433 protein-coding genes, 5 tRNA genes and 8 pseudogenes (2 of these 446 running past the window's edge) are annotated in these 451,067 nt (G+C 65.9%); 247 read left to right on the top strand and 199 right to left on the bottom strand.

The window, feature by feature from the left end; genetic code table 11:
- From I0K15_RS03430 to I0K15_RS03370, 13 genes are all read left to right on the top strand, one after another.
- Positions 1–176 carry the final stretch of a DUF2239 family protein gene (locus I0K15_RS03430; RefSeq protein ID WP_196104035.1) on the top strand. The gene continues 376 nt to the left of window position 1, outside the view, so 176 of the gene's 552 nt are visible here — the last part of the coding sequence; the start codon falls outside the window, past its left edge; it ends in the stop codon at positions 174–176.
- Positions 169–1,296: an NAD(P)/FAD-dependent oxidoreductase gene (locus tag I0K15_RS03425; protein WP_230374273.1), complete on the top strand. Its 1,128-nt coding sequence runs from the start codon at positions 169–171 to the stop codon at positions 1,294–1,296. Before I0K15_RS03430 ends, I0K15_RS03425 begins: the two co-directional genes overlap by 8 nt.
- Positions 1,297–1,326: 30 nt before the next feature.
- Positions 1,327–2,358 (top strand): signal recognition particle-docking protein FtsY, encoded by a 1,032-nt coding sequence (ftsY, locus tag I0K15_RS03420; protein ID WP_196104033.1) that lies wholly within the window; start codon positions 1,327–1,329, stop codon positions 2,356–2,358.
- A 421-nt stretch (positions 2,359–2,779) separates the two neighbouring features.
- A complete protein-coding gene (locus I0K15_RS03415; RefSeq protein ID WP_196104032.1) occupies positions 2,780–3,172 on the top strand; it encodes a GNAT family N-acetyltransferase in 393 nt (130 codons plus the stop codon).
- A gap of 70 nt (positions 3,173–3,242) precedes the next feature.
- Positions 3,243–4,148 carry a DMT family transporter gene (locus tag I0K15_RS03410; protein WP_196104031.1) on the top strand — a complete coding sequence of 302 codons (906 nt, stop codon included), beginning with the start codon at positions 3,243–3,245 and terminating at the stop codon, positions 4,146–4,148.
- A 14-nt stretch (positions 4,149–4,162) separates the two neighbouring features.
- Complete coding sequence (locus tag I0K15_RS03405) at positions 4,163–4,756, top strand: inner membrane-spanning protein YciB (protein ID WP_196104030.1); 594 nt, start codon at positions 4,163–4,165, stop codon at positions 4,754–4,756.
- A 244-nt stretch (positions 4,757–5,000) separates the two neighbouring features.
- Positions 5,001–5,927 (top strand): DMT family transporter, encoded by a 927-nt coding sequence (locus I0K15_RS03400; protein WP_196104029.1) that lies wholly within the window; start codon positions 5,001–5,003, stop codon positions 5,925–5,927.
- A gap of 478 nt (positions 5,928–6,405) precedes the next feature.
- Positions 6,406–7,335, top strand: a complete 930-nt coding sequence (locus I0K15_RS03395; RefSeq protein WP_196104028.1) for a glycine--tRNA ligase subunit alpha — start codon at positions 6,406–6,408, stop codon at positions 7,333–7,335.
- Positions 7,336–7,427: 92 nt separating this feature from the next.
- The gene (locus I0K15_RS03390) at positions 7,428–8,228 is read left to right on the top strand and encodes an FkbM family methyltransferase (RefSeq protein ID WP_196104027.1); all 801 of its coding nucleotides are present in this window, start codon (positions 7,428–7,430) and stop codon (positions 8,226–8,228) included.
- Positions 8,225–8,668 carry a DUF6446 family protein gene (locus I0K15_RS03385; protein ID WP_196104026.1) on the top strand — a complete coding sequence of 148 codons (444 nt, stop codon included), beginning with the start codon at positions 8,225–8,227 and terminating at the stop codon, positions 8,666–8,668. Before I0K15_RS03390 ends, I0K15_RS03385 begins: the two co-directional genes overlap by 4 nt.
- On the top strand, positions 8,668–10,866 hold the full coding sequence (gene glyS / locus I0K15_RS03380; protein WP_196104025.1) for a glycine--tRNA ligase subunit beta: 2,199 nt from the start codon (positions 8,668–8,670) through the stop codon (positions 10,864–10,866). The genes I0K15_RS03385 and glyS overlap by 1 nt, the downstream gene beginning before the upstream one ends.
- Positions 10,867–11,065: 199 nt before the next feature.
- On the top strand, positions 11,066–13,729 hold the full coding sequence (ppdK, locus tag I0K15_RS03375) for a pyruvate, phosphate dikinase (RefSeq protein ID WP_230374272.1): 2,664 nt from the start codon (positions 11,066–11,068) through the stop codon (positions 13,727–13,729).
- Between the two features lie 183 nt (positions 13,730–13,912).
- Positions 13,913–14,665, top strand: coding sequence for a cell wall hydrolase (locus I0K15_RS03370; protein ID WP_230374271.1), 753 nt, complete (start codon positions 13,913–13,915; stop codon positions 14,663–14,665).
- 311 nt (positions 14,666–14,976) lie between these two features.
- Here the strand turns inward: I0K15_RS03370 and I0K15_RS03365 are convergent, their stop codons facing one another.
- The gene (locus I0K15_RS03365; RefSeq protein WP_196104023.1) at positions 14,977–16,752 is read right to left on the bottom strand and encodes an ABC transporter ATP-binding protein; all 1,776 of its coding nucleotides are present in this window, start codon (positions 16,750–16,752) and stop codon (positions 14,977–14,979) included.
- 114 nt (positions 16,753–16,866) lie between these two features.
- On the opposite strand from I0K15_RS03365, the gene I0K15_RS03360 reads away from it, so the two are divergent.
- From I0K15_RS03360 to I0K15_RS03345, 4 genes are all read left to right on the top strand, one after another.
- Positions 16,867–17,592 (top strand): ImuA family protein, encoded by a 726-nt coding sequence (locus I0K15_RS03360; protein ID WP_196104022.1) that lies wholly within the window; start codon positions 16,867–16,869, stop codon positions 17,590–17,592.
- Positions 17,498–19,186: a Y-family DNA polymerase gene (locus I0K15_RS03355; RefSeq protein WP_230374270.1), complete on the top strand. Its 1,689-nt coding sequence runs from the start codon at positions 17,498–17,500 to the stop codon at positions 19,184–19,186. The genes I0K15_RS03360 and I0K15_RS03355 overlap by 95 nt, the downstream gene beginning before the upstream one ends.
- Positions 19,183–22,413, top strand: a complete 3,231-nt coding sequence (locus I0K15_RS03350) for an error-prone DNA polymerase (RefSeq protein ID WP_196104021.1) — start codon at positions 19,183–19,185, stop codon at positions 22,411–22,413. The genes I0K15_RS03355 and I0K15_RS03350 overlap by 4 nt, the downstream gene beginning before the upstream one ends.
- 121 nt (positions 22,414–22,534) lie before the next feature.
- The gene (locus tag I0K15_RS03345) at positions 22,535–23,314 is read left to right on the top strand and encodes a DUF2189 domain-containing protein (protein WP_196104020.1); all 780 of its coding nucleotides are present in this window, start codon (positions 22,535–22,537) and stop codon (positions 23,312–23,314) included.
- Positions 23,315–23,332: 18 nt separating this feature from the next.
- Here I0K15_RS03345 and I0K15_RS03340 read toward each other — a convergent pair whose 3' ends face one another.
- The 4 genes from I0K15_RS03340 to I0K15_RS03325 all read right to left on the bottom strand — a co-directional run bounded on the left by I0K15_RS03340 (position 23,333) and on the right by I0K15_RS03325 (position 26,966).
- Positions 23,333–24,931: an MFS transporter gene (locus I0K15_RS03340; protein WP_230374269.1), complete on the bottom strand. Its 1,599-nt coding sequence runs from the start codon at positions 24,929–24,931 to the stop codon at positions 23,333–23,335.
- Between the two features lie 15 nt (positions 24,932–24,946).
- Positions 24,947–25,807, bottom strand: coding sequence for a glycine betaine ABC transporter substrate-binding protein (locus tag I0K15_RS03335; protein ID WP_196104018.1), 861 nt, complete (start codon positions 25,805–25,807; stop codon positions 24,947–24,949).
- A 64-nt stretch (positions 25,808–25,871) separates the two neighbouring features.
- Positions 25,872–26,120 (bottom strand): DUF1427 family protein, encoded by a 249-nt coding sequence (locus I0K15_RS03330; RefSeq protein ID WP_196104017.1) that lies wholly within the window; start codon positions 26,118–26,120, stop codon positions 25,872–25,874.
- A 147-nt stretch (positions 26,121–26,267) separates the two neighbouring features.
- Positions 26,268–26,966, bottom strand: a complete 699-nt coding sequence (locus I0K15_RS03325) for a hydrolase (RefSeq protein ID WP_230374268.1) — start codon at positions 26,964–26,966, stop codon at positions 26,268–26,270.
- 257 nt (positions 26,967–27,223) lie between these two features.
- Between I0K15_RS03325 and I0K15_RS03320 the strand changes: the two genes are divergently transcribed.
- A complete protein-coding gene (locus I0K15_RS03320; protein WP_196104015.1) occupies positions 27,224–28,150 on the top strand; it encodes a helix-turn-helix domain-containing protein in 927 nt (308 codons plus the stop codon).
- A 156-nt stretch (positions 28,151–28,306) separates the two neighbouring features.
- The gene (locus I0K15_RS03315; protein ID WP_196104014.1) at positions 28,307–29,692 is read left to right on the top strand and encodes a GntP family permease; all 1,386 of its coding nucleotides are present in this window, start codon (positions 28,307–28,309) and stop codon (positions 29,690–29,692) included.
- Between the two features lie 4 nt (positions 29,693–29,696).
- Here I0K15_RS03315 and I0K15_RS03310 read toward each other — a convergent pair whose 3' ends face one another.
- A complete protein-coding gene (locus I0K15_RS03310; protein WP_196104013.1) occupies positions 29,697–30,188 on the bottom strand; it encodes an EF-hand domain-containing protein in 492 nt (163 codons plus the stop codon).
- A 203-nt stretch (positions 30,189–30,391) separates the two neighbouring features.
- Positions 30,392–30,808 (bottom strand): VOC family protein, encoded by a 417-nt coding sequence (locus I0K15_RS03305; protein WP_196104012.1) that lies wholly within the window; start codon positions 30,806–30,808, stop codon positions 30,392–30,394.
- Positions 30,809–31,097: 289 nt separating this feature from the next.
- Here I0K15_RS03305 and I0K15_RS03300 point away from each other — a divergent pair, with 289 nt between their 5' ends.
- The 11 genes from I0K15_RS03300 (at position 31,098) to I0K15_RS03250 (ending at position 37,891) form a co-directional block, all read left to right on the top strand.
- On the top strand, positions 31,098–31,745 hold the full coding sequence (locus tag I0K15_RS03300) for a helix-turn-helix transcriptional regulator (RefSeq protein WP_230374267.1): 648 nt from the start codon (positions 31,098–31,100) through the stop codon (positions 31,743–31,745).
- 18 nt (positions 31,746–31,763) lie between these two features.
- Entirely contained in the window at positions 31,764–32,813 is a 1,050-nt protein-coding gene (locus I0K15_RS03295; RefSeq protein WP_230374266.1) for a carbon-nitrogen hydrolase family protein, read from the top strand.
- Positions 32,810–33,478, top strand: a complete 669-nt coding sequence (locus I0K15_RS03290) for a pyridoxamine 5'-phosphate oxidase family protein (protein WP_196104011.1) — start codon at positions 32,810–32,812, stop codon at positions 33,476–33,478. The genes I0K15_RS03295 and I0K15_RS03290 overlap by 4 nt, the downstream gene beginning before the upstream one ends.
- Before the next feature lie 99 nt (positions 33,479–33,577).
- Complete coding sequence (locus I0K15_RS03285) at positions 33,578–33,883, top strand: antibiotic biosynthesis monooxygenase family protein (protein WP_196104010.1); 306 nt, start codon at positions 33,578–33,580, stop codon at positions 33,881–33,883.
- Position 33,884: 1 nt separating this feature from the next.
- Entirely contained in the window at positions 33,885–34,607 is a 723-nt protein-coding gene (locus I0K15_RS03280; protein WP_196104009.1) for a helix-turn-helix transcriptional regulator, read from the top strand.
- Positions 34,604–35,230: an FMN-dependent NADH-azoreductase gene (locus tag I0K15_RS03275; RefSeq protein WP_196104008.1), complete on the top strand. Its 627-nt coding sequence runs from the start codon at positions 34,604–34,606 to the stop codon at positions 35,228–35,230. The genes I0K15_RS03280 and I0K15_RS03275 overlap by 4 nt, the downstream gene beginning before the upstream one ends.
- Positions 35,227–35,694 (top strand): DUF6194 family protein, encoded by a 468-nt coding sequence (locus tag I0K15_RS03270; RefSeq protein ID WP_196104007.1) that lies wholly within the window; start codon positions 35,227–35,229, stop codon positions 35,692–35,694. The genes I0K15_RS03275 and I0K15_RS03270 overlap by 4 nt, the downstream gene beginning before the upstream one ends.
- A 53-nt stretch (positions 35,695–35,747) precedes the next feature.
- Positions 35,748–36,200, top strand: a complete 453-nt coding sequence (locus I0K15_RS03265; protein WP_196104006.1) for a MarR family winged helix-turn-helix transcriptional regulator — start codon at positions 35,748–35,750, stop codon at positions 36,198–36,200.
- A 12-nt stretch (positions 36,201–36,212) separates the two neighbouring features.
- On the top strand, positions 36,213–36,554 hold the full coding sequence (locus tag I0K15_RS03260) for a hypothetical protein (protein WP_196104005.1): 342 nt from the start codon (positions 36,213–36,215) through the stop codon (positions 36,552–36,554).
- Positions 36,555–36,557: 3 nt separating this feature from the next.
- Positions 36,558–36,746, top strand: a complete 189-nt coding sequence (locus I0K15_RS03255; RefSeq protein WP_196104004.1) for a hypothetical protein — start codon at positions 36,558–36,560, stop codon at positions 36,744–36,746.
- 680 nt (positions 36,747–37,426) lie between these two features.
- A complete protein-coding gene (locus I0K15_RS03250; RefSeq protein WP_196104003.1) occupies positions 37,427–37,891 on the top strand; it encodes a hypothetical protein in 465 nt (154 codons plus the stop codon).
- On the opposite strand, the gene I0K15_RS03245 is transcribed toward I0K15_RS03250, so the two are convergent.
- The 3 genes from I0K15_RS03245 to I0K15_RS03230 all read right to left on the bottom strand — a co-directional run bounded on the left by I0K15_RS03245 (position 37,866) and on the right by I0K15_RS03230 (position 42,280).
- Positions 37,866–39,007 (bottom strand): IS3 family transposase gene (locus I0K15_RS03245; protein WP_422394002.1). Its coding sequence is split into 2 segments (ribosomal slippage): positions 37,866–38,744 and positions 38,747–39,007, totalling 1,140 coding nucleotides; the frame shifts between segments, so codons are not numbered across the junction. The two genes, I0K15_RS03250 and I0K15_RS03245, sit on opposite strands and share 26 nt — an antisense overlap.
- Before the next feature lie 527 nt (positions 39,008–39,534).
- Positions 39,535–40,968, bottom strand: coding sequence for a calcium-binding protein (locus I0K15_RS03235; RefSeq protein WP_196104002.1), 1,434 nt, complete (start codon positions 40,966–40,968; stop codon positions 39,535–39,537).
- Between the two features lie 415 nt (positions 40,969–41,383).
- Positions 41,384–42,280 (bottom strand): EamA family transporter, encoded by an 897-nt coding sequence (locus I0K15_RS03230; RefSeq protein WP_230374265.1) that lies wholly within the window; start codon positions 42,278–42,280, stop codon positions 41,384–41,386.
- Positions 42,281–42,387: 107 nt separating this feature from the next.
- Here I0K15_RS03230 and I0K15_RS03225 point away from each other — a divergent pair, with 107 nt between their 5' ends.
- Positions 42,388–42,891: an Lrp/AsnC family transcriptional regulator gene (locus I0K15_RS03225; RefSeq protein WP_196104000.1), complete on the top strand. Its 504-nt coding sequence runs from the start codon at positions 42,388–42,390 to the stop codon at positions 42,889–42,891.
- Positions 42,892–43,224: 333 nt separating this feature from the next.
- Positions 43,225–44,172, top strand: a complete 948-nt coding sequence (locus I0K15_RS03220) for a DNA/RNA non-specific endonuclease (protein WP_196103999.1) — start codon at positions 43,225–43,227, stop codon at positions 44,170–44,172.
- Between the two features lie 364 nt (positions 44,173–44,536).
- On the opposite strand, the pseudogene I0K15_RS03215 reads toward I0K15_RS03220, so the two are convergent.
- A pseudogene (locus tag I0K15_RS03215) lies at positions 44,537–45,169 on the bottom strand (tyrosine-type recombinase/integrase).
- A gap of 541 nt (positions 45,170–45,710) precedes the next feature.
- Here I0K15_RS03215 and I0K15_RS20990 point away from each other — a divergent pair.
- The 4 genes from I0K15_RS20990 to I0K15_RS03200 all read left to right on the top strand — a co-directional run bounded on the left by I0K15_RS20990 (position 45,711) and on the right by I0K15_RS03200 (position 49,394).
- The gene (locus I0K15_RS20990; protein WP_230374264.1) at positions 45,711–46,274 is read left to right on the top strand and encodes a LysR family transcriptional regulator; all 564 of its coding nucleotides are present in this window, start codon (positions 45,711–45,713) and stop codon (positions 46,272–46,274) included.
- Complete coding sequence (locus I0K15_RS20985; RefSeq protein ID WP_230374263.1) at positions 46,166–46,633, top strand: LysR substrate-binding domain-containing protein; 468 nt, start codon at positions 46,166–46,168, stop codon at positions 46,631–46,633. The genes I0K15_RS20990 and I0K15_RS20985 overlap by 109 nt, the downstream gene beginning before the upstream one ends.
- A gap of 551 nt (positions 46,634–47,184) precedes the next feature.
- Entirely contained in the window at positions 47,185–48,186 is a 1,002-nt protein-coding gene (locus I0K15_RS03205; protein ID WP_196103998.1) for an SDR family NAD(P)-dependent oxidoreductase, read from the top strand.
- An 86-nt stretch (positions 48,187–48,272) separates the two neighbouring features.
- Positions 48,273–49,394 (top strand): PQQ-dependent sugar dehydrogenase, encoded by a 1,122-nt coding sequence (locus I0K15_RS03200; protein WP_196103997.1) that lies wholly within the window; start codon positions 48,273–48,275, stop codon positions 49,392–49,394.
- A 111-nt stretch (positions 49,395–49,505) separates the two neighbouring features.
- On the opposite strand, the gene I0K15_RS03195 is transcribed toward I0K15_RS03200, so the two are convergent.
- Positions 49,506–49,670: a hypothetical protein gene (locus I0K15_RS03195; protein WP_196103996.1), complete on the bottom strand. Its 165-nt coding sequence runs from the start codon at positions 49,668–49,670 to the stop codon at positions 49,506–49,508.
- Between the two features lie 172 nt (positions 49,671–49,842).
- Positions 49,843–50,490: an acyl-homoserine-lactone synthase gene (locus I0K15_RS03190; protein ID WP_196103995.1), complete on the bottom strand. Its 648-nt coding sequence runs from the start codon at positions 50,488–50,490 to the stop codon at positions 49,843–49,845.
- A gap of 261 nt (positions 50,491–50,751) precedes the next feature.
- Between I0K15_RS03190 and I0K15_RS03185 the strand changes: the two genes are divergently transcribed.
- Positions 50,752–51,426: a LuxR family transcriptional regulator gene (locus I0K15_RS03185; protein WP_196103994.1), complete on the top strand. Its 675-nt coding sequence runs from the start codon at positions 50,752–50,754 to the stop codon at positions 51,424–51,426.
- 24 nt (positions 51,427–51,450) lie between these two features.
- On the opposite strand, the gene I0K15_RS03180 is transcribed toward I0K15_RS03185, so the two are convergent.
- From I0K15_RS03180 to I0K15_RS03110, 15 genes and pseudogenes are all read right to left on the bottom strand, one after another.
- Positions 51,451–52,653, bottom strand: coding sequence for an MFS transporter (locus I0K15_RS03180; protein ID WP_196103993.1), 1,203 nt, complete (start codon positions 52,651–52,653; stop codon positions 51,451–51,453).
- Entirely contained in the window at positions 52,646–53,089 is a 444-nt protein-coding gene (locus tag I0K15_RS03175; RefSeq protein ID WP_196103992.1) for a hypothetical protein, read from the bottom strand. Before I0K15_RS03175 ends, I0K15_RS03180 begins: the two co-directional genes overlap by 8 nt.
- A gap of 74 nt (positions 53,090–53,163) precedes the next feature.
- Positions 53,164–53,970: a nucleoside-diphosphate kinase gene (locus tag I0K15_RS03170; RefSeq protein ID WP_196103991.1), complete on the bottom strand. Its 807-nt coding sequence runs from the start codon at positions 53,968–53,970 to the stop codon at positions 53,164–53,166.
- Positions 53,967–54,728 carry an amino acid kinase family protein gene (locus I0K15_RS03165; protein ID WP_196103990.1) on the bottom strand — a complete coding sequence of 254 codons (762 nt, stop codon included), beginning with the start codon at positions 54,726–54,728 and terminating at the stop codon, positions 53,967–53,969. Before I0K15_RS03165 ends, I0K15_RS03170 begins: the two co-directional genes overlap by 4 nt.
- 4 nt (positions 54,729–54,732) lie before the next feature.
- Positions 54,733–56,031, bottom strand: a complete 1,299-nt coding sequence (locus tag I0K15_RS03160; protein ID WP_196103989.1) for a DegT/DnrJ/EryC1/StrS family aminotransferase — start codon at positions 56,029–56,031, stop codon at positions 54,733–54,735.
- Between the two features lie 310 nt (positions 56,032–56,341).
- The gene (locus I0K15_RS03155; RefSeq protein WP_196103988.1) at positions 56,342–57,097 is read right to left on the bottom strand and encodes a glucosamine-6-phosphate deaminase; all 756 of its coding nucleotides are present in this window, start codon (positions 57,095–57,097) and stop codon (positions 56,342–56,344) included.
- Positions 57,090–58,121 carry an iron-containing alcohol dehydrogenase gene (locus tag I0K15_RS03150; RefSeq protein ID WP_196103987.1) on the bottom strand — a complete coding sequence of 344 codons (1,032 nt, stop codon included), beginning with the start codon at positions 58,119–58,121 and terminating at the stop codon, positions 57,090–57,092. The genes I0K15_RS03155 and I0K15_RS03150 overlap by 8 nt, the downstream gene beginning before the upstream one ends.
- Positions 58,122–58,136: 15 nt before the next feature.
- The gene (locus tag I0K15_RS03145) at positions 58,137–58,802 is read right to left on the bottom strand and encodes an HAD family hydrolase (protein ID WP_196103986.1); all 666 of its coding nucleotides are present in this window, start codon (positions 58,800–58,802) and stop codon (positions 58,137–58,139) included.
- Positions 58,799–59,719, bottom strand: coding sequence for a metallophosphoesterase (locus tag I0K15_RS03140; RefSeq protein WP_196103985.1), 921 nt, complete (start codon positions 59,717–59,719; stop codon positions 58,799–58,801). The genes I0K15_RS03145 and I0K15_RS03140 overlap by 4 nt, the downstream gene beginning before the upstream one ends.
- Positions 59,720–59,728: 9 nt before the next feature.
- A complete protein-coding gene (locus tag I0K15_RS03135) occupies positions 59,729–61,006 on the bottom strand; it encodes an ABC transporter substrate-binding protein (protein ID WP_196103984.1) in 1,278 nt (425 codons plus the stop codon).
- A 110-nt stretch (positions 61,007–61,116) separates the two neighbouring features.
- On the bottom strand, positions 61,117–61,947 hold the full coding sequence (locus I0K15_RS03130) for a carbohydrate ABC transporter permease (RefSeq protein WP_230374262.1): 831 nt from the start codon (positions 61,945–61,947) through the stop codon (positions 61,117–61,119).
- Positions 61,948–61,950: 3 nt separating this feature from the next.
- Complete coding sequence (locus tag I0K15_RS03125; RefSeq protein WP_230374261.1) at positions 61,951–62,868, bottom strand: carbohydrate ABC transporter permease; 918 nt, start codon at positions 62,866–62,868, stop codon at positions 61,951–61,953.
- Entirely contained in the window at positions 62,868–64,013 is a 1,146-nt protein-coding gene (locus I0K15_RS03120) for an ABC transporter ATP-binding protein (protein ID WP_230374260.1), read from the bottom strand. The genes I0K15_RS03125 and I0K15_RS03120 overlap by 1 nt, the downstream gene beginning before the upstream one ends.
- Before the next feature lie 106 nt (positions 64,014–64,119).
- Positions 64,120–64,959 (bottom strand): MurR/RpiR family transcriptional regulator, encoded by an 840-nt coding sequence (locus tag I0K15_RS03115; RefSeq protein WP_196103982.1) that lies wholly within the window; start codon positions 64,957–64,959, stop codon positions 64,120–64,122.
- A gap of 364 nt (positions 64,960–65,323) precedes the next feature.
- Positions 65,324–65,551 (bottom strand): annotated as a pseudogene (locus I0K15_RS03110) (site-specific integrase); the annotation flags it as partial.
- A gap of 1,022 nt (positions 65,552–66,573) precedes the next feature.
- Here I0K15_RS03110 and I0K15_RS03100 point away from each other — a divergent pair.
- Positions 66,574–67,676: pseudogene (locus I0K15_RS03100) on the top strand (IS3 family transposase); the annotation flags it as partial.
- 334 nt (positions 67,677–68,010) lie between these two features.
- Here I0K15_RS03100 and guaA read toward each other — a convergent pair.
- Entirely contained in the window at positions 68,011–69,576 is a 1,566-nt protein-coding gene (gene guaA / locus I0K15_RS03095) for a glutamine-hydrolyzing GMP synthase (protein ID WP_196103981.1), read from the bottom strand.
- 42 nt (positions 69,577–69,618) lie between these two features.
- Positions 69,619–69,783: a hypothetical protein gene (locus tag I0K15_RS03090; RefSeq protein ID WP_196103980.1), complete on the bottom strand. Its 165-nt coding sequence runs from the start codon at positions 69,781–69,783 to the stop codon at positions 69,619–69,621.
- A gap of 190 nt (positions 69,784–69,973) precedes the next feature.
- On the opposite strand from I0K15_RS03090, the gene I0K15_RS03085 reads away from it, so the two are divergent.
- From I0K15_RS03085 to I0K15_RS03075, 3 genes are read left to right on the top strand one after another with little or no spacing between them, the layout of a single operon-like run.
- Positions 69,974–71,206 carry a glycerophosphodiester phosphodiesterase family protein gene (locus tag I0K15_RS03085; RefSeq protein ID WP_196103979.1) on the top strand — a complete coding sequence of 411 codons (1,233 nt, stop codon included), beginning with the start codon at positions 69,974–69,976 and terminating at the stop codon, positions 71,204–71,206.
- A gap of 52 nt (positions 71,207–71,258) precedes the next feature.
- Positions 71,259–71,693: a hypothetical protein gene (locus I0K15_RS03080; RefSeq protein ID WP_196103978.1), complete on the top strand. Its 435-nt coding sequence runs from the start codon at positions 71,259–71,261 to the stop codon at positions 71,691–71,693.
- 51 nt (positions 71,694–71,744) lie between these two features.
- Positions 71,745–72,935, top strand: coding sequence for a Bcr/CflA family efflux MFS transporter (locus I0K15_RS03075; RefSeq protein WP_196103977.1), 1,191 nt, complete (start codon positions 71,745–71,747; stop codon positions 72,933–72,935).
- Positions 72,936–73,136: 201 nt separating this feature from the next.
- Here I0K15_RS03075 and I0K15_RS03070 read toward each other — a convergent pair whose 3' ends face one another.
- On the bottom strand, positions 73,137–73,862 hold the full coding sequence (locus I0K15_RS03070) for a helix-turn-helix transcriptional regulator (protein ID WP_196103976.1): 726 nt from the start codon (positions 73,860–73,862) through the stop codon (positions 73,137–73,139).
- Between the two features lie 290 nt (positions 73,863–74,152).
- On the opposite strand from I0K15_RS03070, the gene I0K15_RS03065 reads away from it, so the two are divergent.
- The 6 genes from I0K15_RS03065 to tpiA all read left to right on the top strand — a co-directional run bounded on the left by I0K15_RS03065 (position 74,153) and on the right by tpiA (position 78,348).
- Complete coding sequence (locus I0K15_RS03065; protein ID WP_196103975.1) at positions 74,153–75,007, top strand: LysR family transcriptional regulator; 855 nt, start codon at positions 74,153–74,155, stop codon at positions 75,005–75,007.
- Between the two features lie 28 nt (positions 75,008–75,035).
- Complete coding sequence (locus tag I0K15_RS03060) at positions 75,036–75,692, top strand: hypothetical protein (protein WP_196103974.1); 657 nt, start codon at positions 75,036–75,038, stop codon at positions 75,690–75,692.
- Between the two features lie 94 nt (positions 75,693–75,786).
- Positions 75,787–76,479 (top strand): DUF3307 domain-containing protein, encoded by a 693-nt coding sequence (locus I0K15_RS03055; RefSeq protein WP_196103973.1) that lies wholly within the window; start codon positions 75,787–75,789, stop codon positions 76,477–76,479.
- Between the two features lie 53 nt (positions 76,480–76,532).
- The gene (locus tag I0K15_RS03050; protein ID WP_196103972.1) at positions 76,533–76,883 is read left to right on the top strand and encodes a HesB/IscA family protein; all 351 of its coding nucleotides are present in this window, start codon (positions 76,533–76,535) and stop codon (positions 76,881–76,883) included.
- Positions 76,884–76,996: 113 nt separating this feature from the next.
- Positions 76,997–77,551 (top strand): OmpA family protein, encoded by a 555-nt coding sequence (locus I0K15_RS03045; RefSeq protein WP_196103971.1) that lies wholly within the window; start codon positions 76,997–76,999, stop codon positions 77,549–77,551.
- A 56-nt stretch (positions 77,552–77,607) separates the two neighbouring features.
- Positions 77,608–78,348, top strand: coding sequence for a triose-phosphate isomerase (gene tpiA, locus I0K15_RS03040; RefSeq protein WP_196105345.1), 741 nt, complete (start codon positions 77,608–77,610; stop codon positions 78,346–78,348).
- A 195-nt stretch (positions 78,349–78,543) separates the two neighbouring features.
- On the opposite strand, the gene I0K15_RS03035 is transcribed toward tpiA, so the two are convergent.
- Together I0K15_RS03035 and I0K15_RS03030 are read right to left on the bottom strand one after the other, a co-directional pair.
- Entirely contained in the window at positions 78,544–79,071 is a 528-nt protein-coding gene (locus tag I0K15_RS03035) for a hypothetical protein (protein WP_196103970.1), read from the bottom strand.
- A gap of 37 nt (positions 79,072–79,108) precedes the next feature.
- The gene (locus I0K15_RS03030) at positions 79,109–80,212 is read right to left on the bottom strand and encodes a DUF6456 domain-containing protein (RefSeq protein WP_196103969.1); all 1,104 of its coding nucleotides are present in this window, start codon (positions 80,210–80,212) and stop codon (positions 79,109–79,111) included.
- A gap of 186 nt (positions 80,213–80,398) precedes the next feature.
- On the opposite strand from I0K15_RS03030, the gene I0K15_RS03025 reads away from it, so the two are divergent.
- A complete protein-coding gene (locus tag I0K15_RS03025; RefSeq protein WP_196103968.1) occupies positions 80,399–80,662 on the top strand; it encodes a DUF6477 family protein in 264 nt (87 codons plus the stop codon).
- Here the strand turns inward: I0K15_RS03025 and I0K15_RS03020 are convergent.
- Positions 80,617–82,164, bottom strand: a complete 1,548-nt coding sequence (locus I0K15_RS03020; RefSeq protein ID WP_230374259.1) for a trimethylamine methyltransferase family protein — start codon at positions 82,162–82,164, stop codon at positions 80,617–80,619. The two genes, I0K15_RS03025 and I0K15_RS03020, sit on opposite strands and share 46 nt — an antisense overlap.
- A 158-nt stretch (positions 82,165–82,322) precedes the next feature.
- On the opposite strand from I0K15_RS03020, the gene I0K15_RS03015 reads away from it, so the two are divergent.
- Positions 82,323–82,997 (top strand): hypothetical protein, encoded by a 675-nt coding sequence (locus I0K15_RS03015; protein WP_196103967.1) that lies wholly within the window; start codon positions 82,323–82,325, stop codon positions 82,995–82,997.
- A gap of 6 nt (positions 82,998–83,003) precedes the next feature.
- On the opposite strand, the gene I0K15_RS03010 is transcribed toward I0K15_RS03015, so the two are convergent.
- Positions 83,004–83,363: an SUF system Fe-S cluster assembly protein gene (locus tag I0K15_RS03010; protein WP_196103966.1), complete on the bottom strand. Its 360-nt coding sequence runs from the start codon at positions 83,361–83,363 to the stop codon at positions 83,004–83,006.
- A 253-nt stretch (positions 83,364–83,616) separates the two neighbouring features.
- Here I0K15_RS03010 and tgt point away from each other — a divergent pair, with 253 nt between their 5' ends.
- Complete coding sequence (gene tgt / locus I0K15_RS03005) at positions 83,617–84,744, top strand: tRNA guanosine(34) transglycosylase Tgt (protein WP_196103965.1); 1,128 nt, start codon at positions 83,617–83,619, stop codon at positions 84,742–84,744.
- Here tgt and I0K15_RS03000 read toward each other — a convergent pair.
- Genes I0K15_RS03000 through I0K15_RS02995 form a run of 3 tightly spaced genes read right to left on the bottom strand, consistent with a single transcriptional unit; the run spans position 84,741 to position 85,731 of the window.
- Positions 84,741–85,022 carry a hypothetical protein gene (locus tag I0K15_RS03000; protein ID WP_230374258.1) on the bottom strand — a complete coding sequence of 94 codons (282 nt, stop codon included), beginning with the start codon at positions 85,020–85,022 and terminating at the stop codon, positions 84,741–84,743. The two genes, tgt and I0K15_RS03000, sit on opposite strands and share 4 nt — an antisense overlap.
- On the bottom strand, positions 85,009–85,377 hold the full coding sequence (locus I0K15_RS20980; RefSeq protein ID WP_230374257.1) for a hypothetical protein: 369 nt from the start codon (positions 85,375–85,377) through the stop codon (positions 85,009–85,011). Before I0K15_RS20980 ends, I0K15_RS03000 begins: the two co-directional genes overlap by 14 nt.
- A 36-nt stretch (positions 85,378–85,413) precedes the next feature.
- Positions 85,414–85,731, bottom strand: a complete 318-nt coding sequence (locus I0K15_RS02995; protein WP_196103963.1) for a hypothetical protein — start codon at positions 85,729–85,731, stop codon at positions 85,414–85,416.
- A 238-nt stretch (positions 85,732–85,969) separates the two neighbouring features.
- Here I0K15_RS02995 and lon point away from each other — a divergent pair, with 238 nt between their 5' ends.
- The gene (lon, locus tag I0K15_RS02990) at positions 85,970–88,372 is read left to right on the top strand and encodes an endopeptidase La (protein WP_196103962.1); all 2,403 of its coding nucleotides are present in this window, start codon (positions 85,970–85,972) and stop codon (positions 88,370–88,372) included.
- A 349-nt stretch (positions 88,373–88,721) separates the two neighbouring features.
- On the opposite strand, the gene I0K15_RS02985 is transcribed toward lon, so the two are convergent.
- Positions 88,722–89,081 (bottom strand): antibiotic biosynthesis monooxygenase family protein, encoded by a 360-nt coding sequence (locus I0K15_RS02985; RefSeq protein WP_196103961.1) that lies wholly within the window; start codon positions 89,079–89,081, stop codon positions 88,722–88,724.
- A 72-nt stretch (positions 89,082–89,153) separates the two neighbouring features.
- On the opposite strand from I0K15_RS02985, the gene I0K15_RS02980 reads away from it, so the two are divergent.
- From I0K15_RS02980 to I0K15_RS20975, 4 genes are all read left to right on the top strand, one after another.
- The gene (locus I0K15_RS02980) at positions 89,154–89,609 is read left to right on the top strand and encodes a MarR family winged helix-turn-helix transcriptional regulator (protein WP_196103960.1); all 456 of its coding nucleotides are present in this window, start codon (positions 89,154–89,156) and stop codon (positions 89,607–89,609) included.
- 42 nt (positions 89,610–89,651) lie between these two features.
- Complete coding sequence (locus tag I0K15_RS02975) at positions 89,652–89,978, top strand: HU family DNA-binding protein (RefSeq protein ID WP_196103959.1); 327 nt, start codon at positions 89,652–89,654, stop codon at positions 89,976–89,978.
- A 12-nt stretch (positions 89,979–89,990) separates the two neighbouring features.
- Positions 89,991–90,066, top strand: a tRNA-Val gene (locus I0K15_RS02970).
- Between the two features lie 241 nt (positions 90,067–90,307).
- Complete coding sequence (locus I0K15_RS20975; protein ID WP_230374256.1) at positions 90,308–90,544, top strand: hypothetical protein; 237 nt, start codon at positions 90,308–90,310, stop codon at positions 90,542–90,544.
- A 93-nt stretch (positions 90,545–90,637) separates the two neighbouring features.
- Here the strand turns inward: I0K15_RS20975 and I0K15_RS21205 are convergent.
- The 7 genes and pseudogenes from I0K15_RS21205 to I0K15_RS02935 form a co-directional block, all read right to left on the bottom strand.
- Positions 90,638–91,615, bottom strand: a pseudogene (locus I0K15_RS21205) (recombinase family protein); the annotation flags it as partial.
- A 540-nt stretch (positions 91,616–92,155) separates the two neighbouring features.
- Positions 92,156–92,533, bottom strand: coding sequence for a hypothetical protein (locus tag I0K15_RS02960; protein WP_196103884.1), 378 nt, complete (start codon positions 92,531–92,533; stop codon positions 92,156–92,158).
- 2 nt (positions 92,534–92,535) lie between these two features.
- A complete protein-coding gene (locus I0K15_RS02955; protein WP_196103883.1) occupies positions 92,536–92,853 on the bottom strand; it encodes a hypothetical protein in 318 nt (105 codons plus the stop codon).
- Between the two features lie 42 nt (positions 92,854–92,895).
- Positions 92,896–94,533: a type IV secretory system conjugative DNA transfer family protein gene (locus I0K15_RS02950; protein ID WP_196103958.1), complete on the bottom strand. Its 1,638-nt coding sequence runs from the start codon at positions 94,531–94,533 to the stop codon at positions 92,896–92,898.
- A 65-nt stretch (positions 94,534–94,598) separates the two neighbouring features.
- Positions 94,599–94,823, bottom strand: coding sequence for a hypothetical protein (locus I0K15_RS02945; RefSeq protein ID WP_196103957.1), 225 nt, complete (start codon positions 94,821–94,823; stop codon positions 94,599–94,601).
- 24 nt (positions 94,824–94,847) lie between these two features.
- Complete coding sequence (locus I0K15_RS02940) at positions 94,848–95,141, bottom strand: hypothetical protein (protein WP_196103956.1); 294 nt, start codon at positions 95,139–95,141, stop codon at positions 94,848–94,850.
- Positions 95,142–95,791: 650 nt separating this feature from the next.
- Complete coding sequence (locus I0K15_RS02935) at positions 95,792–96,391, bottom strand: recombinase family protein (protein WP_196103955.1); 600 nt, start codon at positions 96,389–96,391, stop codon at positions 95,792–95,794.
- 189 nt (positions 96,392–96,580) lie between these two features.
- Here I0K15_RS02935 and I0K15_RS02930 point away from each other — a divergent pair, with 189 nt between their 5' ends.
- On the top strand, positions 96,581–96,907 hold the full coding sequence (locus I0K15_RS02930) for a hypothetical protein (RefSeq protein WP_196103954.1): 327 nt from the start codon (positions 96,581–96,583) through the stop codon (positions 96,905–96,907).
- 3 nt (positions 96,908–96,910) lie between these two features.
- On the opposite strand, the gene I0K15_RS02925 is transcribed toward I0K15_RS02930, so the two are convergent.
- The 3 genes from I0K15_RS02925 to I0K15_RS02915 form a co-directional block, all read right to left on the bottom strand.
- Complete coding sequence (locus I0K15_RS02925; RefSeq protein ID WP_196103953.1) at positions 96,911–97,648, bottom strand: hypothetical protein; 738 nt, start codon at positions 97,646–97,648, stop codon at positions 96,911–96,913.
- A gap of 84 nt (positions 97,649–97,732) precedes the next feature.
- Entirely contained in the window at positions 97,733–98,584 is an 852-nt protein-coding gene (locus I0K15_RS02920) for a DUF4760 domain-containing protein (RefSeq protein WP_196103952.1), read from the bottom strand.
- 724 nt (positions 98,585–99,308) lie between these two features.
- Positions 99,309–99,635 carry an H-NS histone family protein gene (locus I0K15_RS02915; protein WP_196103951.1) on the bottom strand — a complete coding sequence of 109 codons (327 nt, stop codon included), beginning with the start codon at positions 99,633–99,635 and terminating at the stop codon, positions 99,309–99,311.
- 1,578 nt (positions 99,636–101,213) lie between these two features.
- Between I0K15_RS02915 and I0K15_RS02910 the strand changes: the two genes are divergently transcribed.
- Complete coding sequence (locus I0K15_RS02910; RefSeq protein ID WP_196103950.1) at positions 101,214–103,883, top strand: hypothetical protein; 2,670 nt, start codon at positions 101,214–101,216, stop codon at positions 103,881–103,883.
- An 835-nt stretch (positions 103,884–104,718) separates the two neighbouring features.
- On the opposite strand, the gene I0K15_RS02905 is transcribed toward I0K15_RS02910, so the two are convergent.
- The gene (locus tag I0K15_RS02905) at positions 104,719–106,125 is read right to left on the bottom strand and encodes a PIN domain-containing protein (RefSeq protein ID WP_196103949.1); all 1,407 of its coding nucleotides are present in this window, start codon (positions 106,123–106,125) and stop codon (positions 104,719–104,721) included.
- Between the two features lie 357 nt (positions 106,126–106,482).
- On the opposite strand from I0K15_RS02905, the gene I0K15_RS02900 reads away from it, so the two are divergent.
- A protein-coding gene (locus I0K15_RS02900; RefSeq protein WP_422393987.1) for an IS3 family transposase occupies positions 106,483–107,624 on the top strand; the annotation gives its coding sequence in 2 pieces (ribosomal slippage) (positions 106,483–106,743 and positions 106,746–107,624; 1,140 coding nt in all).
- A 264-nt stretch (positions 107,625–107,888) separates the two neighbouring features.
- On the opposite strand, the gene I0K15_RS02895 is transcribed toward I0K15_RS02900, so the two are convergent.
- Both I0K15_RS02895 and I0K15_RS02890 read right to left on the bottom strand, forming a co-directional pair.
- The gene (locus I0K15_RS02895; RefSeq protein ID WP_196103948.1) at positions 107,889–109,106 is read right to left on the bottom strand and encodes a hypothetical protein; all 1,218 of its coding nucleotides are present in this window, start codon (positions 109,104–109,106) and stop codon (positions 107,889–107,891) included.
- Positions 109,107–109,350: 244 nt separating this feature from the next.
- Positions 109,351–110,163 (bottom strand): S1 family peptidase, encoded by an 813-nt coding sequence (locus I0K15_RS02890; protein ID WP_196103947.1) that lies wholly within the window; start codon positions 110,161–110,163, stop codon positions 109,351–109,353.
- Positions 110,164–110,791: 628 nt separating this feature from the next.
- On the opposite strand from I0K15_RS02890, the gene I0K15_RS02885 reads away from it, so the two are divergent.
- On the top strand, positions 110,792–111,181 hold the full coding sequence (locus tag I0K15_RS02885) for a TIGR03067 domain-containing protein (protein WP_196103946.1): 390 nt from the start codon (positions 110,792–110,794) through the stop codon (positions 111,179–111,181).
- Between the two features lie 172 nt (positions 111,182–111,353).
- Here I0K15_RS02885 and I0K15_RS02880 read toward each other — a convergent pair whose 3' ends face one another.
- The 3 genes from I0K15_RS02880 to I0K15_RS02870 all read right to left on the bottom strand — a co-directional run bounded on the left by I0K15_RS02880 (position 111,354) and on the right by I0K15_RS02870 (position 113,213).
- Positions 111,354–112,661, bottom strand: coding sequence for a type II toxin-antitoxin system HipA family toxin (locus tag I0K15_RS02880; RefSeq protein ID WP_196103945.1), 1,308 nt, complete (start codon positions 112,659–112,661; stop codon positions 111,354–111,356).
- Complete coding sequence (locus I0K15_RS02875) at positions 112,661–112,912, bottom strand: helix-turn-helix domain-containing protein (RefSeq protein WP_196103872.1); 252 nt, start codon at positions 112,910–112,912, stop codon at positions 112,661–112,663. The genes I0K15_RS02880 and I0K15_RS02875 overlap by 1 nt, the downstream gene beginning before the upstream one ends.
- Positions 112,913–113,039: 127 nt before the next feature.
- Positions 113,040–113,213, bottom strand: coding sequence for a hypothetical protein (locus I0K15_RS02870; protein WP_196103871.1), 174 nt, complete (start codon positions 113,211–113,213; stop codon positions 113,040–113,042).
- Positions 113,214–113,667: 454 nt separating this feature from the next.
- Between I0K15_RS02870 and I0K15_RS02865 the strand changes: the two genes are divergently transcribed.
- Positions 113,668–114,306, top strand: coding sequence for a DNA methyltransferase (locus tag I0K15_RS02865; RefSeq protein ID WP_230374254.1), 639 nt, complete (start codon positions 113,668–113,670; stop codon positions 114,304–114,306).
- 14 nt (positions 114,307–114,320) lie between these two features.
- On the opposite strand, the gene I0K15_RS02860 is transcribed toward I0K15_RS02865, so the two are convergent.
- From I0K15_RS02860 to I0K15_RS02830, 7 genes are all read right to left on the bottom strand, one after another.
- Complete coding sequence (locus I0K15_RS02860) at positions 114,321–114,917, bottom strand: hypothetical protein (protein ID WP_196103943.1); 597 nt, start codon at positions 114,915–114,917, stop codon at positions 114,321–114,323.
- Entirely contained in the window at positions 114,917–115,372 is a 456-nt protein-coding gene (locus I0K15_RS02855) for a hypothetical protein (RefSeq protein WP_196103942.1), read from the bottom strand. Before I0K15_RS02855 ends, I0K15_RS02860 begins: the two co-directional genes overlap by 1 nt.
- 306 nt (positions 115,373–115,678) lie before the next feature.
- A complete protein-coding gene (locus I0K15_RS02850) occupies positions 115,679–115,897 on the bottom strand; it encodes a hypothetical protein (RefSeq protein ID WP_196103941.1) in 219 nt (72 codons plus the stop codon).
- 15 nt (positions 115,898–115,912) lie between these two features.
- A complete protein-coding gene (locus I0K15_RS02845) occupies positions 115,913–117,256 on the bottom strand; it encodes a relaxase/mobilization nuclease domain-containing protein (protein ID WP_196103940.1) in 1,344 nt (447 codons plus the stop codon).
- Positions 117,253–117,657, bottom strand: coding sequence for a hypothetical protein (locus I0K15_RS02840; protein WP_196103864.1), 405 nt, complete (start codon positions 117,655–117,657; stop codon positions 117,253–117,255). The genes I0K15_RS02845 and I0K15_RS02840 overlap by 4 nt, the downstream gene beginning before the upstream one ends.
- A gap of 303 nt (positions 117,658–117,960) precedes the next feature.
- A complete protein-coding gene (locus I0K15_RS02835; protein WP_196103939.1) occupies positions 117,961–118,671 on the bottom strand; it encodes a hypothetical protein in 711 nt (236 codons plus the stop codon).
- A gap of 90 nt (positions 118,672–118,761) precedes the next feature.
- Positions 118,762–119,871, bottom strand: a complete 1,110-nt coding sequence (locus I0K15_RS02830; protein WP_196103938.1) for a sensor histidine kinase — start codon at positions 119,869–119,871, stop codon at positions 118,762–118,764.
- A gap of 296 nt (positions 119,872–120,167) precedes the next feature.
- On the opposite strand from I0K15_RS02830, the gene I0K15_RS02825 reads away from it, so the two are divergent.
- The 26 genes and pseudogenes from I0K15_RS02825 (at position 120,168) to I0K15_RS02700 (ending at position 142,080) form a co-directional block, all read left to right on the top strand.
- A tRNA-Asp gene (locus I0K15_RS02825) sits at positions 120,168–120,244 on the top strand.
- A 39-nt stretch (positions 120,245–120,283) separates the two neighbouring features.
- Positions 120,284–120,360: transfer RNA gene (locus I0K15_RS02820), tRNA-Asp, on the top strand.
- A gap of 143 nt (positions 120,361–120,503) precedes the next feature.
- The gene (locus tag I0K15_RS02815) at positions 120,504–120,872 is read left to right on the top strand and encodes an NADH-quinone oxidoreductase subunit A (RefSeq protein ID WP_196103937.1); all 369 of its coding nucleotides are present in this window, start codon (positions 120,504–120,506) and stop codon (positions 120,870–120,872) included.
- On the top strand, positions 120,863–121,396 hold the full coding sequence (locus I0K15_RS02810; RefSeq protein WP_196103936.1) for a NuoB/complex I 20 kDa subunit family protein: 534 nt from the start codon (positions 120,863–120,865) through the stop codon (positions 121,394–121,396). Before I0K15_RS02815 ends, I0K15_RS02810 begins: the two co-directional genes overlap by 10 nt.
- Before the next feature lie 3 nt (positions 121,397–121,399).
- Positions 121,400–122,026 (top strand): NADH-quinone oxidoreductase subunit C, encoded by a 627-nt coding sequence (locus tag I0K15_RS02805; protein ID WP_196103935.1) that lies wholly within the window; start codon positions 121,400–121,402, stop codon positions 122,024–122,026.
- Positions 122,027–122,107: 81 nt separating this feature from the next.
- Entirely contained in the window at positions 122,108–123,322 is a 1,215-nt protein-coding gene (locus I0K15_RS02800) for an NADH-quinone oxidoreductase subunit D (RefSeq protein WP_196103934.1), read from the top strand.
- A 335-nt stretch (positions 123,323–123,657) separates the two neighbouring features.
- A pseudogene (gene nuoE / locus I0K15_RS02795) lies at positions 123,658–124,329 on the top strand (NADH-quinone oxidoreductase subunit NuoE); the annotation flags it as partial.
- A 23-nt stretch (positions 124,330–124,352) separates the two neighbouring features.
- The gene (locus I0K15_RS20955) at positions 124,353–125,108 is read left to right on the top strand and encodes a hypothetical protein (protein ID WP_230374253.1); all 756 of its coding nucleotides are present in this window, start codon (positions 124,353–124,355) and stop codon (positions 125,106–125,108) included.
- 30 nt (positions 125,109–125,138) lie between these two features.
- On the top strand, positions 125,139–125,363 hold the full coding sequence (locus tag I0K15_RS02785) for a DUF5337 family protein (protein ID WP_196103932.1): 225 nt from the start codon (positions 125,139–125,141) through the stop codon (positions 125,361–125,363).
- 1 nt (position 125,364) lies between these two features.
- Entirely contained in the window at positions 125,365–126,660 is a 1,296-nt protein-coding gene (gene nuoF / locus I0K15_RS02780) for an NADH-quinone oxidoreductase subunit NuoF (protein WP_196103931.1), read from the top strand.
- Positions 126,661–126,664: 4 nt separating this feature from the next.
- Complete coding sequence (locus tag I0K15_RS02775) at positions 126,665–127,153, top strand: DUF3291 domain-containing protein (protein WP_230374252.1); 489 nt, start codon at positions 126,665–126,667, stop codon at positions 127,151–127,153.
- A gap of 221 nt (positions 127,154–127,374) precedes the next feature.
- Positions 127,375–129,390 carry an NADH-quinone oxidoreductase subunit NuoG gene (gene nuoG / locus I0K15_RS02770; protein WP_196103930.1) on the top strand — a complete coding sequence of 672 codons (2,016 nt, stop codon included), beginning with the start codon at positions 127,375–127,377 and terminating at the stop codon, positions 129,388–129,390.
- A 4-nt stretch (positions 129,391–129,394) separates the two neighbouring features.
- Complete coding sequence (locus tag I0K15_RS02765; RefSeq protein ID WP_196103929.1) at positions 129,395–129,757, top strand: hypothetical protein; 363 nt, start codon at positions 129,395–129,397, stop codon at positions 129,755–129,757.
- A complete protein-coding gene (locus tag I0K15_RS02760) occupies positions 129,754–130,167 on the top strand; it encodes a hypothetical protein (RefSeq protein ID WP_196103928.1) in 414 nt (137 codons plus the stop codon). The genes I0K15_RS02765 and I0K15_RS02760 overlap by 4 nt, the downstream gene beginning before the upstream one ends.
- Before the next feature lie 4 nt (positions 130,168–130,171).
- Positions 130,172–131,206: an NADH-quinone oxidoreductase subunit NuoH gene (nuoH, locus tag I0K15_RS02755; RefSeq protein WP_196103927.1), complete on the top strand. Its 1,035-nt coding sequence runs from the start codon at positions 130,172–130,174 to the stop codon at positions 131,204–131,206.
- A 2-nt stretch (positions 131,207–131,208) separates the two neighbouring features.
- Complete coding sequence (locus tag I0K15_RS02750; protein ID WP_196103926.1) at positions 131,209–131,736, top strand: hypothetical protein; 528 nt, start codon at positions 131,209–131,211, stop codon at positions 131,734–131,736.
- A gap of 7 nt (positions 131,737–131,743) precedes the next feature.
- Positions 131,744–132,235, top strand: a complete 492-nt coding sequence (nuoI, locus tag I0K15_RS02745) for an NADH-quinone oxidoreductase subunit NuoI (RefSeq protein WP_196103925.1) — start codon at positions 131,744–131,746, stop codon at positions 132,233–132,235.
- A 10-nt stretch (positions 132,236–132,245) separates the two neighbouring features.
- Positions 132,246–132,665 (top strand): DUF4259 domain-containing protein, encoded by a 420-nt coding sequence (locus I0K15_RS02740; RefSeq protein WP_196103924.1) that lies wholly within the window; start codon positions 132,246–132,248, stop codon positions 132,663–132,665.
- Positions 132,666–132,746: 81 nt separating this feature from the next.
- Complete coding sequence (locus I0K15_RS02735) at positions 132,747–133,361, top strand: NADH-quinone oxidoreductase subunit J (protein WP_196103923.1); 615 nt, start codon at positions 132,747–132,749, stop codon at positions 133,359–133,361.
- Positions 133,362–133,472: 111 nt separating this feature from the next.
- Entirely contained in the window at positions 133,473–133,778 is a 306-nt protein-coding gene (gene nuoK, locus I0K15_RS02730) for an NADH-quinone oxidoreductase subunit NuoK (RefSeq protein WP_196103922.1), read from the top strand.
- A 1-nt stretch (position 133,779) separates the two neighbouring features.
- The gene (nuoL, locus tag I0K15_RS02725) at positions 133,780–135,861 is read left to right on the top strand and encodes an NADH-quinone oxidoreductase subunit L (protein WP_196103921.1); all 2,082 of its coding nucleotides are present in this window, start codon (positions 133,780–133,782) and stop codon (positions 135,859–135,861) included.
- Positions 135,862–135,865: 4 nt separating this feature from the next.
- Positions 135,866–137,425 carry an NADH-quinone oxidoreductase subunit M gene (locus I0K15_RS02720; protein WP_196103920.1) on the top strand — a complete coding sequence of 520 codons (1,560 nt, stop codon included), beginning with the start codon at positions 135,866–135,868 and terminating at the stop codon, positions 137,423–137,425.
- A 1-nt stretch (position 137,426) separates the two neighbouring features.
- Positions 137,427–138,875 (top strand): NADH-quinone oxidoreductase subunit NuoN, encoded by a 1,449-nt coding sequence (gene nuoN, locus I0K15_RS02715; RefSeq protein WP_196103919.1) that lies wholly within the window; start codon positions 137,427–137,429, stop codon positions 138,873–138,875.
- Positions 138,876–139,616, top strand: a complete 741-nt coding sequence (locus I0K15_RS02710; RefSeq protein ID WP_196103918.1) for a biotin--[acetyl-CoA-carboxylase] ligase — start codon at positions 138,876–138,878, stop codon at positions 139,614–139,616. It abuts the gene before it with no gap.
- A gap of 12 nt (positions 139,617–139,628) precedes the next feature.
- Positions 139,629–140,420: a type III pantothenate kinase gene (locus I0K15_RS02705; protein WP_196103917.1), complete on the top strand. Its 792-nt coding sequence runs from the start codon at positions 139,629–139,631 to the stop codon at positions 140,418–140,420.
- Entirely contained in the window at positions 140,404–142,080 is a 1,677-nt protein-coding gene (locus I0K15_RS02700; protein ID WP_196103916.1) for a ribonuclease J, read from the top strand. The genes I0K15_RS02705 and I0K15_RS02700 overlap by 17 nt, the downstream gene beginning before the upstream one ends.
- A 33-nt stretch (positions 142,081–142,113) precedes the next feature.
- Here I0K15_RS02700 and I0K15_RS02695 read toward each other — a convergent pair whose 3' ends face one another.
- The 3 genes from I0K15_RS02695 to I0K15_RS02685 form a co-directional block, all read right to left on the bottom strand.
- A complete protein-coding gene (locus I0K15_RS02695; RefSeq protein WP_196103915.1) occupies positions 142,114–142,710 on the bottom strand; it encodes an EF-hand domain-containing protein in 597 nt (198 codons plus the stop codon).
- 306 nt (positions 142,711–143,016) lie between these two features.
- A complete protein-coding gene (locus I0K15_RS02690) occupies positions 143,017–144,510 on the bottom strand; it encodes a DEAD/DEAH box helicase (protein WP_196103914.1) in 1,494 nt (497 codons plus the stop codon).
- A gap of 139 nt (positions 144,511–144,649) precedes the next feature.
- Positions 144,650–145,555, bottom strand: a complete 906-nt coding sequence (locus I0K15_RS02685; RefSeq protein ID WP_196103913.1) for a LysR family transcriptional regulator — start codon at positions 145,553–145,555, stop codon at positions 144,650–144,652.
- 96 nt (positions 145,556–145,651) lie between these two features.
- On the opposite strand from I0K15_RS02685, the gene I0K15_RS02680 reads away from it, so the two are divergent.
- From I0K15_RS02680 to I0K15_RS02670, 3 genes are all read left to right on the top strand, one after another.
- Positions 145,652–146,353 carry a type 1 glutamine amidotransferase domain-containing protein gene (locus tag I0K15_RS02680; RefSeq protein ID WP_196103912.1) on the top strand — a complete coding sequence of 234 codons (702 nt, stop codon included), beginning with the start codon at positions 145,652–145,654 and terminating at the stop codon, positions 146,351–146,353.
- A gap of 61 nt (positions 146,354–146,414) precedes the next feature.
- Positions 146,415–147,227: a ferredoxin--NADP reductase gene (locus I0K15_RS02675; RefSeq protein ID WP_196103911.1), complete on the top strand. Its 813-nt coding sequence runs from the start codon at positions 146,415–146,417 to the stop codon at positions 147,225–147,227.
- Between the two features lie 240 nt (positions 147,228–147,467).
- A complete protein-coding gene (locus I0K15_RS02670) occupies positions 147,468–147,728 on the top strand; it encodes a hypothetical protein (protein ID WP_196103910.1) in 261 nt (86 codons plus the stop codon).
- Positions 147,729–147,731: 3 nt separating this feature from the next.
- Here the strand turns inward: I0K15_RS02670 and I0K15_RS02665 are convergent, their stop codons facing one another.
- On the bottom strand, positions 147,732–148,343 hold the full coding sequence (locus I0K15_RS02665) for a copper chaperone PCu(A)C domain-containing protein (protein WP_196103909.1): 612 nt from the start codon (positions 148,341–148,343) through the stop codon (positions 147,732–147,734).
- 145 nt (positions 148,344–148,488) lie between these two features.
- Here I0K15_RS02665 and I0K15_RS02660 point away from each other — a divergent pair, with 145 nt between their 5' ends.
- A complete protein-coding gene (locus I0K15_RS02660) occupies positions 148,489–149,298 on the top strand; it encodes a hypothetical protein (protein ID WP_196103908.1) in 810 nt (269 codons plus the stop codon).
- Positions 149,299–149,615: 317 nt separating this feature from the next.
- Here the strand turns inward: I0K15_RS02660 and I0K15_RS02655 are convergent, their stop codons facing one another.
- The gene (locus I0K15_RS02655; RefSeq protein ID WP_196103907.1) at positions 149,616–150,104 is read right to left on the bottom strand and encodes a DUF6869 domain-containing protein; all 489 of its coding nucleotides are present in this window, start codon (positions 150,102–150,104) and stop codon (positions 149,616–149,618) included.
- Positions 150,104–151,711, bottom strand: a complete 1,608-nt coding sequence (locus I0K15_RS02650) for a peptide chain release factor 3 (RefSeq protein ID WP_196103906.1) — start codon at positions 151,709–151,711, stop codon at positions 150,104–150,106. The genes I0K15_RS02655 and I0K15_RS02650 overlap by 1 nt, the downstream gene beginning before the upstream one ends.
- A 103-nt stretch (positions 151,712–151,814) precedes the next feature.
- Between I0K15_RS02650 and I0K15_RS02645 the strand changes: the two genes are divergently transcribed.
- Positions 151,815–152,183 (top strand): nuclear transport factor 2 family protein, encoded by a 369-nt coding sequence (locus I0K15_RS02645; protein ID WP_196103905.1) that lies wholly within the window; start codon positions 151,815–151,817, stop codon positions 152,181–152,183.
- Between the two features lie 268 nt (positions 152,184–152,451).
- Here the strand turns inward: I0K15_RS02645 and ccmB are convergent, their stop codons facing one another.
- Both ccmB and ccmA read right to left on the bottom strand, forming a co-directional pair.
- Positions 152,452–153,117: a heme exporter protein CcmB gene (gene ccmB, locus I0K15_RS02640; RefSeq protein ID WP_230374251.1), complete on the bottom strand. Its 666-nt coding sequence runs from the start codon at positions 153,115–153,117 to the stop codon at positions 152,452–152,454.
- Positions 153,114–153,749, bottom strand: a complete 636-nt coding sequence (gene ccmA, locus I0K15_RS02635; protein WP_196103904.1) for a heme ABC exporter ATP-binding protein CcmA — start codon at positions 153,747–153,749, stop codon at positions 153,114–153,116. The genes ccmB and ccmA overlap by 4 nt, the downstream gene beginning before the upstream one ends.
- A 209-nt stretch (positions 153,750–153,958) precedes the next feature.
- On the opposite strand from ccmA, the gene acnA reads away from it, so the two are divergent.
- The gene (acnA, locus tag I0K15_RS02630; protein WP_196103903.1) at positions 153,959–156,733 is read left to right on the top strand and encodes an aconitate hydratase AcnA; all 2,775 of its coding nucleotides are present in this window, start codon (positions 153,959–153,961) and stop codon (positions 156,731–156,733) included.
- 380 nt (positions 156,734–157,113) lie between these two features.
- On the opposite strand, the gene I0K15_RS02625 is transcribed toward acnA, so the two are convergent.
- Positions 157,114–158,148 (bottom strand): alpha/beta hydrolase family protein, encoded by a 1,035-nt coding sequence (locus I0K15_RS02625; protein ID WP_196103902.1) that lies wholly within the window; start codon positions 158,146–158,148, stop codon positions 157,114–157,116.
- Between the two features lie 114 nt (positions 158,149–158,262).
- On the opposite strand from I0K15_RS02625, the gene I0K15_RS02620 reads away from it, so the two are divergent.
- Both I0K15_RS02620 and I0K15_RS02615 read left to right on the top strand, forming a co-directional pair.
- Entirely contained in the window at positions 158,263–158,712 is a 450-nt protein-coding gene (locus I0K15_RS02620; protein ID WP_196103901.1) for a methyltransferase family protein, read from the top strand.
- A gap of 93 nt (positions 158,713–158,805) precedes the next feature.
- On the top strand, positions 158,806–159,507 hold the full coding sequence (locus tag I0K15_RS02615) for a DUF1223 domain-containing protein (RefSeq protein WP_196103900.1): 702 nt from the start codon (positions 158,806–158,808) through the stop codon (positions 159,505–159,507).
- A 73-nt stretch (positions 159,508–159,580) separates the two neighbouring features.
- On the opposite strand, the gene I0K15_RS02610 is transcribed toward I0K15_RS02615, so the two are convergent.
- The 3 genes from I0K15_RS02610 to infC form a co-directional block, all read right to left on the bottom strand.
- Positions 159,581–160,447, bottom strand: coding sequence for a lysophospholipid acyltransferase family protein (locus I0K15_RS02610; RefSeq protein WP_196103899.1), 867 nt, complete (start codon positions 160,445–160,447; stop codon positions 159,581–159,583).
- Between the two features lie 156 nt (positions 160,448–160,603).
- A complete protein-coding gene (locus I0K15_RS02605) occupies positions 160,604–161,476 on the bottom strand; it encodes a DMT family transporter (RefSeq protein ID WP_196103898.1) in 873 nt (290 codons plus the stop codon).
- 99 nt (positions 161,477–161,575) lie between these two features.
- The gene (infC, locus tag I0K15_RS02600) at positions 161,576–162,169 is read right to left on the bottom strand and encodes a translation initiation factor IF-3 (protein ID WP_230374250.1); all 594 of its coding nucleotides are present in this window, start codon (positions 162,167–162,169) and stop codon (positions 161,576–161,578) included.
- A gap of 103 nt (positions 162,170–162,272) precedes the next feature.
- Between infC and I0K15_RS02595 the strand changes: the two genes are divergently transcribed.
- Genes I0K15_RS02595 through I0K15_RS02585 form a run of 3 tightly spaced genes read left to right on the top strand, consistent with a single transcriptional unit; the run spans position 162,273 to position 164,285 of the window.
- Positions 162,273–162,911 (top strand): lysoplasmalogenase family protein, encoded by a 639-nt coding sequence (locus tag I0K15_RS02595; protein ID WP_196103897.1) that lies wholly within the window; start codon positions 162,273–162,275, stop codon positions 162,909–162,911.
- A 42-nt stretch (positions 162,912–162,953) separates the two neighbouring features.
- Positions 162,954–163,595, top strand: coding sequence for a lysoplasmalogenase family protein (locus I0K15_RS02590; RefSeq protein WP_230374249.1), 642 nt, complete (start codon positions 162,954–162,956; stop codon positions 163,593–163,595).
- 51 nt (positions 163,596–163,646) lie between these two features.
- On the top strand, positions 163,647–164,285 hold the full coding sequence (locus I0K15_RS02585) for a lysoplasmalogenase family protein (RefSeq protein WP_196103895.1): 639 nt from the start codon (positions 163,647–163,649) through the stop codon (positions 164,283–164,285).
- Between the two features lie 90 nt (positions 164,286–164,375).
- Here I0K15_RS02585 and thrS read toward each other — a convergent pair whose 3' ends face one another.
- Positions 164,376–166,322: a threonine--tRNA ligase gene (gene thrS, locus I0K15_RS02580; protein WP_196103894.1), complete on the bottom strand. Its 1,947-nt coding sequence runs from the start codon at positions 166,320–166,322 to the stop codon at positions 164,376–164,378.
- Between the two features lie 144 nt (positions 166,323–166,466).
- Between thrS and I0K15_RS02575 the strand changes: the two genes are divergently transcribed.
- Positions 166,467–167,195, top strand: coding sequence for a MipA/OmpV family protein (locus tag I0K15_RS02575; protein ID WP_196103893.1), 729 nt, complete (start codon positions 166,467–166,469; stop codon positions 167,193–167,195).
- A gap of 186 nt (positions 167,196–167,381) precedes the next feature.
- Here the strand turns inward: I0K15_RS02575 and I0K15_RS02570 are convergent, their stop codons facing one another.
- Entirely contained in the window at positions 167,382–168,575 is a 1,194-nt protein-coding gene (locus I0K15_RS02570) for a glycosyltransferase family 4 protein (protein WP_196103892.1), read from the bottom strand.
- On the opposite strand from I0K15_RS02570, the gene I0K15_RS02565 reads away from it, so the two are divergent.
- Positions 168,574–169,329, top strand: a complete 756-nt coding sequence (locus I0K15_RS02565; protein WP_196103891.1) for an alpha/beta hydrolase — start codon at positions 168,574–168,576, stop codon at positions 169,327–169,329. The two genes, I0K15_RS02570 and I0K15_RS02565, sit on opposite strands and share 2 nt — an antisense overlap.
- A 70-nt stretch (positions 169,330–169,399) precedes the next feature.
- On the opposite strand, the gene I0K15_RS02560 is transcribed toward I0K15_RS02565, so the two are convergent.
- Positions 169,400–170,065 carry an SDR family oxidoreductase gene (locus tag I0K15_RS02560; RefSeq protein ID WP_196103890.1) on the bottom strand — a complete coding sequence of 222 codons (666 nt, stop codon included), beginning with the start codon at positions 170,063–170,065 and terminating at the stop codon, positions 169,400–169,402.
- 108 nt (positions 170,066–170,173) lie between these two features.
- On the opposite strand from I0K15_RS02560, the gene I0K15_RS02555 reads away from it, so the two are divergent.
- Positions 170,174–171,145 (top strand): alpha/beta hydrolase, encoded by a 972-nt coding sequence (locus I0K15_RS02555; RefSeq protein ID WP_196103889.1) that lies wholly within the window; start codon positions 170,174–170,176, stop codon positions 171,143–171,145.
- 261 nt (positions 171,146–171,406) lie between these two features.
- Here I0K15_RS02555 and I0K15_RS02550 read toward each other — a convergent pair whose 3' ends face one another.
- Positions 171,407–171,619: a hypothetical protein gene (locus I0K15_RS02550; protein ID WP_196103888.1), complete on the bottom strand. Its 213-nt coding sequence runs from the start codon at positions 171,617–171,619 to the stop codon at positions 171,407–171,409.
- A gap of 133 nt (positions 171,620–171,752) precedes the next feature.
- Here I0K15_RS02550 and I0K15_RS02545 point away from each other — a divergent pair, with 133 nt between their 5' ends.
- From I0K15_RS02545 to I0K15_RS02535, 3 genes are all read left to right on the top strand, one after another.
- Entirely contained in the window at positions 171,753–172,025 is a 273-nt protein-coding gene (locus tag I0K15_RS02545) for a DUF2312 domain-containing protein (protein WP_196103887.1), read from the top strand.
- Between the two features lie 95 nt (positions 172,026–172,120).
- The gene (locus tag I0K15_RS02540) at positions 172,121–174,457 is read left to right on the top strand and encodes an AsmA family protein (protein WP_196103886.1); all 2,337 of its coding nucleotides are present in this window, start codon (positions 172,121–172,123) and stop codon (positions 174,455–174,457) included.
- 41 nt (positions 174,458–174,498) lie between these two features.
- A tRNA-Thr gene (locus I0K15_RS02535) sits at positions 174,499–174,574 on the top strand.
- Here I0K15_RS02535 and I0K15_RS21245 read toward each other — a convergent pair.
- The 7 genes from I0K15_RS21245 to I0K15_RS20940 all read right to left on the bottom strand — a co-directional run bounded on the left by I0K15_RS21245 (position 174,537) and on the right by I0K15_RS20940 (position 179,656).
- On the bottom strand, positions 174,537–176,108 hold the full coding sequence (locus I0K15_RS21245; protein ID WP_196105339.1) for a recombinase family protein: 1,572 nt from the start codon (positions 176,106–176,108) through the stop codon (positions 174,537–174,539). The genes I0K15_RS02535 and I0K15_RS21245 overlap by 38 nt on opposite strands.
- The gene (locus I0K15_RS02525) at positions 176,105–176,425 is read right to left on the bottom strand and encodes a hypothetical protein (RefSeq protein WP_196103885.1); all 321 of its coding nucleotides are present in this window, start codon (positions 176,423–176,425) and stop codon (positions 176,105–176,107) included. The genes I0K15_RS21245 and I0K15_RS02525 overlap by 4 nt, the downstream gene beginning before the upstream one ends.
- A gap of 228 nt (positions 176,426–176,653) precedes the next feature.
- A complete protein-coding gene (locus I0K15_RS02520) occupies positions 176,654–177,031 on the bottom strand; it encodes a hypothetical protein (protein ID WP_196103884.1) in 378 nt (125 codons plus the stop codon).
- Positions 177,032–177,033: 2 nt separating this feature from the next.
- On the bottom strand, positions 177,034–177,351 hold the full coding sequence (locus I0K15_RS02515; RefSeq protein ID WP_196103883.1) for a hypothetical protein: 318 nt from the start codon (positions 177,349–177,351) through the stop codon (positions 177,034–177,036).
- Positions 177,352–177,393: 42 nt separating this feature from the next.
- Positions 177,394–179,031: a type IV secretory system conjugative DNA transfer family protein gene (locus I0K15_RS02510; protein WP_196103882.1), complete on the bottom strand. Its 1,638-nt coding sequence runs from the start codon at positions 179,029–179,031 to the stop codon at positions 177,394–177,396.
- A gap of 62 nt (positions 179,032–179,093) precedes the next feature.
- A complete protein-coding gene (locus I0K15_RS02505; RefSeq protein WP_196103881.1) occupies positions 179,094–179,246 on the bottom strand; it encodes a hypothetical protein in 153 nt (50 codons plus the stop codon).
- Positions 179,247–179,272: 26 nt separating this feature from the next.
- Positions 179,273–179,656 (bottom strand): hypothetical protein, encoded by a 384-nt coding sequence (locus tag I0K15_RS20940; protein WP_230374247.1) that lies wholly within the window; start codon positions 179,654–179,656, stop codon positions 179,273–179,275.
- A gap of 75 nt (positions 179,657–179,731) precedes the next feature.
- Between I0K15_RS20940 and I0K15_RS02495 the strand changes: the two genes are divergently transcribed.
- The 5 genes from I0K15_RS02495 (at position 179,732) to I0K15_RS02470 (ending at position 189,528) form a co-directional block, all read left to right on the top strand.
- Entirely contained in the window at positions 179,732–180,202 is a 471-nt protein-coding gene (locus I0K15_RS02495) for a hypothetical protein (protein ID WP_196103879.1), read from the top strand.
- A gap of 185 nt (positions 180,203–180,387) precedes the next feature.
- A protein-coding gene (locus I0K15_RS02485; RefSeq protein WP_422394002.1) for an IS3 family transposase occupies positions 180,388–181,529 on the top strand; the annotation gives its coding sequence in 2 pieces (ribosomal slippage) (positions 180,388–180,648 and positions 180,651–181,529; 1,140 coding nt in all).
- 73 nt (positions 181,530–181,602) lie between these two features.
- Positions 181,603–181,884 (top strand): hypothetical protein, encoded by a 282-nt coding sequence (locus I0K15_RS02480; RefSeq protein WP_196103878.1) that lies wholly within the window; start codon positions 181,603–181,605, stop codon positions 181,882–181,884.
- A 738-nt stretch (positions 181,885–182,622) separates the two neighbouring features.
- A complete protein-coding gene (locus I0K15_RS02475) occupies positions 182,623–183,111 on the top strand; it encodes a DUF922 domain-containing protein (protein WP_196103877.1) in 489 nt (162 codons plus the stop codon).
- A gap of 36 nt (positions 183,112–183,147) precedes the next feature.
- On the top strand, positions 183,148–189,528 hold the full coding sequence (locus I0K15_RS02470; RefSeq protein ID WP_196103876.1) for a calcium-binding protein: 6,381 nt from the start codon (positions 183,148–183,150) through the stop codon (positions 189,526–189,528).
- Positions 189,529–189,640: 112 nt separating this feature from the next.
- Here I0K15_RS02470 and I0K15_RS02465 read toward each other — a convergent pair whose 3' ends face one another.
- From I0K15_RS02465 to I0K15_RS02440, 7 genes and pseudogenes are all read right to left on the bottom strand, one after another.
- A complete protein-coding gene (locus I0K15_RS02465; protein WP_196103875.1) occupies positions 189,641–189,772 on the bottom strand; it encodes a helix-turn-helix domain-containing protein in 132 nt (43 codons plus the stop codon).
- A 111-nt stretch (positions 189,773–189,883) separates the two neighbouring features.
- Positions 189,884–191,025 (bottom strand): IS3 family transposase gene (locus tag I0K15_RS02460; protein ID WP_422393987.1). Its coding sequence is split into 2 segments (ribosomal slippage): positions 189,884–190,762 and positions 190,765–191,025, totalling 1,140 coding nucleotides; the frame shifts between segments, so codons are not numbered across the junction.
- Positions 191,026–191,130: 105 nt separating this feature from the next.
- Positions 191,131–191,184: pseudogene (locus I0K15_RS21240) on the bottom strand (hypothetical protein); the annotation flags it as partial.
- Between the two features lie 53 nt (positions 191,185–191,237).
- Complete coding sequence (locus I0K15_RS02455; protein ID WP_230374246.1) at positions 191,238–191,762, bottom strand: ABC-three component system protein; 525 nt, start codon at positions 191,760–191,762, stop codon at positions 191,238–191,240.
- 217 nt (positions 191,763–191,979) lie between these two features.
- Complete coding sequence (locus I0K15_RS02450; RefSeq protein ID WP_196103873.1) at positions 191,980–193,287, bottom strand: type II toxin-antitoxin system HipA family toxin; 1,308 nt, start codon at positions 193,285–193,287, stop codon at positions 191,980–191,982.
- Positions 193,287–193,538 (bottom strand): helix-turn-helix domain-containing protein, encoded by a 252-nt coding sequence (locus tag I0K15_RS02445; protein WP_196103872.1) that lies wholly within the window; start codon positions 193,536–193,538, stop codon positions 193,287–193,289. Before I0K15_RS02445 ends, I0K15_RS02450 begins: the two co-directional genes overlap by 1 nt.
- Positions 193,539–193,665: 127 nt before the next feature.
- Complete coding sequence (locus I0K15_RS02440) at positions 193,666–193,839, bottom strand: hypothetical protein (protein WP_196103871.1); 174 nt, start codon at positions 193,837–193,839, stop codon at positions 193,666–193,668.
- A gap of 454 nt (positions 193,840–194,293) precedes the next feature.
- On the opposite strand from I0K15_RS02440, the gene I0K15_RS02435 reads away from it, so the two are divergent.
- From I0K15_RS02435 to I0K15_RS02420, 4 genes are all read left to right on the top strand, one after another.
- Complete coding sequence (locus I0K15_RS02435; protein WP_230374245.1) at positions 194,294–194,911, top strand: DNA methyltransferase; 618 nt, start codon at positions 194,294–194,296, stop codon at positions 194,909–194,911.
- Between the two features lie 452 nt (positions 194,912–195,363).
- Positions 195,364–195,570 carry a hypothetical protein gene (locus I0K15_RS02430; protein ID WP_196103870.1) on the top strand — a complete coding sequence of 69 codons (207 nt, stop codon included), beginning with the start codon at positions 195,364–195,366 and terminating at the stop codon, positions 195,568–195,570.
- A gap of 93 nt (positions 195,571–195,663) precedes the next feature.
- A complete protein-coding gene (locus I0K15_RS02425) occupies positions 195,664–196,776 on the top strand; it encodes a radical SAM protein (RefSeq protein ID WP_196103869.1) in 1,113 nt (370 codons plus the stop codon).
- Between the two features lie 67 nt (positions 196,777–196,843).
- Positions 196,844–198,679 (top strand): RiPP maturation radical SAM C-methyltransferase, encoded by a 1,836-nt coding sequence (locus tag I0K15_RS02420; RefSeq protein WP_230374244.1) that lies wholly within the window; start codon positions 196,844–196,846, stop codon positions 198,677–198,679.
- Here the strand turns inward: I0K15_RS02420 and I0K15_RS02415 are convergent.
- The 6 genes from I0K15_RS02415 to I0K15_RS02390 all read right to left on the bottom strand — a co-directional run bounded on the left by I0K15_RS02415 (position 198,618) and on the right by I0K15_RS02390 (position 206,564).
- The gene (locus I0K15_RS02415) at positions 198,618–199,931 is read right to left on the bottom strand and encodes a serine hydrolase domain-containing protein (RefSeq protein WP_230374243.1); all 1,314 of its coding nucleotides are present in this window, start codon (positions 199,929–199,931) and stop codon (positions 198,618–198,620) included. The two genes, I0K15_RS02420 and I0K15_RS02415, sit on opposite strands and share 62 nt — an antisense overlap.
- Before the next feature lie 611 nt (positions 199,932–200,542).
- Positions 200,543–200,761: a hypothetical protein gene (locus I0K15_RS02410; RefSeq protein ID WP_196103866.1), complete on the bottom strand. Its 219-nt coding sequence runs from the start codon at positions 200,759–200,761 to the stop codon at positions 200,543–200,545.
- A 15-nt stretch (positions 200,762–200,776) separates the two neighbouring features.
- The gene (locus tag I0K15_RS02405) at positions 200,777–202,120 is read right to left on the bottom strand and encodes a relaxase/mobilization nuclease domain-containing protein (protein ID WP_196103865.1); all 1,344 of its coding nucleotides are present in this window, start codon (positions 202,118–202,120) and stop codon (positions 200,777–200,779) included.
- The gene (locus tag I0K15_RS02400) at positions 202,117–202,521 is read right to left on the bottom strand and encodes a hypothetical protein (RefSeq protein ID WP_196103864.1); all 405 of its coding nucleotides are present in this window, start codon (positions 202,519–202,521) and stop codon (positions 202,117–202,119) included. Before I0K15_RS02400 ends, I0K15_RS02405 begins: the two co-directional genes overlap by 4 nt.
- Before the next feature lie 1,429 nt (positions 202,522–203,950).
- The gene (locus I0K15_RS02395) at positions 203,951–206,110 is read right to left on the bottom strand and encodes a xanthine dehydrogenase family protein molybdopterin-binding subunit (RefSeq protein WP_196103863.1); all 2,160 of its coding nucleotides are present in this window, start codon (positions 206,108–206,110) and stop codon (positions 203,951–203,953) included.
- 1 nt (position 206,111) lies between these two features.
- On the bottom strand, positions 206,112–206,564 hold the full coding sequence (locus tag I0K15_RS02390; protein ID WP_196103862.1) for a (2Fe-2S)-binding protein: 453 nt from the start codon (positions 206,562–206,564) through the stop codon (positions 206,112–206,114).
- A 598-nt stretch (positions 206,565–207,162) separates the two neighbouring features.
- Here I0K15_RS02390 and I0K15_RS02385 point away from each other — a divergent pair.
- Positions 207,163–208,644, top strand: coding sequence for a protein adenylyltransferase SelO (locus I0K15_RS02385; RefSeq protein ID WP_196103861.1), 1,482 nt, complete (start codon positions 207,163–207,165; stop codon positions 208,642–208,644).
- A 1,371-nt stretch (positions 208,645–210,015) separates the two neighbouring features.
- Complete coding sequence (locus I0K15_RS02380) at positions 210,016–213,147, top strand: Hint domain-containing protein (RefSeq protein WP_196103860.1); 3,132 nt, start codon at positions 210,016–210,018, stop codon at positions 213,145–213,147.
- On the opposite strand, the gene I0K15_RS02375 is transcribed toward I0K15_RS02380, so the two are convergent.
- The gene (locus I0K15_RS02375; protein ID WP_196103859.1) at positions 213,141–213,839 is read right to left on the bottom strand and encodes a Hint domain-containing protein; all 699 of its coding nucleotides are present in this window, start codon (positions 213,837–213,839) and stop codon (positions 213,141–213,143) included. The two genes, I0K15_RS02380 and I0K15_RS02375, sit on opposite strands and share 7 nt — an antisense overlap.
- An 878-nt stretch (positions 213,840–214,717) precedes the next feature.
- Between I0K15_RS02375 and urtA the strand changes: the two genes are divergently transcribed.
- The 5 genes from urtA to urtE all read left to right on the top strand — a co-directional run bounded on the left by urtA (position 214,718) and on the right by urtE (position 220,602).
- Positions 214,718–216,004: an urea ABC transporter substrate-binding protein gene (urtA, locus tag I0K15_RS02370; protein ID WP_196103858.1), complete on the top strand. Its 1,287-nt coding sequence runs from the start codon at positions 214,718–214,720 to the stop codon at positions 216,002–216,004.
- A gap of 62 nt (positions 216,005–216,066) precedes the next feature.
- Positions 216,067–218,010, top strand: a complete 1,944-nt coding sequence (gene urtB / locus I0K15_RS02365; protein ID WP_196103857.1) for an urea ABC transporter permease subunit UrtB — start codon at positions 216,067–216,069, stop codon at positions 218,008–218,010.
- Between the two features lie 3 nt (positions 218,011–218,013).
- A complete protein-coding gene (urtC, locus tag I0K15_RS02360) occupies positions 218,014–219,168 on the top strand; it encodes an urea ABC transporter permease subunit UrtC (RefSeq protein ID WP_196103856.1) in 1,155 nt (384 codons plus the stop codon).
- Complete coding sequence (gene urtD, locus I0K15_RS02355; protein ID WP_196103855.1) at positions 219,165–219,920, top strand: urea ABC transporter ATP-binding protein UrtD; 756 nt, start codon at positions 219,165–219,167, stop codon at positions 219,918–219,920. The genes urtC and urtD overlap by 4 nt, the downstream gene beginning before the upstream one ends.
- Positions 219,907–220,602, top strand: a complete 696-nt coding sequence (gene urtE / locus I0K15_RS02350) for an urea ABC transporter ATP-binding subunit UrtE (RefSeq protein ID WP_196103854.1) — start codon at positions 219,907–219,909, stop codon at positions 220,600–220,602. Before urtD ends, urtE begins: the two co-directional genes overlap by 14 nt.
- Here the strand turns inward: urtE and I0K15_RS02345 are convergent.
- Positions 220,599–223,835 carry a Hint domain-containing protein gene (locus I0K15_RS02345; protein WP_196103853.1) on the bottom strand — a complete coding sequence of 1,079 codons (3,237 nt, stop codon included), beginning with the start codon at positions 223,833–223,835 and terminating at the stop codon, positions 220,599–220,601. The two genes, urtE and I0K15_RS02345, sit on opposite strands and share 4 nt — an antisense overlap.
- 336 nt (positions 223,836–224,171) lie before the next feature.
- Here I0K15_RS02345 and I0K15_RS02340 point away from each other — a divergent pair, with 336 nt between their 5' ends.
- From I0K15_RS02340 to I0K15_RS02305, 8 genes and pseudogenes are all read left to right on the top strand, one after another.
- A complete protein-coding gene (locus tag I0K15_RS02340; protein ID WP_196103852.1) occupies positions 224,172–224,990 on the top strand; it encodes an alpha/beta hydrolase in 819 nt (272 codons plus the stop codon).
- Between the two features lie 61 nt (positions 224,991–225,051).
- On the top strand, positions 225,052–225,483 hold the full coding sequence (gene aroQ / locus I0K15_RS02335; RefSeq protein WP_196103851.1) for a type II 3-dehydroquinate dehydratase: 432 nt from the start codon (positions 225,052–225,054) through the stop codon (positions 225,481–225,483).
- Between the two features lie 155 nt (positions 225,484–225,638).
- Positions 225,639–226,739, top strand: a complete 1,101-nt coding sequence (locus I0K15_RS02330) for an ABC transporter ATP-binding protein (protein ID WP_196103850.1) — start codon at positions 225,639–225,641, stop codon at positions 226,737–226,739.
- Positions 226,740–226,849: 110 nt separating this feature from the next.
- Positions 226,850–227,965: an extracellular solute-binding protein gene (locus I0K15_RS02325; protein ID WP_196103849.1), complete on the top strand. Its 1,116-nt coding sequence runs from the start codon at positions 226,850–226,852 to the stop codon at positions 227,963–227,965.
- A gap of 130 nt (positions 227,966–228,095) precedes the next feature.
- Positions 228,096–228,545, top strand: a complete 450-nt coding sequence (locus I0K15_RS02320) for a VOC family protein (protein ID WP_196103848.1) — start codon at positions 228,096–228,098, stop codon at positions 228,543–228,545.
- Positions 228,542–229,861, top strand: a complete 1,320-nt coding sequence (locus tag I0K15_RS02315; RefSeq protein ID WP_196103847.1) for an ABC transporter permease — start codon at positions 228,542–228,544, stop codon at positions 229,859–229,861. Before I0K15_RS02320 ends, I0K15_RS02315 begins: the two co-directional genes overlap by 4 nt.
- A 9-nt stretch (positions 229,862–229,870) precedes the next feature.
- Positions 229,871–230,749: pseudogene (locus I0K15_RS02310) on the top strand (ABC transporter permease); the annotation flags it as partial.
- Positions 230,749–231,450, top strand: coding sequence for a hypothetical protein (locus I0K15_RS02305; RefSeq protein ID WP_196103845.1), 702 nt, complete (start codon positions 230,749–230,751; stop codon positions 231,448–231,450). The pseudogene I0K15_RS02310 and the gene I0K15_RS02305, both read left to right, overlap by 1 nt.
- Here I0K15_RS02305 and I0K15_RS02300 read toward each other — a convergent pair.
- From I0K15_RS02300 to I0K15_RS02270, 7 genes are all read right to left on the bottom strand, one after another.
- Positions 231,400–232,338: an AEC family transporter gene (locus tag I0K15_RS02300; protein WP_196103844.1), complete on the bottom strand. Its 939-nt coding sequence runs from the start codon at positions 232,336–232,338 to the stop codon at positions 231,400–231,402. The two genes, I0K15_RS02305 and I0K15_RS02300, sit on opposite strands and share 51 nt — an antisense overlap.
- A 66-nt stretch (positions 232,339–232,404) precedes the next feature.
- Positions 232,405–233,202: an MBL fold metallo-hydrolase gene (locus I0K15_RS02295; RefSeq protein WP_196103843.1), complete on the bottom strand. Its 798-nt coding sequence runs from the start codon at positions 233,200–233,202 to the stop codon at positions 232,405–232,407.
- Positions 233,202–233,993: a TatD family hydrolase gene (locus tag I0K15_RS02290; RefSeq protein WP_196103842.1), complete on the bottom strand. Its 792-nt coding sequence runs from the start codon at positions 233,991–233,993 to the stop codon at positions 233,202–233,204. The genes I0K15_RS02295 and I0K15_RS02290 overlap by 1 nt, the downstream gene beginning before the upstream one ends.
- A gap of 8 nt (positions 233,994–234,001) precedes the next feature.
- Entirely contained in the window at positions 234,002–235,093 is a 1,092-nt protein-coding gene (locus I0K15_RS02285; protein ID WP_196103841.1) for a DNA polymerase III subunit delta', read from the bottom strand.
- Positions 235,090–235,710, bottom strand: a complete 621-nt coding sequence (gene tmk, locus I0K15_RS02280) for a dTMP kinase (RefSeq protein ID WP_196103840.1) — start codon at positions 235,708–235,710, stop codon at positions 235,090–235,092. The genes I0K15_RS02285 and tmk overlap by 4 nt, the downstream gene beginning before the upstream one ends.
- A 3-nt stretch (positions 235,711–235,713) precedes the next feature.
- Positions 235,714–236,889, bottom strand: a complete 1,176-nt coding sequence (locus I0K15_RS02275; protein WP_230374242.1) for a D-alanyl-D-alanine carboxypeptidase family protein — start codon at positions 236,887–236,889, stop codon at positions 235,714–235,716.
- 34 nt (positions 236,890–236,923) lie between these two features.
- Positions 236,924–237,904: an SPOR domain-containing protein gene (locus I0K15_RS02270; protein WP_196103838.1), complete on the bottom strand. Its 981-nt coding sequence runs from the start codon at positions 237,902–237,904 to the stop codon at positions 236,924–236,926.
- Positions 237,905–238,046: 142 nt separating this feature from the next.
- On the opposite strand from I0K15_RS02270, the gene I0K15_RS02265 reads away from it, so the two are divergent.
- Positions 238,047–238,136: transfer RNA gene (locus I0K15_RS02265), tRNA-Ser, on the top strand.
- A gap of 53 nt (positions 238,137–238,189) precedes the next feature.
- On the opposite strand, the gene I0K15_RS02260 is transcribed toward I0K15_RS02265, so the two are convergent.
- Positions 238,190–238,564 carry an NUDIX domain-containing protein gene (locus tag I0K15_RS02260; protein WP_230374241.1) on the bottom strand — a complete coding sequence of 125 codons (375 nt, stop codon included), beginning with the start codon at positions 238,562–238,564 and terminating at the stop codon, positions 238,190–238,192.
- A gap of 141 nt (positions 238,565–238,705) precedes the next feature.
- Entirely contained in the window at positions 238,706–239,107 is a 402-nt protein-coding gene (locus I0K15_RS02255) for a nuclear transport factor 2 family protein (protein ID WP_196103836.1), read from the bottom strand.
- Between the two features lie 110 nt (positions 239,108–239,217).
- On the opposite strand from I0K15_RS02255, the gene I0K15_RS02250 reads away from it, so the two are divergent.
- Positions 239,218–240,117, top strand: coding sequence for a LysR family transcriptional regulator (locus I0K15_RS02250; protein WP_196103835.1), 900 nt, complete (start codon positions 239,218–239,220; stop codon positions 240,115–240,117).
- A gap of 8 nt (positions 240,118–240,125) precedes the next feature.
- Here the strand turns inward: I0K15_RS02250 and dctP are convergent, their stop codons facing one another.
- From dctP to I0K15_RS02230, 4 genes are all read right to left on the bottom strand, one after another.
- Positions 240,126–241,124, bottom strand: a complete 999-nt coding sequence (gene dctP, locus I0K15_RS02245; RefSeq protein ID WP_196103834.1) for a TRAP transporter substrate-binding protein DctP — start codon at positions 241,122–241,124, stop codon at positions 240,126–240,128.
- Positions 241,121–242,611: a tripartite tricarboxylate transporter permease gene (locus tag I0K15_RS02240; RefSeq protein WP_196103833.1), complete on the bottom strand. Its 1,491-nt coding sequence runs from the start codon at positions 242,609–242,611 to the stop codon at positions 241,121–241,123. Before I0K15_RS02240 ends, dctP begins: the two co-directional genes overlap by 4 nt.
- Positions 242,612–242,615: 4 nt before the next feature.
- On the bottom strand, positions 242,616–243,074 hold the full coding sequence (locus I0K15_RS02235) for a tripartite tricarboxylate transporter TctB family protein (protein WP_196103832.1): 459 nt from the start codon (positions 243,072–243,074) through the stop codon (positions 242,616–242,618).
- An 81-nt stretch (positions 243,075–243,155) separates the two neighbouring features.
- Positions 243,156–244,115: a Bug family tripartite tricarboxylate transporter substrate binding protein gene (locus I0K15_RS02230; RefSeq protein WP_196103831.1), complete on the bottom strand. Its 960-nt coding sequence runs from the start codon at positions 244,113–244,115 to the stop codon at positions 243,156–243,158.
- A 113-nt stretch (positions 244,116–244,228) separates the two neighbouring features.
- Between I0K15_RS02230 and I0K15_RS02225 the strand changes: the two genes are divergently transcribed.
- The 3 genes from I0K15_RS02225 (at position 244,229) to I0K15_RS02215 (ending at position 246,916) form a co-directional block, all read left to right on the top strand.
- Entirely contained in the window at positions 244,229–245,119 is an 891-nt protein-coding gene (locus I0K15_RS02225) for a LysR family transcriptional regulator (RefSeq protein WP_196103830.1), read from the top strand.
- A gap of 78 nt (positions 245,120–245,197) precedes the next feature.
- Positions 245,198–246,349 carry a mandelate racemase/muconate lactonizing enzyme family protein gene (locus I0K15_RS02220; RefSeq protein ID WP_196103829.1) on the top strand — a complete coding sequence of 384 codons (1,152 nt, stop codon included), beginning with the start codon at positions 245,198–245,200 and terminating at the stop codon, positions 246,347–246,349.
- A gap of 69 nt (positions 246,350–246,418) precedes the next feature.
- Positions 246,419–246,916: a lactoylglutathione lyase family protein gene (locus I0K15_RS02215; RefSeq protein WP_196103828.1), complete on the top strand. Its 498-nt coding sequence runs from the start codon at positions 246,419–246,421 to the stop codon at positions 246,914–246,916.
- On the opposite strand, the gene I0K15_RS02210 is transcribed toward I0K15_RS02215, so the two are convergent.
- Positions 246,907–247,800: a LysR family transcriptional regulator gene (locus tag I0K15_RS02210; protein WP_196103827.1), complete on the bottom strand. Its 894-nt coding sequence runs from the start codon at positions 247,798–247,800 to the stop codon at positions 246,907–246,909. The genes I0K15_RS02215 and I0K15_RS02210 overlap by 10 nt on opposite strands.
- A gap of 107 nt (positions 247,801–247,907) precedes the next feature.
- On the opposite strand from I0K15_RS02210, the gene I0K15_RS02205 reads away from it, so the two are divergent.
- Complete coding sequence (locus I0K15_RS02205; protein WP_196103826.1) at positions 247,908–249,467, top strand: proton-conducting transporter transmembrane domain-containing protein; 1,560 nt, start codon at positions 247,908–247,910, stop codon at positions 249,465–249,467.
- Between the two features lie 23 nt (positions 249,468–249,490).
- On the top strand, positions 249,491–251,887 hold the full coding sequence (locus tag I0K15_RS02200; RefSeq protein WP_196103825.1) for a YbcC family protein: 2,397 nt from the start codon (positions 249,491–249,493) through the stop codon (positions 251,885–251,887).
- 7 nt (positions 251,888–251,894) lie between these two features.
- Here I0K15_RS02200 and I0K15_RS02195 read toward each other — a convergent pair whose 3' ends face one another.
- Entirely contained in the window at positions 251,895–252,485 is a 591-nt protein-coding gene (locus tag I0K15_RS02195; RefSeq protein WP_196103824.1) for a TetR/AcrR family transcriptional regulator, read from the bottom strand.
- 133 nt (positions 252,486–252,618) lie between these two features.
- On the opposite strand from I0K15_RS02195, the gene I0K15_RS02190 reads away from it, so the two are divergent.
- Positions 252,619–253,557 (top strand): MBL fold metallo-hydrolase, encoded by a 939-nt coding sequence (locus I0K15_RS02190; RefSeq protein WP_196103823.1) that lies wholly within the window; start codon positions 252,619–252,621, stop codon positions 253,555–253,557.
- A gap of 30 nt (positions 253,558–253,587) precedes the next feature.
- Here I0K15_RS02190 and I0K15_RS02185 read toward each other — a convergent pair whose 3' ends face one another.
- Entirely contained in the window at positions 253,588–253,971 is a 384-nt protein-coding gene (locus tag I0K15_RS02185) for a hypothetical protein (RefSeq protein WP_196103822.1), read from the bottom strand.
- Between the two features lie 144 nt (positions 253,972–254,115).
- On the opposite strand from I0K15_RS02185, the gene I0K15_RS02180 reads away from it, so the two are divergent.
- Genes I0K15_RS02180 through I0K15_RS02160 form a run of 5 tightly spaced genes read left to right on the top strand, consistent with a single transcriptional unit; the run spans position 254,116 to position 257,926 of the window.
- Positions 254,116–254,724, top strand: coding sequence for a DUF4178 domain-containing protein (locus tag I0K15_RS02180; RefSeq protein ID WP_196103821.1), 609 nt, complete (start codon positions 254,116–254,118; stop codon positions 254,722–254,724).
- Complete coding sequence (locus tag I0K15_RS02175; RefSeq protein WP_196103820.1) at positions 254,721–255,998, top strand: DUF4178 domain-containing protein; 1,278 nt, start codon at positions 254,721–254,723, stop codon at positions 255,996–255,998. The genes I0K15_RS02180 and I0K15_RS02175 overlap by 4 nt, the downstream gene beginning before the upstream one ends.
- Complete coding sequence (locus tag I0K15_RS02170; RefSeq protein ID WP_196103819.1) at positions 255,998–256,156, top strand: hypothetical protein; 159 nt, start codon at positions 255,998–256,000, stop codon at positions 256,154–256,156. Before I0K15_RS02175 ends, I0K15_RS02170 begins: the two co-directional genes overlap by 1 nt.
- Before the next feature lie 10 nt (positions 256,157–256,166).
- Positions 256,167–256,394 (top strand): DUF350 domain-containing protein, encoded by a 228-nt coding sequence (locus I0K15_RS02165; RefSeq protein ID WP_196103818.1) that lies wholly within the window; start codon positions 256,167–256,169, stop codon positions 256,392–256,394.
- Positions 256,391–257,926, top strand: a complete 1,536-nt coding sequence (locus tag I0K15_RS02160) for a polyamine aminopropyltransferase (protein ID WP_196103817.1) — start codon at positions 256,391–256,393, stop codon at positions 257,924–257,926. The genes I0K15_RS02165 and I0K15_RS02160 overlap by 4 nt, the downstream gene beginning before the upstream one ends.
- Position 257,927: 1 nt before the next feature.
- Here the strand turns inward: I0K15_RS02160 and I0K15_RS02155 are convergent, their stop codons facing one another.
- On the bottom strand, positions 257,928–259,130 hold the full coding sequence (locus I0K15_RS02155; protein ID WP_196103816.1) for an alpha-D-ribose 1-methylphosphonate 5-triphosphate diphosphatase: 1,203 nt from the start codon (positions 259,128–259,130) through the stop codon (positions 257,928–257,930).
- Between the two features lie 41 nt (positions 259,131–259,171).
- On the bottom strand, positions 259,172–260,044 hold the full coding sequence (locus tag I0K15_RS02150; protein WP_196103815.1) for an AraC family transcriptional regulator: 873 nt from the start codon (positions 260,042–260,044) through the stop codon (positions 259,172–259,174).
- A 135-nt stretch (positions 260,045–260,179) separates the two neighbouring features.
- On the opposite strand from I0K15_RS02150, the gene I0K15_RS02145 reads away from it, so the two are divergent.
- The 7 genes from I0K15_RS02145 to I0K15_RS02115 all read left to right on the top strand — a co-directional run bounded on the left by I0K15_RS02145 (position 260,180) and on the right by I0K15_RS02115 (position 270,826).
- Entirely contained in the window at positions 260,180–261,010 is an 831-nt protein-coding gene (locus I0K15_RS02145) for a phytanoyl-CoA dioxygenase family protein (protein WP_196103814.1), read from the top strand.
- An 11-nt stretch (positions 261,011–261,021) separates the two neighbouring features.
- A complete protein-coding gene (locus tag I0K15_RS02140; protein WP_196103813.1) occupies positions 261,022–261,702 on the top strand; it encodes an MBL fold metallo-hydrolase in 681 nt (226 codons plus the stop codon).
- 91 nt (positions 261,703–261,793) lie between these two features.
- A complete protein-coding gene (locus I0K15_RS02135; protein WP_196103812.1) occupies positions 261,794–263,524 on the top strand; it encodes an ABC transporter substrate-binding protein in 1,731 nt (576 codons plus the stop codon).
- A 116-nt stretch (positions 263,525–263,640) separates the two neighbouring features.
- The gene (locus I0K15_RS02130) at positions 263,641–264,651 is read left to right on the top strand and encodes an ABC transporter permease (RefSeq protein ID WP_196103811.1); all 1,011 of its coding nucleotides are present in this window, start codon (positions 263,641–263,643) and stop codon (positions 264,649–264,651) included.
- A 3-nt stretch (positions 264,652–264,654) separates the two neighbouring features.
- A complete protein-coding gene (locus I0K15_RS02125; RefSeq protein ID WP_196103810.1) occupies positions 264,655–265,578 on the top strand; it encodes an ABC transporter permease in 924 nt (307 codons plus the stop codon).
- Positions 265,579–266,005: 427 nt separating this feature from the next.
- Positions 266,006–267,721 carry an ABC transporter ATP-binding protein gene (locus I0K15_RS02120; RefSeq protein WP_196103809.1) on the top strand — a complete coding sequence of 572 codons (1,716 nt, stop codon included), beginning with the start codon at positions 266,006–266,008 and terminating at the stop codon, positions 267,719–267,721.
- Positions 267,722–270,826 (top strand): alpha-mannosidase, encoded by a 3,105-nt coding sequence (locus I0K15_RS02115; RefSeq protein ID WP_196103808.1) that lies wholly within the window; start codon positions 267,722–267,724, stop codon positions 270,824–270,826.
- Between the two features lie 387 nt (positions 270,827–271,213).
- On the opposite strand, the gene I0K15_RS02110 is transcribed toward I0K15_RS02115, so the two are convergent.
- Together I0K15_RS02110 and I0K15_RS02105 are read right to left on the bottom strand one after the other, a co-directional pair.
- Complete coding sequence (locus I0K15_RS02110) at positions 271,214–272,437, bottom strand: mandelate racemase/muconate lactonizing enzyme family protein (protein ID WP_196103807.1); 1,224 nt, start codon at positions 272,435–272,437, stop codon at positions 271,214–271,216.
- Positions 272,434–272,874, bottom strand: a complete 441-nt coding sequence (locus I0K15_RS02105; RefSeq protein ID WP_196103806.1) for a hypothetical protein — start codon at positions 272,872–272,874, stop codon at positions 272,434–272,436. The genes I0K15_RS02110 and I0K15_RS02105 overlap by 4 nt, the downstream gene beginning before the upstream one ends.
- Before the next feature lie 179 nt (positions 272,875–273,053).
- Between I0K15_RS02105 and I0K15_RS02100 the strand changes: the two genes are divergently transcribed.
- The gene (locus I0K15_RS02100; protein WP_196103805.1) at positions 273,054–274,757 is read left to right on the top strand and encodes a SulP family inorganic anion transporter; all 1,704 of its coding nucleotides are present in this window, start codon (positions 273,054–273,056) and stop codon (positions 274,755–274,757) included.
- A 16-nt stretch (positions 274,758–274,773) separates the two neighbouring features.
- On the opposite strand, the gene I0K15_RS02095 is transcribed toward I0K15_RS02100, so the two are convergent.
- The gene (locus I0K15_RS02095) at positions 274,774–275,712 is read right to left on the bottom strand and encodes a pirin family protein (protein ID WP_196103804.1); all 939 of its coding nucleotides are present in this window, start codon (positions 275,710–275,712) and stop codon (positions 274,774–274,776) included.
- Positions 275,713–275,879: 167 nt separating this feature from the next.
- The gene (locus tag I0K15_RS02090) at positions 275,880–276,545 is read right to left on the bottom strand and encodes an ArsR/SmtB family transcription factor (protein ID WP_196103803.1); all 666 of its coding nucleotides are present in this window, start codon (positions 276,543–276,545) and stop codon (positions 275,880–275,882) included.
- Positions 276,546–276,645: 100 nt separating this feature from the next.
- On the opposite strand from I0K15_RS02090, the gene I0K15_RS02085 reads away from it, so the two are divergent.
- Both I0K15_RS02085 and I0K15_RS02080 read left to right on the top strand, forming a co-directional pair.
- The gene (locus I0K15_RS02085) at positions 276,646–276,957 is read left to right on the top strand and encodes an NIPSNAP family protein (RefSeq protein ID WP_196103802.1); all 312 of its coding nucleotides are present in this window, start codon (positions 276,646–276,648) and stop codon (positions 276,955–276,957) included.
- Positions 276,954–277,298 (top strand): antibiotic biosynthesis monooxygenase family protein, encoded by a 345-nt coding sequence (locus I0K15_RS02080; protein ID WP_196103801.1) that lies wholly within the window; start codon positions 276,954–276,956, stop codon positions 277,296–277,298. The genes I0K15_RS02085 and I0K15_RS02080 overlap by 4 nt, the downstream gene beginning before the upstream one ends.
- A gap of 86 nt (positions 277,299–277,384) precedes the next feature.
- Here the strand turns inward: I0K15_RS02080 and I0K15_RS02075 are convergent, their stop codons facing one another.
- Positions 277,385–277,858, bottom strand: coding sequence for an Lrp/AsnC family transcriptional regulator (locus I0K15_RS02075; protein ID WP_196105337.1), 474 nt, complete (start codon positions 277,856–277,858; stop codon positions 277,385–277,387).
- A 115-nt stretch (positions 277,859–277,973) separates the two neighbouring features.
- Between I0K15_RS02075 and phhA the strand changes: the two genes are divergently transcribed.
- Positions 277,974–278,837 (top strand): phenylalanine 4-monooxygenase, encoded by an 864-nt coding sequence (phhA, locus tag I0K15_RS02070; protein WP_196103800.1) that lies wholly within the window; start codon positions 277,974–277,976, stop codon positions 278,835–278,837.
- A 44-nt stretch (positions 278,838–278,881) separates the two neighbouring features.
- Here phhA and I0K15_RS02065 read toward each other — a convergent pair whose 3' ends face one another.
- Positions 278,882–281,299 carry a GcvT family protein gene (locus tag I0K15_RS02065; protein WP_196103799.1) on the bottom strand — a complete coding sequence of 806 codons (2,418 nt, stop codon included), beginning with the start codon at positions 281,297–281,299 and terminating at the stop codon, positions 278,882–278,884.
- Positions 281,300–281,495: 196 nt separating this feature from the next.
- Between I0K15_RS02065 and I0K15_RS02060 the strand changes: the two genes are divergently transcribed.
- From I0K15_RS02060 to I0K15_RS02050, 3 genes are read left to right on the top strand one after another with little or no spacing between them, the layout of a single operon-like run.
- Complete coding sequence (locus I0K15_RS02060; protein ID WP_196103798.1) at positions 281,496–281,951, top strand: hypothetical protein; 456 nt, start codon at positions 281,496–281,498, stop codon at positions 281,949–281,951.
- Positions 281,948–282,517: a hypothetical protein gene (locus I0K15_RS02055; protein WP_196103797.1), complete on the top strand. Its 570-nt coding sequence runs from the start codon at positions 281,948–281,950 to the stop codon at positions 282,515–282,517. Before I0K15_RS02060 ends, I0K15_RS02055 begins: the two co-directional genes overlap by 4 nt.
- Positions 282,517–283,146 (top strand): SCO family protein, encoded by a 630-nt coding sequence (locus tag I0K15_RS02050; protein ID WP_196103796.1) that lies wholly within the window; start codon positions 282,517–282,519, stop codon positions 283,144–283,146. Before I0K15_RS02055 ends, I0K15_RS02050 begins: the two co-directional genes overlap by 1 nt.
- Before the next feature lie 91 nt (positions 283,147–283,237).
- On the opposite strand, the gene I0K15_RS02045 is transcribed toward I0K15_RS02050, so the two are convergent.
- Positions 283,238–284,788 (bottom strand): trimethylamine methyltransferase family protein, encoded by a 1,551-nt coding sequence (locus I0K15_RS02045; protein WP_196103795.1) that lies wholly within the window; start codon positions 284,786–284,788, stop codon positions 283,238–283,240.
- Between the two features lie 87 nt (positions 284,789–284,875).
- A complete protein-coding gene (locus tag I0K15_RS02040; RefSeq protein WP_230374240.1) occupies positions 284,876–285,550 on the bottom strand; it encodes an HAD family hydrolase in 675 nt (224 codons plus the stop codon).
- A gap of 31 nt (positions 285,551–285,581) precedes the next feature.
- On the opposite strand from I0K15_RS02040, the gene I0K15_RS02035 reads away from it, so the two are divergent.
- The 4 genes from I0K15_RS02035 (at position 285,582) to I0K15_RS02020 (ending at position 290,815) form a co-directional block, all read left to right on the top strand.
- Positions 285,582–286,019 carry an acyl-CoA thioesterase gene (locus I0K15_RS02035; RefSeq protein WP_196103794.1) on the top strand — a complete coding sequence of 146 codons (438 nt, stop codon included), beginning with the start codon at positions 285,582–285,584 and terminating at the stop codon, positions 286,017–286,019.
- A gap of 33 nt (positions 286,020–286,052) precedes the next feature.
- Positions 286,053–286,496, top strand: coding sequence for a MarR family winged helix-turn-helix transcriptional regulator (locus I0K15_RS02030; RefSeq protein WP_196103793.1), 444 nt, complete (start codon positions 286,053–286,055; stop codon positions 286,494–286,496).
- Between the two features lies 1 nt (position 286,497).
- Positions 286,498–289,662, top strand: a complete 3,165-nt coding sequence (locus I0K15_RS02025; protein ID WP_196103792.1) for a 2Fe-2S iron-sulfur cluster-binding protein — start codon at positions 286,498–286,500, stop codon at positions 289,660–289,662.
- A 103-nt stretch (positions 289,663–289,765) separates the two neighbouring features.
- The gene (locus tag I0K15_RS02020; RefSeq protein ID WP_196103791.1) at positions 289,766–290,815 is read left to right on the top strand and encodes a DUF2235 domain-containing protein; all 1,050 of its coding nucleotides are present in this window, start codon (positions 289,766–289,768) and stop codon (positions 290,813–290,815) included.
- A 6-nt stretch (positions 290,816–290,821) separates the two neighbouring features.
- Here I0K15_RS02020 and I0K15_RS02015 read toward each other — a convergent pair whose 3' ends face one another.
- Together I0K15_RS02015 and cobO are read right to left on the bottom strand one after the other, a co-directional pair.
- The gene (locus tag I0K15_RS02015) at positions 290,822–291,394 is read right to left on the bottom strand and encodes a cobalamin biosynthesis protein CobQ (protein WP_196103790.1); all 573 of its coding nucleotides are present in this window, start codon (positions 291,392–291,394) and stop codon (positions 290,822–290,824) included.
- Positions 291,391–291,993, bottom strand: coding sequence for a cob(I)yrinic acid a,c-diamide adenosyltransferase (cobO, locus tag I0K15_RS02010; RefSeq protein WP_196103789.1), 603 nt, complete (start codon positions 291,991–291,993; stop codon positions 291,391–291,393). The genes I0K15_RS02015 and cobO overlap by 4 nt, the downstream gene beginning before the upstream one ends.
- Before the next feature lie 27 nt (positions 291,994–292,020).
- Between cobO and I0K15_RS02005 the strand changes: the two genes are divergently transcribed.
- The 4 genes from I0K15_RS02005 (at position 292,021) to I0K15_RS01990 (ending at position 297,481) form a co-directional block, all read left to right on the top strand.
- Complete coding sequence (locus tag I0K15_RS02005) at positions 292,021–293,481, top strand: cobyric acid synthase (RefSeq protein WP_422394001.1); 1,461 nt, start codon at positions 292,021–292,023, stop codon at positions 293,479–293,481.
- A gap of 210 nt (positions 293,482–293,691) precedes the next feature.
- Positions 293,692–294,930 (top strand): bifunctional alpha/beta hydrolase/OsmC family protein, encoded by a 1,239-nt coding sequence (locus tag I0K15_RS02000; protein WP_196103788.1) that lies wholly within the window; start codon positions 293,692–293,694, stop codon positions 294,928–294,930.
- A gap of 4 nt (positions 294,931–294,934) precedes the next feature.
- Entirely contained in the window at positions 294,935–295,834 is a 900-nt protein-coding gene (locus tag I0K15_RS01995; protein ID WP_196103787.1) for an alpha/beta fold hydrolase, read from the top strand.
- 348 nt (positions 295,835–296,182) lie between these two features.
- On the top strand, positions 296,183–297,481 hold the full coding sequence (locus I0K15_RS01990; protein ID WP_196103786.1) for an HlyC/CorC family transporter: 1,299 nt from the start codon (positions 296,183–296,185) through the stop codon (positions 297,479–297,481).
- A gap of 58 nt (positions 297,482–297,539) precedes the next feature.
- Here the strand turns inward: I0K15_RS01990 and I0K15_RS01985 are convergent, their stop codons facing one another.
- Both I0K15_RS01985 and mepK read right to left on the bottom strand, forming a co-directional pair.
- Complete coding sequence (locus tag I0K15_RS01985) at positions 297,540–297,773, bottom strand: WGR domain-containing protein (protein ID WP_196103785.1); 234 nt, start codon at positions 297,771–297,773, stop codon at positions 297,540–297,542.
- Positions 297,774–297,973: 200 nt separating this feature from the next.
- Positions 297,974–298,540: a peptidoglycan L,D-endopeptidase MepK gene (gene mepK / locus I0K15_RS01980; RefSeq protein WP_196103784.1), complete on the bottom strand. Its 567-nt coding sequence runs from the start codon at positions 298,538–298,540 to the stop codon at positions 297,974–297,976.
- A 359-nt stretch (positions 298,541–298,899) separates the two neighbouring features.
- Between mepK and I0K15_RS01975 the strand changes: the two genes are divergently transcribed.
- The 4 genes from I0K15_RS01975 (at position 298,900) to I0K15_RS01960 (ending at position 303,366) form a co-directional block, all read left to right on the top strand.
- Complete coding sequence (locus I0K15_RS01975) at positions 298,900–300,684, top strand: L,D-transpeptidase family protein (protein ID WP_196103783.1); 1,785 nt, start codon at positions 298,900–298,902, stop codon at positions 300,682–300,684.
- Between the two features lie 81 nt (positions 300,685–300,765).
- Complete coding sequence (lpxD, locus tag I0K15_RS01970; protein WP_196103782.1) at positions 300,766–301,857, top strand: UDP-3-O-(3-hydroxymyristoyl)glucosamine N-acyltransferase; 1,092 nt, start codon at positions 300,766–300,768, stop codon at positions 301,855–301,857.
- 30 nt (positions 301,858–301,887) lie between these two features.
- Positions 301,888–302,154, top strand: a complete 267-nt coding sequence (locus tag I0K15_RS01965; protein WP_196103781.1) for an acyl carrier protein — start codon at positions 301,888–301,890, stop codon at positions 302,152–302,154.
- Positions 302,155–303,366: a beta-ketoacyl-[acyl-carrier-protein] synthase family protein gene (locus tag I0K15_RS01960; protein ID WP_196103780.1), complete on the top strand. Its 1,212-nt coding sequence runs from the start codon at positions 302,155–302,157 to the stop codon at positions 303,364–303,366.
- A gap of 121 nt (positions 303,367–303,487) precedes the next feature.
- Here the strand turns inward: I0K15_RS01960 and I0K15_RS01955 are convergent, their stop codons facing one another.
- A complete protein-coding gene (locus tag I0K15_RS01955) occupies positions 303,488–304,108 on the bottom strand; it encodes an invasion associated locus B family protein (protein WP_196103779.1) in 621 nt (206 codons plus the stop codon).
- 448 nt (positions 304,109–304,556) lie between these two features.
- Here I0K15_RS01955 and I0K15_RS01950 point away from each other — a divergent pair, with 448 nt between their 5' ends.
- Complete coding sequence (locus I0K15_RS01950; protein WP_196103778.1) at positions 304,557–306,107, top strand: helicase HerA-like domain-containing protein; 1,551 nt, start codon at positions 304,557–304,559, stop codon at positions 306,105–306,107.
- Between the two features lie 192 nt (positions 306,108–306,299).
- On the opposite strand, the gene ribD is transcribed toward I0K15_RS01950, so the two are convergent.
- The 3 genes from ribD to I0K15_RS01935 form a co-directional block, all read right to left on the bottom strand.
- Positions 306,300–307,406: a bifunctional diaminohydroxyphosphoribosylaminopyrimidine deaminase/5-amino-6-(5-phosphoribosylamino)uracil reductase RibD gene (ribD, locus tag I0K15_RS01945; protein WP_196103777.1), complete on the bottom strand. Its 1,107-nt coding sequence runs from the start codon at positions 307,404–307,406 to the stop codon at positions 306,300–306,302.
- Positions 307,399–307,872 carry a transcriptional regulator NrdR gene (gene nrdR, locus I0K15_RS01940; RefSeq protein ID WP_196103776.1) on the bottom strand — a complete coding sequence of 158 codons (474 nt, stop codon included), beginning with the start codon at positions 307,870–307,872 and terminating at the stop codon, positions 307,399–307,401. Before nrdR ends, ribD begins: the two co-directional genes overlap by 8 nt.
- Before the next feature lie 135 nt (positions 307,873–308,007).
- A complete protein-coding gene (locus I0K15_RS01935) occupies positions 308,008–308,430 on the bottom strand; it encodes a secondary thiamine-phosphate synthase enzyme YjbQ (protein ID WP_196103775.1) in 423 nt (140 codons plus the stop codon).
- 67 nt (positions 308,431–308,497) lie between these two features.
- Between I0K15_RS01935 and I0K15_RS01930 the strand changes: the two genes are divergently transcribed.
- Positions 308,498–309,172: an SDR family oxidoreductase gene (locus tag I0K15_RS01930; protein WP_196103774.1), complete on the top strand. Its 675-nt coding sequence runs from the start codon at positions 308,498–308,500 to the stop codon at positions 309,170–309,172.
- Between the two features lie 199 nt (positions 309,173–309,371).
- Here the strand turns inward: I0K15_RS01930 and I0K15_RS01925 are convergent, their stop codons facing one another.
- The 5 genes from I0K15_RS01925 to I0K15_RS01905 all read right to left on the bottom strand — a co-directional run bounded on the left by I0K15_RS01925 (position 309,372) and on the right by I0K15_RS01905 (position 315,498).
- The gene (locus I0K15_RS01925) at positions 309,372–309,839 is read right to left on the bottom strand and encodes a thiol-disulfide oxidoreductase DCC family protein (protein ID WP_196103773.1); all 468 of its coding nucleotides are present in this window, start codon (positions 309,837–309,839) and stop codon (positions 309,372–309,374) included.
- Positions 309,840–309,915: 76 nt separating this feature from the next.
- Positions 309,916–311,874: an RNA polymerase sigma factor RpoD gene (rpoD, locus tag I0K15_RS01920; RefSeq protein ID WP_196103772.1), complete on the bottom strand. Its 1,959-nt coding sequence runs from the start codon at positions 311,872–311,874 to the stop codon at positions 309,916–309,918.
- A gap of 109 nt (positions 311,875–311,983) precedes the next feature.
- Positions 311,984–313,900: a DNA primase gene (gene dnaG, locus I0K15_RS01915; protein ID WP_196103771.1), complete on the bottom strand. Its 1,917-nt coding sequence runs from the start codon at positions 313,898–313,900 to the stop codon at positions 311,984–311,986.
- A 442-nt stretch (positions 313,901–314,342) separates the two neighbouring features.
- A complete protein-coding gene (locus I0K15_RS01910) occupies positions 314,343–315,053 on the bottom strand; it encodes a ceramidase domain-containing protein (protein ID WP_196103770.1) in 711 nt (236 codons plus the stop codon).
- Positions 315,054–315,111: 58 nt separating this feature from the next.
- The gene (locus I0K15_RS01905) at positions 315,112–315,498 is read right to left on the bottom strand and encodes a DUF4087 domain-containing protein (RefSeq protein WP_196103769.1); all 387 of its coding nucleotides are present in this window, start codon (positions 315,496–315,498) and stop codon (positions 315,112–315,114) included.
- Positions 315,499–315,581: 83 nt separating this feature from the next.
- Here I0K15_RS01905 and I0K15_RS01900 point away from each other — a divergent pair, with 83 nt between their 5' ends.
- The 3 genes from I0K15_RS01900 (at position 315,582) to I0K15_RS01890 (ending at position 318,073) form a co-directional block, all read left to right on the top strand.
- Positions 315,582–316,274: a metal-dependent hydrolase gene (locus I0K15_RS01900; protein WP_196103768.1), complete on the top strand. Its 693-nt coding sequence runs from the start codon at positions 315,582–315,584 to the stop codon at positions 316,272–316,274.
- 63 nt (positions 316,275–316,337) lie between these two features.
- A complete protein-coding gene (locus I0K15_RS01895) occupies positions 316,338–317,396 on the top strand; it encodes an AI-2E family transporter (protein ID WP_196103767.1) in 1,059 nt (352 codons plus the stop codon).
- The gene (locus I0K15_RS01890) at positions 317,393–318,073 is read left to right on the top strand and encodes an HdaA/DnaA family protein (protein ID WP_230374239.1); all 681 of its coding nucleotides are present in this window, start codon (positions 317,393–317,395) and stop codon (positions 318,071–318,073) included. The genes I0K15_RS01895 and I0K15_RS01890 overlap by 4 nt, the downstream gene beginning before the upstream one ends.
- 136 nt (positions 318,074–318,209) lie before the next feature.
- Here I0K15_RS01890 and I0K15_RS01885 read toward each other — a convergent pair whose 3' ends face one another.
- The 3 genes from I0K15_RS01885 to I0K15_RS01875 form a co-directional block, all read right to left on the bottom strand.
- Complete coding sequence (locus I0K15_RS01885) at positions 318,210–318,959, bottom strand: SDR family oxidoreductase (protein WP_196103766.1); 750 nt, start codon at positions 318,957–318,959, stop codon at positions 318,210–318,212.
- 389 nt (positions 318,960–319,348) lie between these two features.
- A complete protein-coding gene (locus I0K15_RS01880) occupies positions 319,349–321,247 on the bottom strand; it encodes an acyl-CoA synthetase (RefSeq protein ID WP_196103765.1) in 1,899 nt (632 codons plus the stop codon).
- 116 nt (positions 321,248–321,363) lie between these two features.
- A complete protein-coding gene (locus I0K15_RS01875; RefSeq protein ID WP_196103764.1) occupies positions 321,364–322,002 on the bottom strand; it encodes a TetR/AcrR family transcriptional regulator in 639 nt (212 codons plus the stop codon).
- Between the two features lie 110 nt (positions 322,003–322,112).
- Between I0K15_RS01875 and I0K15_RS01870 the strand changes: the two genes are divergently transcribed.
- From I0K15_RS01870 to I0K15_RS01860, 3 genes are all read left to right on the top strand, one after another.
- Positions 322,113–322,622 carry a YdhR family protein gene (locus tag I0K15_RS01870; protein ID WP_196103763.1) on the top strand — a complete coding sequence of 170 codons (510 nt, stop codon included), beginning with the start codon at positions 322,113–322,115 and terminating at the stop codon, positions 322,620–322,622.
- Positions 322,623–323,095: 473 nt separating this feature from the next.
- Positions 323,096–324,013: a ring-cleaving dioxygenase gene (locus tag I0K15_RS01865; RefSeq protein WP_196103762.1), complete on the top strand. Its 918-nt coding sequence runs from the start codon at positions 323,096–323,098 to the stop codon at positions 324,011–324,013.
- The gene (locus tag I0K15_RS01860) at positions 324,013–324,609 is read left to right on the top strand and encodes an alpha/beta hydrolase (protein WP_230374238.1); all 597 of its coding nucleotides are present in this window, start codon (positions 324,013–324,015) and stop codon (positions 324,607–324,609) included. The genes I0K15_RS01865 and I0K15_RS01860 overlap by 1 nt, the downstream gene beginning before the upstream one ends.
- Before the next feature lie 66 nt (positions 324,610–324,675).
- Here the strand turns inward: I0K15_RS01860 and pepN are convergent, their stop codons facing one another.
- On the bottom strand, positions 324,676–327,204 hold the full coding sequence (pepN, locus tag I0K15_RS01855) for an aminopeptidase N (protein WP_196103760.1): 2,529 nt from the start codon (positions 327,202–327,204) through the stop codon (positions 324,676–324,678).
- Positions 327,205–327,368: 164 nt separating this feature from the next.
- Between pepN and I0K15_RS01850 the strand changes: the two genes are divergently transcribed.
- Positions 327,369–329,597, top strand: a complete 2,229-nt coding sequence (locus I0K15_RS01850; protein WP_196103759.1) for a malate synthase G — start codon at positions 327,369–327,371, stop codon at positions 329,595–329,597.
- A 160-nt stretch (positions 329,598–329,757) separates the two neighbouring features.
- Complete coding sequence (locus I0K15_RS01845) at positions 329,758–330,183, top strand: GlcG/HbpS family heme-binding protein (protein WP_196103758.1); 426 nt, start codon at positions 329,758–329,760, stop codon at positions 330,181–330,183.
- On the opposite strand, the gene I0K15_RS01840 is transcribed toward I0K15_RS01845, so the two are convergent.
- Positions 330,167–330,409, bottom strand: coding sequence for an HP1242/YdcH family protein (locus I0K15_RS01840; RefSeq protein WP_196103757.1), 243 nt, complete (start codon positions 330,407–330,409; stop codon positions 330,167–330,169). The two genes, I0K15_RS01845 and I0K15_RS01840, sit on opposite strands and share 17 nt — an antisense overlap.
- A 90-nt stretch (positions 330,410–330,499) precedes the next feature.
- On the opposite strand from I0K15_RS01840, the gene I0K15_RS01835 reads away from it, so the two are divergent.
- From I0K15_RS01835 to I0K15_RS01795, 9 genes are all read left to right on the top strand, one after another.
- Positions 330,500–330,886 carry a RidA family protein gene (locus I0K15_RS01835; protein WP_196103756.1) on the top strand — a complete coding sequence of 129 codons (387 nt, stop codon included), beginning with the start codon at positions 330,500–330,502 and terminating at the stop codon, positions 330,884–330,886.
- A gap of 171 nt (positions 330,887–331,057) precedes the next feature.
- Positions 331,058–331,810, top strand: coding sequence for a gamma-glutamyl-gamma-aminobutyrate hydrolase family protein (locus tag I0K15_RS01830; RefSeq protein WP_196103755.1), 753 nt, complete (start codon positions 331,058–331,060; stop codon positions 331,808–331,810).
- 15 nt (positions 331,811–331,825) lie between these two features.
- Positions 331,826–333,139: a hypothetical protein gene (locus I0K15_RS01825; protein ID WP_196103754.1), complete on the top strand. Its 1,314-nt coding sequence runs from the start codon at positions 331,826–331,828 to the stop codon at positions 333,137–333,139.
- Positions 333,140–333,182: 43 nt separating this feature from the next.
- Positions 333,183–335,000: a sensor histidine kinase gene (locus tag I0K15_RS01820; protein WP_196103753.1), complete on the top strand. Its 1,818-nt coding sequence runs from the start codon at positions 333,183–333,185 to the stop codon at positions 334,998–335,000.
- 34 nt (positions 335,001–335,034) lie between these two features.
- Complete coding sequence (locus tag I0K15_RS01815) at positions 335,035–336,390, top strand: sigma-54-dependent transcriptional regulator (protein ID WP_196103752.1); 1,356 nt, start codon at positions 335,035–335,037, stop codon at positions 336,388–336,390.
- A 208-nt stretch (positions 336,391–336,598) separates the two neighbouring features.
- Positions 336,599–337,600: a DctP family TRAP transporter solute-binding subunit gene (locus I0K15_RS01810; RefSeq protein ID WP_196103751.1), complete on the top strand. Its 1,002-nt coding sequence runs from the start codon at positions 336,599–336,601 to the stop codon at positions 337,598–337,600.
- 78 nt (positions 337,601–337,678) lie between these two features.
- A complete protein-coding gene (locus tag I0K15_RS01805; protein WP_196103750.1) occupies positions 337,679–338,386 on the top strand; it encodes a TRAP transporter small permease in 708 nt (235 codons plus the stop codon).
- The gene (locus I0K15_RS01800) at positions 338,386–339,828 is read left to right on the top strand and encodes a TRAP transporter large permease (RefSeq protein WP_196103749.1); all 1,443 of its coding nucleotides are present in this window, start codon (positions 338,386–338,388) and stop codon (positions 339,826–339,828) included. Before I0K15_RS01805 ends, I0K15_RS01800 begins: the two co-directional genes overlap by 1 nt.
- 56 nt (positions 339,829–339,884) lie before the next feature.
- Positions 339,885–340,454 carry a YqaA family protein gene (locus tag I0K15_RS01795; protein ID WP_230374237.1) on the top strand — a complete coding sequence of 190 codons (570 nt, stop codon included), beginning with the start codon at positions 339,885–339,887 and terminating at the stop codon, positions 340,452–340,454.
- A 57-nt stretch (positions 340,455–340,511) separates the two neighbouring features.
- On the opposite strand, the gene I0K15_RS01790 is transcribed toward I0K15_RS01795, so the two are convergent.
- The 5 genes from I0K15_RS01790 to fabI all read right to left on the bottom strand — a co-directional run bounded on the left by I0K15_RS01790 (position 340,512) and on the right by fabI (position 344,303).
- Positions 340,512–341,795, bottom strand: coding sequence for an ABC transporter substrate-binding protein (locus I0K15_RS01790; protein WP_196103747.1), 1,284 nt, complete (start codon positions 341,793–341,795; stop codon positions 340,512–340,514).
- 118 nt (positions 341,796–341,913) lie between these two features.
- Complete coding sequence (locus I0K15_RS01785) at positions 341,914–342,363, bottom strand: tellurite resistance TerB family protein (protein ID WP_196103746.1); 450 nt, start codon at positions 342,361–342,363, stop codon at positions 341,914–341,916.
- Complete coding sequence (gpt, locus tag I0K15_RS01780; RefSeq protein WP_196103745.1) at positions 342,363–342,866, bottom strand: xanthine phosphoribosyltransferase; 504 nt, start codon at positions 342,864–342,866, stop codon at positions 342,363–342,365. The genes I0K15_RS01785 and gpt overlap by 1 nt, the downstream gene beginning before the upstream one ends.
- 2 nt (positions 342,867–342,868) lie before the next feature.
- Positions 342,869–343,471, bottom strand: coding sequence for a LysE family translocator (locus I0K15_RS01775; RefSeq protein WP_196103744.1), 603 nt, complete (start codon positions 343,469–343,471; stop codon positions 342,869–342,871).
- 4 nt (positions 343,472–343,475) lie between these two features.
- The gene (gene fabI / locus I0K15_RS01770; RefSeq protein WP_422394021.1) at positions 343,476–344,303 is read right to left on the bottom strand and encodes an enoyl-ACP reductase FabI; all 828 of its coding nucleotides are present in this window, start codon (positions 344,301–344,303) and stop codon (positions 343,476–343,478) included.
- Between the two features lie 116 nt (positions 344,304–344,419).
- Between fabI and pdxH the strand changes: the two genes are divergently transcribed.
- The gene (pdxH, locus tag I0K15_RS01765) at positions 344,420–345,037 is read left to right on the top strand and encodes a pyridoxamine 5'-phosphate oxidase (protein ID WP_196105333.1); all 618 of its coding nucleotides are present in this window, start codon (positions 344,420–344,422) and stop codon (positions 345,035–345,037) included.
- Between the two features lie 114 nt (positions 345,038–345,151).
- Here pdxH and I0K15_RS01760 read toward each other — a convergent pair whose 3' ends face one another.
- Entirely contained in the window at positions 345,152–345,331 is a 180-nt protein-coding gene (locus I0K15_RS01760; protein ID WP_196103742.1) for a hypothetical protein, read from the bottom strand.
- 116 nt (positions 345,332–345,447) lie between these two features.
- On the opposite strand from I0K15_RS01760, the gene I0K15_RS01755 reads away from it, so the two are divergent.
- The 8 genes from I0K15_RS01755 to I0K15_RS01720 are packed head-to-tail and all read left to right on the top strand — an operon-like array spanning position 345,448 to position 354,215.
- Positions 345,448–346,164, top strand: a complete 717-nt coding sequence (locus I0K15_RS01755; protein WP_230374236.1) for a FadR/GntR family transcriptional regulator — start codon at positions 345,448–345,450, stop codon at positions 346,162–346,164.
- Positions 346,161–347,168, top strand: coding sequence for an ABC transporter ATP-binding protein (locus I0K15_RS01750; RefSeq protein ID WP_196103740.1), 1,008 nt, complete (start codon positions 346,161–346,163; stop codon positions 347,166–347,168). Before I0K15_RS01755 ends, I0K15_RS01750 begins: the two co-directional genes overlap by 4 nt.
- Entirely contained in the window at positions 347,165–348,253 is a 1,089-nt protein-coding gene (locus tag I0K15_RS01745) for an ABC transporter ATP-binding protein (RefSeq protein WP_196103739.1), read from the top strand. The genes I0K15_RS01750 and I0K15_RS01745 overlap by 4 nt, the downstream gene beginning before the upstream one ends.
- A gap of 12 nt (positions 348,254–348,265) precedes the next feature.
- Positions 348,266–349,774, top strand: a complete 1,509-nt coding sequence (locus tag I0K15_RS01740; protein ID WP_196103738.1) for an ABC transporter substrate-binding protein — start codon at positions 348,266–348,268, stop codon at positions 349,772–349,774.
- 50 nt (positions 349,775–349,824) lie between these two features.
- Positions 349,825–350,769, top strand: coding sequence for an ABC transporter permease (locus I0K15_RS01735; RefSeq protein ID WP_196103737.1), 945 nt, complete (start codon positions 349,825–349,827; stop codon positions 350,767–350,769).
- Positions 350,766–351,650 (top strand): ABC transporter permease, encoded by an 885-nt coding sequence (locus tag I0K15_RS01730; RefSeq protein WP_196103736.1) that lies wholly within the window; start codon positions 350,766–350,768, stop codon positions 351,648–351,650. The genes I0K15_RS01735 and I0K15_RS01730 overlap by 4 nt, the downstream gene beginning before the upstream one ends.
- A 13-nt stretch (positions 351,651–351,663) precedes the next feature.
- Entirely contained in the window at positions 351,664–353,454 is a 1,791-nt protein-coding gene (locus tag I0K15_RS01725; protein ID WP_196103735.1) for a gamma-glutamyltransferase family protein, read from the top strand.
- Positions 353,455–353,465: 11 nt separating this feature from the next.
- Positions 353,466–354,215, top strand: a complete 750-nt coding sequence (locus I0K15_RS01720; protein WP_196103734.1) for a DUF1028 domain-containing protein — start codon at positions 353,466–353,468, stop codon at positions 354,213–354,215.
- Positions 354,216–354,419: 204 nt separating this feature from the next.
- On the opposite strand, the gene I0K15_RS01715 is transcribed toward I0K15_RS01720, so the two are convergent.
- Together I0K15_RS01715 and I0K15_RS01710 are read right to left on the bottom strand one after the other, a co-directional pair.
- Positions 354,420–355,343, bottom strand: a complete 924-nt coding sequence (locus tag I0K15_RS01715; RefSeq protein WP_196103733.1) for an SDR family NAD(P)-dependent oxidoreductase — start codon at positions 355,341–355,343, stop codon at positions 354,420–354,422.
- A gap of 38 nt (positions 355,344–355,381) precedes the next feature.
- Entirely contained in the window at positions 355,382–356,350 is a 969-nt protein-coding gene (locus tag I0K15_RS01710) for an SDR family NAD(P)-dependent oxidoreductase (protein WP_230374235.1), read from the bottom strand.
- A gap of 232 nt (positions 356,351–356,582) precedes the next feature.
- On the opposite strand from I0K15_RS01710, the gene I0K15_RS01705 reads away from it, so the two are divergent.
- Together I0K15_RS01705 and I0K15_RS01700 are read left to right on the top strand one after the other, a co-directional pair.
- Entirely contained in the window at positions 356,583–357,371 is a 789-nt protein-coding gene (locus I0K15_RS01705) for a helix-turn-helix domain-containing protein (protein WP_196103731.1), read from the top strand.
- 158 nt (positions 357,372–357,529) lie between these two features.
- On the top strand, positions 357,530–358,195 hold the full coding sequence (locus I0K15_RS01700; RefSeq protein WP_196103730.1) for a protein phosphatase 2C domain-containing protein: 666 nt from the start codon (positions 357,530–357,532) through the stop codon (positions 358,193–358,195).
- 177 nt (positions 358,196–358,372) lie between these two features.
- Here I0K15_RS01700 and I0K15_RS20935 read toward each other — a convergent pair whose 3' ends face one another.
- Both I0K15_RS20935 and I0K15_RS01690 read right to left on the bottom strand, forming a co-directional pair.
- Entirely contained in the window at positions 358,373–358,582 is a 210-nt protein-coding gene (locus tag I0K15_RS20935) for an iron-sulfur cluster assembly protein (protein ID WP_230374234.1), read from the bottom strand.
- 80 nt (positions 358,583–358,662) lie between these two features.
- Entirely contained in the window at positions 358,663–358,914 is a 252-nt protein-coding gene (locus I0K15_RS01690) for a hypothetical protein (protein WP_196103728.1), read from the bottom strand.
- Positions 358,915–359,061: 147 nt separating this feature from the next.
- Between I0K15_RS01690 and I0K15_RS01685 the strand changes: the two genes are divergently transcribed.
- A protein-coding gene (locus I0K15_RS01685) for an IS5 family transposase (protein WP_196103727.1) occupies positions 359,062–359,819 on the top strand; the annotation gives its coding sequence in 2 pieces (ribosomal slippage) (positions 359,062–359,383 and positions 359,383–359,819; 759 coding nt in all).
- A 663-nt stretch (positions 359,820–360,482) separates the two neighbouring features.
- Here I0K15_RS01685 and I0K15_RS01680 read toward each other — a convergent pair.
- The 10 genes and pseudogenes from I0K15_RS01680 to I0K15_RS01635 form a co-directional block, all read right to left on the bottom strand.
- Positions 360,483–360,695 carry an MATE family efflux transporter gene (locus I0K15_RS01680; RefSeq protein ID WP_230374233.1) on the bottom strand — a complete coding sequence of 71 codons (213 nt, stop codon included), beginning with the start codon at positions 360,693–360,695 and terminating at the stop codon, positions 360,483–360,485.
- 86 nt (positions 360,696–360,781) lie between these two features.
- Entirely contained in the window at positions 360,782–361,057 is a 276-nt protein-coding gene (locus I0K15_RS01675; protein ID WP_196103725.1) for a polysaccharide biosynthesis C-terminal domain-containing protein, read from the bottom strand.
- Between the two features lie 783 nt (positions 361,058–361,840).
- Positions 361,841–362,610: pseudogene (locus I0K15_RS01670) on the bottom strand (IS5 family transposase).
- Positions 362,611–362,989: 379 nt separating this feature from the next.
- Positions 362,990–363,886 (bottom strand): metal ABC transporter substrate-binding protein, encoded by an 897-nt coding sequence (locus I0K15_RS01665; RefSeq protein ID WP_196103724.1) that lies wholly within the window; start codon positions 363,884–363,886, stop codon positions 362,990–362,992.
- 2 nt (positions 363,887–363,888) lie between these two features.
- Positions 363,889–364,227 carry a hypothetical protein gene (locus I0K15_RS01660; RefSeq protein WP_196103723.1) on the bottom strand — a complete coding sequence of 113 codons (339 nt, stop codon included), beginning with the start codon at positions 364,225–364,227 and terminating at the stop codon, positions 363,889–363,891.
- Entirely contained in the window at positions 364,224–364,994 is a 771-nt protein-coding gene (locus tag I0K15_RS01655; RefSeq protein WP_196103722.1) for a DUF4198 domain-containing protein, read from the bottom strand. The genes I0K15_RS01660 and I0K15_RS01655 overlap by 4 nt, the downstream gene beginning before the upstream one ends.
- Positions 364,995–365,014: 20 nt before the next feature.
- Complete coding sequence (locus I0K15_RS01650; RefSeq protein ID WP_196103721.1) at positions 365,015–366,184, bottom strand: ABC transporter permease; 1,170 nt, start codon at positions 366,182–366,184, stop codon at positions 365,015–365,017.
- Positions 366,181–366,849 (bottom strand): ABC transporter ATP-binding protein, encoded by a 669-nt coding sequence (locus tag I0K15_RS01645; protein WP_196103720.1) that lies wholly within the window; start codon positions 366,847–366,849, stop codon positions 366,181–366,183. Before I0K15_RS01645 ends, I0K15_RS01650 begins: the two co-directional genes overlap by 4 nt.
- On the bottom strand, positions 366,849–367,433 hold the full coding sequence (locus I0K15_RS01640; protein WP_196103719.1) for a hypothetical protein: 585 nt from the start codon (positions 367,431–367,433) through the stop codon (positions 366,849–366,851). The genes I0K15_RS01645 and I0K15_RS01640 overlap by 1 nt, the downstream gene beginning before the upstream one ends.
- Positions 367,434–367,572: 139 nt before the next feature.
- Positions 367,573–369,057 carry a tetratricopeptide repeat protein gene (locus tag I0K15_RS01635; RefSeq protein ID WP_196103718.1) on the bottom strand — a complete coding sequence of 495 codons (1,485 nt, stop codon included), beginning with the start codon at positions 369,055–369,057 and terminating at the stop codon, positions 367,573–367,575.
- 264 nt (positions 369,058–369,321) lie between these two features.
- On the opposite strand from I0K15_RS01635, the gene I0K15_RS01630 reads away from it, so the two are divergent.
- Positions 369,322–370,500: a phosphatase PAP2 family protein gene (locus tag I0K15_RS01630; RefSeq protein WP_196103717.1), complete on the top strand. Its 1,179-nt coding sequence runs from the start codon at positions 369,322–369,324 to the stop codon at positions 370,498–370,500.
- Positions 370,501–370,504: 4 nt separating this feature from the next.
- A complete protein-coding gene (locus tag I0K15_RS01625) occupies positions 370,505–372,403 on the top strand; it encodes a hypothetical protein (protein ID WP_196103716.1) in 1,899 nt (632 codons plus the stop codon).
- Positions 372,404–372,675: 272 nt separating this feature from the next.
- Here the strand turns inward: I0K15_RS01625 and I0K15_RS01620 are convergent, their stop codons facing one another.
- Entirely contained in the window at positions 372,676–372,870 is a 195-nt protein-coding gene (locus tag I0K15_RS01620) for a hypothetical protein (protein WP_196103715.1), read from the bottom strand.
- A 28-nt stretch (positions 372,871–372,898) separates the two neighbouring features.
- On the opposite strand from I0K15_RS01620, the gene I0K15_RS01615 reads away from it, so the two are divergent.
- The 4 genes from I0K15_RS01615 to I0K15_RS01600 all read left to right on the top strand — a co-directional run bounded on the left by I0K15_RS01615 (position 372,899) and on the right by I0K15_RS01600 (position 376,409).
- Entirely contained in the window at positions 372,899–373,075 is a 177-nt protein-coding gene (locus tag I0K15_RS01615; RefSeq protein WP_196103714.1) for a hypothetical protein, read from the top strand.
- Positions 373,072–373,854: a DUF6065 family protein gene (locus I0K15_RS01610; protein ID WP_196103713.1), complete on the top strand. Its 783-nt coding sequence runs from the start codon at positions 373,072–373,074 to the stop codon at positions 373,852–373,854. Before I0K15_RS01615 ends, I0K15_RS01610 begins: the two co-directional genes overlap by 4 nt.
- 53 nt (positions 373,855–373,907) lie before the next feature.
- Positions 373,908–374,834 (top strand): MFS transporter, encoded by a 927-nt coding sequence (locus I0K15_RS01605; RefSeq protein WP_196103712.1) that lies wholly within the window; start codon positions 373,908–373,910, stop codon positions 374,832–374,834.
- Between the two features lie 402 nt (positions 374,835–375,236).
- On the top strand, positions 375,237–376,409 hold the full coding sequence (locus I0K15_RS01600; RefSeq protein ID WP_196103711.1) for an ester cyclase: 1,173 nt from the start codon (positions 375,237–375,239) through the stop codon (positions 376,407–376,409).
- Between the two features lie 7 nt (positions 376,410–376,416).
- On the opposite strand, the gene I0K15_RS21235 is transcribed toward I0K15_RS01600, so the two are convergent.
- Both I0K15_RS21235 and I0K15_RS01590 read right to left on the bottom strand, forming a co-directional pair.
- The gene (locus I0K15_RS21235; protein ID WP_422394000.1) at positions 376,417–376,584 is read right to left on the bottom strand and encodes an SEC-C metal-binding domain-containing protein; all 168 of its coding nucleotides are present in this window, start codon (positions 376,582–376,584) and stop codon (positions 376,417–376,419) included.
- A 169-nt stretch (positions 376,585–376,753) separates the two neighbouring features.
- The gene (locus I0K15_RS01590; protein ID WP_196103710.1) at positions 376,754–378,736 is read right to left on the bottom strand and encodes a thiamine pyrophosphate-dependent enzyme; all 1,983 of its coding nucleotides are present in this window, start codon (positions 378,734–378,736) and stop codon (positions 376,754–376,756) included.
- Between the two features lie 196 nt (positions 378,737–378,932).
- Here I0K15_RS01590 and I0K15_RS01585 point away from each other — a divergent pair, with 196 nt between their 5' ends.
- The 9 genes from I0K15_RS01585 (at position 378,933) to I0K15_RS01545 (ending at position 387,241) form a co-directional block, all read left to right on the top strand.
- A complete protein-coding gene (locus tag I0K15_RS01585; protein ID WP_196103709.1) occupies positions 378,933–380,540 on the top strand; it encodes a glutamate synthase-related protein in 1,608 nt (535 codons plus the stop codon).
- Positions 380,537–380,890 (top strand): hypothetical protein, encoded by a 354-nt coding sequence (locus tag I0K15_RS01580; protein WP_196103708.1) that lies wholly within the window; start codon positions 380,537–380,539, stop codon positions 380,888–380,890. Before I0K15_RS01585 ends, I0K15_RS01580 begins: the two co-directional genes overlap by 4 nt.
- Positions 380,891–380,894: 4 nt before the next feature.
- Positions 380,895–381,935, top strand: coding sequence for a Rieske 2Fe-2S domain-containing protein (locus tag I0K15_RS01575; protein WP_196103707.1), 1,041 nt, complete (start codon positions 380,895–380,897; stop codon positions 381,933–381,935).
- Positions 381,932–382,678 (top strand): hypothetical protein, encoded by a 747-nt coding sequence (locus I0K15_RS01570; RefSeq protein WP_230374232.1) that lies wholly within the window; start codon positions 381,932–381,934, stop codon positions 382,676–382,678. The genes I0K15_RS01575 and I0K15_RS01570 overlap by 4 nt, the downstream gene beginning before the upstream one ends.
- On the top strand, positions 382,678–382,929 hold the full coding sequence (locus I0K15_RS01565) for a hypothetical protein (RefSeq protein ID WP_196103706.1): 252 nt from the start codon (positions 382,678–382,680) through the stop codon (positions 382,927–382,929). The genes I0K15_RS01570 and I0K15_RS01565 overlap by 1 nt, the downstream gene beginning before the upstream one ends.
- A gap of 73 nt (positions 382,930–383,002) precedes the next feature.
- Positions 383,003–384,163 (top strand): FAD-binding domain-containing protein, encoded by a 1,161-nt coding sequence (locus I0K15_RS01560; protein WP_196103705.1) that lies wholly within the window; start codon positions 383,003–383,005, stop codon positions 384,161–384,163.
- A gap of 146 nt (positions 384,164–384,309) precedes the next feature.
- The gene (locus I0K15_RS01555) at positions 384,310–385,317 is read left to right on the top strand and encodes a sugar ABC transporter substrate-binding protein (RefSeq protein ID WP_196103704.1); all 1,008 of its coding nucleotides are present in this window, start codon (positions 384,310–384,312) and stop codon (positions 385,315–385,317) included.
- Positions 385,318–385,397: 80 nt separating this feature from the next.
- Entirely contained in the window at positions 385,398–386,471 is a 1,074-nt protein-coding gene (locus I0K15_RS01550; protein WP_196103703.1) for an ABC transporter permease, read from the top strand.
- Positions 386,468–387,241 carry an ATP-binding cassette domain-containing protein gene (locus tag I0K15_RS01545; RefSeq protein ID WP_230374231.1) on the top strand — a complete coding sequence of 258 codons (774 nt, stop codon included), beginning with the start codon at positions 386,468–386,470 and terminating at the stop codon, positions 387,239–387,241. Before I0K15_RS01550 ends, I0K15_RS01545 begins: the two co-directional genes overlap by 4 nt.
- 38 nt (positions 387,242–387,279) lie before the next feature.
- Here I0K15_RS01545 and I0K15_RS01540 read toward each other — a convergent pair whose 3' ends face one another.
- The 3 genes from I0K15_RS01540 to I0K15_RS01530 form a co-directional block, all read right to left on the bottom strand.
- Complete coding sequence (locus I0K15_RS01540; protein WP_196103701.1) at positions 387,280–388,158, bottom strand: ribokinase; 879 nt, start codon at positions 388,156–388,158, stop codon at positions 387,280–387,282.
- A gap of 97 nt (positions 388,159–388,255) precedes the next feature.
- Positions 388,256–389,164: a mechanosensitive ion channel family protein gene (locus I0K15_RS01535; RefSeq protein ID WP_196103700.1), complete on the bottom strand. Its 909-nt coding sequence runs from the start codon at positions 389,162–389,164 to the stop codon at positions 388,256–388,258.
- 51 nt (positions 389,165–389,215) lie between these two features.
- The gene (locus tag I0K15_RS01530) at positions 389,216–390,613 is read right to left on the bottom strand and encodes a glutamine synthetase family protein (protein ID WP_196103699.1); all 1,398 of its coding nucleotides are present in this window, start codon (positions 390,611–390,613) and stop codon (positions 389,216–389,218) included.
- Positions 390,614–390,839: 226 nt separating this feature from the next.
- Here I0K15_RS01530 and I0K15_RS01525 point away from each other — a divergent pair, with 226 nt between their 5' ends.
- Both I0K15_RS01525 and I0K15_RS01520 read left to right on the top strand, forming a co-directional pair.
- Positions 390,840–391,091 carry a hypothetical protein gene (locus I0K15_RS01525; protein ID WP_196103698.1) on the top strand — a complete coding sequence of 84 codons (252 nt, stop codon included), beginning with the start codon at positions 390,840–390,842 and terminating at the stop codon, positions 391,089–391,091.
- Positions 391,088–391,480, top strand: coding sequence for a hypothetical protein (locus I0K15_RS01520; RefSeq protein ID WP_196103697.1), 393 nt, complete (start codon positions 391,088–391,090; stop codon positions 391,478–391,480). The genes I0K15_RS01525 and I0K15_RS01520 overlap by 4 nt, the downstream gene beginning before the upstream one ends.
- Before the next feature lie 93 nt (positions 391,481–391,573).
- Here I0K15_RS01520 and I0K15_RS01515 read toward each other — a convergent pair whose 3' ends face one another.
- Complete coding sequence (locus I0K15_RS01515) at positions 391,574–392,362, bottom strand: SDR family oxidoreductase (RefSeq protein ID WP_196103696.1); 789 nt, start codon at positions 392,360–392,362, stop codon at positions 391,574–391,576.
- Between the two features lie 117 nt (positions 392,363–392,479).
- On the opposite strand from I0K15_RS01515, the gene I0K15_RS01510 reads away from it, so the two are divergent.
- From I0K15_RS01510 to I0K15_RS01465, 10 genes are all read left to right on the top strand, one after another.
- Positions 392,480–393,565, top strand: a complete 1,086-nt coding sequence (locus tag I0K15_RS01510; protein ID WP_196103695.1) for a polyamine ABC transporter substrate-binding protein — start codon at positions 392,480–392,482, stop codon at positions 393,563–393,565.
- Positions 393,562–394,662, top strand: a complete 1,101-nt coding sequence (locus I0K15_RS01505; protein WP_230374230.1) for an ABC transporter ATP-binding protein — start codon at positions 393,562–393,564, stop codon at positions 394,660–394,662. The genes I0K15_RS01510 and I0K15_RS01505 overlap by 4 nt, the downstream gene beginning before the upstream one ends.
- Positions 394,663–394,834: 172 nt before the next feature.
- The gene (locus I0K15_RS01500) at positions 394,835–395,716 is read left to right on the top strand and encodes an ABC transporter permease subunit (RefSeq protein ID WP_230374421.1); all 882 of its coding nucleotides are present in this window, start codon (positions 394,835–394,837) and stop codon (positions 395,714–395,716) included.
- Positions 395,716–396,513: an ABC transporter permease subunit gene (locus I0K15_RS01495; protein ID WP_196103693.1), complete on the top strand. Its 798-nt coding sequence runs from the start codon at positions 395,716–395,718 to the stop codon at positions 396,511–396,513. Before I0K15_RS01500 ends, I0K15_RS01495 begins: the two co-directional genes overlap by 1 nt.
- A complete protein-coding gene (locus I0K15_RS01490; RefSeq protein WP_230374229.1) occupies positions 396,513–397,091 on the top strand; it encodes an LOG family protein in 579 nt (192 codons plus the stop codon). Before I0K15_RS01495 ends, I0K15_RS01490 begins: the two co-directional genes overlap by 1 nt.
- Positions 397,088–397,531, top strand: coding sequence for a GNAT family N-acetyltransferase (locus I0K15_RS01485; protein WP_196103691.1), 444 nt, complete (start codon positions 397,088–397,090; stop codon positions 397,529–397,531). The genes I0K15_RS01490 and I0K15_RS01485 overlap by 4 nt, the downstream gene beginning before the upstream one ends.
- 146 nt (positions 397,532–397,677) lie before the next feature.
- Positions 397,678–398,529, top strand: coding sequence for a 3-mercaptopyruvate sulfurtransferase (gene sseA, locus I0K15_RS01480; RefSeq protein WP_196103690.1), 852 nt, complete (start codon positions 397,678–397,680; stop codon positions 398,527–398,529).
- Positions 398,526–399,077 (top strand): GNAT family N-acetyltransferase, encoded by a 552-nt coding sequence (locus I0K15_RS01475; protein ID WP_196103689.1) that lies wholly within the window; start codon positions 398,526–398,528, stop codon positions 399,075–399,077. Before sseA ends, I0K15_RS01475 begins: the two co-directional genes overlap by 4 nt.
- A gap of 8 nt (positions 399,078–399,085) precedes the next feature.
- Positions 399,086–400,264 carry an amino acid aminotransferase gene (locus I0K15_RS01470; protein ID WP_196103688.1) on the top strand — a complete coding sequence of 393 codons (1,179 nt, stop codon included), beginning with the start codon at positions 399,086–399,088 and terminating at the stop codon, positions 400,262–400,264.
- A 64-nt stretch (positions 400,265–400,328) separates the two neighbouring features.
- Positions 400,329–401,246, top strand: a complete 918-nt coding sequence (locus I0K15_RS01465; protein WP_230374228.1) for an ornithine cyclodeaminase family protein — start codon at positions 400,329–400,331, stop codon at positions 401,244–401,246.
- A 151-nt stretch (positions 401,247–401,397) separates the two neighbouring features.
- On the opposite strand, the gene I0K15_RS01460 is transcribed toward I0K15_RS01465, so the two are convergent.
- The 4 genes from I0K15_RS01460 to I0K15_RS01445 all read right to left on the bottom strand — a co-directional run bounded on the left by I0K15_RS01460 (position 401,398) and on the right by I0K15_RS01445 (position 406,086).
- On the bottom strand, positions 401,398–404,085 hold the full coding sequence (locus I0K15_RS01460) for a sensor histidine kinase (RefSeq protein ID WP_196103687.1): 2,688 nt from the start codon (positions 404,083–404,085) through the stop codon (positions 401,398–401,400).
- 4 nt (positions 404,086–404,089) lie between these two features.
- Positions 404,090–404,326: a hypothetical protein gene (locus I0K15_RS01455; protein WP_196103686.1), complete on the bottom strand. Its 237-nt coding sequence runs from the start codon at positions 404,324–404,326 to the stop codon at positions 404,090–404,092.
- On the bottom strand, positions 404,323–404,700 hold the full coding sequence (locus I0K15_RS01450) for a response regulator (protein WP_196103685.1): 378 nt from the start codon (positions 404,698–404,700) through the stop codon (positions 404,323–404,325). The genes I0K15_RS01455 and I0K15_RS01450 overlap by 4 nt, the downstream gene beginning before the upstream one ends.
- Before the next feature lie 99 nt (positions 404,701–404,799).
- Positions 404,800–406,086, bottom strand: a complete 1,287-nt coding sequence (locus I0K15_RS01445) for a short-chain fatty acyl-CoA regulator family protein (protein WP_196103684.1) — start codon at positions 406,084–406,086, stop codon at positions 404,800–404,802.
- Positions 406,087–406,324: 238 nt separating this feature from the next.
- Between I0K15_RS01445 and I0K15_RS01440 the strand changes: the two genes are divergently transcribed.
- The 8 genes from I0K15_RS01440 (at position 406,325) to I0K15_RS01405 (ending at position 415,823) form a co-directional block, all read left to right on the top strand.
- The gene (locus tag I0K15_RS01440) at positions 406,325–407,668 is read left to right on the top strand and encodes a substrate-binding protein (protein WP_196103683.1); all 1,344 of its coding nucleotides are present in this window, start codon (positions 406,325–406,327) and stop codon (positions 407,666–407,668) included.
- A gap of 62 nt (positions 407,669–407,730) precedes the next feature.
- Positions 407,731–408,759, top strand: coding sequence for a branched-chain amino acid ABC transporter permease (locus I0K15_RS01435; protein WP_196103682.1), 1,029 nt, complete (start codon positions 407,731–407,733; stop codon positions 408,757–408,759).
- Between the two features lie 4 nt (positions 408,760–408,763).
- Positions 408,764–409,954, top strand: coding sequence for a branched-chain amino acid ABC transporter permease (locus tag I0K15_RS01430; RefSeq protein ID WP_196103681.1), 1,191 nt, complete (start codon positions 408,764–408,766; stop codon positions 409,952–409,954).
- 10 nt (positions 409,955–409,964) lie between these two features.
- Positions 409,965–410,726: an ABC transporter ATP-binding protein gene (locus I0K15_RS01425; protein WP_196103680.1), complete on the top strand. Its 762-nt coding sequence runs from the start codon at positions 409,965–409,967 to the stop codon at positions 410,724–410,726.
- Between the two features lie 3 nt (positions 410,727–410,729).
- On the top strand, positions 410,730–411,479 hold the full coding sequence (locus tag I0K15_RS01420) for an ABC transporter ATP-binding protein (protein ID WP_196103679.1): 750 nt from the start codon (positions 410,730–410,732) through the stop codon (positions 411,477–411,479).
- A gap of 83 nt (positions 411,480–411,562) precedes the next feature.
- Positions 411,563–413,506: an acetate--CoA ligase gene (gene acs, locus I0K15_RS01415; protein WP_196103678.1), complete on the top strand. Its 1,944-nt coding sequence runs from the start codon at positions 411,563–411,565 to the stop codon at positions 413,504–413,506.
- A 367-nt stretch (positions 413,507–413,873) separates the two neighbouring features.
- Positions 413,874–414,146, top strand: coding sequence for an I78 family peptidase inhibitor (locus tag I0K15_RS01410; protein ID WP_196103677.1), 273 nt, complete (start codon positions 413,874–413,876; stop codon positions 414,144–414,146).
- A 78-nt stretch (positions 414,147–414,224) separates the two neighbouring features.
- Positions 414,225–415,823, top strand: a complete 1,599-nt coding sequence (locus I0K15_RS01405) for a thiamine pyrophosphate-binding protein (protein ID WP_196103676.1) — start codon at positions 414,225–414,227, stop codon at positions 415,821–415,823.
- A gap of 179 nt (positions 415,824–416,002) precedes the next feature.
- Here the strand turns inward: I0K15_RS01405 and I0K15_RS01400 are convergent, their stop codons facing one another.
- The 10 genes from I0K15_RS01400 to I0K15_RS01355 all read right to left on the bottom strand — a co-directional run bounded on the left by I0K15_RS01400 (position 416,003) and on the right by I0K15_RS01355 (position 423,565).
- On the bottom strand, positions 416,003–416,773 hold the full coding sequence (locus tag I0K15_RS01400) for an SDR family NAD(P)-dependent oxidoreductase (RefSeq protein ID WP_196103675.1): 771 nt from the start codon (positions 416,771–416,773) through the stop codon (positions 416,003–416,005).
- Positions 416,774–416,829: 56 nt separating this feature from the next.
- Positions 416,830–417,681, bottom strand: a complete 852-nt coding sequence (locus I0K15_RS01395) for a DUF1206 domain-containing protein (protein ID WP_196103674.1) — start codon at positions 417,679–417,681, stop codon at positions 416,830–416,832.
- A 56-nt stretch (positions 417,682–417,737) separates the two neighbouring features.
- Positions 417,738–418,199, bottom strand: a complete 462-nt coding sequence (locus tag I0K15_RS01390; protein ID WP_196103673.1) for an SRPBCC domain-containing protein — start codon at positions 418,197–418,199, stop codon at positions 417,738–417,740.
- An 11-nt stretch (positions 418,200–418,210) separates the two neighbouring features.
- Positions 418,211–418,669 (bottom strand): SRPBCC domain-containing protein, encoded by a 459-nt coding sequence (locus tag I0K15_RS01385; RefSeq protein WP_196103672.1) that lies wholly within the window; start codon positions 418,667–418,669, stop codon positions 418,211–418,213.
- Entirely contained in the window at positions 418,666–419,010 is a 345-nt protein-coding gene (locus I0K15_RS01380) for an ArsR/SmtB family transcription factor (protein WP_196103671.1), read from the bottom strand. The genes I0K15_RS01385 and I0K15_RS01380 overlap by 4 nt, the downstream gene beginning before the upstream one ends.
- Positions 419,011–419,447: 437 nt before the next feature.
- On the bottom strand, positions 419,448–420,578 hold the full coding sequence (locus I0K15_RS01375) for an acyl-CoA dehydrogenase family protein (RefSeq protein ID WP_196103670.1): 1,131 nt from the start codon (positions 420,576–420,578) through the stop codon (positions 419,448–419,450).
- Position 420,579: 1 nt separating this feature from the next.
- A complete protein-coding gene (locus I0K15_RS21200; RefSeq protein ID WP_338420752.1) occupies positions 420,580–421,290 on the bottom strand; it encodes a rhodanese-like domain-containing protein in 711 nt (236 codons plus the stop codon).
- A complete protein-coding gene (locus I0K15_RS01365; RefSeq protein ID WP_196103669.1) occupies positions 421,287–421,661 on the bottom strand; it encodes a rhodanese-like domain-containing protein in 375 nt (124 codons plus the stop codon). Before I0K15_RS01365 ends, I0K15_RS21200 begins: the two co-directional genes overlap by 4 nt.
- Positions 421,658–422,362 carry a dimethylsulfonioproprionate lyase family protein gene (locus I0K15_RS01360; RefSeq protein ID WP_196105327.1) on the bottom strand — a complete coding sequence of 235 codons (705 nt, stop codon included), beginning with the start codon at positions 422,360–422,362 and terminating at the stop codon, positions 421,658–421,660. The genes I0K15_RS01365 and I0K15_RS01360 overlap by 4 nt, the downstream gene beginning before the upstream one ends.
- Positions 422,363–422,392: 30 nt before the next feature.
- Positions 422,393–423,565 (bottom strand): acetyl-CoA C-acyltransferase, encoded by a 1,173-nt coding sequence (locus I0K15_RS01355; RefSeq protein WP_196103668.1) that lies wholly within the window; start codon positions 423,563–423,565, stop codon positions 422,393–422,395.
- A gap of 215 nt (positions 423,566–423,780) precedes the next feature.
- Here I0K15_RS01355 and I0K15_RS01350 point away from each other — a divergent pair, with 215 nt between their 5' ends.
- From I0K15_RS01350 to I0K15_RS01320, 7 genes are all read left to right on the top strand, one after another.
- Complete coding sequence (locus tag I0K15_RS01350) at positions 423,781–425,340, top strand: ABC transporter substrate-binding protein (protein ID WP_196103667.1); 1,560 nt, start codon at positions 423,781–423,783, stop codon at positions 425,338–425,340.
- A gap of 179 nt (positions 425,341–425,519) precedes the next feature.
- On the top strand, positions 425,520–426,491 hold the full coding sequence (locus tag I0K15_RS01345; RefSeq protein WP_196103666.1) for an ABC transporter permease: 972 nt from the start codon (positions 425,520–425,522) through the stop codon (positions 426,489–426,491).
- On the top strand, positions 426,491–427,414 hold the full coding sequence (locus tag I0K15_RS01340) for an ABC transporter permease (RefSeq protein WP_196103665.1): 924 nt from the start codon (positions 426,491–426,493) through the stop codon (positions 427,412–427,414). Before I0K15_RS01345 ends, I0K15_RS01340 begins: the two co-directional genes overlap by 1 nt.
- The gene (locus I0K15_RS01335; RefSeq protein ID WP_196103664.1) at positions 427,414–429,120 is read left to right on the top strand and encodes a dipeptide ABC transporter ATP-binding protein; all 1,707 of its coding nucleotides are present in this window, start codon (positions 427,414–427,416) and stop codon (positions 429,118–429,120) included. The genes I0K15_RS01340 and I0K15_RS01335 overlap by 1 nt, the downstream gene beginning before the upstream one ends.
- 114 nt (positions 429,121–429,234) lie before the next feature.
- Positions 429,235–430,473 (top strand): multidrug effflux MFS transporter, encoded by a 1,239-nt coding sequence (locus tag I0K15_RS01330; RefSeq protein WP_196103663.1) that lies wholly within the window; start codon positions 429,235–429,237, stop codon positions 430,471–430,473.
- Between the two features lie 51 nt (positions 430,474–430,524).
- Complete coding sequence (locus I0K15_RS01325) at positions 430,525–431,325, top strand: alpha/beta fold hydrolase (protein ID WP_196103662.1); 801 nt, start codon at positions 430,525–430,527, stop codon at positions 431,323–431,325.
- Entirely contained in the window at positions 431,322–432,251 is a 930-nt protein-coding gene (locus tag I0K15_RS01320) for a DMT family transporter (RefSeq protein WP_196103661.1), read from the top strand. The genes I0K15_RS01325 and I0K15_RS01320 overlap by 4 nt, the downstream gene beginning before the upstream one ends.
- 3 nt (positions 432,252–432,254) lie before the next feature.
- Here I0K15_RS01320 and I0K15_RS01315 read toward each other — a convergent pair whose 3' ends face one another.
- Both I0K15_RS01315 and I0K15_RS01310 read right to left on the bottom strand, forming a co-directional pair.
- Entirely contained in the window at positions 432,255–432,467 is a 213-nt protein-coding gene (locus I0K15_RS01315) for a hypervirulence associated TUDOR domain-containing protein (RefSeq protein ID WP_196103660.1), read from the bottom strand.
- 121 nt (positions 432,468–432,588) lie between these two features.
- Positions 432,589–433,527 (bottom strand): NAD(P)/FAD-dependent oxidoreductase, encoded by a 939-nt coding sequence (locus tag I0K15_RS01310; RefSeq protein WP_196103659.1) that lies wholly within the window; start codon positions 433,525–433,527, stop codon positions 432,589–432,591.
- A gap of 48 nt (positions 433,528–433,575) precedes the next feature.
- Between I0K15_RS01310 and I0K15_RS01305 the strand changes: the two genes are divergently transcribed.
- Positions 433,576–434,019 carry an RrF2 family transcriptional regulator gene (locus I0K15_RS01305; protein ID WP_196103658.1) on the top strand — a complete coding sequence of 148 codons (444 nt, stop codon included), beginning with the start codon at positions 433,576–433,578 and terminating at the stop codon, positions 434,017–434,019.
- Here the strand turns inward: I0K15_RS01305 and I0K15_RS01300 are convergent.
- The 3 genes from I0K15_RS01300 to ggt all read right to left on the bottom strand — a co-directional run bounded on the left by I0K15_RS01300 (position 434,016) and on the right by ggt (position 437,421).
- Complete coding sequence (locus I0K15_RS01300) at positions 434,016–435,026, bottom strand: zinc-binding alcohol dehydrogenase family protein (RefSeq protein WP_196103657.1); 1,011 nt, start codon at positions 435,024–435,026, stop codon at positions 434,016–434,018. The genes I0K15_RS01305 and I0K15_RS01300 overlap by 4 nt on opposite strands.
- 94 nt (positions 435,027–435,120) lie before the next feature.
- Positions 435,121–435,684 (bottom strand): hypothetical protein, encoded by a 564-nt coding sequence (locus I0K15_RS01295; RefSeq protein ID WP_196103656.1) that lies wholly within the window; start codon positions 435,682–435,684, stop codon positions 435,121–435,123.
- A 9-nt stretch (positions 435,685–435,693) separates the two neighbouring features.
- Positions 435,694–437,421, bottom strand: coding sequence for a gamma-glutamyltransferase (gene ggt, locus I0K15_RS01290; RefSeq protein WP_196103655.1), 1,728 nt, complete (start codon positions 437,419–437,421; stop codon positions 435,694–435,696).
- Positions 437,422–437,579: 158 nt separating this feature from the next.
- Here ggt and I0K15_RS01285 point away from each other — a divergent pair, with 158 nt between their 5' ends.
- Positions 437,580–438,620 (top strand): TRAP transporter substrate-binding protein, encoded by a 1,041-nt coding sequence (locus tag I0K15_RS01285; protein ID WP_196103654.1) that lies wholly within the window; start codon positions 437,580–437,582, stop codon positions 438,618–438,620.
- A gap of 132 nt (positions 438,621–438,752) precedes the next feature.
- Here I0K15_RS01285 and I0K15_RS01280 read toward each other — a convergent pair whose 3' ends face one another.
- Complete coding sequence (locus I0K15_RS01280) at positions 438,753–439,097, bottom strand: DUF2000 family protein (protein WP_230374227.1); 345 nt, start codon at positions 439,095–439,097, stop codon at positions 438,753–438,755.
- Positions 439,098–439,289: 192 nt separating this feature from the next.
- On the opposite strand from I0K15_RS01280, the gene I0K15_RS01275 reads away from it, so the two are divergent.
- Positions 439,290–439,763 (top strand): Lrp/AsnC family transcriptional regulator, encoded by a 474-nt coding sequence (locus tag I0K15_RS01275; RefSeq protein WP_230374226.1) that lies wholly within the window; start codon positions 439,290–439,292, stop codon positions 439,761–439,763.
- Positions 439,764–439,817: 54 nt separating this feature from the next.
- On the opposite strand, the gene ispH is transcribed toward I0K15_RS01275, so the two are convergent.
- The 7 genes from ispH to I0K15_RS01240 all read right to left on the bottom strand — a co-directional run bounded on the left by ispH (position 439,818) and on the right by I0K15_RS01240 (position 445,995).
- Complete coding sequence (gene ispH, locus I0K15_RS01270; RefSeq protein WP_196103651.1) at positions 439,818–440,765, bottom strand: 4-hydroxy-3-methylbut-2-enyl diphosphate reductase; 948 nt, start codon at positions 440,763–440,765, stop codon at positions 439,818–439,820.
- Positions 440,766–440,833: 68 nt separating this feature from the next.
- A complete protein-coding gene (locus I0K15_RS01265) occupies positions 440,834–441,487 on the bottom strand; it encodes a methyl-accepting chemotaxis protein (RefSeq protein WP_196103650.1) in 654 nt (217 codons plus the stop codon).
- Between the two features lie 61 nt (positions 441,488–441,548).
- On the bottom strand, positions 441,549–441,983 hold the full coding sequence (locus tag I0K15_RS01260) for a YqaA family protein (RefSeq protein WP_230374225.1): 435 nt from the start codon (positions 441,981–441,983) through the stop codon (positions 441,549–441,551).
- 33 nt (positions 441,984–442,016) lie between these two features.
- On the bottom strand, positions 442,017–443,333 hold the full coding sequence (locus I0K15_RS01255) for a PepSY-associated TM helix domain-containing protein (protein ID WP_196103649.1): 1,317 nt from the start codon (positions 443,331–443,333) through the stop codon (positions 442,017–442,019).
- A 320-nt stretch (positions 443,334–443,653) separates the two neighbouring features.
- The gene (locus tag I0K15_RS01250) at positions 443,654–444,961 is read right to left on the bottom strand and encodes a PepSY-associated TM helix domain-containing protein (protein ID WP_230374224.1); all 1,308 of its coding nucleotides are present in this window, start codon (positions 444,959–444,961) and stop codon (positions 443,654–443,656) included.
- Positions 444,962–444,990: 29 nt separating this feature from the next.
- The gene (locus I0K15_RS01245) at positions 444,991–445,341 is read right to left on the bottom strand and encodes a DUF2946 family protein (RefSeq protein ID WP_196103647.1); all 351 of its coding nucleotides are present in this window, start codon (positions 445,339–445,341) and stop codon (positions 444,991–444,993) included.
- A gap of 78 nt (positions 445,342–445,419) precedes the next feature.
- Positions 445,420–445,995: a LabA-like NYN domain-containing protein gene (locus tag I0K15_RS01240; protein WP_196103646.1), complete on the bottom strand. Its 576-nt coding sequence runs from the start codon at positions 445,993–445,995 to the stop codon at positions 445,420–445,422.
- A gap of 128 nt (positions 445,996–446,123) precedes the next feature.
- Here I0K15_RS01240 and folK point away from each other — a divergent pair, with 128 nt between their 5' ends.
- Positions 446,124–446,678: a 2-amino-4-hydroxy-6-hydroxymethyldihydropteridine diphosphokinase gene (folK, locus tag I0K15_RS01235; protein ID WP_196103645.1), complete on the top strand. Its 555-nt coding sequence runs from the start codon at positions 446,124–446,126 to the stop codon at positions 446,676–446,678.
- On the opposite strand, the gene I0K15_RS01230 is transcribed toward folK, so the two are convergent.
- The gene (locus I0K15_RS01230) at positions 446,675–447,112 is read right to left on the bottom strand and encodes a cupin domain-containing protein (RefSeq protein WP_196103644.1); all 438 of its coding nucleotides are present in this window, start codon (positions 447,110–447,112) and stop codon (positions 446,675–446,677) included. The genes folK and I0K15_RS01230 overlap by 4 nt on opposite strands.
- A 79-nt stretch (positions 447,113–447,191) precedes the next feature.
- On the opposite strand from I0K15_RS01230, the gene I0K15_RS01225 reads away from it, so the two are divergent.
- The 4 genes in view from I0K15_RS01225 to I0K15_RS01210 are tightly spaced (at most 44 nt apart) and all read left to right on the top strand, a layout consistent with a single transcriptional unit that may run on beyond the window.
- Positions 447,192–447,803 carry a TetR/AcrR family transcriptional regulator gene (locus tag I0K15_RS01225; RefSeq protein WP_196103643.1) on the top strand — a complete coding sequence of 204 codons (612 nt, stop codon included), beginning with the start codon at positions 447,192–447,194 and terminating at the stop codon, positions 447,801–447,803.
- A gap of 44 nt (positions 447,804–447,847) precedes the next feature.
- Positions 447,848–448,204 carry a DNA-directed RNA polymerase subunit omega gene (rpoZ, locus tag I0K15_RS01220; protein ID WP_196103642.1) on the top strand — a complete coding sequence of 119 codons (357 nt, stop codon included), beginning with the start codon at positions 447,848–447,850 and terminating at the stop codon, positions 448,202–448,204.
- A gap of 16 nt (positions 448,205–448,220) precedes the next feature.
- Complete coding sequence (locus I0K15_RS01215; RefSeq protein ID WP_196103641.1) at positions 448,221–450,407, top strand: RelA/SpoT family protein; 2,187 nt, start codon at positions 448,221–448,223, stop codon at positions 450,405–450,407.
- 32 nt (positions 450,408–450,439) lie between these two features.
- Positions 450,440–451,067 carry the 5' portion of a DUF2062 domain-containing protein gene (locus I0K15_RS01210; RefSeq protein WP_196103640.1) on the top strand. It continues 41 nt past the right edge of the window, so only the first 628 of its 669 coding nucleotides appear in the window; its start codon is at positions 450,440–450,442; its stop codon lies off the right edge, out of view.

The raw sequence follows: 451,067 nt of genomic DNA, 5'->3' as shown, positions 1-451,067 counted from the left end.
GCAAGCAGGCGACCTGCGAGTTCCTGACCGCGGCCGCCGGGGACCTGCCGGATTTCGAGGAGGCGATGCGCGCCCTCTTCGCCGACGACCTGCCCGCGATGGAGGCGCGCATGGCCGACTGGCCCACGGACATCATCGACCAGGCGCGGCACATGCTGGCCTATGACGATGCCTGAGCGTCGCTCCGCCCTCATCGTCGGCGCCGGGATCAACGGGCTTTGCACCGCGCGGGAGCTCGTCCTGCGCGGTTGGCAGGTGACGGTGGTCGAGCGCGGCCCGCTGCCGAACCCGGAGGCCGCGAGCTGGGACCACCACCGCCTGATCCGCAGCCACTATGCCGGATCACCGGGGCTCGCCGCGCGGATGCCGGAGGCGTCCGCAGCTTGGGACCGCCTCTTCACCGATCTCGACGCGCGGCCCTACGTGCCCTGCGGCGTGTTCTCGCTGAGCCGGGAGCCGGGGGACTGGACCGATCGCGCACGAGCGGCCTTTGCCGAGACCGGCCTGCCGCACCGCGTGGTGGCATCCGAGGACCTGTCCACCGAACTCCCGATGGTCGAGCCCGCGGGCGTCCGCTACGCGCTGATGACCGAGGATGGCGGCGCGCTCCTCTCCGACCGGATCATCGAGGGCCTGGTGCACTGGCTGGAGGCACGGGGCGTGACGCTGCTCGCGAACCGCCCGGTGACCACGGTGGATGCCGAAACGGCGCGGGTCGAGACGCCCGATGGCCCGCTGCAAGCCGACCACCTGATCGTGGCCGCAGGGGTCGGCCTCCCCGCGCTCGCGCCGTGGTTCCGGCGCGAGACCCACGCCCGCCGTGTCGCTGTCGTCTACGCCGATCCGCCGGAGGACGTGCGCGCGGCGTGGGACGGCGCCCCCGCCTGGGTCGATCTCGGCGGTGAGGACGACCTCTGGGGCATTCCGCCCGTCGCGGGCCACCCGCTGAAGCTCGGCTACGGCCTCCACACTCGCCCCGGCGATCCCGAGAGCGAGCGCACCGCCACGCCCGACGACACCGCCGCGGTGCTCGCGGCCTATCAAGAGCGCTTCCGAGGGGCGGAGCGGTTCACCCCGGTGCGCACCGTCGCCAACTTCTACCTCATGGCGCCACACGAAGAGTTCGTGCTGCGCGCCGAGGGCCGCACCCTCTGGCTCAGCGCCGATTCCGGGCACGGCTTCAAGTTCGGCGCGCTCACCGGCCAAGACGTGGCCGACGCGCTCGAAGGTGATCCGGAGGCCGTCGCCGCCCGGATGCGCGGCGCGCCCCTTTCCACGGCGCGGGCCAGCGGCTAGGTAACGGGGCAATCAGCGAAAGGCGCCCCCATGTCCTTCTTCGGCAAGCTCAAGGCCCGGCTCACCAAATCCTCCTCCAAGATCGAGGAGGGGCTGGACGCCATCGTCGAGGAACAGGCCGAGGCGCCGGCACCCGCCCCGGAGCCCGTGAAGGTCGAGCAGATCGAGGAGACGCCGCGCCAGCGCCCCGGCCTCCTCTCCCGCGCGCTCGGCCGGCCCGAGGCGCCGCGCCGGGTCATGGACGACGCGATGCTCGAAAGCCTGGAGGAGCTTCTGATCCAGGCGGATATGGGCGTGGAGACCTCGCTGAAGGTTGCTGCCCGCCTCGCCGAGGGCCGCTTCGGCAAGCGCCTCTCCACGGCCGAGATCCAGCAGGCACTGTCGGCCGAGGTCTCCGCCATTATCGAGCCGGTCTCGAAGCCCCTGCCGCTCTACGCGAAGAAGCCGCAGGTCGTGCTGGTGGTGGGCGTCAACGGCTCCGGCAAGACGACGACGATCGGCAAGCTCGCCTCCCAGTTCCGCGCCGCGGGCAAGAAGGTGGTGATCGCCGCCGGCGACACCTTCCGCGCGGCGGCCGTCGAGCAGCTCCAGATCTGGGGGGAGCGGGCGGGCGTGCCGGTGATGACCGCGGCCCAGGGCTCCGACCCCGCCTCCCTCGCCTTCGACGCGATGACGAAGGCGGAGGAGGACGGCGCGGACCTCCTGATGATCGACACGGCCGGACGGCTGCAGAACCGCGCCGACCTGATGGAGGAGCTCGCCAAGATCGTCCGCGTGATCCGCAAGAAGGACCCAGATGCGCCGCACAACACGCTGCTGGTTCTGGACGCGACAACCGGGCAGAACGCGCTCAGCCAGGTCGAGACCTTCCAGAAGATCGCCGACGTGACGGGCCTCGTGATGACCAAGCTCGACGGGACGGCGAAGGGCGGCGTGCTGGTGGCGCTCGCGGACCGCTTCGGCCTGCCGATCCACGCGATCGGCGTCGGCGAACAGATCGACGACCTCGCCCCCTTCGACCCCGACGAATTCGCGAAGGCCCTGACGGGGGCGGAGGCCTGACGGCGCTTAAGATGTGCAGAGGGCCGCGCCTGACCTGAAGGGCGTTTGCATGACGGGGCTCAGGGGCTCGTGCCCTCAAGCATCAACGCCAAGGGTTCCGCGACCGAAATCGCCAATGCGCCCTGCGGGAGAAGGGTGATCCGGCTTCTTGGAATGCTTTCAGCGGACAGTTTTGCCGGATCGCGGGCGGAGCTCCGAACGAGCGCGTCCCAGCCTCTCAGCCGGCCAATAGGGTGGTTCGATAAGATACCACCCCGGACTTGATCCGGGGTCTTTGGCCTACTTGCCAAACAACAGAGCGGTCCCGGCGCTTTGGCCGGGACGGTGGCACCGGACTGTCATCGTCGGGCTTGACCCGGCGATCCGCGCTGCGAGAGATGCTTTAGTCAGGCCAGAGCATAACGGCAACGGAGAGAGACCCATGACCGACGGCTGGTCCGATACGCCCCCAGATCCCGCGGAATATGTCGCCCTGCGCGCCGCCTGCGGCCTTGGCCGGCGGACGGAGGAGGCCGCGCGGATCGGGCTCGCCAACGGTCTTTTCTGTGCCGCACTCCGGGAGGACGGTCGCGTCATCGCCATGGCGCGCATCATCGGTGACGGCGGCTGCTTCACCCAGCTCGTCGACGTCATGGTCCGGCCCGACCGGCAAGGGCGCGGCCATGGGACCGAGGCGCTGACCCGCGCGCTCGCCTGGGCGGAGGCGCACCTGCCGCCCACCTGCCTCGTCGGTCTGCACGCCGCACCGGGCGTCGAGCCCTTCTATGCCGCCCGCGGTTTCCGCCCGCTCACCGGCATGGTGCGCAACATCTGAGGTCTTGCCCGCACGCAGCGCCCGTGATTCATGGGGCGGACCAAGACGACCGCCCCGGAGACCCCCGCACATGATGGACTGGATCACCTCCATCGAGGGGACGGAGACGGGGCAGCATGTCGCGATGCTGCTGGCGCTGACCTCGGCGCTCGCCCATGCGCTCTTCGGCGCGCTGCAGAAGGGGCGGCATGATCCGTGGCTGACGCGGGGTGCGATCGACATCTCGTACGGGGTGATGGCACTGCCCATCGCGCTCTTCGTCTTCCCGCTGCCCGACGCGCAGCTCTGGGCCGTCATGGTCGGCGTCTTCGTGATCCACGCGCTCTACAAGTACCTGATGGCGATGGCCTATACCCGCGGCGCCTACACCGTGGTCTACCCGGTTGTGCGCGGTTGCGGCCCGATCTTCACCGTGCTGGGCGCGGGGATCGTATTCGGCGAGACGTTCTCCGGCGTGCAGTGGGCTGGCACCGCCTTGCTGTCGGCGGCGATCCTGGGCCTCGCGCTCTACAACCTGCGCGGCGAGACAGTGGACCGGGCGACGCTGCTCTCGGCCCTCGGTTTCGCGGTGATGACGGGGGCGGTGGTCTCGCTTTATACCGTCTATGACGCCTGGGGGATCCGGCTCGCGGAGAACGCGTTCACCTTCCTCGCCTGGTTCTTCGTCGTGGACGGTCTGACGCTGTTCCCGTGGATCGCGCTGCGCCGCTGGCGGCGGATGGCCGACCCGCCTGCGCCGGGGCCCTTGATGGCGCGCGGGGTGCTGGGCGGGCTCATCGCCTTCGTCTCCTTCAGCCCGGTGATGCTCGCCACCCGGCTCGACAGCGTGGGCGAGGCGGCGGTGCTGCGGGAGACGTCACCCGTCTTTGCCGCCGCAATCGGCTGGATTTTCCTGCGGGAGACGGTAGGACCGGTCAGAGCCGGGCTGATGGCGTTGATCGCCGCCGGCGCCGTGATCGTCGAGCTGGGGGGCTGAAACACGTGACGCAAATGAGGGAGCTCAATCCCGTCCTGAAGATGGCGCTCGAGATCGGGCCCGTGATTGCCTACTTCATCGCCTATCAGAGGTTCGCCGACACGCCCGTGGTCTTGGGCGGGCAGGAGTATTCGGGCGTCGTGGCCGCCACCGCGGTCTTCGTCCCGCTGATCCTGCTGTCGCTGGTGGTGAGCTGGCTGCTGACACGCCAGCTTCCGCGCATGGCGGTGTTCACGGCGGTGATCGTGGTGGTGTTCGGCGGGCTCACGATCTGGCTCAACGACGACACCTTCACCAAGATGCGCCCGACGGTGATCTATTCCCTCTTCGCCTTCGTGCTGGGCGTGGGGCTCTGGCTGCAGGGGCGGAGCTACCTGCGCTACCTGATGGGGGAGATCATGCCCATCGACGAGGAGGGCTGGATGAAGTTCACCCGCAACTGGGTGATCTTCTTCGCGGGCATGGCGCTTTTCAACGAGTTCACGTGGCGCGTGCTGGGCGAGGAGGCGTGGATCTGGCTCGACACGTTCGGCCAGATGATCCTGACCTTCGCCTTCATCGCGACGCAGTTCCCGCTCCTCCAGAAGCATTCGACGGAGGAGAAGTAGGGGGGAGTGGGGCGGGCACGGCCCGGCGGTGCCGCCGGGCGGGACAGCGCTTTTGTGAGCTACCGCCCCGGACGTGATCCGGGGCCTTTCGCACAAGGGCGCTGAGTTCAGAGCGGTCCCGGAGCAAGTCCGGAACGGTTGCTCTGCTTGAACGGCCCACGGCGTGATCGCCCTGCCGCCAGCCGCCCATCAGCCATGCATGAAACGCAGACCTCTGCGGAGCACATCGGGTTAGGGTCCGCACATGACCTTCCTCACCGGCATCGCCCTCAAGATCGCGTCCGTCGCCGTGTTCGTCGTCATGGCCTCGCTCGTGAAGGCGGTGTCCGACGAAGTTCCGGCGGGGCAGACCGTTTTCTTCCGCTCCGTCTTCGCCATCCCGGTGATCCTCGGCTGGCTCGCCGTGCGGCATGAGGGGCTGCGCGGCGGGCTCGCGACGTCGAACCCGATGGGGCATCTGTGGCGTGGCATCGTGGGGACGACCGCGATGGGGCTGGGCTTTGCTGGGCTCGGCCTGCTGCCGCTGCCGGAGGTGACGGCGATCGGTTACGCCGCGCCGCTCTTCGCCGTGATCCTGGCGGCGATGTTCCTCGGCGAGCAGGTGCGGCTCTTCCGCCTCGCGGCGGTCGCCATGGGACTGATCGGCGTTCTCATCATCCTGTCGCCGCGGCTCGCGACATTGCGGAGTGGGGAGCTGACGGGGGCCGAGACGGCCGGTGCGCTGATCGTGCTTCTCGGAGCGGTGTTCGTGGCGCTCGCTCATGTCTTCATCCGCAAGCTGGTGGCGACGGAGAAGACCTCGGCGATCACCTTCTGGTTCTCCATCACCTCTACGGTGCTGTCCCTTTTCACCCTGCCGTTGGGCTGGGTGGTGCCGCAGGCGAGCACGCTGGCGCTGCTCGTGCTGATGGGGCTGCTCGGCGGCGTGGGGCAGATCCTGCTGACATCGGCTTATCGCTATGCGCCGACGGCGGTGATCGCGCCATTTGACTACGCCTCCATGCTCTTCGCGATCGCCATCGGCTATGCGGTCTTCGGTGAGGTGCCGACCTGGCAGATGCTGGGCGGGGCGGCGCTGGTGATCGCGGCGGGGATCCTGATCATCTGGCGCGAGCAGCAACTGGGCCTCGAACGCGCCCGCCCCCGCAAGGTCACGACCCTGCAGGGGTGAGCGCCGTCCTGCAAACGCTCCAGTGGAGCGTTTGAGGCGCGAACGGGCGGAGCCCCGGAGGAACGGGCTTCTCGGAAATCGTCCAGTGGACGATTTCGCCCGATCACGGGCGGAGCCCAGGAGGCGGCGCGAACGGGCGGCGCCCCAAAACCGGAGATGGTCCGGTCGAGCCGGACCATGACCGCCCGCCGAATTGATAAGGGCCGCGGCCGACCTGGAGGGCGCACAAGGCGAGTTTGAAAGCTCGGCGCCCTCAAGCATCCATGTAGCGCGTTCCGCTTCCGACATCGCCAACGCGCCCTCCGGGGGGAGGTCGGGCGCTGCCCGGCGGTGCCGCCGGGCAGGACAGCGTTTCGGAGCGCCCGTTCGGTGCGGGCTCGGGGTGGTGTGGCACGGTAACCACCGCCATCCGCCCCCACGTTGACCCCTTCCAGCCCCGCAGGCATAAGGACCGCGATTTCGCGAGAGGACTGCACCCATGGCCGAGCGCCCCCGTTCGTTTCAGGAGATCATCCTGCGGCTCCAGACCTACTGGGCCGGCAAGGGCTGCGCGATCATGCAGCCCTACGACATGGAGGTCGGCGCGGGCACCTTCCACCCGGCCACGACCCTGCGCTCGCTCGGTTCGAACCCCTGGGCCGCGGCCTATGTCCAGCCCTCGCGCCGTCCCACCGACGGGCGCTACGGCGAGAACCCGAACCGGCTGCAGCACTACTACCAGTACCAGGTGCTCATCAAACCGAGCCCGCCGGACCTGCAGGAGCTCTATCTGGGCTCTCTCGAGGCCATCGGCATCGACATGGAGCTCCACGACATCCGCTTCGTCGAGGACGATTGGGAGAGCCCGACCCTCGGCGCCTGGGGCCTCGGCTGGGAGGTCTGGTGCGACGGGATGGAGGTCTCTCAGTTCACCTATTTCCAGCAGGTCGGTGGCCATGACTGCAAGCCGGTCTCGGGCGAACTGACCTACGGGCTGGAGCGTCTGGCGATGTACGTGCTGGGCATTGATCACGTGATGGACATGCCGTTCAACGATCCGCAGTCGCCGATCCCGCTCACCTATGGGGACGTGTTCCGCCAGACCGAGCAAGAATACTCCCGCTGGAACTTCGACGTGGCCGACACGGAGGTCCTGCTGCGCCATTTCGAGGAGGCGGAGGCCGAGTGCGCCGCCATCCTCGCCGCGGAGGACGAGGACCCCAAGACCGGCAAGCGCATCGTCATGGCCCACCCGGCCTACGACCAGTGCATCAAGGCATCCCACATCTTCAATCTGCTGGACGCGCGCGGCGTGATCTCCGTCACCGAGCGGCAGGCCTACATTGGCCGCGTCCGCGCGCTCGCCAAGCAGTGCGCGGACGCCTTCGTGCGCACGGACGCAGGCGGCTGGACGCCAGAGGCGTCCTGATGAGGCATGATGCCCGCGCGAGGGCAGAGTTGGAAAGCGCAGTCGCTGCTTTGCGAGCGAGACCGGGGCACCCGCGCCTCGGACGCCAGGCTGTGCGTGCGTTCCGGCATTGCAGCCTAGCCGGAGGGGACGCCGCAGCGACAGCGTCAGAGCTTGCTGCGCTGCTTGGCGGGGCTCCAATCGAGTACGACAGTGAGACGGGTGACTACGTTTGCCGAGACACGGTTCCGCAGCGCATCCTTCGGCCGGAGCGGCTGGAGCACATCATTGCAGGTACAGCCTCCCGCGCCCGGACGATCGGCTCCGAATACCATCTTGATCATGTTCCGCTGGCCGATGGCGATCGGGTGGTAGATGTCGGCGCCAATATCGGCGATTTCGGTCTCACCCTCGTGCACCGGCAGGTCGCGGTGGATCTGACTTGTTTCGAGCCTTCGCCTGCGGAGTTCGCGACACTGGAACGAAACCTCGCAAGCTTCTCCACTCTGGCCGGTGCCCGCGCACAGCGAGTGGCCCTGTGGAGCGAGCGGACCGATGGTCTCAAGTTCTATGTGAAGTCGGGGTCCGCCGACTCCTCTCTCGTTCCGATCTCGGGCGCCGACGAGGAGATCACTGTCCCAACAGATACACTCGATAATCTGCTCGATGACGCTCCGTACAAGCTTCTTAAGCTAGAGGCAGAGGGGGCGGAGCCTGAGATCCTCGAAGGGGCGCGCCGCGTCATCGGTCAGTTCGCCTTCGTTGCCGCAGATGTCGGTTTCGAGCGCGGCGTGAGGCAGGAGAGCACGTTGCCTCAGGTCGCCAACTTTCTCTACAGCCATGGCTTCGAGATCGTGGCGAACGGGCGGCGGCGGCACGTGATCCTCTTCCGAAACACCGAGGTGAGCCCATGAACGGCAAAATGCTCGCAGGCGGCCTGCTCGGCTTCGCCGTCCTCTTCGGCGCGGTTCTCTGGTGGTTCCAGATCTACGCCTACTACGAGGAAACCGAGGCCGAGAGCATCGCCGTGCAGGGGCGCGAGATCGCCGTCTCCGACTGGCGCGGCATCGACGCGACCACCTCGCCCAACAAGCTGCGCGCCTGCTTCACGGTGGAGCCCGCTGCCTTCGAGGGCGTGCCGCTCGCCTCCAACCCTGACCCGCTGCTCGCGCCGGGCTGGTTCGACTGCTTTGATGCGCGCGCCATCGCCGCGGATCTCGAAGCAGGGCGGGCCACCGCGTACCTCGCCGAGGACGAGACGCAGGCAGGCGCCGTCGACTACGAAATCCTTCGCATGATCGCCGTCTATCCGGACGGCCGCGCCTTCATGTGGCGCCACTACAGGGAAAGCTGATGCCCGACCTTCTGATCGAGCTGTTCTCCGAGGAAATTCCGGCGCGGATGCAGGGCAAGGCGTCCGACGACCTGCGCCGCCTGATGACCGATGGCCTCGTCGAGGCGGGTCTGACCTATGCGGGGGCTGCCGCCTTCGCCACGCCCCGCCGCCTGACGCTCGCCGTCGAGGGGCTGACGGCGGAGAGCCCGACGTTGCGTGAGGAGCGGAAGGGCCCCCGCGTCGACGCGCCGGAAAAGGCGCTGGAGGGCTTTCTGCGCTCCACCGGCCTTGCGAAGGACCAGCTCGAGATCCGCGACGACAAGAAGGGCCAGGTCTACTTCGCGACGATGGAGAAGCCGGGCCGCCCGGCCGCTGCGATCGTGGCCGAGGTGCTGGAGCAGACCGTCCGCAACTTTCCCTGGCCCAAGTCGATGCGCTGGGGCAGCGGCGCCCTGCGCTGGGTCCGCCCGCTCCAGTCGATCCTCGCGATCCTGACGACGGAGGAGGGCGCCGAGGTCGTGCCGCTCACCATCGACGGCTTCACCGCCGGCGACACCACCGAGGGCCATCGCTTCATGGCGCCGGGCCGCTTCGCGGTGACGTCGTTCGAGGATTACGCGGCGAAGCTGAAGCGTGCCCACGTGATCCTGGATCCGGAGGAGCGGGCCGAGGCGATCTGGTCGGAGGCGACCAACATGGCCTTCGCCCAAGGCCTCGAAGTGGTCGAGGACAAGGGCCTGCTGGCCGAGGTCGCGGGCCTCGTCGAGTGGCCGGTGGTGCTGATGGGCGGCATCGGGGCGGACTTCCTCGACCTGCCGCCCGAGGTGCTCCAGACCTCGATGAAGGAGCACCAGAAGTTCTTCTCGGTCCGCGAGCCCTCGGGCCGGATCGTGAAATACGTGACCGTCGCGAACCGGGAGACGGCGGATAACGGCGCCACGATCCTCGCGGGCAATGGCAAGGTGCTGGCGGCACGGCTGGCCGACGCCAAGTTCTTCTGGGAGAACGACCTGCGCACGGTGCGCGAAAAGGGGCTGGAGGGCATGGCCGCGCCGCTGGCCAACGTGACCTTCCACAACAAGCTGGGCTCCCAGGCCGAGCGGATCGAGCGCATCGCAGCGCTGGCGCGGGAGATCGCCCCGCTGGTGGGCGCGGATGCGGATCAGGCGGAGCAGGCGGCCCGTATCGCGAAGGCCGACCTCGCCTCCGAAATGGTCTACGAGTTTCCCGAGCTGCAGGGCCTGATGGGCCGCTACTACGCCGAGGCCGCAGAGCTGCCCCAGCCGGTCGCGAACGCGGCGGAGCAGCACTACTCCCCGCTGGGCCCAAGCGACGACGTTCCGACCGAGCCTGTCTCGGTCGTCGTGGCCCTCGCCGATAAGATCGACACGCTGACGGGCTTCTGGATTATCAGCGAGCAGCCCACTGGTTCAAAGGACCCGTATGCATTGAGGCGCGCTGCGCTTGGAGTGATCCGCCTATCCCTGGAAAGCAATTCTCGTCTGTCATTATCAGCACTGTTTAATAATGCTGATTGGGCCCATTTAATGCAGATTGGAGATCGAAATAATGAAATGATGGCGCAGCTTGAGGAGGATTTTTATAGAAAAACCGGATTTCCCATTGAGATAGACTCAGATCATGGTGTGGATGAATTCATCGCTCGACTTAATGCATCAGATGTCCGCCCACACGATCTCCTCTCCTTCTTCGCCGATCGCCTCAAGGTCCACCTGCGCTCCGAGGGTATCCGCCACGATGTGATCGACGCCTGTCTGCCGGAGAACTGGGATGGCGATATCGTGCTTCTCGTGAAACGGGTGCGGGCGCTGCAGGCCTTCCTCGACAGCGAGGACGGGGCCAACTTGCTGGCCGCGTACACCCGTGCCTCCAACATCGTGCGGGCCGAGGAGGCGAAGGATGGGGTGGAGTACACGCTCGATCCCAAGCCGGAGCTGGCCGAGACGGACAGCGAGAAGGCGCTCTTCACCGCCCTCGATGCCGCCGAGCCGAAGATCGCGGCGGCGCTGGAGGCGGAGGATTTCGAGGGGGCGATGTCGGCTCTGGCGGGTCTGCGCGGCCCGCTCGACACCTTCTTCGAGGAGACGCTGATCAATGCCGAGAACGCGCTGGTGCGCCGCAACCGGCTATGCCTCCTGAACCGGATCCGGGGGCTGTTTGCGCGGATCGCGGAGTTCGGGCGGCTCGAGGGGTAGGCCTCTCTGATCCCTTTACCCTCCCTAGCCTTTTCCCCCTCCCTAACCCTCCCCCGGTTCGGGGGAGGGGATGGTGTTGCGACACTTGCTGCCCGGTCCGGCGGCCGGGGGGGATCGTCAAACCCATCCGGCGCGACACAGCGTCCCGACTTTCCGGATGACCCGCCCCGCGCCGGGATTTAGTCTTGAGGACATGGACATGCCCGTCGACCACATCCGCCTGCACGAGGCGGGCGAGCTCGATCCGGCGCGCTGGGGCGCGCGCGGGGCGCGGCTGGCCACGCTCGCGCGGCTCGGCGTGCCGGTGCCGCGGGGCATGTTGCTGTCCACCGCCCTCGTCACCCGGATCACCGATATCGGGGCCGACAGGGTCTTTGCCGGGCAGATCGCGGGGCGCATTGCGGCGCTGGGGGACGACGTGCTCCTGTCCCTCCGCTCCTCCCCGCCGAAGCCGGAATGGGGTGGGCCCGAGGCGCTGCTCAATATCGGCGTGACCGATGCGCGCCTGCCCGCGATCACCCAGCGGGTCGGGCGGAAGGGCGCGCTGGAGCTCTATTTCCGCCTCATCGAGGGCTACGGCACGATGGTCGAGGGCCTCGATCCCGAGGATTTCGAGAACCTCGTCGCCGATCAGATGAAGGTCTGGTCCGTGGGCTCCGAAGGCGAGCTGCCGGCGGAGGCGCGGGCCGCCCTCGCCGACGAGGCGAAGGCGCTCTATGCCGACGAGACCGGGCACCCGTTCCCGCAGGAGCCTGCCGATCAGCTCTGCGCCGCGGTGGATGCCATGGCGCGCAACTGGAACAGCGTCTCCGCCCGCCTGCTGCGCCAGAGCCACGGGGCGGAGGAGGATGCGGGCCTCGCGCTCATCATGCAGCGCATGGCGCTGGGCGTGGGGCAGGGGGCCTGCGGGGCGGGCGTCGTCCACATGGTCGACGAACGCTCGGGCCTGCCGAGCGTGACCGGGCGTTGGCTGCCGCAGGCACAGGGTTATGACGCGCTGATGGGGCTGCGCACGCCGCATCTGATCACAACCGATGCCCGAAAGGCCGCGCGCCAGACCGCGCCCTCGCTTGAGGAGCAGGCGCCCGAGGCGCTGGCCGAGCTTCGCGAGCATTACACCACCGTCGCCAATGGCCTCGGCGACGCGCATGGCTTCGAGTTCACGGTGGAGGAGGGGCAGCTCTGGGTGCTCGACGCGATCCTGTCGCCCCGCTCGGCGCGGGCCACGGTGCGTATTGCGACCGACCTCGCCCGCTCCGGCGCGATCAGTCGGGAGGAGGCACTGCTGCGTGTCGAGCCGCGCACCCTGATCGAGCACCTGCATCCCCAGATCGACCCCGCCGCCCCGCGCGACGTGTTCGGTGCGGGCCTCCCGGCCTCGCCCGGGGCTGCCACGGGCCGCATCGTTTTCACGCCGGAGAACGCCGTGCAGGTACAGGCGCAGGGGGATGCGGCGATCCTCGTGCGGGTCGAGACCTCGCCGGAGGATATTCGCGGGATGCACTCGGCATCGGCCGTGCTGACCGTGCGCGGCGGCATGACGAGCCACGCGGCGGTGATCGCCCGCGGCCTCGGCCTGCCTTGCGTCGTCGGCGCCTCCGACCTGAGGCTCGATCTGCGGGCCAAGGCGATCGTGACGCAGGACGGGCGGACCTTCACCGAGGGCGCGCTCATCACCGTGGATGGCACGCGGGGCGAGGTTGTAGCCGGCGCCCCCGCCATGATCCCGCCGGAGTTGGACGGTGCGTTCGAGACGCTGATGAGCTGGGCCGACCAGGTGCGTACCATGGGCGTACGCGCGAACGCCGACACGCCGCAGGACGCGCGCACGGCGCGCTCTTTCGCGGTGGACGGGATCGGGCTCTGCCGGACGGAGCACATGTTCTTCCACGAGGACCGCATCACCGTGATGCGCAAGATGATCCTCGCCGACACGACCGAGGCCCGGCAGGCGGCCCTCGCGCAGCTCCTGCCGATGCAGCGCGATGATTTCGTGGAGCTTTTCGGTATCATGCGCGGCCTGCCGGTCACGATCCGCCTGCTCGACCCGCCGCTCCACGAGTTCCTGCCGCACAGCCGGGAGGAGATGATGGAGCTTGCGGAGGAGATGGACCTCTCCGTCCGCGAGGTGACCGAGCGCTCGAACGGGCTGTCGGAGTTCAACCCGATGCTCGGCAAGCGGGGCGTGCGCCTCGGCGTGACCATGCCCGAGATCTACGAGATGCAGGCCCGCGCGATCTTCGAGGCGGCGGCGATCGTGAACACCCAGAACCTCGAACAGGTGGTGCCCGAGATCATGATCCCGCTCGTCTCCGCCAACCGGGAGGTCGAGGTCGTGAAGGCCCGCGTCGACGACATCGCGGGGCAGGTCATGGCGGAGCGGGAGGTGAGCCTGACCTACCGCCTCGGCATCATGGTCGAGACCCCGCGGGCGGCGCTGCGTGCCGGGGATCTGGCGAAGAGCTGCGCCTTCTTCTCGTTCGGCACCAACGACCTCACGCAGATGACCTACGGGCTCAGCCGCGACGATGCGGGGCGGTTCATGCGCGACTACGTCAACCAGGGCGTCTTTGCCGAGGATCCGTTCCACTCGCTCGATATCGAGGGGGTGGGCGAGTTGCTGCTGCTTGCCGCGCGTCGCGGACGACGGACGCAGAAGGAGCTGATGCTCGGTCTTTGCGGTGAGCATGGTGGCGATCCGGGATCGATCCACTTCTGCAAGCTGGCGGGATTCGATTACGTTTCCTGCTCGCCGTTCCGGGCGCCGATCGCGCGACTCGCTGCCGCCCAGGCCTCCCTGATGACGCGCCATCCCGCGCTGCGGAGCCAGGACACCACCTCGGAAGACCCGGATTCCACGTGACGGAAGTCCCATGTAGCAAGGGCCGAACCGCAATATCGGCGGATCCCCGCCGATAATCTCCAGCCATGTGACTAGACATGCTTCAAATTCTGCATAAAACAGCCCGAATGTATTTCCGGGTGTTTGGGGGCTGACCGGCCCTGTTCGTGTACCCAACGATCCGTCACAACGGCTACGGTGATCATGAAGACCTCGAAACTGCTGCGAAGAATTCCGGCGATCTGCGGCCTGTTGGTTGCGTTTGCCGTTCCCGTTTCCGGGCAGACAAGCCTCGACGACCAGATCTCGCGTCAGATCACGCAGATGCTGGACCAGGAACGTGCCGTGCTGAGCGCGACCACGGCCGATCGCCTGCGCGAGCTCGGTGGCGCGGGCGGGACCCGTGTGTCCTCCGAAGGGGTGGAGCTGTTGCAGCTCACCAGTGCGGAGCGTGAAGGGCTCGTGCTCGACATGCAGAACGGCGTGAACGCCTTTGCCGAGCGCCGCCTCGTCGTGTTGGAGCCGATCGACCGCCGCCGCCTCGATGCGATGCCGACGGCGAGCGGCGATGCGCAGTGGGAGTGCCTGACCAAGGCGCTCTATTTCGAGGCTCGTGGCGAGACCATAGCCGGCCAGATCGCCGTGGCGGAGGTCATCCTCAACCGCGTGGATCACGCCCGCTATCCCGACTCGGTGTGTTCCGTGGTCAACCAGGGCGCTCATCGCCTGAACGCCTGCCAGTTCTCCTTCATGTGCGACGGGGAGCCGGAGGTGATGAGCGAGCGCCGCTCCTGGCTGCGCCTCGGCAAGCTCGCCCGCATCATGCTGGACGGCCGTCCGCGGATGCTGACGGGCGGAGCGACGCACTACCACGCAACCTGGGTGGACCCGGACTGGGCCAACCGGCTGGAGCGCACGGTCTGGATCGACGACCACAAGTTCTACCGCTTCCCCTGACGTCGAAGTGCGGAGAGTGGGCGGTCAGGCCATGTGCTGCATGACCGGATTTTCCTCTTAAGCTCCCCCAAGGCGCGGTTATCGCGCCGCCTGTTTTCACGCGCGAAAGCCACGGGGGCGCTCGGCAGAGGCTTGGGCAGGTATCGGCTTCGCCCTGTGCCCACCGCTGATCCGACCAGATCTGCCCTCGTTTGCGGAAAGACGGATGGTATAGGCATCGGCCATACCATCCGGGCGGGTGGGTGCCCGTAAGACTTCGCGACCCGCTTTGCCTCACCCGATCCTGACAGAGGGTGCTGCAGGAGCGTAGCCTATGCCTCCGCCTGCTCCTCTTCGGTCTTCGTGAGCTGCGTGTCGTGCAGGTGGCGGTAGAGCCCGTCGCGCGACAGGAGCTCCCGATGCGTGCCGCTCTCCGCCAACTGCCCGTCCGAGATCACGTGGACCAGATCCGCGTGCTGGATCGTGGACAGCCGGTGCGCGATGATGACGACGGTGCGCCCGGCCATCAGGCGGCCGATCGCCTCCATCACCTTGCGTTCGGAGACGTTGTCGAGCGCCGAGGTCGCCTCGTCCATCAGCAGGATCGGCGTGTCGGCGATCATCGCGCGGGCGATGGCGATGCGCTGGCGCTGGCCGCCGGACAGCCGCCCGCCGCCCTGGCCCACGGGCGTGTCGTAACCCTGTTCCTGCTCCAGAATGAACTCGTGCGCGTTCGCCCCGCGCGCGGCCGCCTCGATCTCCTCATCGGTCGCGTCCTGGCGGCCCATGCGGATGTTCTCGCGGATCGTGGTGTCGAAGAGGAACGGCTCCTGCCCGATCACCGCGATGTGGCGGCGCAGGTCCGAGACCGCGACCGGTGCGATGTCCTGCCCGTCGATCAGAACCTTGCCGGAGCTGGGGTTTCGCAAGCGGTTGAGCAGGCTCAGAATCGTCGTCTTGCCGGCACCTGATGGGCCCACAAGGGCCACCACCTTGCGCGGCGGCACCTCCAGGCTGAGACCGCGCAGCACCTCCGTCTCGCCAAGCGTCAGGCGCACGTCCTCCAGCCGGATCGCGCCTTCACCGATGTCGAGCGAGGTGCCTTCCTGCCGCTCCGTCTCGTCCGGTTCGGCATCGAGGACCTCATAGAGCCGCTCCACGCCGACCATCAGCTTCTGGTAGGTCACGTTGAACTGACCCAGACGCTTGGCGGGTTCATAGGCGAGCAGGAAGGCGGTGAGGAAGGAAAAGAGCGAGCCTGCGTCAAGCTCTCCCGCGCCGATCCGCCAGCCGCCATAGAGGATGATCCCGGCCAGCACGAAGCCGCCTAGCATGTCCATCGCGGGGGAGGTTATGTTCGAGAGCCGCGCCATCTTGTCATTGAGCTTGCGCACGCTGTCCACCGTGCTCTGCATCTCGTCGATGCTGCGCCCCTCCAGGCTGAAGGACTTCACCACGCGCGCACCCAGATAGGCCTCCTTCAACAGGTTCATCACGCGGCCTGCGATGTCGAACTCCCGCCGCGCGATCTTTGTGATGCGACGCATGATGAGCAGGATCAGCCCAATGGCGGGCGGTGCCACCACGAGGGCGAGGAAGGACATCAGCGGGTCCTGCACGATCATCACGACGGTGAGCGAGATCAGCGTCAGGATGTCCCGCCCCACGCTCGTCACCAGCATGTTGATCGACCGGCGTGCGGAGGAGACGCCGGTCTGAAAGCGCACGGTCAGGTTGCCGAGTTCCTGCCTGTCCATCCATCCGACCGATTGCGCTTGCATTTGCCGGAACATCGCCGACTGCAGTTTGGCGACGATCCGGTTGCCGATGCGCGCGAGGATCACGCCGGAGCCGTAAGTGGCGACCGCGCGGATGAAGAAGATCAATACGACGAAGAGCGCCACCGCGCCCACACGCCCGCTGGTGGGATCCACGAAGACGTCGTTGATGACGTCTTCGATGACATAGGCAAACAGCGCGGTCATCGCCGAGGAAATCAGGAGAAGTCCGAAGCCCGCAGCATAACCACGCCAGAACTGACGCGCATTCTCCGCCAGCAGACGCTTGGTCAGCACCCATTGGGACAGTTTTGGCGCAGGGTTCGTCATGCACGGTCCTTTCAGATCGCGGCTATGTAACCCCGTTCGCCGCCGAGCCCAAGCGTGAGGTCGCGTCAGACGGCCGCGCTTGACTCGACTCGATGAGAACAGAATATGAACATCATGAGTTTTCGCCTTCCAGACGGCGCCGGGCTCTTCCGCCTGAGCGCGCTGAAGCCCTCGCCTGCGGGGGCGTTTCCGTTCGGGCTGGGGCGTGAGGGCGTGCATGAGGTCGCAGCCGCGGGGCCCGGAGACATGACGGCGGCGCTGGGGTTTGCGCTCGCGGGGCTGGCGCAGGCCCGGCCCGCCAGCCTGATCTGGGTGACCGAGCGGACGCGCGCCCATGACCATGGTCCGGTGCGAGAGGATGTGGCCGCGGCCTTCCTCCGCCCGCGCCCGATCATCCTGCATGTGGGGGTGCGCCGCACGATCGACGTGCTCTGGACGGTGGAGGAGGCGTTGCGCGCCGATGGCGTCTCCCTAGTCCTTGCCGAACTGGCGGAGGCCGATTTCACCGCCACCCGCCGCCTGACCCTCGCCGCCCGCAAGCATGGCCGGCCCGCCGTGCTGCTGATGGACCAGCGGCGGGAGGGTGCGACGGCGGCGGAGGCGCGCTGGCGGGTGAAGGCGCTGCCCTCGGCGCCCAACCAATACGACCCGCAGGCGCCCGGCCGTCCGCGATGGGAGGCGGTGCTGGAGCGCGCCCGCAGCGCCCCCGGCGATGTCGGCCGGGTTTTCGCGTTGGAGTATGACGATGAAACGCTTTCTCTCGATCTGGTTCCCGGACTGGCCGCTGGACCGGCTGCGCCGCGCCCGGCGGCAAGCGTCCCCGAGCGCGAAGCCGGCTGAGACCCGCCGTCCCTTCGTGCTGGTCGAGCCGGGACCGAAGGGGCTGCTGGTCGCTGCCTCCAACGCTTCGGCCCGTGCGCAGGGGATCGGCGCGGGCCTGCGCTTCACCGATGCCCGCGCGCGCCTGCCGGAGCTCGCGCATGAGGAGATCGATCGGGAGGCCGACCGCGCCGCCCTCGACCGCCTCGCCGACTGGACGATCCGCTGGACGCCGCTCACCGCCCTCGACGGCGAGGACGGCCTGATGCTGGAGACGACGGGGTGCGACCACCTGCACGGTGGCGAGCGGGGGATGCTGGACCGGCTCGGGGCGGTGTTCGGGCGGATGGGGCTCACGCATCGCATGGGCCTCGCCGCCACGCCCGGGGCCGCTTCGGCGCTCGCCCGCGCGGCCCCCGGCACGATCCTCGACACCGGCGCGGAGCGGGCGGGCCTCGCCGAGCTGCTCACGACGGCCCTGCGCCTGAGCGGGGAGGCGGAGACGCTGCTGCGCCGCTTCGGCCTCACCCGCATCGGGCAGCTCTACGGGATCGAGCGCACGGCACTGGCCCGTCGCTTCCGGTCGGAGGAGGCCGCGGATGCGGTGCTGCTGCGGCTCGATCAGGCGCTGGGGCACCGCTCAGAGCCGCCCGACTGGATCCGCCCGGTCCCCGACCACGTCGCCCGCCTGCCGTGTCCGGAGCCACTTGGCTCGACGGAAGGGGTGGAGGAGGGGCTCGCCCGTCTCCTCGCCGATCTCTGTACGCAGCTTGCGGGGCAGGGGCTGGGTGCGCGCAGCTTCGTTTACCATGCGTTCCGCACAGACGGCACGGTGTCGAGCGTGGGCATCTCCGCCGCGCGGCCTGTGCGGGACCCGGCGCATCTTGCCCGGCTCTTCCGCGACCGGCTGGAGCGGATCGATCCGGGCTTCGGCATCGACCTGTTGATGCTGGAGGCGCACCGCACCGGCCCGATGTCCGACAGCACCGCCGCGCTGTCCACGGAGCTGGTCGGGGGTGAGGTGGACGAGGGTGCGCTCGCCCGCCTCGCCGACCGTATCACGGCGAAGTTCCGCGAGGGCGTCGTCACCGTTCGCCATCCGGTCGCGAGCCACCTGCCGGAACGCTCGGAGCGCAGCGCCCCCTTCGACGGCGCGATGCCCGTGCCGGGTGCCGGCCCCACTGGCCCGCGCCCCCTGCGCATGTTCGCCCATCCCGAGCCCGTGCAGGTCCTCGCCGAAGTGCCCGAGGGCCCGCCCATCCGCTTCGTCTGGCGCAAGCGCCCGCGCCGCGTGGTGCGCGCTGATGGACCGGAGCGGATTGCGCCGGAATGGTGGCGCGCGCTGACCCCGCCGCCGGGAGAGGCGACGCCAGACGGGGCAGGGCGTAAATGGCTCGCGCCGAAGCTCGACCCCCGCGCCGATGCGGAGTTCATCGCGAAGGTCCACGAAAAGCTCACCGCCCTCGATCCCGGCCGGGCGCCGCAGCCGCGCGCCCGCGACTACTACCGGGTGGAGGACGAGGACGGCCGCCGCTACTGGGTCTACCGCGACGGGCTTTACGATGACGGGCGGGGCGGCCCGCCGGAATGGTTCGTCCACGGGCTCTTCGCATGAGCGGGTATGCCGAGCTTGCGGTGACCACCAACTTCTCCTTCCTGCGCGGCGCCAGCCATGCGGAGGAGCTGGTGCTGCAGGCCAAGGAGATCGGGCTCGACACCATCGGCGTAGCCGACCGCAACACGCTCGCCGGGGTCGTTCGCGCCCATATCGCGGCCAAGGAGCACGGGGTGAAGCTGCTGGTCGGCGCGCGGCTCGACCTCACCGACGGGCCGAGCCTGATCTGCTATCCGACCGACCGCGCGGCCTATGGGCGGCTCTCGACGCTGCTCTCACATGGCAAGATGAACGCGCCGAAGGGGGAGTGCTACCTGACCCTCGCGGACGTGGCCGAGCATGCCGAGGGCCAGATCTTCATCGCGATCCCGCCCGATGATCTGGACGAGAGCTTCGCGCAGGTCCTCACCCGCCTCGCCACCCGCTGGCCCGGGCGGCTCTATCTGGCTGCCCGCTACGCCTATCGCGGCCGCGATCGGGAGCGGCTGGGTCGCCTTTCGGCCCTCGCCGCGCGCACTGGTGCGCCCATGGTGGCGGTCAATGACGTGCTCTACCACGCGCCCAACCGGCGGCCCTTGCAGGACGTGCTCACCGCGATCCGGGAGAAATGTACCGTCGCCGACGCGGGCTTCCGGCTGGAGGCCAATGCCGAGCGTCACCTGAAGTCGCCGCAGGAGATGGCTCGCCTCTTCCGCGGGTTCGAGGAGGCCGTCGCCCGCACGCGGGAGATCGCGGCGCGCTGCTCCTTCTCCCTCGACGAGCTCTCATACATCTATCCCGACGAGCCGGTGCCGCCGGGCCGCACGCCGCAGGAGCACCTCGTCGATCTCACCTGGCGCGGGGCGCGCTGGCGCTATCCCGGCGGCATACCGGACAAGGTCGCGGCCACCCTCGAAAAGGAACTGACCCTGATCGAGGAGCTCGGCTACGCGCCCTATTTTCTGACCGTGCATGACATCGTGCTCTGGGCCCGTGGGCGTGGCATCCTCTGCCAAGGGCGCGGCTCGGCGGCGAACTCGGCGATCTGCTACTGCCTCGCCATCACCTCCGTCGATCCGGACCGGGTGAACCTCCTCTTCGAACGGTTCCTCAGCAAGGAGCGGCGGGAGCCGCCCGATATCGACGTCGATTTCGAGCATGAGCGGCGGGAGGAGGTGATCCAGTACGTCTATCGCCGCTACGGCCGCCACCGTGCGGCGCTGACCGCCACCGTCATCTCCTACCGCGCCCGCTCCGCGGTGCGGGAGGTGTGCAAGGCGCTGGGTCTGACGGAGGACATTTCCTCGGCCCTGTCCGGTACGGTCTGGGGCCCCTTCGGCTCGGACGTGGAAGACGTGCGGGTGCGCCAGGCGGGCCTCGATCCGGAGAACCCGCTCCTGCGCCGTGCCCTGGTGCTCACCCGTCAGCTCATCGGCTTTCCGCGCCATCTGTCGCAGCATGTGGGCGGCTTCGTCCTCACAAAAGGCCCGCTGATCGAGACCGTGCCCATCGGCAACGCGGCCATGGACGACCGCACCTTCATCGAGTGGGACAAGGACGATATCGACGCGCTCGGCATCATGAAGGTCGATGTGCTTGCACTCGGCATGCTCACCTGCATCCGCAAGTGCTTCGAGATGATCGAGCGCGAGAAGGGGGAGAGCTATACGCTCGCTACCCTGCCGAAGCGGGACACGGCGACCTACGACATGCTGTGCAGGGGCGACTCCCTCGGCGTCTTCCAGGTGGAGAGCCGGGCGCAGATGAACATGCTGCCGCGCCTTCGGCCCCGGAAGTTCTACGACCTCGTCATCGAGGTCGCCATCGTGCGCCCCGGTCCGATCCAGGGCGACATGGTCCACCCCTATCTGCGCCGCCGCAACGGAGAGGAGGAGATCACCTATCCCGCGCCCGATCCGGAGCACGGACCGCCCGACGAGCTCGAAAACATCCTTGGCCGCACCCTGGGCGTCCCGCTCTTCCAGGAGCAGGCCATGCAGATCGCCATGGACGCCGCGAAGTTCACGCCGGAGGAGGCGAACGGCCTGCGCCGCGCCATGGCGACCTTCCGCAAGGTGGGCACGATCCAGAACTACGAGGCGATGATGGTCGAGCGCATGGTCGCCCGCGGCTACGAGCGCGAGTTCGCCCAACGCTGCTTCGACCAGGTGAAGGGCTTCGGCGAGTACGGCTTTCCGGAGAGCCACGCTGCCTCCTTCGCTTTGCTGGTCTACGTGTCGTCCTGGCTGAAATGCCATCATCCGGACGTGTTCTGCGCGGCACTGCTCAACAGTCAGCCCATGGGTTTCTACGCGCCGGCCCAGATCGTACGGGACGCGCGGGAGCACGGGGTGGAGGTCAGGCCCGCCGATGTGAACCATTCCGATTGGGACAACACGCTGGAGCCTTGTGAGGGCGGCTTTGCCGTCCGCCTCGGCCTGCGCCAGATCGGGGGCCTTGCCGAAGCGGAGGGGGAGGCGCTGATGGCCGCGCGCGGGCCGGGCTACGAGACGCCGGACGCGTTGAAGCGCCGCGCGCGGCTCACCCGCCGCTCGCTGGAGCTGCTGGCCGCGGCCGACGCCTTCCGCTCCATAGGTCTCGACCGCCGCGCCGCGCTCTGGGCCGTGCGGGGGGAGGCGGAGGGGCCGTCGCTGCCGCTCTTCGAGGCGGCGGACACGGCCGACCAGGGGGCGGAGGACGCGGTGCCGCTGCCCGAGATGCCGCCCTCGGAGCATGTCTTGCAGGACTACCAGACCACGCGCCTGTCGCTGAAGGCGCACCCGATGAGCTTTTTGCGCGCGCGCTACAGCGCGATGCGCGTCCTCTCCACCGCCGAGGCGACCGCCGCCCCGATCCGCCGCCGCGTCGCCACGGCGGGTGTGGTGCTTGTCCGGCAGCGTCCGGGCTCGGCCAGCGGCGTGGTCTTCGTGACCATCGAGGACGAGACCGGCATCGCCAATCTCGTCATCTGGCCCCGCGTCATGGAACGCTTCCGCCCCGTCGTCATGGGCGCGCGCATCGTGATGCTGCGGGGCTATGTCCAGCGGGCGGAGAACGTAACCCACATCGTCGTGGACCACATCACCGACCGCACCGCCGACCTGAAGCTGCTGACCGAGGACGCGCAGCGCCATCCGCTGGAGCAGACCCTCGCCAATGCCGACGAGGTGCGCCGCCCGGTCCCCGAAAACCGCCATCGCCATCCGCGCAATGTCCGCATCATCCCCTCGAGTAGGGACTTTCACTAACGCGACCCGGCCCCCTCACCGCGCTAACGTGGCCCTGATGCGCGACCTCCGCGACCATGGTACGCTTGCCACCCGAGGCGGCTTGCCGCACCATCGACTGCGGACAACAGGAGACATGGCCATGACCAGCATCCCTGCCACGACGCCGCTTCCGCAGATCCGTTCGCTCACCCGCGAGGACGTGACCGCCTCGCTGAAGGCCGGGTTGAACGATTTCCAGCGCGCGCCGGTCTACGGGCTCTTCTTCGGGGCGGTGTTCTCGGTCGTGGGCATCGCGATCACCTGGGCGCTGTTCCTGGGTGACGCGAGCTACTGGATCCTGCCCTTCGCCGCCGGCTTCCCGCTGATCGGCCCCTTCGCCGCCGTCGGCCTCTACGAGGTCTCCCGTCGGCTGGAGGCGGGGGAGGAGCTGTCCTGGGGGCCGATCCTCAAGGCGGGCTTTCGCCAGAACAACTCGCAACTGCCGTTCTTCGCGGTGCTGACCGTCTTCGGCTTCCTGTTCTGGATCGTGCTCGCGCGGGTGATCTTCGCCATTTCCTTCGGGACGGCGACGATGACCAACGTGATGACCTCGCTCGACGTCTATTTCACGGCGCAGGGCCTGACCATGCTGGTGGTCGGCACGGTGATCGGGGCGGCGCTGGCGGCCCTTCTCTTCTCGATCTCCGTGGTCGGGGTCCCGATGCTGATGGACCGGGACATCGACGTGGTCACCGCCATGATCAGCAGCGTGAAGGCCGTGGTCGAGAACCGCGAGGCGATGATCTTCTGGGGCCTCATGGTGGCCATCGCGGTCTTCATCGCGATGCTGCCGCTGTTCCTCGGGATGGTGCTCGTGTTCCCGATCCTTGGCCATGCCTCCTGGCACATCTACCGCAAGGCGGTCGAGCCCGCGTCGTGAGGCCTGGCGGCGGCGCTGTTATGCGCCGCCGAGATAGTGCTGCACCTCGGGCTCGCCGCGCGTGAGCGCCTTTACCCGGTCCTGCACCGCGCGATCCGCCTCGCTCACCCGCTCGTGGTGGCGCAGGTGTTCGAGCCATGAGCTCTCGTACCAGGTCTCCACGAAGCGTTCGGGGCTGGCCGCGTCCTGCAGCAGCGTCCAGCCATAGCCACCGCCGCGCCGCCGGGCGTGGGCCATCTCCGTCATCAGGTCGCGGAAGGCGGCGTGATCGCCCTCGGCCACATCGTAGGTGATCTGGATCATGACCGGCCCGCGCTCCTCCGCATTCTCCGCCGCCACGATGGGCTCCGGCCAGTGCATCGAGGGCGCAAGGTCGAGCTCCGCCCCCTGTCCCAGCTTCGCCCGCCAGGTGAGCGGGATCAGCGCCACCGCGCCCGCCGCGGCGATCAGCAGTGCCGTGGGGATCCCCGCCATGCTCGCCACCTGACCCCAGACGAGGCTGCCCGCCGACATCGCGCCGAAGAACACGGTGAGGAAGATCGAGAGCCCGCGCGCCCGCACCCAGTCGGGCAGGGCGGTCTGGGCCGAGACGTGGAGGCTCGACAGAACCGCGATCCAGCTCACCCCCGCCAGCGCCGAGGCGACGGCTGCGACCACCGAGTTCGGGACCACGGCGAAGGCCGCGAGCACCAGCGCCGTGCCGAGCGTCCCCGCCGCCACGGTCCGGTCGGCACCGAGCGCCTTGCGGATCGCGGGCAGGATCAGGGCGCCACCCACGGCACCCGCGCCGACGGCCGCAAGCAGGATGCCGTAGAGCGTCGGCCCGCCCGCCAGCACCTCCCGCGCGATCAGCGGCAGCATCGCCCAGTAGGCCGAGGCGAAGGCGAAGAAGGCGGCGGCCCGCACCAGCGTCGCCTTCAGCGGCCCGCTGTTCATCGCGTAGCGTAGCCCGGCCCGGATTGCGCCGGTCACATGCTCCGGCGGCAGGCGGCGGGCAGGCTCCGCGGGTGGGGTCCACCACAGAAGGGCGGCCACGATCACCACGAAGCTCACGGCGTTCACCGCGAAGGGCGACCAGATGCCGAGCGCCACGATCAGGAAACCCGCCAGCGCCGGCCCGATCGCCCGGCTCACGTTGATGCCCATGGAGTTCAGCGCGATGGCCGAGGGTAGCTCGGGCCGTGGCACCAGTTTCGGCACGATCGCCTGCCAGGCCGGCGCCAGAAACGCCGCCCCGGTGCCGAGCAGGAAGGTGAAGACGAGCAGCAGGAGCGGCGTCATCGCCCCTGCCGCCACGGTGAGCGCGAGCAGGGTGGTCACGACGCCGAGCGCAACGTTGACCACCAGCAGCATCCGCCGCCGGTCCACGATGTCGGCCACCGCCCCGGCCAGCAGCGCGAAAAGGAAGACCGGCAGCGTGGTCGCCGCCTGCACCCCGGCGACGACCAGCGGCGAGGGCGAGAGCTCGGTCATCAGCCAGCCCGCACCAACATCGTTCATCCAGGTCCCGACATTGGACACGACCGTGGCCACCCACAGCACCGCGAACGGAGCATGGGCGAAGGGTGCCCATGCTCCCGGTGCGGCGGCCGGGGACTTTGCCTGCGTCTCGCTCACCATCGCTTCACCCCTTTAGCTGGAGCCCCAGGCGGCGACCGCCGCGGGGTTCTCCTCCATCCAGCTCTGCGCCGCCTCGCGCGGCGACAGGCCATCGACGTTCACGCGGCGGTCCATCTCGGTCACCACATCGACCGGCAGGCGGATCGCCTCGAGCAGGGCCAGCGTCTCCGCATCGACCGTGTCGCGCAGGCTCTCATGCCCGATCAGCCAGGCGGTGTCGGGATCGCCATAGGCGTTCTGCGGCTCGTCGAGCGCGCGGATGTCGTGGGCCGCGTTCACCCATTGCGGTTGCCAGAGCGGGAAGACCACCCACTCCTCGTTCCGCACGGCGGTCTCGAACGTGCCGATCCAGTTGGCGGGCGGTGCGGCCTCCAGCGTGTAACCGGCACTGCCGAGATCGTACGCCTCCATCACCCGCCGTCCGCCGGTGGTCAGGCCCGTCGCCTCGGGCAGGCTGATGATGGTGTCGGGCATCCGCTCGGCCACTTCGGGACGCGCGAGATCCTCGATAGACGAGACCATGTCCTCCGGCACGTAGGACGGCACCACCCAGAAGAAGCGCGCCTCCTCGTAGATCGGCGCGATCTGGAAGGTCACGTCCTCCACCGGCTCGTAAAGGGCCGCATGTCCGCCCGGCAGCCAGGCCGCGGCGAGCAGGTCGACCTCGCCCGCGCCGAGCATCGGGAAGATCTCGGAATGGCTTCCCTCGATCACCTCGACGGTGTAGCCGCGCTCCTCCAGCACCTCCTGCACGACGCCGCCGACGACGGCGTAGAAGCTCAGGCCGACCTGGCCGAGCGTGACCGTGCGGTCCTGCGCCGGAGCGGCGGTGGCGAGACCTGCGGCCATCAGGGTTGCGATCGTGTACTTCATCTTCACTCTCCTCACTCTTGCTGGACGGGGACGATCCTGCGCCCCCGCCCAACCATCTGGGGGCTCAGACGTCCTTCGTCTCGGCACGAACTGTTTCCGCGGCGAAGCTCTTGCCCTGCAGGCAGTGATCCGCGGCCTGAGACAGCGTCATCTGGCTGCGCGCCCAGGACACGAGGCTCTCCCCCGCCAGCATGCCGAGCAGCCCCAGGAGAGCGATGACCGGCGGCGCGGGCGAGCGGGTGTTGAGGAGAGCGTATAGCCCGCCCACCAGCAGCCCGACCGCAAGGGAGATCGCGTAGGGTTTCCAATCCATTGTCGCCTCCTTCATGCCGTAAGAGGGGGCGTTGAGGGCTTCCCTGAACGACTTGAGGTTGATGATCGGGATCGCGCCGTTCCGCGCGATCCCGGGGCCACCGGACCCGATCGGGACCCGGGGACCTGTGCTGTCAGGTCGTAGGGCCTACTCCGCGGCCGGCTTGATCGCTGCGGCCACGGGGTCGAGCCGCTTGCCGCCGGCAAAGCGCGCGGGCGCCTTGTGGACGTGGGTGTAGGCGTAGTCGACGCCCATCCCGTAGGCCCCGCCATGCTCGCGGATGATGTCCATCAGGCCGTCATAGGTATCGCGCCGCGCCCAGTCACGCTGCCATTCCAGCATCGTCTGGATCGTGGTCATCGGCACGACGCCGCCATGGGCCATCCGGTTCATCGCCGTGTCATGCGCCTCGGGCGAGGTATCACCGGACGCATCGGCCACCATGTAGATCTCGTAGCCGCCCTCCTGCATGGCGGAGAAGGCGAACATGTTGTTGCAGATGCCCGTCCACAGGCCCGAGACGATGACCTTCTTGCGGCCCGCGGCCTCCAGCGCGTCGCGCACCTTCTGGTCGTCCCAGGAGTTCATCGAGGTCCGCTCCAGGATGTCGTGATCGGGAAAGACCTCCAGCAGCTCCGGATATGTGTTGCCCGAGAAGCTGTCGGTCTCCACCGTCGTGACGGTTGTCGGGATGCCGAAGAGCTTCGCCGCCTTGGCCAGCGCCACCGTGTTGTTCTTCAGCGTCTGCCGGTCGATGGAGGCAACGCCGAAGGCCATCTGCGGCTGGTGGTCGATGAAGATGATCTGGCTGTTGTCCGGCGTCAGAAGATCGATATTCGCAGTCATGGTCATGCTCCTTCCCTCTGGATCGTCGCGGCACCTGCCGCGTGGCCTTTCCATCGGATCGCGGCACCTTGCAGGGACGTGATCCGGGCGACGAAGCCGGGGCATGCCTTGCAAATCGGTGCCGTCGGTTTCGTTGCGGTTGAGATGAGGAGCATCGTGGCGCACGGCTTCCATCCATGCGCGGCGCTTTTCATGTTCGTGCGATTTTCGAACCCACGCGCCTTGCCCCGCGCGCCGGGCAGGGCAACATGAGCGGCATGGCACAGGAACCAGCACAGGACGAGCGCGAGATGGCGGGGCGGTTTCGGCTGCGTGCCGCCGCCTCTCGCCGCATCGATTTCAGCGGGCCGCCGGTCACGAAGCTGCCGGAATGGGGCGGCGTGGCGGGCGATGACGGCGTGCGCTTCATCCTGCACCCGCCCATCGATTTCGAGCTTGCCTACTGCATCCCGCATTACTTCGTCTTCACCCCGTTCGCCCGCGCCGTGGCCGACGTCTCGATCGGCGACGGGACCGTGCGGCGGCGAAGCTGGGCTGCGGGCTCGGCCTTCGTCGTCCCGCCCGAGACGCTGGTGCGCGCCCGGATGGAGGACGCGGTCGAGTTCCTCTGCATGACCGTCGAGCCCGAGCGGGCCGAGGCAGTGATCGGCGCCGCCGCCCGTGGCCGGCGCTGGGCGCCGCAGGTGATCGAGGAGTTCGCCGATAGCGGCTTCGCAGCCCTTCAGCAGGAGGTGCGCCGCTCGCTCCTGGGCGATCCGCTGGTCGAGCCCGCCTATCTGGGCGCGCTGGCCGATGCGATGATGGCGCGGCTCGCCTGCGCCTTTCTCGGCCAGGCCATCGGGCGGGAGGTGAAGGAGGCGCTCTCCCCGCACCTGCTCCACCGCATCCTGCGCCATGTCGACGACCAGTTGTGCGAGAAGATCGCGGTGGAGGACCTCGCCGCCGAGGCCGGGCTCAGCCGCTCGCACTTCTCCCGCGCGTTCCAGGCTGCCACCGGCGAGGCGCCGCGCGATTTCATCATCGGGCGGCGGCTCAGCAAGGCGCGGGATCTGCTTGCACAGACCGATCTGGGCATCGCGGAGATCGCTGTTCAGACGGGGTTTTCGAGCCAGGCCCACCTCTCGACCGCCTTCAAGAAGCGCCTCGGGCTGAGCCCCGCCCGCTACCGCGCCGCCTTCCGCTGAAATCCTGCCGCCAGCCCCTTGCGTCGGCGCGGAGGCGACCTGATCTCAGGGAGGCTGGCAAGGATCGGGTGGGGCGATGGAGGCAGGGCGCATCAGAGGGCGAGGATCCGGCCCGACCGGTTTCCAACACGCCCTGGTCCCGACGCCGGGCGCCGCATGATCGGCCTTTTCGGCATCGTCCTGGCGCTGGGCCTCCTGATCTATCTCGCCTATCGCGGGGCGAGTGTGCTGGTCGTCGCCCCGATCATGGCGCTGGTCGCGGCCGGGTTTTCGCTCGCACCCGGGCTCGCAACCTACACGCAGGTCTTCATGCCCGCGACGGGCCGCTTCATCGTGACCTATTTCCCGCTCTTCCTGCTCGGCGCCATCTTCGGGCGCCTGATGGATACCAGCGGATCGGCCGCGGCCATCGCCGACGGGATCGTGGAGCGGCTGGGTCCCGCACAAGCCATTCCCGCCGTGGTGCTCGCCTGCGCGGTGCTCACTTATGGCGGTGTCTCGCTCTTCGTCGTGGCCTTCGCGATCTATCCGGTGGCCGAGGCACTGTTTCGCGCCGCCGACATTCCCAAACGCCTGATCCCCGCGACCATCGCGCTGGGCGCCTTCACCTTCACCATGACGGCGATGCCGGGCACGCCCGCGATCCAGAACGCGATCCCGATGCCCTATTTCGGCACCACGCCTTTCGCAGCGCCGGGCTTGGGCCTCATCGCGGCGGCGATCATGGCGGGCGCGGGCCTCGGCTGGCTGCTCTATCGCAAGCGGCAGGCGGGGATCGCCGGGGAGGGGTTCGGGCTGCATCCCGGCAGCGCACGGGCGGCCCCGGACGCCGAACCCGGCCCCCGTCCGCCCTTCTGGCTCGCCGGGCTGCCGATCCTCGTCGTCATCTCGCTCAACTACGTGCTGAGCGTCCACCTCTTCCCCGCGCTCGACACCTCCTACCTCGCCGAGCCGCGATACGGCGCGACCACCATCGCGGAGGTTCGGGGCATCTGGTCGATCATCGTGGCCCTGACGGTGGCCATCCTCCTGATCCTGCTTACGAACCTGCCCCGCATCGCGCCCCAGAAGGATATCGGCGACGGGGCAAGCGCCGCGGTCCTGCCGATCTTCAACACCGCGAGCCTCGTCGGCTTCGGCGCCGTCGTCGCGGCTTTGCCTGCCTTCGCCATGGTCTCCGAAGCGGTGGAGAGCGTGGGCGGTGGCCCCCTCGTCTCCCTCGCACTCTCCACCAATCTGCTCGCGGGGCTCACCGGCTCAGCCTCCGGTGGCATGAGCATCGCGTTGGAGGCGCTGGGCGACCGTTACCTCGAACAGGGGATGGCGGCCGGCATCTCCCCCGACCTGCTGCACCGGGTGACCACCATCGCGACCGGCGGGCTCGACAGCCTGCCGCATAACGGGGCGGTCATCACGCTGCTCGGCATCTGTGGTCTCACGCACCGCGAGAGCTACGGCGACATCGCGGTCGTCGCCGTTCTCGCGCCGCTCGCAGCCCTTGTGGCGGTCATTGCGCTGGGCTCGGCCTTCGGCTCGTTCTGAGGCCTCAGCGCTCTGTCAGCGCGTTGCGCATCGCGATGTTGAAGATGAAGCCCTCCAGGTACTCGTCCCAGCTCAGCACGCCGTCCTCGTCTAGGTCGGCATAGCGCGACGACATCCGCAGCGCGTGCTCGTGCTCGGCCACGCTGACCGACCCGTCATTGTTCCGGTCGAACATGTCGAACAGCACCGCGATCGACGTCTCGTAGGCCTGCGTCCGCTCGCGGAACTCCGCCAGATCGGCCATGCCGTAGCGCCAGTCCCGCATCTCGGCGAGCGAGACCGTGCCGTCCCCATCCGTGTCGATCGAGGCGAAGACCCCCTCGCCGAAGCTTAGCAGCTCCCCCTCCCCGATGATGCCATCGGTATCCGCGTCGATGCGCTGGGCGAAGTTCTCCCCCATCGCGCGGCCTGCATCGTGTTGGGGCAGGGTCTGGGCGAGCGCCGGGTTCAGAAGCAGGGCGCTGAGGGCGAGGGCGGCGAATGCAGGGCGTTTCATGGGATCTCCTCTCTCCTCCCACCGAGGTGAGTATCGGATCGGAACCCTTCAAGCCCGTGCCTGCGTGTTGAAATTCGGACGACCCTAAACTTCACGCCATGAACTGAACGTGGAGGCGCGGTGATGCGAGACTGTCCGCTGCGGACTTGTCGTCCGGATCTTCTGCAACGACGCAGACGGCTGTTACCTTCCGTATGGTCGCGCTATCCGTCTCGTCCCGGTTCATTCGGATTGCTGGAGAAGAGTGCGATCTTGTTGCCCTGAGGGTCGCGAAGGTAGCCGACATAGAAATGAGGCCCATACGACGGGCGAAAGCCCGGCTGTCCCTCGTCGGACCCGCCCGCCAGAAGCGCGGCAGCGTGGAGGGCGCTAACCTGCTTCTGGCTGCTTGCCTCGAATGCGACCATGGAGCCGTTGCCAGCGGAGGCCGGACGCCCGTCGAAGGTGAGTTTGACGTAGAACTCCGGCGGAACGACAGACTGACCCGGCCGGACGGGTAGCGCGTAACTGAGGCCGGCAGGACCTTCCTCCAGCTCATAACCCAGATCCGGAAGGAATGCTGAGTAGAAGCGTTTTGCTCGCGCGATATCATCCGCACCGACTGTGACGTAGGCAATCATGCTTTGTCTTTCTTTCCAGAGGCTTGGCTCCTCGTGCGAGCTTAACGCACTCCAGCGGAACATAAAAATTGGCTATCCGGAGAACCCCTCTTTTGCTTGCGGAGCCGACCTCGTTACAATTGCAACGGAAGCAAGAATTCCGCTCTGAGGCGGGCCCTTCGGACAGCGGTACCACTTTATGCCCGCCTATCGGGTTGAAAGGATCGTAAAAGAGCGACCGTTACCACCGCGTCCCGATGGACAGGCCCACCCATCGCGCCTACGCTGTCTCGGCAGGGGGCGTCCGATCATGGGGTCTGCTGCGGAATTCGCCGAAATAGCCGAGAGTGCACTGCGCGCGACGCGGATGCAGTCGGTTGGCATTTACCTTTTCGATGATAGTCCCTGGCTGGGCCGCGGCCTGATCCTCGGCATGCCGGAGGCGTTCATCCGTGCCTATGAGATCACCGGTGCGCCCATCGATCCGGTGCTCGCCCGGATGCGGGAGACTGGGACGCCGTGCTCCACCGTCACATGCCTCGGTGAGCGGTGGACGGGCTCCCAGCTCTATCACCGCGTCTCGGGCCGATTCGGGCTCACCGGCTTTGCGGCCCTTCCGCTCTACCGCGGCGAGGATCTGTCCGGCGTGCTCTATTTCGGCGGCACGGATGAGGAGACGGTGCGCGAGCTCGACCCCGAGGGGCTCTGCCGCCTCAGCGCCCACGCCGCCCGCGTTTCCACCGCATTGATGGCCCTGCCGCGCTGCCACCCGCGCCTCACGCCGAAGCAGGACGCGGTGGCGCGCCTCGCCGCCGACGGCCTCAGCAATCGGGAGATCGCGGAGGAGCTGCACACCGGCGAGGCGGCGGTCCGAAAGCATCTCAAGGCGCTCAACCGGATCTTCGACACGCCCAACCGGACCGCCATGGCGGCAGCCTGGCGAAAAGGCGCGCGCTAGGGTCCCCGAACGGGGACTGTGCAGGTCCGCGGGCGCTGCGGCACTCTTCTCCATCATCGCAGGAGGAGTGAGGATCATGGTCAAGGTCGCCGCCGTACAAGCCGCCCCCGTCTGGATGGACGCGCAGGGCACGCTCGACAAACCATCGCACTGATCGAGGAGGCGGGGCGCCAGGACGTCCGCCTCGTTGGCTTCGGCGAGGTCTGGCTGCCGGGCTACCCGTTCACCATCTGGCTGCAACCGCCCATGGCCGCGATGGACGTGGTGATGGCCCACCGCGCCAACGCGATCACCGTCGACGGGCCGGAGATGAAGGCGATCGGCGAGGCCGCGGCCCGCGCCGGCACCTGGGTCATGCTGGGCTTTGCCGAGCGGGACCGCGGCAGCATCTACTGCGCCCAGGCCCTGATCGACGACCGGGGCGAGGTCGTGATGAGCCGCCGCAAGCTCAAGCCCACCCATATGGAGCGCACCGTCTGGGGCGAGGGCCCCGTCACAGACATCACCGTCGTGGACACGCCGCTTGGCAAGATCGGTGGCCTCTGCTGTTGGGAGAACCTGCAGCCGATCAGCCGCCAGGGGATGTATCAGCTCGGCGAGCAGATCCACGTCGCCTGCTGGCCCAGCTTCGGCATGTTCAAGGGCGTGCGCCAGGCCTATGCGCTCTCCGCCGAGGCCAACACCAATGAATGCGCGAGCTACGCGCTGCAGGGCGGCTGCTTCGTGCTGTCGGCGGGCTCCATCATTCCGGAGGCCGATATCGAGCGGATCTGCATGGGCAATCCGGAGGCGATGGCCATGGTCTCCGCCGGCGGAGGTGCGGCCGCCGTGTTCGGCCCGGACGGCTACCGCCTGACCGACCCGCTCGACGAGCACGAGGACGGGCTCGCCGTCGCCGATATCGACCTCTCGATGATCGAGGGGGCGAAGGTCTTCGCCGACCCCGCGGGCCACTACTTCCGCCCGGACGTCGCGCGCCACGTGCTCGACGCGCAGGCCGGGCCGATCTCGGCCAATCCGCCTGCGGCCCCCGCACCGCTCAAGGCCGTCGAGGAGGACGTCGCATGACGCCCGATTTCGACGCCTTCTACACTCCGGCGCAGAAGGCGATGCAGGCCGCGCAGGGCACCGAGGCGCTTGCGAACGTGGTCCTTCAGGCCATCGTCTCCGACATAGTGGAGCCGCCGAATGCGGCCTTCATCGAGAGCCGGGACTTCTTCTTCCTGTCCACCGTAGACGGGGAGGGGCGCCCGACCGTCAGCTACAAGGGCGGCCCGCCCGGCGTCTGCGCCGTGCTCGACGAGAAGACGCTCGCCTTCCCCAGCTATGACGGCAACGGCATGTTCAAGAGCATGGGCAACGCCGCCGAGACCGGGAAGGTCGGCCTCCTCTTCATCGATTTCGAGACGCCGAACCGCGTGCGCGTGCAGGGCGACGTGACCCTCTCGACCGACGATCCGGAGATGGCCCGCTGGCCCGGCGCGCGCATGGTCGCGCGGGTGGCGGTGGAGAGCTGCTTCCTGAACTGCGCCCGCTACATCCACAAGCATACCCGCGTTGAGGCGAGCCCCTACGTCCCTGCCGCCGACGGCTCCCAACCCCACCCGGCGTGGAAGCGGATCGATGCGGTGCAGGAGGCGTTGCCGGAGGAGGATCGCGCCCGCACTGCCGAGGCTGGCGGCCCGATCACGCAGGACGATTACGTGGAAAAGCTGATGGCCGGCACCTCCTGAGCCCGGCTGGATTTTCCCGACACATCGCAGGGCAACTGACAGGGCGCTGTCAGTTGCCCCCCTCTATACCGCTCCCCGACCACAGATCGGAGGAGCGCCATGCCGGGCCATGTCATCGAAACCGTCCTTTTCACGCTGGAACAGGGCGTGAGGAAGGACGACTTCATCGCCGCCGCTCACGCCATGCGGCCCTTCATCGAGGCGCAGCCGGGCTTCGTGCACCGCCGCCTTTCCTGCACTGAGGACGGGACCTGGATCGAGCATATCGAGTGGGTGGACATGGACGCTGCCAAGGCGGCAGCCGCGTCCATCGGTTCGGCGCCCGAGGCCGCGGCCTTCGTGGGCGCCATCGATGGGCCCAGCGTGCGGATGACGCACTCCCGCGTCGAGGTCGCGCTGAACTGAGATGCGCCGCACCGACCGTCTCTTCGAGATCCTCCAGCTCTTTCGCGGCGGCAAGCTCGTGCTTGGCCGTGAGATCGCTGAGCGGCTGGAGGTCTCGCTGCGAACGGTCTACCGCGATATCGACACGCTCATCGCCTCCGGCATCCCGATCGAGGGGGAGCGCGGTGTTGGCTACATCCTGCGCGAACCGCTCTTCCTGCCGCCGCTCGCCCTGACGCTGGAGGAGCTGCGCGCCCTCAACCTCGGCGTCGAGATGCTGCGCCAGACCAGCGACCGGGAGCTGACGGAGGCCGCCGACCGGCTGCTCGACAAGATCAACGCCGTCGCCCCCAGCCGGATGCGGGAGCTCGACGCGTTGCGCGAGATCTCGGTCTACGCCGCCAGGGTCGTGGTCGCCACGCCGCTGTTGTCGCGGCTGCGCAGTGCCATCGAACGACGTGAGGTCGTTGATATCGCTTATGAAAGCCTCTCCGGCGAGCGCTCCCGCCGCACGATCTGGCCGCTCCAGACCGAGTTCTGGGGCCGGGTCTGGACCTGCGCGAGCTGGTGCGAGCTGCGGGGCGCCTTCCGCGTGTTCCGCGTCGACCGGATCGGGACCTGCACGCCGACCGGGCGCACCTATCCGGACGAGGAAGGGCGGCGCTATGCCGACTACCTCGCCGGGCTCGACCTCAGCAAATGGACCGCCTTGCCGCGCTCCATCACCACGGGGCATGGATCATGAAACTCCTGCATATCGACGCCAGCCTCCGGGCGGAGGGCTCCGCCTCCCGCGCCCTCTCCGCCTTTTTCCTCGAGGAGCTGCGGGCGGGCGGCCTGACCCTCGACATCGACCGGCTCGACCTGGCGGAGGATCCGCCGGATCATTTCGGTCCGGTTCACGCCGCGGCCATATACCTGCCGGTCGAGCAGCATACGGAGGAGATGAAGACGGCGCTCGCCGCCTCCGACGCGCTGGCGACCCGGGTGCTCGCCGCCGATGCGCTCGTCATCAGCACGCCGGTCTACAACTTCGGGATGCCGTCGGCGCTGAAGGCGTTCATCGATCATGTGTCACGCAGCGGGCTGACGTTCTCGATGACCGAAACGGGGATCGTGGGGCATCTCGCCGGGAAACGGATCGCTATCCTCGCTTCGGCCGGTGGCAACTACCGCCCCGGCGCGATGTTCGACGGGCTCGACTGCCTGACGCCGCATCTGAGGGCGATCTTCGGGTTCCTCGGCGCCGCGCCCGATATCATCCTCGCCCACCCGACCACCTTCGAGGGGCCGGAGATGAAGGCGCAGGCAATCCGCGAGGCGGAGGATGCGGCCCGCGCCCTGGCCCAAACCTGGTGCGCCGGATGACCTCGCCTGACGCCCTGCCGGTCGATGAACTCATCGCCCGGATCACCACAGCCTTCCCGGACCTCGCGCCGCAGCCCGCCTGGGGCGAGGTCACCTTCTACTACAACCCCGGCGGGCGGCTGCGGCGCGGCACCTATGTCTGCACGATCAAGGAGCGGGACGGGCCGAATGACCGCGCCTCCCGGCTCGACCGTCCGGGGGTCTATCGCCTCAATTTCGGCCTGCCGCGCCCCGACTACCTCGAACGCTTCGGCCCGCCGCCACCCCGGCCCGCGAAGGGGCGGGTGATCGAGGGCGAGCACGACTTCACCGCGCTCGACCGCCTGATGCCGCACCCGGTCTATGGCTGGATGGGCTGGGTTGCGATCCTGAACCCCTCGCGGCCCAGCGTCGAGGCGCTGACCCCGCTCCTCGCCCTCTCCCACGCGAAGGCCGCGGCGGCGTTTGCCAGGCGGACCGCCTGATGGGCCCCGCAACGAGCGCTGGACAAGCCCCGCGCCCATCGTAAAGTCCGGGCATGTCAGATCAGGCCCGGCAGCTTCAGAACGCGATCGCCGCCATCGTGCGCATCCAGAAGATCCTGGAGCCCAGCGTCCAGACGGTGCATGGCGCGCTGAAGCTCGCGCCTTCGGACATCCAGACCATGCGCTTCATCGCCGAGCACCCGGGTTGCATGTCGGGCGCCGTGGCTACGTTTCTCGGCGTCGTGCCGACCACGATGACCAGCATCGTCGACCGGCTGGTCAAGCGCGGCTTCGTCTCCCGCGAGCGGCCCGAGAGCAACCGCCGCGCCGTCTCGCTGCATCTGACGGAGGAGGGTGGCGCCGCCTTCGCCCAGCTCGAGGCGGAGGAGCTCGACTCCAGCCGCTTCATGCTGGAGACCCTGCCGGAGGAGGAGCGCGCCGCCTTCGTCCGCTCCATGACCCGCATCGCCGAGGCCCTCACCGAACTGCGGCGCGAGACAGGCTGAGCGCCTGCCGCCATGCCCCAGCCGCTCTTCACGTCCGAGGTCTTCGCACGCCGTATCCTCTGCTTGGCCCCGGACGGGCGGGTCGTGACGTGGGCGGAAAACATGGTGCTGGCTGGGTTTGACAGCCCGCACCTCTCCGTCCTGCTGGGCGAGATCGCGCCCTTCAACGCCTTCGAGATTGACGACATGCTGGGACGGATCCACCGCGAGCTCGGCGCGCCGCAGATCGTCTCCGTGAGTGCAGCGATCGAGATCCTGGCGACTGCGGCGGCCCGCTGGGTCGCGGCGGGACGCCTCACACGAGCTTCGGTTATGTCATCGGTCGCACAACTCTACATCCGCAACCGCGATTGATCCATGATCGGCGACTTCTATTACCTGCACTGCGCGGCGGAGTCGCTCGCCAGCGCGGGGTTCCAGTATGACTGGCCGGATGTCGACGCCGACAACATCGACAATGTCATCGATGAGTTTCTCGACGCATGGCGGGAAGCGCACCCCGTTCGGCAGTGGCGACCCTACGAGTGGCACAAGATCGCCCGCTAGCGGGTTTCAGCCCCAGCCACCCTCATTCCCACTCGATCATGCTGATGCAGTATAAGTTATTGATGGAAAGCAAAAAAGAAGCTTCTCCGTGGTTTTTGTGCCGTCATGGGTGCCGACGGAAAACTACGCTGTTGATCTTTTTGGCTTTTCCGCGTGCTCCTACGTCCGCTCGTGTTCTTCCACATTCAACTACATTCGGCCTCAAGCGGTGAGTGTCGAGTATGATCGTGCGCAGCGTTGCTCGCATCCCATCCCGTCGTAGAGCAGGCCACTTGACATCTGTCTTGCCAGACAAGCCAGGACAGGCAGCCGTAGACATTGTGCTGAAGCCCCAGGTCGATGCCGATGTCACCTAGGACTTCAGCAAAGAGGGACGCACGTGACGACCTGAGCAGGGGGGGCGTCGCCATTGGGGGGCGGCGGAAGTTCACTGCGGAAGCGAGATCACCGGAGCATCGGGCGGAAAGCGGAAGTTCGCCGCAAGTGCGTGAGCACCGCAAACCGCGGGTGAGAACGGACGTTGAGCCGCTAGGCATCGATAGCTCCGAGAATGATGTCTTCTACCACGCGAATTGCCTGACAACGCTGAGCAAGAGGCGCGGCGGGTATCGACACTACCGTCTGTAAGTTTTGCGCGCTGAGTGTTGGCAGTGCATGCTTCCGACGAGGAGGCACCATCAGTGGAATCGCTGCAGAAATCGACAGATCGTCAGAACGCCGTCAGACTTTTAGCCTGCATTGTCGCCGGCAGCGAAGGCCCAGAGCCCGGCGTATGGGACGAGGAAGTCGTCGCCGTTCTGGATGGGCAGGCCCGGTTGCAAGCACTGGATTTCTGGATTCGCTATCCAGACTACCTAGCGAACGAATTATTGGACCTCTACGAGAAGGATGGAGCGGAACGCCTGCTCGAAACGGCGAAACGCATCTTCTCCGACCGCGAACCCGAACTGAGGCACCTGCCAATGATTCGCTACCATTTCGGTGCCTATGAGCCACTCGACAACGCGTTGGCCATTCTTCGAGCGGCGGACCTGATCCGCATCAAGCGAGCCGGGCAGCCGGGAAAGGTCTCGCGCCACATCTACCTACTGACCCGGCGGGGCTCCGAGGCGAATGTGTCTAGCCCCCTGTGTCTGGGCCACTGATCAGGGGTTTCTCTAATATTGTTTCAGGAACGGGTGGGCGCATGTTGAGTGCCTGATGCGGGCAGGTGTGATTGTACTGCCTGAGCCAGTGATTGATGACGATCTGAGCTTGCTTGGTCGTCGTGAACCACTCCGCATTGAGAACCTCTCGCCGTAATGTCCCATTGAAGCGCTCGTTGTATCCGTTCTCCCAGGGTGATCCTGGGTAGATGCGGATGGGCTTGATCCCAACACGCCGAAGCCAGCCCTGCATCGCCTCTGCTGCGAACTCGGGTCCGTTATCGGACCGGATATACTCCGGGGAACCGTGGCGCAGCAGGAGCGGATAGAGTGCTTCGAGAACTTCGTCGGCACCCATCTTGGTGCGGACCACAACAGCCAAGGCCTGCCGCGTGAACTCGTCGAGAACCGTCAGCATCTTGTAACTGCGCCCATTGCTGAGCTTGTCATGCACGAAGTCTATTGCCCAAACATGGTTCGGGTGCGTGGGCCGAAGCCGGATGATCGAGCTGCCCTTGTGGTAGAGCCGCTTGCGCTTTTTGTGCCGCTGCGGAAGCTGCAATCCTTCCTCACGCCAGAGCCGCTCGACCTTCTTGTGATTGACCCGCCAGCCTTCCATGTGAAGCAGCTCCGTGATCTTGCGGTAGCCATATCGCCCGTACTGCTTCGCCAACCGGATCAGAGCCAACCGTAGCGCATCATCGTCTCTCTGTGTTGGCTGATATTGCAGGGAGCTCCGCGCCAGGCCAATCACCCGGCAGGTCCGCCGCTCAGACGTGGCAAGCTTCTGGCGTGTGTGAAGGACGGCCTGACGAAGCTCCTCTGTGGTCAGGCCCTGGGCTTTAGGTGGTTCAGGCTTTCCTTGAGTATGAGCTTGTCCAGTTCGAGCTCGGCGACGATCTTCTTCAGTCGGGCGTTCTCTTTCTCCAAACTCTTCATCTCCGACAGCTGCGACCGGCCCATCCCGCCAAACCGTTTCCGCCAGTTGTAGTATGTCGCGTCGCTGATCCCGACGCCGCGGCATGCAGTGGCCACGTCATCGCCCGCCGTCAGCTTCAGCTCGATCTCACGCAGCAGCTTCAAGATGTCTTCGTCTGAATGTCGCTTCCTCGCCATGCCCAATCCCCCTCTCGCGGCCAATGTAATGGCCCAGTTCTAGGGGGGAAGGACAAGGCCACCTCCGTGATCTCCGAAGTCCGAGATTTGTGCGTATCGGGCGAGTGTCTCCTTTGGGGGGCGATCAGTTTTTACACACCTATTGACGTCCGGTTTCTGAAAGGCCGCAGCACATCGATGGTCTGGTAAGGGTCGAAACCGAAGCGAAGCTCGTAGCGCGCCTCTTCCAAACATATCACTATCGATCGAAGCAGAAGTCGCTGGCTGGGCACGGCTAAAATATTAGCGCGCCGGCGGCATGCATTCGCGTCAAGGCCAGGTTGATTGGCGCTGGTTCCGCTTTGTCGTGGAGCACCGAGAAATGCACGGCTTCTATGCGGCGGAACAATAAACGCGGAACGTTGCGAGTCTGGAAAATCATCTCGAGCTCGCTCGAGACTGGGGCGGCTATGATGAAGCAGTTCCACGTCTTGAAGCACGAAGCTGACGGAGCGCACCGGTATAGCACGCTCCGCAGATTGCTTGCGTCAGACGAAACTGAGATCGTCGGCGGTCAGCGTGCCGGTGAAGCCGACGAGCGTGACGCTGTTCTCACCATCAGTGATGATCGTGGAACCGTCGTCCTGCGTGATCTCGATATCGTTTTCATCATCGACATCAATGACCAGCAGATCTTCGCCTTGCGTGAAGTCCGTAACTGTATCTTTGCCATTGTAATCATAGTGGAAACGAAACTCGAAAGTGTCGCTACCGGAACCGCCCGTCAGTAGATCGTCTCCAGTGCCACCGAACAGCAGGTCGTCTCCGGCGCCCCCGTCGAAGACATCGGCTCCGCCATAGTAATCATCTTCGATACCCTCCAGCGTGTCGTTCCCGCTCTCGCCAAAGGCGGAGTTGTTCCCGTAGGCAAGGAATACGTCGTCATCGCCGGCACCGCCGAAGACGACATCGCTGTCGCCCAAGCCGTTTGCATGGGATGAATCGTAGTTGCTGACGTAATCGTCGCCATCACCCGCAATTACAGTGTCGTTGCCGCCGATTTCGATATCAATAAAATCATCACCTGCGCCGGTATCGACGTAGCTACCTTCGTAGTTCTCTCTATCGCCGTCATATCTCACACCAGTATAGATGTAGTCATTTCCGCTTCCGGTCAGGACGTTTTCGACGTTGCGAATGGAGCCCGTCTGCGTGAGACCACTTTCAAAGCGGACGAACACACCGCTGGAGTCCTCACCGCCATCCACATCGTCGTCCGCGTCCGGCACAAGTCTCACGATCAAGTCCGACGTCGAGGCACTGAAATCGATCGTGTCGGTCCCCGCCCCGCCTTCATATGCCGTGAAGCCGTCTTCGGACCCGATCAGCGTGTCGTTTCCGGCGCCGCCGTCCAGCGTGTCGTTGCCACCGTTACCGTCGAGGATGTTGGCGCCATCCGTGCCGGTGATCAGGTTGTCACCCGACGTGCCGACCGCATTCTCGAAGTTGGTCATGGCCTCCGTCACGCCGTTGAAGAACGTGGCGAGGCCCGCGGCGAGGTCCAGATCGACATCCGCGCTGGTGTAGCTGAAGTCGATCGTATCGATGCCGTCGCCGCCATCCATGGTGTCGCGGCCGAGGCCTCCGCTGATCGTGTCGTCTCCGGCACCGCCCTGGATGTCGTTCCGGCCGTCGTCGCCGGTGATCAGGTTGTCACCGCCCGACCCGATGACGTTCTCGAAGTTCAGGATCTCCTCGGTATTGCCGTTGAAGAATGTGGCGAGCTCCGCCGTGAGATCGATATCCATATCGGCAGAGGTGTACGCATAGCTGACGGTGTCGGTCCCGCTTCCGCCGTCGAGCGTGTCGAGCCCGCGGCCGCCTGAAATGAGGTCGTTTCCACCGAAGCCGCGGATCAATTCCTGCGCGCCGGTGCCGATGAGAACGTCGTCGCCGGCGGTCCCGTCGAGATTGGTTGGCATGATGTATTACTCCTGGTCTGAAATATTGCCCCCAGGGGCGAAGGCAGCGCTTTTCTACCAGAGGTTGAGTTGCGAAATCGTGTCAGAAAGCCGGAAAGCGTGGCATTCGAAGCGTTTTTCTCGTTTTGCAACAAGGCATTAAAAGCCGCCCGAGGTTTGAAGGGCGTGCGTTGCAATTTGATCGTGGCAGTGGAAGCGGCCCAACCGCCTGCGCACAGCTAGCTCGCTCTAGAACGGCCAGGACCGATCTGGGTGACCAGAACGGTAAGCGAGAGCGTCGTCAGTCTGCGCCGGCCCGTAGTCCCGCCAACCTGTACTTTGGCCAGGGCGGTAAGTTTGCACCGATAGCGAATGGCGGGTTTGAAGCACTGCACCGCAGGCACAGAGGCTGTCGACTGGCGGCAGCTATGGGCCGCTACTGGAGTTCGTGGTCTGTTGGAGCCGGCATCGGTGCGGGCTTGTGAACGGCCACGCCGATCATGACGAGGACCACGCCTAGGACATCCACGGCGTTCGGAATCTGGCGCAAGACGATCACGCCGATGATCGTGGCGGTTGCAGGCAGAAGCGCGAGCAGGAACGCGAAGCTGGCGCGTGGCAGACGGGCCATTGCGAGCTGATCGCAGACATAGGGGATGACGGACGAACAGATGCCGACCCCAATCCCGGCCAGAACCAGAAGCGGTGCGCCGAAGGCTTCGAGAGCCTGTAGGAACCCGATAGGCATCACGAAGATGAAGGCCGCTGTCATGGCCGCGCCGAGACGCTCCACGCCACCTGAAGCGCCACCTTCGGAAATCTTGTGGCCAAGGATGATGTAGAGGACGAACAGCGACCCGTTAAGAACCGCCCAGAATAGGCCCAGTAGGTCAGATGTCAGAGCAGGTCCATCCGCCGCCAGGAGCGATGGCACGTCGATCAGAAGGGCCACGCCGATGATGGCGAAGGCGAAAGCCAGAAAGTTGCGCCCCGTGCGGAGACCCCAGAGGGCGATTCCGATGGTGCCGACGAACTCGATTGCCGCAACGAGTGAGATCGGCAACCGGTCCAGCGCCAGGTAAAAGGAGCTGTTCATTACCGCGAGACAACCGCCAAGCGCGATAAGAAGCAGGCGCTCGCGGGGCGTCGATTTCTTGAACGTACGCCAAGGCTTCGTGATCGGCGCGAAGACCAATGCTGCCGAGGCGATGCGGAACCAGGCAACGCCAAGTACGCCGACGACCGGAAAGAGCAGAACGGCGAAAGCCGGGCCGAGATAATGGAAAACGGCGGAGGCGCCGAACCATGCGTGAGGGGGAACGGCCTCGGACATGCGCGACATGGCTCCGGGGGCGTTGGCGACGGCGGGATCTGCAGAAGCTTGATCTGTCATGTATCCATGATGCAAGGTACATGCGGATTTGGATATTGAGATCGACTATGCTCAAGGCTGGTTCGAACGCAAGAATGAAGGAAAAGGGGCGCTCTGACCTTCGATCCGAAGAAACCGGTCTCGACAGCATCGATGCTGCCATTCTTCGCGAGCTTTGCACGGACGCACGTATCCCCCGTGCCGAGCTATCCCGGCGGGTGGGCCTGTCCGCCCCAAGCGTGGCGGACCGTGTGCGACGTCTTGAAGACGTGGGCATCATCACCGGATACGGCGCTCGCATTGACCCGACTCGCCTTGGCTACAGCCTCACGATCCTGATCCGCGCACGCCCGCTGCCGGGCGAAATGAAGAACATGATCGAAGCTATCCGAGAAACGCCTCAGATCGTGGCGTGCGACCGCGTTTCTGGTGAGGATTGCTTCGTCGCTCGCGCCCACGTCCGCGACGTGGCCGAGATGGAGGCTGTGATCGACCGGATTGTGCCCTTCGGCGCGACAAACTCGTCTATCGTTCAATCTTCACCGGTCGAAGAGCGACTTGTCGAACTCTGAGCCAGCAAGCAAAAGCAGACGTCCGCAGCAACGCAGGAGATTTCGGCTTCGTCCTGCGTTGCAGCCGTATCATCGACTTTCCGGACAAAGTACCGGTAAATGCCCGCTTCTGGGAAGCTGCACTGCGGCGTGGGAGACCTAGATGAATGGCCGGAAGGGGCGGTTGGACGGCATCTTTGTTCTTCGTGGTCAGCCTGGGTTTCGATAGTCCCGGCAGCGTATTCTGTCATCTGAGCGCCCCGGCGATCACGAGAGTTCTTTGTCAGATCATTATATGATCGCCGCTAGAGTATACATTCTAGACAACGACCACTAGATCGGCGAGATTTCAGAATGGGATACGATCAAAATTTCATCAGCGGGTTCGAGGTTCCCCTGCCTGTCCCTAGCGAACGCGTTCTTTCAACGACGTTCCAGCGAGATTTTGTTCATCACACCCGACATTCCATATTGTTCAACCAGAACCGCGGTTTGGCGTCGATGACCGCCCACAACATTGATGGCAGTAGTCTGCCGGACGAACAGCATACGAGCCGAGATTTTGACTTCGATCCGAAGATCGATGCCAATCTGCAGATCGGGAACGAACAAGGCTACAAGGATACCCCAGATTACTACCAGAGAGGCCATTTGGCGCGAAGAAAAAGCCTATCTTGGGGAAGCACCTCGGATGAGATTGAAGACGCCAAACGCGCGGAGCGGGAGAGCGACTATTATTCCAACATCGCCCCACAAGAACGACGGATGCACGTTGCCTGGGGAAAGGTAGAAGACTGGATGTTGGAGCTGTCGGAGGCACCATCAAATGAGCGTCGCTCATGTGTTTTTCAGGGGCCCGTCTTCACTGAAGAGGATCCGGAAGTCACAATCACCGAGGGATATGATCCAGTCAAAATTCCTGCTGGTTTTTGGAAAGTCATGGCAATCCGGCGTGGAGACAAGCTTCGCGCTGCCGGGTTTCTGATTTGGCAAAGTGACTATGCCTCACCGGAGCCATTGAGTTTTTCACCAGTCCTGGAACAGGTGCGGCTCACGACGATTGAGGTTTTGAGTGGGCTTTCGTTTCCGGAGCTCCGCAACGCGGATGCGATGATCTTCGCGGCAGAGCAAGACCAGTTGTTTAGTGTTCGGACTCCGCCCCGGCGCGAGCCATCGGACATCTTAGATCGGATTCGAGACACCGCGACGAAGTCCATTCCGAATTGGACACGCTCGGTTTTCAGTTCGGGCGCGAGGCCTCGATCAACGGCAATCCACGGCCCTCAGGATATAATCATCTAGCAGGACTGAAGTTCGAGACTTCAAGCTTTGCTTTCTCAAGCCTGTCACCCACCTTGATTTCCCAATCCTGGAAGATCCGATAGAGAATTCCGCGCAGCGTCAGGTTTCGGTTCTTGGCAAGTTGATCGATTGAAAACTATCGCCGCCGTACGGGACTCAAACTTGGAACAGATTTCCTGAATTCGCTGCATAGAAGGGCCCTGCCGCCACGTCCCAAAGCCTAGAAAATCCGCGGAGTGAAAGCTCGCCTACATGCAGTTTTTGCGGTCGCGGCGAATGTCTCCTTCGACGGGCCGCAGCGTAGCATGATGGAAGTTTGTCGAGAGGCCGGTTTGGGCCGCCCACCGAAGGCGGCCCATCGGCATCAGATCTCGACGGCTTCCGAGATCGCCAACGCATCTTCGAGCTCGACGCCGAGGTAGCGGACTGTGCTGTCCATCTTCGTGTGGCCGAGAAGGAGTTGAACCGCGCGGAGGTTGCCCGTCTTTCGGTAGATCTGCGCCACCTTCGTCCGGCGCATCGAGTGCGTCCCGTAGGCACTCGGCTCAAGCCCGATCGACATCACCCAGGCACGTACGAGGCGTGCATATTGGCGGATCGAGATGTGCAGCGGTTCGTGGAGCCGACCGGGCCACAGATGTTCTTGCCCGATCATCATTGGATGCGCGAGCCAGTGCTCGATCGACTTCCGCGTGCCTTCCGTCAGCTCGAAGCGCACCGGCTTCTGCGTCTTGCTCTAGAGGATCGAGGTGCGCTCCTTGACTTGGCCGGCGGCGTAGACGTCCGCGACCTTGAGGCGGACGAGGTCGCAGCCCCTGAGTTTACTGTCGATCGCCGTGTTGAAGAGGGCGAGGTCGCGGACGTTCTCGGCGATCTCGAGCCGGACCCTGATGGCCCAGACGTGCTTCGGAAGAAGCGGTCGCTTCTGGCCGACAATCCGCCCTTTGTTCCAGGCAGGACGCCGAGGCCGAATGGCAGGTAGGTTCACGATGCGCATGGCGGTTCTCCGACCTACCGCTCCCCATCACATCGCCAACTCGACGTTGGCGAGGGCACGATATCGCAGGTCCGTTGCTCTGCGGAACATGGCGGGAACGAGCCCAAGGTTACCGATGCCGCTCGATGTACGAACGTCATCTATCTGCTTCAGCGGCCAATCGTTTGGCCAGCAATAATCTCAGCGCCATCGCGGTGAGCAGAAGTACTGCGCCAACACTCCAGGCCCGGGGCGTTGAGTACAACTCGGCGAGTGATCTTCCCCCCGTTTCTGGGCGGGTCTTTATGCGACCTTTCGGGTTTTGTTTCGGACCATTTTCAGGGGTCAAGACCAGACACATCCACGAGGCTGCCTGCAAAGCCCAAGTGCCTGCGCCTTCCCACCGCGGCTCCGCAGAGAGCGACTTTTGTTTCCTGCAAGGCTACTGGCAGATTCTCGAAGGTGTTGCGGCCCTCATAGAGAGTCGGAAATCACATTCGCCTATGCAGAAAATCGGCGAGACCGTTTTCCAACGGCACGACAAAACTCTAGAAGATCTCACATGTCGCATCGCTTGGGACGCCTCGATCTGAACCTCATCTCCGCGCTGGTCGTTCTGATCGAGGAGCGGTCGACCACGGCTGCCGCGAAACGGCTGAACCTGGCGCAGTCCACGGTATCGGGGATCCTTGCCCGCCTCCGCGACGTGTTCGACGACGACCTGCTGGTGCGTGAGGGACGCGGTCTTGTCCCGACGAGCCGCGCCGAGGAATTACTAGCGGCAGCCAAACCACACCTCGACGCGCTCGCTGCATCGCTCGGTGAAGTGCAGGAATTCAATCCGGCGGAAGACATTCGCATCTTTCGGCTCGGTTGCACGGATGCCGTCGCCATGGCGATCCTGCCCCAGCTCACGGAAACCCTCCGCCGCGAGGCACCTCATTGTGGCCTGACGGTCCGAATAGGGATTACCGCAATTTGCCCGGCATGCTTCTATCGGACGAAACGGGCCTGGCTGTGGGTTATCTTCGCGACGACCCGCACGCGACAGCCAAAAGGCGCGTTTTGCGCCACGCGCCATGGGTCGTGCTGCGCGATGCATCCACGGCTCCGATCAACGGCATAAGCGATTTCTGTTCGAGGCCGCAGGTGTTGGTGACGCCGCAGGGTGATCTCGAGGGGTTTGTCGACGACCAGCTTCGCGAACTGGGGCACGACCGTCATGTGGTCGTGGGACTGTCGTCCTTTGCGCTCATTTTATCGACCTTGCCGGGAACCGATCTCATTACGACGGTGCCCGATTTCATCGCGGAGCGCCTCGCCGATCTTGGCAGACTGGCAATCGACCCATGCCCGGTCGCCGTTCCGCCGGTCACGAACACGATGGCCTGGCCCGCTTCAACCGATCGCGATTCGGCAGAGCGTTGGTTCAGGGAACGTGTCGCAGAGGCGTTTCTCGCGACTGGCGGCTCATCGGAAAGCTGATAGTTCGCTGCCGAATTGGAGATCCCGCGGCTCGCGACCGTATGTCCACCGCCTGTGTCAATGACACCGTCTGACAAGAACAGGACCGCAAACCCATACCAGAACTGCAGCTGCACTGATATCCCGCACGCATCTTGCCGAGGTCGGGCGCGAGACGGGGTGATAACTCGACGAGATAACCGCGCCCGATTGAACGCTCATCGACGAAGGACACGCTGTGGACATCGTGTTCATCCCACGCTTTGCGGGACGGGTGGCTTGTCACAGGTCAAAAACCGGCACCCGCAGCTCGTGTCGGTCGCGTGCTGCTGGAGGCGCTGAATGAAAGAACAGATCCGATGCAGCCGCCTGACATGGTTTGCCACAAACCCTGATTGATGCGCAGGGCGTGGGTCCTGAATGGCAAAAGTCCAATTGAAAAGCCATTTGTTCCGAATGGCTTTTGCCGATTTCTCGCCAGGCACAACTCCCATCATGTCTCGCTTACACCCTTGGGCATGGCACGGTCCCGGCTCCGGGTATCAGACAATGGTTTTCGAGGAGATACTTCCATGTTCGATCCGTCCAACCTCAATCGCCGATCGGTTCTGGCGGGCACTGCTGTCGCAGCCTTGCTCGCTTCTGCGCCATCGATGGTGAGTGCTCAGGCCGTTGCTGAAGGCTCCGTTGTTCTCATCACGGGATGCTCGTCCGGCCTCGGCCAACTCGAGGCTCTGGCGCTCGCGCGCGCCGGCCACACTGTCGTCGCCTCCATGCGGGGCGTCGGCGGCAGAAATGCGGAAGAAGCCGCCGCGCTTCAGGCCATCATTGACGATGAGGCCCTTCCCATGAGCATCGTCGAGATCGACGTCACCGATCCCGAAAGCGTCGCATCTGGCGTCGTCGCCGCGCAGGCCGTCGGACCTATCGAAGTCCTTATCAACAACGCTGGTTTCGGCATTCCCGGGCCGACGGAAGTGCACGCCGACGAGTGGGTTCAACGTCAGATCGACACCAATCTCCTCGGATATTACCGGATGGCCCGCGCCGTGCTCCCCGATATGCGCGCGCGGGGGCGTGGATACATCATCCAGACATCATCCGGGCTTGGCCGCCTCATCAATGCGGAGCTGGGCTGGTACGCCGCAACGAAGCACGCCACCGAGATGATCTCGCAGTTGATGGCCTATGAGCTTGTTCCCTTCGGCGTCGACGTCACGGTTCTTCAGCCGGGCCGCTTTGATACCGACTTCACGGACAATGCTGGCATCTACCTTCAGGAGCTTCTGGACAGCGGTTCCATCGATCCCGAGCGCCGCGAAGCCTACGCCTCTCACATTGCGATTTCGCAGGAATGGACGCAGTCCGAGCCACCGGTCACAGGTGACATGGTCGCCGCGGAAGTCGTGCGCCTGATCGAAGCCGGACCCGGCAACCGACCACTTCGCGCGATCGCGTCCGGCCGTCCCGACCTCGTGGCCCGTATCAACGCCGAGCTTGCTGAGACGCAAGGCGCCTTCATGGCGAATGGTCCGTACGGAGAATGGGTCGCCACGGTCAACAGCCGAGGCTGATCCGCATACCGACGCGATAATGGTGTGCGCGGGTCCCCCTTTTCCGGCGCACATCAAGAGTTTCTCTAAACGAACGGAACAGTCTGATGGATCGAATAGTCCTGGTCGCCACAGCGACCCTCAGCGCCACACCCGTCATCGCTCAGGAAAGCTTCTCCGTCACCGGAAGCGACGGGTCGACCATCGTCGCGACGGTGGCGGACAGCTTCGAGGCAGGCTGGGCGATTGCTACGCTGCCCGATGGCCGCATGCTGGTCACCGAGAAGGAGGGTCGCCTGATCCTGGTTTCCGCCGACGGGCGCCGGCTCGGCGAGATCGCGAACATCCCGGAGACGCAGGACAACGCGCAGGGCGGACTGGGGGACGTGATCCTGCATCCCGGGTTCGAGGAAAACGCCACGATCTACCTGTCGCCTGTAGAATGGGACGGTCCGATGAGCGGAGCGGTCATATATCGCGCACGGTTGGATCTGCAGGGAAACGGCGGTGCGCTTTCCGATGTTACACGCATCTGGGAGCAGGTGCCGAAGCATGATGACGTGCGGCACTATTCGCAGCGCCTCGCATTCGGACCTGACGGCTTTCTTTATGTCACATCCGGAGAACGACAGCTTGAGGCATTGGCACAGGACCGCTCAAACAATCTCGGCGCGATCCTGCGACTGACCGAAGCCGGCGCTCCGGCGCCGGGGAATCCGTTCGAGGATGACGGCGGCGTCTCAGCCCAAATCTGGACCTATGGTCACCGTAACCCGCTGGGTCTGGCCTTTACCGAAGACGGTACGCTCTGGGCCCATGAGATGGGCCCGAGACATGGCGATGAGCTCAACATCATCGAGGCCGGTGCGAATTACGGCTGGCCACTCCGATCGTTCGGCGACGACTACTCGGGACGCGAGATTCCCGATCATGACGAGAACGACGGCTTTGCCCTGCCCGCAATCGCTTGGGTGCCGGCGGTCTCGCCCGCCGGGCTCGCGATTTACGGCGGCGATCTCTTCACCGGATGGAGTGGCGACGCACTCTTGGGCGGGCTGTCGTCCATGGCCTTCATCCGTGTCTCTGTCGAGGACGGCGTAGGTCGCGAGGTTGCGCGCTATTCCTGGGATGAGCGCATTCGAGAGGTCGAAGAAGCTCCTGACGGTTCGCTTTGGGTTCTGGAGGATGGCTATGGCGGCCGACTTCTACGCCTCACGCCCGCGGGGTGACGCGATCATTGCTGGACAAGGTACGTCCCTGCGAGCTTGAAACGACAGGCTCTCAGGGGCTTGGTCACGACTTTGGTGGCGCTCCGCGCAGCCAAACAGTGACCTGATGCATCAAAGCCATTCAACTTCCGCGTCGAAATGATAGCGGCCGCCCGCGCCACCAGCGCGGTGAGTAAAAATCAATCGCGGATCGTTCGGGTCTCCTGCGACGCCACTGGTCGATCCGGACGTGAATAGCGCGACCGAATAATTTTGACGAACGGCCTTGAGTGACATCCGGGAGTTGGCCGCGAGAGCTCTCACCTCGCTAAATGGCCCCTGTTTGTGCTGCCAGGATCGTTTAGCAGTTCAAATTCTAACTGCGCCCGCATTGACCTTCCATTTATTTATCAAGTTTCGATAAATGAATCTTCATCGGAGTCTGGTGTTCGCTCGCTGCAAGACCTACTTAGGCCGATTGTTGATCTACGTTTATCGAGTTGTAGTGCCAGTTGGAGATCAGAGCCTGAACGCGTGTGTCATCCCCATGTATCTCGCGCACGTTCTCTCGAGATACCTCGAATAAGCCGGCTACCGTCTTCAGGTCATCATAGCGGACTACGGGGCCAAGCCGTTCGAACCGGCATCCAGCGCGGCGGAGAATGCGTTCTACGAAGACATCATAAACCGACACGACATTCTTGAGTCCCAACGCGACAGCCAACTGGAATAGCCCGACAAGGAGCGCGCGTGTCGCGACATTGACACCGTCCTCCCCGAAGGCCCGCGTCGCCTCGGTGTCGACGACGAAACGGGAGCTTTCCCAGATGTGCGGGTCTCGGATCAGTGCCGTTGGTCCCATGGTTTCCGGAAATACGTCTGCCTGCATGTATGGCCCGATCGTGGGCAGAAGGCGCAGGGATGCGATCAATTGATCGTTGATCACGACGCAGACGTAAATCGGGATCAAGGCGTCGAAGGGGTCGATTTCCTTCCCGTCCTCGACGACTACGCGCCATCCTCGCCGCGTGGAGAACTGGCGCGCTCTCAAGCGGAACATCTGGTCGAGGATGTGCGATTTCCTCGGATCGTCCGCGCCGTTTGCAATGATAATCATGTTCCGAACCCAACCCTCGATCTGACCGTAAGAAGGCCGCGCAGCCCAAGCGGCACTGCGACAAGAATCCGTCTGGGCGGACACAATTTGATTTAGTTTCTATTAATTAAATATGTCATAAGGCGAGACAATCGCCCGAAATCAATACATATTTAACTAAGTAGCATATCGAGAGTGCGCGGCACCTCGTCGGAGAAGCTTATGGCTCCGGTCCGATCTTTCTCAAGGTATCTCTCGAGCCAGTTCGAGGCGCGAGAGACCGTGCCAGACTATGAACATCTCCTGACGGAGATGCAGGATCATTTCGGCCTGAGCCATATGTCGTACTACTGGGTCTGCCCGCCACCGGGATCGCGGTCCGAGAACATCCTGTTCACAACCTACCCGAAGGATTGGATCGAGCACTATTTCGAACGGAACTATGGTGAGAGCGATCCGGTTCTTCGCTTCGCCCGGCAGACCCTGCTACCGTTCGGTTGGGACGATCTGCGCTCCGAGACGGCGCTATCGCGATCGTTCTTCGAGGAGGCAGAGGATTTCGGCGTCGGGCATACCGGCCTGTCGGTTCCGGTTTGGGGGCGCTTTGGTGAGAGTGCACTTTTCTCCGTAACGGCCGAGTGGTCCAAGACAGACTGGGAAGGTTTCCTCGACGGCCACCTCGCCGATTTATCGCATGCAGCGCTGCTTCTACACGACTCGGTAATGTCCAACATAACCGCGAAACAGGACGGCGCTACAAAAGCCCTTTCCGTGCGCGAGGTCGAGGTGCTGGAATGGGCCGCCCGCGGGAAGACAGCGTGGGAGACCGCTCAGATCCTCGGCCTGAGTGAAAAGACGGTCTACTTCTACCTGCGAAGAGCGACCTCCAAGCTCGGGGTCTCGTCGAAAACGCAAGCCGTTGCGAGAGCCGCCGTGTCGCGCGTGATCCAGCTTTGAACGTCGAGCGTCGGTGCGCAGGTTCTATTGTTCCGCAACCCGCGCGGCGCCGATTCCGGTCCGGTGACTGGCCGCGGTGAGCAGTAGGACGCTTACGAGCACCCCGGTTGCGACCGCGAAGTGACCGAACGCCAGCGGCGGCACACAGAGACTGGTGAAGGTGACGACCAGAAAAGCGCCACCGTATTGGACAAAGCCGAGCACCGCGCTGCGGAAAAGCGGCGCATCCCCTCCTGCAGTCATTGCGCGGGCCATGGCTGACCAGACCGTGAGACCCAGTCCAACAGAGATAAGGGTCGTTCCCACCCCGAAGCGGATCAGAGACGGCTGGGCGAGGGCCTCGACGGCTGCCAGCGCCGCAGCGGCCCCGCATGTCGCCAGCAGGCCGGGAGTGAAGGCCGACGTCCGCCGCGCGGCGAGGAAGCTGCCGAGCGCGATCGCGGCGAACGAGGCCGCGACGAGGATCGCGGCGTCCCGCATTGCATGCTCGCTCAGTGACGGCACGACGCGCGCTATATCGAAGGGCAGCAGCATGACGAGGCTGTAGAGCAGAACCATCTGTGCTGCCGCGACCAGACCGGCGCGGTCGGCCGTCATCCTCTTGAGGATGTCGGCCGTCGGCACCCGCGCGACCCGGCGGACGGAGTATTGCTCCGGTGGCTCCCCTGTTTTGCGATGCAGTAGCACGGGTACCAGAACGGCAAGCGCGTAGATCCACTGAAACCAGAAAACGGAGCTCCATCCGAAACGCTCCGCCAAGGCGGCGCCAGCGACGGGTGTCCCGATGGGGATCAGAAAGACGACGCCAGCCACGATGGACAGATCCCGGTTGGCTGCCGCCGCGCTGCGGTTCCGGCAGAGCAGGGCGCGGACCGCAGTGGGTAGGACGCCATAGGACAGTCCTTGCACGAACCTTGCCGCGATCACCGTCTCCACGTTCGCGGCTAGGGCGGCAAGGATGCTCGCGACGATGAAGAGCACGAGGCTCAGCGCAATGAGATCGAGGAAGTCAAGGCGCTCCACCAGACGTAGAAGCACGAGGTGGGAGAGCGCGAAACCCGCGAAGAACAGCGACACCGTCAGGTGCACGCGGGCCGGAGCCTCGTTCAGCGCGCCCGCCATGTCGGGCAGAACCGGATAGAGCATCGGCCCGGTCAACCCGCCCAACGACCAGAGCAGGATGCACAGCAAGATTTCCGATCGCGGCGTGGCGGCGGACTCAGCCATCGGTCTCGGCCGGTGACGCAATGGATTCCAGTTGCGCGATCCGGGCCGACAGGTCGACGGGAAGATCGCGCCCGTTGAGCGATCGCGCCACAATCTCCCGGAGGTCCTGCGCGTGCTTCTCGGCGTGGCTGTCGAGATACATCTCGATCTTGCGTTCGATCACCGGGGCATAGGGGGCGCGCCAGCCGAAGATCGGATCCGGCACCGGGCCGCCTTCGGGCAGTCGCGCTTCGCAGACCCAGTTGATCGCCACGCTGCCGCGACCGCAGGCGAAGCGGATTTCCATCTCGTCCTCGGCGACTTGGACAGTCCCTGCGACGAAGCCCATTCCTTCGAGCTGCGCCCGGTCCGCCGACATGGCCCTGAGCATCGCCAGTTCATCCGCGTGATGGATGTCGATGTCCTGAGGAATGCGGGACAGCCAATGCGCGAGCACGGCGCTTCCCGCGATCCAGCTTCGAGAGCTCCGTTGCGGACCGATTGCCGCGAGAACCTCGCGCTGGAGCGGGCTCAACGGCATTGCGCAAGGCTGTCTTCGACAGCCGACATGGCGATGCGGGAGGCCCAGACCGGGTTCGAATGGCGCCCGCATCGCAGCATCAGACGTTCCCAGGCAGAGACCTGTCCCGCCCCTTGCAGAAGTTCTGTGAGCGCGTCGCTCTCTCCGAGCAGGTAGCGGCGCACGGGGTCCTCCAGACCCGCGTTCATCGCGAGGTCCTCGGCCTGATGCCACAGGAGGTTTGCGGACAGTCGTGCATTCCCGTCAGCGGGCAGGTCCGAGTATCGCTCGCTCCTGCCAAGATGGCGCGCCAAAAGCGCGTTTAGGGTCCAGAGCGCCGAATGGGAGTAGCGGTGACCCGCAGCCCCTTGCCAGGCCCGGAGATCGCCACCGATCGCCTTGCTGCGCAGGATCTGGAGCTCCGACGCCATGACCTCCGGCGTGTCGCTGACATGGATGAGGTTAGCAACCGGGTTGTCGCACCAGAACAGGCTCCGCACAGTGCCCGGCTCGGCCTCTGCTGGCTGTGTCGCGCCCTTCAGGCGCTGGAGCCGTTTCAGCGCGTCCTCCCCGGACCAGAGCGTCACGCAGGCAGGCCGCAAGTCGAACAGGCTCTCCACCAGATCCCAGTGATCCCCGCCGGTGGAGCCGGTGAGCTGATAGAAGGCTCGGATCGACCGGCGCGTGTGCAGTACGAGGAAGCAGTCCTCGATCCGTAGGCCGCTGCGGGCTTCGATGAAATGGTGGAGCGCGGTGGTAAGACCCGCCTTCGCCACCTCGGGACCGAAGACGGTCAGGCCGCACGCGGAGCTGATCATGATGCGACCTCAGCAGGGTGTGAGGTCGCCGGGGCCATGGTGGTCGGCGCCTGCGCGAGCACCTCGGTCGCGATCGTGGGCTCGCCCCGCAGATAGGCCGCGAGCCGTTCCGGGTGCGCGCCGTTGAGCACGGCCCCCGACAGCCCCTTGCCCGCGAGGAAGTCCGCAGCGCAGGCGTCGATCGAGGTATGGCCGAGCCGGGCGAGGTCGGCCGCCGCGATCCACGCAATGCGTTGGGCCGGATCGCTGACCGCCCCGTTCAGAAAGACGCCGTCCACATTCGTGACGATGACCAGCCGCGTCGCGCCGACCAGCCAAGCGAACCAGGCGGCCACCGCATCTGAGGTGATGTCCCAGCTCCAGCTCACGGGATCCATATGGAACAGGATCTGTGACGGCAGAAGGATAGGAACCGCATCGTCTGCGATGGCCTGCCGGCACGCACCCAGCGTGCTGCAGGGCCGGAGCCGGGTGGAAAACGCGCTGTCCGCCAGCATGTAGCCGGTCTGGTCCTGCGCCAGCGCGCAGGCGTGGTGCGCGGTAAAGGGTGACAGGGGGTAGGTCGCGTCCACGCTCTCGATGGCGTTGTCCGGGAGGCCGCCGCCCGGCACCAGCAGGAGCCGGTGGCCCTCGCATGCCAGCGTCTCGATCTCCGCGATCAGGGCGCGGCAGCGCTCCGGCTGCTGCATCAGGCTGCCGCCGATCTTCACGACGGCGTCGATGTTGTAGGGCGGAAAGCCCTTGATCCTGTCGGCCATGATCTCACCCCTCGTTCGCGATAATGCTGCGCCGGATCTCGGCCCGCAGGCTCGGCAGGACGGCCCAGACCTTGTGGAAGGCATCGGCATAGGCGCGCATCAGCGGCTTGCCGTTCGGCGGCGCGATCTCGGAGATGTAGAACATCGTGTCGAGCAGCTTCTGCGTGTTCGGGAAGTCGCGCGCCGACCACCTGTCGCGGAAGGCGGGCAGGTATTCGAAGACCGGCTGCGTCAGCCAGACCCAGAGCGGCACGCCCTCGGCTTGCAGGAGTTTGATAATGTAGTCGCGCACCTGCGGCGTCTCGGGCAGATCGAGCTCTTTCGGCTCCAGCCTCAATGGCATGTTCAGGAACGAGTTGCGCGGATCGCCCGGATCGAAGATCGGCTTCAGCCCCGGCAGTTCGCAGATCTCCTCCCACAGGAAGAGGCAGTTGCGCTGCCGTTCGCGCAACTGGTCGTTCATGCGCTTGAGGCGCGAACGGGCCAGTGCCGCCGAGAAGACATTGGGCCGGTAGTTGTAGCCGCAGGTATCGGGCGAGAAGATCCGCTCGCCGTTGCGCGCCGAGCTGGTGAGCGACACATGATCGACGTGTTCGATCAGTTCGGGATCCTTGGTCAGCACGAAGCCAAGCTCCCCGGCCCCAAGATGCTTCGCACCGTTGCCGGACAAGGCCAGCATGTCGCTGTCGAGCGGACGCTGGTCCGCGTTGGTCCGCAGGACGGCGATGGCCTGCGCAACGTCGTCGATCAACGCGGCTCCGGCCTTGCGGCTGGCGCGGCGCAGCCGCGGCGCGTCGACCCTGTTGCCGAAGAGATGGGTGACGAGTACCGCACCCACGTCCTTTCCGACCCTGGCAATAGCGGCGCTTTCATCGATGGAGGCATCGGCGAGATCGACGTCCACGAATTCGGGGGTCAGCCCGGAAAAGGCGATCGGCCCCACTGCGCCCGGCCAGTTGAGAGCGGCGGTGACGACCTTCGGCCCGCGGCTCGCGTAGTAGTCGAGCCCGATATGCAGAGCCGATGTGCCGCTGCCCACGGCGCGCGCGGTCCACCAGCCCGACCAGTCGCTGAGTTCCTGTTCCAGCTTGGAGACGAGCGGATGGTTCACGCGGTGATACTTGCCGCTCTTGACCACGCGGCCGAGCGCCTCGAGATGCTTCTTCCGGGCTGCTGGCCAGCGGGTGATCTCCGTGTCTACGAGCGCGGGCGGACCGCCGAATGCGGCGAGATCGGCGCGGTTGTGAAGTGTGGGACCATGGGCTTTCGCCGGCTTGGCCGACCTGATCTTTTCCTGCAGCATCTGTTCCTCCTTCCCCGACAACGAACGGGTTCTCCGCGGGGCGCAGGGCGGGGGGACGCAGCCCTGCGACAGAACGCTTGCGGAGATGATCAATGAGGATAGGGAGACGCAGTACAGCACACGATACGGCGGAACTGCCGTATTGCAGGATCAGCGGAACTGATCGGAGAAGCTGTCAGGATCCAGCACAACACCGTTCGTGACCGACATAGCAGAAACCCATGACAGGGATATGTCGGATTCTTGACAGTGTGGGACTGAGAAAGACTTCAGGTCTTTTTTGCTAATCACAATGCAAAAGACGGCTGCCTCAGGACCCTCCCGCAGCCTCATCAATGATGAGACAGGCGTTGGGATGACCATTCAGGATGCCGGCCGGGCACACGGACACGGGCTGGCTGTTCCGGATGGCGGCGACAGCTCGGGCCTTGCTCTCACCGGTTGCTGCAACGATCACCTGCCGCGCCTCCATGATCTCCGCGAGACCGATGGTAATCGCCTCCGTCGGCTGCTCGTTGCTATTGCGGAAGAAGCGGCTGTTTGCGGCGAGCGTACTCTCGTCGAGCTGCACGTACCGCGTGCGGGCGTCGCGGGGCGAGCCCGGTTCGTTGAACGCCAGGTGCCCGTTCGCGCCCAGGCCGAGAAAGAGGAGGTCGAAGCCGCCTCGCTGAGCTAGGGATTGTGCGAAGCGATCCGCCTCTTCACTCGGGTCCGAAGCGAGGCCATCGGGCACGTGAAATTGCGCGGCGGGAAGATCGATATGGCTCACGAGATGATCTCGCAGAAAGCGCGCATAGGACCGCGCATCGGACGCTTCGAGGCCCAGATACTCATCGACCGCGAAGACGTCGCACCGGGCAAAGCTGACCCGGCCCTCGCGATGGGCCGCAACCAGCGCGGCATGGACGGGCATCGCTGTGGATCCGGTCGGCAGGCCCAGCGTCAGCGCCGGGCGGACGCGAAGGGCGGCGATGATCCGGCCTGCGACCTCTTCTGCGACCTTCTGTGCGCCTCTGCGTATCTCGACATGGAAACCCCGGTTCAATTGCCTTGCGCTCTCACCCATAGGCGGCCTCGACCCGATCCCGGATTTCCGCCACCTCCGTCGCCGTGATCGGCTGGTCGTGAGCAATGGAATGCCACAATCCGGCTTCGTGCACGAAGTCCTGCAGGTGCGTCAGCGCCGTCTCGACATCGTCCCAGGTGATGCGCATTGCGGCAGGCCGGATGTCGACGCCGACGGCTCGCACCGCCTGCAGCATCTCGTCCGGCCGGACGTCATGCAGCACCGCACCGACGAAAAGCCCGAGGCAGACCGGCTGGCCGTGCAGGAACTTCCGTCCCGTATAGTGCTCCAGCGCATAGAAGACGAAATGCTCGATCCCCTCGATGTGGCGCGGGTTCCAGCCGGCCCCGTGATAGCTCGTGCCCCATTTCAGCCCGTCGAGAAGCACCTCGATCCCGTTATCGGTGAGGTCGCGGATGTCGCCCGTCGCATCCAGCACGGCCTCGACCTTGGATAGCGACTGGGCGGCAAGCGCGGGATCGTAAGGCCATTTCGACTCGCACTTGCCCTGCGCGGCGGCATATTTCCAGTCGAGGACGCCGGTGTGAAAGCACAGCACGTCACCAATGCCGGAGTAATTCAGTTGCGGCGGCGCGGACCGGATGACGTCGAGATCGATGAAGACCGATTCCGGGATGGTCCATCCCATGTACCGCACCTTCCCGTCCACACGCAGCCCGGCCCGGTGGCCATAGACGGCGTTGACGCTCAGCGCCGTGGGGACCTGAAAGAGCGGCAGGCGGCGCCGCCACGCGAGGTACTTCGCCACGTCGAGCGCCTGGCCGCCACCAAGCCCCACGATCGCCTCCACCCGCGGAAGCTCTTCGAGATCGCGGCGCAGGTCTGCTTCATCGATCGAACGGACGGTATAGACGATCATCTCCGAGCCACTCAGCGCTCGCTCGTAGATCGGAGCGAGATCGTCCATCGTCACCACAAGAAAAGGCGCGTGGACGAAGGCGGGAAGCTCGGCGATCAGGTTCCGGCCGAGGACGGTGGGAAATCCGTAGTCGATCTGATTCATGTCTGTTTTCTCAACTCAGGCCGCCAGCCGCTCGACGGCAGGCAGGAAGTCGTCGAACCGGTCGATGACCGCGTGGGCGCCATGCTCGTGCAGTCGCGTGGCGTGATTGTCGTCGCAATGCGATCCGCCGGTGAACCCGACCACCTGCATGCCCGCCGCGCGCCCGGCGCGTACGCCGGCCACGCTGTCCTCGACGACGAGGCAGCGTTCCGGGGTCACCTGCATCCGCTGGGCAGCATAGAGGAAGATATCGGGTGCGGGCTTGCCCCGCGGAACGAGGCTGGTGGAGAAGACATGCGGGTAGAAGAGCTCGAACTGCGCCGTCTCGATCAGGCCGAGGCAGAGCTTGGTGGGCCGGCTGCTGGAGGCGACACAGTAGCGCCAGGGCAGTGTCGCGATCGTCTCCGCTGCGCCCGCGATCGCCTTGAGCTGAGTGCGGTATGCCGCAAGCACGCGGTCCTCGATCCGCTGGTCGTAATCGGCGGGAAGCGATCGGCCGAGATCGGACTCGACGGTCTCTCGCATCGCAACGCCGGGCATGCCGGCGAAGCGGCGCACGACATCGGCCACGCTGATCTCGTAACCCTCCTTGTTCAGCTCCTCCGCATCCACCGCACAGGCGATGATCTCGCTATCGATCAGCACGCCATCGCAATCGAAGATCACAAGTTCCGGGGTCACAGCAGTCCTCCGGCATGGGAGGGCGCCTGAGGCCGGCCGAAGATCTCGAAGATACCTTTGCCGTCCGCTGTCGCCTGCTCGCGCGCGATCAACGATTGCCAGTCGCGGGGGGTCTCGTGATGGACAATGACGCCTGTCTCCGTCGCCAGCAGGACATCGTACCCGGGGCTCGCGGCGGTGTAGAAAGTCTCATTAGCGCTTTCTGAGAAGGCGATCTTGTGAGCCGTGCCGCGCGTCGAACTGAACGAAAGGCCGCGATGGACCCCGTTCGTGTCGAGGTGAACATGGCCGAATGCGAGATGGGCGACGCGATCGTGGGCCAGGAGCAGCGCCAGGACATCTGCTCCATTTTCCAGCAGCATGGGCCTGAACCACGGCATGCCGATGTCGAATGGCGGATGATGGACGAAGACGATCAGCGGGCGCTCCGTCGGGGCCTGCAGTGCCCGCTCCAGCCAGCCCAGCCGCGCGTCGCAGAGGCGTCCAGTCGCGGGATGCGCATCGTTCAGGCTGTCGAGCAGGAGCAGGTCCGCGTCATTGCCGCGGTGGAGCGTTTGCACGAATCCTTCTGCGGAATGCACATGCTCCGGGAAAACACGGGTGAAATGCGAACGGTGGTCGTGATTGCCGAGCATGAGGCGGTAGGGCAGAGCGAGATCACGGAGGATCGCCTGCAGCGCCACATAGCTGTCGAGATCGCCACTGTCCGTTAGATCGCCCGAAAAGATACACAGATCCGCATCCGGGTGGTTGAGATTGACGGACGCGATGACCTCTCGCAGGCGCGCGTCGGGGTCCAGGCCCAGAAGCTGTGCACCCGGCGCGACGAGATGAGTGTCCGAGATGTGAATGAGTTTCATGTCATGATTACCGTCATGCTGATCGCCGGACGGAGCGCGTCTGGCCCCGTCCGGCACTTTGGCCGCTCAGTTATCCAGCAGCGACTCGGTGGTGCTGACGAGCTGCTCCAGCCCCGCGTCAGGCGCTACATCGCCGCGGATGATGGAGGCGAGGATGCCCTGCTGCTCGCGCCAGATGCGGACGCCGGAATTGCCCGGATAGCCGAACCACTGTTGGGCGACCGGCCACTGCTGCATGCTGGTCGTCCAGTCCGGGTTGTCCGCGTAGTGCTCGCCGAGATACTCGTCGGAGGCGGTCTGCAGGTTGGTGGGCATGTAGCCCGAGCCCAGAACCGTGATCATCTGGCCTTCGGGGCCGGTCGCGAACTTCACGAATTCCCAGGCCGCTTCGATCTCCGCCGGATCCTGGCTCAGGATCACAGCGACGTTGCCGCCGGTCGGCAGGCCGCCGTCCGCTGCCGCGATCGGGAACGGGCCGGTGCGCCACTCGAAGCTGTCGCCCACCAGTTCGCCCATCATGCGCACCTCTGCCGTGGAACCGATGAAGACGCCAAGCTTGCCGGCCGCGAACTGCTGAACTGTCTGCTCTTCGCTCAGGAGCGGCATCCCGGTTTCGTTCGCCAGCCGTGCCAGCGTCGCCACCGCCTGCGCTCCCGCGTCGCCGCCAAACAGCACCTCGGTCCGCTCTTCGTTCATCAGCGCCCCGCCATGGCTGAAGATGAGGGCCTGCCAGAGCCAATCATCGCCCCATTCGGAAACGGAATAGGCGATACCGTCCACGTCATCGGCCGTGTCGGAAATCGCGGCGCCAAGCTCGATCATCTCGTCCCAACTGGTGGGAAGCGGGTCCGCCGTCCGCCCGGCCTCGGCGATCAGGTCGAGATTGTAGTACACAATGGGCGTGGACGCGTTGAACGGGATGCCCCATTGCGTACCGTCGACCTGACCCAGCGCAAGCACGTTCGGTGCATAGTTGGAGGTGATCCAGGCCTCGCCCTCAGCATGCATCATGGGCGTCAGATCGACGATGTCGCCGCGCGCCTCAAGCGCTTCAGCCAACTCACCGAGCTGGTTGTAGGGAGAGTACCAGATATCCGGCAGGTCGCCCGACAGGGACTGGCGCAGGATGGTCTGGTGCCCCTCAGTATAGCTCGCCAAAGGCGCGCGGAAGTTGATTTGCACGCCGTCATGCTGTTCCATGAAGGCTGCTGCGATCGGCTCGTGGAACCGGGCGTGCCCGCCCCAGGCGTGGACCACGTCCAGTTCCACCGTGTCGGCCATCGCGGCGACAGGTGCCACCAGGGCCAGGGCCGACACCCGTGCGAGGGTTTGAAGTCTAGCCATTTCAATATTCTCCATCAGTTTGGTCGCTGAGTTCGGGATCGCTCCCGGTCCTGGTGGCCGCTGTCGTCCCTGAGACGTCCGGACCATCAGAAGGGTTGGGGCCGCGCCGCTCATTTCAGCCCCGTCATGGTGATGCCGCGCACGAACTGGCGTTGCGCCAGTACGAAGAGGACGAGGAGCGGCACAGTGATGATGACCGCGCCCGCCGTGAGAGCGCCGTAATCCGCGCTGAGCGCGCTGTCGCGGAACAGCACCATGCCAAGCGGCGGCGTCGCCCGTTCCATCGAGGTGATGGCGATCAGCGGCCAGTAGAGGTCATTCCAGTGCGCCACGATCGAGAAGACGGAAAAGGCGGCAATCGCCGGACGCGCGCCGGGCAGGATCAGCCGCAGCACGATCTCGAACTCCGTCATGCCGTCGAGCCGGGCGGCCTGCAGCACCTCCTCCGGATAGCCCTTGAAGAACTGCCGGAAGAGGAAGATCGCGAAGGCCGAGAACATGAAGGGCAGGATCAGCGCGAAATAGGTGTTGAGAAGCCGTAGCTCCGCCAGCACGAGGTAGAGCGGCAGCGCCGGCACCTGGATCGGGATGCAGAGTGCTAGCAGCACCAGCCCGAAGAACAGGTCCCGCCCCCGGAACGTCAGCTTGGCCAGCGCATAACCCGCGAAAAGCGCCACCGTGACCTGGATCACCAGGATACCCAGCACGACGATCAGCCCGTTCAGCATGAAGCTGAGCATTGGCACGTCGAAGAGCGCGCGCCCGTAGTTCTCCGCCGCCGCCAGTTGCTGCGGGATCAGCCGGAGCGGCGCGCCGAAGATCTCTTCCGCCGGCTTCAGCGAGGTCGAGACCATCCAGATGAATGGCGCGAGCACCGGTACGAGCAGCAGGCAGAGAACGCCGTGTTGGAGCAGTTTCTTCGCCATTGGAGCCCAACGCATCGCTTATCCCCCATAGAAGGTCCGCCGCTCCGCCACGAAGATCTGGAGCAGCGAGAACAACAGGATGAAGGCGAGAAACAGGGTGATGAGCGCCGAAGCGCGGCCGATCTCGAAATACTGAAAGCCTTCGAGATAGACGGTGTAGAGCAGCACCTCCGTCGATTTCATCGGGCCGCCCCGCGTCAGCACCGCCACCGTGTCGAAGACCTGGAAGGCCGTGATCGAGCAGGTGATCGTCACGAACAGCATCGTCGGCCCGAGGAGCGGCAGGGTGATGCGCCAGAAGCGGTCGAACCCGCCATCGGCGCCGTCAACCGATGCGGCCTCGTAGATGTCCCGCGGGATGGCGGTGAGCCCCGCGAGGAACAGCACCATGGCAAAGCCGGTGAGTTGCCAGATGCCGATCGCAGCAATGGCATAGAGCGCCGCGTCCGGGTCGGTCAGGAAATCCACGCGCTCGAAGCCAAGACCTGACAGGACTGCGTTGAGCGGCCCAATCCGCCCGTGCAGCAGGTACTGCCAGACCACGGCCATCGCCACCATCGTGCCGGTGACCGGCAGGAAGAACGCGATCTCGTAGAACCGGCGCGACCGACCCCGCTCATGCACCAGAAGGGCGATCAGCAGCCCGAGCGCCACTGCGCAGGGGACCACGACCCCCACATAGAGCAGTGTGTTGGTCAGTGCGACACGCAGACCTGGCTCCGTGAATGCACTGGCGTAATTCTGGAATCCGACGAAAGAGAACTCGACGGCCGCCAGTGTGTAGTCAGTCAGGCTGAAAAAGAGGACTGCGACGAGCGGCAGGACGATCAGGCAGCAGGCCAGAGCAAGCGCCGGTGCGATGAATAGGTAGCCGGAGAGACCGCGGGCGCTGCGCCGCGGTCGGGTGCTGGCGAACATGTCGGCGAGCGCCGCCATCACACGGTCCCGCCCACGCTGCGCAACTGCGGCGCCTGCTTGCTGTGCACGTTGAGCCGCTGCCCGTCGGGTCCGAAGATGTGGAGCGCGACAGCCGGAAAGCGGAGGTGTAGCCGCTCGGCCGGTGCGCCCTGCGCGCGGCGTTCCTTCGCATCCACCCGCGCGCGCAATTGGATGTCGGGCGCGTCCTCGAGCTGCAGGTTGTAGAGAACGTCGCCGCCGTGATCCTCGGCATGAAGAACGCGCGCCGCGTGGGTGCCGGCATCTGCATTTACTACCTCCACATCCTCAGGGCGCAGACCCACAGTGACCGGACCGCGGGTGGAGAAGCGTCCGAAGGGCGTAATGCCCGGGCCGCTTAGCCGACCTTCCGCATCGATATCGCCAGGCAGGATGTTGATCGGATACTGCCCCACGAATCTCGCCACACGCAGGTCCTTGGGCTGGTGATAGACCTCGGCCGGTCTTCCGATTTGAAGCAGCGCGCCGTCCATCATCACCGCGACCTGGCCAGACATCGTCATCGCTTCGGTCTGGTCATGTGTGACGTAGATGAAGGTGATGCCAAGCCGCCGATGCAACTCCGCCAGCTCCGTACGCATCTGCATCCGGAGCTGCACGTCGAGATTGGATAGCGGTTCGTCCATCAGAAAGACGGATGGCTCGGCCACAAGGGCGCGGCCGAGCGCGACTCGCTGGCGCTGACCACCTGAAAGCGCGCCAGGCAGGCGCGGCAGCAGGTGGCCGATCTCCAGAATGTCGGCCGTCCGCTCCACCGCGCGCCGGATATCGGCCCGCAGGCTGCCGCTGCCTGGTACGGCCCGGCCCAGAACGGGGAATCGCTGTGCGAAACTCATTCGCCGCATGACCAGCGGCATGGCGATATTGTCGAAGACCGACATGTGCGGATAGAGGGCGTAGGACTGAAAGACCATGGCGAGGCTACGGGCCTTCGCCGGCAGGTCATCGACACGGCGTTCGCCGATCGCGATGCGCCCGGTGCTCGGTTCTTCCAAACCGGCGATCAGCCTGAGCAATGTCGATTTTCCGCAGCCGGATGGCCCTAGGAGCGTCAGGAACTCGCCCGCGGCTACTTCCAAATCGAGATGATCCAGGACGTCCTTCGCACCGAAGGACTTGCTCACCCCACCAAGACGGACGGACTGCCCTCTCATGCCGATATGGCTCCCCACTCTTTCGATGGATGAGCTATCGGATCATTGTTTCAGATTTATAAAATTTTGCGGAGTTTTACTCCAAATTACCACTTCTTTTGAAAGCTTCCGCCTTTTCAATGGCATGGGAAAGCGCCTCTCCGACCATCACCGCGCGAGGGACATCGGTGATGGGGCCGCCGTAACTGGGCTGATCCAGTTTCGCCATCTGCAGGTAAGCGTTTGAGAGTCGTGCAAGTGGACTCTTCGGATGGCATGTAACGGCGATGACGAAGCTTCCCTTCTCAGCAGCAGATCGAGCAAAGTTCACCGTTTCGGTTGTGGTGCCGGATTGGGAGACGGCGATGACGACGGCATGCGGTCCCAATCCCCCTGAAACTTCTTGCGCCAGGGCCGGATCGCGCATGGCGTTTGCTGTCAGCCCCACTCGCAGGAGACGATAGCCCAGCAGCTCGGCCACGATGCCGGAAACACCGAGCCCGAACAAGTCGATCCGCGTCGCCTCCAGAATCCGTGTGGCCGAAACCTCCAGCATGTCCCGGTTCAGGAGCGCGGTCGTGTCGAGGATGGAGCGGCACAGCGTGTCCGCGGTCTCGTCGAGCTGTGTCCGGATGCCGACCGGTGCTTCGACAGTCTGCGATTGGCGCTTTGCCAGATCCGCTGAAAGCGCGAGCTTGAAGTCGGTATAGCCGCGAAAACCCAGCTCTCGGCAGAGGCGCACGACGCTCGCTTGGCCAACCTTTGCGTGGCTGCTCAACTCCGCCACGGACTGATGAATCGCGAGTTCGGGATTCTCCAAGATGTAGCCTGCTGCCTTCGCCAAGGCAGTCGGATAGCCACTTCGCGCCTGGTCGAGTTGGACGAGCAGAACGCCTGTCTCAATCCGCGAACCGGATGCATTGAGCAACTCGGTCAATGTTGTTCTCCGAATTCCAACGCCTGTTGAGGCGTCCGCTCTGCGGGGAACTCCTTACTGCATGTGTCGTCTTCAGGAAAGTCTGCGGCGTGAAGCACATTCCCCTCGTGCATTGGGCGAATATAGGCGCGTTGTTAGCCACAACGTTTACTGAACCGCTCCGATTTTGCCGGAGCTTCTTACTCGTTAGCAGGACGGAACATCACAAGTAAGACGAGAATAGCTGTTCGTCGTCATGGTAGCACTTCACGTGCCTCGACTTTCGCTGGTGCAGCGAGGGTCCGGTTTAGTGAGTCACACCGTAGCGACGACAGCCATGATCCAACGGCAGGTTTGGGCCGCCCGTGAAGGCGATCCAACTACGCTAAACCTCAATGGCTTCAGCGATGGCTAGAGCATCCTCGAGTTCAACACCCAGATACCGAACTGTATTGTCCATGTTGGGGTGGTCCAGAAGGAGCTGAACCGCACAAAGGTTGCCGGCCTTCTTGTGGATCTGAGTGATCTTGGTTTTCCGCATCGAATGCGTGCCATGGGCGCTTGCCTCTAGACCAATCGGCGTGATCCAGTCGTGCATGATCCGGGCATATTCAAGAGCCTACCACATTTGAATATATTGCTAGGGGCAATCCAGTGCGACATCTGCTGTTGGCGGGACCTCGCTATACGAGATCAATTCAAGCCTACACCCTTGATTACCCGAACCAATCGGCTTCGACCTTAACTTATATAGTTGAAGCCTAACGTCGTCCGCGAAACGTAAGTATACGTAGTCATGTTGCGAGTAAATTCGACTTTCCAATACTGCTTGCAGGGTCTCCCCATCGGGCAACGTGATCTCTGTCTTCTGATCTGGCGTAAATCTTAAGGTAGAAGGCACAGGTTCGCTACGCACAACGGCAAGCAGAAGATTTCTATTTTCGTATGCCAACAAAATTAAAATGACGAATGTACCGATGCCCAAAGCAAGATTTGAATTTCTCGGAGTAAGGCTTGGTATTTTGATTATCCCAAGGTCTTGTCCCCCTAGGAAGCGCGTGAGGACCAAAATTACGCCTACTCCGTAGAGCAGACCTGTCAAAGCGTCGGGCATTCAGTTTCCTAATACGTCTGCAATCATCGAAATCTCGGGCCAGTGTAACTTCCTAGCTGCGACCATGGATTTGTAACGCCTACACTCTCAGCGACCTAGGTTGGAGTCAAAGAGCTTCGAAAGCAGTCATTAAGTTGCGAACTATGAGCGGCTGCAAGGTCCCGCAGAGCGCTAGCTCATCGGATGTTTGATTTCGCGCAAGCAGCGAATGGCCGGTCTGACGGGTCGCACCGCAGCGACTATAACCCATGGCCAATGTCGGCTATGGGCCGCGAACAGAGTTTCCTCCGCAAGACAGACCAGGAGTAGGGCCGTCCTTTAGTCTGTAAATCGCGCGCCGAGGGCGGCAGCCATTCGCCCGATAGCTGCGATCTGAGGGGCGTCCTGGCTCAGATAGTCTTCGCCAGCGTATCCCCACCAATCCCAACATCCGTTCGGATTGCCACCAAACCAGTTCCACCAGGGCTGTCCTTCCCCCCTAGAACTGGGCCATTACATTGGCCGCGAGAGGGGGATTGGGCATGGCGAGGAAGCGACATTCAGACGAAGACATCTTGAAGCTGCTGCGTGAGATCGAGCTGAAGCTGACGGCGGGCGATGACGTGGCCACTGCATGCCGCGGCGTCGGGATCAGCGATGCGACATACTACAACTGGCGGAAACGGTTTGGCGGGATGGGCCGGTCGCAGCTGTCGGAGATGAAGAGTTTGGAGAAAGAGAACGCCCGACTGAAGAAGATCGTCGCCGAGCTCGAACTGGACAAGCTCATACTCAAGGAAAGCCTGAACCACCTAAAGCCCAGGGCCTGACCACAGAGGAGCTTCGTCAGGCCGTCCTTCACACACGCCAGAAGCTTGCCACGTCTGAGCGGCGGACCTGCCGGGTGATTGGCCTGGCGCGGAGCTCCCTGCAATATCAGCCAACACAGAGAGACGATGATGCGCTACGGTTGGCTCTGATCCGGTTGGCGAAGCAGTACGGGCGATATGGCTACCGCAAGATCACGGAGCTGCTTCACATGGAAGGCTGGCGGGTCAATCACAAGAAGGTCGAGCGGCTCTGGCGTGAGGAAGGATTGCAGCTTCCGCAGCGGCACAAAAAGCGCAAGCGGCTCTACCACAAGGGCAGCTCGATCATCCGGCTTCGGCCCACGCACCCGAACCATGTTTGGGCAATAGACTTCGTGCATGACAAGCTCAGCAATGGGCGCAGTTACAAGATGCTGACGGTTCTCGACGAGTTCACGCGGCAGGCCTTGGCTGTTGTGGTCCGCACCAAGATGGGTGCCGACGAAGTTCTCGAAGCACTCTATCCGCTCCTGCTGCGCCACGGTTCCCCGGAGTATATCCGGTCCGATAACGGACCCGAGTTCGCAGCAGAGGCGATGCAGGGCTGGCTTCGGCGTGTTGGGATCAAGCCCATCCGCATCTACCCAGGATCACCCTGGGAGAACGGATACAACGAGCGCTTCAATGGGACATTACGGCGAGAGGTTCTCAATGCGGAGTGGTTCACGACGACCAAGCAAGCTCAGATCGTCATCAATCACTGGCTCAGGCAGTACAATCACACCTGCCCGCATCAGGCACTCAACATGCGCCCACCCGTTCCTGAAACAATATTAGAGAAACCCCTGATCAGTGGCCCAGACACAACATCGGTGAGCATGGCGGTTCCTTTCATGAATCCCGTCAGCTCAGTGCGGTGCCTCCACCTCCTCATTTTCCTAACCTTATCAGTAAGATAAGTCCGAAAAACTACCGTCAACTGGGCTTAATATGATGACGGTATGCCTGAAATGCGCTTGTGACAAGTCCAAGATGTCCCGTCAGTCGGCCCGTCGTCAGACTTCTTTGCAGGACGAAAGTAGGCGAATGTATCAGAGGTATTTTTATTTTGAAAACAACGGGCTACCAACTGTTCACTGATAGCTCCCGATCGTCTTCAACGCTTCGGAATCATTCCCACTCGATGGTGCCCGGTGGTTTGGAGGTGATGTCGTAGGTCACGCGGTTGATGCCGTCGACCTCGTTGATGATGCGGGTCGCGGTTTCGCCGAGGAATTCGTGGGAGAACGGATAGTAGTCTGCCGTCATCCCGTCGACGCTGGTCACTGCACGCAGGGCGCAGACATAGTCGTAGGTCCGCCCGTCGCCCATCACGCCGACCGTGCGCACCGGCAGCAGCACGGCGAAGGCCTGCCAGATCTCGTCGTAGAGGCCGTGCTTGCGGATCTGGTCGAGGTAGACCGCGTCGGCCTTCCTCAGGATCGCGAGCTTGTCGCGCGTGATCTCGCCCGGGCAGCGGATCGCGAGGCCCGGGCCGGGGAAGGGATGCCGGCCGACGAACTGCTCGGGCAGGCCAAGCTCGCGGCCCAGGGCGCGGACCTCGTCCTTGAAGAGCTCGCGCAGCGGTTCGACCAGCGCCAAGTCCATCCGCTCGGGCAGGCCGCCCACGTTGTGATGGCTCTTGATCGTGACCGAGGGGCCGCCGGTGAAGCTGACGCTCTCGATCACGTCGGGATAGAGCGTGCCCTGCGCGAGGAACTTCGCTCCGCCGACCGACTTTGCATGCTTCTCGAACACGTCGATGAAGAGCTTGCCGATGGTCTTGCGCTTCTGCTCCGGGTCCGTCACGCCGTCTAGCGCATCGAGGAACAGGTCCGCCTCGTCCGCATGGATCAGTGGAATGTTGTAGTGGTCGCGGAAGAGGGTCACGACCTCCTCCGCCTCGCCCTGCCGCATCATGCCGGTATCGACGAAGACGCAGGTGAGCTGGTCGCCGATCGCCTCGTGGATCAGCACCGCGGCGACGGAAGAGTCCACGCCGCCCGACAGCCCGCAGATCACCTTCTCCGAGCCGACTTGCTCGCGGATCTGGCGGATCGCCTCCTCGCGGTAGGCGCCCATGGTCCAGTCGCCGGAGAAGCCCGCGAGATCAGTGAAGTTCTTCAGGAGCCGCGCGCCGTTGACCGTGTGGTGCACCTCCGGGTGGAACTGCACCGCGTAGAACTTCCGCGCCGGGTCCGCGGTGATCGCATAGGGCGCGTTGGGCGAGGCACCGATCACTTCGAAGCCGGGGGCGAGTGCGGTGACCCGGTCACCGTGGCTCATCCACACTTCCTCACGACCCGTGGAGAACAGGCCGGTGAACATCGCGTCGTCGCCGTGCCCGCCGGTGGGCTCGACATAGGCGCGGCCGAACTCACGCTCGTGCCCTGCCTCCACGCGGCCGCCGAGCTGCTCCATCATCACCTGCTGGCCGTAGCAGATGCCGAGCACCGGCACGCCTGCACCGAACACACCCTCCGCCGCGCGAGGGCTGCCTGCTTCCGTGACACTGGCCGGGCCACCGGACAGGATCACCGCCTTCGGCGCGAAGTCGGCGAGGAAGGTGTCCGTCACCTTCTGGAACGGATGGATTTCGCAGTAGATCCGGGCCTCGCGCAGGCGGCGCGCGATGAGCTGCGTCACCTGGGAGCCGAAATCCACGATGAGGAGGCGGTCATGGCTCTGATCGGTCATGACCGCCCGTTAAGCCAGACGGCGGCTTCTGGCAAGCCGCGCTCAGATCGCGGAGATCCGGCCCGTCATGCGCCAGACCACCGCCGAGCCCACGGCGAGGCAGCCGAGGAAGAACGGCGCGCCCAGCGAGGTGGGGGCGATGGACAGCACGAAAAGGCCGATCAGGACGTAGCATGAGAGGAGGAGGAAAACGGCGAGTCGCATCATGGGGGTTACTCCGTGGGGGGCGGAACGTGCCACTGTTGTATCGTGACGTAGGGTCACCCTCGGTGCGAATTGTCACCAAAACGCTAACGATCGGAGGAATTTGCGTCATGAAAGCGTCTTTCAACCGTCACGTGTGCCGACGACAGTGCCTCGCGTTCAACCACCCCCCACAACAGAGCGAGGTAACACCATGACGACGCACCTTCTTCGGGGGACGGCGCTCGCAACGCTGTTCGCCGGTGCCGCCCTGGCCCAGTCCGTCGATCTCGGCCCGCGCCCCTATTTCCTTGTCGACCAGATGCGCGACGGCGAGCTGAAATCCCAGCTTCAGGCCTGCGAAGGTCCTTGGGAGACCTCGTCCTTCTCCATCGGTCACCGCGGTGCGCCGATGCAGTTCCCCGAGCATACGGTCGAGTCGAACGTCGCCGCCGCGCGCATGGGCGCGGGCATCCTGGAATGCGACGTGACCTTCACCGAGGATCTGGAGCTGGTCTGCCGCCACGCGCAGAACGACCTGCACACCACGACCAACATCCTTGCCAGCGATCTGGCCGAAACCTGCGTGACGCCCTTCACCCCGGCCTCCGGCGATACGGAGGCGGTGGCCGAGTGCCGGACGTCCGAGATCACGCTGGCCGAGTACCGCACGCTCGAGGGCAAGATGGATGCCGCGAACTCCGCCGGCACCACGGTCGAGGAGTACATGGACGGCACCGCCGGCTGGCGCACCGACCTCTATGCCGCGACGACCGGCACGCTGATGACCCATGCGGAGTCCATTGAACTCTTCGACAGCCTCGGCGCCGACTTCACGCCGGAGCTCAAGTCGCCCTCCGTCGAGATGCCGTTCAACGGTTTCTCCCAGGAGGACTACGCCCAGAAGCTGGTGGACGAGTACAAGGCGGCGGGCATCGATCCGTCCCGCGTGTGGCTGCAGTCCTTCAACCTCGACGACGTGCTCTACTGGATCGAGAATGAGCCCGATTTCGGTGCGCAGGCGGTCTATCTCGACGACCGCTACGAGGCGGAGGACGAGGATGAGGGCCTGATCGACCCGATGGACGCCTCGACCTTCCGTCCCACGATGGCCGAGCTTGCCGAGATGGGCGTGCAGTACATCGCGCCGCCGACCTGGATGCTGGTGACCCTCGACGACGCGGGCGAGATCATCCCGTCCGTCTATGCCGAGGAGGCGCAAGCCGCCGGTCTCAACATCATCACCTGGACCATCGAGCGCTCCGGCCCGCTGGGCACCGGCGGCGGCTGGTACTACCAGTCCATCGCGGACGCGGCGGTCGAGCGCAATGACGGCGTGATGATGGAGCTGATCCACGTGCTGGCCCAGGATGTGGGCGTCGCGGGCATCTTCTCCGACTGGCCGGCGACGACGACGTTCTATGCCAACTGCATGGGTCTGGACTAAGACCCGAAGGGCAGGGCGGTCCGCCGTCCTGCCCACCCTTCAGGAGCGGACCATGCAGACAGAGGACAGCGCGGCGCAGGAGCGGTTCCAGCACTGGCTCGCCCATATGGACGCCTACCTCGACGAGCTGATGCTGAGCGTGCCGCCCGACATCGCGGCCCGGCTCGACTACACGGGCGAGAGCCTCGACACGATCGAAGCCCGCATCCTCGACCGCTTCCCCTCCATCGAGCATGCCAAGGCGCAGGAGGCCGCGGCGGAGGTGAACCTCTACGCCATCTATGTCGGCGAGGTCTTCCGCAAGGCGCTGGGCGGGCGCTGGATGCTGCCCACGGACGATCCGAAATACGCCTATTACCGGCTGCCCGTGCTCGACTACGAGCACCGCTCCACGATCTGCCCGATCACCCTCGTGACCGCGTCCACCTCGCGCCGGACGGGGGAGTTCATCGGCCGGGTCTTCCACAACGCGGTCGCGCGGCCCTAGCCCCGGCGGCCCGCCCGTGATAGGCGCGACGGGCTCAACCGGATTGCTGCCGTGCTTCGCCCCGCCACCACACCGCCGCACCTGATCACGCTGATCTTCGCGACCGCGCTGTCGGTGGTGACGCTCAACCTCTTCCTACCCGGCCTGCCCGCCATCGCGGAGGAGTTCGATGCGAGCTACGCCACCGTCAGCCTGTCGCTGAGCGGCTATTTCCTCGTGACGGCGGTCGTGCAGCTCTTCGCCGGGCCGCTCTCAGACCGCTACGGCCGCCGTCCGGTGATCCTCGGCGGGCTCGCACTGTTTTTCGTGGCCTCGGTCGGTTGCCTGCGCGCGGAGAGCATCGAGAGCTTCCTGTTCTGGCGCGTCCTGCAGGCCGCCGTCGCCTCCGGCGCGGCCCTCTCGATGGCCGTGGTGCGCGACACCGTGCCGGAGCGGGAGGCCGCGCGCCGCATCGGGCTGATCGGGATGGCCATGGCGCTCGGCCCCATGGTGGCGCCGCTCATCGGCGGACTGCTGGGTGAGGCCTTCGGCTGGCGGGCCTCCTTCGCGCTTTACGCCGCGCTGGGCTTCGGCCTGCTGCTCCTCGTCTGGGCCGATCTGGGCGAGACCAATGGCAGCCGTGGCCGTCCGCTCCGGGAGCAGATGGCCGACTACCCGCGGCTGCTTCGGGACGGGCGCTTCTGGGGCTATGCGGCCACCAGCGCCCTGTCGCTCTGCTGCGTCTTCGTCGTGATGCTTGGGGCTCCCACCTTGGGTGAGGCGGAGTCTCTGTCGCAGGGCGCCGTCGGCCTGGCGCTCGCCGTCACGCCGGTGGGCTACATTGTCGGGACCGGTGCGACGACGCGTCTGGCACGGCACTTTCCGGGGCCGCGACTGATCCTGCTCGGCAGGTTCATCTCAATGGGCGGCATGGTGCTGGCCCTCGTCCTCGCGGTCACCGGCGTGCCGCTTGCCCTCTACTTCGGCTGTTTTGCGGCAATCGGGATCGGCAACGGGCTGACCCTGCCGGCCGCCTATTCCGGCGCGATGTCCGTCCGGCCGGAGCTGGCGGGCAGTGCCGCGAGCCTCGTCAGCGCGCTCAACGTCATCGTGGGGGCCGTGGTCACCGCGGCGGCCGGAGCGATGCCGGCCGTGATCTCCGATCGGGCGGGTCTCGCCCTTGTCCTCGTGCTGATCTGCACCGGCGCGCTCGCCGCGGGTCTCTTTACCCGCCGCATCGTCGCGCGCACCGCAACCGCCTGAGCACAAAGTAGAAACGGAGCGACGGTCGAGACACACCGTCGCCCCGTTTCAAGCCGTATCCGGGGGCTGGGATACGACACAGGCTCCCACAATAGCCTCCGGTGGCACGGCAGCCGCCAACGTGGTCGCGTGACAAGGGAGGCCCCGCGAATAGACCGCAGCGGGGGCCGCGCGGGCAACCTGTCGAAACCGATAGTGTGGCTAAAGATCAATCAGGCCGCGGGTCAGCGCGATGGCGAGCGCGTGCTCCCGCGTCGTCGCCCCCAGCTTGCGCCGGGCCGCGGCCATATGCATCCGCACGGTCACTTCCGCGATGCCGCAGCGCTCCGCGATCCGGTCGTTGCGCAGGCCGAGGCCCATGAGCTGCAGGATCGTCCGCTCCCGCCCCGTCAGCGTTCCGGTCTGGCCCGCATAGACGTCCCCGAACTTCGCCTGCCCGAACCGCTCCGTCAGCAGCGACAGCGTGAGCCGCAGCAGGGGCTCCCCGTCCTCCGCGATGAAGTCCTCCAGCGGCTGGTCGGAGGCGAGGTTGATCACGCAGCGCACATCCTTGCGCGCCGTGAGCGACGCGCGGCCGTAGGTGCACTGGTGGCCCTCCTGCTTCATGCTGTCATAGATGTCGCGCAGGGGCTGCGCCTCCGGGGCGTCCGCCACGTCCTGGATTTTCACCTCGGTGCTGCGCATCGCGTGGTGCACCATGGGGTCATGCTTGGCGAAGTCCTCGCGGATATAGGTCGAGATCCACTCCTCCGACATGGTCGAGCGCATCCACAGGATCTCGCCCGTCCGCGCGTCCATCTCGCCCATGTTGACGCCGGACACGCCGTGGGCGCGGATCTGCTCCACCGCGCGTTCCCATCCGGCCTCATCTGCTCCGCAGGAGGCCAGCATGTCGAGGCGATCGATGAGGCGGTTTTGGTAGGGCACGACACATTGTTTCGTGTTCGCCGCCCTCCTGCAACAGTCTTGCGCGGCGAGGGCGGAGGCCAAGGAGTCGCAGCACTCCGTTCCAGAAGTAGAGACGCCGGGCAGCACGCGCCTCCTGCTCTATCTTTGCAAATTTGGCCTGCTCCTCGGCATAGCTCGTCTGTTGCCGCGGCGCGGGCCGCGGTGGCTGAATCATCGGCATCATGGGATCTGCTCCTGTCTGGATAGGCCCAAGATGTGCGCCGACAGGCCGCTTGCCCATGGCCAGGGACGGGAGTACCTTTGCATTCATGCAAAACACTCTCGCCTGGGACGACATCGCCCTCTTCTCCGCCGTGGCCCGCGCCGGCAGCCTGACCCGCGCAGCGGAGGAGGCCGGGTGCTCCGTCGCCACCCTCAGCCGCCGGATGAAGGCGTTCGAGCGGCGGAGCGGCCGCCGGCTCTTCCTCCACGGCGCGCAGGGCTACACCGTCACTGCGGATGGCCGCGCGCTCCTGGACCGCGCCCGCCGGATGGAGGCGGTCGCGGCCGAGATCGCCACCTGGCAGGCCGAAGGCACCGGGCCGGTGCGCGTCCGCATCTCGGCCGGCACCTGGACCGGGCTGCAGCTCGCCGAGGATCTCTCCCGCGTCTGGCGGCCCAGCGCGGGCTGGGTGCCGGAATTCGTCCACTGCAACCGCGACCTGGACATCGCCCGGCGCGAGATCGACATCGGCATCCGCAACCGCCGTCCCGAGCAGCCCTGGCTCGCCGGACGGCGCACTGGGGTCATCGAACACGCGGTCTATGCGACGTCCGAGGAGGTCACCGGCTGGATCGGCGGTAGTTTCGAAACCGCGCCGCTGCCCTCCGAAGCCTGGATCTCGCGGCACCACGGGGCGGAGATCGTGACCACCGCCAACGACCCGCAACTGCGCATGATCATGGCCGAGGCGGGGCTCGGTCGTGTCATCCTGCCCATGTTCGTCGGCGAGACGCGGCCCGCGCTCATCCGCCTTTCGGATGCGATCGAGGAACTGACCCGTGACGAGTGGCTCGTCTGCCACCACGAGGCCCGGTTCGAGCCGCCGATCCGCGCCGCCCTCGACGTCCTGGCGGACATCCTGTCGCGGCGCGACTGGACCGGCGTGGCCCCTGCGGCCTAGAGTTCGCGCAGTTCCGCGGAGGCCCTCCTTGCCCGACCCCGTCCACGCCGTCCTGACCGGAGACGTCCTGCGCTCCGGCAAGCTGCCGCCCGGCGCCCTCGACCGCCTGTTCGAGGTGATGGAGGCCGCCGTGGCCGATCTTGCCAAGTGGGATCCCGCGCCGCGCACCACGCCGCTGTCCCGCGTCCGCGGGGACGGCTGGCAACTGGGCCTCGGCGATCCGCTCTATGCCGTGCGCGCGGCCTTCTACATCCGGGCGCGGCTGACGGCGGTGGACCGCGATTTCCGCACCCGCATCGTCATCGCCACCGGCCATTTCGAGCCCTGGGACGGCGCCGACGTCGCCCGAACCGGAGGTGACCTCATCCGCGCCGCGGGCACCCGCCTCGACAAGATGCGCCGCCGTCCGTGGCTCGACATGCTGCGCGCGGACGATTCCGACCCCGCCCTCACCTCCGCCGCCATGGCCCTCGCCGACGGGGTGTCGCAGCGTTGGACGCAGGCGCAGGCCCGGGTTCTGTGCCATTCGCTACAGCCGGACGCGCCGGATCACGCGACGATTGCGGAGCGTATGAGCCCCCCCGTCCGGCAGCAGGCCGTCACGGCCCACCTCGTGCGCGCCGAATTCGAGGCGATGGAGCATCTGTTACGAGCTATTGAACAACGCGATTCAATTGTAAAATGATTTACAACCAAATTCGGTTGTTAATGCGAAGACAGCCTCCAGAGGCTGCAAACCGGAAAGCAGCCGATCAAGGCTGCAGACATGCAGGCCACCGATGATCGAAACCCTCGTCCCGCTGCTCTTCGCCCACATGGTCGGCGACTTCCTGATGCAGCCGGGCGTCATGATCCGCCGCAAGCGCGAGCCGCTGATGCTGCTCGCCCATGTGGCGACCCACGTCCTGCTCGCCGCACTGGCGCTGGGCACCGTGCCGATCTTCGCGCTTTTGATCCTTGGCGGCACGCATCTGGCGATCGACGCGCTCAAGCTGCGCTTCGGCGGCGGCTGGCGGGGCTTCGCGCTCGACCAGGTGGCGCATCTCGCGGTGATCGGCGGGCTTGCCCTGGTGCTGCCGGGCCTCTGGTCTTGGCCCGTTCCGGAGGCGCTGCCGGTCATGGCTGTCGCCGCGGGCCTGATCGCCGCGCTCCAGATGGGCCGCTTCGGCATCGGCGCCTTCATGGACGACCTGATCGCGGGCGATACGGAGTGGGAGGGGCCCGCCCTCGGCCTCAAGGACGGCGGCACGTATATCGGCCTCGCCGAACGCCTGCTGATCTTCGTCCTCGTCCTGCAGACGCAGTTCGCCGCCATCGGCTTCCTGATCGCGGCGAAGTCCGTACTCCGCTTCGAGGCGACCCATGACAAGCGGCAGGCGGAATACGTCATCGTCGGCACCCTCGTCAGTTTCGCCTGGGCCATCCTCGTCGGCCTCGCGACGCAGGGTCTCCTCGAGCGCCTCGCCGCTTGAGCTCCGGGCCGGAGCATCTTATCTTTCCGCTCAGGTATTCGAGGAGTGCTCCGATGTTCGCCATCCCCGGCAAACAGGCCGTGACCATGACCGACCGCGCCGCCGCGCAGATCCGCAAGCTCATGGAGCATGGCGGGACCAAGGGCCTGCGCGTCGGCGTCAAGAAGGGCGGCTGCGCGGGCATGGAGTACACCATGGACTACGTGGACGAGATCGACCCCCATGACGAGGTGGTCGAGCAGGACGGTGCGCGCGTGATGATCGCGCCCATGGCGCAGATGTTCCTCTTCGGGACCGAGATCGACTACAAGACAGCGCTTCTCGAAAGCGGGTTCGAGTTCAACAACCCGAATGTGACCGAGGCCTGCGGCTGCGGCGAGTCGATCAAGTTTGCAGGAATGTGACGCTCAGCCACAGGTTGCATGGATCGGCGGATTTTCGCGCGTGAAATGTTTGTAATGCCGGGCGGGTTGGCCATAGTGCCCGAACCTCACCTTCTCACCCCCCGGAGAATGTCATGCCCCGCCCCCTCCTTACGCTCCTCTGCCTCTGCCCCGTAGCGGCCTTTGCGCAGGTGGTCGACCAGACGCCGCCGCTCGATGTGCTGCTGCCCCCGGCCGCCTCCGCCGAACCTGCCCCGACCGAGACCATCGCGCTCGCCATCCAGAATGTCGTCTCCGACACGCCGAACCTTGCGCTTGAAACCAACGCGCAAGGGGAGGAGATCATGGTGATGCTCTCCGACGTCCTCTTCAGCTTCGGCGAGGCCGCGATCCGGCCCGAGGCCGAGGCGACCCTCTCCGCAGTCGCCGAGGTGCTCTCGGGCATGGAGGGCGTGGTGATCGAGGGGCATACCGACGTGATCGGCCCCGCCGATTTCAACCTCATCCTCTCCGTCCAGCGGGCCGAGGCGGTCCGCGACTGGCTGATCACCGCGGGCGTACCCGAAACGACGCTGGAGGTCGTGGGCCGCGGCGAGACCCAGCCCCTGCCGCCCGAGCGCCTGCCCGAGGGCATCACCCGCCGCGAGGAGCTGTCGCTCAACCGCCGCGTGGAGTTTGTTCTGCCATAACAACCGGGTTACACAGGCGGCGGTCCATGAAGCACAGGAGCGCCGCCATGCCCGCCATCCGCCCCCTCGTCGCCGGAAACTGGAAGATGAACGGGCTCCGCGCCGCGTTGTCCGAGGTGACGACGCTCGCCCAGATGCACCCGACGCCCTCCTGCGACGTGCTGATCTGCCCGCCCGCGACGTTGCTGGCCCCGATGGCCGAGGTCGCCGCGGGCACGTCGGTCGCGGTGGGCGGGCAGGACTGCCACGCGGCGGCATCGGGTGCCCATACCGGAGACATCGCGGCGGAGATGATCGCGGATGCTGGCGGCACCGCCGTCATCGTCGGCCACTCCGAGCGCCGTGCCGATCACGGCGAGGATGACGCCACCGTCCGCGCCAAGGCCGAAGCGGCGATCCGCGCGGGGCTCACCGCCATCATCTGCGTGGGCGAGACGGAAGCGGAGCGGGACGCGGGCCGCACCCTCGACGTCGTACTGGGGCAGCTCGCGGGTTCGCTGCCCGAGGGCTCGCTCGGCGCCAGCGTCGTCATTGCCTACGAGCCCGTCTGGGCCATCGGCACTGGCCGCGTGCCCGAGCTCTCCGACATCACGGAGGTCCATGATGCGCTGCGCGCCGATCTCGCCAAGCATATGCCGGAGGCCGAAGCGGCCCTCGTCCGCCTGCTCTACGGCGGCTCGGTGAAACCGGGCAACGCGGCGGAGATCTTCGGGATCGAGAACGTCAACGGCGGCCTCGTCGGCGGCGCGTCGCTGAAGGCGTCCGATTTCGGCCAGATCGTCGCCGCAGCGGGGTAGGGGGCGTCAAAGGCGTACCGCCCCGGACCCCGATCCGGGGCCGCCCGATGCAGGCCACCTCGCCTTAACCTCAGCACTTCAGCAGCAAAAGGTCCCGGCGCTTCGGCCGGGACGGTATCAACAAGACCAATCGCCGCGGACCTGATCCGGGGCCGCTTTGTTCAAAGCGCCAGCACTAGCCGGGACAGCCAGAAATCAGGCGTGGCCGCCCATCAGGCTGCGGGCTTGGCCGACCCAGTCGTCGCGCATCGGGCGGTCCTTGAATGCCGTCAGTTTCGCGCTGATCTGCTGAAGATTCTCCTCCGTCAGCTCCGCGATCTGGGCAAAGCTCGTGAGACCCATCTCGTTGAGCTCGGCGGCGAGCTTCGGGCCCACGCCGCGCATCCGGGTGAGGTCGTCATTCGCAGCTGGAGCAGGGACGGCGGCAGGCTCGGGCGCGGCCTCTTCCGCGGCACCCACGGCCTCGGCCACGTCCTCGAACTCCGCATCCTCGATATTGCCTTCGGTCAGGACCGTCGCGCTCTCCCGCGTCGGGGCGAAGACCTGGGGGGACACGGCGCCCCACATCATTTCCTCGAACCGCCAGTCGATGCCGAAGAACGGGGCCGCCGGTGAGAAGCTGACCCAGTAATCGACAAGCGTCTCCCCCTCGCGGGGCAGTAGAACGGCGGGCATACCCATCATCATGTAGAACTCTCCCTCGGCGATGTTGCGCCGCAACATTAGCGGAATGCGAGTCGCGGCGCAAATGCCCTTCGCGTCAGGCCGCGATGCGGGAGATGCCGTAGTGCCGGGCGAGGCGGCCGAGCGCGATCTTGAGCACGACCTTGCCCGACCGGGCCGACCAGCCAAGCCGCTTTTCCGCGGCCTCCAGCCCCTCCAGGAAGCAGCAGCAGCGCAGGGCGATGTCGCCGAGCCCCGGTCCGAGCGCGGCGAGCGCCGCCGTCACCCGGTCGCGCGCATCCTGCGGTCCGGCAAGCCCGTCGCCGCCCGGCAGAACGCCGTCGGCGGGCACCAGGAACCGGTCCCAGTTCTGGCCGACGCGCGGACCCATCTGCGCCCGTTCGAAAGCCTCGCGCAGGCGCTCGCCCGCCTCCAGCTCCTCCCCGCTCAGGAAGGGCTTGCCGTCCGGCCCCTTGCGCCGGGCGAGGGCCGCGAGCGGGCTTTCGGCGAGGTTGACGGTCAGCGTCCGGGTGGTGCCGTCCGCCTCCATCACCTCGCGCGGGGCTTCGTCGCGGTGCTGCGCCGCAAACGGGCTGTCGCCCTCGCGCCGCTCCCGCTTCGCCGCGGCATCGCCAGCCAGCAGCCGCTTCAGCGCGGCACGGCCGGCGGAGGTGATGACGTAGCGCATGACACGCCCCTTCGTCTCCACCGCGATCCAGTCGCGCAGGCGGAAGGCTTCGGCGATCTCGACCGGGCAGGTCGCGATCCGGGTCATGCGGCCCGAAGCGGTGCGGAAGATCACCGCCTTGTCGAGACCGGAGGTCACGGCCAGAAATGCCGTGCTTTCGCTCAGCCGCCGCAGGATGCGCCCGGCTTCGCGCTCCACCTGCGCGTCGGTGAGGGTGTCGGGGGAAAGCGCCTGATGGACCATGGGAAAAATCTCCTCGAGCGGCAGATCCCCTGTCCCCTGCCTTTCCGGCAGCCGCGCCGCCGCCCGATCGAGAGCGTGATCGAGCAGACGATCCTCCCTCTCCGCCTCGACCCGCGAAATGGTGCGGGCGAGGGTCGAGGGATGATGTCCCAGCCCCCGCGCGAGCCTGCGCAACGGCACCGACAGGCCGACATGAGCGAGGTAGCGATGGTAGCTGGGCGCGGGGCAGGACCCCGCGGGCCGGGGCGAACCAGCCGGGAAGGATGACATGGACAAAAGATCAAACCGAATAGTGTGGTGCTGAAAAAAGCGTCGGTAGGGAAACGTTAATCCGGCGAATCCTACCAAAGCGTTAACCAAGCTTGGCAGCGCGCGCTCTGACGCCGCGGCACGCAACACCCCCGCGCGTCCGGCGAGGCTCCGGTGGATCTCATGCCATCACCGGGGAAAGCCGCCATGTCCGATCTCGCCGACTATCTCGCCACGCTCCGCCGCCCGCGCACCCTCGTAGGCGCCGCCCGCCGCGTCGCCACGGCCCCGCCGCTGAAATCGCCGATGCTGGTGGAGGAGGAGGCGCAGCTCGATGCCGAGCGCCGCGCGGGGTCCGCGGCCTATTCGCCGCAGCGCCATGTCCGGGTGCTGGGCGCGCTGATCGCACGCGCCCGCACGGAGGCTCAGGCGAAGGCGTCGGGCTCCGCCGCCTTGCGTCGCGCCACGTAGTCGGCCAGCGCCTCGGCCACGCTCGGATCGATCTCCGGCGCCACGTATTCGTCGAGCATCTTGCGCACCCGGTTGGCGGCGAGCATCTGCGTATCGGGCGCGCCGTCATCGGCCCAGGTCTCGTAGGGCCGGTAGTCGAGCAGGTTGGAGCGCCAGAACGCCTCCTTGAAATTCGCCTGCGTGTGGGCGCAGCCGAGGTAGTGCCCGCCAGGCCCCACCTCACGGATCGCATCCATCGCCTGACCGTTCTCGGAGACATCGACGCCCGCCGCCATCGAATGCAGCACGCCGAGCTGGTCGGCATCCATCACGAACTTCTCGAAGCTCGCGACCAGCCCGCCCTCCAGCCAGCCGCAGGCGTGCAGCATGAAGTTCACCCCACCGGTCAGCGCCGCGTTCAGCGTGTTCGCCGTCTCGTAGCCCGCCTGCGCATCCGGCAGCTTCGCCCCCGTCAGCCCCCCGCCGGAGCGGAAGGGCAGGCCGAGCCGCCGGGCGAGCTGCCCCGCGCCCCACAGTATCTTCGACGCTTCGGGCGTGCCGAAGGTCGGCGCGCCGGAATTCATGTCGATAGAGGTCACGAACGCGCCGAAGATCACCGGTGCGCCGGGCCGCACGAGCTGCGAGTAGGCGATACCCGCCAGCGCTTCGGCCAGCACCTGCGTCAGCGTGCCCGCCACACTCACCGGCGCCATCGCCCCACCGACGATGAAGGGAGAGATGATGCAGGCCTGCATGGCCTCCGCATAGACCTCCAGCGCCCCCATCATCACCGCGTCGAAGGTGAGCGGCGAGTTGATGTTGATGAGCGAAGTCATGTGCGGCGCCTGCCTCGCCGCCTCCCCGAACAGGATCTCGCACATCTCCACGCTGTCGCGCGCGCGGGAGGGCTCCGTCACCGCGCCCATGAACGGCTTGTCGCTCAGCGTCATATGGGCGAGCAGCATGTCGAGATGCCGCTTGTTCACCGCCACATCCGTCGGCTCGCACAGCGTGCCGCCCGAATGGTGCACCCATTTCGACAGGTAGCCGAGCTTCACGAAGGTCCGGAAATCCTCGATCGTCGCGTAGCGCCGCACCCCGTCGAGGTCGCGCACGAAGGGCGGGCCGTAGACCGGGGCGAGCACCAGGTTGCGCCCGCCGATCTCCACGTTGCGCTCGGGATTGCGGGCATGCTGGGTGAACTGCGACGGTGCGGTGGCGCAGAGCGTGCGCGCCAGCCCCCGCGGAATATGCACCCGGTCGCCGCGCAGATCGGCCCCGGCCTGCCGCCAGCGCTCCAGCGCGCCGGGATTGTCGCCGAAGGTGACGCCGATCTCCTCCAGCACCGTCTCGGCGTTGGCCTCGATGATCTCCAGCGCCTCCGACGTCAGGATCTCGAAATCGGGGATGTTGCGCGTGATGTAGCGCGCGGCCTCGATGCGCGGGGCGGAGCGTTCCGCCCGCCGTGCGGCCCCGCCGCCGCCGCGCCGCCCGCGGCGTCCCTCGCGCATCACTTCGCCCATCTCGATCCTCCACATCAAACGGATGAGGCAATCTAGACGGCCCGGCGCGCCCACCCCGGAGGATTCCGCCTCTCCGGCGTCCGGAAGCGACATTGCCGCGTCGTGAACCCGCGCAGCCCCCCGCGCGTTGGCTTGGTTAACCGGACAAGGAGGCACCGATGCGCGCGACCACCCTGATGGCGGGACTGGCCCTGATCGCCCTCGCGGGCTGCTGGGAGGATGAGGAGGAGACGGGCGGCGACGACACCGCCGCCCTCGGCGAGGAGCTGCCCGCCGACGTCGCCGGCGTGGAGGAGACCGCGCCCCTCACCGATGCCGAAGCCGCAGCGCTCGCCGCCGCTCGCGCCGAAGGGGAGGAGATCGCGGCCGCCCGCCAGGAGATCGCCGATCAGGTCCGCGCCCTGCGCGCCGAAGCCGAAGCGAGCCTCTCGCTCGCCCGCGCCGAGCGCGCGACCCAGGCGGCCCTGCGCGCCGCCCGCCGCGCCGAACTCGCCGCGCAGGAGGCCGAAGCCCGCCTCGCTGCCCTCGCCGATGAGACCACTGCCGAGGTGGAGATGGAGATCCCCGAAGGCCCCCTCGCGCCCTTCCTCGGCGCCTGGGCCATCGATCCGACTGCGGAGGCGCCCGACTGGGTGCTGGGCCGCGACGCCCTGATCTGGTCCCGCGGTGCCTGCGCTCTCGGTACGGTTCAGGAGGAGGGGACGTCCGTCCGGGTCGAACTCACCGGTTGCGAAGGGGGCGACGCCAACCGCATCGTCGCCTTCGAGCCCGCCGATCCGGGCATCCGCGTGCTCACCCCCGACGGCCCCTTCGAGCTGACGCGCGTCGAGTGAGCGGGATTACATGAAGCCCAGTTCGAGCCGCGCCTCGTCGCTGAGCATCTCCATGCCCCAGGGCGGCTCCCAGATGAGCTGAACATTCACCGTCTGCACGCCGGGCAGGGGCTCCACCGCCTCGGCCACCCAGCCCGGCATCTCACCCGCAACAGGGCAGCCGGGGGCGGTCAGCGTCATCAGGATCTCGACATTGCCGTCCTGCGAGATCTCGATCGTGTAGACGAGGCCCAGATCGTAGATGTTCACCGGGATTTCCGGGTCGTGCACGGTGCGGCACGCCTCCACCACGCTGTCATAGAGCGGATGGTCGGTCGTCGATGGCTTGATGAGGGGGGCACCCTCCATCGGGGCTTCGGCATTCATGCGATGCGCTCCGGTCCAAATTCCTGACGGAAGATATAGGGAAAGGGCGGCAGGGCGTAAAGGCGGCCATGCCGGGCTGTCACCCTCCGGCGCGACCGGTGGGCCTAGTGTTGGAGGTCATCGGCTGCGCGAGCGGGAGATCTGCGCCTCCGGCGGGGATACTTGGCGCAAGAAGAAGACGGCGAGGAATACGGTGCGAGTTGACCTCGCGCGCCCGGCGCGGCATCTGGCGGCGTCCGCGAGGGAGAGTTCCATGACCCGTTTCCGCTTTCAGGTCGCCGCCACCGATGGCAAGGCGCGCACCGGTGCGATCACCACGCCGCGGGGCGAGATCCGCACGCCGGCCTTCATGCCGGTCGGCACGGCCGCGACGGTGAAGGCGATGATGCCTGAAAACGTGCGCGCGACGGGCGCTGACATCCTGCTCGGCAACACCTACCACCTGATGCTGCGTCCCGGCGCGGAGCGGGTGGCGAAGCTGGGTGGCCTCCACCGTTTCATGAACTGGGACCGCCCGATCCTCACCGATTCCGGCGGCTTTCAGGTCATGAGCCTCAGCGATCTGAGGAAGCTCACCGAGGAGGGCGTCCGCTTCAAATCGCATATCGACGGGTCGGAGCATTTCCTGTCGCCCGAGCGCTCGATGGAGATCCAGAAGCTCCTCGGCTCCGACATCGTGATGTGCTTCGACGAATGCCCCGCGCTGCCCGCCGACCGTCCGCGGATCGAGGAGAGCATGCGCCTCTCCATGCGCTGGGCCCAGCGCAGCCGCGACGCGTTCGGCGACCGCCCCGGCCACGCGCTCTTCGGCATCCAGCAGGGCGGGCTGGAGGAAGACCTGCGCGCGGAAAGCGCCGAGGCCCTGCGCGGCATCGAGTTCGACGGCTACGCGGTCGGCGGCCTCGCCGTCGGTGAGGGGCAGGAGGCGATGTTCGGCTGCCTCGACTACGCGCCCGGCCAACTGCCTCAGGAAAAGCCGCGCTACCTGATGGGAGTCGGCAAACCCGACGACATCGTCGGCGCCGTTCAGCGCGGCATCGACATGTTCGACTGCGTGCTCCCCTCGCGCTCCGGCCGCACGGGGCAGGCGCAGACCCGCTTCGGGCAGGTGAACCTCAGGAACGCGCGCCATGCCGAGGATCCGCGCCCGCTCGACCCCGACTGCACCTGTCCCTGCTGCACGAACTACTCCCGCGCCTACCTGCACCATGTGCACAAGTCGCAGGAGATCATCGCCGCCATGCTGCTGACCTGGCACAACCTGCACTACTATCAGGAGCTGATGCAGGGCCTGCGCGACGCGATCGCGGCCGGAAGCCTCGACGCCTTCGTCGCCGCCTTCCACGCCCGGCGGGCCGAGGGCGACATGGAGCGGCTCTAGCGCTGTGGAAGCTGCCGCCCAATCATGCTCCAGTCCCGCCGCCCCTCGATCCGGGCGCGGGCGCAGATCATCCTGTCCCGCGGCAGATCGTCGAGCCAGCCGAGCACCACGTTACCCAGTGTCTGCGCCTTGCGCCGCTCGGTGATCGTGACTTCGCACAGGCCCTGCGCCACCTCCTCGATCCGCACCGAGAACGTGCCATGGTGAAGCCCGTTCGGCTCCGGATAGGGCGGCTCGAAATCGTAGGAGAAGGCATGCGGCGGATCAGCCTTCGTCACGGTGATCCTCTGGATCTCCGCGGTGTGGCTCTTCACCGCATGGCGGAAATCGAGGTCGTGGTCGGTAGTTCCGGACAGCGGTTCTCTTGTCGCTGAACCAACGCAGTCGGGACGTGTTCTGAAAAAGAGCTTCGTATCTGTAGAGTTGAAAGCTCTCTAGCACACGCCGTGCTCCGCCTTTAACAAAATCATCCTCGTAAATGAAGTGGCAAGATGTGACGGCGGAGGATCCATCCTCTTTTGATAAGCCTATGTAGACAATGGCTGTTCCGACTGAAATTTCGACTAGCTCAAAAACTTCAAAGATATCATCGCAGCTATTCAATTCTTCTTCGGGCTGTTCTTTGTCGTTCATATTATATTTTCAGTACGAGCTTGCTTTTGATGGCTTTCAGCTTGAGGTGGGAACTGCTGCGGTCGATCCGCCAGTCGGAAGACTGCGGCGTTCTCTCATGTCCTGAACGAAGAAGTAACCTATGATCAGGATGATGCCCTCCGCCGCGAAGCGCAGACCCGGGAGCATCACGATGACGACAAGCGCCAACACACTGCCGAAGGCGAGGCTCATCAGTCCCGCCACGAGCACGATCATCGGCAGCGGATGGCCCGTCTCCGCCAGTCCCAGGACGGTCGCCGTGCCGATTCCGGCCATGTAGAGGATCACGCACAGCACGATCCGCCGATATTGAAGCGCGATTCGACGCAGCACGTTTGTCCCCTCCCGGTGGAAGCCCCTCCGGGCCGGCGCTACCTAAGGGATCAGATCGTGGCGGCAGGATGGCAGGCGGCCTTGTGCTCGCCACAGCGCCCGTTCAGCATGTCTCGAAACGAGTCGCGAAGCGCCCCCCTTGAACGCTTCGTGAACGGTCCACACCTACAGCCCCCCAAACGGGGAGGACCGGGCTGCCGATTATCGGGGCGGGACCTCCTGCGAGAAAGGATATCTCATGACCGAGACCACCAACATCACGCTTCCCGTGCTGCCGTTGCGCGACATCGTCGTGTTTCCGCACATGGTCGTGCCGCTCTTCGTGGGGCGCGAGCGGAGCGTGAAGGCCCTCGAGGCGGTGATGAGCGACGGCAAGCAGATCCTGCTGGCCGCGCAGAAGGATCCGGGCGAGGACGAGCCGACCACCGGCTCGATCTTCACCACCGGCGTCCTCGCCTCCGTCCTGCAACTCCTGAAACTGCCCGACGGCACCGTGAAGGTGCTGGTCGAGGGCAAGACGCGCCAGCGCCTCGACGCGATCCGCGACAACGGCACCTATTTCGAGGCCGACGCGACGCAGATCGAGGAGACGGTGCGCGACCAGCAGGCCGTCGACGCGCTCACCCGCAACATCGCGCAGGATTTCGAGCGCTACGCCAAGCTCAACAAGAACATCCCCGACGAGGCCGTCGCCGCCGTTGGCGAGATCTCCGAGGCCCACAAGCTCGCCGACACCGTCGCGGGCCATCTGGGTGCCAAGATCGAGGAAAAGCAGGAGCTTCTGGAAACCGCCGACCTCGGCGAGCGGCTGGAGAAGATCTTCGGCCTGATGCAGGGCGAGATCTCCGTTCTGCGGGTGGAGAAGAAGATCAAGTCGCGCGTCAAGAACCAGATGGAGCGGACGCAGCGCGAGTACTACCTCAACGAGCAGATGAAGGCGATCCAGAAGGAGCTCGGCGACGGCGACACCAACGAGGATGCCGTCGCGGAGTACGAGGAAAAGATTGCCGCGACCAAGCTGTCCGCCGAAGCCGCCGAAAAGGCCGAGGCGGAGCTCAAGAAGCTGCGGAACATGAGCCCCATGTCCGCCGAAGCCACGGTCGTGCGCAACTACCTCGACTGGATGCTGTCGATCCCGTGGGGCGTGAAATCCCGCGTGAAGAAGGATCTAGGCCGGGCCGAGGACATCCTGAACGCCGATCATTATGGGCTGGAGAAGGTGAAGGAGCGGATCGTCGAGTATCTCGCGGTCCAGCAGCGCTCCTCGAAGCTGCGCGGCCCGATCCTCTGCCTCGTCGGCCCGCCGGGTGTCGGCAAGACCTCGCTGGGCAAGTCGGTGGCGAAGGCCACGGGCCGTGAATTCATCCGCATCTCGCTGGGTGGTGTGCGCGACGAGTCCGAGATCCGCGGCCACCGCCGCACTTACATTGGCTCCATGCCCGGCAAGATCATCCAGTCGATGAAGAAGGCGAAGACCACGAACCCGCTCATCCTGCTCGACGAGATCGACAAGATGGGGCAGGACTTCCGCGGTGATCCCGCGAGCGCCATGCTGGAGGTGCTCGATCCCGAGCAGAACGCCACGTTCAACGACCACTATCTCGAGGTCGACTACGACCTCTCGAACGTGATGTTCCTGACCACGGCGAACTCCTACAACATGCCGCGGCCGCTCTTGGACCGGATGGAGATCATCACCCTCGCCGGCTACACGGAGGAGGAGAAGGCCGAGATCGCGCGCCGTCACCTCCTGCCCAAGCAGCAGAAGGGCCATGGCCTGAAGAAGGGCGAGTTCGAGCTGCAGGACGAGGCATTGCTGGAGATCATCCGCACCTATACCCGCGAGGCGGGCGTACGGAACCTCGAGCGTGAGCTTGCCAAGCTCTGCCGTAAGGCCGTGACCCTCCTGGTGAAGAAGGAGACCGAGAAGGTGGTCGTGACCGCCGACAACCTCTCCGACTTCCTGGGTGTCAAGCGCTTCAAGTTCGGCCTCGCCGAGGAGGAGGATCAGGTGGGTGTCACCACCGGCCTCGCCTGGACCGAGGTGGGCGGCGATCTGCTGTCCATCGAGGCGCTGCGCCTGCCCGGCAAGGGCCGGATGAAGACGACCGGCAAGCTCGGCGACGTGATGAAGGAGTCGATCGACGCTGCGGCCTCCTACGTCCGCTCCCGTTCCGTGGAGCTGGGCGTGAAGCCGCCTGAGTTCGAGAAGCTCGACATCCACGTCCACGTGCCCGAGGGCGCCACGCCCAAGGACGGGCCGAGCGCGGGCATCGCGATGGTGACCTCCATCGTCTCGGTGCTCACGCAGATCCCGGTGCGCAAGGACGTCGCCATGACCGGCGAGGTCACGCTGCGCGGCAACGTGCTGCCGATCGGCGGACTGAAGGAGAAGCTGCTGGCGGCTCTGCGGGGCGGCATCAAGACGGTGCTGATCCCCAAGGACAACGCCAAGGATCTCGCCGACATCCCGGACATCGTGAAGGACGGGATGGACATCATCCCGGTCTCCAACGTGACCGAGGTGCTGAAGACCGCGCTGACCCATATGCCGGAGCCCACCGAGTGGGACGAGGCAGCGGAACTCGTGGCCTCCCGCGCCGAGGGTCCGCAGGCCGGAGCGGGCCTCGGCGCCCACTAAGCGCCTGAGCCGAAACGACAAGAGGCCCCGGAGCATCCCGCCCCGGGGCCTTTTACTTGCCTTCGGATATATAGCTACCGTCCCGGCCACCGCGCCGGGACCGCTCGCCCCCGAAGCACCTCTCGATCACGCTGCACCGTGGAGCACACCGCTCCGAAAGGCCCCGGATCAAGTCCGGGGCGGTCGCTCTTGTTGAGACCGTCCCGGCCGCAGAGCCGGGACGGCTCGCTCCAAAGCACGCCGCGGATCACGCTGCACCCTGCAACGCACCGCTGCAAAAAGACCCCGGATCAAGTCCGGGGTGGTCCCGACAGGCGCAACCGCTCCGGGACCACCCCCATCAAACACCTCACTCCGCCCCGTCGCGCCGCATCGCGCGGTAGAGCGCGGGGTTGATCACCACGCCCTCGATCTGCGGGAACACCCCGGCCGCGTGCATCCGCCGGATCGCGCGGGTGAAATCCTCCGCGCTCTCCCAATGGGCCACGTTGATGAAGGTGTAGCGCGCCTCGGGGTCCAGCGCCCGGTGCAGCGTCGTGTCGATGTAGCCCGGCTCCCCGCTGAGGAAGGTGCGCGCAGCCCCCCAGGCCTCCAGCGTTTCGGCCTCCCGCCCCGGCGGCACCTCGAAGAGGTTGATGAGGGTCACGTCCGCGGCGACGGGGCTCGCGGCGATCAGGGCGCCAGCGAATGCGTTACGGAATGTCGTCATGATGCTCTCTCCTGTAACATAGCATGCTATGTATATTTGCATAGGAGGCTATGGAAGTCTAGCCTCCGCCCCATGCCCTTCTCGAAACAGAGTTCCCCCGGTTACGTCACCAATCACCTCGCCCGCCTCTTCGCCCAGCGGCTGGCCGGGGCGATCGCGCCGCTGGGCCTGTCGCCCGGCGTTTTCCCTGCGCTGCTGGAATTGTGGGAGCAGGACGGTCAGACGCAGGCCGAACTGGCCCGCGCGCTCGACATCGAACAGCCCACCATGGCCGCGACCCTCGACCGGATGGAGCGGGACGCGCTGATTCGACGGGTGCCCGATCCGGAGGACGGCCGCCGCCGCCGCGTGCTCCTCACGCAAAAGGCACGGGCCCTGCGCGATCCCGCGACACAGGCGGCGGGGCGGGAGAATGCGCGGGCGACCAAGGGCTTCTCCGATGCGGAGGCCGAGCAGCTCCTGGCACTCATGCACCGCGCCATCGCAAATCTGCAGACCGACGGTGACGACGCGATTGACTCCGCCTAGCCTCAGGAGGGAAAGCGAGGGCCCATCTGAACAGGACGAGCCATGATCGACACTCCCGACGACGCGCCCGACACCCCGGAGACCGACGACACCCCGCCGATGCTGCGCAAGCGGGAGCTGGTCGAGCGCGTTGCGGAGTTGACCGGCCGCAACAAGGCGGAGGTTCGTGCGACCCTCGACACCGCCTTTGCCGAGATGCGCACGGCGCTCCTCGACGGGCGCGATGTGCAGTACCCGGCGCTGGGGCGGATCCGCATCAAGACGCCGAACCGGCCGGACGCGCAGAAGATCTATCGCCTGATGCCCGCGAAGAGCGCTGCGGTGGATCCGACCGAAAACGGGCTTGAAGGCCCTGCCGCGGCGGAGTAGAGCGCGGGGCAGGGGCGGTTAGCTCAGTTGGTAGAGCAATTCGTTTACACCGAATGGGTCGGCGGTTCGAGTCCGTCACCGCCCACCAAACCGGACTCGCTATGCCGGGAATGGTTCAGAGCCCCATCTAACACTTTGAATGGAAACGATATTTCGGCGGTTCGATAACCCTCGTTTCGGTCATACCGAAGGGGTTGGGCGAACGCGAGCTTGAGCACGACCCTCTTCAAATGAAGTCCTCCGTTCTTGTAAATATTCCAGGGGTTTAACAAGAACCCCAGGAGCGGTTCGATAAATTCGTTCAGGCGTCCCCTTGCGGGCTGCGCGGATTGGATCTTTTCCGTCAGAACGTTCTTCTCTCGTTCCAGCTTCTCGATCTTTTGTTCGAAGGCGGCGACGGTCGAGGCGTTGCCGGCCTCCACGATGAGATCCAGGACCGAATCGAGCTTGGCCTGGGTCGCCTTCAGCTCGTCTTCGAGCCTTTTCTGCGTTTCACGGCCTTCTGCGAGGTGCAGTTCCCAGGCATCGCGGAACATGGCCCGCGCGGTGTTGAACAAGCCCGGTGACGGCTGCATCGCCCGGAGAATATCCCGTGCCCCATCCTCGATCTTGGCGCGCGGGATCGACTTTCGCTTCTGGGAACAATCGCGCGTGTCGCAGAGGTAGTAGGCGTAGTGCTTGCTTCGGCCCTTCGACCAGCAGGCCGTCATGGGCTCGCCGCACTCATTGCAGAGCACGAAGCCGCGCAGGGGGAAGTCCTCATGCGTATCGGCGCGTGTCGGGCCGCGGGCCTTGCCTTTCAGGATCTCCTGGATCCGCTCATGCATATCCAGGCTGATCAGAGGCTCATGATGGCCGCGACGGAGCGATACGCCCCATTTGGGGGCCTCGACATAACCGGCATAGGTGGGGCGCTGGAGCATCTCCAGGATCTTGGTCAAAGTGACCTCACCGGTGGTCTTCCCCTTGGGGAATGCGGGCTTGGATTCGAGGAAACGCTTCACCTCGGCCTGTGAGCGAAAGCGCCCGTCGGCGAAGCCTTCCAGCGCTTCGGCCACAATCGACGCAACCGGCTCGTCGCGGACCAATATCTTGCCGTGGATGCGATCCCGCTGATAGCGGTAGCCAATGGGAGGATGGAAGACCGAGTAGCCTTTCTCGACGCGGGCCTTCATCTTTTGGATCACTTGGCGCTTGTTCTGCTCGCGCTCCAGCTGGCCCTGGGCAGCGATGATGGTCTCGATGAAGCGGCCCTCGGGCGTGTCCTCGAAGTTGAAGTTCAAACACTCGATGGTGGCTCGGCGCTCTGCGAACTCCCGGCGAAGCTTGATGTGGAACTCGGTGTCGCGGGCGAACCGCTTCGGATCGTCAAATATGACGACGAAGGACCGGTCCTTCTGCGCATCGAGGAAGGCCAGCAGGGCAACCATACCGGGCCGCTTCATGAAGTCGCCGCCACCCGACGTATCGTCGGGGAACACCGCCTCCACCGTGTATCCGCGGTCCTGCGCATATTGTCGGCAGCGGTGTTCCTGGCTATCCAGGCCGCCCCCTTCGAGCTTTTGTCGTGTCGTGGAGACGCGGCAATAAATGATGGCCGCCTGTCCCGGGTCTTTGGTCTTTGGGTTTGTTGTCATCTCCTTCATCCTTGTGTTCGTTATGTAATCCTACTGTTTTGCATCATCTTGCGCCGGATGGCTTTCGTCTTCGTCGGGTTTTCCACAGCTTTCTTCGTCCGGCTCGATCTGCAGGCCCAGATCGATGAACGTGACGATGATGGTCCAGAGGGCCTGCAACACCTGCTTGCGCTGCTCCTCGTTCAGGCTGGGGTCCTCCAGCAGATGTTCATAGCGTGACACATCAATGCAGACCGTCTTACCTTCTGCGGTCCGGGTCGCCGCTCCGAAGTGCCGGATCATCTTCCCATCCCCCTTCATACCGCCATCCATCACCTCAGCCTCCTTTCGATTGACGCAGTTGTGCCTGTCCCCCGGCGGTGAGACCGGAGGGGGCCTTGTTCGGATTTGCCTTGGATGGATCTGGCGATGCTGCCCGTTGAGGCAGGTTGACCAATCCCGGATCATTTTTGTGGTTATTGCGGCGCACCGTAATCTGAGCGCGCTTTTTGTTCCGATCCTTCTCCTTTAGTTTAACATCCATGGGTTGCATTATGCAAATTACCTCTCCTGACCTTGGTCCTGGCCGCGCGCGCGGCGGCGCGGGGCCTGCGCCAGTCCAAAGTCTTCCCGGCCCTTGAAGGCGCGCGCCTGCAAGCGGCGGTGCAGCGCCGCGATGCGGGACTGGTGCTGCTGCCGGGTGGCGCGGTCGGCATCGTCGCGGAGGCCGGGATCGTCGATGCGATAGGCGGGTGCCGGGGTCTCCGGGTGCTGGGCGGCGAGCCAGGCCAGGCTCTCGCGGGTCTTGATGCCGGCCTGGGCGACCTGGTCCGGATCGGGTTTGCCCTCGCGGACCCAGTCGGCCTTGGGATCGGCCGACTGGGTGAAGGTCTGGGTGATTGTGCGATCCGTCATCCAGTCCGGCTTCTTGTCCGGCATGCTCAGCGCTCCCGGTCTTCGTCGCGGCGGCGGGTGCGGCTGCCGTCCCGCGCAGGCTGTTGCTCGGCCTGATCGCGCTGCTGGTCCTGGCGGCGGGTGCGCAAGGCATCATGCGCGCGGCCTGCCAGGTGCTGGAGGCCGAGCAGATCCTTGGCTCCGAAGCTGCCCGTCTCGTGGAAGGCCCCGTCCTGGTCGCGGTAGGTGCGGCTGAAGGTGACCTTGTGCTGTGGGCCGTGGGGACCGGGGTTCTCCCAGACGCTGGCGCGCAGGGCGCCCTCGCGCAGATGCTCCACGGGCTGCTTCTTGCGATCATCGGACATGGTGGTCTCCTTTGCTTGCTGATGGTCTCTCGGGTTGGCGGGTTACGGCGCGGGCGCGAAGCCCTCGACATGGCGGAAGGGGCGGAGGCCGCCCGCATATTGCGGGAGGTGCTGGAGGCGATCCGGCAGCGGGGCCTCGACGATCCGGCGGCGGCGCATGCCCCAGCGGGTGGCGATGCGCACGGTGCCGAGATCCTGGTCCTCGTTCGGGTTGGGGAAGAACCGCCCGGCGAAGCGCGCCTGGGTGAAGTAAGGGCGCTTTCCGGCGAGGAAGGGCCGCAGGCGGTAGCCGCGGGCCTGCACCAGCATCCGGTCGGCGGGCAGGCTCAGCAGCTCCTCGGGCTCCATCAGGGCCTTGCGCATCAGCGTGCGGTGATTGGCCTCGTAATCGAGCTGCCAGAGCTTCGGTCCGATCTCCAGCGGGTCCGCGCCTTCGAGCACCAGCCGGCGGCGCAGCTCCTGGGCCTGGGCCCGTGCGCGGGTCTGGGTGAGCGGATCGGCCATGGCGAGGGTGCGGTGGCCCAGCGTCTCGGAGCGGGCCCGGGCGGTCTCATAGTCGCGGATGCCGCCGCCGAGATCGAGCATCAGGGCGGCATTGGCCTCCAGCGTCGCCTTGCCGGTGGGGCCGAGATTGCGGGCGATCTGGCCATCGTCCTGGTAGAACAGCCAGGGCACGATCCCGGCGGCGCGGTCCACGGCCACCATCTTGGCCAGTTCCTCGAAGCGGCCCATGCGGGCGGCCTCATCGATCAGGAGATGGACGGGCGGCGCATCGGGCCGGGCCTTCTTGGCGGTGCGGATCGCGGAGATGAAGGCGCGGACCATCGGAGCCAGCACCTCCAGCAGCTCGTCAGGCAAGATCAGGGAGACGATGACCGGGCCGGGCTCCGGATCGGCGATCACCGAGAGCGGAGCATCGGCGAGGCTGTCATCGACCAGCGTGGCCTGCAGGTTGGGATCGGCCATGAAGGCGAGGCTGTTGGTCAGGCCCGCCATGACGGACTCGAAGGTGCGGGCTGCATCGTCATACATCGCCCGCATCTCGGCGCAGGTGGCGAGCACATCGGGCGGCAGGCGGTCGCTGGCCTGTTCGGGGAGGCGCAGGAAGGCGTCGAAGTCGGCGCGGGCCAGCAGCACCAGGCTGTAGAGCGCGGTGAACGACGTGCCGCCCTGCAGGGCGACATCCATGCGGGTTATGGCATCGCCGAAGCGGCGACCGGTCTGGTCGAAGAAGCGCCCGTCCCCGCCGCTGTCGGGCAGGAGGGCGCGCCAGAAGCGCTGGCTGTCGGGGACCAGCATCGCGGAGCCCGGCGTCAGGTGGGAGAGCAGCGAGACGCGCTGGTTGGGAAGATCGGTCACGCCGTAGGGATCGATGGTATGGAACGGGATCCCGGCCCGGGCGCAGTGCGGCTCGATGATCCGGCTGATCTCGCCGTTCTTGAAGTCGAGGACGACGAAGCGGGCGTCGGGGGCTCCGAGGATCACGGGCACCACGATCTGGCTGGTCTTGCCGCTGCCCGATCCGCCTGTCACACGCACCCCACCGCCATTCCAGTGGCGCAGGAACTTGCGTCCGAGATGCCCGAACTCCGGGCCGCGCGATCCGAACAACCCGGCGGCGCGGATCTCGGCAGCGGTGGCGAAGCGGGCCGAACCATAGGCATGCTGATCGAAGGTCATGGGAGGCTCCGTCCTGGAAACGACACCGCCGGGCGCTGCGCGAGCGCCCGGCGGACAACATCGGTTTACTCGTAGACCCCGCCGTAGCGCTTCAGCTTCTTGGTGGTCTTGATCTTGGTGGCGATGTAGAGAAGGATCGCACCGGCAGCGCCCATGATCAGGAACGTGCCGCCGTGTCCTCCCTGCAGCGCACCCCATGCGACGAAGCCGCAGACTCCACTGCCTCCGAGCATGCCATTGCGCAGGGCCTTCATCGGCTTGATTTCTATGTATTCGGGAAGTTCAGCCATGTTCATCTCCTTGATTGGCTTCGGTTACATGAGGCGGCTGGCGAGATAGACGCCTGCCGCCGTGACCGCGAAAAGGACGCTGGCCCGCGCTGCGAAGAACACGAACGGGTAGCAAAGAAGCGTCCAGGCGATCTCGAAAAGGTCCACGATTTCGGGCGGGTAGCTCATGGCCGCAACCATGGCGATGTAATCCACGGTGTGTTTGGCCATTAAACCGCCGAGCAGCAGGGCGATCATCGCGGCCACAATGGTCTTGAACCCACCCCGCATATCGCGACCCGGTCCAGGCATTTGATCCCGGGGATCGTTATTCTGCATAGCAACTCCTTTCACTTTCGTAGGCGACTCTGTTCCCGGCCCAAGGGGGCCGAGTTATTCCGGTCGAAAAGACAGGATTGTTGTCTTACTCAGTCATTTCGGCTTCGCCGGGGTGCGATCAAGGGCGAAACAAATGCCCGAAATCGCTAAATTCGGCGATGGCATTGATCTTTAAGGCAAAGAAACTTCTTGAGCCCTGAATTGCGCCAATTCAGCCGACATTGCATGCTTCATTTCCAAGCCCTCCAGGCCGAGTTTCTCTAGTGCCCAAAACGCATTCGCATTGGGCTTATTCGCATCACACCAATTCGATTGGCGGTCTCTTAGTATGGTTGTGTCTGGCCTAGGGCGCTGACAAGGCTCGCCGGAACGCCGGACTGAAAGGACCGCACCTGATATGTGTGCTGCCGCGATAGTTCGCGGGGCGAGCATCGAAGGGCGACTGTGCCATGATGCACTCCTGAATTAGGGCCAGATCGAGAGATCAGCTCCCGAAACGGCAAGAAATCAACTTGGTATACCTATGTATATCGGGTCAATATGACGTGAACGAAAGGGGTTGGCGCATTTTGTTACTTCCAGCGCGAAAAAAGTTTCCGCGCGTGATCCGAAAACAGCGCAATTCGCACATTGTCCTGGATGGCATGCGATTACGGAGATTGTTCCACGCGCCGGATCGCCCGCCCCAGCGTTGCACGGGAGACCCCCAGCCGACGCGCCGCTTCCGCCAGGCTCACATCGTCCTGCGCAATGAGGCGATGCGCTTCCAATACGGTTTCCAGATCAATCACAGGCGGACGACCCAGCCTCTTGCCCCTGCGGCGGGCCGCATCCAGCCCGGCCTGCGTGTTCTCGGCGATGATATCGCGCTGGAACTCGGCAAAGGCGCTGAACAGGTGATAGACCAGCTTGCCGCCGGGCGTGGCCGTATTGATCCCCTCGCTCAACGAGCAGAAGTGAATGCCCTCCCGCTCGAAGCGGACCAGCAGATCGGCGAGATGCAACACGGAGCGGCCCAGGCGGTCGAGCTTGAAGACCACGACAGTATCTCCGGCCTTCAGCTGTCCCAGCATGGCATCGAGACCGCTGCGGCTGGCCTTTGCCCCGGAGACCCCGTGATCCTCGTAGATCGCATGACAGGCGACGGCCTTGAGGGCATCGCGCTGCATCCGTAGCTTCTGGTCCTTCGTGGAGACACGGGCATAGCCGATGCGCTGCCCCGAAGTTTCGATGATGGGCCAGACCGTCATGGTGCACCGCCTTTCCGCTGCTCAGAAACGAACCTTTCTGAGCCGGGCGGTGGCGTTGGGTCTGCGGCGAGAGAAGAGCCCTGCGAACAGCAGAGTTCTGCCACATCAATATACAAAATTCGAATAATCATAGTAAACTGCCTTCGTGATCAAAATCCTTCGATTATGATCCCATCCAGACAGCTTCTGATGAAGGCGCTTTTCGGAATAGCGCTGACTTATCCCCAGCTTGTTCAAGCCGACGACTTTACCAGTGCAAGTGTTCTGAGCTGGGAGGACAGCGCACAGGACTCCTTCTTTCGCACTTCGATTGTCATGACGAACATCGTTGCCTCCCAGACGGGTCAGCACGACCACATCATGACCTGCATAAACGGGTGGTATGAAACGCAAGCTCTGCAGGCCGAGCGTCACCAGCAGATCCGCACTGTCATGGCTCAATACCCGGACCTGCATCCGCAGGCGATCATTCTAGCCGTGATCCAGGATGCCTGCGGCAGCTTTGGAGAAGAATGAAAATCAGAGCTTTGGAATATCGAGCGCGGCGGTTGGCATCGCCGTCTCCGGCACGTCGGCTTCGAACGCCGCCATCTCGCGGCCGATGGACGGCGGCATATCCTCGCGAATGACGCGATTGATCTCTTCCAACTCCTCCAGATCCGGAGGATTGCCCTCATCGCTCAGGCGGTCCCGCGCATGGCCGAGCACATCTACCTGGTAGTGGAGAATACGATCGTATGCGGCCTGTGCAGTCTCCGATGCATCCCGGACAGCCTCAAAGCTTTCATAGCGGGGCGCTCCGTCCGGCCATGACACCGCGTCTGCGGAGATGTCCTCCAGCACAGCCCCAGCTTCATCACGCACACGCCCTTGCGCATCGAGAAAGACAACCGTGCCGTCTTCCAGACGTGCAGCATTGGCGAGAAGGGTGTCCAGCGCCTCTTTCGCCTCGATACGGCGCGTATCCGCCTGTGCCAACGCGGTTTCGGTCGCGGCTTCGGCCTTGACCAACAAATCCATGGTGTCGCGATACAGCGCGGCATATTCCGCATTCTTGGCCAGTATGAGTTGAAGCGCGGTCTGCTCGTGTGAGCGCTCGCGCTCCTTGCGTTGCTGCTCTGCCGCATTCCGTGCGGCTTCCGCAAAGAAGCGGCTCAGGCGGCCAACCTCCCGCCCTGCAATCTCATTCTGTAGATCATCGTGATCTACAGCAGCCTTAGCGTCACGCGCCAACTTATCACTGTCATAATTATCCATGGTGGAATTATAACAGAAATTTATTAATTAATTCTAAATCAGGGTTGGGCAACCCTGGATTCATATCTTGCGATGGGTTGAGAATTAATTTTCGCGCTCTCTGCGCAAAGCTTTTTTGGTTGCATGATAATCGATTGTAATTTTGGCGAGCTGCCTAGAGTTGTATTGGGGTACAACCGCAATCGTTTCCCCTTTCTCTCCCGACCATTGGCGGGCAACGCGCTCCCACTGTTTAAATAACCGCTTATTTTTCTTTACATACCTCAGAACACCGACTGCGGCGACTGAACAGTTCCAGACATTTATGAAATGACCTTCATGCCACTGCCTATACATCTCCTCATCGATAATCTTTTTATTAATCCCAATGGCGATAAGCTCGAAGCTATTGAGGTAAGTTATTACAAAAATACCATCCTGCAGCTCTCTTCTCAAGAGCTCTGTATCCTTTGAGATATCTCTAAGATTCTCTACCTCCTCATTGAGTCTTTCCTTCTTATCTACGTCTACATGCTCAATTTGAAGGGCTTTTCTCTCTAGGCTAGATGCAATGGTTTTGAGAAGTATGATCGCAATTACGGCTGCAAGATCTTCATCATATTCTATGTCGCCGTTTCCTTTGTATTGTGACCACGCGCTTCGGGCTTTTATAAATTCTCTATCAAGCTCTGAGTTATTTATAACTCTGAGAGTCTCCTGGAGACGCGCTGTTCTTCGCGCGCTTTCCATATTGAACATGGCAAGTGTACCGGCTGTAATTGCGGAAAATAATATAACTATTGGAGTAATATTATCAGATATTCTGAGATAGGCTTGCTTTGGTAGGTGTCTTAAAATAGCATAATCAACTGCTGCGTAAGACAAGACTAAAAAGGTTGTAGCTCCAATTGAAACTAGTAGTGCAACAGCAAATTCCTTTCTGGAGATTGTAAGCAACTTCATTCTCCCAAGGTGTAGAATAAATAAAAACAGCTCCGCGAGCGGAGCTGTTTTCTAGACTACTTCTTAAAGAAGATCAAGTGCTGTGTGGCGCGATCTACTTCACGGACCAGTGCCTTCCAAAAGACATGGGGCAGGTCCTGTTCCCTCCGCGTCTGCGGGCAGCATATCCAACGCACTCGAGAGAGGCGCAGGACCGGTACCTTCGCGGAAAATTTTTGTTAGCGCATGCATACTTGCACTCCTTTCATAAGCAGATATGCGACACCGCCGCGCCGAATGACATATCTAACCGAGGTTAAGATTTGCTCTCTAGAATTCGCGGGACAAGTTATTAATGCGCGACATCACGCGAATGTGAGCTACCCTACCACTATGAACTGAGTGAGGTGCGATGTCAAGAGAGGGGCATTTTTAGCTTTCGTACAACCAATTGAATCGGTGGCAGAAAATCACTCCGAAGTCGCTGATCGCTCTTTCGTTCCGCTGGACATGTTAAGCGGGACGGTACCGGTGCATCTGGTGTGAGCTGGCTTGCCGAGCCTTCTATCTATTCGTCATCTAGCACGGACCTCACTGTTTAGACCTGACACCATCGCCTGTAGCTTATTGGGGTGACTTTTTTCATGTACAATGTGCGCATCGCCCCAAGGGTTTAACCGAAATGCATATAACATGGTACGCTTCTTGACAGAGCCGGTTGCTACTGCAGTGAGCTTGATCAAGCGATCAGGAAATCATCCAGAGCCTTGCCGCTGGCGAGACCGTCCTTGATCCAGTCCGGCTGACGACCGCGCCCGCTCCAGGTCTTGGAGGGGTTTTCAGGATGTTGGTATTTCGGAGGCAGCGGCTGCTTGCGGCCCTTTGCGGGCTTCTCCTCGCTGACCAGGTCCGAGAGATTGAAGCCATGCTCTTTTGCCGCCGCTGCGATAGCGGCCAAGGCGTCTTCCCGCTTTCGTTTCTCGAAGCTCACAATCGCGGCCTGCACGTCCTTTTCCAGCTGCTTCAGCTCCTCCAGCGAGAGCTTTTCCAGATCGATCTTCGCCATGCCTCATGTCCCTTTTTGCATGTAGTCCCCAAAGCCCTATACGGCATCATTGAGTCCGGGGAAAGGCGGCGCTTTGAAACGCATTTCCGGTGACCGCAATTCCGCTTGAAACCGGATCCAGAAACATGGTTTCATCAGTGCATACGAACGTATGTTCCATCTCTGCAAATCAGCGATAAGCGCGAAGGCAAGATGTGCGTTGTAATACAACGCATCTTGGCAAGGGGTCCCGCTGCGCGCCCCCGTTGCATCCCTCCGGCCTTTGGCGCTGTCAGGGCATTCAGCCCGCTCCAGAGCCAACAGATCGTATCGCCGATCAACCACTCGCGAGAAGACTTCGCTCTCCCCTGCACCCCATCGATCAAGTAGCGTTCCTGCCCCCTGGACCCAAGACCACGTCGTGGAGACCAACCTTGCGCAGATTGGATGCGCGCCATGTCATGGAGACGCCTTCAGCGGGACCAGGAAGGGAGCACGTCGGAGTTGCCCTTGCCTTGGAGCCATCCCATCGACCAGGGATGTGTCACACCCCTTGGCACCCCGACCAAGCCATGGAGGCCAACCCTCCGCGGATTGGATGCCGCCAGCGTATCGACGCTGAACCCGATCCAGCTGTATCAGCTTATCTGATTTGGTAAGCCCCGATCAATCGGCGCGACGCTGAGCGTACCTGGTCTCTAGAAATGAATCGACGTCTTGAGAATCGCTGGTGTATTAGCTTTCGAACAGTCAAGCTGTGTTTACAAGCAATGTCCGAGGATTAACCATAGGAAGAGCATTCGCTCGCGGCGTAGAGTGCACAAGCGTAGCGAAGGAGCGAATTTCCGATGTATCTAAAGTGTCTCACCGTCTCGGTACTGCTCGCTGCGCAAAGCGTATATGCCGAAGCACCAGCCGTTCTCCAGCCCCCAGACGATAATACGCTCCTCGAAGTCATTCTGGTTTCCGGGGTCAAGCTCGGTATCCCGCGTCATAAACTTGTGCAACCGACACCTCCCGAACTTGAGACAACAGGTATTTTGGACCGGGTGGGTCTCATTCTCAATCGATCCACCTTCGACGAACTGGATATTGCCCCCGAACTACCCGGAAACGTGATTTTGAGGATCTACGGTCATGACGGGCCTCTCCGCGTCCGAGATTCCAACCGGCGGGTGGCAGATATTTTTCGTAATAAAGGATCATACTGTTCTTGGGACGAAACGGAACTCATCGAAAAATGTTATGGATGCTCGATCGATCAAGATAATTCATTGTATTGTGATCGCCCGCTGAATAATAGAGAAGTCCCCCTTTCCGATTTGCCGTACTTCATAACATTCCATGGCGAATCTTCCCAGGACACTAATGGAGTTAATTTACTATTTTATTGTGTGAATATAGCATTTGCCATATCAAATCCAAATCGTCGATCGTGTGATACAGACTACCAGATTGCCCCCGGCGTCTACCTTGACTATCGACTCTCTGTAGACCTTGGCCAAGAATTATATTTGGCTGAGATTGACCGAATTATTAGGCGATCCATAGAGGGTTATATATCCCCTTAAACTATTCGAAAACGAAGGAGAATTCAAAGTGAGCTCTAACAATTTCGAGCGCGGATATGGCGGATATACTTTCTCACAAGAAGAGCTGAGTTACTTACGGGACCTTCGAGACGACGCGCTCGTTATCGCCGCAAGTTCAAATGTTTCGTCTATTGACCCTGAAAATGATCTAAAAACAGATCAATACCGCCTCTTCGTCAATTTTGAGGCTGACCCTAGTGTTTCCGGGCTATTTCAAGTGGGCCTCGTTGCCCCAATTTACGACGAAATCTTGCAGATGATCAGTGATGGTTTTGATCCGGCTCCAGGGGTCGATCCAGGTTCATTTACGTGGATTACTGGCGCAAGTGATGTGAATCGCAACAGCAATGATCAGGGGGAATTCATACAAGAATTTACGAAGATTCAGTACCAGCTATATGGGGGAGAGGGGAACGCTGTTGAGGTAGCTCAGCAGGCATCTAACGGCATTGGTTTCAATCTCATTAACGACGTTCTGAGCAATGGCACGCTTCCAGATCTGATGGGGCTTGGTATTGCTGATGCAGGAGCGGTCGCCTCAACAGTTTTTGATATTGACGGGGATGGTTCTGGCAACTTTGCACCTTGGGCTGGAACCCTCCTTTTTCCTTTTCTAGGTATAACAGATTATTACCAGAATTGGCTTCTTCCTAACCCGAACGATGACACTGTTTCAGGGACTTTTACATCAAGTGGGCAATCAGACAGCTTTGTATTTAAGGAAGATGCTGGTTCTTACGACCTTATTGCAATGATGTATGCTGCTCAAGCTGCTGCTATAAGCGCCTTTATAGACCCAGATATCGAAGATCTCATTAGTCAGTATTTCACTGGTCAGATTGACCGACTAGACATAGATCAGTCCGCACTTGTCGATCAGACAAATTCCTGGTTCTCAGTTTTCTACAATCTCTTGCCCAACACATTCAAGCCCGGCAATCAAACTGTTTTTGCGCCACTAGGTATGGCACTATCTCCAATTGGATCTGCTTTCGTTGGGATAAACAGTGATAAAGAATCTTTATTCGACGACCTCACATATGTTCGCTCTGTCAATCCAAGCACCATTTACCATCTCGGAAAGGGGAATGATGTATTCCGACTGAATGACCTGACGTCCAGAAGAGCCTCGGATTTGCTCGTAGATGGTGGCTCTGGAGATGATACTTTCTCGTATGAGAATTTTATCAGCTCCGATCGAGCCTTGGGTATCAATATTTTTTTCAGGGAGCTCGACGAGAGTGCCTTCTATGACTTTGGTATCTTTGTAGCTACCGGTGAAGACACAGAAGCTAGTGAACCGGGCGAACTTCCTTGGGGTGATTATTTATATGGTTTCGAGGATTTGATCTTAACAGAATATAATGATGTCATTCAGTTGTCCGATGTACCTCAGCTAAGCAGTCCGCGGATATCGATCGATGCAGGCATGCAAGGTGATCCCGCTTCTGGGGCGGGTGATCTGCTCGACCTATCTTCAATATCGACCCTCCAGGGAAATGAGCTCTCCAATGAGATTTCTTTAATTGATGGTTATTTTGGATTTAAGAATTTCTTAGCGAAAAATATCGAATCATTGATTGCTACGTCCGCGAATGATTTCATAGAAATTGTCGGAGACTTTCGATATCTAGATGCTGGCGCGGGTGATGATTATATTTATTCCGATTGGTATGCTCTGAATTCCGTAATCGATGGTGGTGATGGATATGATTATTATGATATCACCGGCGACGAGTTCTTTTTTCACTGGAATGTACTTTCACTAACGCGAGACTATGATTTCTGGTCGGGCGGTGCCAGTGAATTATATCGTGATTTCTACTGGGATGATGATTATTATCTAATTGGTGGTGCTGATGAGCTTGTAAGGGGTGTTGAGCATTTTGTTGCTGAAGAATTTTCTTTTGTGCTCAATGATCCTGGTGGTACAAGGTCACTATTTATCGGAGATAATTTCATTAAGGTGCAAGGCCTGGAGCCTCTTTATTTCAGCGGGGAGCTTATAGTTATAAATAATTTATCGCATAGTAATGATTTTTACAATTTCAATGAGACGCACGACATCAGCATTATGGATGATGCCGGTGGGGACGATTACTATGTATTCGATGGCATTGATGACGTAACGGGGGAATGGACGGGTGGTATTTCAAGGCTTACCGACGAAAGCGGTGAAGATCGCTACAGTCTCGTTTCTGGAATCTATTCAATAGTCGATAAAGATGGCCGCGGTGACATTGTAGTGGGGGGCTTGAATCTCAACATGATTGAAACTGACAAATCATTTACTGAGATAACCTTTTTGAATGGAAAAGCTCAAGTTGGCTTAGGTGCAACTGGCCAATCGTTACAAGTTAACATCTTTTCGGGCGATCCAAGCGGATATGAGCAGGTTGGGTATTTTTCATTCTGGGGTTGGGAGAGTGGTGATTTTGGAATTCATATGGGTCCCGATAATGAGCCTCCGTTGGAGAGAAACGAAACATTCGAATTTGGTTCAGAGGCGCAGCTAGATTTGGCTGCCTCTGATGCGATAATCGGTTTTGATACGATTGACGAATTCTTGATCGAGAAAGTTGATATGACTCACTTAGACTTTAATGATGGAGCTAATGGGCTGAATGTTTTTTCTACTCTTGATTATGTCGAGCAGCCAGACGAGATGGTTTTTTGAATACGACATAGTATCTGATCCTTGTGTCGATAAGACGCATAATTAGGCCAAAATGAAGAAGAGGAGGAATTACGCCTCCTCCTCTTCTTCGGATCATGGTTTGAGTGACATTGGCTCCGCCTGCATCGTCTCCATGTAAGCGAGCGAATTGCGCCGTTGAGTCGTGTCCGTGCTGACGCTTTGAGCGTAGATTTGATGGCGTGGCGCTTGATCTGCCGATGCAGAACAAGCGGCACCTCGGCGCCGAAGGCAACAAGATGAAACACGTCCTTGCCAATATACACGTCGAAAGCGGCGATCTATGGTAAGTTTTTCTTAAATCTGAAGCTCATACTTGTCTCTCATCTGACTGTACGACAAACTTTTGCAAAGTTTTTCACACGTGAAATGGCAAGCATATTCGAGGAAGAGGCAATGCCGTTGGAAAAACGAGGTGTTGAAGTAGACGCGAAGTCCAGATTGCGTCTACTCATCAACGTTCGAGGTGATATCGACGCCGGGGCTGCAGCGGGTTGCGCAGGGTGCGCTGTTCTACAAGTTCTCGATTGAAGACACCTTCTCGCGGACCATCTTCTACGGCGGATAGACCGCTTCGTGATGGCCACCACCGTCCAGAAGCTCCACAGGCTCGCTATGACTTGCCGACGCCGACGCGGCAGGGGCAAGCGGCCCAATTTGAGCGCCGATCTTACCGCGCTACAGCATCGACTTCTTCGTCGGCATGGGCGGCAGAGCGGCCATTCGCTGCAGTGCCGAACAAACCAGTGGGCTAAACGCAAACGGACATCCGCAAGTGTCATCGTATCTTCGAGCAGCAGCAATGCGCGATGTTTGCTCACTGTCCGGAGGCAGCTTCAACCTGCGCTTCGTAAACTCCCATCAGAAAGTGGCCCCTCAGCCATCCGGCGACGTAGTTAGTAACTTCTGGATCATCAGCTAGCCGAGCGAACAAGTTCAAAATATCTTTGAGCTGAATGTCCTCGAAGCGGATGAGATTTGTCAGTATCTGCCCCGTGGCCTTTGATGCTTTCTGGCGCAGTCGACCTCTGGCAAATGCCAGCGAGGCGAACGCTGCTGCGGTCTTGACATGACTCCTGACATCTCCGCCGGCTCGGCCGAAGTAATCGGCGACCTGTACGAAGCGCATCAAGCCGTCGCTGTCATCGATCTCCAGCATTTTGAGCAGCATTGGTGCGGTGAGCTCGATGTAGGAGTGGCGCAAAGCAGCGAGCGTAAGAAGGGCTTCAGCCCTATCTTCGTCCGTGATCAAGCGACGATTGCGTAGATGCTCCAGTAAGGCGTCTAAACCGAATGCCTCTGTTTCCATCACCCCCGCCGCAACTTGCCTTAGGCGCAGGTCCGCGCTGAGCACAGTTGCACCTTCGCGCCGCGCCACGCTCAGTGTGTCAAACTGTGTTCCGAGAAACTCGGGCAATTGCCGGAGCTCAGCGGATATGTCAACCGGAGCTTCGATTCCTAGTACCGAAGCGTTTTTCCTAATGTCCGCAACCACGTCCGTAAGATCGGCCGCCTGAGCCTCAATGACCTCGGCCGAGTGATGAATAGGTACCAATTCATCGTCTTCAGCACTGGCGGTGAGACGCCCATCCTCGTGATTTCCCAAGTCTTCAATCTTCACAGCGATCTCGTCCAAGAGTGACGCTGGTGCGATCACACGTTGAAAGGCCTGGGCAGTTGCGCTGAGAAGCCCGAGTTTGCTAAGAACCCACGCGGTGTAAGTGTCTAACACGACGCCCTTTTCTTCAGCGCGCGCTGCATGAACGATCTCAACACGTGCATCTTGGGCCATGCCGGTTGCGCTGAAGACCTGTTGCCCGCTTTGCGCTAGATGAAGCGCGAAATCGATTGCGTCCCCACCGCCTGCCGAGGCAACAGCCGCAAGCGGCATCGAGTTCTCGCGATAGAGCTTTTCGACCCTGTCAATTTGTGCGCGGCGCGCCTTAACGCTCTCAAGAATTGGCGTAAGGTCGTTGTCCACAATCGTGAGGGTATAGAATGAGCCGTTCTCTGGGAAACGGTCCTGAATCGAGCGCGACAGATCATGAAACAGGTGCAGATATTTGGACTTAACCTCTTCAACGCGCCAGCGAAAACGGCTTGGGCCGCTTTCCGTTTCGAACTCATCGCCGACCTGCAATCCAAGCGTTCTAGCTACAATCTGGTGATCTTCAGCAAGGTGACTTGGCAGATTTTCTGACTCAGAATCGATGACAAATTGCATGGGGTCTCCGCTCTCGCGAGACAAGCGAACGAAGCTACCAGGCGCGACCGTCGCACTTTCGGGCAAAGGCGGTGCTTTGGAGCCGAAAGCGTCCCCTAGCACCAGCCCGACATAGGACAGGCAAACCCCTAGGTCGTGCTGATTGCGAACTGCGATTTCATAGGCGTGGTCCAGTGCATCACTTAGACCACTACGCCACATCAACTGCGCAAGATCCATCTGGTCCCTAAGTCTGCCGGTCAGCTGAGCCAGTTCCACATCCGCAAGTAGACTCTCCGCTTGCGCGGCCTTGCCAGCTCTAGTGTCCTTCCCCCCTAGAACTGGGCCATTACATTGGCCGCGAGAGGGGGATTGGGCATGGCGAGGAAGCGACATTCAGACGAAGACATCTTGAAGCTGCTGCGTGAGATCGAGCTGAAGCTGACGGCGGGCGATGACGTGGCCACTGCATGCCGCGGCGTCGGGATCAGCGACGCGACATACTACAACTGGCGGAAACGGTTTGGCGGGATGGGCCGGTCGCAGCTGTCGGAGATGAAGAGTTTGGAGAAAGAGAACGCCCGACTGAAGAAGATCGTCGCCGAGCTCGAACTGGACAAGCTCATACTCAAGGAAAGCCTGAACCACCTAAAGCCCAGGGCCTGACCACAGAGGAGCTTCGTCAGGCCGTCCTTCACACACGCCAGAAGCTTGCCACGTCTGAGCGGCGGACCTGCCGGGTGATTGGCCTGGCGCGGAGCTCCCTGCAATATCAGCCAACACAGAGAGACGATGATGCGCTACGGTTGGCTCTGATCCGGTTGGCGAAGCAGTACGGGCGATATGGCTACCGCAAGATCACGGAGCTGCTTCACATGGAAGGCTGGCGGGTCAATCACAAGAAGGTCGAGCGGCTCTGGCGTGAGGAAGGATTGCAGCTTCCGCAGCGGCACAAAAAGCGCAAGCGGCTCTACCACAAGGGCAGCTCGATCATCCGGCTTCGGCCCACGCACCCGAACCATGTTTGGGCAATAGACTTCGTGCATGACAAGCTCAGCAATGGGCGCAGTTACAAGATGCTGACGGTTCTCGACGAGTTCACGCGGCAGGCCTTGGCTGTTGTGGTCCGCACCAAGATGGGTGCCGACGAAGTTCTCGAAGCACTCTATCCGCTCCTGCTGCGCCACGGTTCCCCGGAGTATATCCGGTCCGATAACGGACCCGAGTTCGCAGCAGAGGCGATGCAGGGCTGGCTTCGGCGTGTTGGGATCAAGCCCATCCGCATCTACCCAGGATCACCCTGGGAGAACGGATACAACGAGCGCTTCAATGGGACATTACGGCGAGAGGTTCTCAATGCGGAGTGGTTCACGACGACCAAGCAAGCTCAGATCGTCATCAATCACTGGCTCAGGCAGTACAATCACACCCGACCGCATCAGGCACTCAACATGCGCCCACCCGTTCCTGAAACAATATTAGAGAAACCCCTGATCAGTGGCCCAGACACAGGGGGCTAGACAGTGCTTCGCTGGCAAATGTACCCTTTTCAGGCGGCTCAATTTTCTTGGGTTTGCCTGCTGTTTCCTGTGGAGCTGGCACAGGAAGACCGTCCTGCTCAATCACCGCGGGTAGGTTTTGAGCCTCAGGGAGCTTGGCGGCTTCATGATCGGGTTTCGTGTCACTTCGGTCGTTCACGCGTCTCAAACCAGCTTTGCAAAAGTATATATGATGACGACGCGGCCTACATCAGAAAGTGGTCTCGACCGACAGTCCTTGAGTCCCTAGTCTACCAAGGGAGGCTTTGGGACGTCGTGCTTCCCTGACTCCGCTTCGTCAGACAATCTGTTCGCTATTTCTCTTAGAAGATCTGCAACGGCCGCGTCAGCGGCTCTGTCCTGTTCTGTCGCGGCCTCCTGCATCTCATTCGTGCGCTGCACCTGAGCTGCCATTTCATCGAAGGACTGCCGCATCTGCCGGACTGCTTCAGCGTTTTCGCGCACCGCTGCATCATCATCTACTAGTCTATCCTCGATGTTTAGGGCCACGGTCATGAAGAACATCAAGATGTTAATAATGGTGGTAAGTGTCACCATCCGTCGATTGAAGCGGGCTTCTGTCTTGGCGTCAGATGCGCTTTCTCGATACTCCGCTAGCATAGCCTCTTGCGCCGCAATGCTACGGGCCAACAAGCTTTCGATGGCGTCGGTCAAGCCCGATGGGAACATGGCGTCCCGCACGGCCTGAGCAGCAGTCAGCGCCTCCATGTGTCCGCTGAGCGATGAAGTGATTGCGCGCATTTGGGCGTCGTAATCCGATACCAAACCAAGTGACTGATACACGTTTGCTGCGCCGAATGCATCTGCCATGCGTTCGATGCCTAACGATTCCTTTATATCCAAACGTGGCAATACCATCGCCTGAATCGATTGGTGGGTATCAGCTATGGCTCCACTTCGAATGTCAGCGAAGGTACCGATAGGTTCCAGATAAAGAGCATGCTGTCTGCGCATTTCTTCCGCCAGTCGGGACGTAGCGGTGAGACCGTAGACGTCGCCCCACGGCTCGGGTAGAGCGGTAACAGCCTCCAAGGCACTCTGGATCGCAGAGGTATGTGCGGCGTAATCAGGCAAGCCCGCGAGCGCAGATGTATGTGCTTGAATGTCGGGTAGAAGATCGCGCATCCGTTCTCGAGCCGCAAACATCCCAGAGAGGACGCCACGATCTGTGATCGTGTCGAATTGGTCTTGGATGCTTCCAAGCCCGCTAGCATTGATTGCGTCCTGCAAGTTGTTGGCGAAACGCTTGGCTTCCTCGACCGAACTCAGTCCGCCGATACCTCGCATAGCATCTGCCATGACAGTCGTACCTTCCGCTAATTCTTTGAACTGTTCCTTTAGTCGCACATCCGCTGCCGAGCGCTCTTCATCGCTCATTTCTACGTTTAACTTTGAAATGTCGAAACCCTTGGGCCTCTCATCGTCGGCATCATCTTCGCTCATCGTATATATCTTGCCTTCATCGTGCCGCCATCCACACAATATAGTATTGGTGGCTTTTGATACTAGCAACGCGGAATCCGCTGAAACGGTCAATGGCATTGCTGTGACGGACGGCAGCAATATCCGCAGACCGCAAATTGGCCTGAACCCTGATTTGGCGTGCAGCGAATGACGGCTATGCGGGCTGCGGCCGCAGCATTGCAGTAACAGATCGAGCGACCGGTTTGGGCCGACTGCTTGCTCGCTACTCGAGAGGTATTCTTTGCAGCACCATGTATTCCTGTGAAGCAGGTTTGAAGGAAATCGCGCGAACATCAGAAAGGTTTTGATCAGCGGCGAATCTAGACGCTTCCGCCCTGTTCGGACCGACCCATCTAATGCGTTCTTCAGCGTCATAGACACCGATGCAATGGAACCAGCCAGGATTCGCTGGATCCAATGACTGGAAAGTCTGCTGTGGGATGTCCCAGGAAGAAAAAAACGTTGCTGTGGCGATGTCTTGACCGGGAAACCCAGTGCTCACGAGTCCCACAACCCGGCCTTCTGTGTTGAATACGGGGCCTCCGCTCATGCCACCAGGCCAATTCGCTTGCACTCGCATCATCGGCCACGGTCGTCCACGCGTAACATCAGCTGACTCCAATTCTACAACTTCAGACACCGAACCATAGATATACTGCTGCATTGGGCGCTGTTCGCCTCTCCCTTGCGTGTCCACATCGAGATCGGCGTACCCGAGTGCCATAACCTGATCGCCGATTTTTGGTGTCCAGCGCAGATCCAAATCAAAGTACTCTGAAGCGCCATTGTGCTGCGGCGATGGACTAATGAAAAGAGCTGCTAATTCGCTGAGGTTTCGGATGGCTGTCGGTTGCATCGGTCTGTTCTCTATCCCAACGTGAGATGCGCTCATACCTTCAAGAGGGCGCCACCAATCACGTGGTATGGCCACCGTTCCATAAACGATCCCTCGAAAATCAAGCGCTGCAAGTGCAACATCCGGGCGAATACGAACGCCTTGCTGCGTTTCGCAATACTCGACAAGTTCCTCGATCACGTGAAAGGCGGTCGCGCACATACACCACGGATCAATCCGAAAGGTCGTGCCATGACCCGCAGGTCGTTCGTTTGGCGATTGTGGGTTGATCCGGAAAAGCGGGAGCACCTTCGATCTGATCTCTGGACTTTGGACGAGAAAGAGTCCCCTTTCATCTACTTCGTCCGGGTGTACTTCTACAGGAAATGGAATGATTGCCTCCAATAATTTATACTGCGTCAAGCCTCACCATGCGGTTGCAGGTTCCACCAAAGTGTTTCTACGGCATATGGAGCCTGCAGGTGAAAAAGATAGCTGCATCCGGCCTCCGGCGTCCATCCAACGTATACAACTTCCCGCAAGACACACCTTGCGCCATCAATCGCCAGATTTTCTGCGGCGAATTTGGCGCTGCTCGTCAAGACGGTAGTGGGAAAGGTAGCTCGAACGAATGACCGGTTTGGTGAAGCTGCAGCGCGGCGCTTTATGTCGGGATGAAGGTCCGGTGTGGGCCGTCCTCGACGTGCGTTCGAGCCAAGCGGCGGAAGATGCCGCGGTGCGTCCGAGGTCCGCACAGATCCCATCAACGACATTTAACCTGCAATAGGCTATCCCTCTCCTGAGTAGTGAATAACCCGATAGAGCTTCCATGGACCCGATTAGCCAAGCTGACTTTGATCAACTCCAAGGTGTGTGGTCGCAGACCTATCTTGAGGCGGATGGTGTTATCGAGCCGCCAAATGACGAGCACACAGCACCTGGGGCAGTGTGTGTCTTCGAGGGCAATGAATTTAGGGTCATTGCGCCGGATGACAGACTGCTGCTCAAGGGAACTTTTGAGCTGGATGCGACAACAACACCGAAAGCGATCACATGGGTGGATTCAATCGGTGAAGACGCAGGGAAAGAACTTCCGGCGATCTATGAGCTAACCGATCAGACTTTCCGCTTCATCGCTGCGGATGAGGGTGAACTTCGTCCGACACATTTCAAAACGGTAGAAGGGTTAACCATGCGCAAGTTCGTTCGCGTGGAATAAGGCATAGTCGCTCTGTCCGCCTTTCGACCTTGGACGGTTCTCTTCGTTCGCAGGCGCGGCAGATGGCGGCTTTGGTCGGCGCACTGCAGCGGCGCGCTTGATGGTCAAACGGCAGAATCGGGCCGCTGCCAGATACGGCTTTCACGCCGACCCGCCATAACAACCGGCCCATCTAAACCACAGTACCCCGCTGCAACAGCCCCCGCATCCGCGCCTTCACCGACTTGACCAGCTCCTCCGGAACATCCCGCCCGAGCTGCGCCTCAACCCGCTCAAACGCATACTCAAACGCCGCTTCGATCTCTTCGAGCAGCCGCACCACGACATCCCGCGAGAGACCCGCCCGCTCGGCGGTCTGCATGAAGTGCCGAGCCACGATGTCATCGACACGGTAGTGCCGGTTGGTCCCGACCGACATCGCGAGCTTCACCTTTGGTCCCTGCAGCTGACCTGCATCGATACTGGGCTGGACCGAGATCACATCGTAGAGCGGCGTGAGGCGGAACCGCCCGCCGGGCCGCAGGAACAGGCTGACGTTCTTCGCATGCCCGTCCGTGGCGGCCATCAGCCAGAACAGGATCTGGGCCTTCAGGAAGGCGATGCGGTCCTGCTCGGGCACATCGCTGGCCTTGAGCAGATCCAGGATGTCGGCGGCACTCGGCCCGCCATCGTTCTGGTACTTGCGCGTGGGCGGCACGCCGAGAGCCTGGCAGCAGTCCTCCTGCGGCAGACGCAGCAGGCGTCCGTCTGCAGCATGCCGCCGGTCGAAGCGTTCGACGACCAGGACGCGGTGTTCGCCGAAGTCGCGGATCTCGGTCTGGGCGACCTCCAGCCCGAAGGCCTCCAGCAGCCGCAGGCAGAGATGCTCGTTCTCCACCGAGTGGGAGAGATCGACACCGAGGGGCAGGCGCCCGATCTGCGGCTTCAGGATATGGGTGGTCGGCGTGGTGCCATGCGGGCGCAGCCAGTGCCCGTCGTGATAGAGCAGCGCGGTCTTTTCCTGCGCCCCGGCAATGGAGATTCGGAAGTCCTGGTCGTCGCCCAAGCCCAGCGGCACATTGCCGAGATTGGCGATCATCGCGGCGATCTCATCCTCGTCCAGGACATCGCCGCGGATCTGGTCCGCCGGATCCGGCACCTCTCCCTCGGGCAGGAATTGCAGAGCCCCGACGCAATCCCGGCCGACCGCACTCAGCAGGCTGAAGGCGTCGATGCCCTCCGCGCCCCGGCGCTCGGCGACCCGCCGGCGGATCGCGTCGCTGTCGGGCAGCAGGTTGTCGAAGACGGCGATGACCGGCGCACCGAGATAGCGGTCCTCCCGCAAAGGCAGCGACAGGGAGATCGGCATCGTGTGCTCCCAGGCGAGCCACTCCGGCGCATACTGGAAGTCGATGGCGCCGCTGCTCTGCCGCGTCAGCCGGCCCACATGGCGGGTGTTCAGGAAGACCTCCAAGGGCGTGTATTTGCGCTGACGCCCCATCAGAAGATGTCCTCGATCTCGTCGGGCGCGCCCTTGCTGCGCTCCCGGATCACCAGCTCCAGATCGAGGGCCGCGAGGATGTCGCAGATGGTCTGGATCTTGGTCGCCGGATTGCCGGTCTCGATCTTGGAGAGGGTTTCCTGGCGCAGGCCCGCCTTGCGGCCGGTCTCGCTCTGGGTCTGATCCTGGGACCGCCGGATGCGGCGCAGGGCGTCTCCGATCTGTTTGGGGGTGCGGGCGATATGGTCCATGCTTGGCCTCTTTTTGTTCTATTATGCCGAATGAAGCATAAAATGTCAATATGATGATTGGAGCATGAATGTAAGTTATGGCGAATGGCGCATACCAATACAGCATGCGCCATCTTGCGGGAGCCGGCTACGGATCCCGCGATGCCAATTCCGCCTGGATCGTCTCGATGGACGCGAGCGCATTGCGGCGCTGCGCCGTGTCCGGATCGGACTGCACCAGGGCGTTGAATGTCTCGCGCAGCAGGCGGTGCAGCTCAGGTGTGCTGCGCTGTGCCGCTTCAAAGCGTGTGATGAGCTTCATGTCATCCTCCTTGGGTGGATCAGGAGGCCCCGACCATCAGGGCCTTTCGGCCCCGTCCCATCCTCATTGGCCCCTGAAGGCCCGATGGGCGGCGGGGGACGGATCTTGGCAGTGGAGGATCGGCGTGAAGATCTGAGCAGGGATTGAAGGGCAGAGGAGCAAAGCCTGCGGCTGTGCTGGTCGTCTTGCGTGGATTTAAGGCTTGGGGCGTTGCCCCCGGCGCGGACCAAGGGGTGGGTCCTCGCCATGCTCGCTTCCGCGCCCTGCGGCTTGTGCAGCTGCGCGTGGCTCCGGTCCCGCAGCAAAAGCTGCGCCCGTGATCCTTGCACCCCCCTCTTAGCCAGAGCGGCAGATCGGTTGCATGCGCAACCCATCAGCAGACAAGGAAGAGGAAGACAAGATGCCGTTCGAGAACACCCTCCAGTGCGGAGATTCAAATCAGATTATCGGGGCCATGCCCGAAGGAGCCGTTGACCTCGTCGTCACCGATCCCCCCTACGGCGTGAACTACCGGGACCGGACGGGCCGGACGGTGAAGAATGACGATACGTTGGAGAGCGTGCTGCCGGTCTTCGATCAGCTCTACCGAGCCTTGAAGCCGGGTGGGTTCTGCATCTCGTTCTATGGCTGGAACCGGATCGACCGCTTTATGGCGGCCTGGAAAGCGGCCGGGTTCACCGTGGCCGGACACATGGTCTGGACCAAGGACTATGCCTCCCGGCGGCGCTATCTCGCCTATCACCACGAACAGGCCTACGTGCTGGTCAAGGGCCAGGCAAAGCTACCAGGCAAGCCCCTCGCCGATGTTCAGCCCTGGGTCTATAGCGGCAACAAGGCCCATCCCACGGAAAAGGCGGTGGAGGTTCTGTCCCCACTAATCCGCTCGTTCTCACGTCGAGGCGATCTGGTCTGTGATCCCTTCGCCGGATCGGGCGCGACGCTGGTGGCGGCAGCCCTGGTCGGGCGGCGCTATCTCGGCGTGGAGCTAGAGGAGCGGTATTGCCGTCAGGCGCGGACGCGGCTGGATGGGGTGGTGAGGCATGTGGCGGAGCCGACACTGTTGAACTGGCAACGAAGTGCAGAGCTGAGTTGAGGCTTTTGAAGCACTTATGACGGATTATAGATACAATAGTTCAGCGCGATGAAGGGCGGCATATTGTTGTGTGGAACGTTACCGCCAGCGGCTTCCGTGCTGCGATTGTAGTTGAATGTTTGACCTGGGAGACGATTATTGTTTTGGTGGTGCTCATAGCTGTGACCGCCGGTTTCCAGGGTGCCACCATGACTGTGACGTGGCATTTCGGGTATTGTAAGCCTATGGGCTTCCACACCGCCTTGGTCGCCAAGGCTCAAAGCGGTCAGTCCAATTGGATCGGTATCACCGTTCGGAGCATGTGGCCCAGTCGGAATTAGAATGCCCGCGCCAGTGCCAATGATGAATTTGCCATTACCCTCGACATATGGCTCCCAGCCTTGGTCTCTTGGGCAACGGCCATCAACAGCGATAACCGTTCCAGCAGGCAGCTCAGGAGCAGATGGTTGCGCCGCCGCAAGAGATTCCAGGCATGCCAGTAGCGAAGTCCTGTTCTCCGTGCTAGTACCGCCAAGAAGCGCTTCTTCGCTGCACAAAGCATCTGGGCTGTTTTGAGCTAGAGCCTGGGAGCAGAAAATAGCTGCTAAGAATGGTGCGAAAAGTACTCTCATCAGAATCCCTCTATGTCTCGAAATGAATTTTCTGGCGTGGAGCAAGCCCCAAATTCAATGCCAAAGAGCCGGCTGCCTTGACATGCTTGTCCGTCCGTAAATTCACCTTCAAAGCTAGTTAGCGAAATACTCGCTGCAATAAATGCAACCACGAGACTGGCAAGGATGCCGAGCGCGCTTGCAGCGGTGCTTGGCCTCTCCCAAAGGCGCCGTAAACTTTTATTAGCCTTGAAGATTTTTGATTCGCCCAAAGGCACTTTTGTTTGTGGCGGGTTCACGGAATCTTTGCTGTTTTTTGCTGATTCGTTCGGCTCAAGCCATCTTTTGGTCAGCTCTTCGGCGGCAACTTGCGCAGATCTCAGAAGGCCTGCGAACGTCAAGGTGACGACGAGTATGACTAATCCCGCGCCTGGGTTGGTTCGGATGAGCTGGATCAGTCTTTCAGCATCTTCCATCCGACACACCTACCGGAGGACAATCATAGTTGCGTTCTTTCATGGTTCATATTTCGCCCGTATACGGCCCATGTTTCAAGCAAAACACCAAGAAATGCGAATCTGCATCTTTCTCCGCACTCGCTTATCCAGTGTTGAGCGCAATTTTCGGTCACTGGAACTGATGTTTCTCTGTGCGAGCGTGGCGGACAGCCCCGTTTCCGCGGCCGCATTCAAATCTACTTGGGGCTCGAAGCAGGCCTCTCTCCGGATCATGAGCGTCGATCGATCTGAAAACGAAGTCATCGCACTCACACGGCACCACAATCAGTACGGCAACTCATCATCCCCATCCGACGGTGTTGGGTTGCCGTACAGCTCTTCATACTCGGCAATCAGGTCCGGGAACTCCGCTTGGTAGTTCCGGAACCCCCACGTGATCAGTGTTGTGATCATTTCTTCCGGGGTTTTCCCCTCGAAGTCCGCCATCTCGCTCAGTTGGCGCATCTGTCTGTCGGAGAGCGAGAGAACAAGTATCTTGGTCATGGTGACCTCCTGTCGTTAGCTGGGTTCGTGGTCTGTGCCGGGTGTGCGACCTGTCCGGCCCGTCTGGTCGTGTGATCGGCGGCCTGTCTCTCCGCGCGCGCGGTTGCGCTCCGGCCTGGAGCGGTCGGGCATATCGACCGGAGGCGTGCCGCCCATCTGCATGTATTTGGCCACGTCCTGGTTCAGTGCCTGGATCTGGGCATTCCGGCGCTTGCGGGCCTCCACGATCTGCGCCTGGAGCTTGCGGCGTTCCTCCAGCTGACGCCGGATCGTCACCTGCTTCTCAGCCCGGTCTCGGGCTTGAGCATGGGCGATCTCCCCCTCGTTCTTCTGCCGGATCAGGCGGTTCTTCCCCGTGATCCAGCCCCAGAGGCCGCGCAGGCCCGTCGGCGTGCGCTCCGCTCGGCGTTGTTCTTCGGCTTGCCAGCGGTCCTCCTGCTTCTGTCGGAGCTGGTCGCGGTGCTGGCGATGGCAGTGCACCATCTGCTCGCGCTGGAACTGGGCCGCGAGATTCTGCTTCTCCGCCTTGGCCTGTTCTTCCTGCGCCCAGGCCTTTAGCTTCGGAGTCATCCGCCCCGCGATAAACGCCTTCGCGTCCTCGGTGGATTGCAGCGCCTTCGCATCGCCCAGCCTGGCTTTCAGATCCCTGGTCTTGGCCCCTGTGGCACGGGAGAGCGAATAGATCTCGCCCCGCCAATCGACGGCGACATAGCCGCGCCTGTCGCCGCGCGCGAGAACGTAGCCCCGGTCCCGCAGCGCCGTCTCAAAGGCCTGGCGGCTGTCTGATCCCGCCCAGCTTTCCTGCAGGATACGCTTGATCTCCTTGGGGTCCTGTTTCGTGCGCCTGGCTTGTTGGTACTCCGCGCGGCTGTAGCTCAGCGGATCGCGCTGGCGGTGATCCTGGAAGCCCTTCGGCATCTCCCAGCCCTGTTCGAGGTAGAGATCGCGGGCGATCCCGTTCAGCTCGCGCTTGTAGTGCGAGAGCTGCACCGCCTTCATCTCTTCGCCGTCGATCCGGCTCCAGACCGCATGGGCGTGGCGGCGGCCCTCCTTCTCGTGGAAGACGACCGCGCGGGGCTGGCCCTCCAGACCCAGCTGCTCTTCGATCCGGTCGATGGCGGCCTCGAAGGTCTCCACAGGGACCGTTTCATTCGGTGGAGGGTTCAGACTGAGCGAGAAGAGATGGTTCTTACAGCGCGTGCCCTTGGCGATGGCTTCGCTTTCCGCCATCGCGCCATGCAGGTCGTCGGCGATGAAGCCGCGCAGGTCGTGCAGCTCGATATGCTCGTTCTCCTGGCCGCGCATCAGGTGATTGGCCAGCTCGCGCCCATGGCCGCGCTCATTGCCCTTCAGGATCATGACGGGCCTGCCGCCTTGCCGAGCGCCTGGAGCAGCTCTGCCCGCATGGCCTGGATGTCGGCGCAGGCCTGGCGGATGTCCTCTTCGACCTCCGGATGGACAGGCAGCGTGCCGGTGTTCACCGCGCGGGCCAGCTGGTTGAGATTGGAGGACAGCCGCGACTGGCCGAGACGCGCCAGAACTCGCCCCAGCACTGCGTGATCCTCAACGGGCCTTGTGTTCCGCCTGCGGACTTTCGGCAGTTCCTGGTCGAACAGCACCGCCTTGATATAGGCCCCCAGCGGCACGCCATTGGCCGCCGCTTCCAGCTTCGCCCGCTCCTCGAAGGTCAGCCGCAGCGAGAACGGGGCAGGCGTCTTGCCCTTCGACAGCTGATTGAAATTACGGGGCGAGGTCGTCATCACCGCACCGCAGATCTGTCAGGTCATAGGGCGCCAGATGGCGTTCCCATTCCTCCAGAACCTCGAAGAAGCGGTTCGATTCCACTCCCCCCAGGTCCACCATCATCCTCTGAATGCGTTACGTTGGTGATCCTTTGGACCACCGTCCTGGCCCCTGAGCCGGGAACGTTGCTTTTTAAGCCGAACACTCCGAAGCGACACGCGTGATCTGGGTCCCAAAGGCCCCGGATCTCGTCCGGGGCGGTGGCAAACCGTTCCGGCCCCCGCGCCGGGACCGCTCGGCTCAGGACCCCGCAGCACTCTTCACTGCAGCGCGAACCCGTTCGCGCCGAGCGCCACGTCGCGCAGGTCGAGCCCGTACATGTCGCGCCCGAGCGCCACCATGGCCTGTTGGAAGGCGTCGCGTTGCTCGGGCGGGGCCTGGGTCATCGCCACGTCCTTCGCGCCGGAGATCATGGCGGCCTGCAACAGGATCCGGTCGGACTGGCGCTGCCGTTCCGCCGCGCTGACCGGGGCGGAGCCGTCTGCGGCGAAAGCACCTTCGATCTGAGCGCGCAGCGCGCTGACGGTCGCGGCACTCGGGTCGCTGCTGCGCAGGTTCGCCGCATCGTGCAACTCGATCATGTAGGCGGTCATCGCGTCGCCGAGATCCGTGGTCTCGAGGCCATAGGGGCGCAGGGCGGCACTCAGCGCGCCGAAGACATCCATCTGCCACAGGGCCGCGGCCTCGGGCGCGCCGCCGTTCACCGCGTCGGTCACGAAGGCGTCGATCACCTGCTGGCGGATGACCGGATCGGGGGTGAAGGCGAGCTCCATCGGCGCGCTGTCGCTCTGCGCCGGGATCTCCGACATGCCCATGCCGTTCCGGATGTTCTGGTTCATGAAATCCATGTTCAGCATGTGCATGTCGGGCTGGTAGATGCTGGTATCCATGAACATCTGCGCCGACGCGGGCGGGGCGGCGGCAAGCGTTGCGGCGACAAGGGCGATGCGAAGGGATGCGCGCGCGGACATGGGAAACCTCCTGGCTGAAATGCGTTCGGTGATGGAAGTCCGTGAAAGCTTCTAACCCCGCGCGATGACAGGAGCTTGTCAGTCCGGCGGTCAGACGAGGAAGCGGTCGGGCTCCATGGCCAGGCGGTAGTAGAGCCCGGTTTCCGCGTAGCCCGTGTCGAGCTCGCCCGAGAGGTCCTGCGGGATGATCTCGCGCAACAGGATCGAGCCGAAGCCGCGGCGGTCGCTGGCGGGAGCCGCCCGGCCGCCGCTTTCGGTCCAGCTCAGCACGAAGCGGTCGCCCTGGCGGCCCCAGTCGACCTCGATCGCGCCGTCGTCGCGGCTGAGCGCGCCGTGCTTCAGCGCATTGGTGCCGAGCTCGTTGATCATAAGGGCCACCGACATCGCGCCGCGGGCGTTGACGCTGACCGGGATGCCCTTGAGCCGGATGCGGTCGCCGCCACCGGCCTTGATCCCGAAATCACGCACCGCGTCCGAGACCAGCCCGCCGAGATCGGCGGAGCGGAAGTCGCGCTCGGCCAGCCGCCGCTGGGCGTGGGCCATCATGTCAATGCGCTGCTGGATCTCCGTCACGAAATCCTCGCGCCGCAGCGTGAAGTTGTCCGAGTGCCGGATCATGGCGGAGATGTTGGAGTACATGTTGCCCATGCGGTGCTTGAGCTCCGCGATCACCACCTCCTGATCGGCGAGACGGGCAAGGTCCTCATGCGCCCCGATCCGCGCCCGGATCTCCCGCACCAGGGTGGCGGCGAGGTCCTCGAGGGCGGAGAGCTTGTCGGCGGGCAGCCCGTCGCGGGGTTCCGTGTCGAGCACGCAGAGCGAGCCGACGCACTGCTCGGGCGCCAGCCACAGCGGCGCACCGGCGTAGAAGCGCAGATGCGGCGGGCCGGTCACCAGCGGGTTGTCGCGGAACCGGGGGTCGACGGTCGCATCGGGGATGACCAGCGGGATGCGCTGGCGGATAGTGTGATCGCAAAACGCCACCTCGCGAGGCGTTTCATCCAGATCGAGACCGATTTTCGATTTGAACCATTGACGATCCGCGTCGACGAGCGAGATGAGCGCCATGGGACAGCCGGTGACGGCGGAGGCGAGCCGGGTGAACCGGTCGAACCGCTCCTGCTGGTCCGAGTCGAGGAGGTCCGTCGCGCGCAGCAGGCGCAGACGCTGTTCCTCGTAGATGTCGACATGGGCCGTCATGAGCTCGGTTCCTGTCGGGCCGTGCGGGCCCGATACGAGCGCTCCAAATGGACGCGCACTGTCAGAGTACGCGAGTCGGCCCGCCCGTGTCAGTAGGCGAAACGCCATCGACGCACACAAAATGGTTAATAATAGTTAACAAAATAAGGGGTTTCGCGACCTTGACCGGCAAGGCTCCGCCGATCGCCCGCAAAAAAGAAGCGAACCGCCCGCATTCGCCGCTTGACGCCCCCGGGCCCCCCACATAAACACCGCTCACGCCTTTCGAAGCATGGCTTCGGAGCGGCGGAAGGTGAGCGGTTGTAGCTCAGTTGGTTAGAGTACCGGCCTGTCACGCCGGGGGTCGCGGGTTCGAGCCCCGTCAACCGCGCCACCACCTTCCCCGACCCAACCTCACGATTGGCGGCCCTGCGCGGTTGTAGCTCAGTTGGTTAGAGTACCGGCCTGTCACGCCGGGGGTCGCGGGTTCGAGCCCCGTCAACCGCGCCACGTTTCCCCACCCGTTTCATCGCAAGTCCGCCGGATCGTTCTGCATATTGTCGCATGCAGGGTCCGAAACGCGCCGTCCGGCGTTGACCCCCCACGGTGGCAGGTTTAGACCGCTTCCAAACCGAGCACGAACGGATGATCCGATGGACGAGCTTCTCCTGCGCGAATACCTGCCGATCCTCATCTTCCTGGGCCTCGCCATCGCGCTGGGTCTCATCCTGATCCTGGCAGCGGCGGTGGTCGCGGTGCGCAACCCGGACGCGGAGAAGGTTTCGGCCTACGAATGCGGGTTCAACGCCTTCGACGACGCGCGGATGAAGTTCGACGTGCGCTTCTACCTCGTCTCCATCCTGTTCATCATCTTCGATCTCGAAGTTGCCTTCCTGTTCCCCTGGGCCGCATCCTTCCCATATCAGGGGGAGCTGGGGTTCTGGTCGATGATTGTTTTCCTCTTCGTGCTGACCGTCGGCTTTGTCTATGAGTGGAAGAAAGGGGCCCTCGAATGGGAGTGAGCACCGCAACCAACACCGCCGGCGCCGACCGTGAGGTCGCGACGCGGCAATTGTCCAACGAGCTGGCCGACAAGGGCTTTCTGCTCACCTCGACCGACGACATCATCAACTGGGCGCGCACCGGCAGCTTGCACTGGATGACCTTCGGTCTGGCCTGCTGCGCGGTGGAGATGATGCACACCTCCATGCCGCGCTACGATCTGGAGCGGTTCGGAACGGCGCCGCGCGCCTCCCCCCGCCAGTCGGACCTGATGATCGTCGCGGGCACGCTGACCAACAAGATGGCCCCGGCGCTGCGCAAGGTCTACGACCAGATGCCCGAGCCGCGCTACGTGATCTCCATGGGCTCCTGCGCCAATGGCGGCGGCTACTACCACTATTCCTATTCCGTCGTGCGCGGCTGCGACCGCATCGTGCCGGTGGATGTCTACGTGCCCGGCTGCCCGCCGACGGCGGAGGCGCTGCTCTACGGCATCCTCCAGCTCCAGCGGAAGATGCGCCGCACCGGCACGATCACGAGGTAAGCGATGACCGAGGCACTCCGCGAGCTGTCCAGCCAGATCGAGGCCCGGCAGGGCGACGCCGTGCTGGCGACCGAGATCGTCGACCATTCCGGCCATGTCGAGCTGACGGTCACAGTGATCCCGTCCGCGATCGCCAAGTTCCTCGCCTTCCTGCGCGAGGATGCGGCATGCCAATTCCAGACGCTGGTGGATATCACGGCGGTGGACCATCCGGGCCGCGAGAAGCGGTTCGATCTGGTCTACCACCTGCTCTCCATGCGGCAGAACCAGCGCATCCGTGTGAAGGCGGGCGTGCGGGAAAAGGAGATCGTGCCGAGCATCACCGGCGTCTACCAGTCCGCCGACTGGTACGAGCGCGAGGTGTTCGACATGTTCGGCATCCTCTTTTCGGGCCACCCGGACCTGCGCCGGATCCTCACCGATTACGGCTTCCGCGGGCATCCGCTGCGCAAGGACTTCCCGACCACAGGCTATACCGAGGTCCGCTACGATGAGGCGGTCAAGCGCGTGGTCTACGAGCCGGTGAGCCTCGTTCAGGACTACCGCAGCTTCGACTTCATGTCGCCTTGGGAGGGCGCGGACTACATCCTGCCCGGCGACGAGAAGGCGCCGGACGAGGCGAAGAAGTAGGCCGCGCACGTGTCATACGCTTGGTGCACGCAAGTCATACGCATCGTGCACACGACTTTTCGGCCTGAGGAGGGCTGAGCCATGGACGGATCGAAATTCGACGACGTGCTGACGGGCGAGCAGCAGATCCGCAATTTCAACATCAATTTCGGGCCCCAGCATCCGGCCGCCCACGGCGTGCTGCGCATGGTGCTGGAGCTCGACGGTGAGATCGTCGAGCGGTGCGACCCCCATATCGGCCTGCTGCACCGCGGCACCGAAAAGCTCATGGAATCGCGGACATACCTCCAGAACCTGCCCTATTTCGACCGGCTGGATTACGTGAGCCCGATGAACCAGGAGCACGCTTGGTGCCTCGCCATCGAGAAGCTGACGAAGACCGAGGTGCCGCGCCGCGGCCAGCTTATCCGCGTGCTCTATTGCGAGATCGGCCGCGTTCTCAACCACTTGCTGAACGTGACGACGCAGGCGATGGACGTGGGCGCGCTGACGCCCCCGCTCTGGGGCTTCGAGGAGCGCGAGAAGCTCATGGTCTTCTACGAGCGGGCCTGCGGTGCGCGGCTCCACGCCGCCTATTTCCGGCCCGGCGGCGTGCACCAGGACCTGCCGCAGGCGCTCTGCGACGACATCATGGCGTGGACGGAGACGTTCCCGGCGGTGCTCGACGACATCGACGGCCTGCTGACGGAGAACCGGATCTTCAAGCAGCGCAACGTCGACATCGCGGTGGTCAGCCAGCAGGAATGCTTCGATCTCGGCTTCTCGGGCGTGATGGTCCGCGGCTCCGGCCTCGCCTGGGACTTGCGCCGCGCGCAGCCCTACGAGTGCTATGACGAGATGGAATTCCAGATCCCCGTCGGTACCAACGGCGACTGCTACGACCGCTATCTCTGCCGGATGGAGGAGATGCGCGAGAGCGTGAAGATCATCCGCCAGTGCATCACCAAGCTGGAGGAGGTGAAGGGCGAGCCGGTCCAGACCAAGGGCAAGATCGCGCCCCCGTCCCGGCACGACATGAAGACCTCGATGGAGGCCCTGATCCACCATTTCAAGCTCTACACCGAGGGCTTCCACGTCCCCGAGGGCGAGATCTACGCGGCCGTCGAGGCGCCCAAGGGCGAGTTCGGCGTGTACCTGGTCGCGGACGGCACCAACAAGCCCTACCGCGCCAAGCTGCGCGCGCCGGGCTTCGCGCACCTGGAAGCGATGGACCACCTCTGCAAGGGCCACCAGCTCGCCGATGTCAGCGCCATCCTCGGCTCGCTCGACATCGTGTTCGGCGAGGTGGATCGGTGAGTCTAACTGCGCTCCAGATCTTGTACGTGGTTCTCTTCGCCTTGTCGCTTGGGACAATCACGTATCATAGCGCCGCAGTTGAGCGTGGATGGTACTCGGTATCATCTTTTGCAAACCCTCAGAGTGCAGTAAATATTGTAGCCTTTTCTGGCGTTATTTCTGCAGTAGTGCTCACCGTTTATTTCCTTGCGTGGTGGCAGATTTTCATAACTGTTGGCGTAGGTTATGCGGTTATGGCTACAGCACTTGCAGTTTTGAAGGGGGGATTTTGGCTTGCAGCCTACTCAGTCTTCATTCTGCTCCCATACGCACTTGTAATCGCTAGGCCAGTTTAAATGCTCCGCAGACTTCATCCCGAACAGCCCGACAGCTTCGAGTTCACCCCGGCCAACAAGGCGTGGGCGGAGAAGCAGATCGCCAAGTATCCCGAGGGGCGGCAGGCGTCGGCCATCATTCCGCTGCTCTGGCGCGCGCAGGAGCAGGAGGGCTGGCTCTCCCGCCCCGCGATCGAGCATGTGTCGGACATGCTGGGCCTCGCCCATATCCGCGGCTTCGAGGTCGCGACCTTCTACTTCATGTTCCAGCTCGCCCCCGTGGGCGAGGTCGCGCATATCCAGGTCTGCGGCACGACCTCCTGCATGATCTGCGGGGCCGAGGACCTGATCGCCGTGTGCAAGGAGAAGATCGCGGAGAAGCCGTTCCAGACATCTTCCGACGGCAAGCTGAGCTGGGAGGAGGTCGAGTGCCTCGGTGCCTGCTCCAACGCGCCCATGGCCCAGATCGGCAAGGACTACTACGAGGATCTGACCGCCGAGAGCTTCGGCGAGATCATCGACGATCTCTATGCGGGCAAAGTCCCGACGCCGGGATCGCGCAAGGGCCGCTTCGCCTCCGAGCCGCTGTCCGGGCTGACCTCGCTGACACAACATGGCGAGAACCGGCAGGCCGCCAACATGTCCGTCGCCCTCGCCGCGGAAAAAGGTGATACAGTCGCGCGGATTACGGGCGATTGACGGGAGGGACCAACGCCATGGCCGATCCGAATACCAAACCGATGTCCAATGTCGCGTTTAGTCTGCTGGTGAGCGTGGCCGCCGCATTCTTCATCGCGATCCTCATGATCTTCCTCTTTGGCATGGCGGTGAGCGCGGGGCTGTTCATCGGCGGCATGGCGATCATCGTGGTGTTCGCGGTCGTGATCTACATGTCCGGGGGCGAGGCGAACGCGATCCCGGTGAGCGAGGCGCAGGCCCGCGATGCCGCGCCGGCCGCCGCGCCGGAGCCTGCGGCAGAGCCTGCACCGGAGCCCGCCGCGGCGACAGCGCCCGAGCCGGCACCGGAACCCGAGCCGGTCGTCGAGGAGCGCCTGCCCGATCCCGCGCCGGAGCCCGCGCCTGCGGATACGGCCGAGCCGGTGCCCGCACCGCGCGCTGCCGAGGAGGAGGTTGCCCCGGTGGCCGAGAGCGCGCCTGCGCCCGCCGCCGAGGAGGTCGCACCGACCACGGTCGCGGATGCGGACAAGCCCGCGACGCTCGACGCGCCGCGCGACGGCGGGGCCGACAACCTCAAGAAGATCAAGGGCGTGGGCCCGAAGCTGGAGCAGCTTCTGCACCGGATGGGCTTCTATCACTTCGATCAGGTCGCGAACTGGACCGATCGGGAGGTCGCCTGGGTCGACGAGAACCTCGAAGGGTTCAAGGGCCGCGTGACCCGCGACGAGTGGGTGGCGCAGGCCAAGGTCCTCGCCGACGGGGGCGAGACCGAGTTTTCGGCGCGGGCAAAGTAGACGGCCCGTGCCTGGGCGACGGAGTGACGTATGGACGAGGGGCGTGAGGCCCAGCTAAAGCGACAGACACGCCAAGCGGCGTTCGTGATTGCGGGCGGCTTCCTGGTGTGGATGGCGCTGAGCTGGCTGGGCGGGCTGATGAACTGGCCGCCGCGCTTCGCCATCCTCGCCGATCTCGCCATGCTCGCGGCGCTGATCTGGGCGCTGTTTGTACTGGTTAATGTCCGGCGGGCGCGCCGGAACGAAGGGGACTGAAATGCTGACCGATCAGGATCGCATCTTCACCAACATCTACGGCATGGCCGACCGCTCGCTGAAGGGCGCGCAGGCGCGCGGTGCCTGGGACGGGACCGCGGGGCTCATCGAGAAGGGCCGCGACTGGATCATCGACGAGGTGAAGGCGTCCGGCCTGCGCGGCCGCGGCGGCGCGGGCTTTCCGACCGGTCTGAAGTGGTCCTTCATGCCGAAGGAGAGCGACGGGCGGCCGTCCTACCTGGTGGTCAATGCGGACGAATCCGAGCCCGGCACCTGCAAGGACCGGGAGATCATGCGGCACGATCCGCATCTCTTCATCGAGGGGTGCCTGATCGCGAGCTTCGCGATGAACGCGCATGCCTGCTACATCTACATCCGCGGCGAGTACATCCGGGAGCGCGAGGCGCTCCAGATCGCCATCGACGAGGCCTATGATGCGGGCCTCCTCGGCAAGAACGCGGCCGGCTCGGGCTGGGATTTCGACCTCTACCTGCACCACGGTGCGGGCGCCTATATCTGCGGCGAGGAGACGGCGTTGCTGGAGTCTCTCGAAGGCAAGAAGGGCATGCCGCGGCTCAAGCCGCCCTTCCCGGCGAATACCGGCCTCTATGGTGCGCCGACCACGGTGAACAACGTGGAATCCATCGCCGTTGTGCCGACGATCCTGCGCCGCGGCGCGTCGTGGTTCGCGGGCTTCGGGCGGGAGAACAACGCCGGCACCAAGCTCTTCGCCATCTCCGGCCATGTGGAGAACCCCTGCGTCGTCGAGGAGGCGATGTCGATCCCGCTCCGCGAACTGCTCGACAAGCATTGCGGCGGGGTGCGCGGCGGCTGGGACAACCTCAAGACGGTTATCCCCGGCGGGTCGTCCGTGCGCTGCCTGCCGCACACGATCTGCGACGAGGCGATCATGGACTTTGACTGGCTGCGCGGGCAGGGCTCCGGCCTCGGCACGGCGGCGGTGATCGTCATGGATCAGTCGACGGACGTCATCAAGGCGATCTGGCGCCTGTCGAAGTTCTACAAGCACGAAAGCTGTGGACAGTGCACGCCGTGCCGCGAGGGCACGGGCTGGATGATGCGCGTGATGGACCGCCTGGTGACCGGCGATGCGGAGCCCGAGGAGATCGACATGCTCCTCGACGTGACCAAGCAGGTGGAGGGCCACACGATCTGCGCCCTCGGCGACGCCGCGGCCTGGCCGATCCAGGGCCTGATCCAGCACTACCGCGAGGAGATCGAGGACCGCATCAAGGCCAAGCGCACGGGCCGCATGGGCGCGATGGCGGCGGAGTGACGGCTTGGGACCTGGATACCAACTCGCTGAACTGAATATGGGGCGGCTGCGCGCGGCCCCCGGCGAGCCTCTGGTTCAGCCCTTCATGGATGCGCTCGACACGATCAACGGTATCGCCGAGCGTTCGGACGGCTTCATCTGGCGTCTGAAGTCCGATGAGGGCAATGCGACGTCCATAGCGGTCGAGGGGGATCCGAGGCTGATCCCGAACATCTCGGTCTGGCGGGATGTGCAGTCGCTGGAGCACTTCGTCTGGAACACGCTGCACCGTGCGTTCTACAAGCGGCGGGCGGAGTGGTTCGAGGTGCTGGAACGGATGTACTTCGTCATGTGGTGGGTGCCGGAGGGGCATCAGCCGTCGCTGGACGAGGCCCTGGCGCGCCTGGCTCACCTCGAGGAACACGGGCAGACCGACGACGCGTTCGGCTGGTCCTACCTGGAAGACGCAGGCATGTGGCGCACCCACGCCTGCGCCCAGGTCGCGGCGGAGTGATGAGTTGTATCTGCGTCACAGGCATACGCCTCTCGGTATCTGCGAAGACTGCGGGGACATCCGCTTTCTGGAGAGCCGGCAATGTGTGCTGTGCGGCGGGGAGCTTAACTGGTACGGCAAGCACCACAAACCGATGCCGACATGGAAGATCGTGTGCGGCGGGCTGGGATTCGGAGCGGTCTTGAGCCTTTTTCTCTATATTTTCAGGTAGGTATCGAGCAATGACCGACCTTCGCAAGATCATCATCGACGGGGCCGAGATCGAGGTCGATCCGGCGCTCACCATCCTGCAGGCCTGTGAGCAGGCGGGGGTGGAGATCCCGCGCTTCTGCTATCACGAGCGGCTCTCGATCGCGGGCAACTGCCGCATGTGCCTCGTCGAGGTCGTGGGCGGCCCGCCGAAGCCCGCCGCCTCCTGCGCGATGCAGGTGCGCGACCTGCGCGGCGGCCCGGACGGCCAGCCGCCGGAGGTGAAGACCAAGAGCCCGATGGTCAAGAAGGCGCGGGAGGGGGTGATGGAGTTCCTGCTCATCAACCACCCGCTCGACTGCCCGATCTGCGACCAGGGCGGCGAGTGCGACCTTCAGGACCAGGCGATGGCCTACGGCGTCGATTTCTCCCGCTTCCGCGAGGAGAAGCGTGCGGCGGTGGATCCGGATCTGGGCCCGCTCGTCGGCACCAAGATGACGCGCTGCATCTCCTGCACCCGCTGCGTGCGCTTCGTGACCGAGGTCGCGGGCGTGCCGGAGATGGGTCAGACCGGGCGTGGCGAGGATTCGGAGATCACCTCCTATCTCGGCCAGATGCTGACCAGCGAGCTGCAGGGCAACGTGATCGACCTCTGCCCGGTCGGTGCGCTGACGAGCAAGCCTTACGCCTTCACCTCCCGCCCGTGGGAGCTGAAGAAGACCGAGAGCATCGACGTGATGGACGCGCTCGGCTCCTCGATCCGGGTCGATACGCGGGGCCGCGAGGTCATGCGGATCATGCCGCGCAACCACGACGGCACCAATGAGGAGTGGCTGGCGGACAAGTCCCGCTTCGTCTGGGACGGCCTGCGCCGCCAGCGGCTGGATCGTCCTTATGTGCGCCGCGACGGCAAGCTACAGGCGGCGAGCTGGGGCGAGGCCTTTGCGGCCATCGCCGAGGCGGTGAAGGGCAAGAAGGTCGCCGGGCTCGTCGGGGATCTCACGCCGGTCGAGGCAGCCTTCGCGTTGAAGCAGCTCGTCGAGGGCCTCGGCGGTTCGGTCGAGTGCCGGACGGACGGCGCGAAGCTGCCCGCGGGCAACCGCTCCGCTTACGTCGGCACGGCGAGCGTCGAAGATATCGAGCACGCGGACCGCATCCTGCTGATCGGCACCAACCCGCGCAAGGAAGCGCCGGTGCTCAACGCCCGCATCCGCAAGGCATGGCTGAAGGGCGCGAAGGTCGCGATGATCGGTGCCCCGGCGGACCTGACCTACGACTACGCCCATATCGGCGAGGATCGCGCGGCGCTGGCGAAGCTCGCGGAGATGGATCATTCCGACAAGCACGGCTCGGCCGGCGTGATGATCGTGGGGCAGGGGGCGCTGAGCGGCCCGGACGGCGCTGCGGTGCTCGGCCAGGCGATGAAGGCGGCGGAGGCCGCGCAGTCGAAGCTCCTGATCCTGCACACGGCCGCAGGCCGCGTCGGCGCGATGGATGCGGGCGCCGTGACCGAAGGCGGGATCGATGCAGCGCTGGAGGGTGCGGAGGTGATCTACAACCTCGGCGCCGACGAGATCGAGATCGGCGCGGGTCCCTTCGTGATCTACCAGGGCTCGCACGGCGATCGCGGCGCGCACCGCGCCGACGTGATCCTGCCCGGGGCGGCCTACACGGAAGAGAACGGCATCTTCGTCAACACCGAAGGCCGCCCGCAGATGGCGTTGCGCGCGGGCTTCGCACCCGGCGAGGCGCGGGACAACTGGGCGGTGCTGCGGGCGCTGTCGGCGGAGCTGGGCCAGGCGCTGCCCTTCGATTCGCTGTCAGAGCTGCGCGCGAAGCTCTTCGAAGCCGTGCCGCATCTCGCCGAGATCGACACGGTGCCCGAGAACGCGTGGACGGCCGAGCCCGCGGGCGACATGGGCCGCGGCGCGTTCGAGAGCCCGATCAAGGACCACTACCGCACCAACCCGATCGCCCGCGCCTCCGAAGTGATGGCGGAGCTCTCCAAGCTCGCCCACGAGCGCGACCTGCCGGTGGCGGCGGAGTGAACCGGTGCGCGCGGCGGCTCTTTTCTTTCTGACGCTGGCGGCCTGTGCCAATCCGCAGGCCACCGATTATCAGGGGGAGCCGATCGAGCGGGCGGCGCGCGATCTGGGCTTTCCGTCGCGGATCGTGGAGCTGCCGGACGGGCGGCGCACTTATGAGTGGCAGATCGAGCAGGTGGCGAGCGTCGGGCCGATCAAGCCGCAGATCGGCGGGATCTCCGTCAGTTCGCGCGGCGGGGTCGGCGTGGGCGTCGGGCTAGGGCGCGATCGCGTCTCCACCGGCTTTTGCTCCTACGTCCTGACGGCGCGGCCCGAGGGCGAGACCTACATCGTCGAGGGCGTGAACGACACGGGGAGGTCCTGCCTGTGAGAGCGCTGGCCCTGATCCCCGTCGTCCTGACCACTTTGGCGCTCGCGGCCTGCGCACCGGGCACCAATACCGATGCGCCCAATGCGCGCGCGGTCTACTCCCCGATGATCCAGCGGACGGCCTATGTGGTGGAGACGGTGTTCCCGCGCGATCCGGCGAGCTTCTGTGCGGCCTATGCGCTGGTCCCGCCCCCGGCCACGGGTGTGCTGACGGTGGACGAGACGGTGCCCGCGGGGCGCGGCGGCCAGATCCCGGGGGAGAGCGTCACGACGCCCGGACCCTATTCCGTCTATTCCTTCTTCAACGCCGATGCCGTAGAGACACTGCGAACGGTGGACGGCGCGCTCGCCGCCGAGATATTCGACGACGCGATTTCCGAGGAAACGCTGCGCACGACCTGCACTGGGTAGAGACATGGACTTCTGGGACACCAATTTCGGCATCTTCCTCATCATCCTGGCGCAATGCCTCGCGGTGACGGTCTCCGTCCTCGTGGCGCTGGCGTTTTTGATGTATGCCGACCGCAAGGTCTGGGCCGCGGTGCAGATGCGCAAGGGCCCGAACGTGGTGGGCGTGTTCGGCCTGCTGCAGAGCTTCGCCGACTTCCTGAAATACATCGTGAAGGAGATCGTGGTGCCCGCGGGCGCGGACCGCACCGTGTTCTTCCTCGCGCCGATGATCGCCTTCGTGCTCGCCGTGATTTCCTGGGCGGTGATCCCGTTCGCGGATGGCTGGGTCGTCGCGAACCTGAATATCGGGATCCTCTACATCTTTGCGATCTCCTCGCTGGAGGTCTACGGCGTGATCATGGGCGGCTGGGCGTCGAACTCGAAGTATCCGTTCCTGGGCTCGCTCCGTTCTGCGGCGCAGATGATCTCCTACGAGGTATCGATCGGCTTCATCATCGTGGGCGTGCTGATCTCCACCGCGTCGCTGAACCTCACGGACATCGTGCGGGCGCAGGACGGGGATTACGGGATCTTCTCGTGGTACTGGCTGCCGCACTTCCCGATGGTGTTCCTGTTCCTGATCTCCGCACTGGCCGAGACCAACCGGCCCCCGTTCGATCTGCCTGAGGCGGAGGCGGAGCTCGTGGCCGGTTACCAGGTCGAGTACTCCTCCACCCCCTTCCTGCTCTTCATGATCGGGGAGCTGATGGCGGTGGTGCTGATGTGCGCGCTGATCACCATCCTCTTCTTCGGCGGCTGGCTGAGCCCGGTGCCGGGCCTGCCCGACGGCGTGTTCTGGTTCGTGGCGAAGGTGCTGTTCTTCTTCTTCATCTTCGCGATGGTGAAGGCCATTGTACCGCGGTTCCGCTATGACCAGCTTATGCGTATCGGCTGGAAGGTGTTCCTGCCGCTGTCGCTGGGCTGGGTGGTGCTGGTGGCGATCTTCGCCCAGTACGGCTGGTTCTGGGGCGCCTACCAGCGTTGGGCGATCGGAGGGTGAGGATGCGCCGGATCCTCGCTGCATTCCTGTTGATCGCGTCCGGGGCTGCGGCTCAGGAGCCGGGCGCTGATTTCGAAGCCGATCGTCAGAAGCTGAACGCGCTGCACGAGGCAGGAGACTACACGGGCTTCCTGCGCCATTACGTTCGCGTCATCGAAGGTACGGATTTCATTTCTCCGGAGCGTTTCTCGCTGACCGGCCAGATGGGGGAAATGACGGTTCGGCTCATCGATCACGTCGACGCGCAAGATCAGGTCGAGATCCTCGGAGCTGCCATTCCGCTGGTGGAGGAAGACGAGCAGTATCTCGGCCTTCCCTACCTATATATCACTTATGCCGATGCTCAGATGCAGGTCGGCGATGTTGAGGGTGCAGTGCGCAGTTTGGACGAGGCAGACACGGCCATGGAGCGGTTCGACTCCTTCGGCTGCCTGCCGGGGGTCAATGTAACGACCTGTCCCTACATATTGCCGTCGATATCCGAGTTGCGCGACCGCGCAAGCAATCTGCGCCGCGAGTTAGAGGGTTAAAATCAGCATGGCCATGACATTCGACCGCGCCGCCAAGTACTTCCTGCTGGCGGACTTCTTCCAGGGCTTCAAGCTGGGGCTGAAGTACTTCTTCAAACCCAAGGCGACGCTGAACTACCCGCATGAGAAGGGCCCGCTCTCCCCGCGTTTCCGCGGTGAGCACGCCCTGCGCCGCTACCCGAACGGTGAGGAGCGGTGCATCGCCTGCAAGCTCTGCGAGGCGATCTGCCCGGCACAGGCCATCACCATCGATGCCGAACCGCGCGACGACGGCTCGCGCCGCACCACGCGCTACGACATCGACATGACGAAGTGCATCTATTGCGGCTTCTGCCAGGAGGCCTGCCCGGTCGATGCCATCGTCGAGGGGCCGAACTTCGAGTTCTCGACCGAGACGCGCGAGGAGCTGTTCTACAACAAGGAAAAGCTCCTGGAGAACGGCGAGCGTTGGGAGGCGGAGATCGCCCGCAACCTCGAGCTCGACGCGCCCTACCGCTGAGGCGCGGACGATGGGAGCCTGGGGCGCAGGCGTCTTCGACAACGACGATGCGGGCGACTGGCTCTACGAGTTCGAGGAGCGCGGCGCCGATGCGGTGAGCGAGGCGTTCACCACCGTGCGCGACTCGCATGCCGCCGGTTACGTGGAGCTGCCCGAGGGCGGGGCCGCGGTGGCGGCGGCCGAAGCGGTCGCCTTCGCCCTCGGCCGGCCCGATCCCGAGATCATGTACAGCATCACAGCGACGCTGAAGCGCCACGCGCCGGCCGTCGCGGCCCTTCCCGACATCCGCAGCCGCGCCCGCGACGCCCTGTCTCTGGTGACCGAGGAGGAGGCGACCTCCGAGCTTCTGGAGCTGTGGATGGAGGGTGGCGAGGACGGGGCCGGGGACTTTCTGGCCGCGATTGCAGCGCTCAAGGCCCGATTAGCGTAACAGCGTGTCGTCTCGGTCTTGAGCCGGAACGATGCAGCCGATAGAGAGACGCCGAACCGGCGCAACACCCAAGGGACTGCCATGACCGTCGCAGCCGTCATCTTCTACCTGTTCGCGATCACGGCGGTGGCCGCGGGGCTCCTCGTGGTCCTCGCGCGCAACCCGGTGCATTCGGTGCTGTGGCTGATCCTCACCTTCTTCTCCGCCGGCGGGCTCTTCGTCCTGATGGGGGCGGAGTTCATCGCGCTCCTCCTGCTCATCGTCTATGTGGGCGCGGTCGCGGTGCTGTTCCTTTTCGTCGTCATGATGCTCGACGTGGATTTCGCAGAGCTGCGACAGGGGATCGCGCAGCACATGCCGATCGCGCTGCTGATCGGCGTGATCCTGGTGATGGAGCTGATGCTGGTGATCGGTGTCTGGGCCTTTGCCGATGCCGCACCCGAGCTGCGCGCCGCCATCTCGCCCACGCCGTCGGAGACGCAGAACACCGTGGCGCTCGGGCAGATCATCTACACCGACTACATCTACCTCTTCCAGGCGGCGGGGCTGATCCTGTTCGTGGCCATGGTGGGTGCCATCGTGCTGACCCTGCGCCACCGCGTGGACGTCAAGCGCCAGAACGTGCTCAAGCAGATGTACCGCGACCCCGCCGAGGCCGTGGTGATGAAGGACGTGAAGCCCGGGCAGGGGCTCTAGGCGATGACGCGCAAGCAACGCGGCTGGTTCGCCATCATCCTCGCCATCGCGGTGGCGATCTTCGTGGCGATAACGGATTGATCAGGGGCCGTCCGGCCCGGAGAAGAACGCATGATCGGACTTGAACACTACCTCACCGTTGCCGCCCTGCTGTTCGTCACGGGCATCTTCGGCATCTTCCTCAACCGCAAGAACGTCATCGTCATCCTGATGTCGATCGAGCTCATGCTGCTCGCGGTCAATATCAACATGGTGGCGTTCTCCGCCTTCCTCGGCGATCTGGTCGGGCAGGTCTTCACCCTGTTCATCCTGACCGTCGCGGCCGCCGAGGCGGCCATCGGCCTGGCCATCCTCGTCTGCTTCTTCCGCAACCGCGGAACGATCCAGGTCGAGGACGTGAACGTGATGAAGGGCTGACATGTATCAGATCATCGTCTTCGCGCCGCTGATCGCGGCGATCATCGCGGGCTTCGGCTGGCGCATCATCTCGGAGAAGGGCGCGCAGGTCGTGACCACCGGCGCCGTGATGGTCGCGGCTGTTCTGAGCTGGGTCGCCTTCCTCGGCTTCGATGGCGAGGCGCAGAGCGTCACGGTGATGCGCTGGATCGACAGCGGGTCGATGGTGGCCGACTGGGCCTTCCGCATCGACCGGCTGAGCGTGACGATGCTGGTGGTGGTCAACACCGTCTCGGCCCTCGTCCACCTCTACTCCTTCGGCTACATGGCCCACGATCCGGAGTTCCACGAGGGCGAGAGCTACAAGCCGCGTTTCTTCGCGTACCTCTCCTTCTTCACCTTCACGATGCTGATGCTCGTGACGGCGGACAACCTGATCCAAATGTTCTTCGGCTGGGAGGGTGTGGGCGTCGCCTCCTACCTGCTGATCGGCTTCTACTTCCGCAAGCAGTCGGCGGGTGCGGCCGCGATGAAGGCGTTCATCGTCAACCGGGTGGGCGATTTCGGCTACCTCTTGGGCATCTTCGCCCTGTTCCTGCTGACCGACAGCGTGGAGTTCTCTACCATCTTCGCCGAGGTGCCGGAGCTGGCCGGGACCACGATCAACTTCCTGGGCGCCGAGCTTCCGGCGCTGGAGGTCGTGGGCATCCTTCTGTTCATCGGCGCGATGGGCAAGTCGGCGCAGCTCATCCTGCACACCTGGCTGCCCGACGCGATGGAGGGGCCGACGCCGGTTTCCGCCCTCATTCACGCGGCGACGATGGTGACGGCGGGCGTGTTCCTCGTCTGCCGCATGTCGCCGATCTACGAGGAGACGGTCTTCGCCTCCAACTTCATCGTGACGCTGGGCGCGATGACGGCGTTCTTCGCCGCGACCGTCGGCCTCGTGCAGAACGACATCAAGCGGGTGATCGCGTACTCGACCTGCTCGCAACTCGGCTACATGTTCGTGGCGGCCGGCGTCGGCTTCTACCAGGCGGCCATGTTCCACCTGTTCACGCACGCGGCCTTCAAGGCGATGCTGTTCCTCGGCGCCGGTTCGGTCATCCACGCGATGCACCACGAGCAGGACATGCGGAACTATGGCGGGCTCAAGGACAAGATCCCGGTCACGTTCTGGACCATGATGATCGGCACGCTCGCCATCACCGGCGTGGGCATCCCGTTCAGCTACGACATGTTCGGCGTGCCGATCGGCCTTGCGGGCTTCGTGTCGAAGGACGCGATCATTGAGGGGGCCTTTGCCGGCAGCGCCTACTTTGCCTTCTGGGCGCTGGTGATCGCGGCGCTGTTCACCAGCTTCTATTCCTGGCGGCTGATCTTCCTCACCTTCTACGGCGAGCCGCGGGGCGATGCGCATACGCACGACCACGCGCATGAGAGCCCGCGGGTGATGACCGTGCCGCTGATGGTGCTGGCGGTCGGTGCGATCCTCGCGGGCACCCTGTTCTACAAGCCCTTCGTGGGCTCGGGTGCCGATGCCTTCTTTGGCCCGGCGATCGCGCAGCAGGGCGCGCCGTCCTATGGCGATGACCACGGCGAGGATCATGGTGAAGACCATGCCGCCGAGGAGAGCCACGGTGAGGACAGCCACGGTGACGCCTATGCCGACGGCTCCCACGGCCCGGACGTGATCGACAACTACCACTACGTTCCCTGGTGGGTGAAGCTGTCGCCGTTCCTTGCCATGCTGCTGGGCCTCGCAACCGCCTACCAGTTCTACATCCGCGCGCCCGAGACGCCGGGCAAGCTGGCGCGGACGCTGCCGGGGCTCTACGCCTTCCTGCTCAACAAGTGGTACTTCGACGAGATCTACCAGGTGCTCTTCGTCCAGCCGACGCAGTGGCTCGGCAAGTTCCTCTGGAAGAAGGGCGACGGCGCGACCATCGACGGCGGGATCAACGGGATCGCCATGGGCATCGTGCCGTTCCTCACGCGGCTCTCCGGCCGGGCGCAGTCCGGCTACGTCTTCCACTACGCCTTCGCGATGATCCTCGGCCTCGCCGTCATCATCACGTGGTTCGCCATCCGGGGAGCTTCCTGAGATCATGGACGGCTATCTGCTCTCTCTCATCACGTTCACGCCCGCGATCGGCGCGGTCATCCTCGGCCTGCTGTTGCGCGGCGAAGACGAGATGGCGGTCCGCAACGCGAAGCTGCTGACGCTCGCCGTCACGATCTTCACGTTCCTGCTGTCGCTCGCGGTGCTGACCGGGTTCGACCCCTCCAACCCCGACTTCCAGTTCGTGGAGGAGACGGAGTGGCTGGGCGGCCTGACCTACAAGATGGGCGTGGACGGGATCAGCGTGCTCTTCGTGATGCTGACCACCGCGCTGATGCCGCTGGTGATCGGAGCGAGCTGGAACGTCACCCACCGGGTCAAGGAATACATGATGGCGTTTCTCCTGCTGGAGACGCTCATGATCGGCGTGTTCTGCGCGCTCGACCTGATCCTGTTCTACCTGTTCTTCGAGGCGGGCTTGATCCCGATGTTCCTGATCATCGGGATCTGGGGCGGCGCGGCGCGGATCTACGCGGCCTTCAAGTTCTTCCTCTACACGCTTCTCGGCTCGGTCCTGATGCTGATCGCGATGATGTACATGATCGCGGATGCGGGCACGACGGACATCGCGGCGCTGCTGCGGCACGAGTTCAGCTACGGCACGTTCACCTTCGCAGGGATCGAGATCGTGGGGGGCGCGCAGCTCCTCCTCTGGCTCGCCTTCTTCGCGAGCTTCGCGGTGAAGATGCCGATGTGGCCGGTCCACACCTGGCTGCCGGACGCGCACGTGCAGGCGCCCACCGCGGGCTCCATCGTTCTGGCGGCGATCCTCCTGAAGATGGGCGGCTACGGCTTCCTGCGCTTCTCGATCCCGATGTTCCCCGTCGCCTCCGACATGATGGCGGAGTTCGTCTTCGCCCTCTCGGTCATCGCGATCATCTACACCTCGCTGGTGGCCCTGATGCAGGAGGACATGAAGAAGCTGATCGCCTATTCCTCCGTCGCGCACATGGGCTTCGTGACCATGGGCATCTTCGCGGCGAACCGGCAGGGCTTTGACGGGGCGATCTTCCAGATGATCTCCCACGGGTTCATCTCCGGCGCGCTCTTCCTCGCGGTCGGGGTGATCTACGACCGGATGCACACGCGGGAGATCGCGGCTTACGGCGGCCTCGTGAACCGGATGCCGGCCTTCGCGCTCGTCTTCATGCTGTTCACCATGGGCAATGTGGGCCTGCCGGGCACCTCGGGCTTCGTGGGCGAGTTCCTGACGCTGTCGGGCGCCTTCCAGGCCAACACCTGGGTGGCGCTCCTCGCCTGTACCGGCGTGATCCTGTCGGCGGGCTACGCGCTGTGGCTCTACCGCCGGGTCGTTTTCGGCGAGCTGGTCAAGGAGAGCCTGAAGTCGATCCAGGACATGGACCGGCGGGAGAAGCTGCTGTTCGCGCCCTTCATTTTCTTCACCCTCCTGCTCGGCGTCTATCCGAGTGCCGTGACCGACATCATCGGGCCGAGCACCGAGGCGCTGCTGTCATCCTACGAACTCGCGCTGGCGGAGGCGGAGACGCTTCTGGCCGATGCCGCCGATACCGCTGTGGAGCAATAACATGATCTGGAACGAGGTTGGTGTTGTCTGGGCGGAAGTGACGCTGGCGGTCTATGCGATGGCCGCCCTCATGTTCGGCGTGTTCTTCGGGCAGGACCGGCGGGGTGAGCTGATCCTCGTCGTGACGGCTGCGGTGCTGGCGACGCTCGCCGTGGCCATCGGCGTGAGCGATCCGGGCACGCGGATCGCCTTCAACGGGGCCTTCATCGACGACGGGTTTGCGCGCTTTGCCAAGGTGACGCTGCTGCTGGGCGCCGCGGTGATGCTGCTGCTGTCCCGCGAGTATCTCAAGCGCGTGGAGCTCATGAAGTTCGAGTTCCCGGTGCTGATCGCGCTCGCCACTGTGGGCATGATGATGATGGTCTCCGCCGGGGACCTGATGGCGCTCTACATGGGGCTGGAGCTGCAATCGCTGGCGCTCTACGTCGTGGCCGCGTTCCGGCGCGACTCGCTTCGTTCGACGGAGGCTGGGCTGAAGTACTTCGTGCTCGGTGCGCTGTCCTCCGGCCTGCTGCTCTACGGCGCATCGCTGGTCTACGGCTACACCGGCACGACCGTCTTCGCGGGCATCGCCACGGTGATCGCCGAGGAGGGCGTGGGCCTTGGCCTGCTCTTCGGCCTCGTCTTCCTCGTCGCCGGTTTCGCGTTCAAGATCTCGGCCGCGCCCTTCCACATGTGGACGCCGGACGTCTACGAGGGTTCGCCGACGCCGGTGACCGCCTTCTTCGCCACGGCGCCGAAGGTGGCCGCCGCGGGTATGTTCGCGCGCGTGATGATCGACGGGTTCGCGGGCGCGGTCGCCGACTGGCAGCAGATCCTGACCTTCCTCGCCATTGCCTCGATGTTCCTGGGCTCGATCGCGGCGATCGGGCAGACCAACATCAAGCGGCTGATGGCCTATTCCTCGATCGGGCATATGGGCTTCGCGCTCGTCGGCCTTGCGGCGGGCACGCCGGAGGGGATCCAGGCGCTGCTTCTCTACATGGCGATCTACGTGGTGATGAACGTCGGCACCTTCGCCTTCATCCTGAACATGGAGCGGGACGGTCGGCCCGTGACCGACATCTACGCGCTCGGCCTCTATTCCCGCGTGCGGCCGGGCCGCGCGCTGGCGCTGGCGATCCTGATGTTCTCGCTCGCCGGGATCCCGCCGCTCGTCGGTTTCTTCGCGAAGTTCTACGTCTTCCAGGCGGCGGTGGCGGCAGGGTTGGTGCCGCTGGCGGTGCTCGGCGTGATCGCGAGCGTGATCGGCGCCTACTACTACCTGCGGATCATTTACCTGATGTATTTCGGGGACGAGGTCGACGCGCTGACCGGCCGGATGCCGGTGACGCATGGGCTCGCGCTCGGCGGGGCGGCGCTGGTCATGGTGCTGGGCGCGCTGCCGGTGGTGAACCTCTTCGGGGTCGAGGCGCTGGCGGCGGAGGCCGCGGCGACGCTGTTCAACTAGATGGACGTCTGGCCCGCCGATTTCGGACGGATCACCGTCGAGGAGACGGACAGCACGCAGGCCGAGGCCGCGCGGCGGATCGAGGCGGGGCAGGCGCTGCCCTTCTGGGTCCTCGCCGAGCGGCAGGTCGCGGGCGTCGGCCGCCGGGGTCGCGCCTGGTCGATGCCGGAGGGCAACTTCGCGGGCAGCGTCGCACTTCGTCCCGGCGGGCCGCTTGCCCGGCGCGCGCTGCGCTCCTTCACCATGGCGCTCGCCCTGCGCGACGCGCTGGTGGAGCTCACGGGCCAGCCCGCGCTCTTCTCCCTCAAATGGCCCAATGACGTGCTCTGCCGCGAGCGCAAGCTCGCCGGTATCCTGTTGGAGAGCCGCGGCGACGCGCTGGTGATCGGCATCGGCGTGAACCTCGTCGCCGCCCCGCCGCAGGCCGCGCTGGAGGAGGGGGCGCTCGCCCCCATCGACCTCGCCACCGCCGCCGGGATCCGGGTGACGCCGGAGGCGCTGCTCGACCTCCTTGCCGCCGCCTTCGCCCGGCGCGAGGCGCTGCTGGTCACCGAAGGGTTCGACGCGCAGCGGCGCGAGTGGCTCACCCACGCCGCCCGCCTCGGCCAACCCATCGTCGCGCGCCTCGCCGACCGGACGCTGACCGGCCGCTTCGACGGGGTGGACGGCGAAGGCGCGCTGATGCTCGCCACGCCCGAGGGCATCCAGCGCCTGCCCGCCGCCGACGTGCATTTCGCCTGAGGAGGGAGCCCGATGCTGCTCGCCATCGATGTCGGAAACACCAACACCGTCTTCGCCGTGCACGACGGCAAGGGCTTCGTGGGCGAATGGCGGTGCTCCACCTATCACCAGCGCACCGCGGACCAGTACTATGTCTGGCTGCGCCAGCTCATGGAGTTCAATGGCTTCAACGGGATCACCATCGACCAGGTGGTGATCTCGTCGGTGGTGCCGCAGGTCGTCTTCAACCTGCGTGTCCTGTCCGACCGCTACTTCAACTGCCGTCCCCTCGTGGTGGGCAAGGCCGATTGCGACCTGCCCGTCGACGTGCGGGTGGACGAGGGCACCGTGGTCGGCGCCGACCGGCTGGTAAACACTGTGGCAGGCCATGACCGCTTCGGCGGGGATCTCATCATCGTGGATTTCGGCACCGCGACCACCTTCGACGTGGTGGACACGGACGGGGCTTACGTCGGCGGCGTGATCGCGCCGGGGGTGAACCTGAGCCTGAAAGCCTTACATGAGGCCGCAGCCGCGCTCCCGCATGTGGACGTGACCAAGCCGCAGCGCGTTGTCGGCACCAATACCGTAGATTGCATGCAGTCGGGTGTCTTCTGGGGCTATGTCGGCCTTGTCGAGGGCATCTGCAAACGGATCCGGGGCGAACGCGACCGCCCGATGAAAGTCGTCGCGACCGGGGGGCTTTCGACCCTCTTCAACCAGGGGACGGACGTGATCGATCACATCGACACGGAGCTGACCATGCACGGTCTCGTCCTCATCAACGCATTCAACAGAAAGAGACTGAATGAGCAAAACGGATAGCCTCGTCTACGTCGCCCTGGGCGGCGCCGGCGAGATCGGGATGAACATGTACCTCTACGGCTACGGGCGGGAGGGCAAGCGGCGCTGGATCATGGTGGATGCGGGCGTCGCCTTCCCGGATATGGATAGCTCGCCCGGCGTCGACCTGATCACCGCCGATCCCGAGTTCATCGTGCAGCGGGCGCACGCGCTCGACGCGATCTTCATCACCCACGCGCATGAGGACCATGTGGGCGCCATCGGGCGCCTGTGGCCCGAGCTGAAGGCGCCGGTCTACGCCCGCGAGTTCACCGGCGAGATCGCCCGCGGCAAGATGGAGGAGGCGGGTCAGAACCCCGACGAGGTGCGCATCGTCGCCCCCTGGCCGGAGGTGGTGGAGGCCGGCCCCTTCAAGGTCGGCTTCCTGCCGATCAGCCACTCGGTGCCCGAAACCTCGGCGCTGGTCATCGACAGCCCCGCGGGCCGCGTGCTGCACACCGGCGACTGGAAGGCGGACCGCGACCCGCAGGTGGGCGAGCCCTACGACCCCGACGCGATCGCCGAGGTGGCGAAGGACGGCCTGCTGGCCCTGGTCTGCGATTCCACCAACGTGTTCTCGAAGCATCCCGGCCGCAGCGAGAGCGAGCTGGTGGAGCCCATCACGGAGCTTCTGCGCAACCAGCCCGGCATGGTGGTCGCGACCACCTTCGCCTCCAACGTCGCGCGGCTGCGCACGCTGGCGCTGGCCGGGCAGGCCGCGGGGCGCTCGATCGTCGTGATCGGCCGCGCGATGCACAAGATGCTGGGCGCGGCGAAGAAGACGGGGCTCCTCACCGACTTCCCGCCGATCCTCGATCCGAACGAGGGGGCGGACCTGCCGGCGGAGAACGTGCTGGTGCTGGCCTCGGGCTCGCAAGGCGAGCGGCGCGCGGCCTCGGCCCAGCTTGCCCGCGGCGGCTACGGCAAGCTGGAGATGCGGGACGGCGATACGTTCCTCTTCTCCTCCAAGACCATCCCGGGCAACGAGGTCGCGGTCGGGCAGATCGAGAACGCCCTCGCCCTGCTCGGTGTCGATGTGGTGGGGGAGGAAGGGGGCCTCTACCACGTCTCCGGCCACGCCAACCGGCCGGACCTGCTGGAGATGCACCGTCTCACCAAGCCGCAGTTCCTGATCCCGATGCATGGCGAATACCGCCATCTGCGCGAGCACGCGAAGCTGGCGCAGGGCACGCAGATCACCCCGGTCATCGCGCCCAACGGCACCATGGTGGACCTGTCGGGCAACGACGCGAAGGTGGTCGACATGATCGAGACCGGTCGCCGCTACGTGGACGGCTCGGTCAGCTACGGTGCGATGGACGGCATCGTGCGCGACCGGCTGCGGATGGCGATGCGCGGGCTCCTGGTCATCAACGTGGTCTTCGACGATCAGGCCAACCTGCTGGGCGATGCGTGGGTCGAGGCGAAGGGCCTTTTCACCGATGTCGATGGCGAGGAAGCGGCGCTGCAGGGCGAGCTGGAAGCGGCGATCACCAAGGAACTCGCCGGAGCGCGCCGCAAGGTGCGCGCCGATGACGACCTGGTGGAGCGGCTGGCGAGCCAGGCCGCATCCAATCGCGCCAACCGCATGATCGGCAAGAAGCCGGAGATCATCGTGATGATCAACCGGCTGGAGGACTGAGGGCAGGGCCGCGGCGCACCGCGGCCCTGCATCTCACTCGCTGTCGCGCCGGTAGAGCACGACCGGCGGCAGTGCGCTCTCGGCGCGGGCGAGGCGGGCGGTCGCCTCGATCCCGGCCTGCGTCTCGTCGCGATAGGCGGCGAGCTCCGCGTCCGAGACCTCGCCGGAGCCGTCGCTGTCGATCTCCTCGAACTTCTGGGCAAGCTCGTCGGCCACCTCTTCGGCTTCGGAGGGGTTGGGCGAGATCTGCTGGAGCACGACCTGCGGGCCGAGCTGCAGCGTGAGGCCGCTCTCCTCCATCGGGTCGCGCAGCACCACGAGCGCCTCGTCGTCCGTGGTCGGGATCAGGTCGGCGGGCGTGGCGTCGGCCTGCGTCGTGGCTGGGGCCGCGCCGCAGCTTTCGTACTCCGCAGCGCTGACAATGCCGTCGCCATCGGTGTCGATGCGGTCATAGGCCTGGATCAGGCCGTCCGGCGCCTCGTTCGGGGTGATGACGCCGTTGCCATCGGCGTCGGCCTCCGAATAGGCGAGGGCGCAGATGCTGTCCGCCTCCTGCGCCGTGCTGATCGTGGGGATGGCCATCACTCCGATGACGGCCAGACAGGTCAGGTCGTGCTTGAACTGGATCATGTGAAAACTCCTCGGGCCTCTTGTCGCTTCTCCGGCGCGCAATCGGGTGCGCCGCTTGTGGCCTCCCGCACCCGATAAATGCGGGAGCCTGCCCGGCGTTCCCGTTGAAATTGCGTTTGTGAAGTAGATCACAACCTTGAGATGATTAGCCTGCGACCAAAGCGGCTTTTCGCGCACAATTTTCATCGTTTTGCGAAGAAATTGAGGGTGCATGCGCGAGATTCAGCGAATCTGTTCCGCAAAACGAGAACACCTCCACGCCGATCCGGCAGGGGAGGTGTTTTGATTGTCGAGAGAGGCGTCAGATCAGGCGGCGGCGCCGGTCGATCCCTCTTCGGAGGTCTCGGAGGCAGGGGTCTCGGCCTCCACCTCCGCCTCGTCGGCCTTCGCTGACTTGCGGGTCGGCTTCGGCAGCTTGATCTCGCGCAGCATGAAGGCCGGGACGTGGTCGCCCATGCCGACGATCTTGTTGTCCTCGCGCCGCCCGCGGCCCTTGCCGCCGCGCTCGCGCCGCGGCTTCTGCTCCTTCTCGGGCGCCTGCTGCTCCGCGGCCGTCTCCACCGTCGTCTCCTCGGACTTGCGGGACCGGCTGCGGGAGCGGGAGCGCCTGGGCTTCTCCTCCTCGGCGCTGTCCTCCGCCGCCTCGGGCACGCTGGTCAGCGGGCTGTCGAGGCGCGGGATCTCCTTCTTCACGAGCTCCTCGATCTTCTCGAGATACTTCTGCTCGTGCGGGAAGCAGATCATCACCGCCTTGCCCTCGCGCCCGGCGCGGCCCGTGCGGCCGATGCGGTGCACGTAGTCCTCCGAATGGATCGGCACGTCGAAGTTGAAGACGTGGGAGACGTTCGGAATGTCGAGCCCGCGCGCGGCCACGTCGGAGGCGACCAGCAGCTTAAGATCGCCACCGCGGAAGCCGTCGAGCGTCTTCATCCGCACCGACTGGTCGAGGTCGCCGTGGATCGCGGCGGCGTCCATGCCGTGCTTCTTCAGCGACTTCGCGACGATGTCCACGTCGCGCTTGCGGTTGCAGAAGATGATGCCGTTGGTCAGGTTCTCCTCCGCCTCGATCAGGCGGCGCAGCACCTCGCGCTTCTCCCCGTCCGCGCCCTTCTTGCCGGAGGGTTTGTGGAGCACGACGCCCTGCGTGATCGTCTCGGAGGTCGTCGCCTGCCGCGCGACCTCGACCCGCACGGGATTGTGCAGGAAGGTCTCGGTGATCCGCGTGATCTCCGGCGCCATGGTGGCGGAGAAAAACAGCGTCTGCCGGGTGAAGGGCGTCAGGCCGAAGATGCGTTCGATATCCGGGATGAAACCCATGTCGAGCATCCGGTCGGCCTCGTCCACCACCATCACCTGCACGCCGGTGAGCATCAGCTTGCCGCGCTCGAAATGGTCGAGCAGGCGGCCCGGTGTCGCGATCAGCACGTCGACGCCGCGGTCGATGAGCTTGTCCTGATCCTTGAAGCTCACCCCGCCGATCAAGAGCGCCATGGTGAGCTTGTGATACTTGCCGTAGATCTCGAAGTTCTCGGCCACCTGGGCCGCGAGCTCCCGCGTCGGGCAGAGGATCAGCGAGCGGGGCATCCGCGCCCGCGCGCGGCCCTGCGCGAGGATCGAGATCATCGGCAGCGTGAAGCTCGCCGTCTTGCCGGTACCGGTCTGGGCGATGCCAAGCACGTCCTTGCCCATCAGGGCATGGGGAATGGCTTCGGCCTGGATCGGGGTGGGCGTCTCGTAGCCCGCCTCGGTCACGGCCTTCAGAACCTTCTCGTCGAGATCGAGATCGGTAAACTTCGTCATGTATGTCCTTCGCGCGATGTGAGTTGCGGCTTCATGAATGGCCGCTCTCATCCACAGCGACCGGGACCACCCGAATTGGTGGTGCGTCAATGACTGCGCGGCATATGACAATTTCGGCCGCCGGAGTCAATAAAACAGCCTAAAGGGTGGCTGTCGTGTCGCTGCGTTGGGCCAGAAGGTCGCGCAGGACGTCCCGCGCATGGGTGACCCGCGGGGTGCGCAGGGCGCTGCGCGGCCAGGTGAGAAAGAGCGGATTGGCCGGCGGTTCGGGTGCGGCGAGCCGGGTGAGAGTGCCGCTGCGCAAGGCCTCGCGGGCAAGGTAATGCGGCAGCACCGTCCAGCCGAGCCCGGCTTCCGCCATGTCGCGCAACAGCCGCAGGTCGGGCGCCGTGGCGCGGGGCGGCGGCAGAGCATCGGGCGGATGCCCGGCGGCGGAGATGACGATGCGGATCAGCGGCAGGTCGGTGTCGTAGGCGAGCGGCGGGTGGGCGCGCGCGTCCGCAAGGCCGGGTGCGCCGTGCGCGGCGATCCAGCGCGGGCTCGCCACCGCCAGCAGCCGCTCCTCCGCGATCCGCTCGGCGCCGAGCGCCGGGTCGTCGGGGGCGGACGCGGTGATGGCGAGGTCGGCCTGCCCGTCGGCGAGGGCGGCATAGATCGCCTCCGCCCCGCCGAGCGCGATCCGCAGGTCCACCCCGCTCTCCGCCAGCCGGGTGAGGGCGGGGACGAGCGCGTGTTGCACGAATTCCGGCGGGCCGATCAGGCGCACGATCCCCTCGACCCCGGCCCCCCGGGCGCGCAGGCGGGCATAGCGCGCCTCGATCCCGTCGAGCGCACCGCCCACCGCGTCGGCCAGATCCTCGGCCATCGGCGTCGGCTCCACCCCCCGCGCGTGCCGGGTGAAGAGCGGCCGACCGAGCTGATCCTCCAACAGGCGAATGTGAGTGGAGGCCGCCGGCTGCGTGATGCCGAGCCGCGCGGCCGCGGCAGAGATTGAGCCGGTGCGGCGCACTTCCAGAAAGGTGCGGAGCGGAATGAGCGGAACCATGCCATAATCTGATCTATGGCTGATACCCGTTTCAATGATTTTTCCGACAGGCTCCGCCATCCCATCTTCGGAGCATCGCAACCGAAGGAGGTTTCCATGATCCGCAAGGCGCTTTTCGTTCTGACCTCGCACGACCGCATCGGCGAGACCGGCCGACCCACCGGCTTCTACTGGGAGGAGCTGGCGCTTCCCTACCTGGAGCTGACCGCCCACGGCTACGACGTCGAATTCGCGAGCATCAAGGGCGGCGCGGCCCCCGCCGATCCCGGTTCCGCTAAGGAGGAGGGGCGGCCCGAGCCCGTCGCCCGCATCATGGCCGATGCCGACGCGATGGCCCGCATTGCCGACACCATCCCGATCGCGGAGGTCGATGCCACCGCCTACGACCTCGTCTACCTGCCCGGCGGGCACGGCACGATGTGGGATCTGGCGCAGAGCGCCAATCTCGGCCGTGTGCTCTCCACCGCCTGGGCGACGGGAGCCGTGGTCGGCGCGGTCTGCCATGGCCCCGCCGGGCTGCTCGCGGCAAGGGCCGAGGACGGCAAGCCGCTGGTCGCCGGGCGCCGCGTCAACGCCTTCACCGATGCGGAGGAGGTCGCCGTCGGCCTAGCCGAGACCGTGCCGTATCTGCTTGAGACCCGCCTCCGCGAGCAGGGCGCCGTGTTTGAGGCGAACCCGCAGCACTTCGCGGCCCACGCCGTGCGCGACGGGCGGCTGGTGACGGGGCAGAACCCGGCCTCCACCGCGAACGTGACCGCACTTCTTCTTGAAGCGCTGGAGGCACGCGCGGCGGCCTGAACGGTTGATGCGCGGGCGTGGCGCGGCTAAGCACATTGCGGCTCGACAGCAGGAGACCGCGATGACCTACACCGCCGCCACGCCCGAAGCCGAGCTGCCCAAGGGGCTGCGGGGCGTCACGTTCCTCACCGTCACCGGCGTGACGCACTGGACCGACCGCACCTTCTCCTTCACCTGCCAACGGCCTGACAGCCTGCGCTTCCGCTCCGGCGAGTTCGTGATGATCGGGCTGGTGGATGGGGAGCGACCGCTCCTGCGCGCCTACTCCATCGCGAGCCCCGCGTGGGAGGAGCATCTGGAGTTCTACTCCATCAAGGTGCAGGACGGGCCGCTCACCTCCCGCCTCCAGCACCTGAAGCCGGGCGATGAGATCGTCATGCGCGCAAAGCCCGTCGGCACGCTGGTGCACGACGCGCTGACGCCGGGCAAGCGGCTGATCCTGTTCTCCACCGGCACCGGCATCGCGCCCTTCGCCAGCGTGATCCGCGACCCCGAGACCTACGAGAAGTTCGACGAGGTCATCCTCACCCACACCTGCCGTGAGGTGCACGAGCTCGACTACGGCAAGGACCTGATCCGCCATATCGAGGAGCACGAGTTCCTGCCTGAGATCGTGGGCGACAAGCTCACCCTGGTCTCCACCACCACGCGCGAGAGCTCCGAGACGATGGGCCGGATGACCGACTGGCTGCGTGACGGCCGCTTTGCCGAGGCCACAGGCGCCCCCTTCGATCCCGCCACCGACCGGGTGATGATCTGTGGCTCCATGGCGATGCTGCAGGAGCACAAGGCGATCTGCGAGGCGGCCGGGATGAAGGAGGGCTCGAACTCCGACCCCGGCGACTTCGTCATCGAAAAGGCATTCGTGGACTGAGCGCCACACCCGCGCTTCCGCTGCATCCCGGCCTTGCCCGACAGCGCCGCCTCTGCCCAACTGGGCGGGCCGTCGGGGGGCGGCAGCCGTGGGGACAATCGCGCTTCATTTGAAGAAACGGCACCTTTGTCGCAGGCCTTTTCGGGACGTGGTCACGTTTAGGCAAGAAAGGTGCCTTCAAATGGCCCGAAACATCCCGCGTCTTGTGAGCAAGAAACGCTGCGAGGGGGAACGAGTGGTATGCTGGAATTTCTGATCGGGGCCATCGTGGTCCCATTGGCCCTGATCCTGAAGCTGGTCGCGACGATCCGCGACGCGGGCCCCGTGGGCGGGGCGATGATCGTCGCGGGCATCGTGCTCGGCATCCTGGCGCTGGCCTGGATCATGCGCGAGCTGGGCGGTCGCAAGATCGTGCGCACCGCCAGCCGGTCGCGCGAATATATCGGCGCGGACGAACTGCGCTCGATCCGTCACTCCCGCATGAGCCGCTCCGCGCGCTGAGCCCTAGTGGACGTGCCCGGCATGGGGGTGCCGGGTCGCGTCCGCGGCCAGCACGTCGACCTGCACCTCGATGGTGCCCACCGGCTCCACGGTGATGTCGAGGGGGAAGGACTGACCCTCCTCCAGCGGTTCATCGATCTCGACCAGCATCAGGAACACGCCCTGCGCGTCGAAATCGACGTCGTCGCCAGCGAGGATCTCCATCTCGCCCAGCGTCACGGGTGCGCCGCCCGCGGTGAGTGAGACGCCCATCACCGCGGCCGCCTCACCGTGATCCGTGGCGCCGCCGGTCACCATGACCGGCGCATCGCGCTCGTTCTCGAACTCGAAATAGATCGGCGCGGGGCCGCGCCGGGTCGCCGGCGTCCAGGCATGCAGGATGCGGACGCCCTCGACCTCCGACAGGTGCCCGTCATCGTCGCCGGCATGTTCCTCGTGCGCATGGTCGCCATGCCCGTGATCGTCGTGGCCGGCATGGTCCTCGTGGCCATGATCGTCATGCGCGTCGTGATGCTCCCCCTCCGCATGCTCCTCGTGATCGTGGTCATGGCCATGCTCGCCCTCCGCAAGCGCGGGGGCGGCCATCAGGGCGAGGATGAGGGGCAGGGCGCGCATAGGGGCACTCCGTTCTGATACATTATCACAGTGCACCTAGGCCGCGTCGATGTCGGTTTTGCGACACATGCGCGAGGCACTGAACCTCCGCCGCCATCGCGGGCACTCATGGACAGTGTGAAATACGGCAGGAGCACGTAGCAAGATGGCAATGGCAAGTCCCGGCCAGTGGAAGGCCGAGTGGGAAAGTGCGAAGAAGCAGTTCAAGGTAGCGGCCAAGAAGCGGCCGCCCGGCGACAAGTTCATGACCCGCTACAGCAAGAGCACGTCCGTCACGAAGGCTCTCGACGCGCTCGACAAGGCCTACGCCCAGCTCAACGGTGCCGCGCGCGACAAGCGCCAGGCGGCACTGACCACCTTCAAGACCAAGTTGACGTCGGCGGAGACGATCGGCGACAAGTACATCGACCACCTCGTTACGGTCATCACCGAGGAGAAGCGGGCGGCCCGCACGCGTGACGAGAAGAAGAAGGCCGCCGACCTCGACTTTCATCTCGAAATCTTCTCCAGCGTGATCGACATCTGCTTGGCCTCCGCGAAATCCGTGGCGGAGAAGACCGAGGATCTCTGGGAGAAGGAACAGCAGGGGATGCAGGCGGTCATCTCGTCGAAGAAGCAGTACCTCGCCAACATCCCCACGACGATCAAGAAGGCGGCGCGGTGGCTCACCATCCAGGAGCGCGACCCGACCGTGAAGGGCTTCAACGGCGGCATCACGACGGCGACGCGGGACATCTATGCCCAGATGGGCAACCTGCAGAAGCTCTATGATCGCAACTCGCAGGAATGGAAGCAGATCTACAGGCTGATCACGCCGATCAACGCCTGGGCCATGAAGGACAAGAAGCTGCCCGACAGCACCTCTACCGACAGGGTGGCCGAGGAGCTCGCCCAGGTCCGCCGCAACGTCGCCCTGATCGCCCAGTGGTACGAGAAGGCGAAGAAGACGGTCTGAGACCGGGTGGTGCCAAGCCCGCCGTGAGTGATGTATCCATCACGCTCACCGCGCCGCCGTCATCCAGGGCGCTGCGATGCTGAGAACGGGCTCGCGGGTCCGTGCTCGAACCCGAGATGGATCGAGGCTGGCCCGCTCCAGCGGGACGACGTTCGGGCCTGAGCCTCACGTCGGCTTCCGGTGGCGAAAGGGCTGTCGGAACGAGGGGCAGGGCACATGACACCAGCCTGCCCGGGCATCCTGCTACCCTTTCGCTGCGGACGTTTCATACGGGTTTCGCAACTGGCATCGTCCTGCCCTTGCCGGTCCGGCTTGCTTCAAGACAGCGGCGGCAGACCGTCCAGGTCCATGTGCGACCCGCCCGCGCGGGCCGCCTCGACACGGGCCCAGATGTCGGCGCCGCACCGCTCGCCCTGCGACCAGACGCCGGTCAGCAGGTAGCGGAAGCGTTCGGAGCTCGCGGCCCGGTTCTCGATCCAGTCGATGGCCTCGCTGCCGCGATAGGCAACCAGATTTTCGAGCGGCCCGGCTGCGACATCGGCGGCCCCTTCGACAGATGTTATCTTTGAGAGTAGTGCATCTAGCGTGGCGAAGATATCACGCAGGTCGCCCGCTTCGGTGATGCGATCGTTCAGGCAGTTCCACGCCCAGAAAAACGCGTCGCGATCGGCATCCGACCCGCGATCTCCGCAGTATTCGAGATAGGCGTCCGCGACGTGATCGGGCCGGAAGGCTCCGTCCGATGTGCGGCAGGGCGGCTTGCCCTCCCCATACTTGCAGCCAAGGCACACCCACCCGTCAGGCATCAGGTCAGCATTTCCTTCGTTGCCGTCAGCTTCAGGTCGGGCCAGTCGCGTTCCACCCGGTCGATGTCCCATTGCAGGCGGGTGAGGTAGACCGGGTCGCCGTCGTGATCGCTCGCCATGTGACCCTTGTTCTGGTTGGCGAAGCGGTCGATCTCTCCTTGCGGCCCCGAGAGCCAGCGCGCCGAGGTGAACTGCGTCGGCTCGAAGCGGACGGGCAAGCCGTATTCCAGCTCGATCCGGCTCGCCAGCACCTCGAACTGGAGCTGGCCGACGACGCCGACGATGGCGCCCGAGCCGATCATCGGCTTGAAGATCTTGGCGGCCCCTTCCTCGGCGAACTGCTGGAGCGCCTTGTCGAGATGCTTCGCCTTCATCGGGTCGCCCGCGCGGACGGACTGCAACAGCTCCGGCGCGAAGGAGGGGATGCCGGTGAAGCGCAGGTCCTCGCCTTCGGTCAGCGCATCCCCGATGCGCAGCTGGCCGTGGTTGGGGATGCCGATGATATCGCCGGCCCAAGCTTCCTCGGCCAGCTCCCGGTCGGAGGCGAGGAACATCACCGGGTTCGACACCGCCATCGGCTTTTTCGAGCGCACGTGATGGACCTTCATCCCCCGCTTGAAATGGCCGGAGCACAGGCGGACGAAGGCGACGCGGTCGCGGTGCTTGGGGTCCATGTTGGCCTGCACCTTGAAGACGAAGCCCGCGACCTTCTTCTCATCGGGGCCGACCTGCCGGGGCTCGGCGGGGCGCACCTGCGGTTCGGGACCGAAATCGCCGATGCCGCGCATCAACTCCTGCACGCCGAAGGAGTTGATGGCCGAGCCGAACCAGATCGGCGTCAGCGTCCCGTCGAGGAAGGCCTGCCGGTCGAAGGCGGGCAGGAGCTCGCGCGCCATCTCGACCTCCTCCACCAGCTTTTCCAAAAGGTCGCCGGGCACGTGTTCGGCAAGCTTCGGATCGTCCAGCCCCTCGATCTTCACGCTCTCCGCCTTGGTGTTGCGGTCCGCACGGCTCATCAGCTCCAGCCGGTCGTTGAGCATGTCGTAGCAGCCGAGGAAATCGCGGCCCGAGCCGATGGGCCAGGAGGCGGGTGTGACGTCGATCGCGAGGTTTTCCTGGATCTCGTCGATGATCTCGAACGTGTCCCGGCTCTCCCGGTCCATCTTGTTGCAGAAGGTCAGGATCGGCAGGTCGCGCAGGCGGCAGACCTCGAAGAGCTTGCGGGTCTGGCTCTCCACCCCCTTCGCGCCGTCGATCACCATGATCGCCGCGTCGACTGCGGTCAGCGTGCGGTAGGTGTCCTCGGAGAAGTCGGAGTGGCCCGGTGTGTCCACCAGGTTGAACCAGTAATCCGCGAACTCGAACGACATGGCGGACGCGGAGACAGAAATGCCCCGGTCCTTTTCCATCTGCATGAAGTCCGAGCGCGTGCGCCGCGCCTCGCCCTTCGCGCGCACCTGTCCGGCCATCTGGATTGCGCCGCCATAGAGCAGGAACTTCTCGGTCAGCGTCGTCTTGCCCGCATCGGGGTGCGAGATGATGGCGAAGGTGCGCCGCCGGGCGATCTCGGCGGGCAGGTCGGGGGCGTTGTGGTCACGGTCCAGCATGGGCGGGGATATAGGCGTGTCAGGAGAGATTCGCGAGCGCCTTCGGCGTGTCGCCGATTCGTGCTACGCTGAGAACGTTGTGTGAACATTCAGGGAGGGTGTCATGGACGCCAAAGAGATCGCCAACAAGCTCGTCGAACATTGCCGCAACCACACCGAGGCGCAGGCGCTCGACGAGCTCTATGCGCCCGACGCCGTGTCCTCCGAGGCGTTCGCCGGGCCGGACATGCCGCGTGAGGTGACGGGGATCGAGGCCATCAAGGGCAAGCACGACTGGTGGAACTCGAATTTCGAGGTCCATGACGGGTCGACCTCGGACCCGATGATGCATGGCGACGATAGCTTCGCCGTGATCTTCGAGATGGACGCGACCCACAAGCAGAGCGGCGAGCGCAGCAAGATGAAGGAGATCGCGGTCTACCACGTGGACAGCGGCAAGATCGTGAAGGAGCAGTTCTTCTACACGATGTGATTTGGGTGCGACCGTCCCGGCCGCAGCGCCGGGACCTTTGGCAAGCCGTTGCGCGCTGGAGCCGGAGGCCCCGGATCACGTCCGGGGCGGTGCCAAGTCGAAGCATCCTTCCGCCCGGCGGCACCGCCGGGCCGCGCCCGACCTCCCCCCGGAGGGCGCGTTGGCGATGTAATCCATCGAATGAGCGACATGGATGCTTGAGGGCGCGAGCATATCAATCCCGTCCCGCAGGCGCCCTCCAGGTCGGGCGCGGCCCTCACCAAGTTGTTCAGCGCATGTTGATCCGCAGGGCTCCCGCGGCCACGAACGGAAACGCCGCCAGCACCAAGAGCGACGTGCCCGCGAGAAAGGGCAGGGCGGCGCCCGCCTCCAGCCCCTGCGCGGCGCGGCTCACCACCTGCGCGCCGAAGATCAACGTCGGGACGTAGAGCGGCAGCACCAGCAGCGAGAGCAGCAGCCCGCCCCTCCGCAGCCCCACCGTGATCGCCGCCCCGATCGCGCCGAGGCCCGAGAGCGCCGGTGTCCCGATCAGCAGCGTGCCGATCAGCCACGGTTGCGCCCCATCCGCGAGGTTCAGCGTCAGCCCCAGCACCGGAGCCGCGACCACCAACGGCAGGCCCGTGGTCAGCCAGTGGGCCAGGGCCTTCACCGCCACCACGGCCTCCAGCGGCAGCGGCGACAACGCGAGGATGTCGAGCGTCCCGTCCTCGTGATCCGCCTGGAACAGCCGGTCGAGGGACAGAAGGCAGGCGAGCAGCGCGGCGACCCACAGGAGCCCCGGCGCCACGCGGCCCAGCACCTCCTGATCCGGCCCGATCCCGAGCGGTGCGAGCAGCACCACGACGAGAAAGAAGGCGAGGCCCAGCCCCGCGCCGCCGCCCGCGCGGACGGCCAGCCGGATCTCGCGGGCGAGCAGCGCGCCGACCGCGCTCACGTCCAGGCCTCGTCGAGGAAGGGATCGGTCTCGACCCGCCGCTGCGGCGCCTCCAGCCGCAGCTCGCCGAGCTCCAGGCCGAGGTCGATATGGGTGGCGATGATCGCCATGCCGCCGCCCGCCAGATGCTCGCGCAACAGCGCTGCAAACCGCGCCGTGTGCTCCGCGTCGAGCGAGACCGTCGGCTCGTCGAGCAGCCAGAGCGCGCGGGGCGCGAGCGCCAGCCGGGCGAGGCCCAGACGCCGCTTCTGCCCGGCCGAACACAGCCCCGCGGGCCGCTCGGCCAGCGCCTCCAGGTCGAACCGCTCCAGCGCCGCGCGCGCATCCCCGCCGGTCATGGCGGCCCAGAAGGCGAGGTTCTCCCCCACGCTCAGTGCCGCCTTGATCGCGTCGCGGTGGCCCGCATAGGCGATCCGGTCGAGATAGGCGTCGGTGCCGAGCGCCGCGCCCTCCAGCTCCACCTGCCCCTCACACGGCAACAGCCCGCACAGCGCGCGTAGCAGCGTCGATTTGCCGACCCCGTTCGGCCCGCGCAGCGCCAGCCCGGCGCCCGGGGAAAGCGCGATGTCGAGACCGTCGATCAGGAGGCGCCCGGCGCGGGCGACCCGCAGGGCAGAGGCGGAAAAACTCATGTTCCCAGCCCTAGCGAAGCGGGCGCGGGCGGGAAACCCTTTCCGCGGTATGCAATTGCACACTGAACCCTTGCGCCGCGCGGCGAAATGAGCCATGTCAGCGGCAAGAAACGCGCAGCACCCTGTCGAGGCGCCCGCGTTTCGTCCTAATTCCAGACGGGAGCGGCCCCGTGCGGCCCCCGGACAATCGAGGAAAGGGAGAGGTCCCCATGCCCATCACCGTCGGTCACGACACGAACAAGACCCGCCGCACGCTGGAGGCCGGAGGCGCCTCCGTCGCCTACTACTCGATCCCCGCGGCACAGGAGGCGGGCCTCGGCCAGTTCGACCGCCTGCCGTCCGTGCTGAAGGTGGTGCTGGAGAACATGCTCCGCTTCGAGGACGGCAAGACGGTCACGACCGACGACATCAAGGCGTTCTCCGAGTGGGCCGACAAGGGCGGCAAGAACCCGCGCGAGATCGCCTACCGCCCCGCGCGCGTACTGATGCAGGACTTCACCGGCGTCCCGGCGGTCGTGGACCTCGCGGCCATGCGCGACGGCATCGTGTCGCTCGGCGGTGACCCGGAGAAGATCAACCCGCTCAACCCCGTGGACCTCGTCATCGACCACTCGGTCATGATCGACGAGTTCGGCAACCCGCGCGCCTTCCAGATGAACGTGGACCGTGAGTACGAGCGGAACATGGAGCGTTACACGTTCCTGAAATGGGGCCAGAGCGCCTTCAACAACTTCCGTGTGGTGCCGCCGGGCACCGGCATCTGCCACCAGGTGAACCTGGAGTACCTCGCGAAGACCGTGTGGTCGGATCAGGACCAGAACGGCGAGACGGTGGCCTATCCCGACACGCTGGTCGGTACCGACAGCCACACCACGATGGTCAACGGTGCGGCCGTCCTCGGCTGGGGCGTCGGCGGGATCGAGGCGGAGGCCGCGATGCTGGGCCAGCCGATCTCCATGCTGATCCCCGAGGTCGTGGGCTTCAAGCTCACCGGCAAGATGACCGAGGGCACCACGGCGACCGACCTTGTGCTCAAGGTCGTGCAGATGCTCCGTGAGAAGGGCGTCGTCTCCAAGTTCGTGGAATTCTACGGCGACGGCCTCGACAACGTGCCGCTCGCCGACCGCGCGACCATCGGCAACATGGCGCCGGAGTATGGTGCCACCTGCGGCTTCTTCCCGATCGACGACGTGACCCTGCGCTACCTCACGCAGACCGGCCGCGACGAGAACACGATCAAGCTGGTCGAGGCCTACGCCAAGGCCAACGGCATGTGGCGCGAGCCGGGCTACGAGCCGGTCTACACCGACACGCTGGAGCTCGACATGGGCACGGTCGTCCCCGCGATCTCTGGCCCCAAGCGCCCGCAGGACCACATCGCGCTCGACAACGCCGCCAAGGCGTTCGGCGAGTATGTGAAGGGCCAGCGCGAGGGCAAGCCGACCGAGAACGCCGAAGCGCGGTGGGAGGCCGAGGGCGGCCAGCCCGAGCCGACGTCGATCCCCGGTGACGAAGGCCACCACGCCCGCGGCTACGTCGATGGCGAGACCGGCAAGTACCAGATGCATGACGGCTCGATCGTCATCGCCTCCATCACGTCGTGCACCAACACCTCGAACCCCTACGTGATGATCGGCGCCGGCCTCGTCGCGCGGAAGGCGCGGGAGCTCGGCCTCGACCGCAAGCCTTGGGTGAAGACCTCGCTCGCCCCGGGCTCCCAGGTGGTGAGTGCGTATCTGGAGGCCGCGGGCCTGCAGGACGATCTCGACGCCATCGGCTTCAACCTCGTCGGCTACGGCTGCACGACCTGCATCGGCAACTCCGGCCCGCTGCAGGAAGAGATCTCCAAGTGCATCAACGACAACGACCTGATCGGGGTCAGCGTCCTGTCGGGCAACCGCAACTTCGAGGGCCGGATTAGCCCGGACGTGCGCGCCAACTACCTCGCCTCGCCGCCGCTGGTGGTGGCCTACGCGCTGGTCGGCGACATGAATGTCGACATCACCACCGCGAGCCTCGGCAAGGACAAGAACGGCAACGACGTCTACCTCAAGGACATCTGGCCGAGCCAGGAGGAGATCGCGGCCCTGGTCGAGGAGACCGTGACCCGCGAGGCCTTCCAGTCCAAGTATGCCGACGTCTTCAAGGGCGACGACAAGTGGCGCGGGGTGGAGACGACCGACAGCCAGACCTATGATTGGCCGACCTCGTCGACCTACGTGCAGAACCCGCCCTACTTCCAGGACATGGCCAAGGAAGCGGGCGAGATCAAAAACGTGGAGAACGCCCGCGTCCTCGCCATCCTCGGCGACATGGTGACGACCGACCACATCTCTCCCGCGGGCTCCTTCAAGGAGACGACGCCGGCGGGCCAGTACCTCACGGATCGCCAGGTCCAGCCGCGGGAGTTCAACTCCTACGGCTCGCGCCGCGGCAACCACGAGGTCATGATGCGCGGCACCTTCGCCAATATCCGCATCCGCAACGAGATGCTGGACGGCGTCGAGGGCGGCTACACCAAGGGTCCGAACGGCGAGCAGATGTCGATCTACGACGCCGCCATGGCTTGGCAGGAGCAGGGCGTGCCGCTCGTGATCTTTGCCGGTGAGCAGTACGGTGCTGGCTCCTCGCGCGACTGGGCGGCGAAGGGTACGGCTCTGCTGGGCGTAAAGGCGGTGATCGCGGAGAACTTCGAGCGCATCCACCGCTCCAACCTCGTCGGCATGGGCGTGATCCCGTTCGAGTTCACCGGCGGCGACACCCGCAAGTCCCTCGGCATCACGGGGGAGGAAACGGTGAGCATCACGGGGCTCGAGGGTGATCTCAAGCCGCTCTCCAACGTGCCTGCGACGATCACCTACGCGGACGGCACGACCAAGGAGATCGAGCTGAAATGCCGGATCGATACCGCGGTCGAGAAGGAATACGTCGAGAACGGCGGCGTGCTGCACTACGTGCTGCGCAACCTCGCCAAGGCGGCGTAAGCCTCTCTGCATGAACGCGAAACGGCCGTCGGGGCGATCCGGCGGCCGTTTTGGGTTGCGGGGTTTGGCTTGGCAGCCACCTTGGACTTCGGATTGGTTTCCAGCAACCGGAGCGCTCCGCCACCAGCGTCCAGCCATGACCACTCCGGAAGCCGGACGCGCGCCTGCCCGTGGGATGGCGCCCCAACCTCAGAACGGCGCACTTTATCCCAGCAAAGTCATTGCTCGCTGCGATCTGCGTGCGTCATTGCAAAGCGCCAGCCCGCCGGGACGGGCAGGCGCTCGCCCGGCGCCTTCGGCTTGTTCCGGGCGGGATGGCGCTCTGTGAAAGGGCTCGAAAAGGCACCGTCATGGTCGGGCCCGACCCGACCATCTCCTGCTCAGTCCCGTGCCACGATCCACCCCGTGATCTCCTCCAGCGCCCCATCCGCAAATGCATGACGCCCCTCCAGCACGAAGCGCAGCTCCATGTCCCAGGACCACTCGCTGACCAGCTGCCGATTGTAAGGCCCCGCCTTCAGCAATCCATGCGTCGCGTCCGGCACCACCACCACGCGGTTCGCCGGATGCCGCCCCCCGACCAGATCGCGATAGACCTGCGCATCGTGCTCGGCATCCACGTTCAGGTCCTCTTCCCCCCAGATCGCCAGCAGGGGCACGTCGAGGCCTGCGAGGTCCCCCCGCGCATCCTCCGCCCGATTGCGCCGGATGAACCCCCAGCGCGCCTCGCTCATCCCATCGGGAACCGCCGCGGCCTCGAACACCTCCGCCCCGAAGACCCGCTCGTCGGCGATCGCAGCCTCCGCCATGAGCCGCTCGATCTCACCGTCGTCGACACCCTCCAACGCCAGTCGCGTCAGTGTGTAGTAGTCCCCCTGCTGCTGCCACGACACCGCAGGCCCAACGAGCACGAGGAAATCGGCATCTTCGGCCCCGAGCCGCGGCAGTACCCAGCCCGCCTGCGAGAACCCCAGCGCGCCGATTGCCACCCCGCCGAGCCGTGTCTGCAGTTCCGCAAGCGCCGCTGCAGTCTCCACCGCGCGATTCGCCATCGACTGGTCGAGCCACGCGCCCTCCGACTCACCGACGCCGGGCTTGTCCCACGACGCCACCGCGATTCCCGCGTCCAGCAACACGTTGATCAGCGACGCATACCCGCCCGCCGAAGTCCGATCCTGTGGCCCGTCGCCATGCACCAGAACGACCGCCGCGAGCGGCACGTCCTCCGGCAACCACAGCGTTCCCGCCAACCGGTCCCCCGCCACCGAAAACACGAACGGCTCCGAGGCCCGGCGATCGAGGTCGTGATCCTCCAGCCGCCAGAGCAGGAGCAGCGCGAGCGTCGCGATCGCGGCCCCGCCGACCGCCGTCTTCCGCCAGTTCACCGCGATCTCCTCCACCCGCCCGGAACCCATGTGACGATCCGCGCCGACCCTGTCCAGCGCCGCACGTCGTGTTACGGGTTTCCGCGCATGCGCCACATCCTGTAACGTTTCGTAAGCGAACCGAAACCACCCGCGGAGCATCCGATGAAGGGCTTTCCCGACCTGCCGCCGATCTGGTTCGCGGGCTTCGCCGCCGGTGCATGGGGCCTCTCCCGCACGCTCCCGCTCATCCGGTTCGACAACCCGGTCACGGACCTGATCGGCGCGCTGATGATCCTCGGCGGCATCGGCCTCGCGCTCTGGTCGCTCTACTGGTTTCGCCGCCGCCGCACGACCTTTGAGCCGCATCACACACCGACTGCGCTCATCGTCGAAGGCCCGTTCCGCCTGTCGCGAAACCCAATCTACGTTGGCCTGGTCGCGATCCTCGCGGGCTATGCGCTGCGCCTCGGCACGCTCACGCCGCTTCTGCTCGTCCCGGTCTTCTGGTGGGTGCTGCACCGCCGCTTCGCCCTGCCGGAGGAGGCGGGGCTGCGCGCCGCGTTCGGAGCCGAGGCCGAGGCCTACATCGCGGCGACGCGCCGCTGGCTGTGATCGAACTCACGCTGCCTCTCCCGCTTTCTTGATTGGACGATGCCCGCTGCGAGGCATAGCCATTAGGTCCACGACGAGGAGAAAGACCACCCCATGCTCCACCTTCTGCGCCTGCTGATCCTGACCACCCTCACGCTGATCGCGCTGCCGCTCGCGGCGCAGACACGGCCGGTGGTGGTGGAGCTGTTCACGTCGCAGGGCTGTTCCTCGTGCCCGCCGGCGGATGCGTTCCTGGGCGAGCTGGCCGAGCGGCCCGACGTGATCGCGCTGTCGCTGCATGTGGATTACTGGGACTATCTGGGCTGGCGCGATCCCTTCGCCTCACCGGCCATGACCCAGCGCCAGCGGGCTTATGCGGCCGCGCATGGCGAGCGGTCGATCTACACGCCGCAGATGGTGCTGCAGGGCGAGATCTCGGCCATCGGCCATCAGAAGGATCTGGTGAACGCCGCGATCTCCCGCCTCGCCGGGGAGCCTGCGCGGGCGCGGGTCGTCATCCGGCCGGCCAATGGGAGCATGCTGGTGGAGATCGCGCCGCTGGGCCCGGTCGAGCCCTCGGTCGTGCACCTCGTGAGCTACGCCGGGCCGCAGCGCCAGCAGATCGCGCGGGGGGAGAACCGGGGCCGCAGCCTCTCCTACCACAACGTCGTCACCAACTGGATGCGACTGGCGGACTGGAGCGGGGATGAGGTCGAGCTGACCGCGCCCGTTCCCACCATGGCGCGCGGCGTCGCCGTGATCGTGCAAGAGGGCGTCGCGGGCGCCGTGATCGGGGCGGCGAAATACGAGTTCTGAGCGCGCCCCGCTCCTTCTTCCTTGTGAACAATATCCTCGCCCGGCAGGGCGAAACCGCGTCCGGGGCGCGAGCCTACCGCCAGCGGCGGTGGAACCAGAACCACTGCTCGGGCCGCTCCATGATCCAGGTGGAGAGCTGGGCATTGACGGCGCGCATCATCTCCTCCTCGTCGCCATGGGGGATCGGGGCGCTGACGACGCTGTCGAAGCTGAGCCCGTCCTCGGCGCGGAAGCTGGCATTGGCCACCAGCGGCACGCCCATGGACTTCGCGAGCTTCGCGGCACTCGTTGTCGTCTCCGCCGGATGGCCGAGGAAGTCGATCAGCGGCGCGCCCGACTGCTTCTGATCCACGAGGATCGCGACGATCCCGCCGGAGCGCAGGTGGCGGATGAGCCCGCGGGTGCCGTCGCGGCCCTTGGGGAAGGCATGTTCGCTCAGCACCTTGAGGGTGCCGACGAAATCCTCGTTGTAATAGGGGTTGTTGTGGGTGCGGTAGACGCCGCCGATCTCAAGATCGCGGGTCCGGCCCCAGGCGCGCAGCCCCTCCCAGTTGCCGAAATGCATGGCGGCGATGACGGCGCCGGTCTTCTCGGCGCAGGCCTTGCGGAGCACTTCGAGCCCCGGCCCCCCGGCGCGGAAGCGGGAGGGGTCGGCGATGACGTCCTCCATCATCATCTCCTCGACCATGACGCGGCCGAAATTGTCGCCGGCGCCGCGCAGGATCTCCTGCCTACGGGCGGGCGGCAGGTCGGGGAGCACCTTGTCGAAGTTGCGTTCAACCCTGCGGCGCGCCTCCGGCAGGCGGGAGATGACGTTGCGCCCGATCCAGCCACCGAGGGCCACGCGCCGGTTATAGGGCAGCACGCGGATGACCCGCGCCAGCACGCGCAGCACGCCGTTCGAGAGGCGGTAGCTCAGATCCTTGTAACGGTCGCTCATGCGGGTGGTGGTCCGGGCGGGAGAACTGACGCGTCCCCATAGCATTGCCCGGCGGGGCAAGGCCAGAGGGCGGCGTCGTCGGGGTGTCACTCGCGGTTCGGCGGGGAGCGGATACGGTCTTTGGTCGATCCTGCGGCGGGGCGCGAGGGCAGTCGCTCAGCCCGCGCGGTTCTCCCGATACCACACGAAGAGGCCTGCGCCGATGATGAGGGCGGCACCGGTCCACGTCCAGATGTCTGGCCATTCGCCGAAGAAGAGCACGCCCCAGAGGGCCGCGAGCGCGAGGCCCGAGTAGCCGAAGGGGGCGAGCAGCGACGCGGGCGCGGAGCGGAAGGCGAGGATCAGCAGGAACTGCCCGGTTCCGCCTACGAGCCCGATCAGGCCCATCAGGACCGCGTCCCCGGTGCTCGGCATCTGCCAGACCGGGATGACGAGGAGCGAGGAGACCACGGCGCCGAAGAGGGCGGTGTAGACGAAGCTGGTCCACGGGCTCTCCTCCGCGCCGAGCTTGCGCGTGGCGATCGAGAAGGCGGCATAGCAGCTCGCCGCGCAGACCGGCAGCAGCGCGTAGGGCGTGAAGACGTCGAAGCCCGGGCGGATGATGACGAGGGCGCCGAGCAGGCCGCAGAAGAGTGCGAGCCAGCGGCGGATCCCCACCTTCTCCCCCAGAAAGATCACGGCGAGCAGCGTGGTGATGAGCGGGGCGACCTCGAAGATCGCGGTTGCCTCGGCCAGTTCGAGCTCGGAGAGGGCGAGGTAGAAGCTGAAGGTCGCACCGAAGACGAAGATCGAGCGCATCAGCTGCAGGCCCGGATAGCGGGTGCGCATGAGGCGGGGCAGGCGCGGGGCGAGCAGGAGCACGGTCCAGAGCACCTGCCCGGTGTAGCGCGCCCAGACCACCTGCATCGGCGGGTTGTCCGCCGTCAGCCCCTTGGCGAGCGCGTCCATCACGGTGAAGAACGCGATCGCCCCCAGCATCATCAGGATGCCGCGCCGGGGATTGTCGGTGGCAAGGGTGCCGGTCGCCATCGGGCGGTCCTTCCTGTCGGACGGCACCGCGGGGCGCGGTGGCGCACATGAAAAGGGCGGCGCCTTGAGCACCGCCCCGGATCGTGGATGTCGCGCCCGTCAGGTCTTCACGGGCGAGATCATCATGACCATCTGGCGGCCTTCGACCTTGGGCATGTTGTCGATCTTGCCCAGACCCTCCACATCGCCGGCGACGCGGTTGAGCAGATCGCGGCCCAGCTCCTGGTGGGCCATCTCGCGGCCGCGGAAGCGGAGCGTCACCTTCACCTTGTCGCCGTTGCCGAGGAACTTGGTCACGTTGCGCATCTTGACGTCGTAGTCGTGGGTGTCGGTGTTCGGGCGGAACTTCACCTCCTTCACCTCGATCGTCTTCTGCTTCTTGCGGGCCTCGGATTCGCGCTTCTGCTGTTCGTACTTGAACTTGCCGAAGTCCATGATCTTGCACACCGGCGGCGTGGCGTTCGGCGAGATCTCCACCAGGTCGAGCCCGGCCTCTTCGGCCAGCTCAAGACCGCGGCGGGGCGAGACGACGCCGATCTGCTCGCCATCGGCGCCGATCAGGCGGATTTCAGGGGCGCGGATACGGTCGTTGACGCGGGGGCCGGTGTCGCGGGTGGGAGGTGCATTATGCGGTCTGCGGGCTATGGTCTTCTGGTCCTTCTGTGGTTGACGGATCGGCGTGGTCGGGCACACCGAAGGGCAGGCCCGGGCCTGCGAGAGACCTTTAAGTGGCGTGGAACGGCATCTTGGTCAATAGTGCCTTGGACCGAAGGGGAGAATTACGGGGACCTTCCAGATGCTATCCTACCCGGCCGCAGCCATCTCGCTGGTCGCGGCCCTGGCGTACCTGTTCCACTACCGCGTTCAGCCGCCGAGCGAACGCCGGACCGCGATCAAGGCGGCGGCCATCGGCGCGCTGGCGATCGTGGGCCTGTTCAAGGGCGCGCCGATCCTCTTCATCCTCGCCCTGATCGTCGCCGCCGCCTCCGACGCGGTGCTGGCGCTGGAGCGGGGGCAGAGCCTCCGGCAGGCCATGGTGCTGGCGCTGATCTCGCAGCTGCTGCTCCTCGGCACGTTCGTGCTGCACTGGCAGGGGATCGCGGCGCCGATCGTCGCGGTGCTGGGCCTTGCGGGGATCGGCGTCGGCTATCTCATGCTGCTCTGGGACGGGCTGGAGGGCTATCGGCGCATTCTCTGCCTCTACGTCGCGGTGCTGATCGGCACGACCTTCACCGCCCTCGGCATGGGGGAGACCGAGCGTCTCGCGGTCGCGGGCATGCTGCTCTATCTCATGGCGCAGGTGCTCTTGGGGCTGGAGTACTTCCTGCTGCAGGGCCACGATTTCGAGCTGTCGCTGACGGGGCCTGCGATCTGGATGAGCTATTACGGGAGCATGCTGCTCTTCGTCCTCGCTTTCACCACAATTGTGAGTTGATATGACGGCCCTCGACGTCGCCCCTCACGAACCATGGTCTGGATGATCGCATATCTCGCATGGATTACGGCCGCGCTGTCCTGCGCTGGCTCGCTGGCCTATGTCGGATATTACCAACTGCGCAGCGTGAGCGTGCCGCGGATGCTGGCCAAGGTCACGGCGACGGGCGGGCTGGCGCTGACCGCATTGCTGCTGGAGCGCGGATGGCTGCTGGTCGCCGCCCTCGGCGTTGCGGCGCTGGCCGACTACGTGAAGACGTTCCGGACCGAAGCCACGCTGATGACGGCGATCTCGCTGTCCTCGATCTTCAATGTGCTTCTGTCGATGTGGTTCCTGACCGAGCACTGGAGCGGGCTGGGCGCCCCCTTCGTCGCGGCGGGGGCGCTGGCGGGCATCGCGGGGGGCTACGCGATCCTCGTCTGGCCGCATATGGGCCGGCTGCGGGGCATCGTTCTGCCGTACATGGTGACGGTCCTGGTGGCGGTTCTGACGGGCCTCGGGGCGGGGGAGAGCGATCCGCTGCTGACCATCGGAGTGCTGCTCTACATGCTCTCCGTCATCTTGCTTGGCTTCGAACTGATGCTTTTTCACAACGAGTATCGCTTTTTGAGGGTTGTAGGGCCTATGATCTGGCTGCTCTATTACTCAGGCTTGGCATTCTTTGTGCTCGGCGGGGGACGGTAACGCCAACGGGGATTGTGCTGGGGAGCACGTCCTGCATCTGACGGGTTCTGCATGTCGCTGTTGTTTCTTGCGATCGCGCTTGGCGCGGCCCTGGACTACGGCCTGCGTCATTCCTGGCGGCTCCCCAATTTCGACCGGTCGATGACGAAGACCTGCGCGACGCTGTCGCTCATCATCTTCGCCTCGCTCGCCAATGCGCCGGGACTGCTGATCGTGGGGCTCGGCTTTGCCGCCATCGGTGATTATTCAGGCAGCCGGGGTCCGCTGCGCTGGATGCTCTTGAGCGCGACGGCCTTCCTCGCCAGCCACACGATGTACGTGCTGCTCTACCTGGAGCGCTCCTACGCCTTCGCGCCGCATTCGGGGCCCGCGATGCTGTTGGGGCTGACGGGTGTGATCGTCATGGTGGCGACCTGCTGGCGGACGCTAGCGGCGCTGCGGCTGGCGGTCGTGATGTACACGCCCGTGATCATGGTGCAGTTCGTGATCGGCCAGACGGTCCCGGCTGAGTTCATGACGATCGCCTATGCGACGACGCTGTTCCTGATCTCCGGCTGCCTGTTGGGGCTGGAGCTCTTCGCGATCCCGCTCGACAGTTCCGTGCGGCGATGGAGCAGCCCGGTGGTGTGGCTGACCTATTTCGCCGCACAGATGCTCGTCATCTTCTCGTTCGTGGAGATCGAGATCTAGGCGGTTTCCGGGTGGACCGATTCAGTAGGGCGTTGCCAAAGAGATGCCCGAGGCGTTTGCCGGCCCGATCCCGTCAGGCCGGCAAGTGCTCTAGCGCAGGTCCGGAGGCGTTGCCTCGGCGGCGAGCTCGGTGACGACCTCGGCCGTGGCGCGGACGCTCGACTGCTTCTCGCCCAGACGGCGGAGCGAGACGGTGCCGTTCTCAACCTCCTGCCGGCCGATGGCGAGGATCACCGGGACCTTGGCCAGCGAGTGCTCCCGGACCTTGTAGTTGATCTTCTCGTTGCGCGTGTCGGCCTCCGCCCGGATGCCGGCCTTGCGCAACTGCTCGACCACCTCGGCCACGTAGTCGTCGGCGTCCGAGACGATGGAGGCGACGACGACCTGTCGCGGGGCGAGCCAGAAGGGCAGCTTGCCCGCGTAGTTCTCGATCAGGATGCCGAGGAACCGCTCGAAGGAGCCGAGGACCGCGCGATGCAGCATGAAGGGCCGGTGCTTGTCGCCGTCCTCGCCGACATATTCGGCGCCCAGCCGGTCGGGAAGCTGGCTGTCCACCTGGAAGGTGCCGCACTGCCATTCCCGCCCGATCGCGTCCGTGAGCTTGAAGTCGAGCTTCGGGCCGTAGAACGCGCCCTCACCGGGATCGACCTCGTAGGGCGCCCCGATCGACTTGATCGCGGCCTCCAGCGCACCCTCCGTCACGTCCCATTCGGCATCGGTTCCGATGCGCTTTTCGGGTCGGGTGGAGAACATGATCTTGAACTCCTCGAAGCCGAGATCGCGGTAGACGCGGCTGAGAAGCTGGATGAACTTCGCGCATTCCGCTTCGATCTGCTCGCCGGTGCAGAAGATGTGCGCGTCGTCCTGCACGAAGCCGCGCACGCGCATCAGGCCGTGCATGGCGCCTGATGCCTCGTAGCGATGGCAGGAGCCGAACTCGGCCAGCCGCAGCGGGAGGTCGCGATAGGACTTCAGGCCCTGATTGTAGACCTGCACATGGCAGGGGCAGTTCATGGGCTTGAGCGCATTGGTCCGCTTCTCGTTGGCATGTTCCTCATCGATCTCGGTGATGAACATGTTCTCGCGGTACTTGTCCCAGTGGCCCGAGGCCTCCCACAGCTTGCGGTCGACGACCTGCGGCGTGCGGATCTCGCGGTAGCCGTCCTCGATCTGGCGGCGGCGCATGTAGTCCTCGAGCGCGCGGTAGACCGTCCAGCCGTTGGGGTGCCAGAACACCATGCCCGGCGCTTCCTCCTGCAGGTGGAAGAGGTCCATTTCCTTCGCCAGACGCCGGTGGTCGCGCTTCGCCGCCTCCTCCAGCATGTGGAGGTGGTCCTTCAGCTCCTGCTTCGTGCGGAAGGCGACGCCGTAGATGCGCTGGAGCTGCTTGTTCTTCGCATCGCCGCGCCAGTAGGCGCCGGAGACGCGGGTGAGCTTGAAGGCATCCGCCGGAACCTGGCCCGTATGGGCGAGGTGCGGTCCGCGGCAGAGATCCTGCCAGTGCCCGTGCCAGTACATGCGGATTGGCTCGCCCTCGGGGATCGCGTGGACGAGCTCGACCTTGAAGGGCTCGTTCTGCGCCTCGTAGTGGGCGATGGCGCGGTCGCGGTCCCACACTTCCGTGCGGACGGGGTCGCGGGCGGCGATGATCTCACGCATCTTTTTCTCGATCGCGGCGAGGTCGTCGGGCGTGAACGGCTCTTCCCGGTCGAAATCGTAGTACCAGCCGTGCTCGATCACCGGACCGATCGTGACCTTCACGTCGGGCCAGATCTCCTGCACCGCGCGCGCCATAATGTGGGCCGCGTCGTGGCGGATCAGTTCGAGGGCCTGCGCCTCATCCTTGATCGTGTGGATGGCGAGGACGGCGTCCTGCTCGATGGGCCGCGAGAGGTCCACGAAGATGCCGTCCACCGTCGCGGCGATCGCGGCCTTGCCGAGCGATTTTGAGATGTCCGCCGCAACCTCGCCCCCGGTGATCCCGGCCTCGTATTGACGTTGCGCGCCATCGGGCAGGGTGATCGTGATGTTGGCCATGGGGGCCTCCTCGGTTCGGCGCCTACGAAACGCCCGGTTGCGGTTATGTCCCCGTTCTCGTGACAGAGCGTTTCCGAGAGGTCAAGACGGATCGCGGGCGTTCTCGCGTATAAGGTGTGGAGATTTTTTCCACGGAGCCTTTCGATGCGACTTTCCCTTGCCTGTCTCGCCTGTCTTCTCCCGTTGTCCGCCCCGGCGCAGGAGGCGCCCGGCTTCTCGCTCGGCCTCGGTGTGGGGCTCAGCGACAGCCCCTATATCGGCGAGGACGATTTCGAGGCCGACGTGCTGCCGCTGATCAACTTCCGGACGGAGCGCTTCGAGCTCGGCACGGGCGGGGCGTCCTATGACGTGATCCAGAACGGCCCGCTGGTGGTGGACGTGTTCGTCGCGCCTCGGTTCTCGGCGCTGGAGGATCCGGACAGCGACGAGCTCGACGGGATCGATCGGGACCTGACCTTCGATGCGGGGGCGGGGCTCGGCTACGCGATCCGGCCGGGGACGCGGGTGACGGCCTCCGTGCGGACCGAGATCACCGACGAGCATGAGGGGCAGGAGCTGCGGCTGGCGCTGTTCCAGGAGGTACCGAATTTCCCGCTGCGGCTGGGCGCGGGGGTGTCGGTGCAGTCGGAGGAGCTCGCGAGCTATCTCTATGGCGTCGAGGAGGACGAGGCGCGCCCCGGCCGCCCGGCCTACGATCCGGACGTGGTAGCGGTGCCGTTCCTGTCGCTCAACAGCCGGGTGCCGCTGAGGAACAACATCTCCCTCTTCGCCGGGGCGCGCATGGCGTTCCTGCCCGACGAGGCTACGGACAGCCCGATCGTGGAGGACGACGTGGTCCTGTCGAGCAATGTGGGGATCGCTTACCGGTTCTGAGGGCTTCGGACCGCCCCGGACCTGCTCCGGGGCCGGCTGGTATTGAGAACGGTCCCGGATCAAGTCCGGGACGGTGAGCTTTGCCTGGGTTCGATGCGAAACGTTGAGGGTCGCGCTCTGGATGGGCGCGGCCCCGCCTGTCAGCCATGCTATGAGGTCAACTCAGCTTCCGAAAGGAAGACGTATTCAAACCACGCCTTCGTAGATCTCCAGTGTTGCCTTCTGCATCGCCTCCACCGTGAAGCGGGAGCGGATGCGGGCGCGGGCGGCGAGGCCCATATGGGCGCGGCCGCTCTCGTCCAGGGCCAGCGCCGCCTCCACCGCGTCGGCGAGGGCCGCCACGTCGCCCGGCGGGTAGAGCCAGCCGGTCTTGCCGTCCTCCACCGTCTCAAGCGCGCCGCCATGTGCGGTCGCGATGACCGGGCGGCCCATGGCTTGCGCCTCCACCGCGACGCGGCCGAACGCCTCCGGCTCCCGGCTCGCGCTGACCACGACGGATGCGAGCTTGTAGGCGGCTTCCATGTCCGCGCAGTGCCCAACGAGGCGGACGGAGCCCGTCAGCCCGCCCGCGTTCACCGCGTTCTCGAGCTGCCCGCCGAAGCCCGAGCCGCCGTCGTCGCCGACCAGCACGATCTGGCAGTCGAGGAGCTCGCCGCGACTTTCGGCCCGGCTGCGCAGCAGGCTCGCGGCGGCGACCATGTCCTCCTGACCCTTCCAGCGGCTGAGGCGGCCGGGCAGGAGCACGATGGGCCGCGGATCCTCGATCACGCCCCAGGCCTGCGCGAGGCTGATGGTGCGCTCGCTCGACACCGCCTCCTCGGCGAAGGTGGTGATGTCGGCGCCGCGCGGGATGGTGATGATGCGCGTGGGGTCGACGCGGTGCCGCTCCGCCACGATCCGCGCCACGTAGTCGGAGACTGCGATTACCGGCTCGCCCTTGGCCATGACGGCGTTATAGCGGCGCTTGAGCGGGAAATCCTCGTTGTAGACGCCGTGATAGGTGGTGATGAAACGCACGCCCGTCGCCCGCGCGGCATGGAGCCCGGCCCAGGCGGGCGCGCGGGAGCGGGCGTGGACGATATCCACCCCTTCCTCCGCGATGACCTTCGCGAGCTGGCGGGCGTTGGCGCGGATGGCCCAGGGGCTCTTCGCGCCGATGTCGAGGCGGATGAGCTCGCCACCCGCGCGGCGGAGCTGCGGCTCCATCCGCCCGCCGCTGCTGGCGACCAGCGCGCGGTGGCCGGCCGCGCTGAGCGCCTGCACGATCTCGATCGCACCACGTTCGACCCCGCCCGATTCCAGCGACGGCACGAGTTGCAGGACGGTCAGCCTTCGGTCACGATCGCGCGCAACTTCAGCAACTTGGGAGGAGTCGATCATGGGGTCCTTCGACATCTTCTCGCCGGATGGCCGGCGAGAAATCGCCTACCACCGCACAATGCCCGCGGGGGTTGAGGGGAACAAGCCCGGGGTCGTGTTTCTCGGCGGCTTCCGCTCGGACATGGGCGGGACCAAGGCGGTTTTTCTGGAGGCGTGGGCAAAGCGCACCGGCCGCGCCTTTCTGCGGTTCGACTACACCGGCCACGGCGACAGCTCCGGCGCGTTCGAGACGCTGGGCATCGGCGAATGGGCGCAGGATGCGGTGGACGCCGTCTCGGCTCTGACCGAAGGGCCGCAGATCCTCGTGGGCTCGTCCATGGGCGGCTGGATCTCGCTGCTGCTCGCGAAGCGGATGCCGGAGCGGGTCGCGGGCCTCGTCGGGATCGCCGCGGCGCCGGACTTCACCGAGGACAGCATGTGGGCGGGTTTCGACGACCGGCAGCGGGAGCAACTGATCCACGACGGCCGTGTCGAGCTGCCCTCCGAATATGATGACGGCCCCTATGTGATCACCCGCCACCTGATCGAGGACGGGCGGGAGAACCTGGTGCTGCGCGATCCGCTGTCGCTGGGCTTTCCGGTGCGGCTGCTGCACGGGACGGCGGATGTGGACGTGCAGATGTCGGTGCCGCTGCGCATCCTCGAGCATGCGGACTGCGCGGACCTGCGTCTCACCTTCGTGAAGGATGCCGATCACCGGTTTTCCTCGCCTGACTGCCTGGATCTGATCGTGGAGACGGTGGAGAGCCTCTGACGCCGTCCACCTTGTCGAAATATCCTGGGGTGAATTGGCCCGGAACGGGCCAAGAGGGGCGGACAGCCCCTCAATGCGGCATCACGTCCCCGTCCCAGGTGTAGAACCCGCCGGAACGCTCGGCGGTCAGCGCGTCGAACTGGGCGAGCAGGCCGCGCGCGCTTTCCGCCGTCGAGATGTCGGCCCCGTCGCCGCCCATATCCGTGCGCACCCAGCCCGGATGGTAGGCGCCGATCACGATGCCCCGCTCGGCGAGCTCCACAGCGAGGTTGGTCACCAGGTTGCTCGCCGCCGCCTTTGACGCGCGGTAGATGTAGCTGTTGCCCCGCGGCCGCGCGTTGGAGCCCATCTGGGAGGAGATCACGCCGATCTTCGCCCCCTCCCGCATCATCGGCAGGAAGGTCCGGATGGTGAAGAAGACGCCTGCGACATTGGTCATCATCGACTGCTCCCACGCGGCGGCATCGTAGGCGTCATCGCCCAGACCTCCGCGGCCCATCAGGACGCCCGCATTGCAGACGAGCAGGTCGATCGTCCGGTTGCCGAGCTGTTCGGCGAGCAGGAGCTGACCGGCCTCGGACTTCACGTCCAGCGCATGGCGTTCGATCCCGTCGGGCAGGTCCGCGGTCGAGGGCTCGCGCATCGTAGCGATCACGGTGTCGCCGCGGGCCGCGGCCTGGCGGGCGAGCTCTGCGCCGATCCCGCGGCTCGCGCCGGTGATCATCGTTGTGGCCATGGCGCGGCCCTCCTGACGTTGCGACATGAAGATGACGGCTTTGACCTCTGACATGGGCTCGTTATCGTCCGAGGTCAAACGCCGGAAGAGCTTCGTGGAGGACTGCTTATGCGCCGCGCCGCAAAGGTTTTTATCGTCATCGCCGCCTTCGTGGTGGCGCTGCTGCTGCTCGGCCCGCGGGAGCCTGCGGGCGGTGAGATCACCTTCGCGGCCTCGCAGGTGGGTGCGGATGTGGACGGCTACCTCGCCGCGCGCGAGGCGGTGTTCGGCGACATCGTGGAAGGGGCCGAGAAGCGGGTGATCTGGGCCGGTGCGCCGGGCGCGCGGACGCCGCTCTCCATCGTCTACCTCCACGGTTTCTCCGCCACGTCCGAGGAGATCCGGCCGGTGCCCGACAACGTGGCCGCGGCGCTGGGCGCGAACCTTTACTATGCGCGGCTTGCCGGTCACGGGCGGGGCGGCGACGCGCTGGCCGAGGCAACGGTGGCTGACTGGCTCAACGACTATGCCGAGGCGGTGGAGATCGGCGCGCGGCTCGGCGAGCGGGTGCTGGTGCTCGCCACGTCCACAGGGGCGACCGTGGCGATGCAGGGGCATTTCGAGGACGAGATCGATGACGACGCGGTGGCGGGCTTCGCAATGGTCTCGCCCAATTTCGGGCTCGCCAACCCGCTGGGCGGGCTGCTGACCTTGCCCTTCGCGCGGCAATGGGTGCCGGTCGTGGCGGGCGAGGAGCGCAGCTTCGCGACGAAGAACGAGGCCCATGCGCGCTACTGGACCGCGACCTATCCGACGGTGGCGGTGCTGCCGATGGCGGCCTCCGTGCAGGCGACGGTGCAGCTCGCCTACGAGGATGCGGACGTGCCGGCGCTCTTCGTGTTCTCGGACGCCGACCAGGTGGTCGATGCGGCACGGACGCGGGCGGTCGCGGCGGACTGGGGCGCGGCGGTGACGATCGTGAACCCGGAGCCGGGGGAGGGCGACGATCCCTTCGCCCACGTGATCGCGGGGGATATCATGTCGCCGGGCCTGACGGACGAGGTGACGGCCGCCGTGGTGCAGTGGGCGGGAGGTTTGTGAGCTAGGTTTGAAGCACTGAGGGCCGCGGCCGACCTGGGGCGCGCGGCTCGACGCGACAGACTTGCGAGAGGGTGCTTGGACAGACCTCGCGATCTTGGAGATGAGGGCGGCGCCCGACCCTGGGTGGGCGCTTCACGACCTCTCTGCTGCATGCCCGGCCCGCAAAGTGACCACGGTTTCGCCTGCGCGCTCCGTCGCAATGCGCCCTCCCGGGGGGAGGGTCGGGCGCCGCCCGGCGGTGCCGCCGGGCGAGACAGGCTCTCAGAGCATGACCCCGACCACGACCATTCCGAGGCCCATCGCCGCCACGCAGACGGAGGCGAGGTTGATCGCGATCAGCGCGCGCAGGCGCGGCTGCGCCTCCTCCGGCGTCAGCCCCTCGCGCTTCACACGCGCGGCCTCGCGGATGCAGTAGCCGAGGCCGCCCAAGCCCAGGATGGTGGTGATGGTGCCCAGGATGATGAGCCAGGTCATGCGTCGCCTCCGCCAGATTGCCGCCCCGCCTAGCCGCAGTGCCGCGCCCGCGCAACCCCGCTGGACGCCGCCGGGGCGCGCCGATATGGTCCCGCCCGATTTCCCTTCAGCGTAACGAGGAGCGCGCACGCCCATGGACGTGACCGATATCGAAGACGACGGCCCCACCTCGCAGTACCGCATCACCGTGGGCGAGCTGCGCTCCTTCGTGGAGCGCTACGAGCGGCTCGAAGAGGAGAAGAAGGCCATCGCCGACCAGCAGAAGGAGGTCATGGCCGAGGCGAAGGGGCGCGGCTACGACGTGAAGGCGCTGCGCAAGCTGATCGCCCTGCGCAAGAAGGACCCGCAGGAGATCAGTGAGGAGGAGGCGGTCCTCCAGCTCTACCGCGAAGCGCTCGACATGTGAGGGGGCCTGCGCCACCGAATCGTGGCGCACCTTCCGGCCATCCCCTAGCCTTGAGGCAACAGGCGCAAAGCCTGGCGATCGACACGGGGGTATGGATGCTCAAGTTTCTCGGCCGTGCGCTGCTCGTCCTCATCGTTCTTCTTGTCATAGCGGTGGGGGCGTTCTGGTTCGCGCTGCCGACCGAGCGTATCGGCCGCGTGGCCTCCGACCGGCTGGAGGCCGCGACCGGGCGGACGCTGACGCTGTCCGGTGATTTCTCCCCCACGATCTGGCCGCGGCTCGGCGTCGCGACCGGGCCGCTCTCGATCAGCAATGCCGACTGGGCCGAGGCGCCGGAGATGGTGACGGCCGAGGCTGCTGCCGTCGCCGTCAACCTGCGCGCCCTGATCGGCGGGCAGATCGAGGTGGAGACGCTGCGGCTGGAACAACCGGTGATCCGGCTCGAGGTGGCCGAGGATGGTCGCCGGAACTGGGACCTCGCGCCGACCACGACGGCGGAGCCGGCGGAGACGACCGAAGCAGCACCTGCGCCCGAGACTGGCGGTGAGGAAGCTGCCGGTGGCCCGGCCCTCACCCGTCTCGCGGCCGAGATCGTCGACGGCACCGTGATCTACGACGACCGCGCGACAGGGCAGGCGGCGTCGGCCGAGGAGATCAACCTCACCCTCGCCTATGTCGAGGATCCGGGCAGCGCCACCCTGAGCGGCGGCGCCACGATCAACGGCATCCCCGCGACGGTCGACCTGACGGCGGAGAGCGCGGGGCCGCTCTCCGCCCTCGGCGCGCTAGATCTGGTCGCGGTGATCGACAGCGAGCTTGGCGGCGTCAGCTTCGATGGCGAAGTGGCCGATGCGGCGTCCGTGGCCGGCGACTTCACGCTGAGCGTGCCCGATCCGGCAGGAGCCATGTCCCGCCTCGCGCTACCGCCGCTGCCCGACGCCGCGGGCGCGATCTCCGACGTGGCGCTGGATGGCAGCGTCGCCTATGGCGCCGACGGTCTGGCGCTGGAGACGGTGGGCCGCGTCACCCGCGATGCCGTACCGATGACCCTCGCCGCGAACGTCTCGGGCGCGGCCGACTGGCAGGAGAGCGGCAGCCTCGCGGCCGAGATCAACCTCGATGCGGCCGACCACGTCGCACTGGCCTTCGACGGCACGGTCGCCACGGCCGGGCAGGTGGCCGGGCGCACCAACATCTCCACCCCCGACCTGCCGCGGCTGCTCGAATGGGCCACCGGAACACCTGCCGAGCTGCCGCCCGGCGCCGCGGGTGCGATGACGCTGGCGACGGATCTGGCGGCGTCGGCGCAGAACGTGTCGCTCGACGCGCTGGACCTGTCCCTGCCGGGGCTGGATGCGACCGGGCGCCTCGGCGTCGGGCTGGCCGGGCCGCGGCCGCGGATCACCGGCGCGCTCGACACCGGGCCGCTGAACCTCGACACCTTCCTCGGCACGCCCGCGGCGGAGGCGGGCGGTGGCTCCGGCGGTGGAGGCGGCGGCGGTGGATCGGGCGAGAGTGCGCCCACGCCGATCCCGTGGGAGCTTCTGCGCCTCGCCGATGCCGACATCGCGCTCAACGCCGCCTCCTTCGAGCGCGCGCCGATCTCCCTCGGCCCGACCGCGCTGCGGCTGACGGTGGACAACGGCGTCGCCCGCCTCGACATCACGGAGACGAGCGGTTTCGGCGGGCTGCTGGCCGCCACCATCGACGCCAATGCCGCGACCGAGCGGCTCGACATCACCGCCCGCCTGCGCTCGATCCGGCTGGAGCAGGTGCTCTCCGCCTTCGCGGACAACGATCGGCTGGAGGGGGCGGGCGCGCTGACCTTCGACCTCGGCGGCAATGGGGCAACGCTTGACGACATCCTCGCGACGCTCAGCGGCGAGATCGCGGCGGACCTCGCCGACGGCGCGCTAAGGGGCATCAACATCGCCGAGATCGCCCGCAATATCACCGGCGGCGCGACGGGCGAGGCGGCGCGGACCGACTTCACCGAGGCGCGCCTTTCCTTCGACGTGACGAACGGCGTGCTGCAGGCCGAGGAGCTCTTCGCCCTCGGCCCGCTCGTGCGGCTGGAGGGCGGTGGCACGATCTCCCTGCCGGGCCAGCGGCTGGATCTGCGGCTGCGGCCCCGGATCGTGGGCGACCTGACGGGGCAGGGCGGCGATCTCGCCGCGAGCGGGATCACCCTGCCGGTGGAGGTGAGCGGACCGTGGAGCAATATCAGCTTCCGCCCGGACCTCTCTCAACTCGAGGAACTGACCCGCCAGCAGGCCGAAGACGCGGCCCGCCAGGCCGCCGACGAGCTGCGACAAGGCCTGACCGAGGGCGATCCGGATGAGGCGCTCGACCGCGCCGTCGACAGCATCACCGATGGGCTGCAACAGGAAGGCGGTGGCCTCGACCAGCTCCGCGGCCTCTTCGGCCGCTGACGCTTGCACTCGCCCCCCGAAACCGGCTATCGGAAGGCGATGCCCCTATAGCTCAGCTGGTAGAGCAACTGATTTGTAATCAGTGGGTCGGGAGTTCGAGTCTCTCTGGGGGCACCATTTTGCATTTTTGGATGTCGAAGTTAGCTAACACCTTGAATGGTAAGGTAGTTTTTGGTGTTCTAAACCCGTTTTCGCGGTCGTAGCGTAACTCCTCGCAAAACGCCGGTCGAAGCACTGCTTTCCGGACCTCGAATCCGCCGTTCTTCCAGATCGTCCAAGGGCTTGAGAGCATCCGCATCGAGAGTTCGAACATCTCGTCGAAGGTGTGCTTCGGCGCTGCGATATTGGCCGATTTTTCGGCGAGGACGCGCTTGTGGCGCTCCAGCTCCGCGATGCGCTGTTCATAGGCTTCGAGCACGCGCGGCTGGGTGGCCTGCAGGACGCGCTCGACGAGGCCGGAGATGGTCTTCTCGGTCTCGGCGATCTGGGCCTTGAAGGAGGCGGCCCTTTCGCTCATCTGGCTGGCGCGCAGGTCCCAGGCCTGGCGGAACAGGGTCCCGGCGACCTTGGCGAGCGTCCGGTTGGGCTGGATCTTGACGAGGACGCCTTCGAAGCGCTCCTCGATCTCCTGGCGCGGGATGCTCTTGCCGTAGAGCGCGCATCCCTTCTCGCGGCAGAGATAATAGGGATAGGTCTTCGTCTTGCCCGTCGACCAGCCAGCGGTCAGCAGCGTGTTGCAGCACGCGCAGCGGACGGCGCCGCGCAGGATGAAGTCCTGGGCGACGTCCTTGCGGGCCGGTGCGTAGGTGCCCTCCTTCAGGCGCGCCTGAATACGCTCGTATGTCTCCAGGCTGATCAGGGGCGTGTGCACGCCCTTGCGGGGCGCGATGTTCCAGGAGGGCGCATTGACGTAGCCCGCATAGACGATCTTGCCGAGGAGCCGGACGATGGTCTGGGGGCGCAGGCCGCCGCCGGGCAGATCCGCCGGGAAGTCGGGATGGTCTTCGAGGTAGCGCTTGAGTTCGGCCTGGCTGCGGAAGCGGCCGGAGGCGAAGCCCTCCAGCCCTGCGCGGACGGCGGCAGCCGGGGCCGGATCGATGACGAGCTTCTTGCCGCCATTGTCCGGTGCGTAGCGGTAGCCGACGGGCGCGCGGAACACCCAGTAGCCCTTCTCGACCCGCGCCTTCATCTTCTGGATGACCTGGCGGGCGTTCTGCTCGCGCTCCAGCTGGCCCTGGGCGGCGATGATGGTCTCGATGAACTTGCCTTCGGGCGTGTCCTCGAAAGTGAAGTTCGGGCATTCGACGGTGGCGCCGCGCTGGGCGAGTTCGCGGCGCAGCCGCATGTGGAACTCGGTATCGCGAGCCAGCCTTTTAGGGTCGTCGAAGATGACGGCGTAGTTCCGCTCCCGCTGGGCATCGAGATAGGCGAACATGGCCGCCATGCCGGGCCGCTTCATGAAGTCGCCGCCGCCGGTGATGTCGTCGGGGAAGACGGCCTCGACCTCGTAGCCCCGGTCTTCGGCATATTTGCGGCAGAGATGTTCCTGGCTGTCGAGGCCTGCGCCTTCCAGCCGTTGCCTGGGCGATGAGACCCGACAATAGATCAGGGCGCGGGGGCGATCCCGCGCCTGTATGGATGTATCACTCATTCGTTTTTCCTTTCGTTGAACTCCGATTTTACCAAACTCTCAGAGGCCTTTGGGTGCTCAGCATCGCGTTCGGCGATCTGTCCACAGCTTTGTTGGATCGGGTGCAGTCCGAAGCCCATATCGACGAAGGCGGTGACGATGTTCGCCACGATGGCCAGCAGTTCGAGCTTCTGCTCGTCGGGCGCGTCCATGTCGTCGAGCAGGTGGAGGCAGGCCTGCAGATCGATCTCGGCGCTGGGCTTGCCTGCGGCGCTGTTGGCGACCGCCGCCATGAACACCCGCGCGAGATCGCCTTCCCCCTTGATACCACCATCCATCACCTCGGCCTCCTTTCGGTTGACGCAGTTGTGCCTGTCCCCCGGCGGTGAGACCGGAGGGGGCCTTGTTCGGATTTGCCTTGGATGGATCTGGCGATGCTGCCAGTTGAGGCAGGTTGGCCAATCCCGGATCATTTTTGTGGTTATTGCGGCGCACAGTAATCTGAGCGCGCTTTTTGTTCCGATCCTTCTCCTTTATTTTAACATCCATGGGTTGCATTATGCAAATTACCTCTCCTGACCTTGGTCCTGGCCGCGCGCGCGGCGGCGCGGGGCCTGCGCCAGTCCAAAGTCTTCCCGGCCCTTGAAGGCGCGCGCCTGCAAGCGGCGGTGCAGCGCCGCGATGCGGGACTGGTGCTGCTGCCGGGTGGCGCGGTCGGCATCGTCGCGGAGGCCGGGATCGTCGATGCGATAGGCGGGTGCCGGGGTCTCCGGGTGCTGGGCGGCGAGCCAGGCCAGGCTCTCGCGGGTCTTGATGCCGGCCTGGGCGACCTGGTCCGGATCGGGTTTGCCCTCGCGGACCCAGTCGGCCTTGGGATCGGCCGACTGGGTGAAGGTCTGGGTGATTGTGCGATCCGTCATCCAGTCCGGCTTCTTGTCCGGCATGCTCAGCGCTCCCGGTCTTCGTCGCGGCGGCGGGTGCGGCTGCCGTCCCGCGCAGGCTGTTGCTCGGCCTGATCGCGCTGCTGGTCCTGGCGGCGGGTGCGCAAGGCATCATGCGCGCGGCCTGCCAGGTGCTGGAGGCCGAGCAGATCCTTGGCTCCGAAGCTGCCCGTCTCGTGGAAGGCCCCGTCCTGGTCGCGGTAGGTGCGGCTGAAGGTGACCTTGTGCTGTGGGCCGTGGGGACCGGGGTTCTCCCAGACGCTGGCGCGCAGGGCGCCCTCGCGCAGATGCTCCACGGGCTGCTTCTTGCGATCATCGGACATGGTGGTCTCCTTTGCTTGCTGATGGTCTCTCGGGTTGGCGGGTTACGGCGCGGGCGCGAAGCCCTCGACATGGCGGAAGGGGCGGAGGCCGCCCGCATATTGCGGGAGGTGCTGGAGGCGATCCGGCAGCGGGGCCTCGACGATCCGGCGGCGGCGCATGCCCCAGCGGGTGGCGATGCGCACGGTGCCGAGATCCTGGTCCTCGTTCGGGTTGGGGAAGAACCGCCCGGCGAAGCGCGCCTGGGTGAAGTAAGGGCGCTTTCCGGCGAGGAAGGGCCGCAGGCGGTAGCCGCGGGCCTGCACCAGCATCCGGTCGGCGGGCAGGCTCAGCAGCTCCTCGGGCTCCATCAGGGCCTTGCGCATCAGCGTGCGGTGATTGGCCTCGTAATCGAGCTGCCAGAGCTTCGGTCCGATCTCCAGCGGGTCCGCGCCTTCGAGCACCAGCCGGCGGCGCAGCTCCTGGGCCTGGGCCCGTGCGCGGGTCTGGGTGAGCGGATCGGCCATGGCGAGGGTGCGGTGGCCCAGCGTCTCGGAGCGGGCCCGGGCGGTCTCATAGTCGCGGATGCCGCCGCCGAGATCGAGCATCAGGGCGGCATTGGCCTCCAGCGTCGCCTTGCCGGTGGGGCCGAGATTGCGGGCGATCTGGCCATCGTCCTGGTAGAACAGCCAGGGCACGATCCCGGCGGCGCGGTCCACGGCCACCATCTTGGCCAGTTCCTCGAAGCGGCCCATGCGGGCGGCCTCATCGATCAGGAGATGGACGGGCGGCGCATCGGGCCGGGCCTTCTTGGCGGTGCGGATCGCGGAGATGAAGGCGCGGACCATCGGAGCCAGCACCTCCAGCAGCTCGTCAGGCAAGATCAGGGAGACGATGACCGGGCCGGGCTCCGGATCGGCGATCACCGAGAGCGGAGCATCGGCGAGGCTGTCATCGACCAGCGTGGCCTGCAGGTTGGGATCGGCCATGAAGGCGAGGCTGTTGGTCAGGCCCGCCATGACGGACTCGAAGGTGCGGGCCGCATCGTCATACATCGCCCGCATCTCGGCGCAGGTGGCGAGCACATCGGGCGGCAGGCGGTCGCTGGCCTGTTCCGGAATGCGCAGGAAGGCGTTGAAGTCGGCGCGGGCCAGCAGCATCAGGCTGTAGAGCGCGGTGAAGGAAGTGCTGCCCTGCAGGGCCACGTCCATGCGGGTGATGGCATCGCCGAAGCGGCGGCCGGTCTGGTCGAAGAAGCGCCCGTCCCCGCCACTGTCGGGCAGGAGGGCGCGCCAGAAGCGCTGGCTGTCGGGGACCAGCATCGCGGAGCCCGGCGTCAGGTGGGAGAGCAGCGAGACGCGCTGGTTGGGAAGATCGGTCACGCCGTAAGGATCGATGGAATAGAACGGGATCCCGGCCAGGGCGCAGTGCGGCTCGATGATCCGGCTGATCTCGCCGTTCTTGAAGTCGAGGACGACGAAGCGTGCCTCGGGGGCGCCGAGGATCGCGGGTAGTAAGATTTGACTACTTTTTCCGCTGCCCGATCCGCCTGTCACACGCGCCCCACCGCCATTCCAGTGGCGCAGGAACTGGCGTCCGAGATGCCCGAACTCCGGGCCGCGCGATCCGAACAACCCGGCAGCGCGGATCTCGGCAGCGGTGGCGAAGCGGGCCGAACCATAGGCGTGCTGATCGAAGGTCATGGGAAGCTCCGTCCTGGAAACGACACCGCCGGGCGCTGCGCGAGCGCCCGGCGGAGGGTCCGTCAGCCGAAGATCGCGGCGATGACGATGCCGACGCCGACCAGGACGCAGACACCCAGAATGTTCTGGATCGCCTCCTTCACCTTGTCGCCGAAGGTCTTCACCGTGCGGTAGCGGTGCAGTTCTCCGATCTTCTCTTTCTCAGTACGCGGCATGATTTACTCCTTTCTGCCGTTGGGGGTTACATGAGGCGGCTGGCGAGATAGACGCCTGCCGCCGTGACCGCGAAAAGGACGCTGGCCCGCGCTGCGAAAAACACGAACGGATAGCAAAGAAGCGTCCAGGCGATCTCGAAAAGGTCCACGATTTCGGGCGGGTAGCTCATGGCCGCAACCACGGTGATGTAGTCCACGGTGTGTTTGGCCATTAAACCGCCGAGCAGCAGGGCGATCATCGCGGCCACAATGGTCGTGAACCGACCCCGCATATCGCGACCTGGTCCGGGCGGTCCGCCCCGGTGATTGGGGTTGTGGTGATGACGCATGCGCATCTCCTTCTCTTCGTTGTGGATCAGTGACCGCAGAGGCCCGATCCCTTGAGAGGAGATTAAGTCGCTGAAATTCATTATAATACTCGCAAAGGAAGCGAAGTACAGTCCAACTCATCCAAGAACTGTCTGAGTTTATGCGAGGGGGTTACGATGAGTTTGAAGTTCACGAAGGCAAATCTCGTTCTGCTCATCATGGTTGTTTATCAGCGTCGAAGCGATGGAATGGTTTTGGACGACCTATTGACGGAGCTAAAAACCGCGCACCCAAGCAGCCGCAACAGATATGAGCAGATCCCCCCTGTCCGAGCGACGTGGTTCAGTTATTTCAAGGATATCGAAGCCGCCTATCCGAACGGCATCGACCTCGATGAGATCGCAGTCGAAGCGGAAAAGTTCACAGGGGCTTATCCGGCGTTGGCAACGAAGTTCTTCCGGAAGTTCTCCAAACGCACGTTCGAGGCATTCCACAGCTTCCTGATCGACCGCGATTTTCTCGGCCAGAGATCCCTGGCGCAGACTTTGGGAAGCTTGCCCGGAAGCCTCTACTTCTCACTGATCGACTTTCTGGATGCGCAGTCGAATATGGATGAGGACCACACCAGCCTTCCGGGTGTCTATTAAAGTGTACAGGCCGTCCATTCTGGATCCAGGTCAGGTCCTGATCAGCGCCGCGCGCATCACATCAAGGCGCGATGGTTGGCTTCATTACGAAGAGAGGCTGCACTTCCACGCAGATTTCGGCTGGCGGCCTTGTCCTTCCCCCCTAGAACTGGGCCATTACATTGGCCGCGAGAGGGGGATTGGGCATGGCGAGGAAGCGACATTCAGACGAAGACATCTTGAAGCTGCTGCGTGAGATCGAGCTGAAGCTGACGGCGGGCGATGACGTGGCCACTGCATGCCGCGGCGTCGGGATCAGCGACGCGACATACTACAACTGGCGGAAACGGTTTGGCGGGATGGGCCGGTCGCAGCTGTCGGAGATGAAGAGTTTGGAGAAAGAGAACGCCCGACTGAAGAAGATCGTCGCCGAGCTCGAACTGGACAAGCTCATACTCAAGGAAAGCCTGAACCACCTAAAGCCCAGGGCCTGACCACAGAGGAGCTTCGTCAGGCCGTCCTTCACACACGCCAGAAGCTTGCCACGTCTGAGCGGCGGACCTGCCGGGTGATTGGCCTGGCGCGGAGCTCCCTGCAATATCAGCCAACACAGAGAGACGATGATGCGCTACGGTTGGCTCTGATCCGGTTGGCGAAGCAGTACGGGCGATATGGCTACCGCAAGATCACGGAGCTGCTTCACATGGAAGGCTGGCGGGTCAATCACAAGAAGGTCGAGCGGCTCTGGCGTGAGGAAGGATTGCAGCTTCCGCAGCGGCACAAAAAGCGCAAGCGGCTCTACCACAAGGGCAGCTCGATCATCCGGCTTCGGCCCACGCACCCGAACCATGTTTGGGCAATAGACTTCGTGCATGACAAGCTCAGCAATGGGCGCAGTTACAAGATGCTGACGGTTCTCGACGAGTTCACGCGGCAGGCCTTGGCTGTTGTGGTCCGCACCAAGATGGGTGCCGACGAAGTTCTCGAAGCACTCTATCCGCTCCTGCTGCGCCACGGTTCCCCGGAGTATATCCGGTCCGATAACGGACCCGAGTTCGCAGCAGAGGCGATGCAGGGCTGGCTTCGGCGTGTTGGGATCAAGCCCATCCGCATCTACCCAGGATCACCCTGGGAGAACGGATACAACGAGCGCTTCAATGGGACATTACGGCGAGAGGTTCTCAATGCGGAGTGGTTCACGACGACCAAGCAAGCTCAGATCGTCATCAATCACTGGCTCAGGCAGTACAATCACACCTGCCCGCATCAGGCACTCAACATGCGCCCACCCGTTCCTGAAACAATATTAGAGAAACCCCTGATCAGTGGCCCAGACACAGGGGGCTAGACATCTGGAGGGGTGTATCCTGAGCAAGCGGGAGCGGCTTTTTCTGCTCACGAAGGACGAGGATACGGGCGCGATGCGCTCATCGATCCTGCAGATCTCGATGCGGGATGGGCTGGGCAATGGTGTTCGCTTCGCACGCCTGATGGCTGGATCGTACCTCGCCGACACGCTGGGCCAACTGGGCGGGCTGTTCTCAGCCAACGTCGTGATGATGCGGGATGACGACCTGGCTAAACTGGAGCGCTATCCCGTCCGGCGATGGAAGATCGGGCTGATGAAGGATTTTGGCATCCATTCGCCGTCAAAAGTGCGGCATGGGATTCTGAGGAAACTCAATATAAATAATGTCAATTGATTTCATTGAATTCCAGTATAGCTTTTTGGTAGCGAGTTGCGAATAGAATATTCGCACGTGGGTTTCTTGACCTCTCGCTCCTAAGGATAATTCGTGATTAAGGCATCTACGGCATCGCCACATAAGTGAACTGTGCTCGGGAGGCTTCTCCACGATTTGACTGGAAATACCTATTCCATCAGATACCGGATTTCCCAGGCGTGCACATCGATCACGTCATATTATGGTGGATCTTCCCCCGTTGCCTCGGATGTACACCAAAGTGTGACACATCAAATTATTCGTAAATTTATATTGTCAACCTCAGGTTGTGCGTGATCAATTATAACACGCGCCCGTGCAAGTAGCCTATGCTCATCAATCGTGTCCAACTGACATCTGCATCTCCGGCGGTTTAGCGGACTGCTAACCTCGATACTCCGGGATTGTGAATGCTGATCTTGAAAAGGTATGCCACTCAAGTGGTTCTTTTTCGGGTGTACTTCTGCGCCTGCCATTGGAGGCTCAAAATGAGGCGAACATTCTTTTGGCCAGATCTCACGCTCCGAAGTGTTTTTTCCTTATTTTTCCCGATAGTATTAGTGTTCGTGATTATGCTGCTTGGTTCATATTGTCTAGCGACCCGCTTTATCCAAGCAGACGCAGCTATTCATGTTCTAATTACATTGTTGGCAGTGCCAGTCTATCGCGATGCGTTAGCGTCGGCGATTGAGTTGCACAAGAGAAGAAAAAAATAGAATGTTTAAAGCACCAGTAGCACTAACAATATTGCTCCATGCTGCTCCGCTCTACGGGCAGTCATTGGATGATATCGAAAAAGATATAGAATACTCGTACTATCTGATCAGTGGCTCAACAGTTTCGGAAATTCGAGAGCAGTTAAACTCGAAAGGCCCGGATGGCGCTTGGGGTAAGACATATTGGACTGTTCACTGGTTCACTGACAACTCGGATTGCTCCGTCAGAGTACAGGCTCACATAATACTGCCTCAACTTTTCTCGAGCAGTGGCTTGAGCGATGGAGACAGAGCTACGGTCGAAGCGGTGCTTCGAGCTCTTGAAGTGCATGAAAATCACCATCTTCAAATGGGCATTTTTGCTGCAGAAGAGATTCAAAGATACGGATGTTCAGATGCAGCAGAGATAATAGATTATTGGATCGAGAAGAATAACGAATTCGATCGAAACACCCTGAATGGAAGGTCAGAGGGTGTAGAACTGCGCTAATCAATCAATCTCAAAGTTGTATCTCTGGAGCTTGAAATGACAGTCACGAATCGCGTCGATATGCCTGATGGCGGTACTGTTACCGTAGGAGCTTCACTTGACATCGGTTTCGCATTTTTCGGTTCCGATGGCAGCACTTTTGGCTTCGCGCTGGACCCGCAACAGATTCCAGGCTTTGGTCGGGTTTTGGGCTCTAAGACAATTAGCGAAGTTATAAAAGAGATAGCCAACATCGAGGCCGCTGGGGGTAGCTATAGATTCGGCGTTGGCGATTTAGATATCCTAGATGCCTCCAATTGGGGGTCTTCTGGCACCTTTGGCTTTGGATATGATTCGGGCAGAGTTGAAATCATGTTCAATGTGCCCCTGCACGAGCTGCGAGACGCAATGAATGGCGGAGAAACTCCGAATTTGTCAAGTGTAACAATCGCAATAAACGGCGCAGTTGGTGGAGTTACCTTTCAATTTGACGATGAGGCAATTGATGGACTAATGGCCTCAATTCGGGAGCTCACCATCGACGACAATCAGCTTTCTCCCCGAGAGATAATCGAATTACTGCCTCCTGAAGCCTTCGAAGCTATACCGCCGGAGGTTTTGGACAACTTAGACGCTGATACGAGAGAGGCCATCGAACAATATCTGGAGAGCGTCAACAATCCCCCTCCTGACGGAGAACCAGACGATGGTGGGGCTGCTGGCGGAGCGTGGAGCGGAGGTGGAGGTTTCTTTCCGCAGGGAGGCAATGCGTTTGGCCATGGGGGCGGAGCCTGGAGTGGTGCTGGTGACTTTTATCCTCAGGGCGGCGGCGCATGGAGCGGCGCCGGCGATTTCTTTCCGCAAGGCGGCTTTGACTTTGGCGGGGGTGGAGCGGCATTTGGAGGTAGAGGAGGTACATTCGGCGAGGGCAGCGGTGGTGCGTGGGGACAAGGGGGCAACGCTTGGAACGGCGGTGGGCGATCGTGGGAGGACATTTCGGTTCCTGGCTGGACTGAGCCTGGAGATCCGCCGCCAGACGACAACGGAGACCCAGCCGAGGAGGAAGAGCCGGAGCGTGAGGCTGGTGGTTTTCGCCCTCCATTGGTCGATCCTCTTGTAATAGACCTCGACGGCGATGGTATAGAGTTGACGCCCCTTATAGGGTCGCAGTCTTATTTCGATCTTGATGGAGATGGCTTCGCCGAGCAAACAGGTTGGGTTGGGCCAGATGATGGTTTGCTTGTTTTGGATCGAAACGCCAATAATTTCATTGATGATATATATGAGCTATTCGGTGATACCGACGGTCACGCCCACGGTTTCTCCAGACTAGCTGAGCTAGATACTGATGGTAACGGCATTATCAATTCAAGCGATGCAGAATTCTCCGAGCTTCAGGTGTGGATAGACCGCAATACTGACGGTGTGAGTGAAGCTTCAGAGCTTTATGAGCTTGCCGAGATCGATATAATAGAAATCTCGCTCAACTATGAACTTGTCGAAGAGTTAAACGAAGGACATCGTGTCAATTACAGAGGCAGCGCTAGCTTTGCAGACGGTACGACAGCACATGTGGAGGATATCTTTTTCGAAAGATATACGGCTTCATCATACAAAAAGCTGGATGAAAGCTTCGTAATAAATGAGCGTGCGTTATTAATTCCAGTTTTATGGGCATCTGGTAATCTGGAATCGACTTGGGTAGCGTTGTCCCAGGACGAAAATCTGCTTCAGGAGGCAGAAACTCTTCTGAGCGAGATCTCAACGGGCGATATTGCTAAATTTTTATTGGATTTTGAAGGCTTTTTATATAATTGGGCTGATGTTCAAGACATCAGCACGAGTAGTCGCGGCCAATATGTAGATGGTCGAAAGCTTGCCTTTCTCGAGGCTTTGTTTGGAACGGAATTCGAGCAGCAGCACCGCTTTTTGCCAATAGTATATCAAGATCCCGATGAGCGTGCGGGAGCGCAGATCGAAAGGCAATTTGCGGACGTTGTTGAAACATTAGCTATACGATTTATCGCTCAGTCACCAACCTCACACTCATTGAGCTTGGGTGGTGATTTTGAAACGCTTGCAGCGAACATACTTTCACATCCAGCTTTCGGACTACATCTACTGGCTGACGATCTAAGTCCAACAAGTCAACAACTGAGTGGAGATCTCGGGCTAGCCCTCTCATATCTCGACGGCAACGTCCAAAAGGGTAACATTAGCCTAGGTAATGCAGTTCGTTTAGTGGATTTGCTGGCTCACGAGTTTGCGGTTTATGGCGAGGACTTCCACGATACCATCGCACGAGCAATAGAGCCGTACACCACCGAGGACTCCGAGTTGCTCTCTATTATTTCGAGATTCAAGGGCTCGGATTTCGATTTTGGCAGTGAGAATGATGATGTAATTGTTGCTGAACACGGATTTCTTCCTGCTTATCGTGAATATGGCGCTTTCATCTATGGTGGAGCCGGAGATGATCACATCATATCGACGATAAATAAGGATATCTTATACGGCGGTGAGGGAGATGACCTTCTGGAAGGTGGCCGCGGAGCGGATATCTACGTCTTTCGGCGGGGAGATGGGAGCGACACTATCAGAGACACTAATTCTGCAGATCTCGATACTGTTGTAATTTATGATTATTCACTCTCAGAATTGAGGGTCAACTTCGATGGCCTCGATGGCCGGGGCTTGAGGATCGAATTCGAAAACAGCGACGATAGTATTATTGTCGAGGATAGTTTTCAATCTACCAATGGACGGATAGTTCGATCTGAGCATGTGGAGGCTTTCGAGGTCGGTAATGAGGCAATAATTTCAATTGACAATTTATACTCAATGGCTGTTATGCAGCAAATAACGACGGGAAATGATGTAATTGCAACGCTTGAGGGTTTTGCACACAACGACGATATTGACGGCTCTAGTGGCAATGATGAAATTCGTTCTTATGAGGGTGAGGATACGCTCATTGGTAGCGTTGGCGATGACACTCTGGTCGGTGGCGTGGATGGTGATATTTACATTTACCGATCTGGTGATGATCAGGACGTAATTCACGATCAAGGTAGTGAGAATGGAGTGGATGTCGTTCGAATCGAAGGCTACAGCTTGGCGGATGCCAAGTTCACTATCGATCCGGATCCGACGGAAATTTATGAGAGAGATAACCTTCTAATCACATTCGAGGGCTCGGCTGATCGTCTGATACTCGTAAACAGTATCTTGAGCAGCTCTGGTGTTTATAGCCGCGCCGACCGTATCGAAGCCATCGAATTTGATGGCGGGGTGGTTTTGGATGCGGACGCAATCCTTGAGAAGATCATTGCCGATCAGATTACCAGCAATGATGACATCGTCGATGGCTTCAGACAGCGCGATGATTTCATTGATGCCGGCGCAGGTAATGACAGTATCAATGCAGACACAGGAAACGACACTCTGATCGGCGGTGCCGGCAACGACATCCTCGTTGGCAAAAGTGGCAGCGATACGTATCTTTTTGCTGTCGGCGATGGCGTGGACGTTATCGAAGATGATGGCAGCCTAAATGATGTCGATGTTTTGCGCTTTGAGGGTTACGAGGCGTCGGATGCCACATTCACACTCGATTCGGACGATATAAATGATGTGCTCGTATCGTTTGGTGGCAATGGAGATCAGATCAGGCTGGTCGATGCAATTCTGGTCAATGGGGGTTACTCCGGTCGAAACCAGATTGATAATATTGAATTCGCCGATGGTATCGTACTCGATGGTGAAGGCATACAAGATCGGATCCTGAGTGATCAGACAACGGCAGGTGACGATATCATTTCCGGTTTTGCGAACCGGGCGGATGCTCTAAATGGAGGAAGTGGCAACGACTTACTCTCCGCTGACAGCGGAGATGACATACTTGTTGGCGGTCTGGGTGACGACACATTGGTCGGCGGACGGGGCGACGATCTCTACATCTTCAGTCGCGGCGATGGCCAAGACATTGTACGCGACGGAGGGGGGCTTTTAGACAGTGACCTCGTTCTGATCGAGGGTTACACATCGGAGGAGGCGCGATTTAGTCAGGATCCGGAACTCACAACAGATGTTCTGATCACTTTCGAGGGCACGACCGATGTCATTCGATTGGTCGATGCGGCGGGCCAGTCCAGCAGCTATGATCGGGTTGAGCGTGTCGAATTCGCAGACGGCGTCGGTCTCGATGCTCAGAGTATTCGTGATCGTCTGCTATCCGACCAGATCAGCGCCTCAGATGACAGTATCGTCGGCACGGATAGCGGGGATTTGATTGAAGCTAGAGGCGGCAACGATCTGATTCTGGCAGGTGACGGAGCCGACACCCTCATCGGGGATCTAGGTGATGATACTCTCACAGGCGAAGACGGCGACGACACCTACATATTCCGCGCTGGCGATGGGCGAGATGTGATTGATGACCATGGCGGCGCTGAAGACAACGATGTCCTTCGTATCGAAGACTATGCATCTGTGGACGCGATGTTCCACTTTGATGCGGGCAACCTGAACGATGTGCTTATATCTTTCGCGCAGGCTGATGATGAGATCCGCCTCGTCTATGCCATCACGGGCAACGGCGGGTACTCCAACTGGCGACAGGTAGATCAGATCGAGTTCGCAGATGGAGTGCTGCTGGATGGCGACGATGTCAGAGAGCGCCTGCTGATTGACCAGGCTACCAACGGGGACGATCTCATTTTCGGATTTGCCAACCGGGATGACCTTCTCGACGGTGGAGATGGGAATGATCAGCTCTCTGGAAACACTGGGAATGATACCCTCCGCGGTGGTGTTGGTGACGATACAATGATCGGGGGAGAGGGTGCGGACCTCTATGTTTTCCAACGTGGCGACGGGCATGACACCATTGTCGATGAAGAAGCGGTTTCTGATGGTGAGGATGTCTTGAGGATCGAAGGATACACCGCCGATGAGGCTGTGTTCACTTATGATCCCAACGATGGAGATGACGTTCTTATTAGCTTCGAAGGAACGGATGATACACTGCGATTGGTCAATGCCGTCGGCACATCAAGTGATCTGGACCAGATAGAACGCATCGAATTCGATGGGGGCGTTGTACTGCAGGTCGATGACGTGCGAGATCGCCTCCTCGCTGATCAAGCGAATGATAGTGATGACAACATCAGCGGTTCAAATGGCGCTGATCTGCTCGACGGTGGTGGTGGGGATGACTCGATTGAAGCCGGCTCAGGCGCCGATACTCTGATCGGTGGTGTTGGTGATGATACGCTGATCGGCGGCGATGGCACAGACACGTATGTGTTCCGCCGAGGCGACGGTGAGGATCTGGTCCACGATCAAGGCGATGCTGAGACCGATACCTTGCGTATCGAGGGTTATACCCCGGACGAAACCCGCATCACCTTCGATCCCTTAGATCGGGATGATATTCTGATTTCCTTTGACGGCACGGCAGATCGCTTACGCCTCGTTGATGCGACATCGGACTTTATCGGCTTCTTCAACGATGCCGGTCAAATCGAACGTATCGAATTTGAGGACGGAACATCGCTGTCATCGATGGATATGCGTGATCGAATGGTCGTCGATCAGACCAGCGACAACGACGATGTTATATACGGTATTGAGTACAGCAGCGATATGATCGACGCGAAAGCCGGCAATGATGAAGTCTTCGCAGACTCCGGTCACGATACCATTATCGGCGGTGTCGGAAATGATACGCTGATTGGCGGATGGGGAGACGATACGTACGTCTTTCGCCGGGGCGACGGGCAAGATCTTATCCATGATCAGGGTTATCACTTAGATGAGGACATATTGCGTATTGAAGGTTATGTGCTGGGGGAGGCAAGAATAATCTTTGATCCCAATGATGCGAATGACGTGCTTATTAGCTTCGGTGGTGCGGATGATAGTATTAGGCTTGTTGATGCCACTTCGAGGAGGAATGGTGACTTTGACTCCAGTGACAGAGTTGGAGTCATCGAATTTGATGGTGGAGCAATACTCGATGCTGAGAGTCTTCGAGATCGAATGATTCTCGACCAGAATACGAATGATGATGATCTGGTTCTCGGTTATTTTAACAGAGCGGATTGGATCGAGGCTGGATTTGGTAATGACACCCTGACTGGAGCAAGCGGCAGCGATACTTATGTTTTCCGCCGCGGTGACGGGCAGGATGTAATTCATGATCAGGGTGGAGCGTCGGACTCAGATACCTTGCGTATCGAGGGGTATCTCCTGGAAGACTTAATTTTCGAGCGAGACGACAAAGATGCGATTGTTCGCTTTAGCGGTACGGATGATAGCCTGCTGCTCGTTGATGCAATTGCTGGCACGCTTGGAGGCTTTGACTCAAACGACCGCATCGAAAACCTTCAGATCGGCGAGGACGACTCGCAAAGTCTGTGGAGTTTCTACTCCTGAGTGGAAACTAATCTGATACGAAAAGCCGAGGCTCCTGGTAAGGGAACCTCGGCGTTCTCGTTTCCGACGACATTCAAGATTTCTAAGGCGGCTCCGCCTCGTATCCCCCCAATTACTCCACACGCCGTATCGCCCGCCCCAGCGTCGCGCGGGAGACGTCCAGCCGGCGCGCCGCTTCCGCCAGGCTCACACCGTCCTGCGCGATGAGACGATGTGCCTCCAGCACGGTTTCCAGATCGATCACAGGCGGACGGCCCAGCCTTTTGCCCCGCCGGCGCGCGGCATCGAGCCCGGCCTGCGTATTGAGCCCGGCCTGCGTATTGTCGCCAATGATATCGCGCTGGAATTCGGCTGTCTAGCCCCCTGTGTCTGGGCCACTGATCAGGGGTTTCTCTAATATTGTTTCAGGAACGGGTGGGCGCATGTTGAGTGCCTGATGCGGTCGGGTGTGATTGTACTGCCTGAGCCAGTGATTGATGACGATCTGAGCTTGCTTGGTCGTCGTGAACCACTCCGCATTGAGAACCTCTCGCCGTAATGTCCCATTGAAGCGCTCGTTGTATCCGTTCTCCCAGGGTGATCCTGGGTAGATGCGGATGGGCTTGATCCCAACACGCCGAAGCCAGCCCTGCATCGCCTCTGCTGCGAACTCGGGTCCGTTATCGGACCGGATATACTCCGGGGAACCGTGGCGCAGCAGGAGCGGATAGAGTGCTTCGAGAACTTCGTCGGCACCCATCTTGGTGCGGACCACAACAGCCAAGGCCTGCCGCGTGAACTCGTCGAGAACCGTCAGCATCTTGTAACTGCGCCCATTGCTGAGCTTGTCATGCACGAAGTCTATTGCCCAAACATGGTTCGGGTGCGTGGGCCGAAGCCGGATGATCGAGCTGCCCTTGTGGTAGAGCCGCTTGCGCTTTTTGTGCCGCTGCGGAAGCTGCAATCCTTCCTCACGCCAGAGCCGCTCGACCTTCTTGTGATTGACCCGCCAGCCTTCCATGTGAAGCAGCTCCGTGATCTTGCGGTAGCCATATCGCCCGTACTGCTTCGCCAACCGGATCAGAGCCAACCGTAGCGCATCATCGTCTCTCTGTGTTGGCTGATATTGCAGGGAGCTCCGCGCCAGGCCAATCACCCGGCAGGTCCGCCGCTCAGACGTGGCAAGCTTCTGGCGTGTGTGAAGGACGGCCTGACGAAGCTCCTCTGTGGTCAGGCCCTGGGCTTTAGGTGGTTCAGGCTTTCCTTGAGTATGAGCTTGTCCAGTTCGAGCTCGGCGACGATCTTCTTCAGTCGGGCGTTCTCTTTCTCCAAACTCTTCATCTCCGACAGCTGCGACCGGCCCATCCCGCCAAACCGTTTCCGCCAGTTGTAGTATGTCGCGTCGCTGATCCCGACGCCGCGGCATGCAGTGGCCACGTCATCGCCCGCCGTCAGCTTCAGCTCGATCTCACGCAGCAGCTTCAAGATGTCTTCGTCTGAATGTCGCTTCCTCGCCATGCCCAATCCCCCCTCTCGCGGCCAATGTAATGGCCCAGTTCTAGGGGGGAAGGACAGGATGTCCTGTAGCATCCATGGAAAGCAGTAGAAGAAATCCGCAGCTCTTGCTGTCTTCGATGGCATTCTGCCGTCATCGGTGGAAAAAAGAAGAACAAGCATCCTAAAAACAGTATGATAAGGATCATAGGCTGGGGTATATGAAAGCGAGAACACTAGCTCCACCTCACATAGCATCTATCCGCAAGCCAGTAGATCATGCCTCTGACATGAGCATGGTTAATAGTGAAATACTCAAAGCCTGCCCCCATGTCTTGAAGTGTCGGCTGGATAATTTTTTCATCAATGATTTCGTCTACTTGTTGTCGATCAAGAGATGAGACGTGCGGAATAATATGATTTTCAAAAACATCATTTATTCGGGCGAGAAACAAAGCAAAAATCTTCTGCGCCGACGGGTAGTGTTGCATCTTCGCCAGTAGCTTCGCAAAAAGCTCTTTCTTGGCTTGAGCGCCTTCGACTTGATCTTGACGCTCTGCGTCTTCTAACTTGGCTTCCAAGCCAACTAGAGCTTCTACGCTCCGCTTGTTTTGGAACATCTGTAAGTCGTCGATGAACCCGTCGACACAAATATTTCCATCTAAAATTTCCTTATCGAGACGGTCCAGGAGTCCGGTAACTTGTGACTGGCCTGACAAAGTGGCTTCCCTGACAAAATGTGGCACGGCTTCATTCCGCACCCACAACTAATTGTGCAAACACACAATATGCGCTTTTTGTCTGGAGGCAAGGATAGTCAGCACGTAAGAGTTACGCGCGATCATCGATGCCAGACAGTCCATTATATTGAAACTGCGACTAACGTCCGGTTTGGAAGGCTGCAGCTGCAGCATCCTGACCTGCCTGTCAACGGCTTGTATGGGCCCTTCCACGAGTTATCCTCCTTATCAGGCCCATCTAGACAGCTGCTCCCCCCTGCAAAGGCCCCCGCATCCGCGCCTTCACCGACTTGACCAGCTCCTCCGGAACATCCCGCCCGAGCTGCGCCTCAACCCGCTCAAACGCATACTCAAACGCCGCTTCGATCTCTTCGAGCAGCCGCACCACGACATCCCGCGAGAGACCCGCCCGCTCGGCGGTCTGCATGAAGTGCCGAGCCACGATGTCATCGACACGGTAGTGCCGGTTGGTCCCGACCGACATCGCGAGCTTCACCTTTGGTCCCTGCAGCTGACCTGCATCGATACTGGGCTGGACCGAGATCACATCGTAGAGCGGCGTGAGGCGGAACCGCCCGCCGGGCCGCAGGAACAGGCTGACGTTCTTCGCATGCCCGTCCGTGGCGGCCATCAGCCAGAACAGGATCTGGGCCTTCAGGAAGGCGATGCGGTCCTGCTCGGGCACATCGCTGGCCTTGAGCAGATCCAGGATGTCGGCGGCACTCGGCCCGCCATCGTTCTGGTACTTGCGCGTGGGCGGCACGCCGAGAGCCTGGCAGCAGTCCTCCTGCGGCAGACGCAGCAGGCGTCCGTCTGCAGCATGCCGCCGGTCGAAGCGTTCGACGACCAGGACGCGGTGTTCGCCGAAGTCGCGGATCTCGGTCTGGGCGACCTCCAGCCCGAAGGCCTCCAGCAGCCGCAGGCAGAGATGCTCGTTCTCCACCGAGTGGGAGAGATCGACACCGAGGGGCAGGCGCCCGATCTGCGGCTTCAGGATATGGGTGGTCGGCGTGGTGCCATGCGGGCGCAGCCAGTGCCCGTCGTGATAGAGCAGCGCGGTCTTTTCCTGCGCCCCGGCAATGGAGATTCGGAAGTCCTGGTCGTCGCCCAAGCCCAGCGGCACATTGCCGAGATTGGCGATCATCGCGGCGATCTCATCCTCGTCCAGGACATCGCCGCGGATCTGGTCCGCCGGATCCGGCACCTCTCCCTCGGGCAGGAATTGCAGAGCCCCGACGCAATCCCGGCCGACCGCACTCAGCAGGCTGAAGGCGTCGATGCCCTCCGCGCCCCGGCGCTCGGCGACCCGCCGGCGGATCGCGTCGCTGTCGGGCAGCAGGTTGTCGAAGACGGCGATGACCGGCGCACCGAGATAGCGGTCCTCCCGCAAAGGCAGCGACAGGGAGATCGGCATCGTGTGCTCCCAGGCGAGCCACTCCGGCGCATACTGGAAGTCGATGGCGCCGCTGCTCTGCCGCGTCAGCCGGCCCACATGGCGGGTGTTCAGGAAGACCTCCAAGGGCGTGTATTTGCGCTGACGCCCCATCAGAAGATGTCCTCGATCTCGTCGGGCGCGCCCTTGCTGCGCTCCCGGATCACCAGCTCCAGATCGAGGGCCGCGAGGATGTCGCAGATGGTCTGGATCTTGGTCGCCGGATTGCCGGTCTCGATCTTGGAGAGGGTTTCCTGGCGCAGGCCCGCCTTGCGGCCGGTCTCGCTCTGGGTCTGATCCTGGGACCGCCGGATGCGGCGCAGGGCGTCTCCGATCTGTTTGGGGGTGCGGGCGATATGGTCCATGCTTGGCCTCTTTTTGTTCTATTATGCCGAATGAAGCATAAAATGTCAATATGATGATTGGAGCATGAATGTAAGTTATGGCGAATGGCGCATACCAATACAGCATGCGCCATCTTGCGGGAGCCGGCTACGGATCCCGCGATGCCAATTCCGCCTGGATCGTCTCGATGGACGCGAGCGCATTGCGGCGCTGCGCCGTGTCCGGATCGGACTGCACCAGGGCGTTGAATGTCTCGCGCAGCAGGCGGTGCAGCTCAGGTGTGCTGCGCTGTGCCGCTTCAAAGCGTGTGATGAGCTTCATGTCATCCTCCTTGGGTGGATCAGGAGGCCCCGACCATCAGGGCCTTTCGGCCCCGTCCCATCCTCATTGGCCCCTGAAGGCCCGATGGGCGGCGGGGGACGGATCTTGGCAGTGGAGGATCGGCGTGAAGATCTGAGCAGGGATTGAAGGGCAGAGGAGCAAAGCCTGCGGCTGTGCTGGTCGTCTTGCGTGGATTTAAGGCTTGGGGCGTTGCCCCCGGCGCGGACCAAGGGGTGGGTCCTCGCCATGCTCGCTTCCGCGCCCTGCGGCTTGTGCAGCTGCGCGTGGCTCCGGTCCCGCAGCAAAAGCTGCGCCCGTGATCCTTGCACCCCCCTCTTAGCCAGAGCGGCAGATCGGTTGCATGCGCAACCCATCAGCAGACAAGGAAGAGGAAGACAAGATGCCGTTCGAGAACACCCTCCAGTGCGGAGATTCAAATCAGATTATCGGGGCCATGCCCGAAGGAGCCGTTGACCTCGTCGTCACCGATCCCCCCTACGGCGTGAACTACCGGGACCGGACGGGCCGGACGGTGAAGAATGACGATACGTTGGAGAGCGTGCTGCCGGTCTTCGATCAGCTCTACCGAGCCTTGAAGCCGGGTGGGTTCTGCATCTCGTTCTATGGCTGGAACCGGATCGACCGCTTTATGGCGGCCTGGAAAGCGGCCGGGTTCACCGTGGCCGGACACATGGTCTGGACCAAGGACTATGCCTCCCGGCGGCGCTATCTCGCCTATCACCACGAACAGGCCTACGTGCTGGTCAAGGGCCAGGCAAAGCTACCAGGCAAGCCCCTCGCCGATGTTCAGCCCTGGGTCTATAGCGGCAACAAGGCCCATCCCACGGAAAAGGCGGTGGAGGTTCTGTCCCCACTAATCCGCTCGTTCTCACGTCGAGGCGATCTGGTCTGTGATCCCTTCGCCGGATCGGGCGCGACGCTGGTGGCGGCAGCCCTGGCAGGGCGACGCTATCTCGGCGTGGAGCTGGAAGAGGGGTACTGTCGGCAGGCGCGGACGCGGCTGGAGGGGGTGGTAAGGTACAAGGAGGAGCGGGAGGTGGTGGTGGCTTAGCGAGCAAAGCGAGCTGGACACCTCCGGAACTCCTTTGGTTTCTGAGTGCCCAGCACGGCTGGCGGTTTGTGGCCGTACGCGAGGCGCAGGGGTGGGCTTCGGTTTGGGCATTTGAGGCTCGCGCTGGGCGGCTGCGTGGTTCGCGCAGTCGCCGTTTGGGCTAGGAGCTATCCCATGCCGCACATGTTGTTGTCTGTATTTACGAGCGTGATCTTTGTCCTGGCGCTGGCACTTCCCAACGGCGCCAACAATCGGCACGTCAGGGGATCCGCGAAGCGCTTACAATTATAGATTGATCGCCTCAAAATTGAGTGTATAATATATGCAGGAGAAAAGATCTGCTTCCTTATGGATGATCGCTTCTTGATCATCGTCTTTTAGGAAATTTTTCTCCAAACAGCCCAAGTGCAATAATTGTTCTCCAAAGAACCCAGATGCAGTGGAGTGATTTTATGGCCGAGGATAAATTCAAGTTGGAACTTGCCGAGCTCATGGCAAAGCATGGCGTGGGCGGCCTACCCCAAGATACCGTGAGAGGTCCGAGCATCCCTGGCGGGGTCGGCACGGTGGCCAGTTACATCAAAGAGATCATCACGGACTCGCAGGCTTTCGATGAGACCGTGCTCAATCGCGTCGTGAGCGTTCTGAAGACCAAGTAGGCTAGGACGGCACGCATACGAAACGGAAAGCGATGTTCCGTCTATAGGTGGAACATCGCGCGACCGCCGTTACTGAGGGAAGTACTAAACGCCATGGACAAGCAGGGACCTCGCCACGTCAAAAGCTTTCGCGAGGCTCTCGCGCTCTCCTCGCGCCGCCTAGGATTTTCGGTCACTCAGGGGTGCCCCCTGAAATGCGGCCATTGTAGTGTCGGTGCTTCGCCCGAGTTGCATGCTAATCGCTACGGCCGATCCTTTGGGCAGGAAGTCGTGCGTCAGATGCCCGCCATTGCTGATACTGGCATCTGGTCCATCGATTTTACTGGTGGCGAGCCGACTCTTCTGATGGGTTTTGTGGGCGATGTTAGCGCCGCGGCGGCGGAGTTCGATATTTCCTGTGGCATCGTCACGGCGGCGCATTGGGCCCGTACCAGAGAACAAGCGCGGCGAACGCTGCGATGCCTTCGGAACATCGATCATTGGGACATCTCGACAGATGTTTATCACACCGATTTCGTTCGTCTGGATGCCGTAGAACGTGCCTATGAGATGCTGAAGGACGAGGGCAAATCGGTTATCATCCGGATCGCCTATCACGAGCCGATGACCCGCGACGATGCTGTTCTGATCGACGCCGTGATGGCGTTCGCCGGGCGAGACGTCTCGTTTCAGCCGATCGGGCCGGTAGGCCGCGGCTCGGACATAACGCAGAGCTCCATCGCGGATGCCGAGAGCTACGATCGGGGACCGTGCCCCACCACCGGCCCCTTGATCCAATGGGATGGACGGGTCGCGCCCTGCTGCGCCCCTGCGAGCCATGAGATGCATGACCACGCACTTTGGCTCGGCTCCGCTCACTGTTCCCCGATCGCAGACATCGTTCGTCGTTGGCGGATCGATCCCCTGTTGCAGACGATACGGGTCTGGGGGTTCGAAATCGTTAGGAACTGGTTCGCTGAGGCCGGAGTCGAAGGCGCTCACATTTTGCGGTCCCGCACCTGCGACACCTGCGTTGAGATGCTGAGGGATCCTACGCTGTTGGCCATCGCGGTCGAGCGAGCTGGCACTCTTTCGCATCGCGTCCGGCTGGCTTACGCGCTGTTGGAAGAGTTCGACGAGCCTTGGCTTGACGAATTACTTCGGCGCGAAGCTGCGGAGTATCTGCGCGTCGGCGCATGGCCAGCCCGTCACTTCGAGGCTGCCTAGTATGGCGCGTGTCCTGCTCGTCTCAATGCCTTGGTGCGCGGCGTCGCGGCCGAATCTTTCGACAGGCGTGCTCAAGTCCATCGCGCAGCAGAGTGGCAGCACCTGCGAGTCCTATGACGCGAACCTCGTGATGGCGAACCGGATCGGTGCTGACGCCTACGAGACGCTAGCCGAAACACCTGCGATCTTCGGTCTGTGCGAGCACGTGTTTGCCTGCGATCTCTTCGGCCCGGATGCGCTCGACTCCGATGCCTTCATCGCTCAGTTCGGGGATGATGGCGAGGGGAAGGTCTTCCGCGAGCTTCGGGACCGGATCGTACCCAGCGCATTGGACGATATGGAAGATGCGGTCCTCGCTGCTGGCCACTCAATCATCGGCTTCTCGTGCACTTTCAATCAGGTCTTTCCCAGCCTCGCCCTCGCCCGTCGGATCAAGTTGCGCACGCCTGAGACAACGATATTGCTCGGCGGTGCCTGCGTGCACGGTGAAATGGGCGAGGAGTACGCGCGTGCCTTTGTTGACATCGTCGATCACGTCTTCCTTGGCGAGAGCGACGAGAGCTTTCCGGCCTTCCTGCGTTGCGTCGATTCCGGCAGCGCACTCGCGCAGATCGACGGCATCACCGTTCGCGGGTCCCGGACCACTCAGCCGAAACCGATCTCCTCGATGGATGCGGTCCCGGCACCAGATTATTCCGACTTCTACGCCACGCGCAGGGCGATGATTGCAAAGGGCGCCTCATTGCCCGATGTCGCGGCCCTGCCGTATGAGGGATCACGCGGCTGCTGGTGGGGGCAGAAGCATCACTGCACCTTCTGCGGGCTCAACAACCTCGGGATGGCCTTCCGTGAAAAGCCAGCATCGCGCGTTGCAGAAGAGATAGCGGCCCTCGCTCAGAGGCACCAAATCATGCGCTTCATGGCAGCGGACAATATCATCACCCATCGCGACCTCCGCGCGCTGCTGAACCGCTTGGCCGACCTGGAAGGAGAGTTCAGCCTCTTCTATGAGGTCAAGACGAACCTGAAGCGCGACGAGGTGGCCGCTCTTGCCAAGGCTGGCGTACGCTGGGTCCAGCCGGGTATCGAGGCGTTCTCCGACGCGCAGCTCCGCCGGATGGAGAAGGGCTGCACCGCCCTGCAAAACGTCCGACTGTTGCGGCTATGTGCTGAGTTCGGCATTCAGCCGTCCTACAACATCCTCGTCGGGTTTCCGGGTGAGACTGTCGCTGATTACGACGAGCAGATCAGCCTAATGGCGCGCATCTTGCACCTTTCTCCCCCGTCGGGGCCGCCCAGCCTCGTACAGATCCACCGCTTCTCGCCCTTTCACGCGCGGCAGGCTGAGTTCGGGTTCGAGAACGTCCGACCGGTATCCTATTACGCCCATCTTGTGCCGGCCGACGTAGCCGACATCGGCCAGATCGCCTACTTTTTCGATCGAGACAACCCGCCGGATGCGCCGTTACATGAGGCGATGGAAAGGCTACGCAACGCAGTTGATGCGTGGCGGGCAGCAAACCGGACGCTAACCCTTCGGCTTGGGCCGGGCTTCTCGGAAGTCACCGTCGCGACAGTCGGGGACAAGCGGATCGAAACTCTGGACCTCTTCGAGACGGCGCTGCTTCTGCATGCAGACAGCCCAAAGACGGCGGACGCCCTCGTGGCTTTGTCGGGCGCAGTCGCCACTGCGGACGGCTCCAAGGCGGCTGAAATTCTAGAGTCGATGGTTGAGCGAGGATTTCTTGCCGTGGGCGATCGAACTTATGTTTCCACTGTTCCCTTCGCCGAGCCACAATGCGAGGCGGCTCTCTCGCGTTGGCTAGACAGATGGGGCGGTATCAAACCTGTCTCGTTGCACGGAAGGTCGCAGTCTCGAGCAGGCGAAGCTCAGCCCGCCTAGACCGTTCGCGGAAGACCGCGATGCCCATGTCGGTGGCTAGCGTCCTTGGTCCGAGGATGAGAGCGGCGGTCGAGGTGCCGCTATAATCGCTCGAAACCGTGACGGTGCGACCATCCTTCGACGCCGCGACGTCGATCCTGTAGCCGTTGAGGTATCGCCCGAGCCAACGGTGATCGAAGGCTGCCGATGCCGCCCGACACCGGCCGGCGAATGCAAGGTGACCGTTGATCGACAAGATACGACATCCTGTGCTCTCTAGCATCTGAACGAGGACGGGCCTTCCGTCCTGCCGCCGCCCGGTCCATGTCCGCATGCCGCGAGCTTGGAGCGATACTGGCACCCCGTTCAGTCGCGCCCCGCGCATCACTCCGTGTGCCTCGCATTGGAACACGCCGAGCCCACCGGCGATGTAGAACGCCGCGCGTTCCTTCTTTAGCGAGACCGGCGCCGGAAATGCGGCGGTGGTCGATGACGCAGTAGCAAGAACGTTGTCAGTCGCCGCATTTTCGGGGCCTGAGTAGGCGGCCATGGTAGCGAGGCCCGTGCCTGCAGAGGGATCGAGTTCGATCCGGGCGCGGAATCCACCGATCTCGCCCTCGTTGAAGAGGATTGGCCGACCACCGCGCTTCGTGCAGAATAACCCTGGCATCGCGCACAGCGCGTCCGGTCCGAACGGGGGCGACGCCCTAGAGGTCATCGCCGCAACCGACCGCGACGCGCGCGCGCCCGATGGGAATAGGAGCGTTGCCATCAGACCGCCGATTCCCTCGACCGTCGCCCAAAGGAACCCCGCTGGCGCAAACCGCCCATCCGCCTCGTAGAAACGGAAAGGAGTCGGGCGCCCTGTTTCGGGGTCTCGGACATGGCCCTGCGCGATCGTTGCGCCCTCGGGCGGTCTCGTGGCGATGCCCGTCAGCGACAAGTGCGCGAGCGCATGAAGATGGAGCCAGCCGTCGAAGTTGAGCCCCGTCCGCCGTTCGATCCAAGCCCCGATGAGAGCATACCCGGCGTTCGAATAGCTGAAGTGTCCGATCGCCGCGTCGAAACGGATGTCTGAGACGTCAGTGTCTCCGGGTCCAATCGCGCTCAGCGGGGCGCAGTTCCGCAACCCGGCCGTATGGGTCAGAACTTGAACTAGGCTGACGGGACGTTTGATTCGACGCGCGATCGGCTCGGGAATGTCAGGACAGATGTCCGCATCAATGTCGTGGTCGGTGGTGAAAGCGTGGTCTAAAGCAGCGAAGGCGACCAACGTCTTCGTAAGTGACCCGATCCTAAACCAGATCGGTCCATTGCTTGCGATGTTGGCGGGGCTGAACTGGGCGCGGTAGTGATGTTGACCCTCAGCACGTTTGATTAATGCAGCGGCGGAGGCTGGACCGGCCGAGGTCTCCAAGGCGGTGGAAGCTTTGTCAAATGCGTCTTGGTGAAAGGTGATGGCCAGTGCAGAACTCCCTAAGGAAAAATGTGCGTAATTTGGATACGGTGAGTCCAGTGGCCGCGACTTCGCGAAACAGGCTAAGTCCACAGCTTTCTAGATGATGTCCCCTAAGGGAAGGGCGGAGTGAAGCTGGTTGGCCGTTGCAATAGTTTATTTTGTAGCTTGTGGGCCGCTTCGGCGGGCGGGCCTAGAGTCGTGCAGAGTATCATATCGCAATCACAATGTAACACGACAAAGCCGCCATTCGTAAGTCGCGCAGCATCAAATAGAGTGGGTTCAAAGGAGATCTCCCTCCCGACCAACAGCGACGAAGTAGTTGAACATCTCATGGCCGCGGTACAGGCCAATGACGTAGATCGACTCATCCTCAGCCATGCTGCGCTCCGTCTGAAACGGCGCCGCCCAACTCCAAACGCCAAGCCTCAGTACGGCAGTTCATCATCACCGTCCAGCTGCGATGGATTGCGATACAGCTCCTCCACCTCGGCAATCAGGTCCGAGAACTCCGCTTGGTAGTCCCGAAACCCCCACGTGATCAGTGTCTTGATCATGTCTTCCGGGGTTTTTCCTTCGAAGTCCGCCATCTCGCTCAGTTGGTCCATCTGCGTGTCGGAGAGCGAGAGAACAAGTATCTTGGTCATGGTGACCTCCTGTCGTTAGCTGGGTTCGTGGTCTGTGCCGGGTGTGCGACCTGTCCGGCCCGTCTGGTCGTGTGATCGGCGGCCTGTCTCTCCGCGCGCGCGGTTGCGCTCCGGCCTGGAGCGGTCGGGCATATCGACCGGAGGCGTGCCGCCCATCTGCATGTATTTGGCCACGCCCTGGTTCAGTGCCTGGATCTGGGCATTCCGGCGCTTGCGGGCCTCCACGATCTGCGCCTGGAGCTTGCGGCGTTCCTCCAGCTGACGCCGGATCGTCACCTGCTTCTCAGCCCGGTCTCGGGCTTGAGCATGGGCGATCTCCCCCTCGTTCTTCTGCCGGATCAGGCGGTTCTTCCCCGTGATCCAGCCCCAGAGGCCGCGCAGGCCCGTCGGCGTGCGCTCCGCTCGGCGTTGTTCTTCGGCTTGCCAGCGGTCCTCCTGCTTCTGTCGGAGCTGGTCGCGGTGCTGGCGATGGCAGTGCACCATCTGCTCGCGCTGGAACTGGGCCGCGAGATTCTGCTTCTCCGCCTTGGCCTGTTCTTCCTGCGCCCAGGCCTTTAGCTTCGGAGTCATCCGCCCCGCGATAAACGCCTTCGCGTCCTCGGTGGATTGCAGCGCCTTCGCATCGCCCAGCCTGGCTTTCAGATCCCTGGTCTTGGCCCCTGTGGCACGGGAGAGCGAATAGATCTCGCCCCGCCAATCGACGGCGACATAGCCGCGCCTGTCGCCGCGCGCGAGAACGTAGCCCCGGTCCCGCAGCGCCGTCTCAAAGGCCTGGCGGCTGTCTGATCCCGCCCAGCTTTCCTGCAGGATACGCTTGATCTCCTTGGGGTCCTGTTTCGTGCGCCTGGCTTGTTGGTACTCCGCGCGGCTGTAGCTCAGCGGATCGCGCTGGCGGTGATCCTGGAAGCCCTTCGGCATCTCCCAGCCCTGTTCGAGGTAGAGATCGCGGGCGATCCCGTTCAGCTCGCGCTTGTAGTGCGAGAGCTGCACCGCCTTCATCTCTTCGCCGTCGATCCGGCTCCAGACCGCATGGGCGTGGCGGCGGCCCTCCTTCTCGTGGAAGACGACCGCGCGGGGCTGGCCCTCCAGACCCAGCTGCTCTTCGATCCGGTCGATGGCGGCCTCGAAGGTCTCCACAGGGACCGTTTCATTCGGTGGAGGGTTCAGACTGAGCGAGAAGAGATGGTTCTTACAGCGCGTGCCCTTGGCGATGGCTTCGCTTTCCGCCATCGCGCCATGCAGGTCGTCGGCGATGAAGCCGCGCAGGTCGTGCAGCTCGATATGCTCGTTCTCCTGGCCGCGCATCAGGTGATTGGCCAGCTCGCGCCCATGGCCGCGCTCATTGCCCTTCAGGATCATGACGGGCCTGCCGCCTTGCCGAGCGCCTGGAGCAGCTCTGCCCGCATGGCCTGGATGTCGGCGCAGGCCTGGCGGATGTCCTCTTCGACCTCCGGATGGACAGGCAGCGTGCCGGTGTTCACCGCGCGGGCCAGCTGGTTGAGATTGGAGGACAGCCGCGACTGGCCGAGACGCGCCAGAACTCGCCCCAGCACTGCGTGATCCTCAACGGGCCTTGTGTTCCGCCTGCGGACTTTCGGCAGTTCCTGGTCGAACAGCACCGCCTTGATATAGGCCCCCAGCGGCACGCCATTGGCCGCCGCTTCCAGCTTCGCCCGCTCCTCGAAGGTCAGCCGCAGCGAGAACGGGGCAGGCGTCTTGCCCTTCGACAGCTGATTGAAATTACGGGGCGAGGTCGTCATCACCGCACCGCAGATCACCGAGTTCTAAGGCTGTGAGCTGGTCTTCCCAGTCCTGGAGCGCTTCAAAGAGAGAGTTCGAACTTTCTCCCTCCAAGTGCACCATTGCGCTTTCTCGTAGCTTCCCATTGCGCCTCCATTAAGATGCTCTAAAGGCATGAGCTTCTAGTCGGTCGCTGCGGTGCTTCTTATCTGAGCATATGGCTTCGCCAATCCAGTAGCAGACCAAGAAAAGGTGGGCAGGTGATCTGCAATACGCACGAATGAAGTAGGGCGAAGAAGTAGCCGCCATTTCGACGACAGAAGGGAACGCCTCCGGACAGGGGTTGTGTCTGCTCGCGATCGGGCGACAGCCTTGCAGCACATCGCATGTGATCTCGAGGCATCTCGGCCGTGTGCCGCGGCGTTCGTCGTATCGGACGGGCTTGCCGCGGCTTGGTCTGCCGGGGATGCCTGCTCGGGCCCTCTTGTCCCACGAGGCTTCGCGGACCCGCTCGGCGTCGTGTCGTCGGCTGATGAGCCACTGGACCGCTGCAAAGGCACACACGACGCCGGTGCTCCAATGGCGTCGCGTCTCCTGCCATTCTTGATGACGAACCGGATGGAGCGCCCATCTCTGTTTGGGACACCGTACAGTTGGGCGCTCATGCCTCCTGTTTTACACATGCAGCTGGTCGCGGTGCGATGGGTCTTCAGGCAGGTTGCATCGGCCGTCCCGCTCTTCTCCTGGGAGTTCTCGGCCGCCCGACAAAGATCCTGGTGAACACACCTGCTCGCTCTCGTGCCTCCAGCGTTTGTGCAGTGCTTCGTGCGCCGTATCTCCCCGGCGCGTCGCACCAGCGCAACTCATTGCGAGTGACAAAGATGACGCCGGGCGTTTCGCACTGATGCCGAACGCGGGGCCTAAAGTGACACTCCCGCGTTCGGCTGAGCCCGCACCATCTGAACATCCATCAACCAGAGCAGGGCGCCCATGTCATAGCTCGCCTCTTGAGGGGCCATGTGAAGAGCTACGGCGTTATCGTAAGACAGAGCCCAGGCTTGGGTGTTTGACCCCGACATAGTTTAGGGTAGTTCATACAGTTGAGGCAGATTGAACCAAGCATGAGCTCCGAAGGATAGTGAGACAAAGCGGTTTGGTCCATTCTACCGATCACCCAATTACTTTGATCCTTTTGTGAGCTTCTGTTCGATAACGGGTGCGTGAGCTTGGCTCCATGTTGGGTCTAGCCTCGGTTCAAATCTGCTCTTGCCCGCACCCTGACGTTGTGACCGTGATCTCGGAGGTGACCCTGGTGCGATCCGTAGATCTTCGAGCGCGAAAAACTGAAGCTGCGCTGGCGTCTCCCCCAGAGGTTCCATTTTAGTATTGATTGAATGGGAAATGCTCTCACTCGCCCGTCGCTATCGGCTCCCCAGCTTTCCTCTGACGCTATCCCATCGCCGCCAGCACCCGGTCGGGCGTGAAGGGCATGTGGCGCAGGCGGGTGCCGGTCAGCGCATAGACCCCGTTGGCGATGGCGGCCGAGACCATGGGCGTGCCCGCCTCACCCACGGCGGAGGGCGGGGCGTCGCTCTCGGTCAGGTGGACCTCGATCTGCGGCAGGGCGTCGTGGCGCAGCACGTCGTAGTCGTAGAAGTTCTCCTGCTGCACCTCGCCGCCCCGGATCGTGATCCGCTCCAGCAATGCGGAGGACACGCCGAAGACGATCCCGCCCTCGATCTGGTTCACGGCGTTGTCCGGCGACACGATCTGGCCCGCATCGACCGCCGCCCAGATGCGCGGCACTGCGATGCGGCCCGACTCCGGATCGACCGAGACCTCGGCCACGCCCGCGACGCGCGTATCGCCGTAGCCCGCGAAGGAGAGCCCAAGCGCAGTGTCCGCGCGCGACCGGTCCCAGTCCGACATCTCTTGTACCCGATCGAGGAGCGCCAGGCTCCGCGCATCATCGCCGACCATCGCGCGGCGGAAGGTGAACGGGTCCTGACCGGCCTCCTGTGCCAGCTCGTCGATGAAGGACTCGGCGGCGAAGGCGGTGTAGGCCGCGCCGATGCCCCGCCACGGCAGCACGCGGGCGCGCCGCTCGGTCATGACGTGCTCGGCGGCCATGTCGGGCATGGCGTAGAACCGCGCCTCCGAGCCGAGCATGGAGATCACGTCCTGCGGCTCCACCTGTGCCCAGCGGCCTGCGTTGAAATAGGCGATGACCGAGGGCGTGCCGACGCGGTGGCGCCAGCCCTGGACCTCGCCCTCCTCGGTCAGACCCGCTTGCAGATGCTGGGCGGCGGCGGGGCGGAAACCGCCATGCTTCACGTCGTCCTCCCGCGTCCAGGTCACCTTGACCGGGCGACCCGTCGCCTGTGCGCAGAGGAGCGCGTCGCGCACGTAGTCCTGCATCCGCTCCGTTCGGCGCCCGAAGCTGCCGCCCATCGTCATCATGTGGATGCGCATTCGCTCGGGCGGCAGGTCCAGCACCTCGCGGACGGTGTCTGTGGTCCAGCTCTGGGTCTGGGTTCCGGCCCAGAGCTCCGCCCCATCGGCGTCGACGCGCGCGACGACGGCCATGGGTTCGATCTGCGCGTGGTAGGCGTAGTCGGAGAGGTAGGTCGCGGTGACCGTGCGCGGCGCGTCGGCGATGGCGGTCGCCGCATCGCCCTCGGCCCGCCATGTGGCGGCTTCGGCGCTCAGATCCTCGGCCGCGGCCGCGTAGTCGGCGAGCGTGCTCTCGTCGTCCCAAGCGCGGGCCGGGGCATCCTCGGTCCACGTGATGTCGAGCAGGTCGCGGGCGGCCATGGCGGCCCAGATCGTCTCGGCCACCACCGCGATACCGTCGGGCAGCGTCACGACCTGCACGACGCCCGGATGCGCCTCGGCCGCGGAGCTGTCCAGCGCGGCGACGGTCTCGCCCTCGACCGGTGCGCGGCGGACCATGGCGTGGAGCATGTCCGGCAGGCGCACGTCGATCGCATAGGTCTCGGTCCCGGTCGACTTCGCGGGAATGTCGCGGCGGGGCGTGTCGCTGCCGATCAGGCGGAATTCGGCGGGGTCCTTGAATGGTGCGGCCTCGGCGCGGTCCAGTCCACCGCCCTCGGCCAGTTCGCCATAGGTCAGGCTTTGACCGCTGGCGGCGTGGACCACGACGCCGGGCTCCGTCGACAGCTCTGCCACGTCGACGCCCAGCCGCTCCGCCGCGCGCCCGATCAGCACGGCCCGCGCATTGGCCCCGGCCTGGCGCAGCGTGTCGTAGTAGCCGTAGACGCCCGAGCTTCCTGCGGTGTAGAGCACGCCGCCGAAGGCCGGGTTGCCGAACCGGCGGTCATCCTCATCGAGCTGTTCGATAACGACCGCATCCCAGTCCGCATCCATCTCCTCCGCCAGGATCATCGGCAGCGCGGTGGAGCTGCCTTGTCCCATCTCGGTCGAGGGGAAGAGGATGCGTGTCGTACCGTCCGGCTCGATCCGGACCCAGGCTGCGGCATCGGCCTCCTGCGCGCGGACCGCCGAGACGGAGCCGTCTGCAGCGATGGCGAGGACGAGCGCGCCCGACGAGGCGAGGAACGCGCGGCGGTTGAGGGCAAGGTCCTTCATCTCACGCCTCCTCCGCCGCACGCCGGATGGCCCGGGCGATCCGCCCATAGGTGCCACAGCGGCAGAGATTGCCGGCCATCGCGTTGCGGATGTCGTCGTCGCTGGGTTGCGGCACCTCGTTGAGCAGGGCCGCGGCCTGCATGATCTGGCCGGATTGGCAGTAGCCGCACTGCGCCACCTGCTCGGCGATCCAGGCGCGCTGCACCGGGTGATCGCCGTCGGGCGACAGGCCCTCGATCGTCGTCACCTCGGCCCCTTCGATGCTGTCGACGGGTGTGACGCAGGAGAAGGTGGCGAACCCGTCCACATGCACCGTGCAGGCCCCGCACTGCGCCGCGCCGCAGCCGAACTTGGTGCCCGTCAGGCCCAGCTCCTCGCGAATGACCCAGAGGAGGGGGGTCTCCGGCGGTGCCGTGCTTTCGATCGGTTCGCCGTTGAGAATGAATTGCGTCATGGCCGTGCTCCCCATCGTGCCGTGGCGGTCTCACGGGACGGACAGGCGCCGTCCCTTGCTTCATCAATCTGTCGGCCCAAGCGAGGTTCGGACCGACGAAAACTCCTACGCCACAAGGTCGAGGCGAGCATGATCGGGGACGTCGATCTCGGTCTGCGCGATGCCGTCCCGACTTGGGCGATGACATAGTGCTGCCGTCGGATCAGGCGACCGGATTTGCGCCACCAAAGGCTGTAAAATCTGCGCGATGACGCCCGAAGACGCTGCCCCTGGAACGCGAACGTCAACGCGCGATGATGTCCTCGGGCGCAGTGTCGAAACGATCCGCTCAAATGAGGCGGCGCGCCGGCGTTCCGCTCGCGAATTCGTCCACCCAAGCCAGAGCCCGATCCGGAAGCGGCGGCGCCGAACGCCCGGCCCGTTCCGCGGAACTCACCCGACCTTCTTGCCTGGCGGAACGTCCGGGCCGCACCACTTCGAGACGCCGATCACCGGCACTACGTCAGTGTCGCGACCGGTGTGGCCCGCCAATAGGGAAACCGCTAGCTTCAAGCCCACTGCCACCGTAACGGAGTGTGGAACGGTGCCCGAGACTGCCATGACCGACCAGATCTTCCCCTTCGACAACAGCTATGCGCGGTTGCCCGACCGGCTGTTCGCCCGGGTGTCGCCGGCACCTGCGCCGACGCCGCAGCTCCTCCAGCTCAACAGACCCTTGGCGGAGGAACTGGGTCTCGATCCCGACCGGCTTGCGAGCCCGGAGGGCATCGCGGTCCTGTCCGGCCGTCGCGTCGCCGCAAGCGCGGATCCGATCGCGATGGCCTATGCCGGGCACCAGTTTGGCAACTGGGTGCCGCAGCTCGGCGATGGCCGGGCGCTGCTCCTTGGTGAGGTCATCGACCGGAACGGCCGCCGCCGCGACATCCAGCTCAAGGGCTCCGGCCGCACCCCCTTCTCTCGTGGAGGGGACGGCAAGGCGCCGCTTGGCCCTGTCCTGCGCGAGTTCATCGTCAGCGAGGCGATGGCCGCCCTTGGCATTCCCACGACCCGCTCTCTCGCGGCCGTCGCGACGGGCGAGCACGTCGTCCGCGACACCGTTCAGCCCGGTGCCGTGCTAACAAGGGTCGCCGCAAGCCACGTGCGCATCGGGACCTTCCAGTACTTCTATGCGCGCCGGGATGCGGAGGCGCTGCAGGCCCTCACCGACCACGTGATCGCGCGGCATTATCCGGAGATCACGGCGGCGGACGTGCCCGCGCTCGCTCTCCTAGAAAAGGTCATGGAGCGGCAAGCTAATCTCGTCGCCCAATGGATGGGCGTCGGCTTCATCCACGGCGTCATGAACACCGACAACATGACGATCTCGGGTGAGACGATCGACTACGGCCCTTGCGCCTTCATGGATACCTTTCGCGAGGGCCAGGTCTTCAGCTCCATCGACGTTGCCGGACGCTATGCCTACGGCAACCAGCCCCGGATCGCGCAGTGGAACCTCGCGCAGCTTGCCCAAGCGCTGCTGCCGCTCATCCCGGGTGATGACGATGCGGCCGTCGAGGCGGCGCAGGCGACGATCGACCGCTTCCCGGATCTGTTCAGGGACGCATGGCTGAGCGTGATGCGCCGAAAGCTCGGACTGTCGACGGCGGCCGAAGGAGATGCCGAGCTCATCTCCACCTTGCTGTCCACGATGGAGGCGGGCAGGGCGGACTTCAGCCTGACCTTTCGCCGTCTCGCCGATCACTCAGGGCCCGATACGGAAGGGCGGCCGCAGGCCCGCGACCTGTTCGCCGACCCGGCCGCCTTCGACACCTGGGCCGAACGCTGGCATGCCCGCCTTGCGACCGATCCAATGCAGCCTGCCGAGCGCGACGAGATGATGCGCACGGCAAATCCCCTCTTCATCCCCCGCAACCACCGGGTCGAGGAAGCACTCACGGCAGCTCAAGACGGCGACCTGCAGCCCCTTGAAAAACTACGCGGTGTCCTCGCCCGCCCGTTCGACCACCAACCGGACGAGGCCTCGCTCGCCCTGCCACCTCAATCTCACGAGGTCGTCGCCCAAACCTTCTGCGGTACTTAGCAATATCCCAATTCTCTGATTCAGCATGATCATTTCAAAGCCAAAACTGACTCTTGCTAAGTTTCGACTATGCTGTGCTGCGTTACATTAAATCAGAATTTGGCTACTTGTGCGAAGACACTTCTGGTAAGAAGGCCCTAAATCTTAGTTTGTTAAGTGATTTTCAGTATTCATAATTGCCGTAATCGGCATATAATATTTTATAAAACTAATCTATATTTACGTGGCAGCAATCTGTTCGACGGTCAGCCGGTGCATTCCGGCGTCATCTTTGTCACTCGCAATGAGTTGCGCTGGTGCGACGCGCCGGGGAGATACGGCGCACGAAGCACTGCACAAACGCTGGAGGCACGAGAGCGAGCAGGTGTGTTCACCAGGATCTTTGTCGGGCGGCCGAGAACTCCCAGGAGAAGAGCGGGACGGCCGATGCAACCTGCCTGAAGACCCATCGCACCGCGACCAGCTGCATGTGTAAAACAGGAGGCATGAGCGCCCAACTGTACGGTGTCCCAAACAGAGATGGGCGCTCCATCCGGTTCGTCATCAAGAATGACAGGAGACGCGACGCCATTGGAGCACCGGCGTCGTGTGTGCCTTTGCAGCGGTCCAGTGGCTCATCAGCCGACGACACGACGCCGAGCGGGTCCGCGAAGCCTCGTGGGACAAGAGGGCCCGAGCAGGCATCCCCGGCAGACCAAGCCGCGGCAAGCCCGTCCGATACGACGAACGCCGCGGCACACGGCCGAGATGCCTCGAGATCACATGCGATGTGCTGCAAGGCTGTCGCCCGATCGCGAGCAGACACAACCCCTGTCCGGAGGCGTTCCCTTCTGTCGTCGAAATCCCTGCCGATGTCTGACCGTAGATGTCAATCAGAATGGCGGTTAAGAGCACTAACGTCGGCTGTATGTTTCACCATATCTTGATGCTCGATGAAAACAGTGAGACATCCATCACAACCTCAGGTTAAATTGCCGCCTCGGCATTACTTTGCAGAACAGTGTTTTGAAGAGCTCGAAATAGGCGGCCCTCGACAGAACCCTAACGGGAGTTCGAATTGCACGGGTTGGTTGCTCTCAGTGTATCCACAGTGGTCAGCTATGAGAACACGTGATTGTGGCGCTGCTCACCTTTGTTGGTCGCGGCGTAGAGCTTTTCCGTATGACCCGATCGCCAGGCCCCGCCCGAGCCATGGTTGGGGCAACCTCAGCAATTTCGTTTCAGACCGGTGACGGATTGAGACAAATGCGATCAAACAACTCCTGGTTGTAAAATGAGCCAATGACTAGACCGGAAGCGAGGTCGGCAAATTGACCGGCAATCGCATCGGAGCGCTGAGCCATCGCCACCTACACCTTCACCAATGCCGTCGTGGTCGAGGCCGATGGCGGCAATGACGATATCCTGTGGGATCAGGTGACGATCACCGTCACCGACGGCGACACCGACAACAGCCTTCAGCGCAACAGTAACGACTCCGCCGATGATCAGACCTTCACGATCACGGCCTTCAACGAAGTGATCGGCGGGCGCAATGACGAGCCCGAGCTCAACGTTACCTATACCTCGATCGATGGCGGGGATCGCGGGACCGCACAGCTCACGGACGCGGCCGGCCAGTCGATCAGCGGCTTCTATTTCCAGATCAACAACGACGACCAGGACTTCCGCGTCTTCATCCCGTCTGAGCCCAACGCAGGCTTCGACTACAGACAGAACGGCAATGGCGAGCTGAGCGGGATCAGCCGGCGCAACTTCTCCTATGGCGAGGTCGAGGCGGCGTCGGCGGATGCCTATGTGATCTCCGATCCCGATGTGTCGAACGCGAAGACCTGGTCGACGGGGGAGGGCGACGACCTCGTCCAGTCGGGTGCGGCGTCCGATGACCTGTCGCTGGGCGGTGGCAACGATCGCGCCTTCGCCGGCGGCGGCTTCGACACCGTTTCGGGAGGCGCGGGCAACGACGCGATCTCCGGTCAGGAGGGCAACGACAGCCTGCTGGGGGAGGCGGGGGCGGATACCCTGCTCGGCGGCGATGGGAGCGACACGCTGCTGGGCGGTGCGGACGCGGACTCGCTGTCCGGTGGCGCCGGGGCGGATTCCCTCGACGGCGGATCGGAGGATGACAGCGCCGACACGCTGGAGGGCGGCGCCGGGCAGGACACGCTGCTGGGGCAGGGCGGCGATGACGTCCTGCAGGGCGGCGACGGCAATGACAGCATCGAGGGGGGCCTCGGTAACGACACCATCCTCGGCGATGGCGGCACCGCGGAGCCGACGCTCACCCGGCAGTCCTTCGAATGGGACGACATTCCCGACCCGGACAATGGCGGGCAGATCGACGACGGCGATGACCTGCCGAACACGCTGACCCAGAACACCGGGCTGATCGAGGTCACCGTCACCTACACCAGCCAGAGCCCCACGGGCACGCAATACGATTTCGAGACCCGCTCGCAGAACGTCGACGACATCAATCCGGGCGGTTCCGAGACGCCGGACGGGACCAGCGGCGCGATCCTGCGCGGCTTCGAGGATGACGACGCGGACGAGGACGATCCGTTCTTCCGCAATGTCGGCACGCTGCGGGTCGATTTCGCGGCCACGGGGGCGAACGTCGCGGACGAGGTGCAGAATGTCAGCTTCCGCATCAACGACATCGACGAGGGCAGCTTTCAGGACGTCGTCAGCGTCCGGGCCTTCGACGCCTCGGGCCAGCAGGTCTTCGTCGAGCTGACGGCGGGCGACCGGCTCTCCCTCACCGATGAGGATGGCGTGGCCGGGGCGGAGCGGGCCGCGGCGCGGGAGGACGAGGGCGGTACGGGCCCGACGGATGAGAGCGCCTCCGTCCTCGTGAACATCGAGGGTCCCGTCTCCCGCATCGAGATCGACTATGACGGCCTGCAGCCCGGCCAGCAGGCCGTCCAGGTCACCGACATCTTCTTCGACGCGGTCACGCCGTCGACCACGCCGACATCGGGCGACGATACTCTCGTCGGGGGCGAAGGCAACGACTCCATCGACGGCGGCGCCGGGGCCGACACGATCGAGGGGAGCGAGGGCGACGACACCCTGTTCGGCGGTGACGGCAACGACAGCATCACCGACTTCGCGGGCTCGGACTCCGTGGATGCGGGGGCGGGTGCGGACTTCGTCCAGATCACCGGGGCGGGTGGTGTCTCCGACACCGTCGAAGGCGGCACGGGTGCCGACACGATCAACGTCTTCACCGGCGACAACTCGGCGCACGAGGTCAGCGGCGGCGAGGGCAATGACAGCATCACGGTCTTCGACGGGGCCGCCTCAACCAACACGATCGACGGTGGCGACGGGGACGATACGATCCAGGGCGGCGACGCCTTCGACACGATCACCGGTGGCGAGGGCAATGACGTCCTCGACAGTGGCGGCAACGACGACGTCGTCGATGGCGGGATCGGCGACGACACGATCCGGGGGTTCACCGGCGACGACACGCTCACGGGCGGCGAAGGTGCGGACTCCATCGACGCGGGCGACGGCGCGGACAGTATCGAGGGCGGCGAAGGCGACGACACTCTGCTCGGCGGCGGGGATCGGGATACCTTCACGCTGTCGGGGGCGGATGGCTCGGACCTCATCATCGGCGGAGAGAGTGGCGACGATTTCGACCGCATCCTGCTGCCCGAGGGCGGCAGCTTCCGCATCGACTACGAGAACAACGATCGCGCCACCGAGCGTGGTACCATCACCTTCTTCGATGAGGAGGGGGAGACGGTGGGGATCACCACCTTCTCCGAGATCGAGGAGGTCGTCTGCTTCGCCGCCGGTACCCGGATCCGGACCCCGGACGGTGCCCGGCCGGTGGAGACGCTGCGGCCCGGCGACCTCGTCCACACGGTGGACCATGGCCCCCAGCCGATCCGCTGGGTCGGCGGCCGCACGGTCCCGGCGCGCGGCAGGCTCGCCCCGGTGCGAATCCGGGCGGGGACGTTCGGCGCCCCGCGGGACATCCTCGTCTCGCAGCAGCACCGCATCCTGATCCGCAGCCCGCGTGCGCAGCTCTGGTTCGCGGCGTCGGAGGTACTGGCGGCGGCCAAGCACCTTGTCGACGGCCGGAACGTGACGGTGGAGGAGAGCGCTGAGGTCGTGACTTACGTTCACATCCTGCTCGACGAGCATGAGGTCGTCATGGCCGACGGCCTGCCGGTCGAGACCTTGCAGCCGGGCGCGTGGGGGATGGGGACGCTGGATGCGGACCAGCGGGATGAGTTGCTCGAACTGTTTCCCGACCTGCGCGCTCATCCCGACACGGGCTATGGACAGGCCGCGCGCTACACGCTGAAGCGGCGAGAGGCGGAGCTTCTTGCGCGGGAGCTGGCGGCCGAGCGGACGGCGCCCGTCGAGACGCCGAAGCCGCCTGCACTGGTGCCGGTGAATGCGTCCCGCCCGCGCCGGGCGCAGGCGCTCACACGGTCCAGCCACAGCACAGGCGGACAACGCCGCCGGCGTCGGACCTACTGAGGATCCTGCACGAGGTAGAGGTAGTTGCCGTGCCGCCCCATCGTGATCGGTCCGTCGCCCATCGCGTGCTCCAGCTCCAGGAGCGCGACGAGCATGTCGAGGCTCTTGCGCGGGACACTGGGCCGGGCCGGCGGCGGCGCCGTTCGCTCCGGCGACAGCAGGCCAAGCAGATCGGGCGTGGGGTAGGGCGTCGCCACTTCGAGCCCGTCGGCCATCAGCAGCTCGTGTTCTTCGGTCACCAGCGTCACGTAGTCGGTGCTGAACCGGTTGAAGACCGTGGAGATGCCGCGCAGGCCGGTCAGCAGACCGACCGGCACGAGCACTTCGGCAGTGCCGAACAGCGCCACGCAGCCGGGGTCGGAGATCATGACGCACTGGTTGGCGGAGAGCATGAGATCGACCGCCGGACGTCCGGCGCCAAGGCTGCCCGCCTTCACCTGGATCAGGCGGCTCGCGGGCGAGGTGCGCCACAGCGAGCAGGTCCAACGCTCCACCCGCCGCAGCGGTGCGGTGCCGTGGTCCAGCGTCCGGACGAGATCACCGACCTTGAGGGCTGCGACATCGACAGGCCCGGAGGGCGTCGCGACCCGTGTTCCGGCGGCGAAACCCGGCAGATCGACTGGCCGCCGCGTCACCTGTTCTTGCAGGTCGCGCGGCTGCGACTGAAAAAGAGCATCGAAAATCATGCCCATGGCGTCCCTCCCAGGGATCAACTAGGGGCTTTGTTTTCTATCCCCCTGTTCTCCTTAAAGATGATTTGGAAAGGCGGGCGTGAAGGCAATGCCGGATTTGGAGAGGACTTGCGGCCGTTGCAGTGTCACAGGACCGCCTTTTTGACGTTTCGGGGGACAAGTGCAGAACATCGCGGCCATTCGCCGCTTTTGGTTTCAAAGTGCGTCGATAACTACCTAAAATTATTCAAAATTAATCGCGCGGTTTTCCGCTGATCCGGCGCTCGACACGGCCGGAGGCCCGCGGTCCGACGCTCCAGCTATGGCGTTCGATTCGGTTTCTGGTCTTGCGGTGAAGGTTTGGTGAGGGTGATCTGAGTGCGGTGCGCGCCGGAGACCATATCGTGAACCGACTATCTGGGAGCTGCGCCGCAAGCAGTCTCTCATCTGGGGTCGCGCCCGGAGGTTCGAGACATCGACGATAGTTAGAGCGCGACCGACGCTTCCGAACGTCATGTCAAACGTGGCAGTTCACTCGCCCTCTGCGAATCGCATTCTGCGTGTCCGGCGCAGCCTTTTCGTCCGCGTCTACCGAGTTACCGGCGCAACGAGTGCTTAATTTTTATACGATTTGCCGTTCAATGCTTTCTCATTGTGCGAAAACAGCCCTGCGACATCAAGAACTGGGCAAACCCGCTAGGTTCTGCGACGCCGCGATGACTAGGGTGACGACGCCACAACGGCGCGAGCGGCCACCGGGCGGGTCATCTTTCCACGAACGCCCCACCCGATGGCCTCAACACGAAACGTGCTGTGGTTCGGACTTAGCATGAGGCGCGGGACGCTCAACCGCCGCCGGGACCGGACACACCGCACCCTGACAGGGGAGCTATCCGCTCATGTCTCTCACTCGCCCCCTCGCCACGGTCTCCGCGATCGCGCTGGCCGCAGCCACAGGTGCAGCCGCGCAGGACTGCGCGGAGCCGATCAAGGTCGGCGTCCTCCACTCGCTCTCCGGCACGATGGCGATCTCGGAGACGACGCTGAAGGACACGATGCTCATGCTCGTCGAGCAGCAGAACGAGGCCGGCGGCCTTCTGGGCTGCGAGATCGAGGCGGTCGTCGTCGATCCGGCCTCCGACTGGCCGCTCTTCGCCGAGAAGGCGCGGGAACTGCTCACCGTCCACGAGGTCGACGTGATCTTTGGCAACTGGACGTCCGTGAGCCGCAAATCCGTGTTACCGGTGATCGAGGAGCTCAATGGCCTCCTCTTCTACCCGGTGCAGTACGAGGGTGAGGAGAGCTCGCGCAACGTGTTCTACACCGGGGCGGCCCCGAACCAGCAGGCGATCCCGGCCACCGACTATTTCCTCGAGGAGCTGGGGGTGGAGAAGTTCGCCCTGCTCGGCACCGACTACGTCTATCCGCGTACGACGAACAACATCCTGGAGTCCTACCTGCAGGACAACGGCATCGCGGAGGAGGACATCTTCGTCAACTACACCCCCTTCGGCCATTCCGACTGGGCCACGATCGTGTCCGACGTCATCGCGCTGGGCGAGGACGGCAAGCAGGTGGGTGTGATCTCTACCATCAACGGCGACGCCAATATCGGCTTCTATAAGGAGCTTGCGGCGCAGGGTGTGAGCGCCGACGACATTCCCGTCGTCGCCTTCTCGGTCGGGGAGGAGGAGCTCTCGGGCCTCGACACCTCCGACCTCGTCGGCCACCTCGCCGCGTGGAACTACTTCCAGTCCGCCGACACCGACGCGAACGAGGAGTGGGTTGCCGCCTGGCAGGCGCGCATGGGCGCGGACCGCGTGACCAACGACCCGATGGAGGCACATTACATCGGCTTCAACATGTGGGTGAACGCGGTCGAGGCGGCCGGCACAACCGAGGTCGATGCGGTGCGTGAGGCGATGTACGGGCAGGAGTTCCCGAACCTCACCGGCGGGACAGCGGTCATGCTGCCGAACCACCACCTCGCCAAGCCGGTGCTGATCGGTGAGATCCAGGCAGACGGGCAGTTCGACATCATCTCCCAGACCGAAGAGGTCGACGGCGACGCGTGGACAGACTTCCTGCCGGAAAGCGCGGTGCTCGTCTCCGACTGGCAGGAGCTCGAATGCGGGATGTACAACACCGCGACCGAGAGCTGCGTGCAGATCAAGTCGAATTACTGATCGAAGATGCGGCGCGCCTCTCACAGGGGCGCGCCGCCCTTTTTTGAAAGACCGGACGCCCCATGATCCGCATCCTTCTCGCGGCACTCACCCTGCTCGCGTTCACGCCGCCTGCCGCGGCACAGGAGCTTCAGGACCTGCTCCAGACCCATGCGGAGGAGGTGGCCAAGCCCGGCCGCCGCACGGTGGGCGTCGTGCTCGACGATCTCGCGGCCTCCGGGCTGCCGGAGGTCGAGGGCTTCCTCGAGGCCTGGCGCGACAAAGGCGTCTGGCAGCGGGAGGAGGACGGCCTCTTTTTCATTGCTGAGGAACTGGGCGACGACCGGCTGGCGCTCTTCGACATTGCGGACCGGACGGAGCTTGGCGAGGTCTTCGAGGATGATTTTACCCAGGTAAAGCCAAACGGCGGCGTGCGGCGGGAGATCGGATCGGCGTTGGTGCAGTTCCAGCTTTCCGCCGAGGATGTCACGCGCCGGATCGCTGCGGTGGATGCGATCGCGCGCGACATGGACCCGGACCAGCTCGCGCCGCTTCGCGCCTCGATCGAGGAGGAGCCGAACGGCGGCCTGCGCCTGCGCAAGACGCGGGTGGCCAACATGCTCGCGGCGAGCTTCGCCGAGGACCGGGACGAGCGGATCGCGGCGATCCGAGGGCTGGCGAGCGACCTGTCCGTCGATGCGCGCGCGACGCTGAACCAGATCCTGTCGCGGCAGGAAGGCGTCGGCGTCGAGCTGCCCGAGGGCGCCAATGTCGCCGCAATCTTGGAGCCCGGCCGCGACCTGCCGGAGGAGGAGGCCTACGCGCGCCTCATCGCCGCGGAGCTGGCGCCGCCGCTCATTTCAGCGAGCCGGATCCGCGACACGCTGGTCCTGCGGATCGCCGACGGCATGGTGGGCGATGTGTCCGTGGAAAGCCTCGACACCGAGGATGCGCGGCTCGCCGTCTACGACGCCCTAGCCGCCGCCGGCGATGTCGCGCCGCGGGTTACCGAGGAGGCCCGGGCGGATGCGCTCGCCTCCCACGTCTTCTACGTGATCTATGACGAGCCCGATGCGGAGATCACGGCGGCCGCCGAAGATGCGCTGGAGGGGATCGAGACGCGGGTAGCCGTCAGCCAGGCCGCCGATCTGGGGCTCGACGCGCTGTCGCTCGCTTCGATCTATTTCCTCGCCGCCATCGGGCTCGCCGTCACATTCGGCGTCATGGGGGTCATCAACATGGCCCATGGCGAGTTCATCATGATGGGGGCCTATACCGGCTTCGTCGTGCAGCAGTTCGTGCCCGACTACACGCTGTCGATCCTGCTCGCCCTGCCGCTCGCCTTCGCCGTGACCTTCGGCGCAGGCGTCGCGATGGAGCGGCTGGTGATCCGCTGGCTCTACCACCGGCCGCTGGAGACGCTGCTCGCGACCTTCGGGATCTCCATCGCGCTACAACAGCTGGCCAAGAACATCTTCGGCACGCAGGCGCGGCCGCTGACGTCGCCCGCCTGGCTCGACGGGTCGTGGGTCATCAACGACGTGATCTCGATCAGCTATATCCGCATCGCGATCTTCGTGCTGGCGCTGATGTTCCTCGCCCTCATCCTCTTCGTGCTGAAGCGGACCCGGCTGGGGCTGGAGGTGCGCGCGGTGACGCAGAACCCCGGCATGGCGGCTTCGATGGGGATCGATCCGAACCGGATCAACATGCTGACCTTCGGCCTCGGCTCCGGTATCGCGGGGATCGCGGGCGTGGCCATCGGGCTCTATGCGCAGGTCACGTCCGAGATGGGGCAGGCCTACATCGTGCAGAGCTTCATGACCGTGGTCGTCGGTGGCGTCGGCAACGTGTGGGGCACGCTGGCGGGTGCGGGGCTGATCGGCGGGTTCCAGAAAGGGATCGAGTGGCTCAACCCGTCCAACACGCTGGCCGCACAGACCTACATGATCCTGATCGTCATCCTCTTCATCCAGGTCCGGCCGCGCGGCATCGTCGCGCTCAAGGGCCGCGCGGCGGGGGACTGAGCCATGCGGAACACGACGCTGCTGCGCACGCCTTCGGTCATGTGGTTCCTGATCGCGCTGTCACTCTTCACGCTCGGCACGGTCGTGATGGCGGAGATGGGGCTCGTCTCCACCTCCATGGTCAAGACGCTGGGCAAGACGCTGTGCCTCTGCCTCGTCGCCGTCGCGATGGACGTGGTCTGGGGTTATTGCGGGATCCTGAGCCTCGGCCACATGGCGTTCTTCGGCATCGGCGGCTACGCCGTGGGCATGTGGCTGATGTATGCCCGGACCGAAGGGATCGTGGAGCGCAGCCTCGCCAACGGTGCCCTGCCGCCGACGGAGGGGGAGATCCGGGACGCCATCGCGACGCAGATCTTCGGGGTGGTCGGTTCTTCGGAGTTCCCGCCGATCTGGGCGTTCGCCCACTCGCTGCCGCTGCAATTGCTCGCCGTAGTACTGGTGCCCGGGCTGCTGGCGCTGGTCTTCGGCTGGCTCGCCTTCCGCAGCCGGGTGACGGGGGTGTACCTGTCGATCCTCACGCAGGCGATGACGCTGGCGTTGTCGCTGTGGCTCTTCCAGAACGACAGCGGGCTGCGCGGGAACAACGGGCTCTCGGGCCTGCAGAACATCCCGGGGTTCGAGCGGGTGCCGCAATCCACCATTTCCATCGTGTTCTTCGTAGCCTCCGCGGTGGCGCTCGCGGTGGGCTATGTCCTCTTCGCCCGCGTCGTCTCGGGCAAGATGGGCAGTGCGATCCGCGCCATTCGCGATGACGAGGCGCGGGTGCGGTTCTTCGGCTACCGGGTGGAGCACTACAAGCTCTTCGTCTTCACGCTCACGGCGGTGGTCGCGGGCATCGCGGGGGCGCTCTACTACCCGCAGGCGGGCATCGTGAACCCGGCGGAGCTTGCGCCCATCGCCTCGATCTACCTCGCGGTCTGGGTGGCGATCGGCGGGCGCGGGCGGCTCTACGGTGCGGTGATCGGCGCGGCCTTTGTCTCGCTGTTGTCGAGTTGGTTCACCGGGGGCGGGGCGCCGCCGGTGGATCTGGGCTTCTACACGGTGCAGTGGACCGACTGGTGGCTGGTGCTGCTGGGCCTCAGCTTCGTGGCGGTCACGCTCTTCTTCCCGCAGGGCATCGGCGGGCTCTTTGATCGGTTCGGGAGGGGTAGATGAGCGCGCTTCTGGAAGTGAACGGCGTCTCCGTCTCCTTCGACGGGTTTCAGGCGATTAACAATCTGTCGCTCTCCATCGGCGCGGAGGAGCTGCGGGCGGTCATCGGGCCGAACGGGGCGGGCAAGACCACGATGATGGACATCATCACCGGCAAGACCCGGCCCGACGAGGGCGAGGTGCTGTGGGGCGACAGGAACCTCTCCCTGATCGGACTGAACGAGGCGCGCATCGCGCTGGAGGGCATCGGGCGCAAGTTCCAGAAACCCACCGTGTTCGAGGCGCAGAGCGTGCGGGAGAACTTCACCCTCGCCCTCAGCAAACCGCGCGATTGGTGGCACGTGCTCCGCTTCCGCGCGACGCCGGACGATGTGGCGAAGATCGAGGAGCTGGCCGAGGAGGTGGGCCTGACGGCGGAGCTCGACCGGCCCGCCGGTGAGCTCTCCCACGGGCAGAAGCAGTGGCTGGAGATCGGGATGCTGCTCGCCCAGGATCCGCAGCTTCTGCTGGTTGATGAGCCCGCCGCGGGCATGACCGTCGAGGAGCGGGAGCACACGACCGAGATCCTGAAGCGCGCCGCGCACACCCGCGCCGTCATCGTCGTCGAGCACGACATGGACTTCGTCCGGCGCCTCGACTGCCGGGTGACGGTGCTGCACGAGGGCTCCGTCCTCGCCGAGGGCAGCCTCGACCACGTCACGAACGATCCGCAGGTGATCGACGTCTATCTGGGGCGCTCCGATGCTGACAGTTGAGAACCTGACGCTGCGCTATGGGCAGAGCCAGATCCTACACGGGGTGAGCCTGACGGCCCGGCCCGGCGAGGTGACCTGCGTGATGGGCAATAACGGGATGGGCAAGACTAGCCTGCTGAAGGCCATCGCCGGGCGGCACCCTTATGTGGACGGCCAGATCACTCTCGACGGGGCGGCGCTGGGCCATCTGAGCGCCAGCCGCGCGGCGCGGGCCGGCATCGCCTACGTTCCGCAGGGCCGCGAGATCTTCCCGCTGATGAGCGTGGCCGAGAACCTGGAGACCGGTTTCGCCTGCCTTCCCAAGGATGCGCGCAAGGTGCGCGAGGACGTCTTCGAGCTGTTCCCCGTGCTGGCCGAAATGCGCGGCCGCCGTGGGGGAGACCTGTCCGGCGGCCAGCAACAGCAGCTCGCCATCGCGCGGGCGCTGGTGACGCGCCCCCGCGTGCTGCTCCTCGATGAGCCGACGGAAGGCATCCAGCCGAACATCATCGCCCAGATCGGTGAGGTGATCCGGCGGCTGCGCGCCGAGGGCGAGATGTGCATCGTGCTGGTCGAGCAGAACTTCGACTTCGCACGCGGCCTCGCCGACCGCTACCTCACGCTGCGCCGGGGCGTCGTGGAGCTCGACGCGCCCGCCGTCGATGTCGGGGCGGAGCGTCTGCTGGAGGCGTTGTCGCTCTAGACGTGGGTCGCGAGGGGGGCGGCCCACTCGCGCGCGCGCAGCGTCTTGCGCGCCGAGGGGCCGTAGGCGGTTGCGCCAAAGGCCTGCAGCTCGGGGAAGATCGCGAAGAGCTCCTCCCGCGCCGCATCGCCGATTTGGCCAAGGGACATCTCACCGGGGTGGAAGCTCTCGGCCTCGACCCCTTCGGCGAAGATGATCTCGTGCTGCTCGAACATCAGGTGCACGTACTCCACCATGCCGCCGGGGCGCAGATGCACGCCGTCGCCGTCCACGAGGTGGCGCGCGGCGATCAGCATCTCGTCGCTGCCATGGGACAGGCGCAGGCCGCTGTCGCGCATCAGGATCCGGTGCTGGGGCGAGACGCGGAGCGGCGTCGTGTTGCCGAGCCGTCCGATCTCGAACTCCACGGGGGCGAAGGCGCCGACCGCAGGCACCTCCTTGCGCGCGATCCAGCGGATCGCCTGCAGCCCGTTGTCCCGCGTGACGACGAGGTCGCCGATCCGCAGCGCATCGACCCGGCGCAGGCCGAGCGGCGTGAGGACGCGCGTTTCGGAGGCGAAGCACACCACGGATTCGATGTTGGAGAAGGTGACGGTGTACTCGTCCGCCGCCCCCTCGTTGACGATGAAGAAGCCGTCTTCCTCGTCGGCGCTGGTGAAGGTGACATCGCTGCGCCGCAGCCCGGTCCCGTCGAGGCGCAGGACGTCGATATCGCTGCCGTCCGCATCCTCGCCACCGTCGATGGTGACGCCCCCGGCCTGACCGTCATCCTGGAACTCGATCGTATCGCTGCCGGTGCCGCCCGCGATCTGCTCCCGGCTGCCGTAGAAGATCAGGTCGGTGCCTTCGCCACCATCAAGCGTGTCGATGCGCGTTGTGCTGTTGGTGACACCGCCACGCAGGGTGTCGTTGCCTTCGCCGCCGGAGATGTTGTCGCGATTGCCGCCACCGGTGATACTGTCATCGCCGTCCCGGCCGTCCAGCGTCTGCGACGCAAGCGACGCTTCGGCATTCACGATGTCGTCCTGATCGGATAGGATCAGGTTGCGGATCGAGGTAAAGCTGCCTGCCGCATTGGTCTGGTCGCTGACCGTACCGTTCTGATTGGCGGTGTACTCAATGGTAACGCCGTGGCCGGTCAGCCCGCTCGCATCGAGCGTGTCGGTCCCACTTCCACCCGCGATTGTATCCGTGCCGAAGAGATCGGTGAGCAGGATGGTGTCGTTGCCGCTGCCCGCGTCGATGTCGTCGTTGCCGGTCCCGCCGGTGATCGTGTCTGCGCCGCCGCCGGTGGTGACGACGTCGTCGCCCCCGCCCGCGTCCACCACGTCGTCACCGCTGGCCGACGAGGTGCCTGCCAGGGTGCTGTCTGCGTTGATCGTGTCGTCGCCGCTGCCCGCGGTGATGGTGTCGGAGCCGGACTCGGTGTTGATCTCCGTGCCTTGCGTGACGGCCGTCGAGTCGAAGGTGTCGTCCTGCTCGGTGGCAATGAAGACCTCGATCTCGTCGAAGCTCGCCGCCGTCCCGCCGGTGGTGCGGCCCACCACGGTGCCGGAGTTGAAGTCGCTCAGGATGACGTCGACGCCCTCACCGGTCACGTCGATCGCGCTCAGCGTATCCTGGTCCGTGCCTTGGGCGCCGCCATCGATGCTGTCCGCACCGAAGTCGTCCTCCAGCAGGATGAGGTCCGCATCAGCACCACCGTCGATGACGTCGTCGCCGGTGCCACCCGTCAGCGTGTCGTTGCCCGCCGAACCGAACAGCGTGTCGTTGCCCGCGCCGCCATCGACGCTGTCGTCGCCCTCGTCCGAGATGTTCTCCGACGTGGTTGCGACGGTGAAGTTCGACGTGTCGAAGGTGAAGCCGGAGTTCACGTTCCGCGAGGTCAGCGTGACCTCGAAGCTCGAGCGGTTGGTGAAGTCCAGATTGACCTGGGAGTTCTGCTGCTGCTCGCTGGTCTGCGTGTTCTGGTTGTTGTTCTGCGTGCCCGAGAACGAGAAGCTGGAGCCGTTGTCCTCGACCAGCAGGCTCGTCGTATCGGTGACGGTGTAGTTGGTGAACTCGGTCGTGCTGACGGTCACCTTCTCGCGGTCGGTCGTGGCCCCACCGCTCGTCGTCTCATCGAGATCGAGGAAGGTGAAGGTGCCGTTCACCGTGACCGGCGTCTCGGTGCCGCTGAGATAGAACTCCACGCGGATCCGGGCCTGGTGCCCGGCAAATGCCGCGCCGGCGGTCGTGTTCGTGGCCCCGACGTTCAGGATGACGATGTTGGGGTCGGTCGTGTCCGAGTTGTTGAGGTCGACGGGCATGCTGGAGGCGGTCACGCCGTCCGCCTCGGTCACGCTCAGAAGGACGAAGCGCGCGTCGATCGCCTGTCCGCCCGCGGTCGTCGCCACGTTCTCGTAGGTAATGAAGTCGCCGACCGACTCCGCCCCCACGCCGCCCGGCGCGCTCGATCCGGTGGTGTCGACGTTGGAGCGGTTGAAGTTGAAGTTCGCGGCGTCCTGATCCGGGTTCCGCACGTCGGACCCGTCGCCGTAGACGATGTCGTCATCGGCGCCGCCCAGGACCGTGTCGTTGTTCTCCGCGCCGATCAGCGAGTCGTTGCCGCTGCCGCCCAGGATGCTGTCATCGTCCGAGCCGCCGTCGATGCTGTCGTCGCCCTCGCCGCCCTCGATCGTGTCGTCATCGCTGAGACCGCGGAGGGAGTCGTCCCCCTCGAAGCCCTGGATGCTGTCGTCGCCGCCGAGATTCGGGCCGCCGGTCTCACCGGTCAGCGTCTCGTCCCAGGTCGGCACGTCGTCATAGGACAGACCGCTGGGGAAGAAGTCGTCGCTGGGATTGGTGCCCGTCGATCCGCCGAACGCGGTGACGTCGGGCTCACCGATGATGTAGTAAGTCTGCCCGCCGCTGCCGCTGTCGAGGAAGATCTCGTAGACGTCGACCGTGTTTCCGCCGCCGACATCGAAAGTGATGACGTTGTCGATATAGGTCTCGATGCCCGCGAGCGTGGTCGAGTAGCCCGAGGTCGGATCGAAGACCCAGCCGAGCTGCGACGTGCTTGCCGTCGTCCCGCTCTCGTCGAGCTGGCTTTCGAAGTTGTTGTCGTCGTCGGTGAGGTGGAGCTGCAGCGTCGGCGCCGTGGTCGGCACCGTGATCTGGCGGGAGGACCCGCTGCCCGTCAGGCCGATCTCGGCCGCGGTAAAGATCGAATAGGTGAAGATGTTCGCCACGGTCTCGTCTCTCCAGCACACCTGTCGGTTCTGTTCGGCACCGCCTAGTGTCGCGGTGTGACCGAAATGCGGTTCTGGCAGCGCTTAAACAGTGTGTTAACGCCATTTGTGACGAGCTGGCCACGGAAATGCGAGGGATGTAACCGTTTGACCATTAAATACAACTTTAAGGTTAGTTGTCGCATCGCAATAATCGTGCGGTCGCGTAACAACAGTTCGGCAAAACAGCGCTAAATCCCTGAACAAGCGTCATGCAGCCTGAACGGGCCTGTGCTACCGCTGGCTCTCCGGCGGGGGTCAAGACGGCGCCGGAAGAGTGAGGGAGAACGATCCGACATGCTGGTCCGCGCGCTCGACGACTGGGACGACGCCTACGCGAATGGCGCGCATATCGAGGGGGCGGAGGGCTATCCGCCGCGCTGGGCCGGGGCCGCCGCCGCCTTCCGAGAGACCGTACCCGAGGTTCGGCTCGACATCGGATACGGCGCCGGGGCGCGCGAGGCGCTCGACCTGTTTCTGCCCGAAAGCGCGCCGCGCGGCCTCGCCGTCTTCGTCCATGGCGGCTACTGGCGGCAGTTCGCGAAGGGCGACTGGTCGCACCTCGCTGCAGGGGCCGTCGCCCGCGGCTACGCCGTCGCGATCCCGTCCTACACGCTGTGTCCCGAGGCGAAGATCGCTGCGATCACCGGGCAGGTCGCCCGTGCCATCGCGCAGGCCGCGGGCATCGTGCCGGGGCCGATCTTCCTCGCTGGTCACTCTGCGGGCGGGCATCTGGTGACCCGCATGGCCAGCGCCGCGAGCCCGCTGGGGCAGGGCAGCGCGATGCGCCTCAAGACCGTGCTGTCGATCAGCGGCCTCCACGACCTGCGCCCGCTATTGCGCACCACGCTCAACCGCGACCTGCGCCTCGATTGGGAGGAGGCAACGGCGGAGAGCCCGGCGCTCCACCCGCCCCGGCAGGGCACGCGTCACATCGCCTGGGTCGGTGCGGACGAACGGCCGGAGTTCATTCGCCAGTCCGAGCTGATCGCCAATATCTGGGCCGGTTGCGGGGCGACGACCATGCTGGAGGTCGAGGCGGGCCGTCACCACTTCGACGTGATCGACGGCCTGACCGATCCGAAGAGCGCGATGCTCGACGCCTGGCTCGGATGACGGGCTTGCTCGGCGCGGCGCGGCGCGGCACGGTGTCGCGACCGACCGCAGCGAGAGCCCGATGACCCGACCCGTCCACATCCTCAACGGCCCCAACCTGAACCTCCTCGGCACCCGCGAGCCGGAGATCTACGGCGCCGATACCCTCGCCGATATCGAGGCGCGCTGCGCTGCGCGGGCGGCGGAGCTGGGCGTCGATCTGACCTTTGCGCAGACCAATTCCGAGGGCGGTCTGGTGGACCTGATCCAGGCCGCGCACGCCGCGGAGGCGGCGATCATCGTCAACGCGGGGGCCTATACACACACGTCCGTGGCACTCCACGACGCGCTGAAGTCTCGGCCCGGCGCGACGGTGATCGAGCTGCATCTGTCCAATCCGCATGCGCGCGAGCCGTTCCGCCACCGCTCCTACATCGCGCCGGTGGCGACGGGCGTGATCGCGGGCTTCGGCGCGCGCGGCTACCTGATGGCGCTCGACGCGGTGGCGAGCTGATCGCCTCCTACGTGCACAGCCAGTGCTGCAACTTTCGGCAGGGTGGTCGATTTCGCCTCCCGAATCGGCGGGGCGTTGAATCTGGGGACGAGCCTGTTACGCTTTTGCGCAAATCAGAGCCGGAACCGTTCCGGCGATAGACAGGGACCGACTGCTTGACCGACACCGCAACGCCGGAAGGCTTCGTCACATTCGATCGCGTGCAAAAGAGCTATGACGGCGAAACGCTCGTCGTGAAGGATCTGAACCTCTCCATCGCGAAGGGGGAGTTCCTGACCATGCTGGGGCCGTCCGGCTCCGGCAAGACCACCTGCCTGATGATGCTCGCGGGGTTCGAGAGCGCCACCCATGGGGAGATCCGCCTCGACGGGCGGCCCATCAACAACATCCCGCCGCACAAGCGCGGGATCGGGATGGTGTTCCAGAACTACGCACTGTTTCCGCACATGACGGTGGCCGAGAACCTCTCCTTCCCGCTCGAGGTCCGCAACATGAGCAAGGACGAGCGGGAGCAGAAGGTGCAACGCGCGCTCGACATGGTGCAGATGGGCGCCTTCGGCGGGCGGCGTCCGGCCCAGCTTTCGGGCGGGCAGCAGCAGCGCATCGCGCTGGCCCGCGCGCTGGTCTTCGATGCGGAGCTCGTGCTGATGGATGAGCCGCTCGGCGCGCTCGACAAGCAGCTGCGCGAGCACATGCAGTTCGAGATCAAGCACCTGCACGAGGAGCTTGGTATTACGGTCGTCTACGTCACCCATGACCAGGGCGAGGCGCTGACCATGTCCGACCGGGTCGCGGTCTTCAACGACGGCAAGATCCAGCAGCTCGCCCCGCCCGAGGATCTGTACGAGCGGCCCGAGAATAGCTTCGTCGCGCAGTTCATCGGCGAGAACAACACGCTCGGCGGCAAGGTCGAGAAGATCGAGAATGGGGTCGCCGAGGTCCGCCTGCATTCCGGCGAGATCATCGACGCGGCCCCGGTCAACGTGACCCGGCCCGGCGAGGAGACCACGATCTCCATCCGGCCCGAGCGGGTCGAGATCGACCACACCCGCCTGCCCGAGAACGCCCACACCATCGACGCCGAAGTGCTCGAATGGATCTACATGGGCGACATCTTCCGCACGCGGCTGCGCGTGGCGGGCAACGAGGATTTCGTCATCAAGTCGCGCAATTCCAGCGATCAGCGCCGCCTCGCGAAGGGCGAGCGGATCAAGATCGGCTGGGCGCCGGAGGACGCGCGGGCGCTCGACGCCTGACCAGGAATTCGCCGCGCACCGGGAGGGGGCGTGGCACATACCGCGGGGGCCCAGGCCCGGCAGGCGACCCGCGGACCGAGAGATCAGACCGGGCACAGGGAAAGACGGATATGAAACTCAAGACATTCATGATCGGCGCCACCTCGGCGTTCGCGCTTGCCACGGTGGCCACCGCACAGGACGGCCCCATGGCGGACGAGCTGACCGTTGTGAGCTGGGGCGGCGCCTACCAAAACTCGCAGCAGAAGGCCTATTCGGAGCCCTATGCCGCGGAGACCGGCGTCGAGTTCACGTGGGACGAGAGCTCGGCCGAGGCGGTGGCCCGCCTGCGCGCGATGGCCGAGGCCGACAACATCACGTGGGACGTGGTCGACGTGGTTGCAGCAGACGCTATGCGCCTCTGCGACGAGGGCATCGCCATGGAGATCGACCATGACGAGGTGCTGGCCCCTGCGCCCGACGGCACCCCGGCCTCCGAGGACTTCGGCGACCTGATCGTCTCCGACTGCTTCGTGCCGCAGATCGTCTACTCCACGACCTTCGGCTACCGCACGGACATCGAGGAGTGGAACGGCAACGTGCCGACCACCGTCTGCGACGTCTGGAACACCGAGGACTTCCCCGGCCAGCGCAGCCTCGAGCGGCGGCCGATCGCCAACATGGAGTGGGCGCTGATCTGTGACGGTGTGGCCATCGAGGATGTCTACGACCTGCTGGAGACGGAGGAGGGCGTCGCCCAGGCCTTCGCCAAGCTCGACGAGATCAAGGATCAGGTCGTGTGGTGGTCCGCCGGTGCCGAGACGCCGCAGCTCCTCGCCGATGGCGAGGTGGTGCTCGGCTCCACCTATAACGGCCGCCTCTTCTCGGTGATCGAGGAACAGGACCAGCCGGTCGCGATGCTCTGGGACTGGCAGATGTTCGACCTCGACGGCTGGATCATCCCCGCCGGCCTGCCGGAGGATCGTCTGAACCGCGCGCTCGACTTCCTGCGCTATGCGACGGACACCCAGCGTCTGGCCGATCAGGCGAAGTACATCTCCTACGGCCCGGCGCGCGCGTCCTCCGCACCGCTGGTGGGTCAGCACGCCGAGCTCGGCATCGACATGGCGCCGCACATGCCGACCGATCCGGCGAACGCCGTGAACACCTTCCTCTTCAACTACAACTGGTGGGCCGACAATCGCGACGACATCGACGCGCAGTTCCAGGCCTGGCTGCTGCAGTAAGCTGAGGCGGACCCGTCCCGGGCGTAGACCCGGGACCGGCCGAAAGAAAGGGACGCCCGCCGCAGGGCGTCCCGCACCGCAAGGCCCCGGATCAGGTCCGGGGCGGTAGCAAGGACACGACACGCCCCGCATGAGCGACCCGCGCCCCAACTGGATGGCCCCCGAACGGTCCCGCGTCTCCACCTTCATCGTGGTGCCCGACGCGATGCGCGTTGCCCGCTTTGCCGAGAAGGTCTTCGACGCGACGCCCGTGGGCGAGCCGCTCTACCGCAAGGACGGCGCGCTCTGGAACCACGAGATCCGGATCGGCGAGTGCTCCATCCTTCTGGGCGACGCCCAGCCCGGCATGATCCGCCCGGGCTTCCTCTACATTCACGTCCCCGATGTGGACGCCACCTTCGCCCGCGCCGTCAAGAACGGTGCGCGCCCGATCATGCACCCCGACGCCCGCTTCTACGGCGACCGCGATGGCGGGGTGGAGGACATGGCCGGGAACCTCTGGTGGATCGCCACCCATGAGCGGGACCTCACCCCGCAGGAAATCGAGCGCGCCGCCCGCGCCGAGGAAGACAGCCGATGACCGACGCCACCACCGGCACCTTTGCCCCGACACCCGATGAGCGCCGACGCAGCGCCGACAGGGATGCGTCCGGCCCCGTCCTCGCCGCCGACGGCACGCCGCTCAAGATCAGCCTGGCGCGCGCCCTGCGCCGCCAGAAGATCCGGGCGCTTCTGCTGATCGCGCCGCTTTTGCTCTTCATCCTGCTCACCTTCATCGTGCCGATCGGGCAGATGCTGCTCCGCTCCGTCGGCAACGAGATCGTCTCGGCCACCATCCCGCGCACCGTCGTGGCGCTTGAGGATTGGGAGTTCGGAGAGGATCCGCCCGGCGAACCGGTCTTCGAAGCGCTCTACGAGGACATGCTGGAGGCGACGGAGGCCAAGATCCACACCCGCCTCGGCTCCCGGCTGAACTACGAGATGTCGGGCATGTCCTCGCTCTTCCGCAAGACGAACGAGCGTCGTCTCGGCGGGTTCGAGGAGGGCGTGCCCTATTCCGAGCAGTTCGCCGAGATCGACGAGGACTGGCTCGACCCGGAGGTCTGGTTCACGATCCAGTCGAATTCCGACACGATCACCGCGGGCTACTTCCTCGCCGCCGTCGATCTGCAGCGCACGCCGGAGGGGATCGAGCCAGTTGCAGGCTTCCAGCAGATCTACGTGAAACTCTTCATCCGCACGCTGATCCTGTCGGTGACGATCACCTTCACCTGCCTGCTACTGGGCTATCCCATCGCCTATCTGCTCGCGACGCTGCCCGCGCGATCGGCCAACCTTCTGCTGATCCTCGTGCTGCTGCCGTTCTGGACATCGCTGCTGGTCCGGACATCCGCGTGGAAGGTGCTGCTGCAACAGCAGGGCGTCATCAACGACACGCTGGTCTGGATAGGGCTGGTCGGCGATGACGGCAGGCTCGCGCTCATCAACAACGCCACCGGCACGGTGATCGCGATGACGCATATCCTGCTGCCTTTCATGATCCTGCCGCTCTATTCGGTGATGAAGACGATCTCGCCGAGTTACGTGCGCGCGGCGAAGTCCCTCGGCGCGACCGACTTCACCGCCTTCCGCCGGGTCTATTTTCCGCAGAGCGTGCCGGGTATCGGGGCAGGGGCGATCCTCGTCTTCATCCTCGCCATCGGCTACTACATCACGCCAGAGCTGGTGGGCGGCACGGACGGCACGTTCATCTCGAACCGGATCTACTACCACATCTCGACGAGCCTGAACTGGGGGCTGGCCGCGGCACTGGCGAGCATCCTGCTCGCCGTCGTGCTGGTCCTCTACTGGGTCTACGACCGCCTCGTCGGCATCGACAACGTGAAGCTGGGGTAAGCCATGGCCCTTCCTGCATATGCCTCCACCGGTCAGAAGGCCTGGCACTACGGGTTCCGCGTCATCTGCGGCCTTATCTTCGCCTTCCTGATCCTGCCGATCCTCATCATCATTCCGCTGAGCTTCAACGCGGAGGACTTCTTCACCTTCACGCCTGAGATGCTGCGGCTGGATCCCGAAGGCTACTCGCTGAAGCACTACCGGGATTTCTTCACCAATCCCGACTGGCAGCAGGCGCTGAAGAACTCGTTCATCATCGCGCCGATCGCGACGATCCTCGCCGTGACCTTCGGCACGCTGGCCGCCATCGGCCTGTCGCAGTCCCACGTGCCGGCGCGCGGGGCGATCATGGCGATCCTGATTTCGCCGATGATCGTGCCGCTCATCATCTCGGCGACCGGCATGTTCTTCTTCTACTCGCAGATGGGGAACTTCCTGGAGGATCGGCTCGGCCTCAGCCAGGATTTCGTGGGCTACGTGAAGATCATCCTCGCCCACGCGGCCCTGGGCATTCCCTTCGTCATCATCACGGTGACGGCGACGCTGGTCGGCTTCGACAAGTCGCTGACGCGCGCCTCCGCCAATCTCGGCGCGGGGCCTGTGCGAACCTTCTTCAAGGTGCAGATGCCGCTGATCCTGCCAGGCGTGATTTCGGGCGGGCTCTTCGCTTTCATCACCTCCTTCGACGAGGTCGTCGTGGTGATTTTCATCGGTTCGGCAAGCCAGCAGACGCTGCCCTGGCAGATGTTCACCGGCCTGCGCGAGCAGATCAGCCCGACGATCCTCGCCGTGGCCACGATCCTCGTCGCGATCTCCATTGTGCTCCTCGCGACCGTCGAGATGCTGCGCCGCCGCTCCGAACGCCTGCGCGGCATGAGCCCGGGCTGATGCGCTGGCTGTTGCTGGCGCTGGCGGCGACCCCGGCGCTCGCCTGTGAAGCGCCGGGCGTGCTGTTCTTCGACGCCGACCCGCGGGTCGAGATCGTGCTGCTGCCCGAGGACGCGGTGCCCGAGGGCGGCATCTCCGTCACCGGCACCTACACCGGAACCGAGCCGCGGGAGGGCGACAAGCCGCTCCCCGTCGGCTTCTTCGCGCGGGCGGGCGAGGTCATCAGCGGTACCGGCGCGCGCGTCGACGGCGTCCTGCTGATCGAGGATGGCCACGCGACCATCACCCGCCGCGACCGCATCGGTCTCGACACTTCTGAGGGCCGTGCGGCGATGGCTGAGCGGGTGGGGCAGGAGGGGCTTTCCCTGCTCCAGACCCATCTGCTGATCGATGGCGGCGAGCTCGACCTGCGCCCCTTGGATGGGGCGCCCGCTTTCACCCGGCGGCTCCTTTTCCAGACCGGCAGCGGCCTCGGACTGTGGCAGAGCGCCGGGCCCGTGACCCTGTACACCGCGGCCGCAAGCCTGCGGGCTGCCTGCGCGCCGGACATGGCGCTGAACCTCGACATGGGCTCCTACGATTTCTGCGTCTCCGAAGGGGAGAATTGCGGGCTTCTCGCCGACACCACCCGCCTCTCGAACCTCATCCACCTAGAGGCCCGAGAGCAGCCAGATCCAGACGGACACGCTCAGAACGGATAGGGCGGTCGACAGCAGCACGGCACTCGCCGCCACGCCCTCGGCCCGATTGTACATCGAGGCGAAGACATAGGCGTTCACCCCCGGCGCCATCGCGGCCGTAACCACAGCGGCCCGGACGAAGGGCAGGGGCAGCGCGAAGACCTCGACCGCCAGCACCCATGCGATGGACGGGTGCACCACCAGCGAGAGGAACGCCACCATCAGCGCCTGCGGCACCTGCGCAGCCATGCGGTAGCGCGTGAGCACGCCGCCGAGCCCGAAGAGCGCCGCGGGCAGCGCTGCCCGCACCATCAGGTCCACCGCGGCCCAGACGGGCTCGGGCAGGGTCGCGCCGGAGAGGTTCACCGCGAAGCCCGCCGCGAGCCCGATCATCAGCGCATTTCGGAACATCGCCCGCCCGATGGCGCGCAGCGTCCCGATCAGTCCGCGCCCGTCGGCCCGTGCGACCTCCATCGCGGTGATCCCCAGCAGGTAGCAGAAGGGCGCGTGGATCGCGATGATTCCGAAATTCGCCGCCAGCGCCTCGGCGCCGTAAGCCCGCTCCATGATCGGCAGGCCCAGCAGGACGGAGTTCGAGAACAGCGCCCCGAACCCCACCGCCACCGCCTCGCCCGGCCGCCGCCGAAACAGCCGCCGCGCCCCGATGATCCCCAACGCGAAGCACACGGTTGCCCCGGCGTAGAAACTCACCAGCAGCCGCCAATCGAACACCGCGCCCAGATCGAGCCGCGCCAGCGCCGCGAAGAGCAGGCACGGAATGGCGAACCCTTGGGTGAACACCATCAGCCCGTCCACATGGGCGGAGGTGAAAAGCTTCGCCCGCACCGCCAGCCACCCGGCGCCGATCACCAGGAAGACCGGAATGACCGTCTCCAGGATCCCTAGCACCGCGCCGCCTTCGGATTCGCCGAAGTATCCCCCCGCCGGAGGCGCCGGCCGCTGGCTCGCGCGCGCTCAGATCTCATATTCGATCCGCATCCCGTCGAAGGCGGGGGTGACATGCTCCGGCGTCTCGGCGTCCACTGTCGCGTAGTCGAGGTCGATATGCATGTTGGTGAGCACCGCGCGGCGCGGCTGCACCTGCGCGATCCACTCCAGCGTCAGCTCCAGATGGGCGTGGGTCGGGTGCGGCTTGTAGCGCAGCGCGTCCACCACCCAGCAGTCGAGCCCCTCCAGCACTGTAAAGGCCGCGTCGTTCATCACGGCCACGTCGGGCAGGTAGGCGAGGTCATGGATGCGCAGCCCCAGCGCGTCGATCGAGCCGTGGTTGACCTCGAACGGCACGAAGGAGATCGCGCCGCCCGCACCCTCGATCTCGATCGGTCCGGCGAGCGGGCGCAGGTCGAGGATCGGCGGATAGGGGCTGCCCTCGGGCTGGATAAAGGCATAGCCGAAGCGGTCGATCAGCGAGTTCGTCGTCTTCTCGTCCGCATAGACCGGCAGGCGCTGGCGCGTGTTGAAGACGATCATGCGCAGGTCGTCGAGCCCGTGCACGTGGTCCGCGTGCTCGTGGGTGTAGACCACGGCGTCAAGCACCCCGATCCCGAGGTCGAGGAGCTGTGCCCGCATGTCCGGCGAGGTGTCGATCAGGACCCGCGTGACCGCCTCGCCCTCAAACCGCTCGACCAGCATGGAGCAGCGGCGGCGCATGTTCTTCGGGTTCTCCGGATCGCAGGCGCCCCAGTGCCCGCCCAGCCGCGGTACGCCGCCGGAGGAGCCGCAGCCCAGGATCGTGAAGACCAGACGCGCCACTAGGCCGCCGCCTCCGTCCGCGCAGCCTTCGGGAACAGCCGCTCGAAATTGGCTTCGGTGGCGGCGGCGAACTCGGCTTCACTGACGCCGAAGACCTCCGCCCCCACCCGCGCCGTGTGGGCGGTGAAGGCGGGCTCGTTGCGCTTCCCGCGATGGGGCACTGGCGCGAGGTAGGGGCTGTCGGTCTCCACCAGCACCCGGTCGAGCGGGGCGGCGGCGAAGATGTCGCGCAGCTCCTGCGATTTCTTGAAGGTCGCGATGCCGGACATGGAAAGGTAGAAGCCGAGCTCCAACGCCGCCTCTGCCAGCGCGCGCCCGCTGGAAAAGCAGTGCATGACGCAGTCATAGGCGCCCTTGCCGTGCTCCTCCCGTAGGATCCGCGCCATGTCCTCGTCCGCGTCGCGCGCGTGGATAATGAGGGGTAGGCGCGTCTCGCGGCACGCGGCGATGTGGCGGCGCAGGCTCTCCTGCTGGGCGTCCGCGCTCTCGGCGGTGTAGTGGTAGTCGAGCCCGGTCTCGCCGATCGCCACCATCTTTGGATGTCGCGCGGCCTCGACCAGCTCGGCGACCTCGATCATCGGCTCCTCGGCCACGCGCATCGGGTGGATGCCGTAGGCGAACCAGACATTCGGGTAGCGCTCGGCGATCTCGGTCACGCGGGGCAGCCCCTCGCGCCGAGTGCAGATGGTGACCATCCGCGCGACACCCGCATCAGCCGCGCGCGCGACGATCTCGTCGAGTTCACCGTCGAAATCGGGGAAGTCGAGATGGCAATGGCTGTCGGTCAGCATCGGGACCCTTAACTGACCCGCCGGGCCGTGGCGTCAATCTGCACGAACGTATCGAGCATGACCTGCGCGGGGTCAAGGTTCACCGCCCGCGCGTGGCCGACGCGGCCCGCGAGTGTCTCCGCAAGGTCCGCCCAGCCCTGCGCGGCCGTCAGCCCCGGCGCCAGCCGCGCCAGCACCGCGGCCTCGCCCGGCACGACCTCCACCGGCGTCTCGCCCATCGCCCCGGTGCGGGAGAGGCGGGCGAGCAGGCGGTCAACGAGGCGCACCATCAGGTCGTAGCGGGTCTCCGCGGTGCGGCCCGCCGCCGTCTCCGCCAGCCCGATCATGGCGGGGCGGCTCATCTTCGGCGCGCCGTCGAGCAGCTTCACGAGGGCCGCGTAGACCGCGACGCCATCGTCCGCGATCATGCGGATCGCCTCGCCCGCCGAGCCACCGGAGAGCTCGGCGAGGGCCGCCGCATTCCCCTCCGGCGGGAAGCCCGCATCCATCATCGCGCTGTCGAGGCTCGCCGCGTCGAGCGTGCCGAGCCGCAGCTCGCGGCAGCGCGACCGGATCGTCGGCAACAGCCGCCCCGGCTGATGGCAGACCATCAGGATCAGCGCGCGCTCGGGTGGCTCCTCCAGCACTTTCAGGAGGGCGTTCTGCCCCGCGACGTTCATCTCGTCCATGGCGTCGACGATGGCCACGCGCCAGCCGCCATCGGCGGCACTCATGGTGAAGAAGGATTTGAGCGACCGCACTTCTTCCACCCCGATCACGGTGCGCAGGCGCTTCGCCTTCTCGTCCCAAGGACGGCGGGTCAGATGGACCCGCGGCTCGCCCAAGGCTGCGATCCGGCGGAAAGTGGAGCTGTCGGGGGGGACGTAGAGGCCGGTGCCGCGGTCCTCCGCCCCGTCCACAAGAAACCGCGCGATCCGCCAGCCGAGCGTCGCCTTGCCCACGCCGCGCGGCCCGGTGAGCATCCAGCCATGGTGCAGCCGCCCGGCGGCGGCGTCGAGGAACCGGTCCTCAGCCGCGTGTTGACCATGCAGCGAGGCCGTCTCCCGCGGATGCGGCGCGCCCTCGACGCGGTCCGGTTCGGGCAGGGCGTCGTCGCTCATGCGCGCACCCCGATGCGGGCGCAGTAGGCGGCGAGCACATCGGCCGCGACCGCGTCCTCGCTCCGCCCGCCGTCGATCAGCACGCAGCGCTCCGCCAGATCGTGCGCCAGCGCCCGGAACCCGTCGCGCAGCGTCGCCTGGAAGCCTGCGCCCATATCCTCGAACCGATCCTCGCCGGAGCGGCGGGCGAGGCCACGAGCCAGTGCGACCTCCGGGTCCATGTCGATGACGAAGGTCAGGTCCGGTTCCAGCCCGATCATCAGCCGGTGGAGCTCATCGACGATCCCGCGCAGGTCGCCGCGGGTGGCCCCCTGGTAGACCCGGGTGGAGTCCGCGAACCGGTCGCTCACCACAATCTCCCCGTCGGCGAGCGCCGGGTGGATCAGCCGCTCCACGTGGTCGCGCCGGGCGGCGGTGAAGAGCAGGATCTCCGTCTCCGCCGACCAGCGGCCGGGATCGCCCTCGACGAGCAACCGCCGGATCTCCTCTGCACCAGCGGAGCCGCCGGGCTCCCGCGTCAGACGCACGGTCTGGCCGCGCGCCTCCAGCGCGGCCGCGAGCCGCCGTGCCTGGGTGGACTTTCCGGAACCGTCGATCCCCTCGAAGGTGACGAACATGCCCTATTCGGTCGCCGTCTCGGCCGCGGTCTCTTCCCCGCCGCCGGCGATCTGCTCCAACGCCCGCTCGGCCAGCAACCGACCGGAAGAGAGGACGCGGGTCATCGCGCCGCCTTCCAGCACCTCGATGCCGGCGACCAGCGGAATGGTGATCTCGCCCACCGTGCCGGTGTCGAGCACGAGGTCTGCGACGTGATCACCGGCACGCACCGGCGCGGGGATCGGCCCGTCATAGATGACGCGGGCCGTCGCGTTCGCCGCCTGGCCGATCGGCAGGGTGGCCACGATGGAGTCGCCCGCGACGAGCGGCACGCTCGCCTGCTCGCCCAGCCAGACATCGGCCTCGGCCACCACGTCGCCCTCCTCGAAGAAGGTTACGTTCTCGAACTCTCGGAAGGCCCAGCTCACGATCCGCTCGGACTCCGTCGTGCGGGCCGAGATACTGTCGAGCCCCGTCACCATGAAGAGCACACGCCGCCCGTCGCGCACCGCCGAACCGACGAGGCCGTAGCCCGCCTCCTCGGTATGCCCCGTCTTCAGCCCGTCGCCGCCCACATCGGAGTAGAGCAGCGGGTTGCGGTTGCGCTGGGTGATGTCGTTCCAGGTGAACTCGGTCTCGGCCCAGTAGTGATAGAACTCCCCGAACTCGTCGATCATCCGCCGCCCGACGGTGACGAGATCTCGTGCGCTCATCCGATGCTCCGGATGCGGCCAGCCGGTGGAGTTGATGAAGGTGGAATCGTTCATGCCAAGCTCGCGCGCCCGCGCCGTCATCCGGTCGGCGAAAGCCCGTTCGGAGCCCGCAAGCTGCTCGGCCACCACGATGCAGGCGTCGTTGCCCGACAGCACGACGATGCCGCGGATCAGGTCCTCCACCGTCGGATTGTGCCGCGTTTCCAAGAACATGGTGGAGCCGCCATAGCCGTGGGCGTTTTCGGACACCGGGAAGGTGTCCTCAAGGCTCACCCGCCCCTCTTGGATCGCCTCGAACAGCATGTTGAGCGTCATCAGCTTCGACATGGAGGCGGGCGGGATCGGCTCGTCCGCGTTCTTTTCCAGGAGCACCGCGCCGGTCTCGTAATCGACCACGAGGGCGGAGCTCGCGGCGGTGTCGAGGGTCTGCGCCCCCACGGTCAGCGGAACGATCAGGGCGAGGGCGAGCAGCGGACGGAAGAACACGGGTCGGACACTCCTTGGCAAACCGACGGTTACTCTAAAGGGAAATGGCGATCGCGTCCGAAAAACCCAGCTCGCGCAGGCGCTGTCGGGTCTCGGCGAGCTCCGCGTCGCTTTCGGCGGGGCCGACGACGACACGGGTGAGGCTACCGGCGGGCAGGGCGCGGGCAGCAAGCCCCTCGGCCTGCAGCCGTTCCACCAGTGCTTCGGCGTTGCCCGGGACCCCGAACATGCCGACCTGCATGAAGGGCGTGTCGGGTGCGGCAGCGGGGGCAGGGGCCACGGCCTCTGCGACCGGCTGCGGCGCCTCGGCTTCCTCGACCGCCGGGGCGGCCGCTTCAATGGCGGGCTCGGGATCGGGGGCTGCAACGATGGCCGCCGCAATCTCCGCGATTGCGGCCTCGTCGGAGGCAAGCTCGACCTCTGCAGCCTCGTCGTCCGCCGGGGCGGCGGCCTCGTCGACGGCTGCCGCAGCTGCTTCGCCCTCCGCAACGACATCGACAGCGTCCTCTACCTCCGCCGCGTTGCTCTCGGCCTCCTCGGCATCGCCTTCGGCGGCGTCATCGGCCACATCGACGACCTCGGGCCGGACCGCAATCACCTCGACCTCCAGCGGAACGCCCGGCTCCGCGCCGAGTTCCTGCGCCGCATCGGCGGAGAGCTGGAAGACCGGGCCCGGCAGGCCCGCTTCGCGCCGGAAGAGTGCCGCGGTGATCGACTGCCCGCTGGTGACGTCCGTCACCTCGACCCGCTCTGGATTGCCCACATCGGGGTGCGCGATCCAAGCCCCGCCCAGCGAGGGGCGGCCATCCCAGATCGCCTCATCCTGAAGAGAGAAGAGGTCGGGCCGCGGCGTCAGCCGTTCCTCGACCACCGGCTCGACGCGCGCTGGCTCTTCCTCTGTAATAACAGGCGTTTCGCGGGTCAGCGCCGCCTCGTCGTCCTGAGTCTCGCAGGCCGAAAGCGCGAGGGCCGTGGCCCCTGTCCAGAGAACCGCCACCAATGCACGCCGTGCCATGCTAATTGCCCCGCCTCGATCCGGTCGCGGGGCGTGATGCACCCCGTCGTCTTGCTGCTGCGCGAAGCCTACAGGAAGGTTTCGACCAAGGAAAGGGCAGCGCTGGACGCCCCGCGTCGGCCCGTGTAGGCATCACCGGGTCGGAGGTGTGGCCGAGCGGTTGAAGGCACCGGTCTTGAAAACCGGCAGGCGGGTGACCGTCTCGTGGGTTCGAATCCCACCGCCTCCGCCAACTTTTGCTGTCGCCGTCCCCTTCGCACGATGACTGCTTCGCGGACCGAGCGGTTACTGGAAAAGGATCGCCTTGGGGTAGGGCTGTGCGAGGGGCGGCATATCGGCTTCGGCGAAGTACTTCAGTTCTTGTGTTTCGGGATCGATAACGGACTGCGACGGCTGAGCTGATCTGCATCTGAAGACGGCGACGGTGTATTCGACGTGATCGCCGTTCGGATACCGGTAGCGAAATCCCGCGCCGCCCAGAACCGATACGAGATCTGCCTCGCCGAAGGTCATGCCGGTTTCTTCGAGCACTTCGCGGCGGAGAGCCTCGATCGGCGTTTCGCCGGGCTCGATCCCGCCGGCCGGAAGGCTCCAACCCTGCGAGCCGCCCTTTCGTTGCAGAAGCAGCCGCCCCCTTCCGTCATGGATCAGGGCGGCCACGCTGGGCAGCAGGAGGAGGTCGTGGCCGATCTTCGCCCTGATGCCATCGATGTAGGCGCTTGCTGTCATTCCCCGAGCCTACCGCTCGAAGCGCAGCACCGATACGCCTCCCGCTCGAAGGCAGTCGCGGCTACCCAGGCGTCACTCCTCGAAGACCGGGGAGGTGTCGCCGAAGACGCGGATGGAGGTGACCAGTCCGTCCTCGCCCCGGTCCGTGAAGGCGACCGCGCGCACCGTGACCTTGCGCCCGTCATGCCGTTCGTAGTGGTTCAGCGCCTCCAGCACGTAGGCTCGGTCGGTGCCGTAGATGTTGGTGAGGTCATGCTCGATGCTGCGGAAGCTCTGCCAGTAGCCCGCCAGCATGCCCACCACCGCCTCCTTGCCTTCCACGGCAGGGGCGTTGCCGAACTGGATCGAGACGTCGTCGGCGAGGAAGGTGGCATAGGCGTCGATATCCTTGGCGTCGAGCGCTTCGAGATATTGCAGGTAGCTCCGGTAGGCGTCGTCGCTCAACTGATTGATGCGCAGGTTCGAGGTGATCATGGCTCCGGTCCTTTCGCTGGAGTGTGGCATCGCTGCCGATGCCTCTGATTTACGTGTTCGGCCTCATAGTCTCCAATTGAACGGCTGAGTGAGCATCATAAGCTGGAGTTATGAGCAGTCGGCCCGACCTGAACCTCCTGATCGTCTTCGACGCGATCATGTCCGAGCGGAACCTGCGGCTGGCGGCCGAGCGCCTGGGCCGCTCGCAACCCGCGGTCAGCCAGTCGGTCGCGCGCCTGCGCGACATCCTCGGCGACCGATTGTTCGAGAAGACGCCGAAGGGCGTGAAGCCCACCCCGCGGGCCGAGGCGCTGTGGCTGGAGATCCGCGAGCCGCTGCATGTCATCGGCCAGGCGCTCACCCATTCGGAGTTCGATCCAACCGCCATCCGCGCCCAGGTGACGATCGGGCTGGCGGACGATGTGCACGACATGGCCTTCGCCGCACTCGTCTCGCATCTGCGCGAGCAGGCGCCGGGGCTTGTGCTGCGCGTGTGGGAGGTCGACCACCAGTCGATCTGGCCCGGGGTCGGAGATGGGCGGGTCGACCTCGCCGTGTCGGTGGCGCCGCCTCCGCCGCGCGGGCTGGGGGCCGCGACGCTCTTCGAGCAGCGCTTCATGTTGCTGCACCGGCCCGACGCGATGCCTCCGGCCACGTTGGATGCTTACCTGAAGGCGACCCATGTGGCCGTCGGTTTTCGGAACGAGGAGGCGGGCTACACCGATCAGCGGCTCGCCAACATGGGGCACGCGCGCAAGGTCATCGCGTGGACGCCCCGCTTCGTCGCCATCCCGGACCTGATCGCACGCACCGGCGCGATCGCGACGATGCCGGAGCCGATTGCCCGGTGCCACGCCCGGCGGTTCGGCCTCGCGACCGCCCGGCTGCCCTTCGATCTCGACCCCGTGCCGGTGCGGCTCTGCTGGCATGAGCGGCGGCGGACCGATCCGCTCCACATGTGGCTGCGGGGGCAGGTGGGCGACGTCGTGCGCCGCCAGATGATGCCCTGACGCCCGGCTCAGAAGCTGCCGCTGGCCGCGCGCGCGGCCTCGATCAGTTCCGCCCCGATCTCCTCCGTGAACTCGACCTGAACGGGATCGAGCGCATCGACCCAGTCGGCGCGCTCTGCGTCGGGGATGCTGCGCACGCAGCCGCCATCGCCGCGGATGCGGATCTTGGCCAGCTCGTTGAGCTCGAAGGTGAAGCCGTTGCGCTCATGCGTGACCTCGTCGAGCAGGAACTGGAAGCGCTCCAGATCCTCGCCCAGCGCCTCGATCACCGGGGTGGAGGCGACCACGACATAGGTGCCCGCGCTGACATTCGCCTCCAGCACGCAGTTCTGCACCTCGTAGAACCGCTCGGCGAAGATGTTGGCGAAGGAGTTCATCTGCCCGTCGATGCTGCCATCGGCCAGCGCGTCATAGACCTCGCCGAAGCGCATCCGGATCGAGGTCGCGTCGAGCTGCGAGAAGGTCCGCTCGATCACTGCGGAGGGCTGCGCGCGGAAGGTGAGCCCGGCCGCATCCGCCGGTTCGTCCAGCGGTCGGCTCGCGGTGAGCTGGCGCATGCCGTTCGACCAGTAGGCGAGGCCGTGGATGCCGTCCTGCTCCAGTGCGGCCAGCAGCTCCAGCCCGTCGTCGGAGATCTGGAACTCCTGCGCGGCGATCATGTTCTCAAACAGGAACGGCAGGTCGAAGATCCGGTAGCGCGGCGTCAGCCGGTCGAACTGCGTGGTGGAGGGCGCGCCCATCAGCGGCTCGCCGTCGATCATGGCGTTGAGCAGATCCTCGTCGTCATACATCGCGCGGCGCGGGTGGACGCTCATGCAGAGCGTGCCGTCGAACTCGACGTTGACCCGGCGTGCGAGCTCCGCCGCCGCCTCTCCCTTCGGGTGGCCAGATCCTGCATTCACATGGGAGAAGGGGACATGCAGCTCCCCTCTGTCGCATTCGGGCGGAAGGTCCTGGGCGGCCGCCGGGGCGGCGCAGATGGCAAGCGGAAGCAGATAGCGTTTCATGGCGTAGTCCTCAGGCTGGGCCGGAGGCTGCGCCACAACGCCACCCCGACCCCCACGGTCAGGAAGGCGGCCGCGACCGGCTCTGTTATGAAGATCGTCCATCCGGTGCGTGACAGGAGCAGGCTCTGGCGCAGGGCCTCCTCCGCACCGGGGGCGAGAATGAATGCGATGATGAAGGCGGCGGGCGGGAAGCCGAGACGGCGCATGGCGTAGCCGAGCACGCCCGCGCCCAGCATCACCTGCACGTCCCAGAGGCTCAGCCGCCCCGTATAGGCCGCGATCAGCGTGATCATGAAGATCGCCGGATAGACGAGGCCCGCCGGCACCGCCGCGATCGCCCGTCCGATCGCCGGGCCGAAGAACCAGCCGATCAGGCCGTAAAGCACGATGCCGATCAGCCCCGCCGCGAAGAGGCCGTAGACGAGGTCGTGCGCGGCCACGAACAGCGTCGGGCCGATCGGGATCCCGTGGATCAAGAAGACGCCCATCAGGATCGCCGCGACCGTGGTCCCCGGCACACCGAGCGTCAGCAGCGGGATCATCGAGGGGCCGGAGACCGCGTTGTTCGCGGCCTCGGGCGCTGCGACACCGGCCAGCTTGCCCGTGCCCCACTCGTGCCCGTCCGGCGCGCGCCGCTTCTCCTCCCCATACGCCACGAAGGCCGCGACGGAGGAGCCGAGCCCCGGCATGATCCCGATCACCGCGCCGTAGAGGGCGGAGCGGGTGATGACACCCACCAGCGGCCGCACGTCGAGCCAGCGCAGCGCAGCCCCCGCGCCGCTCGCCCGGTCGATCACCCGCGCCTGTTGGCCGGTCAGCCGCGCCTCGGCCTGCACCATGAGCTCCGAGATCACGAAGACCCCGATCAGCAGCGGCACCAGCGTGAAGCCGTTCTCCAGCTCCAGCACGCCGAAGGTCCAGCGCGCCTGTCCCGTGATGGGGTCGAGGCCGACCAGTGCCACCGCGATCCCCAGCACCGTCGCCAGCAGCCCCTTGATGACGGAGGCGCCGACGACCGACCCTATGACGAGGAAGGCCATCATGTAGACCGCGAAGTACTCCGGCGGCCCGAACTTCGCGGTCTGCGTCGCGATTAGCGCCGCGCCGAAGATCAGGATGATGTCGCCGATCAGGTCGCCCGAGACGCTGGCGACCGTCGCCATGCGCAGCGCTCGCACGCTCTCGCCCCGCTTGGCCATCGGATAGCCGTCGGTCATCGTCGCGACCGACGCCGTCGTGCCCGGCGTGTTGAACAGGATCGCCGCGACCGACCCGCCATAGCGCCCCGACTTCCCGATCACGTAGAGGAACGCGAGGGCCGCCAGCGGGTCGAGATAGAAGGTCAGCGGCACCAGCATCGCGATGGCGGCGGCGGCCGTCAGGCCGGGCAGGGCGCCGATCACCACCCCGATGAAGGCCGCGAGTGCGACGAAGCCCAGCGCGGTCGGGTTGGCGAATAGCGTGGCGAAACCGTCGAGAATATCCATGCGCTCAATCCAGCAGCGCCAGCAGGTCGAACCAGCGGCCCCGCGGCATGAACACGCCCATCAGCTCGATGAAGATCAGGTGGAGCGCTAGGGGCAGGGCGAGCATCGTCGCCAGGATCACCCGCCAGTCCCGCGCGCCGAAGAGCACCACCGCGGCACCTGCGACCGCCGCGCTCGTGGCAAGGTATCCGATCAGCGGCGTCAGCACGACATGGCCGATGCCTACCGCAACCAACGCGGCCGCGCGCCAGGGCAACGCGGGGCCCGCCTCACCCCCCGGAGAGGTCGGACCGAAGGCCAACGCCAGCCCTCCCGCGATCAGCAGCACGCAAACGGCCTGCGGCACGAAGCGCGGCCCGATCAGACCCGCTTCGGTGAGCCTGATGTCGTAGGTCAGAAGCAGGAGCGCCGCCCCCACGACGGCCAGGCAGAGCCCGGTCCAGAAATCCGCGCTGCGTATCATTCGATGTCCCCTCGCGGCCCCACTCCCCCAAGCTGGACCCTCTTTATTGGCGGGGCCGGAGCAGTGCCCCGGCCCGCAGTCTTACTCCCGTGTCGCTTCGACCAGGGGTTCCAGTTCTGCCTGCAATGCCTCGAGCCGGCCGCGTGCCTCCTCCGGCGTCCCGCCCTGCACCGAGAGCCCCGCGCGGGTGACGAGGCGGCCATAGGTCTCGCCCTCGACCGTCGCGGCGATCGCTTCGGAAATGATGGCGGCCACGTCGTCCGGCACCTCGGCGGAGGCCATGATCATCTGCGGATTGGTCAGCGGCACGTCCGGCAGGCCCTGCTCGGCAAAGGTCGGCGTGTCCGGGTTCGCCGGATCCCGCTCGGAGCCTGCAACGCCGATCGCGCGGATCTGGCTCTCGAACCCGTTCTGAAGCTGCACGCCCATGAACCCGAAATCCACCTGCGCGCCCGCCACCGCGTTGCGCGCCCGGCTGCCACCCTGGAAGGGCACGTCCTGCACCGCGATCCCGTTCTCCTGCAGGAACGCGACGCCGGTGAGCTGGAAGAGCGAGCCGCGCCCCGGATGCGACCAGCGCAGCGCGTCAGGATCGTCCTGGGCTGCAGCGACGAGGTCGGCGGCACTCTGGAACGGGCTGTCGATGGGCACCAGCAGGCCGGGGATCGAGGCCCCGATCTGACCGAGGATCCGCATGTCCTCCAGCGGCTGCACGGGCGCTGCCTCGCCGTCATACATCGCCTTCACGAGGAACGAGCCCGCGCTCGCCATGTAGAGCGTGTAACCGTCCGCCGGTTGTTCGGTGACGAACTGCGCCGCGATCATCCCGGCCGCGCCGGGGCGGTTCACCACGACCATCGGCATGCCCAGCGCCTCGTTGATCGTGCCCGCGAGGGCGCGCGCATAGGTGTCGGTGCCGCCACCGGCATTGAAACCCACGACGAGCGTGATCGGCTTGCTGGGGAAGTCCTGCGCGGCCAGCGGGCTCGCCAGCAGGGTCGCGGCCACCGCCGCCTTCACTAATGTCCGTCTCTCAATCATCGCCCATCCTCCCCAAGCAGTGGCTTTGTCATTGCCCCTCATGGTCGGGCGTGCAATTTCATAAGGCAAATGCAAAGTTGAAATCGACTCTTTCGAAAAGCGGATGAATTGCGATGCACCTGAAATCCCTCACCGCCTTCTGCTTCGTCCTGCGGCGGGGGTCGCTGTCGGCGGCGGCGGATGCGATGAACCTGAGCCAGCCCGCCGTGTCGCGCCTGATCTCCAACCTGGAGCACGAGGTCGGCTTCGCGCTCTTCCACCGGGACAAGCGCACGCTGCGTCCGACCGGGGAGGGGCGTCGCTTTCACCGCGAGGCCGAGCGGATCCTGACGGGCATCGAGCAGCTCGGCAACATCGCGAAGGACATAAAGCAGGGCGGCGACGCCCGCCTGCGCGTCGTCGTCATGTCCCGCCTCGCCGGGGGCGCGCTGCCCGATGCAGCCGCCGCGTTCCGGGCGCAGATGCCCGACGTGGACCTGACGGTGGAGACGCATCATCGCCGCGATATGGAGCGGTGGCTGGGCGGCCGGCAGTTCGACGTGGGCTTCGGCCCGTTGCCGGTCGCAGGCGACCAGCTCGACATCCAGCCGCTCGGCACGCTGAACGCCGTCTCCGTCTTCGCGCCCGGCGGCCCCTTCGCCGGGCAGAAGGTGGTGGAGCCCCGGGCGCTGGCCGAGCATCCGCTGATTGCGCTCACCCCCGACACCCTCTTGCAAAGCCAGACCGAAGCGATCTTCGCCGCCGCGGGCATCGTGCCGCGCACGGGCATGAGCACGTCCTCCTCCCAGGTCGCCTGCATGCTGGCGGCCCGCGGCCTCGGCTACGCGATCACCGATCCCGTGACCGCCCGCGCCGTTCCGGAGGCGCTGGAGGTGATCCCGATCGCACCGGCCTTCCCGCTGGAATACGGCGTGCTCACCCCGCGCGGCGTCACGCTCACCCCGGCCGCCACGGTCTTCCGCGACTGCATGGCCGCCGTCTTCGACACGTTGAGAGTTGCCTGATCTGCAAGTGAAACTCGAACCTTTGCATTTGCTGAAAGAGCGATCCGCTGCCTAACCTGCGCCCACAGGAGGCCGGACATGCAGATCAAGTCAGTCGAAGTGAAGGCCGTCCGCATCCCGATGTCGGGACAACAGCGCAACGCGCGGCGGACCTGGACGCACAAGCCGATGCTCTTCTGCTTCGTGACGGCCGAGGACGGGACGGTCGGCGTCGGTGAGGGCTGGACCTCCTACGCCTCCACAGCCGCCTTGCAGGCGACCATCGAGGATGATGTGGCCCCGCTGGTGGTTGGTCGCACTCTCGAGGAGGCCCGCGATCTCAACGCCCGCGTCCGCGACGCCTGCGTGATGAGCGGGCGCTACGGCATCCTCGCCGTCGCCCTCTCGGCGGTGGAGATGGCGCTCTGGGATATCCGCGCGCGGCAGGAGGGCGTGCCGCTCTGGCAGCTCCTCGGCGGCACGTCGGCGGAGGTGCCGGTCTATGCCTCGGGCGGGCTCTACGCCCCAGACAAGACGCCGGAGCGGTTGGGCGAGGAGCTGGTGAGCTACGTCCAGCGCGGCCACCGCCGCGTGAAGATCAAGGTGGGCGGTGCCGATCACGACACCGACGTGGCCCGCGTTGCGGCCTCCCGCGCGGCCATCGGGCCGGACGTCGACCTCTACGTGGACGCGCACTACACGAAGGACGAGGAGGCCGCCGCCCGCTTCGCCGATGCGCTCGTGCCCCACGCGGTGGGTTGGTTCGAGGCCCCGATCATCCCCGACGACTGGAAGGGGCACGACCGCCTTGCCGCCCGCGCGCCGATCCCGCTTTGCGGCAACGAAACACTACCCTGGCGCACCAGCTTCGCCCGGCTCGCCGAGGCCGGCGTGGGCTACCTGATGCCCGACGTCTCGGCGTGCGGCGGGGTGGAGGAGACGCTGGCCGTCGGCAACATCGCGCAGGAGGCGGGGGCGGAGCTGACACTGCACTCGTCCAGCTCCGCGGTGCTCTTCCTTGCCTCGCTGCATGTCGCGGCAGCCCACCCGGCGGCCCATTCCGTCGAGTTCCACATGATGCACAACTGGTTCTACGACCTCGCCGGGCTCGATGCGGTGGAGGTGGTCGAGGGCCGCCTGCGCATTCCCGACCGCCCCGGCCTCGGCCTCGATCCCCACGCCCTGGCCGCCGCGCTCGAGGCCCCGATGCGCGGCGTGGGCGAGGAGAGCCCTGTGCTCAAGCACGGCTGATCGTCCCGCATCCGCCGCCACCTATCTGTCCTGCCACGACCCCTCACACGCGTCTGGCAGGAGCATGGCATGACAACCACACCCCGCACCTTCTCCCATATCGGCCTCTCGGTCCCCGACCTCGAAGCGGCCGTCCGCTTCTACTCCGAGGTCCTCGGCTTCTACGTCATCATGCAGCCCTCCGAGGCGGTCGAGGATGACAGCGCCATCGGCGTGATGTGCACCGATGTCTTCGGCGAGGGCTGGGGTTCGCTGCGCATCGCCCACCTGTCCACCGCCGACGGGATCGGCATCGAGATCTTCGAGTTTCCCGGCAACTACGCTCAGGACAACAACCTCGACTACAAGCGCCATGGCCTCTTCCACTTCGCCGTGCAGGACCCGGACATTGAGGGACTGGCCGCGCGCATCGTTGCAGCGGGCGGACGGCAGCGCATGCCGGTGCGGGAGTACTACCCGGGCGAAAAGCCCTACCGCATGGTCTATGTCGAGGATCCGTTCGGCATCGTCTTCGAGCTCTACAGCCACGGCTACGAGCTCACCTACTCCTCCGGCGCCTATGTCTGATTGGCCTCCGGCCGGACGGTGCCCAGCAGGTCGGTGAGCAGGGGGTTCGGGAAACGCCGCTTCATCGTGATCGCGTGGAAGGTTTCGCTGATCCCCGGCAGATGCCCCGCCTCCACCAGCCGCCCGTCGCTCAGCTCGTCCTGCACGACTATGGGCGGGAGGACCGCGAGGCCCGCGCCCTCCCGTGCCAGAAGACGCATCATCGCCATGTCGTCCACCTCGGCAGCGATCTGCGGGCGCAGGCCCAGCCGGTCGGTCAGTGCATCGAAGCCGATGCGCACATTGGTCTCGATCGTCGGCAGGATCACCGGCTGCGAACTGAGATAATCGCGCAGATCTGCGCCCCCGGCGACCAGCTCGGGCGTGCCGACAAGGCTCACCGCCTCCTCCGCCAGGCGGTGGGAGACGAAGGGCGTCGCCGCATCCCGCGGCGGCGGCTGGTTCATCAGCACGACGTCGAGGTTCAGCGTCTCCAGCCCCAGCAACAGCTCGGCCGTGGTGCCCGAGCGCAGCACGACCTCCACATCCGGCCGGCCGAGGATGGGGCGCAGGAACTCGATGTGGAAGTTGCGCGAGAGCGTTGCCAGCGCCCCGATACGGATCGCCTGCCGCGTCCGCCCGCGTTCCTTCAGCGTGCCCACCAGCTCCGTCCCCGCGGCGAAGATCGTGTCCGCGTGGTCGAGCGCGATGCGCCCCGCCTCCGTCAGGTGAAGCTGCCGCCCCCGCCGTTCGAAGAGTGCGTGGCCCAGATGCTCCTCCAACGTCCGGATCTGAACGGAGACGGCGGATTGCGACAGGTTCAGCCGCTCCGCCGTCCGCGTGAGGTTCCCGTCATGGGCCACGGCCCAGAAATAGCGCAGATGGTGATAGTTCAGCTCGGCCATGTGTTCTACTAAAGCGAACGAAACGGGATAAACAATGTATTTTCTATAATCAGGGTGCGCCGCTACATGGCTCCCCAACCGTCACGCCGACCATCGGGAGACCTGACATGCTGCTCGCCTTCCTGCCGCTTCTGGCACCCCTCGCGCTGATCCTCGCCGCGTTTCTCGCCTTTCGCGGGCCGGAGCAGCGCCCCGGCTCCGTGCTCAAGACCGTGGAGCTCGCGGCGCTCGCCGCCTTTGGCGTCGCCGTCCTCTCGGCCATCACACTGATCGCGGCGGGCAGCGGTAACAGCCCGCTGATCGGCGTCGCAGGGCTCGGCCTCTCGATCCGGCTCGATGCGCTGAGCGCCGTGATGCTCCTCCTCGTCACCTTCGTCGGTTGGGTCGTGCTGCGCTATGCGGCCACCTACATGGACGGCGAGGCGCGGCAGGGTAGCTTCACCGGCTGGCTCTGCGCCACGCTTGCCGCCGTCATGCTGCTGGTGACGGCGGGCAGCCTGCTGCAACTGGTCGCCGCCTGGATCGCGACGAGCCTCTTCCTCCACAAGCTCCTGCTGCACTACCCCGAGCGGGTGGCGGCCCAGCGGGCGGCGCGCAAGAAATACGTGACCGCGCGCCTCGGCGATGCCGCGCTGATCGGCGCCGCGATCCTCCTGCTTATCCAGTATGGCACCGGCGACATTGCCGAGATCCTGGCCGCCGCGCGCCTTGGTGAGGGCGGGGGCATCGCCGTCGCCGTCGCGATCCTGCTCGCCGTCGCGGCCCTCCTGAAATCCGCCCAGTTCCCCACCCATGGCTGGCTGACCGAGGTGATGGAGACGCCGACGCCGGTCTCCGCTCTCCTCCACGCCGGGGTGATCAACGCGGGTGGCTTCCTGCTGATCCGCTTCGCCGACGTGATGCTGCTCTCGCCCGGCGTGCTGGCCGTGCTCGTAATGATCGGTGGGTTCACGGCGCTCTTCGGCGGGCTGGTGATGCTGACCCAGCCGGCGGTGAAGACCTCGCTCGCCTGGTCCACGGTCGCCCAGATGGGCTTTATGATCCTGCAATGCGGCCTCGCGCTCTTCCCGCTCGCACTGCTGCACATCGTGGCGCACTCGCTCTACAAGGCGCATGCGTTCCTCGCCTCCGGCATGGCGGTGGAGGGCGTGGCCTCGATCCGGCGGCCGGGTCCGGTGGCGATCCCGAACGGGGCCGCGGTGGGCCGCGCCTTCCTGCTGGCCCTGGCGATCTACGCCGTGGTGGGCTTGATCTTCGGCTTCACCGGCAAGTCGCCGCAGGCGATCGCGCTGGGCGCCATCCTGATCTTCGGCGTCGCCTACCTGCTGGCGCAGGGGCTCGCCGATGCCGCGCCGCGCATCCTGACGCGCCGCACCGCCGCCTATTCGGTGGCCGCCGCCATCGGCTACTTCGCGCTGCAGACCGCGGCGGAGGGCCTGATGTCCGGCACCCTGCCGCCGACGCCTGCGCCGGGGCCGCTGGAATGGGCGCTGATCGTGCTCGCCCTCGTCAGCTTCGGCCTCGTGGCGGTCGCACAGGCCATGTTCCCGCTCTGGGCCTACCACCCGGCGGCGGCGGGCCTGCGCGTCCACCTCTCGAACGGGCTCTACGCCAACGCGGTGTTCGACCGGCTGCTCGGCGGCTGGTCCAGCCGGTCCACGTCCTGATCTCTCGCGAAGGAGTACGAACGATGACCCTCTCGCTTTCTTCCGAAGCGCTCGCCGCCGCCACCGACGCCGCCGCCCGGGCGATCCCGCCGGTCTGGCCGCTCGCCTCCTCCGTCGCGGTGAACCCGTTCCTCGGCCAGACCGGGGAGGGCCTTGCGGATGTCGCCGCCCGGCTCGGCCGCGTCGCCGGAGCGCCGGTCACCATGGACCGCACGTGGTATGCCGCGCGCATCGCCGACGGCACCATCACCGATGAGGACCTGACCGCGGCCCTCGCCACCGCCCCGGCGGGCGCCCCGGCCGACCTCGCTGCCCTGCGCACCTCCGCGGGGGCCGAGCGTGCCGCCCCCGAAGCCCTGCCCACCATCGCCGATCTCGCGGCGGAGGCGTCGGGCACCGACTGGCCCGGCCTCCTCGCCGAGCGGATCGGCGCCTGGACCGCCGGCTATTTCGACCAGGGCCAGGCGCTCTGGGCCGCGCCGAAGGGCAGGGGGGCCTATGCCGCCTGGCGCGAGGTCGCGACCCACGACCTGACGCCAGAGATCGCGGGCCTCGCAGGCTTCGCCCAGTTCGTCGCCGACGCGCCGGAGACGGCCTCCGCCGCCACCGCCCGCGCCATCGAGACGCTGGGCCTGATGGATGACGCGCTGGAGACCTACCTCCACCAGCTCCTGCTCTCCCTTGGCGGCTGGGCGCAGTATGCGCGCTACACCCTCTGGCAGGCGGAGCTCGCTGGCGAGCATGACGCGACCATCACCGACCTGCTCGCGATCCGGCTGCTGTGGGAGGAGGCGCTCTTCACCCAGCACGCCGACCAGATCGCCGCGCGGTGGGCGGAGGTGCGCACCGCCCACGCCGCCCCGCTCGCCCCGACCGCGGATCACGTCATCGACGCCATTCTGCAGGAGGCCGCCGAGCGCGCCGCCCAGCGGGAGCTCGCGCAGACCTTCGCGGCGCCAGCGCCCGCGGCCTCCGACAGCCGCCCCGCGCTGCAGGCCGCGTTCTGCATCGACGTCCGGTCGGAGATCTTCCGCCGCGGGCTGGAGGCCGTCGATCCCAACATCCGCACGCTCGGCTTCGCGGGCTTCTTCGGCCTGCCGGTCGCGCACAAGTCCTTCGCCTCCGATGTCGAGGAGCGGCGGCTGCCGGTGCTCCTGAACCCCGGCGTCTCCACCACCGCGGCGGGCGAGGAGGAAGCGGATCTCACCGCCCGCTTCAAGGCCCGCGCCGCCCGCGCCTGGGGCCGGTTCAAGCTCGCCGCCGTCTCCTCCTTCGCCTTTGTCGAGGCGACGGGCCCGATCTACGCAGGCAAGCTGGTGCGCGACGCGCTGGGCCTTGCGCCCTCGTCCGCGCCCGCTGAACCCGCCCCGCGCCTCGACCCCGCGCTCGATCTCGACGCGCGGACCGACGCGGCGGAGACGGTGCTGCGCGCCATGTCCCTCACGAGCAACTTCGCCCGGCTGATCCTGCTCGCGGGCCACGGGGCCAACGTGGTCAACAACCCCCACGCCAGCGGCCTCCACTGCGGCGCCTGCGGCGGCTATTCCGGCGAGGTCAACGCCCGCCTGCTCGCAGCCCTGCTCAACGATGCGGAGGTGCGCGCGGCACTCCGGCCGCGGGGGATCGAGGTTCCGGCGGACACTCTCTTCCTCGGCGCGCTGCACGACACCACGACGGACGCCGTCACGATCTATGCCGACGACCACCCGTCGAAGGACCATGCCAACGACCTCCGCCAAGCCGAGAGCTGGCTCGCCACCGCCGGGCAGAGCACCCGGGCCGAGCGGGCGCTGCGCCTGCCGCGCGCCGCGGGGGAGGGGGACATCGCGATCCGCAGCCGCGACTGGGCCGAGACCCGCCCCGAATGGGCGCTCGCCGGGTGCAAGGCCTTCGTCGCTGCACCACGCCAGCGGACCGCGGGCAAGAGCCTCGCCGGCCGCGCCTTCCTCCACGACTACGACTGGCGGCAGGACGAGAGCTTCAGCGTGCTGGAGCTCATCATGACCGCGCCCGTCGTGGTCGCGAGCTGGATCAGCCTGCAGTATTACGGCTCGACCGTGGCGCCGACGCTCTTCGGCTCGGGCAACAAGCTCCTGCACAACGTCACGGGCGGCATCGGCGTGATCGAGGGGAACGGCGGCACCCTGCGCGCCGGGCTGCCCTGGCAGTCGGTCCACGATGGCGAGGGCCATGTTCACGACCCGCTGCGCCTGTCGGTCTGCATCGAGGCTCCGCGCGAGGCGATGGCCGAGATCCTCGGCCGCCATGACGGCGTGCGCGCACTCTTCGACAACCGCTGGCTCCACCTCTTCGCGCTCGACGAGACGGGCCGGATGGCCTGGCGCTACGCGGGCGATCTGCAATGGGAGCCGGTGGAGCACGCCGCCGAAGCAACGCCGGAGCTCAAGGCCGCCGGCTAAGCACCCCTCACCTCGGCCGGCGAAAGAGCAGGCTGGCCGAGGCTGCCACATCCTCCACCACGTCGATCCGCCCGCCATGGGCCTTGTGCATCACCGCCATCCCGCGGCTGGTGGCGACGACGAAGCGCGCGCTGGGCCGGGGCTGGAGCGGAGGGTGTAACGCCCCACGCCCCTGCGCCGCCTCGAAGTACGCCTGCAGCGCGTCCTCGGTCTGTTGGAAGTGCATCGCGACCCGCTGCGCCACCGCCTCCGACAGATCGGCGAGCTCCATCGAGACCTCCGTCATCAGGCAGCCCGGCGGGTTGCCAGGATCGGCCATGCGGTCGGTGTGGACCTGCAGGAACCCCGCCACCGCCGCCTCTGGCTCCGGATCGGTGAGCGCCTGCACCGCTTGCGCCCGCCACCGCGTGGCATAGAGGTCGAGCGCCGCGATCAGCAGCGTCTCCCTGTCGCCATAGGCGTTGTAAAGGCTGCCGCGCTGCACCCCCGTCGCCATCGCGAGGTCCGCCATCGTGGTCGCCGCCGCACCCCGCGCCCAGAAGGTGCGCATCGCGTCCTTGATCAGCTTTGCCTCGTCGAATTTCCGGATGCCGACCATTCGGGCCCCTCCAGCGGGTGACGGTTTGTTTCCACATCTCCGTCTTTGACACTCTCGTCAAGAATGCCTTCCCACCCCAACTTTGACACAGGCGTCAAGAATGGACGCCCGACCGCAGCATTGGAGTATCAAGATGACCACCTTCCGCAACCTCGCCCTGACCCTCGCGCTCATGCCGGGCATGGCGCTCGCCGACGATCTGACCGTGCACAGCTATGCGAGCCAGGTCCGCGACGTCGACAGCGTCAACACCCACTGGTTCGAGACAGAGGCCGGCACCGTCCTCATCGACACCCAGCGCCTGTTGCCGGAGGCCGAGCGCGCCCTACGCCACCTGCGCGCCACCACCGCGCAGCCGGTGACCGCCATCATCATCAGCCACGCCCACACCGACCACTACGGCGGTCTGCCCGTCTGGCTCGAGGCGTTCCCGGAGGCCGAGGTGATCACCGATGCCACCACGCTCGCCTCGATCCGCACCGATGGCCGCGGCTTCATCGAGATGCGCAACCAGCGCCACGGCGACCGCTTCCCGACGCAGGAGGTGCTGACGGAAGCCGTGGCCGACGCCACCGTCGTCTCCGACGGAGAGGTGCGCGAGATCGGCGGCACCACGCTCCGCTTCGACATCTTCGGTCCGAGCGAGGCGGAATCCACCCTCACCGTCACGGTCGAGGAGGCCGACCTCGCCTTCATCGGCGACCTGGTGAATGTCGGCGCGCCCGCCGTCCCGTTCGAGGATGTGGAGGCCTGGCTCGACCAGCTCGACACGCTCGCGACCCGCTACGACGCGAAGGACCAGCTGCATATCGGCCACGGCCCGTCGCCGGTGGATCTGGACGAGGTCGCGGCCCAACGCGTCTTCCTCACCGCCCTACGCGACCGGGTGGCGAACGCGCTCGACGGGGACGACGTGATGACGCCGGAGGAGACCGACGGCATCGTCTTCTCGATGGAGGCCGACTGGCCCTTCCTCGAAGGTGTCGCCGGCAACACGCGGCAGGAGGTGCTGGCCTTCGCGGCCGAGCGTGTGGCGCTCCAGCTCGGCGGCACGGTGGGCGAGGCGAGCTGAACGCTTCGGGGCGGCGTGCGAAGCGCCGCCCTACCGCCGCTCCGGATCGTATTTCGGTGCCCAGCCGTGACGCTCCAACAGTGCCCGCGTCCCCTCCGCAAGGCCCGCCGGACCGGACCACAGCGCCACGAGATCCGCCTGATCCCGCGCCGACCACGCGTCCATCGCCCGCAGCAGCACCGCGATCGCCCCCGCATCGCCGCTGTCGAGGATCCGCCCCGCCGCCATCCATCCCGGCGCATAACCTTGCCGCGATAGCAGCGCCCGCTCTGCCGAGATTGCCTCCACCGCCTGGCCCAGCAACGCCGGATCCGCCAGCGCCCGCCGCGCCAACTCGTCGATGAGCAAGGGTTTGCGAAAGGCGTCCCCCGTGGTCGCGGCCGCGATCACCTCGTCATCCGACAGCTCTTCCATGCCCGCCTCCACCCCCTGGTGTGGCCCGCAGGATAACGTCGCCCCACGGCACGCTCCACCCGCCCGATTCCCGGTTGTCTCCCGGAACCGTTTCCGGCTTGATCGCGTCCGGCAGGCCCCAGGGGTCAGGAAACGGCGGACGGAATGGCGCTCGACAGCTTCAACTGTGCGAATTGCGGTGCGCCGCTGGCCCCGCGCCTTGCGCAGTCCAAGATGATCGACTGCGCCCATTGCCATTCCACCAGCGTGCTGATGGATGACGGGTTCCGCCTCGCGGGCTCCGGCGGGGTGATGCACGACATGCCATCCCTCGTCACCCTCGTTCGCGACGTGGCCGTCGAGGGCCTGCGGCTCACACCCCTCGGCCATGCCCGCTACGACTACGGCCGCGGCTGGTGGGACGAATACTGGTGCATCGACCAGAACGATGACGGCTGGTGGCTCAGCGTCGATGAGGGCGACTACGCCATCGAGCAGCCCTTGCCCCGCGCCCTCTGGCCCCGCGGCTTCCGCCCGCGCCTCGGCACGCCGGTCGCCATCGACGGCACCGATTACCGCGTCACCGAGGCCGAAACCGCCGAATGCATCGCCGTGCGCGGCGAACTGCCAGAGGTGCTGAGCGTCGGCGAAAAGCACCTCTATTTCGACCTCTCCGGCCCCGAGCGCGCGCTTGCCACCGTCGAGACCTGGGAGGGCGGCGAGGCCTGGACCCGCGGCCGCTGGGTCGATCCGTGGGACGTGCAGACCCTATGACGCGGCCCGAGAGCTTCAACTGCACCAATTGCGGCGCCGGGCTCAGCGTGCTCGGCGGCGGTCGCGTCCGCGCCCATGTCTGCTCCTATTGCGGGGCGGAACTCGACGCGCAGGACGGCTACAAGGTCATTGCGCAGTTCCGCGACATGCCCCGGCCCGAAAGCCCGCTCGCCATCGGCATGACAGGCGAGGTCTATGGCGTGCCCTTCACCGTGATCGGCACGATCGCCTGGCGGGAACGCTATGGCGGGCGGACCTGGACCTGGGTCGACCACCAGGTCTTCTCCTGGACCCACGGCTATGCCTGGATCACGTGGGAGGACGGCCACCTCGTCTTCACCCGCAAGATCCGCGATCTGCCGGCCCCCGCCTTCATCTCCGCCCGCACGATCGAGAATGCGGAGAGCCGCCCCGCCGCCCATCTGGGCCGCACGCGCTATCGCTATTACGGCTCCGGCCGGCCCGAGGCGACGTTCATCGAGGGTGAGTTCAACTACACGCCCAAGCTCGACGAGGACTCTTTCTATGTCTCGCTGATGGGCGACGACCAGATGCTGACGATGCGCGAGACCGGGAAGGAGCGGGAATACGAGCTCTCCCGCCACCTCGACCGCGCGGCGACCTTCGCGAGCTTCCGCATCGCGGCGAAGGACTGGCGGCGTCCCTCGGGCGTGCACCCGCTGCAGGCGTTCCGCCGCTCCTCCCTCGCGCTCTTTGCCCGCAACCTGACGCTCGCCGGGGCCGCGGCCGCCGTCGTTCTGAGCTTCGCGCTCGGCGCCGCCGGCACGCGGATCGCCCAGTCGGGCGAGGTCAGCGTCCGCAACCCGCTCACGCTGCCCTTCGAGGTCACGGCCCCGCAGGGCCTCACCGAGATCTCCATCTGGTCCGACGTCTCCAACAGCTGGGCCTGGTACGAGGTCGAGCTCTACGATGCAGAGGACGAGCCCGTCGCTGCCTTCGATGATGGCATGGGCTACTATTTCGGCCGCGACTCCGATGGCCGCTGGACGGAGGGCTCCCGCTGGGCGCGCGCGCACCTCCTCCTGCCGCCGGGCAACTACACGCTGGAGATGGCGCAGTCCGAGGCCGCGGTGGACTGGCAGGGCGGCCAGCTCGCACAGCGCATGGCCGTCGAGGTGACGCAAGGCAAGCCCGCCACCCGCTGGCTCTGGTATCTCGCGTTCGCCTTCCTCGCCGTCGGCGGCGGGATGCTTGTGCAGCGGACCATCCACAACACCCGCCGCTGGTCCGGCAGCGACTGGAGCGACGACTGATGCTGGCGCGCGCGATCCTCGTCCTGCTCGTCCTCGGCCTGATCGGTGCGGCCGCGATGCTCAGCATGAGCGGCTATGGCGGGCAGAGCACATCGGTACAATCCGCCCGCGTCGGCTCCCCGGGCGGCGGCTACGGCTTTGTCGGAGGGGTCAAATGAGGAGAGCGACATGAACCCATTCGAGACCATCATCTTCGCCGAGATCGTGGCGACGATCTTCTACACCGCCCTCGGCGTCGGCCTGCTCATCGTAAGCTGGATCGTCATCGAGTGGCTTACCCCCTTCTCCCTGCGCCGCGAGGTGGAGGAGGAGCAGAACATGGCCATCGCGGTGCTGATGGGCAGCCTGTTCCTCGCCATATCGATCCTGATCGCGGCGGTGATCGTCAGCGGATGACCCGCCCGGCGGCCGAGGCGCAGGGGCTCTGGCTGCTGGCGGCCACCTTCGCGGTGGCCGTGGCCGGGCTGGTCTACGAGCTCATCGCGGGTGCGGTGTCGAGCTACCTGCTCGGCGACAGCGTCACGCAGTTCTCCCTCGTCATCGGCGTCTTCATGACCTCCATGGGGCTGGGCGCCTGGGCCTCGCGCTACGTGACGGAGGCGGAGCGGGGCTTCGTCCTCTCCCAGGTCCTGCTCGGCATCGTGGGCGGCTTCTCCGCACCGATCCTGTTCCTCGCCTATGGCTGGCTCGACGGGCTGGGGCTGCTGCTCTTCTCGCTGGTGGTCGCCATCGGCGCGCTCTCGGGGCTGGAGATCCCGCTCATCACCCGCATCCTGCACACGCGTCAGGCGATGCAGCACACGCTCTCCAGCGTGCTGACGGCGGATTATGCCGGGGCGCTGGTCGCCGCCGTGCTCTTCCCGCTGGTGATCGTCCCGCAACTGGGGCTGATGGCGGCGAGCCTCGTCTTCGGCGTGCTCAATCTCGTCGTCGCGGGCATCTCGCTGTGGCTCTTTCGCGAGCGCATCGGCTGGCTGATCCGCGGCTTCTGGCTCGGCGGGCTCGTTGCCTGTTCCGCGGCGCTGATCTGGACCGACCGCCTCGTCTCCCTCGCCGATACGGCGATGTTCGAGGATGACGTGATCCTCAGCGAGGAGACGCCCTATCAGCGCATCGTCGTCACCCGCTTCGGCGACCGGACGCGGCTGTTTCTCAACGGCTCGATCCAGTTCGACAGCCTCGATGAGCACCGCTACCACGAGACGCTGGTCCACCCCATGATGAGCCGCCTGCCGCGCCGCACCTCCATCCTGATCCTCGGCGGCGGTGACGGCATGGCCGCGCGCGAGGTGCTGCGCTGGCCGGATGTGGAGGAGGTCGTTCTGGTTGACCTCGACCCCCGCGTGACCGAGCTCTTCCGCAACGTGCCCCACCTCGCCGCCCTCAACGACCGCGCGCTGAACGACCCGCGCGTCGAGATCATCGCCGACGATGCCTGGCAGTTCGCGGACGAGGACCGGCGGGTATTCGACGCCATCGTCCTCGACCTGCCGGATCCGCGCGATTTCTCGGTCTCGAAGCTCTATTCCCGCGAGTTCTACGCCCGCCTCGTCGAGCGCCTGTCACCACGCGGCGCGCTCGTCACCCAAGCGGGCTCTCCCGTCTTCGCGCGGGAGGCGTTCTGGTCCATCGACCGCACGCTGGACGAGACCCGTGATCCGCAGCGCCCGGGCGGCACGCTCTCCACGACCGCCTACCACGCCTACGTGCCGAGCTTCGGCACCTGGGGTTTCGTGCTCGCGCGCCCCGGCCCGTTGCGCGACCCCGATCCGCTGCCCGAGGGCCTGCAGTTCTATCATGCGGATCTGTGGCCGGGCCTCACCACCTTCGGCCACGACACGGCACCGCTGGAGGTCGAGACCAACACCATCCTCTCCCACGCCCTCGTCCGCTACTACGAGGACGGCTGGGCGCGCTGGTTCCGGTAGGTCAGCCCGCGGAGTAGGCGAGCCGCCCCTTCACCCAGGTCCGCCGCACCGCCGGCGTCTCGCCTTCGGGCCAGTCGAGCAGCACGAGGTCGGCGCGCTGGCCCACCGCGATCTCGCCCCGTTCGGGCAGGTGCATCGCCTCCGCCGGTCCTGCCGAGACCAGCCGCCACAGCTTGTCGAGCGGTGCGCGCTTCTCCTCATGCAAGCGCGCCACCGCGGCCAGCATCGCGGGGTAGTAGTAGTCCGAGGCGAGCATATCGCAGAGCCCCGCCTCCACCATCTCCGCCGCGGAGGGCGAGCCGATATGGCTGCCGCCGCGCACGACGTTGGGCGCGCCGAAGGCGATGGCGTCGCCCGCCGCCTTCGCCGCCTCGGCGACCGGGATCCGCATGGGAAACTCGCTGATCCGCGCGCCGAGCCCGCGATAGAAGGTCCGCGTCTCGTCCTGCGTATCGTCGTGGCTCAGCATGCCGACCCCGGCCTCGCGGCCGGCCGCCGCCACCCGCTCGATCACCGCGGGCACCTCCGCCCGCCGGGTCCAGATGTCGCCCATCCGCTCGAGATAGGGCTCGATGTCGAGCCCCGCCCGCTTGGCCGAGCCCGCCATCTTGCGCGGCAGATGCGGCGCGTCGAAGCTCACCGCCGGGTAGTCCGCCGCCTGTTCGAACGGCCGGTCCTGGATGCGGATCGACGGGTCGAGCATCGACATCGACGTGTGATCGTTGAAGGCGATGGCGGCAGGCAGGGGGCCGGCCAGCACCTCCTCGATCAGGTCCACCGCCTCGAAGGCGAAGGTCTCCCACCGCAGCTGGATCGCGTTCTCCACCGTCAGCCTCGGCCCGAGCCGCTCCAGCGCCGCGCAGAACGCGCGCCCCTGCTCGACGGAGCGCAGGCCCGGCTCCCAGCCCAGCGTCACCGCATGGAACGCCGTCGCGATCCCGTTCGCCCCAAGCTGGCGGTCGGTCTCCAGCACGGCCGGATCGAGGGGGAACATCACGCCGGGCCGCGGCATCATCTGCCGCTCGAACGCGTCGCCGTGGATGTCTATGAGCGCGGGTGCCAGCACCTTGCCGCGCCCGTCCACCTTCACCTCGCCCGGCGTTGCCGGGGCGTCGAGCGCCGCGATCCGCCCGTCCTCGACGCTCACCTCGCAGCGCGCCACGCCGTTCGGCAGGATCACCGTCGCCCCGATCACCCGAAACATCTTCAGCCCCCCAACGTCTGCTCGTTCAGCCGGTTAGCAAGCTAAACCGACGTTTCGGTGACAGTCCCGCTCTGGATCGGGTCGCGCTGGCGCCGCTCGCGATAGGCTCCGGGGGTGGTGCCGTAATGCTCGCGAAAGAGCTTGTGGAAGTAGCTCAGGTTCTCGATCCCGCAGTCGCCCGCCACATCCGCCAGCGGCCGGCCGGTGGCCGACAGCAGCATGGCTGCGTGCTGGATGCGGATCCGGTTGACGAAGACGGTGGGCGAGACGCCCAGATGCCGCCGCGCCTGCCGGCACACATGCTCATGCCCACGCCCGGCGGCGGCCACGAACCCGGCGGCCCCCTCCCGGAACACCTCCGGCTGCTGGGCCGCCTGGCAGGCCGCGATCAGCCAGCGCGGCGCGCTCCGCTCGATCGTCGCCACTTCGTCGAGCACATGGGTCATGATCGCGAGCAGGAAGTGCTCGATCCGCGCCAGTGTCCGCCGCGATCCGCCGAGCTGCTGGGCCGTGTTGATGGCCCGCTCCATCTGCGCACCGGTCAGGTGAAGCACCATCGGCAGCTCGCCCGCGAACCAGAAGAACCGCTCGGCCAGTTCGCTGCCATAGCGCGCGGCGAGGTGATCGGCGGTGCCGGGCAGGAACATCACGTTGAGGATCCGGCAGCCGATCCCGTCCTCGGCCTGCAGCGCGTGGCAGTCGTCGGGCCGGATGAACACCATGTCGCCCGCGACCAGCCGCTCCTCGGTCCCGTTGATCCAGTGGTTCGCGGCCCCCCGCTCGATCAGGAACAGCTCGTAGTAGTCGTGGCGGTGGCGCAGGGCGGGGCGCTGGGAGGACAGCTCCTTGCGCGCGAAATGATAGGCCTCATCCCCCCGCAGGTAGGTGTCAATTCTGAACACGGCTTCACGCATGCGACCAGTCAAGCCCCTGTTGCGGCGCAGCATTAAACTTGAACAAAGTCAATCAGGCACATCGTTTTGTCAAGTTGGGGTCTCCACGGCCCGCGCGGGGCAGGTCAGGCTGGTGGCAAAGAAGGATGAAATCCGATGCAGACCACACGCCAGGACCTGCGCTTCGCGCCCGTGCCCGACCGCCCGCGCCGCCGCCTGACCGAAGCCGAGATCGCGCATTACAACCGCGAGGGCTGGGTCGCGCCCTTCACCATCTTCCCGCCCGAGGAGATCGCCCGCATCCGCGCCTATGTGGACCGGCTGATGGCCGACATGGGCCCCGACGGCGCCTATGGAATCAACTGCTATCAGGCGCGGCTGTCGGGGCTGTGGGACATCGCGACGGACCCGCGCATCCTCGATCACGTGCAGGACATCGTGGGTCCCGACATCATCTGCTGGGCCACCGCCATCCTGTCGAAGCCCGCGGGCGATCCGCGCCGCGTGCCCTGGCACCAGGATGCGAGCTTCTGGTCGCTCAGCCCCGCGCGCACCGTCACCGTGTGGCTCGCCATCGACGACGCGGATGCGGCAAACGCGGCCATGCGCTTCATCCCGCGCACCCATGACAAGGGCGCGCTCTCTACCGGCCAGACCGGCGGCGACGCGGTCTTCCACAAGGAGACGGCGGGCGCCGACGCGCTCGGCGCGCCCGTGACCAACGCCCTGCGCGCCGGCCAGATCTCCCTGCACGCCGACATGCTGGTCCATGGCTCCGAAGGCAATGCTTCGGACCGCCGGCGCTGCGGGCTGACGCTGCGCTACTGCCCGCCGAGCGTCCGTGTGACCGATCCGAAATGGGCCCGCGGGGTGGAACCGATCATCTGCCGCGGCCTCGATTCCACCGGGCTCTGGCAGCACTACCCGCGGCCCGCCAACGACGACATCCGGGCGACGTCGAGCCCGCATGTCGTCGGCAACAACTGAGGCGCGCGGGCGTGGAGGTCACCTGGTACGGTCACGCCGCCTTCGGCCTGCGCCCCGACACGGGGCCGTCCGTCATCACCGACCCTTATACGCCCGAGGGCGTTGGCTACGCGCCGATCACCGACAGCGCCGACCTCGTCCTCATCTCCTCGGACGATGACGACGCCCATTGCCGCGCCGACCTGATCCCGGGCGATCCGGCCGTGCTCAACGCGCTGGAAATCGCTCAGAACGGCGGCACCGCCACCGCGGCAGGGCTGGAGGTCACGGCGATCGAAGCCGCCGAGTGGGACCACCATCCCGAGCACGAGGTGCCCGGCCAGAACGGCATGTACCGCTTCACCCTCGACGGCGTCCGCTGTGCCCATATGGGCGACGTCGGCAACCCGCTCACGGACGCGCAGATCGCGTTCTTCGAGGACACCGACGTCCTCTTCGCGCTGGCCGGCGGATACCTCACCATCGAGCTGCCGGACCTGATGCAGATGATCCATCGGGTGCAGCCCAAGCTCGTCATCCCGATGCACTTCCGCACGCTCACCTACCGCCCGCGCAACACGCACTGGATCGGCAGCTTCCTCGGCCACTTCAAGGACGAGGACGTGGATTTCGCCTTCGGACCCCGAAAGGTCCTGACCCGAAACGATATTCCCGCGCGCACCCGCGTGCTCGTCATGGACTACCTGCGGTAGGAGACCCACACTTCCCCGGGGGCCGAGAACGCGCCCGGGCAACCACAAGGCCCGGCCAGCAAGGACCGGCCATTGCACAGGGAGAATTTCGATGAACCTGACCAAAGCCGCTCTGCTCGGCTCGGCCGTCGTCCTGATGGCGGAGGCTCCCGCCTTCGCCCAGGACGTCGCCCGCGCCGACACCGTGATCTTCGACCTCGACCGCACCATCCGCGATCCGGAGAACTTCAACTGGTTCACCGCCCCCGGCCGCCGCCAGCACGGCGCGCATCAGGCCATGTGGGAGCCGCTCTTCATCCTCAACTACACCACCGGCGATCTGGAGCCCTGGCTCGGCACGGCCTTCGAGGCCAACGACGCCTTCACCGAGTGGACGCTGACCTTGCGCGAGGGTGTCACCTGGTCCGATGGCGAGGCGTTCGACGCCGACGATGTGGTCTTCACCGTGCAGACCGCCATGGACAACGAGGAGCTCTCCGAGCGGGAGGCCGCCACCATCCGCGCCCAGGTCGCGAGCGTGGAGAAGGTCGACGACCTCACGGTCCGCTTCACGCTCACCGAGGCCAACCCGCGCTTCGACGTGGAGAACTTCGGCGTGCGCATCTTCGGCTCCTTCCTCATCATGCCGGAGCATGTCTGGGCGGGCGAGGATCCCACCACCTTCGCCTTCTTCCCGCCGATCGGCACCGGGCCTTATACCTACACCTCGTCCGCCACCAACCGCGCGATCTGGGACCGCAATGATGACTGGTGGGGGGCGGCCACGGGCTTTGCTGACCTGCCGGCGCCCCAGCGCCTCATCTGGCTGGAGACGGGCGGGGAGGAGAGCCGCGCTCAGCTTATCGCCACCAACCAGATCGACGTCGCGCAGAACGTGACGGTTGGCACGCTGGAGGCGATCCGCGCGCAGAACCCCGCCGTGATCGCCTGGTATGACGACTACCCCTATGCCTGGCCCGATCCCTGCACCCGCCAGCTCGAGATCAACACGACCGTCGCCCCCTGGGACGATCCGAACATGCGCAAGGCGGTCGCCCACATCATCGACCGCAGCCAGATCGTGAACGTCGCCTACGAGGGCACGACCGTCCCGTCGGAGACCATGTTCGTCCAGTACGGCGCGATGGAGCCCTTCATCGACGCCATCAAGGACGCGGGCTACGGCCTCTCCGCCACCGCGGATGTCGCCGCCGCCGACGCGCTGATCGAGGGGGCGGGCTATGCCAAGGGCGACGACGGCATCTACGAGCGGGACGGCGAGGATCTTACCGTCGCGATCCACGTCAACTCCGCCTCCCCGGAATACACCCGCACCATCGACGTGGTGGTCGAGCAGCTCAACCGCGCCGGCATCTCCGCCCGCGCCGTGCCGGTGGAGAACGGGGTCTTCTGGGGTGAGGTCCTGCCCTTCGGCGCCTACGAGATGACCTATTCCTGGCTCTCCTGCGGTTCGGTGAACGAGCCCTGGACCTCGATGACGCGCTACACCGCGGACAACGTCGTCCCGGTCGGCGAGCGCTCGCCCGGCTTCAACAATACCGCCCGGTGGGACAGCGCGGCCGCGCAGGCGTATACCGCGATCGTCGACGAGATGGGCGGTCTCGCCCCCGACGATCCAGCGCTGCCCGGCATGGTTGCGGAGGCCTACGCCCACCTCGATGCGGAGATGCCGTTCATCCCGCTGGTGCAGGCCGCGAAGCTGCTGCCCTACAACGAGACATACTGGACGGGATGGCCCACCGCGGAAAATGCGTACAACCACCCCGCGTTTTGGTGGAACCACACCCACCAGATCATCCATAATCTCGAACAGGCGAACTGAGTGCAGGCTGCGGGCGGCCGCCCCCCGGCGACCGTGGTGTACCGCTCAGCTTAGCCGGGGCGGGCCGTCTACCCCTCCGACGGCCCGCCCTCATCCCCCGCACGACGGAGAACGTCATGGGACGCATCCCGAGGGCCTATATTTTCAACCGTCTGGTGACCTTGCTGCTCACCGTGTGGATCGCCGCGACGCTGATCTGGATCATCCCGCGGCTGTCCCCGGTCGACCCGGCGGAGATCATGCTGGGCCGCATGACGGCAGGCGCTGGCACGGTCGCGAACTCCGAAGCGATCCTCGCGACCCTGCAGGAGCGATTCGGTCTGAACGATCCGATGATCGTTCAATACGTCAAATACTTGCGGAACGTGGTGCAGTTCGATTTCGGGCTCTCCACCGCCTCCTTCCCCACCCCGGTCGCCACGATGATCGGCAACGCGCTGCCGTGGACGGTGGGACTGATGCTCGTCTCCATCGTTATCACCTTCATCATCGGCAACCTCTTGGGCGCACTGATGGTGTGGGACCATTCGCCGAAGCTGGTGCGCGTCGCGATCCCGGCGGCGATGGTCTTCACCTCGATCCCGCCGATCCTGTCGGGGCTGTTGCTGATGTGGATCTTCGCGGCGAACATGCAGTGGTTCCCGCTGACCGGCGCCTACGGTCTCTTCGTCGAGCCGGGGTGGACGTGGGCTTTCGTGCAATCCGTGATCTATCACGGCTTCCTGCCCGCGCTCTCGATCGTCGTGGTGTCCTTCGGCTTCTGGGCGCTGGGCATGCGCGGCCTGATGATCACCGTGCAGGGCGAGGACTACACCAAGCTGGCCGAGGCGAAGGGGCTGCGGCCGCGCTACATCCTCTACCGCTACATGATCCGCAACGCGATCCTGCCGCAGATCACCGCCTTCGCGCTGAAGATAGGGCTGCTGATCGCGGGGCAGGTGCTGGTGGAGCGCATCTTTGCCTATAACGGCATGGGCAAGCTCCTCTACGACGCGATCCTCGACCAGGACTTCCCGGTGATCCAGGGGGTGAGCTACGTCATCATCCTGATGACGGCGCTCAGCGTCTTCCTCGTCGATCTGATCTATCCGCTGATCGATCCCCGCATCCGGCACGAGGCGCGCTGAGCCATGGCCGAGATCACGACAGAGGAGCAACCGACCCGCGCCGAAGCCCGCCGCATGCGCCGCTTCGACAATCCCTGGCGCAACCCGAAGCTGATCTGGGGCGCGGGCCTCCTGCTCGGCATCGTCGCGCTCGGCCTGATCGGGCGGGTGCTGTGGGATCCGGATCTGGTCTTCACCGGGTCGAGCATGCTGCGCCTGCCGCCCGTGGGGTTCGAGAACATGCGCGGGCAGGCGGGCACCCTCGCCAACCCGCTTGGCACCGACGGGGCAGGGCGGGACGTGCTCGCACTGCTCATCATCGGCGCGCCCAACTCGCTCTTCGTCGGCGTGCTCGCCTCGCTGATCGGGATGAGCATCGGGATCTTCCTCGGCTTCACCGCCGGTTTCGTCGGCGGGCGGGTGGACGACGTGATCCGGGTGCTGTCGGACGTGATGATCACGATCCCGCCGCTCCTGATCCTCGTGGTGTTCCAGTCGGCCTTCGGAGACGTGAGCCTCACCATGATGGCGGTGCTGATCGCGGGCTTCGTCTGGCAATCACCCACGCGGCTGATCCGGGCGCAGGTGCTCTCGATGCGCGAGGCGGGCTACGTGCAGATGGCGCGGCTCTCCGGGGCCTCGACCATGCACATCATGTTCCGGGAGATGCTGCCGAACCTCGTCCCCTACCTCTTCGGTTCGTTCATCGCGAACGTGACCACGTCGATCGTGACGGCGGTGGGGCTCGAGGTCCTCGGCCTCGGTCCGCAGCGCGTGCCGACGCTCGGCCGCACGATCTACGAGGCGATCAACGCGGGCGCGCTCATCCAGAACCTCTGGTGGTGGTGGGCGATCCCGACGCTGCTTTTGGCGGTGATGTTCATCGGGCTCCTCCTCATCAACCTCGGCCTCGACGAGGTCTCCAACCCCCGTCTGAGGAAGCTCTGATGGCTGCGCCGCACATGGATCATCCGGTTCGCCTGAGTGTCGGCTTTGGTTCGCGCCCGCGCCCAGGCGATCGCCACACATGCAAAGCATCGACCTTGCAAATGAAGCGGCCCACCGATCACCCGTCCCCCCGGGGCGTCAGCCCCGGATCGCGCCTGCCCCGCCCCCCAGGCGGGCGCGATTGCGCCCCCCTCGGACCGGGCGCGATCCTTAGTTCTAGTGCGGTCAGGTTGGGAGTAGTCGAAACGCCACCGTGGGCCATGACGAGCGATCACGCTGATCGGCCGTCCCCCGGGGCGCCAGCCCCGGATCGCGCCCGACCCCGCCCCCCAGGGCGGGCGCGATTGCGCCCACCCTCGGTGCCGGGCGCGATCCTCCGTTCTGAAGCGGCACCGTGGAGGCCAGCAGATCGTCAGGGAAGTGCCCCATGACCGTCCTCGACATCCGCGACCTGTCCATCGACTTCCCGACCTCCGCCGGGGTCGTCCATGCAGTCACCAACCTCTCGCTCTCCGTCCCGCAGGGCCGCCGTATCGGCTTCATCGGGGAGAGCGGGTCGGGCAAGACCACCACCGCGCTGGCCGCCATGCGCATGCTCGCCGCCCCCGGCTTCGTCGCCGGCGGCGAGATCCATCTTGGCGAGACCGACATCCTCACCCTCACCGATCCGGAGATGCGCCGCACCCGCCTCGCGCGGATCAGCTACATCCCGCAGGGGGCCATGAACTCCCTCAACCCCGTCATGCGGGTCGAGGATCAGCTCTGGGACGGCATCGTCGCCCATGAGGGCCGCCGCCCGGCCGAGGAGCTCAAGCGCCGCTCCGAGGAGGCCCTCGCCGGTGTCGGCCTACCCTCCCACGTCGGGCGCCTCTACCCCCACGAGCTCTCCGGCGGCATGAAGCAGCGGGTCTGTATCGCCATAGGCACCTGCCTCACCCCCGACCTCATCATCGCCGACGAGCCGACCTCGGCGCTCGACGTCATCACCCAGCGCCACGTCATGCAGACCCTGCGCGAGGTGCAGGGCCGCATCGGCGCGGGCCTGATCCTCATTGGCCACGACATGGGGCTGATGGCGCAATCGGTGGACGACCTCGCCGTCTTGCGCCTCGGCGAACTGGTGGAGTTCGGCCCCGTCCGCCAGGTCCTCGAAGCACCGAAGCACCCCTACACGCGCGAGCTCATCTCCTCCGTCCCCCTCGTGGGCGGAGAGAGCTTCCTCGACAATCCGCCGGGCGAGGCCGCGGCCCCGCAGGAACTCCCCGCCGATCCGCTTCTCGAATTCGATGGCGTGTGCAAGCGCTACGGCGAGGTCACGGCGCTCCACCCCCTCAGCTTCCGCCTCGACGGCGCGGTGCCCAAGATCATCTCGATCGTCGGGCAGTCGGGCTCCGGCAAGTCCACCATGGGCAGCCTCATGCTCGGCTTCACCGAGCCCACCGAAGGCGCCGTCCGCTTCCAGGGCCGCGACATCAACCGGCTGACGAAGGCCGAAGGGCTCGATTTCCGCAAGGACGTGCAGGCCGTGTTCCAGGACCCCTATGCCTGCTTCAACCCGTTCTACCGGGTGGACCACGCCTTGCGCTTTCCCTTCCGCCGCTTCGGCCTCGCCCAGTCGGAGGCGCATACCCGGCAGGCGATGGAGGAGGCGTGTGCCGCCGTCGGCCTCGACCCCGATCTGGTGCTCGCCCGCTATCCGCACCAGCTCTCGGGCGGCCAGCGCCAGCGCCTGATCGTCGCCCGCGCGCTGATGCTCAGCCCGAAGTTGCTGATCGCGGACGAGCCCGTCTCGATGGTGGACGCGAGCCTCCGCGCCACGATCCTCAAGAACATCTACGACCTGAAGGATCGGCACGGCATCTCGATCCTCTACATCACCCACGACCTCGCCACCGCCTACCATGTCAGCGACTACGTCATGGTGCTCTACAAGGGCCAGGTGGTGGAGGCGGGGCCGCCGAAGGAGGTGATCGGCGCGCCGGAGCATCCCTATACCCGCCTTCTCATCTCCTCGATCCCCTGGCCGGACGTGGACCGCGACTGGGGCTCGGCGGAGGAGGCGCGCGCCGATCTCGACGCGCTCGACCGGCTGGAGCCGGGCGCCACGATCTTCCGCGGGCAGATCCCCGGTTTCACGCTCTAGATGGCCCACAGCCTGCGCCTGACGGCCGAGAAGATCGGCAAGCGGCTCGACCTGATCCGTCCTCTCGTCGCGCAAGCGCGCGTGCCCATCGAGCCCTTCCACCTCGAATGCCTGCCGAGCGCGCGGGCGGAGCCCGGCACCGGCACGTCGCTCGGCCCGCTAGAGTGGGAGAGCTACTGGGGCGGCGCCGATCTCCATTTTGTCCTGCGCTCCCGCTTCACCGTGCCCGCGGGCTGGCGCGACCCCGCGCTGCACCTGCCGCTGGGCGAGGCGGGGGACATCTTCACCCATCCCGAGGCGCTGCTGCATATCGACGGGCGGCCCCTCGCGTCGGCCGACCGCTATCACCATACCGTGGACCTCGCCCCGGAGCTTGCGGACGGGCTGCCGCACGACCTGATGCTCCACGGCTGGACCGGGCTGACCGGCTGGCCGCCCGACCCGAACGACCGCACGCAGCTCTTCATCCGCGAATGCGGCGTCATCGATCTCGACCGGCCGCTGCAGGAGTTCGTGACGCTGGCCGAGGTCTCCCTCGACATGGCCCGTGCGCTCCACGACGACCGGCCGGAGAAGCACGCGCTCCTCAACGCGCTCGACCGCGCCTTCCTCGACCTCGACACCCGCGATCCCTTGGGCAGCGCCTTTCGCGCCAGCGTTCCGGCCGCGCTCGCCGGGCTGAAGGGCGCCATCGAACACGCCGGCAGCCCGCTCGACGTGACGCTCCACGGCATCGGCCACGCGCATATGGACGTCGCCTACCTCTGGCCCATCGCCCAGATCCGGCGGAAGAACGCGCGGACCTATTCCAACGTCCTGCGCCTGATGGAGCGGCACCGGTCCTTCCGCTTCTCCCACTCCCAACCCCAGCTCTACGCCTGGACCGAAGAGGATTACCCGGAGCTCTTCGAGGAGATCCGCGAGCAGGTCCAAGCCGGGCGGTGGGAGATCCTGGGCGGCATGTGGGTCGAGCCTGACGCCAACATGCCGGGGGCCGAGGCGCTGGTCCGCCAGATCCTGCTGGCCCGCCAATACGTCCGCACCCGCTTCGGTGAGGAGGCAGAGACGCCGGTGCTCTGGCTGCCCGACACGTTCGGCTTCCCCGCCTCGCTGCCGCAACTGATGAAGCAGGCGGGCCTGCGCTGGTTCGCCACCAACAAGGTGAGCTGGAACCAGTACAACCAGATGCCGTCCTCCACGACGTGGTGGGAGGGGATCGACGGCTCCCGCGTGCTCGCCCAGTTCCTGACCACGCCGCGCGACGTGCAACACCTGCCGTTCCCGACGAACTACAAGTCCGACCTGAGCGCCGGCGAAGTCGTCGGTACCTGGACCCGCTCCACCATGAAGTCCTCCTTGCGCGACCTCATGATCTGCTACGGCTACGGCGACGGCGGCGGCGGGCCGACCGACGAGCTGATCCGTAAGGCCGGGATCTGGGGCGCCATGCCCGGCGCGCCCCGCGTCGTCCCCTCCACCGTCCGCCGCTTCTTCGAGACGATCGAAAGCCAGGCCCACGACCTGCCCATGTGGTCCGGCGAGTTCTACCTCGAGGGGCATCGCGGCGTCCTCACCTCCCAGGGCTGGATCAAGGGCGCGAACCGCCGGGCCGAAGTTCTGCTCCACGATACGGAGTACATGGCCTCGCTCCTCCGCCTCGCCGGGCACGACGTGCCGGACCTCTACGACGCGTGGCGGCGGCTCTGCACCACGCAGTTCCACGACATCCTCACCGGCACCTCGATCAGCGCGGTCTATGACGACGCACGCCGCGACCATGGCATCATCGCCTGGACCTGCGGCGAGGCGATGGAGGCCGCCGCCCCGCTGCTTGCCCCGCCCGGCGCGAGCCATCTCCTCGTCAACGCCACCCCGCTCGATATTCTGAGGCAGGCGGTGATCGAGGGCGACGCGACGGCCTATGCAGACGAGACCGGCCGCATACTGCCCGCCCAAGCCATCCCCGGTGGCCTCCTCGTCGAACTGCCGGGCCGGGCCTACACCCTCACCGCACTCCACCCCGTCGAAGCGGAGCCCCCGCGCCCCGAGGGCCTCCACGCCTGGCAGGAGGAGCGGATGACCATCCTCGAAAACCCGCTCCTGCGCGTCGAGATCGGGCCGGACGGCCTCATCCACCGCCTCCACGACCGCGAGACCCGGCGCGAGATCCTGCGCCCCGGCGCGAAGGGCAACCAGCTTCAGGCGTTCGAGGATCGCCCGATCTCCTGGGACGCCTGGGACATCGACATCTTCTTCGAGGAGCGCTCGGACGCGATCACCCATGTCGAGAGCCTGGAGCTGATCGAGACCGGCCCGCTGCGCGCCGCCGTGGACATCCACCGCCGCTGGCGCGACTCGACCATCCGCCAGCGCGTCGTGTTACACCATTCGTCCCGGCGGCTGGATTTTGTAACAGAAATCGACTGGCAGGAGAGCCACGTGCTCCTGAAGGCCGCCTTCCCCGTCAGCGTCCGCAGCCCGCTCGCCACCTACGAGATCCAGTGGGGCCAGATCATGCGCCCCACCCACCGCAACACGAGCTGGGACGCGGCCCGTTTCGAGGTGCCTGCGCAGAAATGGGCGGACCTTTCGGAGGGCAACTACGGCGTCGCCCTGCTCAACGACGGCAAGTACGGCTATGACATCAGGGGCGACGTGATCCGCCTGTCGCTCATCAAGTCCGCGACGATGCCCGACCGCATCTCGGATCGCGGACGGCACGCCTTCACCTACAGCCTGATGCCCCATCCCGGCGACTGGCGCGGCGAGGTCCCGGCGCAGGCCTACGCCCTCAACCACCCGGTCCGCGTGTTTCCGTTGCGCGAGGCATCGGGCGCGCTGCCGGAGCCTCCTCTGCGCGCCCTCGATCCAAATGTGGTGATCGAGACGGTGAAACCCGCCGAGGACGGCGACGGCCTGATCGTCCGTCTCTACGAAGCCCACCGCAACCGCGGCCCGGTCCGCCTCGCGGTCTCGGAGGCGGTGACGGAGGTGGAGATCGCCGGTCTGCTGGAGGATCCCGGCGCCGCTCTGCCCCTCCACGACGGGACGGTGGAAATCGACCTCACCCCCTACCAGATCGTAACACTCCGGCTGAGAACGTGAGGCTTGGTGTGGTCATCGGGCACCGTCATCCTCGGGCTCGCCCCGAGGATCTGCCGAAGCAGCAGATGGCCGGATCAGGTCCGACCGTAACCGTCCCGGCCGAAGCGCCGGGACCGCTGCGCACCAAAGCGCCCCGCATCGAAAGGCCCCGGATCAAGTCCGGGGCGGTATCGCCTCGAACCACCCAATCGCCCGGCGGGACCGCCGGGCAGCGCCCGACCCTCCCCACGGGAGGACGCTTTTGCGGCGGGGCAAGCTGCGCCGCCGACCGACAGTTTGCTCTGTAGGCACGGATCAGTGCCGTTCCAACGCGCCCACCCCAGGGTCGGGCGCTGACCTCTGCGGCTTGGCAGGATTCTTTGGCGGCGGTTCGTTCGCCGAGCCCGCTCACCCGCCCCCGAACTTCTCCTCCGCGTCGTAGCGGTGCGGGGTCGCCTGCATCTCCAGATGCAGCTGGCTGCCGTCCCACGGGTGCGCGGTTAGCACCGCCTCGTCCACGTCGATGCCCAGGCCCGGCGCCTCGGGCGGCGCGATATGGCCGCGCTCCACCCGGATCGGCTCGACCAGCAGATCCGCCTGGAAGCCCGTGCCGTCGCCGATCGTCTCCGCGATCAGGAAGTTGGGGCAGGCGAGCGCGAGCTGCACGTTCGCCGCCCACTCGACCGGCCCGGCATAGAGATGCGGCGCAATCTGTGCGCCGAAGGCCTCGGCCAGCACCGCGATCTTGCGTGCGGCCCAGAGCCCGCCACAGTGGCCCAGGGCGGGTTGCAGGATGCTCGCGGCCCCTGCACGGAGCACGGCTGCGAACTCGACAGGCGTCACCAGCCGCTCCCCCGTCGCCACGGGGATCCGCACGGCGCGGGCGACCCGGGCCAGATCCGCCGGCAACGTGTCAGGCGGGCAGGGCTCCTCGAACCACAGCGGATCGTAGGGCTCCAGCCGCCGCCCTATGCGGATCGCGCCGTCCGGCGTGAACTGCCCGTGGGTGCCGAAGAGCAAATCGGCGCGCGGCCCCACCGCCGCCCGGATCGCGGCGCAGAACGCCTCCGACCGCTCCAGGTCGTACAGGGCCGGCTGGTGTCCGCCCATCACCGTGTAGGGCCCCGCCGGGTCGAACTTCACCGCCGTGAAGTCCTGATCCGCGCGCTCCGCCGCCGCCTCCGCCGCGCGTTCGGGCGAGGCATAGAAAGCGGCCGCATCCTCGCCCGCCCGCGGGTAGAGGTAAGTGTAGGCGCGCACCCGCTCCTGCACCCGACCGCCGAGCAGGCGGTGCACCGGCTCGCCCAGCGCCTTGCCGCGGATGTCCCAGCAGGCGATCTCCAGTCCCGAGAAAGCGCCCATCACCGTCGGATCGGGACGCTGGGTGAAGCCGGAGGAATGGACCGCGCGGTACATCGCCTCGACCTCCGCCACGTCGCGGCCGCGCATGTGCCGGGCGAAGACGTCGAGGATCACCGCGCGCATCGCCTCCGGCCCCACGGCGGCGGCATAGACCTCGCCCCAGCCGTGGAGGCCGCCCTCGGCCACCACCTTTACCAGGATGAAATAGCGCCCGCCGAAGCCCGGCGGCGGGTTGGCCACCACATGCACTTCGGCGTGGTCGAGCCTCACGCGGTGATCCGCACGGTCGCCCGGGCCGAGGCGTTGCTGGTCGCGATATCGAGGGGGAAGCTCTCCGCATCCTCGGCGATGCCGCGGACCATGATCGCCTCGTCGCCGTTCCAGAGCACCGCCTCACCGGCGTTCAGCACCAGCGGCAGGCGCCGCTCGGCGATCTCGCCATCGGGGGTGGAGAGCTCACGGACCACGATGGGCAGCAGGCCCCCGTTGGCGAAGGCGATTTCGACCGCCACCGCGTCGTCCACCCGCTGCGCGCCGAGGAGCCGGACGGCGAGCGTGATGCTCGGATGCCCGCCCTCGTGCCCGGGATGGGCAAGCGCCGGGCCCGCCGCCGCGGTCGCGATCGCGCCCAGGCAGAAGGCGCGGCGCGCACGGTCGCAGGATCCGGCAGGGCCGGAGGCGGGTCGATCAGAATGTAGAGAAGTCACGTGATGTTCCGTTTCCGATGGTCATGGTTGGGGACCGCGCCCGCGGGCCTCCTCGCCCGAACGGTCCTTGGCCGCAGGGGGTGACCACGGCGCGGAATTTGTACCACAAGTCGCGGGGCAGGAGAGCGAAATTCGACCCCATCCGCCCGCGGTTTAGGTTGTGGGCGGGAGGATATGCCATGGCGCTTCGCCCCGCGGCCCTGATCCCGCCATGGGTGCGCGACTACGACATCGGGGGCTTCGGTGCGGACCTGCTCGCCGGGCTGATCCTCGCCATCCTGCTGATTCCACAGGCCATGGCCTATGCGCTGCTCGCCGGTCTGCCGCCGGAGGCGGGGCTCTACACGGCCATGGTGGCGCCACTGCTTTATGCGGCACTGGGCGGCAGCGCCTTCGTCTCCGTCGGGCCGGTGGCGCTCGCCTCGCTGGTCGTGGCCGATGCCATCGCCGGGACGGAGCTGGAGCCGATGGCCGCCGCCGCGATCATCGCAGTTGAGAGCGGCGCGATCCTGCTGATCCTCGGAGCGGTGCGGCTGGGGCGGCTGGTGAATTTCGTGAGTGAGCCGGCGCTTCTGGGCTTCACGGCGGCCATTGCGGTGCTGATCGCGGTCAGCCAGCTTCCCGCCTTCCTGGGCCTCGACCTGCCGCGGGCGGGCAACCTGATCGACGCGGTGCCGATCTTCGCCGGGGCAGGGGCGCCAGACGGGATGACGGTCGCGGTTGGGGCGAGCGTACTCGCCCTGCTGTTCCTCGCCAACGGGTTCGCGGACCGGGCGATCGCACCCCTCGCTCTGCCCGCCCCGGTGCGGCTGGCCGTGGTGAAGGGGCTGCCGCTCCTCATCATCGCAGGCGCAGCGCTCATCGCACGGCCCTTCGACGTCGCGCGGGTGCAAGCGCCGTCGGGCGGGCTGCCGCAGCCGATGCTGCCCCTCGCCGATCCAAGCGCCTGGCTCGGCCTGCTGCCGTCGAGCGGGCTGGTCGCGCTCGTTGTCTTCGTCACCGGAACGGCGGTCGCGAAGTCCCTGCCGCGCCGCCGCAACGATGCGCTCAACACGGATCGCGAGGCGCTGGCGGTGGGCGCGGCCAGCGTCGCGGCGGGCGTGACCGGCGGCTTCGCCCCCGGCATCAGCCTCAGCCGCTCGGCCTTGGTGGAGAGCTCCGGCGCCCGCTCACCGCTGTCGAGCGCCATCGGCGGGCTGATCGTGCTGCCGGTGATCCTGTTCGCGGGGCCGCTGCTCGCCGCACTGCCCGAGGCCGCACTGGCCGCGCTGATCCTCAGCGCCATCGTCGGTCTCGTGAAGGTGCGCGACATCCGCGCCGTCTGGACCCACAGCCGGGCGGAGGGCGTGGTGATCGCCGCGACCTTCCTTGCGACCGTCCTCTTCGGCGTGCGCTGGGGGCTGGTGGCGGGCGCGTTGTCGGGGCTCGCCGTCTTCCTCTGGATCTCCAGCCAGCCGCGGGTGACCCGGATCGGGCGGGCGGACGGGGCCGACAACTACCGCTCCACCGACCGGGACAGGGTCGAGCTCGACACGCTGCCCGTCCTGCCGGTGCGCATCGACCGCTCGCTCTATTTCGGCAATGTCGGCCATGTCGAAGCGCGGTTGGGCGAGATCATCGCCGCCCACCCGCAGGCGCGCTGCCTGCTCCTCGACATGCGCGGGGTCAACGCGATCGACGCGAGCGCCCTGCGCATGTTCGACCGCCTGCGCGCCACGCTGGCCGACGAGGATCTGCTGATCGCCTTCGCCGCGTTGCACATGCCGGTCCACGATGCGTTGAAGGCCGCGGCCCCCACCGACGACATCCCCTGTTTCCTGACCGTCGAGGATGGCGTGCAGGAGATGACGACCCGCTGCGCCGCGCCGCGGGACGACGGCTGAGCCTGTGCCCGCCCGGTCACCGATCGGGCAGGGGGATGTGCTCCGCATGATCGTCGGGCGGAAGCTGGAAGCGGCCATGCTCCCAATCCCCCTCGCGCCACGCCTCCTTGGCCGCCTCGATCTTCTCCTTCGAGGAGGCGACGAAGTTCCACCAGATGTAGCGCGGCCCGTTCAGCGTCTCACCGCCCAACAGCATCAGCCGCGCGTCGCGCGTGGCGCTCACCGTGATCGCGTCGCCGGGGCGGAAGACCATCATCTGCCCCGCCTCGTATCGCTGCCCCGCGATCTCGACCTCGCCGGAGACGACATAGATGCCCCGATCCTCATGCTCGTCGGGGAGCGGGATCTTCGACCCCGCCTTCATCACCACGTCGGCATAGAACATCTCGGAGAACGTCTTCACCGGCGCGCGCTCGCCGTAAAGCGAGCCGAGGATCAGGCGCACCTCCTTGCCTTCCCCCTCCAGAAACGGAAGCTCCTCCTTTGCCACGTGCTCGAACCCGGCCTCGCCCTCCTCATCCTTCTCGGGCAGGGCCACCCAGGTCTGGATGCCGAAGAGCTTCGATCCGTCCTTCGCCCGCTCGTCGCCCGGCGTCCGCTCCGAATGGGTGATGCCGTGCCCCGCGATCATCCAGTTCACGGCACCCGGCTTGATCTCAAGCGAGCTGCCGAGGCTGTCGCGGTGATGGATCGCTCCGTCATAGAGATACGTGACCGTCGCCAGCCCGATATGCGGATGCGGGCGCACGTCGATCCCCTTCTCGGTGATGAATTCCGCCGGGCCCATCTGGTCGAAGAAGATGAAGGGCCCCACCATCTGCCGCTGCGGCGCGGGCAGGGCACGGCGCACCTCGAACCCGCCGAGATCGCGCGCCCGCGGTACGATCAGCGTCTCGATCGCGTCCACCTCGTCTCCGGTCGGGCAATGGGGGTCGAGCGCGGGGTTCCAGCTCATGACACATCTCCATGGTGTTTCCTGACGGGCAATATGGCGCGGTTTCCTCCGCCGAAAATCGTTCGGAATGGAAACAATCTGGCGCCGCCCGCCCCGTCTTCTTCTTTGTCCAAATACGCACATCCTGCCGGTGGCCATCCACGAGCATCCGGGCGAAAGATGAAGGATCAGTTGCCGAGCCAGTCGCGCAGCTCCGCTTCCCCCGGCGACCGTACCACTCGCGCGCCCGGCACACGCTTCAACCAGCCCCGGTCCTCGAACGCGGTGAAGAGCGCGGCCCCCAGCCCGCCCGCCAGGTGCGTCCGCCGTTCCGACCAGTCGAGGCAGGCGCGGCAGAGCGGCCTCCGCGCCTTGCCCAACTCATCCATGTCGATGCCCAGATCCTCGAACGCCGCCGTCCCCTCCGCCGTCGGCACCAACCCCGGCGCCAGCCATCCTCGCGCCAGCAGCCCGTCATGCAGCGCCACGCCCAGCGTCCCGGCGAGGTGGTCGTAGCAGACCCGCGCGTGGCGCATCTCCGGCTCCCGTGGACCGGGGCGCACCCGCGCCGGCCCCCGCCGGTCGACCACCTCCATCAGCACCTCCAGCGCCTCGGCGACATCCGACCCGGACAGCCGGAAATACCGGTGCCGCCCCTGCTTCACGCCCGCGATCAGCGCACCGTCCTCCAGCCGCGACAGATGCCCGCTCGCGGTCTGCCGCGTCACCCCGGCCTCCTCGGCCAGTTCGCTCGCGGTCAGCGCCTGCCCGCCCATGAGCGCGGAAAGCATGCGCGCCCGCGCCGGCTCCCCAATCAGGGTGGCAATGCGCGCGATATCCGGTCCGTCTGCCATGGGCCGATCCTAGGCCATCATCGCGCGCCGATGCTACGGCCCGGCCCGAACCGTTCGCGCGCCCGCCCGTGGCACGGTCCACCGCGAAAGGAGACCACCCATGCTCACCTGCATCATCCGCTACGAGATCGAGCCCTTCCAGCGCGCGGAGTTCGAGACCTATGCCGAGACCTGGGCCGCCGCGATCCCCGCCGCCGGCGCCAACCTCATCGGCTACTTCTCCCCGCGCGAGGGGACGGCGACCACCGCCTATGGTCTCTACGAGATCGCCGACCTCGCCGCCTACGAGGCCTACCGTGCCCGCCTTGCCGGGAGCCCCGAAGGCGCGCAAAACTACGCCTTTGCCGCGCAAAACCGCTTCATCCGGCGCGAGGACCGCGCCTTCTACCACCGCATCGGAGGCCCCCAATGATCGCCGTCATCTTCGAGGTCTGGCCCAAGGACGGCCACCGCTCGTCTTATCTCAACCTCGCCACCGAGATGCGCGCCCATACTGAGGCCATCGACGGCTTCATCTCCGTCGAGCGGTTCGAGAGCCTGACCGAACCCGGCAAGCTCCTGTCCCTCTCGATCTGGCGGGACGAGGCGGCGCTGGAGGAGTGGCGCAAGCTCCATGAGCATCGCCGGGCGCAGGCCATGGGCCGCAAGGTCCACTTCGCCGACTACCGCCTGCGCGTCGCCGCCATCATCCGCGACTACGGGATGACGGAACGGGCCGAGGCGCCGGAGGACAGCCGCGCGATCCACGGTTAATGCGGTGCATTCGAGCGATCTGGTGGCATACCGATGTCATACGCAAATCATACGCTTTTCATACCGGACGCCATGGAACGGATGTTTCAGATCGGCAGCGCGGTCTCGCTCTTGATCTGGCGCAGTGCGAACTGGCTTGAAGCGTTGGCCACGCTGTCATGGTTGAGTATGCGGTGCATCAGCAGCTCCTCGAAATCCTCGACCGAGCCGCAGCGGACGATCAGCGTGTAGTCGAAGGTGCCGGTCACGGCATAGCAGTCGAGGATCTCCGGCGTGCGTTCCACCAGCGATTCAAAGGACTTGCGCACCTCCGGTCCGTGCCCGGTGAGGTTGATCTGTACGAAAACGCAGACCGGCACGCCGACTCGCGCGGGGTCGAGCAGGGCGACCCGCGCCCGGATCGCGCCCGCCTTCTCCAGGCTCGTCAGACGCCGCCAGATCGTCGATTGCGACTGGTCGAGCTTCTCGGCGAGACCGCGCACCGACAGCGTCGCGTCGCGCTGCAGGGCCTGCAGGATCAGGCGGTCGAGCTCGGTCAGCGAAAGAGACAACTGTTTCATCATGGCCCAAGAGTGCCGCCAGCTTTACCGAATTTCAACGAAATCCAAGTAACGACGAAACGATTCGTCCGGCCTTTCGGGGCAGTCTTCTCCCATGATCCGAGAGGAGTAACCCATGCTTGACGAAACCGACGCCCGTAATCGCTACCGTACCGCGCCGAAGCGCGAAGACTACACGATCGACCAGCAGTGGCACACCTACAGTGCCGAGGAACACGACCGCTGGAACCGCCTCGCCAAGGCGGTGACGGAGCTCTTGCCCGGCCGCGCCGCCCCCGAATTCATCGAGGCCGTTCAGACGCTTGACCTCTCCGGCGGCGGCGTGCCGGACATGGAGAAGCTCTCCGAGAAACTCCGCCCGCTCACTGGCTGGTCCGTGGTGCCGGTGGCCGACCTCGTGCCCGACGAGGTGTTCTTCGACCACCTCGCCAACCGCCGTTTCCCGGCCGGCGCCTTCATCCGCTCCGAGGCCGAGATGGAGTACCTGGAGGAGCCCGACATCTTCCACGACGTCTTCGGCCACGTGCCGCTGCTCGCCGATCCGACCTATGCCGATTTCATGGAAGCCTACGGCAAGGGCGGGCAGGCTGCGATGGAGCGCGGCCAGCTTCACAACTTGGCAAGGCTTTACTGGTACACCATCGAATTCGGCCTGATGCGCCACGCGGACGGCCTGCGCATCTTCGGCGCGGGGATCCTGAGCTCCACCGGGGAGATCCGCTTCAGCCTCGAAGATACATCTTCCAACAGGATCGGCTTCGATCTGGAACGGGTGATGCGCACCGAATACGAGATCGACGACTACCAGAAGACCTACTTCGTCATTAACGATTTCAAATCGCTACTGTCGGAGTGCTACGGTGATTTCTCCGCCCTCTACGATCGCCTGAAGGGTGCCGAGGACATCGCCCCCGACGCCGTTCTGGACACTGACCGGGTCTTTCACCGCGGCGACATGACGTATTTCAAGAAGACGTAACGCCTTCTTCTTGCTCGAAATATCCCCGCCGGAGGCGCAGGTTCCTAGCTGCGCATCCGGCTCGCATTGGCGTCGAAAGCCGGCGCGAACTGCGGCCGCATCGGCAGGCGCTCGCCCAGCACCTCGACCTCCCATCCTTCGGCCTCGCCCGCGATCTCCTTGGGTACATAGCCCTGCGCCATCGAGGTGCCCTGGTTGTGGGCGTAGCCGCCGGAGGTGATCCAGCCCTTCACCTCGCCATTCCACCAGATCGGCTCGTCCCCGATCGGATCGCTGTCGATCGCATCGACCCGGAAGGTGAGCAGCCGCAGGGCGCCGCCGCTCTCCCGCTCCGCCCGGGCGGCCGCTTTGCCGATGAAGTCGGCGGGCTTGTCATAGGCGACGAAGCGGTCGAGCCCCGCCTCCAGCGCACCGTAAATCGGGCGGTACTCGCGCGCCCAGGAGGACCAGTTCTTCTCCAGCCGCAGGGAGTTGAGCGCCCGCATGCCGACGGGCGCGATGCCGAGATCCGCGCCCTCTTCCATCAGCAAGTCCCAGACATAGCGGGCAAATTCCGTCTCCATCCAGATCTCGTAGCCCAGATCGCCGGTATAGGAGACGCGGCCGACGGTGCACATCACGTGGCCGACCAGCATCTCGCGCGCGGCCATGAAGCGGAACGCCTCGTGGCTCACATCCTCGCCCGCGACACGCGCCAACAAGTCGCGCGCCTTCGGTCCGGCGATCGAGATGCCGCAGATGGCGGGGCCCTTGGCGTCGATGGTCACGCCTTCGGGCCTGTGCGCCTCAAAATGGCGCAGGTAATATTCCTGCGCGATGCCCGACCCCGCCATCCAGTAGTAGCGCCCCAGATTCGCGACCGAGAGATCGCCGATCAGCTTGCCGTTCTCGTTGAGCATGGGGGCCAGGGTCATGCGGCCCTCGGCGGGCAGCTTGCAGGCGAGCACCTTGTCGAGGAAGCCTTCGGCCCCGGGCCCATGCACCGCGAACTTCGAGAAGCCGGTGATGTCGATGATCCCCACGCCCTCACGCACCGCCGCGACCTCGCGCGCCACGTGCTGGTGGTCGGTGGAGCGGCGCCAAGAGAAGGTCTCCTCGACCCCCTCGGGCGCGTACCAGAGCGGCGTCTCCAGCCCCCAGTTGTCGCCCATCTGCGCGCCGAGGGCGATGTGCCGGTCATGCAGCGCCCCGGTGCGCAGGGGCCGCGCGGCTGGCAGCTCCTCGTTGGGGAAGCGGATGCGGAAGCGGCGCGAGTAGTTCTCCCGCACCTTCTCGTTGGTGTAGCTGAGCGTCGCCCAGTCGCCGTAGCGCGCCACGTCCATGCCCCAGACGTCGAAGCCCGGATCGCCGTCCACCATCCAGTTCGAGAGCGCCAGCCCGACGCCACCGCCCTGGGAGAAGCCCGCCATCACGGCACAGGCGCACCAGAAGCCGGGCAGCCCGCGCACCGGCCCGACCAGTGGGTTGCCGTCGGGGGCGAAGGTGAAGGGGCCGTTGATCGCCTGGCGGATGCCGACAGTCTCCAGCGCCGGGAAATGCTGGAAGGCGACCTCCAGCGACGGCGCGATCCGGTCGAAATCGGGCTCCAGCAGCTCGGAGCCGAAGTTCCACGGCGTTTCCTTGGGCATCCACGGGGTCGCGGCGCGCTCATAGGTGCCGAGGAGGACGCCGTCGCGTTCCTGCCTTGTGTAGATCTCGCCCTCGAAATCGATGATGTGGATCAGCTCCTGCCCGCTCTCTTTGTTGAAGGCGGTGACCTCGGGCACTTCCTCGGTCAGCAAGTAGTGGTGCTCCATGGCGAGCACAGGCAGCTCCAGCCCCACCATGCGGCCGACCTCGCGCGCCCAAAGGCCGCCGGCATTGACCACGTGGTCGCAGGTGAACTCGCCTTGCGAGGTGGTGAGCCGCCAGGTGCCGGTCTCGTCCCGCCGCAGGTCCTCGACCTTGGTCTTCTCGTGCACCTTGGCGCCCGCGATCCGGGCGGATTTCGCGTAGGCATGGGTGGTGCCGGAGGGGTCGAGATGCCCTTCGATCGGATCCCACAGCCCGCCCAGGAACTCCTTCTCGTTGAGGATCGGGAAGCGCTCCTTGGTCCATTCCGGCGTCACGATCTCCAGCTCCATGCCCATGTAGCGCCCGCGCGCCTGCGCCATGTAGAGGCTCTCCATCCGCTCCTTGGTCTTGGCGAGCTGCACGCCGCCGGTGAGGTGCACGCCGCAGGAGAGGCCCGAGATCTCCTCGATCTCCTTGTAGAGATCGACGGTGTATTGCTGGAGCTTCGCCACGTTCGGATCGCCGTTGAGCGTGTGAAAGCCGCCCGCCGCATGCCACGAGGAACCGCAGGTCAGCACGTCGCGCTCCAGCAGGGCGACATCGGTCCAGCCCTTCTTGGTCAGGTGATAGAGGACCGAGGCGCCGACGACGCCGCCCCCGATCACGATGGCGCGGTAGTGCTGGGTCATGGGCTCGTCTCCTTGCTTGGGTCCCATGACAAGGGGACCGGCACCGCCCTGCCAAGACGGAATGAGACAAAACGAGGTCCGTTTGCGTCATCGGCGATTTCCCGTCACGGACGATCACAAATCAATCAGGGCGAAAACGTGAAGAGTCATCTTCGCATTTTGCGTGTAAGGTAAATCTGACAACAGGAGTGCCGTAATGAAATCAACTTCTTCCGCGATACTGCTGCTTGCAGCGTTGTCCGCCCCGCTCAGGGCCGAAACCACACCGGAACGCATCCAGGTCGAGGGCGAATTCATCGACACGTGGTGCTATTTCTCCGGCGTCATGGGCGCGCCGGAGGCGGTCCAGGGCTCCGCGCACCACACCTGCGCGCTGTGGTGTGCCGCGGGCGGCATTCCCGTCGGACTGCTGACCGAGGAGGGCGAGGTCTACATGATCCTCAAGCTCGAAGGGGAGGGCGTGCTCGCCGACATGGACACGCTCTTGGAGCTGCAGTCGGACCGGCTGGTCGCGGATGGGCTGCACTATCGTCGCGACGGGATCGACTACCTCGTGGTGGAGACCGTCGTCGACAACTCCGGCCTCACCAACGAGAACCACGACGAATGGGGCGTGATCCCCGGCTTCGTCATTCCGGAGCCGGCCGAATGAAGCACGTTCTGACCGCCCTCCTGCTGACCGCGACCGCCGCGGGTGCGCAGGACTTCGCCGAAGGCTCCGAGGCTAATTCCTGGGGCCTGATCGGGGAGGAGAAGGCGTTCTTCGAGGCGCGGGTCGTCGATCTCGCCTGCGAGCTGACGGGCGACTGTCCGGAAGATTGCGGCGCAGGCGCGCGCCAGCTCGGCCTCGTCCGCGCTGCCGACGATCAGCTCGTGATGGTGCTCAAGAACGGCCAGCCGGTGTTCTCCGGCGCGGTCGTGGACCTCCTGCCGTTCTGCGGCATGGATGTGGAGGTCGACGGCCTTCTGGTGAATGAGGAGGACTGGACCGGCATCGCCACCAAGTTCTACCAGGTCCAGCGCATCCGCGAGCTGCCCGATGGCGAGTGGACCCGTGCGAACCGCTTCACCACCGCGTGGGAGGAGGAGTTCCCAGACGCCGCCGGCGAGGGCCCGTGGTTCCGCCGCGACCCGCGTATCAACGCGCTGATCGAGCGGGACGGCTATCTGGGCCTCGGCCAGGAGGCGGACGCAGCCTTCATCGAGGACTGGTTCTGATGCGACATGCCCTGCTCGCGGTGCTGATCGCAGGCGCCGCCGCGGCCCATGACGGGGTCGAGCACAAGACGGCGGAGGAGGCTGCGCGCCACCTCGCCGAAACCCGAGGCGATGCGCCGCCGCTGCCCGACACCGCGCTGCCCCTGCCGGGCAATATCGGCGGGCCGTTCGCGCTGATCGACCAGACCGGCGCGGAGCGGACGGAAACCGATCCTGATGGCCATCACCAGCTGCTCTTCTTCGGCTATGCCAATTGCGTGGCGATCTGCGACACGGCGCTGCCGCGGATGGCGGAGGTGACGGACATGCTGGCGGCGGAGGGCCATACGCTGACCCCGATCCTCGTAACGGTCGATCCGGAGCGGGACACGGTCACGGCCCTTGCGGAGGCGGTGCCCGAGCGGCATCCCCGCATGGTGGGTCTCACCGGATCCGAAGCCGATCTCGCCGCCCTGCGGGACGCCTACCAGATCGAGGCGAAACCGGTCTTCGAGGATCCGCAATACGGCACGATCTACTCCCACGGCTCGTTCATCTACGTGCTCGATCCGCAGGGCGCGTTCCTGACGTTGCTTCCGCCCATCCTGGGGCCGGAGCGCATGGCGGAGATCGTGGCGTCCTACCTCTGAGCGCCGATTTGCGTATTTGAAGAGAGTGATGGGCCGGGGCGCGGCGCCTGCCTCATCACTCTCGCCCAATACGCCCGCCGGAGGCGTTCCGTCAGAAGTCAGTGGGCGCGCCGCCCTCCGCCTTGCGCCGGGCGACGAAGTCCTTGAGTTCGTCGCGGATGGCCGGGTCGATCGCAGGCGGCTCGAACTCGGCGAGGATCGCTTTCCACGTCGCGTTCGCCCGATCCGCCGTCCAGGTGCTGCCCGCCTCCTGCCACGCCTCGTAGTTGCGCCAGTCGCTCAGGAAGGGGGCGTAGAACGCGGTCTGGTAGCGGTCCTGCGTGTGCTGCGTGCCGAAGAAGTGGCCGGTCGGTCCGACCTCGCGGATCGCGTCGAAGGCGAGGCTCCCCGCATCGGTCGCGGTGATCGCGGGGTCCATGTAGCGCTGGATCTGCTGGAGCAGTTCGCAATCCATCACGAACTTCTCGTAGGAGGCGATGAGCCCGCCCTCCAGCCAGCCAGCCGCGTGATAGACGAGATTCACGCCCGAATTGACCGCGGCCCAGAGCGAGTTGGAGCTTTCCCACATCGCCTGTCCGTCCGGCGCGTTCGAGGCGCAGGCGTTCGAGGCGCGCAAGGGCAGCCCGTAGAAGCGCGCCATCTGACCGGTCATCTGCGTCGCGCGTACGTACTCGGGCGTGCCGAACGCGGGCGCGCCGGACTTCATGTCCACGTTCGAGGTGAAGGAGCCCATGACGCAGCCCACGCCCGGGCGGATGTGCTGGAAGAGGGCGATCGCCGCCAGCGCCTCCGCCACCGACTGCGCCACCGCGCCGGCCATCGTCACCGGTGCCATGGCGCCCGCGAGCGTGAACGGCGTCACGATCACCGGCTGGCCGCGCTTCACGAAGCGCATCGCGCCGTCGAGCATCGGCCAGTCGTGCTTCAGGGGGCTCGAGGAGTTGATGTTGGTGTAGAGCCGCGGGGCCGCGTCGAACTCCTCATGGGTGAGCCCGGCGGCGATCCGCGCCATCTCCAGCACGTCCTCGACCCGTTCGGGGCCGAGCGAATAGGCGTGGCAGACCTTGTCGGTCAGCGTCAGCTTCTCGTAGAGGCAGTCGAGGTGGCGGATGCTCGCATGGATGTCCACGGGCTCGACCGGATAGCCGCCCGCCACGTGGATGCAGTTGAAATACTGGGTGAATTTCAGGAGGTCCTTGAAGCTCTCGAAATCTCCCACGCGCCGTCCGCGGTCGAGATCCATCACGTTGGGCGGGGAGGAGACGTTGACGAAGGCCATGTTCCGGCCCCCGATCGTGATCGCGTGGTCCGGGTTGCGCGGGGTGATCGTGACGGTGTCGGGTGCCTTGCCCACCATGGCCATGACCCAATCGCGGTCCATGCGCACGTTCTCGCCCTCGACGGTGCAGCCGGCCTCGCGCAGGTAGTCGCGCGCCTCGCCGTTGAGGAACTCGATCCCGATCTCCTCGAGAATGCGCATCGCGGTGTCGTGGATGGCGGCCACCCCCTCGTCGGAGAGGGGTTCGGTGGGCCGGTCGACATTGACCGGCGGGCTCCAGGGCATCTGTTCGATGGCTTTGGCCGTGCTGCGCCGGGTGTTGCCCGCGCGTCCGCCGCCCCGCCGGCGGGTCTGTATCGTCATGTCGGTCTCCTCCGCATGGAGACAGGAAAGGCCGCTCGGCCGCGGCATTCTGTGACGGTCGCGACGGATCGGTGTCGTTTTCGGGGCCTATGTCGTCGCGTCGAGCCAGCGGGGCAGGTGGCCGATATCGGGCAGCACCGCCTCGGCCCCCGGCAGTTCGGTCGCGGGACCGGTGAGCACACCGAGGGCGCGCATCCCGGCGGCATGGGCCGCGCGAATATCGTGCAGGCTGTCGCCGACCATGATGCAATCCTCCGCCGCGTGGCCCAGCGCGCGGGCGGCGGCGAGCAGCGGGTCGGGATCGGGTTTCGCCCCGTGCCCGCTGTCGCATCCGGCGATGAAGGCGAAGTGGTGGGCGTGACCGTCGAGCTGTTCGAGCGCCGGTCCTTCGGCGTCGTTGGTCACGACGGCGAGCGCGAGGCCCCGGTCCGTCAGCTCGCTGAGCAGGGGGGCGAGCGGGACAGCGGGGGCGGGGACCACGTCGCGGCTGCGCTCGATCAGGATCCGCACGATCGCGTCGAGCGTCATGCCGGGCAGGGCGGCCTCCAGCGCCCGGGCCGAGTCGCCCGGCGTGCCGGCGATCACCGGGCTCGCGGGGTCGAAACGGCAGGTGGAAAGGTCGAAGCCCACGGCCCGCGCCAGCCGGTCGGCGTGCGCCGCATCATCGGCGAGGTCGCGCAGCAGGTCCGCCGTCCACGGCCCCCACGTCGCGGTGAAGTCGAACAGCGTGCCGTCCTTGTCGAAGATCACGGCTTTGACCATGCTGGCCTCCATTGCCATCCGGAGACGCGCCATGACCCGACCCGCTCCCGCCACCCGCGCGGCTTACCGTCATTTCGTGACGATGGCGACCCGGTGGCGCGACAATGATGTCTACGCGCATATGAACAACGCGGTGTTCTACGAGTACGTGGACAGCGTCGTGAACGGCTGGATCGTGGGGACGGGGACGTTGGAGATCCCGCATGGGCCGGTGGTGGGCCTCGTGGTGCAGTCGGACTGCATCTTCCACGCGAGCCTCGGTTTTCCGACGCCGGTGACCGGCGGCCTGCGGGTTGGCAAGGTCGGGCGCAGCTCGGTGCGTTACGAGGTCGGGCTCTTCGACGGTGCGGCCGACAGCGCGTCGGCGGAGGCCGGGTTCACCCACGTCTATGTCGACAGCACCACGCGGCGACCGGTGGAGCTGCCCGAGCCGTTCCGGGCGGCGGTGGAGAGCCTGCAAACTGATTGACAGGGGCAATCAGTTTGATTGATCCTGTCAATCATGTCCTATGACCTGCACGCCTCGCTCGGCTACCAGCTCTCCCGCCTCGCCCGGGCCGTCGAGCGGGGATTCGAGGCGCGGCTGGAGCCGTTGGAGCTCACCCGCCTGCAATGGTGCGTCCTGCTCGGCGTCGGGCAGGAGGGGATCGGGCAGCCGTCTGGCTTGAGCGATTTCATTGGGGTGGACCGCGCCGCGATCTCCCGCGCGTTGAACGTGCTGGAAGGGCAGGGGCGTGTCGTTCGCACCGCCTCCAACGGCGACGGGCGGGCGCGGGACGTGGCGATTACGGCGGCTGGTCGTGCGGTGCTCGACGAGGCCGTGGCCGCCGCCCGTGCGAATGCCGAGGACATGACCCGCGACCTCGATCCCTGTTCCCGCGACCGGCTGCTGGCGCTGCTCACCGAGCTTAACGCCGCGCGGCCTGGCCCGCTGAAAGGTCTCTGACATGCGCCTGCGCTCCTATGCCGACCGGCCCTTCCACCTCGGCCCCTATCCGGCGGAGACGTTGCGGCGCGGGCCGATGCCGGACCTCTCGCGCGTGCCGGAGGATGCGCCGGTGGCGGTGCCCGACACGCCGCTCGGCCGGGCGCTCGCCCGATACCAGGCGATGCTGGACGCCACCCGCGACGGGCTGGTGAAGCGGGAGCGGGCGGTGATCCCCGAGGATCTGGAGGAGCGGGCGCGGCACCTGAAGAGCTTCACCTATTACTGCGATGCGAGCCTTGCGGGGACCTGCGCGATTCGGCCCGCGATGTGGCGCGATGCGCCGCTCCACAATCCCGGGGTCGCGGCACTGGCGCAGGAGCTCCAGACCCGCCAGACCTCCACCCTCTCGGCCGGGATCGACGTCATCATGGCGGAGCTGAAGGAAAGCGCCGCCGTCCCGCCCGGCGACTGTCGCCACCACACCCACGCGCTCGTTTACCTCTATGCCTGGCCGCGAGATCCGCGCGATGCGCCGGGCGAGTGGATGCTGGAGGGGGCGCAGGCTGCGCGCGCGGCGCTGCGGGCGGGCGAGACCGGCTCGGTCCTATCGAGCTACATCCGCCTGCTGGGCGACGAGGCACGGGCGCACCAGGGCACCGCGTCCGACGTGCATCTGGGCCGGTTCGCCGTGGCAGCAGGCCTCGCGCGGGTCGAGGGCGGCCGCCTCGTCAATCCGTGGTTCGGGGAGCGCTTCGGCATTGGCGTTGTGACCACGACGCTGGTGGTCGCGCCCGACCAGCCGCTCGCGGATGATCCCGGCGGCAAGGGTGTCCAATGGTATCTCGGCGCGCAGGCGAAGACGGCCCTCAATGCCGACCCCTTCGCCAAGCGCAACTACGCCAACGGTGCGCATCCCTTCGAGACGCTGAAGCGCGTCGACACGCCCACCACCTATATCGACGAGCCGCGCGTCCCCCGCGTGCCGAAGCGCGCCGACATGTTCTCGCGCGCGCTCTTCGGCGACATGGGCCGCGGCCCGCAGGAGAACGCGAAGAACGGCAACTACGTGCGCAAGTCCGCCTCCGCCTTCGCGTTCCGCCGGGCGCTGGGCGCGCTGACGCTGCTGCAGGACGGCCCGGCGCAGGCGAAGGACCCGCAGGCCGACGAAGCGCAACGCAACGCCGACTGGATCAAGGCGGCGAGCTATTTCCTCGGCGTCGACGCGGTGGGGATCAGCCGCTGCCCGGACTGGGCCTACTACTCCCACGACGCGAAGGGCGACCCGCTGCCCGCCTACCATGCCAACGCCGTTTCCATGATCATCGACCAGGGGCACGAGACGATGGAGGGTGCGAGCGGCGACGACTGGATCGCCTGCGCCCAATCCATGCGCGCCTACCTGCGCTTCTCGCTGCTCGGTGGGGTCATCGCGGAGGCGATCCGCGAGATGGGCTACGAGGCGCGCGTCCACTCCGTCATCGACGGCGAGGTGCTGCAGCCGCCGCTGCTGCTGCTCTCCGGCCTCGGCGAGGTTTCCCGGATCGGAGAGGTCATCCTCAACCCCTTCCTCGGCCCGCGGCTGAAATCCGGGGCGGTCACGACCAACATGCCGATGGCGCATGACAGGCCCATCGACTTCGGCCTGCAACGCTTTTGCGAGGCCTGCAACAAGTGCGCCCGCGAATGCCCCTCGGGCGCGATCACCGCCGGGCCGAAGCGGATGTTCAACGGCTACGAGATCTGGAAGTCCGACAGCCAGAAATGCACCACCTACCGCATCGGCACGGCGGGCGGCGCCATGTGCGGCCGCTGCATGAAGACCTGTCCGTGGAACCTCGAAGGCCTGTTCGCCGAGGCCCCCTTCCGCTGGGCCGCGATGCACGTGCCGGGGGCGGCGAAGCACCTGGCGGCCCTCGACGACCGCCTTGGCCGGGGCAACATGAACCCGGCCAAGAAGTGGTGGTGGGACCTGGAGATGGAGAGCGACGGCCCCTACCGCCCCGCCGTGCAGCCGGTGAACCGGCGCGACATCTCCCCTGATCTCGACCTGCGCCACGAGGATCAGACGCTTGCCGTCTATCCCGCGCCGCTCGCCCCGCACCCCTGGCCCTTCCCCGATCCGATGGACCGGGAGGCGGGGATCGCGGCTTACAAGGCGCTGATCTCTGCCGGTGAGTACAAGCGGCGGATCGCGCGCGGCGAGGACCCGTCGCACAAGCTGCGCGATTTCGGGGCGGAGGCGCCGGTGCTGCCGGTCGTGGTCTCGAAGGTCGAGCACATGACCGGCGACATCACCAAGTACGAGTTCCGCGCTGCGGATGGCGGCGACCTGCCGGAATGGCAGGCTGGCGCGCATCTCGACGTGGTGGTGGCGCCGGAGTTCCTGCGCCAGTACTCCATGTCCGGCGATCCGGCGCGGCGCGACATCTACCAGATCGGCGTGCTGCGCGAGGATGCGGGCCGCGGCGGTTCCGCCCTCATGCACCGGATCTTCTCCGAAGGGCGGCGGGTCTTCATCTCCCGCCCCATCAACCACTTCCCGCTGGTGGAGGATGCGCCGAAGACGCTGCTGATGGCCGGCGGCATCGGCGTCACCCCGATGATCGCCATGGCGCACCGGCTGCACGCGCTGGGGCGGGAGTTCGAGCTGCACTATTCCTGCAAGACACGAGCGACCGCCGCCTATCTCGATGACCTCGCCGCCGCGCCCTGGGCCGACCGCGTGCACTACTGGTTCTCCGACGAGACCCGCGCCGACCTCGCGGCGCTGACCGCCCACACGGAGGGCGCGCATCTCTACACCTGCGGCCCCGACCGCTACATGAGCGCGGTGCTGGAGGCGGCGGAGGCCAACGGCTGGCTGGAGGAGGCGCTGCATCGCGAGTACTTCTCCGTTCCCGAAGCGCCGGAGCGGGAGAACCATCCCTTCACCCTGCGCCTGCCCTATGGGCGTGAGGTCGCCGTGGCGGCCGAACAGACCGCCTCCGACGCTCTGATCGACGCCGGGATCAAGGTGGACGTGAAATGCGCCGACGGCCTCTGCGGCGTCTGCAAGTGCACCGTCACCGCCGGTGCCGTCGACCACCGCGACTTCGTCCTGTCGAAAGCCGAGCGCGAGACCGCGATGATCCTCTGCCAGTCCCGCGCGGCCGAGCCGGGCGGCACGCTCGATATCGCGCCCTGATCTCTCTTCTCGAAGTATCTCCGCCGGAGGCACACGATCTCTGAAACAAACCGGAACGCAGCCTTGACTTGCCAGTGATCGGCCAAGCCGCTGAAATGGCGGTATGCCGCAGCGTTCGCCCCGCACCCATGTCTTCATCATCGACGGGACGTTCTCGCGTCTCACGGAAGGCCACGAGACCAATGCGGGCCTCGCCTTCCGGCTGCTGGAGGAGGTGGGCCAGACCGCGCGGCAATCGGTCGGCTACCATCCCGGCATCCAAGGGCGGGGCTGGTCGAAATGGCTGCACGCCGCCGCCGGGATCGGCGTCAACGAGGCGATTGCGGAGGCCTATGCCACTATCGCCTCGCGCTACGTGCCCGGCGACCGGATCGTGCTTCTGGGTTATTCGCGCGGCGCTTACGCGGTGCGCTCGCTCGCCGGCTGGATCGAGCGCATCGGGCTTCTGAAAGCGAAGCACGCCACAGCGCGGCGCGTCGACCGGTCCTTCGGCTATTACGAGCGGATGCGGCGGACGGACGACGCGCGGCGCTTCTCCGAGCTCTTCTGCCACCGCGACGTACCGATCGAGATGGTGGGGGTCTGGGACACCGTCCGCGCGCTGGGCCTGCCCTATCCGCTGATCAACCGGCTGGCCCCGATGGCCACGGATTTCCACGACGACAATGTCAGCCCCGCCGTCCGCTTCGCCGCGCAGGCCCTCGCGCTCGACGAGATGCGGGTCGCATACTCGCCCGTGCTCTGGCACCGCCCGCCCTGTTGGGAGGGGCGGATGGAGCAGGTCTGGTTCGCGGGCAATCACGGCGATATCGGCGGGCAGGTCTGGCGCAAGCCGCGGGCGCGGGGGCTGTCGAACATCCCGCTGGTCTGGATGCTCGAACGGGTGGAGCGGGTGGGCGTGACGTTGCCCGAAGGCTGGCGCAGCCGCTTTCCCTGCGATCCGCTCGCTCCCTCGCTCGGCAACTGGTCGGGGACGGGCAAGCTCTTTCTCTACCGCTCCCGCCGCCTCGTGCAGCCGGGGCCGCACCAGCGGGTGCACCCGACGGTGCTGGAGCGGACCTGGGGCAAGCGCGGCTACCGTCCGCTGGCCGAGGTCGCGGGCGAGGACAGCACGATCACCGACGCGATGATGCCGGCGCGCGGCACGCCGTGAGCAGGATCAGGCGAAAACGATCGCCCAGAAGAACATCGGCGCGAGCTGTGCAGCCCCCGCCACCGCGATCACGCTGCGTGCAAACCGCCCCTCAAAGCGGCGCCAAAGCATGGTGAGGATCAGCAGCACGCCCATCGTCTCCAACGCGCCGAAGATCGTGCCGTAATGATCCGGGTCCCAATAGCTGATGGGGCTGACGAAGACCCAGTCGGACAGCGGCCAGAAATGCTGCCGCGCGTCGTCGTTGTGGAGCAGAAAATCGGCGATCACATGGATCAGCCCCGACACGCCGAAGGCCGTGCCCGCCGCATTGCGCAGCGCCAACGCGATTACCGCCACGAGTGACCAGAGCGGGATGGAGTTGTCCACCGCCATGATCTGCTGAACCCAGCCGCTGTAGTAGGTCTCGCGAAAGAAGGTCTCGGCCGACTGGCCACCCACGGTCATCGACCACGCCCCGATGAGGTAGAGCGACAGGTCCGGCAGCAGCCCACCGAAGAGGGCGGCGGCCGTTATCCGCTTCGCATCAGGCCGCGCGAAGAGCCCCGCGGACAGGACCAGGTGGGCGGGCGTGTTCAATAGTCGATGCCGCGCTGCGCCTTGATGCCCGCCTGGAAGGGGTGCTTGACCTCCACCATCTCGGTCACGAGGTCGGCATATTCCATCAGCGAGGGCTTCGCGTCGCGCCCGGTCAGGATGACCGAGGTCTGCTTCGCCCGTCCTTCCAGCCCGTCGCGCACCGCGGCCGCGTCGAGATAGTCGTAGCGCAGCGCGATGTTGATCTCGTCGAGCACGATCAGGTCGTACTCACCCGAGGACATCATCGCGCAGGCCTGGGCGAAGGCCTCCATCGCGGCCTGCGTGTCCTGCTCCTTGTCCTGCGTATCCCAGGTGAAGCCGTCGCCCATCGTGTGCCAGTCGATCTCGGGGAAGCGGGCGAAGAACTCCCGCTCGCCGGTCTTCCACTTGCCCTTGATGAACTGGACGATCCCGACCTTCTGCCCCCAGCCGAGCGCGCGGGCGACGACGCCGAAGGCGGACGAGCTCTTGCCCTTGCCGTCGCCGGTGTGGATGAGCACGAGGCCGCGATCGGCGCGGGTCTTCTGCGCCATCTTCTCCCGATGTTCGGTCTGGGCCTGTTGCATCGCCTCGCGATGGGCGTCATTCGTCGTGCTCATGGGGCCTCCTTGTGCCTTTGGAAGAAGATGGAAGGTGCGCGCGGGATGGGCAAGGCCGTGATGGTGCAGGGGACGGGCTCGAACGTGGGCAAGTCGATGCTCGTGGCCGGGCTCTGCCGGGCCTATGTGCGGCGCGGGCTGAGCGTCCGGCCCTTCAAGCCTCAGAACATGAGCAACAATGCCGCCGTCACGCCCGAGGGGGGCGAGATCGGGCGGGCGCAGGCGTTGCAGGCCGCGGCGTGCGGCGTTTCGCCCTCGGTCCACATGAACCCGGTGCTCCTGAAGCCGGAGACGGAGACGGGCTCGCAGGTCGTGGTGCAGGGCAAGGTCGCCTTCCGGGCCGAGGCGCGGGCCTACTGGCGGCGCAAGGCGGAGCTGATGGCGCCGGTGCTCGACAGCTTCTCCCGCCTACGTGCCGAGGCCGATCTGGTCATCGTGGAAGGCGCGGGCAGCCCGGCGGAGACCAATCTGCGCGCCAACGACATCGCGAACATGGGCTTCGCGCGCGCGGCGGACGTGCCGGTCCTGCTGGTCGGTGACATCGACCGCGGCGGCGTGATCGCACAGCTCGCGGGCCATGCGGCGGTGATGAAGGCGGGCGACCGGGCGCAGGTCGTGGCCTGCGCGGTCAACAAGTTTCGCGGCGACGTTTCCCTCTTCGACGAGGGCGTGGCGGAGATCGAGCGCCACACCGGCTGGCCCTGCCTCGGCGTCATCCCGTGGTTCGCCGAGGCGCGCCGCCTGCCGGCCGAGGACGCGCTGGAGCTGGCGGGCGGCGGCGACGGGCCGGTGAAGATCGCGGTGCCGCAGCTCTCGCGCATCGCCAATTTCGACGACCTCGACCCGCTGGCCGCCGAGCCGGGGGTGGAGATCGTGATGGTGCCCCCCGGCGCACCGCTGCCCGGCGATGCCGCGGCGGTGATCCTGCCGGGGACGAAGTCGACGCTGGGCGATCTGGCGTTTCTGCGGCAGCAGGGTTGGGACGTGGATCTGGCGGGTCATGTCCGGCGCGGCGGGCACGTGCTGGGGATCTGCGGCGGCTTCCAGATGCTCGGCCACCATATCGACGATCCCGACGGTGTGGACGGGCGACCGGGCGCGGCCGCGGGCCTCGGCCTGCTCGACGTGGCGACGGTGATGGCGCCGGAGAAGCGCCTCGGGACCACCGAAGGCGCGACGCCGGAGGGCGTCCCCGTCCGCGGCTACGAGATCCACATGGGCCGGATCAAGGGGCCCGATACGGAGCGGCCCCTGTTCCAATTGCCCGGTGGCTCCGAAGGGGCGGTGTCGCCGAGCGGCCGGATCGCGGGAACGCACCTCCACGGCCTCTTCTCCTCCGGCCCGTTTCGTGCGGTGTGGCTTGCCGGGCTCGGCGTCCAAAGCGCGTGTGCGGAACACGAGACCATCGTGGACGACGTGCTCGACCGCGTCGCCGACCACATGGAAGCCCATCTCGACCTCGACCGACTGCTGGCGCTCGCCCGATAAGGAACACTGGGGGGCTCCGCCCCGTTCGGGCCTGAAACGCTATGCGTTTATTGTAAGGCCCCTGTCCTGGGGCTCCGCCCCAGACCCCGGGATACTTGTGGACAGATGAAGGAGGGGCCTACGCTCGCCGATCGGTGAGGGATGTTTCAGTTCGGTTGGAGGATGCTTCCCCGCCTCCTACCTGTGACCGGGCGACGCAGGGAGGATGTGATGACCAGCGAGAAACTGAGCTTCCAGGGCCATTCGGGCGAGATGCTCGCGGCCCGCCTCGACCGGCCGGACGGGCCGCATCTGGCCACGGCGCTGTTCGCGCATTGCTTCACCTGCTCGAAGGACATCCCCGCCGCGCGCAGGATCGCTGCGAGGCTCGCGCAGGCCGGGATCGCCGTGCTGCGCTTCGATTTCACCGGGCTCGGCCATTCGGAGGGAGAGTTCGCGAACACGCACTTCTCCTCGAATGTCGAGGATCTGGTGCGCGCGGCGGGCCATCTGGACGGGCTCGGCATGGCGCCGGACCTGATGATCGGCCACTCGCTGGGCGGGGCCGCGGTGCTCGCCGCCGCCGGGAAGGTCGCCTCGGTCAAGGCGGTCGCGACCATCGCCGCGCCGGCCGATCCCTTCCACGTTACCGCCCATTTCGGCCCTGCCCTCGCGCGGATCGAGCAGGAGGGCGAGGCGGAGGTGAGCCTCGGCGGGCGTCCCTTCACCATCCGCCGCGATTTCGTCGAGGATGTGCGGGGGGCGAAGCTCAGCGAGGCCGTAGGCGCGATGCGCAAGCCGCTCCTCATCCTGCACTCGCCGGTGGACCAGACCGTGGGCATCGAAAACGCGACCGAGATCTGGGGTGCGGCGCGGCACCCGAAGAGCTTCGTAACGCTCGACACCGCCGACCACCTGCTGACCAGGGCCGCCGATGCGGAATATGCTGCCGGAGTCATCGAACGCTGGGCGGCCCGCTATATCGACCTCACGCCGCCTCCTGCTCCGGCCGACGTACCCGAGGGGGTCGTGCGCGCGAGCGAGAGCGACCCGCGCGGCTTCCTGCACGACATCAATGCCGGGCCGAAGCACCACGTGCTCGCCGATGAGCCGGTGGACTTCGGCGGCACCGATCTGGGCTTCACGCCCTACCAGCTCCTCGGCGGCGCGCTGGCGGCCTGCACCTCGATGACGATCCGGATGTATGCGCGGCACAAGGAGCTGCCGCTCGACCACGTCTCGGTCGACGTGACCCATGGCAAGATCCATGCCGCCGATGCGGACCGGGCCGAAGCAACGCCGCAGATCGACCACCTGCACCGCGTGGTCCACCTGCAGGGCGCGCTGACGCCGGAGCAGCGGGCGAAGCTCCTGGAGATCGCCAACAAGTGCCCCGTCCACCGGACGTTGGAGCGGACGGCGCACGTGACGACCGAACTTGCGGAGGAGCCGGCGCTCGCGGCAGGCTGACGCCATGATCCGCGAAACGCTTCTCGATATCGGCGGTGCACCGACCCGGCTGCTGACCTCCGGCCCGGAGGATGCGCCGCCGCTCCTGTTCCTGCACGGGTTTCCGGAGAGCAGCCTGAGCTGGTGCGGCGTGATGAAGGCGCTGCCGGAGTTTCGCTGCCTCGCCTTCGACCAGCGCGGCTTCGGGATCAGCCGCAATCCGTGGCCGGACCTGAAGGGCCTCGCCATGCCTGCTTTGCTGGGGGACGTGGCGGCGGTGCTGGACGCGGGAGGAAGCGAGCGGGTCACGCTGGTGGGCCACGACTGGGGGGCTGCGGTCGCCTACGCCGCCGCCTTCGCGCTGCCGCACCGGATCGGGCGGCTGGTGATCCTGAACGGCGTGCATCCGGTGCTGTTCCAGAAGGCGCTGGCCGCCGGAGGGCCGCAATCGGCCGCCAGCCAGTACATCGACTGGCTGCGCGCGGACGGCGTGGAGGACACGCTGCGCGCGAACAACTTCGAAAAACTGCTCGGCCTCTTCTCCGCCCACATGGACATGGGCTGGCTGACGCCGGAGCTCCGCGCCGAGTACGAACGCGAATGGTCCCGCCCGAACGCGGTGGAGGGCATGGTGAGCTGGTACCGTGTCTCTCCGGTCGAGGTCGCGCAGCCCGGCGCGCCGATCCCGCTGCCCGCCTGGGCGGAGGCGGAGATGCGGGTGACCATGCCGCATCTACTCATCTGGGGTTTAGACGACACGGCGTTGCTGCCCGAGGCGGCGGAGGGGCTGGAGGCGCTCTGTGAAGACCTCACGCGCGTAGAGCTGGAGGGCTGCGACCACTGGCTCCACCACCAGCGCCCCGACGCAGTGGCGAGGGCAATCCGGGAGTGGATGTCATCGCGGTCGTCCTTGGGCGAGGCCTAAGGATCTCGTCGCGTTGAGCAAATGCTCCGGTTGCGCCGGAGGTTACCACAGACGCCACCGTCCCGGCCGCAGAGCCGGGACCTTTCTCAGCCTCTACGACACCTGAGCCAAAGGCCCCGGATCACGTCCGGGGCGGTGCCAAGAACTAGAGCGTCGGTCCCGCGCCCCCTAACTCTCAATGATGCCGGGCACCTACCCACAAATACCCGCGATAGAGATGGTATTCGCGACATCCAGGCTTCGATCACCCAAGAGTACCAGCACCCCCACCGCCCCCAATCGCCGCCTGCCCATTGCACTGGACCGCGGCGTGCCTAATGTCTCTCCCGACCGAGCAAGGAGCACATGATGGACGAGGCGCAGAGCTTCATCACCTGGGAACCGACGATGTGGGGGCCGCTGATCGCGATCCTCATCCTCCTGTGTTTCTCGGCCTTCTTCTCGGGCTCCGAGACCGCGCTGACCGCCGCCAACCGGGCGAAGCTGCACGGCATGGGCGACGGCGGGGCGTCGCGCGCGCTCAAGCTCAAGGAGGACAGCGAGCGGCTGATCGGGGGCATCCTGCTCGGCAACAACCTCGCCAATATCCTCGCGACCTCGCTCGCCACGGCGCTTTTCACCGTGATGTTCGGAGAGAGCGGGGTGGCTGTCGCCACCCTCGTGATGACGCTGCTCGTGCTGATCTTCGCCGAGGTCATGCCGAAGACCTACGCGATCATCAATCCCGAGCGCATGGCCTCCCTCGTCGCCCTGCCGATCGGCATGGTGGTCCGGGTGCTCGCCCCCGTGGTCAACGTGGTGCGGCTGATCGTGCGGCTGACCTTGCGCCTCTTCGGCGTCGCCACCGATCCGGAGGCGCAGATCATGGCGCATGAGGAGATCGCGGAGGCGATCACGCTGCACGCCTCCGAAGGAACGGTGGAGAAGGACGACCGCGACCGCCTGCTCGCCGCCCTCGACCTCAAGCTGCGCACGGTGGAGGAGGTCATGATCCACCGCCGCAATATCGAGATGATCGATGCGGACAGCCCACCGGAGGAGATCCTGACGGCCTGCCTGCGCTCGCCGCACACCCGGATCCCGGTCTTCAAGGGCGAGCCCGAGAACATCGTCGGCATCATCCATGCCAAGGATCTCCTGCGCGCCGTCGACAAGCTGACGCGGGGGACCACCGGCGGGCTCGACAACCTAGCCGAGCTCAACATCATGGAAGTGGTCATGGAGCCGTGGTTCGTGCCGGATACCACGACGCTCGACGACCAGATGCGCGCCTTCCTGCGCCGTCATTCGCACTTCGCCCTGGTGGTCGATGAGTACGGTGCACTGCAGGGTCTCGTGACGCTGGAGGACATCCTGGAGGAGATCGTCGGCGACATCACCGACGAGACCGACGTGCAGGTCGAGGGGCTGGAGCGGACGACCGACGGCAGCTATCTGATCGACGGCTCCATGACGATTCGCGACCTCAACCGCGCGGCCGACTGGCAGCTCCCGGACGAGGAGGCGAACACGGTCGCCGGCCTCGTGATTCACGAGGCGCAGACGATCCCGACCACGGGCCAGGTCTTCTCGCTGCACGGCTTCCGCTTCGAGGTGCTGGAGCGGGAGCGCAACCGCCTCACCCGCCTGCGGATCCGGCCGCTCTGAGCGTTTTCCAGCCGGACGGGTGCGGCCCGACGTCGCGAAAACGCGATGACATGAGGCTCTAGTCGATGCGGGCGTAGCCACCGCGCATCCGGGCCCGGCGATGACGGTCCGCGGCGCGGGAGGCTTCGAGCAAGCCTTCGAAGAGATCGACCCGCGCGCAGGGCCGCCCGCCGATCCGGCCCCATTCGCGAATGACGGAAAACTCGCCGAAGAGATTGCGCGCGATCTCGATGCGATAGAACGTGGGCCGCAGACGCCGCGGCCCCGGACGCATCAGAAGACAGGCGTTCATCGCGTTGCTCCCATGACTCGTATTCTATCGTCCACGTCGCGGCGGGACAATCGAGCCGGTCCGCCCCTTCATCTGTCTCGAAGTATTCCGAGGTCCGGGGCAGCGCCCCAGCCGCCCGCAAAAAGGAAGAGGCCCCGCCGATTATGGCAGGGCCTCTAGTGGTGCGTTTTCCGCGTGTTGGCGGCCGATCGCCCTGGGGGTTAGCCCCGCCAGGTGCGCACCGGTCCGCAATCGAAATGGACGAAGTTGGAGCGGCCGTAGCGCCCCACGCCGCCCGCGTTGCAGGCGACGCCCGCGTCGTACATGTTCTGGACGCTGCGCGTGGACAGGCGCAGGTCCGCCGCCATCGCCTGCATGTGGTAGGAGTTGCGTGCCACACCCCGGCTGCGGGAGCGCAGCATGCGGTTGGTCGCCGGGCTGCGGTAGCCGGAGAGCAGGGAGTAGGGCTCCGAGGTCTCCATCCGGCGTGCGGCGGCGGCCATGATGTCGATGGTGCGCACATCGACCGCGTGTACCTCGTTCTGGCGCCAGTCGCGGAAGATGAAGTTGATCTCGTCGAGGACCTGCGGAATGTACTCGCCCTCGACCCAGTAGACGCTGTCGAGGCGTTCGCCGGTGCGCGGGTTGGAAATCTTGATGGATCGGATGTTGCCTGCACCGGTCAGCAGACCGGGAGCATTGGCGAAAACCGGCGCGGCGGAGACGGCCGCGATGCCGGCGAACGCGCCAAGCAAAGCACGTCGGCCTACGACGTTACTCTTCGTCATGGAAAAAGTCCCTATCTGTCCCTCTTTGCAACCTTCTGGGGGTGAACCGAGATTGCTTGTCGAGCGTTATGACATGAGGGCTTTTTTGCGCCAAGTGGCAGTTGTGCAGCGCCTTTTTCCGTGCTCTCACGGTATAAGAACACGGGAAGGCCACACGATGTTCACGAATGTTCCGCGTCCCCCGGTAACGGATCATTCACCACGACTTGATCGGCAGAAATCTGCCGGATGAGCGCCATGGCCCGCGTCGCATCGGCGGTTTTTCGCCGGAAATGAGGCAATAGTAATCGTTGCAAGGGACCGAATAAGTGTCGCATTCAGGTAACAAAGCCCCCTCTCTCCTCGCGTCAGTTGCCATTATGGCACTCCTGTCGACCGCCACGCCGATGGCAGGTCAGGGGCAGGAATCAGCTATCGAGGCGCCTTTGGAGGCCTCGCTGACCGCCGAAGAAGCTCCCGCACCGGCCCCGGAGCCGGTGTGGCCCGAACTAGCCGAGCTGTTGCAGGCGTCGGACTCGGTGGAGATCGAGGCGTTTTACGCGGCCCGCGACTACGCCCCGCTCTTCACCACGCCCGACGCCGCCGCGGCCCGCGCGCTGAGCGAGGCGATGGCGCGTCAGGGTGAGCACGGCCTGCCCGTGGACACCGACGCGATCGACCGGATCGCCCGCCATGTCGAGGTCGCCTACGATGGTGGTGCCGCGCCCGAAAGCGAGCTGGCGCTGGCCGAGGCCTATCTCGATTTCGTCCGCACGCGCCTCGTCGGGATCGTCCAGCCGAACGCCCTCAGCGAGAACATACATGTCTTCCCCGAGGATATCGACGCGGTTGCCGAGCTGATGGCGCTGGCCGAGGCGAACCAGCCCGCGCAGCACGTCCTCTCCGTCGCGCCGCAGCGGGACGGCTATATGGAGCTCGTCCGCGCGCTGCGCGACCTGCGCGCGCTCGTCGCCTCCGGCGGCTGGGTCGGGGAGGAGATCCCGGGCGGCGGCGCCATCGAGCTGGGCGAGAGCGATCCGCGCGTCCCCGCGATCCGCGCCCGCCTCGCCTCCATGGGCGATTACACCCCGCCCGAGCCCGGCACCGTCCAGCCCGACTACACCGTGAGCAGTGACAATGACGACCTGCCGCTGGAGGGCGATCCGGGTGAGGCGGCCAATGCCGATCTCGGCGACGCACTGCCCGTCGCAGCCAGCACCGCCGAGCCGGTCGATCCGATGACCTCCGAGGTCATGGACCCGGTGACCGAGGCCGCGCTCAAGGATTTCCAGCGCCGCCACGGCCTCAACGACGATGGCGTGATCGGGCCGAAGACGCTCGCCGCCCTCAACACCACCGCGGAGGAGCGGCTGGCCCAGATCCTCGTCAATCTGGAGCGCGTCCGCTGGACCGACTGGAACGACGACGAGCGGCACATCTACGTCAACATGCCCGACTACCGCATGTGGCTGCGCGAGGGGGAGGAGGAGATCTTCACCACACGCGTCGTGATCGGCAAGGCGCGCCACCAGACGGTCGAGTTCTCCGACACCATGACCCACATGGTGGTCAACCCGACCTGGACCGTACCGCGCTCGATCGCGACCGAGGAGATCCTGCCGCAGCTGCGCGAGAACCCGAACTACCTCAACGAAAACAACATGAGCCTGATCGACGACGGCACCGGCATCTGGACGCCGGAGGACACGTCGATCATCAACTGGCAGGTGTTTTCCGAGGACTTCTTCCCCTGGTGGATCCGCCAGGGGCCGGGGCCGGGCAATGCGCTGGGTAACGTGAAGTTCATGTTCCCCAACCAGTTCGCGATCTACCTGCACGACACGCCGTCGCGCAGCCTCTTCGCCCGCGATGCGCGCGCCTTCTCCCATGGCTGCGTGCGGGTCGCCGATCCGCGCGGACTGGCGGAGGTGCTGCTGCGCGCCCAGACCGCCGATCCCATGGCGCTCTTCGACCGCTACCGCGCGACGGGGCGGGAGACGCAGGTGAACCTCGAGCAGCGCGTGCCGGTCCATCTCGACTACCGCACCGTCTGGCAGGACGAGGAGGGCGTGCTGCAGTTCCGGCAGGACGTCTACGGCCGCGATGCGCTGGTGCTCGACGCGCTGGAGGCCGAGGGCGTTCAGCTCCTGCTCGGCCAGGGCTGACGACGCGGCACGGACCGCCCCCGCATCTTCCAACCGGGGAGATGCGGGGATATATGTGCCTGCACATCTTCGGGAGCAGGCATGTCACTCACCATCGGCGATATCGCGGCGCGTCTGGGTGCGGAAGCCGCCGGAGACCTCTCGCTTCAGGTCGCGCGCCTGCGCCAGCCCGATGAAGCCGGGGCCGCCGACCTCGCCCTCGCAATCGATCCCGAATTTGCCGAGAAGCTGAAGGGCCGCGCCGTGCGCGCCGCCGTGGTCGCCGACGGCGCCGACTGGCAGGCCATGGGGCTGGAGGCCGCGATCTTCTCCGGCCGCTCGCGTTACACCATGGCAGGGCTCTCCCGGATCTTCGACCGCGACCCGGCCCCCGCACCCGGCATCCACCCCACCGCCGTGATCGACCCGACCGCGACCCTCGGCGAGGGCGCGAGCGTCGGGCCCCATGCCGTGATCGGCGCGCATGTCACCCTCGGCCCGCGCGCCCGCATCGCGGGGCAGGTCACCATCGGCGACCGCGTGACCATCGGCGCGGACGCCTACCTCATGCCCGGCTGCCGCATCGGCTCGGACGTCACCATCGGCGACCGCTTCATCGGGCAGGCCAATGCCGTGATCGGCGGCGACGGCTTCTCCTTCGTCACGCCCCAGCCCAACAAGGTCGAGGACTACATGGCCAAGGGCTCAATTACCGAGAGCCTCGATCCCACCGAATATGTCCGCATCAACTCGCTGGGCTCCGTCGTCATCGGCGACGATGTAGAGGTCGGCGCCAACTCCGTCATCGACAAGGGCACGGTCAGCGACACGCGCATCGGCAACGGGACCAAGGTCGACGCGCAGGTCATGGTCGGCCACAACGTGCAGGTGGGGGAAAAGACGCTGCTCTGCGCCATGACGGGCATCGCCGGCTCGACCGAGATCGGCAACCGCGTGGTCCTCGCGGGCGGCGTAGGCGTGGCCGATCACATCTCGATCGGGGACGACTCCATCATCCTCGCAGGCTCGGGCGTGACGAACCGGGTCCCCCCCAAATCGGTCATGATGGGATACCCTGCGCTCAAGCAGGAGGTATTCATGAACATATTCAAGGCGATGCGACGTTTGCCACGCTTGGCGGAGAAGGTGACAGACCTTCAGAATCGGGTTTCAAAGCCCGATCACAAGGGCTAAAGACGCCGCATGTGAGAAAAGGGGCCGAAGATGTCCGACGAAGTGACCGAGAAAATGCGCGCCATCATCGCCGAGCAGGCCGTGCTCGACCCGTCCGAGGTCGGCATGGACGCAACGCTCGATGATCTCGGGATCGACAGCCTCGGCCTCGTCGAGGCGGTCTTCGCCATCGAGGAGGAGTTCGACGTCCAGGTCCCGTTCAACGCGAACGATCCCGCGGACTCCGATTTCGACATCACCAACGTTCAGAGCATGGTGAACGCGGTCAAGGCGCTGGTCGCGGAAAAAGCCGGCTGAATGCGACGCGTCGTCATCACGGGGCAGGGTGCGATCAGCGCCCTGGGTCGGGGCGCGGATGCTGCGCTTGCAGCCATGCGCGACGGGCTCAGCGGCATCGGAGAGCTCGACTTCCGTGACGTGGACCGCCTCTCGATCCGCATCGGCGGGCAGGTGCGTGACTACGATCCGGCCGCCCACTTCTCCCGGCAGGAGATCACGCTCTACGACCCCTTCACCCAGTTTGCCCTCATCGCTGCGGAGGAGGCCATCGCCCAGTCCGGCGTGACGCTCGACGAGGCGACGGCGCCCCGCGCGGGCGTCGTCCTCGGCAATTCCGGCGGCGGGCTCCAGACGATCGACGAGAACTATCGCACCGTCTACGAAGAGGCGAAGAACCGCGTCCACCCCTTCGTCATCCCGCGCCTGATGAACAACGCCGCGGCCTCCCACATCTCGATGAAGCACGGGGCGCAGGGGCCGACCTTCACCGTCTCCACAGCCTGCGCATCCTCGAACCACGCGATGGGCCAGGCCTTCGAGATGATCCGCTCCGGCGTCGCCGACGTGATGGTGACCGGCGGGTCGGAAAGCATGCTCGTCTTCGGCGGCATCAAGGCATGGGAGGGCCTGCGCGTGATGTCGAAGGACGGCTGCCGCCCGTTCTCCAAGACCCGCAACGGCATGGTGCAAGGCGAGGGTGCGGCGATCTTCGTCTTCGAGGAGTACGAGCGCGCGACGGCCCGCGGCGCAGAGATCCTGGCAGAGGTCGTGGGCTTCGCCATGTCCTCCGACGCCTCCGATATCGTAATGCCGAACCGCGACGGTGCGGTGCGCGCGATGAAGGGCGCGCTCGCCGCGGCCGGCCTGAACGGCGACGAGGTCGGCTACATCAACGCCCACGGCACCGGCACGGCGGCCAACGACCGCACGGAATGCGCCGCGGTGCGCGACGTCTTCGGCGACCACGCCGACCGGCTGATGATCTCCTCGACCAAGTCGATGCACGGCCACCTGATCGGCGGCACGGGCGCGGTGGAGATGCTCGCCTGCATCATGGCGGTGAAGGACGGTATCGTGGCCCCCACGATCAACTACGAGGAGCCGGACCCGGACTGCGACCTCGACGTCGTGCCCAACGAGGCGCGGCAGGCCGATGTGCAGGTGGCCCTCACCAACGCCTTCGCCTTCGGCGGCCTCAACGCCGTCCTCGCCATCCGCAAAGCCCCCTGATCTCCCTCTAGGGGAAGGGCCAGGGTGCGGGCGTATCTGCCCCACTCAACCCATCCCCTCCCCCTTGAGGGGGAGGGTTAGGGAGGGGGTGAAAGCTCAACCGACGGCGTGAAAGCGCCCCTCAGGGCAACGCGTTCCACGCCGCCGTGAACCCCGACAGGCTGATCGTCAGCGTGATCGGGTTCTGGTCTTGCGGCACGTTGATCGCGGCCACCCGCAAGGTCAGGTTGTTCCCCGCCCGCATGGTCTCCACAAACCCCTCGTTGAGCCCGAAGCGCGAGATGCAGCCGTTATCCACGCAGAAGTTGTAGGGATACTGCTGCGCCCGCCCCTCATCGACGCGCACCACCACGCCCTCCTGCAGGAACACGCCCAGCGGCAGCGTCAGCGTCACGCCCGCCGCGGCCTGCTGACCCTCGGGGAGCTTGACCAGATTGAACTCCGCCGCGGGCCGGCCATCGGAGTTGTTGGCGAGCTGGAACATGAAGCAGTCGTCGCTGTCGCCGAAGCAGCGGACCTCCCAGTCGTTGTGAACCGAGCGGACCTCCTCAGGCCCCGCAGGCTCGCGGGGCGCCTGCGCTTCCGGCTCCGGCTGCGGTTCGGGTTCCGGCTCGGGCTCCGGCTGCGGCGGGGGAGGGGGCGGCGGCGCAGCGAAGCCCGTCGTCGGGCCGGTGGTCTGGGCGGCGGCGGGCATCGCCGCGAGGCTCAGCGCCAGAATTGTGGCGATCGTTCGGAAGTCCATAGGGGTCCCTGTCAGTCTCTGCGCATCTGTGGGAGGACAGGTGGCAGCCGCACCGCGTGCTGTCAACTTTTGCACCTCCAACATCAGAAAAGGGTGCCGAAGCACCCTTTTCCGTCACCTTTTGATGGTGAAGTCCCTGTCAGACTGGCCGAACCGTAGTCTCGTGGAGAACGCTACGGAATCGTCACAGCGCCGTCAACACTCCGGTTCGTGATTGGCGCCAAACTTGTTTGGGGCAAAACTATGTCCCCCGAGTGCGCACGCGCCAGATCGCGCCCCGCGTGCATCACCGGCCCGCAGATATACCCGGAAAAAGGCGCCGTGCCACCAGGGGCACGGCCAGTTGACAGGGAGAGAAACGGGTTCCGGCGCACCGCAACCCAACACAGGATAGCCCTTCGAGGTTAACGATGTATTGTCGGCCGGACGAACGCTTGGGGAGACCAACATGACGGACACGATCTTCATCGGGGGCGGGGCCGAAGACTATGCGAGCCCCCAGGCGCTCAAGCTGAAATACGCGAACCGCCATGGCCTGATCGCGGGCGCCACCGGAACGGGCAAGACCGTGACGCTCCAGATCCTGGCCGAGGGTTTCTCCGCCGCCGGTGTCCCGGTGTTCCTGTCGGACGTGAAGGGCGACCTCGCCGGTCTCGCCCGCCCCGGCTCGGCGGAGGCGCCGTCGCACCCCAAGCTGGTGGAGCGCGCCGGGACCATCGGCCTCGAGCCTTACGCCTATCGCGCCTTTCCGGTCGTCTTCTGGGACATGTTCGGCGAGCAGGGCCACCCGGTGCGCACCACCGTGGCCGAGATGGGGCCGCTGCTCCTCGCCCGTCTCATGGACCTCTCGCCCGCGCAAGAGGGCGTGCTCAACATTGCCTTCCGCGTGGCCGACGAGCAGGGGCTCGCACTCCTCGATCTCAAGGATCTGCAGGCGCTGCTGGTCTGGGTGGGGGAGAACGGCCCCGATCTGTCGCTGCGCTACGGCAACATCTCCCGCGCCAGCGTCGGCGCGATCCAGCGCGCGCTGCTGGTGCTGGAGAACCAGGGCGCCACCGGCTTCTTCGGCGAACCCGCGCTCGACCTCGCCGACATGATGGCGACGGAGGGCGGCGAGGGCCGGATCAACGTGCTCGCCGCCGACCGCCTGATGGCCGCGCCGGGTCTCTACGCCACCTTCCTGCTGTGGCTTTTGTCCGAGCTCTTCGAGCAACTGCCCGAGGTCGGCGACCCCGACAAACCTCGCCTCGTCTTCTTCTTCGACGAGGCGCATCTGCTGTTCGACGACGCCCCCGAGGCGCTGATCGAGAAGGTCGAGCAGGTCGCCCGCCTCATCCGCTCGAAAGGCGTCGGCGTCTTCTTCGTGACGCAGAACCCCGATGACATCCCAGCGGACGTGCTTGGCCAGCTCGGCAACCGCATTCAGCACGCTCTCCGCGCCTACACCCCGCGCGATCAGAAGGGCCTGCGCGCTGCCGCCGAGACCTTCCGCCCCAATCCCGCCTTCGACACCGAGGACGCGATCCGCGAGGTCGGCATCGGCGAGGCGGTGACGTCGATGCTGGAAAAGAAGGGCGTGCCCGGCATCGCCGAACGCACGCTGATCCGCCCCCCGTCCTCCCGCCTCGGCCCGATCACCGAGGCCGAGCGGGCCGAGACCCTCGCGGCCAGCCCTCTGAAAGGCAAGTACGACCAGACCGTCGACCGCACCTCCGCCTTCGAGGAGCTGCGCGCCAGGGCCGAGACCGAAGCGCCGGAGCCCGAGGATGCGCCGCCAGCCCACGACCGCACCTATCGCGGCGGCGACGACGCGCCGAGCTGGCGCGACCGCGAATACCGCAGCGCTCGCCGCTACTCGCCCACGACCAACCGCAAGCCGCGCCGCCGGTCGGACACCACGATGGAGGCGTTCGGCAAGTCCTTCGCGCGGCAAATGGGCACCCAGCTCGGCCGCCAGATCACCCGCGGCATCCTCGGCGGCCTCTTCCGCGGCCGCTGATGCGATCAACCCGCGAGGCCACTAGACCCGACGCGCTCCCGCCCGAACCAGGCGCGCCTCCGGCGCAAACGGAGCTGAAATCTTCAAGAACGCGCCCCGAGAGCAGCGTCGACCCAAACACGCCACGCCCGCCCCTTCATCTGTCCCGAAGTATCCCCGCCGGAGGCGCACGCCGCCACCGGCGCCGACCCCTCACCCGAAGCGCCACTCCGCCACCGTATCCGCCCCGATCCGGTGCACGGAGAACAGCTCCGCCCGCGGCGCGTCCCCCAACCGCTCGATCCCCAGCTCGCCCAGTCCCGCAAGCCCCGAGGCGCCCAGCGTCAGCCCGGCCTGGAACTGCACCAGCCGGTCGATCAGGCCCGCATGGAGCAGCGAGGCCGCGAGCCGTCCGCCGCCCTCGCACATCACCCGCGTCACGCCGCGCGCGCCGATCTGGCCGAGCATGTCTACGGGGTCGAGGGCGCCGGTCGCGTCCACGCGGCACTCGATGAGCTCCGCACCCACGCTCTCCCACCCCTGCCAGCGATGGGGATCGACGCCCTCGCGGTGCAGAATCCAGAGCGGCACGTCCCGCGCGGTCTGCGCGAGCCGCCCGGTCAGCGGCAGCGACAGCGCGCCGTCGGCGACGATCCGCACCGGGTTCGCGCCCTCCAGCCCCATCTCCCGCACGTCGAGCATCGGGTCGTCGGCCCGCGCCGTGCCCGCGCCGATCAGCACCGCGTCGTGCTGGGCGCGCATCAGATGGACCGCGCGCCGCGCCTCGGGCCCGGTGATCCACTTGCTCTCCCCGGTCGCGGTGGCGATCCGGCCGTCCACCGAGGTCGCGAGCTTCAGCGTCACCAGCGGCCGCCCCTCGCGCACGCGCTTGAAGAAGCCCGCGTTGATCTCCTCGGCCGCCGCGCGAAAGCGGCCGTCGACGACGACGTCGACCCCCGCCTCCCGCAGGCGGGCGAGGCCGCGGCCCGAAACGCGCGGGTCCGGATCCTCCATCGGCACGACGACCCGGGCGACGCCCGCCGCCACCAGCGCATCGGCGCAGGGCGGCGTCCGTCCGTGATGGGCGCAGGGCTCGAGGCTCACATAGGCCGTGGCACCCCGTGCCGCGCCCCCCGCCGCCTCCAGCGCCATCGCCTCCGCATGCGGGCGCCCGCCGGGCTGCGTCCAGCCGCGGCCGACCACGCGGGTCCCGGCCACGATCACGCAGCCCACCGCCGGATTCGGCCACGTGCGCCCCAGCCCGCGCGCTGCGAGCGCCAGCGCCTGCCGCAAATGTCGGGGGTCGTCCGGCTCAGTCATCCTCGCCGGCCTTCACAGGCGGGCGCAGCTCGTGGACGAACTCCTCGAAATCGTCCGCCGCCTGGAAGTTCTTGTAAACGCTGGCAAAGCGCACATAGGCCACCGTGTCGATGCGGGCGAGCGTCTCCATCACGATCTCCCCGATCGTGTCGGAGGCGACGTCGCTGTCGCCCATGCTTTCGAGCCGCCGCACGATGCCGGAGATCATCTGGTCCACCCGCTCGGCCTCGATCGGGCGCTTCTGCAGCGCAATGCGGATCGAGCGCTCCAGCTTGTCGCGGTCGAAGCTCTCCCGCCGCCCGGATTTCTTGATGACGACGAGGTCGCGGAGCTGCACCCGTTCATAGGTGGTAAAGCGTCCTGCGCAGGCCGGGCAGTAGCGCCGCCGCCGGATCGCGACGTGATCTTCCGCGGGGCGGGAGTCCTTCACCTGTGTGTCGGTGTTTCCGCAGAAGGGGCAGCGCATCGTGAGACTCCGTCCATCGGACGCGAGATGTCGCGCCCTTTGCCATCGGTGGTGCGATAGCTACTCTGCCGCCCAACGGGTGGTGTGGCAAGCCTTCGCAGGCCGTCGGCCCGGCGTGAGTCCCGCCGGCCACAGCTAAGCCTCTGGCAGGAAGGCCGCCGCGATCTCCCGCCGGTGCGGGCGGGTGCGATGCTCGAACAGGTAGATGCCCTGCCAGGTGCCGAGCATCGGCTGCCCGCCCGCGACCGGGATCGAGAGGCTCACCGGCAGCATCGCCGCCTTGATATGGGCGGGCATGTCGTCCGGCCCCTCCAGCACATGGGTGAGCCAGCGCATCGACGGGTCGTCCCCCGGCGGCACCAGCCGCTCGAAGAAGGCGCGCAGGTCCCGCTGCACGTCGGGGTCGGCATTCTCCTGGATCAGGAGCGAGCAGGAGGTGTGGCGCACCATGAGGTGCAGTACGCCGTCGCCGCCGTGCCGGGCCGCGACCGACACCGCCTCCCGCGTGAACTCGTAGAGACCCGGTCCCGCGGTCTCGATTGCGATTGTCGCAGGCATCGTCCCTCGAAATGGCGCGGCACCGGTCCAGTTCTGACCGGCACCAGCACGATCGCAGGAGGGCATCATGGCGAGCAAGGTTCTTTTCATCACCGGAGCATCGACAGGCATCGGGGCCGCCACCGCCCGCGCGGCCGTTGCGGCGGGCTGGTCCGTCGGCCTGATGGCCCGCAGCGCGGACAAGCTGGAGGCGCTGGCGGGCGAGTTCGGCGATGCCGCGCTGGCCCTGCCGGGCGACGCCACGGATCTCGCGGCGCAGGAGGATGCGGTGGCAAAGCTCGTGGACCATTTCGGCGGCCTCGATGCCGCCTTCGCCAATGCGGGCAAGGGGCTCGACACGCCGGGGACCGAACAGGGCGACCCCGCCGAGTGGCGCCAGCTCATCGACCTCAACATCATGGCGCTGCTCTACACCGCGCGGGTCAGCCTGCCGCATCTGCGCGAGCGGAAGGGCCACCTGATCCTCACCGGTTCGGCAGCGGGGCGGCGCCACATCTCCGGCTCGATCTACGGGGCGACGAAGTGGTTCGTGCACGGCTATGCCGGCAACATGGCCGAAGAGATGCGCGAATGGGGCGGCCGCTGCACGGTCATCGCGCCGGGCATGGTCGACACGCCCTTCTTCGACACGCCGAAGCCCGACAAGCTGAAACCCGAGGACGCCGCGAACGCCGTGGTCTACGCGCTGGAGCAGCCGGAGCGGGCGGCGATCCGCGAGGTGTTCCTGATGCCGACGGGGTGAGTTGGGGGCGCGTCTGGACGCCAGTTGATGCCGGGGGCGAGAGGTGGGCGGTCCCGGCGCTTCGGCCGGGACGGTGGCAAGGGGGAAGCACCACCCCGGACTTGATCCGGGGCCGTTCGATCCGTGTCGCCTCGGATCCGTCAGAGCGCCTCCGAATATGTTACAGGTTTTGTGACTAACGCCTCAACCTGTAACATATTCAGGCCGCCTGCAGCTCTCCCCGATCGAGGAACCGGCCACGCAGCTCCGGCGTCGGCATCAGGCACGTGTCGTACTGCCCGAAGATCCGGTAGCGGTTCCGCGCGATCCGGTTGTAGACCGGCTCCGAGATCACCCGCGGCACGTATCGCAGCACGCCGAGCGCCCGCCACGGCCAGCCGAGTGCGCCCATCGCGGCGGCGAAGGCAGGGCCTTTCCTGTAGATGATCCCGTCCGCGATGATCAGGTTGGTCTCGAAATCATCCGTGGGCAGGCCAAGCGCGGCATAGAGCTCCTGGCCCAGCGGCGCCTGCGCGATGGCGAAGGAGAACCGCTCCGCCCGGTCGTGCCGCACGATGAAGCGGAAGAAGCCGGAGCAGAGGACGCATTCGCCGTCGAACACGATCAGGTCGCGCCCGGCGATCCGGTGGCGCAAGGGGTCGGGCAGGTCGGCGACGCGGTCGGGCATCTCATCCTCCACCCAAAGCCCTAAACCAAAACGTGCCGCGGATCACCGCGGCACGTTGGCGTTCATCTCGAAGGACTTACTGGTCGAGGAAGCTGCGCAGCTTGCGGCTCCGGCTCGGGTGCTTGAGCTTGCGCAGCGCCTTCGCCTCGATCTGGCGGATCCGCTCGCGGGTAACGCTGAACTGCTGGCCGACCTCTTCGAGCGTGTGGTCGGTGTTCATGCCGATGCCGAAGCGCATGCGCAGCACCCGCTCCTCGCGCGGCGTGAGCGACGCCAGCACCCGCGTCGTCGTCTCCTTCAGGTTGCCCTGGATGGCGGCGTCGAGCGGTAGGACGGCGTTCTTGTCCTCGATGAAATCGCCGAGCTGGCTGTCTTCCTCGTCGCCGATGGGCGTCTCAAGCGAGATCGGCTCCTTGGCGATCTTCATCACTTTGCGCACCTTCTCCAGCGGCATCTGGAGCTTTTCGGCCAGTTCCTCCGGCGTCGGCTCGCGGCCGATCTCGTGCAGCATCTGGCGGCCGGTGCGCACCAGCTTGTTGATCGTCTCGATCATGTGGACCGGGATGCGGATCGTGCGCGCCTGGTCGGCGATCGAGCGGGTGATCGCCTGCCGGATCCACCACGTCGCATAGGTGGAGAACTTGTAGCCGCGGCGGTACTCGAACTTGTCCACCGCCTTCATCAGGCCGATGTTTCCCTCCTGGATCAGGTCGAGGAACTGGAGGCCGCGGTTCGTGTACTTCTTCGCGATGGAGATCACGAGGCGCAGGTTCGCCTCCACCATCTCCTTCTTCGCGATGCGCGCTTCCTTCTCGCCCTTCTGGACCTGGGCAACGATCCGGCGGAATTCGGAGATGTCGACGCCGATATACTGGCCGACCTCGCCCATTTCGGCGCGGATGTCGTCGATCTTCTCGCGGTAGCGCTCGCCCAGCGTGGACCAGCCGCGGCCCGATTTGGCGGTGACGCGGTCGAGCCAGCCCGGCTCCAGCTCCGCGCCCCGGTATTCGGAGATGAACTCCTTGCGGTTCACGCGGGCCTGGTCGGCGATCTTCACCATCTCGCCGTCGAGCGACATGATCTTGCGGTTGATGCCGTAGATCTGATCGACGAGCGCCTCGATCCGGTTGTTGTGGAGGTGCAGCGAGTTCACCAGCTCCACGATCTCCGAGCGCAGGCGCTGGTATTCGCGCTCCTGCGCGGAGGTGAAGGTCGACGCCTCGTTGAGCGCGGCCGACATACGGTCGTCCTGCATTTCGGCCAGGCGCGCGTAATCGCCCGCGATGCGGTCGAGGGTTTCGAGCACCTGCGGCTTGAGCTGCGCCTCCATCGCGGCGAGGGAGAGGTTGGCCTGCTCGTCCTCCTCATCATCCTCGTCGCCGGATCCCTCGGCCTTCGGCTCGGAGGTCTCCTCGGCGGCGGGCTGCTCCTCGTCGGCGACGACCTCCTCTTCCTCGTCGTCGTCCATCGACGCGCCGAAGGTGGTCTCGAGGTCGATCACGTCGCGCAGCATGATGAGCTCCTCCATGAGCTCCTCGCGCCAGATCGTGATCGCCTGGAAGGTCAGCGGGCTTTCGCAGAGGCCCGCGATCATGGTGTTGCGTCCGGCCTCGATGCGCTTCGCGATCGCGATCTCGCCCTCGCGGCTCAGAAGCTCCACCGAGCCCATCTCGCGCAGGTACATGCGCACTGGGTCGTCGGTGCGATCCAGCGTCTCGTTGGAGGCGGAGGTCGTCGCCACTTCGCGGGAGGTGGAGGCTTCGGGCTCGGCGGGCTTCTCGCCCTCCTCCTCGGCCTCTTCGGGTTCGATGACGTTGATGCCCATTTCGGAGAGCATCGCCATCACGTCCTCGATCTGCTCGGAGGAGACCTGATCCGGCGGCATCACCTGGTTGAGCTCGTCATAGGTGATGTACCCGCGGGCCTTCGCCTGCGCGATCATCTTCTTGACCGCAGCCTGGCTCATGTCGAGCATGGAGCCTGCGCCGCTCTCCTGGTCCTCGTCCTTGCGCTGTTCGAGGTCGTTGGCTGCCATCTACTACTCCGTCATCCCGTCCCGCCGTGCTGCGGCCAGTTTGCCGCCGCCGAATCAGCAGGTATCCGCGCAGGGTACTGAATCGCGATTGATTCGTTCACACTCTGCTTTAACGCTTCTTTATCCAGACCTCATCGGCGATTAAACGCGAAAGATGGTCCGATAATTCCTGTTCGCCACCATCGGCGGCCCTAAAATCGCGGTGACCCCGCATCGCGCGGTCGCGTGCGAGGCTGGCCTGCTTGAGCCGCCACGTGACGCCCTCGTCCGCGGTGCCGCCCAGATCCTCCTCCGCGTCGCGGACCTCGTCGCCGATGCCGAGGAAGCCCGCATGAAGCTCCATCAGCTCGACCAGTGCGGCCTCGGCCACCTCCGTATCCGCCTCCGCCCGGCTGTGGGGGTCGATGCGGACATGCGGAACGGCGGAGAGGCGGGCGGCGGGGTCGAAGCCGAGATCCTCCGCCAGGGCCTCCATCGCGGCGTCAGGCGTCGCATGTAAGGGGGAGCCGAGCCGATACAAGAGGGCGTCCCGGATCGCCGCGAGATCGTTGCAGGTGAAGGGCAGTCGCTCCAGCAGGCTCTCGCGCCGGATCGCGGCGTCGGGATGGGCGAGGCAGCGGGCGAGGATCACGCTCTCACGCAGGCGGGCGGCGCCATCCTCGCTGGTGAGCATCGAGCCGCGGGCGCCTGCCGTCGGCGCCTCGGCGATGGTGCGCGGAGACCAGGTGCTGCGCTGCGCGGGCGGCCCGCCGAAGAGGGCCTGCCGCTTCTCCCGGATCGCGGCGGCGTAGTGGGAGCGCAGGCTGGGATCGGCGATAGCGGCGAGGAGCTTGCGCAGGCCCGCATCGAGCGCGGCGCGACGTTCGGGGCTGTCGAAGGTCTTTCCTTCCGTCTCCCGCTCCCAGAGGAGGTCGACCATCGGGCGGGCCTCGGAAAGCTGGGCCTCCATCGCCTGCGCGCCGTCTGCCTTGATCAGGTCGTCGGGGTCCTGGCCCTCGGGCAGGATGCAGAAGCGCAGACCCTTGCCCGGTTGCAGGAGTGGCAGTGCGACGTCGATCAGGCGGCGCGCGGCGCGGATGCCCGCCTTGTCGCCGTCGAGCGCGATCACCGGCTCGTCGGCGATGCGCCACATGAGCTGGAGCTGGTTCTCGGTGATCGCGGTGCCGAGCGGCGCCACCGCGTGGCCGAGCCCCGCCTGCGCGAGCGCGATCACGTCCATGTAGCCCTCGGCGACGATCAGGCTCTGCGTCTTGCCCGCCGCCTCCCGCGCGGGGCCATGATTGTAGAGCGCGCGGCCCTTGTCGAAGAGCTCCGTCTCGGGCCCGTTGAGATACTTGGCGCGCGCGTTCGGATCCATCGCCCGCCCGCCGAGGCTGATCGCGCGGCCGCGCGCGTCGCGGATCGGGAAGATGATGCGGCCGCGGAACCGGTCATAGGGCGTGCCGCTGTCGGGCTGGATGGCGAGGCCGGCGGCCACGATGTCCTCCGCCGCGACGCCCTTGCCGCGCAGATGCTCGAAGAGGATCGTGCGGCTGTCCGGCGCGAAGCCGAGCTCGAAGCGCGACTGGGTTTCGGGGGTGAGCTGGCGCCGTTCGAGGTAGGCCCGCGCGTCGGCCGCCTTCGCGCCCGAAAGCTGCGCGCGGTAGAAGCGGACGGCCATCTCCATGATCTCGGAGAGGCCCGCGCGCGCCTCGGCCTTTTCCACCGCGCGGGGATCACGGGCGGGCATCTGCATGCCGGCCTCTTTCGCGAGGGTCTCCACCGCCTCCATGAACGGCATGTTCTCCGTCTCCATCACGAAGCGGATCACGTCGCCCTTCGCCTGGCAGCCGAAGCAGTAGTAGAAGCCCTTGCGGTCATCGACGTGGAAGGAGGCGGTCTTTTCCTGGTGGAACGGACAGGGCGCCCACATGTCGCCCTTGCCGGGATTGGACTTGCGATTGTCCCAGCTCACCTTGCGCGCGACGACGGCGGACAGCGAGGTCCGCGAACGCAGCTCGTCGAAGAAGGCGGGTGGGAGGGACATCCTTTATATCTACTAACGACGCTGTCGGTGTCATCCCCAGAAGAGCAGATCGGGGCGACTGCGTGATCTTTCGGGACCGCCTCCGGCGGGGATACTTGAAGCAAGAAGAAGGGGGAGGTCGGCGCCGGGCAGCAGCCTTTTCGCGTGGTGGGCGTGCGGGGCACCGTGGTCGCGTGGCAGTCGTACGCCCGTAGACACCCGCAGTGGGCGCGCCCATGGGCGAGGTCCGAGAGGGCGTATTTGGCGAGAGTGATGCGCGGGGGCTGGCGCGCCCTTTCCGGTGGTGGCGAGCGGGAGACAGGGTCGGGACGCCTCCGGCGGGGATATTTGACGAAGAGAGAGAGCTGGGCGAGGTGAACACGCCGCAGGCGCGCCTGGCTCGGGCGGGAGGGAGCCGATGGGCGACCGATGGGCGGGAGTGCTCCGGTGAGAGAGGTTTCGGTCAGGCGGCCTGGCGGCGGGCGGCGTCCTCGGCCGGGTCGGGGTCGTCCGGCGGGTAGGCCGCGTCGTGACGCATCATCACGACGATCATCCAGCCCAGCATGACGCCGTTCAGGATGTGCCAGAAGATGTGGGTGCCGATCGGGAACACGTCGCAGAGCGCCTCGTCCACCGTGCGGGCCGTCAGCGACAGGGCGAGGATGCCCGAGCCGATCAGCAGGCCGCGCCCCGTCTCGGGCTTGCGGCCGAGCAGGAAGAGGCCGTAGGCCGCGATCAGCAGGAGGGTCGGCACGTAGCCTTCCGATCCGTTGAGCCCGCCGCTCGCGGTCTCGACCGCCGTGGCAACCGCTGCGGAATAGGGGAAGAACAGCACCACCGCCACTAAGCCCGCCCACCAGGGCAGGTTCAGCATCCGCACCGTGGCGAGCCACAGGTAGACCAGGATGTAGAGCATGATCGGGAACACGTCCGCCGCCGCGGCCCAGGCCGTCGCGAAGGTGTGGAACAGGAACGAGCCGATGCCGATCGCTGTCAGGATGATCATCAGGGTAGCGATCCCCCATTCCATCCGCCCCTCTCGCCGGGCGAGGCGCCAGACGAGGAGGGCTGCGATCAGGAAGGCCGCGTTGGTGACGGCATTCAGCGGCTCCGACCAGAAGGTGAAGTCGGTGCGTTCGCAATAGCCGTCGAATTGCTGGGTGAGGCCGTCCATCGGGTGCTTCCTGTTTCGCTTGCGCAGACGCTATGGGACGGGCATGCGAACCGCAACGTCACTCGATGTCCGGTAGGGCAGGGTCGGCATCGCATCGCACGAGCGGAAGAGGCTCTAGCGTGTCGATCCGGCGCAACGTGCCCGCTATCTCTCCCCGAGCGGCGGCGATGCAGGCGCATCCACGCCCATAGGAGGGGTGTGCGACCACGTCGCCGTTCCCGAGTTCCACGAAAGACGGCCGCCATTCCCCGGCGAAATCGAACGAGGTCTCGGGCAGGGCGTCGAAGCCGGGAACGCGCTCTCCGCCCTGCGTGGACAAGGTCCATGTGCCGTCGGCATCGACCAGCCAGTGATTGCCCGGCGTGGGGTTCACGTACCAGCCGCAGAACTGCTCGGCGCCGCTGAGCTGTGCCAGCATCAGGATCAGAGCGATCGTTGTTAGCATCGCATCTTGCCTTTCCGACGTTGTGCAGTCTCTGCCATTCGCTCTAGGGTCTGCGCAAGACCCTGATATGACAGGAGGCAGTCATGAGAATCACGTGGCTCGGCCATTCCGGTTTCCGGATCGAGATCGCGGACCAGGTGCTGCTGGTCGATCCCTGGCTGACGGGCAACCCGCTCTTTGCCGAGGCAGAGCGCGGTCGCGCGATCGAGGAGGCGACGCTGATCCTGCTCAGCCACGGGCACGGCGATCATGCCTCGGATGTGCTCGCGATCTCGCAGGAGCTAGGCATTCCCATCGCGGGCATCTTCGACCTGATGAGCTGGTGGGAGGAGACGGAGGACGTGCCCACCATCGGCTTCAACAAGGGCGGCACGATCCGGGTGGGCGAGGTGGCGATCACCATGGTGAACGCGGTCCACTCCTCCTCCGTCGCCACGCCGGACGGGCCGCTCTATGCGGGCGCGGAGTGCGGCTTCATGATCGCGGGGGAGGGCAAGACGATCTACTTCTCCGGCGACACGGACGTGATGGCCGACATGGAGGTGTTCGAGGCGCTGCATCAGCCGCAGATCGGCATCCTCGCGGCCGGGGGTCACTTCACCATGGACATGAAGCGGGCGGCGTTCGCGGCGAAGATGTTCTTCAACTTCGAGACGGTGATCCCCTGCCACTACCAGACCTTCGAGGTGTTGGAGCAGTCGGCGGAGGCGCTGAAGAAGGGCCTGCCCAACGTCAACGTCATCGAGCCCGAGGTGATGCGGCCGATCACGCTCTAGCCGCCGCCTTGCGGCCCGCGGGGCGATCTGCCACATCTTCGCGGAACGGCAGGGAGGCGGAGCATGGCACTGAGCACCGGCGAGCAGTTGCGCTACTGGGGAGTGGGCGCGGTCGCCTTCATCCTCTTCCTGTGGCTGGTGGGCGATACGCTGCTGCCCTTCCTGGTGGGCATGACCATCGCCTACTTCCTCGATCCCGTGGCGGACCGGCTGGAGGCGGTGGGCTTCTCCCGACTGTGGGCGACGGTGGTGATCACGGCAGGGCTGCTCTTTACCACGACGATGGTGCTGGTGCTGCTGATCCCGGTGGCCGTCGATCAGACGCAGGCGCTGATCGAGGTCGCACCCTCCTATGCCGAGACGCTGCGGGAAGGCCTCGCCGTCCGCTTCCCGGACCTGCTGGAGGAAGGCAGCGCGCTGCGCGATGCGATCAACACCACGACGCAGACGTTGCGCGACCGGATCCCGACGATCGCGAACCAGATCCTCGCCTCGGGCCTCGCGGTCTTCGACTTCTTCGTGCTGCTGGTGGTGGCGCCGGTCGTCGCCTTCTACATGCTGATGGACTGGGACCGGATGATCGCGAAGATCGACGGGTGGCTGCCGCGGGAGCATCGGCCGACGATCCGCCGCCTCGCGGGGCAGGTGGACGACGTGCTGGCGGGCTTCGTGCGCGGGCAGCTTACGGTCTGCCTGATCCTCGGCACGTTCTACGCCATCGCGCTGACGGTGATCGGCCTGCAGTTCGGGCTGATCATCGGGCTTTTTGCGGGGCTCATCTCCTTCATCCCCTTCGTGGGGTCGATCACCGGCGGGGCGCTGTCGGTGGGGGTGGCGCTCTTCCAGTTCTGGGGCGATCCGATCTGGATCGTGGTCGTGCTCGCCATCTTCATCGTCGGGCAGATGGTGGAGGGGAATGTCCTGACGCCGAAGCTCGTGGGTGAGTCCGTCAGCCTGCATCCCGTCTGGCTGATGTTCGCGCTCGCCGCCTTCGGCTCGCTGATGGGCTTCACGGGGCTGATGATCGCGGTGCCGATCGCGGCGGTGATCGGCGTGCTCGCCCGCTTCGGGCTGGAGCAGTACATGAAGGGCCGGCTCTATCGCGGCCCGGACGGGTCGTGAGCGCGGTCCAGCTGCCGCTGGCGCTGCCGGCGCGCACGGCGCTGGGGCGCGATGCCTTCTTCGTCTCCACCAGCAATGCCGCGGCGCTCGCCATGGTCGACGACTGGGCGAACTGGCCGGGCGGCAAGCTGGCGGTGACCGGGGGGGCGGGCTCGGGCAAGACCCATCTCGCCCATGTCTGGGCCGAGGCGACGGGCGCGCCGGTGATCGAGGCGGCGGCCCTGACCGAGGCGGAGGTGCCCGCGCTCGCCGCCGGAGGCTTCGCCGCGGTCGAGGGCGTCGATGCGCTGGCCGAGCTCGAGGATCCGCGCCCGCGGGAGGCGGCGCTCTTTCACCTGCACAACATGCTTGCGGCCACCGGCGGGCGGCTGCTGGTGACGGGGCAGGGCGCGCCGCTCACCTGGCGGCTGGCGACGGCGGATCTCGCCTCGCGGCTGCAATCCGCGGCGCATGTGGCGCTGGGCGCGCCGGACGACGCACTGCTGATGGCGGTGATCGTGAAGGTCGCGACCGACCGGCAGATGGAGATCGACCCCCGCCTGCCGGAGTTCCTGGCCCGCCGTCTCGACCGGTCGCTGTCCATGGTGGCGCGGACGGTCGAGACGCTGGACGCTGCGGCGCTGGCCCGCCGCCGCCGGATCACTGTGCCCTTCGCGCGCGAGGTGTTGGGGCTCTAGAGGCTCCCGCCCCCTCGGGACGCTGGCGCGCCCCTCGGCGTTGGGCCGGGCCGCGCCTCCGGCGCGGAAGGGGCGTATTTTGCGAAAGATGAAGGCCTCATCACTCTCGCCAAATACGCCCGCCGGAGGCGCTCCGTCAGCGCATCACCATCCCGCCGTCGACCACGTATTCCGAGCCGGTGACATAAGATGCGTCGTCCGAGAGCAGGAAGCAGGCGACCGCGGCGACCTCCGCGTCGGTGCCGAAGCGGCCGAGCGGGACCTGGGACTTGATCTGGCCGGCGAGCGCCTCGACCTGATCCTCGGGGATGCCCATGCCTTCGAAGAAATTGGTCTCGATCGGGCCTGGGGCGATGGCGTTGCAGCGCCGTCCGCTTTCGGAAAGGTCGCGGGCCCAGCTCCGTACCATGGCCGTCACCGCCCCCTTGGTGGCGGCGTAGACCGCGCCGGGGGCCTGGCCGAGATAGGGTGCGACCGAGGAGGTCACGAGGACCGAGGCGCCCTCGGCGAGGTGCGGTTTCAGATGCGCCATGTGCAGGACCGGGCCGCGCACGTTCACGTCGAACTGGGCGTCCACGAAATCGGCGGTCATGTCCTCGACGGGGCCGAACTTGCCGAAGCCCGCGTTCAGGAACAGGCCGTCGATCCGGCCCATGCTGTCGGCGACCTTTTCGGCCAGCTCCTTCGCCTCCTCCGGCGAGGCGGCGTCGTTCTTCAGCACGAGGGAGCCCGAGGGTAGGCTGCGCCCCGCCTCGTCGAGATGCGCCTGGCTGCGGCCGGTGACGCCGACCTCCCCGCCTTCCTCGACGATCCGCTTCGCGGTGGCGAGGCCGATGCCGCTGGTCCCGCCGGTGATGAGAATGCGCTTTCCGTCGAATCTGGCCATGGAGCCCTCCTGTCATTGCTGGCCGACGAGCTAGAGGGCGGAGGGGAAAGGAAAAGGGCGGGCGCCGGGCTGCAGGCGGCGACAGTTTATTGGCGGGATGGAGACGGTCGCGGACGATGCCTTCCGGGCGGTGCCGGGTCCGTCCGGACGCCGTCCTGGCCGACGCGCCGGGATCTTTCTGGCACCGCACTGGCGAGCGGCCCCGGGTCGAGCCCGGGGTGGTTCTGCCTGGAACCGTCCCGGCCGAAGCGCCGGGACCGTTCGCTTAAGGGTGAGCCGTGGGAGGTCGGTTGCGAGCTCCCGCGGATGTCGTGTGGACGGCCCCGGATCGGGTCCGGGGCGGTGGGACCGGGACGATCCCGTCACCCCGGACGGTGCGATGTCGCCGTTTACTTCGCGGCCCATTCCCACGGCCGGGCGAAGCGGCCGAGGACCTGGGTCACGGCGTCGTCGGTCACCGCGGCGTTCTCCGAGGCGAGCTGGGCCACGAGGCCGCGCTTCTTGTCCTCGACGACCTGGGCGACATGCGCCTCGATCCCGCCATCGCGCAGGGCCTTGTCGTAGATCCGGGTGATCGCGGCCTTGCGCAGGTCGGGCTTGAAGATCTTGCCTACGGCGGTCTTCGGGAGCTCGCCCATGATTTCCAGGTGCTTGGGGATCGCGGCCCGCTCGCCGATATGCTCCTCGGCATAGGCCATCAGCTCGCCCTCGGAGGTCGAGGCGCCCTCGACGAGCTCCACATAGGCCGCCGGAAGCTCGCCGGAATGCGCGTCGGGCTGGCCGATCGCGCCGACGAAGGCCACGTCCTTGTGGCCGGCCAGTGCCTCCTCGATGATCGCGGGGTCGATGTTGTGCCCGCCGCGAATGATGAGGTCCTTGGCCCGGCCCGTGATGAAGATGAAGCCGTCCGCGTCGATCCGGCCGAGGTCGCCGGTGCGCAGGTAGTCGCCCGCGAAGAGGCCGACATTTTTCGATGCCTCGGTATAGGTCGTGCCGACGCTGACACCAGGGTTGGAGACGCAGATCTCGCCGACCTCGTCGGTCCCGCACTCCTTCACCACGTTGCCCGCCTCGTCGCAGTGCAGGATCTTCACGTCCGTGTAAGGGAAGGGCAGGCCGACGGAGCCGATCTTGCGCTCGCCCGTCGCGGGGTTGCAGCTGACGAGGCAGGTCGCCTCGGTCATGCCGTAGCCCTCGAGGATGCGCACGCCCGTCGCCTCCTCGAAACGGCGGAAGAGCTCGACCGGCAGGGGGGCGGAGCCGCAGAGCGCGTAGGTGAGCGAGGAGACGTCGGCGTCCACCTTGCGCTGCATGAGGGCTGCGGCGGCGGTGGGCACGGTGACCATGAAGGTCGCGCGGTAGCGCTCCACCAACTTCCAGAAATTGTCGAACACGCCGTCGCCGCGATAGCCCTGCGGCGTGGGCATCACCATGTGCGCGCCCGACACAACTGCTGTCATCAGGATCGGATAGGCCGCGAAGACGTGGAAGAGCGGCATGGGCGCGAGCAGCACGTCCTTCTCGGAGAACAGGAGCTCGTTGGAGGCCCAGCCGTTGTAGATCATGCCGGAATGGCGGTGCTGGGCGATCTTCGGCATGCCGGTGGTGCCGCCGGTGTGGAAATAGGCGGCGACGCCGTCATCCGCCGGCTCCTCGAAATCGAGGGCGCCCGCGTTCATCTTCGCCATTTCGGCGTTGAAGTTCAGGACCTTCGCCTTGTGCCCGCCGGTCGCCTTCGGCCGGATCAGCTTGGCGATCCAGGACACGGGCGGCGTGAGGTAGCGGGTGAGGTCGACCTCGAGGATATGGGTGATGTTCGGCGCCTCGGCCGCGGCCTGGGCGGCGAGCTCGGCCACGTTCGTCTTCGGCATCGGCGCGAGGGTGACGAGGACCTTGGCCTTCGTGTCGCGCAGGATGGCGGCGATCTGGTGCGGCTCCAGCAGCGGGTTGACCGGGTTCACGATGCCCGCCGTCGCCCCGCCGAGCAGCGCGATGGCGGTCTCGTTGCAGTTGGGGAGCAGGTAGGCGACGACGTCGCTCTCGCCGACGCCGAGCTTGCGGAAGAGGTTGGCGGCCTGCGTGACCCTGGCGTGCACTTCGGACCAGCTCAGCGTCTCGGCCTTGTCCTTCGGACCGGACTTGATCTGGAAGCTCAGGCCGGGGCGGTCGCCATAAGCCTCCGCCGTCTGGCTGAGCTGCTCGTAGACCGTTTTCGCAGTCCAGCGCTGGCTGACCGGCATCGCTGTTTCAATGCTGATCTTGTCGGCGAGTGTCGCCATCTCCGTCATCGGGCCGTTCCCTCCGCTGTTTTTCCCGTCTTTGAGACGGATATCGTTGCGAAACCGACATTGCGCAGGGGGGACGGTGACACAAGGGGGACGCGGCGTCAAAACGCCGCGCTGGCTCAGCCGGGGCTGAGGATCCGGCCCAGGTGACAGAAGGCTTCCTCCACCTCCGGAGAGCCCAGGGGGTCCGCCGGATCGGCCTCGTCGATCCAGCCGTCGAGGGCGAGCGTGACGAGCCCGTGCACCGCCGCCCAGGCGAGCAGGCCGCGGCCGTCGGTCTCGTTCGCGGGCGTCACGGTATGGGGCGCGATGGTGCTGAGCGTCTCGAAGACGAGCTGGTCCATCGTCTCGCCGCCCGCGCGGTAGTCGGGGTCGTCCACGTCGATCAGCTCGCGCCGGCACATGGCGCGGAAACGGCCCGGATCCTCGCGCGCGAAAGTGATGTAGGCCCGCCCGATCGCTTCGAACTGCTTGTCGCCCGGCGGGGCGGCGGCCTGCATCTCGCGCACCTTGGCGACGAGCCCGGCCAGCGCCTCGGTCGCGAAGGCGGTGAAGAGCGCGCGCTTGTCCTTGAAGTGGCGAAAGGCGGCGGAGGGGGCGACGCCGACCCGTCGCGCCAGCGCCCGCAGGCTGACCGCGTCCACGCCGTCCTCGCGCACGACCACCGCCATCTCATCGAGCAGTGCGCGGCGCAGGTCGCCGTGGTGGTAGCTCGGGCGCTCTTCGGCAGGGCGGCGCGGGGGCGTTTCGATGTCCATGTGAACACTGATAACTTTTGGCTTGACCCAAGTCCAGATGTAATGCACCTTTACATTGTGATCAGCGTTCACTCTTTTGAGAAGGAACTCCTCCGATGTCCCGCCCCGCCGTGATCCGACCCGCATTCCTTCTGCCCCGGCCGCTTGGCGGGCTGGCGCTGGTGGAGGCGCTGTTTCGCCGCCCCGATACGCCCGCTCCTGACGGGTCTACGCGCGGGTGGGGCGAGCGGATTTCGTCCGCGGTGGCAAAGCTGCTGATGCGCGGGATCGCCGCGGGCTATTCCGCGAAGTCGGATCCGCCGCAGGGTCCGCAGGGCGGGCCGGTCATGCTGCACATCACCTTCCGCTACACCGACCTGCCGGAGCGGTTCCGGCGGGAGATGGACGAGGCGGCACCGTTCCTGTCCCACGTGCCGGGCCTGATCTCGAAGCTCTGGGCCGAGGACGGGGCCGGGCAGGCGGCGGGCAACTACCTCTTCGACTGCCGCCGCAACGCGCGGATGTATCTCGACGAGATCTTCGCGAGGGGGCCCGGTGCAGACCCGCGCATCCTCGACGTCTCGATCCGGATCCTAGACGTGCTCACGGGGCCGTCGCGGATGACGCGGGCTCTGCCTTGAGTGTGATTGTGGGATCTGTGGGTTAAGCTTGGGCACTCTAAAGCACCGTCCCGGCCGAAGCGCCGGGGCCGTTCCGTATTAAGGCGCTCTGTCGCCAAAGGCCCTGGATCATGTCCGGGGCGGTGGCACGCTGAGTGCCTGTCCCAATCAGTTGATAGAACACTCCACGCCTTACCGAGCAGGCGCGATGGCGGCGTCATTCATCGAACGCGCAACATGCTTGCTTGAGAGCGCGGACCCATCAATTCGGTCCCAATGCCCTCCAGGCCAGCTGCGGCCCTCTGCATTCCAACCCAAAGGTTAACGCCCAACCGGGGCACAGGTGTCATACGCCCTGTGCACCCATGTTATACGCAAATCATATCGCGATCCGGTTTCCATTTCATGGACAGTTAATCACTTTCCCTCCTGTTTGTTTTCTCATCTGAGCGGCTATCTTCCGGGGCAACGCAACCCATGACAGGAGCACAGCCATGACACCGGTCAACGGTCTCCACCACGTCACCGCCATCGCCGGTGGCGCCCAGAAAAACCTGACATTCTATAGGAATACGCTCGGCCAGCGCTTCGTGAAGAAGACGGTGAACTTCGACGATCCGGGCACCTATCACCTCTATTACGGTGACGAGGTCGGGAATGCCGGCACCATCATGACCTTCTTCCCCTGGGAGCATATGCGGCCCGGCCGGAAGGGCGCTGGCCAAGTCATTCTGACAAGCTTTTCCATCCCTTCCGGGTCTATGGATTTCTGGACGGACCGGCTCGGCGAACCGCTGCGGCAGGACGAGCTCTTCGGCGAGCGTCGCGCGGTTTTTGCCGACCCGGACGGCCTCGAATTCGCCCTTGTCGAGCAGGTAGATGATCCCAGAACCCCTTGGGAAACCGAGGAGATCTCCGCCGACGTCGCCATCCGCGGCTTCCGCGGCGTGACCCTCGGCCTGCGGGACGGCGCCTCGACCGCGCGCATCCTGACGGAGGTCTTCGGCTACAGCGAAGTCGGCACGGAGAACGGTGTAACCCGTCACACCACAACGCATTCGCCGACCGCGGAGACCATCGATCTGGAGGTCGATCCGCAAATGCCGGCAGGGCAGGAGGGTGCAGGCTCGGTCCACCATGTCGCCTTCTCCGTCCCCGACCGCGCCGCGCAGGACGCCGTTCGCCGTGCGCTTGTCGAGGCTGGACACCAGGTAACACCCCAGATCGACAGGGATTACTTCTACGCGATCTACACCCGCACGCCGGGGGGCGTCCTGTTCGAGGTGGCGACGGAGGAGCCGGGCTTCACTGCCGACGAGGCGAAGGAGGCGCTCGGCACCGGTCTCAAGCTGCCCACGCAGCACGAGCACCTGCGGTCGCGCATCGAAGAGGTTCTGCCGGAGATTTCATGATGTTGGACGGATATGTTCATCTGCACCGCGCGCCCTCGGAGGAGGGCGCGCCGACCCTCGTGCTCTTCCACGGCACCGGCGGGTCGAAGGAAGATATCGCGGGCCTCGGTCAGCACCTCGCTCCCAAGGCGGGCCTGCTGGCGATGGACGGCGACGTCTCCGAATTCGGCGCCCGCCGCTTCTTCCGCCGCACCGGCGAAGGGGTCTACGACATGGAGGATCTCGCGCTGCGCACCGCGGCGATGGGGCGGTTCCTCGACGGGGCGCTGGCGCAATACGCGGTGGAGCAGCCCATCGGGCTCGGCTATTCGAATGGGGCCAACATCTTGGCGAACCTCATGATTTCGGGGTGGGCCGGGGTGAAGCGGGCGGTGCTGATGCATCCGCTGATCCCGTTCGCGCCGGACTGGCCGGATCTCTCCGGTGTCTCGGTGCTGGTCACGGCAGGCGAGCGCGATCCGATCTGTCCGCCCGCGCTGACGCGGCAGCTCGTGGAGGGGCTGCGCGGCGCAGGGGCCGAGGTCGCGGAGCACTGGCATCCGGGCGGGCACGAGATCACGCAGGATGAAGTGGAGGCGGTGCGGGGCTGGCTTTAGGCTCGCGCGCCCCCCTCCCTAACCCTCCCCCCGGTGGGGGAGGGGATTTGGACGCGCTTCTGAAGTTCAGGCGGCGCGGATCCGGCCGATCATCTCGGCCGTGTCGCGGCTCAGTCCGTCGGTCGAGGCGATGCGTTCGAGCTCCGCCTCCATCAGGTCCTGGCGGGTGTCGTCGTAGCGCCGCCACGTCTCGAACACGCCGGAGAGGCGCGCGGCCGTCATCGGGTTGAGCTTGTCGAGGCGGATCAGCCAATCGGCGACGAAGCGGTAGCCTGCACCGTCCACCCGGTGGAAGCCCGCCGGGTTGCCGCCCGCGAACCCGCCGACCAGCGCGCGGAAGCGGTTCGGCGTCTTCCAGTTGAAATCGGGATGCTCGGTGAGCGCCGTCACGACCTCGACCGCGCGGTCGGGCGCGGCCTGTCCCGCCTGCACGGCGAACCACTTGTCCACCACGCCGGGCAAGTGTTGCCACTGGGCGTGGAATTCGGCGAGCGCCGCCTCACCCCGCCCCTCGCGCACCAGCAAAGCAAGGGCCGTGAGGCGGTCGGTCATGTTGGTGGCGTCGGCGAAGGGCGCCTCGGGCGCCGTGGGATCGAGCCGGGTCATCAGGCCGAGCATCCGGTTCGCAAGCTCCCGCTTGCCCGGCGCGTCGCCATCGGGGGAGTAGGGGCCGGGCGTCGCCATCGCGGCGCGCAGCTCGGCGGCGCGCGGTCCCAGCGCTTCGGCGAGCTTTCGGTCGAGCCCGATGCGATCGGCGCGGACCGCGTCGGGATCGACCGAGCGGCCGGTCTCGGCGATCTGGCGGGCGATCTCATCCTCGGAGGGCAAGCCGAGCGCCAGCGCGCGGAAGGTCGGGTCGAGCGTCTCGTCCATCGCCACCGCGATCGTCCCGTCGAGCCAGTCCTGCGGATCGGCCCCCTGCACCAACGTGTCGAGGGCGAGCGAGCGGCCCGCCTCCCACCGATTGAACGGGTCGGTGTCGCGGGCGAGGCGGGCCGCGCGGTCGCCCGGCGCGCCCTCATGCATCAGGATCACGGGGGCGGAGAAGCCGCGGAGGAGGGAGGGCACCGGCCGCTCCGGCACCTCGACAATCAGGCTGTCCTGGGCCTTGTCCAGCACGAAGGTGCCCGCGGCAACCTCGCCCTGGGCGCCTAGCAGGCCCCAGCGGATCGGGATCGGCACCGGCGCCTTCTCGGGCTGGCCGGGCGTCGGTGGCGTCTCCTGCCGGAAGGTGAGGGTGAAGCGGCCGTCCTCGAACTGCTCCGCGACGTGGACGCGAGGTGTGCCCGCCTGCTCGTACCAGCGCTTGAACTGCGTGAGGTCGTGGCCGGTCGCATCCTCGAAGACCTTCAGCCAGTCCTCGATCGTCGCCGCCTCGCCATCGTGTCGCTCGAAATAGAGGTCGAGGGCCTTGGCGTAGCCTTCGGCCCCGACGATCTCGCGCAGCATGCGGATGAGCTCCGCGCCCTTCTCGTAGACCGTGGCGGTGTAGAAGTTGTTGATCTCGATGTATTCCGCGGGGCGCACGGGATGCGCCAGCGGACCGGCATCCTCCCGGAACTGGGCGGCGCGCAGGCGCAGCACGTCGTCGATGCGCTTGACCGGTTCGGAGCGCATGTCGGCCGAGAACTGCTGGTCGCGAAAGACCGTCAGCCCCTCCTTCAAGGAGAGCTGGAACCAGTCGCGGCAGGTGATGCGGTTGCCGGTCCAGTTGTGGAAGTACTCGTGCGCGATGACGCTCTCGATCCCCTCGAAATCGCCGTCGGTCGCCGTCTCCGGGCTCGCCAGCACGTATTTCGAGTTGAAGATGTTGAGGCCCTTGTTCTCCATCGCGCCGGCGTTGAAATCGTCGACCGCGACGATCTGGAAGAGGTCGAGGTCGTACTCGCGGCCATAGACCTCCTCGTCCCACTTCATTGACCGTTTGAGACTATCCATCGCGTAGGCGCAGCGGTCCTGATCGCCGTCGCGGACCCAGATGCGGAGGTCGACATCACGGCCGGAGCGGGTGGTGAAGCTGTCCTCGACGCTGCGCAGATCGCCCGCGACCAGCGCGAAGAGGTAGGAGGGTTTGGGCCAGGGATCGTGCCACTCTGCCCAGCCCTCGCCAGAGCCCGCGGGGTTGCCGTTCGAGAGCATCACCGGCTCGGCCCCCTCGATCCGCACGGTGTAGACCGCCATCACGTCGGGCCGGTCTGGGAAGTAGGTGATGCGGCGGAAGCCCTCGGCCTCGCATTGCGTGCAGTACATGCCGTTCGACATGTAGAGCCCTTCGAGCGCGGTGTTGGCCTGCGGGTTGATCCGGGTCTCGGCCACCCAGGTGAAGGGGCCATCCGGCAACTGCTCCTCCAGCACCGTCAGGCCGCATTCGTGCAGGTCGGGCCGGATCGCCTCGCCGTTGATCGAGGCCGAGAGGAGGCGCAGCGCCTGCCCGTCGAGATGCAGGTCGCCGCCCGCGCCCGGCACGAAGCGGATCTCCGACCGCACGACCGTAGCCTCGGGATCGAGGCGGAAGGTGAGGTGCACCGTCTCCACCAGCCAGGCGGGCGGGGTGTAGTCCTGAAGGCGGGTGGGCACGGGGGTGTCGGTGCGCATGGCCGGACTCCTTTTCCTTCTCATGTGACCCATCCCGGCGGCGGCGTCACGGTGGCTTCCGTTCAAATCTTCTGTTTCCACTCTGTGGGAGTGTATCTCATCAGGCTTGCGGCGAGCTGTCTGCGCGTTACCTCTGCGCTCAACACCGATTTTGGGAGGACCGCATGACGGATCGGATCGAGGTCGCGGGGCTGCAGGTTGCCCGCGAGATGCACGGCTTCATAGAGGAGCGGGCGCTGCCGGGCACAGGCGTGGCGAGTGCCGCGTTCTGGCAGGGGCTGTCCGACCTGATCCACGACAAGGGTCCGCGCAATCGCGAGCTCCTGGCGATCCGCGAGGACATGCAGGCCAAGCTCGACGCCTGGCATCGGGAGCGTCGCGGCCAGCCCCATGATGCGGAGGCCTACACCGCCTTTCTGCACGAGATCGGCTACCTCGTGCCCGAGGGCGACGCCTTCGAGGTCGAGACCAAGGGCGTGGATCCGGAGATCGCCTCGACCCCCGGTCCGCAGCTCGTCGTGCCGGTGATGAACGGGCGCTATGCGTTGAACGCGGCCAATGCGCGCTGGGGTAGCCTCTATGACGCGCTCTACGGCACCGATGCGCTCGGCGATCTGCCGCAGGGCAAGGGCTACGACCCGGCGCGCGGGGCGCGGGTGATCGACTGGGCGAAGGGGTTCCTCGACGAGGCCGCACCGCTCTTTTCCGGTTCGCACCGGGACGCGGTGGGCTACCGGATCACCGATGGCGGGCTGGAGGCGGAGGTCCTGAACGGCGCCGACTGGCGCGCCGCCGACGCGACGAGGAAGGCGAAGGACGAGCAGCCTTCGGGCGAGACGCCTGAGGTCGTCCACACGATCGCGCTCGCCGATCCGACGCAGCTCGTCGGCTGGCGGGGGGAGCGTGATGCGCCCACCGCCATCCTGTTGAAGAACAACGGCCTGCACATCGAGATCGTCATCGACCGTGACAGCGAGATCGGTGGCTCCGACAAGGCGGGCGTCGCCGATATCCACCTTGAGGCCGCCGTCTCCACCATCATGGACTGCGAGGACTCCATCGCCGCCGTCGATGCGGAGGACAAGGTGCTCGCTTGGGGCAACTGGCTCGGCCTGATGAAGGGCGACCTGGTCGAGGAGGTGACGAAGGGCGGCACCACCTTCCAGCGCAAGCTCAACCCGGACCGGACCTACACGATGCCGAACGGCGAGGTCACGGTGAAGGGCCGCTCGCTGATGCTGGTGCGCAATGTCGGCCACCTGATGACCAACCCCGCGGTGCTCGACCGCGACGGGAACGAGGCGCCGGAGGGGATGCTGGATGCCTTCGCCACGGTGCTCTGCGCCATGCACGATCTGAAGCGCGACAGCGGCAACTCCGTCACCGGCTCGGTCTACGTGGTGAAGCCGAAGATGCACGGGCCCGACGAGGTCGCCTTCGCCGACGAGATCTTCACCCATGTGGAGGAGATGTTGGGCCTGCCGCGCTACACCGTGAAGCTCGGCATCATGGATGAGGAGCGGCGCACCTCCGCCAACCTCAAGGAATGCATCCGTGCGGCGAAGCATCGGGTCGCCTTCATCAACACCGGCTTCCTCGACCGGACCGGCGACGAGATGCACACCTCGATGGAAGCCGGGCCGATGATCCGCAAGGGCGACATGAAGGGCACCGCCTGGATCAAGTCCTACGAGGATCGAAACGTCGATATCGGGCTCGCTTGCGGGCTTAAAGGGATCGCGCAGATCGGTAAGGGGATGTGGGCGATGCCCGACCTCATGCACGACATGCTGGAGCAGAAGATCGGCCATCTGGAGCAGGGCGCCACCTGCGCCTGGGTGCCCTCGCCGACCGCCGCCACGCTGCACGCCACGCACTACCACAAGCTCAACGTCCTCGACCGGCAGGAGGAGATCCGGGCCGGAGGGCCGCGCGGCACGCTGGAGGGTCTACTGACAATCCCCGTCGCCGACCGCCCGAACTGGTCGGATGAGGAGGTGCGCGCGGAGCTCGAGAACAACGCGCAGGGCATCCTCGGCTACGTGGTGCGCTGGGTCGATCAGGGTGTCGGCTGCTCCAAGGTGCCGGACATCAATGATGTCGGCCTGATGGAGGACCGCGCGACCTGCCGCATCTCCTCCCAGCACATGGCGAACTGGCTGCACCACGGCGTCGTCTCGAAGGACCAGGTGGAGGAGGTCATGCAGCGCATGGCCGCCAAGGTCGACGAGCAGAACGCGGGCGATCCGGCCTACCGCCCCATGGCGCCGGGCTTCGACACGGTGGCCTACAAGGCGGCGGAGGACCTCGTCTACGAAGGGACCGAGCAGCCCTCCGGCTACACCGAACCCGTGCTGCACCGCCGCCGGTTGGAGCTGAAGGCGGCGGAGTAGCACTCCGCCGTCCCGGCCGAAGCGCCGGGACCTCTCGCAACATGCACCGTCCCGGCCCCCGCGCCGGGACCGCCCGCTTCAGATGCTCCGGACCCCGCTCCGGCGCCGCATTCCAGAAGGTCCCGGATCACGTCCGGGACGGTTCCGACAAGGATCAACGATGACCGAGATCACCCACCAGCAAGCCGAGATCATCCTGCGCGAGACCCTCGCCAAGGGCCGCGAGATGGGGCTGAAGCCCCTCTCTGTCGTGGTGCTCGACGCAGGCGGCCACCCCAAGGCGTTCCTGCGAGAGGACGGCGCCTCCCCAGGGCGGTTCGAGATCGCTCGGGGCAAGGCCTACGGCGCAGTGATGCTCGGCATGGGCGGGCGGGCGCAGATGGCCCGCGCCGAGGCGCAGGCCTATTTCATGGCGGCCGTGAACGGCGCCTACGGCGGCAAGGTGATCCCGGTGCCCGGCGGCCTGCTGGTCAAGGATGGCGACACGGTGATCGGCGCCGTGGGCGTGACCGGCGACACCTCCGACAACGATGCCGAAGCCGGTATCGCCGGGATCGAGGCGGCGGGCCTTACGCCCGAGCCCTGATACAGGCCGAGATCTCGTCGAGCAGGCGCAGGCGCTTGCGGCGCATCTCGGTCATGTGCGCGTCATCGGTCGGCTCGCAATCGGTCTCCGCCCGGTGCACGGCGCGGTTGAGCTCGTGATAGGACTCAGTCAGCCCCGCGAAATGCGCATCCGTGCCATTGAGGTCCCGGATGAGTGCGGTCTTGTCCGGAAACAGCTCGCTCAGCTCGTTGGGGACGTGGGACATGGGTTGCTCCTTTCGTGATCCTACCGCACCGTCGCGCGCAGGGCCGGGGCCTGCCTTGCGCCATGTCAAATCCGGGGGAGAAATGCCGCCATGCCACGCCGCTTCGTGAGCCAGGGCTCGGACTTCGAGAAGACCATCGGCTATTCGCGCGCCGTGCGCGACGGGCGCTGGGTCTTCGTCGCGGGCACGACCGGTTTCGACTACGCCACCATGACGATCAGTGCCGATCCCGCGGCGCAGGCCGAGCAGGCGCTTGCCAACATCGCCGCCGCTTTGAAAGAGGCGGGCGCCATGATGGAGGACGTCGTGCGCGTCACCTACATCCTGCCCGACCCGGCCGATTTCGAGCCCTGCTGGCCCGCCCTGCGCAAGTGGCTGGGCGCGGCGAAACCGGCCGCCACCATGATCTCCGCCCGGCTCTATGACCCGCGCATGAAGATCGAGATCGAGGTGACGGCCCTGATCCGCGAGGACTGATCCCGCGCCCTTCATCTTTCTTCAAATACGCATGTTGTACCGGTTGCGGTCTGCGTATTTGGGGAAAGATGAAAGCGATAAGGCGATGTATCGGTGACAATCCGTTGCGTCCCGCCATCTCGACGGCGCGGACATCGGTGGCTATCTTGCTCGCCAGCGTGAGGAGAGAGCATGGCCCGCCCCGTCATCGGCATCATCGGCAACCATCATCTGATCAACGACGAGTATCCCGCACAGGCCGTGGGCGTCATGAACGTCTCCGTCGTGGCGGAGGTCTGCGACGCGGTGCCGGTGGTGCTGCCGGCGAACCCGGCGCATGTGTCGGTCGAGGATGCGCTGTCGGTCTGCAACGGCTTCATCCTGCCCGGTGGGCGGCCCAACGTGCACCCCGAGGAGTACGGGCACGAGGAGACGGAGGCGCATGGTGCCTTCGACCGCGACCGTGATCGTCTCGTCCTGCCGCTGATCCGTGAGGCTGTGGCGCGCGGCGTGCCGGTGCTCGGTCTCTGCCGCGGTTTCCAGGAGATGGCGGTGGCCTTCGGCTCGACGCTCCATCCCGAGATCCGCGATCTGCCCGGCCGCATGAACCACCGCATGCCGCCCGACGGCACGCTGGAGGAGAAGTTCGAGCTGCGCCACTGGGTGACGCTGAACCCCGGCGGGCGGTTCGCGCGGCTCTTCGGCGCGGACGAGGTCTTCACCAACACGCTCCACGGCCAGGGGATCGAAGAGGCAGGCGCCCGCGTCGTCGTCGATGGCCGCGCGCCCGATGGGACGGCGGAGGCGATCTATATCGAGGGCGCGCCGGGCTTCGCCATGGGTGTGCAGTGGCATCCGGAGTGGAACGCCGCGGCCGATCCGGTCTCCCGCCCGCTCTTCGAGGCTTTCGGACGGGCGGCCGCCGGTCTGCGCCGCGCCGCCTGATCCGGAGCCTTCCCCATGACCAAGACGACCCGGCGCCGCCGGGCGAAACGGCCGGAGCCGCCGCCGGCGCTCTGGCTTCTGGCGCCGCTGCTGCTCGCCCTGCCGCTGATCGGGGTGCTCGTCGTACCGCTGTCCCCGGCGGAGGCGGAGATGTGGCAGCGCGCGGTGACCCTGCGCCCCGGTCCCGCCCCGCTGGCGGACGGGGTGGCGGCGCTGTCGCTTCGGGTCTTCGGTGACACGCTTCTTGCGCTGAGGGTACCGGGCGTCGCGGCACTGGCGTTGCTGCTCCTGATCCTGTGGGACGATGCGCGGCGCTGGCGGCTCGCGGTGCTGGCCAGCGCGCCGCTGCTTGTTTGGGGCGCGCTGGCGGAGCCTATGGCTCTGGCGGCGGCGGTGCCGCTCGCCGTGATGGCAAGGCTGGCCGATGGGGCGCTGGCGGAGAAGGTGACGAAGAAGGCCCCGATGCGCGCCGGACCGTGGGTGTTGGCCGGGGCGGCCGGCAGCGTCGCGGCGCTGCTGGATCCGGCCGGCGTGGTGGCGCTTGCGGTAATCCTATTGGCTCTCGGTGCCGGACCGCGACCGCGCGGCGCAGTGTTCGCGGCGGCTGGAGCGGTGCCGCTCCTGTTGGCGCTGGCTTTGTGGTGGGCGGCAACGGATCCTCCCGCCGTGCCTCCGATGCCACTTTCCGCGGTTGCACTCGCGTTACTCGGATTGGGGCCGCTCGTGCTTTGGGCACTCTGGCCCGTGGACGGCGCGTGGCGCGCGCGGGCCGCGCTCCTGCTCATCGGGATCACGGTTGCTGCCGCGCTGCTCGGGCGCGGCACGATGCTGTTCCCGATGCTCGCGTTGGTCCTGCTGGTCCCCGTGGCCGCGGCGCGGATCGAGACGGTGCGGGCGGCGTGGGCGGCTGCAATGACTCCAGTTTTCGCCATTGGTCTTATCGGCGTGTCGGGTCTCTACGCGCTCTACGGCGCGGGTCTGCCAGCGGCGGCCGATCCGTTCGCGTCGGATCGGATGCGCCCGGCCTTCTGCAGCGAGATCCTGCTGGCATTGGAGGAGGAGGGCGCGGTGGCGCTCGCCGCCCAGCAGACCGAGCCGCTGCGTCCGTGCCTCTGGCAGGGAAACCTCGCGGAGACGCCGATCCTTGCACCGACTGTGGGAGCGCTCGCGACGGCGCCAGGCCCGGTGCTGCTCGTCGCCTTCTGGCCCGATGACGGCGCGGCCCTCGCACGGCGCCTTGGTGGGGCCGAGCGGATCGGGGAGCGGGCGGTTCCGGGCCATCTCGACGTGGAGCAGCGCTTCACCCTCTGGCGGATCGAGCAGCCCTGAACCCGCGTGACCCCGCGCCCGCGGGCGGCTAGGGTCCGGGGCGATGACTGGAATGGTGTCATATGGCCGCCTGCGCCCGGCGCTCCTCGTGGGCCTGGCCGCGATCATTGTCGCAGGTGCGGTATTCTGGGGCGGGGAGCGCTACTTCCTTGGCCAGCTCGGCGCGCGCGCCGCGAATGCGGTCGAGCTGCACCGGGAGAACCTCAACGGCTGGCTCGGACGGTTCCGCGCGCTGCCCTCGGTCTTTGCCCGCCATCCGCAACTGCTCGCCACGCTGGAGAGCCCCGGCGATGTTGAGGAGGCGGAGCGGGCCGCGGCCCTTCTGGAGAACTGGACCGCCTCGACCGGCGCGCAGCAGAGCTACCTCGTCGATCGGTCGGGCCGGGTCGTCGCGGCCTCCGACTGGACGGAGCTCGACAGCACGATCGGGCGCACCATGATCGGCCGTCCCCATTTCCGGGAGGCGATGGAGGGTCGCCTAGGCCGCTGGTTCGAGGTCGATCAGCAGACGCGCAGCCGCGGCTATCACTTCGCCTTTCCGGTCCGGCAGGGCACGACCGTGGCGGGCGCCATCGTGGTCATCGCCGATGTGGCGGGGATCGAGGAGGAGCTGCGGCTCAGCCCCAACGAGGTCTTCGTCGCCGATGCCGATGGTGTCGTCGTGCTGTCCGGCCACCCGGAGCTGCGGCTCACGCGGATCGGCGGCCCGGCGCGGGGGCTGGCGCAGACGCCGGTCTCGGGCCTCTCGGACCTCGCGCCGCCGCGGGGCGAGCTGGTGGTGGGGCGACCCGACCGGTCCGACCGCACGGAGCAGGAGTTCCTGCACCTCACCCGCTCCGTCGCCACGGAAGGCTGGACGCTGCACATGCTGGTGCCGACGGCGGCGGCGCATGCGCAGGCCTTCCTCGCCGTCATCGTCTCGGGGCTGGTGGCTGCGGTTGTTACGCTCGCGGGCCAGCTCGTTGTCGCGCGCCGCCGCCTGCTGATCGACCGGCTCGTGGCGCGGGAGCGGGAGGGGCGGCTGCTGGAACAGAAGGTGGCGACTCGCACCGCGGCGCTCAGTGCCGCCAACGACCGGCTGGCGCAGGAGGTGCGGGAGCGGGCGGCGGCGGAGGACGAGCTGCGGCAGGCGCAGGCGGACCTCGTGCAGGCGGGCAAGCTCGCCGTGCTCGGCCAGATGTCCACCGCCCTCAGCCATGAATTCAACCAGCCGCTCACCGCGATCCGCTCCTATGCCGAGAACGCGGATGCCTTCGTCGAGCAGGGGCGGGAGGATCGCGCGCGCGAGAACCTCGCCCGGATCATGCGGCTGACGGCGCGGATGGCGCAGCTCTCCCGCCGCCTGTCGAACTTCGCCCGCAAGCCGGCGGAGGGGATGGAGGACGTGGTGCTCGCCAGCGTCTTCGAGGAGGCGCTGGAACTGATGGACGCCCGCCTCGCCCGCGCCGACGTGGTGCCTGAGGTGGTGGGGCTGACGCCGGAGTTGACGGTGCGCGCGGGCGCGATCCGGCTGCAGCATGTCCTGATGAACCTCATCGGCAACGCGCTCGACGCCACGGAGGGGCGGGTGGATGCCGCGATCCGGATCGGGGTCGAGCCTAGCGAGAGCACAGTGCGCATCACGGTCGAGGACAACGGCCCCGGCGTGCCCGAGGAGCTCCGCGAGCGCATCTTCGATCCATTCTTCACCACCAAGGATGTGGGCCGCGGCGTAGGGCTGGGCCTGTCGATCTCCTACAATATCGTGCGCGATTTCAATGGCCGCATCGAGGCCGAAGCGGTCGAGGGGCGCGGCGCGCGCCTCGTCGTCACGCTCGGCCGCGGCGCCCCCGCCCGCTCGGCGCTGGAGGCGGCGGAGTGAGGCCATCGCGACCCCCTGCCATCGGAGTGCCCTCATGACCGATATCCGCGTCGTCCTGCTCGACGACGAAGCCGATGTGCGCACGGCGATCGCGCAGAGCCTGGAGCTGAAGGGCTATGACGTCGTGACCTGTGCCACGCCGACCCGCGCGCTCGACCTGATCGCGCCGGACTTTCCGGGCATCTTGGTCAGCGACATCAAGATGCCGCGCATGGATGGCCTCACCTTCCTCGGGCAGGTGCGCGACATGGATGCGGAGCTGCCGGTGATCCTGATCACGGGGCATGGCGACGTTCCGCTCGCGGTGCAGGCGATGCAGGCGGGGGCGCAGGACTTCATCGAGAAGCCGTTCGAGACGGCGCGGCTGACGGAGGCGGTGGCCCGCGCCGTCACCGTGCGGCGGCTCGCGCTGGAGAACCGGGCGCTGCGCGCCGAGCTCGAGAGCCGCGACCGGGTGGAATCGACGCTGGTCGGCCGGGCTCCAGTCATGGTCGAGCTGCGTCACCGGCTGCGCACCATCGCGGCGAGCCCGGCGGACGTCCTGCTGCGCGGCGAGACGGGCACGGGCAAGGAACTCGCCGCGCGCGCCATCCACTTCCTGTCGGACCGCGCCGACAAGCCTTTCGTTGCGATCAACATGGCCGCGCTGCCGGAAACGCTGATCGAGAGCGAGCTCTTCGGGCACGAGGCGGGCGCCTTTCCCGGAGCGCACCGCGCGCGCTACGGCAAGTTCGAGCATGCGCGGGGCGGCACCGTTTTCCTCGACGAGATCGACGCGCTGTCGCTGCCGCTGCAGGCGAAGCTGCTGCGGGTGATCGAGGAGCGCTCGGTGACGCGCCTCGGTTCCCACGAAAGCGTGCCGCTCGATGTCCGGTTCGTCGCCTCGTCCAAGGCGGATCTGGAGGCGCGGGTGGAGGCGGGATCTTTCCGCAAGGATCTCTACTACCGCCTCGCCGTCGTCGCCCTCGACATGCCGCCACTCGCTGCACGGATGGAGGACGTGCCGCGCCTGTTCCAGCACCTCGTCAACCAGGCGGCCCTGCGCCACCGTCGGGCGGCCCCGGCGGTGGAGCCGGAGCTGCTCAAGGACCTCGCCGCGCGGGACTGGCCGGGCAATGTGCGCGAGCTGCGCAACGCCGCGGACCGGTTCGTGCTGGGGCTCGACGTCTTCTCCCGCGACGTGCCGGATCACGCGGCCACGCTGCCCGAACGCATGGAACGCTTTGAAAAGGCTGCGATTGCTGCCGAGCTCGCAGCGCAAGCGGGCAACATGAAGGCGACCTACGAGGCGCTCGGCATCTCGCGCAAGACGCTCTACGAGAAGATGCAGCGCCACGGGCTGGAGCGAGAGCAGATCGCCCCCGCAACCGCTGATCGTCCCGATGTGTAACCAAATCCCCCCACGGTTTTGTCACCGGATGGGTAAACTTGGTAACATCCGCGTGCATCCCACCACTTTTTTGCCGCAATCCCCTTGACGCTTCGTTGACCCGGACAGGGTCCGCGCGCTCCGATCCGATCAGTTGCTTCAGACACCTGAAGTGGCGCGAGGGGGCGCGGCGAACCGCCGTGCGCACAACACTGACCGGGAGGAAACCATGAAGTTCCTGACCACTGCCGCGGTCATCGCGGCGACCACCATGACCGCACTGCCCGCACTGGCCGATTGCGACGACGGCGAGATCGTCATCAAGTTCAGCCACGTCACCAACACCGACCGCCACCCCAAGGGGATCGCCGCGTCGCTGCTCGCCGAGCGCGTGAACGCCGAAATGGACGGCACCGCCTGCATGGAGGTCTACCCGTCCTCCCAGCTCTACAACGACGATCAGGTGCTGGAGGCGATGCTGCAGGGCGACGTCCAGATGGCGGCACCCTCGCTGTCGAAGTTCGAGCAGTTCACCCGCGTCTTCCGCATCTTCGACCTGCCGTTCATGTTCGAGAACATCGAGGCCGTGGACGCCTTCCAGGCCTCCGAGACCGGCCAGGAGATGATGCAGAGCATGACGCGCCGCGGCCTTCTGGGCCTCGCCTACTGGCATAACGGCATGAAGCAGATGTCGGCCAACGTGCCGCTGATCGAGCCGACGGATGCCGCCGGTCTCAAGTTCCGCGTGCAGGCCTCCGACGTGCTGGTCGCGCAGATGGAAGCGATGGGTGCGAGCCCGCAGCCGATGGCCTTCTCCGAGGTCTACGGCGCGCTGCAGACCGGCGTCGTCGACGGGCAGGAGAACACGTGGTCCAACATCTACGGCCAGAAGTTCTTCGAAGTGCAGGACGGCATCACCGAGACCAACCACGGCATCATCGACTACCTCGTCGTGACCTCCGACGAGTGGTGGCAGGGCCTGGAGCCCGAGGTGCGCGACCAGCTCGCCACGATCCTCGCCGAGGTGACGGAGACGCGGAACGCCGAGTCGTTCACCGTGAACCAGGAGAACCGCCAGGCGATCCTCGACGCGGGTGGGACCATCCGCGAGCTGACGCCGGAGCAGCGCCAGGCCTGGGTCGACGCGATGCGCCCGGTCTGGGACGAGTTCGTCGACGATGTGGGGCAGGAGAACATCGACGCCGCCCAGGCGATCAACGCCTCGATGTAAGCCGGACCCCGGCGGACGATCGGGCGGCCTCTTTCGCGGGCCGCCCGCACCCATAACACCACCCGTGGAGGATCGGCCATGAGCACGGCCACGCGACACGCCGCGCAGGGAAGCGCGTTCACCCGCTTCGTCAGCGCCTTCGAGGAGAACATGATCGCGCTCCTGCTCGCGCTCATGACCGCCATCACCTTCGCCAACGTGGTGCTGCGCTACGGCTTCGGCACCGGGCTTCTCTGGGGGCTGGAGGTCACGACCTATCTCTTCGCCTGGCTGGTGCTCTTCGGCATGAGCTACGCGGTGAAGATCACGGCGCATCTGGGCGTGGACGCGATCACCGCGCGGCTGCCCTCGCGCCCGCGCCGGATCATGGCGCTGGTGGCTGCTGCCGTGTGCCTCGCCTACGCCGCGCTCCTGATGAAGGGGGCGTGGGACTACTGGGCGCCCTTCGCCAATCTCGACCAGACCACGGGACGCTGGTTCCCCACGGGCTTCAACGAGAACACGCGCGAGAACGGCTGGTACGAGACGCAATATGTGCCGATGCTGGAATCGCTGCGCTTCATCGAGGCTTGGCTGCTGATCGAGGGCGATCCACCGTTCGAGAAGCTGCCTCGCGTCATTCCCTATTTCATCCTGCCCTTCGGCTGCGCGCTGCTGCTGTTCCGCCTGATCCAGGCGACGGCGCGGATCGTGCGCGGCACGCAGGACAGCCTGATCGTGAGCCATGAGGCCGAGGAGGCGGTGGAAGACGCCGCCAACACCCTCGCGAAAGAGGAGCGTCGCTGATGGAAGTCGCCGTCCTGTTCATCTGCGTCGTCGCCCTGCTGCTGATCGGCGTGCCGATCGCCATCGCACTCGGCTTTTCGTCGATCCTGTTCCTGCTGGTGCTCAGCGACACGTCGCTCGCCTCCATCGCGCAGTCGCTGTTCCAGGCGATGGCGGGGCACTACACGCTGCTGGCGATCCCGTTCTTCATCCTCGCGTCATCCTTCATGTCGACGGGCGGGGTGGCGCGGCGGATCATCCGGTTCTCCATCGCCTGCGTGGGGCACCTGCGCGGCGGGCTCGCCATCGCGGGGGTCTTCGCCTGCATGATCTTCGCCGCCCTCTCAGGCTCTTCACCCGCCACGGTGGTCGCCATCGGGACCATCGTGATCGCGGCGATGCGCAAGGTGGGCTACACCAAGGAGTTCGCGGCGGGCGTCATCTGTAACGCGGGCACGCTCGGCATCCTGATCCCGCCCTCGATCGTGATGGTGGTCTATGCCTCCGCCACCGACGTGTCGGTGGGCCGCATGTTCCTCGCCGGCGTGATCCCTGGCCTGCTCGCCGGGCTAATGCTGATGATCGCGATCTACGTCATGGCCCGCATCCGCGACATGCCCAAGGGCGAGTGGCAGGGCTGGGGTGAGATCTGGGCGAGCTTCAAGGACGCGTTCTGGGGGCTGATGCTGATCGCCATCATCATGATCGGGATCTACGGCATTCCGGGCATCACGGGCGCGATCTTCACCCCGACGGAAGCGGCGGCCGTCGCCTCGGTCTACGCCTTCATCGTGGCGTGCTTCGTCTATCGCGACATGGGCCCGCTGAAGCCGCAGCCGGAGGCGCGGAGCCTCTCGGCGGCGGCCGTCGACGTGCTCGACGCACCCACGGGGCGGCCCCGGCCGTTCCTGTCCGCCCCCTGGACGCTGGTCACGGCACTGGTGCACCGGGACACGCGCGCGGTGCTCTTCGACGCAGGCAAGCTGACGGTCACGCTGATGTTCATCATCGCCAACGCGCTGATCCTGAAGCACGTGCTGACCGACGAGCAGATCCCGCAGCACATTGCGAACTCGATGCTGGAGCTGGGCCTCGGCCCCGTGACGTTCCTCATCATGGTCAACGTGATCCTGCTGATCGGCGGCCAGTTCATGGAGCCGTCGGGCCTCCTGATCATCGTTGCCCCGCTGGTCTTCCCGATCGCCATCGCGTTGGGCATCGACCCGATCCACCTCGGCATCATCATGGTGGTGAACATGGAGATCGGGATGATCACGCCGCCCGTCGGGCTGAACCTCTTCGTGACCTCCGGGGTGGCGCGGATGCCGATGATGGGCGTGGTGAAGGCGGCGCTGCCGTTCCTCGGCGTGCTCTTCATCTTCCTGATCATGGTGACCTATATCCCGGCGCTCTCGACCTTCCTGCCAACGCTGGTGATGGGACCGGAGATCGTCTCGCAATAAGACCGGGCCCGGGTGGAACGACACCGCCCGGGCCGGGTTTCCCTCCCATGGGCAGGGTGAGGCAATGGACTGCGGCGTTGACTGCGGAGGGGGCGGGGCGGCGCAAGCTCGCCCTCGCCTCGTTTCTGGAAAGCACCGTCGTGCCCGTGCCGCTGGAGGTGCTGGTCGCCCCGCTGATGTTCGCCCATCCGCGCCACGCGCTGCGGGTCGCGGCGGCGATCTGGGCCGGCTGCATCCTCGGCGCGCTGGTGTTCTACGGGCTGGCGCTGCTGCTCTACGAGCCTGTGGTCCAACCGCTTCTCGCCTGGCTGGGCTTCGAGGCGGAGCTGGAGGAGATGCGGCGGCGGCTGGGCGAGGACGGGGCCTTCGCCGTGATCTTCCTTTTGTCGGTGACACCGGTGCCGTTCCAGATCGCGACGCTGGGGGCGGGAGCGGCGCAGACGCACCTAATCCCTTTCCTCGCCGCCGTCGCGCTGTCCCGAGGCATCCGCTATTTTGGGCTCGCGCTCCTGGCCGTCTGGCTCGGGCCGCGGGTGGAGCGGTTGTTGCGCGGTCGCCTGGCGCATGTCGTGGGCGCGGCGCTGGTGGTGCTGATCGGCTGGCTGGGTTGGAGCCTGCTGACCTGACCGCCGAAATGCAAAGCGCCGCCCAGCAAAGGGCGGCGCTTCGGTCACTCGATCACATCAGGAAGGGGCATTGCAGCTTCGTCGCGGCAGGCCCGTCTGCTGGGTGAAGACGCCGGAGGCCGCCGCGATCGCCGCATCCACCACCGCGTCGTCGGCGGCGACGTAATCGCCGTAGTTCTCCCACCGGCGGAACTGGGCGTCGTACTCGATGACCTGCAGGAGCCCGCCGCCGGAATGGTTGCCACAGGACATGTTGAGGGGCGGGGCGAGGGTGCCGAAGCCCTTCGCCTCGATCTCCTCCGCCGTCAGATCCAGCGTCTCCAGCCCCCGGCGCATCGCCTCGCCGGTCAGGCGGCCGCCTTCGGCGAACGCCATCCCGGCCTTCGCCGCCTCGACGAGGTAGAGCCCGGCGGTCAGCCCGCGGTTATAGTCGATATCGCCGATATTGTTCATCGTGCCGTGGCCGAGCCCGCCGAAATAGACCATCTCGTTCAGGTCGTTGTAGGCGGCGACGTCGTGGCCGACGCCGGACATGGACATCGCGCGCATGCCGTCCGCGGCGGGGCCGATCTGGCGCATCATCAGCTCCAGTGTCGTCCACCAGATGCCCATCATCTGCTCGCGCGGATACTGGACAGCGGCCGCCGTGCCGATGCTGACCGCGGTCATCCGGCCCACGGTCCACAGGATCACCCGATCCGGCTGGCTTTGCGCGATCGCACCCCAGACGGCCCGCTGGTCGTCACCCGGAGGGGCCACGGGATGCAGGTCGAGGGTGAACCCCTCCCGCTGCGCGATCCCCTGCAGCAGCGGGATCGCCTCCTGTCCGAAGAGGCTGTCGTGGTAGACATAGGCGATGCGCCGCCCCTCGAGCCCGCCGAGCTCCGCCTCGAAATGCTCGATCATCGCGGAGGCGGCCTGGTAGTAGTTGGCCGGAAAGGCGAAGGAGTTCGGAAACGCCTCGCCATCGGCCACCGCCGTCTGGCCGAGCCCGCCATTCATCACCGGCACGCCGACCTGGAAGGCCATGCGGTTGAGCGCGTAGGCCCCCTCGGTCGAGGAGGGGATGGCGACGACGGCGCCCTGCGCCGCCAGCTCCTGATAGCACTGCATGTGTCCCTCGAGCGTGTAGCGCGTCTCGCACGACACAACCTCGACATCGACCCCGTCCACGCCGCCGTCGCGGACATTGGCGAGCGTCACGTAGTCGGCGAGACCGTCGTGGAAGGAGATCGAGATCGGCGCGACTTCGCTCTCATGCGAAGTCAGGACACCGATCTTGACGGTCTGTGCCTGAGTTGCGGTGATCGCCAAGGCAGCCGAGAGTGCTGTCAAAGCCAATACTATACGCATCGCCCATCCCCGAAGTTGTTCAAATTTTCGGCAAACTTCGCAGGACTATTCGCATTTTCGCCATAATGACGTAAGGACAGCCTCGAAGTGACGCTGCGTAATTATGTCAGTTCTGCAACGACTGCTCCGCGCGCTGACGGGCGAGGCCGCTGTCGCGGTCGGAAATGCCGAGCAGACCGACTACCGTGCGCAGCAGGGCGTTCTCATCCTCGCTCCGATCGTTGTCGGCGAGGGCGACGCGCCACAGCGCCTCGGCAATCGCATCGCGCTCCTCGTAAGGAACGGCTTCCTTGAGCACGCGGGTGAAGCGGACGGTGTCGGCGGCCTCGGCCTCGACCTTCTCGGCGTGGAGGCGCATCTCCGTCGCCTCCTCCGGGGTCATGTCGTAGTGGTGGGTGAGCACGTCCTCGATCATGTCCCGCTCGACGCCGTCATAGCTGTCATCGGCGCGGGCGACGCGGACCATGAGGGCGGCGATGGCGATCTGCGAGTCGTCGCCGGTGATGGGCTCGGGCGGCAGCTCGCCGCGCAGCATCTTCAGCAGGTCCTGGAACATCAGTCGGTCCCCCGATACGGCTCGACATATTGCAGCGCCATATCCCACGGGAAGAAGATCCAGGTGTCCTGGCTCACCTCGGTGATGAAGGTATCGACCATGGGGCGGCCCTTGGGCTTGGCATAGACCGTCGCGAAATGGGCCTTGGGGTACATCTGGCGGACCAGTTCGAGGGTCTTGCCGCTGTCCACGAGGTCATCGACGATCAGCACGCCCTCGCCATCGCCCATGAGCTCCGCATCGGGGGCCTTGAGGACCTGCGCTTCGGCCTGGGTCTGGTGCGAGTAGGACTTCACGCTGATCGTGTCGACAGTGCGGATGTCGAGCTCCCGCGCCACGATCATCGCGGGCGCCATGCCGCCGCGCGTGATGGCGACGACCGCCCGCCACGACCCGCTCGCGCCCGGCCCGTCATTCTCCAACCGCCAGGCCAGCGCCCGGCTGTCCCGGTGGATCTGGTCCCAGGAGATGTGGAACCCCTTTTCGTGCGGAAGCTTGTCCATGCTCAACGCTCCAGAAGCAGCCGGAGCCCCAGCGCGCCGAGGATGACGGAGGTCACCCGGTCGAGCGAGCGCTTGGCTCTAAGATAGGCGCCACCCACGGCGGGGCGGCTCATGGCGAGGGCGAGGAGGGCGTAGAACGCGACCTCCAGCGCCAGGTGATTGGCGGCGATGGCAAGGCTCGTGGCCAGCGGCAGGTCGGGGGGGAAGATCACCACCAGGACCGCGCCTGCGAAGAGCACCGATTTCGGATTACCGATATTGACGAGAAAGCCGCGCAGGAACGGCCGGGTGCGCCGCGCCTCGGCCGCCTCGACCGGGGCGCCCGCGCTGCGCCAGATGTTCCAGGCGAGCCAGATGAGGTAGATGGCCCCCGCCGTCTTCATCCCCGTATAGGCCCATGGGAACAGTGTGAAGAGCGCATCGAGCCCCAGCAGCGCTGCCAGCGTCCAGAGGGCGGCCATGGTGGCGAGACCCAGCCCCGTCTCGAACCCCGCGCGCCATCCGCCGGTCAGCCCGGCGCGCATGGCCAGCAGCAGGGCAGGGCCCGGGGCGATGACGGCGGCGAGAAGCGCGAGGTTGAAGGCGATCAGGCTGTCCGCGCCCATCCGCTCACTCCGCCGCGGGCTTGCGCCCGACGGTGACGTCGATATCGGGCGCGTCCTCCGCCTTCATGCCCACGACGTGGTAGCCGCTGTCGACATGGTGGTTCTCGCCGGTCACGCCCGACGACAGGTCGCTGAGCAGGTAGAGCGCCGACTTGCCCACATCCATCGTGGTCACGTTGCGCCGCAGCGGGGAGTTGAGCTCGTTCCACTTCAGGATGTAGCGGAAATCGCCGATGCCCGAGGCCGCGAGCGTCTTGATCGGCCCGGCGCTGAGCGCATTAACCCGGATCCCCTTCGGCCCGAGGTCCATGGCGAGGTACTTCACCGACGCCTCCAGCCCGGCCTTCGCCACGCCCATCACGTTGTAATGCGGCATGACCTTCTCGGCCCCGTAATAGGTGAGTGTCAGTGCCGAGGCGCCCTCGTTCATCATCTTCTCCGCCCGCTGCATCACGGCGGTGAAGGAATAGACGGAGATGTCCATCGTCATGCGGAAGTTCGCGGGCGTGGTGTCGACATAGCGCCCGCGCAGCTCGTTCTTGTCGGAGAAGCCGATGGCGTGGACCACGAAATCGAGGCTGCCCCAGCGGTCCTTCAGCTCGGCAAAGACCGCGTCCATGCTCGCCTCGTCACTCACGTCGCAGGGCAGGACGATGTCGGAGCCCAGCAATTCCGCCAACGGCTTCACCCGCTTGCCGAGCGCCTCGCCCTGGTAGGTGAAGGCCATCTCGGCGCCCGCATCGTGCAGCGCACGTGCGACACCCCAGGCAATGGACTTGTCGTTGGCGAGACCCATGATGAGCCCGCGTTTCCCAGCCATGAGTCCGGACATGTCGCTCATCGGGGGGCTCCGCTCTTGTTCTTGTGGTTGCACCGCTTTACGTCAGAAAAAACGGCGCTTCAAGGAAATGTCCTAGCGTCATGGACGCGGTTTCAAAGGGGAATTTCATGGGGGAGGAGACGGCACGCACGGGCATCTTCGCAGGCTCCGATCCCTTCGTGCTCGCCCGCCACTGGCTGGCCGAGGCGGAAGGAACCGAGCCCGAGGACGCGAATGCCATCGCTCTGGCCACCGTCGATGCGGATGGCCTGCCGAACGTGCGCATGGTGCTGTTGAAGGAGATCGAGGACGACGCTTTCGTCTTCTACACCAACTATGAAAGCGCGAAGGGGCAGGAGATCGCGGGTGCCGGCAAGGCCGCCTTCTGCTTGCACTGGAAGAGCCTGCGCCGCCAGATCCGCGTCCGCGGCCTGACCGAGCGGGAGGAGGGCGAGAAGGCGGATGCCTACTACCGATCCCGCGCGTTGCAAAGCCGGATCGGCGCCTGGGCCTCGGACCAGTCGCGGCCGCTGTCGTCCCGCGCCTCGCTGATGACCAAGGTCGCGGCGATGGGGCTGGAGAAGGGTCCCAACCCCGACCGCCCGCCGCACTGGGGCGGTATCCGCATCCACCCGGTGGAGATCGAATTCTGGGCCGACGGCCAGTTCCGCCTCCACGACCGCTTCCGCTGGACCCGCCCGGCCCTGAGCGTGGGCGAGTGGGCGGTCCAGCGCCTTAACCCCTGACCTCGCCTCTCCGGCTTTGTTCTTCTCCAGATCTCCGGCGCGCCGCGAAATAGCCCCCTGTTTTCGGGTGACGGCATAGCCCCGCTCTGTGAGGCGCGTCTCCTGTGCCTCGCGTCACTGGCCTGGGCTGACATGGCGACGACGCTTTGGCACCTCGACCAGATCCGAGATGGCGTCGCCCGCCTGAGCCTCGCGGACCTGCCGGTTGTGCTGCAAGGCTTGCCGAATCTTCTCCTTGCGCCGCTCGCCCCGGTGCAGTCCGATCCGCGCAGCTTCGAACCACGCGCCGATCATATGCCGTCCGTCCTCCAGCCCGGCGGGACCGAAGATCTGATCAACAGCTTGACTCCCGGCCGCGGACCAATGTTTGATTGGTACGATACCAATCGAACAATGTCTCGGCTTGTTGGGTGGCGATCGAGTTGAACTACGCACCGGAAAACTCCGAAAGCGCGGCCGCGGCGGTGTCTGCGATCCGGCAGATGATCGAGACCGGGAAGCTTCCCGCCGACGGCCGCCTGCCCACAGAGCGCGAACTCGCGGCAGAGCTGGGGTGCGGGCGACGGACGGTGCGGCGAGTGCTCGATACGCTGGAGGCCGAGGGCCTGATCTGGCGAAAGCAGGGCAAGGGAACCTTTGCCGGGCAGCCGCCGGACCCGACGGGGGCGCTTGCGGCCGAGATCGCGCCGGATGCCGACCCTCTCGTCGTCATGGAGGCGCGGGTCTGCATCGAACCCGCACTCGCGGAGCTCTGCGCATTGCGGGCCACGGGAGAGGATGTTCAACGTCTTCGAAAGCTGGCTCAACGCGCATCACATCCCATGGATGCGGACACCGCCGAGCTCTGGGACGGTGCGCTGCACCGGGCGATCGCGAGGATCGCGGGAAACCGCGTAATGCTGACGGCCTTCGCGCTTCTCGACGAAGTGCGCATGGGCGCCGACTGGCAGGAACAGCGTCACCGGGCCCGCACGCCCGAGACGATGGCGCTCTACGAAACCCAGCATCGAAAGATCGTCGATGCGATCGAACGGCGGGATGGTGCGGCTGCGTTCGACGCGATGCGAGCGCATCTTGAAGCGCTGTCTGACAACCTCAGAACATCCATAAGGACCCTGGACGAATGAGGGATCTCGGGGTACCGCTTCTGGAGGTCGAGAACCTCGAAATCCAGATCGCCGGAGCCCCCGAGCCCCTTGTCGACAATGTCTCGTTCGCCCTCAATCCGGGCGAAACGCTTTGCATCGTTGGTGAATCGGGCTGTGGGAAGAGCCTGACGGCGCTCGCGCTGATGGGCCTGCTGTCGACACCGGTGCTCAGACGCACGAACGGCACGGCGCATTTTCAGGGCGAGGATCTCTTCTCGATGCCCGCTGAAAGCCTCCGGCAGATCCGCGGCGGCCGCATGGCGATGATCTTTCAGGAGCCGATGTCCTCTCTCAACCCCGCACTCAGGATTGGCGATCAGATTGCCGAGGCCGTGCGCGAGCATCAGGGCGTGAGCCTGGAGGCCGCCAACGCGCGTGCGCTGGAGATGTTGGAGCGCGTGCGGATCCCGGCCGCGGAAAAGCGGTTGAGGGAGTATCCCCACCAGTTGTCGGGCGGCATGCGTCAACGGGCCATGATCGCCATGGCACTTGCCAACGAACCCTCACTGCTGATCGCGGACGAACCGACGACCGCGCTCGATGTGACGATCCAGGCGCAGATCCTCGAGCTGATGCGCGGGCTGTCCAAGGAGAGCGACGCGGCACTCATCATGATCACCCATGATCTCGGCGTCGTGGCCGAAATGGCGGACAAGGTGGCTGTGATGTATGCCGGACGGATCGTCGAGGCCGGCAGCGCCTCCCAGATCTTCGACGATCCGCAGCACCCCTACACGCTCGGCCTCATGAGTTCGATGCCCTCGCTTGGGGGCGGGCGGGACCGGCTCGTGACGATACCGGGAAGCGTGCCGAGCCCGATGGACATGCCGGCGGGCTGTCGATTTGCGGCGCGCTGCCCGCTCGTCCAAGCCGACTGCGCAACAGCTCCAGCGCCCACGGAGGTCTCGCGGGGACACCATGTCTCCTGCTGGCGGGCGCCGCTCGAAGATGCGGTACCCGAGAAGGAGGCGCGCTTCGCATGACGACGAGCATCCTTCAGGCACACGCGCTCAAGCGACACTTCATCACTAGGAAGCCGATCTTCGGAGAGCCCACGGTCGTACGGGCCGTCGATGGCGTCGACATCGCCGTCGGTGAAGGCGAAACCTTTGCGATTGTCGGCGAGTCGGGCTGCGGGAAATCCACGCTCGCCCGTCTTCTGGTGCGCCTGATCGAACCCAGCGAAGGCCAGGTGAGCTACCGGGGGCAGGACATCGGCGCGCTCTCCGACAAGGAGCTCCGCAACCTGCGTGCAGAGCTCCAGTTCATTTTTCAGGATCCGTTTTCATCGCTGAACCCGCGGATGACGGTCGGGGCCCTGATCGAGGAACCGTTGCGCACGCACGGGATCGGCACGGCTGACGAGCGCCGCGCGGACGTCGCCCGAATACTGACCCGCGTCGGCCTGCGACCCGAGCACGCGGACCGCTACCCGCACGAATTCTCGGGCGGCCAACGTCAGCGCATCGGGATCGCGCGTGCGCTCGTGACCCGTCCGAAGGTGCTGATCGGCGACGAACCCGTCAGCGCCCTAGACGTCTCCATCCAAGCGCAGGTCATCAACATCCTCGAAGATCTGAAGGACGAGTTCGGCCTGACGCTGATCGTCATCGCCCACGACCTCGCAGTCATCAGGCACATGTCCGACCGCGTCGCCGTCATGTATCTCGGCAAGATTGTCGAGGTCGGGCCGACGGACGCGCTGTTCGAAGCCCCGGCTCACCCCTATACCGAGGCGCTGCTGGAGGCCATTCCGATCCCCTCGGTCGGGGCGCGCAAGGCGCGCGTGGCCGTCGACGGCGATCCGCCAAATCCGATCGCGCCGCCATCGGGCTGCCGGTTCCACACACGCTGCCCCTACACTGCGCCGAAATGCCGGACCGACGAACCGGCCTTGCGAGACATGGGCAACGGCCGGGTCGCAGCCTGCCACTTCATCGGCGATCTCGCCCTGAAAGGCATTCAACCCGACGCCGTCCGCCGCAGTCCTGCGGCCGCGCGGCGCTTTGAAATCTACGGCGCGGCACGTGCCGCCACCGGATCACCCGCGGAAGGATCACCCAGCTAGGAGGAAGACCTCATGCGTATCGGTAGAATACTGACAACCGCAGCGCTTCTGACGCTTTGCACCGGTCTGGCGCACGCGCAGGACTTCAGGATCGGGCTGCAGGAGGACCCTGACATCCTCGACCCCGATCAGTCCCGGACCTTCGTGGGCCGTATCGTCTACGCCTCGCTCTGCGACAAGCTGGTGGACATCACGCCCGATCTGGAGATCGTGCCGGCGCTGGCCACCGGGTGGGAGTGGAACGCCGACGGCACCGAACTCACCATGACGCTGCGCGACGATGTCGTCTTCCACGACGGCACGCCCTTCAATGCTGAGGCCGTCGCGGCGAACATAGACCGGTCCAAGAACCTCGAGACCTCGCGCCGCAAGTCGGAGGTCGCCTCGATCGAAAGCTGGGAGGTCGTGGACGAGTTCACGATCAGGATGACGCTGTCGGCGCCGGACGCAACGCTGATCGCCCAGTTCGCCGACCGGTCCGGCATGATGCTCTCCCCGACCGCGTTCGAGGCTGCGGGCGAGGATTTCGGTCTCGCACCGGTCTGTGCCGGTCCCTTCAGCTTTGTCGAGCGCATTCAGCAGGATCGCATCGTCCTTGAGAAGTTCGCCGACTACTACCGTGCCGACGAGATCAACTTCGACACGGTGACCTTCCTTCCGATCCCGGACACGACCGTGCGTCTGGCCAACCTGCGTGCGGGCGACCTCGATATGCTGGAGCGTCTCGCTGCAACCGACGTATCGTCCGTGGAGGGCGACGACGGGCTGCAGCTCGAGCGGGCCACCTCGCTCGGCTACCAAGGCATGACCATCAACGTCGCCAATGGCGAGCGGGCCGAAAACCCGCTCGGCCAGTCGAACCTCGTCCGGCAGGCCCTGTCGCTGGCGATCGACCGGGCCGCGCTGAACCAGGTGGTCTTCGAGGGGGCGTTCGCGCCGGGCAACCAGCCGTTCTCGCCCGCGTCGCCCTGGTACAATGCGGAGTTCCCGGTTCCGGAGCGAGACGTGGAGGCCGCCATGTCCCTCCTCGCTGAAGCAGGTTTCGAAGGCGGCGTCACCATAGAGGTTCAGGTCGCCAACAACCCCGTGCAGACCCAGGTGATGCAGGTCATTCAGGCCATGGCCGCCGAGGCCGGGATCACCATCGAGCTGGCCGCCAAGGAGTTCGCGACGCTCCTCGCCGACCAGTCCGCGGGCGATTACACGGCGAGCCAGATCGGCTGGTCGGGCCGTGTCGACCCGGACGGGAACATCCACCAGTTCATGACCACCGGCGGCGGGATCAACGACTCGCACTATTCGAACCCGGACATGGACACGTTCCTCAACGAGGCGCGTCTTTCGACCGATCCCGCGGTGCGCCGGGAAAGCTACAACGCGGCCATCGCCCTGCAGCAGACGGACATGCCGGTCATCTATCTCTACCACCCGGTCTGGATCTGGGCGCTGGATGACAGCGTGTCCGGCTTTCAGGCCTATCCCGACGGGATGATCCGTCTGCATGGCGTCAGCCAGAACTGATCGAGTTTCCGGCCCGGCCGCCTGGCCGGGCCCCATCAGGAGATCCGGACATGCTTGGCTTTCTGGTCCGCCGCTTTCTGATCGCGATCCCGACGATCGTCCTGATCTCGATTTTCGTGTTCTCCCTGCAGAAACTGCTGCCGGGCGACCCCGTGCTCGTCATGGCGGGTGAGGAGCGTGACCCGGAGCTTATCGAGGCGTTGCGGGAGAAGTACCGGCTGAACGACCCGATTCCCGTCCAGTATGTCGCCTGGGCGGGCAACGCGCTGCGCGGTGATCTGGGGATATCCCTGCGCACCAATCAGCCCGTGCTGGAGCTGATTGGTGAGAAGCTGCCCGTCACCATTCAGCTCGCGGTGATGGCCCTGATCATCGCCATGGCCATCGGGATCCCGGCGGGCGTGATTTCGGCTTACAAGAAGGGGACCTGGATCGACTGGCTCGCCAACCTGATCGCGTTGTCGGGGCTATCGGTTCCGAATTTCTGGCTGGGGATCATGCTGATCCTGCTGGTGTCGGTGCAACTGGGATGGCTTCCGGCCTCCGGGTATCAGCCACTCTCCGAAGATCCCCTGCAATCGATCCGGACTATGTTGATGCCTGCCTTCGTGCTGGGCACCGCGATTGCCGCGACGCTGATGCGGCACACCCGCTCCGCCATGTTGAGCGTGCTGCAGTCGGATTACGTGCGGACCGCGCGGGCGAAGGGGCTGCGGGAGCGGACCGTTCTCGTGAAGCACGCCCTTCGCAACGCGCTGGTGCCGGTCGTCACGGTGACCACGCTCTTGTTCGGCGAGCTTCTCGCAGGGGCCGTCCTGACAGAGCAGATCTTCACCATCCCGGGCTTCGGAAAGCTGGTGGTCGATGCGGTCTTCAACCGCGATTACGCCGTCGTGCAGGGCATCGTGCTGTGCACCGGCATCGCCTTCATCTTCATGAACATTCTCGCGGACGCTGCCTACCGCGTTCTCAACCCGCGCATGAGGGACGCATGACCGCCGTCGCCGATCCCCCATCCGCCGCGTCGGACCCTGTCCTTCCAAAGCGGCGGAGCCGGGCCTGGGCGAAGTTCCGCAAGAGCCCGTCTGCCCTGCTGGGTGGGATCATCGTCTTCTTCTTCGTGACCGTCGCGCTTTTGGCGCCGGTTCTGCCCGTGCCGGGACCGGCGGAGACCGACTGGTCCGCCGTCCGCAAGGCGCCAAGCGCCGAGCACCCGTTCGGCACGGACGAGATCGGCCGCGATGTGCTGTCGCGGATGATCTGGGGGGCGCAGGCCTCCCTGCTGGCGGGGGTGGTCTCCGTCCTCATCGCCGTTGCGCTGGGCGTTCCCCTGGGTGTTCTCGCAGGCTACTGCCGGGGCTGGACCGACGCGGTAATCAGCCGTGTCACCGAAGCCCTGCTCGCCGCGCCCTTCCTGATCCTGGCGATTGCCCTGGCCGCATTTCTGGGACCGTCGCTGACGAATGCCATGATCGCCATCGGCGTGTCGGCGATGCCGATCTTCATTCGCCTGTCGCGCGGCCAGACCATGTCGGTGATGACGGAGGACTACGTGGAAAGCGCCCGCGCGGTGGGCGTGGGACATGTCGCGCTGATCTGGCGCTACATCCTGCCGAACATTTTCCCGCCCATCCTCATCCAGGCGACGCTGACGATCGCGACGGCCATCATCGCGGAAGCTTCGCTCAGTTTCCTGGGGCTGGGTCAGCAGCCGCCGGCCCCGTCCTGGGGCTCGATGCTGAACATCGCCAAGAACTTCCTCGAACAGGCGCCGTGGATGGCGCTCTACCCCGGCATTGCGATCTTCCTCGTCGTGCTCGGCTTCAACCTTCTGGGGGACGGGCTGCGCGACGCGCTCGACCCCCGCGACACCTAGAACAGGACGTCCCATGACCTTCACCACTCGACCGGAGATCAGAGGCACATTCGGAGTCTGCGCCTCGACCCACTGGATCGCGTCTGCCGTGGGCATGAAACTTCTCGAACAGGGCGGTTCGGCGTTCGACGCCGCCGCCGGGATGGGCTTCGTGCTGCACGTGGTCGAGCCGCATCTGAACGGCCCGCTCGGGGACATGCCCGCCCTGATCCGGCTCGCAGGCGAAGACGCCCCGCGCGTCATCTGCGGGCAGGGCGTGGCGCCCGCCGGGGCAACCATCGAACACTACCGCTCGGAAGGTCTCGACGTGATCCCGGGATCGGGGCTGCTGGCGACCGTCATCCCCGGTGCATTCGACGCCTGGATGCTGATGCTGCGCGATCACGGTCGACTGCCGCTGCGAGAGGTGTTGGAGCCCACCATCTACTATGCGCGCCACGGCCACCCGATCTTGCCGCGCGTCGCCGCCACCATCGCGGGCCTCGCCGACTTCTTCCGCGACGAATGGCCGACATCCCATGAGACGTGGCTCCCCAACGGTGCGGCCCCCGAGGCAAACAGCCTGTTCAGAAACCCAGCCCTCGCCGACACGTGGGAGCGACTGCTCGCCGAAGCGGAAACCGCGAGTGGCCGCGAGGCGCAGATCGAGGCGGCGCGGCGCACCTTCCGCGAAGGGTTCATTGCTGAGGCCATCGACACCTGGATGCGCGATGCGTGCGTGATGGACGCCGAAGGGGGGCACCGGAAAGGCGTGCTCAGCGGTCAGGACCTTGCCTCCTGGGAAGCGACCTACGAGGACCCGCTCAGCGTCGACTACCACGGCTGGACGGTCTGGAAGGCCGGTATCTGGAGCCAGGGGCCGACCCTCCTGCAGTCCCTCCGAACGCTGGAGGGAAGCGGCATCGCGTCGATGGATCCGAACGGCGCGGACTTCGTCCATAAGGTCACCGAGACGATGAAGCTGTCCTTCGCCGATCGGGAGGCTTACTACGGCGACCCCGCCCACACCGACATTCCGGTCGATACGCTGCTGTCGCGTGACTACGCGGAAGGTCGCCGTGACCTCATCGGACCTACAGCTTCGCTCGATCAGCGCCCGGGACGGATCGAGGGTTTCGAGAAGTGGGCCGATGCGGCGATCGCACGGGCCGCCGCGAAACACGCGACCGGGCCCGGTGTCGGTGCCGGGGAACCGACCATGGCCCACCTCACCGAGCGGCGAGGCGACACGGTCCATATCGACGTGATCGACCAGTGGGGCAACTCTGTCTCCGCGACGCCCTCGGGCGGCTGGCTGCAGTCCTCGCCGGTCGTGCCCGGCCTCGGGATGCCGCTCAATTCGCGCGCGCAGATGTTCTGGCTCGATGAAGGGTTGCCGACGTCGCTCGCCCCGGGGCGGCGGCCGCGCACGACGCTCTCGCCCTCCATGGCCGAGGCGCCGGACGGCACGCAGCACGCCTTCGGCACACCGGGGGGCGATCAGCAGGACCAGTGGCAGTTGATCCAACTCCTACGACTGGTTCATGGGGACCTGAACCTGCAGGAAGCGATCGACTGCCCTCTCTTCCACACCGGGCACTTCCAGGCGTCGTTCTACCCGCGAGGGACGCGGCCCGGACACCTCATGCTGGAGCGGTCCTTCGGCGACGACGTCATCGAGGATCTGCGCGACCGGGGTCACGATATCGAGGTCGCCGATGCCTGGACGGTGGGACGCCTCACCGCGGCCTCCCGGTCGAAGGAAGGCATGGTGCGGGCGGGGGCAACGCCGCGCCTCATGCAGGCCTATGCGGTCGGACGATAAGGGAGGGCGACATGACCTACTCGATCGTCGCTCTTGATCAGCCGACCGGCCAGCTTGGCGTTGCCGTCGCATCCCGGTTCTTCGCCGCCGGCGCCCTCGTTCCGCATATCCGGGGCGGAAAATGCGCCGTTGCCACGCAGGCCTTCGTCAACCCGCTCTGGGGGATCGAAGCTGCCGAGCGCATGGCACAAGGCGAAGCACCGTCCGACGTCCTCGCCGATCTCGTCTCGCGAGACCGAGGTCAGGCCCAGCGGCAGGCGCACATGATCGACGCCTCGGGGCGCATCGCGGCTCACACGGGCGCGGACTGCGTCGACTGGTGCGGTCACCTTGCCGGCGACGGCGTGTCGGTCGCCGGGAACATGCTGGCGGGCGAGGACGTCATCCGGCAGACCCTCGCCGCTTACGACGCGAACCCGGACCTGCCCTTCGCCGTACGGTTGATGACCGCCATGGAGGCCGGAGAAGCCGCGGGCGGAGACAAGCGCGGCAAGCAGTCGGCCGCGCTGCGCATTCACCGGACCGAGGATTTCCCGTGGCTCGACCTGCGCGCGGACGATCACCCCGACCCGCTGCCCGAGCTCCGGCGGCTCTACGACGTGGCACAGGAGCGGTATCTACACTTCGCCGAGGCCATGCCGAGCCGCGCCAACTTCTCCGGACAAACCGACCGAACCCCTCTCGATGCCGCCATCGCCGCGGAAGAAGAACGGCGCAAAAGCGAGGGGAGAGAAAGCCGATCCTTCGCCACGCCATTTTGATGTGAGCCGACGGGTCAGAGCCAGCGGGCCATTCATCCGGTCACGTCGATCCGGACGTTGGGGAGGCGCTCTAGTCGATCGAGATGTCCGAAATCGCGGCCATGACGGACTGTCTCTCAGCGCGTCGTGTCGACGGGATCGCGCTCCCTACGGGTCCTTTTGCATCTCCTCTGTCTCAACTCTAGCGCCGGCGAACTTTGGCGATCACGCCGTGAAGCGCGCGTTCGCGCCCGCTGCAACCTCGACGATCTCGCCAGTGATGTATTGGGCGCGATCGGAGGCGAGGAACACGAAGCTGTCCGCGATTGCCTCGGGCGGGAGGAAGGCGATCGGCATCGTATTGTAGTGGGTCGTCAGGTACTCCGCCGCCCGTTCGAGCGCCTCACCCTGCGGCATCCGAACGGATTCGACTGCCGTGGGCGAGACGGCGTTCACCGTGACATTCGAGGGGCCATACTCCATCGCTGCCGACTTGATTAGGCCGATGAGGCCCCATTTGGACGCCGCGTAGTGCGCGCGACCGCCCATGCCGTGCCGACCGCCCGTGGACGAGGTTGCGAGGAAGCGGCCCGAGCCACGCTCCGCCATGCCCGGCAGCGCGGCCCGCATGCCGTTGGCGACACCCGTCAGGTTCACGTCGATGCAGTCGCGCCACTGTGCGTCCGTCATCTGGTCCAGCGAGGCGGCTGGCACGAGTGCCGCATTCGCCACGAAGATGTCGAGCGGTCGGCCGAAGGTCGCCTCCGCTTGTGCCACGGCATCGCGATTGGCCTCGTAGGATCGGACGTCGGCGACGATGGGCAAGGCGCGCCGCCCCGTGGCCTCCACCGCGGCCACAGCCTCGTCCAGATCGGCTTGCGAGGCGAGCGGATAGGCGAGCCCGTCGATCGCGTCCGGATCGGCGATGTCGAGGAGCGCGACGTCGGCGCCCGCCTCTGCCAGCGCAACAGCCGTCGCCCGGCCGATGGCGCGCGCAGCACCGGTCACAAGCGCGGTGCGCCCCGCCAGTTCACCTTCTGGCGCGGCCCCCTGAGCGCGCGCAGCGGTGGCCCCAAGGCCCGCTGCGGCAGCCGCGACGGTGCCAGTTGTCAGGAGCGCGCGGCGGGTTGGGTCGGTCTCGTCGGTCATGGGATGTCTCCGGTCATCTTCAGCTCGAGGGTGGGGGATCAGCTGTTGCGGTTGGGCGGCGCGAAGGGGCCGGTCAGCATCCCGCCGGTCACGTCGAGATCGACGCCGTTGAGCGCGGAGGCCGCGTCGGTGGCGAGGAACATCACGATCTCCGCCATCTCCTGCGACGTATTGGTCCGGTGCATCAGATTGGGGGCCTGCGCCTCGTCCGGATCGCGGCCCTGCGCCTCGATCGACGCACGGCGCATGGGAGTGTCGACGCCGCCGGGTGCGATGCCCAGGATGCGTAAGCCCAGCCCGCCATAGTCCATGGCGCCGCCACGGGTGAGGCCGAGCACACCGTGCTTGGACGTCGAATAGGGCGTGATCGTCGGAAAGCCGCCATGGGCGCTGACGGAGGAGTTGTTCACGATTACCCCGCGCAGACCGCGAGCGCCCCAGGGCGGGTTCTCCAGCATCCGCGGGATCTCATGCTTCATGGACAGGAAGAGCCCGCGCGTGTTGGTGGCCCAGACGTCGTCGAAGTCCGCCACGTCGATATCGGCCATCGGCGCGTTGCCCGTAAGCGACCCGTTCCCGAACACGACGCCGGCATTGTTGAAGGCGATGTGCAGCGGACCGTGCGCATCGATGGCCGCCCGCACGAAGTCGATGATCTGCTGCTCGTCGCGCACGTCCGATTGCACGTAGAGCGCGCCGCCACCGGCGGCCTGAACGGCTGGATCCTCGTTGATCTCGGCCGCGATACGCTCGCCCAGTTCCGCCCTGCGACCGTTGAAGGAGACCCGGGCACCCTCGGCGGCAAAGGCGCGCGCGGTGACCTCTCCAATACCGGACGTGGCACCCGTGATCAGCACGTGACGCCCGGCGAAGCGCGCGGGCGGGGTTGAGGTCTGCGCAGTGGCGGCGCTGGCCGTCATGGCAGCGGCCAGACCCGCCGCGCCGCCCGCGACAAGACTGCGCCGCGTCGGGTTGATTGAGGGTTCTTGGCGAGTTTCGTCGGTCACGGGTCTCGGCTCCATGTCTCGCTAACTCATGTTCTATCAATCAATTAGTGGGCGAGCTGGGGCAGTTTCAGACGAAAACAGGCGCGGCCGTCCCGATCTTGCGGCGTCCTGGTTTGTTGGCGGCGTAGACGATTGATTTGCTTCATCTCCGGCCAGCGAAAGTGATTGAAAATACGCAAGATCGGGACGGCCGACGTCGTGCGATTTGCGGGAGACCCCCTATGATCGCGGCATGACGTGGACCATCGAGACCAACGAGCTGCGCGCTTTTTGGGGCGTGGTGCCGCCGCCGACACAGCATATCGCTCCCTCGGTGTCCGAGGCCTACAGCATCGGCTTCAACTTCTCCGGGACCGAGGCCCTGGTCGAGATCGAGGGTCGGACCGAAGCCCGCAGCCTCGGTGCCTTCACGGGCGGTGCGAATGGTGCGGAGAGGATCCACTGGGTCAGCCTTGATGCCCCGGCCGAGTGTGCCGCGATCACGATCTCCGATCGTCTTCGGCTCGAGATCGCTGACGAACTGCGGGCAGAGAGAGCCGTCGATCTGGGCGATGTCTGGAACGAGCAGGAACCCGTCTTGACGGCACTGGCATTGCGGCTGCGCGCGGCAGGTCGCGGTGGCTGGGAGATGTCTTCGCTCGAACTGGAAGAGCTCGGGCGCGGCGCCCTCAGATACACGATGATCGAGATGTTCGGCGCGCGGCGTCCACGGATCAACGACCATCGCCTGGACCGCAAACAGCTTTCGCGAGTTCAGGAGTATCTTCACGCGAACATTGCGAAGCGCGTGACGCTTTCGGAGCTGGCCGCCGTTGCTCATATCAGCCCGACACACTTCCAGAGAGCGTTTCGCCTGACGACCGGCCTGAGCCCACACCAGTATCAGACGGCTTGGCGAATGAACCGCGCGGCTGGCTTGATCAGGGCGGGGGTTCCTCGTGGCACGGCGGCTCGTGCCGTGGGTTTCACGCCCGGCCATGGCTTCCGAACCGCGATGCGCAAGTTCGTGGGCATGCCGTAGTTGGTTTCGCTCTTGATTGGGCTTCGACGTTCCGCACGAAGGACAAACACGGCGCCCCGCGCCGCATGACAGCGTTGAAACAATTGTCTATTTGCCGGGATCTGTTCCGTCCTTCACGGTCGCGCCGACGAATTGGCTGACCTTGGATTGGGCGCGCTATGCATTTCGAGACACTCCAGACGATCAGCGTGAACGGGTGCGCGCAAAAGCCGAACGACGATCGCTGCGGCGCGACGGCACGGCTTGCCTGGGTCATCGATGGCGCCACCGACATGGGCCCGCCGGGCTTGCTGGGGCAGCAGGGCGGCGCGTCCTGGTTGGCCTCCACGGCCAGCAATGCCTTCGCCGCCACGCAGGCCGACGACGTCGAGGCGACTTGTCACGCCGTCTTCACCCACATCGAGGATCGGTTCGAGCGACAGAAGACGCGGGAGGTCGCCGCCCCTTGGGAAGTCCCCAAGGCGGCCTTCGGAGTGGCGCAGCTCACAAGCCACGGCTTGTCGGTGGCATGGGCCGCGGACAGCCCGATTCTACACATCTCCGGCCAAGACGTCCGGTGGTGCACCGGTGAGCCGGACACTAGCGCCGAAGCCGCGGATGCACGCGCGCTCGGCCCCGGCATCGGCGCTGCGGCTGAACTCCCCCAAGCCGTCCTCGACGACCGCCGCGCCCACCGCGCCCGGAACGGCCACGTCGCCCTCAGTTCTGACGCGAAGGCATCGTCTGCGGCCACACGCTTCGCGCATCATCCGATCTCCGTCGGCGACGAACTGCTCCTTATGAGCGACGGCTTCGCTAGCCTCGTCACGGACTACGAACGATAAACGGCCCGCGAACTCGCGGCTGCGGTCCGATCGGAAGGGCTGGGCGCGCTCCTGCACGATGAGGATCTTCATGGCGCTGCTCCCGTCGTGGTTCGGTGCGCGGGTGGACCGGCCAGGACATCTGGATCAATCCCTCGTCTACGGCGAAACGCATTAAGCCGCGCGCGATAGGAGGGGTCAGCGTCCTACTCGGTCCAGTCGGCTGGGGTCGAAGTTGATCGTGATCGACGTCGCGCCCGGCAAGGCGCCGACGACCGTCCTCGCCTGCTTCACGAGCATCATCGCGACGGGGCAGGTCGGCTCGGTCGCGATCACGTCGATCTCGAGCGCGTTGCCTTCGACTCGCGCCAACGGGACCAGACCCATCTCCGACAGCCCGGCGGGCACGCCCGCGACGCAAAAGCACGGGTCCTTGATGCCATCGAGCGCGGCGCGAACCTCCGTCTCGCCGATTATGATGTCCCCGCCTAGACGTATTTGCGGTCCATCTCGAAATCGCACATCGCCGCTTCGTCGCCGCCTGAATTGGGCTCGGCGTAGGATTTGTCCGGTCCACGACCGAACGGGTCCGCAGCCGATGCTTTCTTCTTGGCCTCGACATCGATGCCGTGCAGCCTGGCCGCGTTGAGCCCGAGGATGTTCGCCTTGTCCTGGTCCGTCAGCGCCGGGACGCCGTAGCCCTCCCGCACGCCGATCGGTCTTTGCAGCATCACCGCCAATGGCAGCGAAAAAGTCCTAACAACACAGGAGAGCCTGACCAGCCATGCGGTTGAGTGGGTTTATGAAGAGTTGGACTGTATTAGGGTTAGGACCCATTGATCAGGTGGTCGAGGTGTGATTCACCGCTTGGAAAAGTGAGCGGTGACATGAGCAGTCTCTCCTGGCTGACGGAGGCGCAGATGGCGCGTCTCGAGCCCTTCTTCCCAAAGTCCCGCGGCAAGCCTCGCGTCGATGATCGGCGTGTTCTGTCTGGGATAATCTTCGTCAATCGCAATGGCTTGCGTTGGTGCGATGCGCCCCGCGAATATGGCCCGCACAAGACCCTCTACAACCGGTGGAAGCGCTGGAGCGAGAGGGGTGTCTTCGCCCGGATCCTGATGGGTCTGGCTGCCGATGAGCCAGATGAGAAGACGGCGATGATCGACGCGACCTACCTGAAGACCCACCGCACGGCGACAAGCCTGCGGCTGAAAAAGGGGGGCGTGGACGCCTGATCGGCCGCACCAAGGGCGGCATGAACACCAAGCTGCACGCCGTCACGGACAGCCTCGGGCGACCGATACGTCTCTTCATCACCGCCGGCCAGGTAAGCGACTACATCGGCGCCCGGGCGTTGTGCGGGTCCCTGCCTTCGGTCGACTGGCTCATAGCAGACCGAGGCTACGATGCTGATTGGTTCCGCGAAGCCTTGCTGGATAAGGGGATACGGCCGTGTATCCCCGGCAGAACCTCCCGCGGCAAGGACATCCGGTATGACAAGCGCCGCTACAGACGGCGCAACCGCATCGAGATCATGTTCGGTCGTCTGAAGGACTGGCGTCGGGTCGCAACCCGCTATGACAGATGCCCCAAGGTCTTCCTGTCCGCCATCGCTCTCGCCGCCGCCGTAATCTTCTGGCTTTGAGCATCAATGAGTCTGGAGCCTAGGAATGTTTGTATTCGGTGTCGCCGTTGCCCGTCTTGGAGTGTCAGCGACGGCGCTGTCTGGTGCAGTGGTCCCGGCGGCGACAGCGATTGGCTGCTGGATATTGCTGGATGAAGTCTTGTCGGGACCGACAGTAGTCGGCATCGCTATGACGATGGCGGGTCTTGTGGCGTTCACATTGGGCAGGACCGTCAGTCGCTCCCCATAACGGGTCATCTTTCGACACCGCGTCGCAATAAGCCAAAGATCGCCGTAAGTTCCCTGAACGAGTTATTCGCACCAACCGCGCCTTCCAACCCTCAGAAGCCTCGGCGGCGGCTCCTGCGTCCGAGCGACAAACCTCACCTGCAACGTCACTGCCGCAACTAGGACACCTGCCCAGTAGCCGATCCAGATCCCCATTCATGCAAGGGCCGAGCCCGACCGCACAGGCATAGGCCGGTGGCAGCGCGTGCAGTCAGTAGTCGACGAGCAACTAGGCTGTGGGCGTCCTGATGTCCAACAGGCCCCTTCAGAGCCCCCTGCGCCGTGGACTACTCTCGTCCGCGGTCTGCGTTAAGGCTAGCGTCAGGAACGGGGCCGCGGCGCTGGGCACCACGTCGGAACCGGTGCCGAGCGCGGTCGCTAGATCGGTGCGGAACATCAGGAGTAGCCTGATAAACGCACCCATCCAAACGACGACGATGACGTTGCCAGCACGGCCCGCGCCTGCTCCGCCTGCCTGCTGCCTACGATCTGCCCGACCCGGATGTTGACGACCGCCGTCATACCTATCGGCAGCATGTACATCACCGCGCCGATGGAATGGGCAACCGCGTTCGCTCCGAGCGCAACGGCGCCGAAGAGCGCCGTCATCATGCCCGCGGTGGCATAAAATCCGCCCTCTCCCATGCTCGACATCGCTGCCGGCTAACGTTCCCGGAAGAGACAGACGCCGTGTGTCAGGCCGGGACGCGCGCGCCGGCGATACGCGTCGACCTCCATAGCCAGATCGTCAGGACAGGCGAGAACGTCGTGGCAAGCAGGCTCGCGATCCCAGCTCCAGCCAGGTCGAGCGAGTCAAGGCCGCCGACGCCCTGGATCAGCACCCCGTTGAGCGGCACGTTCGGCGCGACGCCTGCCAGAACCACCCGGAGCGGCGCCCATCGGCGATCCAGCGCGTTGAACAGGTGATGGTAAAGCCTGAGCAGCGCGTAGGGCACAAGCGATGCGGCCATCGCAGGACCAGAGCTGCGCTCGCACTGCGACGCTGATGCCGAGCCGTGCGAAGGCCGGGAAGGCGATCAGAATCAACACACCTGCAACCGGCCCGAGTCCGATCGCGGGAAGCAGCCCATCGGCTAGTAACTCTCCGAGCATCGCCCAAGCCTCGCCGGCCCGGAGCCCGAGCCAGATGAGCACCCGCGACGGAGAGCAGCCCGAAGATCCCTGAATAGAGACAACGAGCGCGCTCGTCGCCAGCCTGAGCGCGGCCAGCGAATCCGGGCCCGAGCGGCGCGACCATTAGCGTGTCGACCATGCTGATGAGCGTGCCGGAGGCCAGTCCAACCATGATCGGCGCGGTCAGGTACAGCAACCGACGCACTTCGGACAGGGTCGCCGGGGCGAGGGATTGACGGTGAGACGGCGCGATGTCGGTCGCTTTACGGGGCCTCCGCTTTTCCGGTCGATATCGACTGCCATATGAGTGCAATAAAGCGACCTTAACGCGCCCGCACTGCGCATCAATGCAGCGTTCCTGAAATGGACGACTGGAACGAGATCCGAACCGCCGCTACCGTCGCCCGACTCGGCACCATCCGCTATCCGATGCAGCCCCGGACGCCCTATGCCCAGATCGCGGCTGAGGATATCGGCTGAATGGTGACGCAGGCGTTCGAGTGGCCGGACCTCTGGAAAGGTCGCGCCGCCCCGATCGCGGGCGACGTTTCCACCATGTAGGAGATCGTCGCGACCGTGGGCAGGGTAATTGGGCGCGAAGTCTGCTATGAGCAGATCAGCTAGGCCGTGGACTCATTAGCTCTGATCCAGATGCGCGCTGCGGCGAGGTGAAGGGTGGCCAGGAAGTTCATTGCGGTCTTGAAGTGTCGTGTTGCGATGCCGCGGAAGTGCTTCAGGCGGTTGAAGAACCGTTCGACCCAATTGCGTTCGCGATAGAGCGTCCGGTCCACGCTTCGGACCACGCGGACGTTCGACTGGCTCGGAATGTGAGCCGTCGCGCCTGTCGCCTCGATGGCGTCGATCACCGCCTGGCCGAAGTAGCCCTGGTCGCCGACGACGTCTCCGGTCAGTCCGAGCGGCCCGACACGCTCCGGCACTGTGGTCTTGTCCGATGCCTGGCCGGGGGTCAAGAGCAGCCGGATCGGCAGGCCGCGACCGTCCACGACCGCGTGGATCTTGGTCGTCAGGCCTCCACGGGAGAGACCAATGGCGTGATCCTCTCCCCCCCTTTTCCGCCAGCGGCGTGCTGGTGGGCGCGGACGATGGAGCTGTCGATCAGATGCAGAGATCCCGGAGACCGCTCCGCCAAGGCATCGAAGATGCGAAGCCAGACGCCATTCTTCGCCCACCTGTTGTAGCGATTGTAGACCGTCGTTCGCGGGCCATAGCGCTCCGGGAGGTCGCGCCAGGGGGCTCCGGTCCTCAGAATATAGAAGATGCCACTGATGACGCGTCGGTCATCGACCCGTGCGACACCTCTCGGCTTGTTCGGCAGAAGGGGCGCGATCACCGCCCATTCCGCATCCGTCAGATCGTGCCTGCCTGTCATGACCGCTCCGTTTCCGGAAATGAAACACGAGCCCAAGGCAGGGGAATCCTCTTTATCAGTTGACGACCTAGCCGCAGGTTCAGGAAGAGGGGGGCGAGGAACTGACTTTGATGTACAGGTCTTTCGACATCTATGGGATGGACGGCTAACCCTTGTACCTGCGCCGCTGGTTCGGCGAGGCCACCGATTTCGAAGCCCGCTTTCGCAGTGCAGGTTGGGCCAGACCAGGGTCTCATGATGGGGCGGAGGCGAATGCGTCCTCTCTTCAGGGGAAACTGACGTGGGAGGCGGGCCGCCATCGTTCCCGCCGACGAGCCGATGCCGGACCACTCAGGATGCGCATCGCCCGATCATCCGGCATGAAACGCGGGCGGGGACCTCAGCCGCTTTCGGCGCGTGCCGCAGCGTCGGCCATCTGCTCGACCGCGGCTCCAAAGGCGTCGGAGAATGCCGTGTCGGCGACCGGTGCCGCGAGGGTTGGGAAGACGACGTCCTGTAAGCCGAGCTCAGCGATGGCCGCGCGCGCTTCGGCCGGAGGCTCGGCCTCCCAGATCAGGACGCTGGCGTCGTTCTCCGCCACGAGCATTCGCAGCCCGGCCATCTCCGCGTCGCTCGGCATCGCTCCGGCCTCCCATTCGAGCGACAGGATGGTCAGCCCATACGCCCGGGCGAGGTATTGGTAGCGGGGATGCGTCGCAACGAAGACGGTGTCCGCAACTCCCTCCAGCGCGCCCCTCGCCATCTCGTCCATCGCTTCGAGGTTGCTCGACAGCGCCTCCAGCCGCGCGTCGATCTCCGCCGCATCGCCGATGACGCGTGACGTGAGCGCCTCCGCAATGGCCTCCGCCTGCGCCAGCGCCATCATCGGGTCGAGCCACGTGTAGGAGGCGATGCCCTCGTGCGAGTGCTCGCCGCCGTCGCCGTGGCTGTGCGTGATCGTCTCCGTCGCGATCAGGCGGTCCTCGACGTCGCGCGACGTGTCCACCAGCTTCGAGCGAGGCAGCGACACCCGCGCCGTCCACGTCGCGAAGCCCGCGCCGTTGAGCAGGATCAGGTCCGCAGATTGCACCGCGCTGATATCCGCGACGGTGGGCCGCCAGAACGACGGATCGACGCCCTCGGGCACCGGGAAGACCACCTCGGCCTCATCGCCCAGCAGACGCTCCGCCATGTATTGCAGCGGATAGTTCACCGCGACGATCCGCGGCGTGTCCTGCGCGGTGGCCGCCGCCGCAGCGAAGGCCAGAACCGCAGCGAGCATCATCGAGCGCACCATCATCAACTCCCGCAATGCCGCGCGATGTCTTCCGGCGTCAGGATCCAGTAGTCATCGTGGCTCCCGGTATCGACCTCGATCACAAGGCCGCCGGAGTGATCGAGGCCGTCGAGCGGTACCCGGCGCGTCCCGTCCGCCTCCAGCGCGAGTGTGGTCAAGAGCGTGTTCTCCCCGTCGAGCACGCGCACCTTGCCCTCCACCGGTGCCCGGCCGTTGGAGAACTTGGCCTCCACTAGCACCGCCTCGCAATCGACGGAGGCGAAGACGTTGAGCTGATGCGCACCGGCGCTGGCCGGCGCGATCAGCGCGAGGGAGGCGGTCAGGGCGCGCAGACGGCTCACTCGCCCGTCCAGTTCTCGAAGTGGACCCAGATCACCGCGCCGAGTTCCACGGCCTTGTCCTCGCCATCCTGCGGCAGGGTGTAGTCGGCCGTGTTCAGTGCCGCGAAGCCCCACCAGCCGCCTGCGGGCGGGGCGTAGGTGAAGACGCCGTTCTCGTCCGCTTTCACGGTCTGGGTGATCATCAGCTCGTCGGGCACCGTCGCGGCACCACCATCGTTGAAGAACTCGACTTCGACCTCGGCGTAGGGCACGGCCTCGCCATCCAGCTTGACGATGCCCTGGAACACGTTGTGCTCCCACAGCGCGAAGGGTTTGGAGAGCGGCACGATCTCCGTCTTCAGACCAAGCTCGGTATCCCACCCCTCGTCGTCGCCATAGGCGGTCACGTAGGTCTTCGTGTAGTGGATGATGAAGGCGTCCTCGGCCGGCTCCCAATAGGGCTGCGGCTCCATCGAGAAGATGTAGGTGCCCGGCCGCTCCAGCGGATAGTCGAGGCTGTAGCCCTGCTCGTCCATCACGGTGGCGTCCTGCAGGCTGCCCAGGAGGTCGGTCGTCTCCCCTTCGTGCGTCACGTCGAAGGACACCGGACGCTCCAGCATCATGCCGTCCATCTCGAAGGGATGCGAGAATGACATGGTCAGCGTGACGCTCCGCCCGTCCTCCTGACTGATCATCGGGTCGTTGGGGATGATCATGCCGTAATGCGCGGCGGACGGACCGGCCGCGAGGATCACGGCGAGCGGCGCCGCCAGAAGTGTCTTGTTCATGATCATCTCATCCTTCGTGTTTACGTCCCGAGGGCCAGGAGCCATCCCACCCACGCCTCCGCGTTCCGGGCAACGATGGCGGCCCCCATTGTAGCAATAACGCCAGACAGAAAGAGTAATGTGACGGTCTCGGCTGCCAAGAGCCGCAGCACCATTCCGCGCCGCGCGCCGAGCTTGACCGCCGTCGCGATCTCACCCGCGCGCAGCCGGTAGCTGAGAAACACCGCAAGGCCGACCGCCGCGAGGGCCGCGACGGCGATGATCGCGGTCACGACATCCAGCAGCGCCTTGATCCGGAAGATCCGGTCGACCAGCCCCTGAACCACACCGGCGGGCTCGAACAACTGGGTGCGCGCCTCCGGGTCGAGGTAGCGCCCCCGCAGGATCGTACCGGCGCGCGTGTCGTTGGGCACGACGATCACGGCGGTCGCGGGAAAATCCGCCTCGGCCCCGTGGAAGTGGAAGCTGTCGAGGTTTTCGGCCGTGATCCGCTGGTACTCGACCACCGCCGCATTCGCCGTCACGTCCAGCCCCGCTTCGACATCCGAGGCGGTCACCACATCCTCGTGCCCATGCCCGATGCCCTGGATCACCCAGGACGTCTTGATATCGACGAAGATCGCATCGTCATCGGCGGTGTTGGTCGGGGCGAGAACGCCGACGATGGGCATCTCCAGCGGATAGACCCCGTCGAGATCGAAGAGGTTCTGGGGGGAGGAGACCAGCGCGTCGCCCGTCCCCTTCTCCAGCGCCGCCGCCACATTGGCCCCTATGACCGCCTCGCCAAGGACCGCCAGCCCGCGGCCGTCCGCGATCTCCAGCGCCCGGAAGTCGAAATAGTCGAGCGTCGTGCCCACGATCCGGAAGCCTCCGGACGAAAACGCCGTGTGCACCGGGATCGGCGTCGCGAGCCCGCTGTCCCACACCGCCTCGACCTCGCGCATCTCCACCGGTTCGGGGCTTTCCTCCGAAAAGTAGAGGGCCGCCATCGTCAGATCGAGCGCCGACCCCCGGCTGCCCAGAACCAGCGGTGTGGCGTCGGCGCGCGCCGTCAGCGTCCGCTCGCTCGTCGACAGCAGGATCTGCGTGGCCACCGGCACGAACAGGATCAGCGCCGCGACGAGCACCATCACGAGGCTGCGCACCCAGTTGTAGCGCAGATAGGCGAACGCGAGGTAGAGAGCGTTCACGCCACCGCACCCTCGCGAAACTCGTTGAAATCCAGCACGCGGTCGAAGCGCGGCAGCAGCTCGTGGTCATGCGTGACGGCCAGCACCGACGCGCCCGCCGCCTCCGCCCGTTCGAAGAGCAGGTCGAGGATCCGCGCCTTGCTTTCGGGATCGAGGTTGCCCGTCGCCTCGTCGGACAGGACGAGCTTCGGTTGCGTGACCAGCGCCCGGCAGATCGCGACCCGCTGTTGCTCACCCTGACTCAGGGCCGACGGATGCCGGTCGAGCTTGTCCCCGATGCCCGACGCGGTCGCCAGCGCCTCCGCCCGCGACCGTGCTGCCGCGTCCAGCACCAGGCCCGGAGAAATGCGATAGGGATAAAGGATGTTCTGCCGCGCGGGCAGGTAGTCGAGCAGCGCAAAGTCCTGAAAGACGAACCCGATCCGGCTCGCCCTGAAGCGCCGCCGCTCCGCATCGCTCAGGGTGGTCACGTCCGTGCCGCCCACGTCGATCCGACCCGTTGCGGGACGAAGGATCCCCGCGATCAGGTTCAGCAGGGTGGTCTTGCCGCTCCCGCTCGGCCCGACGATCGCCAGTCGCTCGCCATCCTTCAGCGTGAGCGACGGCACCCGAAGGCCGAAGCCGCCGGACGGGTAGGAGAAGGTCAGGTCCTCGATCTCGACCATCAGTTCGTCGGCGGCGGCGTGAAAGTCTCGCCGGCCGCATCGCGGCTCACGTCGAGAAGCTCGAAATCGGTGATCTTCCAGGCGCCATCGACAGGCGAAATCGTCAGGTCCGCGCTGTAGCTGTTGCCCCGCACGTGAAGATGTTCGGCATGGCCGACCGTGCCGATCACCTGCCAGGACGCATCGATGAGAAGCGCATCGCCTCCGTTCGTGACCGTCGAGGAGAGCAGCTTGATCTCATGGATCTCCTGATCGGCCTCCTCCAGCCCGCCGCCCGCCATGGCGCCGACGCGCTCGAGATAGAGCTGCTCCAGCGCCTCCGCATGGGCCACGTCGGCCAGCGTGTCGTAGATCTCGTCCTCCCCCGTCCGCCCGAACGCCTCGTAGACGACTAGGAGCAGGGCAGGCGTCAGCCGATAGAACTCGTTCTGCGCCTCGTCGAAGGTCAGCGGATCGAGGCCGGGCGCGGTAAACGCGTTGTCCCGGTCCGGAGCGGTCCCCGCCAGACCCACCACGAGGGCCCCGGCGACGGTGATCAGAACGGCGACCGACGCGAGTGCTGCAATCCGTATGCCCGGCTTCACTGAAGATCCTTCCCGCCCGCTGCTCGCCCCAACCTTACCGGAATCGGGCAGGTCCTCAATGCGAGATAGCAGGATCGGCGGGCCCCTCCGGAACCTCCGGCGACGCAGTCATTACTCTGCATCCAAAGGGTTAGAGAGATTAGAGCAAACCAGATTCGGTTACAGAGAGCAGACCAGCTTTACGCAGACTATCAACGGGATAGCTGTCGCTGGCCATGAGGTCGAGGCTGAAGTCCGGCTCGAGAGTTCGCAGTCTGAGTAGGCTGGCTTCAGCTTCTTTGACATTCCCATCTGCGTACTGAAGTGCCGCCACGACGCGATGGGCCGCACGCAGGTCGGGTGCGCGTTGAATGGCGGCTTTTGCCCACCTTAGCGCTCCTGCAGCGTCGTTGATTCCAATTGCTGTATAGGCTTTGCGCAGTTCGAAGAACGCGGGCGCGAGCGGTGACATCTGGTTCCGCCCGGCAGCGATAGCCTCTTCGTGCGCAGCCTTCGGATGCCCGCTGAATGAAAGCGCCACGGACAGCGACTTTCGAACGAAGGCATGGTTCGGATCCAGCCGCCGCGCCTCTAGTGCGAGCTCAAGAGCGAGTTCATCCTCGCCACGAGCACCATGGATTAGTGAATCCACAGCTAGAATGAACTGATTAAACGGTGCCGCCTCACGCGCATAGCGCATCATTTCACTTGCTTCCTCCAACGCATCGCTTGAAGTTCGTGTGAGACGCTCCATTACCATCGTGTGCCGTAGCCACGCGCGGTAGGCGAGGCGGACAGGTCCTTCTGCTGATCTTTCAGTGTTGTCGGCTTCGGCTCCAAGCGCTTGATCTGCCTGAAGGAGACGTGAAGCATCGAAGCTGAATGCATCGAGTAGGCGTGGCGCTGTTGCGGTCCTGCGCGCAGTGAAGACTTGCGTTACAGCAGCGCTCGAAATGGCTGCTGTAGCTTCATCGATCAGGTCTTGAGTCGTTTCCTGTGACCCCGACATCGTTCTTTGCCAAAGCACGATGCCACTGATCGGATCGGCGATAGTTGGCTGGATAACGACACGCCCGGAAATCTCTGCGACCTGGCAGTCGAAGCGAAGACTACCCGGTGAATACTGCGCATCGGCTGATAGAGTTCGGTGCTCCGCTACTTCGGCGCCCAGCATATGTGCGGCCCTCTGCGCGCCATCACGAAGGATGATATCCGAAAGCGCGTTCCGGTCGTGCCCTAGAGGCGGTTCTGAAGGTAGGACCAGCTTTATCGAGCGCGGACTCCAAGGTCGCCGAGTGAACTCTGCGAGCCGTGTAATTCGTTTCTCGGCCGGTGAGGAGATCGTAGTCTCGTTGTCAGCGATAGTCTTTGACCAAAGATCCGCAAAGTGTTGTCTGGCGTCGCGAATCCAGTCCTCGAACTCAGGATCCGGAATATCTAGTCCTTCGGCAAATTCGGGGATCGAGCCATCAACGTCGAGGTTGGTCGGTTCGAGCGCGACATGGATCTTACTCGAGTCCAGGCCGACCCAGCCGCTGCCGGACGTGAGGGCGTCATTCCCGAGCGCAGCCCGCAATGCATGCAGAGCCTGCCGTAGACTTGCAGCCGCCTGTTCGGAGCCGCGGGTGCTCCAAAGCTTGTCCATCAGTTGTGCACGCGTGCGTTGAAAATCGCGTCCTGTCGCCAAGAGGGCAAGCATACCCCTGGCCTTCGCGCCCCGTGGAGTTCGATCATCACCATCCTGCGTTGTCACGCGAAGGGGACCGCAGATTTCGAGACGCAAAACTGTCAACGAGTTGGCCCTAAACTTCAATGCTTGCAAAGTTCGTTTAGATCCATACCACGTGTAGGGAAGACCAAACAATTCGCCATATCAATCAACGATGTTTTGCCGCGCGCGGAGGACAAAATGCCGATTTCCAGTGGCCGAAGCGGAAGAAGTGGACGGAGTGGCCGCAGCGGCCGCACGATCGGAACTGCGACAGACATCGCCGATGAGATTTTTGAACACGCTGGAGGTGAATCGTCCTATCTCATGGGCGAGGCGTTGATCGTTCAACGTGATGCCCTTGTGCAGAATGACGAGATCACCCCGGATAGTGGCAAAGGCAACGCACAGCACAGTACGGGCCGCATGCTGCAGCTTGATCAAGTGTACCGTGCCTCGGTTGTCCACTCGGAACTGACCGAGGAAGTCCGTGTTAAGACCACCGCAAGCACGCCTGGCGGAGCAAACGAAGTTACGATTTTCAGCTCCAGTTCGGGTGGAACGGATCAGCCGATCTGTAGGATTATCCGACCAGATCTCAGTGACTTCGAGCGCGATGCCGCGCTCGTGGCAAGTTATGCGGATCTGCGAGATGACCGGCTGCCGGAGATCGACATCCAGATCAGCGACCAGCTATCGTTTTTTGGAGCGGTCACACCACTTCAGCCCGCCGGCTTCAAGTGGACGCTCGAGATGATCAGTGCCGCGCTTGACTGGTCGACTATGCTCGCTCAGCGAGTCAAAATTGCTCTCGGATGCCCGCGGCCAGAACTTTTTTCACCCCTTATACAGCCGGTGATCCAAACACCGAGCCATGGCGCGTTTCCGAGCGGGCACTCTACACAAGCGCATATGATCGCGGCGCTTTTGACGGCATTGCGGTTCCCGGATCATGAGGTCGAACCCCTGCCTCACGATCGAGCGCCCGACGAGCACGTGCTCCAACTCTTTCGCTTGGCATCGCGCGTCGCGATCAACCGTACGGTCGCCGGTGTTCACTATCCATCCGACAGCGCGTCGGGCGCCATAATCGGCATTTCTCTGGCTCGTTTGCTGGTAGCGCGAGCGCGTAACGCGCTGAAGGAGGACAGCGAGGCTGACATGGCGGCGACCGGTTACGCATTCGACGGCAGCGCCTATGCGCTGGACGCATGCGAACCCAGAAGATCGCGCGACTACGACATCAATGAGCTCGCTCATTTGATGAAGGGAGACGCTGCCGCTACCCCTCTTGGGGCACCTGTAACGCCGCTTCCAGCGCCGCTATTTGCCGTGCTTTGGAGTAAAGCATCAGAAGAATGGAAGCATCGCTGGGGTTAGACGCGTGGCGACATCAGAAACGACTGAGGCTGACACCGTACCGTACGAAGGTTCGGAACTTTTAGACTATCGCAAGCTATCGCGCGAGATCGACATTGCAGGCAATCCCTCTCAGGGCCGCAAGCTGCTGCAGCTGGATATTGCTGCGTTGTTGGATGCAGCGTTTGCCGATGATGCGAGCGTGAAGGAGTGCTTCCGAACCGCGTTGCTGCATTACCGTCTTGCTGCGCAAGAAGTTCTGGGGATGGAGGTGATCTGTGATGAAACAGCTGTCTCTGCCGCGGTGTCACGGAAGAATACCGACCCCGCCGGGCCACCTCCGCCGGAGCTGCAGCCAGGCGACTTGATGCCCGTAAGCGCGCGACCGCAGAATCCGGAGAGCGCAACGGTGATCGCGATTATCGACGAAGGGCTGCCATTCGCCCAGCCGCAGATGGGAGCCCATCTGGCCAGCGTCTGGATGATGGCCGCTGCTCGCAGGGGAGCCGTCCTTTTCGGCGCAGAAATCACGGGGATTGATCTGGCCCAACCACAGACTGCGCATGATAGACTGTGCGGCGCTTCGGGGCGTTACCGCGCTTTGGACGTAGACGACGTCCGATCGCCAAGTGGGCGCAGAATGCGCGGGCTCCGTACGCATGGTTCGAGCGTGATGGCAATCGCCGTCGAAGATCTCGGCTCGGAGCACCCGGTCATAGGCGTCGGCTTCCCGGCAGAGGTCGTTCGCGACACTTCTGGAGCAGTGCTGCCGTTCTTCATCCTTCTAGGTGTAGTCCACGTGGTGGCGCGGACGAGGGCGCTCTCCTATGAGCTAGGTAAGTCTCGCGACTTGGATCCGCTGGCTCTGCCCGCTGTTATTAATATCAGCTACGGCGTTCTCTCAGGCCCCAAGGACGGTAGCGATCCACTATCGCACGCGCTCGACGCGCTTTGCGATCCCGCGCGACAGCCAATTGAGGGCCTCGGCCCGGTTCATGTGGTGTGGCCGATGGGCAATGGTCGACAGGCTCAGAGCCATGCTCGAGTAGGATCGCAAACCGGGCCGCTCTCGTTACACTTGCTGCCGGACGACCGCACACCGAGTTATGTTTCTCTTCGCGCCGATGTGCCGGAGGACGGCAGCTTTGCCCTTCGCGCGGCTCTTTGTTTGCCAGGCGATACCGAGTGGACGGAAACGACACGCAATCCCATACGTGGAACGCGCATGAAGCTGCAACTTCGTGACGGCAGCATCGTATATGCGTACTTCAAACGCGAAACACCCGCTCACGGACGACCGCGCGACCTCATCATACTCGCCTTCGGCCCGACGGTGCGATGGGATTATCGTGATCGCAGTATGCCTGTCGGGCGGTGGGGGTTGAAGGCGGAGGCTTTCGGAGAGGTCGAGGTTTTCGTGCAGCGAGACGACTCGCTTGTCGAGATGCGCTCCGGCGGTCGGCAAGCGAGGCTCGGCCACGCAAGCTATACTCGGCAGACCGCTGCAGGACGCGAAATCGAGTTCGATGAAGACGGTCCATCAAGCCCGATCCAGCGTATACGCAGCTTCAATGCCTATGCGTCGGGTAACTACGTTTGGCGCGTCGGCGGAAGAACCGGACGAGAGGAGCGTATGGTCTCTTATTCCGGGCTCGGAACGCCCGGCGATCCGACGCGCCCGGTTGAGGGTGACGTACTCGCCGTCAGCGATCGTAGCCTGACGATAGCAGGCGTCCCCGTGCGCGCATTTTTTGGTGGCACTTCGATCAGGGAGACCGGCACCTCGGTCGCCGCCCCGTGGATTGCCCGTGGGATGGTTGAGGCAATGACGGATTATCGAGCGAAGTATGGCAGCTGGCCGGGGCGGAGCGAATTGACCTATGCACTTGAGCAACGGGCATTCCGGCCAGATCCGCAAGCGTGATCAAGAGTTGGTAGCGTTCGGCGAAAGGCCGGTCTCGATCAACGGAGCTCGCAAGTGCTAAATTCGCGGATCTAGCGGCGGTGAAGATCGGTTCTATCGCCAGCAAGTATCGCGCGGACGATGCCACTTCATCGATTTGCGCAGGCGACCGCCGACGAGATCGGAAATGTAGATCATGCTGCTGCCGACGCCCTGTTAGAACAGGATCCGACGCGGCTTTAACATGAGCATTGAACGCCTGGTTCTTAACTGAAGCCTCACGCTCAATGAGGCTACCGCGCCTCAAGCGCCTGCCGGGTGAGTTGCGACGGCATCTCAATGCTCCGGGCATATTTTTCAATAAAATCAGCATCATAGGAAATAGTTAAAATCAGTCTATGGTTGTGCTTGATTGGCGTAAATCCTCTCATCATAGTCTGATTTGCGGATAGCGGTGTGAGCAGATTCTGCCGATCGCGCCCGCTCATTGGATCCTTTTCTCAAATGGAGTCGGATATGTCTCAAGTCAAAATCGGCGGTAAGTCTCCGGTCGTCACTCTGAAGCCTTGGACGAGCAAGAGCGATGTTAAGATCGGAGGCAAGGCGCCGGTGACCTCGGGCTCGAACTGGAAAGAAAAAACGAAAGTTCGTGTTGGCGGCAAGGCACCCGTGTTCAAACAGGCGTCGTGGTGAAGTTTGCAGATCCAGGACAACCGTCGGCCCCTGTGGAGGGGCTGACGACAGAACTCTCCAAACCACAACTGCGCTTCTATAGACTTTTTGAAAGCGCGAAGAAGCCCATCCTGGCTGACAAATCAGCTAGCGGTCTCCTTCCCACACGAGCGTTTCGTTTTTGCGAAGCAGCTCGTATCGCGTCGAGTATCGGGTGGTATCTCTTCCCGTCGGTCTCATTTTCCATCCGATATGACGGTGCGTCAGTCTTCTGGCGTCTCGATCCCGATGCCGACTGGAGGCTGCTGGATAGCGTAACCCTTGAGGGTGATCGGGGCTGGTTTGATGATGCTGCTGACACGGATGTTGTCGGTCACTGTCCTCCCTTCATAAGTGCAGCCGAGAACGGCATGCTTCAGATCATGACAGGCCTCGCGGTCAGAACGGCTCCGGATTGGGGTATTCTGGTGCGGCGTCCGCCTAATGTACCCGCCAAAGCCCACCTCGAATACTTCGAAGGCTTCGTACACACTGGAGCGTGGTTCGGTCCATTGTTCTTCAACATCAAGCCTCTTCGGACCGATATAGAAATCCGATTTGAAGAGGACTGGCCGCTTGCGTTTCTGCAACCGTTTCCCGTCGCGTTGGCAGATAATAGGTTTTATGCTGATGCTCAGTTTGTATCAGAATTGGACGATCTGACTGATCAGGATTGGCGAGAATTGAGAAATACGTTGGTGGATCGCTCAGGACAAGAGCGTGAAGTCGGAAGGTACGCAAAGAAAGTTAGAAAAAACTAGTTTTGGCCTCAAGGAATTTTATTGGAGCAATAGCCGCTAACACATCCTACATCATGGAATTGAGTGGCTTTGCAATAATTGTCTATCATCTGGATCTTTCGCAGAGCTCTGCTGCTATTGTTTACTCCGCTTATAGTTTGTGCTTGGTGGTTTGCCTTCCGATTTCTGGTTGGTTGATCGACATAGGTCATATTGCACGCTCATTTAGGTTGGGCGTTTTTCTGTATGCATTGAGTTCATTGGCAATGCTCGCCGAATATGGCTTCTTCTACATTCTGGCTTGCCGGTGTGTTCAGGGTTTCTCCGCAGGTTTGTTTTCTCCATCGGTGCCCATCATCGTATCGAACTCGGGCGCGAGTTCTGCGCGATCTCTATCAATTTGGACAACTATAAGTAGCGTATTATTTGCGATCTCGCCTTTAATTATTGGATATATGACAGAATATGCAAGTTGGGGGGCTGCTTGGTTACTTATTCCTTTGTTTGCGTTATTTGCGTTATGCATGGTAAAGGATTTAAATCAAACTGACTTAGGGGTGGTGCGATACAGAGTGCCGTCCACTGAGAGTCTTATAATACTATTGGTAATTTTCTTGTGTTTTGGGGCAAGTACTTTTGTCATCTTCGCTTTGCCCACCGACTTTCGAACTCCATCAGAGGCTGGATTCGCCTTGATGCTTTTGTGGATTTTATCCGGTGCTGTGAGCTTTTTCATTTCAAAGTTATTGAGTAATAATAATTATAGAGCTCTAATATTTATTGGCTTTGTTTTGCATTTTCCAATTGTCCCTGCTGTCATGTTTGGGGAACCCTACGTTGCGGTCACTCTGGCGGGCCTCGGAATGGGGCTCGTTAATGCACCGACGACTTTTGCGCTCTTGCGTAGTGCTCGTGCGAACGAGCAGGGATTGCTCGCCTCTCTTGACATCATGTCCGCCCGTCTGGGTGGCAGCATCTTTATAATCGCTTTTGCCGTATGAGGTTTTGAGCAGACTTGATTATTAATAGTAAATGTTTCGCTCTAGATTTAATGTTAAATAATTCAATTAATTGGGGGCTTGAGAATGCTGCCGTAGTGTACTAGGCTTATTCAAGAGGTTAATTATCGAATTGGAGTTGTTTCATCCGATATTTTGATCCTTTGGGCGGCTACACCGCCGTGCCTGACGTGGTGTCAGAGGCTTGCTTGCGGCGGGACCACCATCTTCCCTGACGTTCCCAAGGCCATCTACTAGCTCGATCCGCGGTCGTGCGGCGGGAGAGCCCATCACATACCAGAACAACCCATTGATGATCCGTTGTTGAATGCCATCTCAACCTTTGCGGGCGCGTCGTTCGCCACTGATCGCTGCCCGCTCCATCAGGTTGAGGAGACCGCACTCATGAAATACGTCCTGAACGTCATCGCAACGGTTGCGGTATCCGCTCCGATGGCGCTGTTTGCGCAGACTACCGAAGATTCCGAGCGCGGCGAGACGCTGCGCCAGATCTCCACCCATGTGGGTGAGATGTCGGCGACGATCGACCAAGAAGACATCGATGACGGGCTGCGGCTGGAGCCGTTCCAGCTCTTCGGCGAGATGATCCTGCGCGACGATGTCGTCTATCTGATGCGCCACGGGCCCACGGACTGGAGCAAGCTCGACGTGGTCGACGTGAGCCCGACCGATTGCGAGAACCAGCGGATCATGAGCCCCGAGGGCGCGCAGAACATGCGCGATCTGGGCAGCTTGCTCGCCTTCAACGACATCGTGCCCTCGCAGATCGTGGTCAGCGAGTGGTGCCGCAACCAGCAGACGCTGGAGCATCTGACCGCGGGCTACAACCGCGCGACGCCCGGTGTGCTGCAAGACGTGCCGGTGCAGACGGATGCGGAGCTGAACCTGCTCCTGTCGCTGCAAGGGGCAAAGAACGTCACGGCCCTGCGCGAGCGCATCTCCGCGTGGGAGGGGGATCCGGACCGGTCGGGCCCGCTTCTCATCATCACGCACTACACGAATATCGAGGAGCTGACCCAGTTCGGCGTCTTCGAGGGCGAGATCCTCGTGCTCGATCCGCAGCGGAACAACCAGGTGCTCGGCACGCTGCGGCTGCGCTCCGCCTCGCCGGATGTGGGCCACTTCGCCGACGCGCTGGAATCGCCGCTGCTCTATGAGGAGCAGGCGCTCGACATGGTCGCGCGCTACTACAACGCGATCAACGCGCGCGACATCGACATGATGGAGGACGTGCTGAGCGATCGCTGGGTGGTGCATGGCGAGTCGGCCGAGACGATGGATGTCGAGGGCTTCTTCGACCAAGTGGCCGGCATCGACGAGGGGCTCGCGGATGTCCGCTTCGATGTCGAGAACGTCCACGTCGCCGAGGATGTGGTGACGGTGGTCGGCACCATCCGCGGGACGCATACGGGCGTGCTCTACGGTGCCGAGCCCACGGGCGAGGAGGTCGCCTTCGGCGCGATCGCCGTGCACCAGATCAGCAATGGCGAGATCGTGGAGAGCTGGAAGATGGCCGACCGCCTCGCGCTGATGGAGCAGCTCGGCAAGAAGGAGTAGGGGGCGCTCAGGCCCTCTCGAAACGGGGGAGCGCCGGCGTTACCGGCGCTCTCTGAAAGTAGTGATGGCGGTTGCTGCCGTCATAGCGGTCGCCCTTGAGGCAGCACCGCTTGTAGCGGCGGCCCGAGCCGCAGGGGCAGGGATCGTTCCGCCCGAGCTTCTCGATCAGCTCCACATCGCCCGCGCACCGTCTGCGGACCCGCCTTCACACGGGTCTCCGACGAGAACGAACGGCGGCGCCTAGAGGTCGCCTCGAAAGGACGGGCGGTCGTCGGGGTGGATGCGTTTGGCCATGATAGCCTCCAGAGGTTGTCGGGATCGCTGCCTTGGTTCGAAATCGCGTCTCACACCAGCTCCGGATCGGTCATGACCTCCACCAGCGACGGGCCGTCCAGCGCCAGAGCCTCCTCCAGTGCCGGGCGCAGGTCGTCGTTGGTCGTGACCTTGTGGCCGTGGCCGCCGCAGAGGCGGGCGAAGGCGGCGAAGGAGGGGTTCACGAGGTCGGTTTGCCAGACCTCGAACTCGCCCGCGCGCTGCTCCTTGGAGATCTTGCCGAGCTGGCCGTTGTTCATCAGCACGTGGGTGATGTTCATGCCGTGGCGCACGGCCGTGGTGAACTCCATCGCGTATTGCCCGAAGCCGCCATCGCCGGAGATGGAGAGGACCTTGCGGCCCCGCAAGTGCTCGAAATCCTGCGTCGCGGCCCACGCGCCCATCGCGGCGGGAAAGCCGAAGCCGATGGAGCCGAGATAGCCCGACATCAGCACCGACTGGCCCTTCGCCTCGAAGTAACGGCCGAAGGAGTAGGTGTTGTTGCCCACGTCCACCGCGATGATCGCGTCCTCGGGGCAGAGTTCGGTGAGGGTGTGAAAGAGCGTGGCCGCCGACAGGCCGCGCGGGCTTTCGTCGGAGAGGCGAGAGGTCTTTTCATCCCGCCAGATCGCCCAGCGCTCGCGCAGCTCCGCGATCTGGTCGGGGCCGTGGCGGGTGACGCGGCCCGCCATCTCTCGCGCGAAGTGGCCGATCTCGCCCCAGACGGGGAGGGCGACGGGGTGGAACTTGCCGAGCTGCATGCGCTCGAAATCCACCTGGATGATGGGTTTCGAGGGCTCGATGCCGGTGTGGTTGGCGAAGGAGGAGCCGAGCGTCAGGATCAGGTCGCACTCGTTCATGAACCAGCTCGCGATCGGCGTGCCGGAGCGGCCGAGCACACCGGCCGCGTTCGGATGCGTGTCGGGGATCAGGCCCTTGCCCTTGAAGGTCGTGGCGACGGGGGCGCCCATGGCTTCGGCCAGGGCGATGACGTCGGCGGCGACGTCCTTCGCCCCCCAGCCCATGACGATGAAGGGGCGGTCTGCCCTGGCGATCATGTCGGCAGCGGCGTCGAGGTCGTCCGCGCCCGCGCGGATCGTGGCGGGGCCGACGCGGCCCTGAGGTCCGCCCGCCGGCTTGTCGGAAGAGATGGTCTGTACGTCGTCGGGGAAGATCAGGTGGCCGACGTCCCGCTCCACGATCGCGTTCTTGCAGGCGAGGCTCGCAAGCTCCGCGTGGTTGGAGCTCGGCAGTACGATCTGGCTGAAGCGGGTGACGGCATCGAAGGCGGAGGCGAGGTCGATGTCCTGGAAGGCGCCGGGGCCGAAGACCTGGGTCTGGACCTGGCCGGTGAGGGCGAGGACAGGCGCGCGGTCGACCTTCGCGTCCCAGAGACCCGTCAGCATGTTGGTGGCCCCAGGTCCGGCGATGGAGAGGCAGCCCGCGGGCACGCCCGTCAGCTTGCCATAGGCGGAGGCGGCGAAGCTCGCGGCGCCCTCGTGCCGGATCGCGACATAGCTCATTGCGCCCTCGGCCGTGCGCCGGCGGATCGCGTCGGCGAGGCCCAGGTTCGAGTGGCCCACCATGCCGAAGACGCGGCGGACGCCCCACGCCTCGAACGTCTCGGCCATCACGTCGGTGGTTGTGCGCTCATGGGGCGGTTCGGCCTCCAGCCCCACCCAGACCTCGTCGTCGCGGATCTCGACTGGGTAGAGCTGCTGGCCCGTATCCTCGTGCCCGCCGGGAGGGGCGCCGGTGAGAGGGTCGAAGTCCCAGCCGTGCCAGGGGCAACGGATCCAGCACTGGCCCTCCACCCCCTGTTCGATGGAGCCTTCGCCGAGGGGGCCGCCCTGGTGCGGGCAGCGGTTGTCCATCGCGGCCCACTGGCCCTGGAAATGCGAGAGGCAGAGCGTCGTTGTGCGCGCCGTGACCGTCTTCACCCGGCCCTCGGGCAAGTCGTCCACGTGCCCGACCTTGTACCAGTCGAGCGGCTGCGTCTCGGTATCCAGGCTCATGGCTGTCCTCCCCGGCTTGAGCGGATGTCAGTCGAGCCTAACACTTTCGGCTCGTTCCCTGTGTTCACATCTGAACCCTATCCGGTTCATGCGGTACTTAGCTTTCGATCACTTTTTCAATCCGGTGGGTCCGTGGCGTTGAATTGTCGTCGGACTGTGCCACGATGAATGTCAATCAGAACGGACGGGGACAGAGATGCGGAAAGAGGCGGTTGCGGCGTGGTCGGAGCTCGAGGATCGGAAGCCGGCCTACGCCCTCGTCGGTGAGGTCGACCTGGTGGTCGTGCGCTGGGACGACGAGGTTTCCGTCTTCTACGGCCGCTGCCTGCATCGCGGTGCCTTAATGGCCGACGGCTTCGTGCGCGGGCGCAACCTGATCTGCGGCGTGCATGACTGGGACTACCGGCTCGACACCGGTGTCTCCGAATACGCGAACGAGGAAGTGCTGCCGAAGTTCACGTCCTGGGTCGAGGGCGGCGAGGTCTGGGTCGATGCCGACGAGATCAAGGCATGGGAGGACGAGCACCCCCAGCCCTTCAACCGTGACGCCTATCTGGGGCTGTACGCCGATACCAGTCACGGGACGGAGGAGGAGCCGCATACCGGGCTGATCCATGCCTATGCCGCGAACCCGGTCCATGCCGGGCATCATGGCAAGATGGACGCGATGGGTGTGCCGCGCCCGCAGCTTCCCGACTGGGACGACATCCAGCTTCTGACCGCCCAGCTCCACCGGATGCCGCTGCTCGACGACCATCCGGTCGGCACCGACACGGTGATCGGGCCGAACGCGCAGAAGCCGCTGGTCCTCGACATCCCGCTCTTCGTCTCGGACATGAGCTTCGGCGCGCTGTCGGCACCCGCCAAGCGCGCGATGGCGCGGGGCGCGGAGCTCGCCGGGACCGGCATCTGCTCCGGCGAGGGGGGCATGATGGCCGACGAGCAGGCGGCGAACTCGCGCTATTTCTACGAGCTCGCCTCGGCCCGTTTCGGCTTCACCTGGGACAAGCTGGCCAAGGTGCAGGCGTTCCACTTCAAGGGCGGGCAGGGGGCCAAGACCGGGACCGGCGGCCACCTGCCGGGCGAGAAGGTGAATGCCGAGATCGCGGAGGTCCGGGGCCTGAACCCCGGCGAGGACGCGATTTCACCCGCACGCTTCCCGGACTGGACCGAGGTGAGCGAGGTCCGCGCCTTCGCCGACGAGGTGCGCGACCGGACGGGCGGCATTCCCATCGGCTACAAGCTCTCGGCCCAGCATATCGAGAAGGATATCGACGCGGCCCTCGAGGTCGGTGTCGACTACATCATTCTCGATGGGCGGGGCGGAGGAACGGGCGCTGCGCCGATCCTGTTCCGCGACAACATCTCCGTGCCTACCATCCCGGCGCTCGCCCGCGCGCGGCGGCATCTCGACCGGCAGGACCGGGGCGACGTGACGCTCGTGATCACCGGCGGCCTGCGGAAGCCCGCGGACTTCATCAAGGCGCTGGCGCTGGGCGCGGACGCGATCGCGGTGTCGAACGCGGCCATGCAGGCCATCGGCTGCATCGCCATGCGCGCCTGTCATACCAACAACTGCCCCGTCGGCATCGCGAGCCAGCGGCCCGAGCTCGTCAGCCGGATCGTGGTGGAAAAGTCGGCGGAGCGGCTGGCGAACTTCTTCGCCTCCGCGACCGAGCTGATGCGGGTCATGGCGCGGGCCTGCGGGCACACGCATGTCAGCCAGTTCAATCCTGATGACCTCACCACCTGGAAGACGGAGATGCGGGACCTGACCGGCATTCCCTATGGAGGGGTCGCGTGATCGTGCTGACGCTCGCCGAATACTGGCTCTGGATCGGTGCGGTCGTGGCCGTCGCCTTCCTGCTGATCGGCGTCGACCGGATCGATGAGGACGCGCGCGGCGCCTATGTCTTCCGCCCGCTGCTGGTGCCCGGGATCCTGCTGATCTGGCCGCTGGTGCTGTGGCGTTGGTGGGTGCTGGAGACGGGCCGTGACAACTGGCGTAAGCGGCACCTGCCCGAGCGGCGCGCGCACCGGGTCTGGGCGGTGCTGCTTGCCGGCGCGCTGGTGCTCCTGCTCGCCGCGGGTTTCACTATCCGCCAGACATGGCCCGCCGACTACGAGCCCGAGCGGATCGGCATTCCGGGATAAGCCCATGAGCGTGAAGTACATCCCCGTCCAGTGGAACCGGAACAAGTGGCTCTATGACGGGGTGCTGATCGCGGCGGCCGGGCTCTACCTCTGGGTCTTCGTCACGCTGGTGCCGCCGGCGCTCGACCATGAGCGGGCGATCACGGGGCAGATCCACAACGCGCGCGCCTTCGGGACCTGCGCCTTCCTGATGCTGACGGTGATCCTGTGCATCGGGCCGCTCGCCCGGCTCGACGACCGGTTCCTGCCGCTCCTCTACAACCGGCGGCATTTCGGGGTGCTGACCTGCTTCGTGGCGCTGACCCATCTGGGCTTCATCCTCGACTGGTACTACGCCTTCTCACCGACGCCGAAGCTGGAGGGGCTGCTGACCGCCAACACCGCCTTCGGCCAGGTGCTCGGCTTCCCGTTCGAGGCGCTGGGGATCTTCGCGCTGATCGTGCTGCTGGTGATGGCGGCGACCAGCCACGATTTCTGGCTGAAGTTCCTGACGCCACGGCTGTGGAAGAGGCTGCACTGGCTCATCTATCCGGCCTATGCCGCCGTCGTGGGCCACGTGGCGCTGGGCGCGTTGCAGGACCAGACGCATCCGGCGCTCGCGATCATGACGGTGGGCTCCGCCGCCCTAGTCGGCTGGCTGCACGTCGCGGCGGCGGTGAAGGCGCGGCACGAGCCACGGCCCGAGGCCTGGGTGCCGGTCTGCGAGGCTCGTGAGCTGCGCGACGGCTTCGCCCGGATCGTGGACCTCGGCGGGGGCGAGCGGGTGGCGGTGTTCCGCGAGGGGCGGCTGCTCTCCGCCATCTCCAACGCCTGCGCTCACCAGAACGGGCCGCTGGGCGAGGGACGTGTCGTCGATGGCTGTGTCACCTGTCCGTGGCACGGCTTCCAGTACCGCCTCCACGACGGCCGTTCGCCGGAGCCGTTCACCGAGAAGGTGCCGACCTACAACCTGCGCCTCGACGGGCTGACGGTGATGGTCGACCGCCACGCCAATCCGCCGGGTACCGCCGTGCCGCCCGTGCCGCTGCCGGAGGAGATCCCATGAGCGAGCGTCCCTTCTTCGTCGGTTATCTCGGCGTGCCCGCCGGGCTGCGGACCTGGCTCCTCGCCATTGCTGCGGGGCTGGTCGCGGGCTTCGGCCTCGCCGCCTGGATCATCGGGGTGACGCAGGCCGATCCGGGGACGGGGGCGTTCCGCTTCGATCTCGGGCGGCAGGACGTGACCGGCGTCATCACCATGGAGCCCTATCCGATCCTGCATGTGAGCGAGGGGACGGAGGCCGTGCCCGCGGGCCGCTCCATCCTGCTGTCGGGCGGAGGCAAACGGGGTGTGCAGGGGCGCGTGGGCGAGGGCGGGCTGTTCCTCGCCTCCGGCCAGCTTCTCCAGCGCGGCGATCTCGACATGATCCAGGTGCGCGGCGGGCAGAACGGGCTCGCTGCGCAGGACGGCGAGGTGCCCGCGGTGGCCGAGGAGGATCTGGGCCGCTGGCGTCTGGCCGGCGAGATGTGCGACGGCAAGTGCCTTGCGGGTGCCATGCGCCCCGGGCGCGGCATCGCGCATCGCGCCTGCGCCAACCTCTGCGTCGTGGGAGGCGTGCCGCCGGTCTTCGTTTCCACGCAGGCCGTGGAGGGCTCGGAGTTCCTGCTCCTCGGCGGGCCGGATGGCGGGCCGCTGGAGGGCGATCTCTACGACTACATGGCGCTCTATATCGAGGTGGAGGGGCAGCTCCTGCGCCGGGGCGAGATGCTGGTCTTCCTGATCGATCCCGACACGATCGAGGTGCTGTGATGCGCATCGCGGGCCTGATCCTCGCCACGGTGCTCATCGCGCTGATCTGGTACACATCGCGCTACTGGGATCTCGCGCTCTGGCCGCGGGAGGGGCTCTTCGGGGTCGAGGCGATCCGGCCGCAGGGCGATCTGGTCACGCAATGGACCCAAGGCACGCCCTGGCGGCCCTACAACATCGTGCTCTGGGCGATCGGCTGGTTCCTGGTGCTCAGCTTCGTCCAATGGGTGCTGGAAAAGGTGCGCCGCTGACCTGCGGCACCGCGCCCCGCTGACCCGCCGCCGCGCCACGATAGCTGACGGCCTCACGCAACGAGGAGGCCGCATGACCGACTGGACCCCGACCCGCGATGCCGGGCTCGCGCAACTGGAGGCGTTCCTGCCCCGCGCCGGTCGCCAGTACCGCGACCGGCGCAACCACGATTTCGGGCCCGAGGACCGCTCCAATGTCTCCGCCCTGTCGCCGTGGCTCGCGCATCGGCTGGTGCATGAGCGCGAGGTGATCTCCGCTGCGCTGGCCGAGCATGGGCCGGAGGGCGCAGAGAAATTCGTGCAGGAGGTCGTTTGGCGCGGGTACTTCCGCGGCTGGCTGGAGCAGCGGCCGGGCGTCTGGCATCAGTATGTCGATGCGCGGGAGCGGGCGCTGATGGCGCTCGACAAGGACAAGGCGATGCGCGCCGACTGGGAGGCGGCGGTCGAGGGCCGCACCGGCATCGAGGGGTTCGACGACTGGGCGCAGGAACTGGCGGCACATGGCTGGCTCCACAACCACGCCCGCATGTGGTTCGCGAGCATCTGGATCTTCACCCTGCGGCTGCCGTGGAGCTTGGGCGCCGACTTCTTCCTGCGGCACCTGATGGACGGCGATGCGGCGTCGAACACGCTGAGCTGGCGATGGGTCGGTGGGCTGCACACGAAGGGCAAGACCTACCTCGCGCGGCGCGACAACATCCGCAAGTACACCGGCGGGCGCTTCGATCCGGAGGGGCTGTCGGACGAGGATCCGATCCCGGAGGCGGCGGAGACGCCGGATCCCACGCCGCTGCCGCAGGCCGATGCCGAGCCGGCGGAGGCGCTGTGGCTGCTGACGGAGGATGACCTGTCGCCCGCGCCCGAGGGGCCGGTCGCGGCGCTCGACGGTCCGACGGCGCGCAGCCCGCTGGAGCTTGGCGCACACGCCGCAGCGTTCACCCGCGGTGCGCTCGATGATGCGGCCGGGCGCCTCGACGCCGCGCGCGTCAGCAGCGTCGAGGAGATCGTGCAAGCGGCCCGCGATGCCGGGCAGGACACCATCGCTCTGCGCCGCCCCCTCGCCGGCCCCGTCGCGGATCGGCTGGAGGGGCTCCGCGCTGCGGCCGAGGGCGCGGGCCTCGCGCTCCACCTCACCCGCGATCCCTACGATGCCGCCGTCTGGCCGCATTGCCGCAAGGGCTTCTTCGCGGTCAAGAAGCAGATCCCGCGCCTCGTCGACGAGCTGGAGCTTTGAGCCCAACCTTTTGTTGACGAAAGCAACTTCGCCGTGTGTCATCTGACGTTGGGGAGGGCCCGGCCGCCGGGTCTCCTCCGCCGGGTGGCCGCAGAACGAGCGATAGCCGCAGCCCGCCCGGTGTGGATCCACTCTGGGAGGATAGAATGAAAGCATTCGGCATCGCGGCAGGGCTTGTCCTGTCGTTCGGGGCGACCGGCGCGCTGGCGCAATCGGCCTGCCTCATCACCAAGACCGACACCAACCCGTTCTTCGTGAAGATGAAGGAGGGCGCGGAGGCCAAGGCCGCGGAGCTCGGCATCACCCTCAACTCCTATGCGGGCCGCATCGACGGCGACCACGAAAGCCAGGTGGCCGCGATCGAGACCTGCATCGCGGCGGGGGCCGACGGCATCCTGATCACCGCGTCGGACACCGCGGCGATCGTGCCGGCGGTCCAGCAGGCGCGCGACGCAGGCATCCTCGTCATCGCGCTCGACACCCCGCTGGAGCCGATCGATGCGGCGGATGCGACCTTTGCCACCGACAACTTCCTCGCCGGGGAGCTGATCGGCCAATGGGCCGCGGCGACGCTGGGCGATGAGGCGGCGAACGCGAAGATCGCGATGCTCGACCTCGCCGTATCGCAGCCGTCGGTCGGCGTGTTGCGCGACCAGGGCTTCCTGCAGGGCTTCGGCATCGACCTCGGCGATCCGAACCGCTGGGGCGACGAGACCGATCCGCGCATCGTCGGCAACGAGGTGACCGCCGGGAACGAGGAGGGCGGCCGCACCGCAATGGAGAACCTGCTGACGCAGGATCCGGAGATCAACGTGGTCTACACCATCAACGAGCCCGCCGCGGCCGGAGCTTACGAGGCGCTGCGTGCCTTCGGGCGGCAGGATGACGTGCTCATCGTCTCCGTCGATGGCGGCTGCCCCGGCGTGCAGAACGTTGCGGACGGCGTGATCGGGGCGACCTCCCAGCAGTACCCGCTGCTGATGGCCTCCCTCGGCATCGAGGCGATCGCCGCCTATGCCGCCGACGGCACGTTGCCGGAGAACACGCCCGGCAAGGAGTTCTTCGACACCGGCGTGGCGCTGGTCACCGACCAGCCCGCCGACGGCGTGGAGTCGATCAGCGTCGAGGAAGGCATGGACCTCTGCTGGGGCTGAGCCTTTCGTGATAGCATCGGCGCGGGCGGCAGGATCGCCCGCGCCAAGGCCCGCGAAGAGGCCGCCGACGGGAGGAGAACATGACCGAGACGACGGGCCCGTCCCGCGACGACTACGAATCCGGGCTGGAGGGCAGCTCCACCGACGTGGCGAGCTTCGAGGGCGGCCGGGGTCCGCTCTACCGCATCCACGGCTTCCTGCATTCGACGCCCTCGGCGGTGCCGCTGATCGTGCTGGTGGCGAGCGTTCTGACCTTCGGCCTGCTGGTCGGGGAACGCTTCTTCTCCCCCTTCGCGCTGACGCTGGTGCTCCAGCAGGTGGCGGTGATCGGCATCGTGGGCTCGGCCCAGACGCTGGTGATCCTGACCGCGGGGATCGACCTGAGCGTGGGCGCGATCATGGTGCTGAGCTCGGTCGTCATGGGCCAGTTCGCCTTCCGCTACGGCCTGCCGCCGGAGATCGCGGTGCTCTGCGGCTTTGCCGTGGGCGCGCTCTGCGGCTTCATCAACGGGGTGCTGGTGGCGATCATGCGCCTGCCGCCCTTCATCGTGACGCTGGGCATGTGGCAGATCGTGTTGGCAGCGAATTTCCTCTATTCCGCTAACGAGACCATCCGCAGCCAGGAGATCGCGGAGCAGGCGCCTCTGCTCCAGTTCTTCGGCGAGCGGATCGAGATCGGGGGTGCGGTCTTCACCTATGGCGCCATCGCGATGGTGCTGCTGGTGCTGGGGCTGCACTATGTGCTGACGCAGACCGCGTGGGGCAGGCATGTCTACGCCATCGGCGACGATCCGGACGCGGCGGAGCTGTCGGGCGTGCGGGTAAAACACACGCTGATCTCCGTCTATGTCCTTTCCGGTCTGATCTGCGCGCTCGCGGGCTGGGTGCTGGTGGGCCGCATCGGCTCCGTCTCGCCCACCGCGGGGCAGTTCGCGAATATCGAGAGCATCACCGCCGTGGTGATTGGGGGCATCTCGCTCTTCGGCGGACGCGGCTCGATCCTCGGGATGCTGTTCGGCGGCCTGATCGTTGGCGTGTTCTCGCTGGGCCTGCGCCTGATGGGGACCGATCCGCAATGGACCTACCTGATGATCGGCGTGCTGATCATCGCCGCCGTCGCCGTGGACCAGTGGATCCGGAAGGTGTCGTCATGAGCGCCCCCATCCTCACCGCCCGCGGGCTCGTGAAGCGCTACGGCCGGGTGACGGCCCTCGACCGCGCCGATTTCGACCTCTATCCCGGCGAGGTGCTGGCGGTGATCGGCGACAACGGCGCCGGAAAGACCTCGCTGATCAAGGCGCTGTCGGGGGCCGTGCGGCCAGATGCGGGGGAGATCCGGCTCGACGGGCAGGTGGTGGATTTCCACGCCCCGCAGGACGCGCGCGAGGTCGGGATCGAGACGGTCTACCAGAACCTCGCGCTGTCCCCCGCGCTGTCGATCGCCGACAACATGTTCATGGGACGGGAGCTTCGGAAACCGGGCCTGATGGGCAAGCTCCTCCGCCGTCTCGACCGGAAGGAGATGGAGCGGCAGGCGCGCGACAAGCTCTCCGAACTGGGGCTGATGACGATCCAGAACATCAATCAGTCGGTGGAGACCCTGTCCGGCGGCCAGCGGCAGGGGGTCGCCGTTGCCCGCGCCGCCGCCTTCGGCTCCAAGGTCATCATCATGGACGAGCCGACGGCCGCGCTGGGCGTGAAGGAGAGCCGGCGGGTGCTCGAACTCATCAACGATGTGCGCGGCCGGGGGATGCCGATCGTGCTGATCTCCCACAACATGCCGCATGTGTTCGAGGTCGCGGACCGGATCCACGTCCACCGGCTGGGCCGCCGCCTCTGCGTGATCGATCCGAAGGCTTATTCGATGTCCGATGCGGTTGCCTTCATGACCGGGGCGAAGGAGCCGCCGGCCGAAGCCGCCTAAGCGACCGCCCCGGACCCGATCCGGGGCCGTTCGGCACGCTACCGCATCAGCTTGTCGATGGCGGCGGCATCCGGCATCGCCGATTGCGCGCCTTCGGCCGTACAGGCGAGCGCGCCGGCGACCGCCGCGCGGCGCAGCGCATCGGGCAGGGGGAGCCCGGCGTCGAGCCCGGCGGCGAGCACGCCGGTGAAGCAGTCGCCCGCGCCGGTTGTGTCCACCGGGATGATGCTGGGCGCGGAGACGCGGTGTACCAGCCCCCCCTCGAAGGCCGTGGCCCCCTGTGCGCCGAGCGTGACCACGGTGGTCACGTCATGCGCGGCGGCGATCGCCTTCGCCGCCCCCTCCGCCGTGGCGCGGGAGAGGTCGAACTGCCGGGCGGTCGCGTAGGCCTCGCTCTCGTTCATCACGAGGATCTCGATTTGGGCCAGCGCGTCCGCCGTGATCTCGCGCGCAGGGGCGGCGTTGTGGATCACGCGCAGGCGCCTCTGCGCTGCGGTATGCGCCTCGGCGACCGCTTCCGCGGCGATCTCGTTCTGGGTGACGAGGATGCCGCCCGCGGGCAAGTCGCGCGCCTTGGCGACGGCGTTCGCGCCGGGGGCGACGATGATGCTGTTCTCGCCATCCGCGGCCACGCCGATCAGGGCGAGGCCGGTGGGCGCGCTCACCTCCGCGACCCCGCTGCAATCGACGCCCGCCGCCTGCAATCCGCCGAGCGCGGGCGCCGCGAAGGCGTCCTTGCCCACCGCGCCGATCATCGCCACCCTGGCGCCTGCCCGGGCGGCGGCGACTGCCTGGTTCGCGCCCTTGCCCCCGGGATGCATCCGGTAGGCGCCACCGCTCACGGTCTCGCCCGGCGCGGGCAGGCGCGCGACGGGAACCACGAGATCCAGGTTTATCGAGCCGAAGACGACGATCATGGGTAAAAGCCTGCGCACCCCTTCCGGGCCTGCGCAAGGTCGAAGCTGCAACGGGCGAAGACACTTGCAGGCATAAGTTCAGATGAGGAGCATCGTTTCACGCTGTGGAAGGCGCCTCGGCCTCGTTCCTCGCCTCAGGCAAAGGCACCGGGCTGTCTGCCTTGAAGGTCAGGGTGCGGTAGGGGAAGGGGATCTCGATCCCCGCCTCGTCGAGCGCGCGCTTGACCGCGGCGACCACCTGATCGCGGCTCGCGCGGATGTCGAGGGGCCGCGATCCGGTCCACCACGCGATCTCGAAATCGATGGAGGACGCGCCGAAGGCCTGGGCAAAGACCTGCACGTCGCGCACGTCGTTGCGCACGCTGTCGACATTGCGCACGGCCTCCAGGATCACATCCCGCGCCGCGTCCACATCCTCGCCATACGCCACACCGCAGATGATGCTGGTGCGGCGCAGCTCCGTATCCGTGCGCACGACGACGGGGTTCTGGAAGAGCTGCGCGTTGGGCATGACGGCGAGCTGCCCGTCGGTCTGCCGGATCCGGGTGTCGCGGATGGTGATGTCCTCCACCTGCCCCTCGATCCCGGCCTCGTCCGACCAGATGTGATCCCCGATCTTGAAGGGCTCTCGCAGCAGGATGAGGAGCCCCGCGAGGAAGTTCTCGAACACGTCCTTGAAGGCGAAGCCCACCGCGACCGAGCCGAGCCCCAGCGTCGTCAGCGCCCTGCCCGGCGTGACGGAGGGGAACAGGATCGTAGAGGAAATCAACAGCCCCACCACCCAGATCGCGATGCCCGACAGCATCATCAGCACGTCGCGCAAGTTCCGCCGCATCCGCGCGCGCTGCGTGACGCGCGAGACGATCCAGCGCACGAGCCGCACGATGATCCAGGTGAGCAGGATGACGAGGACCGCCGCCGCGATCCGGGGTGCCGCCTCGACCACGCCCGCGGCATAGGTCTCGATCTCGGTCATCATCAGGGACAGAAAGCCGGTCTCGTCCATCACACGCGCTCCTTTGGCGAGGGAGCTAGGGCGTGGAAAGGGCCGGGAAAGTCAGACGTTCAAGAGGAGGTGCTGCCGCTCCCATGGGGAGATCACCTGCATGAACTGCTCGTATTCCGAGCGCTTTACGGCAGTGAAGGTGTCCACGAAGCTGTCGCCGAGGACGCCGCGCAGGTCCTTGCTCTCATCCAGCGCGGTGGTCGCATCGAGCAGGGAGAACGGCAGGTCGCGGTCGCGGCTGTAGGAGTTGCCCTTGACCAGTACCCGCGGCGCGAGGTTCTGCGTGAGGCCGAGGTACCCGCATGCGAGCGTCGCGGCGAGCGCGAGGTAGGGGTTCGCATCGGCCCCGGCCACCCGGTTCTCCACCCGCCGCGCACCGGGGGCGGCGCGGGGGGACCGCAGTCCGGTTGTCCTATTGTCCTCCCCCCAGTCGAGGTTGATCGGCGCGGACCAGCCGGGGATCAGCCGGCGGTAGGAGTTCACGTAAGGTGCGACCAGAACGGTCGCCGCGTGGAAATGCGTCTGCTGCCCGCCGACGAAGGCGTCATGCGCTTCCGTGGGCCGCCCGTCCGCGTCGGAAAAGATGTTCTGCCCGTCCCCGTCCGTGACGCTCACATGGATATGCATGGCGGAGCCGACCTGGTTGCCGTAGGGCTTCGCCATGAAGGTCGCGTAGGTGCCACAGCGCAGCGCCGCCTCCCGGATCAGGCGCTTGTAGAGGAAGACCTCGTCGGCGAGCTTCACCGGATCGCCATGGAGGAGGTTGATCTCGAGCTGTGCCGGCCCCGCCTCCTGAATGATCGTGTCGATCTGGAGGTTCTGCGCGTCGGCATAGTCGTAGATGAGCTCGATCACCTCGTCATATTCGTCCACGGCCGAGAGCGAGAACGCCTGGTTGCCGTGGCTCTGCCGACCGGAACGGCCGACGGGCGGCTCGAGCGGGTAGTCGGGATCGGTGTTGGGCTTCACGAGGTAGAATTCGAGCTCGGGGGCCACGACCGGGTGCCAGCCGCGCTCGGCATAGAGGTCCACCACCCGGCGCAGGACCTGGCGCGGCGCGATCTCAAAGGGCGAGCCGTCCTCCCGCTCCACGTCATGCATGATCTGAAGGGAGCGGTCGTTGGCCCAGGGCACCGCGCGGACCGCGTTGAAATCGGGGGTGAGCACGAGGTCCGGGTCGGTGTAGAGCTGCGGGCCGACCTCCTCGGTATAATCGCCGTTGATGGTGGCGAAGAAGGTGGACATCGGCAGGCGCACGCCGGGCTCCCGCAGGAACTTCGCCGCGGGCATCACCTTGCCGCGCGCGATCCCGGCCATGTCGGGGATCACGCACTCGATCTCCTCCACCCCGTATTCTGAGCACCAGCCGCGCAGCCGCTCCAGCGCATCGGGGGCCGCACCGTCGATCTGGGGCGAGGCGGTGAGGCTGAGCGGATTGCGGGTGGACATCGGGAAGCTCCGGCAAGTGTCTGAAATCGCATAGCACGGGGGCAGGCCGTCTGGTAAGGGCCGAGAGGGCGGACCGCGCGCCGCGCGGGGCGTATTTGGACAAAGAAGAAGGGCGGGGTACTGGAAGGCGAGCCCGGAACAGACTTAGGCACCGGATCGCATGGGAGGCGCTCTGAGCCTGAGGTTCCCTATTGACTCGCATGTTATATAGGTACATTGGTACGAAATGGATAAGAAAATTGAACGTGCTCAAACAGGCATCCGGATTGAAAAGCGCCTTTTGAAAGTCCTCAAGGGGCTGGCCGAGCACTTGGAAATTTCGGTCGGTGATCTCATCGAAGGAATTGCCTTGCATAGCTTTGAAAACAAACCGCCTTTCTCAGCTGATACCATCGCGAAAATCGCCCAGCTCAAGAACGTCTACGACTTCGATTGGACAGCTGACGACAGTCACAAATTCAAGGACATTGAAGAATGAGAAAATTAGAAAGAGTTTCCGAAGTTACCCAAGCATTTGAGGCCCAAACTATTGATAACACTATGTTTCACCATGCCGAACATGTTCAGGTTGCTTATGATCTCTTGAGAAAATACGACTTCATTGACGCTGCTGCGTTTTACGCAAAGGGAATTCGAGAATTGGCAACGAAGGCCGGTTCGCCACAGAAATTCAATCTGACAATCACCTACGCATTTATGAGCCTGATCGCTGAACGATTGGCGACCAAAGCGCATCGCGATTTCAAGGCATTCGTATCAGAAAACCCCGACTTGATGTCTAAGAACGTTTTGGCGCGTTGGTACGCGGACGACCGCCTACATTCTGAAAACGCGCGGAGCATGTTTTTGCTCCCTGAGGCAGTATAGGAGCGCAAATCTAAGGTCAGGAAAGTCCCGCAGAGCAGCCACCGACGCTCTTCTCTTTTTATGATTTTTTAACATGCGCACCCGCTCCGCCCCTCACTCCTCCGCACCACCCGGCACTCCGGCCGAGCCAGCGAGGATGCCGCCGTCGACCGTCAGTTCCGCTCCGGTCATGTAGGGGCACTCGTCGGAGGCGAGGAGGATGGAGAGGGCGGCGATCTCCTCCGGCCGTCCGAAGCGGCGCATGGGTGTGTCGGCGACCAGCGCGTCCATGCGCTGTTGCCGGTCGGGGCCGTCGCCCAGCATCGGCTCCCACATCGGGGTGAGGACCGCTGCGGGGTGGATCGAGTTGCAGCGGATGTTGAGCCCCTGGCCTGCGCAGTAGAGCGCCACGCTCTTCGTGTGGTTGCGCACCGCGGCCTTCGACGCGGCATAGGCCGCGGCCGCGGGAATGCCGACAACGCCCGAGCGGGACGAGATGTTGATGATCGAGCCCGCCCCGCGCGGCCTCATCGCCCTGATGGCATAGCGGCAGCCGAGGAACGTGCCGTCGGTGTTCACCCGGTGCACCGCCTGCCAGTCGGCGAGTGTCGCGTGCTCCGGATCGTGCACCGCGCCGTCCTCCAGCCCCGTGATGCCCGCGTTGTTCACCACCACGTCGCATTCGGGCACGGCGTCGGCGAGGGCGGCCCAGTCCTCCTCCGACCCCACGTCGAGGGGCAGGGCGAGCTGGCCGAGCGTGTCCGCGAGCGGCGCGAGATCCTCCGCCGAGAGATCGGTGAGCACGACCTCCGCCCCCTCCGCCACGAAGGCGCGGGCGATCGCGGCGCCGATGCCGCGGGCCGCGCCGGTCACGACGCAGAGCTTTCCGTCGAGGCGGGGCATGGGGCGTTCCTTTCTCAATCATTTGAGGGGATTGGACGCCGCGGCACGGCACCCCCTTCACAGGTGCAGATAATGCTGCATATGCTCATTCAAACCGATGCCAACAGGGAGCGCATCATGCACAAGACGGCCTGCCTCGCCGCCCTACTGACCACCCTTCCGGCTGGGCTGATGGCCCAGGACGTGCTCAACGTCTACAACTGGTCCGACTACATCGCGGAGGACACGATCGCCCAGTTCGAGGAGGAGTTCGGCGTCACCGTGAACTACGACGTCTACGACTCGAACGAGGTGCTGGAGGCGCGGCTGTTCGCCGGCAATACCGGCTTCGACATCGTGGTGCCGACCTCCGATTTCCTGCGGCGCCAGGCGGCTGCGGGGGTCTACATGCCGCTCGACAGGGACCGGCTGCCCAACCTCGCCAACATGGATGCCGAGCTGATGGAGGCGGCCTCCGCCTACGATCCGGGCAACGAGCATGCCATCATCTACATGTGGGGCACGACCGGCATCGGCTACGACGCCGCCAAGATCACCGAGCGGCTGGGCGAGGATGCCCCGCTCGACAGCTGGTCGCTGATCTTCGATCCGGAGATCGTCAGCCAGCTCGCCGATTGCGGCGTGACGATGCTCGACGCGCCGACGGAAATGCTGCCCGCCGCGATGAACTACTTGGGCCTCGACCCGCGCTCGACCGACACCGCCGATTTCGAGGCGGGCGCGGAGCTGTTGGAGAGCATCCGGCCCCACGTGCGCTACTTCCACTCCTCCCAGTACATCTCCGACCTTGCGAACGGCGATGTGTGCCTTTCGGTCGGCTGGTCCGGCGACATCTTCCAGGCGCAGGCCCGCGCGGCCGAGGCCGAGAACGGGGTCGAGATCACCTATGTGATCCCCGACGAGGGCGCGCTGCAGTGGTTCGACATGATGGCGATCCCGGCGGATGCGCCGAACCCGGATCTCGCGCATGAGTTCATCAACTTCATCATGCGCCCGGACGTGACCGCCGACATCACCAACTACGTCTGGTACGCGAACGCCAACGAAGCGTCGATGGAGCTGGTGGATGAGGAGATCACCTCCGACCCCGCGATCTTCCCGACGGAGGAGACGGCCGAGGGGCTCTACCCCGCGGCGGTCTATGACGCGCGCACGGACCGGACGGTGAACCGGCTCTGGACCCAGGTGAAGACGGGCCAGTGAGCGGGGCGTCCGCGGCGGAGGAAGGCCCCTTCCTCCGCATCCGCAACGTGGTCAAGGAGTTCGACGGCGTGCGCGCCGTCGATGACGTCTCCCTCGACATCCGCCGCAACGAGCTCTTCTGCCTGCTCGGCGGTTCCGGCTCCGGCAAGTCGACGCTGCTCAGGATGCTCGCAGGGTTCGAGCAGCCGACCTCCGGCGCGATCGAGATCGAGGGGCGCGACATGGTCGGCGTCGATCCCGCCGACCGACCCGTCAACATGATGTTCCAGTCCTACGCGCTGTTCCCGCACATGAGCGTGGCGGACAACGTGGCTTACGGGCTGAAGCGGATGGGCGTGGCGAAGGCCGCGCGCGAGGAGCAGGTCGCGAAGATGCTGCGCCTCGTGCGGATGGAGGAATACGCCCGCCGCAAGCCGCACCAGCTCTCGGGCGGCCAGCGGCAGCGCGTGGCACTCGCCCGGGCGCTGGCGCGCGGACCGAAGCTGCTGCTCCTCGATGAGCCGCTGTCCGCGCTCGACCGCAAGCTGCGCGAGGAGACGCAGTTCGAGCTGATGGACATCTTCGACAAGACCGGCACGACCTTCGTCGTCGTCACCCACGATCAGGAGGAGGCGATGACGCTCGCCACCCGGATCGGCGTGATGGACCGCGGCAAGCTGGTGCAGGTCGACACGCCGCGGCGCATCTACGAGTTCCCGCAGAACCGCTTCATCGCCAACTTCGTGGGCAATGTGAACATGCTGGAGGCCTCGGTGGCGGGCGAGGAGGACGGCTTCGTCCGGGTGAACTGCCCGGCCATCGGCGCCGAGGTGCGCGCGGCCTGCGACGGCCCCGCCCCTCAGGCGGGCACGCCCGTCACCCTCGCCATCCGGCCGGAGAAGGTGACGCTGCACACCGACGGCCAGGGCTTCCCGGCGACGGTGGAGGACTACGCCTATCGCGGCGAGGTCACCCGCTACCGCCTGCGCCTGCCGGGCGGGCAGATCCTCGACGTCTCCCGCGCCAATCGCGTGCGCGCCGGCGAGCAGGAGCTCACCTGGGAGAGCCCCGTCCACTACGACTTCGCGCCCGAGGGCGCGGTGGTCCTGCGGGATTGAGGCGCGTGGTTTTCATCTGTCTTCAAATATCCCCGCCGGAGGCTCCTGCTGCCGATGGCGGTTGCCTCCGGCGGGGATATTTCGGGACAGATGAAGGAGCGGGCCGATGAGCGCCGATCTGACCGAGGCGGCCCCGGCGGAGCTGGCCCAGTCCCGTGCGCCGCGGCGCGAGATGCGGGACGGTTGGGGCCGGCGGCTGGTGATCGGGGTGCCGTTCGCGTGGCTGCTGCTCTTCTTCCTCATCCCCTTCGTCATCGTCTTCCTGATCTCGCTCGGCAGCTACGCGTTCGGTCAGCCGCCCTATGAGGCGGCGATCGTCTGGGAGGGGTGGCGGCCGGTCTGGCAGGGGAGCTTCGACAACTATGTCTTCCTGACCGAGGATCCGCTCTACTGGCGGGCCTATCTCGGCTCGGTGCAGATCGCGGGCGGGGCGACAGTGCTGTGCCTGCTGGTCGCGTGGCCCATGGCGTGGATGATCGCGCGGGCGGACGGAAAGTGGCGGACGCTGCTGCTCTTTGCCGTAATCCTGCCGTTCTGGACCTCGTCGCTCCTCCGGATCTATGCGCTGATGGGGCTTTTGCGGCCCGGCGGTCTGATCAATTCGGCGCTGATGGGGCTGGGGATCACCGATCAGCCGATCCAGATGTTGCAGACCGATTTCGCGGTCTACCTGACCATCGTCTTCACCTACCTGCCGCTGATGGTGCTTCCGCTCTACTCGACGCTGGAGAAGCTCGACGGCGCGCTGTTGGAGGCGGCCGCCGACCTCGGCGCGCGGGGGTGGCAGACCTTCTGGACCGTGACGCTGCCGCTCTCGCTGCCCGGCATCATCGCGGGGTGCCTCTTGGTCTTCATCCCGGCGGTGGGCGAGTTCGTGATCCCGAACCTCGTCGGCGCGCAGGATAGTCCGATGATCGGGGACGTGCTCTGGCGGGAGTATTTCAACAACCGCGACTGGCCCGTCGCCTCCGCCGTCGCCATCGTCATGCTGGTGCTTCTTGTCGTGCCCTTCATGCTGCTGCGCAACTCCTCGGCCCTGAAGGGGGAGACGTGATGCTGCGCGCGCTCGCGATCCTCGGCTTCGCGCTGCTCTACGTGCCGCTGGCGGTGCTGGTGGTCTATTCGTTCAACGCCTCGCAATTGGTCAGCGTCTGGGGCGGCTGGTCCACCCGCTGGTATGCGGAGCTCTGGCAGAACGAGCAGGTGATCTCGGCCGCGCTGGTCAGCTTGCGGGTCGCGATCTTCGCCGCAACCATTGGGACGGTGTTCGGCACGGTGATCGGCTACATCCTCTCGCGCTTCGGCGGGTTCCGGCTGCGCACGATGTTCACGGCCATGGCGACAGCACCCATCGTGATGCCGGAGGTGGTGACGGGCATCTCGCTCCTCTTCCTCTTCATCACGATGGAGCAGTGGTTCGGCTGGCCGCAAGGCCGCTCGGTCCTGACCATCGTGATCGCGCATGCGACCTTCGGCATGGCCTTCGTCGCGGTGGTGATCCAGGCGCGGCTCGCGGGCTTCGACCGGTCGATCGAGGAGGCGGCGCGGGATCTGGGCGCGCGCCAGCCGGGGATCTTCCTCGGCATCACGCTGCCGGTGATCGCGCCTGCTGTGGTGTCTGGCTGGCTGCTCGCCTTCACCCTGTCGCTCGACGATCTCGTGATCGCGAGCTTCGTGAGCGGGCAGGGCTCCTCGACGCTGCCCATGGTAATCTACTCCAAGGTCCGGCTCGGCGTGAGCCCGGACGTCAACGCGCTCGGGACCATCGTGATCGCGGTGGTGGCCATCGGATTGCTGGCCGGCCTGCAGATCATGAGCCGGGCCGAGGCGCGGCGGAAACGGGAGGGATGATGGATATCTGTGTCTTCTGCGGGGCGCGCGATGGCGGGCGGCCCGACTACATGAAGGCGGCGCGGGCCATGGGCCACGCCATCGCTCGCTCCGGCGGGCGGCTGGTCTATGGCGGCGGGCATGTCGGGATGATGGGTGCGGTCGCCGATGCCACGCTGGAGCTCGGCGGCGAGGTCGTGGGCGTCATGCCCCACGCGCTGATCGAGGCGGAGATCGCGCATCGCGGCCTCACCGAACTGGTCGAGGTCGACAGCATGCACGCGCGCAAGGAGAAGATGGCGGCACTCTCCGACGGGTTCGTCGCGCTGCCCGGCGGCATGGGCACGTTCGAGGAGATCTTCGAACAGATCACCTGGGCGCAGCTCGGCATTCACCGCAAGCCTTGCGGGTTCCTCAACGTGGCGGGCTACTTCGATGCCGCGACCACGCTGATCGACCACGCGGTGGCAGAGGGCTTCGTCAATGCGGAGTACCGCGCGATGCTGACCTTCGCCGAGACGCCGGAGGCGCTGCTGGAGGCCTTCGACGCCTATGCGCCGCCCCGCTCGAAATGGAGCGCAGAGCCGGTCACGCCGTGATCCGGATCGAACTGGTGCCGCCCGCGCCGGGCGAGGTCTGCGCCCTGCGCGCGCTGACCGGCTGGGGCGCGGTCGAGGAAGACGCGATGCGCGCGGCGCTCGACGCCAGCGTCGTCGTGGTCTTGGCTCGTGACGAGAGGGGCGGGCTGGTCGGCATCGTGCGCGCGGTCGGGGACGGCGTTCTCTACGCCTATGTGCAGGACCTGATCGTGCATCCCGACCATCGCGGCGACGGGATCGCGCGGGTGCTGATGGCGCGGCTGATGGAGGAGCTGCACACCCGGCTCGCACCCGGTGCATCCATCGGGTTGATGGCGGTCGCCGGGTTGGAAGCGTTCTACGCCGAGTTCGGCTTTGCCGCCCGGCCCGCGGGGCGCTACGGCGCGGGCATGACGCTCTTCACCGAACCGGCGGAGCGCCTGGCGGCGCATCCCTCCTGAGCCCTGCGGGCGGACCGGGGCTGTGCCCCGGCAGGTGCGTATTTGGGGAAAGATGAAGGCCACGCCGACACTCGCAGCGCGGGCAATGAACTTGCGCAGACGGGGGTCTCATTATACTCCTGACCCGATTTTCGAGGGAGAGCGCGATGGCGGTGGGCGAGACGGGGCATCTGGTCAGCACGGACTGGCTGGCGGAGCATCTGGGCGCGCCGGATCTGCGCATCCTCGATGCGAGCTGGTACCTGCCCGCCGACAACCGCGATCCGAAAGCGGAGTACGAGGCCGAGCACATTCCCGGCGCCCGCTTCTTCGACATCGACGAGATCTCGGACAGTGCCTCCGACCTGCCGCACATGGCGCCGCCGGTGGAGAAGTTCATCTCCCGCATGCGCGCCATGGGGATCGGCGACGGGCACCGGGTGATCGTCTATGACAGCGCAGGGCTCTTCTCCGCCGCGCGCGTGTGGTGGCTGTTCCGTCTGATGGGCAAGACCGACGTGGCCGTGCTCGACGGCGGGTTGCCGAAGTGGAGGGCTGAGGGTTATCCGCTGGAGGACGAGCCGCCCGTCATGCGCGACCGCCACTTCACCGCGCGCCGCGATGCCACCCGCATCCGCGATGTCACGCAGGTCGCAGCCCAAGTGAAGCTCGCGCAAGAGCAGATCGTCGACGCCCGCTCCCCCGCCCGGTTCCGCGGGGAGGAGCCGGAGGCGAGGCCGGGCCTGCGCGCGGGCCACATACCCGGCTCGCTAAACGTCTACTACAAGGATCTGTTGAACGGCGACGGCACGCTGAAGCAGGGCGACGCGCTGCGCGGAGCCTTTGCCGACGCGGGCGTCGATTTCGACAAGCCGATCATCACCACCTGCGGTTCCGGCGTCACCGCCGCGATCCTCTCGCTGGGACTTGAGGTACTCGGTCACGGGCAGGTCGCGCTCTATGACGGGTCCTGGGCGGAGTGGGGCATGTATGACGATCTGAAGGTGGCCACGGGATGACACTCCACCGCGCCGGGGAGGAGGTTGCCTACACCGTCACCTGGCTGGAGATGACGGCCCGTCCCTCGTATCCGCGTCCCCATGCGCCGATCGGCAAGCCGGTGGCCCTGTTGAAGGCGGAGCATCCGCCGGTCTGGTTCTTCCTCGACCTCTACCGCGCCGTGGGCGCACCCTACGAGTGGACCGACCGCCTGCGCCAACCGGTCGACGAGGTCGCGGACTACGTCCAGGACCCGCAGCTCCACCACTACACCCTGATGCGGGAGGGCTGGCCCGCCGGCTTCTTCCACCTCGATTTCCGCGAGGCGGGGGAGTGCGACCTCGCCTATTTCGGACTGGTGCCCGAAGCGGTGGGCGCGGGGCTCGGCCAATGGCTCCTGCAAACGGCGATCCATATGGCGTGGGACGGGCCGGGCGTTCAGAAGGTGCTGGTGAACACCTGCACGCTGGACCACCCGGCCGCATTGCCGCTCTACCAGAAACAGGGCTTCGTGCCCGTGGCGCAGGAGGAGGCGACCCGCATCCTCAGCGCCGATCGTGAGATGTGAGGTCAGTCATGTTTGCAACGCTTCCCGAACCGCAGCCCGACGCGATCATCGCCCTGATGGCCGCCTTCGCCGCTGATCCGCGGGATGGCAAGGTCGATCTGGGCGTCGGCGTCTACAAGGACGACCACGGGAACACGCCGGTGATGCGCGCCGTCCGCGTGGCGGAGCAGCGGCTGCACGACAAGCAGACCACCAAGACCTACACCAAGCTCGCCGGTGATCCGGCGTTCGTCGCCGCGATGCAGAAGCTCGCGCTGGGCGAGACGCCGGACCGGCTGGCCGGCGCGGCGGCGCCCGGCGGGACCGGCGCGCTGCGGGTGCTCTTCGAGCTGATCGCGCGGGCGGCACCCGGGGCGCGCTTCCACATCTCCGACCCGTCCTGGCCCAACCACGCCGCGATGCTGAAGGCGATGGACAAGGCGCCCGGTGCGTACCCTTACTTCGATGCCGAGACGCGCGGCGTGCGGTTCGAGGAGATGCTCGCCTACGTCAACGGTCTGGGCACCGACGACGTCGTGATCCTGCACGGCTGCTGCCACAACCCGACGGGCGCGAACCTGACGCTCGACCAGTGGCAGCAGCTCACCGACAGCGCGGTGGAGAAGGGCTGGCTGCCGCTGATCGACCTCGCCTATCAGGGCCTCGGCGACGGGTTGGAGGAGGACGTTCAGGGCGTCCGCCACATGGCCGCGCGTCTGCCGCGGCTGATGATCGCCCAGTCCTGCTCCAAGAATTTCGGCCTCTACCGCGACCGGGCGGGCTGCGCCACGGTGCAGTGCGCGGATGCGGATGAGCAGGCGAAGGTCCAGGCGACGCTCGCGAGCGTGAACCGCCTCCTCTATTCCTTCTCCCCCGATCACGGGGCCGCGCTGGTGGAGATCATCCTCAACGACCCCGAACTGCGCGCGGACTGGGAGGCGGAGCTGACCGAGATGCGCGGCCGGATCAACGGCCTGCGTGAGGGGCTGGCCGAGGCGCTGCGGCAGGAGACGAACTCCGACCGCTTCGACTTCATCCGCCAGCACCGCGGCATGTTCTCCCGCCTGGGCGCCACCAAGGAGCAGGTGGAGCAGGTGCGTGAGGAGGCCGGGATCTACATGGTCACCGACAGCCGGATGAACATCGCGGGCCTGACGCAGGACAAACTGCGCGACTTCGCCCGCGCCGCCGCGGCCGCCGGAGTATGACGCCCGCTGTCGGGATCGTGACGGCCTGTTTTCGGCTTCGTTCAAGTGTCCCGGAGCCCCGGCCTTGAGCACGCTCCCCCACATCCGCGCCGAGGATGTCGGGCCCTGCGACTGGCCCGCGCTCTGCGATGCGCTGGAGGCGGGGCATCGCGGGCCGGAGCCCCAGATGGGCGACACGTTCCTGCATCGCGGCGGCGACGTGATGCTCTCGCGCGCCGCCTGGATCGACGGACTCGGCGCGGGGGTGAAGAGCGTGACGGTGCTGCCCGGCAATCCCGCACAGGGGCGGCCGAGCGTGCAGGGCGCGATGCTGATCTTCGACGACGTGACCGGTGCGCCGAAGGCGGTCATCGACAATGCCCTCATCACCCGGTGGAAGACGGCGGCCGACAGCGTGCTCAGCGCCCGGTTGCTGGCGCGGAAGGACGCCCGCCACCTGCTTATCATCGGGGCGGGGGCCGTGGCCGACAGCCTGATCGAGGCCTATCCGGCAGTGCTGCCCGGGATCGAGCGCATCACGCTCTGGAACCGCAGCCCCGAGCGGGCACAGGCGCTTGCCGACCGACACGACGTGGGCGTGGCGGAGGACCTTGCCGCCGCGGTCGCCGACGCCGACATCGTCGCCACCTGCACCATGGCGAAGGAGCCGGTGCTGGAGGGCCGGTGGCTCACCCCAGGTACACACGTCGATCTGATCGGCGCCTTCACCAAGGATATGCGCGAGGCCGATGACGCGGTGCTGACCCGCGGTCGCCTCTTCGTCGATGCCCGCGCCTCGACCATCGGGCATATCGGCGAGCTGACGATCCCGATGGCGGCCGGGGTGATCTCGGAGGCCGATGTGCTCGGCGAGTTCCGGGACATCGTCGCGGGCCGCGCTGGGCGGCAGACGCCCGACGAGATCACCGTCTTCAAGAACGGCGGCGGCGCGCATCTCGACCTGATGACGGCGCAGGTGATCCTCGACCGGGTCCGGTCCTGATTCACCATTTCTGGCCAACGGGTTGGGCCGCGCTACCTCCTCCCACACAACCAAGTCAAGGTGAGGAGCCCATGGTGCGCAACATCATCTATCTGATCGGACTGGTCGTCGTGATCCTGTTCATCCTGCGGGTGCTCGGCATCGCCTGATCCTACTCGGCGGCGGCCAGGTCTTCGGTCCGTGGGTCCTCGACCCGCGGCAGCCGGACACGGAACCGCGCGCCGGGTCCGCCCGGCTCCAGCACCAGGTCGCCGCCGAGATTGCGCATGATCTCCCGACTGATCGGCAGGCCGAGGCCCGCGCTGCCCGCCAGCGTGGCGGAGCCCAGACGGCTGAACTTCTCGAACACCCGCTCGCGGTCGGCCTCCGGAATGCCGGGGCCGTTGTCGGCGATCAGGACGGAGACCGCATCGCCCTTCGCCTGCGTTTGCAGGATGATCGTCGGCGGGTCGCCGCGCCCGTACTTCACCGCGTTGCTGAGGACGTTGATGAAGACCTGCGCGAGCCGGTCGCGGTCCGCGAGGACGCGCACCGCATCGCCCGGCGCGTGGATGAGCTGCACGCCCTCCCGCTTCATCAGCGGCTCGGTCGCGGCCAGCGCCTGATCCAGCACCTCGCCGATCACCAGCGGCTCGCGGTGGAGCGGGCCGCGGCCGGTCTCCAGCACGGAGACGTCGAGGATCTCGTCGAGCAGGCGGGTGAGGCGCTGGCTCTCCTCATGGATGATGGAGACGAAGCGCTGCGCCTGATCGGCTTCCACCTCGCGTCCCTCGCGCAGGATCTCGGCAAAGGAGCGGATAGAGGTCATAGGGGTGCGCAGCTCGTGGCTGACCTGGCTGAGGAAGGCGTCCTTTTGCTCGGAGATCGCGCGGAGCCGGTCATTGGCCCGCTGCAGTTCGGCGGCGGTCTCTTCCAGCTCGCGTGATTTCTCCTCGATCCGGTGGGCGTATTCGACGATCTGCGCGGTCTCGTCGGCCATGCGGATCAGCTCGGGGACGGAGACGGTGCCGTGCCCGCTGATCTGGCTCACCATGGCGTGCGCGGACGACGCGCCGATCGCGCCGGCGAGCGCCTTCTCCAGCCGCTCGGTCAGCTCGGGCGCGGGGTCGGGCAGGCCCTGCGGCTTGCCCTGGCTGCGCGCGATCTCGGTAAACATGCGCCACGCGGTCTCCCGCCCCAGGATGCGCTGGGCGAGCTCGAAGAGGTCCTCGGACTTCGCCGTGCGGCCGAGCCCCATCTCGGGCCGGCTGAGCGAGAAGACGTCGGTGAAAAGCTTCGCCTGCAACTGCTCCAGCGCGCTGGGCCGCGAGAGGAGTGAGCCGATGACCAGCGCGCCCACGTTGACGGCCATGGACCAGAGCGTGGCATGGACCAACGGGTCATCGATGTCCGAGCCGAGCAGGGCGTGCGGCCGCAGCAGCCCGATGCCGAGCGGCCCCTCCGCGATAACCTCGGCCGAGAGCAGGAACGCCCCGTCGAAGCTCGGCAGGAAGAGGGTGTAGGCCCAAGCGGCGAAACCCGCCGTGACGGCGGCAATCGCACCGACCCGCGTCGCCCCGGGCCAGTAGATCGCGGCGAGCGTCGAGGGCAGCAGCTGCGCCGCGCCCAAGAACGCGATCAGCCCGATGGAGGCGAGCGCCCCGGTCCCTCCGGTAATCCGATAATAGATGTAGCCGAGCGCCAAGATGCCCACGATGCTCGCCCGCCGCGAGTTCAGGAGCATCGCCCGCACGTCCCCGCTCGACGTCGGCGCACCGCGCATCGTGCGCAGCCAGATCGGCATGATCACGTGGTTCGACACCATGGTGGAGAGCGCGATGGCCGCCACGATCACCATCGAGGTCGCCGCGGAGAACCCGCCGAGGAACGCCACCAGCGCCAGCGCATCGTTGCCGGTGGCGAGCGGCACGGTCAGCACATAGAGGTCCGGGTTCGCCGGGCTCGGCAGCGTCGTCATCCCCGCAATCGCGATCGGCAGCACGAAGAGCGACATCAGGAACAGGTAGGTCGGGAACGCCCAGGAGGCGGTGGCGACATGGCGCTCGTCCACATTCTCCACCACCGCGACCTGGAACATGCGCGGCAGGCAGATCACGGCGGTGGCCGACAGGAAGACGAGGGTGACCCAGCGCGGCCCGAAGACCTCTCCGCTCAGAAGCTCCCGGTCCGGCAGGCGGCTGAAGATGTCGGCAGGCCCGTCCGCGATCCCCCAGACGACGAAGATGCCGACAGAAGCGAGCGCGACGAGCTTCACGATCGCCTCCAGCGCGATGGCGGTGACGACGCCATAGTGCTGCTCGTTGGCATCGACGTGGCGCGTGCCGAAGAGGATGGTGAAGGCGGCGAGCCCTGCTGCGATCCAGAACGCGGTCAGCGCGGGTCGCGTGGGAACGTCGGAAAAGAGCGCGAAGCTCAGCGACAACGACTGGAGCTGCAGCGCGATGTAGGGCGTGGCAGCCACCACCGCGATCACCGTGACGATGACGCCGATCGCCGGGCTCTTGCCGTAGCGTGAGGAGATGAGGTCGGCAATCGAGGTGATCCGCTGCTCCCGCGCGATGCGCACCAGCTTCCGCAGCAGATACCACCAGCCGAGGAAGGTGAGCGTCGGGCCCACATAGATCGCGGCGAATTCCAGCCCGTTGCGTGCGGCGGAGCCGACCGCGCCGTAATAGGTCCACGCCGTGCAGTAGACCGACAGGGACAGGGTGTAGACCCACGGACTGCGCAGCCAGCCGAACCGGCCCTGCCGTGCCCGCTTCTCCGCCCAGAACGCCACCGCGAAGAGCACCGCCACATAGGCGAGGCAGGCGATGACGATGGTGTTCCAGCCCGGCATCGCCTCAGCCGTCCTCACCCTCGCGGAGCAGTCGGGCCAGGAAGCGCGCCACGACGATCAGCGCGAGCCACAGTCCGAAAAGCCACAGCACGATCAGCGGCACACCCGCCACATCTACCGGCGCTGCGGCAAGCCCGATGAAGGGCGGCAACATCAGGACGGCGGCGAGCACCGGCAGGACCAGCGCGCCGTCGTAGCGGCGCTTGCGGGTGCGCGCGGGCCGGTCCTGAGGCGCGCTCACGGCGCCGGTACGCCGGACAGGCGCCGGGCCTCGGCCACGATCTCGGCATTGGAGAAGGGCTTGGTCACGAACACGTCGGCACCCAGATCCAGCGCCTGCTCCCGGTCACGCGCCTGGCCCTTGGCGGTGAGCATCATCACCGGTGTCCGGGCCAGCACCGCGTCCGCCCGCAGCGCCTTGAGCACGTCGAAGCCGGAGCGGTTGGGCAGCATCACGTCGAGGATCATCAGGTCGGGCCGCAGCCGCGTCGCCTCCGCCAGCGCCTCCGCCCCGTCGGGCACAGTGGTCACCTCGAAGCCCTCGCGCCGAAGCAGGAACGCGAGAGACTCCACGATATTGGCCTCATCCTCGACGATGAGAACGGTTTTCGGCATCTGAACCTCCCGTCCCGCGGTCTGCCCTCTGCCGGGGCGATCCTGCGGGTTTCGAACGACGGTAGCGGGTGGCGCGCGCCGCGGGCAAGGGGCAAAGCATCACGCGTCGATGTCGAGCACAGGCGGTGCGATCCGTTCAGCACAGGCGCGGCGCGCGCAGATCCGGCAGCTCGGACCCACCCGCAGCTCCCGCCCCGGGCCGGTGACGAAGGTGCCCGCCTGCGCCTCCGGCACGATCAGCATCGTGGCCTCGACCCGCGGCCGGGCGCCCGTCGTGGCGGGGCGGTGGAGCTCCGCGTGGCTGATCGCGAGGAAGCGCGCGCCGTCGGGATTGACCACGATATCGGTGTGCGTCAGCCCCGGATCGCGCAGCGCGGTGAAGACGGGCCAGAGCGCGCAGGCCGGAAGCTGGCGGGAGAACGGCCAGTCGGGCCGCGGCCGCCGCAGCACCATCTGGCCCGCGCCGTTCACCACCACCAGCCCCATCTGCGGCAGGTCTGGCGCGGCGAGGAAGGCGAGGCGGCGCATCACCTTGGGCACGTCCGTCCCGGCCCCCGCGGCCAGTGCAGTCAGGTCCAGCGGTGGCACGAGCGCCGTCCGGGGCAGGGCGGCGGCATCGGCCTGCCAGCGGGTGAGCCAGCCGCGCAGCTCGGCCTGCGCTGCATCCGACCGGACGGGCAGGCGGCGGACCACGTCGTCCAGCGTCTCCTCCCCGTTCTCCAGCGTCGGCATGTCGTAGCGCGCCTGTTCGAGGGCCTGGGCCACCTCCTCCTCTGGCGTGGCGGGCGGCGCGTCGCGTTCGATCGCGCGGTCGAAATAGTCGGTGAGCGCGCCCGCCACCTCGCTGAGCCGCTGGCTCTCCCCATGGATCGCGCCGACGAAGCGCTGGCGCTGGCCCGCCTCGATATCCTCGACGCTCGCGAGGATCGAGGCGGTGGAGCGGATCGCGGTGATCGAGGTCAGCATCTCGTGCAGGTCGGCCTGCAGCACGGGATCGTGGGTGAGGCGGTCGCTCAGCGCCTCGATGCTGGTGCGCTGGGCGCGCACGGTCTGGTCGAGGGTGGCGAGCATCCGGGCCCAGCCCGGATAGCGGCCCACGAATTCCTCCACAACGTCGACTTCGGGCGCGTGCACCGGCCAGTCGGCGGCGGCCTCGCGCAGGGCGGCGACGACGCCAAGGGCGGCCTCCTCCCCAAGGGCGGAGGGCGGCACGTCGAGGGCGCGGGCCAGCGCCGTCATCACGCGCCCGGCGACGGGTCGGCGGTTGTGCTCGATGAGGTTGAGATAGGACGGCGAGATGCCCGCCGCCTTCGCCAAACCGGCCTGGGAGAGGCCAAGGGCGCGCCGCCGTTCCCGGATCCGGAGGCCGGCAAAGGATCGGCTCATCGCGAAAAATCCTTTCGTGAACGGGTCTTGCTGCGACGCAATGTAATGTTCTTCACATCATAACAGTTAATGCCTGTAAATAATTTACAAAAAAATACATGTAAAGCAATGGCTTGTTGCTTTGTTGACATATCGCTCGCATCCTGACGTCGGGTCGCGAAAGACCCGCGCCCGGCCATCGCGCATCCAGAACGCGGCAAGACATCCCGGGCATTCCGACACGTTAGGGAGGAACCACATGTCGAAATCCAACTTCAGCCGTCGCGGTGTGCTGCGCGGAGGCGCGGCCGTCGGTGCGGCGCTCGCGGCGCCCACCTTCTTCACCTCGGCCGCCCGGGCCTACACCAACGCGCCCGGTGCATCCTCGGTCACGCTCGGCTTCAACGTGCCACAGTCCGGCGCCTATGCCGACGAGGGCGCGGACGAGCTGCGCGCCTACCAGCTCGCCGTCAAGCACCTCAACGGTGAGGGCGACGGCGGGATGCTCAACACGTTCAGCTCCAAGGCGCTGGAGGGCTCCGGCATCCTCGGCCGCCGGGTCGAGTACGTGACCGGCGACACCCAGACCAAGTCGGACGCCGCGCGCGCCTCCGCCCGCTCGATGATCGAGCAGGATGGTGCCATCATGATCACCGGCGGCTCGTCCTCCGGCGTCGCGGTGGCCGTGCAGGCGCTCTGCCAGGACGCGGGCGTGATCTTCATGGCGGGTCTGACCCACGCCAACGACACGACCGGCAAGGATCGCCGCGCCAACGGCTTCCGCCACTTCTTCAACGCCTACATGTCCGGCGCGGCCCTCGCCCCGGTGCTGGAGGCGAACTACGGCGCGGACCGCAACGCCTATCACCTGACGGCGGACTACAACTGGGGCTGGACCCAGGAGGAGTCGATTTCGGCGGCGACCGAGAACCTCGGCTGGAACACTGTGCAGAAGGTACGCACGCCGCTGGGCGCGGGCGACTTCTCCCAGTACATCACGCCGGTGCTGAACTCGGATGCCGACACGCTGATCCTGAACCATTACGGCCGGGACATGGTGAACTCGCTGACCCAAGCCGTGCAATTCGGCCTGCGCGATCGGGTCTCGAACGGCAAGGATTTCCAGATCGTGGTTCCGCTCTACTCCCGCCTGATGGCGCAGGGTGCGGGCGAGAACGTGAAGGGCATCTTCGGCTCCACCAACTGGCACTGGTCGCTGCAGGACGAGGGCTCGCAGGCCTTCGTGCGCTCCTTCGGCCAGGAATACGGCTTCCCGCCGTCCCAGGCCGCGCACACCTGCTACGTGCAGACGCTGCTCTATGCCGATGCGGTGCAGCGCGCGGGCGACTTCAACCCGTGCGCGGTGGTTGAGGCGCTGGAGGACTATGAGTTCGACGGCATGGGCAACGGCCCGACCCTCTACCGCGGCGCGGATCACCAGTGCTTCAAGGACGTGCTGGTGGTGAAGGGCAAGGACAACCCGACCAACCAGTTCGACATTCTGGAAGTCGTGGACGTCACGCCGGCCAGCCAGGTCACCTACGAGCCGGATCACCCGATGTTCGCCGGCGGCGATCTGGGCACCTGCAATCCGGGCGCCTGATCGCGCTTCCGGCCGCCCCCGTCGCGGGGCGGCTTCCCCCACTTCAATCGCGGGAGAGCACCATGGGCGAGATCGTCCTGCAGATCCTCAATGGCCTCGACAAGGGTTCCGCCTATGCGTTGATCGCCCTCGGCCTCACCCTGATCTTCGGCACGCTGGGCGTCGTGAACTTCGCCCATGGCGCGCTGTTCATGCTGGGCGCGTTCTGCGCCGTCACCTTTAACGCCCTGATCTCCTATGAGACCGTGACACTGTCGGAGACCGAGGTCACCGCCTGGGGCACCGCGCTGGAGATCCGCGAGCCGCTTTTGCAGAGCTGGTTCGGCGATTTCGGGCTCTGGCTGGTCGATTATTCCGTGCCCGTCTCGATCCTCGTTGCGATCCCGGTGATGTTCCTCATTGGCGTGACGATGGAGCGCGGGCTGATCCGCTTCTTCTATTCGCGTCCGCATGCCGAGCAGATCCTCGTGACCTTCGGCCTCGCCATCGTGCTGCAGGAGATCATCAAGAAGTTCTACGGCGCCAACCCCATCCCGCAGCCCGCGCCCGAGAGCCTGCGCGGCATGATGGATTTCGGCGTCTGGCTGGGCTTCGCCGAAGGCGTCGTGCCCTATCCGACCTGGCGCTTCGTCTACTTCATCTTCGCGGCCCTCATCATCGGCGGCGTCTTCGCCTTCCTGCGCTACACGACCTTCGGGATGGTGGTGCGCGCCGGCATGGCCGATCGGGAGACGGTGGGCCTGCTCGGTATCGACATCAACAAGCGCTTCACCTGGATGTTCGGGCTTGCAGCGACCGTCGCGGGGCTTGCGGGCGTGATGTACACGCCGATCCTGTCGCCCGACTACCACCTCGGTATGGACTTCCTCGTCATCTCCTTCGTGGTGGTCGTGGTCGGCGGCATGGGCTCGCTGCCCGGTGCGGTGGCCGCGGGGTTCCTGCTCGGCATCCTGCAAAGCTTCGCCTCGATGAACGAGGTGAAGTCGCTCCTGCCCGGCATCGACCAGATCATCATCTACCTGGTTGCCGTCATCATTCTGCTCACCCGTCCGCGGGGCCTGATGGGCCGCGCCGGCGTGATGGAGGACTGATCCCATGTTCGGTATCGACCTGAAATCCGACCGCGCGCTGATGCTGGTCTTCACCGCCGCGGTGCTGCTGCTGCCGCTGTTCGCGGCCCCGATCGGGGCAGGCTACCCCGCGCTGATGCAGTTCTTCGTGATCTTCGGCATCTTCGCGGTGGGCTTCAACATCCTGTTCGGGCTGACGGGCTATCTCAGCTTCGGGCACGCGGCCTTCCTCGGCGTCGGCTCCTACTCGGCGGTGTGGATGTTCAAGCTCCTGAGCATGAACGTCTTCCCCGCGCTGATCCTGAGCGTCATCATCGCGGGCCTCTTCGCGTTGGTCATCGGGTTCGTGAGCCTGCGCCGCTCGGGCATCTACTTCTCGATCCTGACGCTCGCCTTCGCGCAGATGAGCTACAACCTCGCCTATTCGGTGCTGACCCCGATCACGAACGGGGAGACGGGGCTGCAGCTCAGCCTCGACGATCCGCGGATCCTGGATGCGCCGAGCGAGGGACGGCTGCCGACGCCGGACCTCTTCGGGATCGAGATGAGTGCGACGCGCACGGTGGAGCTGTTGGGCATTCCGGTGCAGCTCAACGTGGGCTTCTATTTCGCCGCGGCCTTCCTGATCCTCGCGTTCTGGGTGGCGCTGCGCATCTTCCGCTCGCCCTTCGGCCTGATGCTGAAGGCGGTGAAGACCAACCAGAACCGGCTGAACTACACGGGCGTGAACACCCGGCCCTACACGCTCGCGGCCTTCGTGATCTCGGGCATGTATGCCGGGCTCGCGGGCGGGCTGCTGGCCTGCATGGACCCGCTCGCGGGCGCCGAGCGGATGGTCTGGACCGCATCCGGTGAGGTCGTGCTGATGACGATCCTCGGCGGGGCAGGGACGCTGCTCGGCCCCGTGATCGGCGCGGGCGTCATCAAGTTCGCCGAGGCCCGCCTCTCCCGCTTCAACGAGAGCGTGGTCGAGGGCTGGTTCGAGTGGCTGCCCGACAGCCTCGCCTACGGTGTGACCAAGGTCGTCTCAACCTTCGTGGGCGACGGCTGGCACCTGACGCTGGGCCTCGTCTTCATGCTGGTCGTGATCTTCCTGCCCGGCGGGCTGGTCGAAGGGGCGAAGCGCATCTTCGGCTTCCTCGGCCGCCGGAAGGAGCGGGACGATCTCGAACAGGTCGGATCGAACCTGCAGGGCAACCCTGCCGCAGCGGAATAGGGAGGGCGAGATGGGCATTCTCGAAGTCCAGAACGTCAACAAGCGCTTCGGCGGGTTGCAGGCGCTCGACAACGTCAACCTGAATGTGGAGGAGAACACCGTCCACGCCATCATCGGGCCGAACGGGGCGGGCAAGTCCACCTTGCTCAACTGCTTCGTCGGGCGGCTGACGCCGGACACGGGCACGGTGATGTTCAACGGGCAGAGCCTGATCGGGCGCAAGCCGCACGAGATCAACCAGATGGGCGTCAGCCGCGTGTTCCAGACGCCGGAGATCTTCACCGATCTCACGATCCTGGAAAACGTGATGATCCCCGCCTTCGCCCACCGCGACGGCGCCTTCAAGCTCTCCCCCTTCGCTGCGGTGAAGGCGGAGACTGCGATCCGCGACCATGCGGAGGAGATGCTGCGCGATGTCGGCCTGGTCGACAAACGCAACATGGTGGCCTCCGCCATGTCGCGCGGCGACAAGCGGCGGCTGGAGATGGCGATGTGCCTGGCACAGGACCCCAAGCTCCTGCTCCTCGACGAGCCGACGGCCGGAATGGCGCGGGCCGACACCAACAACACGATCGACCTTCTGAAATCGATCGCGGAGGCGCGGCCCATCACCTTCGTTGTCATCGAGCACGACATGCACGTCGTCTTCTCCCTCGCCGACCGGATCAGCGTGCTCGCCCAGGGCCACGTGATCGTCGAGGACGACCCGCAATTCATCAAGGGCAACCCGAAGGTGCGCGAAGCGTATCTCGGCGAGGCGCACGGAGAGTAAGCCATGAACCAGATGTCCACCCTTCGCGCGCCCGAGCGGCCCACCGAACCGGCCTACTTCTCCGTCTGGGACATGCATGCCTATTACGGTGAGAGCTACATCGTGCAGGGCATCAGCCTGAACATCCACGAGGGCGAGATCCTCGCCCTGCTGGGCCGCAACGGCGCGGGCAAGACTTCCACGCTGCGTTCCATCGCGCGGGCGGGCTCGCCCATGGTCACCCATGGCGAGATCTGGCTCGATCATCAGGCGGTCCACGAGATGGGCGCGCACCAGGCCGCCCAGGCCGGCATCGCGCTGGTGCCCGAGGATCGCCGGATCATCCAGGGACTGACGGTGGAGGAGAACCTGCAGCTCGCCCAGATCGCGCCCCCGAAGGGCTGGAGCCTCGAGCGGATCTACGACCTCTTCCCGCGACTCGGTGAGCGGCGAAAGCAGGAGGGAACCACCCTTTCGGGCGGCGAACAGCAGATGCTCGCCATCGGTCGGGCCTTGGCGCGGGACATCAAGCTCCTCCTGCTCGATGAGCCTTACGAGGGCCTTGCCCCGGTCATCGTCCATGAAATCGAGAAAACCTTGATGCAGATCAGGGATTTGGGGATCACCACCGTTATCGTCGAGCAGAATGCGGTTGCCGCGCTGCAACTCGCGGACCGGGCCGTCATCCTCGATACCGGTACTGTTGTCTATGATGACACGGCGCAGCACCTGCTGGACAATAAGGAGATGCGTGAGGAGTACCTCGCGATCTGACGACCGGTCCCGGCGCCCACGGCCGGGATCGCCGCCCCAGGAAGGGCCGCGCCGACCGGCCCTCGACGACAGGAGGATCCGCTATGAAGGACATGCACGAGCCCGCACCCGACCTGGTGCGCGCCGCTCATATCGATTCCGACGGCTATGCAGAGATGTATGCCCGCTCGGTGAACGACCCCGAGGGCTTCTGGGGCGACGAGGCCAAGCGCCTCGACTGGATCACCCAGCCCACCAAGATCAAGAACACCACCTTCGCCTACCCGGATGTCTCCATCAAATGGTTCGAGGATGGCGAGCTGAACGTCGCCGCCAACTGCGTCGACCGGCATCTGGAGACGCGCGGCGACCAGACCGCCATCATCTGGGAGCCGGATGACGTATCGGACGAGGCGCAGCACATCACCTATCGCGAGCTGCACACCCGCGTCTGCAAGTTCGCGAACGTGCTGAAGGAGCTCGGCGTCAAGAAGGGCGACCGCGTCGTCATCTACCTGCCGATGATCCCCGAGGCGGCCTATGCGATGCTCGCCTGCGCGCGGATCGGTGCGATCCACTCGATCGTCTTCGCCGGCTTCTCGCCCGACGCGCTTGCGAACCGCGTCGACGATTGCGAGGCCAAGGTCGTCATCACCTCCGACGGCGCGCCGCGCGGCGGGCGGGTGACGAACCTCAAAGACAACGTGAACCAGGCGCTCGTCCACTCCGCCGAGGATCCGGCGGTGCTGATCGTCAAGCGCACCGGCCAGCAGATCGCCTTCCGCTCCAATGGCGATTACTGGCTGCACGAGATGGAGGAGAAGGTGGGCGACGATTGCCCGCCCGAGACGATGAACGCGGAAGATCCGCTCTTCATCCTCTACACCTCCGGCTCCACCGGTAAGCCGAAGGGCGTGGTGCACTCCTCTGGCGGCTACCTGCTCTATGCCGCGATCACCCACCAGTACACGTTCGACTACCACGATGGCGACGTGTTCTGGTGCACGGCGGATGTGGGCTGGGTGACAGGCCACAGCTACATCGTCTATGGCCCGCTCGCCAATGGCGCGACGACGCTGATGTTCGAGGGCGTGCCGACCTATCCCGATGCGGGCCGCTTCTGGGCCTGCTGCGAGAAGCACAAGGTGAACCAGTTCTACACCGCGCCGACCGCGATCCGCGCGCTGATGGGCAAGGGCACCAGCTTCGTGGAGGGCTATGACCTTTCCTCCATCCGCATACTCGGCACGGTGGGCGAGCCCATCAATCCGGAGGCGTGGAACTGGTACAACGATGTCGTCGGCAAGGGCCGCTGCCCGATCGTCGATACCTGGTGGCAGACGGAGACCGGTGGCCACCTCATCACCCCGCTGCCCGGCGCGACGCCGACCAAGCCCGGCTCGGCCACCACGCCCTTCTTCGGCGTGCGGCCCGTCGTGCTCGACCCGCAAACGGCGGTGGTGCAGGAGGAGACGGCGACCGAGGGCGTCCTCGCCATCGCCGACAGCTGGCCCGGCCAGATGCGCACGGTCTGGGGCGATCACGAGCGCTTCGTGAAGACCTATTTCGAGCAATACAAGGGCTACTACTTCTCCGGCGACGGCTGCCGCCGCGACGAGGACGGCTACTACTGGATCACGGGCCGGGTCGACGACGTCATCAACGTCTCGGGCCACCGCATGGGCACGGCGGAGGTCGAAAGCTCGCTCGTCGCGCACCCCGCGGTCAGCGAGGCTGCCGTTGTCGGTTACCCGCACGAGGTGAAGGGGCAGGGCATATACTGCTACGTCACGCTGATGGAGGGGCAGGAGCCGTCCGACGCTCTCGTCAAGGAGCTCCAGACCCATGTCCGCTCCGACATCGGCCCGATCGCGAAGCCCGACGTCATCCAGTGGGCGCCCGGCCTGCCAAAGACCCGCTCCGGCAAGATCATGCGCCGCATTCTGCGCAAGATCGCCGAGAACGACTTCGGCAGTCTGGGCGATACCTCGACGCTGGCGGAGCCGGAGGTCGTTGATCACCTGATCGCCAACCGGCCTCAGACGTAGAATGAAACCATCCGGTTGCAACTCAAGGGTGAGTCCCAACATTTGCCCACAACCGGCCCAATTCTCGCCACAGGACGAGTCGAAAGTCTGAAACATGGAGTGGGGGGACGTCGAGACGTTCCGCGTGAGTGAATGGTCCGGCGCGTCGGCGCTCTTCGTGGGGGAGTAGCCAGACGACGCGCCGGGCCCGCCGCAAACCCGGCGGCCCGGGACGAGATCCGTCCTCCTGCTCCCAACCGGACGCAAGCTCCGGAGCATCCTGTGTGGGACAGGCAGGACTTGCTACAGGCCACCGCCCGCCGGCGTCTTGATCGCCGGCGGGCGGTATGCCTTTGTGCAGGCAGCATCAATTGGGGGAACCTGCGCCATGCGTCCTGTCCATCTCTGCCTGCTTGCCGCCTCTCTGGCCCTGCCGCTCGCCGCCTGCACGCCACCGACGGAAGTCGGTGCTACCGGCTGCGACGCCGACGGATACGCGGCCTTCATCGGGGAAAATGAGGAGATTTTTACGCGTTCCACCTTCCCCGCGCCGATGCGGATTATCCGCCCCGGCGATGTCGTCACGCAGGATTTCAACCCGGACCGGCTCAATTTCATGCTGGATGAGACCGGAACCATCGTGGATGTGAACTGCGGCTGACCGCGTTGCGCAGAGTGAGGGATTGACAGCCGAGGGGTCAGCCGCAGGATCGGCACAAGACCCTTGGGAGCCTCGCCCGTGCCGAACCCGACCTCAGCCGAAATCATAGCGTTGCGCCTCTACGAAGCCGGGGTGCGCCATGCCTTCGGCGTGCCCGGCGGCGAGGTGCTGGAGCTGATCGACGCGATGGAGCGGATCGGCATCCGCTTCGTCCTCGCCCGGCACGAGAACGCCGCCGGCTTCATGGCCGAGGGGGCGTGGCACGCGACCGGCGCACCCGGGGTGCTCGTCGCCACCGTCGGGCCCGGCATGGCGAACACCGTCAATGTCACCGCGAATGCGGAGCAGGACCGTGTGCCACTGATCGTCATCACCGGCGCCTATGACGACGTGACGACCCTGCGCTACACCCACCAGATCTTCGACCACCGCGCCGTGCTGAAACCGGTGGTCAAGGCGAGCTTCGAGGCGCGTGCCGGGGCCTGCGACGTGATGATCGACAAGGCGGTGCGCATCGCGCAGGACCCGCAACCCGGCCCGGTCCATATCGACCTGCCGGTGAAGGTCGCCGCCGCCGAGCATCCGGTGCCTGGCGTCGGCTACCTCACCCCCGTCTCGCCCAGCCTGCCAACGGGGCTCGACGCCGCGCGCCGTCGCCTCGCCAACGCCAAACGCCCGCTGATCGTCGCGGGCCTCGACCTTCTGCAATCGCCTGGCGCACCCGAGGCAGTCCGCGCCGCGGCGGAGGCGCACGGCATCCCGGTCGTCACGACCTACAAGGCGAAGGGCGTCCTCGACGAGCGCCATCCGCTCAGCCTCGGCGGTCACGGGCTCAGCCCGAAATCCGACGCGATCCTCATGCCTCTGATCGGCGAGGCCGATCTCGTGATCTGCGCGGGCTACGACCCGATCGAGATGCGCACCGGCTGGCAGGACCCGTGGGACCGGGCCAACGCGATCTCCTTCACCGCGGTGCCCGACCGGCAGGCGATGCACGGCGTCTCCCAAGGCTGGGTCTGCGATCCGGGCCGCAGCCTGGAGGCCCTCTTCGACGGCCTCGCGCTGAGCGTCGACTGGGGCGCGCGTGTCGCCGAGACCCGCGCGGCGCTGGATGCTGCCTTCGCACCGGGTGACGACTGGGGCCCGGCGCAGGCCCTCGCCATCCTCGACCGCATGCGCCCCGGCGAGATGATGACGAGCGTCGACAGCGGCGCGCACCGCATCCTGATGAGCCAGATGTGGCACTGCGATCGCCCGCACACGCTGATCCAGTCCACTGGCCTCTGCACCATGGGCTGCGCCCTGCCGCTCGCCATGGGCCACGGGCTCGCGAGCGGCGAGCGCAGCCTCGCGGTGATGGGCGACGGCTGCCTCGACATGATCCTGGGCGAACTCGCCACCTTGCGCGACACCGCCGCTCCGGTGATCTGCACGGTGCTCAACGACAGCTCCCTCGCTCTGATCGAGATGAAGCAGCGCCGCGACGGCAAGCAGAACGCGGGCGTCGATTTCGGCGCGACGGACTACGCAGCGGTTGCCGGCGCCATGGGCCTGAAGAGCCTGAAGGCCGACAGCGCCGCAAGCCTCGAGGAGACCTTCGCCGAGGCCCTCGCCGCCGACGGCCCGGTCCTCCTCGAAATCACGATCCCCCGCCGCTCCTACGACGGGCTGATCTGACCTCCTGAAGGAACGTCATGGTCGGGCTCGACCCGGCCATCTCCGCAATCACGAGCTCCCCGGGTCAAGCCCGAGTATGACGGCCACACCCTTCCAGCTTGTCGAAATATCCCGGGGAGGTCGGGCCGTCAGGCCCGGACGGGGCAGCGCCCCCAGATCGGGGGCAAAGCCCCCGCCCGTCACTTCGGCGCCATCCGGATCGCCCCGTCGAGCCGCACGACCTCGCCATTGAGCATCGGGTTCTCCGCCATGTGCCGGACCAGCGCTGCGAACTCCGCCGGATCGCCGAGGCGGGAGGGGAAGGGCACCTGCGCGCCGAGGCTCCGCTTCGCCTCCTCCGGCAGGCTTTCCAGAAGCGGCGTGAGGAACAGCCCTGGCGCGATCGCGTTCACGCGGATGCCGGAACGGGCGAGATCACGGGCCATCGGCAGCGTCATCCCGACCACGCCGCCCTTCGAGGCGGAATAGGCGATCTGCCCGATCTGCCCGTCGAAGGCCGCGACCGAGGCGGTATTCACGATCACCCCCCGTTCGCCATCGGCCGTCAGCGGCTCGGCCGCCGCCATCCCCGCCGCCGACTGGCTCGCCATGTTGAAGGTGCCGATCAGGTTCACGCCGATGGTGGTCGCGAACTTCGCCGGGTCGTGCGGCTGCCCCTCCCGGTCCACAGTCTTCACCGCCCAGGCGAGCCCCGCGCAGTTCACGCAGATCCGCTCCTGACCGTGTGCGGCGCGGGCGCTCGCCAGCGCCGCCGCCACGCTCCCGGCATCCGACACATCGACTTCCGCGAAGTGGCCGCCGATCTCCGCGGCCACCGCCGGACCCTTCGTCGCATCCCGGTCGAGGATCGCCACCTTCACCCCCGCGGCGGCCAGCGCACGGGCGGTCGCGGCACCCAGCCCGCTCGCCCCGCCGGTCACCACGGCGGTGATGTTTTCGTTGAGTTCCATGCGCTTCCCTCCCATTTTGCCGCGGAGTGTGGAGCGGCCCGGGAGGGAAGTCCAGTTCAGCCCATGGCCGCCTCGGCCTTGCCCTTCGCCCGGCGCGCCAGCGTCTCCACATCGTCGCCCGCGACCTTCGGCACCACGCGGTAGGCGGCGTTCACGAAGCAGAAGAGTGCGAAGCCCAACAGCCCGATGCAGACCGCGATCACGAGGATCCGGCCATGGGCCTGATCGCGCAGCCAGGAGAACGCCTCGCCCACGCCACCCGCTTGGCTCGGGTCCGCCTGCCACGCCGCGAAGACGAGGAAAAAGCCGATCAGCGTGATGATGATTGCCTGCGCCAGCACGCCCGCCTTCAGCGCCGGGTTCCAGTTGCGCGTGAAGTGGTTGGCCCGCAGGTGCGCGCGGTATTTCTCCTTCACCGCCTTCACCACATAGTAGATCCCGGCGCCGATCGTGATCGCACCCGCGAGCCCCACCAGCCAGATCCCGGCCGGTAGCCCCATCACCCAGCGCACGACCTCCGCAATCGTCGAGCCGCTGCCGCCGCCACCGGAGGTGAAGAGCAGGACGAGGGCGAAGAGGCCGAGCGCGCCATGGATCGCGCCCGTGATGATCATCCCGCCGCGCGCGATCAGGCCCTTCACCTCGCCGCCGTAGTCTTCAAGGTCATAGGCCGCATCGATCCATCGCCAGATCGCGTAGGCCGCCATGCCGAGGAAGATCAGGAGCAGCACCACGCTGCCCCAGGCGGAGCCCTCAAGTTGCTCCAGCGCGCTGGAGGTCCCCTCGGCCTCGCCCCCGCGCGTCAGCGCGAAGAGCGAGATGCCCGCCACCACCACGTAGACGATCCCGCGCCCGGCATAGCCCATACGCATGACCGGGATCGCCCAGCTCAAATCCTGCTTGCTCATCGAAAGCCTCCCAAACCAATGGGAGGGAAACGCGAGCGGGGCAGGGGCCGTTCCTCTCAGGCGGGTACGAGCAGGTGGCCGAGCTTGTCGAGCAGCTCCTCGGTGCCCTGCACGCGGTATTCCAGCTTGTCGCGCCCGTCGATGAAGACGATGTGCTCGGTATAGGTGAGGCGGCAGCCGTCCTTCGCCTCCTCCATCGAGACGGCGACGAGGGAGGCCGACAGCATCTCGCCGTCCGCATCCATGTCGTAATTGTAGATCAGGCGGCCGGGCCGGGTGCAGATCACGTAGCGGCCGCGATAGTTGATCTCGGAGCCGTTCACGAGGAACTCCCCGCGCTCCGTGCCGCCGGGGCGGAAATCCATCTCCCAATGGCGCAGCTCGACATGGGACTTGCCGGGGTTCTCCGCAAACCAGCGGCGCTTCGCCTCCGGCCGGGCCCAGGCGTCGTAGACGCGCGCGTGGTCGGCCTTGTAGTCGCGGGTGAGCGTGAAGCTCTGGTGGTCGAGACCGGTCATCGTGTCCTCCTTCAGGCGGTGACGAGCAGATCGCCGAGGCGGTCGAGCATCTCGGCACATCCGGCGCGGCGCATGTCGATCGTCTCGGGCGCGTCCACATGGACGAGCCGTTCGGCATAGGTCATGCGGCAGCCGCGCTCGCGTTCGGCGAAGTCGATCGAGGTCAGAGAGGTGGAGAAGAGCCGCCCGTCCATCCGCATCTCGTAGGTGTGCAGGATGCGCTGCGGGCGCTCGGTCAGGTGGTAGACGCCGTGATAGGTGACCGGGCCGAAGGGCGTTTCGATCCGTCCTTCCTCCCGCCCGCCGGGCCGGAATTCCATGCGCCAGTCGAAGATCGCGCCGCGTCCCGGACCGCTGGCCGCGAACCAGCGGCCCTTGGCCTGCGGGTCCGCCCAGGCGTCGAAAACGCGGAGCGGCGGGGCCGCGTATTCCCGGGTGAGGCTGAAGGCATGGTCCTGAAAGCCGGTCATGTGTCGTCTCCTCCGTCTGTCTCATCTGCAAGGAAGTCGCCGAGGGCATCCAGCCGCTCGTCGATGAAGCGCCTGCGGTCGCGCAGCCAGCGTTCCGCGGCCCGCAGGCCATCGGACCGGATCGCGCAGGAGCGGACGCGGCCGACCTTCTCGGTCTCGATCAGGCCCGCCTCCTCCAGCAGCTTTACGTGCGCGAGGAAGGAGGGCAGGGCCATGTCGAACCGGGCGGCGAGCGTCTTGACGCTGGCTGGCTCGCGTTCGAGCAAGGCGAGCACCTCCCGGCGGGTCGGGTCGGCAAGGGCGCGGAAGATCGCGTCGAGGTTCTGTGAAAGGTTAGCCATGGTCCTAACTTTGAGGGTCGAGGTGAGTCGTGTCAAGGAAAGTTAGGGTGTGAGCTTAGTTTTCTGGGCCGTCATCTTCGGGCTCGACCCGAGGATCTCCCTATGCAGCAGATGCTCCGGTCGAGCCGGAGCATGGCGCGCCGTTGAAGCGGGACCGCGCGGTTGTCCGAGCGGCCCCTGATCAAGTCCGGGGTGGTAGCAACGGAAAGCAACCGTCCCGGCCGAAGCGCCGGGACCGCCTTATTAGGAGCGCCCACAAGCATCTCCGTCCCGCCCGGCGGCCACGCCGGGCCGCGCCCGACCTCCCCCCCGGAGGGCGCGTTGGCGATGTCATTCGCAGAAGTCAGAACATGGATGCTTGAACGCGCGGACGTTGATCAACCGTCCCTCACGCGCCCTCCAGGTCTGGCGCGGTCCTCACAGCTTACCTGAAAACACTAACCCGCCATCTGCCGCGCGATCAGCATCTTCTGGATGTCCGACGTGCCCTCGTAGATCTGGCAGACGCGGACGTCGCGGTAGATCTTCTCGATCCCGTATTCGCTCAGGTAGCCGTAGCCGCCCAGCGTCTGGATCGCGCCTGAGCACACCCGCTCCGCCATCTCGGAGGTGTAGAGCTTCGCCATCGCCGCCTCGCGCAGGCAGGGGACGCCCGCATCCTTCATCCGGGCGGCGTTCAGCACCATCTGGCGGCCCGCCTCGATCTCCGTCTCCATGTCGGCGAGGCGGAACTGCACAGCCTGGTGGTTGAAGATCGCGGAGCCGAAGCTCTCCCGCTCCCGTGCGTATTTCAGCGCCGCATCGAAGGCCGCCTGCGCCATGCCTACGGCCTGCGCCGCGATGCCGATCCGGCCGGTTTCCAGCGAGGAGAGGGCGATCTTGTAGCCCTCGCCTTCCTCCCCGATCCGGTTCTCGAAGGGCACCTCCATGTCGTCGAAGGCGAGCGCGCAGGTGTCCGAGGCCTTCTGCCCCAGCTTCTCCTCCACCTTGGCGACGTGAAAGCCCTTGGTGTCATTCTCCACATAGAACGCCGAGAGCCCCCGCTTGCCCGCCGCCGGGTCCGTCACGGCGAAGAGGATCGTCGCGCCGCCGATCCGCGCGGAGGAGATGAACTGCTTCGAGCCGTTGACCACGTAGCGGTCGTTCCGTTTCTCCGCCCGCGTGCGTAGGGCCGAGGCATCCGAACCCGCATGGCTCTCCGTCAGCGCGAAGCAGCCGATGTGCTCGCCGCGCGCCGCCGGCTTCAGCCAGGTTTCCTTCTGCCCGTCGGTGCAGAACCGGTCGAGGATCGCGAGGAAGGGCGCATTGTGCACGCTCACCATGGTCGAGACCGCGCCGTCGCCCGCCGCGATCTCCTCCAGCGCCACGGCGTAGCTGACGTAATCCGCGCCCGCCCCGTCCCAGTCGGGGTCGATGGTCATGCCCAGAAAGCCCATCTCGCCCAGCTCGCGCCGCACCTCGGGCTCGATCTCGCCGGCTGCCTCGCGGTTCAGCGAGCCCGGGGCCAGCCGGTCGCGCGCGAAGCTGCGCGCTGTGTCACGGATCAGGGTCTGGTCTTCGGTCAGCATGTCAGAGGATCCTCAGTCGTTCCTTCACCGGGCCGCCCGCCGCGCGCCAGCCGGCAAAGCCGTCCTCGATATGGGCGACGTTGCGCAGGCCCATCTCCTGCGCCGTGCGCGCTGCAAGGGCGGAGCGCATGCCGGCCGCACAGTAGAAGACGTATTTCTTGTCCTGCTGGAAAACGGATTTCGCGTATTCCGAGGTCGGGTCGAGCCAGAATTCCAGCATGCCGCGCGGGCAGTGGTAGTCGCCGGGGATGTGGCCCTCGCGGTGGACCTCCCGCACGTCGCGCAGGTCGATGAACTGCACGTCGGGATGCTCGACGAGGCCGAGCGCGTCGGCGGCCGGGATGTGTTCAACGACCGTGTTTGCTTCGGCCACCATCCGGTCCGCACCGCGGCGCGCGTCGCCCTCCGGCGCGCGCAGGATGACGAGCCGGTTGTGCAAGCCCGTCACCACCGCGTCTGCGAGCACCGAGGCGAAGAGCCGCTCGTCGAGCGCCCTGAGCTCCGGCCCGCCGCCCTTCCCGGAGAAGTAGCTGTCCAGAGCTGGGAACCACGCCTCGGCGCCGGGACCGTGGAACCCGATCTCCGCGAGCCCGTCGAAATGGCCCGCGGCGATGGCCTCGCCCGCGTCGGCGGCCTCCATCCCCTTGGTCAGGACGATGCAGCTCCAGCCCGGATAGCGGCCAAGCTCCCCGGGATCCTCGACGAAGATCACCGGCCCTCCTCCGGCCCGCCGGCCTCTTTCCAGTTGCCGAAGCCGGTTTCCATCACCTTGGCGTCGGCGTAGCCCATCTCCTTTGCCGTCGCGGCGGCCATCGCGGCGCGGCCACCTGCGGCGCAGTAGAAGACATAGGTGCGCCCCTTGTCGGCCATGGCGGGGTTCGGCGACGGGCCGTCGATGGCAAACTCCAGCGTGCCGCGCGGCACCGGCACCGCGCCCGCGATACGGCCCTGCGCCACCTCGGGCGGTTCGCGCACATCGACGAAGGTCACGTTCTCGCGCCCGTGCATCTCCATCGCCTCGGCCACCGTGATCGTCTCCACCTCGGCCTTCGCGGCGGCCACCATGTCGCTGAGCGTCTTCATCCGCGTCCCCTTTTCGTGAAAGTCATCTTCTGCACCACCAGCTTGTCGCGCGGCCCTTCCCAGGCATAGGCCAGCAGCACCGGCTCGTGGTCGCCGGTCGTGATCCGGTGCCGCCGCCCCGGCGGGTTGAAGATCATGGAGCCCGGCGCGAACACGCCATCGTCATTCTCCGACACGCTGCCGGAGAGCGTGTAGTAGCTCTCCGTCAGCCCCTCATGCGCATGGGCGGGATAGGTCGTGCCGGGCGCGAAGAGCACGAGGCCGAGGATCAGGTGCTCGGTCACCACCGGCCCCTGTGGCCCCGCGAACTCGGCATAGGCGAATTTCTGGGCAAGGCCGCGCGGCACCTTCTCGTAGCCGTAAAGCCAGGAGAGCTCTTCGCCCACCGCGTCGATGGCGCGGACCACGCTTTCGGTGCGCTCCCGCCGCCCTTGGTCGAGGGCGCGGCGCAGGTGGGCGGTGACTGGCTTGTCCTCGCGGTAGCGGTGGGCGACGCCCGGATCGTCGGCGATCACCCGGCCGATCGCCTCCCGCACGCGGCGCTGGTGGGCGCGGATCGCCTTCGACCCGCCGGAGGAGCCGCGGCGGTACATTTCCGCGAACTCGCGCAGCAGGTAGACCCAGTCGGGCCGGCGGGACAGGCGCTCGGTCGGCGGGCCTTCGGGCGGCACATCGGGTGCGATGATCTCGTGCGGTTCCATGGCTGTCATGTCGCCCGGCGCCCCACGCGGTCAAATGCGCTCGATCGCCACGGCGGTACCCTCGCCGCCGCCGATGCAGATCGCGGCGAGGCCGCGCGTCGCGTCCCGCTTCTCCAGCGCGTTGAGCAGGGTCACGAGGATGCGCGCGCCGGAGGCCCCGATCGGGTGGCCGAGGGCGCAGGCCCCGCCGTTCACGTTCACCTTGTCATGCGGCGCTCCGGTCTCGGCCATGAAGGCCATGGGCACGACCGCGAACGCCTCGTTCACCTCGAAGAGATCGACGTCCTCGACGCTCCACCCGACCCGCTCCATCAGCCGCCGTGCCGCGGGCACGGGCGCGGTGGTGAACCAGCCCGGCGCTTGCGCGTGGCTCTCGTGGCCGAGGATGCGGGCGCGCGGCGTCAGCCCCCGCGCCTCCGCCTCCGATTGCCGCATCAGCACGAGCGCCGCGGCCCCGTCCGAGATGCTCGACGCATTCGCAGCCGTCACAGTGCCGTCCTTCCGGAAAGCAGGCTTCAAGTTCGGGATCTTGTCGGGCCGAGCGGTGCGCGGCTGCTCGTCGCTCTCCACCACGCTGTCGCCCTTGCGGCCCTTCACCGTCATCACCGAGATCTCGTCGGAGAAATCGGCGTTCTGCGCCCGGTCGAGGGAGGCGAGCGCATAGGCGTCCTGCGCCTCGCGGGTGAACTGGTACTTCTCGGCGCAATCCTCGGCGAAGGTGCCCATCAGGCGGCCCTTGTCATAGGCGTCCTCCAGCCCGTCGAGGAACATGTGATCGACGACCTCGCCATGGCCGAGCCGCGCGCCGCCCCTCATCTTCGGCAAAAGGTAGGGGGCGTTCGTCATGCTCTCCATCCCGCCTGCGACGACGATCCTGCCGTTGCCAAGCGCGAGCTGGTCATGGGCCATCATCACCGCCTTCATGCCCGAGCCGCACATCTTGTTAAGCGTGGTGGCGGGCACCTCCTCGCCGAGCCCGGCGGCGAAACCGGCCTGCCGTGCGGGGGCCTGACCCTGACCCGCGGGTAGGACGCAGCCCATCAGGAGCTCGTCCACATCGCCCGCCGCGACCCCGCCGCCCGCAAGTGCTGCGGCAATGGCCGATCCACCGAGCTCGGAGGCGCTCGCCCCCGCGAGCTCGCCCTGGAATCCGCCCATGGGCGTACGGCTCGCCCCGACGATGACGATGGGATCCTCGGCCATCCTTCCCTCCCCGGAAGTTATGAACGCTTGTTCAGATAAAGGTGGCATGACGCCGGGTCCCGTTCAAGCGCCGTCGCCTTCATCTTTCCCCAAATACGCGCATCACGACAGTCGAGGCCCGGCGCATCTCTTGACTATCCGGTAAAAAGGTCAAAGCCTTTGTCCTTAGCGGCCGCACCCGACGGCCGGTTCACAGCAACAGGAGAGAGGTCCTCATGACCATTCGTACCTTGACCGCGCTGACGCTCGGCGCAGCGCTGCTGGCCTCCGCGGCCAGTGCACAGACGCTGCGATATACCACGCAGGGCGACGCGCTGACGCTGGATCCGCATTCGCAGAACGAAGGTCCGACCACCGCGATGAACGGGCTGATCTACGAATCGCTCGTCACCCGCAACCCGGCGCTGGAGCTCGAGGCCGAGCTCGCGACCGCGTGGGAGCCGGTGGACGGCGGCTGGCAGTTCACCCTGCGCGAGGGCGTGACCTTCCATGGCGGGGAGGAGTTCAACGCGGACGACGTCGTCTTCTCGATCAACCGCGCGAAGGCGGAGAGCTCCGATTTCTCCACCCTCATCGATTCCGTGACCGAGGTGGAGAAGGTGGACGACTTCACCGTCATCCTGCGCACCGACGGTCCGAACCCGATCCTGCCGAACCAGCTCACCTCGATCTTCATCATGGACGAGGGCTGGGCGACCGAAAACGGCGTCGAGATCCCGCAGGACTACGCCGCGAATGAAGAGACCTTCGCGATCCGCAACGCCAACGGCACCGGCCCCTTCATCGTCGAAGAGCGCCTGCCCGAGGAGCGCACGGTCCTGACGCGCAACGCCGCGTGGTGGGGCGAAGGCGAGTTCCCCGGCAACGTCCAGCGGCTCGAATACCGCCCGATCACCAACGCGGCGACCCGCGTCGCGGCCCTGCTGTCGGGTGAGGTCGACTTCGTGCTCGACCCGCCGCTGCAGGATCTCAACCGGATCGAGCAGGCCGACGGCCTGACGGTCAGCACGACCCCGCAGATCCGCTCGATCTTCTTCGGCTTCGATCAGGGCGCCGAGGATCTGCGCACCGCCAGCGTCGAGGGTAACCCGTTCTCCGACGTGCGCGTGCGCCAGGCGATCGACATGGCGATCGACCGCTCCGCGATCCAGCGCGTGGTGATGGACGGTCTCTCGGCACCGGGCGGCATGGTCGCCTCTCCGGGCGTGCTCGGCTACACCGAGGCGATGGACGCGCCGACCGAGGTCGACATCGAGATGGCGAACTCCCTGATGGAGGAAGCGGGCTACGGTGACGGCTTCTCCGTCCGGCTCGACTGCCCGAACAACCGCTACAACAACGACGAGGCGATCTGCCAGGCCGCCGTCGCGATGCTGGCGCGGATCGGCATCGAGGTGCAGCTTGAAGCACTTCCGCGCGCCCAGCACTTTCCCAAGATCCAGAACCGGGAGACCGACTTCTTCCTGCTGGGCTGGGGCGTGCCGACGCTCGACAGCCACTACATCTTCTCGTTCCTGATGGACAGCGAGGGCTCCTGGAACGCCACCGGCTATTCCGACCCGCAGCTCGACGAGCTGGTCGCCGCCATGGCGGTGGAGACGGATCTGGAGGCCCGCGGCGAGCTGATCTCGCAGGCGTGGACCATCGTCGACGAGGCGCTGCCCTACTCGGTCATCCACCACCAGGTGCTCGCCTGGGGTCTGGCCGAGAACGTGGAGCTGCCGATCGCGGCGGACGACACGCCGCGCTTCCGCTATGCGATCGTGAACGAGTAAGCTGAACGCGCGCCCCGCCGGGTCTTGCATCCGGCGGGGCGTTGCATTTTAAGGCGTCGCCATCGCGCGGCGCATCGTCCGGGCCGATGGGCCGGGACAGGCCCGAGCCAGACGAAACCGAGGCCCGCGAGCGCCGCCGGATACCGTCCGGGGCCATGGCAATAGGGAGAATGAGCCAGATGCTGACCTACATCCTGCGCCGATTCCTGCAGGCAGGCCTCGTCATGCTGGTGGTCTCCGCGGTCAGCTTCTCGCTCTTCAACTTCGCGGGCGACCCGGTCAACAACATGGTCGGGCAGGAGGCGAGCCGCGAGGATCGCGAGCGCATCCGCGACGAGCTTGGCCTCAACGACCCGATCCCGGTGCAATATGTCCGCTTCCTCGGCAACGCGGTGCAGGGCGAGTTCGGGCTCTCCTACCGCCTGCGCCAGCCGGTGACCGAGGTCATCATGGACCGGCTACCGGCGACGCTGGAGCTCGTCTTCGTCTCCGCCATCATCGCGATGGGGCTGGGGATCACGGCGGGGGTCTATACGGGGATCGCGCGAAACACCTGGTTTTCCCGCTTTATCCTGTCGTCGTCGCTGGTGGGCGTCAGCCTTCCGACCTTCATCATCGGGATCTCGCTCATCTACCTCTTCGCCGTGCAGCTCCGATGGCTGCCCTCGAACGGGCGGCCGGGCACGGTGGATCTCGGCTGGTGGCGCACCTCATTCCTGACGGCGGACGGCTGGCGGGCGATCATCCTGCCGGCGATCACGCTGTCGCTCTTCCAGCTCACCATGATCCTGCGCCTCGTCCGCGCCGAGATGCTGGAGGTCATGCGCACCGACTTCATCAAGTTCGCCCGTGCGCGCGGCCTGCCCGAGCGCATCATCAACTTCCGCCACGCGCTCAAGAACACGCTGGTGCCGGTCATCACCATCATCGGGATCAATATCGGCGGTCTGATCGCCTATTCCGTCATCACCGAGACGGTGTTCCAGTGGCCGGGCACGGGCCTTCTCTTCATCCAGGCGGTCGAGTTCGTCGATGTGCCGATCATGTCGGCCTACCTGATGTTCGTCGCCCTCCTCTTCGTCACCGTGAACCTGATCGTCGACCTGCTCTACGCGGTCATCGATCCCCGTATCCGGATCGGAGCCACCTGATGCGCGCGCTCACCCGTTTCCGCACCGCGATGATCGACAGCGATATCGCCTATTCCTTCTGGCGCTCGCCCGGCGCGATCATCGCCGCCGCCGTCACGGTCGGCGTGATCTTCGTCTCACTCTTCGCGCCGGTCTTCGCGCCCTTCGATCCGTTCGACCCCGCACAGGTCTCGCTCTGGGACGGCAAGCTGCCGCCCGCCTGGGCGGAGGGCGGACAGCCGCAATACTTGCTGGGCACCGACAACCAGGGCCGGGACATGTTCTCGACCATCCTCTATGGTGGGCGGCTCTCGATCATCATCGGGGCGGCGGCGGTGCTTCTCGGCATGACGCTGGGCGTCGTGCTCGGCGTGATCTCGGGCTATGTCGGCGGCTGGGTCGATACGGTCATCATGCGCATCGCCGACGTGCAGCTCACCCTGCCGGGGATCCTTGTGGCGATCCTGATCAACGGGATCGGGCGGCAGTTCATCCCGCCGGACCGGATCGACGAGTTCTCGATCTACGTGGTCATCATCGCCATCGGTCTGACCGACTGGCCCCAATTCGCACGCGTCACTCGCGGCGCGGCCCTCGTGGAGCGGCAGAAGGAATACGTGCAGGCCGCCCGTGTCATCGGGCTGCCGGGCTGGCTGATCATGGTGCGCCACATCGCGCCCAACGTGCTGCGGCCCGTGCTGGTGCTCGCCACCATCGGCCTGGCGCTCGCCATCATCGCGGAGGCGACGCTCAGCTTCCTCGGCCTCGGCGTGCCGCCGACCACGCCGTCGCTGGGCACGCTGATCCGCGTGGGCAACGAGTTCCTCTACTCGGGCCTGTGGTGGATCACCTTCTTCCCTGCCATCGCGCTCGTCATCCTGGTCTTCGCCGTGAACCTGCTCGGCGACTGGATGCGCGACGCCCTCAATCCGAAGCTGCGCTGATGAGCCTTCTCGAAGTCAAATCGCTCGACGTCGAATTCCCGACCCGCCGGGGCGTGGTGAAGGCCGCGCGCGGCGTGAAGCTGGAGGTCGCACCGGGGGAGATCGTGGGGCTGGTGGGCGAGAGCGGCGCGGGCAAGTCCACCATCGGCAACGCCATCATCGACCTGTTGGAGCCGCCGGGCCGGGTCGCGGCCGGCGAGGTGCTCTTCAAGGGCCGCGACCTGCGGAGCCTCTCGGAGCCCGAGATGCGGCGCATCCGCGGCCCCGAGATTGGCATGATCTTCCAGGACCCGCAGACCTCCCTCAACCCGCTCCTGCGCATCGGCGAACAGCTCGTGGAGTCGATCCAGAACGCCCGCGGCGTGAGGGAGGCGGAGGCCGAGGCGATCGCCCTCGAACTCCTCGAAGCCGTCGGCATCCCCGAGGCGAAGGCGCGGATGAAGGCTTTCCCGCACGAGTTCTCCGGCGGCATGCGCCAGCGCGTGGTCATCGCACTCGCCCTCTGCGGCGACCCGGACCTCGTCATCGCGGATGAGCCGACCACGGCGCTCGACGTCTCGATCCAGAAGCAGATCCTCGACCTCATCCAGCGCCTCTGCCGCGAGCGGCAACTCGGCGTGGTCCTCGTCACCCACGATATCGGCGTGATCGCGGAGATCGCGGACCGCGTCGTCGTCATGTATCGCGGCGAGGTGGTGGAGACGGGCGACACCGCCCAGATCCTCGGCGCGCCGCGCCACGAATACACCAAGTCGCTGATCTCCGCCGTGCCGCGCGCGGACGTGAAGCTGCACCGCTTCTCCAGCGTCGATTACATCGACGGCTCGGAGCCCACGCCGAAGATCGACATCCGCACCCACTGGCTGGGCGCCGCGCGGGAGGAGAAGACGGGGGCGGAGGCCATCGCGGTCGAGAACCTCAACCTCTCCTTCGTGCTGGAGAAGTCGTTCCTCAAGTCGCGCCGCCGCATGCTGCAGGCGGTCAACGACGTGAGCTTTATGATCCGGGAGGGGGAGAGCTTCGGCCTCGTCGGCGAGTCTGGTTCCGGCAAGTCCACCGTCGCCCGCATCGTGGCCGGACTCTACAAGCAGGACAGCGGCTCCGTGCGTCTGCTGGGCCAGGAGGTCCACGGCAACTGGCGCGATCCGGCGGAGAAGGCGGCGCGGCGCAAGCTCCAGATGATCTTCCAGGATCCCTATTCGAGCCTGAACGCCCGGATGCAGGTCATGGACATCGTTGCCGAGCCCATCCGCTTCCACAAGCTGACGGGATCGGAGACGGAGACGAAACAGATCGTTCGCGACCTGCTCGACCATGTGGGCCTCGGGGCGGCCGCCGCGCAAAAGTACCCGCACGAGTTCTCCGGCGGGCAGCGGCAGCGCATCTCGATTGCCCGCGCGCTGGCGAGCCGTCCGCGGATCCTGATCTGCGACGAGCCGACCTCCGCCCTCGATGTGTCGATCCAGGCCCAAATCCTCAACCTGCTGAAGGACTTGCAGGAGGAGCTTAACCTCACGCTCCTCTTCATCTCCCACGACCTGCCGGTGATCCGCCAGATGTGCGACCGCGTCGCCGTCATGCAGCGCGGGCAGATCCGGGAGCTGGCGGAGACCGAGCAGCTCTTCACCCGGCCCGGCGACGACTACACCCGTTCGCTGCTTCAGCAGATGCCGCGGATGGACCTCCTGCGCCCCGCGGCGGAGTAGCGCCGGGCTTGGCATCGCCGCGCGGCGCCCCATGTTGAGGGTCCGCGCGCCCCGTTCCCCGGACCCGGCGCCGACCGCCCCGGATCGGGGGCCGCCAAGCAGAAGAGACACGTCATGTCCGCCCAAGCCGCGAGCCGCTGGCTCGACCGATCGTCGCCGCCGCACATCATCACGCTGGTCCTGCTGGCCGGCACGGGGGCGCTGAGCCTCAACATCTTCCTGCCCTCGCTGCCCGGTCTGGCGGAGTGGTATCAGGCCGATTACGCGGTCGTACAGCTCGCGATCTCCGCCTACCTGGCGGTCACGGCGGTGCTGCAACTGGTGATCGGCCCGCTGTCGGACCGCTACGGACGGCGGCCGGTGATGCTGGTTGCACTGGCGATCTTCTGTATCGCAACACTTGGCGCGCTCTTCGCCCCCACCATCGAAAGCTTCCTCGCCTTCCGCTTCCTGCAAGCAGTCATCGCCTCGGGCTTCGTGCTGAGCCGCGCGGTGGTGCGCGACATGGTGGGGCCGGATAAGGCCGCGAGCATGATCGGCTATGTCACCATGGGCATGTCGCTGGTCCCGATGATCGGCCCCGCGCTCGGCGGGCTGCTAGACGCGGCCTTCGGCTGGCAGGGCTCCATCGCGCTGATGCTGATCTTCGGTCTGCTCGTGCTCTGGATCACCTGGGCCGATATGGGGGAGACGAACGCCGTCCGCTCCGCAAGCTTCGCCGCGCAGTTCCGGGCGTACCCCGAGCTCGTGCGCTCCCGCCGGTTCTGGGGCTATGCGGCGACGGCGGCCTTCGCCTCGGGCGCGTTCTTCGCCTTCCTCGGCGGCGGACCGTTCGTGGCGAGCGAGCTTTTGGGCATGGGGCCCAAGGCGGTCGGGCTCTACTTCTTCTTCGTGGCCTTCGGCTACATGCTCGGCAACTTCTTCTCCGGCCGGTACGCGGCGCGGGTGGGGCTCAACGGCATGATGATCATGGGCGGTGTGGTCGCGGCCTCCGGCGTCGGGCTCGCCATCGTGCTGTTCGGTCTGGGGGTAATGCACCCGATGTCGCTCTTCGGGCCGATGTTCTTCGTGGGCATCGGCAACGGGCTGACGCTGCCCTCGGCAAATGCGGGGATGGTGAGCGTGCGCCCGCATCTGGCGGGCTCCGCCTCCGGCCTCGGCGGGGCGCTCATGATCGGTGGCGGGGCTGCGCTGTCGGCCGGGACCGGCGCCGCGCTTAGCATCGAGACCGGGCCGTGGCCGCTGATCGGTGCGATGTTCGCCGCCTCGCTGATGACCGTGATCTCTGCGCTCTACGTGATCCGGCGCGCCCGGCAGGTCGGCGCGCTGGGGACGGAGCAACCGGCGGAATAGCTTGATCGCGTTGCGGTTGTCCTCTTGGATGAAGGCCGGAGGACGCCGCCTATGCTGCTCGAGATCGATGCGCAGAACGCGCTCTACTACATACACCATCCGCCTGCGGACGACCGTCCGACCTTCGTCTTCGTCAACGCGCTGACCGGCTCGACCCCGGCGTGGGAGACGGCGGTCGCACCGGCGCTGCGGGCCGAGGGCTACGGCACGCTGAGCTGGAATTTCCGAGGGCAGGCCGAAAGCCGGTTCGGTCCGGACGTGGCGATCACCGCCGAGCTGATCGCCGAGGATCTGGGGCGGCTCTTGGCCGAGGTCGCGCCCGCGCGCCCCGTGCTCGTCGGCGTCTCCATCGGCGGGCTCTACGCGGCCCGCGCGGTGCTGGCCGGGGCGCAGGTTGAGGGGCTGGTGCTCCTCAACACCCTGCGCGAGATCGGGCCGCGCATCGGCTGGATCAACGACGCCATGCCGCAGCTGGTGGCCGAGGGCGGGTTCGAGCTGATCCTCGACGTTCTGCTGCCCCTCCTGGTCAATGCGGAGTTCGCGGAGAAGGCGCGGGCAGGCGCGCTGAAGGGCGGCTACGCGCCCCTCGACCCCGAGCACGGGCACATGAACCTGATGCGCCATGCCCCTGACACGGATTGGGAAATCCCCTACGAGCAGCTCGATCTGCCGGTGCTGGTGATCACCGGCCTGCAGGACCGCGTGTTCCTCGACCGCGAGGTGGTGGACCGGCTCTATGCCCGCCTGCCGAACGCACAGCGGCAGGACTGGGAGGATACCGGCCACCTGATCCCGCAGGAGCGGCCCGAGAAGCTGGCGGCGGCACTCGCCGCCTTCGGAGCGGCCTTGTGAAGATCGCGCCGAGATGGGCCTACCCGGTCGTCTTCGTCGGCGTCTGCGGGCATGCCTCCTCGGAATTCTTCGCCGTACTCTCCGGCGTCTCGGGGCCGGAGGTCAGCGTCTGGCGCTACCTTCTCGGCGGCTTCGGCCTGATCGTCTGGGCCCTGATCGACCGGGACAGCCGGGATCTGATCTCGCCCCTGAAAGCCGAAGGCTGGCGGATCGTCTGGCTCAGCTTCTTCGGGGTGACGCTGACCTATCTCGCCTTTCACTGGGCGCTCGACTACGCGACCGTGATCCAGGTGGCGACGGTGGTCACGACCATCCCGATCTTCGTGGCGCTGGCCAACTGGGTGGTGAACGGCGTGGCGCCGGGCGCGGTCAAGATCGTCACCGGGGCGATGGCGGTGATCGGCGTGGTCCTCCTGCTCACCGACGGCGCGATCGAGGCGCTGGCGGGCACCCCTGGCACGCTGTTCGGCGTGCTGCTCGCTGTGATCTGTGCCGCACTCGGCTCCTTCTACGCGGTGCTCGTCAAACCCGTCATGGGCCGCCACGGCGGGCTGAAGATCATCGCGCTGACCATGATGATCGGCGGGATCGGGCTGTGGCTGCTGGTTGGCAGCGTCTGGAGCATATGGGTGAACCCGCTGACGCTGGGTGAACGGCCGGCGATCGCCGTGTGGTCGCTGCTGATCCTCGCGCTCTGGAACACGACGATCACGCAATTGCTGTGGTTCGGGGGGCTCGCGGCGGCGCCCGACATCACGCGGGCGTCGTATCTCTTCTTCCTCAAGCCGGTGATTGCGGCGGGGCTCGCGATCTTCATCCTCGCGCAGTACCCCACGCCGCTGCAGGTCGCGGCCATCCTCGTCGTGACCGGATCGGTCTTCGTCGAGATGTTCTGGCCGCGCCTGCGTCAGCTTGCAACCCGTTGAGGATCAGGCTTTTTCCAGCTCGCTTTCGGACTTCAGCACCTCGTCGCCGTCCTCCTGCTCGATCCTGAAGGCGGGGTTGTCGTCATCCGCGTCGCGGGTGACCTCGGCCCCGTCGATCTTCAGCGTGATCTTCTGCGTGTAGCGCTTCACGACCTCGCCCGTGGCGCTGCCGTTGCCCCAGTTCCACTTCACCTTGTCGCCGACCTGAATGCCCATCTTCCAATCTCCGTTTGCCTGAATACAGGGTTAACAGGGCGGGTCGATGGGCGGTTCCCGCGGCAAAAGCGCGGTATGACATGCGTGCACCGCCGAAAGGTTAATCCGGCGGTCACATCTGTTAACCTTTCGCGTACGGGTTCGCATCGACCCGCAGCGACTGGTGGCAGAAAGCTCCGGCCCGCGCCCCGTCCGCCGCCGCCCAGGTCGCGCTGTAGCCGATGCGCGCCAGATCCCCGGCGGCGTAAATCCCGGGCACCGAGGTCATCTGCACATCGTCCACCGCGACGTAAGGCCCGAACGGCCCGTCCTCATGCGCGCAGCCGAGCTGGCGGGCGAGGTCGCAGGCGGGCTCGGCCTCGCTCACCATGTAGAGCACGTCGCGCGCCACCTTGCTGCCATCCGCGAGGTGCAGCGCGACCAGGCGACCGTCCCGCTGTTCGAGGCGGGCGACCTCCGGCTCCACGACGTCGATGCCGCGGGCGGCAAGGTCGGCGCGGTCCTCCGCCGCGATCTCGTGCCCATTGGCGAAGAGGACGAGGTCGTCGCTCCAGTCCCCGAGAATGCGGGCCTGGTGCAGGCTCGGCGCGCCGGTGAACAGGATGCCGGTGGGCCGGTCGGCCATCTCGTAGCCGTGGCAATAGGGGCATTGCAGCACCGTCCGGCCCCAGCACGCGGCAAGGCCATCGAGTTCCGGCAGGAGGTCGCGCATCCCGCAGGCGAGGACCAGGCGGCGGGCGGCGAGGGTGCGGCCCGTGGCGGTCTGCAGACGAAAGCTCTCCTCCCCCGAGCAGACCGAAATCACCCGCTCCTCGTGCAGCGTGACGGTGGGGTAGGCGAGGACGTCGCGGCGGCCCGCGGCGCGCATCTCCTCCGGCGAGCGCCCGTCCATGCCGAGAAAGCCGTGCCCGGCGGTGGCGAAGCGGTTCCGGGTCAGCCCGTCATCGAAGAGCGCCACGGTGCAGCGTGCGCGGGCGAGGTAGAGGGCGGCGGTCAGCCCCGCGAAGCTGCCGCCGATCACGGCGGCGTCCACGGGCGGGGTTGCGTCGAAGGGGGACATGGGGGACCTTTCACGTAACTGGACGAATCACATAACTATGATGGTTACATGAAGCGGAATGGCAAGCTCTCCCTCGCACTGCACGCGCTCGGCCACATGGCACGGGCGGGCGACGGCCCCCTGCGGTCGGAGGATCTGGCGGCCCATCACCAGACCAATCCGGTCGTGGTGCGCCGCGTGCTCGGCGTCCTGCGCGACGCGGGGATCGTGAGTTCGGAGCGGGGGCATGCGGGCGGCTGGCGCCTCGCCCGCGCGGCGGAGGAGGTGAGTGTGGCCGAGGTCTACGCCCTCTTGCGCGAGCGGACCTTCGCCGCGGATCCCGAGGCCGCAACCTCGCCCTGCGCTATCGAGGCGCGGCTCCATGGCGTGATGGCGGAGGCCGCGACGGCGGCGGAGGATCGGCTGCGCGAGCGCCTCGCCACCGTCAGCATCGCTGATCTCGCCTGCGCGATGGACGGGGCCGCCGGGGAAGCGGCCCCGGGGCTGCCCTAACCGACGGTCAGCACGGTCTTGCCGATGGCCGTGCCGCTTTCCTGCAGGCGGTGGGCGTCGCGCAGGGTCTCGACGCTCATCACCCCGCCGTCGTGGTTCGCGGTGGTGACAAGCGTGCCCGCGTCCACCAGCTCCGCCACGCGGGTCAGCAGGCGGTGCTGCGCGTCCATGTTCGGCGTCTCGTAGACCGAGCGGGTGAACATGAACTCCCAGTGCAGCGCGATGGATTTCCACTTCAGCAGGCTGATGTCGATCTTCGCCGGATCCGGGTCATCGATCAGGCCGAAATGGCCCTGCGGCGCCATCAGTTCCGCGATGGCGGGGAAGTGGCGGTCGGTGCCGTTGGTGCCCGCAACATAGCGGGGGGCGAGGTTGAGGGCGGCAACCTGCTCCACCAGATCGCCGCGGTGATCGATGACGTGATGCGCACCCATCTTCTCCGCCCACGCCCGCGTTTCGGGGCGGGAGGCGGTGGCGATCACCGTCAGATCCGTGAGCTGCCGTGCGAGCTGGATCAGTATGGAGCCGACACCGCCCGCGCCGCCGATCACCAGCAGGGCGTCGCCCTTGCCCGAGCCCTCGGCGATGCCGAACCGATCGAATAGAAGCTCCCACGCGGTGATCGAGGTCAGCGGCAGGGCGGCCGCCTGCGCGTGGTCGAGGCTCGCCGGCTTGCGCGCCGCGATGCGCTCATCGACGAGGTGCAGCTCCGCATTGGTGCCCGGCCGCGCGATGCTGCCCGCGTGGAACACTTCGTCGCCGGGTTTGAAGAGCGTGACCTCCGGCCCGACGGCGCGCACGATGCCCGAGGCGTCGAAGCCGAGCACGCGCGGCCCGTCCTCCGGCGCCACACCGGCACGCAGCTTCACATCGACGGGGTTCACGGAGATCGCCTTCACCTCCACCAGCAGGTCGCGAGGGCCGGGCTGCGGCTCGGGCAGGTCGAGCGCGGCGAGCGCCTCCGCGTCGTCAAGGGGCAGGGGGCGGTGGTATCCGATGGCCTTCATGGTGTCTCTCCTTTCGCCAGGTGGGCGAGAGGTGGAGAGGCGGCTTCACCGCCGCAAGAACGGCGTTTTCGGCCCCTAAGGCACCGAAAGGATACTATGGCCGACCGAGCAGATCGGTGGCGATCCCGGTCGCCGCCAAGGCGAGACCCACCGTGCCGATCGCGTGCCCTCCGGTGACGCGGTTGAGCAGGTGGACGAGGGCGCGGATCAGCCGGGTTGCCGCCAGCAGAGCCAGTGCCGCGATCAGAACCGCGAACGGCAGCAGTGTCAGGAGCGCAAAGATCGCGGCGAAGACCATGGCTCCGATGCGTGCACTCTCGTCCCCATAGGCGATCAGCAGAAGCGCAAGGATCAGGACAGCCACGGCGATCAGGAAGGCGGCGAAGAGGCCGATGCCGGAGAGGATGCCCACGGCGAGGGACCGCAAGTCGGGTACGCGCGAGGTGTCAGGCGCGGGCGGCCCGCCCTCAACATTGGCGAACATCAGGCGAACCGGCACGACGGCCACGGCGGCGAGCCCCGGCGACAGCCGGTCTGACCAGCGCACCAGCCGCTCGGGCAGGGCATCGATCCAGGTTTCGAGGCGGGCGCTGGCGCGGGGCAGGTAGATCTCGATCACGGTGAGCGCGAGGCCCACGAGATCAAGACCGATCCCCATCGGCGCGCGCTACTCCCCGATCACGGCACCTTCGCGGCGGGGGTCGGCGGCGCCGGTCATCGTGCCGTCCTCCCCGATCGCCACGACATGGAGGCCGGAGTTGAGGTCGCGCACGTTGGTCTCGTGGCCCAGCTCCTGCAGCACGGTCTCGAACTCCACGGCGTCGCTGCCCTCCTCAAGGTCCGTCGCGCCATTGCGGTTGACCACGTGCCCGTCGGAGATCGCGGCGAGCGGGCCCATGCCGAAATCGATCATCTGCACCAGCGAGCCCGCGACGTAGTTGATGATCCGGCTGCCGCCGGGCGAGCCGATCAGAATCGAGGGCGCGCCGTCCGTCATCACGATGGTCGGCGCCATGGAGGAGCGCGGCCGCTTGCCGCCCTCCACCCGGTTTGCGATCGGCCCCGCATCGCCCTCGGGCCGGAAGGAGAAATCGGTAAGCTCGTTGTTGAGCAGAAACCCGTTGGTCATCACGCGGCTGCCAAACCCTGTCTCGATCGTCGTGGTCATCGAGATCATGTCGCCGTGCCGGTCCACGATCACGAAATGAGAGGTGCCCGCCCGGTCGGGGCTGGTGTCGGGCGACCACAGGCGCGTCTCGTCCCACGCCGGAAGCCCCGCCTCCGCCTCACCCATGCTGGTCACCGGGTCGATCAGCGTCGCGCGGTCGGCGAGGTATTCTGGATCGATCAGCCCCTCGGTCGGCATGTCCACGAAATCGCTGTCGGCCATGTACTTGCCCCGGTCGGCATAGGCGAGGCGCGCGGCCTCCAGGTACATGTGCCAGGCATAGGGCGGCTCCATCGCCGAGAGCTCGAAGCTGTTGAGCATGCCGAGGATCTGGCCCACCGTCAGCGCGCCCGAGGACGGCGGACCCATGCCGCAGACATCGTGAACGCGGTAGGTGACGCAGACCGGCGGGCGCTCGATCACCTCGTAGGCGGCGAAGTCCTCCAGCGTGAGGATCCCCGCATTGCTCTCGGTCTGCACGGCGGCGACGATGTCGCCCGCGATCGCGCCGGTGTAGAACGGTGCGATCCCCTCGGCGGCGATCAGGCGCAGGGTGCGGGCGAAGGCGGGGTTGGCGAGCGTGGTGCCCGCGGCCTTCGGGCTGCCGTCCTCCTCGAAGAAGTAGGCGGCGGTCTCCTCGAACCGGGCGAGGTCGCGGTCCATCGCCCCTTCGATGGAGGCGGCGAGGCGGGGGCTGATCTCGAACCCCGCTTCCGCCATGTCGATCGTCGGTTGCAGCAGGTCCGCCCAGGGCGTGCGGCCGTGGCGGGCGTGCATATGATCGAGCAGCGCCAGCGTGCCCGGCACCCCGACCGAGCGGCCGCCGATCACCGCGTCCCAAAAGCTCGCCGGCGGCTCTCCATCGGCTCCCAGCCAGTAATCCTCCCGCGCGGCCTGCGGCGCTGTTTCGCGCCCGTCGAAGGTGGTAAGGCTCCCCTCGGAAGCGTCCCAGTAGACAGCGAAGGCCCCGCCGCCGATGCCCGAGCTTTGCGGCTCCACCAGGTTGAGCATCATCTGCACCGCCACCGCCGCATCCGCCGCGGAGCCGCCGGCGGCCAGCACGTCGGCCCCGGCCTGAGCGGCGAGCGGGTTCGCGGCCGCCACGATGTACTCGGTCGCCGTTGCCTCGCCCTGCTCGGTCAGGCCGGTGCCCGCCTCGGGCTGCGGAGAGGCGTCCTGCGCCGCGGCGGGGAGGGCGGCGAGAAGGGCGAGCGTCAGGCGTTTCATGGGATCTCCTCCATCCGGCGCGGGCGGTGCGCACCGCTTTGAGGCGAAAAGCTAGCGCAGCCCTCAACCGCGGCGAGGGGGTTGACGGTTGTGAACGGGACGGTTCAGATTTTGCCCGGCGGCGGTTCGACCAGCTGCCCGACAACAGGGAGAAGACAATGAACGCATTGCTCAAAGGCGCGGCCGCGGCCGCGCTGGCGCTGGGGCTCGCCGGGCAAGCGGCGGCACAGGATGTCACGCTGCGCTTTCAGCATTTCATCTCGAATCAGGGGTCGGTGCCCAAGCACTTCATGATCCCCTGGGGTGAAGCGATCGAGGCCGAGAGCGACGGACGTATAAACTTTGAACTATATCCGTCGATGCAGCTCGGCGGTGCGCCGCCCGCGCTCTACCAGCAGATCGCCGACGGCGTGATCGATGGCGGCTGGTTCATCCCCTCCTACACGCCGGGCCGCTTCCCGGGGTCGGAGACGTTCGAGCTGCCCTTCATGACCTCGCTGAGTGCGGAGGAAAGCTCGCGCGCCGCCTGGCGCTTCTACGAGGAGTTCCTGGCCGACGAGCTGTCGGGCGTGAAGGTGCTCGCGGTCCACGTGCACGGGCCGGGCATCATCCACACCGGCAACACCAGCGTGGAGAGCCTGGAGGACATGGCGGGCCTCAAGCTGCGCGGCCCCTCCCGGCAGGCCAATGCGCTGCTCGAATCCATGGGGGCCACCCCGGTCGGCATGCCGGTCCCGGCCTTCCCCGAGGCACTGTCCAAGGGCGTCGTCGATGGCGGCGTCATCCCGTGGGAGATCGTGCCCGCGCTGCGCGTGCAGGAGCTGGCGGAGAGCCACACGGAGCTTGGCGGCGAGCGTTCGATGTACAACACCTTCTTCGTCTGGGCGATGAACCACGACGCGTACAATGCGCTGCCCGACGATCTGAAGGCGGTGATCGACGCCAACTCGGGCCTCGAGACCTCGGCCTTCGCGGGCCGCGCGATGGATACCGGCGATGTGCCGGGCCGCGAAAGCGCTGTGGGCGCCGGCAACACGATCGTGGAGCTCAGCGCCGAGGAGACCGCCCGCTGGGCCGACCTCGCCGACCCGCTGATCGAAGCCTGGATCGCCGAAGCCAACGCCCGCAACCTGCCGGGCCAGGACATGGTCGACCGCGCCCGCGCCCTGATGGCCGAGGAATCCGGCGGCAGCTCCTGAGCTTAACCGTTCCCACAGAAGGCGCCGTCCCCCGGGGCGGCGCCTTTTTTGTTGGGAGATGGCTGGCTTCAGAGGCCCCACTGGCGGCTCCAGCGTCGCGCGGATCCGCTGGCTCGGATCCGAGCGCGGGCGTCACGGATGCATCTTCGCACCCTTGGTGACCTTGTCGACCGCTTTCCTGTCGTCGCGCAGGGCGAGGCCGACGAGGTTCAGCGCCTCGGTTTCACATGCCCTGACCGCCGCGCGGTTGGCGGCATCGTGGCCGGTTGCGAACATCTCTTCGATGTAGATCGCCATATCCATGCCGCGCGTCAGCGCCCGGCTATGGATCCGCTTCAACCCGTCGCGGTCCGTCGTGAGTACGATCATCGGCTGGATGATCAAGGGCCGGTAGCTGCGGCCGCTGGCATCCTCGTAGCGCTCGCCCAGAAGATCGGGATCGGCGCCGAGAACGCCGCTCGTCAGGAAGGCGGTCACGTTCAGCTTTTGCCAGTCCAGCAGATCGTCCCGGACGATCAGAGAGATTTTCGTGTCGAACAAGGTTGTGCCTAACTATCTTTGTCATCCATGCGCGCTCACCAATGATTGTTTGGTGGGAAGTGCTTCAGGCAGGATAGGATGTGCGGACGAACCCAACAAACGAAGCATTTCCGATATGAGGGCGCGACGATGGAGCTTGACCGAACCGATCGCAGGATACTGGCCCTGTTGTCGAAGAATGTCCGGACGACCAACAAAGAGCTCGCCGATGCCGTCGCCCTCTCACCGTCGAGCGTGCATGAGCGCACCAAGCGTCTTCTCAACAGCGACCTCGTCTCCGGTGCGCATCTCGACGTGGATCTGGGGCAGCTCGGTCTGTCGCTGAGGGCACTCCTGTTCGTTCAGATGTCGGAGCACGAGAAATCCAACCTCGATGCCTTTGTCCACGACGTGCTGGAGATCGCCGAGGTGCGCGCGGCGTGGATGATCAGCGGCAGGTTCGATGCGATCGTGGAACTGGTCACGCGAGACACCGCGCACCTGCACCGCGTGGTGGTCGAGCGTTTTTCGTCGCGGGAAGAGGTTCACCGGATCGAGACATCGATCATCTTCGATGGCGCCGAGCAGCGGGACCTGTCGGCCTTGCTTGACATCGACACCTGAGCCCAACCGCCGGTCTCCCTCACGGCGTCTAGGCTGGCTGCCTACATGCGTACCTTACGCTGCCGGTTGGCGCAGGACCCTCGGCACCTTGAACTCGACGTTTTCCTGGGCGGTCTCGACCACCTCGACGGTGACGTCGTAGCGGGTGCGGAAGGCGTCGATGACCTCCTCGATCAGCACTTCCGGCGCGCTCGCCCCTGCCGTGATGCCGAGATGGCGGATGCCATCGAGGGCGCGCCAGTCGATGTCGGCGGCGCGTTGGACGAGCTGGGAATAGGCGCAGCCCGCCTTCGCCCCCACCTCTACTAGCCGCTTGGAGTTGGACGAGTTGGGCGCGCCGATCACCAGCAGCGCATCCACCTTCGGCGCAACTGCCTTCACGGCCTCCTGCCGATTGGTGGTGGCGTAGCAGATGTCCTCCTTGTGCGGACCGACGATGACGGGGAAGCGGGCGGTCAGGGCCGCCACGATCTCCGCCGTGTCGTCCACGCTCAGGGTGGTCTGGGTTATGTAGGCGAGCTTCTCGGGGTCGCGCGGTTCCAGGCCGGCCACGTCTGCGGGCGTCTCGACCAGCAGCACCTCGCCGGGGGGGAGCTGGCCCATGGTGCCGACCGTCTCCGGGTGCCCCTCATGGCCGATCATGACCATCTGCAGGCCGTTGGCGTGGTGGCGCTCGGCCTCGATATGGACCTTGCTCACCAGCGGGCAGGTGGCGTCGACATAGAGCATCTGTCGCCGCTCGGCCTCCGCCGGGACCGCCTTCGGCACGCCGTGGGCGGAGAAGATCACGGGCCGGTCGGGGGGGCAGTCGTCGAGCTCCTCGACGAAGACCGCACCCTTTTCGCGCAGGCCGTCGACGACGTAGCGGTTGTGGACGATTTCGTGCCGAACGTAGACCGGCGCGCCCCATTTCTCGAGCGCCATCTCGACGATCTTGATCGCGCGGTCGACCCCGGCGCAGAAGCCGCGCGGGGCGGCGAGGTGGATGGTCAGCGGCGGCATGGGCTCGGTCTCCGGCTTCTCTGGCCTCATATAGACCGAGGGAGCGGCTCTCCGAAAGGGGCGCGCGGTCAGAGGTCGCGGATCCGGCGGCCCATGTCGTCGAGGAAGCTGCCCATCCCGTGGGAGAGGCGCTGCATCTCGCCCGCGATCACCCGCAGCCCCGCACCCGCGGTGCCGGCGCGCGCGGCCTCGACCCCCGCATTGATGGCGATCAGCTCGATGCTGCGGCCCACATTCTCCAGCTGGCGCAGGGAGCGGGTGAGGTCGGTGCGTTCCTGGCGGAGCAGCTCCCTCTCGATCCGGGCGACGTCGTCCTCGACCTTGGAGAGGTAATCGGTGATCCGCTCTTCCAGCGTGACGAGGCAGAGCTGGGTGAGGTCCGGCGCGCGGCGCAGGCGGCTTGCGAGCGCGTCGGCGTCCCGGCCCGCGTGGCCCTGAAGCTCCTCCAGCGCCTGGCGCGCGGCGGAGCGGGCGGGGGCGACGTCCGCCCCGGGGGTGACGTCGACGGCCCGCTGCTCCGCGGCGAGGCCGCCCTGCAGCAGCCGGACCGCGGCGTCGAGCCGGTCGAGCGCGCGCTGCGCCGCGGCCTGCGGCGGTGTGGCCACGTCGGGATCCATCGCGGCCCGCTGGGCGAGCAGGATCACGCAGGCGGCGATCCGCGCCGGGCCCACGGTGACATAGGTCAGGTGTCCGAGGCGGCGTATGCTCGGAATTTTGCTCAACGCGGCGGCTCCGTTCTGGTCGGCACGGGCACCCTGCACCGGTGGAGCTTAAGAAAGCCTTTCAGACGGAGAGCGTCAGCCAGACGACGACGGCATAGCGTCCAGTCTTCGCGATGGTGACGAGCAGCAGGAACAGCCAGAACGGCGTCCGCATCACGCCCGCCACCACCGTGACCGGATCGCCCAGCGGCGCCCAGCTCAGGAGCAGCGTCCACACGCCGTACTTGCCGTACCAGCGCTGGGCGCGGTCCATCTGCGCCTCGCTCACCGGCCACCAGCGGCGGTGGCGGAAATGCTCGATGCCGCGGCCCATCAGCCAGTTGACGACGGAGCCGAGGATGTTGCCGATGCTCGCCACGATCAGGAGCGGCAGCCAGCCGAGATCACCGGCGATCAGCAGGCCGACGAGCACGATCTCCGACTGGAAGGGGAGCAGCGTCGCCGCCCCGAAGGCCGCGAGGAACAGTCCGCCGAGCTGTGCGATATCCGCCATCATCCCCGCGCTGAGATGGCCCGGCGCGCCCGGCTTTCAAAGGCGGCTCGGGGCCGGTCGTGCGCGCAGCCGGCCGAGCTGGCGGATCAGCAGCCGGTCGAGTGCAAGGGCCAGCGCCAGCGAGGCTCCGACAAGCGGCAGAAGCACCATCAGCCCAATCGCGAGCGCGATCATCCCGGTGCCCACCGGCAGGTCCGGCGCCTGCGGCACGCCCAGCGATCCCGCGGGCCGCCGCATCCACCACACAACGAAGCCGGAGACCGAGAGCAGCATCCCCAGGAAGGCCGCCAGAGCGTTCTGGTAGCGGTTGGGCTTGCCGTAGAGCTCTCCCTGATGGAACGCCACCGCCTGCTCCACGGCGCGGGCGACCGGCGGATCGTCGGCGAAGTCGAGGCGGGAGAGGAGGGCGCCGGTATACTTGTCGAGCGCGATCTCGCCCTGCTGCGTCCGGTCGGTGCTGGCCGAGGCGATGATGTAGGGACCGGCGGCGTCGGGGGAGGGCCGGACCTCCCAGGGCGGCGGGATCTCGGCGTGAATCGCGGTGTGGAGTGCCGCCTCGAGCCCAATGGGCGCCCGCCCCATAGGCAGGGAGGCAGGAATGGGCGTGCCGGCTTCGAGGCTCCGCGGCGCCTGGGCCGTACTCTCCTGCACGCGGGACAGGGCGCCGCCCCAGATCGGCGTCATCGGCAGGCTGGTGAGCAGCAGCGGCACCGTCAGCAGCGTGGCGAGCATGCCGACGAAGAGGTGCCCCTGCCGCCACCACGCCCGGCCCTTGCCGCGGGGCAGGGCGATGGCGTCGCGCAGGCGGCGTGCGCCGCGCGGCCACCACAGGATCACGCCCGTGGCGAAGAGGACCAGCGACCAGTGCGCGGCGAGCTCGATGAGCAGTGCTCCCGTCTCGCCCATCAGGAGCTCCCCGTGGAGCCGCCGCAAAAGCTCCGTCGGCATGGTGTCGCGCGCGCTGACACCCAGCAGGTCGAGCGTGTAGGGATCGATCCAGGCGTAGGAGCGCACGCCGAAGGGATCGTTGAAATCGATGCGCACCGAGCGGTTCGGATCGTCCGAGACCAGCACCCCATGCAGCCGCGAGATCCCCTCCGCCTCGTGCAGCGCCATCACCTGCGCGTCGAGCGGCTGCCACGCGCCCTCGGCCGCGACATGCAGGCGGTCGGCATAGAGAAACCCGTCGATCCGCGGCTTCAGAAGGTAGAGCCCGCCGCTCGCCGACATCACGAAGAGGAACGGCAGCACGTAGAGGGCGGCGAGGAAATGCCACCGCCAGACGATGCGGTAGAGCAGGCCGCCGCGCGCGACCTGACGGGGCGGCCGGATCGCCGCCGTCGCGAATGTCATTGAAACCGTCCCCTCGACCTGTCTGATGCCCCAATCAGAGTTCAGGACGGTGCGGCGGCGGGCGGGCCGGAGGCGCTCCGCTCCACGCTGCCGATTCACGCGCAACAACGCTACCGCTGCGAAGGGCGGCAGGGCGGGCAGGCATGAATTCAGGAACGCTGCGGAAGGCGGCGTAGGGGAGTGCGGCGTGCATGGCGCCAGCGTAACTCAACCCAGAGTTGATGCAATCATGAGTTGCTGGGAGGGCGGATCCGCAGCCTCCCGCCCCGGAGGAACGGGAGCGGACCTGCCCGCTCCCGATCTTAGCGATATCTGCGCCGTCAGGCGGCGCGGAACCAGCCGAGCCTGCGGAAGATCAGCCAGTCGAGCGCCAGCGCCACCAGCAGCGAGGCACCCATCAGCGGGAACAGGATCATCAGGCCGATGGCGAGCACGATCATGCCGGTGCCCAGCCGCCCCTCCGGCGCCTCCGGCACGCCGAGCTTGCCTGCCGGGCGGCGCATCCACCACGCGACGAAGCCGGTGATCGCGAGGGTGGCACCCAGCAGCGCCGCCACCGTGTTCTGCACGATGTTGACCCAGCCGTAGAGCTCGCCCTGGTGGAACGAGATCCCCAGCGAAACCGCCTGCGCCACGCCGGGATTGTCGGTGAAGTCCACGCGGGCGTTGACCGCGCCTGTGTACTGGTCGACGATCAGCTCCGTCTGCTCATAGCGGTCGAGGCTGGCCGAGCGGATCCAGTAAGCCCCTGCGGCGTCACTGGGCGGGCGCATCTCCCACGGGCTGACCAGCCCCTCGGCCTGTGCCACGGCGAGCACCGCCTCGTGGCCGATCGGCGTACCGCTGTCCGCGGTCGAGCCCGGCACGTTGCCGCCGAAGCGCAGGCTCTTCGACGCCTGACCGGTGCGCTCCTGGATCTGGGAGAGCGAGCCGCCCCACACATCAGTCCACGGCAGGCCGGAGATAATGATCGGCACGATCAGCACGGTGGCGAGCATACCGGTGAACAGATGCGTCTCCCGCCACCAGGCGCGGCCGGTGCCCTTGGGCGGGCTGACCGCGTCCTTGAACGTCCGTTGCCCGCGCGGCCACCACAGGATGGCGCCGGTCACGAACATCACGATGGCCCAATGGGCGGCGAGCTCCACGAACTTCGTGCCGAAATCACCCAGCAGGAGCTCGCCATGGAACTTGCGCAGCACCTGCATCGCCATGGCGTCGCGCGGTGCCGTCGCCAGAACCTCGGCCGTGTAGGGGTTCACCCAGGCGTAGGAGCGCACGCCCTCCGCATCGTTGAACTCGATGCGGACCGAGCGGCCCGGGTCGTCCTCGACGAGGATCCCGCGCATGCGGGTGATGCCGGCCTCTGCCTCGACCGCGGCCACCTGCTCCTCGAGGGGCAGGACGGCGCCCGCAGGCGTCACGTTGAGGCGGTCGGCGTAGATCGCCTCCTCGATCTGCGGCTTGTAGAGGTAGATGCCGCCGGTCAGCGAGAGCATCAGCATGAACGGCAGGACATAGAGAGAGGCGAGGAAGTGCCACTTCCAGACCATGCGGTAGAAGGCCCCGCCGCGCGCGGGGGTACGGGCGGTGTCGGCCGCCTCGGTAGCGAGTGTCATGAGTTTCATCCCTTGGAGTGTCTGAATTGCGTGCGGATTCAGACAACAGAAGGGGGTGCGCGGGCCGGTGGCGGCCGGGCGACCGGCGCGCCATGGACGGAAAGCTGGTGGGCGAGCGGCGGACGCGCCGCATCGTCATAGGCAAGGCGCTGCCAGACTGCCTCGGGCGCCGCGTCGAGCGGGGCGCCGTGGCCCAGCAGGCAGTGGGTCTTCCGCTCCTCGCCCTGCTCGGGATCGGGCTCGATGGGCTGGCCGTTGCCATCGATCTGCATCGCGACGAGCTGCCCGCCCGAACAGATGAACACCGTCACGATATCGCCCGCGCGCCAATGCGACACCGCGTTGGCGAGTGCCGGGCCGATGAAACCCAGCAGCGTCACGATCAGCATGAGCCCCCTCATCAGAAGTGACTATACCCGCTCTGGTTGTATCCGGGAAGATGCCTCGCGCGGTGGCGCCAGCGGACCTCAGTCCTCGGCCACCCGCTCGTTGCCGCTGGGGGTGTTTACCCGCTCCCGCGGGGGGCGGCCGATCACGTCCTTCAGCTCCTCGAGCTCGATGAAGTTGTCGGCCTGGCGGCGCAGCTCGTCGGCGATCATCGGCGGCTGGGAGCGGATGGTGGAGACCACGGAGACCCGCACGCCCTGGCGCTGCATGCCCTGGACCAGCGGCTTGAAGTCGCCGTCGCCGGAGAACAACACCATGTGGTCGATATGCGGCGCCATCTCCATCGCGTCGACAGTCAGCTCGATGTCCATGTTGCCCTTGACCTTGCGCCGGCCCATGGAATCCGTGAACTCCTTGGCCGGTTTGGTGACCATCATGAAACCGTTATAGTTGAGCCAGTCGACAAGCGGGCGGATCGGCGAGTATTCCTCGTTCTCGATCAGCGCGGTATAGTAGAAGGCGCGCAGCAGCTTGCCGCGCCGCATGAATTCCGTCCGAAGAAGCTTGTAATCGATGTCGAAGCCGAGGGCCTTCGCCGCCGCATAGAGGTTTGATCCGTCAATGAAGAGGGCAAGCCTCTCGTCCCTGTAGAACACTCTTTTCTCCAATTCTTGGTGCGGTCCGGGCCGCGGTCGGGGGGCAAAACGCGGGCGGACGCTTGTGCAATATGCGCACAGTATGAAAAAGGGGAACGGCTGCAAAGAGGCATTGGAGGGCCCCGATTATGGCAGTTCTTGTCGCTTTGGGCGCAAATCTGCCCGGTCCGGCGGGGTCCGCGCGCGAAACGCTGCTCCGCGCACGCGATCTGATCGGCGAGGCGGGATTGCAGGTGCGCCGCATGAGCCGCCTCTATGCCACACCGGCCTTTCCGGCCGGCAGCGGGCCGGATTACGTGAACGGCGCGCTCTCGCTCGACACCGATCTGCCGCCCGAGCGCATCCTCGCCACGCTGCACCGCATCGAAGGGGCGCTGGGCCGGACCCGCGCCCGGCGGTGGGAGGCGCGGATCTGCGACCTCGATCTGCTGGCGGTCGGGGAGGCCGTGCTGCCCGACGCGGAGACGGTGCGCGGCTGGATGGCAGTGGGGGCGAAGGCGGGCGAGATGCCCGCGCCCGACGAGTTGATCCTGCCGCATCCGCGGCTGCATGAACGGGCCTTCGTCCTCGTCCCGCTCGCCGAGATTGCGGCGGATTGGACACACCCGCTCACCGGGCGGAGCGTGGCGGAGATGACGGCGGCGCTGCCGGAGGCCGACCGCGCCGCGGTGCGTGCGCTCTAGCTGGGATCCTGCGCAAACTCGGTCCCGCTGGGACCGGACCCGATCTCCAAGATCCTCACATCATCCTCAAGGGCGAGCATGTAGTGCATCGTGCCCGGCGGGGTGAGCGCGATGGTGCCCGCGGGGTAGGGCCGCGCCTCCTCCGGCCGGATCTCCGCCCCCTCGCCGAGATACATGGTGCCCGAGATCACGACCGTCAGCCGCAGGTCCGGGTGCGCGTGCGGCGGAAAGGTGCTGCCGCGCCGCATGACAGAGTTGGCGGCATAGAGCCCCTCCGCATCGAAGGCGCCGGTCAGGAACGCCGCCTCCACCCCGGTGAAGAGCGGATGGGACGCAAGCTCCATGGCGGAGAGGTCGAGCTGGCGGATCGCCCCCTCCTGCGCCGCGGCGGGCGGGGCGAGGAGGGCGAGGGTCAAAAGGAGCGGTCGGATCATTGGGAGGTCTCCGGTCTGGACGGTGCGTATCTGTTTTCGTATTGGTCAGTCTGTAAATCATGCCGGGATTTTCAGACCGATGAGTTCACAAATCGGCGAGCCGGAACGGCCGAAGCGCGGCCGCCCGCGCCGCTTCGACGTGGAAAGTGCGCTCGACGCCATGACGGACCTGTTCTGGCGTCAGGGTTACGGCGCGACCTCGCTCGACGATCTGGTGGCGGCGAGCGGGGCGTCGCGGGCCAGCCTCTACGGTGTCTGGGGCGACAAGGACGCGCTCTTCGCCGCCGCGCTCGGCCGCTATGCCGAGCGGTTCACCCGGCGGGTGGACGCGGCCCTTGCCGAGACGCCCGACCGGCGCGCAGCACTGGCCCGGATCCTGAACGAGAGCGCCGACCGGCTGGCCGATGGCGACCGCCCACCGGGCTGCCTGCGCTGCCGGGCGATGCTGGAGCTGCGCGGCCGCCCGACGCTCGACGCTGCATTAGACGCCGCCGAAGCCGCCTTTCGCACCGACGCCGCCCGGCTGCTCGGCACCGCGCCCGAGGACGGCGCCGTCGCCTTCTTCACCGCGATCGTGGACGGCATGGTCGTCCTCGCCGAAGCCGGCGCCGACCGCGCCACACTCGACGCCGTGCTGACCCGCGCGCTCGACCAGTTGGCCCCGCTTGCATCTCCCGCGCCTGCGCGCTAGGTAAAGGTCTTCTCTTCAAGCCACGAAAGAGCGGAGGCCGCTACATGGCACGCGTGACCGTAGAGGATTGCGTCGACAAGGTACCCAACCGGTTCGAGCTGGTGATGCTCGCAGCTCACCGCGCGCGGGAACTGTCCACCGGCGCGCCGCTCACCATCGACCGCGACAACGACAAGAACCCGGTCGTCGCCCTGCGCGAGATCGCAGACGAGACGCTGACCGCCGACCAACTGCGCGAAGCGGCCATCGAGTCGAACCAGCGCCAGATCGAGGTCGACGAGCCGGAGGAGGACCAGATGGCGCTCCTCATGGGCGACGGCGGCGGTGACAAGCCCTCCGACGACGACATGTCCGAAGAATCTCTCCTGCGCGCCCTGATGGACGCCCAGGGCGAGAAGTGATCGACGGGGTGCGGTCATGCCCGACGGGGCCCGTGAGCCGCATCCCCTCTTCCGACCCGGCGCGGCCGAGCTCGCCGCGCGGGTCCGCGACTACAACCCCCACTCCAACTCCGCGCTGATCGAGGCGGCCTACGCCTATGCGCTGAAGGCCCATGACGGGCAGACGCGGCGATCGGGCGAGCCCTATTTCACGCACCCGCTCGCCGTGGCCGAGATGCTCGCCGAACAGCAACTCGACGACGCCACCATCGCGACAGCACTCCTGCACGACACGGTCGAGGATACCGGCTCCACCCACAAGGAGGTGAGCCGCCTCTTCGGGCAGGAGATCGCGGAGCTGGTGAACGGGGTGACGAAGCTCACCAACCTGGAGCTCAACTCCAAGGAAACCAAGCAGGCCGAGAACTTCCACAAGCTCCTGATGGCGGTGGCCAAGGACCTGCGCGTGCTGCTCGTCAAGCTCAACGACCGCCTGCACAACATGCGCACGATCCGCCACATGCGGCCCGAGAAGCAGGTGCAGAAGGCCGAGGAGACGATGGACATCTATGCGCCGCTCGCCGGGCGCATGGGGATGCAATGGATGCGCGAGGAGCTGGAGGATCTGTCCTTCAAGGTGCTCCAGCCCGAGGGGCGCTCCTCCATCATGCGCCGCTTCATCACACTGAAGCACGAGACCGGCGACGTAATCCCCAAGATCGTGGAGGACATGCGGCTGGTCCTTTCGGCCGCCGGCATCCCGGCGGAGGTCACGGGCCGCGAGAAGAAGCCCTATTCGATCTGGCGCAAGCTGCAGGAGAAGGACGAGGAGTTTCACCGCCTCTCCGACATCTTCGGCTTCCGCATCATCACCCGGTCGGAGGAGGACTGCTACCGCGCGCTTGGCGTGATCCACCGCCGCTGGACCGCGGTGCCCGGCCGGTTCAAGGACTATATCAGCCAGCCGAAATCCAACGGCTACCGCTCGATCCACACCACGGTGTCGGGCCGGTCAGCCCGGCGGGTGGAGATCCAGATCCGCACGCGCGAGATGCACGAGGTGAACGAGACCGGCGTCGCCGCGCACTGGTCCTATCGCGACGGCATCCGGTTCGAGAACCCGTTCGCCGCCGACCCCGTCGCCTGGCTCAAGGACCTGAACGAGGGGCTCGCGGGCTCCGCCGATCCGTCGGAGTTCCTGGAGCATGTGAAGCTGGAGATGTTCCAGGATCAGGTCTTCTGCTTCACGCCGAAGGGCAAGGTCGTGAAGCTGCCGCGCGGGGCGACGCCGCTCGACTTCGCCTACGCCATCCACACGAATCTCGGCAATTCCTGCGTGGGGGCGAAGGTCGACAACCGCCGCGTGCCGCTCTTTACCCGGCTGCGCAATGGCCAGTCGGTCACCATCATCTCCGCCCCGGGGCAGAAGCCGCAGGCGAGCTGGGCCGATCTGGTCGTCACCGGCCGGGCGAAGACCGCCATCCGCCGTTTCGCGCGGGAGGAGGAGCGGGAGGCGCTGGTGCGTCTGGGCCGCGAATTCGCCCGCGTGGCGTTCGAGAAGATCGGCAAGAAGGCGACCGACAAGGCGCTGGCCACCGCCGCCGAACGCCTCGGCCTCGGCGAGGGGGCGGAGGACGTGCTGCGCGCGCTTGGCGCGACCGAGATCTCGGGCGAGGAGGTCGTCTCCACCCTCTATCCCGAGCTTACCGACAGCGCCCAGCCCGCGCCGCCGCGGCGGCAGGCGGACGGGGTGATCGGCCTCGACCCCGGGCAGGCGGCGCGTGCGGCAAATTGCTGCGAGCCGCTGCCGGGCGAGCGCATCGTCGGCATCACCTGGCGCGGCCGCGGGGTGGAGGTCCACTCCATCGACTGCCCGACGCTCGTCGATTTCGAGGACCAGCCCGAGCGCTGGGTCGACCTGCGCTGGGGCGTGGGCGAGAGCCTCGGCACCCACGCTGCAAGGCTTTGCGTGACAATGGCAAATGATGCCGGCGTGCTGGGCCGGCTCTGTTCGCTGATCGGGGAGCACAACGCCAACATCTCCGACATCCGCATCCTCGACCCCAAGCCGGACTTCTATGTGGTGGCCCTGCGGGTCGAAGTGCGCGATCTGCAACACCTGCTGCGCATAGAGACCGCCATCGAGGCGGATTCAGCCGTGACAGATGTGGTGCGGCAGCGTAATTCGGACGCGGTACGTACCCCGGCTTCGGCGGGGATCTGACGAAGCCGCAAAACGGATCGCGCCCGAACGATATGGTTTTCAAGCGACGCAAGCCGCTCAGCACGCTCGAACGCGTGCGCCAGGGGATTTACCCCAAATCGGGCTGGCGTCGTGCGGTCGAATACCTCGCGCACAGGTTGCGCCGCCTGCCCGACAGCCCGCACAAGGTGAGCCTCGGCCTCGCCTGCGGGGTCTTCGCCTCGTTCTCCCCGCTCTTCGGCCTGCACTTCATGGCGGCGATGCTGTGCGCGTGGGTGGTGCGGGGCAACCTGATCGCCTCGGCCATCGGCACGCTCTTCGGCAACCCGATCACGTTCCCGGCCATCGCCTATGTCTCGCTGGGCTTCGGGCGCTGGATCATGGGGGATCGCGGGACCACGGATTTCGACATCGTGGTCAAGGCCTTCGCCAATGCCTTCGCCGGCATGTGGCAGACGACCAAGAGCTTCTTCGGCTACGGCCCGTCGGCCTGGGATCGGCTCGCGCTGTTTTTCCAGGACCTGTTCCTGCCCTATCTGGTGGGGGGGATCATCCCCGGCCTGATCGCCGGGACGATCACCTACTATGTCAGCCGCCCGGTGGTCCGCGCCTACCAGGCCCGCCGGCGGGAGAAGCTGTTGAAGCGCATCGCGAAGGCGGCGCGGCAGGGCCATGCGACGA

Source organism: Pontivivens ytuae (assembly GCF_015679265.1).
In the GTDB taxonomy this organism is placed as follows: domain Bacteria; phylum Pseudomonadota; class Alphaproteobacteria; order Rhodobacterales; family Rhodobacteraceae; genus Pontivivens; species Pontivivens ytuae.
The sequence above is the reverse complement of the archived record's forward strand: the minus strand, read 5'-3'. Positions and strand labels throughout refer to the sequence as shown.

Excerpts from the sequence above, each read along its gene's own strand:
- I0K15_RS03160 (WP_196103989.1), bottom strand. The coding sequence starts at position 56,031 with ATGCTGCAGGAAAAGATCAGGTCGGCCAAGCCGGCGAAAGCCCATGGT.
- I0K15_RS02985 (WP_196103961.1), bottom strand. The coding sequence starts at position 89,081 with ATGACGACATTCCGTAACGCATTCGCTGGCGCCCTGATCGCCGCGAGC.
- I0K15_RS02400 (WP_196103864.1), bottom strand. The coding sequence starts at position 202,521 with ATGACGACCTCGCCCCGTAATTTCAATCAGCTGTCGAAGGGCAAGACG.
- I0K15_RS01620 (WP_196103715.1), bottom strand. The coding sequence starts at position 372,870 with ATGAGCGGGCGCGATCGGCAGAATCTGCTCACACCGCTATCCGCAAAT.
- I0K15_RS01510 (WP_196103695.1), top strand. The coding sequence starts at position 392,480 with ATGCACAAGACGGCCTGCCTCGCCGCCCTACTGACCACCCTTCCGGCT.
- I0K15_RS03335 (WP_196104018.1), bottom strand. The coding sequence starts at position 25,807 with ATGAAGTACACGATCGCAACCCTGATGGCCGCAGGTCTCGCCACCGCC.
- I0K15_RS02395 (WP_196103863.1), bottom strand. The coding sequence starts at position 206,110 with ATGAAGGACCTTGCCCTCAACCGCCGCGCGTTCCTCGCCTCGTCGGGC.
- I0K15_RS01245 (WP_196103647.1), bottom strand. The coding sequence starts at position 445,341 with ATGCTGATCGTGACGCTGCTGGGTTTCATCGGCCCGGCACTCGCCAAC.
- I0K15_RS01785 (WP_196103746.1), bottom strand. The coding sequence starts at position 342,363 with ATGTTCCAGGACCTGCTGAAGATGCTGCGCGGCGAGCTGCCGCCCGAG.
- rpoZ (WP_196103642.1), top strand. The coding sequence starts at position 447,848 with ATGGCACGCGTGACCGTAGAGGATTGCGTCGACAAGGTACCCAACCGG.
- I0K15_RS01590 (WP_196103710.1), bottom strand. The coding sequence starts at position 378,736 with ATGAGCCTGGATACCGAGACGCAGCCGCTCGACTGGTACAAGGTCGGG.
- I0K15_RS01430 (WP_196103681.1), top strand. The coding sequence starts at position 408,764 with ATGTTCGGTATCGACCTGAAATCCGACCGCGCGCTGATGCTGGTCTTC.
- I0K15_RS03130 (WP_230374262.1), bottom strand. The coding sequence starts at position 61,947 with ATGCGTTGGGCTCCAATGGCGAAGAAACTGCTCCAACACGGCGTTCTC.
- I0K15_RS02020 (WP_196103791.1), top strand. The coding sequence starts at position 289,766 with ATGCCGCAGCGTTCGCCCCGCACCCATGTCTTCATCATCGACGGGACG.
- I0K15_RS01550 (WP_196103703.1), top strand. The coding sequence starts at position 385,398 with ATGACCGAGACGACGGGCCCGTCCCGCGACGACTACGAATCCGGGCTG.
- I0K15_RS03125 (WP_230374261.1), bottom strand. The coding sequence starts at position 62,868 with ATGGCGGCGCTCGCCGACATGTTCGCCAGCACCCGACCGCGGCGCAGC.
- I0K15_RS02090 (WP_196103803.1), bottom strand. The coding sequence starts at position 276,545 with ATGGCAGACGGACCGGATATCGCGCGCATTGCCACCCTGATTGGGGAG.
- I0K15_RS02190 (WP_196103823.1), top strand. The coding sequence starts at position 252,619 with ATGACCACCTTCCGCAACCTCGCCCTGACCCTCGCGCTCATGCCGGGC.
- I0K15_RS01900 (WP_196103768.1), top strand. The coding sequence starts at position 315,582 with ATGAGAATCACGTGGCTCGGCCATTCCGGTTTCCGGATCGAGATCGCG.
- I0K15_RS01535 (WP_196103700.1), bottom strand. The coding sequence starts at position 389,164 with ATGGACGAGACCGGCTTTCTGTCCCTGATGATGACCGAGATCGAGACC.
- nuoF (WP_196103931.1), top strand. The coding sequence starts at position 125,365 with ATGCTGACCGATCAGGATCGCATCTTCACCAACATCTACGGCATGGCC.
- I0K15_RS01560 (WP_196103705.1), top strand. The coding sequence starts at position 383,003 with ATGACCGACTGGACCCCGACCCGCGATGCCGGGCTCGCGCAACTGGAG.
- I0K15_RS02170 (WP_196103819.1), top strand. The coding sequence starts at position 255,998 with ATGCTGGCGCGCGCGATCCTCGTCCTGCTCGTCCTCGGCCTGATCGGT.
- I0K15_RS03315 (WP_196104014.1), top strand. The coding sequence starts at position 28,307 with ATGATCGGCCTTTTCGGCATCGTCCTGGCGCTGGGCCTCCTGATCTAT.
- ggt (WP_196103655.1), bottom strand. The coding sequence starts at position 437,421 with ATGAAACGCCTGACGCTCGCCCTTCTCGCCGCCCTCCCCGCCGCGGCG.
- I0K15_RS20980 (WP_230374257.1), bottom strand. The coding sequence starts at position 85,377 with ATGAACGACAAAGAACAGCCCGAAGAAGAATTGAATAGCTGCGATGAT.
- I0K15_RS02065 (WP_196103799.1), bottom strand. The coding sequence starts at position 281,299 with ATGACCCAGCACTACCGCGCCATCGTGATCGGGGGCGGCGTCGTCGGC.
- I0K15_RS01665 (WP_196103724.1), bottom strand. The coding sequence starts at position 363,886 with ATGGTGCGCTCGATGATGCTCGCTGCGGTTCTGGCCTTCGCTGCGGCG.
- I0K15_RS02185 (WP_196103822.1), bottom strand. The coding sequence starts at position 253,971 with ATGGAAGAGCTGTCGGATGACGAGGTGATCGCGGCCGCGACCACGGGG.
- I0K15_RS02230 (WP_196103831.1), bottom strand. The coding sequence starts at position 244,115 with ATGATTGAGAGACGGACATTAGTGAAGGCGGCGGTGGCCGCGACCCTG.
- I0K15_RS01955 (WP_196103779.1), bottom strand. The coding sequence starts at position 304,108 with ATGGACTTCCGAACGATCGCCACAATTCTGGCGCTGAGCCTCGCGGCG.
- I0K15_RS02550 (WP_196103888.1), bottom strand. The coding sequence starts at position 171,619 with ATGACCTGGCTCATCATCCTGGGCACCATCACCACCATCCTGGGCTTG.
- I0K15_RS01805 (WP_196103750.1), top strand. The coding sequence starts at position 337,679 with ATGAGCACGGCCACGCGACACGCCGCGCAGGGAAGCGCGTTCACCCGC.
- I0K15_RS02520 (WP_196103884.1), bottom strand. The coding sequence starts at position 177,031 with ATGCCGGACAAGAAGCCGGACTGGATGACGGATCGCACAATCACCCAG.
- I0K15_RS01530 (WP_196103699.1), bottom strand. The coding sequence starts at position 390,613 with ATGTCCACCCGCAATCCGCTCAGCCTCACCGCCTCGCCCCAGATCGAC.
- I0K15_RS03320 (WP_196104015.1), top strand. The coding sequence starts at position 27,224 with ATGGCACAGGAACCAGCACAGGACGAGCGCGAGATGGCGGGGCGGTTT.
- I0K15_RS03165 (WP_196103990.1), bottom strand. The coding sequence starts at position 54,728 with ATGGCCGACAGGATCAAGGGCTTTCCGCCCTACAACATCGACGCCGTC.
- I0K15_RS03180 (WP_196103993.1), bottom strand. The coding sequence starts at position 52,653 with ATGGCTGAGTCCGCCGCCACGCCGCGATCGGAAATCTTGCTGTGCATC.
- I0K15_RS02285 (WP_196103841.1), bottom strand. The coding sequence starts at position 235,093 with ATGAGCGACGACGCCCTGCCCGAACCGGACCGCGTCGAGGGCGCGCCG.
- tmk (WP_196103840.1), bottom strand. The coding sequence starts at position 235,710 with ATGTTCGTCACCTTCGAGGGGATCGACGGTTCCGGAAAGTCCACCCAG.
- I0K15_RS20940 (WP_230374247.1), bottom strand. The coding sequence starts at position 179,656 with ATGAATTTCAGCGACTTAATCTCCTCTCAAGGGATCGGGCCTCTGCGG.
- I0K15_RS02815 (WP_196103937.1), top strand. The coding sequence starts at position 120,504 with ATGGACGAGCTTCTCCTGCGCGAATACCTGCCGATCCTCATCTTCCTG.
- I0K15_RS01525 (WP_196103698.1), top strand. The coding sequence starts at position 390,840 with ATGGATAAGAAAATTGAACGTGCTCAAACAGGCATCCGGATTGAAAAG.
- I0K15_RS02205 (WP_196103826.1), top strand. The coding sequence starts at position 247,908 with ATGCTGCTCGCCTTCCTGCCGCTTCTGGCACCCCTCGCGCTGATCCTC.
- I0K15_RS03135 (WP_196103984.1), bottom strand. The coding sequence starts at position 61,006 with ATGGCTAGACTTCAAACCCTCGCACGGGTGTCGGCCCTGGCCCTGGTG.
- I0K15_RS03300 (WP_230374267.1), top strand. The coding sequence starts at position 31,098 with ATGGGGTCTGCTGCGGAATTCGCCGAAATAGCCGAGAGTGCACTGCGC.
- I0K15_RS02885 (WP_196103946.1), top strand. The coding sequence starts at position 110,792 with ATGGACCCGATTAGCCAAGCTGACTTTGATCAACTCCAAGGTGTGTGG.
- ispH (WP_196103651.1), bottom strand. The coding sequence starts at position 440,765 with ATGCCGCCGCTGACCATCCACCTCGCCGCCCCGCGCGGCTTCTGCGCC.
- I0K15_RS02540 (WP_196103886.1), top strand. The coding sequence starts at position 172,121 with ATGCTCAAGTTTCTCGGCCGTGCGCTGCTCGTCCTCATCGTTCTTCTT.
- I0K15_RS02805 (WP_196103935.1), top strand. The coding sequence starts at position 121,400 with ATGACCGAGGCACTCCGCGAGCTGTCCAGCCAGATCGAGGCCCGGCAG.
- I0K15_RS02035 (WP_196103794.1), top strand. The coding sequence starts at position 285,582 with ATGACCCGACCCGCTCCCGCCACCCGCGCGGCTTACCGTCATTTCGTG.
- I0K15_RS02115 (WP_196103808.1), top strand. The coding sequence starts at position 267,722 with ATGGCCCACAGCCTGCGCCTGACGGCCGAGAAGATCGGCAAGCGGCTC.
- I0K15_RS01395 (WP_196103674.1), bottom strand. The coding sequence starts at position 417,681 with ATGAGCAAGCAGGATTTGAGCTGGGCGATCCCGGTCATGCGTATGGGC.
- I0K15_RS03025 (WP_196103968.1), top strand. The coding sequence starts at position 80,399 with ATGTCCGATCTCGCCGACTATCTCGCCACGCTCCGCCGCCCGCGCACC.
- I0K15_RS03310 (WP_196104013.1), bottom strand. The coding sequence starts at position 30,188 with ATGAAACGCCCTGCATTCGCCGCCCTCGCCCTCAGCGCCCTGCTTCTG.
- I0K15_RS02055 (WP_196103797.1), top strand. The coding sequence starts at position 281,948 with ATGAAGCACGTTCTGACCGCCCTCCTGCTGACCGCGACCGCCGCGGGT.
- I0K15_RS03305 (WP_196104012.1), bottom strand. The coding sequence starts at position 30,808 with ATGATTGCCTACGTCACAGTCGGTGCGGATGATATCGCGCGAGCAAAA.
- I0K15_RS01340 (WP_196103665.1), top strand. The coding sequence starts at position 426,491 with ATGCGCGCGCTCACCCGTTTCCGCACCGCGATGATCGACAGCGATATC.
- I0K15_RS03355 (WP_230374270.1), top strand. The coding sequence starts at position 17,498 with ATGAAACGCTTTCTCTCGATCTGGTTCCCGGACTGGCCGCTGGACCGG.
- I0K15_RS01825 (WP_196103754.1), top strand. The coding sequence starts at position 331,826 with ATGACCAAGACGACCCGGCGCCGCCGGGCGAAACGGCCGGAGCCGCCG.
- I0K15_RS02390 (WP_196103862.1), bottom strand. The coding sequence starts at position 206,564 with ATGACGCAATTCATTCTCAACGGCGAACCGATCGAAAGCACGGCACCG.
- I0K15_RS02560 (WP_196103890.1), bottom strand. The coding sequence starts at position 170,065 with ATGGCCACAACGATGATCACCGGCGCGAGCCGCGGGATCGGCGCAGAG.
- ppdK (WP_230374272.1), top strand. The coding sequence starts at position 11,066 with ATGCCCGTCGACCACATCCGCCTGCACGAGGCGGGCGAGCTCGATCCG.
- I0K15_RS01385 (WP_196103672.1), bottom strand. The coding sequence starts at position 418,669 with ATGACCGGCTTTCAGGACCATGCCTTCAGCCTCACCCGGGAATACGCG.
- I0K15_RS02305 (WP_196103845.1), top strand. The coding sequence starts at position 230,749 with ATGCGCTGGCTGTTGCTGGCGCTGGCGGCGACCCCGGCGCTCGCCTGT.
- I0K15_RS01960 (WP_196103780.1), top strand. The coding sequence starts at position 302,155 with ATGCGACGCGTCGTCATCACGGGGCAGGGTGCGATCAGCGCCCTGGGT.
- nuoK (WP_196103922.1), top strand. The coding sequence starts at position 133,473 with ATGATCGGACTTGAACACTACCTCACCGTTGCCGCCCTGCTGTTCGTC.
- I0K15_RS02685 (WP_196103913.1), bottom strand. The coding sequence starts at position 145,555 with ATGGTTCCGCTCATTCCGCTCCGCACCTTTCTGGAAGTGCGCCGCACC.
- I0K15_RS01445 (WP_196103684.1), bottom strand. The coding sequence starts at position 406,086 with ATGAGCCGATCCTTTGCCGGCCTCCGGATCCGGGAACGGCGGCGCGCC.
- I0K15_RS02430 (WP_196103870.1), top strand. The coding sequence starts at position 195,364 with ATGGCCGAGGATAAATTCAAGTTGGAACTTGCCGAGCTCATGGCAAAG.
- I0K15_RS01675 (WP_196103725.1), bottom strand. The coding sequence starts at position 361,057 with ATGGCCGCATCGCTTGTGCCCTACGCGCTGCTCAGGCTTTACCATCAC.
- I0K15_RS01705 (WP_196103731.1), top strand. The coding sequence starts at position 356,583 with ATGACGTGGACCATCGAGACCAACGAGCTGCGCGCTTTTTGGGGCGTG.
- I0K15_RS01215 (WP_196103641.1), top strand. The coding sequence starts at position 448,221 with ATGCCCGACGGGGCCCGTGAGCCGCATCCCCTCTTCCGACCCGGCGCG.
- I0K15_RS01680 (WP_230374233.1), bottom strand. The coding sequence starts at position 360,695 with ATGACGGCGCTCTTCGGCGCCGTTGCGCTCGGAGCGAACGCGGTTGCC.
- I0K15_RS02080 (WP_196103801.1), top strand. The coding sequence starts at position 276,954 with ATGATCGCCGTCATCTTCGAGGTCTGGCCCAAGGACGGCCACCGCTCG.
- I0K15_RS01230 (WP_196103644.1), bottom strand. The coding sequence starts at position 447,112 with ATGATCCGACCGCTCCTTTTGACCCTCGCCCTCCTCGCCCCGCCCGCC.
- acs (WP_196103678.1), top strand. The coding sequence starts at position 411,563 with ATGAAGGACATGCACGAGCCCGCACCCGACCTGGTGCGCGCCGCTCAT.
- I0K15_RS03235 (WP_196104002.1), bottom strand. The coding sequence starts at position 40,968 with ATGCCAACCAATCTCGACGGGACCGCCGGCGACGACGTTCTCATCGGC.
- I0K15_RS03195 (WP_196103996.1), bottom strand. The coding sequence starts at position 49,670 with ATGTCACTCAAGGCCGTTCGTCAAAATTATTCGGTCGCGCTATTCACG.
- I0K15_RS02120 (WP_196103809.1), top strand. The coding sequence starts at position 266,006 with ATGACCGTCCTCGACATCCGCGACCTGTCCATCGACTTCCCGACCTCC.
- I0K15_RS02850 (WP_196103941.1), bottom strand. The coding sequence starts at position 115,897 with ATGACCAAGATACTTGTTCTCTCGCTCTCCGACAGACAGATGCGCCAA.
- nuoN (WP_196103919.1), top strand. The coding sequence starts at position 137,427 with ATGATCTGGAACGAGGTTGGTGTTGTCTGGGCGGAAGTGACGCTGGCG.
- I0K15_RS02405 (WP_196103865.1), bottom strand. The coding sequence starts at position 202,120 with ATGATCCTGAAGGGCAATGAGCGCGGCCATGGGCGCGAGCTGGCCAAT.
- I0K15_RS02340 (WP_196103852.1), top strand. The coding sequence starts at position 224,172 with ATGCTGGTCCGCGCGCTCGACGACTGGGACGACGCCTACGCGAATGGC.
- I0K15_RS02215 (WP_196103828.1), top strand. The coding sequence starts at position 246,419 with ATGACAACCACACCCCGCACCTTCTCCCATATCGGCCTCTCGGTCCCC.
- I0K15_RS01250 (WP_230374224.1), bottom strand. The coding sequence starts at position 444,961 with ATGAAACTCATGACACTCGCTACCGAGGCGGCCGACACCGCCCGTACC.
- I0K15_RS01225 (WP_196103643.1), top strand. The coding sequence starts at position 447,192 with ATGAGTTCACAAATCGGCGAGCCGGAACGGCCGAAGCGCGGCCGCCCG.
- I0K15_RS02005 (WP_422394001.1), top strand. The coding sequence starts at position 292,021 with ATGGAAGGTGCGCGCGGGATGGGCAAGGCCGTGATGGTGCAGGGGACG.
- I0K15_RS01630 (WP_196103717.1), top strand. The coding sequence starts at position 369,322 with ATGCCGATTTCCAGTGGCCGAAGCGGAAGAAGTGGACGGAGTGGCCGC.
- I0K15_RS02645 (WP_196103905.1), top strand. The coding sequence starts at position 151,815 with ATGGACGCCAAAGAGATCGCCAACAAGCTCGTCGAACATTGCCGCAAC.
- I0K15_RS02125 (WP_196103810.1), top strand. The coding sequence starts at position 264,655 with ATGGCCGAGATCACGACAGAGGAGCAACCGACCCGCGCCGAAGCCCGC.
- I0K15_RS03220 (WP_196103999.1), top strand. The coding sequence starts at position 43,225 with ATGGGATACGATCAAAATTTCATCAGCGGGTTCGAGGTTCCCCTGCCT.
- I0K15_RS02450 (WP_196103873.1), bottom strand. The coding sequence starts at position 193,287 with ATGGGGCGTCAGCGCAAATACACGCCCTTGGAGGTCTTCCTGAACACC.
- guaA (WP_196103981.1), bottom strand. The coding sequence starts at position 69,576 with ATGACCGATCAGAGCCATGACCGCCTCCTCATCGTGGATTTCGGCTCC.
- I0K15_RS03225 (WP_196104000.1), top strand. The coding sequence starts at position 42,388 with ATGCTCAAGGCTGGTTCGAACGCAAGAATGAAGGAAAAGGGGCGCTCT.
- I0K15_RS03260 (WP_196104005.1), top strand. The coding sequence starts at position 36,213 with ATGCCCCAGCCGCTCTTCACGTCCGAGGTCTTCGCACGCCGTATCCTC.
- I0K15_RS02925 (WP_196103953.1), bottom strand. The coding sequence starts at position 97,648 with ATGGATAATTATGACAGTGATAAGTTGGCGCGTGACGCTAAGGCTGCT.
- I0K15_RS01840 (WP_196103757.1), bottom strand. The coding sequence starts at position 330,409 with ATGTCCCACGTCCCCAACGAGCTGAGCGAGCTGTTTCCGGACAAGACC.
- I0K15_RS03265 (WP_196104006.1), top strand. The coding sequence starts at position 35,748 with ATGTCAGATCAGGCCCGGCAGCTTCAGAACGCGATCGCCGCCATCGTG.
- I0K15_RS02290 (WP_196103842.1), bottom strand. The coding sequence starts at position 233,993 with ATGCTGACCGACAGCCATTGCCATCTCGACTTCCCCGATTTCGACGGT.
- nuoH (WP_196103927.1), top strand. The coding sequence starts at position 130,172 with ATGGACTTCTGGGACACCAATTTCGGCATCTTCCTCATCATCCTGGCG.
- I0K15_RS02880 (WP_196103945.1), bottom strand. The coding sequence starts at position 112,661 with ATGGGGCGTCAGCGCAAATACACGCCCTTGGAGGTCTTCCTGAACACC.
- I0K15_RS02040 (WP_230374240.1), bottom strand. The coding sequence starts at position 285,550 with ATGGTCAAAGCCGTGATCTTCGACAAGGACGGCACGCTGTTCGACTTC.
- I0K15_RS03045 (WP_196103971.1), top strand. The coding sequence starts at position 76,997 with ATGCCCCGCCCCCTCCTTACGCTCCTCTGCCTCTGCCCCGTAGCGGCC.
- I0K15_RS02740 (WP_196103924.1), top strand. The coding sequence starts at position 132,246 with ATGGGAGCCTGGGGCGCAGGCGTCTTCGACAACGACGATGCGGGCGAC.
- I0K15_RS02200 (WP_196103825.1), top strand. The coding sequence starts at position 249,491 with ATGACCCTCTCGCTTTCTTCCGAAGCGCTCGCCGCCGCCACCGACGCC.
- I0K15_RS02960 (WP_196103884.1), bottom strand. The coding sequence starts at position 92,533 with ATGCCGGACAAGAAGCCGGACTGGATGACGGATCGCACAATCACCCAG.
- I0K15_RS02255 (WP_196103836.1), bottom strand. The coding sequence starts at position 239,107 with ATGATCACCTCGAACCTGCGCATCAATCAGTTGAGCGACGACGCCTAC.
- urtD (WP_196103855.1), top strand. The coding sequence starts at position 219,165 with ATGAGCGCGCTTCTGGAAGTGAACGGCGTCTCCGTCTCCTTCGACGGG.
- I0K15_RS02955 (WP_196103883.1), bottom strand. The coding sequence starts at position 92,853 with ATGTCCGATGATCGCAAGAAGCAGCCCGTGGAGCATCTGCGCGAGGGC.
- I0K15_RS03020 (WP_230374259.1), bottom strand. The coding sequence starts at position 82,164 with ATGGGCGAAGTGATGCGCGAGGGACGCCGCGGGCGGCGCGGCGGCGGC.
- I0K15_RS01735 (WP_196103737.1), top strand. The coding sequence starts at position 349,825 with ATGCTTGGCTTTCTGGTCCGCCGCTTTCTGATCGCGATCCCGACGATC.
- I0K15_RS02945 (WP_196103957.1), bottom strand. The coding sequence starts at position 94,823 with ATGGCTGAACTTCCCGAATACATAGAAATCAAGCCGATGAAGGCCCTG.
- I0K15_RS02440 (WP_196103871.1), bottom strand. The coding sequence starts at position 193,839 with ATGAAGCTCATCACACGCTTTGAAGCGGCACAGCGCAGCACACCTGAG.
- I0K15_RS02410 (WP_196103866.1), bottom strand. The coding sequence starts at position 200,761 with ATGACCAAGATACTTGTTCTCTCGCTCTCCGACACGCAGATGGACCAA.
- I0K15_RS02625 (WP_196103902.1), bottom strand. The coding sequence starts at position 158,148 with ATGGGTTCCGGGCGGGTGGAGGAGATCGCGGTGAACTGGCGGAAGACG.
- I0K15_RS02270 (WP_196103838.1), bottom strand. The coding sequence starts at position 237,904 with ATGGCACGGCGTGCATTGGTGGCGGTTCTCTGGACAGGGGCCACGGCC.
- folK (WP_196103645.1), top strand. The coding sequence starts at position 446,124 with ATGGCAGTTCTTGTCGCTTTGGGCGCAAATCTGCCCGGTCCGGCGGGG.
- aroQ (WP_196103851.1), top strand. The coding sequence starts at position 225,052 with ATGACCCGACCCGTCCACATCCTCAACGGCCCCAACCTGAACCTCCTC.
- I0K15_RS01295 (WP_196103656.1), bottom strand. The coding sequence starts at position 435,684 with ATGGGGATCGGTCTTGATCTCGTGGGCCTCGCGCTCACCGTGATCGAG.
- I0K15_RS02180 (WP_196103821.1), top strand. The coding sequence starts at position 254,116 with ATGGCGCTCGACAGCTTCAACTGTGCGAATTGCGGTGCGCCGCTGGCC.
- I0K15_RS02845 (WP_196103940.1), bottom strand. The coding sequence starts at position 117,256 with ATGATCCTGAAGGGCAATGAGCGCGGCCATGGGCGCGAGCTGGCCAAT.
- I0K15_RS01545 (WP_230374231.1), top strand. The coding sequence starts at position 386,468 with ATGAGCGCCCCCATCCTCACCGCCCGCGGGCTCGTGAAGCGCTACGGC.
- I0K15_RS01375 (WP_196103670.1), bottom strand. The coding sequence starts at position 420,578 with ATGCTGACCGAAGACCAGACCCTGATCCGTGACACAGCGCGCAGCTTC.
- I0K15_RS03035 (WP_196103970.1), bottom strand. The coding sequence starts at position 79,071 with ATGTTGCGGCGCAACATCGCCGAGGGAGAGTTCTACATGATGATGGGT.
- I0K15_RS01350 (WP_196103667.1), top strand. The coding sequence starts at position 423,781 with ATGACCATTCGTACCTTGACCGCGCTGACGCTCGGCGCAGCGCTGCTG.
- I0K15_RS02570 (WP_196103892.1), bottom strand. The coding sequence starts at position 168,575 with ATGATCGACTCCTCCCAAGTTGCTGAAGTTGCGCGCGATCGTGACCGA.
- I0K15_RS02130 (WP_196103811.1), top strand. The coding sequence starts at position 263,641 with ATGGGACGCATCCCGAGGGCCTATATTTTCAACCGTCTGGTGACCTTG.
- I0K15_RS03010 (WP_196103966.1), bottom strand. The coding sequence starts at position 83,363 with ATGAATGCCGAAGCCCCGATGGAGGGTGCCCCCCTCATCAAGCCATCG.
- I0K15_RS02860 (WP_196103943.1), bottom strand. The coding sequence starts at position 114,917 with ATGAGAGTACTTTTCGCACCATTCTTAGCAGCTATTTTCTGCTCCCAG.
- I0K15_RS02175 (WP_196103820.1), top strand. The coding sequence starts at position 254,721 with ATGACGCGGCCCGAGAGCTTCAACTGCACCAATTGCGGCGCCGGGCTC.
- I0K15_RS02680 (WP_196103912.1), top strand. The coding sequence starts at position 145,652 with ATGATCCGCAAGGCGCTTTTCGTTCTGACCTCGCACGACCGCATCGGC.
- thrS (WP_196103894.1), bottom strand. The coding sequence starts at position 166,322 with ATGGCCAACATCACGATCACCCTGCCCGATGGCGCGCAACGTCAATAC.
- I0K15_RS02095 (WP_196103804.1), bottom strand. The coding sequence starts at position 275,712 with ATGAGCTGGAACCCCGCGCTCGACCCCCATTGCCCGACCGGAGACGAG.
- I0K15_RS02100 (WP_196103805.1), top strand. The coding sequence starts at position 273,054 with ATGGCGCTTCGCCCCGCGGCCCTGATCCCGCCATGGGTGCGCGACTAC.
- I0K15_RS01605 (WP_196103712.1), top strand. The coding sequence starts at position 373,908 with ATGGAATTGAGTGGCTTTGCAATAATTGTCTATCATCTGGATCTTTCG.
- I0K15_RS01300 (WP_196103657.1), bottom strand. The coding sequence starts at position 435,026 with ATGAAGGCCATCGGATACCACCGCCCCCTGCCCCTTGACGACGCGGAG.
- I0K15_RS02085 (WP_196103802.1), top strand. The coding sequence starts at position 276,646 with ATGCTCACCTGCATCATCCGCTACGAGATCGAGCCCTTCCAGCGCGCG.
- I0K15_RS03150 (WP_196103987.1), bottom strand. The coding sequence starts at position 58,121 with ATGAATCAGATCGACTACGGATTTCCCACCGTCCTCGGCCGGAACCTG.
- ftsY (WP_196104033.1), top strand. The coding sequence starts at position 1,327 with ATGTCCTTCTTCGGCAAGCTCAAGGCCCGGCTCACCAAATCCTCCTCC.
- I0K15_RS01400 (WP_196103675.1), bottom strand. The coding sequence starts at position 416,773 with ATGGAACTCAACGAAAACATCACCGCCGTGGTGACCGGCGGGGCGAGC.
- I0K15_RS03350 (WP_196104021.1), top strand. The coding sequence starts at position 19,183 with ATGAGCGGGTATGCCGAGCTTGCGGTGACCACCAACTTCTCCTTCCTG.
- I0K15_RS02000 (WP_196103788.1), top strand. The coding sequence starts at position 293,692 with ATGACCAGCGAGAAACTGAGCTTCCAGGGCCATTCGGGCGAGATGCTC.
- I0K15_RS01860 (WP_230374238.1), top strand. The coding sequence starts at position 324,013 with ATGTTGGACGGATATGTTCATCTGCACCGCGCGCCCTCGGAGGAGGGC.
- ribD (WP_196103777.1), bottom strand. The coding sequence starts at position 307,406 with ATGACTGAGCCGGACGACCCCCGACATTTGCGGCAGGCGCTGGCGCTC.
- I0K15_RS02575 (WP_196103893.1), top strand. The coding sequence starts at position 166,467 with ATGCGACTTTCCCTTGCCTGTCTCGCCTGTCTTCTCCCGTTGTCCGCC.
- I0K15_RS02165 (WP_196103818.1), top strand. The coding sequence starts at position 256,167 with ATGAACCCATTCGAGACCATCATCTTCGCCGAGATCGTGGCGACGATC.
- I0K15_RS02785 (WP_196103932.1), top strand. The coding sequence starts at position 125,139 with ATGGACGAGGGGCGTGAGGCCCAGCTAAAGCGACAGACACGCCAAGCG.
- I0K15_RS02735 (WP_196103923.1), top strand. The coding sequence starts at position 132,747 with ATGACCGTCGCAGCCGTCATCTTCTACCTGTTCGCGATCACGGCGGTG.
- I0K15_RS01990 (WP_196103786.1), top strand. The coding sequence starts at position 296,183 with ATGGACGAGGCGCAGAGCTTCATCACCTGGGAACCGACGATGTGGGGG.
- I0K15_RS01345 (WP_196103666.1), top strand. The coding sequence starts at position 425,520 with ATGCTGACCTACATCCTGCGCCGATTCCTGCAGGCAGGCCTCGTCATG.
- I0K15_RS01745 (WP_196103739.1), top strand. The coding sequence starts at position 347,165 with ATGACGACGAGCATCCTTCAGGCACACGCGCTCAAGCGACACTTCATC.
- I0K15_RS02720 (WP_196103920.1), top strand. The coding sequence starts at position 135,866 with ATGGACGGCTATCTGCTCTCTCTCATCACGTTCACGCCCGCGATCGGC.
- I0K15_RS01865 (WP_196103762.1), top strand. The coding sequence starts at position 323,096 with ATGACACCGGTCAACGGTCTCCACCACGTCACCGCCATCGCCGGTGGC.
- I0K15_RS01360 (WP_196105327.1), bottom strand. The coding sequence starts at position 422,362 with ATGGAACCGCACGAGATCATCGCACCCGATGTGCCGCCCGAAGGCCCG.
- lpxD (WP_196103782.1), top strand. The coding sequence starts at position 300,766 with ATGTCACTCACCATCGGCGATATCGCGGCGCGTCTGGGTGCGGAAGCC.
- I0K15_RS03055 (WP_196103973.1), top strand. The coding sequence starts at position 75,787 with ATGATCGAAACCCTCGTCCCGCTGCTCTTCGCCCACATGGTCGGCGAC.
- I0K15_RS02385 (WP_196103861.1), top strand. The coding sequence starts at position 207,163 with ATGACCGACCAGATCTTCCCCTTCGACAACAGCTATGCGCGGTTGCCC.
- I0K15_RS01760 (WP_196103742.1), bottom strand. The coding sequence starts at position 345,331 with ATGATCGGCGCGTGGTTCGAAGCTGCGCGGATCGGACTGCACCGGGGC.
- I0K15_RS01255 (WP_196103649.1), bottom strand. The coding sequence starts at position 443,333 with ATGACATTCGCGACGGCGGCGATCCGGCCGCCCCGTCAGGTCGCGCGC.
- I0K15_RS02240 (WP_196103833.1), bottom strand. The coding sequence starts at position 242,611 with ATGGATATTCTCGACGGTTTCGCCACGCTATTCGCCAACCCGACCGCG.
- I0K15_RS01995 (WP_196103787.1), top strand. The coding sequence starts at position 294,935 with ATGATCCGCGAAACGCTTCTCGATATCGGCGGTGCACCGACCCGGCTG.
- I0K15_RS03155 (WP_196103988.1), bottom strand. The coding sequence starts at position 57,097 with ATGGGTGAGAGCGCAAGGCAATTGAACCGGGGTTTCCATGTCGAGATA.
- I0K15_RS02875 (WP_196103872.1), bottom strand. The coding sequence starts at position 112,912 with ATGGACCATATCGCCCGCACCCCCAAACAGATCGGAGACGCCCTGCGC.
- I0K15_RS02980 (WP_196103960.1), top strand. The coding sequence starts at position 89,154 with ATGCCCTTCTCGAAACAGAGTTCCCCCGGTTACGTCACCAATCACCTC.
- I0K15_RS01520 (WP_196103697.1), top strand. The coding sequence starts at position 391,088 with ATGAGAAAATTAGAAAGAGTTTCCGAAGTTACCCAAGCATTTGAGGCC.
- I0K15_RS02475 (WP_196103877.1), top strand. The coding sequence starts at position 182,623 with ATGTTTAAAGCACCAGTAGCACTAACAATATTGCTCCATGCTGCTCCG.
- I0K15_RS03360 (WP_196104022.1), top strand. The coding sequence starts at position 16,867 with ATGAGTTTTCGCCTTCCAGACGGCGCCGGGCTCTTCCGCCTGAGCGCG.
- I0K15_RS01315 (WP_196103660.1), bottom strand. The coding sequence starts at position 432,467 with ATGGGCATTCAGGTCGGCGACAAGGTGAAGTGGAACTGGGGCAACGGC.
- I0K15_RS02670 (WP_196103910.1), top strand. The coding sequence starts at position 147,468 with ATGCTGGAATTTCTGATCGGGGCCATCGTGGTCCCATTGGCCCTGATC.
- I0K15_RS01500 (WP_230374421.1), top strand. The coding sequence starts at position 394,835 with ATGCGGGACGGTTGGGGCCGGCGGCTGGTGATCGGGGTGCCGTTCGCG.
- I0K15_RS02700 (WP_196103916.1), top strand. The coding sequence starts at position 140,404 with ATGAGCAAAACGGATAGCCTCGTCTACGTCGCCCTGGGCGGCGCCGGC.
- I0K15_RS02135 (WP_196103812.1), top strand. The coding sequence starts at position 261,794 with ATGAACCTGACCAAAGCCGCTCTGCTCGGCTCGGCCGTCGTCCTGATG.
- I0K15_RS02750 (WP_196103926.1), top strand. The coding sequence starts at position 131,209 with ATGCGCCGGATCCTCGCTGCATTCCTGTTGATCGCGTCCGGGGCTGCG.
- I0K15_RS02435 (WP_230374245.1), top strand. The coding sequence starts at position 194,294 with ATGCCCGAAGGAGCCGTTGACCTCGTCGTCACCGATCCCCCCTACGGC.
- I0K15_RS01260 (WP_230374225.1), bottom strand. The coding sequence starts at position 441,983 with ATGATGGCGGATATCGCACAGCTCGGCGGACTGTTCCTCGCGGCCTTC.
- I0K15_RS02620 (WP_196103901.1), top strand. The coding sequence starts at position 158,263 with ATGAAGGGCTTTCCCGACCTGCCGCCGATCTGGTTCGCGGGCTTCGCC.
- I0K15_RS02510 (WP_196103882.1), bottom strand. The coding sequence starts at position 179,031 with ATGACCTTCGATCAGCACGCCTATGGTTCGGCCCGCTTCGCCACCGCT.
- I0K15_RS03190 (WP_196103995.1), bottom strand. The coding sequence starts at position 50,490 with ATGATTATCATTGCAAACGGCGCGGACGATCCGAGGAAATCGCACATC.
- I0K15_RS01925 (WP_196103773.1), bottom strand. The coding sequence starts at position 309,839 with ATGCCCGACCGCGTCGCCGACCTGCCCGACCCCTTGCGCCACCGGATC.
- I0K15_RS02045 (WP_196103795.1), bottom strand. The coding sequence starts at position 284,788 with ATGACGATACAGACCCGCCGGCGGGGCGGCGGACGCGCGGGCAACACC.
- I0K15_RS01910 (WP_196103770.1), bottom strand. The coding sequence starts at position 315,053 with ATGGACGGCCTCACCCAGCAATTCGACGGCTATTGCGAACGCACCGAC.
- I0K15_RS02060 (WP_196103798.1), top strand. The coding sequence starts at position 281,496 with ATGAAATCAACTTCTTCCGCGATACTGCTGCTTGCAGCGTTGTCCGCC.
- I0K15_RS02145 (WP_196103814.1), top strand. The coding sequence starts at position 260,180 with ATGCAGACCACACGCCAGGACCTGCGCTTCGCGCCCGTGCCCGACCGC.
- I0K15_RS02155 (WP_196103816.1), bottom strand. The coding sequence starts at position 259,130 with ATGTTTCGGGTGATCGGGGCGACGGTGATCCTGCCGAACGGCGTGGCG.
- I0K15_RS03030 (WP_196103969.1), bottom strand. The coding sequence starts at position 80,212 with ATGTCATCCTTCCCGGCTGGTTCGCCCCGGCCCGCGGGGTCCTGCCCC.
- mepK (WP_196103784.1), bottom strand. The coding sequence starts at position 298,540 with ATGACGAAGAGTAACGTCGTAGGCCGACGTGCTTTGCTTGGCGCGTTC.
- I0K15_RS03205 (WP_196103998.1), top strand. The coding sequence starts at position 47,185 with ATGTTCGATCCGTCCAACCTCAATCGCCGATCGGTTCTGGCGGGCACT.
- I0K15_RS01965 (WP_196103781.1), top strand. The coding sequence starts at position 301,888 with ATGTCCGACGAAGTGACCGAGAAAATGCGCGCCATCATCGCCGAGCAG.
- I0K15_RS02195 (WP_196103824.1), bottom strand. The coding sequence starts at position 252,485 with ATGGTCGGCATCCGGAAATTCGACGAGGCAAAGCTGATCAAGGACGCG.
- I0K15_RS02320 (WP_196103848.1), top strand. The coding sequence starts at position 228,096 with ATGAGCGACCCGCGCCCCAACTGGATGGCCCCCGAACGGTCCCGCGTC.
- I0K15_RS01880 (WP_196103765.1), bottom strand. The coding sequence starts at position 321,247 with ATGACGGAGATGGCGACACTCGCCGACAAGATCAGCATTGAAACAGCG.
- I0K15_RS02870 (WP_196103871.1), bottom strand. The coding sequence starts at position 113,213 with ATGAAGCTCATCACACGCTTTGAAGCGGCACAGCGCAGCACACCTGAG.
- I0K15_RS01635 (WP_196103718.1), bottom strand. The coding sequence starts at position 369,057 with ATGGACAAGCTTTGGAGCACCCGCGGCTCCGAACAGGCGGCTGCAAGT.
- dnaG (WP_196103771.1), bottom strand. The coding sequence starts at position 313,900 with ATGTCCCTCCCACCCGCCTTCTTCGACGAGCTGCGTTCGCGGACCTCG.
- I0K15_RS02930 (WP_196103954.1), top strand. The coding sequence starts at position 96,581 with ATGAAGGCGCTTTTCGGAATAGCGCTGACTTATCCCCAGCTTGTTCAA.
- I0K15_RS01775 (WP_196103744.1), bottom strand. The coding sequence starts at position 343,471 with ATGGGCGCGGACAGCCTGATCGCCTTCAACCTCGCGCTTCTCGCCGCC.
- rpoD (WP_196103772.1), bottom strand. The coding sequence starts at position 311,874 with ATGGCAGCCAACGACCTCGAACAGCGCAAGGACGAGGACCAGGAGAGC.
- cobO (WP_196103789.1), bottom strand. The coding sequence starts at position 291,993 with ATGAGCACGACGAATGACGCCCATCGCGAGGCGATGCAACAGGCCCAG.
- I0K15_RS02445 (WP_196103872.1), bottom strand. The coding sequence starts at position 193,538 with ATGGACCATATCGCCCGCACCCCCAAACAGATCGGAGACGCCCTGCGC.
- I0K15_RS02545 (WP_196103887.1), top strand. The coding sequence starts at position 171,753 with ATGGACGTGACCGATATCGAAGACGACGGCCCCACCTCGCAGTACCGC.
- I0K15_RS02665 (WP_196103909.1), bottom strand. The coding sequence starts at position 148,343 with ATGCGCGCCCTGCCCCTCATCCTCGCCCTGATGGCCGCCCCCGCGCTT.
- I0K15_RS01750 (WP_196103740.1), top strand. The coding sequence starts at position 346,161 with ATGAGGGATCTCGGGGTACCGCTTCTGGAGGTCGAGAACCTCGAAATC.
- I0K15_RS02505 (WP_196103881.1), bottom strand. The coding sequence starts at position 179,246 with ATGCCGCGTACTGAGAAAGAGAAGATCGGAGAACTGCACCGCTACCGC.
- I0K15_RS02705 (WP_196103917.1), top strand. The coding sequence starts at position 139,629 with ATGCTGCTCGCCATCGATGTCGGAAACACCAACACCGTCTTCGCCGTG.
- I0K15_RS03330 (WP_196104017.1), bottom strand. The coding sequence starts at position 26,120 with ATGGATTGGAAACCCTACGCGATCTCCCTTGCGGTCGGGCTGCTGGTG.
- I0K15_RS02695 (WP_196103915.1), bottom strand. The coding sequence starts at position 142,710 with ATGATCCAGTTCAAGCACGACCTGACCTGTCTGGCCGTCATCGGAGTG.
- I0K15_RS03065 (WP_196103975.1), top strand. The coding sequence starts at position 74,153 with ATGCAAAACACTCTCGCCTGGGACGACATCGCCCTCTTCTCCGCCGTG.
- I0K15_RS01655 (WP_196103722.1), bottom strand. The coding sequence starts at position 364,994 with ATGAACAAGACACTTCTGGCGGCGCCGCTCGCCGTGATCCTCGCGGCC.
- I0K15_RS01950 (WP_196103778.1), top strand. The coding sequence starts at position 304,557 with ATGACGGACACGATCTTCATCGGGGGCGGGGCCGAAGACTATGCGAGC.
- I0K15_RS03415 (WP_196104032.1), top strand. The coding sequence starts at position 2,780 with ATGACCGACGGCTGGTCCGATACGCCCCCAGATCCCGCGGAATATGTC.
- I0K15_RS01810 (WP_196103751.1), top strand. The coding sequence starts at position 336,599 with ATGAAGTTCCTGACCACTGCCGCGGTCATCGCGGCGACCACCATGACC.
- I0K15_RS01355 (WP_196103668.1), bottom strand. The coding sequence starts at position 423,565 with ATGGCCGAGGATCCCATCGTCATCGTCGGGGCGAGCCGTACGCCCATG.
- I0K15_RS03270 (WP_196104007.1), top strand. The coding sequence starts at position 35,227 with ATGACCTCGCCTGACGCCCTGCCGGTCGATGAACTCATCGCCCGGATC.
- I0K15_RS01335 (WP_196103664.1), top strand. The coding sequence starts at position 427,414 with ATGAGCCTTCTCGAAGTCAAATCGCTCGACGTCGAATTCCCGACCCGC.
- I0K15_RS03085 (WP_196103979.1), top strand. The coding sequence starts at position 69,974 with ATGACGACGCACCTTCTTCGGGGGACGGCGCTCGCAACGCTGTTCGCC.
- I0K15_RS03015 (WP_196103967.1), top strand. The coding sequence starts at position 82,323 with ATGCGCGCGACCACCCTGATGGCGGGACTGGCCCTGATCGCCCTCGCG.
- I0K15_RS01540 (WP_196103701.1), bottom strand. The coding sequence starts at position 388,158 with ATGATCGTCGTCTTCGGCTCGATAAACCTGGATCTCGTGGTTCCCGTC.
- I0K15_RS02660 (WP_196103908.1), top strand. The coding sequence starts at position 148,489 with ATGGCAATGGCAAGTCCCGGCCAGTGGAAGGCCGAGTGGGAAAGTGCG.
- I0K15_RS02810 (WP_196103936.1), top strand. The coding sequence starts at position 120,863 with ATGGGAGTGAGCACCGCAACCAACACCGCCGGCGCCGACCGTGAGGTC.
- I0K15_RS02840 (WP_196103864.1), bottom strand. The coding sequence starts at position 117,657 with ATGACGACCTCGCCCCGTAATTTCAATCAGCTGTCGAAGGGCAAGACG.
- fabI (WP_422394021.1), bottom strand. The coding sequence starts at position 344,303 with ATGTCCGGACTCATGGCTGGGAAACGCGGGCTCATCATGGGTCTCGCC.
- I0K15_RS01440 (WP_196103683.1), top strand. The coding sequence starts at position 406,325 with ATGTCGAAATCCAACTTCAGCCGTCGCGGTGTGCTGCGCGGAGGCGCG.
- I0K15_RS01600 (WP_196103711.1), top strand. The coding sequence starts at position 375,237 with ATGAAATACGTCCTGAACGTCATCGCAACGGTTGCGGTATCCGCTCCG.
- I0K15_RS01895 (WP_196103767.1), top strand. The coding sequence starts at position 316,338 with ATGGCACTGAGCACCGGCGAGCAGTTGCGCTACTGGGGAGTGGGCGCG.
- tgt (WP_196103965.1), top strand. The coding sequence starts at position 83,617 with ATGACCCGTTTCCGCTTTCAGGTCGCCGCCACCGATGGCAAGGCGCGC.
- gpt (WP_196103745.1), bottom strand. The coding sequence starts at position 342,866 with ATGGACAAGCTTCCGCACGAAAAGGGGTTCCACATCTCCTGGGACCAG.
- I0K15_RS03400 (WP_196104029.1), top strand. The coding sequence starts at position 5,001 with ATGACCTTCCTCACCGGCATCGCCCTCAAGATCGCGTCCGTCGCCGTG.
- I0K15_RS02655 (WP_196103907.1), bottom strand. The coding sequence starts at position 150,104 with ATGCCTGACGGGTGGGTGTGCCTTGGCTGCAAGTATGGGGAGGGCAAG.
- I0K15_RS01885 (WP_196103766.1), bottom strand. The coding sequence starts at position 318,959 with ATGGCCAGATTCGACGGAAAGCGCATTCTCATCACCGGCGGGACCAGC.
- I0K15_RS02235 (WP_196103832.1), bottom strand. The coding sequence starts at position 243,074 with ATGATACGCAGCGCGGATTTCTGGACCGGGCTCTGCCTGGCCGTCGTG.
- I0K15_RS01930 (WP_196103774.1), top strand. The coding sequence starts at position 308,498 with ATGGCGAGCAAGGTTCTTTTCATCACCGGAGCATCGACAGGCATCGGG.
- I0K15_RS01740 (WP_196103738.1), top strand. The coding sequence starts at position 348,266 with ATGCGTATCGGTAGAATACTGACAACCGCAGCGCTTCTGACGCTTTGC.
- nuoL (WP_196103921.1), top strand. The coding sequence starts at position 133,780 with ATGTATCAGATCATCGTCTTCGCGCCGCTGATCGCGGCGATCATCGCG.
- I0K15_RS02325 (WP_196103849.1), top strand. The coding sequence starts at position 226,850 with ATGAAACTCAAGACATTCATGATCGGCGCCACCTCGGCGTTCGCGCTT.
- pdxH (WP_196105333.1), top strand. The coding sequence starts at position 344,420 with ATGGGGGAGGAGACGGCACGCACGGGCATCTTCGCAGGCTCCGATCCC.
- I0K15_RS03410 (WP_196104031.1), top strand. The coding sequence starts at position 3,243 with ATGATGGACTGGATCACCTCCATCGAGGGGACGGAGACGGGGCAGCAT.
- I0K15_RS03090 (WP_196103980.1), bottom strand. The coding sequence starts at position 69,783 with ATGATGCGACTCGCCGTTTTCCTCCTCCTCTCATGCTACGTCCTGATC.
- I0K15_RS01420 (WP_196103679.1), top strand. The coding sequence starts at position 410,730 with ATGAACCAGATGTCCACCCTTCGCGCGCCCGAGCGGCCCACCGAACCG.
- I0K15_RS02425 (WP_196103869.1), top strand. The coding sequence starts at position 195,664 with ATGGACAAGCAGGGACCTCGCCACGTCAAAAGCTTTCGCGAGGCTCTC.
- I0K15_RS01365 (WP_196103669.1), bottom strand. The coding sequence starts at position 421,661 with ATGAAGACGCTCAGCGACATGGTGGCCGCCGCGAAGGCCGAGGTGGAG.
- I0K15_RS01835 (WP_196103756.1), top strand. The coding sequence starts at position 330,500 with ATGCCACGCCGCTTCGTGAGCCAGGGCTCGGACTTCGAGAAGACCATC.
- I0K15_RS01985 (WP_196103785.1), bottom strand. The coding sequence starts at position 297,773 with ATGAACGCCTGTCTTCTGATGCGTCCGGGGCCGCGGCGTCTGCGGCCC.
- ccmA (WP_196103904.1), bottom strand. The coding sequence starts at position 153,749 with ATGAGTTTTTCCGCCTCTGCCCTGCGGGTCGCCCGCGCCGGGCGCCTC.
- I0K15_RS02585 (WP_196103895.1), top strand. The coding sequence starts at position 163,647 with ATGTCGCTGTTGTTTCTTGCGATCGCGCTTGGCGCGGCCCTGGACTAC.
- I0K15_RS02675 (WP_196103911.1), top strand. The coding sequence starts at position 146,415 with ATGACCTACACCGCCGCCACGCCCGAAGCCGAGCTGCCCAAGGGGCTG.
- I0K15_RS01935 (WP_196103775.1), bottom strand. The coding sequence starts at position 308,430 with ATGCCTGCGACAATCGCAATCGAGACCGCGGGACCGGGTCTCTACGAG.
- I0K15_RS02590 (WP_230374249.1), top strand. The coding sequence starts at position 162,954 with ATGATCGCATATCTCGCATGGATTACGGCCGCGCTGTCCTGCGCTGGC.
- I0K15_RS01410 (WP_196103677.1), top strand. The coding sequence starts at position 413,874 with ATGCGTCCTGTCCATCTCTGCCTGCTTGCCGCCTCTCTGGCCCTGCCG.
- I0K15_RS01435 (WP_196103682.1), top strand. The coding sequence starts at position 407,731 with ATGGGCGAGATCGTCCTGCAGATCCTCAATGGCCTCGACAAGGGTTCC.
- I0K15_RS03080 (WP_196103978.1), top strand. The coding sequence starts at position 71,259 with ATGCAGACAGAGGACAGCGCGGCGCAGGAGCGGTTCCAGCACTGGCTC.
- I0K15_RS01850 (WP_196103759.1), top strand. The coding sequence starts at position 327,369 with ATGACGGATCGGATCGAGGTCGCGGGGCTGCAGGTTGCCCGCGAGATG.
- I0K15_RS02595 (WP_196103897.1), top strand. The coding sequence starts at position 162,273 with ATGCTATCCTACCCGGCCGCAGCCATCTCGCTGGTCGCGGCCCTGGCG.
- I0K15_RS01515 (WP_196103696.1), bottom strand. The coding sequence starts at position 392,362 with ATGCCCCGCCTCGACGGAAAGCTCTGCGTCGTGACCGGCGCGGCCCGC.
- I0K15_RS02690 (WP_196103914.1), bottom strand. The coding sequence starts at position 144,510 with ATGACGAAGTTTACCGATCTCGATCTCGACGAGAAGGTTCTGAAGGCC.
- I0K15_RS02315 (WP_196103847.1), top strand. The coding sequence starts at position 228,542 with ATGACCGACGCCACCACCGGCACCTTTGCCCCGACACCCGATGAGCGC.
- I0K15_RS02855 (WP_196103942.1), bottom strand. The coding sequence starts at position 115,372 with ATGGAAGATGCTGAAAGACTGATCCAGCTCATCCGAACCAACCCAGGC.
- I0K15_RS03370 (WP_230374271.1), top strand. The coding sequence starts at position 13,913 with ATGAAGACCTCGAAACTGCTGCGAAGAATTCCGGCGATCTGCGGCCTG.
- I0K15_RS02830 (WP_196103938.1), bottom strand. The coding sequence starts at position 119,871 with ATGACGGCCCATGTCGACATCTACGAGGAACAGCGTCTGCGCCTGCTG.
- I0K15_RS03395 (WP_196104028.1), top strand. The coding sequence starts at position 6,406 with ATGGCCGAGCGCCCCCGTTCGTTTCAGGAGATCATCCTGCGGCTCCAG.
- I0K15_RS01490 (WP_230374229.1), top strand. The coding sequence starts at position 396,513 with ATGGATATCTGTGTCTTCTGCGGGGCGCGCGATGGCGGGCGGCCCGAC.
- I0K15_RS02905 (WP_196103949.1), bottom strand. The coding sequence starts at position 106,125 with ATGCAATTTGTCATCGATTCTGAGTCAGAAAATCTGCCAAGTCACCTT.
- I0K15_RS01815 (WP_196103752.1), top strand. The coding sequence starts at position 335,035 with ATGACCGATATCCGCGTCGTCCTGCTCGACGACGAAGCCGATGTGCGC.
- I0K15_RS02025 (WP_196103792.1), top strand. The coding sequence starts at position 286,498 with ATGCGCCTGCGCTCCTATGCCGACCGGCCCTTCCACCTCGGCCCCTAT.
- I0K15_RS02605 (WP_196103898.1), bottom strand. The coding sequence starts at position 161,476 with ATGGCGACCGGCACCCTTGCCACCGACAATCCCCGGCGCGGCATCCTG.
- nrdR (WP_196103776.1), bottom strand. The coding sequence starts at position 307,872 with ATGCGCTGCCCCTTCTGCGGAAACACCGACACACAGGTGAAGGACTCC.
- I0K15_RS02950 (WP_196103958.1), bottom strand. The coding sequence starts at position 94,533 with ATGACCTTCGATCAGCATGCCTATGGTTCGGCCCGCTTCGCCACCGCT.
- I0K15_RS03230 (WP_230374265.1), bottom strand. The coding sequence starts at position 42,280 with ATGTCCGAGGCCGTTCCCCCTCACGCATGGTTCGGCGCCTCCGCCGTT.
- I0K15_RS03285 (WP_196104010.1), top strand. The coding sequence starts at position 33,578 with ATGCCGGGCCATGTCATCGAAACCGTCCTTTTCACGCTGGAACAGGGC.
- I0K15_RS01800 (WP_196103749.1), top strand. The coding sequence starts at position 338,386 with ATGGAAGTCGCCGTCCTGTTCATCTGCGTCGTCGCCCTGCTGCTGATC.
- I0K15_RS02835 (WP_196103939.1), bottom strand. The coding sequence starts at position 118,671 with ATGTCCGCGCGCGCATCCCTTCGCATCGCCCTTGTCGCCGCAACGCTT.
- sseA (WP_196103690.1), top strand. The coding sequence starts at position 397,678 with ATGGCGGTGGGCGAGACGGGGCATCTGGTCAGCACGGACTGGCTGGCG.
- I0K15_RS03275 (WP_196104008.1), top strand. The coding sequence starts at position 34,604 with ATGAAACTCCTGCATATCGACGCCAGCCTCCGGGCGGAGGGCTCCGCC.
- glyS (WP_196104025.1), top strand. The coding sequence starts at position 8,668 with ATGCCCGACCTTCTGATCGAGCTGTTCTCCGAGGAAATTCCGGCGCGG.
- I0K15_RS01325 (WP_196103662.1), top strand. The coding sequence starts at position 430,525 with ATGCTGCTCGAGATCGATGCGCAGAACGCGCTCTACTACATACACCAT.
- I0K15_RS02610 (WP_196103899.1), bottom strand. The coding sequence starts at position 160,447 with ATGAGCGACCGTTACAAGGATCTGAGCTACCGCCTCTCGAACGGCGTG.
- I0K15_RS02075 (WP_196105337.1), bottom strand. The coding sequence starts at position 277,858 with ATGAAACAGTTGTCTCTTTCGCTGACCGAGCTCGACCGCCTGATCCTG.
- I0K15_RS01470 (WP_196103688.1), top strand. The coding sequence starts at position 399,086 with ATGTTTGCAACGCTTCCCGAACCGCAGCCCGACGCGATCATCGCCCTG.
- I0K15_RS01285 (WP_196103654.1), top strand. The coding sequence starts at position 437,580 with ATGAACGCATTGCTCAAAGGCGCGGCCGCGGCCGCGCTGGCGCTGGGG.
- I0K15_RS01905 (WP_196103769.1), bottom strand. The coding sequence starts at position 315,498 with ATGCTAACAACGATCGCTCTGATCCTGATGCTGGCACAGCTCAGCGGC.
- I0K15_RS02525 (WP_196103885.1), bottom strand. The coding sequence starts at position 176,425 with ATGGATGGTGGTATCAAGGGGGAAGGCGATCTCGCGCGGGTGTTCATG.
- I0K15_RS01875 (WP_196103764.1), bottom strand. The coding sequence starts at position 322,002 with ATGGACATCGAAACGCCCCCGCGCCGCCCTGCCGAAGAGCGCCCGAGC.
- I0K15_RS03255 (WP_196104004.1), top strand. The coding sequence starts at position 36,558 with ATGATCGGCGACTTCTATTACCTGCACTGCGCGGCGGAGTCGCTCGCC.
- I0K15_RS02650 (WP_196103906.1), bottom strand. The coding sequence starts at position 151,711 with ATGCTGGACCGTGACCACAACGCCCCCGACCTGCCCGCCGAGATCGCC.
- I0K15_RS20990 (WP_230374264.1), top strand. The coding sequence starts at position 45,711 with ATGTCGCATCGCTTGGGACGCCTCGATCTGAACCTCATCTCCGCGCTG.
- I0K15_RS02975 (WP_196103959.1), top strand. The coding sequence starts at position 89,652 with ATGATCGACACTCCCGACGACGCGCCCGACACCCCGGAGACCGACGAC.
- I0K15_RS03385 (WP_196104026.1), top strand. The coding sequence starts at position 8,225 with ATGAACGGCAAAATGCTCGCAGGCGGCCTGCTCGGCTTCGCCGTCCTC.
- I0K15_RS01555 (WP_196103704.1), top strand. The coding sequence starts at position 384,310 with ATGAAAGCATTCGGCATCGCGGCAGGGCTTGTCCTGTCGTTCGGGGCG.
- pepN (WP_196103760.1), bottom strand. The coding sequence starts at position 327,204 with ATGCGCACCGACACCCCCGTGCCCACCCGCCTTCAGGACTACACCCCG.
- I0K15_RS03200 (WP_196103997.1), top strand. The coding sequence starts at position 48,273 with ATGGATCGAATAGTCCTGGTCGCCACAGCGACCCTCAGCGCCACACCC.
- I0K15_RS02710 (WP_196103918.1), top strand. The coding sequence starts at position 138,876 with ATGGACGTCTGGCCCGCCGATTTCGGACGGATCACCGTCGAGGAGACG.
- I0K15_RS01585 (WP_196103709.1), top strand. The coding sequence starts at position 378,933 with ATGCGGAAAGAGGCGGTTGCGGCGTGGTCGGAGCTCGAGGATCGGAAG.
- I0K15_RS03345 (WP_196104020.1), top strand. The coding sequence starts at position 22,535 with ATGACCAGCATCCCTGCCACGACGCCGCTTCCGCAGATCCGTTCGCTC.
- I0K15_RS03170 (WP_196103991.1), bottom strand. The coding sequence starts at position 53,970 with ATGATCAGCTCCGCGTGCGGCCTGACCGTCTTCGGTCCCGAGGTGGCG.
- I0K15_RS01975 (WP_196103783.1), top strand. The coding sequence starts at position 298,900 with ATGGCACTCCTGTCGACCGCCACGCCGATGGCAGGTCAGGGGCAGGAA.
- I0K15_RS03405 (WP_196104030.1), top strand. The coding sequence starts at position 4,163 with ATGAGGGAGCTCAATCCCGTCCTGAAGATGGCGCTCGAGATCGGGCCC.
- I0K15_RS02375 (WP_196103859.1), bottom strand. The coding sequence starts at position 213,839 with ATGGGCATGATTTTCGATGCTCTTTTTCAGTCGCAGCCGCGCGACCTG.
- I0K15_RS03050 (WP_196103972.1), top strand. The coding sequence starts at position 76,533 with ATGTTCGCCATCCCCGGCAAACAGGCCGTGACCATGACCGACCGCGCC.
- I0K15_RS01495 (WP_196103693.1), top strand. The coding sequence starts at position 395,716 with ATGCTGCGCGCGCTCGCGATCCTCGGCTTCGCGCTGCTCTACGTGCCG.
- I0K15_RS02895 (WP_196103948.1), bottom strand. The coding sequence starts at position 109,106 with ATGAGCGAAGATGATGCCGACGATGAGAGGCCCAAGGGTTTCGACATT.
- I0K15_RS20955 (WP_230374253.1), top strand. The coding sequence starts at position 124,353 with ATGGCCGATCCGAATACCAAACCGATGTCCAATGTCGCGTTTAGTCTG.
- lon (WP_196103962.1), top strand. The coding sequence starts at position 85,970 with ATGACCGAGACCACCAACATCACGCTTCCCGTGCTGCCGTTGCGCGAC.
- I0K15_RS03365 (WP_196104023.1), bottom strand. The coding sequence starts at position 16,752 with ATGACGAACCCTGCGCCAAAACTGTCCCAATGGGTGCTGACCAAGCGT.
- I0K15_RS01845 (WP_196103758.1), top strand. The coding sequence starts at position 329,758 with ATGACCGAGATCACCCACCAGCAAGCCGAGATCATCCTGCGCGAGACC.
- urtA (WP_196103858.1), top strand. The coding sequence starts at position 214,718 with ATGTCTCTCACTCGCCCCCTCGCCACGGTCTCCGCGATCGCGCTGGCC.
- I0K15_RS02515 (WP_196103883.1), bottom strand. The coding sequence starts at position 177,351 with ATGTCCGATGATCGCAAGAAGCAGCCCGTGGAGCATCTGCGCGAGGGC.
- I0K15_RS02915 (WP_196103951.1), bottom strand. The coding sequence starts at position 99,635 with ATGGCGAAGATCGATCTGGAAAAGCTCTCGCTGGAGGAGCTGAAGCAG.
- I0K15_RS01570 (WP_230374232.1), top strand. The coding sequence starts at position 381,932 with ATGAGCGAGCGTCCCTTCTTCGTCGGTTATCTCGGCGTGCCCGCCGGG.
- I0K15_RS01725 (WP_196103735.1), top strand. The coding sequence starts at position 351,664 with ATGACCTTCACCACTCGACCGGAGATCAGAGGCACATTCGGAGTCTGC.
- I0K15_RS02940 (WP_196103956.1), bottom strand. The coding sequence starts at position 95,141 with ATGCAGAATAACGATCCCCGGGATCAAATGCCTGGACCGGGTCGCGAT.
- dctP (WP_196103834.1), bottom strand. The coding sequence starts at position 241,124 with ATGAAACGCTATCTGCTTCCGCTTGCCATCTGCGCCGCCCCGGCGGCC.
- I0K15_RS21245 (WP_196105339.1), bottom strand. The coding sequence starts at position 176,108 with ATGAGTGATACATCCATACAGGCGCGGGATCGCCCCCGCGCCCTGATC.
- I0K15_RS02800 (WP_196103934.1), top strand. The coding sequence starts at position 122,108 with ATGGACGGATCGAAATTCGACGACGTGCTGACGGGCGAGCAGCAGATC.
- I0K15_RS02495 (WP_196103879.1), top strand. The coding sequence starts at position 179,732 with ATGAGTTTGAAGTTCACGAAGGCAAATCTCGTTCTGCTCATCATGGTT.
- nuoG (WP_196103930.1), top strand. The coding sequence starts at position 127,375 with ATGACCGACCTTCGCAAGATCATCATCGACGGGGCCGAGATCGAGGTC.
- I0K15_RS01565 (WP_196103706.1), top strand. The coding sequence starts at position 382,678 with ATGCGCATCGCGGGCCTGATCCTCGCCACGGTGCTCATCGCGCTGATC.
- I0K15_RS01720 (WP_196103734.1), top strand. The coding sequence starts at position 353,466 with ATGACCTACTCGATCGTCGCTCTTGATCAGCCGACCGGCCAGCTTGGC.
- I0K15_RS02210 (WP_196103827.1), bottom strand. The coding sequence starts at position 247,800 with ATGGCCGAGCTGAACTATCACCATCTGCGCTATTTCTGGGCCGTGGCC.
- I0K15_RS01820 (WP_196103753.1), top strand. The coding sequence starts at position 333,183 with ATGACTGGAATGGTGTCATATGGCCGCCTGCGCCCGGCGCTCCTCGTG.
- I0K15_RS01460 (WP_196103687.1), bottom strand. The coding sequence starts at position 404,085 with ATGCCGGGCTGGAACACCATCGTCATCGCCTGCCTCGCCTATGTGGCG.
- I0K15_RS01380 (WP_196103671.1), bottom strand. The coding sequence starts at position 419,010 with ATGGCTAACCTTTCACAGAACCTCGACGCGATCTTCCGCGCCCTTGCC.
- urtE (WP_196103854.1), top strand. The coding sequence starts at position 219,907 with ATGCTGACAGTTGAGAACCTGACGCTGCGCTATGGGCAGAGCCAGATC.
- I0K15_RS02470 (WP_196103876.1), top strand. The coding sequence starts at position 183,148 with ATGACAGTCACGAATCGCGTCGATATGCCTGATGGCGGTACTGTTACC.
- I0K15_RS02565 (WP_196103891.1), top strand. The coding sequence starts at position 168,574 with ATGGGGTCCTTCGACATCTTCTCGCCGGATGGCCGGCGAGAAATCGCC.
- I0K15_RS02225 (WP_196103830.1), top strand. The coding sequence starts at position 244,229 with ATGCACCTGAAATCCCTCACCGCCTTCTGCTTCGTCCTGCGGCGGGGG.
- I0K15_RS01615 (WP_196103714.1), top strand. The coding sequence starts at position 372,899 with ATGTCTCAAGTCAAAATCGGCGGTAAGTCTCCGGTCGTCACTCTGAAG.
- I0K15_RS01390 (WP_196103673.1), bottom strand. The coding sequence starts at position 418,199 with ATGACCGGTCTCGACCACCAGAGCTTCACGCTCACCCGCGACTACAAG.
- I0K15_RS02935 (WP_196103955.1), bottom strand. The coding sequence starts at position 96,391 with ATGACGGTCTGGCCCATCATCGAAACTTCGGGGCAGCGCATCGGCTAT.
- nuoI (WP_196103925.1), top strand. The coding sequence starts at position 131,744 with ATGGCCATGACATTCGACCGCGCCGCCAAGTACTTCCTGCTGGCGGAC.
- urtB (WP_196103857.1), top strand. The coding sequence starts at position 216,067 with ATGATCCGCATCCTTCTCGCGGCACTCACCCTGCTCGCGTTCACGCCG.
- I0K15_RS01330 (WP_196103663.1), top strand. The coding sequence starts at position 429,235 with ATGTCCGCCCAAGCCGCGAGCCGCTGGCTCGACCGATCGTCGCCGCCG.
- I0K15_RS02030 (WP_196103793.1), top strand. The coding sequence starts at position 286,053 with ATGTCCTATGACCTGCACGCCTCGCTCGGCTACCAGCTCTCCCGCCTC.
- phhA (WP_196103800.1), top strand. The coding sequence starts at position 277,974 with ATGCTTGACGAAACCGACGCCCGTAATCGCTACCGTACCGCGCCGAAG.
- I0K15_RS01715 (WP_196103733.1), bottom strand. The coding sequence starts at position 355,343 with ATGACCGACGAGACCGACCCAACCCGCCGCGCGCTCCTGACAACTGGC.
- I0K15_RS01730 (WP_196103736.1), top strand. The coding sequence starts at position 350,766 with ATGACCGCCGTCGCCGATCCCCCATCCGCCGCGTCGGACCCTGTCCTT.
- I0K15_RS03425 (WP_230374273.1), top strand. The coding sequence starts at position 169 with ATGCCTGAGCGTCGCTCCGCCCTCATCGTCGGCGCCGGGATCAACGGG.
- I0K15_RS02555 (WP_196103889.1), top strand. The coding sequence starts at position 170,174 with ATGCGCCGCGCCGCAAAGGTTTTTATCGTCATCGCCGCCTTCGTGGTG.
- I0K15_RS02160 (WP_196103817.1), top strand. The coding sequence starts at position 256,391 with ATGACCCGCCCGGCGGCCGAGGCGCAGGGGCTCTGGCTGCTGGCGGCC.
- I0K15_RS01275 (WP_230374226.1), top strand. The coding sequence starts at position 439,290 with ATGGAGCTTGACCGAACCGATCGCAGGATACTGGCCCTGTTGTCGAAG.
- I0K15_RS02150 (WP_196103815.1), bottom strand. The coding sequence starts at position 260,044 with ATGCGTGAAGCCGTGTTCAGAATTGACACCTACCTGCGGGGGGATGAG.
- I0K15_RS02865 (WP_230374254.1), top strand. The coding sequence starts at position 113,668 with ATGCCCGAAGGAGCCGTTGACCTCGTCGTCACCGATCCCCCCTACGGC.
- I0K15_RS03280 (WP_196104009.1), top strand. The coding sequence starts at position 33,885 with ATGCGCCGCACCGACCGTCTCTTCGAGATCCTCCAGCTCTTTCGCGGC.
- acnA (WP_196103903.1), top strand. The coding sequence starts at position 153,959 with ATGCCCATCACCGTCGGTCACGACACGAACAAGACCCGCCGCACGCTG.
- I0K15_RS01425 (WP_196103680.1), top strand. The coding sequence starts at position 409,965 with ATGGGCATTCTCGAAGTCCAGAACGTCAACAAGCGCTTCGGCGGGTTG.
- I0K15_RS02480 (WP_196103878.1), top strand. The coding sequence starts at position 181,603 with ATGCGCTCATCGATCCTGCAGATCTCGATGCGGGATGGGCTGGGCAAT.
- I0K15_RS01700 (WP_196103730.1), top strand. The coding sequence starts at position 357,530 with ATGCATTTCGAGACACTCCAGACGATCAGCGTGAACGGGTGCGCGCAA.
- I0K15_RS02220 (WP_196103829.1), top strand. The coding sequence starts at position 245,198 with ATGCAGATCAAGTCAGTCGAAGTGAAGGCCGTCCGCATCCCGATGTCG.
- I0K15_RS02615 (WP_196103900.1), top strand. The coding sequence starts at position 158,806 with ATGCTCCACCTTCTGCGCCTGCTGATCCTGACCACCCTCACGCTGATC.
- I0K15_RS03325 (WP_230374268.1), bottom strand. The coding sequence starts at position 26,966 with ATGACTGCGAATATCGATCTTCTGACGCCGGACAACAGCCAGATCATC.
- I0K15_RS02050 (WP_196103796.1), top strand. The coding sequence starts at position 282,517 with ATGCGACATGCCCTGCTCGCGGTGCTGATCGCAGGCGCCGCCGCGGCC.
- I0K15_RS03290 (WP_196104011.1), top strand. The coding sequence starts at position 32,810 with ATGACGCCCGATTTCGACGCCTTCTACACTCCGGCGCAGAAGGCGATG.
- I0K15_RS01575 (WP_196103707.1), top strand. The coding sequence starts at position 380,895 with ATGAGCGTGAAGTACATCCCCGTCCAGTGGAACCGGAACAAGTGGCTC.
- I0K15_RS01645 (WP_196103720.1), bottom strand. The coding sequence starts at position 366,849 with ATGGTCGAGATCGAGGACCTGACCTTCTCCTACCCGTCCGGCGGCTTC.
- I0K15_RS01830 (WP_196103755.1), top strand. The coding sequence starts at position 331,058 with ATGGCCCGCCCCGTCATCGGCATCATCGGCAACCATCATCTGATCAAC.
- I0K15_RS01310 (WP_196103659.1), bottom strand. The coding sequence starts at position 433,527 with ATGTCCCCCTTCGACGCAACCCCGCCCGTGGACGCCGCCGTGATCGGC.
- I0K15_RS01450 (WP_196103685.1), bottom strand. The coding sequence starts at position 404,700 with ATGCCGAAAACCGTTCTCATCGTCGAGGATGAGGCCAATATCGTGGAG.
- urtC (WP_196103856.1), top strand. The coding sequence starts at position 218,014 with ATGCGGAACACGACGCTGCTGCGCACGCCTTCGGTCATGTGGTTCCTG.
- I0K15_RS01305 (WP_196103658.1), top strand. The coding sequence starts at position 433,576 with ATGAAGCGGAATGGCAAGCTCTCCCTCGCACTGCACGCGCTCGGCCAC.
- I0K15_RS02250 (WP_196103835.1), top strand. The coding sequence starts at position 239,218 with ATGAGCAGTCGGCCCGACCTGAACCTCCTGATCGTCTTCGACGCGATC.
- I0K15_RS01475 (WP_196103689.1), top strand. The coding sequence starts at position 398,526 with ATGACACTCCACCGCGCCGGGGAGGAGGTTGCCTACACCGTCACCTGG.